The following is a 461,373-nucleotide window of genomic DNA, read 5'->3' as shown; positions in this document are numbered from 1 at the left end:
GCAGACGAGGTCGGCGCGGGCGTCCTGAGGCGTCGTGCCCTTGTTGCAGATGACGAGGTCATTGCCTCTGAACTCGTTGACGAGACCCGCCGCCGGATACACCACGAGCGACGTCCCGCCAATGATGAGCATGTCGCAGCTCGCGATGGCGCGCACGGCGGCATAGATGGCGCCCTCGTCGAGCGCCTCCTCATACAGCACGACATCGGGCTTCACCACGCCGCCGCAGCTCTCGCAGTGAGGCACGCCCTCAGTTGCGAGCACCCACTCCTGCGAGTACAGCGCCCCGCAGCGCCGGCAGCGATTGCGGTGCGTCGAGCCGTGCAGCTCGATGACGTTTTTGGAGCCGGCGGCCTGGTGGAGGCCGTCGATGTTCTGCGTGATGACGGCCGTGAGCTTGCCCTCGGCCTCCAGCTGCGCAAGCTTGAGGTGCGCCTGGTTGGGCCGAGCCTCGGGCGCGCACATCATCGTGCGGTAAAAGTCAAAGAACTCCTTGGTGTGCGCCACGTAAAAATGGTGGCTCAAAAGCTCCTCGGGCGCATAGTCGCTGGAGAAGTGCTGGTGATAGAGGCCGCTGGGGCTACGGAAGTCAGGGATGCCGCTGGCCGTCGAGACGCCCGCCCCACCAAAGAACACGACGGAGCCGGCGACGTCGATCCTGCGGCGTAGCTCCTGGGCCGCCTCCGCCGCGTCGGTGATGGTCCTGCCCATAGGTCCGCCCCTCTCCCCGTGGCCTGCTCTGCTCGTGAGTCGTCCGAGCCACGGCGTCGTGTCGCGGTGGCACCGCGCCGCCACCGCGCCGTTGCGCCATGGCACCGCGACGGCGTTGCGTTGGCTCCCATCGTAGCGCTTGTGGAGCATCGTCGCGCATGAGCCTTGCCGGGTCGGCGGCCTGATGCAATTGGGTACAAGGCGAACATATTCCCGTCCAGAGGAGGCCCGTCATGGAAAGGACAACGCCATCGCCTACGCCCAACGTCTCTGGCTGCGCCCTCGTCTTTGAGGGAGGCGGGCGTCGCGGAGCCTACACGGCGGGCTTTGTCCGCGTCCTTCTCGAGCACGAGATACGCTTTCCCCTCGTATGCGGTGTTGCCGCGGGGGCGAGCCATGCCGTCAACTATGTTTCGCGCGATCTGAGGCGCACACGCTCCACCTTTGTTGACGTTAGGTCCGCAGGCTTGCCGCTGGGCGCTCTGCCCTCCCTGCTGCACGGGTCGGGCCCCTTTGCCGCCAGCCCCTTTATTGCCAGTCCCTTGGCCGTCAGCCCCTTTGCCGCCGACTCGCCTTTTGAGGGCTTCATGGAGGACGACGGCCTTCCCTTTGATTGGGACGCCTTTACGAACAACCCTGCCGACGTGCGCATTCAGGCCTTTGAGCGCGACACGGGAAGGACTCTCACCTTTGGCAAGAAAGACATGCCCAACGCCCAGGCGCTGCTCGACCTCATACGTGTCGGCTCCACCCGTCCTGGCGCCATGAGGTCTCCTGCCGTAGGAGATGCCGCCCTGCTCGACGGTGGGCTGGGCAAGGGCGCGGGCATCTCGCTCCATCTGGCGGAGGAGGAGGGCTTTGGGCGCTTTTTCCTTGTGACGACGCGCCCCAAGGGTTATCGCGAGCAGCCGCCCACCGCGCGCGAGCGCAAGGCATACGAACTCGTCTCGCGTGACTACCCGTATCTGAGAAACGCGCTGCTCACGCGCTGGGAACGCTACAACGAGGAGCTGGACCGCGCAGAGCGCCTCGCCGAGGAGGGACGCTGCCTCATAGCGTATCCCGACGTCATGCCCGTGGAGAGCGAGACGCTCGACCCCGCGCTCCTGCGCGACGCCTATGACCAGGGGCGTCATCAGGCCCTGCGCGACCTGCCGCGCTGGCGCCGCTTTTTGTTTGGGTCCGAGGACGGGGGCCCGCAACCCGACCCCGAGCTCATGCGTCAGCGCATTCGGGACGCGGACGGCGACGACGGCTACATCACCATTCGTCCCAGCTAGCAACGTTGCCGAAGTCAGCGGCATGCGTGACGCGTTGCGGTCGTGACGCGCGCGGCGTGACGCGTGGCTCATGGCGCATGGCGGTCGTGGCGAGCGGCGTGGCGCATGGCGATCGTGGCGAGCGGCGGTCGTGGCGAGCGGCGCACCACATGCGCTCATCTTGCCTTTTCGCTCACTTCTCGCGCAAAATCGACCGGATTCTGTGTCGATTCGCAAGATGAGCGGACCGGAAGGGTACTGACGGTCCCGACGTTCGCCGTCACGCTGCAGCGAGCGCCCGCAGTGACTCTCGTCTTGCCTTTTTGCTCACTTTTCGCGCAAAATCGACCGGATTTTGTGTCGATTCGCAAGATGAGCGTCTGGGGAGGGCAAAGACGGCTGCGAATACCCATCGTCATGCTGGCTCGTTCGCTGGGGTACCCTAGCCATGTGCGCCGCCACCGCTCCACCGCGCCAACACGCCATCACGCCACCGCGCCAACACGCCATCACGCCACCGCTCAACCGTGCCGCCAACACAAGCAAAGGAGAACCACGTGCCTCTCGATAGCGTCACTGCAACTGCAGATACTCCCGCCAGGACTCTCGTTTCCTGGAACGTCAATGGCCTGCGTGCCGTCATCAAGAAGGAGCCGAGCTTTGCCGACGTCTTCTCGTCCTGCGATGCCGACGTCTTTGCCATCCAGGAGACCAAGCTCCAGGAGGGCCAGGTGGACTTCGACATCCCCGGCTACTACCAGACCTGGAACTACGCCGAACGCAAGGGCTACTCGGGCACGGCCGTCTTCAGCAAGGAGGAGCCCCTCCAGGTCATCCGCCAGATCGGGTCTCCGGTGGCAGACGACGAGGGTCGCGTGTGCGCCCTGGAGTTCGCCAGCTACTGGTTCGTCAACGTCTACACCCCCAACTCAAAGAACGGCCTCGCCCGCCTGGACGAGCGCATGGTGTGGGACGAGCGCTATCGCGACTTCTTGGTGGGGCTCGCCCAGCAGAAGCCCGTGGTCACCTGCGGGGACTTTAACGTTGCCCATGAGGAGATCGACCTGAAAAACCCCGACACCAACCATCAGAACGCCGGCTTCTCGGACGAGGAGCGCGGTAGCTTTGGCAGGCTCCTGGACGCCGGCTTCACGGACAGCTTCCGTATGCTCTACCCCGACCGCACGGACGCCTACAGCTGGTGGAGCTACCGCATGCGCGCCCGCGAGCGCAACGTGGGCTGGCGCATCGACTATTTCTTGGTGAGCGACGACGCGGCGGGGCGCATTGAGGGCGCCTCCATCCTGGACGACGTCTTTGGCAGCGACCACTGCCCCGTGTCGCTGCGCATCAGGCTGTGAGGCTAGCTCGATGACGCGAGCCTCCCGACGCCGGAGGTTCCCGCGCGCCAGGAGGTGCCAGGGGACATCAGGAGCCGTCGGCAGGCGTCAGGCCGGACCCAGGCGTCGGCGGGCGTCAGGCGGAGCTTTCGGGCAGGGCGCGGCGTAGGGCTCCCAGAAAGCTGGCGGCGTCCGTCGTCGCCAGGAGCTCCTGGGGAAAGCCCACGTCCTCCAAGAGGGCGCGCGTCTTGTCCAGCCGCCCTATGAGGGGGCTTATGTGAGCGTCCGTGCCCGTCGAGAGCAGACAGCCCAGCTCGGCCGCACGCTGGGCAATCGCCCGGCAGCGCGGCGTCGTCTCCGGGCGCTGCCGAAAGGTGCTCTCGTTTATCTCGACCATCTTGCCCAGGTCGTGGGCGGCCGTGAGCACGGCGTCGAGGTCAAAGTCAAGGCCCGACCTGCCCACGTGCCCCAGGATGAGGACCTTGGGGTCCTCCAGAGCCCTGACGTACATGGCCGTGACCTGGGCGGGCGTGGCTCCCTCCGCAAAGTCGTCATCGTGGACGGAGGCAATCGCGTAGTCGCACGCGTCAAAGACGCGCTCCTTGAGCGTGACGGCCCGCCGCAGGCGCTTGCCGTCGATGCGTCGCGCCACGGGCACATCCCAGCCAAAGAGGCGCCCCTCAAGGTCCACGATGTCCGCCTCGCAGCCACGCAGGACGCGCACGCCGTGCCACTCCTTGGGCCAGCAGGCATAGTTGAGGTAGTGCTGATAGTCCCTGGAGACGACGCCTCCCAGGTCGTCGGGGCGGACGTCGGCGCCAAAGAGCGTCGAGGTCATGGGCGAAAAATGATCTGTCGACCCCAGCAGCTCCATACCTCGCTCTGACGCGGCGCGCACGTTCTCCTCGATGGTGCCGTAGGCATGGCGAGAGAAGACCGTGTGGGTGTGGACGTCGCAGGCGATGCGCAACTCCTGGCCCTCTCCCGGGCCGGCCGTGGCCCGTGCGGCCCGCCTCTGGGAGGCTGCCCTGGTCGGATGCCCGCCGCCGCCGGCAGGCTCGCGCTTGAGGGCGCCAAGCCCGAAGCTTGCCCGCTGCGTCAGGACGAAGCCCTCGCAGGCAGGATCCCCCGGCTTGACCTGCCCCCTGCGCCCCTGCGGCCCAAAGCAGGCAAGGCGCGTCCGAAGAAGCCCCGTCCTTCTCTGCATGAACAGGCAGTCTGCGCAGGTGGGCGTACTATCCATGACGTCGCCCGTAGCGCTGGGCCAGCCGCTCCCAGGCGGGAATCGAGTTGACAATGGTGTCATGGCTCACGCAGTAGCCCACTCGCACCCAGCCGGGACAGCCGAAGCTGTCGGACGGCACGGGCAGAAGCTCAAGCTCCCGCGCCTGCCGGAAGAACGCCTTGGCGTCAGGCTCCAGGGCCTTGACCCACAGGTAGAAGGCGCCCTGCGGCTCGACGTACGTGTAACCGGCTTGAGACAGGCCCTCCGTGAGGGCGGCGCGGTTCTTGGCGTAGGCGGCCACGTCGCTGGGGACGTCCACGCAGTCCGCCACCACGCGCTGGAACAGCGCCGGGGCGCACACAAATCCCAGCTTGCGGCCCGACCCCGCCACTGCGGGCACCAGCTCGTCGTGCTCGGGATTGGTCTTGGGGACCAAGACCCAACCGATGCGCTCGCCTGCCAGGCTCAGGCTCTTTGAGTACGAGTAGCAGACGACCGTGCGTCCATATGCGTCGGGCACCCAGGGCACCTCGGCGCCATAGCTGATCTCGCGGTAGGGCTCGTCGGCGATCAGGTGGACCTGGCCGCCAAGCTCCCTGCCACACTCGTCCAGCACGCGACCGAGGCGCTCCAGGTCCTCGCGGGGATAGATCGTGCCGACGGGGTTGTTGGGCGAGTTGATGAGCACCGCCCGCGTATGCTCGGTGACGGCGCGCGCCACGGCATCGACGTCCAGCTGGAACGTGCGCTCGTCGGCCCTGACCTCCACGCAGCGGGCACCGGCGGCCTCGATCCACACGCGGTACTCCGGAAAGTACGGGGCGATGACGATGACCTCGTCACCCGGGCTCACGAGGGCGTTGAGGACTATGGCGATCGACGCGGCCGCCCCGCAGGTCAGATAGACGTCGCCGGCGTCATAGCTTGTCATGAAGCGCCGGTTGAGCGACGCGGCGACCGCCTTGCGGACCTCTGGGAGACCGGCGGCGGGCGTATAGCCATGAAGCGCCGTGGCATCCAGCGCCAATGACCGCTCGATGGACGCGCGGACCTCGGGCGGCGCGGGCACCGAGGGGTTGCCCAGCGAGAAGTCGAACACGTTCTGGGGGCCTATCTGCGCCTTGCGCGCCGCGGCATAGGCGGCGATCTCGCGGATGGACGACGTGGCGACTCCCAGCTCGTAGCTCTGACTATTCATGGGCATCCCGCCCATCTCCCTTCGCCGTGGCAGGGACGTCAGACGTCGCCTGCCCCTCATCCTGACCCTGAGACGTCGCGGACGGCTCGTCCGCCTTGACCCCCATCATGCGCTGGGCGTACGCCTGAGCCGACGCCTCGAGCGCCGCCTCCTCGGCGAGGTCGCCCGGCGAGGTCGCGCCGGCCGGGGCGTCGGCCTCTACGCGCGCCTCGGGATGCTGACGCACGTACTCGTCCCAGTCGTCGTTGAGGAGCGCGTCGACGACGTCGCCGTCGACGGTCTCGCGGGCGAGCAGGACCTGCGCCATGGTGTGCATCTGGTCGCGACGCGCCTCGAGCACGGTGCGGGCACGGTCATGCGCCTCGCGCATGATGCGCTCCACCTCGTCGTCAATGCGCTTTGCCGTCTCGGCGGCATAGTCGTTATGGTTGGCGTAGTCGCGACCCAGGAACACCTCGTGCTGCGCCTCGCCGAACACCTGGGTGCCCAGCTCCTCGCTCATGCCGTAGCGAGTGACCATCTCGCGAGCGAGCTTGGTGGCGCGCTCCAGGTCGTTGCTGGCCCCCGTGGTGATGTCGTCGCAGAAGAGCTCCTCTGCGGTCCGTCCTCCCAGCAGGACGGCTATCTGGTCGAGCATGCCGTCACGGGTCTCGAGGAAGTGGTCCTCCTCGGGCAGCTGCAACGTGTAGCCCAGGGCACGGCCGCGGCTGATGATCGAGATCTTGTGCACGGGGTCGCTGTTCTCGAGGATGTGGCCAACCAGGGCGTGGCCGCTCTCGTGAAAGGCGATGACGCGGCGCTCCTCCTCGGTCATCACGCGGCCCTTCTTCTCGGGCCCGGCAATGACGCGCTCCATGGCCTCCTCGACCTCCGCCATGGAGATCTTGTCTCGGCGACGGCGGGCGGCGAGAAGCGCGGCCTCGTTCATGAGGTTGGCAAGCTCGGCGCCTGTGAATCCCGGGGTCAGCTTGGCGATGCGGTCCAGCTTGACCGTCGCGTCAAGCGGCTTGGTCTTGGCGTGGACCGTGAGTATCTTCTGCCGCCCCTTGACGTCGGGCCGATCCACGGTGACCTGCCGGTCAAAGCGCCCGGGACGCAGCAGCGCGGGGTCAAGGATGTCGGGACGGTTGGTGGCCGCGATGAGGATGACCGCCGAGTTCTCGTCAAAGCCGTCCATCTCGACCAGCAGCTGGTTGAGCGTCTGCTCGCGCTCGTCGTGGCCGCCGCCGAGGCCGGCGCCCCTCTGCCGCCCGACGGCATCGATCTCGTCGATGAAGATGATGGACGGGGACGACTCCTTGGCCTGCTTGAAGAGGTCGCGCACACGGCTGGCGCCCACGCCCACGAACATCTCCACGAAGTCGGAGCCCGATATCGAGAAGAACGGGACGCTCGCCTCGCCGGCGACCGCCTTGGCAAGCAGGGTCTTGCCGGTGCCCGGCGGACCCACGAGCAGCACCCCGCGCGGGATCTTTGCGCCCATCCTCTGGTAGCGCTCGGGGTCCATGAGGAAGTCACGCACCTCCTTGAGCTCCTCGACGGCCTCGTCCACGCCCGCGACGTCGTCAAACTTGACCTTGGGACGGGTCTGCTCGTTGGTGCGCGCCTTGTTGGCGCGGCCAAAGTTCATGGCCCTGCCGTTCTGCGCCTGGGTCTGGCGCATGAAATATATGAATGCTCCCAGGATGAGCAGCGTCGGCACGAGCGACTCGACGACCATCTTCAAGAGCCCGTCCGGGACCACAATCTTGAAGGTGGTTTCGGGGTGTTCCGCCATGAGCTCCTGAAGGCTGTCGCTTCCCACATACGTGCTCGTAAAGCCAGACAGCTTGCTCTTGTCGCCCTTGTCGTCGGCACTCTTCCAGTAGCTGCCGCTCAGGCTGGCGTCGTCCGTCTTGTACGTGACGTCGCTCACGCGCCCGTCCTTGACGGCGACGACGAAGTCGTTGGTGGCAAGGTCGTCTGCGGTGGCGGAGGGGTCCATGAGCATCCGACCCGCGGGCCACACCAGATAGAGGGAGAGGGCGATGCCCAGGATGATGCCCCAGAGAGGGATCTTCCTTCCCCCCGGGCCGGAGGGACCGCCGCCGGACCCCGGACGAGGGGGTCCGGAGGGTCCGTCTGCGTTGCGGCCGCGGCCGCCCGGCTGGAACTTGCTGTCGCGCTTCGTGTCTGACACCGACGGTGCTCCTTGCTGTCGTGCGCCCCCCGCAGGACGGGGCGGATTCGGGGCGGAATCTTAGGCGTACGCCTCGGGCTTGAGGACGCCAACGTAGGGAAGGTTGCGGTACCTCTCGGCAAAGTCGAGGCCGTAGCCCACGATGAACTCGTTGGGAACGTGCGTGCCCACGTAACGCGGCTCGATGGCGGGGGTCTTGCCCTCGATGTCCTTCACCGCGAAGGTGGCGACCTCGACCGAGGCGGGATGGCGGGCCCTGAGAAGGTCTATGAGGTAGCTCAGCGTGAGGCCGGAGTCAAGAATGTCCTCCGCGATGATCACGTGACGCCCCTCGATCTTGGTGTCCAGGTCCTTGACGATGCGCACCACGCCCGAGCTCTTGATGCCGTCACCGTAGCTGCTCACGGCCATGAAGTCCACCGCGCAGGGCACCGTGACGGAGCGGATGAGGTCGGCCGTGAAGACGAAGGCGCCCCGCAGCACGGCCACGATCAGCGGGTTCTTGCCCGCGTAGTCACGCGATATCTCGTCTCCCAGGCGTTCGACGATGCGCTTGATGTCGTCCTCGCTCAAAAGGAGCTTCTGCACGTCGGGATGCAGGCTCTCCATGTCATGATCCCCCTTCATGAGACGCCGGGCGGCAAGGGACCTACCCTTGCCGGACAATGCTTAATACTAGCAGCAGTTTTGTGTCTGACGTGCAGCGGAAGCGCTCGTCGGCGCGAATGCCCGCCACCCACACTATCTCCCTGTTGGGCGCGACGCGCACGATGGGCACGCCGGCGCGGTCCGCCGCAGGTATGCGCGCCTCGTTGAGCAGGTCCGAGAGCTTCTTTGACTGACCGTGCATGCCCAGCGGGCAGAGGACGTCCCCGGGCGCCGCGGCGTCCACCCACAGGCGCGAGTCCTGCCGCTGGCTGAGACCGCAGGCGTCGGCGTCGAGCAGCACCGACATGCCCTGCCATTCCATCCCGTGCGCCCGTGCGACCGCGACGGGGTCGCGCGCGTCCGTAAGCGGGAGCAAACGCGCCCTCAGGACCCTGCCGTCGGCGAGCGTCCGCGCGCCCGGCACCCTCAGCCACAGGGGCTCTCCCTGCTGCGAGGCTCCCGGGGCCCTCAGGAACAGCATCCCGTACTCGACGCGCGCGTCGCAGCCCATGGGCGTTGAGAGCGAACCATGACCTGCGGCGACAAGGGCCAGCACCGCGTCAACGTGACGCGCCTCGAGTCGCGCGTCACAGGAGGCCCGCAGCATGGCCGCGCGCACCGCGCGTCGCGCCACGGCCAGGTCCAGGGCGGCAAGCTTGCGGGCGTCCAGGGCGACGACGCCGCCCTCGTCCCTTCTCGTCAGGCTCCGCAGGGCGCGGGCCGCCACGCCGGACAGATAGGCATCCTCCTCCGAGAGGATGTCGCAGGTGGTCGAGAGGCTCGACACCACGCGTGGGTTTCGCTCGCGCATCAAAGGGAGCAGGCGGTGCCTCACGAACGAGCGCAGGTAGCGCGTGTCGGCATTGCTGGCGTCCTCGCGCCAGGTGGCGCCGCGCATGCGCAGAAAGTCGCAGAGCTCCTGATGCGTGCGATCGAGCAGGGGACGGACGACGCGGTTGCGACGTCGGGGGATGGACGAGAGGCCCGCCGCCCCCGCCCCCCTCACCGCATTCATGAGGAAGGTCTCCGCCCTGTCGTCGGCCGTGTGGGCGGTCAGGATTCGCGCCGCCGACCGGGGCGTGCCAAACGTCGCGGAAAGCTCGTTGGCAAGCTCGTTGGCGGCGGCGTAGCGCAGCTTCCTCCCGACGTTCTCCACGTTGGACCCGGCGTATGAGGCGCGCCGGGCCAGGGAGCTGACGTCCGCGCGACGCACCGTGCAGGGAATGCCGCAGGATGCCGCAAGCCTCCGGACGAACGCCTCGTCCTCGTCGGCGTCGGCGCCGCGCAGGCCGTGATTCACGTGAAGCACGTGCAGGCGTTCGCGAGCGACGCGCACGCACCCCCTGCCGTCGTCAATGTCCAGGCGTGAGCCGACGGCCAGCAGCAGTAGCGCCGTCGAGTCGGCGCCTCCCGAGACCATGAGCACCACAGGGGCGCGGGTCTCCTCGTCGCCTTTGGGTGAGGGCCGGTCAAAGCGGCGCTCGCCCGAGGCGAACCTGCGCATGACGCTGGTCATGGGCGGTTGCCCCTCTTGCCATAGAGCTTGACGAGCTCAAGGGCCATCTTGGCGGCCAGGTCCATGCCCTCCACGGTGATGTGCTCGTAGGGGCCGTGAAAGCCGTGTCCGCCCGTGCCCAGGTTGGGACAGGGCAGCCCCCGGAACGACAGCTGGCTGCCGTCGGTGCCGCCACGAATGGGCGAGACGTCCGGTCTGACGCCCGCCCGCTCGGCTGCCTCCTTGGCGACGTCGATCATGTACATGCGCTCGGCGATGACCGACTCCATGTTCTGATACTCGTCATCGATGTCAAGGCGTACGGTGCCCTCTCCCCAGCGCTCGTTCATGACGTCCGCGACGTGTCGCAGCGTCGCCTTGCGAGCCGCGAAGGAGGCCGCGTCGTGGTCGCGCACGATGTACTCGACCTTGGCCGTCGCCTCGTCGCCCTCGATGGACAGCAGGTGATAGAAGCCCTCGTAGCCGCTCGTGTGGCGCGGCGTCTCGAACGCGGGGAGGCTCGCGTTGATGTGGCAGGCGAGGATCGCGGCGTTGACCATGACGTCCTTGGCGGCGCCGGGGTGCACGCTCACGCCCGTGACCACGAACTCCGCACGACAGGCGTTGAAGTTCTGGTACTGAATCTGGCCCTCGACGTCGCCGTCGAGCGTGTAGGCCACGTCGGCGTCAAAGGCGGCGAGGTCAAAGTGGGAGGCGCCCGTGCCCGTCTCCTCGTCCGGCGTGAAGGCCACGCGCAGCGGGCCGTGGGCGATCCCCTCGTCGCGCAGGGTCTCGAGCACGGTCATGATCTCGGCGATGCCTGCCTTGTCGTCCGCGCCCAGAATCGTGGTGCCGTCCGTGGTGATGAGGGTGCGCCCCGCCAGCGTGGGCAGGTGGGGAAAATCCTTGACGGTCAGGGTGCGGCCGCTGTCGCCCAGGACGAGATCGCCGCCGTCATAGCCCTCGTGCAGCACGGGCACGATGTCGTGGTCGCAGAACTGCGACACCGTGTCCATGTGCGCGATGAGCCCCAGCTTGGGACTGTCCTCAAGACCGGGCGTGGCGGGGATCTTGGCGTACACGAAGCACTCGTCGCTCAGCGTCACGTCCCGCACCCCCAGCTCGCCGAGCTCCTCGACCAGGAGCTTGGCAAGGTCAAACTGACAGGCGGTGGTGGGAGTCGTGTCCCTGTCCGCGTCGCTCGGCGTGCGCACGACCGCATACCTCAGAAGACGCTCATAGGCTCTCATGTGAACTTCCCTTCGTGAAGGCGTCCCGCGACGACGAGGCGCAGGGCAGGCCCCGTCGCAGGCGCACGCGCGCCTGCGCGCGCGTTTTTTGTCCGTGGTCTAGAGTAGACCAGTTATCAGATTTGCGCTGGGACGCACGTCCCGCGCCAGACGAGGGGAACACCGTGACGCCCACGCTTCATCTCACCGTCCTTGCCAGCGGGTCCAAAGGCAACGCCGCCGTCATCGAGGGGCCGCGAGGGTCGCTGCTCATCGACTGCGGGCTGTCGTGGCGCGAGCTCACGCGGCGCGCCGAGAGCGCGGGCGTCGACCTGCGCAAGGTGACGGCAGCCATCCTCACCCACGAGCACGGCGACCACTGCTCGGGCCTGGACGTGGTCCGCCGCAACCTGTCCTGCGAGCTCATCACCACCGCCGGCACCGCGGCGGCGAGCCGGCGCCTGCTTGATATGCCCTTCTCGCTGGTGAGGCATGACGAGGCCTTTGAGGTCTGCGGCATGCGCGTGGAGCTCTTTCCCACCTCCCATGACGTGTCCGACCCCTTTGGCCTGAGGCTCTCGGTGGCAAACGAGGGGGGCGAGCCCCAAGACGCCCTGGGCTGGTGCACGGACACCGGCTTTTTGACGGCGGAGGCGCTCGGCGCCCTGCGCGGTTGTCGCATCCTGGGCATCGAGGCCAACCATGACACGTCGATGCTGGCGCACGGACCGTACCCCTCCTTCCTCAAGAGCCGGGTGGGAGGCGAGACGGGCCACCTTTCCAACGCGCAGTGCGCGGCCGCCCTTCCCCAGCTCGTCGGCGAGGGCACCGAGACGGTCGTGGCGCTTCACCTGTCCCAGAAGAACAACACGCCCGGCGCCTGCATTCGCGAGCTTTCCGAGGCGCTGGGGGCGCAGCCGCTTGGTCCGCAGGAGGTCTCGGCGGGCTCCCTGGCCGAGGCGCGCGGCCGGGATGGAAGCCTCACCATCTGCGTTGCCGGCCAGGACGAGCCACTGGTGGTGTGGTAGGGAGCGTCGCTGCATGCCATCGGCACACACGGGCGGCGGCGCCTGACGCGACGCCAGGGCGGCGGTTCGGCAGGCGAGGCACGGAGCGACGTCTTGACACGGCAAGGCGCCCGGCCGCGCTGATGCGGTCGGGCGCCTTGGGCGCATGCTGTCGCTCGCCGTCCGATACGGTCGCACGGCAGCCGGCAGTGACACGGCTAGTCGATGGTGACCTTGGTGACGTTGGCCTTCTCCTCCTGCTTGGGAATGTTGACGTTCAGCACGCCGTTCTCAAACTTGGCCGTCAGGCCGGACGTCGCGGCGTCCTTGAGGTATACGCCCCTGCTGGCGCGCCACTCCGTCGTCTCCTTGTGCAGGTAGTTCTTGCCCTTTTCCTCCTCGGTCTCCTTCTTTTCGACCGAGATCGACAGACGCCCCTCGTTGAGCTCGACGTCAATCTCCTCGCGCTTGACGCCCGGCAGCTCGGCGCTCACGACGTAGGCGTCGCCCGCGTCCTCGACGTTCATCTTGAAGCTGTCATCGGTCGAAAGCGCTGCGAGCGGCGTCGAGAAGAACGAGTCAAACGGATCGAACGCCCTGCGCAAAGCCCTGTCGTAGCGATCGTACGGAATCAATCCAGACATGATGACCATCCTTTCTGCCTATGCGGCGTTCTTTGGACGAACGCCTTGTCGCACATGTCTATTGTTCCCTCACACGATAAATTTATACGTTTGGGAAAGGTTTTATTACTGTAAGATACTCATGAAATCTAAGTCATACTATATAAGATATTGCTCGGGGTATTGTTTAAAGCGCAGCGAGCCACGGCGCCTCCTGAAGATGCGCGCAGGGCAACGGACGAGACGCGCAAGGACGATGGCTTGTCCGTGATTCTCATGAGCTCGCCAGCGTCCGGGGCTATGTCGCCCGACGCGGCTGCTCTATGATAGGTGCAGATGACAGGCGCGCCTGCTAGGTGCGCCCGTGACCCAGGCGTGGCGCGCGGCGGGAGAAGGCCCGCCGCGACTCCGGAGGTGCTCATGGACGAGGACAGGTACGACGACATCGACCCCAAGACGGGTTCCGGGGCGTCATGCGCGCCGGAGCAGCCCAGGCGCCGTCATTCCCCCGTGGGACCCGTCGCCAAGACCGACGCGCGGGCGGAGGCTTTCGGCCACGTCGCTGACGCGCAGGACGCTGCCGAACCGCACCTTGATGACGCGGCGCGCCAGGGTGCGTCCCCGCGCGACGCGCGGCCTTCCCACGACCGCGTGGGCAGACCGTCCAGGGTCCAGCCCGGCTTCGTGCGCCAGCGCGCGGCGCGCCTGACGCAGGATGCCATCGACGACCTTGCCGAGGATGGCGCCTCGACAGGCCAGTACGCGCACGATTCCAACGTGGCCGTTCGCGGCGGCATGCGCGCCGGCGCCTTCACGGGCGGCGCCTACCGCAGGACGCGTAGCGGCATGGGTCAGGTCAGGGGCAGCCGCTATGGCCAGTATCTTGAGATACCCAAGGGCAGGCGCTCCATCTTCGTCTCGCAGGAGCAGGCGCGTCGGCGCAAGTCGATCAAGTCGTTTGTCGCCCTCATCGTGTTTCTGGCGCTCGCCGCCCTCGTCATCGGGGCGCTCGTGCGCTCGATCATGTAGGCAATCTGCCTGCGGACCCCTCCTGACGCGCGGGGCTAGCGCGGCGTGGCGGCCGGGCGTCCTTCGCGATGCCCGGCGCCAGCGCATTTTTCACGCCCAGGGATCTCGCTCAAACAGAGGCTCCTCACGCGGCGGGCGGTCCGAGAAGGGATCGTAGCCGTCATCGTCCTCCCCCTCCGGGCGCAGGAACGGGGAGCCGTCCCCCTTGGGCCGCGCCCCGCCGTCATGCCCCGGCCCCGTTGGCCCACGAGGTGCCGGCGCATCGCGCCCGACGACCGTTTCCGTCGCGACGGCGCGACGGTCCCGGGAGTCTGCGCCCGGAGCGCTTCCTGTCAGTCTCATGGGCGCACCCCCTCCATCGTGGCTCCTCATGTGGCTCAGGTGGCGCACGCGTCACTGTAGGCGACGAAGGAGCAGACGCTGCCACCAAACGGCCTCAGGTTGACGCCCTCATAGAGCGACGTGCGAGCCGCCGTCACCGTGGCGCGCGTTCCTCCCTGCTCGTTTGCGATGAGCACCGTCCAGCACGTGTCGCCCATCTTGCCATAGGCGCAGACAAACGACACGGACTCCGCCTGAGGGCCCTCGGGCCTCGCGACCGTGTCCTGGTTGACGGTCTGAAGGCGTCCCGTGAGGCCGCAGAGGTCCATGACGGCCGAGACAGCCGCCTCAGAGAGGTCGGACGCGCCCTTGGGCAGCTCAGATGAGGGCAGGTCAAGGCGGATTCCGTCAAACGGCGTTCCCTGACCCAGCAGGTCGCCGGCGGCCTTGCCTCGTCCCACGGCAAAGGTGTGCGAGTAGGGACGGCTGCCCAGCACGAGCGTGCCCTTGCCATCGGACTCAAAGAGCGCCTGGAGCGTCCCGTCGTCGGCGGCGTAGTTGCTCTTGAGCGAAAAGCCCTGGTCAGAGAGATATCCCGACAGTATGCGCGGGTTATACGCAAAGTACTCCGTCAGGTGGTGGTAGTCGGTGGGCGAGTGAGCCGAGACGACCAGCGCGACGGTCGTGCCCGCGGCGAGCGCGGAGCCGGGGATGGGGTCGCAGGACAGGACGGTCCCCTGGTCCTTGTCGGCCGACGTGACATAGCGAACCTGCGGCGACAGGCCGACGGCCTCAAGCTGCGAGCGGGCCTCCCGCTCGGTCTTGCCGACGACGTACGGGACGGTGAGCGCCTGCGCCACCGTCAGGGTGACGGCGTCGGTGGACCTGAAGCTGGCGCCCGCCGCGGGCTCCGTCGAGATGACGGTTCCGGGAGGCGCATCAGAAGCCCGGTAGCTCAGGCGAACGTCCTGCGCCCCCAGGTCGCAGAGCGCGCGACGCGCCTCGTCCTGCGGCACCCCCTGGACGTCAGGCATGACGCGGGCGACACCCACGCGTAGAAGGACCTCGCTGCCCGCGGCGAGGCGAGTGCCGGCCGAGGGGTCGGTGCCGACGGCCCTTCCTACGCCGTCATCCACCGGCACGTCCTCCTCGCGCACCACGAACCCCTTTGCCGCAAGCGCCACCACGGCGGCGTCGTGATTTTTGAACGCCACGTCGGGAACGGTCCTGCCGCCCCAGAGCTCGAGCCCGTAGGTCGCCAGGACGACGGCGCCGCAGAGAAAGGTGCCCGCGAGCAGGACGGCAAGGACCGTGCGGGCCGTGCCCCACCGCTCTGTGACCCCCTTGCGACCGGAAGGCCCTGACCGCTCTCGTGGCACTGGAACCTCCCTTGCCCAACCGCCGAGCCGGGCCGTCGCCCGCACGTTGTCCCGTCGCCTGCGCGCGTCCCGAGAACGCGGGACGCGGTCGCTCACAGCGTAGCATGACATGACCGGACGGCCGACGGCGAGCGCGACGGCGAGCGCGACGGGCGGCCGGGACCGATGTCCCGACCGCCCGACTTCTGCAGGCGACCTTCTGGTTCGGGCGCGCCCGCCCCGGAGGGAACGGTCCTATTCGATGCTGTCCGCCTCGACGGGCTGGTCATCGACGTCGTCGTCGGCAGCGGCGTCGGCGGCGCCTCCCTCGACGTCCATCCGCGTGGCCACCAGCCCGCCCGCGCCCACGTCAACGCGCACGGTGTCTCCCTCGTGGAGCTTGCCGTCGATGATGAGCCCGGCCACGTTGTCCACCACCTGGCGCTGGATGAGGCGCTTGAGCGGGCGCGCCCCGTACACCGGGTCAAGACCGTCAAAGGCCAGGGACTGGGCGGCAAGGTCGGACAGCTCGAGCGTGATGCGCTCCTTGGCGAGACGGCTGCGCACGTCCTTGAGCTGTATGTCAACGATGCGCTCGATGTCCTCGAGACCCAGCGCGTGAAACACGACGACGTCATCGATGCGATTGAGGAACTCGGGCTTGAAGGTCTGACGCAGCGCGTCATTGACCTGACGCTGCACCTGGTCCGGGTCGCTCGCGGCGTTTACGCCAGCGATGAACTGAGAGCCCACGTTGCTGGTCATGATGATGATCGTGTTCTTGAAGCTCACGACCCTCCCCTGGCCGTCCGTGAGACGCCCGTCGTCCAGCACCTGCAACAGCACGTTGAAGACGTCGGGATGCGCCTTCTCCATCTCGTCCAGGAGGATGACGGAGTACGGCCTGCGACGCACGGCCTCGGTGAGCTGGCCGCCTTCGTCGTAGCCGACGTATCCGGGAGGCGCGCCGATGAGGCGCTGCACGGAGAACTTCTCCATGTACTCGGACATGTCAATGCGCACGAGCGCCTTCTCGTCGTCAAACAGGCATTCCGCGAGGGCCTTGGCGAGCTCGGTCTTGCCGACGCCCGTGGGTCCCAGGAAGAAGAAGCTGCCGATGGGACGATTGGGGTCCGACAGCCCCGCGCGGCTGCGCCGCACCGCGGCCGCCACGGCGGCGACGGCCTCGTTCTGGCCGATGACGCGCCTGTGCAGATGCTCCTCGAGACTCTTGAGCTTCTCCATCTCGCCCTGCATCATCTTTGACACGGGCACGCCCGTCCAGGCCGAGACGACCTCGGCGATCTCCTCGGAGGTGACCTCCTCCTTGAGGATGGCCCCCTCGTCGTGCTTGGCCGCCAGGACGCGCTCCGCCTCGTCGTACTGGCGCTGCAGCGCGGGAATCGTGGCATAGCGCAGCTCGGAGGCACGAGCCAGGTTACCGTCGCGTATGGCGCGGTCGACCTCGCCCTTGGCCCCCTCGATCTGCCCCTTGAGGTCCTGGACGCGATCGACGGCCTGCTTCTCGTTCTGCCAGCTCGCCTTCATGCCGTCGAGCTGCTCGCGCGTGACGGCGATGTCCTTGCGCAGGGCGTCAAGCCGCTCGCGAGAGGCGGCGTCCTCCTCCTTGAGGAGGGCCTGCTCCTCGATTTGCATCTGGGTGAGCTGGCGGTCCACGGCGTCAATCTCGGCGGGCATGGAGTCAAGCTCCATGCGCAGGCGCGAGGCGGCCTCGTCCACGAGGTCGATGGCCTTGTCGGGCAAGAAGCGCTCGCTGATGTAGCGGTTGGAGAGGTCCGCGGCGCTCACCAGCGCCGCGTCCGTGATGCGCACGCGATGATGCTGCTCGTAGCGCTCCTTGAGGCCGCGCAGGATGGATACGGTGTCCTCCACCGTGGGCTCGCTCACCAGGACGGTCTGGAAGCGGCGGGCCAGGGCCTGGTCCTTCTCGATGTACTTGCGGTACTCGTCGAGGGTGGTGGCGCCGATGGCATGCAGCTCGCCGCGAGCCAGGGCCGGCTTGAGGATGTTGCCCGCGTCCATGGACCCCTCCGTGGCGCCGGCGCCCACGATGGTGTGCAGCTCGTCGATGAAGAGGATGATGCGGCCGTTGGCCTTCTCGACCTCCTTGAGGACCGACTTGAGGCGGTCCTCAAACTCGCCTCGATACTTGGCGCCCGCGACGAGCGCCGACATGTCGAGCTCCACAATGTCCTTGTCCTTGATGGTCAAGGGCACGTCGCCCGCGACGATGCGCTCCGCGAGGCCTTCGACGATGGCGGTCTTGCCCACGCCCGGCTCGCCGATGAGCACGGGGTTGTTCTTGGTGCGGCGGCTGAGGACCTGGATGGTGCGGCGGATCTCCTCCACGCGTCCGATGACCGGGTCGAGCTTGCCCTGCCGAGCGAGGTCCGTGACGTTTCTGCCGTACTGCTCCAGGGCCTCGAACTGCGTCTTGGCATCCTGCGCGGTGACGCGCTCGTCACCCCTGAGGTCGCTGAACGCCCCCTGGACGCGCTTGCCGGTGACGCCGGCGGCCTTGAGCGCCGCGCCCGCCTCGCCTCGCTCGTCGGCAAGGGCGCACAGCAGGTGCTCGCTCGTGACGTAGCTGTCGCCGAGCTTGCTCGCCAGGCGCTCCGCCTCGTCTCCCACGGCGGCCAGCTCCTGCGAGATGCTCATCTGGCTCATGTCGCCCGTGACGCGCGGCGCCTTGGCGATGACGTCGTCCGCTTGTGCCTCGACCTGGGCGGGGTCCGCCCCCGCGCGCTCGATCACGGCGCGCAGGTTCCGCTCGCCCGACGACAGCAGCGCCTTGAGCAGGTGTATGGGCTTTACCTGCCCTGCCTCGGCGTCCGCCGCGACGCTGAGCGACGCCTGCAGCGCCTCCTGGGCCGTGACCGCCCACTTGTCAAACCTCATAAGGCCTCAACCTCCCGTAGCTGCCTGGAAGCGCGTCCTTGACGCATGTCGTGGTCCAGGCCCCACTGTTCCTTTCAGAACTTAGTTTTCCCAGATCGAAGGAGGATATTCAAAATCTAAGTGTGTTTATAGTAGATAATATGACTTGCACCATACAAGAAAACAGCGGCGCTGACGCATGGGCGCGACGGAGACGCCGGGCATTGGCATGGGGCAGGGGCAGGGGCCGGCGCCATCAGGGCACGGGCCACCGACGTCGACGCTGCCGGCGGCTAGCGGACCTCGTCGCCCTTGCCCTGCATGAGCAGCCCGCGCATGACCTGCTCGGGGTCCGAGCCGTCGTAGCGGGCCAGGGCCGTGATCCGCTCGCGCGTGCGCAGCTCGTGAATGTCGTCCTCAAGCTCCCGCACGCGAGCGCGCAGCTCGTCGATCTGGCGATTGCGCTCCTCGGCCCGCTCGCGCATGTCCAGGATGCGCACGACGCCGGCAAGGTTGATGCCCTCGTCCGTGAGCTTGCTGATGAGGTTGAGCCGCTCTATGTCGTGATGGGAGTAGAGCCGCGTGTTGCCGCGCGACCGACCCGGGTTCACGAGGCCCTTCTGCTCGTACACCCGCAGGGTCTGGGGGTGCATGCCCGTGAGCTCGGCAGCGACGCTGATCATGTAGAGGGGCTTGTCCCTGTCGGCGCGCCCGCCCATGGGCTGCTCCGCCTCGTCCCTACGAGCCATAGCTCTCCACGTCCTTCCTGTAGGCCCGCTCGTCGGCCGCCCGCAGCGCCTCAAGCGCCTCGCGCTCCTTGGACGAGAGCCGCGTGGGGACCCGAACCTTGACGGTCACGTACAGCGCACCCTTGCTCCCCTTGTGCTTGACGTCCGCGGCGCCCATGCCGCGAAAGCGGAAGGTCTTGCCGTCCTGAGTGCCTGCCGGCACCTTGAGAAGCACTTCCATCCCCTCGGGCGTGGGCACCTTGACGCTGGCCCCCAGGGCCGCCTCGTACACGCTGACGGGCAGCTCCATCCTCACGTCGGCGCCGTCGCGCTTGAAGATGGGGTGCTCGGCGACGCGCGTGAGGACCACGAGGTCGCCTCGCGCGCCACCGCTCGCGCCGTACTCGCCGCGCCCCCGATAGCGGAGCTTGCCCCCGTCCACGGCGCCGGCCGGCACCTTGACGTTGATGGACTGGCGCTCCCCCGTCGAGGGGATGGTGTAGCTCACCTTGCGCATCGTGCCTTTGAACGCCTCGTCGGCGCTCACCTCGATGGTCATGGAGAGGTCCGAGCCCTTGACGGGACGACCGGCCCTCCCGGCGCCGCCTGCCTGCCCGCCAAAGATGGACGAGAAGTCAAAGCCGCCAAAGGCGCCGTCGCCGTTGCGGATGTTGTCAAAGATCTCGGACCAGTCGGCCCCGCCGGCGCTGGTGGTGTAGGTGTAGCCCCGCGCGCCGCGCCCGCCGGAGCCGCCGAAGTCGGGGCCGGGGATGCCGCCAAACATGAGCAGCTGGTCGTACTCCTTGCGCTTCTCGGGGTCCGAGAGCGTGGTGTAGGCCTCGCTGAGCTCCTTGAACTTTGTCTCGTCGCCGCCCGCGTCAGGGTGATACTTGGCGGCGAGCTTGCGAAACGAGCGCTTGATCTCGTCGGCAGTGGCGTCACGCTTCACGCCGAGCACGTCATAGTAGCTTCTTGTCCCTGCCATGAGGCGAACGCCTCCTTTCGCTGTGATTTCGTGCGCGACCGCGGCAGAGGCGCGCGACCGTCAGGCCTTCTTGGCCTCAGGCGCCGCGGGGCGCCGGCCGTGGNCGCAGGCGGTCGATGGCCTTGAGCAGGCCGTCATCATGGAGATCGTCGATCATCACCGCATCGGCTCCATCGAGACCTCGGCGCCCGCGCTCTTCCGCAACGAGCCCGTCGGCTGCACCAACACCATTCTCTACAGCATGTACCAGGAGCAGGGCGTCCAGATTCCGCCCGACATCGCCGGCCTCATGATGTCCGCCATCCTCTCGGACACCCTGGCGTTTCGCTCGCCCACCTGCACCAAGCGCGACGAGCATGCCGCTCGCGAGCTTGCCAAGATCTGCGGCGAGGACATCGACTCCTACGCCGACGCCATGTTCGCCGCCGGCGACGTCGGCGTCGCCCTCGCGCGCGTCCTGTACGGGCCGTATGGCCCCGCCGAAGCTGACGGTGACCATGGCGCTGCGGATGACCTTGCCGCCCATGCGATAGCCGCGCCGGAAGACGCGCGAGACGGTCTCGTCAAAGACGCTCGCGTCCTCCTCGCGCCCGATGGCCTGATGCATCGTCGGGTCAAAGGGTTCGCCCACGGGGTCGATGACCTCGACGCCCTCCTTGTTGAGCGCGGCGTACATCTTGTCATGGATGGCCTCGACGCCCTCGACGAACTGCAGGACCGCGGCGTCGTCCGCGTGGTTCTGCTCGGCGTGCTCGCAGGCGCGCTCCATGTCGTCCAGAACGGGCAGCAGGCTCAGGACCAGCTTCTCGGCGGCGCGGCTCTTCTCGGCAAGGCGCTCCTGGGCCGTGCGACGCCGGAAGTTGTCCCAGTCCGCCTGGAGGCGAACCAGGCGCTCGGCGGCATCGTCGGCCCGCTTGCGTGCCGCCGCCGCCTCGTCGTCGGCCTGCACGAGCCTCTGTCGCAGCTCGTCGCGCTCCTGGGCGATGCGGTCGGCATCGACCTTGAGCTCCTCCTCGGCAGCCTGCTCGCCGGCACGTATGGCGGCCTCGACGCGCGCCCGCTCGTCCGCGTCGTCGTCGGCGGGCACCTGGACCGACACGTCATCGCCACGGGCGTCTGCCGCCCGTGCCGGCGCCGCGTCGGGACCGGATGCGAAAGCGGCGTCCCTGCTGTCGTCCACCTCGCTGATAGGCACCTTCACGTCACCCTCCTCGGAACCTTCATGCCGGGCTGCCCGGGCCTTGGCCCGGGCGCCCTGGCGTCTGGAATGTCGTCTGGCAGCCACGCGCGCCGCAGCTAGTTCTTGGCGTCGTCGTCCACGACCTCGTAGTCGGCGTCAACGACCTCGTCGGGGTTGCCCGTGGGCTGGGCGCCGGCGGCGCCGCCCGCCTGGGCGTTGGTGTCGGAGTAGACGATCTCGGCGAGCTTGTGGCCAGCCTCCTGGAGCTTCTCGCCCGCAGCCTTGATGGCCTCGATGTCGGTGCCGTCAAGGGCCTTCTTGGCCTGCTCCACGGCAGCCTCCACCTCGGACTTGACGTCGGCGGGCGCCTTGTCGCCCAGGTCCTTGAGCGTCTGCTCGGTGGAGTAGCACAGGGAGTCGGTCTGGTTGCGGACCTCGATCTCGTCCTTGTGACGCTTGTCCTCCTCGGCGTGGGACTCAGCGTCCTTGACCATGCGATCGACCTCGTCGTCCGAGAGGGCCGTGGACCCCGAGATCGTGATCTGCTGCTGCTTGCCCGTGCCCTTGTCCTTGGCCGTGACCTTGACGATGCCGTTGGCGTCGATGTCGAAGGTGACCTCGATCTGCGGCACGCCGCGGCGGGCGGCGGGGATGCCGGTGAGGTTGAACTTGCCCAGGCTCTTGTTGTCGCGCGCCATCTCGCGCTCGCCCTGCAGGACGTTGATCTCGACGGAGGTCTGGTTGTCGGCGGCGGTGGAGTACACCTCCGTCTTGCTCGTGGGGATCGTGGTGTTGCGGTCGATCATCTTGGTCATGACGCCGCCCATGGTCTCGACGCCGAGCGAGAGCGGCGTGACGTCCAGAAGCAGGATGCCCGAGACGTCGCCCGTGAGGACGCCGCCCTGGACGGCGGCGCCGTCGGCGACGACCTCGTCAGGGTTGACCGACATGTTGGGCTGCTTGCCCGTCATCTGCTTGACGAGCTCCTGGACGGCCGGCATGCGGCTGGAGCCGCCGACGAGGATGACCTCGTTGATCTGAGAGAGCTGGAGGCTCGCGTCGCGCAGGGCGTTGGTGACGGGACCCTTGCAGCGCTCGAGCAGGTCGCGCGTGATGCGCTCGAACTCGGCGCGAGACAGGCTGTACATGAGGTTCTTGGGCCCGTTGGCGTCCATGGCGATGAAGGGCAGGTTGATGTCGGCCTGCTGGGCGCTGGAGAGCTCCTTCTTGGCGTTCTCGGCGGCCTCCTTGAGGCGCTGCAGGGCCATGGGGTCCTTGCGCAGGTCGATGCCGTTCTCGGCCTGGAACTTGTCGGCCATCCAGTCGATGACCTTCTGGTCCCAGTCGTCGCCGCCCAGGTGGTTGTCGCCGTTAGTGGCCAGCACCTCGACGACGCCGTCGGCGAGGTCGAGGATCGAGACGTCAAAGGTGCCGCCGCCCAGGTCGAATACGAGGACCTTCTGCTCCTGGTTCTGCTTGTCGAGGCCGTAGGCGAGGGCCGCCGCCGTGGGCTCGTTGACGATGCGCTGGACGTTAAGGCCGGCGATCTTGCCGGCGTCCTTGGTAGCCTGGCGCTGGGCGTCGTTGAAGTAGGCGGGGACGGTGATGACGGCGTCGGTGACCGTCTCGCCAAGGTACTTCTCGGCGTCCGCCTTCATCTTTGCCAGAATCATGGCGCTGACCTGCTCGGGCGTGAAGTCCTCGCCCTCGATCTCGACGACGGCGCGGTTGCCGGTGCCGGACTTGACCGTGTAGGGCACGGTCTTGAGCTCGGAGCTGACCTCGTCGTAGCGACGGCCCATGAAGCGCTTGATGGAGAACACGGTGTTCTTGGGGTTGGTGACGGCCTGGTTCTTGGCGGCCTTGCCCACGATGCGGTCGCCGTCGGTGCGGAAGCCGACGACGGAGGGGGTGGTGCGATCCCCCTCGGCGTTGACGATGATCGTGGGCTCGCCGCCTTCCAAGACCGCCATGGCGGAGTTGGTGGTGCCCAGGTCGATGCCGAGAATCTTACTCATGATGCGGTTCCTTTCCTCTGCCTGCCGGGCGATGTCCACGCCTGAGGGGCACTATGAACGCTCTTTACGGTTCTCTTGTTCCCATGCAGTATCATTCTATACATTATCTAAGTCTCTTTACATGAGATTTATTGCCTCATTCAATATAAGGGATGCCCGCGCGGCACATGGCCGCACGGGCGCCCGACGATCTTCCGGTCACGGACGACCATGGCGTCGACTGGTTGTTGACGTGGCGCCTACCCCTCGCGCGCCTCGCGCGAAAAGGCAAGCTCCCACAGGGAGACGATGCCGCAGGCGATGCCCCCGACGGGCCAGGGCACCCAGAAGATGGACTTGACCGCCGACGCCCACGGGCCACCGACCTCAGTCGAGAAGAGCAGGAGCAGCCCCACGATGGTGGCGACGAGCATGATGATGCCGCAGCGGGCGCCCAGTCGCCTGCTGCGGCGCTTGGCGACGATGGCCCTGCGGCCCCGCTCCTGCCCAAGCGTCGCCACGATCTCGTCGTCGGGCAGGTCATGCAGGGCCTCCTCGTTATAGGAGGCGATGTCGACGCGCCCGCTCAGCGACGCGACCCACACGATCAGGCCCACGCCGAGCGCGGCGGGCATCAGGAGCGAAAACCCCGCGACGGGCAGGTCCCCCAGCGCGGAGGCGGCCACGCAGCCCAGGATTATGAGCGAGACGCCGGCGGCGACGCCCTTGCCCAACAGCGCGCTGGCCGCCGCGCGGTCCTCCGTTGCGTAGAAGTCATCGAGGTAGGGATGGGCCTTGACAAAGGCCGAGCGCGTTATAGACGCGGGGATGATGAGGGCGCACCCTGCGGCCACCCCCAGCAGGGCCGGGACGCCCGCAAGCGCCTCGGCGCGCGCCTCGTCGAGAGCGAACGCGATGCCCGCGGCGTTGGTCTCGCCCAACAGGGCCGAGAAGGCCACCCCCGCGATGATCAGGGTCACGCCCAACGCAAGGCGCCAGGCGTGCGAGCGCATGAGCTCGTCGTAGCCGAAGACGTCCTGGGCGGGGCCCTCGGGCATGGCCATCGACGGCTCCGCCTCGCGCCCCGTGAGGTCTCCCTGCACGAGCTCGTCCATCGTGCAGCCAAAGATGTCGCACAGCTTGAGAAGCTTGTCCATCTCGGGATAGGCCCGCTCGGCCTCCCACTTGGTGACGGACTGGCGGCTCACCCCAACGAGCATGGCAAGCTGCTCCTGGGTCATGTTACGCGTGGCGCGCAGGTGCTGGAGGTTGTCTCGAAAGCTCATGGGTCTGCCTTTCTGTTGAGGAACCCTGATTCGTCTGCCATCCGACACCCACGACGATAGGGTAGCTCATGGGCACCCTCCACCAACCTGTGGCTGCAATATGCAAAGGCGTCCGGGCAACCTGCGGTTGCCTTTGCAGGTAGACGGCATGACGCGCGTGCGCCGTCAGGGCACCGCCGCGTCGCCGTCGCGGCGGTCGAGACGTCCCAAGGCCGCGCGGAGAGCTATCCTACAAGGACGCGGCCCGGACCAAAGGGCCGGTCGCCATCGCCGGCACCCGCACACGAGACGGAGCGCACATGCCCATCAACATCCCCGACGGCCTGCCCGCCAAGAAGACCCTGAGCCAGGAGCGCATCTTTGCCCTCGAGGAGGAGGCGGCGAGCAGCCAGCAGATCCGTCCGCTGCGCGTGGTCATCCTCAACCTGATGCCCACGAAGATAGAGACCGAGACCCAGATCCTGCGCCTCATCTCAAAGTCGCCCCTGCAGATCGACTGCGACTTCATGCGGGTGTCCTCGCACGAGAGCACGCACGTGTCCAAGGACCACCTGGTCAAGTTCTATGACGGCTTTGACGCCTTTCGCGACAGGAACTACGACGGCATGATCATCACGGGCGCCCCCGTGGAGCAGCTCGCCTTTGAGGACGTGGACTACTGGGACGAGCTCTGCGACATCATCGACTGGTCACAGGGGCACGTCCTCAGCACGATGTTCTTGTGCTGGGGGGCGCTGGCCGGTCTGTACCATCTGTACGACATCCCCAAGAAGGTTCTGCCCGCCAAGCTCTTTGGCGTCTTTCCCCAGCGGCTCTGCGACGAGTACAACTTCCTCACCAACGGATTTGACGAGGTTCACAACATGCCGCACTCGCGCCACGCCGCCATAGAGACGAGCGAGCTGGTCAAGCATCCCGAGCTCCACGTGCTCAGCGAGGGCTTCTCGTCGGGCCCCGCCCTCATCGCCACACGCGACTTTCACGAGGTCTACGTGACGGGACACTTTGAGTACGGACGCGACACGCTGGCAGACGAGTTCTGGCGTGACTTCAGGCGCGGCCTGCCCATCCGCGTGCCCGAGAGCTACTTTCCCGACGACAATCCCGAGAGGCAGCCCGTCTTCACCTGGCGCGCCCATGCCAACCTGCTGTACCGCAACTGGCTCAACTGGGTCTACCAGATGACGCCCTACGAGCTCGACCAGATTCCCCACGAGATCGTCAAGCTGCGCGCGGACAACGCGGGCACGGTCGATAAGTTCGAGGTCTAGGGCCGACGGGCCTTTCCGGGACCGGCAGGTTCGAGCGTCGGGGCGACCGGGGGCGCGATGGGGCGCGGGGGCGCCAGGGAACACGGCGGCGGCAAGGCGTCACCGCAGGCGCGCCGCTTTGAGGGAGCCTGACTAGCGCGCCTCGCGCGCGCCGGCGCGCATCCGGCCTCGAACGAGCCCCGCCACGGCGGGGACGAGCGAGACGACCACGATGCCGACGATCAGCCACTCGAAGTGCCGCTGCACGAAGGGGATGCCCCCAAAGAAGTATCCCAGAAGCGTGAAGAGCGTGGACCAGGTGATGCCGCCCAGCACGTTGAAGATGACGAAGTTGCGCCAGTGCATGCCCCCCATGCCCGCGATGAACGGGACGAACGTGCGGATGAAGGGGAAGAACCGGCCCAGGAAGATGGCAAGGTGGCCCCACTTGTCCAGGAAGGCCTTGGACTTTGCCATGCGCTCGGGCGTCATGGCCTTGACCCTGCCGGACGCGACGATGCGCGTGCCAAAGAAGTGGCCGATCATGAAGTTGCACTGGTCGCCCACGATGGCGGCCGTCCAGGCCACGCCGAGCAGGACCCCTATGTGAAAGCCCCCGCCATGCGCAAAGAAGCCGGCGGCAAAGAGCAGCGAGTCGCCGGGCAGAAACGGGAAGAACACGACGCCCGTCTCGACGAAGATGACGAGGAAGACAAGGCCATAGGCCGCGAGCGGGCCGGCGGCGATGGCGCCGGCGATGGCGCCGCGCGGGTCCTTGAGCAGGTTGACCAAAAAGCTGATGAGTCCCATGAGCCTGGGGCCCCCTTCTGAGGGTGGCCCCCGCGCCTGCGGCGGCCTCGGCGCGTATGCACATGCACGCAGTGCGCTCGATGGGAACGGACGCCCGCCAGAGGCCCCTTATGGCTGCTGCCTTCCGGCCCTGACCAGGTTCGAGGTGTGACGTCGTCCGCCCCCGTCGGGCGCACTGACCAACCCACTGTAGCAAAGCGCGCCTTGGCGCGCCACGGGCGTCACGTCGGCTCACCAAACGGCCACCAGACGCGCGCGGCGCAAGCCGGCGCGCGGGGAGGCGGCGCCCGCGCACGACGACAGTCCCGCCCTTTGCCTTGGGCCTCGCGGAACGCCTGCGGCGCGCGTGCGCTACGCTTAGGCACGCGGCCAGTCGCGTTTTGTAGCCGACCGGACACCATGAGCCACGACGCCCCGACGGTCAGAGAGGTCCCCCTTGATCGAGCTTTGCCCAGGAACCTACGACGTTGACCTCATCGCGCGCAGCGGCCAGTCGTTTCGCTGGCGGCAGCTCGCACGGGTCGGGGGCGGACCCGGCGCCGGGTCGTGGCGCGTGCCCGCCCTGGGAGGGTGCGCCACGCTGCTCCAGCACGGCGACAGGATCCTCGTTGACCTGGGGGCGCCGGACGCCCGGGGCCTCCGAGGCGCCGAGGGCAAAGGCGCGGCGGCGTCCTTGGGACCGCATGGCGACGCGCGGCGCTGGCTCGACTACCTCGCGCTGGGCCCGCATGACGCCGCGACCCACGAGGACGCCCTCGAGGAGCTGGCCCGCCTGCCCGACCCCATGCCGCGCGTCGTGCGCACGTACGGCGGCCTGCGGGTGCTGCGCCAGGACGCGTGGGAGACCTGCGTCTCGTTCGTGATCAGCCAGAACAACAACATAGCGCGCATCAGGCGCTCGCTCGCGGCCATCTGTGGGTCGGGGCTCTCTCCCCTCCCCTCCTCCGAGGCCCTCCTCGACCTGCTCGTGCGCGGCAAGGGGGCGGGCCTGGGCCTGGGATACCGCCTGCCGTACCTCATGGACCTCTGCCGCCGCTGGCCCGCGCTCTCCCTTCGCCTGAGGCGCAGGGAGGGCTACGAGGCCGACTTTTGCGCCCTGTGCGAGGTGGACGGCATCGGCCCCAAGGTGGCCAACTGCATCTGCCTGTACGGGCTGGGACACGAGGAGGTCGTTCCCCGTGACACCTGGATTCGAAAGGCCGAGGAGCGCCACGGCATCGTCTGGCATCCCGAGCTGGGCGGCCTGCAGCAGCTGATGGTGTTCGAGTGGATGCGCGCGCGGGCGTCCTGACGGTCGCGCGCCGCCCTTGGCGGGAGCGTGCCCGCAGCTCCTCGAAACGACCGCGAGGTCGCCGGGGGCGTGAGATATCCTGGGCGTAGGCCCATCGTCCCGACGAAGGGAGCGTCATGGCCATCCTCGCAGCCTGCGCCGTGCCTCATCCCCCGCTGATCGTTCCCCAGGTGGGCAGGGGGCGAGAGAGGGACATCAGCCGCACCGTCAGCGCCTGCCGCGAGGTCGCGGCGCGCATCGTCGAGCTTGCCCCCCAGACCATCGTCATCTCGTCTCCCCACGCCCCGTGCTATCGCGACTACGTTCACATTGCGCCCGGCACGGGGGCGCGGGGAAGCTTCGCCGAGTTTGGCGCTCCCGAGGCCCGCTACGCCGTGCGCTATGACGAGCCGTTCGCTCGGGCGCTGGCGGCCGCCGCCAGAAAGGACGGCATCGACGCGGGAGGCGCGGGCGAGAGGGACCCGTCGCTGGACCATGCCACGATGGTCCCCCTGCACTTCATCGAGGAGGCTTACCGTCACGCCGGCCGCGACGAGGACTTTCGCGTCGTCAGGATGGGCCTCTCGGGCCTCTCCCCCCAGGGGCACTATCGTTTGGGCCGGCTCGTCCAGCGCGTCGCCGCCGCGCTGGGCAGGGGCGTAGTGATGGTCGCGTCGGGCGACCTCTCGCACAAGCTGGCCCCTGACGGGCCGTACGGCTTTGCCCCCGAGGGCCCCGTCTTTGACCGGAGGGTCTGCGACGCCTTTGCGTCGGGCGACCTCCTTCCCCTGCTCGCCATGGACCGGCGTCTGGCCCTGCGGGCAGCGGAGTGCGGCCTGCGCAGCTTCCAGATCATGGCGGGGACGCTCGACCGAACGCCCCGGCGCTCCCGGCTGCTGAGCTACGAGGGGCCCTTTGGCGTGGGATACGGCGTGGCGCTCCTGGAGCCGACGGGCCCGGAGGGCTCGGACGAGCGCTGCGCCCTCCTGCCACGCTACGAGTCGCTGCGCGCCGAGCGCCTGCGGGAGGCCCGCGGCGCCGAGGACCCCTACGTTCGCCTGGCCCGACGCGCCGTGGAGACGTACGTGCGCGAGGGACGCCGCCTGACGTGCGAGGATGGCACGAACGGCGGCGGGGCGCCTCTTCCGCAGATGTCCGGCGAGCGGGCGGGATGCTTTGTCTCGCTCTCCCTCGACGGGGAGCTGAGGGGCTGCATGGGGACCATCGCCCCCGCGCAGCCCACCCTCGCCGACGAGATCTGCTCCAACGCCGTCAGCGCCTGCGCGCGCGACCCGCGCTTTGAGCCCGTGCGCGCCGAGGAGCTCGACGAGCTCGTCTACGACGTTGACGTGCTCCAGAGGCCTGAGACCGTCAGCGACATGGACCAGCTGGACGCGCATCGCTACGGCGTCATCGTGAGCTGCGAGGACGGACGCAGGGGCCTGCTTCTGCCCGACCTTGACGGCGTGGACGGCGTGAAAGAGCAGGTGAGGATCGCCGCGCGCAAGGGCGGCATCGACCTTGAGCGGGACGACTGGCGCCTGCAGCGCTTTGAGGTGGTGCGCCATAGATGAGCGAAAGCGCCCATGACGCCGACGCGAGGGAGCTGCGAACCTGCGCCTGCTGCCCGCGCCTTTGCCGCATCGCCCCGGGAGGCCGCGGCTTCTGTCGCGCCCGTCAGAACGTGGACGGCACCGTCGTGGCCACCAACTACGGGCGCGCCACCTCGCTGGCCCTCGACCCGGTGGAGAAGAAGCCCCTCGCCTGCTGGAAGCCGAGATCGTTGCTGCTGTCCTACGGCAGCTATGGCTGCAACTTTCGCTGTCCCTTCTGCCAGAACTGGCAGATCTCGCAGGCGGGCGAGCAGGACGTCCGCTGGCACGGCCTGGACGCCGACGAGCTGGTCGGGGCCGCGTGCCGGGAGCACCTTCATGACCGCCGCGTCGTGGGCGTCGCCCACACCTACAACGAGCCGCTGGTGGGATGGGAGTTCGTGCGCGACGTCGGGAGACTCGCTCACGAGCGGGGGCTCTTCAACATCCTGGTGTCAAACGGCTGCGCGAGCCCCTGGGTCCTGGATCGGCTCGACGGCCTCGTGGACGCCGCCAACATTGACCTCAAGTCCCTCTCGCCGACCGTGTACGAGCGCTATGGGGGCGCAGGAAGCCTGGACGCCGTGCGGGCGACCATAGAGCGGCTCGCCGCCGCACCCGACTGCCACCTTGAGGTGACGACCCTGGTGGTCCCGGGCGAGAACGACGACCCCTGCGAGATCGAGGCCATGGCCCGATGGCTCGCGAGCCTGGATGACCAGATCCCCTATCACCTGTCGCGCTTCTTTCCGCGTTGGCGCATGACGAATTGCGAGCCCACCCCCACAGGCGAGGTCCGCGCCCTCGCACGGGTCGCCCGCCGGTGGCTGAGGCGCGTGTTCGTGGGAAACTGCTAGCCGTCAGGGTGCGCGGGCGGGCGTGCCGGCGGCAGACACGCCGGTGCCGGTGCGTCGAGGCCCCCGCCAGATGGCGACGCCCCCCGCCTGACGACGTCGGGCGGGGGGCGCAGGACGCTGCCGGAACAGCGAGCGGGACTTCCTAGCGGCGGTGCTCGCGATAGTACGCGATGAGCGCCTTGGTGCTCTCGTCCTGGGTGGCGAGGACCTCGTCGTCATGGAAGGCGGGCGTGATCTGCTTGGCGAGCTGCTTGCCCAGCTCGACGCCCCACTGGTCATAGGAGTCGACGCCCCACACCGTCCCCTCGACGAAGGTGACGTGCTCGTAGAGGGCGATGAGCGCCCCGAGGGTGCGGGCGTTGAGCTCGTCGGCAAAGATGGACGTCGTCGGGCGGTTGCCCTCAAACACGCGCGCGGGGACCATCCACTCCTGCGTGCCCTCCGCGCGGACCTCGTCGGCCGTCTTGCCAAAGGCGAGCGCCTTGGTCTGCGCCAGGAAGTTGGCCAGGAAGAGCTCGTGGACGTCCTGATCGCCGTCCTTGGCGGGATGGGGCGTGTTGACGAAGGCGATGAAGTCCGCGGGGATGAGGTGTGTGCCCTGATGGATGAGCTGGTAGAACGAGTGCTGGCCGTTGGTTCCGGCCTCGCCCCAGAAGATCTCGCCCGTCTTCGTGGTGACGGGGGTCCCGTCCCAGCGCGTCGACTTGCCGTTTGACTCCATCGTCAGCTGCTGAAGGTAGGCGGGGAAGCGATGCAGGTACTGGTTGTACGGCAGGACGGCATGGCTCTCGGCCCCGTAGAAGTTGACGTACCAGACGTTGATGAGGCCCATGAGCGCCACGACGTTCTGCTCGAGCGGGGTGTCGCGAAAGTAGACGTCCATGGCATGGAAGCCCTCGAGCAGCTCGGCAAAGACCTTTGGGCCAAAGGCGATGATGAGCGAGAGGCCCACGGCCGCGTCAACCGAGTAGCGGCCGCCGACCCAGTTCCAGAAGCCGAACATGTTGTGGGGGTCGATGCCAAACGCCTTGACCAGCTCGGCGTTGGTCGACACGGCGGCAAAGTGCCGCTTGATGGCGTCGGCCGTCTGGGCGTCGCTGCCGTCGATGGCGCCCTGCTCCTGGAGCGCCTCGAGGAGCCAGGTGCGCGCCGTGCGGGCGTTCGTCAGCGTCTCGAGGGTGGTGAACGTCTTGGACACGACGATGACCAGCGTCGTCTCGGGGTCAAGGCCGCGCGTCTTCTCGGCCACGTCGTTGGGATCTATGTTCGAGACGAAGCGGGCGGTGATGCCGGCGTCGGCGAGGGGCCTGAGCGCCTCGTAGACCATGACCGGGCCAAGGTCGGAGCCGCCGATGCCGATGGACACGACCGTCCGTATCTTCTTGCCCGTGACGCCCGTCCACGCGCCCGAGCGCACCTTCTCGGCAAACGCGTACATGCGGTCGAGAACCTCGTGCACGTCCCTCACGCAATCCTGGTCGCCGTCAAACAGGGTGCCGGCGTCGGCGGCGGGACGGCGCAGGGCCGTGTGCAGCACGGCGCGGTCCTCGGTGGTGTTAATGTGGGCGCCGGCGTACATGGCGTCACGACGCTCCTCGACGCCCAGCTCGCGGGCGAGGTTCACGAGAAGTCCGATGGTCTCGTCGGTCACGAGGTTCTTGGAGAGGTCAACGTGCAGCCCCGCCGCGTCAAAGCTCAGCTTCCTGACGCGCTGGGGGTCGTTGGCGAACGCCTTCTTGAGCGTGAACTGGGTCTCCTGCTTGGCGTAGTGACGCTTGAGCTCGCCCCACGTCGTCGTCATCGTCGCATCGATCGGTGCGGGAACAGCTTCCATGTTTGCTCCTCCAAGTTGGGACCTGGCGCACGCCCCCGGGCGGATGCGCCCTGACACTCACATAGTAACGCAGCGGGAACGCTCACGGCCGTCGTGACGGGGTTCGGCGGGCGACGTTATGGCGCGGGTGCGTCGCCGGGGCGCCAACCTGCGGGCGAGGTCAGTACGGCTCGCCCAACGGGGGCAGCTGCTTGAGATAGGCCCACATGCGCTGCTTGGCGCGATCGTCTCCCAGGGCCTCCGCGAAGCCCCCGAGACTCATGACGCGCACGCCCAGGACGTGAGCGACCCAGCCGGGGTCCAGACGTGCCTGGTGAGGGTCGTCCTGCCCGGCAAGCTCCGCGCCGTATGCCCCCCGCACCGCCGCGGCGGCGTCGTCGTCGCAGATGATGAGGGTGTCGGGGTCGAGCACGGCCAGCGTCAGGCGTAGCTCGTCCGGCCCCAGGGGCGTCCCGTCGCGCCGGCAGCTCGCCGCGGCGCACCAGTTTGCGGGGTCATAGCCCAAGGCGGTGAGCGAGGCGCGCAGGGCCGTCCCGTCGGGCCCGCCCAGAAGGGGGCCGCCGGCTCGCTCCTCTGGCGAGAGGGAGCCCTTGAGCAGGCATGCGCCCGAGAAGGCGTTGCCCGCGAGGACGACGCCCTCTCGCTCGAGGCCGGCGACTTCCGCAGCGACCTTGTTGACGTAGGCCTGCCTCTCCTGAGGGCTGCTTGGCGCCATGTGTCGCTCCCGTCCTGCCGACTCCCCTGCCACGTTCTTGATTCTACCGCTGAGGTGTCCGCGTGTTGTGGGTATATACGCAGCAACTGCAACTGACGCACAGGACCCTGTGACGTCGCAAGGAGGAGAGACCAATGGCAAACGCACTGACCGCTTCTGACTTTGACCAGCTCGTCGTCCAGGCTGACAAGCCCGTGCTCGTGGACTTCTGGGCCTCCTGGTGCGGCCCCTGCCGCGCCCTGGGCCCCGTGGTGGAGGAGGTCGCCGAGCAGATGGCCGACAAGCTCGCCGTCTATAAGTGCAACGTCGATGACGAGTCGGAGCTCGCCCAGAAGTTCCAGATCGTGTCGATTCCCACGCTCATCCTGTTCAAGGGCGGCAAGCCCGTCCATGTGATGGTGGGCAACATGCCCAAGGCGGACCTCATCAAGGAGATCGAGGCCAACATCTAGGAAAGGTGCCGTCCAGGCCCGCGACGTATGCGGTGGGCGGCGGCAGTCGCGTGCGCTGGCCTCATGACGGCCCCGCGCGGGGAGTCGTGCGCACGCCCAGGGGACGGCCTTCGGGACGTCCCCTTTGCTATGCTGGGGGCGCGCCCGCCCGGCCTGAGCGCCTCATGCGCCCGACTTCGTAAGGAGCAGGATTGGATCACTCACGCACCGCCTCGCACATGCGTCACGCCGGCCGAAGCCTTGCCGGCCTCGTCAGGCACAACGCCTGGACCGTCGTCATCCTCGTGGCCGTCGTCGTCTTCGTCGGGCTGCTCCAGGAGGTCCTCGAGGGGGAGGCGATTCGCCTGGACGCCATGGCCTATCAGCTGGTGGTCGTTCGTATGAGGAGCGCCTGGCTCACGCCCGTCATGCAGTCGATCTCGGAGCTGGCGCTTCCGGTCGTTCTGGTGGTGCTGCTCCTTGCCGTGGAGGCCTTTGCCCCCGGACGGCGCCCGGGCGTCTGCGCCGCCGTCAACCTGACGCTGGTGCTCGCCCTCAACCAGGTGCTCAAGCAGATCGTGCATCGTCCGCGCCCCGAGGGCTTCAGGCTCATCGCCGAGTCCGGCTACAGCTTTCCCTCGGGACATTCCATGGTCGCCATGGCATTCTACGGCCTGTTGGCCTGGATGGTCTGGCACTACGAGAAGGATCGCGTCGTCAGGTGGGTCTGCTGCCTCGGCTTCTCGCTCGTGGTCGTCGCGATAGGGTTGAGCAGGGTGTACCTGGGGGTCCATTACGCCACGGACGTCATCGCCGGATTCTGCGTGTCGCTGGCCTGGCTGGCCCTCTATACCAAGGTCTTCGTGCCCGTCTTCATGGGCGAGGCCCCCGCCGACTCGTGCAAGCCTACCCCAGCCGCACGATGTCGGCCGAGATGATCCGGCGGTCCTTGACGACGATCCGTCCCATGCTGGGCCCCACGGCCCGCGGATAGGTGGGGCTGCCGGGGTTCATGACCAGCACGCCCGTCCGACGGTCCGTCTCGATGAGGGGCCTGTGCGTGTGGCCGCAGACGGCGACGTCGCAGACATCCAGGTCAAGACGCTCGCGATAGTGGTTGACCTGCCAGCGCAGCTCGTCCGAGAAGAAGCGGCAGGTGCGCGTCACGAAGGGGCCAAAGTCATACCCGTAGTCGTTGTTGCCCAGACACAGCTTGACGGGGGCTATCCGCTCCAGGCGCCGCAGGTCGTGCGTCGAGCAGATGTCGCCCGCATGGATGATGACGTCCGCCCCCTCAAGGGCGCGGAGCAGCTCGTCGGAGAGGAACCCGTGGGTGTCCGAGACGACGTCGTAGCGCATGAGCGGCCCGTCAGATGCCCAGGGCGCGCTTGAGCGAGACGACGCGCCGGCGCGAGACCGGGATCTTCTTTTCCGCGACGTCCTTGATGCCCAGCTGGAGGATGCCGCTGGAGATGACCTCGACGTCCTCCACGTGCTCGAGGTTGACGATGTAGCCCCGATGCACGCGGAAGAAGCCGTGCGGCGTGAGCTTCTGCTCGAGCTTGGCGAGCGAGATCGTGGAGAGGAAGCGGTCGGCGTCGGTGTAGATGCAGGAATAGTCGTCCTTCGCCTCGATGTAGCGAATCTGGTCAACCGGCACGAGCACCTTGCGCCCGCCCTTCTCGACGGGGATGCGCTCCACCGACGTGCGAACGGGCTGAACGGGCTTGCTGCGCGCCTCGACCTTGTCAAGCGCATGAAGCAGACGGTCCGTCTCGACGGGCTTCATGAGGTAGTCGATCGCGTCGACGTTGAAGGCGTCGAGGGCATACTCGCTATAGGCCGTCACGAAGACGACGGCGGGGGGGTTCTTGAGCTGATGGAGCGCCTCGGCGAGCTGCATGCCCGAGGTCTTGGGCATGGAGATGTCCAAGAACAGGACGTCGGTCCCCTTGTGCCCGCTGCCGCCCTCCTTGTGGCGGACCAGCGTCTCGACGGCCTCGCGGGCGTTGGATGCCTCCTCGATGAGCCCGATGCGCCCCGTCTCCTCGAGCAGGAACCTCAGCTCGGAGCGGGCGGGTGCCTCGTCATCCACGATTAGCGCGTTCAACATGCCGTTTTCACCAACCTTCTCCGCCTTGGGCGGAAGACCACTGACCGGACGCCGCGTGTGCCTGGGGCCAGACCGGCGGACCACGACCATCTATTCTACTCCTTGACTTCGGTCACGTCAGGAACCGCCCCCACCAGCCTGAGCGTGACGACGGTGCCCGTGCCCACCTTTGACATGACCTCGACGCCCGAGCCGGTGCCGTAGCGGCGTTCGATGCGCTCGGCGACGTTGCGAATGGCGATGCCCGCCCCCTTCCCGCGGCCGCGCGCCCCACGGTCCTGCGGCGCGTCGGAGAGGAGCCGACGGGCGGACTCCTCGCTCATGCCGACGCCGTCGTCGGCCACGGCGATGAGGACGTCGTCGCCGTCGGTGGTCGCCTGCACGTCAATGTGCAGGGTGCCCTCGTCGCGCAGCCCGTGACGGACGGCGTTCTCCACGAGGGGCTGCACGATGAAGCCCGGAACCAGGACGCGCTCGAGACCGGGCTCCACCACCTCCGCCTCGACGATGCGCTCCTCGCCAAAGCGCGCGCGCTCGATCTTGAGGTAGCGTCGCGTCTGGGCGAGTTCCTCCCTCAGCGAGAAGGGCGCCTCCGAGCTCTCGAGCGTGCGGCGGTAGTACACCGAGAACTCGCGCAGGAGGTCGCGGGCGCGCACGGGGTCGGTGCGCGTCAGCGCCGCCATCGTGTTGAGCGCGTTGAAGAGGAAGTGGGGGTTGATCTGCGCCTGCAGGGCCTTGACCTCGGCACGCGCCGTCAACTCCGCCTGCACCTCAAGCTCATGGGTCGAAAGCTGGGTGGAGAGCAGCTCGGCGAGGCCGCGCACGATGGCGAGCTGCGTGCGGTCAACCTCGCCGCCGCGCCGATAGAAGAGCTTCAGCGTCCCCACGCTCCGGTCGGCCACCGTGAGAGGGGCAAAGATGCCCGCCGGAAGCCCCCGTCCGCTCTCGTCGGGCGCGACGCCCACCCACTCCGACTGCCCCAGGTCGGAGAAGGTCTGGACCCGCTTTGAGACCAAGACCTCCCTCGTCGCCGCCGAATTGGGCGTGTCGCTCTGATACCCCAGGACGCCGTCGCCCACGTAGGCGAGCGTCTGCTCGGTGTCGGTCAGGGCGATGGCGGCGGCGTTGGTCTCGGAGAGGAGGAGCTGGCACACGGCGGCGGCGTTTTCCTTGGTGAGGCCGCCCGACATGTGGCGCAGGGTGGCCGAGGCGACGCCCAGGGTCCGCTCGGCGGACTGAGACCTGAGGTCCTCGGGGGCAAGGAAGGCCGCCCCGGCCACGACGATGATCGCGGCGAACCCGGCGCCGGCCATGACGGCGGCAAGGATGCTGCCCGTCATGATGCCCCAGGACAACAGCCCCAACAGCAGGACGCTTCCCGCCATCAGGAGCGCCAGGAGCGCGAGGGAGGCCTGTGCGACGGACCACCTGCGAACGCTACTCATCGTCGTCGTCCGTCAACGAGGGGGCAAAGGGCGCCTCGGCGGGCTGGCCGAGTCGCTGAAGCCGCAGCGCGAGGGGGCGATTGTCCCACAGCTCGGCCACGATGCGCGGCCAATAGGTCTGAAGCTCAAAGTAGCGCTCGACCTCGCGACGCGCCCAACGGCGGGCGCGCAGCTGTCCCATGAGCAGGATGCCCAGATAAGCGCGACGTTCGGGGCCGCGCACGACCCGCAGCAGCGCCGTGAGGAATATGCGCCTCTGCACGGTGGGCGACAGCCACGCCGACGGATAGGGCTCGAGCGACTCGGGGCGGACCTGGCGCAGCCCGATGGTGGCGTTGCCCGCGGCGAGCTTGGCAAGCTCGTACTCCCAGCGATGGACGTCCTGCAGGAAGGAAGCCGCGCAGGACGGCTGCCTCGCCGCCGTGTGGCGCACGCGCCAGGCGTTGTCAAACCAGACGTCCATGCCCCGCATGCGCAGGTTGAGGAGGTAGTCGAGGTCCTCGCCGCGCGTGATGAAGGGGTCAAAGGCAACGCGCCCGAACGCCTGCGCCGACAGGGCGAAGCAGCTGCCACAGAGCGTGTTTGAGCGAGAGATGCGCGTGGCCGTGAGCGCGCGGCGCATCCACAAATTGAACTCGGCGTTCTTCGGCCAAAAGTGAGTGCGGGACGCGACGGTGTCCACCGGGGCGAACGGCGACTCGTCCTTGCGCAGGAAGAAGCCGCTCTTTGCATAGATGGGGAGCCTCTGGCGGGTCTCCATGCCCAGACCGTGGACCGCGTCAATCAGGAAGTTCTCGTCTGCCGCCACCTCGTCGTCATCCAAAAACACCGCGACGTCGTGCCCGAGGGCCGCGCACACCGCGATTCCCATGTTCCTGATGGCGCCATATCCCCTGAGGGCGACGGGCTCGCCCGAAAGGCGCGGCGCGACGCGCGCCACCACGCGCAGAATCTCCTTGCCCTCGTCGGGACCGACGATGAGCGGGTTCAGCGCGGGATGCATGCGACAGATGCCCTCGATGCGGGCACGGGCCGCCTCGGCGCACTCAGGCGGGGACACGAGCAGGACGATGACGCGCAGGACGCCGCGAACCGCGTCGAGCGAGTCAAGGCAGAGCTCGAGCTCGGGCAGGGGCTTGTCGATGGGCGTGGCGTGATCATATGACACCACCTGCCCGATGACGGGAGGGGCGTCCCTCTCGGTCCAGTACGACGGTATGACGATCGCAGGGTTCACGCGGCCGCACCCGTCTTGTCGCCGCGGGCGTCGTCGTATCGCCCGGCAAAGAGCGGGGACTCGCGCAGGGCGCGGGCGAGCGGCAGTCCCAGGGCATAGAGCACGACGGCCTCGCCGACTCCCGTGGCGACAAGGCCAAAGAGGTACATCAGCGGGTAGCTGCCGTCGAGCGGGATGGACGTGAAGGGAATGGTGTAGAAGCCCACGCCCTGAAGGAGCAGGGGCAGATAGGCCGGCACGATGAGGGCGTTGGCGAGGACGGGGCCCGCCAGCGCGAGGCGTGGCCTGCGGCGCAGGCGCCAGCTCGCCCAGGCGCCTACGAGGGTTGCCGCCGAACCAAAGACCACGTCCAACATGCCGAGCATGCCCGTGCCCGACAGCGCGATGTTGATGAGGTTGGCAAGGGCGCAGCCCAACGTCAGGCCCGGCACGGCATCCGCCGTGAGCAGGGCAAGGGCGCAGACGGCCTCCGAGAGGCGAAACTGCACGGGACCCCAGGCGAGCCCCCCCAAGAAGAGCAGGCACACCAGGGTGAGGGCCGCGTAGAGCGCCGCAATCGCGGCGATGCGCGTCATGTGGCGCGCGAGCGCGTCGGCGGCGGCCGCGTCAGGGGCGCAGCCCACCTCCCGTCTGGCTTCAGCGGAACGATTCACGTTTTGCCACCTCCTTGTGGAACAAGCGACCGGCGAGCGCCGCCGCCCGCCGTGACACCCCTTGACAAGTTGCGGGACAGCCTTCTGTATTCTAGCCTGTATGGTCGCATGGTGACGTCACGAGCGATGCCCCCTGTCGCGGCGGGGGGTCGCAACTTCAACGGGAGAGAGGGACTGCCTCGTGGAACGCCTGGAGAATGAGACGACACCCGCAGAGCGAGCCGAGTCCCTGCGCCTGTCGCAGCGACGGGAGCGTCCCCGGGGCATCGTGTTCTTTGCCGAGATCAACCTTGGGCTGGCCATCACCGCGATCGGCATCGCCCTATTCAAGGCGCCCAACCACTTTGCGCTCGGCGGCACCTCGGGCATCTCGATCATCCTCTCGACGCTCTTCCCGGCGCTGCACGTGGGGTCGTTCATGTGGATCGTCAACGCCGGCCTCGTCCTCTTGGGCCTCGTCTTCCTCGACCGCACGACCATGGGGTGGACCGTCTTCTCGTCCTTTGCCCTCTCGGCCTACGTCTCCGCCGTGGAATGGGCCCTGCCCCTGGCGGCCCCCCTGACCGGCGACACCATGCTCGAGCTGATCTTTGCCGTGCTCCTTCCTGCCGTGGGCAGCGCCATCGTGTTCAACATAGGCGCCTCGACGGGCGGGACCGACATCCTCGCCATGATTCTCAAGCGTCACACGTCGCTGGAGATCGGCAAGGCCCTCATGGTGTCGGACGCCCTCATCGTCCTCGCGGCGTTTTGGCTCTATGGGCCGCGCACCGGCCTGTACTGCGTGCTGGGCCTCGTCTGTAAGACGCTCTTCATTGACGGGGCCATCGAGAGCATCAACCAGCGTAAGGTATGCACCGTCCTGTGCAGGGACCCCCGCAGGCTCGTCCGCTTCATCGTGCACGGGCTGCACCGCACCGCGACCCTGCGCACCGAGACCGGCGCCTTCAAGGGTCAACGGTACGAGGTGGTGGTCACGGTGCTCACGCGACGCGAGGCAACGAAGCTGCGGCTCTTCCTGCAGGACTACGACCGCGAGGCGTTTCTCACCATGGTCAACAGCTCCGAGATCGTGGGACGGGGGTTCCGGGGCGTGTGAGAAGGGGGTCACGGGCGCCTGCGGGGGGCTCCGCCCCCTCCCATCGCCGCACGGACGGACGCCCTCGCCGCGCGCGGCGCCGTCACTCCTTGCGCGTCTGCTCCCACAACCTCTCGAGACCCTCCCTGAAGCGCCGCCCCTCAGACCCCGCGAAGTCGCTCGCCACGACCACGCCGTGCTCGTCCGAGACGAGAAAGGCCTCCGAGGGCACGACCTCCCCGTCACGGAGGTCGGCGAGCAGGCCTTCGCGGCGACGGACGACAAGCCCGACCGAGTGCGCCAGGTCCTCGACGAGGGACGTGGCGCCCGAGGGCATGGCACCGGGCGCCACGTTCCAGAGCAGGGTCCCCTCAAAGACGACCCAGAGGCTCTCGGGGCTGATGCCCGTCTCGACCCCCTCGAGCTCCGCGCGGCGCGCCCGGCGCCCGAGCGCGCGAAGCGTCACGTCAGGGAGCCCCTCGTAGGGGCCCACGGTCATGGCGGCCTGGCCGTTCGTGTCAACGACGAGCATCAGCACGCCGTCCGGGTGGCGCGCCGCGCCCGCGGGGAGCGTCCATTCCACATGCTGCTTGGCCCAGGCGACGAGGGCGACGTCAACGGGCTCGCCGCCGACCTCTCGACGGCGCAGGGCGCGCAGGTGGCGGTTCTCCAGCGGAAGGCGGCCACCGGCGAGGCGCCAGCGGCACACGAGCGCGGGCTCGCCCAGCTCAAACGAGGCGGCAGTCTGCATGTCATCGACCATCCGGGCCTCCTGGGGTCGTGGTGTCCGTGAACCGTATGGTAGCAGCTGCCACGCCCCACACGCCCGCTCAAGAACGGACCGCAGGCGCAAGACGGGGCCCGCCTAGCGGGCCCCGTCCCCGAGACGCTCCGCACGACCCAGTCCGAGTCGCCGCGCGGACGTCCCCCATGCCTGCGCACAGACGCCTAGTCGCGCATGCGCGTGCAGACGTCTAGTCGTGAATGCGCGTTCCCGAGATGCCCGCCATGGCCTCCGCGGCCTTCTCAAGCGAGCCGATGATGCAGACGCGGCCGGGGCGGCTCTCGGCGAACTTGATGCCCGCCTTCACCTTGGGCTCCATGGACCCCTTGCCAAACTGGCCCTCGGCGACGTAGGCCTTGGCCTCCTCGACCGTGAGGTCCTCGAGGTCCCTCTGGTCGGGCTTGCCAAAGTTGACGGCCACGTGGTCGACAGCCGTGAGCAGGACGAGGGTGTCGGCGGAGCAGTCCTCGGCGAGGAGCTCGCCGCCCATGTCCTTGTCGATGACGGCGGCGACGCCCTTGTAGGCGCCCTTGTCCGCGTAGTCGCGCACGACGGGGATGCCACCGCCGCCGCAGGCGATGACGATGAACTCGTTGTCGAGGAGGTTCAGGATGCTCGTGGCCTCGACGATCTTCTTGGGCTCGGGAGAGGCCACGACGCGCCTCCAGCCGCGACCGGAGTCCTCGACAACGCTCCAGTCGGGGTGCTTGGCGAGCTCGGCGTCGGCCTCCTCGCGTGACATGAAGGCGCCGATGGGCTTGGTGGGGTTCTTGAACGCCTCGTCGTCGGGGTCGACCTCGATCTGCGTCACGACGGTCGCCACGTGCCAGCGCTTGTACTCCTTGTGCATGGCGGCGCCGATTGCCTGCTGGAGGTGATAGCCGATGTAGCCCTGGGACATGGCGCCGCACTCGGGGAGATCCATGGCCGGGATCTTGCCGGGCTCGTCCTTGTGGGCGGCGGCGAAGGCGTTCTGAATCATGCCGACCTGGGGGCCGTTGCCGTGGGTGATGATGATCTCGTTGCCCTGCTCGATGACGCGGAGCAGCGTGGGGGCAGCCGCGCGGACCTTCTCGATCTGCTCCTCGGGCGTGTTGCCGAGAGCGTTGCCCCCCAGGGCGATGACGACGCGGTTGGGCTTGCCGTAGGGCTTTGACATAGGGCGCTCCTTCATGTGCCGTGACCCCAGCCGGGCCACATAGACGGTATCGATACGGATTGACAGTAGCGCCAAAGCAGGCGCTTGTATTCGTGATTTTATTGGATTCTCCAAACGGCACGTTTCGCGTTTCCAAAGGTAAATTGATATTTTACTGTATATATTTAAATTAATTTCCAATATAATGCTACATTTTGCACGTCATTTGCATATCTCGCGCCACAACGGCCATCGCCGAGGGCGCGCTACCATGGACGCATGGATGCGAGCAGCCGCAAAAGGTCACCGCACGCGAGCGCCACGGCCGACGCCAAGGCGTCCGCGGGCGGTCCCTGCCGTGGGCGCTTTGCCCCCACCCCCTCGGGGAGGATGCATCTGGGAAACGCCTTCGTGGCGCTCCTGTCCTGGCTTTCCGTCCGCTCCCAGGGAGGCACCCTCGTCCTGCGCGTCGAGGACCTTGACCCGCGCACCCGTCAGGCCGACGCCGCCGAGCTCCTCATGCGCGACCTTGACTGGCTGGGGCTGTGCTGGGACGAGGGTCCCTTCTATCAGAGCGAGAGGGGCGAGCTCTACCGAGACGCCATCGACAGGCTCGAGAGGGACGGTCTGACCTATCCCTGCTTCTGCAGCCGCAGCGAGCTCCATGCGGCAAGTGCGCCGCACGCCTCCGACGGCACGTACGTCTATCGTGGAACCTGCCGACACCTGAGCGCGCAGGAGGTGGCGCGCAGGCAGGCGCAAAGGCCCCCTGCCCTGCGACTGCGCGTTCCTGACGAGGGGAGCCCCGGCGACAGGGTCGAGTTCGTTGACCTCTGCTGCGGCGCATGCCACGAGCTGCTCTCGCGCGACTGCGGCGACGTGCTCGTGCGGCGCAGCGACGGCATCGTGGCCTATCAGCTGGCCGTCACGGTGGATGACGGCCTGATGGGCGTCAGCGAGGTCGTGCGCGGGCATGACCTGCTGGGATCAACCGCTCGCCAGATGTACATAGCCCGTCTTCTGGGGCTTGAGCCGCCGCGCTACGCGCACGTGCCCCTGCTCGTCGCCCCTGACGGTCGGAGGCTCTCCAAGCGAGACCGCGCCCTGGGCCTGGACTCGCTGCGCGCGGCGGGCGTCAGCCCTCGCCGCGTCACGGGCGCGCTGGCGTCCCTTGCCGGCCTGGCCTCGCCGGGCGAGGAGCTTGCGCCGGCCGACCTCGTGAGTCGCTTTGACTGGGATGTCGTGCGGCGTTGCCCGCCCCAGGTGACGGTGCGCGAGACCCTGATGGCCTGAGGGACTTTTTGCCCCGCTGCCATGTGGGTGTTGTGGCCCACTTCGTTGTGGGGTATCATGCACAAGCATCACGTTGGAGAGCTGACCGAGAGGCCGAAGGTGCTCGCCTGCTAAGCGAGTATAGTCCTCAAGACTATCTGGGGTTCGAATCCCCAGCTCTCCGCCAGACAGCTTAGGCGCCCGCAAGCTAACCGTCTTGCGGGCGCTGTGCCCCACGCCCGGCCACCCGCAGGCGCCCTGCGACGGGATCGGGTCGATGCGGGGTCATTTATTTTTTGTTCATGCTTGACATCCTCCCTCCAGGATGGCATCCTACTTCTTGCACGCGGCGTTACCTCAGCTGGATAGAGGGTCTGACTACGAATCAGAACGTCACAGGTTCGAATCCTGTACGCCGCACCACTCGAGAGCTGGAGCCCCTTTTTGGGGCTCTTTTTTATTACGCACGTGGCGGGGCGTCATACGGGGCAGGCCGTGTAGGCATACTCGACGCCCGCCTCGTCCAGAATGTCCTCGATGTCAACGAGCCGCCCTGCGCAGGTGGCATAGAACCATGCAAGCAGCCGAATCAGCGCTGACGGCGCGCTGCCACGCCGGGGCGCGCGACAGGCCCGGAGGCGCACCTCATCGTCCGCGAGCGTCACTGACCTCCGGTAGCTCAAAGCGCCAAACACCCCCTCAGTCAATCGGCCGCTGCTGCACTCCTCAATGACGACCAGGCCGTCGCCCTCGATGAGCGCCGCCTCCCTGACCTCGTCACCCTCCGCCTCGTGCCAGAACACCTGCCGCCGTGCCATGTGACCCCCCTTCTTGTGACCTGCCCCGAGTATAGAACATATGTTCTATACTCGCAAGAGGGACCTGCCTAAAAAAGGCGCCCGGAAACCGGGCGCCGCTCTGGGTCATTGACGCGCCGCCTGACGTCGTCACGAGAGGGGCCTGATGACCTCCATGCCTCGCATGTAGGGGCGCAGGGCCTCGGGCACCACGATGGAGCCGTCCGCCTGCTGATAGTTTTCCATGATGGCTGCCATGGTGCGCCCCACCGCAAGGCCCGAGCCGTTGAGGGTGTGCACCAGACGAGAGCCCTTGAACTCCTTGGGGTCGCGATAGCGAATGTTGGCGCGACGCGCCTGGAAGTCCCAGCAGTTCGAGCAGGAGGAGATCTCCTTGTAATTGTCGTAGCTGGGCATCCACACCTCTATGTCGTAGCACTTGGTCGCCGAGAAGCCGAGGTCGCCCGTGCAGAGCGTAACGACGCGATAGGGCAGGCCCAGGAGCCTGAGGCACTTCTCCGCCTCGACCACCATGGACTCAAGCTGGTCCATGGAGTCCTCCGGCTTGGCGAACTTGACCATCTCGACCTTGTCAAACTCGTGGACGCGGATGATGCCGCGCGTGTCCCGGCCCGCAGATCCCGCCTCCTCGCGGAAGCATGGGGTGAAGGCCGTGTAGAGAAGGGGAAGCGCGTCGCCGTCAAGGATCTCGTCACGATGGATGTTGGTGAGCATGACCTCGGCCGTGGGGATGAGGTACATCCCGCCGCTCACGTGGAAGAGGTCCTCGTCAAACTTCGGCAGCTGGCCCGTGCCAAAGAGCGAGTCGGCGTTGGCGATGACGGGTGGCCACCACTCCTTGAACCCCGCCTTGACGTGCTGGTCGAGGAAGAAGCCGATGAGGGCGCGCTCCATGAGGGCGCCGGCGCCCCCCAGCAGGTAAAAGCGCGTGCCCGCCAGCTTGACGCCGCGGTCGAAGTCGATCATGCCGGTGGCGGGGCCGAGGTCCCAGTGCGCCAGCGCCGCAAAGTCAAACGCGGTGGGCTCGCCCCAGCTGCGCACGACCGGGTTGTCCGAGTCGTCCCTGCCGTAGGGCACGGACTCGTGGGGAATGTTGGGAATGGCGGCGACAAGGTCAAAGAGCTCCTTGTCGATGTCGGAGCGCCGCCCCTCGAGCGAGGAGATGCGCCCCTTGTTGGCCGCGACCCGTTCCTTGGCGGCGTTGGCCTCATCCTGCCGGCCGTCGCGCATGAGCTGGCCGATCATCTTTGACGTGGCGTTACGCTCCGCCTGAAGCCGCTCGACTTCGCCGATGGTGGCGCGGCGCGCCTCGTCCAGCTCGAAGAAGCGCTCGCGATCCCAGTGGGCGTTCTGTCTCGAGGCGCAGGACGTGTCCACGACGTCGGGATTCTCTCTGACGAACTTGATGTCGAGCATGAAGGCACCTCTCCGTATGTCGTCTTGCGCAGGCCGTCTTGTGGGGCGCGGCCTGCCTTTGATCGTGTCAAGTATATACTTGACACGCTTGACACGCGGCGCCCCTCGTCCCCGGGGCGCCACCCTGCGGAAGGTTCGATGATGGAACAGGTCTCCGGCTTCTTTGACTGGCTCTTTGGCACACGCCCCGGCGTGCTCTCCCTCGTCGTCGGCGGCATCGTGCTCTTTCTGCTCATCTCGTTGGTGCTCGAGCGCCGTACGCGCGCCCTGTACAAGAACCATGAGCGCAGCGACGATGACTGGGATTTCTTCGACCAGGATGACGACGACGCCGAGAAGTGAGGTGCGACGCGGCGCCCTCGGCGCTGCGCGACATGACCCTTGTCTCGTGCGCCGACCTCGGACCGCTCGCGCAAAAGTCGTGTCCCGTTACACGAAAAGAGCGTTCCCGCCTTGGCCCATGAGCCATCTGCCGGCGGAAACGCTCCTGTGTGTGCTGGTGCGGGCGAAAGGACTTGAACCTTCATGAGATTGCTCTCATACGGACCTGAACCGTACGCGTCTGCCAATTCCGCCACGCCCGCGTGAGAAGAGATAATACCCCAACGCCCTGACCGGGGCAATGCCAAGTTAAAAAAATCGGGCGTCGCGGCGAGCCGGCAATCGTGAGTCCTTGGGCGTACGCGCCGTGAGCCTGACCGCACGAGCCGGCGGCACGAAGGGAGCGCGGACGTACGGGACCCGCGCCGCAGAGGGCGCCTCCAGGATGCCGCTGATAGAATGACGTGAAAAACGTTCTGTGCACAAAGAGAGACGAGAGACGCATGACGACCAGGGTCTGGCGCAGACGCTTGTTCGCGAGACGAGCGCGGCGGTCGCCACGGCGCAAGAACGCGTGTCTTTTTGCCCTGGTCGCCGCACTCGCCTGCCTAGGCCTTTCCCTGGCCGTCAGCGCCCCCTCACCCGCGTCTTTCGCCCCTTCGCAACCCGCTGACGGCATGCTCCCCGGAGCCGCCGACGACCTGGGACGTCCGGACGCCATGCCGCTTTCCACCAGTTGGGACGAGCGGGAAAGTCCCAACTACGTCCGCCTTGTGGGCAGGGCGGACATAGCCGACCCCCTGCCCGCCGGACAGGTCGTCTACGCCCCCCTTGACGACAACCTGCGGGCGGGGGCCGTACGCGCCTGCATCACCTCGCAGATGGTCGAGCGGGGCAGCTCTCGCAGGCGCGCGCAGAGCCTTCCCAACCCCGCCGGGTGGCCGTCGCGCAACGAGGAGGTCGACATCGACCTGCCCACGGGTGCGACCTACCACGGATGGCTGTGGAACCGCTGCCATCTTCTGGCAAAGTCCCTGGGCGGCTCGGACGACCTTGTCAACCTGGTAACGGGCACGCGCATGCTCAACGTGGGGGCTAACGACGGGCAGGGGGGCATGGACGTCTTTGAGAGCGCCATCCGCAGCTGGCTCAGGAGCTATCCCGACGTGACGGTGCAGTATGTGGCCACCCCCGTCTACGAGGGAGACGAGCCCATCCCGCGCTCGGTGGTCGTGGACGTCCTGTCGTCGGACGGGGCGATCGACGAGCGGCTCGAGGTGTACAACGCCGCCAAGGGACACACCATCAACTACAAGGGCGCCCTGCCCTCCTTTGCTTCCGCGTGACGAACCCTCGGGGCGCCCCATGGAGGGAGAGGGCGGGCGCCAGCCTCCCCACCTGCGACATCCGTCAAGTCGCGCTAGAATGTGGGCATCGTCACGGCAGACGGACAGGACGCTTAATCACACGAGGAGCCGCCGTGAGGGACGTCGCGCCACATACGACCGAGACGCAGGGGGCCTGGCAGCCGCCCTGCGCCTCCGCGACGCCGAGCGCCGCCGACCTTCTGTTGGGGCGCTATCGCGTCATGGGCGCCTGCGGCACGGGGGGCTTCGGCGCGGTCCTCATCTGCTGGGACACGCGCCTGCAGCGCCGCGTCGCCATCAAGCGCATGCCCCTCTCGCAGCCGGGGTCCTTCACCTCCCGTCAGATCATCGACGAGGCACTCGCGGAGGCGCGGACCTCCAGCATGCTTGCCAACCCCAACATCGTCACCATGTACGACTTTGAGGTTGACCATCAGTGGGCCTATCTCGTCATGGAGTTTGTGGACGGGCTGACGCTCACCGAGCTGCTGGGCCGGGTTGAGGGCGGCACGCTCACCAACGACGAAGTCGCCTACCTCGTGGAACACGTGGGCGACGCGCTGGGGTACGCCCATGAGAACGGCGTGCTCCACCTTGACGTCAAGCCCTCCAACATCATGTTCGAGCGCAACGGAGCCGTCAAGATCTGCGACTTTGGCATGGCGACCCTCGCCTCCGCCGCGGGGTACGGCGGGGCGCGCGGCGGCACGGTGGGCTACATGCCCCCCGAGCAGATCGTCGGAGACCTGGTGGACGAGCGTTCCGACGTCTTCTCGCTGGCGGTCGTGTGCTGGCAGGCGCTTGAGGGCCAGAACCCCTTTGCCGCCGCGACGGCAGAGGAGTCCCTCACGAAGATAGAGCGCGGGCCCAAGCGGGACATAGCCAAGATCGACGGCTCCATAGGCGGCATGGCGGCGGAGGCCATCATGCAGGCCGTTTCCCCCTCCCCCGCCTCGCGACCGCCCTCGGTGGAGTCATTTGCCCACTGCGTGGCCTTTGGCCTGGGCGACCCCGACGCGGGCGCCGAGTCCATTCGCGGGCTCATGGCCCAGTCAACCGACGAGGGGGCGGGCGACGAGACCCTTCTCAGGGCATGGCTTCCGCTCGCGTACCGCTACCCCTGGCTCCTGGGGAGCCTCACGCGCCTGGCGAGCGCTCTCGTCGTGCTCTGGGCGGTCGCCATGACCTCGGGGGCCTACGCGTCCGCCTTGGGCGTTAGCCGCCCCGTCGTCTGCGTCCTGGCGGCGGCCGCGACGGCGGCGTGGCCCCCCGCGGGCTCCGTCCTGGCCACGGCGTCGCTGGCAACCGCCGTCCTGACGGCCTCCACCGGCGCGGAGGGCATGCTGCTCTCCCTGGTCGTCTTTGCGGTCGTCCTGACGTGGTGGGTCACGACGGGAAGGGGCGATGGCCTGTCAAGCTGCGCTTTGCTGCTGGGGTCGTGCGCCCGCAACCCCCTGTTGGGCGCCCCACTGGCGTCGCTGGCCGAACGCCCGTGGGGGGCCGGCGTCACGGCGGCGGTCTCGTGGCTGCTCTCCTGGGTCGTGACCGTTCTGGCGCCGACGGGCTTTGACGCGACCGGCGGCGTGGCGGCCCTGCTGGAGCGCCTTGGCTCCCTTTCCGCGCTGACGTCCTGCGCCGGCTGCATCGTGGCTGCGGCGCTCTCGTCCGGGATCTCGCGCCGCTGGCCAAGCGTGAGGGGCGGCGTCATGGGGCAGGTCGTCTGCGCCGGCGTGGTCGTGGGGACGCAGCTTCTCGCCGCACGAGTGGAGAATGGGGGCATCTGGACCCCCGCCAGCTGGGTCAATCCGCTCGTTGCGCTACTCTTAGGGGTGGTTCTGTGCCTCTGGGTCTTCGTCCGGGGCCCTCTGTCCACCGATCGTAAGGTAGATGAGTTCGATGAAGCTGCTTAAGACGTTCGAGAGCCGCATCGGCGACGCCTTCGGCGCGGCCCCCGAGGGGTTCGTCGCGCCCTTCTCGTTCAGGAAGCTCGCCCGCAGGGCCGCGCGCGAGATGGAGAACGAGACGTTCGAGATCGACGGGATCGACACGGCCCCCGCCCTGTACACCATCCTCGTCTCGTCCGAGGACGACGCCCTGATGAGGCCCCTGTATCCCCAGATCACGCGCGAGGTGGTCTCCTTCGTCGAGGCGCAGGCCTCCGAGAGGGGCTACGTGTTCGTCGGCAGGCCCCTGGCCCGCTTCATGGTTGATCCCTCGCTCAAAAGCGGCCGCTTTGCCGTCTTCGCCGAGAACGTCGACGGCGGCACCCTGGCGCGTCTGCGCGAGGAGGAGCTCGCCTTTCTCTCCGGCTCCCTCGGGACGCCCGGGGCGGCGCAGGTCACGCCGGTGGAGGGCCACTCAAGCCATCTGCGCCGTCGCGCCAGCTCATACACCCCCCAGCAGATGCCCGACCTCGCCGGGCATGAGCCCGGCGCCGACGTGCCGCCCCAGCCCCCGGCGGGTGGCAAGGTCGTCGGAGCCCAGGGCGCGGCAGGCCTCTCCGAGGACTCCGTGGGCCTCGAGGTCATTCCCGACCAGGCCGTTGACGAGGCATTGAGCGACATCTACGCCCAGGCCGGCATCAGCCGGCCCGCCGCGGCGGCGGCGCCTCTGTCCGAGGTGATTCCCCAGATGCAGGAGCCCCTCATTCCCAACCCGGACGACTCCCACGTGGGACCTGTCGGCGTCCCCGCAACGCGGCGTCGCGTGGAGCCGGCGCCGCCGGTCGCCCCAAGGCACGGCGCGGTCTCGCAGGAGAGCGTCAGCTGCCAGCTCACTGACCGCCAGACCGGCGCCGTCTACGTGGGGCGCGCCCCCGCCACCGTCATAGGGCGCGAGGGCGTCCCCGGCGGCATCGTGCTCAGGGACCCCAACGTCTCCCGGCGTCACGCCGAGCTGAGCTTTGACGGTCGCAGCTGGCACATCGCCGACCTCGGGTCCACGAACGGCACGCTCGTCAACGACGTGGACGTGCGCGTCGCCACCCTCTGCGAAGGCGACGTCGTGACCGTCGGCCTCACAAATCTCGTCTTCAGGGAGCATGCGTCATGATCGACCTCGTGCTGTTCGCCGGCAGGGTCGTCCTCGTCGTCTTCCTCTTCCTCTTCCTCTTCGCCGTCATGCGCACCGGCATCGGGCTCGTGCGAGGACAGCGTCGCGACGCCGCCATCTGGTCCGTTGACGTGGAGAAGGGCACCCGGGGCCTGCGCGGACTGCATGTTGACATGCTGGGGCCCGTCGTCGTCGGCCGTTCCCCCTCGTCGGACATCGTCGTGGACGAGCCCTACGTGTCGGCGACGCATGCCAGGTTCACGCTGCAGGGGCCGGCGCTCGTGCTCGAGGACCTCGACTCCACCAACGGAACCCTTGTCAACGGTCATCCCATCAACCAGCCCGTCACCCTGCGCGACGGCGACGAGGTGCAGGTGGGCGATGCCATCATGCGAGTGAGCCGCCGATGAGCGCGACGCCTCCGCATAGGGACCAGGGCGAGCCCGCGAGGAGCCCCGAGCCCGCGATGAGCCCCGGCCACGAGGAGCTGCCCGTTCAGCTCCGCGAGGGCGGGGAGTCCAAGAGCGGCAGCTCCACGACGCTGGCCTGGGGGGCGCGCACGGACGTCGGGCTCGTGCGCTCGCACAACGAAGACTCGTTCCTCATCCAACCCCCCACCTTCGCCGTCTGCGACGGCATGGGCGGCCACGCGGCGGGAGAGGTTGCGAGCTCCATCGCCGTCGAGACCATCGCCTCGCACGCACCGGAGCACGCCAACGACGTGCTGCTGGGCGTTGCCGTCGAGGCCGCCAACGCGGCGGTCATCGAGGGGGTCGTGCGAGGGGCCGGCAAGCCCGGCATGGGCTGCACCGCCTCGTGCGTCCTTATCGAAAAGGACAAGATGGCCATCGCCCATGTGGGCGACTCCCGCATCTACCTGCTTCATCAGGGTGCCCTCGTGCGCCTGACCCACGACCATTCCTACGTGGAGGAGCTCGTGGACGCCGGCGAAATCACCGCCGACGAGGCGCGCGTCCACCCCTCGCGCTCCGTGATCACGCGGGCGCTCGGCTCCGACCCCGACATGTACGCGGACCACTTCACGCTCGACGTGGTCCTGGGCGACAGGATCATACTCTGCTCGGACGGTCTCTCGTCCATGGTTGACGACTCCCAGATCGAGGCCGTCGCGTGCTCCACGGCCACGCCTCAGGCAGCGGCCGACAGCCTCGTGGCGGCGGCGCTGGCGGGCGGGGGGCACGACAACGTCACCGTGGTCGTGGTGGACGTCGTGGACGACGGCTCGCTCGAGCATCATCGCAATGTGCGACGCAGATGGGTCCTGGGGGGCATCATCGGCATCCTCGCCGCGCTCCTCATCGTCGTGGGCCTTGGCGCCGCCGTCATCACAAACTCCTGGTACCTTGGCGACAACGGCGGAACCGTCGGCATCTACCAGGGCGTGACGGGGCGCCTGTTTGGCGTCTCGCTCTCGCACCTCTCCGAGACCAGCTCGGTTAGGACGTCCGACCTGCCCACGGCGGTGCAGGACAACCTCAGGCGCGGCCTGCGCGTCAGCAGCGAGCGGGAGGCGCACGACACGGTCGAGAGCTACCGCGACCAGATTGACGCCGACAAGAGCACCGCGGCCGTGACCGCCGACCGCTCCACCTCCGGCACCGACCTTGCCGAAGCGACCGCGAGCGGCGCCGCGACGGGATCGGGTGACTAGGATGGAGACCCTTCAGCTCAACACGCGGCGCAACGTGGAGCTCGGCCTTCTGGTCCTGGCGGCCGTCCCCGTGCTGCTGCTCTGGGCCATGTACGTCATGGACGACCAGCTCGCCGTGACGGCCGGCTCCCTGTCCGTGCCCCTGGGGCTCTTCGGCGCCTTCGCCGTGGCCCACCTTGCCGTCAGGCGCTGCGCCCCCGGGGCGGACCCGGCGCTTCTGCCCATCACCTTCCTTCTGTCAGGCGTCGGGCTCGCCTTCGTGACGCGGCTCGCGCCCGCCCTTGCCGTCAGCCAGACGCTCTGGCTCTTTGTCTCCGTGGGCGCCATGGTGGCCACCCTCGTGGCCGTCAGGAGCATCGACCTGCTGGCCGAGTACAAGTTCACCATCGGCGTCGCGGGCATCGCCCTGCTGCTTCTGCCCATGCTCGTGGGCACCTCGCGTGGCGGCTCAAAGCTGTGGCTGGTCCTGGGGCCCTTCTCGTTCCAGCCGGGCGAGCTGGCGAAGATACTGATCGTGCTCTTCCTCGCTGCCTACCTGGCCGAGAACCGCGAGCTGCTCTCGGCCTCCACGCGCCACGTGGGCCCGTTCAGCCTGCCTCGCCCGCGCATGCTCGCGCCATTGCTGGCCATGTGGGGCATCTCGCTGCTCGTCGTCATCTTCGAGACGGACCTGGGCAGCGCCCTCTTGTTCTTCTCCTTCTTCGTGATCATGCTGTACGTGTGCACGGGGCGCGTGGGCTACGTCGTCGTTTCCGTCGCACTGCTCGCCGTGGCCGGCGTGCTGTGCTATCACCTCTTTGCCCATGTGCAGGTGCGCGTCCAGATGTGGCTCGACCCCTTCTCGGACCCCTCCAACAAGGGACTGCAAATCGTCCAGTCGCTCTTCTCGCTGGCCGACGGCGGCCTTGTGGGCACGGGCATCGGCAAGGGGCTCCCCACGCTCATCCCCGTCGTCGAGTCCGACTTCATCTTCTCCGCCATCGGGGAGGAGATGGGACTCCTGGGCGCCTCCGCCGTCTTGATCTGCTACTTGCTCTTTGCCGTCCGCGGCCTTGCGACGGCGGCGCGCGCCAAGTCTGACGTCGCCGCCTTCACGGCCGTCGGCCTCACGTCCGCCATCGTGTTCCAGGCCTTCGTCATCACCGGCGGCGTCACCAGGCTCCTTCCCCTCACGGGCGTCACGCTGCCCTTCATGAGCCAGGGCGGCAGCTCGCTTTTGGCCAGCTTCGTCATCCTGGGCCTGCTGCTCAAGACCGGCGACGAGGGCACGGGCCGCGGCGCCGAGATGCAGATGCGCGAGGCGGGAGGCTCCTCGCTGCTCGCCGGCGGCAGGCGGGCCGCCGACGTGACGTCCGGCAGCACGGCCGGCTCGCATCTGCGCCGCCGCTACGGAATGCTCACGCCCGAGTCGGGCGTGCTGGGGCGCGTCGCCCTGGGCAACCGACTCGTGCGGCTCGTCGGGCTCTTCTCGCTCATGATCGGCGCGCTTGTGGTCAACCTCACCTACATCCAGGTCGTCAGGGCCCAGGACTATCAGCGGCTTCCCAACAACAACCACACGATCGCCAAGACGGCGCGCGTGCAGCGCGGGGCCATCATCACCTCCGACGGCGTCACCCTCGCCGAGTCCGTCGAGCAGGCCGACGGCACCTACGAGCGCTCCTATCCCCAAGGCTCGCTCGCCGCGCACACCGTGGGGTACGTGTCGACCCAGTACGGGGCCACGGGCGTCGAGTCGTCCTTCAACGACGCGCTGACGGGCAAGTCGGACTACTCGAGCTGGATGGGGGCCCTCTACTCCATGGCGGGCATGCAGACGTCGGGATCATCCGTCGTGCTCACCATCAACTCCCAGATGCAGAAGGCCGCCGAGGCGGCGCTCAGGGGCAGGACGGGCTCCGTCGTCGTGCTCGACCCCACGACGGGAGAGGTGCTCGCCAAGGCGTCCTCCCCCACCTACGACCACGCGAACATCTCTGACGTCATCACCGGGAACGACTCGAACGGCGAGCTGGTTGACCGTGCCACCCGGACGCTCTACGCCCCCGGCTCCACCTTCAAGGTGGTCACTCTCGCCGCCGCCCTTGACAGCGGCGTCGCCAACCTGGACACGAGCTTTGGCGCGCCGGCCTCCCTTGACGTCGGCGGCGCCGCCATCACCAACATCCACGACGAGTCCTGGCCGAGGCTCACGCTCTCCGAGGCGCTCGCCTATTCCGCCAACACCGTCTTTGGCCAGCTGGGCGACATGATAGGCGCCAAGGCGCTCGTCGGCTACGCCAGGGCCTTCGGCTACGGGACGGGGCTGGGCCAGGACTTTGCCACGATGCCCTCCGTCATGCCCGACCCTGCGGAGATGACCCAATGGGAGACCGCCTGGGCCGCCGTGGGCCAGCCCGTGGGCCAGCACGCGAGCCCCGCGGGGCCGCAGACCACGGTCATGCAGAACGCGGTCGTCGCGGCGGCCGTCGCCAACAACGGCATCGCCATGAACCCCTACGTCATAGACCACATCCTCTCGCCCGAGGGCGCCACGACCTCGACGACGCAGCCCAAGGCGCTCGGTCAGGCCGTCTCGTCACAGGTCGCGCAGAGCCTCAAGGAGGCCATGCTGGGCGTCGTGGAGGAGGGCACGGGCGCGAGGGCCAAGGTCCCGGGCGTCAAGGTGGCGGGCAAGACCGGCACGGCCCAGGTGACCTCGACGGTCTCAAACTCGCTCTTTGTCGGCTTTGCCCCCTATGACCAGCCGACCGTCGCCATCTCGGTCTGCATCGAGGGGTCCGAGGTCAACGACGTCAGCGGCGAGGCGTCGGCGGTCGCGAGCGAGGTGCTCGCGGCGTGCCTCAAGGTCCAGGCCCTGGGGGCGAGCAAGTAGGGGTGTGCGTTGTACCATGAGCATGCGTGAGGGCGACGCGGTCGCCAACGGATAGGAGAGACGATGTCAGACAAGCTGCTCGGCGGACGATACGCGGTCCAGGACAAGATCGGCACAGGCGGCATGGCCGTCGTGTATCGCGGCATCGACCAGGTGCTCGGGCGTACGGTGGCCATCAAGACGATGCTGCCCCAGTTTGCCGCCGACCCCTCCTTCGCGGCACGCTTCAAGCAGGAGGCCCAGGCGGCGGCGGCGCTCCAGAGTCCCTACATCGTCTCGGTCTATGACTGGGGCAAGGACGGCGAGACGTACTACATCGTGATGGAATACCTGCGAGGAACCGACCTCAAGAGCGGCATACGGCGTCACGGGGCGCTCGACTGCAAGAAGGTCGCCCAGATCGGGTCACAGATCGCCCAGGCGCTCTCGGTGGCGCACGCCCACGAGATCATCCATCGCGACATCAAGCCCCAAAACATCATGGTCCAGCCCGACGGCAACGTCAAAGTCATGGACTTTGGCATCGCGCGGGCCAAGAACAGCCACCTGACCACGGACAACTCGGTGCTGGGGACCGCCCACTACGTCTCGCCCGAGCAGACCCAGGGCAAGGTGCTCGGACCCACCACGGACATCTACTCGCTGGGCGTCGTCATGTACGAGGCGGCCACGGGATCGGTTCCCTTTGACGGCGACGACGCCATCTCGGTGGCGCTCAAGCAGGTGAACGAGCAGCCGATGCCGCCCAGCCAGCGCAACCCCCAAATCGACCCCTCGCTGGAGAGCATCATCCTCAAGTGCATGCAGAAGAGCCCGTCCGACCGCTTCCAGTCGGCAGACGAGCTGGCGCGCGTGCTCAGGGACTATCTTGCCGGCCGCCTGCGCGCCGTCAACAGCGCGACGGCCACGATCCAAAACGTCACGACCCCCCTGCCCGTCACGAGCCCAACCCAGGCGGCCGCGCCCGCGGGCAACACCGCGTCCTTCCGCCGCGTGGACGCCACGGGACATCTGCGCCCGCAGATGGCCACGCAGAGGGCGCTCCAGGATGAGGCCGACCGGCGCCGGTCCCATCGACGTCGCCTCGTGGCCGGCACCATCGTGGCCACCATCCTGCTCGTCGGCGCCATCGTCGCCGTGGTGAGCATGCTCGGCAACGGCTCGCAGACCCAGCCCGTCCCCAACTTCATAGGCCTCACGCAGGAGCAGGCCCTACGGGAGATCTCCGAGGCCGGCTACTTCCAAAAGGGCAGCGTGAAGGAGGAGTACAGCTCCACCGTGCAGAAGGGCCTCGTCATTGACCAGGACCCCGACGCCGGGCTGCGCAAGCCCAAGGGCACCCAGATCAACCTCGTCGTCTCCAAGGGGGAGGAGCCCGCCGCCACGGTCACGGTTCCCGACCTTACGCACATGACGCCGTCCGAGGCCGAGGCGGCGCTCAAGGCCGTGGGCCTCGTGGGCCAGGCGGGGGACTCCGTCTACAGCTCCGACGTCGAGGTGGGGACCGTCGCGTCCCAGAGCCCCGGCAAGGACGCCTCGGCAAAGGCGGGCGACACCGTCACCTACCAGCTCTCGAAGGGCGCCGAGAACGTGGACGTTCCTAACGTGGTCGGCATGTCGGCGCAGGAGGCCACGAGCGCCCTGGAGGCGGCGGGGTTCTCGGTGAGCACCAAGTCGGCCGAGAGCGACGAGGTTGACAAGGGTCACGTCATCAGGCAGTCAAGCACCGACAAGGCCGCCAAGGGCTCCACCATCACCATCACCGTCTCCTCCGGATCGACGAAGGCGACCGTCCCCTCGGTGGTGGGCATGAGCGAAGGCGCGGCGGTGAGCGCCCTGAAGGCGGCGGGATTCACGGCGTCGACGAGCTATGAGGCCAGCTCGACCGTGGACAAGGGCACGGTCATCAGCCAGTCCGTCACCGGCAGCGCCACCCGGGGCTCCACGATCGCCATCAGCGTGTCGTCCGGAGCCTCCGCGAACGCGGGCGGCGCGGGTTCGGCGGGGTCGGGCGGCAACTAGCCCCCCGTCAGACGGGGGCGCACGCGCGCGCTCCCCGTCACGGGGCCCCAGGCGGGTGACCCGTGACAAAAAGGCCACAGCCCTAGGGCTGTGGCCTCATGTTGCGTGGTGACCCCGGTCGGATTCGAACCAACGACACCAGGTTTAGGAAACCTGTGCTCTATCCCCTGAGCTACGGGGCCGTGCGTTAGCATTCTAGCATCACTTGGGCGGACGGTGCGCCACAGTTTGGGACCGTCGGGCGGCACGCCCGCCCCCAGGCAGGACCCGGCGCGTCGCTACTCGTGACGCGTGTTGCGAACGCCCCTCCTTGCGGCGCGCGCCTCGGCCTTTTGCGCCTTCCTGCGGGCCTCCTTCTCGGCGTCCTGCCGCAGGATCTGCGCCACCTTCTTGTCGCTCATGCCGCTGACCGCCGCCTCCGCGGCCGTGCGGAGCGGCTTGACCTTGCGCCAGTCATAGATCAGGGCGCTGACGATGCCGCCGTAGGCGAGCACGATGAGGGCGATGGACAGCAGCCCCGGCACCGAGAGGGGGTCTGCCTGCGCGTCAGGATAGTAGGTCATCAGGATCGTGGATATGACCGTGGCGCCGAATCCCGCGCCCAGCAGAATCCACCAGACGCGCTGACCGCGCCTGTAGGCGGGGTCGTCCTTGAGCAGCTCTCCTCTACACATCTAGATGGGTATAAGAGACAGGGACTACATCGTGATGGAATACCTGCGAGGAACCGACCTCAAGATGTGTATCAGACACAGCGACCGAGCGACGCGTGAAGCCCGCGCGCTCCTCGTCGCTCTCGGCCTTGTCGTTGGCGTCCTCGGCGCCCGCCTTGGGCAGGACGCCGGCTTCCTGGGCCTCCTTGCGGGCGGCCTCGATGGTGTCACGCAGAGACATGTGAGCTCCTCATGGACTCGAACGGTGCGCCCGTGATGATGCGGAAGGCCTCCTCGTAGCGCCTGGACGTTCCCTCGATGACCTCCTGGGGCAGGTGCGGGGGCTCGCCGGTCATGTCCCAGTTGGCCTTGAGCCAGTCACGGACGTACTGCTTGTCATAGCTGGGCTGGACCTTGCCGGGCTCAAAGGCGTCGGCGGGCCAGAAGCGGCTCGAGTCGGGCGTGAGCGCCTCGTCGATGAGCGTGAGCTCGCCGTCGATGAAGCCAAACTCGAACTTCGTGTCGGCGATGATCACGCCGCGTTCGGCGGCATACTCAGACGCCGCCGTGTAGATCTTGAGCGAGGCGTCGCGAAGCTGGCGCGCCACGTCATCGCCCACGATCTGGGCGCAGCGCTCAAAGGAGATGTTCTCGTCATGGTCGCCGAGCTCGGCCTTGGTCGAGGGCGTAAAGATGGGCTCGGGAAGCTTGGAGGCCTCGGTGAGACCGGCCGGGAGCTTGATGCCGCAGACGGTCTGGTCCTCGTCGTAGGTCTTCTTGCCCGACCCGGTCAGGTAGCCGCGCACGATGCACTCGATCGGAACGGTCTGGGCCTTCTTGACCAGCATGGACCTGCCGGTCAGGTAGTCGGCGTACGCCTGGTACCCCTTGGGGAAGTCCGCCACGTCCATCGAGATGAGATGGTTGGGTATGAGGTCCTTGAACATGTCGAACCAGAATGCCGAGATGCGCGACAGCACCTCTCCCTTATGGGGAATCTCGTCCGGTAGGATGAAGTCAAACGCGCTGATGCGGTCGCTGGCAACCATCAGCAGGCTGTCGCCGCAGTCGTAGATGTCGCGGACCTTGCCGTGCGAGTCCGGTCGAAGCTCCATAGCTCCCATGTTCTCTCCTCACGCAACGTGCTTGTCTGTCTGAGCCGCCGCGCGGCGGCGCCCACACCCGATTGTACTGTATGCCCCCTCCCGAACCAGCGCATGCATACCCACAAGAAGGCGCACTGCCGTCGACGCGGCTCGCTATGAGCCGTCAGGCGCCCGCCCGGGCGGCATCGCCACAGGGGCCGGGCGTGGCTCGCGGGAGCGCGGGCCGCCCTTCTCGCGCACGAGGGGGATCCTGAGCGTGAAGGTGGTGCCCCTTCCCAGCTCGGACTCCACGCTGATGCTCCCGTTGTGGCGGTCGATGATCTCCTTGGTGAGCGCCAGTCCCACGCCCAGCCCCCCCGAGACGCGCTCGCGGCTGGCGTCGGAGCGCCAGAAGCGCGAGAAGACGCGCGCGACGTCCTCCTTGGCGATGCCAATGCCGGTGTCCTGCACGCTGATGCGCGCCACGCCGCGCTCTCGGGCCACGCTCACGAGGGTCCTGCCGCCCTCGGGCGTGTAGCGAAGGGCGTTGGACATGAGGTTGGTGATTGCCTCGCGGATGAGATCGGGGTTGACCTCCGCAAAGAGCTCGTGGGAGGGCGTCTGGTCGTCAAAGTGCAGCCGCAGGCCCTTCTCGTCAAAGAGCTGCTCCTGCATGGACACCAGGCTGCGGCACAGATACACGAGGTCGGTGTCCTCGACGGCAAGGTCGCTGCTGTCGTTTTCGATGCGTGAGAGGTGCAGCATGGCGTCAACCAGGCGCGAGAGGCGCCTGACCTCGGCGGCGACGATCTCGAAGTGCTCGTCGTCGGCGGGGAGCACCCCGTCCTGCATGGCCTCGACCGTGGCGAGCGTCGCCATGAGCGGCGTCCTGAGCTCATGGGCCACGTCGCTCGTGAGACGATGCTCAAACTTGATGTCGTGCTCGATCTCGCTCGCCATGCCGTCAAAGGTCTCGCCGAGCCTGCCGAACTCGTCGTCGCCCGAGAATCCCGTTCGCGCCGTGAGGTCGCCGCTCCTGATGCGCGCCGCCGTATTGGTTATCTTCTGGATGGGCTTGGCGAGCGAGCGCGAGAACTGGTAGCCGATGACGATGGTGGTGCCTATGGCGATGGCGGCCGCCACCGCGATCGCCTGATACGAGCTGACGCGAAAGGCGCTGTCGTTCTTGGTGAGCAGCGCGTCCGAGCCGAACGCCCACATGCGGACCGTGCCCACGACCTCACCGCCCGAGGCGACCACGTCGGCCGTGACCACGGAGTCGGCCCCGGCCGGCACCGCACCTGCCGGCACGTGCGTCCCGGTGGACGTCATGCCGCCGGAGCGACGGGAGCTGTGCCAGGTGTCGTCGTAGACGACGGTGCCGTCCGCGTCGAGGACCTGAATGCCCACGTCAGACGAGGAGAGCGACACGTCGGCGGCATAGCTGAGGACGTCAGGGGTCCAGGAGCCGTCGGCGTCGTACTTGGCGGCGATGCTCTCCGCGGTCTGCTCGACGAGGTTCTGCATGTTCTGGCGGGTGTAGCTCTGGAACTGCCCCTCCCAGGTCACCGCCAGCACGAGCGTGAGGACCAGCACGGTCGTCAGCGTCGTGAGGACAAAGAAGAACGCCATCCTGCCGCCGAAGGTCTTGGTGGCGCGTGGCGGCCTCACCTTGCGCGAGACGGTGCTGTAGCTGGCCTTTTCCACGTCCATGCGACAGGGGGACGCGTCGTCGCGACGACGCTTGAGGTCGTCGGGTGAGTCTGCCACGACGGCTGGCACCTACTTCCTGGGGGAGCGGGCGTCCGTGGAGTCCATCGGCTTGTCCTTGGCCTCAAAGCGATAGCCCACGCCGTGGACGGTATAGAGCCAGCGCGGGTGGCGCGGGTCGTCACCCAGCTTGGCGCGGAGGTTCTTGACGTGGGAGTCGATCGTGCGCTCATAGCCCTCGAAGTCGTATCCCAGGACCTTCTCGACCAGCTCCATGCGGTTATAGACGCGCCCGGGGTAACGCGCCAGGGTGGTGAGCAGCTTGAACTCGGAGGCCGTGAGGTCAACCTCCTCGTTCTCGACCAGCACCTTATGGCCCGAGATGTCAATGACCAGGTCGCCAAAGTCGAGCACCTCAAGCTGGGGCTCCGCCTCGGCATGGGCGCGGCGCAGCAGGGCGCGCACGCGCGCCACGAGCTCGCGCGGCGAGAACGGCTTGACAAGGTAGTCGTCCGCGCCGAGCTCCAGGCCGATGATGCGGTCCTCGACCTCGCCCTTTGCGGTCAGCATGATGATGGGCACGTTGGACGTCTCGCGCACGGCGCGGCAGACGCGCTCGCCCGACAGCTTGGGAAGCATGAGGTCGAGCACGATGAGGTCAAAGCTGTGCTTCTCGAACTCCTCGAGCGCGCTCTGGCCGTCGCCCACGCCCCGCACCATGTATCCCTCGCGCTCGAGGTAGGCCGCGACGGCGTCGCGGATTGTCTTCTCGTCCTCCACCAGAAGGATCTTCTTCTCTTCCGTCATGTGATCCCCCTCCGTCGTCGGCAGCGCTCGCGGCGCGCAGGCACACAAAATATCACTAATCTCTACACATCTTAGCGCAGTCGGGCGCGTTTGGCATCAGGAGCCAAACGAGAAGCTCCGCACGTTCACGGACTCAGGATACCCGGTGTCCTGAGCCTTGATGGTGGAGAAGGTCACAAAGCTGTCGCACTCCCCCGCCCGCGCGGGATACTCCCCGTAGTTGATGCAGCGGTTGGCCGCCGAGAGGGTCGAGTAGGTCCTGCTGCCGGCGTCAACCACGAAGTACGAGGAACTGGCCCTGATGACGTAGGTCCTCCCCCGTCCCGCGACCGCCGCGGCGGGCTCGCGGGACAGCGCCACGAAGGGGCCGTCACCATGGCCCACGTAGGTTCCCATGGTGCCAAGGAGCCCCCCGGAGGCGTAGGTGGCCTCGATGGAGAACGCGAACTCGTCCCCGATGCGCACGGCGTTGAGGGGCCTCACGGTGGCGGGCAGCACGAGGCGGTCCACCTGCGTGGCGAGGTCATCCGAGAGCGTGTAGGCCGTGATGCCGTAATAGACGCCCGCCTCCGCGTTGACGCGCGGGACGAGGGTCACGGTGCCGCCCGACGCGAGCGGTTCGGTCGCAAAGCGGCCCGGGGACTCGACGACGGATTTCGCCTCGCCGGACCCCAGGCTCCAGACGTAGCAGTAGGAGTGCTCGGTGGTCTTGGATCCGGACAGCGCGGGCATGACCTGCCAGATGACCTTGGTGCCCGCGACCGCGAAGGGCGCGGGATCGTAGTCGGCCCCCGCCTCCCACAGCTTGGTGGGGCTGCCCGCAAGAGCCCCGCCCGCAAACGCCGAGGCGTACAGCACCCAGGCGTGCGTGAGGAGGTCGAGCTCGACCCAGGCGTAGACTGCGTCCGAGCAGCGCACGTCATATATGACGAAGCTGGTCTTGTCGCTTGAGAGGGGCTCGGCGACGACCTCCCTGAGCGTGCCGTCTGCCGTCGAGAGGGCAGAGCCCTTGACCATGGGCGCCGCCGAGGAGCCCGCCGTCGTCACGGGAAGCCAGGTTCCCTCCCCGGGGTGCAGGACGTTGCCCAGCCCCAGCGTCCAGGACGACCTCTCCGCGAGCGGCAGATCAACCACGTCGTAACGACTCTCGTTCGTCTTGGGGTCGATGACGTAGTCGGCGCGGGTCGCGTCCACGACGGTGGGTGAGCCATCGTTTCCGCCCGGAGCGGAGCAGCCCCTGACGATGCTGACCGTTCCCGCCGTCGCCGCCACGACGCCAGCGCCGGCGGCGACCCTGAGGGCCGAGCGGCGGATGACGGGAAGCTGCGGCAGGGCGAGGCGCGGCCGGGGCGCGTCGGCGCAGCGCGTCGGCAGAGGTTCCCGAGACGTGGGACGACGCGTCTGGTCTGGAAGCTTCATGGCCACGGTACCTCCTGGCTGGCACGACCCTGACGCGCCGGGACGACGCGGACGGGTCGGGCGGGACGCCTACGCAAAGCTCAGCCGCTCCAGGCGTTCAAAGACGACGTCCGTCCGAGTCAGGAAGCTGCGCGGGTCAAAGATGCCCTTGAGCTGCTCGGACGAGAGCGCACAGTCCGGGTCGGCCTCGAGCCTCTCAAGAAAGCTCGTCCCCGGCACGCAGGCCTGCACCTCATGCCAGGTCGCCATGGCGTTGCGCTGGACCACCTGGTAGGCCTCCTCGCGGGTCATGCCGGTGTCCACCAGGGCCAGAAGCACCTTGGACGAGTAGATGAGCCCCCGCGTCCTGTCGAGGTTGGCCAGCATCTGCTCGCGATAGAGCTGCAGGCCGTCGATGACGCGGATGAGGCACTGGAACATGTGGTCAAGGGCGATGAAGCTGTCGGCCTGGGCCACGCGCTCGGCGGAGCTGTGGCTGATGTCGCGCTCGTGCCAGAGTGCCACGTTGTCAAAGGCGACCTGCGCGTTTGCCTTGACGACCCGCGCGAGGCCGCAGACCTTCTCCATGGTGATAGGGTTGCGCTTGTGGGGCATGGCGCTTGAGCCCTTCTGTCCCTTCCTGAAGGGCTCCTCGGCCTCGAGGGTGTCCGTCTTCTGGAGGTTGCGCACCTCGGTGGCGATGCGCTCGCAGGTGGCCGCCGTCGTGGCGAGCACGCCTGCCAGATAGGCATGGTGGTCGCGACTGATGACCTGGGTCGAAAGCGGGTCGGCTGTGATCCCCAGGTGCTCGCAGACGTACGCCTCGACGCGCGGGTCGATGCTCGAGTAGGTGCCCACGGCGCCGGAGATGGCGCCGAAGCTCACGGAGGCGCGGGCGTCGATAAGACGGTCAAGGTCGCGCCTGAGCTCCCAGGCCCACGACCCAAACTTCATCCCAAAGGTCATGGGCTCCGCATGGATGCCGTGCGTGCGCCCCACGCAGAGGGTGTCACGCTCCTCGAAGGCGCGGCGCCTGCAGATCTCGCCGAGCGCGCGCACGTCCTCGATGATGAGGTCGCAGGCCTGGGTCAGCTGATAGCACAGGGCCGTGTCGCCCAAATCCGAGCTCGTCATCCCGTAGTGCACCCACCGGCTGGGCTTGGGTGCGCCAGGCGCCACGCCCTTGTCGACGTAACTGCCCATGTTGGTGAGGAAGGCGATGACGTCATGGTTGGTCACGGCCTCGATCGCGTCAACCTCCTCGCGGCAGAAGTCGGCGTGGTCGCGAATCCAGCGCGCCTCGTCGCGCGTGATGCCGCTCTGTCCCAGCTCGGCGTGAGCCTCGCAGGCAAGGACCTCTATCTCCTGCCAGATGGCATACTTGTTCTCAAGCGAGAAGATGCGCCCCATCTCGGGGCGGGTGTATCGGTCGATCATGGGGATCCTTTCGGCGGGGCGCCCACAGGGGCGGAAGTTCGCATGCCCCTCCATTCTACCGCGCGCAGTGCGCTGCGGCAGACGGAGGCCTCATGACGGGGGGCGCCACGACGCGCCGGGCGTCCCCGTCCCACCGCGGGGCGAGGCAAGACGCCCTGGTCCCTCGTCACAAAGACGAGGCAAGACGCCCTAGTCCCCCGTCACGTTTGGCATGCGGCCCCTGAGCGAGGACGCCTGTCGCCGGTCGCGCCCGAGCTGACGGGCCGCCTCGCGCAGCTGGGTCTTGACCGCCTCGTGCCCCGTGCCGCCGTACGTCGTGCGCGCCCGGGCGATGCCCTCGGGGTCGAGTCCCTCGAGAACGTCGTCGTCAAAGAGCGGCGAGAACGACCGGAGCTCCTTGAGGGTGAGGTCCTCGAGGCCCTTGCGGCGCCTCTCGCAGTACAGCACCAGCTCGCCCACGACCTCGTGGGCGTCACGAAACGGCAGGCCCCGCCGGGCGAGATAATCCGCGACGTCGGTGGCCGCCGTGAAGCCCCGCGACGCCTGCGCGCGCATGGCGTCGGCGTTCACCTGCCAGGTTGCGACCATGCCTCCCACGCAGGCCATGGCATCTTGCAGGGTGCCGGCGGCGTCGATGGCCCCCTCCTTGCACTCCTGAAGGTCCTTGTCGTAGGCCAGCGGCAACGACTTGAGGGTGGTCAGAAGACCCATGAGGTCCCCGTAGACCCTGCCCGTCTTGCCCCGCGTGAGCTCGGCAAAGTCGGGGTTCTTCTTCTGGGGCATGATGGACGAGCCCGTTGAGTAGGCGTCCGACAGCGTGATGAAGCCAAACTCCGTCGTTGACCAGGTGATGATCTCCTCGCAGAGACGCGAGAGGTGCATCATGGACACGCTGCAGGCATACAGCAGGTCAAGCAGGTAGTCGCGGTCGCTCACGGCGTCCATGGAGTTGGGGATGGGATGGCTGAAGCCCAGAAGTTCCGTCGTGTAGGCGCGGTCCAAAGGGTAGGTCGTGCCCGCAAGGGCCGCCGAGCCCAGCGGGTTTGCGTCGGCGGATCGCCAGGCCGCCACGAGCCTCACGTGATCGCGCGTGAGCATCCAGAAGTACGCCAGCAGGTGGTGGGAGAAGAGCACGGGCTGCGCGTGCTGCAGGTGGGTGTAGCCCGGCATGATGACGCCAAAGTTCGTGCGTGCGGACGTGAGGATGACCTTTCGCAGCGCATCGTTGCCGTCAACGAGCGACAGCAGCAGCTCCTTGGCATACAGCCTCGTGTCCGTGGCCACCTGGTCGTTGCGCGAACGCCCGGTGTGCAGGCGGGCGCCCGCCGCGCCGACGTCCCTGATGAGCTGTGACTCCACCGCCATGTGGATGTCCTCGTCGTTGAGGTCCCACACGAACGTGCCTTCGTCCATCTGGCGCTTGATGTTGAGCAGGCCCTTCTCGATGCGCTCGACGTCCGCGGCATCAAGAATCCCCTGCCGGCCCAGCATCCGCGCATGAGCGATGGACCCGGCGATGTCCTGCGCGTACATCGCCCGGTCAACGGGCAGCGAGGCTCCAAAGCGCTGAGCGCCCTCGCTCACGCCCTGCTCAAAGCGTCCGGACCAGAGCGCCATGCGCACTCCCTTCATATGAGACGACGTCACGAGGGCCTAGGCAGAGAGGATGACGAGGTCGTCGCCTGCGTCGTCCGTCTCGTCGGCCTCGGACGCCAAGGCGCGGGAGGCGGGGCCCTGCACGCGCGACCAGGTCTTGCTCGGCAGGCTGTGCAGGTCGATGAAGCCCTTGGACGCCTCGCGGTCAAAGCTGTCGCCGTCGCCGTACGTGGCAAGGTTCTGGTCGTAGAGCGAGCAGGGGCTCCTGCGGCCCGTGACCGTGAGGGACCCCTTGTACAGCTTGGCCTTGACCTCGCCTGACACGACCTGCTGCGTGGTGGCGCAGAACGCGTCGAGCGCCTCCCTGATCGGCGAGAACCAGAGGCCCTCATAGACCGTGGTCGCCCACAGACGGTCGACCTTGTGCTTGAACTGAAGCGTCCGGGCGTCAAGGCACAACGTCTCGAGGTCGTGGTGCAGGGTGATCAGGGCGAGGGACGCCGGGCACTCGTAGCACTCGCGGCTCTTGATGCCCACCACGCGGTCCTCGACCATGTCGATGCGACCGTAGCCATGGGCGCCGCAGATATCGTTCAGGGCGGCGATGAGCGAGACAAGGCTCATCTTCCGTCCGTTGAGCGAGACGGGCACGCCCTTCTCAAAGCCGACGACGATCTCCTCGGGGGCGTCGGGGGCGTCCTCGGGCGCGACTGTCATCGTCCAGATGTCCGCAGGCGGCTCGGACCAGGGGTCCTCGAGGGCGCCGCACTCGATGGCCCTGCCAAAGAGATTGTCGTCGATGGAATACGGCTTGGCGGCGGTGGTGGGAACGGGCACGCCGTGCTTGCGCGCCCAGGCCATCTCCTGCTCGCGGGTCAGGAGATCCCACTCGCGCGCCGGCGCGAGAATCTTGAGGGAGGGATCGAGGGCGTGGATGCAGGTCTCAAAGCGCACCTGGTCGTTGCCCTTGCCCGTGCAGCCGTGGGCGACGTAGGTGGCGCCCGTCTCGTGGGCCACGTCAACGAGCTTGCTGGCGATCAGGGGTCGCGAGAGGGCCGAGAGCAGCGGGTAGGCTCCCTGATACAGCGCATTTGCGGCGATGGCCTTGGTGAGCACCGTCTGGGCATACTCCGCGCGCATGTCGATTGAGCGGGAGTAGATCGCCCCCATGTCATACGCCTTCTTCTGGACCCAGGCAAGGTCGTCGGCGTCCTGTCCCACGTTGCCGCAGATGGCGACCACGTCCAGGCCCTTCTCAATCTGCAGCCACTTGACCATGACCGACGTGTCGAGCCCGCCCGAGTATGCCAGGACGACCTTTTCCTTGTTATGCTTCTGCGTCATGCGTATCACCGTCGTTTCGTGAGAGGGATGTCTGTCGGGAGATGTCAGCCACTCGGCTTGGCGCTGCGAGCGCCGGTGCGCACGAGCGCCCGGGCGATGCCGGGCGCTGGTTCAGTCCGTATGTGAAGTGAGGTGAGGCGTTCCTCAGGGGACCGAAGCTACACGCGGGGGCGTCGCAGCGAGATTCGTCGGTCCTGGCGTCGGAGGGAGCCCTGTGCGAGCAGGGCATTCTGGAACCGTGCCATGGGACTCTCCTCTCGTCTTGCTCGCGTTGCACCCTAGGCATGAGGCGCCTGTTGCTAGAGTACTGTAGCCAATCTGCGCCCGCGAAAGGCCAAAAATGTCATACGGTAGTCATATTGAAACAATAGATGTGTCGTTTTTTATGCCATACAAGCTAAATTTAATACTATTATTCGTTAATCTATACACATAGCACTACTGTCGCGCCCCGGGCGGCCCATGAGGGCGGAGGCGCACGCACATTCTTTCACCTTGGCGAAGGTGTCCCTGTTGGCGAGCGGGCGGCCGCGCCGGGCAGCTGCCCGGCTTTCGGAATTGCGTGGGTTTGATGCATGAGCCGCCGGCGGGCAGGTCGCCGCCGAAAAAGGCGGCGAGCGGTATGGAATGGTGGGCCGTGAGGGTCTCGAACCCTCGACCTTAGGATTAAAAGTCCTCTGCTCTACCAACTGAGCTAACGGCCCCCGGCATAGTGTAGCACGCTTGCGCGCCCCGACGCCTAGCCTGCCCAGGACGTCGCCCACCTGCCCCGCTCAAACAGGGGCGTCTGGGCTCCCGTGGCGTCGACGCCCCAGACGGCGAGGTCGTCGGCGCCCATCATGAAGTCAACGTGAGTGGCGGACTGGTTGACGCCGCGCCTGAGGAGGTCGTCCGTGCCCAGGGACGAGCCGCCGCGAAGGCATTCGGGAAATCCCATGCCAAGCGCAAGGTGGCAGCTCGCGTTCTCGTCGTACAGCGTGTTGTAGAACAATAGGCCGCTTTGCCTGATGGGCGTGTCCTTTGAGATGAGCGCGCATTCCCCCAGACGACGGGCGCCCTCGTCCGTCGCAAGGACCTGCTCAAGGACGTCCTTGCCTCGCGCGGCGTCAAACTCGACGACGCGTCCCTCAGAGAAGCGCAGCCAGAAGTCGTCGACCACCTGACCGGCATGGACGAGGGGCAAAGCCGAGTGGACCACGCCCTCCGCGCGCAGGCGATCGGGAGTGGTAAACACCTCCTCGGTCGGCATGTTGGGAAAGAACGTGCGCCCGGCCTGGGTTGACATCGACCCGCCCTCCCAGACGTGGTCGGGATTGAGGCCAACGGTCAGGTCGGTGCCGTTTGACGAAAGATAGCGCAGGGACGTGAACGCCGCCTCGCTAAGCAGCCGCTTGCGGTCGTTGAGCGTGGCGTCATGGCTCGCCCAGGCGCTCTCTGGGTCGTCTCCGTCGCTGCGCGCCACCACAAGGATGGTCCGCCAGAGCCTGTCGACGGCCTCGTGCGGCGCGAGCTGGCCAAACACCCTTCGCGCCCAGGCCTCGACCGGCACGCCGGCGATGCACCAGGCGTTGCGGCCAAAGTCCATGCCCTCACGATAGGCGCGGCATTCGGTGTTGCGCGCCTTTATCGCGGCGGCAGGCTTCGCCGGATCGACGTCTGCGAGCAGCGAGGGGTCGGAACCCGTCAGAAACAGGAAGGCCGCCCCGGCCTCCGCCAGCGAGTCGAGCTGCTCGCGCTTCCATCCGGCGGTGTGCATGAAGCGCTCGAGAGCGACGTGCTGGTAGTCAAGGAGGTCAACCTGGTCGTCACGCCACAGGACGGTCACGCGGGCGGCGCCGGCGGCATACGCCTCGCCCACCACCATGCGGGCAAAGTCCGCCCGCTCCACCGGCGCCTGGAGCACCAGCTCCTGTCCCTTCTTGATGGCCACGCCCGTACGCACGAGCAAACGCGCATAGCGTCGCTTTTGCGTCGCAAGGGCCTCGCCTGACGGTCCGGGGATGGCTTCCAGCTCGCTCATGGGCGACCTCCGTTCTCACAGGCACGCGTCTTTGGCCTGTCCATATGACGCACTCATATGAAAAGGGCGGACCCGAAGGTCCGCCCATCACGGTTCTGGAGCGGGCGACGGGACTCGAACCCGCGAATGCGAGCTTGGGAAGCTCGTGCCGTACCACTTGGCGACGCCCGCGCAACGCGAAATCTTAGCACAACGGCGGTCGGAAAGCCCGTCTTTGATTTGCCTAATTGGCAGGCGTACACGCAAAGCCCAGAGACGGCCTCCCCCGCCGTCACGGTCGCATCCAGCGGCTTTTCGTTTGCGGTACGCATGCGCATACACATAACGGTAACGGCATTTCGCCTAGAACCGAAAGCCCTGCGCCCGCATGAAGTCAAAGCCGTCGACGTGACGAGCGCCAAGACCCTCACAGACGTTAGGGATCTTCACCCTCTTCAGGCTGTTCGACGGAGTCTCATAGGTCACTAGTGTCAAGTTGCTCGCCAGTGCCTCGGCGCACAGCCATGCATCGGCGCGGGTCTCATCCTTGAACTCGCGAAGTGCCCGCGGCTCATAGCTCTGCCCGTCGGCCCAGGCGCACACCTCGAGGTATTTCTCCAACGTCTTGTCGGACGCAGGCATCGCCTCAACGCCGTCCAGACTCCCAATCCAATCGACAAGAGGGTCTTTTTTGCGTTTCAGCTCGTCTACCACCGTCTGATGCAGCACTGCAACGCCCGACTCAAGCGTGTTGCCCAACTCAAGCCAAAAGCTCTCGAAGATGTCCTGCGGGATGTGATGCTCGCTCGTTATGAAGATGTTCGCGTCGAGGAGGTAGCGTTCCAACGTCACGCCACCTTTTCGAAGTAGGTCTTGAAGCTTGGTGCGCTCAGGCCGGTCAGGTCGTAGGCGTCACGATAGCTCAGATAGTCGGAGTTCACGGCGTTGAGCACGGCCTCGGAGAACACAGATCCGAGCTTGTACTGCTTGCTGAGGAAGTAGTTGCCTCCGACCTTGTCAGGCTTGGCGGCCTCGGGCACGTCATCCTTGTAGCTCCGCCAGGCAGCGAAGAAGGTGTCCTCGTCGATGAGCCCCATGTCCTTGGCTTTCCGCGCGACAACGACAAAGTTGACCTTGCACGTATGGGCGATGGCCTTAAGCGCAGGATAGGCGTCCGTGGCACCGCCATCGAACCTGCTCGCCAGGATGCTCGTCGGCACAAGGAAGTCGGCGGCAACGGCGTTGCAGAACCGCTCCAAGGTGACGTCGCTATCCTCGTCGTCGGGCGCGTTACTCACGCCCGTCTGGGCAAAGGCCAGGTGGCATAGCTCGTGCACGAGCGTGAAGACCTGCGCGCTCTTGGCGTCGCGCCCATTGATAAAAATAATCGGGGCCATGTCGTCCGCCAACACAAAGCCTCTGAACTCGTCCACATCCAGTGCGCGATGCGTGTTGTCGTTCACCACACCATTGATGACCACAGAGATGTTCGCCGTCTCCACGCGGTCTTTAAGCATCCTGAGCGCCTCCGCAACCGTCTTGCAGGAGGCGGCCCAGCCCTCATTGAGCTTCAGAAGCCCGCGCAGGTCGCTGACGATCCTCTCCCCCGTCTCATCGCTGCGGTCGGCCCATCGGTAAGAGCCCACAAATCCGACGGGATCGTATCCCTCATGCAGGAAATAGTCCCGCAGCCAGTCCTGTCTGCCCATCATGGCGTCGATTGTGTCGAAGAGCTCGGGGCTCGGGTCTTGGGACGGCGTGTCATTCACTGTGCGGAAGTCTGCGATCTGTAGCGCATAATCGGGCAACTCGCTGCCAAAGAGCTCACTTACGCTCACATGGGTCTTGCTCGCGAAGTCGCGCAGCTGTTTGACGGTCGGCTTCCAGGAGCCGTCGAGCCACGCACGGTACTTGGGGAAAGCCTTGACGACCTGCTCGCCGGAAAGGCCGCTGCGGCGAACGGCCCATTCAAGCACCTCGGGATTCAACATCGCCATCTCGCAGCCTCCTCTCCTCTGCCGTCAAGCACTCAAGTACCATTGATTTGATTATATGTGGTGCAAGAGGGAGCCACTACAGCTAACAGGACCGACGGACAAAAACCGCGGCGCCAATCTTTGCCTTGCCGCAGAACGGACCCTACGCAAAAGGGCCGGGGCCGCCTTGAGGCGACCCCGGCCCGACAGCTTGTTGTGCTGGCTACGAACGACGGATGAGCTCCGCCACCAGTTCCGTGACCTGACCGACCTGCCGGTCGTTCACGTTCTCTGCCACGTCGTCCGCCGTGCGCGAGAGCGCGGGCACGCCCTGCGACGACACGCCCATGATGGTCGCCGCGCGCAGGGAGGCTTCCATGGCGGGCGTCGCGTCCGTGTCGGTCCAGTCAAAGCGCATCCTGCCCAGCGGGATGTGCAGGTCCTTGGCGACGGCGGCGAGAAGCTTTGCCAGGCGGCGGTCCGCCCTGTGCGCCGAGCTGACACCCTCCTTGGTCAGAAGCGTAAGGTCGCCGGCACCCACGGAGTCGAGGTTGATGACGAACGCGCCGCGTATGGACTTTCGGTAGTCCGCCAGGAACTCCCGCATGCCGGCGTGGCGCAGGGTCGAGGCGCCAAGCGCGACGAACCAGATGTCGTGTGAGAGAAGCTCGTCGTCGCTCATGCCCAGAATCGACTCGCGCAGGTCCTCCTCCGAGGGGCGCTCCCCCGCGTCGGGCGAATTGACGTCGGGTGACGCCTCCCCCGCCTGCGGCGCCTCCTCGTCCCGCAGGTCAAAGCGCTCGGTGGCACCGCCCTTCCACGGGCGGCGTCGTCCGTTGCCGCCTTCCTCGTCCTTGAACTTGTCCCAGGACCCGATGGCGCGGCCGTTCTTCTTTGCGTCGTAGTCCTCGTCAACGCCCAACCACTCGCTCATGGAGTCCGGTTGCTCCTTCTCCTCGCGCCTCTTCCTGCCAAGGCGCCCAAAGCTCCCAAAGCGCTCTGACCGAGGTCGCTTCGAGGACGCCGGGGCCGCTGCGGGCTCGGTATGCTGGGGGCGCACGAGACCGATGGGCTGGCGCTGGCCACGCGCCTGCGCCGCGCCGTCATCCGACGGAGACTGCGCGTCCTGGATGTCGACAGGGGCCAGGTCGTCCGGGGCAAAGGGGTCCTTGGGCATGACCGACGGATCCGGCAGGTCAAAGAGGGCGGCGCGCTGAGCGACGGGCGAGGCGGGGGCATAGTCGGGCGTGCCCCATTGCGGGTCGTCGATGGGACGCGGGGCGGGACGCTCCTCGGGCTGAGGCTCCTCCTCGGCAAGGTCGAGTCCCGCCATGTCGCCCTCGACGAGGCTGCGGGTGTCATCCCCGGTATCAAAGTTGCCTTTGACCAGCGAGGATGGCGAGGCGTCTTCCTCGCTGGAGTCGGGCGTGACGGTGGCGCCTGACTCCTTTGTCGGAGGCTCTGCCTGCGCCGTGCTGTCGGCGTCGCCCTGCTCCTGAGGCAAGGTGGAATCGGCGGCGGCGCGGCCGGCGGGCTCCACGCCGCCGGTCTGGGTCGGATGCGCCTCGTCCGTCGCGGCGGCCGGCGCCGGCCTTGCCACCTCGGCCGTGCGCGACGTGTCGGGCAACGGCATGAAGGTCTCGGTGTTTCCCGACATCTTGTCTCGCTTTGAGAGGCGCCCCCCTATGTCAGCGAGCGCAAAACGAATCTTGTCGAGGATCCCGGCAGGCTCGACGTCATAGTCGTCGAGGTCGTCATCGTAATAGGCGTCATAGGGCCGCTCGTCGTCGTAGGAGTCCTCCGAGCGAACGTCACCGTCGGACGCGGAAGCAGGGGCGTCATTGTCGTTAGGGACGTCGGACGACGGCTCCGCCGTGGCTTCGACGCCCTCGGTGGCGTTAAAGTCGTCTAGGGTCTCGCCGCGACGGGCGGGCGCCTGACCGTCGTGCCCGGCGTCGTCGACGCCGACCACCTGATACTCCGGGATGGGAACCCGGTCAAGCAGATCCTGGGTCGTGGGAGGGTACGACGCCCCAGCACACGAGCCGTCGTCGGCCCTGTAGGCGTCATCGACGTGCGGGGCGTAGCGAGCGGTAGCCTGGTCGTCGGCGGATGCGGCGACATCGGCGGTGACGGAGGACGTCACGCTGCGACGGTGCGGGTTGATGAAGGGTGGGATGTAGCCGGTCCCCGTCTCGTCATCGACCTCCGGGCCCTCCTGTTGGCCCTCGGTCGGCGGAAGGTAGAAGTCCTCCACGCGAAACTCCGGCATCGCAGGAACTTCCGGCAGGCGCGAGAGGTCGATCTTGGGGCGCGGCGGGCGCTCATACACGATCTCGCAGTCGGACGGGAGAATCTGGAGGCTCTCGACGAACCCCGCACCGCGACGGACGACGCCGTGGAAGGCCTCCTCGGTCGCGACGGTCTCCGGCGCCTGGCTCTTATACACCTCTAGATGTGTATAAGAGACAGCCCCCGCCCGCCCGGTCGCATCCAGCGGCTTTTCGTTTGCGGTACGCATGCGGGCCTGAGACGACGTCGCGGGCGCGGGTGCCGCGGCGGATGCGGCCTGCTCCCGGCCTGGCCGCAGGTCGTCATCTGCGGCCTGCACATCGTGGGCCTGCTCGATCAAATCCTCAGGCGCGCCCTCTTGAGGGCTCTCCGCGTCGTTCTCGTCGGCATGGGGCGCCTCGCCGTCCAGCCGGAGCGTCGGCTGGGCCAGCTCGACCGAGCCCCACTCCGACGAGGCCGGCGTTGCCGTGCGCGTCGTCGCCACGACCGTGGGGGCGTCCGACGCATCGTCCTGAACGTCCCGACCGTCGGGAGCGCCCTCGTCATGCAGGACGGCGCCGCGCGCGCGCCCGACGAGGTCGAGGGCGCCCGTGCGAAGCGAGGCGGCCAGCCCGCCCAGACGGGCGGAGACGGCAGCGACGCCCCCGGCGGCATCCTCGTCGGCGTCCCGCCCATAGGGCCCGTCGGGCGCCGCAGGCGCGGCGTCCTCGCCGTCGTGGGTCGCCGGTGCGGGAGCGGTTCCGTCCTGTTTGGCGGGCGCGGTGCGCGGGTGCGACGCCGCCCAGCGCTTGGCCGCGTCGTCCGCAGGGCGGACGAGGTCAAGGACGCCAAGGAGCGCCGCGACGGAGGACTTGTTGTCGTTGGCGCCGGCCGTGCAGGGGGCGAACCTCTCGTACACCCCTGCGGCGGCGACGGCCAGGAGGGGAACGCCGGCGAGCATGCCCACGATCCAGAAGAGGTGCCGCGCGGCGTCGGGGATGAAGCCGAGCAGCTGGACGAAGGCGCACAGGGCGATGCCGGCGACGATCCAGAGAGACGAGCGGCGGATGACGGGAAGGAACCCGGCGGTCTGGGGCTTGTGGAGCAGCCCCTCGTTGGGCGTGTCGTAGTGGGCCACCACGACGATGGGACGGTTGCCCTTGACCACCAGCGGACCCTCGGCGCGATGGACGCCGATGACGTTTTGGCTGCGGGCCTTGGGACCCAGGCCGCCCAGCAGGTCATAGCCGCCAAAGCGCGCGGCAAGGACGCCCGTGCACAGAAGCACGAGCAGCCGGCCGATGACGCCGGCGGGCGTGCCGAGGATGCCGGACATGACCATGCCGACGACGAGGAGCAGGTAGGTCAGGTCGTGTGCCAGGTCACCCTGGGCGGGCGCGTCAAACTCCTGGATGGTGGCGTCAAGGCCGTGCTCGTCCATGATCGCGTGGATGAGCTGTGCCGCATCCAGCTCCTCCTGGCTGTTGGCCGGGGCGATGTCAACGCGGTCGTTGAGGTAGTCTGTGTAGTCGCGCGTGGAAGCCATGCTGTGTTCCCCTTGCCGAAGGCTGTCTCGACTATCGATTCAACGATAGAGTATACGTCTAAAGGTGCACGTTCGCCGACGCGGCGCGCTCCAAACGGGCAACGGGAGCCCGCCGGGGCCCGCGCTCGGGCGACGGAAGGCGAGGCGCGGCGTGGGCAAGGGAGGTCGCATGAGCGAGACGCGCCAGGAGGGCGGCGGGTGCATGACGAAGGATGACGAGCAGGCCCGGCGCCTCGCGAGCCTCATTGTCGCGTTCTCCAACGCCAGAGGGCCCCTTGCCGGCTCGGAGCTGCATCGGCGCTACTACGGGAGCCTGGTCAAGGACAGCTTCGACACCGCCTTCAAACGCGACCGACGACGTCTTGGGGCGTTGGGCCTGGTGCTTCGCCCCGTTTCGCTCGGCGGAGGGCAGGCGGGATGGAGGGCGGACCCCGACGAGAGCTTTGCCGGCGAGCAGGGGCTATCCGACGAGGAGGCCCTGCTCGTTGACCTCGTCTGCCAGCCCCTCCTGGATGACCCCGAGTTTGCCCTGCGCCATGAGCTTGCGCGGGCGCTCGAGAAGGTGGACCGCCGATACATGGGGGGCGCCGTGCGGCGAAGGACGGCGAGGGATGACGGGGGCCTGACGGCGGGGCTCCTCCGAGCGCTGTCGGAGCGACGCCCCGTTGAGGCGCTCTACCAGGACGCCCGAGGAGAGACGAGCCGCCGCTCGCTCGCGCTTCTCGGTGCCTTTGGACTGCACGGCTGCATCTATGTCGTGGCGCAGGACAGCGCCGAGCTGGCCGCGGGCGCGCCGTGGCGCGAGCGGGCGCGGACCTTTCGCGCCGACCGCTTCCTTGAGCTGCGGGCGGGCGGCGATGCGGGCGCCTATGAGATTCCCGCCGACTTCGTCGTCAACGCCTTCTGCAAGCTTCCCTTCCAGATGGGGCCTCGTCGCGCCCAGGCGCGCGTCGTCGTCCCCCCGTCCTGCGACCAGGACGCCCGCGGCCAGCTTGAGGCCGGGGCGGGACGACGGGACGGCCGACGCGAGGAGGGGGAGGTGTGGCTCGTCGACGTGGCGGATCTCAGGGGCGCGGCGCGCTGGCTCATCGGGGCCGGCATGACCCCCCTTGATCCGCCGTCGCTGCTGGAGGCCTACCGCGCCGTGCTGCGGGAGGCCCTCGCATGAGCGCCGCCAGGGGACGACGGGGCGGGACCGACGAGGCGCGCGAGCTCGCCCTGCTCCTGGGGGCCCTCGCGCACGAAGGCGACGCCATAGACGTTGCGGGCATCTCGGGACGGCTGGGCTGCGACCGCGAGCACGCCCGTCATCTCATGACCCTCCTCCTCCAGCTTGAGGACGAGGGAGGCACCCCGCTGCCGCTCGTCGTCGAGGGAGACGAGCCTGACGCCGTCACCCTCTTCTCCTTTGGCCATGGCATCAGGGGGCGCGCGCTACGCCTGAGCCGCGGCGAGACGGAGGCGGTGCTGGCAGCGCTGACACGGCTGGGCATGAGCCAGGACGACCCCCTCGTCGTCAAGCTGCGCAGCTCGGCGGGAGACCTTGCGGTGCGCGGGGGCGAGGTGCTGCGCACGCTGGGGTCCATCGCCGGAACGTCCGACGTGACAGGGCTGCTGCGCTGCTCGCTCGCGCTTGTGGCCGAAAGGCGCCTGGCCTTCTCATACCAGGGACGGCTCGACGAGAGGCCCCAGAGGCGCGTCGTTTGGCCGCTGGAGGTGCGCAGCGAGGGAGGCCACTGGTATCTTGACGCGGCCGACTGCGCCCGCGACGCCCGACGCAGCTTCCGCATCGACCGGATGGGCGAGCTCGCGCTTGCGGAGGGAGACGAGACGCCGCCCCTGGAGCCGCGCAAGGGAGACGGCAGGGAGGTGCGCCTGGTCTTTCGCGAGCCTGCCCTCCTTGACGAGGCCCCCTGGCCCGGCCTGCGCGTGTGCTCGACGGGCGCGGGAGTCGTCGAGGCAACCGTCCCCTACTTTGGCGGCAGCTGGCTCGTGCGGCGGCTGTGCTCCTGCGGGGCGGGCGTCATCGTGCGCGACGAGGCGCTGCGGCGCGAGGTCCAGGACCATGCCGCCGCCCTGCTCGGGGCCCTGCCGAACCAGGACGGAGGGGCGTTCGCGCCAGAGGGGCGCCCCTGATTCTCGATCGGAGGACGCCCGGGCACACAGGCTCGGGAGTCGCCAGGCCCCGATTTCCTAACCCTCGCGCGAGCGGCGCCAGGTCTCCAGGTAGCGGGCCATGTGCGCCCTCTCGATCCGGATGGCGTTCGGGTTGGGAAGCGACCTGACGAACTGGCTGCCGTAGCGCTTTGACACCAGGCGCGAGTCTGCCAGCACCAGGACGCCAACGTCGCTCTTCGTGCGGATGAGGCGGCCGGCCGCCTGCTTCGTCGAGAGGACCGCCTCGGGCAGCGAGTGGCGCCACCAGGCGCGATCCTCCCTCAGCTCACGTTCCCGAACCAGAGGGTCATGGGGACTCGCAAAGGGCAGCTTGGGAATCACCACGCAGCGCAGCGTGTCGCCGGCGGCGTCAAACCCCTCCCAGAACGACTTGAGCGCCATGAGCGAGCAGCCCTCGTCGGCAAGAAAGCGCTCCCTCAGGCGGCGCGGCGAGGAACCACGCTCCTGACACAGCAGCTCAAGCCCCTCCTTGGCCAGACGCGGGCGCAAGGACTCGTGCAGCCGCTCCATGTCACGGCGATTGGTGAAGAGCGTGAGCGTGGAGCCTCCCATGGCACGATGCACGTCAAACAGAAGCTCCTCAAGGGCAGGCAGGTAGGCGGCGTCGCCGGGGACGGGCATGTCTTGGGCGATGACGACGGACATGTTGCGCTCAAAGTCATAGGACGAGCCCAGGCTCAGCCCCGCATGGCGCCCCGCCCCCTCGACGTCAAGACCCACCGCATGGTCAAAGTGGTCAAAGCTGCCGCTCACCGTCATGGTCGCCGACGTGAACACCACGCTGCACTCCTGAGACAGCCAGCGCTCCCCCAGGTCGGCCCCCACGTCGATCTTGCGGGCCATAAGGGCGTCGCCCCTGCGGTCGCGCCGACGGCAGGACAGCTCGGCCGAGTACACGAAGCTCTTGTCGTCGCCGCGCGCCATGAGCCCCAGCGACGCGGACAGGTCGGGCACGAAGGCGGCCGCGGCGCGAAGGTCGGCGGCAAATCCCGCGTCAAGCTCCGCCAGCGCGTCCGCACCGTGTCGAAGGTCCTTGTCCAGCTCGTCCATACGCTCCTTGGCGCAGGTCAGAGCCTCCGCGACAAGCCGCCACTCCTGCGTCGCGCGGACGGTCTCGTCAATCCAGAGCTCCATGGTGTCATAGCCGCCCGTCCTTCCCAGCCCGCCCAGCTCGTGGATGGCGTCGACGAGCGTCCCCATGGCCTGCGCGGCGGCCGCGGAGGTAGCGGAGAGCTTCGTGAGGAGGCGCACCTGGAGCGTCGAGCCGGAAACGGCAACCAGGCGGTCGAGCAGCGACCTGATCGTCCCGCCCTTGGTGTCGCCCAGGCGCTCGAAGCCCTCCTGCGCGACGCGGCCCGACACCTCGCGGGCCCATTGACGGCGCGCCTCAGCCTCGAGGCCGTGGGCCTCGTCGATGACCCAGTGGCGGATGGGGGGCAGGATGCGCCCCTCCATGTCGATGTCCCTCAGCAGCAGCGCGTGGTTGGTCACCACGACGTCGCTCTGCGCGGCGCGGCGGCGGGCTCCGTGAACGAGGCACTCGTTGGGAAAGTAGGGGCATGCCGCGCGCAGGCATTCCTGCGGCGTCGTGGTGAGCATCGTGCGGGGCACGTGCCGCCAGCGGATGCCCAGGGCGTCAAGGTCGCCGTCCTGCGCCTGGCAGGCAAAGGCGTAGCTCACGGCCATGGCCGTGAGCATCTCGGAGCGGGCCGTGTTCTTTGACGTCCCGCCCTCCGGAGGCGACGGCAGCTCCACGAGCGACGCGGCGTCAAGACGGCTCAGGCAGAGGTAGTGCTCGTAGCCCTTGAGGCTCGTAAAGCTCACGCCCCGTGGAAGGACGCGCGAAAGCGCGGGAAGCTCCCTGGTGACGAGCTGGTCGGCCAAGGCGTTCGTCTTGGTCGCCACGCCCACGCTCACGTCGTTCCCCTGGGCAAAGAGTATCTCGGGGAGCAGATATGCCAACGACTTGCCCACGCCGGTTCCCGCCTCGATGGCGCGATGGGAGCCTTCCTCAAGGGCGTCGCGCACCTCCAGAGCCATGGCGAGCTGCTCGGGACGCTCCTCGAAGCTGTCGTAGAGCGCCGCCGCCAGGCCGTCGGGGCCAAACGCGCGCCTGATGTCGCCGGCGTCGGGCGCTCGCAGGTCCATGAGCTCCGCCGCGTCAACCCTGGGCGCATCGTCGGCAGGGCGGCGCAGGGCGGCGCGCGCCGCCTTCAGCGAGAAGGGCGCGGGATCGTTCATGCTCGCTATATGGGAGAGGATGGGGCGAAACTGCCAGGCGACGTCTCCGTGCATGGCGGCCAGCTTGGCCACGAGGCCCTGCGGCAGCTCAAGGAGGCCGGCGAGGATGACGGGCCACATGCCGCACAACGCGTCGACATCGTCCATGGCGCGGTGCGTCACCGAGTCGCAGCCAAAGGCAGCCGCCATGTCGGAGAGGCGATGGGACGTCAGCAGCGGCAGGGCGATGCGCGAGAGCGAGAGCGTGTCGACCCAGTAGTCGCTCACCTGCCGCCCGCCTCGCACCTTCTCGACGAAGGTGCGGTCGAAGGCCGCGTTGTGCGCGAGGACGGGCATGCCGCCGACGAAGTCCGCCAGACGAGCGACGGCCTCCTCGCTCGTCGGCGCGCCGGCCACGTCTATGTCGCGAATGTGAGTGAGGGCGCTTATCTCGCTCGGAATGGGCCGCCCGGGGTCAACGAAGGTCTCAAAGCGCTCCACGACCTCCTTGCCCTGAATGCGCGCGGCCGCGATCTCGATGAGCTCGCAGCTCTTAAACGAGAGGCCCGTGGTCTCGGTGTCAAGCGCCACCACGCCGTCCTCGAGCGGGCCAAAGTCGCGCGTGCGGGCGACGGCGGCAAGGCTCGCGTAGCGCCGGAGCGTCCCCTCGGGACACCCGGGCGTCATCAGGCGCGCAAGGGCCCCCTGCCCCGCATCGCCCTCCTCGCGCCGCTTGTCAGGGCCCATCAGGCGATCTCGCGGCCGGAGGCCGCGTCCTCAAGGGCCCACATGACCAGGCGCCGGCACAGCTCCGGAAACTCGATTCCCGCGCGGCGCGCGGCGTCGGGAAAGAGGCTCTGCTCGGTCATGCCCGGAATGGAGTTGGTCTCGAGCATCACGGGCGTGCCGTCGGCCCGGACGATGAAGTCGGTGCGAGAGGCGCCCCGGCAGCCCAGGGCTACGTGCGCCCTCACGGCAAACCCCTGCGCCCGCTCATAGACGTCCCTCGGCAGGCGGGCGGGTATGATGTGGTGTAGCTCGGCGGGTTCATACTTCACCGTGCAGTCGTAAAACGCGGAGTCAAACGCGATCTCGATGACGGGAAGGGCCGTGGGCTCGTCGTTGCCGATGACGGGCACGGTTATTTCCGTCCCCTCGACGCACTCCTCGACAAGGACGCGCCCCCCCTGCGCCCCCGCCGCGCGCACCGCCTCCGGAAGCCGGTCGGTCGCGGTCACGCGCGACACGCCAAAGCTAGAGCCATTTGCGGCGGGCTTCACGAAGAGCGGAAGGCGTAGCTCCTCCACGAGCGCGGCGGCCTGATCGGCCGTGACGGAGCAGCCCGCCTCGACGACCCTGCCCCGGGGCACGGGGATGCCCGCCGCGCGACAGACGTCCTTGGCCTTCTCCTTCTCGGTCGAGAGGGCCGACGCCAGCACCCCCGAGAAGGTGTACGGCAGGTGCAGGATCTCCAGAAGTCCCTGGATGCTACCGTCCTCGCCGTACCTCCCGTGCATGGCGACGAAGGCCACGTCGTAGCCGCCGTGGGCGATCGTGTCGATGAACGACGCGTCGGCCACGTCGACAAGGTCAACCGTGCCAAAGCCTGCCTGCTCAAGGGCGTCCCTACAGGCGCGGGCCGAGGCCATCGAGATGTCCCTCTCGTCAGACCAGCCGCCGCCGAGGACTATGACCTTATAGTGTGTTAGCTCGGTCTTCTCCATTGAGGGCTCTCCTTTTGGCGCAGCATGCTAGCGTAGAATCACACGCGCGAGGCGTCTGCCGCCGGGATGGTCCCGGTGGCTCAGTCGAGGATACTCCACCTTGGGAGACATACACAGAATGGGACCTGCGAATCATGCAGAATGACACGAGCGACATCACTCGAGACCGCCCGACCTCCTCTCTGACGGACGAGGCGGCCGTGCGCAGGCAGGACCTGCGCGACCTGGACGACGCGGGACTGAGGGAGCTTTTGAGGCAGCTGGGGCAGCCCGCCTTCAGGGCGCGGCAGATCGAGGAGTGGGTCTGGGCCAAGAACGCCTCCTCCTTTGACGAGATGACCAACCTTCCCAAGACGTTGCGCGCACAGCTTGAGGAGCGCCTGTACCTGGACGTCCCTACGGAGGTCGTGCGGCAGGCGTCCGCGGACGGAAGCAGAAAGTACCTGCTGCGCCTTGCCGACGGCGTCACCGTGGAGTGCGTGGGCATGCCCTCGCGCGACAGGCTCGCCGTCTGCGCCTCCACGCAGGCCGGCTGCGGCATGGGGTGTGCCTTCTGCGCCACGGGAGCCTCCGGGCTTACGCGGTCACTTTCCATGGCCGAGATATATGAGCAGGTCATGCATGTACGTGACGACTTTGGCCGGCGCGTGACGAGCGTCGTGCTCATGGGACAGGGGGAGCCCTTCGCAAATTACGACGCATCCGTTGGCGCCCTGCGCAAGCTCAACTCCCCCGACGGCGCGGGCATCGGGGCGCGTCATCTTACGGTGTCAACCTGCGGCATCATTCCCATGATCATGCGCTTCGCAAACGAGCCCGAGCAGTTCTCGCTCGCGGTCTCGCTTCACTCCGCCGTGCAGCGAACCCGTGACGCCCTCATGCCGGGCGTTAAGAAGTTCTCGCTCATACATCTGTATGACGCCATGGGCGACTACGTCGACAAGACCGGACGTCGCCCCACGTACGAATATGCTCTGATCAAGGGCGTCAACGACACGGACGATGAGCTGGGCGCGCTGTGCGACTTCTGTCGCGACAACCTTGCCCACGTCAACCTGATCAAGCTCAATGACGTCAAGGGATCCAGGTTTCAGCCTTCCTCGGACGCACGGGCCCAGGAGTTTGTGAGGCGCCTCTCCTCCGTCGGCGTCGTGGCCACCGTGCGCAACTCTCGCGGCGCCGACATCGATGCTGCCTGCGGGCAGCTCAGGCAGAACGTGGGACGCAGGTCCATTCGCTAGCGTAACGGGACGCCCCTAGCCGTAGCGGCGCCCCGTGATTATAGAACATATGTTCTTATATTTGAAACGTCACTCCTCTTACGCCTGGATGAGCTGCTCCCACTGCCTCTCTATGTCCTTGCGACGTCGTTCGAGCTCTTGTACGTCAACGCTCGGAGCTGCCACTGACAGGCTCTGGTCAAGGCAGGTGCGCGCAAGGTTGAGCATGTCTTTGCCTGCGTCCGTCACATGCCTGCGTGCCTCGGGCGTCAGCAGAATCCGCGAGGCGCCGTAGACGGCCGCAACCGCAACCACAATTCCAACAAGCCTGTGCCTTTGTCTCATGCTACTCACTTCCCGACTGCGCGGCAACGATGAGCTCCGTCAAACGGGCAAGCTCTTCCTCGTCAGCAAACTCGATCTCAATCTTGTTCCTGTTTCTCACGCGTTTGACGCGTACGCCTGTGCCAAGACTGATGCGCAGCTGGCGCGCCGCCCGCTTGAATGCCTGGGGCGTCGGCTCACGATGGTGTGACGTCTCCGTATTGACAGATATCAATGGAGCGAGATGTTCTGTCTGACGTACTGTCAAATTGTCATCAATAACCTTTTGGGCAAGGAGCAGCCGTTGATTTTCACCCGCCACGGATAGGATGGCACGAGCATGGCCGGCTGTTATCTTTCCTGACGCCATCATCTCCTGCACTTCTCGGGGCAGGTCAAGCAGGCGCAGCGTGTTCGCTATTGCTGACCGTGACTTTGATAGGACTTGGCCAAGCTGCTCCTGCGTAAAGCCGTTCTCCTTGAGCAGCCTGGCATACCCTTGTGCCTCTTCAATGGGATTGAGGTCTGCTCGTTGAAGATTTTCAATGAGGGCAAGCTGAAACACTTCGTCGTCGGAGATATCGCGTACGACGGCAGGAAGTTCCGTGAGACCAGCCAGCCTCGCCGCCTGATATCTTCGCTCGCCAGCAACAATCTCGTATCGTTGACCCTTTTTTCGTACGAGGATAGGCTGGAGGACGCCATTCTTTTGTATGGAGTCAGCAAGCTCATGAAGCTTGTCCTCATCAAACTCCTTGCGCGGCTGATCCTTGTTTGGCATGATCTGTTCGATGGGAATCGTCGAGTCTGCCGTTATGGCACCTACCTCAGCGTCGGCCACGCCCATAAGCGATTCAAGGCCCTTTCCCAATCCACTTTTTCTAGCCACGACGCACCACCTCTCGAGCAAGCCGTTGATAGGCCAAGGCGCCCTTGTTCACACGCGAATAATGGTTAATCGGCAACCCATGCGACGGCGCCTCTGACAGCTTTACGCTGCGTGGGATGATTGACTTGAACACCTTCGTTCCAAAGTACTTTCGTACCTCGTTGACCACTTCTCGCGAAAGCGTTGTGCGCGCGTCAAACATCGTCATAACGACGCCAAATACGTCAAGATTGGGATTAAGGCGTTTTTTTACCATCTTCATGGTCTCAAGAAGCTTGCTCAATCCCTCCAGCGCATAGAACTCACATTGGATGGGAATTAGGATTGAATCTGCCGCCACAAGTGCGTTCATTGTCAATAATCCCAGAGACGGAGGACAGTCTATGAAGACATAGTCAAACTCCTTGGCTATGGGCTCAAGAATCTCCTTGAGTATTGTTTCACGTGAAACATGAGCGACAAGCTCAATTTCTGCTCCAGCGAGCTGGATGGTCGCCGGAACCACAAAGACGGATTTTTCTATGGTTGGAAGCACCATTTCCTCAACAGGCACGTCCTTAAGCAGGGCATCATAGATGTCATGTGGTAGTTCGTCCTTCTGGATGCCAAAACCGCTTGAGCTGTTTCCTTGAGGATCAAAATCAATGAGGAGAACCTTCTTCTTGTTTTCTCCTAAGGCTGACGCAAGATTGACGGCCGTCGTTGACTTTCCCACACCACCTTTTTGATTGATGATGGCGATAATGCGTGTCTCTTTATCGGGAAAGGCACGCTTTATGTCCTTGTACTCCACATATCCTCCCATGGTTCCATCATAGAAGCTTACCAGCGCCATTTACTCTCATTGACGTATGATACGAGCCTTGGATACGTTGATAGAATGTACCTTGCTACCTGTATGACATAGTAGCTCTTACTTCGCCTATTTTTTTGACTCTCGTCATGACACATACGTTTAAAGAGGTTTATTTTTTGCCATTCCAATAGCTCGTGGAAGGTGAAGACGAGGGTATGATGATTTCTCAAACGTAAAAAGCTCACGATGCCCAAGGTCGTGAGGAAGATCGAATGTTTCACGTGAAACAAGCTTCATGCCGCACAGGCGAGCCGTATGGAGAGCGTGTTGTACCTCATCATCAGAAATGCGGGCCTTCGAGCAAATCAGAAGACCATGCTGTTGTAAGAGAGGCGACGCATACTCGACGAGCACATTCATACTTGCGACAGCGCGTGCCATGACGAGAGAAAAGGACTGCCCTTCCGTTTTTGCGAGAGCCTCAGCCCTGAGCGAGCTTGTTGTGAGCTGTGATGTCAAACCAAGCTCACCAATGAACTCTCTGACAGCCATGACCTTCTTGTTGACGGAGTCAAGAAGAAGGCCGTTCATGCCTGTGACGATGCCAAAAGGAATGCCAGGAAATCCTGCCCCTGTTCCAATGTCAAGAAAGCGCTCCTGCTCAGCGGAGCAACACGTTAGGACGCGGGATGCATCATATATGTTGACGACAAGAAGTGAGTCAAGCGCGTGCAGAACCAATGCTGATTCCATGCTGGTAATTCTCGTGAGATTGAGCTGCTTGTTTTTTTCAATGACAAGCAGGATATGTTGGATGAGGAGTTTGGCTTGCTCGGGAGTGAGAGAGAGACCGTATGAAGACGCATAGGACATCAAGACCTCAATCTTGTCAGCGTCGGGAAGACTATGCGCTGAATCCGAATGTCCCATGTCAGCTACGATTGCATCTGAAACGGCCATGTGACAGAACTCCTTGATTCAAGAACAATTGACAGAAAAAGGGGAGAGATCATATCTCTCCCCATAGTGTACGACAGCATGTTATACGACAGCAGAAGCTGTCATGACGAACAGCTACGAACTATGCGTCAAACGGTCAGCGCACGAAGGTCACGACGACCTTCCTCTGCGGGTCAACGCCTTCTGAGTGCGTGCTGACCCGTTCGCTGTTGGCGAGCGTCAGATGCACGATACGCCGCTCGTAGGCATTCATCGGCGCCAGACGAACCTCACCGCGCTGCCTGATGGCGCGAGCCTCGGCCTGCGTGGCAAGGGAGACGAGCTTCTGCCGGCGGCGGGCCTTATACCCCTCTATGTCAATGACGATGGGGTAATGAAAGCGCATGACGTTGCTCATGTATGAGGTGACGAGCATTTGGAGGGCATCAAGGGTGCGTCCATGCCTTCCGATGAACACGGCAAGATCGTCACCACTCACGTCAAGAATCAGCTCACCATCGTCACCATCATATTCGTCTATCGTGACATGCTCCTCGCCAAAGAACGTCATGAGCTGTCTGACATAGGTAAGGGCCACGTCCGCGATGGCGTCAACGTCTGCATCACTCAGATCGCTGCCGGACTCAAAGCGTTCCCTGATGTCGGCAAAACGGTCCTGCGACGAGACGTCAGAGACTACAGCAGCCGTCGCACCTTCTTCTAGAGCGCCGGTGGTGGAGGAACTCATCTCATCCGAATCCACGCTGACCTCCCTTATACTGAAAACTTTCTGAATATTTACTTCGTCTTCTTGGGCCGGGGCTTGCGCTCCTTGCGGACGACGTCAAGCTGGACGGGCTGGTTGGCCAACTTTGCCTCCGTCTCGGCCTTGACCTTGTCCATGACGCGCTGCGTGACGACTATCTGCTGAATGACCTGCCAGACGGCGGAGGTGTCATAGTACAGGATGACGGCGGCGGGCAGGCCCCATCCGACCCAGAGCATCATGACGGACATGACGGCGCCCATGATGAGCGACTGCGAGCGCTGCTCCTCCTGCATGTTCTTCATGTTCATGACCATGGGGATGAGCGTCAGGACGCCAAACGCCGCAACGAGGGCCGCATACACCCAGCCGCCCGCAAATCCCAGCTCTGCCATGGCCCCCGACGCGGACTGCGAGAGCGAGGGAATGATGTTGTAAAAATGAGCATCGCCGCCCACCTGGCGGGCGACGGTAAAGAGGGCAAAGAAGATGGGAGCCTGGAGCAGCACGGGCAAACATCCGCCAAGCGGGTTGAACTTATGCTCCGAGTAGAACTTCTGCATCTCCTCGTTCATGCGCTGAGGGTCGTCGGCGTAGCGCTCCTGAATCTCCTTGATCTTGGGCTGGAGCGCCTGCATGCGCGCGGACGAGGCCGTCGAACGCGTCATAAGCGGCGTGATGAGCAGACGGATGAAGAGGGTCAGGATGATGATGGCAAGGCCCCAGTCACCACAGACGCCCTGAATCGCAGCAAGGATGCTGGTCAGAAGATTACATATCCATTCCCACATGGTTCCTCCAGGTAAGGCAGCTAGGGTACGGGGTCGAACCCGCCCCTGTGCAAGGGATTGCATCTAAGGACTCTTCTCACCGCAAGGAGGCTCCCCCGTGCGGTGCCATAGGTCGAGATGGCCTCGACCGCGTACTGGGAGCAGGTGGGCACATAGATGCAGTGACCCCTGAAGAGGGGGGAGATCACCCGTTGATACCAGCGGATGGCGCGAACGATCAGCTTCCCCGCATCTATGCGGCACATGGCGCGCTCACCTGATTCCCGCTTTGCCAAGTACGACCTCAAGGGCCCGCGCAAGTTCGGTCGGGTCGCTTATGTGCGTCTGACGCGTCGCAAACAGGATGAGGTCGCACCCCCGGCGCGGAAGCCCACATTGGCGAGCGGCCTCCCTGAGCAGTCTCTTGCATCTGTTCCTGAGGACGGCGTTTCCCAGGCGTCTAGGTGCAACAAAGGCGACCCTTCCAAAGTCGCCTTCATCACCCACAAGAGCTGTCATACGCACAAGCCTGTGATTGACTCGTCGTCCCGTCGCGTAGACCCTCTCAAAATCGCGCTTGGACTTGATGGTCTTCATGACGAGCTTAGACGGTCAGCTCCTTGCGCCCCTTGGCGCGGCGACGGGCGAGTACGGCACGACCGCCCTTGGTGGCCATGCGAGCACGGAAGCCATGCGTCTTGGCACGCTTCCGCTTGTTGGGCTGATACGTACGCTTCATTGCAAACCCTCCTGGGATACCAAAAAACTAATGTGAGCAAGCCCTAAGATTGTATGAGTCATACCTGGACGCTGTCAAACATTCCCTGCACACCACACATAAAATAACCGCCAATCACCCCCACGACCATGATGGTGCGCGGCGGGCGCTGACGCATGATGAATGACCTACGTCAGGCGCGCACTTCTTTCATCTATGGCGTGGTACTATTTTTCTTGCATGACTGCTTTGTAACTGTGGTTTTCTACAACATTGCACCATTGTTGAAATATTCCATTCACGTATCGCACTTTGGATGAAAGTTTTCAACAATGACGAATGGATATCGAAAGGGGAGGTGAGGGGCCATGGCCAGGGATTTCTTCCCCTTTGTGGGAGACGACGATCCCGGCGAGGGCCCACCATCCGAGACGCACACGCTCGTGGTCAGGTATCCCGCGCGCATCGCCGTCTATGACGACGTCTCCGCGGCGCCGCGCGTCGTCGTCATAGAGCCCCAGGACGTCCGGCCCTATCTGGACGAGATCACGGCGACGGTGTCCCGCCTCGCCAGGGAGCAGGGCAGCACGGTGCCCTTCATGGTCATTCGCGAGATCGTGGAGAACTTCATTCACTCCTTCTTCCGCCAGCCGACCATCAGCATCCTGGACGACGGCAACACCCTGCGCTTTTCAGACCAGGGCCCCGGCATCAAGGAGAAGGACCGGGCGTTGCAGTTTGGCACCAGCTCGGCCACGGAGGAGATGCGCCGCTACATCCGAGGCGTCGGGTCGGGGCTGCCCTACGTGCAGCAGTACATGCAGGACAAGGGCGGTGCCCTCACCATCGAGGACAACATCTCCACCGGCACGGTCGTGACCATCTCCGCCGTGAGGGCGCCACATGCGGATACGAGGACGGCAGGGTGCGCCCCTCAGGCGGCGGGGCAGCCCTCCACGGCGTCGTGGCCCGCCCAGCCGTCAGGTCTCATGGGCGCAGGGGCCGCGGCGACGGTCGTACCCGCGGCGAGCGCGCCGTTTGGGACGGCGGTCTCATGGCCGCTCGCACACCCGGCCGCCTCCTATCAGGCGCAGTCTCAGGCGGGATGGCCGCAGGCGACGCCGGGCGCCATGCCGTCCATCATGCCAGGCGTCGCGACCCAAAGTCAGGGCTCGGTGGTCTGGGGATCGGCGCCATCAGCCCCCCTGCCCGCCGCGACGTACCCCACGGCGCCGCCGTGGCCGTCCGTGCCTGGCGCCGCATCCGCCGACGAGGCGGGAGCTCACGCCCTTGAGATCAGTGAGCGGGGCCACCTCGTCCTCTCGTTTCTCCGCGACCATGAGAGCGTCGGTCCCACGGACCTCATGAGGGCGTACGGGAGCTCTCAGCCCACCTGGTCGCGCGAGCTCTCGTCATTGGAGGACCTGGGGCTTGTCAACAAGCGGCGCGGCGAACAGAAGCGTCGCCTCTCCGCGGCGGGAAGGGCGTTTCTCGCGGCGACAGATGGCGACGCTCATCCTGCATGAGGCCGACTTTCCCTCACCTGAGCGAGTTTTCATCATATACTAGGGAACTGCGCGCCACGAGCGCTCACTTTTCTACAATCTCGCAGCCCCGCATGGGCGTCAGGTGGACCACATGGACTCGACGCAGGACGACGCAAAGCTTCTCTGGCATGACGTGCTGGTCATGCTGGGCACCAAGAGCCTGGCACCTTCGGTTCTCGCCATGCTTAAGAGCTGCGACGTCATCAGCTTTGACGGCTCGGCGCTGTCCATCTCCACCAACCTGGGCTTTGCCCAGAGGAAGATTCGTCAGTGCACGCAGCTCATAGAGGCCTGCCTTAACGAGGCGGCCTTCCAGCCGGTAAAGCTGAGGGTGCTCCTTGCGCAACCGAGCGAGTCGATGGAGATTGACACCAGCTCGCATCTTTCCAGCAGCGAGCTGAGGCGCATCACCTCCGAGGCCCGCGCGCAGGCGCCCGCCGAGGCACACTCGCCGGCTGACGGCGCGGCGGCAAACGCCAGCCCGCTCGCGGACACCGCCAGCGACCTCGCCGACTCAAAGCTCACCTTTGAGCGCTTCGTCGCGGGCGAGGAGAACATGCTGGCCTTCGAGGCGGCAAAGCAGGTCGCCAACGGAGAGAACAAGGGATACAACCCGCTGTTCATCTATGGGAAGAGCGGCCTGGGAAAGACGCATCTTCTGCGGGCCATCCAAAACTACGTGGTCACCAACGACCCGTCGCGCGTCTGCGTGTATCGCACGGCGGCGGAGTTCGTGGAGGACTATCGCATCGCCTGGAACAACAGCGAGACCTCGGCGCGCAGCGCCCTGTCCAACAACTACCAGAACGTCGACATACTCATCATCGACGACGTGCAGAACATGCGCACGGCGGCAGGCACGATCCGCTTCTTCTTCGAGACCTTCAACGCCCTCATTGCCCATGGCAAGCAGATCGTGCTCGCCGCCGACCGATCGCCGTCGCAGCTGGGCATGGGGGAGAGCAAGTTCGACGAGCGCGAGACCAGCCGCATGGACTCCGGTGTCACCGTGAGCATCCAGGTGCCCGACTACGAGCTCAAGCTCAACCTCATAAACGCCTTCTACGAGCGCATGCGCCAGGACGCCGCACGCGAGCACGTGGGAGGCCTCACCGGCAGCATCAGCGAGGACATGCGTCAGCTCATGGCCGAGCGCTCGGGCACCAACATCCGCGTCATAGAGGGCTTCGTCCAGACCTGCATCATGAACGCCGGCCGGCTCGAGCAGAAGGGCGCCGCCCTGGGGCGGGAGGACGTCATCCGTCTGGCGAACGCCAAATGGCCCAGCGGCCAGCGCGCCGTGACCATCGAGCAGATCCAGAAGGCCGTCGAGGGGCACTACGACGTCTCCCACTCAGAGCTCGTGGGGTCAAAGCGCAACAAGGAGCTCATGGAGCCGCGTCACGTGGGCATCTGGCTCACGCGCGCGCTCACGGACAACACCCTCGCCGACATCGGCAAGAAGTTTGGCGGGCGTTCGCACGCCACCGTCAAGCACAGCATCATCTGGGTGGACAAGGCCATGAAGGAGGACCGGCTCTTCCTTGACCAGCTTGAGACGCTCAAAGAGAGCATCATCGACAAGGGTTGAGATGTTGAAACCTACGTTGAAACCGTTGCGACGAGCTATGAAAACCAGGCGTTCGGTGTCGAAGGACGATGGGAGGAGGGGCGCTGATGTTGATGATGAAGAGTTCCGCCCCCTGTCCCGTCGCGCGAAACATGCCCTTCCACCTGCCTGACGTCACAGTTCTCTACAAAGCGTCACGCGATATTGTTAGTACTGTTCTCTTATATATAAGACAGTATTAGTAGCAGCAACCAACCTTTGCCCTGCGCCCGGGGCGACCGCGTCGAAAGGGGTCACGATGAAGTTCTCGGTAAGCCAGTCATCCTTGGAGAGGGCCCTCGCCGTCGTGACGAAGGGTATGGCGTCAAACTCGACCCTCCCCATCCTGTCAGGCATCCACATCATCGCCAGACCTGGGGCCATCGAGCTGCAGACCACCAACCTCACCATCTCGATACGACACAGCGTCGCCGCCAACGTCGAGGAGGAGGGAGAGACGGTCGTCGCGGGCAAGACCTTGCAGGCCATCGTGAAGACGCTCTCGGACGCGGCGGTCAGCTTCGAAAGCCGCGACCACATCGTCGTCATCGCCTGCGAGAAGTCTCGCTTTCGTCTCAACACGCTCGACGCGGCGGACTTTCCCGAGTTTCCCTCCTACACCCTCGAGCGTTCCATCGAGCTTCCCTGCGCGCTCGTGGGTGCCATGGTCGACAAGGTCTACAAAGTGACCTCAAAGGACACCTCGCGACCCATCCTCTCGGGCGTGCTCCTTTCCGTCCACGAGAACACGATTCGCATGGTTGCCACGGACTCGTATCGTCTCGCCGTGTGTGACTCCAACACCGAGACATCCGGTGCGGACGAGCCCTTCACGGCCATCGTCGCCGGCTCCACCCTGCATGACGTGCTCTCGCTGGCCTCAGACGCCGACAGCATGATGATGGGCACCAACGAGAGCCAGGTCGTGTTCTCGTTTGGTGCCACGACCTACGTAGCCCGAAGGATCGAAGGGACGTTTCCCAACTACAAGCAGCTGCTGCCGTCGAGCTGCGGAACCTCCGTCACCGTTGACGTCGAGACCCTCTCGGCGGCCCTCAGGAGGGTCTCCGTCATCGCCCAGGCCAACTCGTCTGTGCGCTTTGACATCGACGTCGAGGGCGAGGTCATGAGGCTGTCGGCATCCTCTCCTGACCAGGGCGACTCGACGGAGACGGTCCCCGTCCGCGCGGAGGGAGAGAGCATGTCCATCGCCCTCAACTATCACTACGTCTTTGACTGCGTCAACGCGGCGGCCACAGACAGCCAGCTGACGCTCGAGCTCCAGAACACCATGCAGCCCGGCATCTTCAAGTCGTATGGTCAGATCAACTACCTCTATCTGCTGATGCCCGTCAGGATGTAGCCATGGGACTGCTCGTGCGGACCCTCACGCTCGACGACTGGCGCAACTTTCGCCACGAGGCCCTGACGTTTGCGGGGGGCATGACCATACTGCACGGCCATAATGCCGCGGGCAAGACCAACGTCATAGAGGCGCTCCAGCTCCTGACGGCTGGATGTTCCTTCAGGCGCCCCCGACCTCAGGACCTCATCTTGGAGGGCGCGGCCGGCGCCCGCGCCGTCGCGACGCTCACCGGCGACGGACGAGTCATCGACGTGGCCTGCCGCGTCGAGGGCGCGCGACGCCTCTTTGAGCGCAACGGCAAGCGCTGCGTGGCCGCCGACCTTCCCGCGTCGCTGATGAGCGTGCTCTTTACGCCCGACGACCTCTCGCTCGTCAAGCGTGGGGCCTCATGGCGCCGAGACGAGCTCGACGCCTTCGGCAGACAGGTCAACAAGGGCTACGGGAGCGTCCTGGGCTCCTACCTCCATGCCGTCGAGCAGCGCAACCGTCTGCTCAAGGATATCAACCCGGACAGCTCCCTGCTCGAGGCCTGGGACGAGTCCCTGTCACTGGGCGGCGCGACCCTCCTGGCCGCACGCGCGAGGATGTTCACGCGCCTGGCGGCGCACATCAAGAGAATCCACGCCCAGCTCGCGGAGGGAGAGCGCCTTGACTGCTCCTACCTGTGCTCGCTGGGCGCCGACGTCGACCCTACCGCGCTCTCCCGAGACGAGCTGCGCGAGATCTTCCTCAGGCGCCTGGGCGAGCTGCGCGAGCAGGAGCGACGCCGTCAGCAGACGCTCGTGGGACCTCAGCGCGACGACGTGACCTTCCTGGTTGACGGCCGCGACGCGCGCTCCTTTGCCTCGCAGGGCCAGCAGCGCACCATCGTGCTGGCGTGGAAGATGGCCGAGCTGGCGCTCAGCCACGAGCTCACGGGCGGTGCGCCTCTGCTCTTGCTTGATGACGTCATGAGCGAGCTTGACGAGCGACGTCGCATCGCGATGACGAGCTTTGTGCAGGAGGGCGTCCAGACCGTCATCACCACCACGAACCTGGGATACTTTCCTGACTCGCTCCTTGAGGCCGCGCGGGTGGTGAGCATAGGTGAGTGAGTGGAAGCCTCCAAGCTCGGGCGCCCTGAGGTCGGTGTGGGGTCTCAACCCGCGCGAGAGGGGCTCGGAGTCAGTTGACCACCTTCTGGGACGCTTCCTGTCTCGCGGTCTGGGACGTTCCCTGAGCGCCAACCAGCGCGCTGCCGTCGCATGGCGCGACGCCAACGGCGACGTGGAGCGTACGCACACCTGCGGCGTCTATCTGCGCAAGCCCCCAAACGACGCACTGCCGCCGGTGATGGGCGTCTACGTTGACTCCCACGCGCGGCTGATGGACTGGAACACCAACCGAGAGATCTACCTCGCCCGCCTCGCCGCGGCGGGCCTCGAGCTCTCGGGCCTTGAGTTCAGGCTGGCGCGCAACCGCCGCCCGCCCACGCCATCCCGCGCCCCCTCGCCCGCCGTGACCGCGCCCCTCTCGCCGCAGGATGAGGAGCGCGTCCGTAGGCGCTGCGCCGACCTGCCGCCGGGACTGAGGGAGCGCCTGGCCCAGGCCATGAGGGACAGCCTGCGCCGCGACCGGACGCCCCCTCCGCCCGCGTCGTGACGTCCGTGCGCGCCCGCGCCGGGGGACACGAGGATTGACGCAACGGGCTCAAAATCGCCGTCACAACGCCGGAGAGGCGATGTTGCTCCCTCACGTTACCGATAGTATTGTCGCTCCGAAGTATTTCTTGGGTTTACGGGCGTTCTACCCTAAAATTAGAAGACTGTGTTCTCAACGTGTACCCCTGCAAGGAAGGGAAGCTCGTGGCAACAAGCAACAGCAACTACGGAGGCGGCGAGATTAAGGTCCTCGAGGGCCTCGAGCCGGTCCGCAAGCGGCCTGGCATGTACATCGGCACGACCTCCGCGGCGGGCCTCCATCATCTGGTGTGGGAGATCGTCGATAACTCCGTCGACGAGGCCATGGCGGGATTCTGCACCAAGATCGCCGTGACCGTCCACCCGGACGGCTCGGTGTCCGTCGAGGACAACGGGCGCGGCATCCCCGTCGAGAAGCACCCCCAGAAGAAGATTCCCACGCTCGAGGTCGTCCTCACAATCTTGCACGCCGGCGGCAAGTTTGACAACGCCGCGTACAAGGTCTCGGGCGGCCTGCACGGCGTGGGCATCTCCGTCGTCAACGCGCTCTCCAGCAGGCTCGTCGCCACCGTCAAGCGCGACGGCGGCATCTATCAGATGGAGTTCTCGCGTGGCAAGGTCACGAGCAAGATGAAGAAGATCGGCAGCTCAAAGGCAACGGGAACCACCGTGACCTTCTGGCCCGACGAGACCATCTTCGAGACGACCTCCTTCAGCTACGACACGCTGCACGACCGCCTGCAGGAGACGGCCTTCCTCAACAAGAACCTCAAGATCGTCCTCACGGATGAGCGCGAGCTGACGCCGCGCGTGGATGAGTTCTGCTATTCCGGCGGCATCATCGACTTCGTCAAGTTCCTCAACGCCGAGAAGACCATCCTGCCCAACTGCCAGCGCTCCATCGTCTACATCGAGGGAAGCTCCGACCCTGGCGAGCCCGTTCACAGGAAGGGTGACGTCGAGGTGGCCCTTCAGTGGAACGCGGGCTACTCCGAGACGGTCATGTCCTTTGCCAACGACATCTACACCGAAGAGGGCGGCATGCACCTGGAGGGCTTCAGGACGGCGCTCACTAAGACGATCAACGACTACGCCCGCTCAAAGAAGCTCCTCAAGGACAAGGACCCGAACCTGACGGGAGATGACGTGCGCGAGGGCCTCACGGCCGTCATCTCGGTCAAGCTTCCCGACCCGCAGTTCGAGGGCCAGACCAAGTCAAAGCTCGGAAGCTCCTACATGCGCTCGCTCACCAACAGGGTCGTGTCGCAAGGGCTCTCCGACTATCTTGAGGAGCATCCCAACCAGGCGAAGGAGATCTTCAAGAAGGCCTCCTCAGCGGCCCGGGGGCGTCTTGCCGCCCAGAAGGCCCGCCAGGCGACGCGCCGCAAGGGACTGCTGGAGAGCGCCGCGCTGCCGGGCAAGCTCGCCGACTGCTCGGTGCGAGACCCTTCCATGACCGAGCTGTTCATCGTGGAGGGCGACTCCGCAGGCGGCTCGGCAAAGGACGGCCGCCGCCGCGACATCCAGGCCATCCTGCCCCTGCGCGGCAAGATCCTCAACGTCGAGCGCGTGGGCGACCATCGCGCCTTCTCGTCCGAGTCCATACAGTCGCTCATCACGGCCATCGGCACGGGCGTGACCAACAACACCGGCGACGGCGGCGACTTTGACATCACCAAGGCTCGCTATCACAAGATCATCATCATGACCGACGCCGACGTCGACGGCGCGCACATTCGCATCCTGCTCATGACGTTCTTCTACAAGTACATGCGTCCCCTCATCGACGCGGGATACGTCTATTCGGCCTGCCCCCCCATCTTTGGGGTCAAGGTTGGCAAGCGCGTCCACTATGTCTACCCGGCCAGCAAGACTTCCGAGGAGACGCTCCTGGCCCGCGCCATCGACAAGCACGTTCCCCTCGACGCCGAGGGCAAGAAGCGAAAGTACAGCGTGCAGCGCTACAAGGGCCTGGGCGAGATGGACCCCCAGCAGCTGGCCGACACGACGATGGACCCCAAGACCCGCATCCTGCAGAGGATCACCATCGAGGACGGTCAGAAGGCCGCCCTGTCAGTCTCACGCCTCATGGGCACGCAGGTTGAGTATCGCCGAGACTACATCGAGCGTCACGCCAAGGACGCCCGCTTCCTCGACATCTAGACGAAGGGACAAGCCACGTGGCTGACGAAACGACAACCAGGCCGGGCGCCGACGATGACGCCATGATGCCCGATGACCTCCGCGAGCTGCTCGCGCGTGCCCAGCGCGACCAAGAGGACCCGCCGCTGCCGGTCTATGACCCCGACGCTGACGACGAGGCCGCCACGGACAACGACGCGGACGCCGAGACGGATGACGACCTCGAGCCGCTCCCCGACGCCCGCGGCGGCGGGGACGATACCGACATCCACGGCGGGACGTTGCAGACGCGCGAGTTCGGCCACGAGATGGAGCAGTCGTTCATCGAGTACTCCATGTCGGTCATCACCGCCCGCGCCCTGCCGGACGTGCGCGACGGCCTTAAGCCGGTGCATCGCCGCATCCTCTACGCCATGAACGAGGCGGGCATCTTTCCCAACAAGCCCCACAAGAAGTCGGCCTGGACGGTCGGCGAGGTCATCGGCAAGTACCACCCGCACGGCGACGTGGCCGTCTATGATGCCATGGTCCGCCTGGCGCAGTGGTTCTCCATGCGCATCTCCCTGGTTGACGGCCACGGCAACTTTGGCAACATCGACGGCGACTCGGCAGCCGCCATGCGCTACACCGAGAGCCGCCTGGCCCGCCCCGCCATGGAGCTTCTGCGCGACCTCAACAAGGACACCGTGGACTGGCAGCCCAACTATGACGAGTCGCTCCAGGAGCCCTCGGTGCTGCCTTCCCGCTTTCCCAACATCCTCGTCAACGGGTCGCAGGGCATCGCCGTGGGCATGGCAACCAACATCCCGCCGCACAACCTCGGCGAGGTCATTGACGCCACCTGTCTGATGATCGACAACCCCGATGTCACGATTGACGAGCTCATGCGGGTCATGCCGGGCCCCGACTTTCCCACGGGCGCCGTCATCATGGGCTCCGAGGGCATCCGCCAGGCATACGAGACGGGCCGCGGCATCCTCACCGTGCGTGCCAAGGCGCACGTCGAGTCAACCAAGGGCGGCCGCAACAAGCTCGTCTTCACGGAGTTTCCCTACGGCGTCAACAAGGGCAACCTTCAGGAGAAGATCGCCACGCTCGTCAACGACAAGCGCATCGAGGGCATCTCTGACATGCGCGACGAGTCCAACCGCAAGGGCCTGCGCCTGGTCATCGAGCTCAAGCAGGGCGCCATCCCCGAGGTCGTGCTCAACAACCTGTACAAGTTCTCGATGCTCCAGACCTCCTTCGGCATCATCGACCTGGCCCTTGTGGGCGGCGTGCCCAAGCTGCTCTCGCTCCCTCAGATCCTCAGGCACTACATTGACCACCAGGTTGACGTCGTCACGCGCAGGACGCGCTTTGACCTCGCGAAGGCACAGGCGCGCGCCCACATCCTCGAGGGCCTGCTGCTGGCGCTCGACCACATCGACGAGGTCATCTCCATCATCCGCTCAAGCCGCACGGACGCCGAGGCGGCCGCGCGCCTGACCGAGCGCTTTGCCTTCACCAAGGAGCAGACGACGGCCATCCTCGAGATGCGCCTGCGGCGCCTGACCGGCCTGGAGCGCGACAAGATCGAGCAGGAGCTCGACGGCCTCAGGCGTGCCATCGCCTACTACGAGGAACTCCTCGCCGACGAGAGGAAGATCCTCGGCGTCATCAAGAGCGAGATGCTCGAGATCAAGGACAAGTTCGCGGACGCGCGCCGCACCGCCATCTCGGACGCGCCGGTCGTCCTTGACGTAGAGGACCTCATCGCCGAGGAGGACATGGTCATCACCGTGACGCACGCCGGCTACGTGAAGCGCCTGCCCGTCTCGACCTATCGCTCGCAGCGCCGCGGCGGCAAGGGCATCCAGGGCCTCTCGCTCAAGGAAACCGATTTCGTGGAGGATCTCTTCGTTGCCTCCACCCACGACTACGTGCTCTTCTTCACCAACAAGGGAAAGGTGTACCGCGTCAAGGTGCACGAGCTGCCCATTGGCTCGCGCCACGCCCGGGGCTCGGCGCTCGTCAACGTCATACCGCTGGAGGACGGCGAGCATCCCACCGCCGTCATCACCACGCGCGAGTTCCCCACCGACGAGTATCTGATGTTTGCCACCCGTGACGGCATGGTCAAGAAGACCGCCATGAGCGACTATGACAAGAGCCGTCGCGACGGCATCATCGCCATCAACCTCAAGCGCAATGACGAGCTCGTCAACGTGCGTCGCGTCAAGCAGGGCGAGAAGGCCATCCTGTGCTCCACGGCGGGCAAGGCCATCGTCTTTGACGAGTCCGAGATTAGGCCCACGGGACGCGCCACCTCGGGCGTGCGCGGCATCACGCTCAAGGGCGACGCCAAGATGCTGGGCATGGAGATCTCCAACGGCAGGGGAGACCTGCTCGTGGTGACCGAGAAGGGCTACGGCAAGCGCACGCCCGTGAGCGAGTATCCCCAGCACCGCCGCGGCGGGCAGGGCGTCGCCACCATCTCGATGACCGCCAAGAAGGGCGACCTCGTGGCATGTCGCGTGGTGGGTCCCCAGCACGAGCTCATGATCGTGTCCGAGGAGGGCGTCGTCATTCGCGTCAAGACGGCGGACATCTCGCGGCTCGGCCGCTCGACCCAGGGCGTCCGCATCATGAACATGAGCGACAACGACCGGGTGAGCGCCCTCGCGCGCATGGTCGCCCGCAAGAAGAAGGCCCCCAAGGCCCAGGCCAACCAGGGCGTGCTCGACCTCGCCGGCGCAGGCGCCGCCGACGCCGCCGAGGAGGAGCCCGTTGACATCGGCGGCGAGGAGGAGCTTGACGACACCATGATCGAGGGTGACGACGAGTAGGCCCAGCCCGTGACCTGCGAGCCATGACCTGCGACCTCTCGCGAAGAGAGTCTGCTGCGGCCCGCCTCCCACTGGGACGGCGGGTCGCGGCGACGATGGGCTAGGAGAAGTCCTCGGGCGAGAGGTGCTCGACAAAGTCGTGAAACTCCTCGAGCTCCTGTTGCCTCTCCCGCTTCTCGACCGCGTCGAAGTCGGGCATGGTCGCGCGTTCGAGCACGGTCTCGTCGGCAAAGATGGGCACCTCCGCGCGGATGGCGAGCGCCAGCGCGTCCGAGGGTCGGGCGTCAAGCTCCACGTGGCGGCCCGACGCGCAGCTCACGTTGAGACGGGCAAAGAAGGTCGTGCCCCGCACGTCAACGATCTCGACGGAGTCCAATGACCCGCCCATCTGCCCGATGCAGTCAAGCAGCAGGTCATGGGTAAGGGGTCGCCCCACGGGCGAACCCTCGATTCCCGCCGAGATACAGCTCGCCTCGAGCACGCCGATGCGAATGGGGAGTCGCCCCGAGGCCCCTCCGCCCTCGCTGCCGGCCGATCGCGGCCGCAGCACGACGAGGGATGACATGGGCCCCGCCCCGACCATGATGGTCTGTATGTCCATGCGTACCATGAGCACCCCCTCGTGTGGCAGCCTGTCCCTATGTCTGGCCATGGTACCCGTCCCGCCTGCCCTGCCCGCCCACAATCGATAAATTATGGCCGAGGAATTACCAACTTGACGGTTGACCTCTTTGGCTGCGGGGAGTAACATCTCTCCTTGCGTTGGGCCCGTAGCTCAGTTGGTCAGAGCGTCCGGCTGATAACCGGGAGGTCACAAGTTCGAACCTTGTCGGGCCCACCACCTTCCTTGATAATAATCACCCCAGCGTGAGCCGAGTCGCCGCTGGGGTGATTATTGCTAAAGGGGACGTAGCTCAGCTGGGAGAGCGCGGGCTTTGCAAGCCTGAGGTCGTGGGTTCGAACCCCATCGTCTCCACCACACGACGCGAGGTCACGGGCGTTTCGCCTGTGACCTTTTCCATCTGCCCAGCCCCGCCGTCTTGGCGCGCCCTCGTGCGCTGCGCTATGCTGTGGGAACATCGCGTCCAAGAAAGGGCAACGTCCATGTCGCCATCCTCAGCCGAACGACAAGAGGGCATGTCGCCCGAGCTTGACAGTCTGGGAGCGACGCTTGCAGGCGACGCGCTCAACCTCCTCGCGGACGGCAGGGACCTCAACGTCCTGCTCGTCGTCCAGGCCCGCGACGGCACCGTGACGTCCTACGACGTCTCTGACGACGGGGTGGAGGCCTGCCTCATGGGCGCCCGCGAGACGGTCAGGTCACTCGCCGCGGACGCACATGACCCTGCGGCGCCGGTGCGCTACGCGATCGCCTACGAGGGAGCCGTCGCCGACGACGACGGTTCCTATCACGACGCGCTCATGCTCGAGTTTGGCGAGCGGGGCTACCGGGCCTACTCCGCCTACTCGCTCGTGGCAGGCAGGGGCGCCCACGAGGACTTTCAATGGAGCGACCCGGCCCCCGCAGGCGAGATCGATCCGCTTCTGTGACGCTTTCAGCCGCCGCCCCAAAGAGGTGAGCACCCCTCCCTCGGGCGCGACGTCCGTGAAATAACGCAGCTTTCTTGCCCACGCCCGTCGCCCCGGCGGTGGCGTGGTATACAGTCTTCCAGTTACGTGCCGCGTCTGCCGGCAAACCACAGAACGAGGGACAGAGGCCCGCATGCTCCAAGAGAACATAAGAAACATCGCCATCATCGCCCACGTGGACCACGGCAAGACGACGCTCGTGGACAAGCTCCTGCGCGCCACGGACGCGTTTCGCGAGAACCAGCAGGTTCAGGAGCGCGTGCTTGACTCGAACGACCAGGAGCGCGAGCGGGGCATCACCATCCTGGCAAAGAACATCTCCATCGAGTACCAGGGCGTGAAGATCAACGTCATCGACACCCCGGGCCACGCCGACTTTGGCGGCGAGGTCGAGCGCGTCCTCAAGATGGCTGACGGCGCCCTGCTCCTCGTTGACGCCGCCGAGGGCCCCATGCCCCAGACGCGCTTCGTGCTCAGGCACGCCATCGCCGCCGGCCTGCAGGTCATGGTCGTCATCAACAAGGTCGACAAGCCCGCCGCCGATCCCGAGCGCGCCCTCAACGCCTCGCTCGACCTCATGATGGATCTGGGTGCGACGGACGACCAGCTTGAGTTTGCCATGGAGCACGTCATCTACTGCTCCGCCGTCAACGGCTTTGCGCGCCTCTCGCCAGATGACGGCAACATGGACATGTTCCCCATGCTCGACATGATCGTGGACGCCCTACCCGCCCCCGAGGTTGACGCGCAGGGCCCTTTGGCCATGCAGTGCGTGACCATTGACCACTCCGAGTACGTGGGCCGCATCGGCATCGGGCGCGTCTACTCGGGAACTCTGCGCGACGGCGACAGGATCCTGGTCGTGAAGAACGACGGAAGCAGGGCCATGGCGCAGGTCAAGCAGCTCTTCACCTTTGACTACCTGGGGCGTAAGGAGTGCCAGGAGGTCGAGGCCGGCGACATCGCCGCCGTCGTGGGCATCGAGGGCACGGACATCGGCGACGTCTACACCGACCCGGACAACCCCGTGGAGCTTGAGCCCATAGAGATAGATCCCCCCACGCTCGCCATCGTCTTTGAGCCGTCAAACTCGCCCCTCGTGGGGCGCGAGGGCCAGATCGTCGGCGGACGCCAGCTCAAGGAGCGCCTTGAGCTTGAGCGCGAGAACAACGTGACGATGCGCATAGAGGAGCTGCCCGACAAGACGGGCATGGAGGTGTCGGGCCGCGGCATCCTGCACCTTTCGGTGCTCATGGAGCAGATGCGGCGCGAGGGCTTTGAGTTTCAGGTGGGCCGCCCGCGCGTCCTGTTCAAGGAGGACGGCCACGGCGGGCGCCTGGAGCCGGTCGAGCAGGCCGTCGTCGAGTGTCCCGGCGAGTATGCCGGCAAGGTCATCGAGCTCTTTGGCAACGTGGGCGGCACCATGACCAACATGGAGGCCGGCACCACCCAGACGCACCTCGAGTTCAAGATTCCCACCCGCGGCATCATGGGCCTCAAGAATCGCATCCTCAACGTGACGCACGGCGAGGCGGTCTTCTACCACACCTTCCTTGAGTTCGGGCCCTTCGCCGGCGAGCTTGGCGCCCGCCAGAACGGCGCCATGATTTCCATGTCAACCGAGAAGTCCGTCGCCTACGCCCTGGGCACCCTCCAGGAGCGCGGCCAGCTCTTCGTGGGCCCCGGCGTCGACTGCTACGAGGGCATGCTGGTGGGGGAGCGCTCCCGCCCCGGCGACATGGTGGTCAACATAGCCCGCACCAAGAACCTCGGCAACCAGCGCTCGTCCACGGCGGACATCTCGGTGCAGCTCACGCCGCCCAAGACCTTCTCGCTCGAGGAGGCGCTCGAATACATCATGGACGACGAGCTCGTCGAGGTGACGCCCAAGTCCGTCCGCATGCGCAAGCGCATCCTCAACGAGACGGAGCGCCGCAAGTGGCGCGTGCGTCACGGCATGGTGGACAAATAGGCAGGAGGCCTGCGCGCCGCCTGCCGCCCGCTCACGTGGGGTCCCGCGGCCCGTCAGAGGCGCGGGACCCTTTGTGCGACCCGTACGATGAGGTGTTGCGAAAGAGTAGTACGCGGGCCCTCACGACGCATCCCGCTCGTCATCCTGCCGCCCCGCGCCCCTGCCGCGGCGACGCGCCCCTCGCCATGCCCGTCGGGCCGCATGTCCCACCTGAGGGGCCAGGTCAATGTCCACGGGCAGCATCACGTCAAACTTGACGGACCAGAGCCGTATGCCCACGACCACAAGGACGCAGAGGGGCACGGCATAGAAGCGGCTCACGTGCAGACCCAGCACGAGCAGGTAATAGCAGAGCGCCCCCGCAGCGGCGCAGACGGCGTACAGGTTGCTCTTGCGGAAGATGTGCGGCGTTTCGCCCAGGGCGATGTCGCGCAGCATGCCGCCTCCCACGCCGGTGGTGACGCCCATGAGGAGGCAGGCCCAGAACGAAAGGCCAAAGCTCATGGCCTTGCCGGTGCCCGTCGCCACGAAGAGCCCCACCGAGACGATGTCCACGACCATCAGCAGCCGCGGGGCCCTCTCCAGGACGCTCGAGAAGAGGTAGCCCAGCGTGCCCGCGAGGACCGTCAGGGGGATGGCGTTGGGGGAGTCAAGCATGTAGACGCCTCCCCGCTGCATGATGACGTCGCGGATGAGGCCGCCGCCCAGGCCGCACAGCAGGGAGAGGGCCACAAACCCCACGAGGTCAAGGTTGCGCCTGCGTGCCACCAAAATGCCGCTGAACGAGCCGATGAGCACGGACAGCAGATCGAGCCAGGTGGGAATCTGGGCGACCGTGTCGTAGGGAGCCTCGGCGATGAGGGGTGGGATCATGGGCCTGCCAATGTTGGGAGGAACGTGACGCGGGGCGTCGCCCGTGGCCGCGACGTGGGACAAAAGCGAGCGCACGACCCGGCCGGACGATTCTAGCACGCCCGCCCGTCCTGGCCCGCGGGTCCCGTTCCGTACGCAAGATGTGGATAATTAGTTTGTGCGCCCGCGGTGGCGCTGCCCGCCCTCGTTAGGTTATACTCACCTGTGCGCTTTTGTGGAGAGTTGTCCGAGTGGCCGAAGGAGCACGATTGGAAATCGTGTATACGCCTAAAGCGTATCCTGGGTTCAAATCCCAGACTCTCCGCCAGACCATACGCAGCGGCGCCCGCAAGGGCGCCGCTTCACCCTCGGAGGGGTGGCAGAGTGGTTGAATGCGGCGGTCTCGAAAACCGTTTAGCCCTTCGGGGCTACGAGGGTTCGAATCCCTCCTCCTCCGCCAGCGTCACCGGGCGAGCCTGTCGTTTCAGGCTCGCTTTTTGTATGCTTTAGGACTGTGAGGTAACGAGCGCGGGAAAGGACGTCGAATGAAGAGCACCGCATACTTCTCCCATGCCTGGTCCCTGCTCACCAAGGACAAGGGCTGGTTCAAGGTTCTGCTGATTTTGATGCTGTGGACCTTCGTGCCCGTCGTGGGGGCGCTTGTGGTGACCGGGTACGCCCTTGAGTGGGCCCGCCTCGTGTCGTGGAACGTCGAGGGCTCCCCCAAGCAGAAGAACATCGACGTCATGCACTGCATCAAGAGCGGGTGGCGGGCCTTCGTCGTCTCCCTTCCGTGGGCTCTCGTCGCGGAGCTTCTCGTCTTTGCGCTCCAGGCCCCCTTCCTGACCTCATCCCGCCCATATGCCGACCTTCCCCTGCCGCTCACCATCGTCACAAACGTCCTGCTGTTCCTGGTGGGCGTGCTCGTCGCCATCCCCGTCCTGCGGGCCACCATCTATCAGGACTTCAAGGCGGGCTTCCAGCTCAATCGCATAGCCGAGATGATACGTCGTGACGTCAAGGGGTTCTTCAGGCTCGCGGGCACCATGGCCCTCATGAGCGTCTGCGTCACCCTCGTGCTTGCCATCCCCGCGCTCCTGCTGCTGGGCGCGGGCATCTTCTATGTCTTCGCTGCGGCGGCGACCGCCGCGAACTACGGTCTGTCCGGGTCGATGGGCCCCCTCTTCGCCTCCCTTGCCCTGTGCGTCCTTCTCTCCATGCTGGCCGCCTCCTTCATGTCCCTCATGAACTATGTGATGGTGGGCCTGTGGATGCGCCAGTTTGACGTCATGTCCTGGGGTACGCGTCATGACCCGCTGCCCCCCGCGCAGACGTCGGCGCAGCCTGCGGCGCCCGCAGCTTTGGCGGCAGCGTCGCCCGTCCCTGACGGTGCGCAGGGGCCGGCGCAGGGTCAGACCGACGCGCCCGCAGGCGAGGCGCCCGATGATGCATGCGCCCCCCTTGAGCCGACCCCTGCGGGACAAGCCGCTTCCGTCCATGATGGCGCCCAGGTCGTGGACGTCATACCGCTCGGCGCCGCGACGTCGGCGGCCCCTGAGGATGACGGTGCCACGGCGGTTTCTGGGGACGATGCCACCGCGACGATTCCTAACGACGACGCCCCGTCGGCCCCTTGCGCTCCTCCGGCCCCCGGCGCCGACGGGCCGACCTTGGACGACCCTCTTGCCGGCGCCTCGGGCGAGACCCCTCCCGCGCCGGATGCTCCCGCGCCCGGCGACGGCCGCCCGCACATCTAAGGCGCGCATCCAGGGCGCACGCGGCCCCACGCCCCTCCAGGCCAAGGCGCCGAGGGCCCGCGAGGGCGTCGCCTTGAGGACCATGATCCCGGCGTGTCGAGGTCGGCGGGCCAACGTTCCGAGAACCTGCATATGTGGAGAGGTCATGGAGGCCCGTCGGGCCTCCATGTGCGTGCGCACGCCGTCTCCGCCGTTCTAGCTGCCGCCCTGAGCGCGCCGCCAGCATCCTGCATGGTGCGCGCAAGATGTCCGCGCGCCGCCGACGCTACCCTGCCTGCAGGAAGAAAAATGTGTGGGTGGTGTCCAGCGTACGTCACCTCGCAGACGGGCACGACGTCATGTGGTAGCATGCAAGGCTGATTCTTCCTGCCCCGGACGCACCTTCACCAACCGGGGCCGCCAGTCCAGAGGAGGTGACCACATGAAGGCTTATGAACTGCTCTACTTTGTCGATCCCGCCGCAACCGAAGAGACGCGCGCCGGCGTCAGCAAGCGCATTGACGTTGCCGTCACCGAGAACGGGGGCGCCATCGACAGCGTCGAGGATTGGGGCAAGCGCAAGCTCGCCTTTGAGATCGACGACCTGACCGAGGGTGACTACATCCTCATCAACTTCCACGCAGATCCCGCCCAGATCGCGGAGCTCGACCGAGTCCTGCGCATCAACGACGCCGTCAAGCGCCACATGATCGTGCGCCGCAGCGACAAGGACTAGGCATGGAGGCAGGGCCTTTGGCCTACGGATGAGAGGCAGGCAAGCATGAGCATCAACCGCGTGAACATCTCGGGCAACCTCACCCGCGACGGCGAGCTTCGGGCCACCGCGGGCGGCACCTCGGTGCTGGCGTTCGGCGTGGCGGTCAACGACCGCGCGCGCAACCAGCAGACGGGCAACTGGGAGGACCGGCCCAACTTCGTGGACTGCGTCATGTTCGGCGCCCGCGCCGACGCGCTGGCCCGCTACCTCACCAAGGGCACCAAGGTCGCCATCGAGGGGAAGCTCCGCTGGAGCCAGTGGCAGGACCGCCAGACGGGGCAGAACCGCTCCAAGCTCGAGGTCGTCGTGGACGAGGTCGAGTTCCTCTCCGCCCGCGGCGCCGAGGGCGCGACGGGCGGACAGCAGCGCCAGGGGCGCCAGCAGCCCGTCTACGGCGCGCCCCAGGACGCCGCCGCGACCCCCGGCGCACCTGCCGCCCCCCGGCCGCAGGTTCCCCCCGTACAGACGCCGCCCTCCGCGGACGTCTATGACACGGACATCCCGTTCTAGGATTTACGAGGCGGCACCAACGCCGCCAGAGAAAGGCACAAGACATGGCTAAGCAAAGGCAAGTTGAGCAGCGCCAGCCGCGTCGCAAGTACTGCCAGTTCTGCAAGGAGGACGTCGAGTTCATCGACTACAAGGACACCCAGCTCCTTCGCAAGTACATGACCGACCGCGGCAAGATCAAGCCGCGCCGCGTCACTGGCGCCTGCACGCAGCATCAGCATGACATCGCACTCGCCATCAAGCGCGCGCGAGAGATGGCGCTGCTTCCGTACACCGTCGCCGTGGTCTCCGGTCGCGGCGGCCGCAACCGCGGCTAGCGCGCAAGCAACAGGCAACTGGTCGGACTAGGTCCGACGATCAGGAGGAGTACCCATGAAAGTCATCCTTTTGGATGAGCTCAGGGGCAAGGGCGGCGAGGGCGACCTGGTAGAGGTCACCCAGGGCTACGCGGAGAACTACCTGTTCCCCAACAAGATCGCCCAGCCCGCCACCCCGGGCAACATCAAGCAGCTGGAGCAGCGTCGCAGCAACATCGAGAAGCGCGAGGAAAAGCGCATCGCCGACGCCGACGCCACGTGCGCGAAGCTCAACGACAAGTCGGTGTTCGTCGAGGCAAGGGTTGGCGAGAACAACCAGCTCTTTGGCTCGGTCACCACCAGCCAGATTGCGGACGCGATTCGCGACCAGCTCGGCGTCGAGATCGACCGCAAGCGCATCACGCGCACCGCGGCCATCAAGACCGCCGGCAGGCACGACATTGAGGTCAACCTGTACCGCGAGATCAACGCCAAGGTGAGCGTCCTTGTCGGTGCGGACGCGGGACAGGACGAGGCCCCCGCCGAGGAGGTCGAGGCCGGCGAGGCCCAGGACGCCCCCGTCGAGGACGAGGCGACCGAGGTGGCCGACGCCGCCGAGGCGAGCGCCGCCGAGGTGACCGAGTAGCGCCCCTGTCCTTGTCAACAGGGCGAAGTTTTTGAACAACGTGCCTTGTGGAGCTGAAAGCCGCACGTAAGAGGCTCGTAAACGTTCGGGGAGGGAACCTATGCCAGCAGTTTGGCGACGGTTCCCTCCCTTTTTGCGGACAATCTCCCATTCGTGACGTTTACCAGGTAAAACGTCACGAACGTCCGCATCATCCCAGGTAGTTGCCCCATATAAACCCTCAATCGCCGCCCTAGGCTTGTGTGGCGCCGCATATGTCGAAAACTCGACGCTCACAAAATAGCAAAAGTTGTTGAAAACGTAGAAAAGTGACAAACTGCACGGTACGGCGTGAGACCTTTAAACAAGCGCCAGGTAGCGCGCATGGTTGACAATACGGGTACGAAGGGGTTTGGATACCCATACCCACCGGCGTCCCTGATGGCGACCCGGGCCGCTGACGACGTATGGACGGGAGCGCATGAGCGACCAGTTTGCACCGTATGACGAGTATGACGCCCGTCAGGGGGCGCCCGCCCGGCAGGGCTCGGTCATGCCCCACAGCCCGGCGGCCGAGAAGTCCGTGCTCACGGCCATGCTCATGATGCCCGAGGCGCTGCAGGAGTGTCTGACCTCGCTGCGCGAGGGCGACTTCTACCTCTATGCCCACAAGCTCATCTTCACCGCGGTCTCCGAGCTCTTTTCCACGGGCAGGGCCATTGACGTCATCTCGCTGGCCGACCATCTCAAGAGCCAGGGAAAGCTTGACAAGGTGGGCGGCGCCAGCTACCTCATCGACCTCAACCAGGAGAGCACCGCTCTGGTCAGCTGGCCCCATTACGTCGAGATGCTGCGCCGCGACGCGACGCTCAGGGACATCATCGTCGCTTCGTCAAAGATATCGAGCTTGGCCTTTGACGCCCCGGAGGACACCAAGGAGGTCGTTGACGAGGCCGAGAAGCTCCTCATGGGCGTCACAGACCGCGCGGTCAAGAACAGCTACGTGACGCTCTCGTCCGCCATGGAAGACCTGTACGAAGAGCTGAGCGAGGCATGCCAGAACCCCGACGGCATCCTGGGCGTGCAGACGGGCTACCCCGGCATCGACGCGCGCCTCCAGGGGCTGCGCGCCGGCCAGATGGTGGTGGTGGGCGCCCGCCCGGGCGTGGGAAAGACCTCCTTCGCCCTCAACCTGGCCGTCAACGCCGCCGCCAAGGGCGCCTCGGTGGCGTTCTTCTCCCTCGAGATGTCAAAGATGGAGATCGCCCAGCGCCTCCTCTCGGCCCAGGCGAAGATACCGCTGTCCGCCATCCGCAGCGCCCGCATCAAGGACAACCAGTGGGACCAGATCGTCCAGGCCACCTATGAGCTCTCGACCTTTGACATCATGATCGACGACACGCCCGGCACCACGGTCACCGAGATACGCGCCAAGGCCCGCCGCATGCTCAAGGGCAAGGAGCAGGGCATCGTGCTCGTTGACTATCTGCAGCTTCTGTCGCCCCCGTCGGGCAGGCGCGCCGACAGCCGCGCCACCGAGGTGTCTGAGATGTCGCGCGGCATCAAGATCATGGCCAAGGACCTAGGCGTGCCCGTGGTGGCGCTCTCGCAGCTCAACCGCCAGGTAACGGACCGCAAGGGCCAGCGCCCCCAGCTCTCTGACCTGCGTGAGTCCGGCTCCATCGAGCAGGACGCCGACATCGTGATCCTGCTTGACCGCTCCATGAACGAGGAGGAGGCCGAGCGCCAGGACCGCCCCGACCTTGGCGTCACGGACTTCATCATCGCAAAGAACCGCTCCGGACCGCTGGACATCGTGCCCCTCATGTTCCTGCCCAGCTCCACCAAGTTCGTGGAGGTGGACACCCGGCACTCCGAGTGACGGACCGCCCGCGCCGCCCGCCGGAGCCCAGGACGTCCGACGGGACGGCCCTGCCCGCCGCGTGAGGCCGCGACGAAGGGCGCGCCCTCAGGTGGCCGTCGCGCGCGCAGGTGGCCTATAATCGTGCCGGTAGCGGGGCGCTCGCCGCAGGGGCGACGAGGCGCACACCATATAAGGAGACAGCATGCCAGCATCAGTTTTGGTCGGCACCCAGTGGGGCGACGAGGGAAAGGGCAAGGTCACCGACCTCATCGCCGGAGACTTTGACGTGGTGTGCCGCTACGCCGGCGGCGCCAACGCCGGCCACACCGTCATCGCCAACGGTCACAAGCTGGCGCTGCACCAGGTGCCCTCGGGCGTCATGTATGACGGCACCTTTCCCGTCATCGGCAACGGCTGCATCGTTGACCCCGAGGTGCTCCTTGGCGAGATCGACATGCTCAAGGACCAGGGCATAAGCTGCGACGCCCTCAAGATCTCGGGCAACGCCCACATCGTGATGCCCTATCACAAGGACCTGGACGGCGCCCACGAGAAGAAGCTCGGCTCAAACCTCATAGGCACCACCAAGCGCGGCGTCGGGCCCACCTACATGGACAAGATGAACCGCACGGGCCTGCGCGTCCAGGACATGCTGGACGAGAAGATCTTCCGCCAGAAGCTCGAGGCGGCGCTCGCCTACACCAACCCCATCCTCGAGAAGGTCTATGAGCTGCCCACCTACACCGTGAATCAGATCTGCGAGACCTACCTGCCCTTTGCCGAGCGCATCCGCCCCTACATCGTCGAGAGCTCGCTCTTTCTCAACGAGCAGCTCGAGGACGGCAGGAACATCCTCTTTGAGGGCGCGCAGGCGACCATGCTCGACATCGACCATGGCACCTACCCCTTTGTCACGTCGTCCAACTGCACGGCGGGCGGCGCGGTGACCGGATCGGGCGTGGGGCCCACCCAGATCCAGCGCGTGCTGGGCATCGCCAAGGCCTACCTGACCCGCGTGGGGTCGGGCCCCTTCCCCACGGAGCTCTTTGACGAGGTGGGAGACAAGCTGGGCGAGGCCGGTCACGAGTACGGCGTGACCACGGGGCGCAAGCGTCGCTGCGGCTGGTACGACGCCGTGGTGGTCAACTACGCGGCGCGCGTCAACGGCCTCACCGACCTGGCCATCACCAAGCTCGACGTGCTCGGTTGCCTCGACCGGATCAAGGTGTGCGTCGCCTACGAGTGCGACGGCGTCACCTATCGCACGGTCCCGGAGCACCAGAGCGTCTTCTATCACGCCAAGCCCGTCTACGAGACGCTGCCGGGCTGGAAGTGCGACATCTCGGGCGTGAGGAACTTCTACCAGCTTCCGCGCGAGGCCAAGGACTACATCGACTTCCTCGAGCAGCTGGCGGGCGTGCGGGTCTCCATCATCACCGTGGGTCCCGACCGCGAGCAGACGATCGACCGGTACTGGAACTAACGGTGCGCGCCCCCGTCTCCGCTCCCTCCACAGGTGCCGCTCGCTTTGCCATCGTCTGCGACGCGGCCTGCAATCTTGCCCCCGAGGCCCTTGCGGCTGCGGGGGTGAGGACGCTGTCCCTCTCGGCCGCGCCGCAGGGCATGCGCCGTCGTGGTGGCCTCGACGTGGAGGCGCTCGATCTGCTCTCGCGCCTTGCCCAGGCAAAGGGCGAGGACAAGGGCACGTCGCTGGTGCCCGGCGAGGATGACCTGGTGGGCGTCCTGAACGAGCTTGCCGATGCAGGAAGTGCCAACGTCCTCGTGCTTCACGCGGCACGCGCAGGCCATAACGTCTCCGCCGTGGTCCAGCGCGCGGCCCGGCGCGTGTCGCGGGTCAACACCTGCCTCATCGAGCTGGCCTGCCCTCCCTCCCAGGTGACGCTCGTGCTCGCACGCCTGGTTGCCGACCGGGACGGCGGAATGAGCCCTGCTCAGGCGACCCAGCGGGCCGTGGAGCTGTCACGCGCCTCTCGCCTGGCGATCATTCCCCTCAAGGACCCGGGGGTCTCCACCGCGGACACGGTGAAGCTGGCCCTGCGCAAGAAGATCCTGGGCGAGGCCAACCGCCTGCGCCTGCGCGCCACAGGCACCCGACGCATGCTCGTCTCAGACGAGAGCGGGCAGATGCGCGAGCTCTCGCGCTCCACCGAGCTCGCCCGCCTTGCCGGCAACATCGCGCGCACCATGAGCACGTATTCCCGCCAGGTGGGCCCGCTGACCTATGCGGGCCTGCGCGCCGGCGACTCGTGGCTGCTCGCCGTCATCGAGAAGCACCTTGACACCAACGAGTTTCAGAAGGAGTGCGCCGGCGTCCTTGAGGCCCATCCCGACACCCTCGCGAAGATGGGCAGCGGCGCCGCGGGCGTCGTCTACGCCCCGTCGCGGCTCCTTTCCGCCGACGAGCTGAGGGCGCTGATACAGCTTCAGGACGTCGCCGGCCCCTCGTTGACGGAGCCGGCCTCGGTGCCGGGGACGAATCCCGACGCACGGCGCCCCCGCGCCACGAGCGACTCCGGACCCAACCAGGACCCCGACCACGGACTCGACCCCGACCCAGCGTCATAAGGACGGTCTCATGAGCGCAGCAGACGGCACGGTTGACATCCTCCTCGTAGGCTCCGGCGGCAGGGAGCACGCCCTGCTCACCAAGCTGGCGGCCTCGCCGCGCGCGGGCAGGCTCTGGGTCGCCCCCGGCAACGGCGGCATGCTCCAGATGGCCCAGAGGGCAGACGTGGACGCGTCTGACGGCGCCGCGCTCGCCGCCTTCGCCCGCGAGAGGGGCGTGGGCCTTGTGGTCATAGGTCCCGAGGCCCCCCTGGTCGCGGGCGTGGCCGACGTCGTGCGCGCGGCCGGCATCCCGGTCTTTGGCCCCTCGGCGTCCGCCGCCCGCATGGAGGGCTCCAAGGAGTTCGCAAAGGGCGTCATGGCCCGTGCGGGCGTGCCCACGGCCGCGTGGCAGAGCTTTACGGACGAGGACGCCTGCGCGGCCCACGTCCGCTCGCTCGGGGGCCCGTGCGTGGTCAAGGCCGACGGCCTGGCGGCGGGCAAGGGCGTCATCGTCGCCCAGGACACCGACGAGGCCCTTGCGGGCGTCCACGAGTGCTTCTCGGGCGCCTTTGGCGTGGCGGGCTCAACCGTCGTGGTGGAGGAGCTGCTTGAGGGCCCGGAGTGCTCGCTGCTGGCCCTCACGGACGGCAGGACCGTTGTGCCCCTGGCCACCTCGCAGGATCACAAGCGCGCCCTGGACGGCGACCGCGGTCCCAACACCGGCGGCATGGGCGTCTACTCTCCCGTCCCCATCCTGCTTCCCGGCGAGTTCGAGCGTATGGTCCAGATAGAGCAGCGCGTCGTTGACCAGCTGCGCGACGAGGGCGTCACGTACAGCGGCTGTCTGTACGGCGGTTTCATGCTCACCAAGGACGGTCCCAAGGTGCTGGAGTTCAACGCCCGCCTTGGCGATCCCGAGACCCAGGTCGTGCTGCCCCGCATGCGCGCTGACCTGGTTGACTGCCTGTTGGCCTGCGACGCGGGAACCCTGAGCCCCTCGATGGTGGCATGGGAGGACGACTGGGCCGTGAGCGTGGTGCTCACGAGCGCGGGATATCCCGGCTCCTACGAGAGGGGCAAGCTCATCAGCGGCATCGACGAGGCGGAGGCGCTCCCCGGCGTCACCGTGTACCACGCGGGGACGCGCCTCGACGAGAGCGGCGCCATCCTCACCGACGGCGGGCGCGTCCTTGACGTGACGGCCGTGGCGTCGAGCTTCGAGGACGCGCGCAACAGGGCGTACGAGGCCTGCGACAAGATCAGCTTCGAGGGCAAGACCTATCGGCACGACATAGGCATCAAGGCCATCAAGGGCCGCGAGCGGCTCTAGCGGACCTGCCAGTCCCCACAGCCGACCCGCGCCAAAGGAGATGTCATCGATGAGCGAGGACACGCACGTCAGCGGTCCAAGAAGGGATTTTCTCGCAGGCTCGGAGCCCCCCTCGCTTGACGAGGAGCTGTCCCACGCCGCAAAGGACGTTCGTGCGCGCGTTGACGCCCTCACCTTTGAGGGCGAACGCCCGTCGCCCGACCATCAGTCCGGCGCCCCTCTTCGCCGCAGCCTCGCGCTGGGCGACGACGATCCGCGCGACAGGGGCCTCGCCGAGCGCATCATCGGCGAGGACGTCGCGTGGAAGGGGCAGTTCTTTAACGTTGACGTGCTGCTCGACCGCCTGCCAGACGGTCGCGAGGCGCGCCGTGACGTGGTGCGCCACCCGGGCGCCGTTGGCGTGGTTGCCCTTACGGACGAGGGGCGCATCTGCCTGGTGCGACAGTACCGCGCGGCGCTCGACCGGGTGACGGTCGAGATCCCTGCCGGCAAGCTCGCGCCTGGCGAGGACCCGCTTGAGGCGGCACGGCGGGAGCTTCGCGAGGAGACGGGCCTCACGGCAGGCAGGATGGCGTTTCTCACCACGCTCGTCCCGTCGGTGGGGTTCAGCGACGAGCGCATTCACCTGTACATGGCGACGGACCTCACGTTTGCGGACTCCGACCCAGACGCCGACGAGTTCATCAACGTGGACCTCGTGGAGCTGCGCGAGCTGGTCGAGGCGGTGCTCGACGGGCGCATAGAGGATGCAAAGACCGTGGTAGGCGCCCTTGTCTGCGACGCCATAGCCCACCGGATGGTACCATCTCAGAGTGGCGTGGGGCCGCAGGGGCGCGAGGGCGCCCCCAACGACCGGTAAGGTCGGCGTCATCGCTCAACGGAGCGACGCGGCACCACTATACTGGTTCGCGTGCCCGCAGGCGACACCGGGCGACGCCCTTTGTGTCGCCGCGTGGTCACAGGCAGGAGAGTTGCATGGCTGGCAGAAAGAGGGCGCTGGCGCCCATCCCCAAGGGTACCCTCAACGCGCACGAGGCCGAGAGGCTCTTCGGCACGGTTGATGACACGGGCCACACCAACGAGGAGACCGCCCTCGCCCAGGACAGGCTGAGCGGCTCTCGCCGACATGGCGTCAACGTTGACCCGCTTTCCGACGCCGACCCCTCCGGCTCCACGGTCGGCCGCAAGATCACCCGCACCGCCGTCGCCTTCGTCATCGTCCTGTTCGTCGGCGTCGTCTCGCTCCAGCTGGTCACCACCCTCGTGCGTCGCGCGACCACGGCCGACCTGGCGGAGAACGTCAACATAAACACCGTGTACCAGGCCCTGGACCATGGTGTGGAATGGGGGACGGGCTTCACGCAGTTCCCGACCGACTTCAGCGTCCAGGAGGCCGACGAGAACACCCACCGCATCGAGGTCACGGTGACGGACACCTCTTCGGCGAACGCGCTCGAGTCCTTTGCGGGCTCGCAGATCCAGGCGGCGGCCTTCTCGGTCAACGCGCTGCTCAACCAAAACGTCAACACGGTGGTCTACCACGTCAACGTCTATCAGGACGATGCGGGCAAGATCAAGCAGGCCGGGCTGTTTGGCTTGCTCAAGCCTGCGGGGAGCCTCAAGACGCTTATGACCTTCACCTGGACCAAGACGACGACCGCGAGCGGCGTGCGCTTTAACTGCGCCATCTCGGGCGTGGACTCCCAGACGGCCGAGCAGCTGCACGACAGCATCACGTCGTCCATCACCCCCAACGCGATCTTCTCGAGCATCCTGGGGACCGGCGACGCGAGCGGCTCTGCCGCCCCGACCGCCGACTCCTCTGCGGGCGCAGACGCGACTTCAGAAGCGCCTAGCCCAAAGGCCCAGGAGCGCTCGTAGCGAGGCCCTCGACGACGGCCGTCACTCGACGCCCGCTGTGAGGTCCCGCCGCAGCCCCGTTGAGTTGCGGCGGGACTCGTCCAGGCCAGCTAGGCGACGAGCGCCGTCACCTTGCCAAGGACGCTCTCAAAGCTCACGCCGCGCAGCTCAAAGTCAGGCTGGACCCTCGTGACCACCATGGCGTCGTGCACGAAGGCGCCGGCAAAGGCCACGGCGTCGTCAAGGCCGCGCCCCGCCATGACGGCGGCGAGCAGGGACGACGCGTACAGGTCGCCCGTCCCGTGAAGCATGAAGGGCAAGAGCTCGCAGGCAAACGCCCGGGGCGCCCCCGCGCCCTGCGCCTCCATCAGATAGTTGCGTATCATGCCGTCGCCCCGGACGACGCCCTTGATGATGACGTTCTTGGCCCCCATCTCAAGGAGCGCCGCGCCCAGCCTTGACACCTGCTCGTCGCTGACGTCCTGACCCTCGTAGGGAAGCCCGGTGAGGATGGACGCCTCGGTGAGGTTGGGAATCAGGAGGTCGGCGCCCGGCACGAGCGTGGCCGTGGCACGGCACATGTCCTGCGTGTAGGTTGGGTAGGTGGTGCCGCCGTCGCCCATCACGGGGTCCACGACGCGCAGCGCCCCCGGGTGCTCCGCATACAGGCGCCGTATGGCGCCCACCTGCTCCGCGGAGCCCAGGAACCCCGAGTAGACGGCGTCGAGCGCCACGCCCTCCTTTGCCCAGGCGTCAAGGTACTCGTCGAGGATGGGGGTGGTGTCGTGCATGTAGAAGTGAGGGAACTTGGTGTGCGCCGAGAAGAGCGAGGTGGGCACGGGGCACACGTCACAGCCGGCGGCGGACAGGACGGGAATGGCCACTCCCAGCGAGCATTTGCCATACCCGCACAGGTCGTGCACGGCGGCGACGCGCGGAATGTAGCCGTCCGAGCGAACGTACAGATACTGGTCCCTTGCTTCTGACATGAATGCTCCTCACATGGACTTGTGGACCGATGCTTGGCAGCAAGCATAGGCGTTGCGCGCACGGCTGGCAACGCGCCCGGACGCGCAGGCCGCACCGTGTCGCGCGGGTAACGTTGCGGGCAACGCCGGCAAATGTGAAAAGACGCGTCAAAGAAGTGCACGTATACTGGTGCTGCACATGAGGCGAGCGAGCCCGCGTCGAGCCCGCCGCCGTCTTGTCCCGCAGGCAGAGCCCTTTGGAGGAACGCATGGCAGACAGCGAGCAGAAGCCCCTCGTGGGAATCATCATGGGATCAAAGTCGGACCTGCCGACCATGGAGGCTTGCACCAAGCAGCTCGAGGCGTTCGGCGTGCCCTATGAGCTCGTCATTGCCTCGGCCCACCGCACGCCGGACAAGGTTCACGCCTGGGCCTCGTCCGCCCGCGATCGCGGTCTCAAGGTCATCATCGCGGCCGCCGGCAAGGCGGCCCACCTGGGCGGCGTCGTCGCGGCCTTCACCCCGCTGCCCGTCGTGGGCGTTCCCATGAAGACGAGCGACCTCGGCGGCATGGACTCCCTGCTCTCCATGGTCCAGATGCCCTCGGGTGTGCCCGTCGCCTGCGTCGCCATCAACGGCGCCAAGAACGCCGCCATCTACGCGACGCAGGTCCTCGCCACCTCCGACGAGAGATACGCCCAGGTCATGGCTGACTTCAAGCGTCAGATGGCGGAGGGCTAGCGGATGGGCCAGGGCACGAGCAAGCACCTGCGCCACGCTCTTATACACGTCTAGACACGTCTCGCTGGTGTCGGTTAATTTCGGGAGAAGGAGGCTGTAGACGTGAGATGGGCGTTGCTGGCATTCAGGCGTGTGCTCTTCCAACCTCCAACCTCCCGGCCACACGCGACGAGCAGGGGAGCGGGGCGCCCCAGGTCCGAGCGGGAGAAGAGCGTGCAGAGGGGGGTGTTTTTTTTTTTCAAGCAGAAGACGGCATACGAGATATTGGCGTGACTGGAGTTCAGACGTGTGCTCTTCCGATGTCTCGTCCGCGAGCTCAAAGGCGCGGCGCTTGTACGGTATCGTGACGTTGAGGCCGCGCCAGCCGCCGTTGCGCACGAAGTCAGCGACATCCTGGGGCTCGCGCTCGAAGAGGCCGTAGGGAGCGGAGCCCAGGCGCGCGTGAATGGCGGGCGACCAGCTGTGCGCGAGCGTGCGCCCCAAAAGCCCAAAGCGCCGCTCGCCCGTGCCGGCCATGCTAGGAGACCTCCGCGTAGCTTCCGAGGTGCCGAAACTCCTCGCAGACGTCGCCGAGCTCCTTGACCAGCCGCCTGAACGCGGGGGAGGCGGCGGGGCACGCGACGTCAAAGTAGAACATGAACTCGAAGTCGCGGTCGGGGATCGGACGGCTCTCGAGCTTGGTGATGTTGATGTCCAGGGCGAAGAAGATGCCCAAAACCCGGTAGAGGGCGCCCGGGCGGTGACGGACCACGAGCATGAGCGAGCTTCTGTCGGCGCCGGGATAGATGGTGAGACCCTTTGCGATGCAGGCGAAGCGCGTGTAGTTGTTGTCGTTGTCCTGGACGTTTTTGGCGAGCGCCCTGAGGCCGTAGAGCTCCGCGCACTCGCGCGAGGCCAGCGCGCAGACGCCCGGCTCGTCGCTCTGGGCCACGAACCTTGAGGCCAGGGCGGTGTTGCGCGTCACGTGCACGCGCACGCCCGGCAGCGTGGCGAGAAACGCCTCGCACTGACGGATGGCCTGCTCGTGGCTATAGACGTCCGTGACGTCCTGGAGCCTGGTTCCAGGCTTGGCGAGGAGATTGTGGTTCACCTTGACGCGACAGCTCCGCACGATGTGGACGTCATGGCGCATCATGAGGTCATAGACCTGGTTGACGGTGCCGGCCGTGCTGTTCTCCAGGGGCAGGATGCCAAAGTCGCAGGTCCCGGCCTCGACGGCCTCGAACACGCCCTCAAAGGACCCGACGTAGCCGATCTGGGCGTGGCTGAAGATGCGCTCGGTCGCGATCTGCTGGTAGGCGCCCTCGACCCCCTGGGTCACCACGAGCGCGTCGGTGGGAAAGAGCGCGGGCGCCACGGCCAGCGCCTCGTCGATGGCCTCGATGGCGGGCGACGTCGCGCCCAGTATGTCGCCCTGCCGCGTGCGCGAGGCCTCCATGAGGAGCTCCATCAGGGCGGCGGCATGGCTTTTCAGGTCCTCGGGCACCCGCCGACGGGCGTCGGCGACCACGCGGCGCTCGCGGGCGCGGTCAAGAACGGTCAGGTGGTGCGCCGCCTTGTAGGCGGCGACGTCCGCCGCGAGCTCCGTGCGCCTCACCATGAGGTCGAGCAGGGCATGGTCGATCTCGTCGATCTTGTCGCGGACGTCCTCGAGTTGCTCCATGGCGTCAGTCTCCCAGTCAGTCGTGGCGGGCGGTCGCGGCGGGTGCCGGCTCGGGCGGGTACGAGAGCCAGGCGTCCAGGACGACGAGGGCGCAGAGCGCCTCGACGACGGGGACGGCCCTCACGGCGACGCAGGGGTCATGGCGACCGCGCACCGCGAGCTCGGCGTCCTCTAGCGTGGCGAGGTCCACCGTGCGCTGGGGAGCGGCGATGCTCGGGGTGGGCTTGACGCCCACCCTGACCACGACCGGCGCGCCGGTGGTGATGCCGCCCAGGATGCCGCCGGCGTTGTTCGTGACGGGCCGAGGCCGGCCCTCGCGCATGCGGTAGGGGTCGTTGTTCTGGCTCCCGCGCAGCTCGCTCGCCGCAAAGCCACGCCCAAACTCGACGCCCTTGACGGCGGGGATGCCAAAGAGGGCGCGGGCAAGGAGGTTCTCCATGCCGTCGAACGGGGGGGAGCCGATGCCTGCGGGCAGGCCCGTGCCTGTCCCTTATACGCAGCTAGAGGTGTTAGAGGGAGAGGGCCTCAAGGCCGGCCGCGGCCGCGGCGGCGCCGTCCGCCTCGACGAAGGGCCCGAAGGTCTCCGCGCCGCTTCCCGCATCGGCGCCGAGGTCCGCGCCAGGCGTCGCACCTCACTCCGCCCGCAGCGCCCGCAACGTCGCCTCCACGGTGCTCATCGTGGTGGGCGTCGTGATGCTGCTCGTCGCGGCGGGACTCTGGGGCTTCAACCAGTGGCGCTACCACGAGGTTGACGTAGAGCAGCAGAAGCTCGCCGCCTACGCCACCGTCTGGGACCAGCCCAACCGCGCGCCCGAGGTTGACTGGGCGGGCCTCAAGGCCATCAACGACGAGGTCGTGGGCTGGCTCTACGTGCCGGGAACCACCATAAACTACGCGGTCTACCAGGCCGACGACAACGAGCGCTATCTGCGCCACTCGGCCGAGGGCAACTACCTGCTGAGCGGCCAGCTCTTCCTCGACTATCAGAACGCCGCGCCCGGCATGACGGACGCCCAGAGCATCATCTATGGCCATCACCTGCTCAACGGAACGATGTTTGAGCAGATTGCCGCCCTGGACGACCAGGCGGCCTTTGACCGGACCGATACGGTCTGGTACGTCACCGAACAGGGCGCCTACGAGCTCGAGCCCCTGCTCATGTACTACGCGCGCGCCGACGACCAGACCGTCCGCACGTTTAACTTCGCGTCGGACGACGAGCGCCGCACCTACCTTCAGGGCCTGCTCGACAAGGCCGTCACCAAGCGCCCCGACGCCGCGCAGGTCGTCCAGGGCGCCAGCCACGTGCTGTCGCTCGTCACCTGCAACTATTACAAGGAGTACTACACCGAGGACGGCACCAACGGCAGGAGCGTGCTCGTGTGCGTTCCCAAGGACGAGGCCGTCGTCTCGGCTCCGTCCGACTGAGAAACCACCTGAGGCACCACGCCCGCATGGCCGCCCCCGGCGGCCCGCGTGTGGGCACGAGAGGAGCAACGGCATGGGCTCAAACGAGCAGAGGCATGTGAGCTACGCGGACGCCGGCGTTGACGTGGACGAGGGAGCCCGCGCCGTCGAGGCCATCAAAGACGCGGTGCGCTCCACCACCCGCCCCGAGGTCATAGGCGGCCTGGGAGGCTTTGGGTCGTGCTTCTCGATGGCGGGCTTCAAGGACATGGAGGACCCCGTGCTCGTCTCGGGCACGGACGGCGTCGGCACCAAGCTCGCCATCGCCCGGCTGCTGGGGCGCCATGACACCGTGGGGCAGGACCTGGTCGCCATGTGCGTGGACGACGTCGTCCCCGTCGGTGCGGAGCCGCTCTTCTTCCTCGACTACGTGGCGGTGGGCAAGCTCAAGGCGGAGCAGATGGCCCAGATCGTCGCCGGCATCGCCGAGGGGTGCCGGCGCGCGGGCTGCGCCCTCGTTGGGGGCGAGATGGCCGAGCATCCCGGCGTGATGGACCCCGCGGACTACGACCTCGCGGGCTTCGTCGTGGGCGTCGTGGACCGTCCCAAGATGCTCGGGCCCGACAAGGTCCGCCCCGGCGACGTCATCCTGGGCCTGCCCTCCAGCGGGATCCACTCCAACGGCTACTCCTTGGTGCGCAAGGTCCTCATAGAGGGCAAGACGCCGCGAGAGCTCGAGCGGCCCCTTGACGAGCTGGGAGGGGAGTCTCTGGCCGACGCCGTCATGCGTCCCACCACCATCTACGCGGGCGCCCTCGTGCGCGCCCTCAAGGCCGGCGCGCCCATCCGCGCCATGGCGCACATCACGGGCGGCGGCATCACTGAAAACCTCAACCGGGCGCTGCCTCCCTCCGTCGATGCGGTCGTTGACCGCGGCGGCGCGGCGGGATGCTCCTGGGACGCCTGTCGCGCCCCCTCCTGGGACGTGCCTCCCATCATCGACTGCTGCGTGCGCGCGGCGCGGCTCACGCCCGACGAGGCCTACAAGACCTTCAACATGGGCGTGGGAATGAGCCTCGTCGTGGCCCCCCAGGACGTAAGGGCGGTGCGCTCCGCGCTTGCCGCCGAGGGCCTCCCCTCCTTCGTCATGGGAGAGTGCGTGCCGGGCTCCGGCGCGGTGACGTACCGATGAGCGCCCCCAAGCTCGCGCAGGGACCGCAGGCCGTCCCGTCCGCGCCATCCCCTCAGCCCCCGCAGCCCGCGCAGGGGCCGGACGTCTCCGCGCCCCTGCGCCTCGGCGTCCTGATCAGCGGGGGCGGCACCAATCTCCAGGCCATCATCGACCGCATCGCCGCAGGTACGCTGAACGCCCAGGTTGCGATCGTCATCTCCTCGCGCCCTGGCGCCGCCGGCCTCAGGCGCGCCGAGGCCGCGGGCATTCAGACCATGAGCCTCTCCAAGGAGCTCTACGAGGACCCCCTCGTGGCCGACGAGGCCATCGCCACCGCGCTGCTTCGGGCCAAGGTTGACTACGTGATCATGGCGGGCTACATGCGTATGGTCCGCTATCCCATCCTGCGCACGTTCAAGAACCGCGTGATCAACCTTCATCCCGCCCTGCTCCCTAGCTTCAAGGGGGCCCACGCGATCCAGGACGCCTACGACTACGGCGTCAAGGTGACGGGCGTCACCGTTCACGTTGCCGACGAGCGCTATGACTGCGGGCCCATCATTGCCCAGCGCCCTCTTGAGGTAGAGGAAAGCTGGACCGTCGATGAGCTTGAGCGGCACGTCCACGATCTTGAGCACGAGCTCCTTCCCGACGTCATCCAGCTTCTGGCCGAGGGGCGCGTGAGCGTGAGCGCCGACGGAAAGGTGTGCGTCCGCCAGGACGAGCGCCCAAACGCCTGACGCCTTTTGCCCAGACGCCTGACGCCTTTTGCCCAGACGCCTGACGCGCAAGCGCTGCAGCCGCCCCCTGCCGGCTTTTTGCCTGCCGCTCAGGAAAAAAAGCAGCTGAATGGGCAATCGGGTAGGTCCCGGCGTCTGATGTATGCCATACTGTAACTTGGCTTATTGTCAGAAAACTGGGGCTTAAATATGAGACATTCTTCGACTCGCCGCCTGATTCATCTGCTACTTATGGTTTTGGTTCCCGTTGCCGTGCTGTCCCTGCTTGTTGCGCCGGCTCTCGCCGAGGTGCTGGGCGCTACCGAGTCTGCCGCCCAGGAACAGTCCTCCGCTCCGTCGGCAGGAGATGAGTCCGCCGCCGATGACGCTGCCGGCGTAGTCGCGACCGGCACCACGGACGGAGACCCGGCATCATTAGACGCGGCTGCCTCAGACAAGGACGCGCCCGAGCAGGGCCAGGCGGTAAGCGCTCCCGCCGTGCGAGCGCCCGCCCAAGCGTCGTCCTTTGACTTCAACATCAACTGGACCAACGCCGCGGGCCCCAGCGTTACGGCCTACAGCTACGACGAGGCGGCCGACCCCAACCACACCAACCTCATCTTCCACCCCGTGAACAACCGTGGCTCGCTCACGGCGACGGCGTCCGTGTCGCTCAAGATCAACGCCCCCGCAAATGAGACCTTCCCTCCCGGGAGCATCAAGATCACCGTGCCCGCGGCCCTCTATAGGGGCTGGGACGGCACGAGCAACGTGAACTACGATATGTACAACGGGGGAAGGTATAATCCCACGCTCAAATGGCAGCTCGTGGAGGCACCCCAGACCTCTGCGAGCGCCGACTTCAACTACGTGGACAACGGCGACGGCACGCTTACCATCACCAACTACAACACCCTTGCAGGGGGCGCTCAGTTCTACTTTGAGCAGGGCTTCTCGTTTACGGCAAGCCACGTGAAGGTGGACGGGGCCGGCGTGACGCATGCGTCGTATGATGCCACCCTCACGGTTGACCAGAACAATGACGGCAGCAACGAGACGTCCATTGCCAGACAGCTTACGAGCGAGCTGCATAACAAGAACAGTGATATGAGCATAGCTCTCAAGCACGCTGACCTCACCCCAGACGATGGGGTCTACCTCGCTTGGCAGGACATTTGGGGAACCAAGCCCGCTGACGCGGACCAGTACTTCTACGTGATCTGGCATGCAGACGTAAAACGTCCTGCCGACAACACCATTCCCTATACCTACATGTTCAGACAGGAGCAGCAGGACGGCGAGCTCATCGGCATCCAGCGCTATGGCCGAAATAAACATGGCTTTGAACGTCCTGAATATCTCAACGGCAACACGGATAGTTCCTATAGGGATATCACCAAGGAGGGCTGGCGCAGCTACACGGACGAGCCCAACGTGGGCATGCTCAAGCAGTTTGACCCCGAATACCGGAAGGCAAACCCGTGGTCTGAGAACTGGCTCTGGAACAATGGATATGAGGCCACCTACAACACCGTCCGTTACGCGCTTTTGGAGCGCTACCCCATCTCGCTGCTTGAGGAGGCCAAGGCACGGGGCGTGGACCTTCAGCACGACGGCCTTCCCGTGCACAACAAGGTCTCCGTCCAAGAGACGCAGTCCAACGGCGTGACGCGTGATAAAAAGTATGCCGAGGCAGATACTAACGTGTATGTACGGCCCTATGGCGGAGAGCTGGGCATTACCAAGAACTCTCGCATATCGAGCGAGTATGACTGGTACCAGTTTGCCCAGACGTTTATCACGCAAGATCGTGATGCCGCCCTCACCAATCAGTCATGGCCGACGTTCACCACGCGGGCAACGTTTCAACCCCCGACCACTCCCACCTGGGACGCGGCAACCAAGACGTACAGCGTTACGCCCTACGTGGCTGAGGTGGAGGAGGCAACGCCTCGAGTCGTGACCGAGAACAAGTTCCGAGATCGCCGCCCGGCCAGCGAGGTGCTGCCCACGATGACCGAGCTTGAGGATGCGGACTACAGCTACTCGTCGGTGTCCTTTGGGCTCTCTGGTCAAGACGCAACGCCGGGAGCCCAGGGAACATGGCAGCTTGTCTCGGGACAGGGATTTGACGGTCAGAAGCTCGGTACCACCGACATTCTCATTCGCAAGGCGGGGTCAACTGACTATGAGCTGTTTGGTACTCTCAGCGTAAGCTACACGGGCACGACGCCTACCTACACCTTCACGCCCGCTGACGGCAGCGAGCCCACCAAGGGTTCTACGGTGACACTTCCCGACTCGGTCGTGGGTCTTAAGTATCGTGTGCGCAGCCAGTACTTCCGCACCTCCCTCACGGCCGCCACTACGCTGACCTTGCATCCCTCCGCACATCTCAAAGGCCTGATTGCTGCAGACATGCAGGCAGAGCAGCCCACATCCCTCGCCACGAGTGCCTCGCTGCGCCTGTTTGAGGGCGGACAGCAGAAGGGCAGCATCAACACGCTCTATCAGGACGCTCGTGTTGCCGCCGCACGGCTCAGAGGTCTCACCTTTACTACGTACCTTGAAAAATCGCAGCTTGACGGCACATACTTTATAGACGATGCCGCCACGGGCGTTCAGACGCGCTGGGTCAACGCCATGTTCAGAACCTACTCCTCGCTGTGGGGCTCGGGCTATAAGGACAAAAGCTACCTTCAGCCCTACATTGTCACGTCGGGCGTGTTTTATGACCTGCTTCCCGCCGGAACCTCGGTGGACGCCTCGCAGGTGCAGATGTTCATCGACCCTTGGGGCAACGACAGGCTCCCCAAGGACGCCTATTCTGTGCGTTTCCAGGAAAACTGGGAGGGCTCGGGCCTTACGATGATGATTGTTGAGGTCACGGTACCCGACGAGATGACGGGTGCCGCCAAGCTGCGTGAGCATGGGTTTGGGCTGCGTCTTCGCTACCCGCTTGCAAACTCCTACCACAACGTGGCTGACCGCGGCAACAAGGTGCTCAACACCGTCGCCTTCCACGACACGTCAGGCGCTACCAAAAAAGACCTGTCGGGGGCGTTTACCAACCCCAGCTACCTCAATCGGCAGTACTACCAAGACCTCATCAAGGATGACCCCACAGAATGGGCGTTGCAGCAGACCTATATTGACTACAACCCCGTCACGGTCAAGCAGTCGGGCGTCACCAAGAAGGTTGCCAACGACCACGACAAGCTCTACGGCAACCAGACGAGCGAGTATCTGGGCAACAAGTACTCCTACCAGCTCTCCTTTGGCGCGTCCAACAGCACCCGCACGGATAGCCTTGTGTTCTATGACATCCTCGAAAACGGTTCCACAACCGAAAGTAGTGCCTGGAGAGGCACGTTTGACTGGGTTGACCTGAGCTCCATCAAGGCAAAAGAGTCGTGGAATCACCCCGGTGAGACCTGCGCTCCTGTGGTGTACTATGCCACCAAGGTGCCGACTGCAGCTCAGATGGACATCTCCAACACGAGCGTGTGGAGCACCACCGAGCCTGCCAACAAGGCCAGCATCAAGGCCATTGCCATAGACTGCACCAAGACGAACAAGGGCAACGACTTCTCGCTGAACTACGGCACCGGCGCCAGCGCATACGTGCACATGGTGGCACCCACAGACGAGGCGCTCGTAGGCAGGCAGGCAGTCAATCCCGTGTGTGCGATGGCTCGCACCTTTGTGGGCCAGGCTGCATCTGCAAGCGACAAGGTCCAGCCCTACGAAGCTTCTGCCAAAATCAAGCTTTTGGGCTATGACCTTGAGCTTCACAAGGCGTCCGAGCCCGCCACGGGCACCAAAGACGCGCCCACCCAGATTGACAACACAAAGGGCACGCCCGTGACCTACACCCTCACGGTCACCAACAAGGGCACGGAGCTGGCGCTCAGGGACATCGTGATACAGGACCCCATCCCCGAGGGCCTCTCGGTGCTGCGCGACCAGATCAAGGTGACCTGCCCCGAGCTCAAGCTTACCAACGCCACCCTGACCACGGCGACCTCGGTGTCCGCCTCCGAGAAGGACGGCACGCTCACCCTGGGCGTCGGCTCCCTGCCGGCGGGCGCCACGATGACGCTCAGCATCCCCACGGCCCTCACGGGCGACCTCGTGCGGTCGACGACCTTCGTCAACACGGCGCGCATCACCTCCGTCGAGGGTCACGACAAGGACATCCCCTCGGAGACCACCTATCACAAGGCAACTAAGACCTACACCCTAGACTACGTGGTCTCGCCCGACCCCGTCTACGGCACGCCCGGGGACAGCACCACACCCGCAAGCGTCAGTGACATCGAATATGACGCCACCCAGACGCTGGCACAGGCGCTCACGACCACCCAGTCGGGGGCCACCAAGGACGGCCAGGAGGTCCAGGGCTACTGGACGTTCGCGGGCTGGACGCACGAGCAGGGCGGCACGGACGTCATCACCACGCTCAACATCCGCAAGGACGAGACCGTCTACGGGCGCTGGGTCTTCGTTCCCACCAAGGACCTGACCGTCACCAAGACCTGGGCGGGCATCTCGCCTTCGGGCACGGCCAACCTCTTCGTGACGCTCGAGCTCCTGCGCGACGGCGTCGCCACCGGCGCCACCCAAACCCTCAGCGCCGCCGGAAACTGGCAGGCCACGTTCGGGGGGCTGGTGCTGTACGACGGCGCCGGCAAGGCCTATGTCTACACCGTGCGCGAGCAGGGCGAGAAGGACGGCACGCTGACGCTGGCGTCCAAGGACTTTGCCGTGACCTACGGGGCGGACGGCCGCTCGGTCACCAACACGCTCGTCAACCCCAAGATTCAGATCAAGGGCTCCAAGGTCTGGGATGACGCCAACGACCAGGACGGCATCAGGCCCGAGAGCGTGACTGTGAGCCTGCGCGCCAACGGCAAAGACACGGGCAAGACCGCCACGCTCACGGCGACGGACTCCTGGGCCTTCTCGTTTGAGGGCCTTGACACCTACGACGGCGACGGCAAGGCCGTCTCCTACAGCGTTGCGGAGACCGCGGTGCCTAAGGGCTATAGCTGCTCCGTCACGGGTTCGCAGTCCAAGGGCTTTACCATCACCAACACCCACAAGCCGGCCGAGCGCACCATCAACGTAACCAAGACCTGGGTCGATGACAACGACGGGCGGGGCCTGCGTCCCGCGTCCATCACCCTGAACCTGCTGGCCGACGGCACCAAGGTCAAGTCACTGGCGCTCGTCGCCGGCCCGGACGGCAGCTGGAAGGGCAGCTTTGGCTCCGTGCCCGTAAACGCTGGCGGCAAGGCCATCACCTACACCGTCACCGAGGACGCGGTGGAGCACTACGAGGCTACGCAGCCGGCGACCGTCGAGAAGGACACCGCCTCGATCACCAACACTCTTACCGGCACCGTCACCATTCCCGTCCAGAAGAAGTGGGTGGGCCCGGCCGCCAAGAGCGTCACGATCCACCTGCTTGCCGACGGCAAGGAGGTTGACGCGGTCACGATGGACGAGGCCTCCGGCTGGCGCTACGAGTTCAAAGACCTTCCCGAATACACCAATGGCGTGCCCATCGACTACGCCGTGACGGAGGACCCCGTCGCCGGCTACACGACGAGCGGCGTCGAGGGTAGCGCCCTGGAGGGCTTCACCGTCACCAACACCTACGCCCCCACGCCCACGAGCTACGAGCCGTCCGCGCAAAAGCGCGTCGAGGGGCCGGCGCCCGCCACGCCCGACGACTTCGAGTTCGTCCTGAGGCCCACGGACCCGTCCTTCCCGATGCCCGCGGACGCCGCGGACGGACGCAAGGTCGCGCACGTGACGGGCGAGGGCACGACAACGTTCGGCAAGATCGCCTTCACGATGCCCGGCACCTACACCTACACGCTCGCCGAGACCAAGGGCGACGCCGGCTGCGCCTACGATGACGCGACGTACACGCTCACGGTGACGGTCGAGGACGTGGGCGCGGGCGTCCTCGAGGTGACCGGGAGCACGACGACCCTCACGAGCGGCGGCACGGCGCGGGACGCCAAGGCGGGCTCGGCGCCGGACGGCGCGGACGCCACCTTCACCAACGTCTATCCCGAGCCGAAGCCCGCCCAGGTCGCGCTTCCCAGGACCGACGACGACACCAGCCCCGCGGCGAGCTACCTCGCCGCCTGCGCCCTCGGCCTCGTCGCAGGCGGGGCGATCCTCGCCCGCAGGGGGCGCCGGCGCGGGTAGCGCCCGGCCCGGGCGGCACGATGCGGCTCCGGCTTACGTGAGGCCGGGACCCGCGGAAACCTGAGATGGGACGCGGCGGTCGGGAAACCGGCCGCCGCCCTCCTTGATGCTCCCGCTCACCGCCCTCCGGCGCCGCCCCCTCGCGTCGTCACGCGGGGCTACCTTTCTGTAACCCCGTCCGACAGCCGATCGACGGCATCGACGTACTCCCGGGGAAGCTCGTCGTGAATGTCATGGCGCGAGGCGTACCCCTCAATAAGCTCGCTTCTCGCTATGAGCGCGTGAACGCGCCGCGCGTCGCTCTCGTCCATCGCCGAGATGAGGACCCCCTGCCGGTCGTAATAGCTCGGGGCGGTCGCGCTTGACGGGGCAACGTGGAGGATGAGCGTGGGACAGGCTATCTGCCGCAGGGCCTGCTCCTGATCAAATCCGGCAAACCAGGAGAAGTCATAGAAGGCGTCCCCAAAGCGCAGGTCATACGTACCCGTGCCATCCTGGAGGTTGCGCGTCAGAAAGACCAGGCTGTTAAGGCCGACTTCGGGAGGGTAGTACCACACGATGGGCATGACGCCGCCGCCCTCGTCTATGCGCTCGGAAAACGGCCGCTTGACCAACGGCTCCCAGGTGTCGCCGTCCCCGCTGTCAAAGAGCGTGCTCATGTAGGTGTGCGAGAGGTAGTAGCGGGTGTAGTTGGTCTCTTCGTCCTGGGTGAGAAAGTCGTGTATCGTCCGGAACTCCTTGTACGAGAGCGTGTTCTGCGCCCGGCCCGGCTCCGTCGAAAAGAAGGGGCCGTCCTCAAGCAAAAGGCCGCTCACCTGGCCTGGGGCGGCAGCTGCGACGGCGGCGGCAATGAGGGCGCCCGAGGAGTGGCCCGCGACGAGCGTCCTTGCCCGGATGACGTTACCCATGAAGCCAACGAGGTCGTCGCGGATGGTGGTGATGTTGTAGGCGTTGGGGTCCTTGGACGATCCGCCATGGCCGTAGCAGTCCACGGCAAAGACGTGATAGCGGCGCGACAGCTCGGGCAGGACCTTGGCGTAGTCCTCCTTGGAGACCATCTGCCCATGGATCAGAAGCAGCGGCTCGCCGGCGTCCGGACCCTCCAGATAGGCGATCGTGCGCCCGTCGGGGGTCTGGTAGGTCTTCTCGGCAAAGCCAAGCTGGGTGCCACGTGACGTCATGAACCGGTCGTTGCCGTAGTCATAGCTGAGCGTGTGCCAGGCCAGGCCAGCTGCCGCGAGGCAGAGCACGGCGCTAACCGCCAGGATGACCCTGAGGGCCCTCATGGGAGATCGGACCCCTCTTCCATGGCGCCGTGAACCCGCAGGAGCGCCTCTTCCATCTGCGCGCCGCTCAAGAGCGCGATGCCTCGCCTGACGTCACCTAGCAGCAGCACCGTGTCTCCGCTGGCGATGTTGAACACGTCACGGGACTCCTTGGGAAGAACAATCTGCCCCTTGGTGCCCACCTTTGCCGTCCACACGTACAGCCCCCGGTGCCCGTCGCCCTCGTCAGGTGAGGGCTGGTCATGCGTTGACGCTGCGACCTGTGCTTTCATGGGCATCCTCCCTTATGTGACAGGGTCCCTTTGTATGAAAAACCCTACGTTTCATACAAAGTATACGCAAGGTGCCGCAGGGTTGCCCCCTCGTACCTAGCGCGTGGCGTATAATTGACGCAACACGCAGAGAGGTGCGGAAATATGAATAATCTTGTGATTATAGGCGGAGGAATCTCTGGCTTAAGCGCCGGAATCCTAGCTCAAGAACAAGGTTATAAGACGCTAATCCTCGAAAAGAACCAGATGGTCGGCGGTGAGTGCACAGGCTGGAATCGCCAGGGCTATCATATCGACAACTGCATACATTGGCTTGTCGGATGCAACAAAGAAAACCCCCTGCACCAGCTCTGGAGCGAGCTGGGCGTGCTGACCGCCGATGTTGACCTTTACTACGAACCAGCCTTCTATACCTTGCAAGCCGAAGGCAGAACCCTGACGTTTGCCAGGGACCTTGAAAGGAGCAGGACGGAGCTTCTTTCCGTCGCGCCGGAAGACGCACGGGAGATCAATGTCTTCTTCGATTCGGTGCGACAGCTTGAGTGCGTACAGCCACCCTGCGAGACGTCTGTGGCCCATATGAACGTGTTCCAGTTTCTAAAAATGGCCATGGGCATGAGGGGGGGCCTCAAGAGCCTATCAGACCTATGGGAGCCTGACGATTGCCGAGCTGGCAGAACGGTTCAACAATCCCTTGATCAGGCGCATGATGGGCGCCTTTTTTCCCAAGGACTTCCTCGCGATCACCTTGCTTACCTCCTACGCCTTTTATACAAGCGGCAGCGCCGGCATACCGCAGGGCGGTTCTGTCGGAATGGTCAGGCGAATGTTGGAACGCTATCAAAGCCTGGGCGGCTCAGTTGAGCGCAACGCCGACGTGACCGCCGCCAAGGTTGACGAGCGGCGTCTATGCGGCGTGCAGCTAAAAGACGCCCGGACGATCACCGGCGAGGCCTTTATATGGGCCGCCGACCCGCACCAGCTGTTCTATAAGATTCTGTCCGAAACATATCTGGACAGGAACCTAAGAACCATGTATGAACACCCCGAAGGGTATGTGGCCAACACCGGCTACCAGGCGGCCTTTGGCGTCCTGGGAGAGGGTGACCTGCATCTTCCCAAGGGGTCGGTGGTGTTTTCCTGTGAGCCCTACACGGTGGCCGGAGAAAGCAAAGACCTGTGCGGCATACGGCTGTACGATTACGACAAGACGCTGTTTCCTGCCGACAAGCGGGTGATTCAGTGCAACGTGCTCTTGAATAACGGCACATTTGCCTACTGGAGCTCCCTGTCAAAGACAGCCTATGAGGAAGAAAAACGCGCCCTGGCTGAGACCCTCAGACAGCGCATCGAAAGTCGCTTTCCCGCAGTAAGGGGAAGGCTTGTCCTGCCGAGCACCTACAGCCCGCTGACCTTTGCCCGATGGTGCCATGCGTATCAGGGGGCCTACATGAGCTTCAACGCGCTCAAGGGATACAAGCCGCTGTACGTCAAGAGCACCGTACCAGGCCTGAGGAACCTGTTTCTTGCCAGCCAATGGGTTCAGACCGGCGGCGGGCTGCCCCTCGCCGCCGCGAGCGGAAAGTTTGCGGTGCAGGAACTGATGAAGCGCTGCCCGCCGCCAACGGCCTCCGGACGTCATCGATGACGGGCATGTCCCTGAGGCGGCGTCTGTTCCCGACAACATCGTCTGTTCCGGTGGCGCCCAAGTCGCCCGTCAGGAGAGCCGAGCCTCGTCACCTCTCCCGCGACATCAGCGCCACCGTCTCCACGTGCTTGGTGTGCGGAAACATGTCCACCGGTGTCACGCCGGTCACGCGGTAGCCGCGCCGGCGCAGCTCGGCAAGATCGCGAACCTGCGTCTGGGGGTTGCAGCTCACGTACACGACCGTCCTCGGCGCGCAGGCCGCGACGCTGGCGATGAACGCGGGCGTGGACCCCGCGCGCGGCGGGTCCATGACCACGACGTCAAACCTGCCGTCCCCGTCCGGCGTGGCCCCTCCGGCGGCGCCGGCGGTCCGGCGCAGGTATTCCGTGGCGTCGGCGTTCACAAAGGTGCAGCAGTCCTTCAGCCCGTTGGCCGCGGCGTTGCGCCGCGCGCTCGCCACGGCACCCGAGACCTGCTCGACGCCCGTCACGTGCACCTGGGAGCGCCCTGTCTCCCGCGCGGCCTTGGCCAGGCAGATGCCGATGGTGCCGCAGCCGCAGTAGGCGTCAAGGACCCTCTCGCCCCCAGAGAGGCGCACGCCCTCGACGACCAGGGAGTACAGCAGCTCCGTCTGCCGCGGGTTCGTCTGGTAGAAGCTCGTGGGACCTATCTCAAACGTGCAGCCCAGCAGCCGGTCGCGCATGACGCCCGGGCCGTACAGCGTCCGGCAGCGCTGGCCCAGGATGACGTTGGTGCGTCGGGTGTTGACGTTCTGGACGATGCTCGTGAGCTCGCCGTGGCGCTTGAGCAACTCTCGCACGAAGCGCCCCGCGCGGGGGAGCCGCTCGCCGTTGGTCACCAGGGTCAGCAGCGTCTCGTCCGTGGCATGGCCGCAGCGAAGGACCGCGTGCCTGAGCACGCCGGTGCCGCGATCCTCGTCGTAGGCGGCAATGCCCAGGCGCTCCGCCACGCGCGCCACGTCGTTGAGGACCGCTCGCGCCCGCTCGTCCTCCACCAGGCAGCGCTCGCACCAGACGATGCGATGCGATCCTCCCTCATAAAAGCCCGTGCGCATGCGCCCCTTGGGACCGGGGGCAAAGGGCGCGGCCGCCTTCATCCTGAAGGCGCGGGGGTCCTCCATGCCGCGGACGGGCGCCACCCGACAGCCGTCCTCGCGGCAGATGTCCCCAAAGAGCCGCTCCAGGGCCTCCTGCTTGCGACGAAGCTGGATGGGATAGGGCACCGAGAGCCACTCGCATCCTCCGCAGCGGCGGGCGATGGGGCAGGTGTAGGTGCGGTATCCCATGTTACGACCTTCCGACGCGGCCTGGCCCGCGTCGGGGCTTGCCGTACACTAGACGCGTTGCACCCACCATTCTAGCCTGCGCAAAGGGGACGCGATGAGCGCATCGTCCATGACCGCCTGCGACGCGGCCGAGCATCACGCCGGCATGACCGGCCTGCACGAGGAGTGCGGCGTCTTTGGCATCTGGGCTCCCGGTCAGGACGTGTCGCGCATGACCTACTTTGCCCTGAGGGCCCTACAGCATCGCGGCCAGGACTCCGCAGGCATCGCGGTGGGCAACGGCAAGACGGTGCTCGTCCGCAAGGACCTGGGGCTTGTCACCGAGGTCTTCAAGGACGAGGACCTCCAGGCCATGCAGGGCAAGGTGGCCATCGGCCACTGCCGCTACGGAACGGCGGGCGCCAAGGGCTGGGAGTCGTCGCAGCCGCACCTCTCCACCATCGGGGACGTGGTCATCGCCCTGGCCCACAACGGCACCCTCGTGAACTTTGACGAGCTGCGCCATAAGCTCATCGACGCGGGCATCCCGTTTCGCTCGGACACCGACAGCGAGGTCATGGCCCGTCTCATAGGCTACTTCACGAGCAGGACGAGCCACCTGAGGCAGGGCATCCGCCGCACCATGCAGCTCGTGCGCGGCGGCTACGCCGTGGTGCTCGTGCGCGAGGACGCGCTCTACGCCTTTAGGGACCCCCTGGGCATCAGGCCGCTGGTCCTTGGCAGGCTCGGCGAGGGCGAGTGGGTGGTCGCCAGCGAGACCTGCGCCCTGTCCATCGTGGGCGCCCGCTTCGTGCGAGAGGTTCGTCCCGGCGAGGTGCTGCGCGTGTCGGACGAGGGGATCTCCAGCGAGGAGGGCGTCGCCCAGCGGGGCGAGGCAACGTGCATCTTTGAGGACGTGTACTTTTCGCGCCCCGACTCCGTGCAGGACGGCAGGTCCTTCTACAAGGTCCGCCACGAGATGGGCCGCCAGCTCGCCCGCGAGGCGCCCGCCGACGTCGACCTGGTCATCAGCGTTCCCGACAGCGGCACGCCGGCGGCCGAGGGCTTTGCCGCCGAGGCGGGCCTGCCCTTTGGCACGGGGCTCATCAAGAACCGCTACGTGGCGCGCACCTTCATAGCCCCCACCCAGGAGCTGCGCGAGCGGGGCGTGCGCCTCAAGCTGACGGCCCTGGCCGACGCGGTGGCCGGCAAGCGCGTGCTCATGGTGGACGACTCGGTGGTGCGCGGCACCACGTCCAAGCAGATCGTGCGCATGCTGCGCGAGGCGGGCGCCACCCAGGTGCACCTGCGCTCGGCGTCGCCGGAGGTCGTGTGGCCCTGCTTCTACGGCATCGACACGGCCACGCAGGACCAGCTCATCAGCGCCAACAAGTCCGTCGAGGAGGTGCGCGACTACATCGGCGCCGACTCGCTGGCCTTTCTCTCGATCGAGGGGCTCCTGGCCTGCGTGCCCGACCGCGGCTACTGCGCGGCCTGCTTTAACGGCCGGTATCCCGTGAGCATCCCCAAGTCGTTCTACGAGGAGAAGTTCCTGCCGGGATACACGCCAAACGTGGTCGAGGCCCGCCCGGCGCGAGCGGACGGGCCTGCCGCAAAGCCCCCAGCGACGCCATAGGCGCCACCCGCGCCGGCCCGGGGCGCCAGGCGTTTTGTCGCCAGAGGAGCCTGGCGCGCCAGCCCCGCACACCGGAGACCATCAACACGTTCACATGACGAGGAATGGAGAACCATGAGCGCAGTAACGAAGATCGGCATCATCGGCATGGGCCACGTGGGAGCGCACGTGGCAAACGCGATTCTCTATCAGGGGCTGGCGGCGGAGCTCTACTGCGTTGACGTGAAGGAGAGCAAGGTCGCCTGCGAGGTCAACGACCTGCAGGACGCCATGCCCTTTTACCCCCGACAGGCGCGCGTGTACAACTGTCACGACCGCTACGAGGACCTCATGTGCTGCGACGTCGTGGTCAACGCCGCAGGGCACATAGCCCAGGCCGCCGGCAACCGCGACGGCGAGCTGTTCTGCACCTCGGACGAGACGGCGTCGTGGGCGCCCCGCCTCAAGGGTTACGAGGGCGTCATCGTCACCATCGCCAACCCCTGCGACGTCGTGGCCACCCTCATCTGGAAGCTGGCGGAGCTTGACCCGCGCCGCGTCATCGGGTCGGGCACCGCGCTCGACTCGGCCCGCCTGCGCCACGCCCTTGCCGACGTCACGGGCTACAACCCCACCTCCATCACCAGCTGGATGCTTGGCGAGCACGGCGCCTCGCAGTTTGCCGCCTGGTCGCACGTGTCCTTTGGCGCCACGCCCCTGGCCGAGCTTGAGAGGAGCGACCCCGAGCGCTTCACGTTTGACAAGGACGCCATCGAGGACGCCGCCCGCCAGGGCGGCTACGTGACCTACGCCGGCAAGGGCTGCACCGAGTACTCCGTGGCCAACGCCGCCACGGAGATCGTGAAGGCCGTCATCCAGGACTCCAAGCTCATCACCCCCTGCGGCGTCCTTCTGGACGACGTCTACGGCGAGAGCGGCATATACACCTCGCTGCCCGCCGTGGTCGGCGCAAACGGCGTCGAGAGCCTCTTTCCTTTGGCCCTGGACGAGCGTGAGCAGGAGAAGTTCCACGCCAGCTGTGCGCACATCCGCGAGAACGTCGAGAAGGTCCGCCGCTGGTAGGGGCAATCTGACGGGCAAACGTCGCGCCTGCGGCGCCCTTGCCCGCGCCGCCCGAAACGTGGGGTTGGCAATCCGGGGCCATGGATATGTTGAAGGCATCGTGTCGTACTGATGCCCTGCCCCCGCATGGGGCGAGACGGGCTTGAGGAGGGAACATGGCTGCAAGCACCAAGGTAAAGAACCTCGCTCTCGTGGGCCAAGGCGGCGTGGGCAAGACCATGCTGGCCGAGGCCATGCTCCACCTGACGGGCAGGACGACCCGCCTGGGCGGTCACGCCGGCACCAAGCCCACGCTCGACTATGACACCGAGGAGGGCGCGCGCGGCTTCTCCATCTCGACCACCATCGCGCCGGTGGAGTATGACGGCTGTCGCATCAACGTCCTTGACGCCCCCTGCTACCCCGACTTCGTGGGCGACGCCTACGGCGCGCTGGCCGCCGCCGAGACGGCCGTCTTCGTCGTGGACGCCGCCTCCGGCCCCGGCACGATCACCACGAGGCTCTGGTACGCGGCGGAGGACCTCTCCATCGCCCGCGCCCTCTTCATCAATCGCCTCGACCGTCCCGACGCCGACTGGGACACCGCCCTTCTGACCGCCCAGGAGCGCTACGGCAACCGCCTTGCCGCCGTCACGATGCCTATAGGGTCGGGCGACGCGTTCGCGGGCATCATCGACGTGATCCATCTGACGTCGCGCCATCTCGAGGACGGCAAGCCCGTGGTGAGCGAGGTGCCCGCCGACTACCTGGACGCCGCCCGGCATGCCCACGACCAGCTCGTGGAGCTTGTGGTGGAGGCCGACGACGAGCTCATGATGAAGTACCTAGAGGGCGAGCCCGTCACCACCGAGGAGCTCGAGGGCCTGCTCGCCAAGGCCATCATCGACCGCGTCTTCGTGCCCGTGTTCGCGGGCTCCTGCGTCAAGGAGGAGGGCGTCATCGCGCTCATGGAGGGCATCGCGGCGTGGTTCCCCACCATGGCCGACTACGGCCGCGTCCCCTTGGTCAACGGCGAGGAGCTGGACATCTCGCCGGACGACGACAGGCCCGTCGCCTTCGTCTTCAAGAGCCTCCAGGACCAGCAGAACGGCAAGCTGTCCTTCATCAAGGTGCTGGCCGGAACGGTGAGGCCGGGCACCGAGCTCACCTGCGCCCGCACGCGCAAGTCGGAGCGCCTGAGCCACCTGTATCAGATGATGGGCCGCGAGACTCGCGACCTGCAGGAAGTCGCAGCCGGCGACGTCTGCGTGGTGCCTAAGCTCGACGCTCTCACCGGCGACACGCTCTCGGTCACCGGCAAGGTCGAGGCGGCCGCCTTCCGCTTCCCCAACTCGCTGTATCGCGCGGCGATAGAGGCTGACGAGCGCGGCAGCGAGGGCAAGCTGTACGCCTTCCTCGAGAAGAGCGCCGACGCCGACCCGACGCTGAGCGTCACCAGGGACGAGGACACCGGTCAGACGGTGGTGTCCGCCATCGGCGAGGCGCAGGTCTCCGTGCTCCTCGACCGGCTGGAGGAGCGCACGGGCGTCAAGGCTCACACCGTCAAGCTGCGCATTCCGTATCGCGAGACCATCCGCCGCGTCGCCAGCGCCCAGGGGCGCCACAAGAAGCAGACGGGCGGCGCCGGCCAGTACGGCGACTGCTGGCTGCGCGTGGAGCCCAACCCCGGCGCGGGCTACGAGTTCGTGGACGAGGTCGTGGGCGGCCACATCCCGCGCAACTACATTCCCGCCGTCGACAAGGGCGTCCAGGAGACCATGACCGACGGCGTCGTCGCGGGCTATCCCATGATTGACATCAAGGTCGCCGTGTACGACGGCTCCTATCATCCCGTCGACTCCAACGAGATGGCCTTCAAGACGGCGGCGCGCATCGGCTTCCAGAAGGCCGTCGCCCAGGCCGAGCCCGTGCTGCTTGAGCCCATGGCGCACCTGTCCGTCACCGTGCCCGACAGCTATGCCGGCTCCGTGATGGGCGACATCTCGGCCTCGCGCGGTCGCGTCGAGGGCATGGGCGCCACCTCGGGGCAGGGGGCCCAGGCCGGCCACACCACCGTCGAGGCGACGGTTCCGTATGCCGAGGTCACCGACTACGCCACGCGCCTGCGCTCCCTCTCGCGCGGCACGGGCGAGTTCGAGATGGAGGTGTCGGGCTACGAGCAGGTGCCCCACGACGTCCAGGAGGAGCTTGCCCAGGAGTACGCCCGCCGTCGCGCGGAAGGCAGGTAGCGTCCCGGGCGCGCTCCGGTGAGACGCGTGGGGGAGGGCGTTCTGGCCGCCGCGCCAGGGCGCCCTCCCTTCTCGCCTAGAATCTAGGGAACACGCGCCACGGGACATCTTGGGAGAAGGGGCCGCATGGCACAGCAGGACCTCAAGTCGCGGACGATCACGTCCCTGTTCTGGAAGCTCTTTGAGCAGGGGGGCTCCGCGCTCATCCAGATCGTGGTCCAGGTGGTCATGGCGCGTCTGCTCTCGCCCACCCAGTTTGGCTCCCTGGCGATCATGCTCGTCTTTGTGAACGTGGGCAACGTCATCGTGCAGTCGGGGCTCAACACGGCCATCATCCAGGCGCCCGACATCTCGCGGGACGACTACGACACCGTATTCTGGATGAGCCTCGTGGTCTCGGCGGCCCTGTGCGCGCTCGTCTTCTTTGCCGCCCCCGCCGTCGTGGGATTCTATCGCATGCCCGACATGCTGTGGCCGCTGCGCGTGCTGGTGCTGGTGCTGGTCATCAACGCGTTCAACGCCATCCAGGAGGCCATCGTCGCCCGCAACCTGGAGTTTCACAAGACCTTTCGCTCCACGGTGAGCGCGGCCGCGACCTCCGGCGTCCTGGGCATAGGCTGCGCCCTCATGGGGGGCGGGCTCTGGGCTCTGGTGGCGCAGCAGCTGTCCTACCAGCTCACCAAGTGCGCGGTGCTCGCCGCCCAGATCCCCTGGAAGCCGCGGGCCGTCTTTGTTCCCCACCGGGCCCGCCGCCTCTTTGGCTTTGGCTGGAAGCTCCTGGCGTCAGGCCTGCTCGACCAGGCCAACCAGAGCGTCTCGGACCTCGTCATAGGCCGCGTGTTCACGGGGTCTCAGCTGGGCCTGGTGTCACAGGGCAAGAAGTACCCCCAGCAGCTGGGCACCCTCCTCGACAGCGTCATCCAGCCGGTGATGCTCTCCGCCGTGTCACGCGTGCAGGGCGACGTCGCCCTGGTGCGTCGCCTCATGCGTCGCGCGCTCAAGACGAGCACCTTCTTTGTCGTGCCGGCCATGACGGGGTTCGCCCTGGTGGCCCCCCGGCTGGTGCCGGCGCTCCTCGGCGCGCAGTGGGAGCCCGCCGTGCCCTACCTTCAGCTCTACTGCCTCGCCTATGCGCTGCTGCCCATCCACACCACCAACCTGCAGGTGCTCAACGGCATGGGTCGCAGCGACGTGTTTCTCAGGCTCGAGGTCGTCAAGGTGGTCGTGGGCCTCGGCATCCTGCTCGTGGCCGCCTTTGGGCTCAGGAGCATCGACGCCATCGTGGTGGGGGCGGCCCTCTCCAACGTCGTCTGCACCTTCATCAACGCCTTCCCCAACAAGCGCATCGTGGGGTACTCCTATCTTCATCAGCTGCGCGACATCGCTCCGGCCTTTGGCCTGGCAGCCGCAGCGGCGCTCTGCGCGACGCCGCTGGGCGCGCTGGCGCTGGGACCTTGGGTCACGATCCTGGCGCAGCTCGTGGCGTTCTCTGCCGTCTACCTGCTGCTGGCTGCGGCGCTCAGGGTGGAGGAGCTCTCGTATCTCGTGCGCACGGCGCGCGAGGCGCTTGGCGCCCCGAGGGGCCAAGGCGGCCGTTGACGTTCCGGCGCGACCGCGCCGAGATTCCGCGCCCACCGCCCGTGCCGGCGCCGCCGCCTCGTTCTGCTACCATGGACGAGGAAGCCTCCCTGCCGGGGCGGTCGCTGCGCCCCGCCGCCCCGCCGCTACGAAAGGTGCGCCCAGGCGCATGAACATCGCAATCTCCATAGTGGTGACCGTCCTTCTCACCATCGCCAACGGGTACTTCTCCATGTCAGAGATGGCGCTCTCGACGGCGCGCAAGGCCCTGCTGGACCACGACGCCGAGGAGGGCGACCAACGGGCCGCCATCGCCTCCGTGGCCGTCGAGGACCCGGCGCACTTCCTTGCCGCCATCCAGGTTGCCATCACCCTGCTGGGCTTCTTCAGCTCGGCCTTTGCCGCCACGAGCCTGTCGGGCCCCCTGGGCGCCCAGATCGCGCTGTGGGGCGTGGAGGCCCACCTCTCCGAGGCCCTGGCGACGGTCCTGATCACGCTCGTGGTGTCGTACTTCTCCATCGTGGTGGGCGAGCTCGTCCCCAAGCGCATCGCCATGGCGGACGCCGAGGCCGTGGCAAAGCGCGTCGTCGGCCCGATCAACGGCTTTGCGGTGCTCACGCGCCCCCTCGTGGCGCTGACGGCCTCCACGGCAAACGGCCTCGCCCGCCTGCTGCACATCAAGAGCACCGACGACAGGCAGGACGTCTCCGAGGACGAGATCCGCTACCTGGTCAGGGGCTCCGACGAGCTCACGGACGAGGAAAAGTCCATGATTCACGACGTCATAGACCTGGGCGACGCCAAGGCCCGCGAGGTCATGATCCCGCGCGTTGACGTCACGTTCATGGAGGATGACAGCTCGGTGGGCGACGTGCTCGCCGTCATGCGTCGGACGGGCTACTCGCGCGTTCCCGTGTATCACGAGGACCTTGACCGCATCGTGGGCATAGCCCACATCAAGGACCTCATCGGCCCCGTGCTCGACGACCACGCCCAGGCCGACAGCATCCGTCGCCACATGCGCAAGCCCGACTTCGTCCCGGACACCAAGGACATCATCCCCCTGCTCTCCGAGATGCGCAGCGCCCACGACCAGATGGTCATCGTCGTGGACGAGTACGGCGGCACGGCGGGCGTCATCACGGTCGAGGACATCGTCGAGGAGATCGTCGGCGAGATCGAGGACGAGTTTGACCCCGACAACAAGTACCTCACCCAGCTGGGCGCCCGGGAGTGGCTCGTTGACGGGCGCTTTCCCATTGACGACTCCATCGAGCTGGGTTGGCCCATCGAGGACTCCGAGGAGTACGAGACCATCGCCGGCTTCGTCATCGACGTGGCGGACGGCCTGCCGCGCCCCGGAGACGAGTTTGTGATCGACGGCTACACGTTTCACGTGCAGTCCATGCGCGGCCGGCGCGTGTCCATGCTGCGCGTGAGCGCGCCCGAGCCTCGTGACGACGAGATCCCTGAGGATGCCGACGCCTCACGGGATGCCGACGCCGCCTCATAGGCCCCTCGCCGCGCCCACGGGGCGTGGTGGCGTGGGCATTGGTACAATGGCTGCGTACAAGCGAGCGCAAGGGGAAGGTCCCGTCCCATGGCACTTTTCGAAATCAAGCGCGTCAAGGTTGGCCTCGAGAACCTGACGGCGCGCATCTACGTCACGCAGGATGCGCCGCTCATGACCAGCGACGACCTCGTTGCCACCACGCGCATCTACTACCTCATGCCGCACATCGTGGAGCATGTGTGCATGGGCGACCGGGACGAGTCGTTCAAGGGGGTCATGGGCGACACCGAGATTGCCCACCTGCTTGAGCACATGACCGTGGAGCTCCTCTCTCAGTCGAGCGCCTCCGCCGACATAAGCTCGGGCAAGACCTACCCGGTGGAGGGGGACGACCGCAGCTTTGACATCGAGCTCTCCTGTCCCGACGACGTGCTGGTCATGGGGGCGCTCTCGAGCGCCGTGTGGATAGCCAACTGGGCCTTTGGCGGCGGAGCCGAACCGGCGCCCGACGTCGAGGCCATCGTGTCGGGGCTCACGAGCATGGTCCAGAACATCGGCGAGATTCACGAGGTGACCTACCGCCAGGAGGTGGAGGACGCCCTGAGGGCCGAGGTTGACGCCGAGTATCAGCGCGCCCTCGCCCAGCGCGAGGCCGAGATCGCCCAGCGCGAGGCCGAGATCGCCGAGGCCCGCGCGGAGGTGGAGGCCGAGGCCCGCGCCCGCAAGGAGGCGGACCGCCTTGAGGCCGAAGAGGAGGCCCGCCGCCGGGCCCAAGAGGAGGCCGCCGAGCGCAAGGCGGCGACGCCGTCCTGGGCGGTGGACCTTGACGAGTACGAGGCACAGGAGCGCCTGCGCGCCCAAGAGGAGGCGGACGCCGAGGCGGCACGCCAGGCGGAGCGCGAGGAGGCCGAGCGCCTTGAGGCCGAGACCCGCGCCCAAGAGGAGGCCGAGCGCCTTGAGGCCGAGCGTCGCTCCCGGCAGGGGCGCCGCGACCTTGCCGAGCAGATCGCCCAGGAGCAGGCCGCCGCGCAGGCGGCCGCGGCGCGCGTCGAGGCCAGGGGCGACGCCGCCCGGCCAAGCGACGAGCCTGACGCGACGTCGTCGATCGAGGACGCTCCCTCAGCCGACGGCCCCGAGTCGTCAGATGCCGCCCAGGCCGACGGGAGCACTCTCTCGGACACCGCCCGCATCCCCGCGCAGCGTCCCGGGGAGCGCGTGGACGTTGACGTTGATGCCGACGCGGAGGACGAGCCCTATGACAGCGAGTTCGCGGAGCTGCTGATGCATCCCCAGCCCCCTGCGACAGCCCCCTCTCCCTTCACCCAGCAGAACCTCGTCGCGGGCGAGGTCGCGGCCATCCGGGGGGACGAGGGCGCCGCGGCAGGTGACGGCGTCGCAGAGGACGACGACGGCACGGCGGACGAAGCGTCGGAGGACGCAACGGCCGCCGCGGACGAGGGTGAGAGCGACGACGAATCCGACGTCGCTCCCGAGGAGTATATTCCCGGTCCCCACAGAGTGAGGTGATCATCTCACGGCGACCGATCGTCCCGTGGGCGTCGCATGCACGCAAGGTGCGAGCGGAGGTTTTGAGGGCATCCAACTTTGGCCGAATGAGCTTGACTAACGACAGGAGGACGTCATGAGCGCAAGGGGAACACTTGGATTTGTCGTCGGCAGCATCTTTGGTGCTGCGGCTGGCGTGATGGCAGGACTGCTGCTGGCGCCCCGAACGGGCTCCGAGAGCCGCGCCCGGGTGGCCGACGCCATGAACGACGCCTGGGACAGCGCGGTGGACACCTACGAGCGCAGCTCGCGCGTCGTGGGAGACAAGATCAACAGCGTCCGGCCCAACGTGGACGCCACCACCGACGAGCTTCGCGCCAAGGTTGACTTGGCTCGCGAGCGCATGGACCAGCTGAGGTCGTCGCTGTCAGACGCGGTCAGCACGACGTCGTCCCAGGTCCAGGAGGCCGTCAACAGCGTCGCGGAGAAGGTTGCCGAGGGCGTGGAAGACGTCAAGGACAACGTCCAGGAGGCGGCGTCCGTCCATGTGGAGATCGTTGACGGCGACGCCGCGACGGCCGAGGACCCCAACGACGTCGAGGAAGGCAAGTAAGCGGGCACGTAGGCGTGTGAGGGGCACGGTCATGGCTTCTGCCTGCGGGCGGACGAGGGCGGCGCTCACGCCCCGTCCGCCCTCTTCTGTCCGACGCGGGCACGAGGGCTCTCTGGGCGGGCGGCCATGGGGCATATGAGGAGGCGCGCATGACGACGAGGCTGAGTGACCTCGACAGGCTCAAGGTGGTCGTTCCCAAGGGCGGCGGGGCAGGCAAACGCTTTGGTCGCGTGAAGACGGCGGTCTTCTCGCCCGAGGGGACGCGCGTGGTGGGCGTCATGGTCCGCCGCCCTGACATCGTCGGCATGATCAAGCGCCCCGACGTCTTTGTGGCGCTCGACGCCCTTGAGCGCCGTGCTAAGACGCTCGTCGTCACCAACCTCGAGGAGGGGACCGACCAGGCGGCCCAAACGCGCCTGGGCCTTGACTGGGACCGCTGCATCATCTGGTCGGGCATGGACGCACGCACCGAGGGCGGCCGCGAGCTGGGCTTTGTGAGCGATGCGTCGTTTGACGCCACGACGGGGCAGGTCGAGTGCTTCTTCGTGGGCGACGGCGGCGTGGCGCAGACGCTCGTTGGAGCCCTGCCCATTCCCGCCGCGCTCGTTAGGGGCTATGCGAAGGGCTACATGGTCGTGGCGGACGAGGTCGCCTCGTCCGAGCTCACGGGCGGCGTGGCGGCCAAGGCCGGGGAGGGCTACGCGCGCGCCAAGGTCCGCGGCGCCGCCGTCGCCAAGAAGGCGGATGACAAGGCGGCTCGCGCGCTGGACAAGGGGAGCAAGACCCTGGGCCGACAGCTGGGCAGGACCAAGGGCATGTTCGGCTCGTTCATGGACGAGTACAAGCGCGCCAGCAAGTAGCTTCCGCAGTGCGGCCGCGACAGCCAGGCGTCGCCGAGAGCTCTCTCGGGCGTACCCTCGCGGCCGTCCTGCGCCGCGCGCTAGTAGCCCAGGGCCATGAAGACGAACATGACCACCGTCAGGATGATGACGGCGACGATGGTGAACCAGGTGAGTCCGCTCCACAGTCGTCCGTTGGCGTGCTCGCCCATGATGTGGCGGTCGTCGGCGATGGTGACCATGCACAGCAGCAGCACGGGAAGCAGCACGCCATTGATGACCTGGGACGCCATCATGATGCCAAAGAGGTCCGCGCCGGGCAGCAGGACGAGGCCCGCGCTCGCCAGCGTGATGAGGGCGATGGTGCCGTAGTAGACCGGCGCCTCCTGCCAGCGCCGGTTGATGCCGCGCTCCCACCCAAAGGCCTCGCAGAGGGCCCCTGCGGTGATGCCGGGCATGACGCAGGCGGCCAAGAACGAGGCGCCGACGAGCCCTGCGGCAAACATGGCCGACGCATAGCGCCCGGCCAAGGGCACGAGGGCCTGGGCGGCGTCGGCCGCGTCGTTGACCAGGATGCCGGCGGGAAAGAGGACCGCTCCGGTCGTCAGGATGATGAACCAGGTGATTATCTCCGCAAAGATGGCGCCCGACACGTTGTCGGCCCGCTGCCCGGGGATGTCCGAGGCGTCAAGGTTCTTCTCGACGACGTTGCTCGCCACCATGAAGATCATGTAAGGCGAGATGGTCGTTCCCACGTTTGCCACCAAAAGCGAGATATAGCTGGGGTCTGCGGACGCCTGCGGAACGAGGGTGCAGCGAAGGGCCTCTCCCCAGTCGGGATGCGCCATGACCCCGGCAACGATGTACGTGACGAACACGAGGCCAATGGCCAGGAGGATCTTCTCGATGTGACGGTATGACCCCGACACGGCCAAGAGCCAGGTGGTGATGGCGGCGATGGGAACCGAGGCCCAGGTGGGGACCCCAAAGAGCGCCATGCCCGAGGCAATGCCCGCAAACTCGGAAAGCGTGACGGCAAAGTTGGAGACGATGAGCGACAGCATGGCGACGGCGGAGATGCGAATGCCAAAGCGCTCGCGAATGAGGGAGGCAAAGCCCTTGCCGGTGGCGCAGCCCATGCGGGCGGAGGTCTCCTGCACCACGATGAGCAGCAGGCACATGAGGGGCACCGTCCAGAGCATGCCAAAGCCAAAGGTGGCTCCCGCGGTGGAATAGGTGGCGACCCCGCCGGCGTCGTTGCCGGCCAGCGCCGTCAGGATGCCCGGACCCATGGCGGCGAGCAGCGCGAGCCTGCCCGCCTTGCGGCCCCCTCGGTCGGTGGCGGCCGCCATGCTACAGCCCCAGCCCCGCCACGAGGGCGAGGGTGATGGCGCAGAACAGCGCGACGGATATGGCCATGGCCAGAAGCTGGAGGGCGATGCCCGAGGTCTCGGCGCCCTTCTCGTCACGCGAGCGCAGGACGCTCAGGCACACGGGGGCCAAGAGGAACGACGCGAGCACGCTCGCGGCGGCGGCGCCAAAGCTCAGGACGGCCAGCTGACCCGCCTTGACGCCGCCGGCGTCCTGTCCAAACAGGGCGCTGAGGACGCCGACGGCGACGAGCGACTCGAAGGCGGCAAAGACGAGTCCCAGCCCGACGCCCTTCAGGGCGAAGCCTGCCAGCGACGGCGAGTCCTCGTCATCGGGGTCGTTCTCGATGAAGAAGTTGGTGGTGTAGCTCACCGAGTCGAGCGCCGCGATGACGGCGACGGGCAGGGCGGCCCCAAGGGCAAAGACGAGCTCGCGGCGGCCGTCGCCCACAAGGAGGGCGAGGGCGGCGAGCCCGACCATCCAGGCGAAGAACCACAGCTCGTTGCGCAACAGCCAGAGCAGGCCGCTGGTGCCCTTGCGTCCGTCGGCGTCGCCGCGCCCGCCGCCGGCGATCTGAAGATCCTCCTCGTGCTCCTCCTCGAGGACGTCGAGGGCGTCATCAACCGTGACGATGCCCAGCAGGTGCCGCTCGTCGTCAACGACGGGCATGGCGAGCAGGTTGTACTTGGCGATGTCGAGGGCGACGTCCTCCTGGTCGTCGTCCGGGCGGGCGCACACGAGGTCGTCGTAGGCGATGTCGCCCAGCTTGGCGTCGTCGTCAAAGGAGATGATGCTGCGCAGGCTCACGACGCCGGAGAGGCGACCCTCCTCGTCCTTGAGGTACACGTAGTGAACCGACTCGAAGGCCTCGTCAAGGGAGCGGATGGCCTGCTTGGCGTCGCCCACGGTCGCGTCCTCGCCCAGCCACACCACCTCGGAGGTCATGATGCGGCCCGCCGTGTCCTCGCGGTAGCCCAGGAGCTGCCTGATGGCGCCGCGCTCCTTCACGCCCATCAGGCGCAGGAGCTTCTCGGCCTTGTCATAGTCAAGCTCCGAGACGAGCTCGGCGGCGTCGTCAGGGTCCATCTCGGAGAGCAGGCGCGAGGCGGCGGTGACGTCCATGTCGCCCATGAGCTCGGCGGCCATCGAGTCGTCCTCGAGCTCGGCGATGGCGTCGGCGGCCCGCTCCTCGTCAAGCTGGGCAAAGACCTGGCCGCGCAGGCGGGGGTCGAGGCGCTCTATGATGTCGGCGATGTCGGCGGGGTGCAGCTCGTCAAGCGTCTTGTGAGAGACGGACAGCTTGACGTTGGAGAGGTCGCGGTCGAGGAGGTCCATGTAGTTCCAGGCGATGATGCGCTCCGGCAGGGGCTTGCCCAGGGCACGCGACGCCCTGACGACCAAAAGCTCGAGCGCGGGGGAGAGGGAGCGCAGGATGCCGCGGACGCCCACCTCGGCTCCCAGCAGACGCAGCTGGGACGAGCTGGTGTCAGAGAGCTTGAGGTCGTTCACGCGCACGACGCGGGCGCCGCGGGTGTCCACGATCTGCTTGTTGAGCAGGTCGCGGGCGATGAGGACCTCGTCGGGCTGAAGGTAGCTAAAGCGTATGTCAGTGGCGATTACCTTGAGGCGGACGTCGCTCTCGTCAAACGAGTCGACGTACTTTCTCCAGCTGATCATGAAGGGGGTCCTGCCGGGCCCCTCGACGGCGAGCGACGTGACGCGGGGAAAGACCTCACCGGTGGCGATGCCAAGGTCGTTGACCCTGCCGATGCGCTCTCCGTTGAGGTCGTACACGGGGTTTCCCACCAGTTGGGACAGGTAGATCATGCGAGCTCCTTAGTTGGTCTGGCGCGGCGCGCCTCGCACGGACGCGCGGGCCGTGGCGTTCGGGGACACCCCACGATGAGACCAACAGGGAACCATCGAGGGGTCAGCGACTGTGAGGTCGAGGTTTCATCAAGGACCCTTCTCCTTGCTGACGGGACGGGCCGCACGAGCGCCTTGCGCCGACCGGCCGCTCCTCATTGTACACGCGGGCATGCCGGTGACGAGGATGAATACCAAAGCCTTACGAGACGCTGTCCAAGAGGGGCGCCCCCGTCCTCGCCTCTCGCCGCCTCTGCCGGCATGCAGGGTCGTCGAGCGTCTGTCCCCGGCTTACAGGGCTCGCAGGGCCGCAACGCCCTGGCGCGCGATTCCGGCGAGAATCTCGGGGTCGTCGGTGTCCGTGATGACCGCGCAGAAGTCCGTGACGGTGGCAAAGCGAAAGCGATGGCTCATGTGGAACTTCTGCTCCTCCGCCAGCAGGAAGGGGTAGGACGCGTTATGGATGACGCGCTCCTTGACCTCGCCTGCGTCGATGGAGTCCGTCGTCACGGCCGCGTTCGTCAAGTTGACGCCGTCGGCGCCGATGAACGCCTTCGAGAAGAGCAGCGGCTCCAGCAGACTGATGGTCGCCGATCCCAAAAAGCCATTGAGCTGCACGTTAAGGTAGCCGCCCGTGCTCACGAGCGTCACGTGGGGCTTGCCCGAGAGCCGCTGGATGACCTCCATCATGTTGGTGGTGACGATGACGTGCTTGTCGCCCTGGGCAATCAGGTCCGCGAGCAGGGCGTTGGTGCGCGAGACGTCAAGGAAGACGGCGTCCCCGTCGTTGATCTCGAGATAGGCCCGACGGGCCACCGAGAGGCGCGCCTCCTGGCTCACCATGTCCGGGCGCCCCCGTGAGGCGGAGACGGGCTCGGTCGAGGGCGCGGGATTGTCCCACGGCCAGGGCCTCGTGCCCGAGGGGAGGGTCGTGGGGACGAGGCTGGGGCCACCTATGAGCTCGTTCTCGTTCGCGTGCGCGTCGTCGGCACCGGCGGCCTGGCCAAACGCTCCCTGGCCCAAAGGACTCCCCTGGCTGGGCGTCCCTTGGTCAGATGGGGGGCCAATGCGCCTGGCGCCCCCGTAGTAGCGCTCGCAGCGACCTTCGCGGACGAGTTGCTGAAGGTCCTTGCGGATGCTGTCGACGCTGGCATGACAGAGCTCGGCCAGCTCCTCCACGGTCGCAGACCCCCGCTCCTCCAGCAGGGCGACGATCCTCTCTCTACGCTCGCGACGGAACAAGGTGCGACACTCCCGGTCTCTCAGGAAAACGAACGAAGCCGCCTGAGGCACGCAGTACCCTAGACAAGCACTACCTTAGGCAAGCTGTCCCGCTCGCGGGAAACAGGTACCTGATTCTAGTACAAACCCCACATATGACCGTTCCGCCTGGAGGGCCGGACGGTCAATTAATGGAATTTTCTTGACAAGAAAAGGAAAATCTGGAATATAATGTGTACGCATTACGAAGATAGTTGGAAATACCAGCTTAGAGACCGGCAGGGCGACAGGGGGTCTTGGCCGGGCCGGCTCAACGATCAGGAAAGGAGGAAGTGGCATGGGAGTGACGATGAGCGACATGCTCCAGCGCGAGAACGTGCAGATCGTCGAGGCCTGCAAGGACTGGGAGGACTCGATTCACGTGGCCGTCCAGCCCCTCGTTGACGGGGGCTACGTCTCGAGCGCCTACATTGACGGCATCATCGAGAACGTCCACAAGTTTGGCCCCTACTTTGCGCTCGCCCCTGACCTGGCGCTGCTGCACGGGCGTCCCGAGCAGGGAGTCATCAAGCAGCAGCTTGCCGTGACCATCTGCCGCAAGGGCGTCGAGTACAAGCCGGGCGAGCCCGTCCGCGTGCTCGTGACGCTGGCGGCGCAGGACCCCAACTCTCACATTGACGTCATGCGCATCCTGGCGACGATGTTCGCCGACCCCGCGAACATCGAGAAGGCCGCCACGGCCGCCACGGCGGACGAGGTGTATCACCTGTTCGTAGACTTTGGCGCCTAGCGCCCAACCTTTCGTGCCGAGCGCCCCGCCGGACGAAGGCGTCGTGACGGGACGACACGAACAACCCACTACCACAAGGAGGAGGAATAATGGCAGTACTTGGCTTCGTCATCAACATCCTGTCAACGCCCGCCATTCTCGTCGGCCTGCTGGCCCTGCTGGGCCTGTGCCTGCAGGGAAAGCCCGTCGAGGACATCATCAAGGGCACGCTCAAGACGATCGTGGGATTTTTGGTGCTCTCCGCGGGCGCCGCGTTTTTGCAGTCTGGGTCCCTGCTCGCGTTTGGCGAGATCTTCAACTACGCCTTTAACATGCAGGGCGTCGTTCCCAACAACGAGGCCGTCGTCGCGGACGCCCTCACCAACTTTGGCACCGCCTCGGCCATCATCATGGCGCTGGGCATGGTCTTCAACATCGTCCTCGCCCGCTTCTCGCGCATGCCCTACATCTTTCTGACGGGCCATCACACGCTGTACATGGCCTGCATGATCGCCGTCATCCTGGGCGGCGCCGGCGGCCTTACGGGAGTCGAGCTCTATCTGGCCGGCGGCTGTCTGCTGGGCCTCATCATGGTCCTCTCCCCCGCGTACTGCCAGGTGACCTTCCGCAAGGTAACGGGCGGCAACTCCATAGCCCTCGGCCACTTTGGCGGCATCGGCTACTGGCTCTCGGGCCAGGTCGCTCGCGTCCTGTTTGGCAAGGAGAAGAGCAAGAGCACCGAGGAGATCAACTTCCCCAAGCGCCTCATCTTCCTGCGTGACACCACCGTGTCCATCGGCCTCACCATGATGATCTTCTTCATCATCGTCACGGGCATCGCCATCGCCCGCGGCCTGCTCAGCGCAGTTCCCGCCGGCATCACCGCCGACGAGCTCGCGGCCAGCTACCCGCAGTTCGCGCACCTCGCCGTCCTGCTCAACATCGGCCAGGAGACCACGACCAACTGGATCGTCTGGTGCGTCACCTGCGGCCTCTCCTTTGCCGGCGGCGTCTATGTCATCCTGTCGGGCGTGCGCCTCATCATCGGCGAGATCGTCCCCGCCTTCAAGGGCATCGCGGACAAGATCGTTCCTGGCGCCAAGCCCGCCCTCGACTGCCCCGTCGCCTTCACCTATGCGCCCAACGCCGTCATCATCGGCTTTTTGAGCTCCTTCATCGGGGGCATCGTGGGCCTGCTCATCCTCATCGGCTGCAACGCCGCCCTTCCCGTGGCCCTGATCCTGCCGGGCGTCGTGCCCCACTTCTTCTGCGGCGCCACCGCAGGCGTCTTTGGCAACGCCGAGGGAGGCTGGAAGGGCTGCGTGGCCGGGTCCTTCGTCCACGGCCTGCTCATCACCTTCCTGCCGGCCATCTGCATGCCCGTGTTCACCCAGCTGGGCTATGTCGGCAGCACCTTCTCGGATGCCGACTTCTCGTGGATGGGCATCATCTTCGGCAACATGGTCTCCGTCACCGGCGGCCTGGTCCTCACGGTCGTCTGCGTCGCGCTGTACCTGCTTCCCATCGTCTACAACTACGTCGCCCCCAAGAAGGACGCGGCTGGCGAGTAGACGTCGTCGTTGGGGGCGGGCCTGGTCCCGCCCCCTTCCGCGCGTGGGTAGACTCACGTCATGGATCGCCTGTGGCGCCGGTCGCACCCCGGCGCCACCTGACCAAAGGAGAACGTCATGGCAATCAGGAGGATCATGTGCGCCTGCGGGTCGGGCCTGGGATCGAGCCTCATGGTTCACATGAACACCGAGGAGGTCCTCAAGAAGCTCGGCCACGGGGACATCGAGGTTGACCACACCACCATCTCGGACATCAACCCCACTGCCGCCGACCTCTTCATCGTGGGCGGCGACCTCGCCGACTTCGTGTCGAGCATTCCCGACGAGAAGAAGGTCGTCCTCAAGAACATCGTTGACAAGGCCGAGCTCGAGGAGAAGCTCAAGGCGCACCTGGCCTAGCCCTCGCAACAATAGACGATAGATTCGCCTGGCCCGCAGCGGCTCTTTGCCTACGGTCCCGTTTTCATGGGTTTGTCCTGCCTCGTCGGCAGGGCCGGCCCACGCTTGCGCGAAACGGGGGCGTGCACGCGCGTGCGGACGCCAGAGGGGAGGAATCGTGAACGAACAGACCGAGCGGGCGGCGACGCTTCTTGCCGCCAAGCTGCGCAAGGACGTGCTCGTCATGCTCCGACACCGCGGCTACGGGCACGTGGGAGGCTCGTTGTCGCTCGTCGAGCTGATGGCGGACCTCTACGCCCACCACCTGAGGCATGACCCCGCCGATCCGACCTGGCAGGGACGCGACCGCATCGTCCTCTCCAAGGGACACGCCGGGCCGGTCATGTACTCGGTGCTGGCCGAGAGGGGCTTCTTTCCTCGAGAGTGGCTTCTCACCCTCAACGACGGCGGGACGCGCCTTCCCTCGCACACCGATCGACTCAAGACGCCGGGCGTCGACGCCACCACCGGGTCGCTCGGACAGGGCACGTCCGAGGCGGCGGGCATCGCGCTGGCGCTCAAGATGAAGGAGTCGGCGGCGTACACCTATCTCATCGTGGGGGACGGCGAGCTCAACGAGGGCCAGTGCTGGGAGGCGTTCCAGTTCATCGCCGGGCGCCGGCTGTCGCGTTGCATCGTCTTCATCGACGACAACAAGAAGCAGCTGGACGGTCCTACGGCCGCGGTGCTGCCGGGCTTTGACCTCGCGCAGAAGATGAGCGCGTTCGGCTTCATGACGCAGCGCGTCGACGGCCAGGACATACGCGCCATAGACGCCGCCATAGACGCCGCCAAGGCAAACGACGCGAGCGCCAACTGCATCGTGCTCGACACGACCAAGGGCGCCGGCGTCGCCTATTTTGAGCGGGCGGCCGACAACCACTCCATGAAATGGAACAACGACGAGATACGACGGGCGACCGACGAGGCCGTCCTCGCGCTCGAGGCTCAGATCAAGGGGGGCGAGCAGGATGTTTGAGCTCTCACGACAGGTGGGCGCCGCAGGCAAGCCCTATCGCGACACGTTCGCGGACACGCTCATCGACCTCATGCGCGAGGACGAGCGCGTGGTGATGTTCGAGGCGGACCTCGGCGGCGCGTCGCTCTCCACCAAGATTCGGGATGCACACCCCGAGCGCTACGTCCAGGTTGGCATTGCCGAGGCCAACATGATGGGCATGGCGGCGGGCCTCAGCTCGGAGGGTCTCGTGCCGTTTGTGCACAGCTTTGGCCCCTTCGCGACGCGCCGCGCGTTTGACCAGATATTCATGGCGGGCGGCTACGCGCACAACACGATAAACATCTGGGGCTCCGACCCCGGGTTCACGGCGGGCGCCAACGGCGGCACGCACACCACCTACGAGGACGTCGCCCTCATGAGGACCATTCCGGGCGCCGTGGTCGCCGACGCCGCCGACGCCGTCCAGATGGCCTGGACGCTCAAGGCGTTCGCGGCGCGCGGCGGCATCAACTACCTGCGCACGGGCAGAAAGGAGTCGTTCCAGCTGTATGCGGAGGGATCGACGTTTGAGCTGGGGAGGGGCAACGTCGTCCGTCCGGGCGAGGACGTCCTGGTGGTGAGCGCGGGACAGCTGCTCAAGGACGCGCTCGCCGCGGCGGACGCGCTTGACGACGCGGGCGTCTCCTGCGAGGTCATTGACATGTTCTGCATCAAGCCGCTTGACGTCGACCTGCTCGTCGCCGAGGCTGCGGGCAAGCGGGCCGTGGTGACCTTCGAGAACCACGGCGTCATAGGCGGCCTGGGCGAGGCCGTCGCGTCCGCGCTGCTCGAGGCCGGAGTCACGCCGCCGTTCAGGCGTCACGGGGTCGTCGAGCGCTTTGGGTCCGTGGGGACTCCCGGCTACCTTCAGGAGGAGTACGGCCTGACTGCGGCCGACCTCGTCGGCACGGTGCGCGCGCTGCTCGGGTAGCATCCGCGCCATCGCAAAAACGTCGTGAAACGGCACGTCCGGAAAGGCCGCCCGCGGGCGGCCTTTCCATCAAGGGCCTCGCTTGACGACGCACGACAAGAAAGGCCCCGCACCACGAGGGTGCGGGGCCAGACGTGCCCTTGGGGGCGTGCGGGCTAGAACTTGACCTGCGGGGACTGCCGCGCCGCGGCATCGGTGACCTCAAAGCCCTGACGCATCTTGAACTTGCTGCCGGCGACGATGTTGCCGGGGAAGGTCTCGATGGCGTTGTTGTACTCGAGGACGCAGTCGTTGAAGCTCTGGCGGGCATAGACGATGCGGTTCTCGGTGTCGGTGAGGTCCGTCTGAAGCTGCTGGAAGTTGGTGTTCGCCTTGAGCTCGGGGTAGCTCTCGGCCACGGCGAACAGGCTCTTGAGCGTTCCGGAGAGGACGTTGGACGCCTCCATCTTCTCCTCGGGCGAGGTGGCGGACATGACCGCCGAGCGGGCCCTGGTGACCGCCTCGAAGGTGCCGGACTCGTGCGCCGCGTACCCCTTGACCGTCTCGACGAGGTTGGGGATGAGGTCGTTACGACGCTGGAGCTGCGCGTCGATGGTCTGCCAGGCGTTGTCGCAGCGGTTGTCCTTGGTGACGATGCCGTTGTAGATGTTGATGAACCACATGACCAGAACCGCGGCGACGGCAAGCAGGGCAATGATGACGAGGGGCATGGCGACCTCCATCTCGTTGGCCGGGATATGGCTGGCCCGGCATCCAATCAATGGTTACGGCCCATTATAGCATCGGCGCCCGCGCGCCGGCCCAGGACCCCAGGACGTTCGGGCGCAGGCCCTTAGGGACGTGCGGAGGCAGAAAGAAGGCGCAGATGGCGGAGGGGGAGGGATTCGAACCCTCGGAACGGGGATGCCGCTCGACGGTTTTCAAGACCGCTGCAATCGACCACTCTGCCACCCCTCCGACGGGCGACGGATATATCCTACAACATATACGCCCTGCCCCCGAGAAAGGACGAATCGCGGTGCCTCTGGATGACGAGCGCTACATGCGCCAGGCGCTTGCCGAGGCGCGCCTGGCCGCCCGCGACGGCGAGGTGCCCATAGGGGCCGTCGTGGTGTACGAGGCGGCCAAGGACCCTGCCAGCCCCTCCTACGTCAGCCCGGAGCGGCCCGCCGCCTCCTGGGACGAGGCGCCCGAGCCCGTCGTGGTCTCGCGCGGCCACAACCGTCGCGAGCGGGACGAGGACCCCTCGGCCCACGCGGAGTTCCTCGCCATGGTGGGGGCGGCCCGCGAGCTGGGCCACTGGCGCCTCTCGGGATGCACCGTGTATGTGACGCTGGAGCCCTGCCTCATGTGCGCGGGCCTCATGGTCAACGCTCGCATCGACCGCTGCGTGTTTGGCGCGCCGGACCCCAAGGGCGGGGCGTTGGGGTCGCTCTATGACCTGAGCCGCGACGAGCGCCTCAACCATCGCTTCGACGCGACCGGCGGCGTGCTGGCGGACGAGGCGTCGGACCTGCTGAGGGACTTCTTTCGCGAACGGCGCCGGGAAGCGCGCTCGGGGCGGGGGGAGGGCCGCCGCCCCTAGGCATGCCCACACGACGCCCGGGCGCGCTGCGAGCGGACGGTCTCGACCCGTCAGGCCGATGGCCTTGCTCGCCAAATCGTCCGGCGCACGCATTGGTAACTGTGCGACAATCCTCCCATGTCGCCCGCACGCGTGATGCATGGCATGAGGTCAAAGCGCCCCGTGACGCCGCCTTGGTCACGCTCGTGAGGACGGCGCTCGGCAGACATGAAAGGGTGGCGGAGAGGTTCGATGCGCTCATGGTTCACGGCGGGTGACGTTTCGGACGCGTACGCGCGCATCAGGGACCGCGTCAGGCGCACGCCCCTTGAGGAGTCCGTCTACCTGAACACCGAGGAGCGGCGCTACTTCTTCAAGCTCGAGAGCCAGCAGCTGGGCAAGAGCTTCAAGGTCCGCGGCGCCCTCAACACCATGGCGCAGCTCACCGAGCTCGAGCGCGGGCGCGGGGTGGGCACCGTGTCCACGGGCAACCATGGCGTCGCCGTGGCCTATGCGGCGCGCGAGCTGGGAATCCCTGACTGCCTGGTGGTCGTCCCCGTGGGAACGCCCAGCTCAAAGACCGACCGCATACGCTACTACGGCGCTCGCTCCATGGCCCTGGGCTGCGACTACGACGACTCCATCACGCTCGGCATCAACTACATCGACCGCAACGAGATGTTCTTCGTGGACCCCTACGAGTTCGAGCCGCGCGTCTATTGCGGTCAGGGGACCATCGGCATCGAGATACTTGAGCAGAACCCCGACATAGACACCATCGTCGTGCCCGTCGGCGGGGGAGGCCTCATCACGGGCATCGCCCTGGCCGCCAAGAGCATACGGCCCGACGTGCGCATCGTGGGCGTGCAGACGGCGGCGTGTCCAGCCATGTACCAGTCGCTCAAAGACGGCGTCTGCTACGGCCGCTACCCGACCGCGGGCGACACTGTGTGCGAGGCCATCGTCGGCGGCGTGGGGCAGATCGCCTTTGACATGCTGCCCGCGCTCATGGACGAGCTCGTCCTCGTGACGGAGCGCTCCATCCGCGCCGCCTTCAAGTACATGATCGAGCGCGAGCAGCTCTCCCTCGAGGCGGGCAGCGCGATGGTGGTCGCCGCCGTGCACGACCATCCCGAGAAGGTCGGCGGCCGCAACGTGGCCCTGGTGGTGAGCGGCGGCAACCTTGACGTCGGCACGCTCACGACCATCCTCGCGGAGGACTTCGGCGAGCTGGAGTATCGTTAGCCCGTCGGCGCCTAGACGACCTGAAAGACGAAGAAGTCCAGGTAGTGCGTCTCGGGCATGCCCCACAGGATGGGGTGGTCAGGAGCTTGCTGTCGCTCCTCGACCTGCTTGAGCTGGACCTGCGCCCCGTGAGCCGCCTCGGCGACGGCCTGGGCCAGGCCGTCGCGGGTCATGAAGTGGCTGCAGCTGCAGGTGGCGAGATAGCCCCCGCGCGGCAGCAGGCGCAGGGCGGCCTCGTTGACCTCGCGATAGCCGCGCGCGGCGTGCCTGATGGTGCGCCGGCTCTTGGTGAAGGCGGGCGGGTCGAGCACGATGAGGTCAAAGGGGCCTCCCTCCGCGCTCGACAGCGTGGGGTCCCCCACCATGCGAGGCAAATACTCCAGGACGTTTGCGCAGGTAAAACCCACGTTCTTGTTTGCGCCCCGGCCGTCTTCCAGCCAGCCGTTCCTGCGGGCGTTCTGGCGTGCCAGGTCAAGCGCCGTCTGACTCACGTCCACGAAGCGCACGTAGGACGCCCCGCCGGCAAGCGCGTTCAGGCCAAAGGGCCCCACGTGGCAAAAGCAGTCGAGCACGCGCCTGCCATCCGCGATCTGGCGCACCGCCCGACGGTTGTACTTCTGGTCCAGGAAGAAGCCCGTCTTCTGACTGTTCTCGAGGTCGATGTCGTAGGCGATGCCGTTCTCGTGCGCGAGAACGTGCGCGCCCGCAGCCGCCGATGCCCCGCCTGCGATGCCGGGAATTCCCTCGTACCAGCCCTTATAGGCCCCAAGGCCCTCCTTGGCCCGGGAGGGGGCGTCGTTGCGCTCGAATATGCCGCGGATGCGCACGCCGTCGTCGGCGAGGACGTCCAGCAGCAGGGGGTAGATGACGGGCCTCAGACGCTCCATGCCCACGGTGCCTACCTGCGTCACCAGCACGTCCTCATAGCGATCGACCACCAGGCCCGGCAGTCCGTCCGCCTCGGAGAACACGATGCGGCAGCAGTTGGTGTCAGGCTCGGCGCCCGGCAGGAGGCGACGACCCATCGTCGTCTTTCGGTGCTCCCACGACCACCGGAGGCGCCGCCTCCAGAAGGCGTCGTCAAAGCGGTCGTTGGCGTTTCTGCTCACGATCCTGACCCGCAGCGTCGAGGCGGGCGAGAAGAGGCCCGCCCCCTGCCAGGTGCCGTTTTCCTCCAGCACGTCCACGACGTCGCCGCCGACGGCCAGCCTCCCGTCCGCCGCCGGCTCCAGGCGCATGACCTCGCCAGCGTATACCCACAGGTGGCCGCCCTTGAGCGCGCGGGCTGCCTTCTTGGTGACGATGACGCGCGGGAACTGCCGTGCCTGCTTCATGATGGGAGCTGCCTTCCGCCGTAGGTGATGGGCCGCCCGGCCTGTCGCGCGGCCTGCCCCGCCGGGGCCGGGGGCTAGTAGTGCCTCCCGTACCTGCCGCCGCGGCTTCGCCCGCGCGAGCCGCTGAAGAGCCTGCGCGTGGGCTTTTCGGTCGAGCGCGTGGGATTGGGCAGGATGCGCCCCTCGTCGTACGAGAAGCCCTCGAGGTCCCATAGGGGCACGAGCTTCTTGGTAAAGTACTCGATCTCGCGCAGGGGGCTTATCTCGTCGGGCGCCACGAACGTGTACGCGTGGCCCGTCGCCCCGGCGCGCCCGGTCCTGCCGATGCGATGGACGTAGTCCTCGGGGTCCATGGGCACGTCAAAGTTCACGACGGCGTCGATGCCGCTCACGTCGATGCCGCGGCTCATGACGTCCGTTGCCACGAGCACCTGGAGCTTGCCGGAGCGAAACTCGCTCAGGGCGCGCTCGCGCGCGCGCTGCGGCCGGTCGGCGTGCATGACGCCCACGCGCCTGCCGTTGGCCTTGAGCTGCGTCTCAAGCATGTCGGCGCGCATCTTGGTGCGGCAGAATACCAGAACGCGCTCGGGCACCTGCCCCGACGCGCCGCCCCTTGCCACGAGAGCCTCGAGCAGCGGCAGCTTCTGTCCCTGCGTCACGCAGCACAGGTGCTCGTCAACGGTGTCGGCGGTCTCTCCCACGCGGGCGATCTCGATCCTCACGGGGTCGTTGAGCATGGCGTCCACGGTGCCCTTGATGGACGGCGGGATGGTGGCCGAAAAGAGCAGGGTCTGCCGCTCGCGCGGGCAGGCGGCGACGATGCGCCTCACGCTGGGCCAGAAGCCCATGTCGAGCATGCGGTCGGCCTCGTCCAGCACCAGGCAGCGGACCTCGTCAAGGCGCACGTGCTGATGCTCGAACAGGTCGATGAGACGACCCGGCGTGGCCACGAGCAGGTCGCAGCCGGCCTCAAGCTCGCGAATCTGACGGTCAAACTTGGTGCCGCCCATGACGACGACGGCCTTCTGCCCCGTCTTCTCACAGACCACCGAGACGACCCGCTCGATCTGCGAGGCGAGCTCCCTGGTGGGGGTGACGACCAGCGCAAAGGGGCCAAAGGGCCGCGCGTTGGGGTCGGCGGCGCAAGCGTCGCGAGACGGCGCCCCCTTGCGTGAGGACGAGCGCCGCCGGCGAGCCTTGCGCCTGTCGGCGGGTCGTGAGGGCGCCTTCTCGGTCGGGTTCGCGGCATCGGCCGTGCGCTGCGGCCGAGAGGTCCCCTCGCCGCCCTCCCCGTCACTCGCCGTGGACCGGCGCCGATGGTGCCTGCGCCGACGACGCGGCAGCCTGCCCTCGTCGTCCACGCGAATCGAGACGGATCCGGGACCCTTGACGGCGTCGGCCAGCACGTCCGGACCGCCCTCGCCGGCCCCGGCAGGCGTCGGGCCCGCGGCGATGTCGTCCGGGGCAGGTGAGGCCCCGGATGGCGGGGTGTCGCCTGTGTCCCTCTCTCCCTCGCGCTCAAGGCGCGCGCGGCGTGAGGCGTCGGCGATCACCTGGAGGATGGGCAGGGCAAAGGCAGCGGTCTTGCCCGTGCCGGTCTGCGCGGATGCGACGACGTCGCGGCCTGCCAGGATGTGGGGGATGGACTCCCGCTGCACGGGGGTTGGCGTCGCAAACCCCAGCGCGGCGACGCCCTCAAGTATCTGCTCGTTTAGCCCGAGCTCGGCAAATGTGGTATCCATGCCCATCAGTATCACCCATTTGCGCCCGTCGCGCAGCCGTCACCCGAGCAAAAGCTCGATTCGCCAGCTAACCTGCGCAATAGTGAATGTGACTGACTGATGGTTCCCAGGGCGGTTCGACCGCTCTCGCGAGAAGGAGACAAACGATGAGGTTGCAGCTGACGCTCGACGTCCCCAACGTGGAGGACTGCCTCGATTTGGTCTACGCGACGCAGGACGTCGTTGACGTCGTCGAGGTGGGCTACCCGCTGCTCGTGGAGGAGGGGCTGTCGCTCGTGCGCCACGTCAAGCACGCCTTTCCCGACAAGCTGGTGCTGGCCGACGCCAAGATCTTTCACAGCGGCGGCTACGTGGCGCGCACCTGCTTCTCATATGGGGCCGATGCGGTGTCGGTGCTGGGGGTCGCCTCGGACGAGGCCTTCCGGGCGGTGCGCCGCGTCGCGGACGCCTGTGGCGGCACGGTCATCGCCGACCTCGCGGGCGCCGGCAAGGTGGCTGCCCGTGCGCGTGAGCTCGTCGCCCTGGGCATCAACGCGTTCGTGGTCCCCTCGGGGCTGAGCCGCGTCGCCGACGAGAGGAGCCTGGTGTCGGATCGGGGGGAGGGCGGCGACGCCGCCCCCCTGAGCGACCTGCACGACCTGAGGGAGTTGCTGCCCCAGGCGGAGGTGGGGGTCGTTGGAAACGTCAACGCCGACACCATCGACAGGGTCGTCGCCGAGAGGCCCAGCGTCATTCTCGTCGGCCGCGCCATCGTAAGCGCAGAGGACCCGCATGAGGCGGCCCTGAGGCTCAAGAGGCGGATGGGGGAATAAGGCGCGAGCCTATCGCCCGTCGCGTCCGCACGGCGTCATCTTGCCCGTGCACCTGCTGCCATGCGTGCCTGCCGCGCGCCGCCCTTTGGCTCATCGCTATACTGGTAATCCGAGTATGGCGAGCCGGAGGTGCCATGGAATCTCTCTATCGGAAGTACCGTCCGCAGACCTTTGCGGACGTGGTGGGCCAGCAGCATGTCGTGTCCACCCTCGAGCATGCGGTGCTCGAGGGGCGTATCAGCCACGCCTACCTGTTCTGCGGCCCTCGCGGCACGGGCAAGACCACCATGGCGCGCATCCTCGCCAAGGCCCTCATCTGCGAGCGGGGCGCGGGGCACCTTCCCGACGGCAGCTGCGAGCAGTGCCGCCTCATAGCGGCGGGCGAGCATCCGGATGTGCTGGAGCTTGACGCCGCGAGCCGCACGGGTGTCGACAACGTGCGCGAGGAGATCATCAACCGCGTCGCCTTCGCGCCCGTCCGCGGCCGTTACAAGGCGTACGTCATCGACGAGGTGCACATGCTCACGACGGCGGCGTTTAACGCGCTGCTCAAGACCCTTGAGGAGCCGCCTCCCCACGTGGTCTTCGTGCTGTGCACCACCGACCCCCAGAAGGTGCCCGAGACCATCCTCTCGCGCGTGCAGCGCTTTGACTTTCGCCCCATTGGCCACGACGCCATCCTCGCCCATCTTAAGGAGGTGTGCGGCAGCGAGGGGTTCGATTATGACGAGGCGGCCCTCGACCTGGTGGTTCGTCATGCTCGCGGCGGCATGCGCGACGCGCTCTCCACGCTGGAGCAGCTCTCCACCTTTGGCGGGGGCAACGTCTCGCTCGACGCCGCCCGCGACCTTTTGGGCGAGGTGACCACCTCGCAGCTCGTGGAGCTCTCCTGCGCCATCGCGCGCCGGGACGTGCCGGGCATATTCGACAAGGTCTCCAGGCTCGTGGACGACGGGCGCGACCTGCTGCAGTTCTCCCGCGAGCTCGCCGCCCACCTGAGGGACGTGTACGTCGTCAGCGTCGCGGGCCCGGACGCCCTGGCGCTCGACCTTGACGACGAGGGGCGTGCGCAAAGGAGTGACGAGGCGCTCGCCTTTGGCTCTCCCGACCGCGTCGCCCATGCCCTCGCCGTCCTGAATGACGCCTCAAACGAGATGCGCGTGGCCACCAACCAGCGTCTGACCCTAGAGGTGGCGCTCACCCGCATCGCCCGCCCCCGGGCGGACCTGACGCTCGAGGCCCTTGCGGATCAGCTTGCCCAGCTCGAGGGGACTGTCGTGGCCCTCTCGGCACGCCTTCGCGGCCAGCCTTGTCGAAGATGGACGCGGCATACCCCTCGTAGTCATAGGTCTGAACCTGGACCCGGCCGTAGTCGGGCGCGAGGGCCTCAAAGAGGGCGAGGTAATCGGTCTGCGCATGCCACTCGAGCATCTGAAGCAGCAGCTTGCGGTCAACCACGGAGCAGTCCAAGAAGGCGGTGTCGCCAAACTTGACGCCGTGCTTGACGCCCGTGACGCGCCCGTCCTGACGGACCCTCCTGACGTGCCAGCCTCGCCCGTCCCGACGGACCGTCCCGACGTGCCAGCCTCGCCCGTCTCGCCCTCGCCCGCCGCGTCGCCTGAGAGGGCCGCCGTGACGGATGCGGGCGAGCTTCAGCGCAGATGGCGGCAGGTGGTGGACGTCCTGCTGAGGACCAACCCCTCGCGCGCCTCGCTGCTGAGGGCGTCCGTCGCCCGCGAGGACACCGGCGGCAGGCTCCTGATCCAGCTTCCCAAGGGCTCCTCGTTCGTCATGAACATGCTCGAGCGCACTGACGTGCGTCAAGGCGTCGACGAGGCGGTGGCATCCGTCTTTGGCGCGCGGCAGCTTGCGTATGTCGAGGCACACTCCACGGGCCTCGGCCTCGCCCCGACGGCGCGGGGTGCGTCGTCTCCGTCCGCGCGTCCAGCCCCGGCGGGCGACGACCGACCCCGCCCCGACGCAACGCGCCCCGTCACGGACGCGCCGGGTGTGCCTCCGCTGGCTCCCTCCACCCCCGCCGGTCCGGTGACTCCCGCGCGGACGGCCTCCGCCTCTGTCGGGCAGACCCAGGCCCCCGCCTATGAGGAGGTGCCCCTGGAGAGCTATGGGGAGGTTCCCTTTGAGGAGGAGCCGCCCCGCGAGCCGTCGCCCCCCACCTCTTTCGCCCCCGCCCCCTCTCGGGCGGCCGGGACCCCGTCGTCTTCGAGCCAGCCGGCGGCCGGCGCCCCCGCCCCCGCGCCGCAGGCGACGTCATCGACGCCTGAAGGCATGGAGGGATTGCTCGCGATGCTCACGGAGGTGTTTGGCGAGGGCGTCACGGTGAGCGTGGAGAAGCCCGGCGGCGACGACGGCGCCATGGGGCGGACTCGTCGCGAGTGAGGTAAGCTGAGGCTCTCACACGCGTCAGAACCAGCGTCCGAGGAGGACTCCCATGAACATGCAGCAGATGATGAAGCAGGCGCAGAAGATGCAGAGGCAGCTCGCCGACGCCCAGGACAAGCTCGGCCAGATCGAGGTCTCCGCGTCTGCCGGCGGCGGCCTGGTCAAGGTCACCGGCACGGCCGACATGCGCATCACGTCCGTTACCATCGACCCTGACGCCCTTGACCCCGAGGACGTCGACCTGCTGCAGGACACGGTCGTCGCGGCGGTCAACGAGTGCCTCTCGAGCGCCAAGGAGGCGGCAAACAGGCAGCTGGGCGCCGTCACCGGCGGCATGAGCATGCCGGGGCTCTTCTAGTGTCGCTGCTAGGAGATGCGGGCGGGCTGCGCCCGTCCGAGGACGCCCGTGCGCTTCAGCGCCTGCTGGACGAGCTGGGGCGCCTTCCCGGCATCGGCCCCAAGTCCGCCCAGCGCATCGCCTACTGGCTCCTCGAGTCGGACGTCGAGACGGCCCGCCGGCTCTCGTCCGCGATCATGCAGGTCAAGCAGCAGGTGCACTTTTGCCCCGTCTGCTTTTCCTACGCGGTGCGCGACACCTGTGACATCTGCGCCGACGCGTCGCGCGAGCGCTCCGCCATCTGCGTGGTCTCGGAGCCCCGCGACGTCTCGGCCATCGAGCGCACGGGGAGCTATCACGGCCTCTACCACGTGCTGGGCGGCGTCATCTCGCCCATGGACAAGGTTGGCCCCGACCAGCTCCACGTGCGCGAGCTGCTCGCCCGTCTGGCCGACGGCGGCGTCGACGAGGTCATCCTGGCAACCAACCCCGACGTCGAGGGCGAGACGACCGCCACCTACCTCGCGCGGGTCATCGCCCCTCTGGGCGTCAGGGTGTCACGCCTCGCCAGCGGCCTGCCGGTCGGCGGGGATCTTGAATACGCAGACGAGGTGACCCTGGGCCGCGCCATCGAGGAGCGGCGTACTATATAGGCAACACGCCGGGCCAGCCCGGCGCCAACGCGCAAGGAGGTCTGGCAATGGCCCAAGACGTCAACGCCGCCCCCCGAAGGGGGAAGCACGCCGCCCACGCAAAAACGGACAGGGCACGGCTCTCTTCCAGCCTGCCCACGGTCGGCCCCCTGGACGAGCAGGGCGCCCCGCGCCCCATCGGCGTCGACCCCCAATCGACGGGGGCGTTCAGCCGCATCGCGTCGGGGGAGGGCGCCACGGTGGAGACGAGGGACAACATCGGGAGGATATCCCCCGACTCCACGTCGTCATGGAGGCGGACGGGGCTGGGAGACGACATGCGCCTGACCGGCCGTAACCGCCCGCGGGTGTCGGGTCGCTCGCAGGGAGGGCCCGACGACGCGCCCTCCCTCATGGCGCAGCTGCGCAAGCACTGGCTCATCATGGTGGCGGCGGGCCTCATGATCGTGCTGGGCCTCCTCTTCCTGCGCAGCTGTCTCGTCGCGCCGCCCGCCGAGCCGGACCCCCAGCAGGGGACCCAGCAGACCCAGACCGCCGCAGACGGCACCCTGACCTACCAGGGCACGACCTTCTCGCTGAGGCGGCAGGACGACGGCACGTACGCCCTCGTGGGCCAGACGCCAGACGCCCAGTCCGGCGAGACCTACATGCAGCTGTCGGGCACGCCCGTCCAGCTCGTGCTCTACAACGGCGCGATCATCATTCCGGAGAACCTTGACGGAAGCTGGGACGTGCTCGCCTACACCGTGGGCACGGGCTCGGTGGGCGCGCAGGTGGTCGATGCCGACGAGCGTCCGGTGGGCGGCCAGGGCCAGATCGTCAAGGTCGAGCTCTCGGGGTCGGACCTGCTGGTCACGGATGACGCCGGCACCACGACCGCCGTGTCGCTCGCGTAGTTATGGAGCGCGGATGGACGAAACTTTTTCATGCTTTGCCCTAGACAGTGGGGAGGGCTTCTGGGTAGAATAGCTTCCGCACCAAATGAACGGGGTGTTAGCTCAGCTGGTTAGAGCGCCGGCCTGTCACGTCGGAGGTCGAGGGTTCAAGTCCCTTACATCCCGCCATGCCTGATCAGAGGGTCCCGTCGGGGCCCTCTTTTTTGTCGCGAGACCTGCCGCTTGCTGGCGACCTGCGACCTTCGACAAAGAATGCGGGGCATATGCGCCCATTCGTTACATTGCAAAAAACAGGTCAATTGCGCCACGGTAAAATGATTGCGCCACGGTAAAATGATACTTATGTAATACTCTTTACATCTATGTGACGAGGGGCCCGCCGCCCCACGGGGACCGCGAGGGAGACTCATGGCATCAGCTGCCGACCAAGGCACGGCCGCGCGCGTTCCGCACGGTCATGACGACGCGCCGTCGGCACTCGTGCGCCTTGCCGTGTTTGACTACGACGGCACCATGATCAGCGGCCAGTCGGGCGCCCTCCTGTCGCGCTGGCTCATCGCTCGAGGCATGCTGAGCCCCCTGCGCGCCCTGCGCCTGGGATGGTGGGGCGCTCGCTACTTTCTGCATCTGCCCTACCGACAGGACGAGGCGCGCGAGCAGATCTTCGGGGCGCTGTCGGATCGCACGCCCCAGGAGATACGTCGGATCATGCGTGAGTTCCATGACGCGGTGCTGCTCAAGCGGTATCGCCAGGAGGCCATCGACGAGGTGCGCAGACGCAGGGAGGAGGGCTGCGTCACCCTGCTGGTCTCGGCCACGTTCCTCGACATCGCACGCGCGGCCGCGCGGGTCCTGGGCGTGGACGGCTTCGTCGCCACCGACATGGAGCAGGACGCGGACGGCAACTACACGGGAAACGTCAGCGGCACGGTGGTGGCCGGTCCCGAGAAGACGAGGGCGGTCGCGGCGTGGGCCGACGAGCATGTTGGCAAGGGCAGGTGGACCATCGCCTACTCGTATGGCGATCACCACTCCGACCAGGACCTCATGACTGCGTCCGAGAAGGCCTACGCCGTCTGTCCGGGCAAGACGCTCAAGCACGTGGCAAGTCGCCGCAACTGGGACGTGCTGGACTGGAAATAGCGTTCGCTCGCGAGGGCGTCTTGCGCCTCGCGAAGGAGGGAGCACGAGGTGGAACTCTCAAAGAAGCTTGACTATGCGATGCGCATGGTCGCCGAGCTGGTGGAGAACGAGGGGGAGACCATCTCGGTGCGCGTCGCCGCCGAGAATCGCAGTGTGCCCTACACCTTTGCCCGCTCCATCCAGCGCGACCTCGCGCGCGGGGGCATCATCGAGAGCAGTCGTGGCTCGCGGGGCGGCATGCGCCTGCTGGTGGACCCTCGGACCACCACGATTCGCTCCATCCTCGAGTCGCTCCAGGGGCCCATCAAGGTGTCGGTGTGCGACCACGCCGGCCCCGACGGCGGCTACTGTCCCTTTGCGGCCGAATGCCACTTCAACCCGGTCTGGTGCGAGGCGGAGAACATCCTGCGGTCGTACTTTGACGCCATGACCCTGCACGACGTCATCATTGAGCACAAGCATCCGGTGCTCAGCAAGGGCAACCGCTTTGAGCTGGTGAGCCCGCAGGGGCAGAAGTAGGGTCCCGCATGGCCGTCGTCTCCGATGCGCGGCGAGCGCCGTTCGACCGTGCCGCCTGGTCGGCCTCGCTGGGCCCCTCCCTCACGGCCTTTCGCGCCCGGGTGCGCGAGGAGGGGCGCAGGCTGTATCGGGACCTTCCCTGGAGACGCACGCGTGACCCCTACGGCATCTGGCTGAGCGAGGTCATGCTTCAGCAGACGCAGGTGTCGCGCGTCGAGGGTCGCTGGGAGGCCTGGCTCGCGCGCTTCCCGCGCGTCGAGGACCTGGCCGCCGCCCAGAGCGCCGACGTCCTCGCCCTGTGGCAGGGCCTGGGCTACAATCGGCGCGCCATCGCGCTTGGGAGGGCCGCTCGGCAGGTCATGGCCGCCGGCGGCGTCTTCCCGCGCGAGACGGAGCGTCTGCTTGAGCTGCCGGGCGTGGGGCCGGCCACGGCGGCCGGCATTCGCGCCTTCGCCTTTGATCTGCCCGGAACCTATCTTGAGACCAATGTGAGGTCGGTCTTTCTGCACGAGCTCTTTCCCGGCGTCCAGTCGGTGAGCGACCGCGAGCTCGCCCCGCTGGTCGGGGCCACCTGCCCGCCCGACGACGCGGACCCGTCCGACGACCCGCGCAGCTGGTATTACGCCCTGCTCGACTACGGCGCGCACCTCAAGCGCACGACCACGAACCCGTCGAGGCGCTCGGCGGGCCATGGGCGTCAGTCGGCCTTCGAGGGCTCGCGTCGCCAGAAGCGCGCGGAGCTCGTGCGACTGCTGCTGGCGGGGCGCGACGAGGGGGCGCTTGCCACCACGACGCTCGCGCGCCGGCTCAACGAGGTCGAGCGGGCCGCCGGTCGTGCCGAGCTGGACGTGGGGCAGGTGGAGGGCCTGCTTGGGGAGCTTGCCGCCGAGGGCCTCTGCAGGCGGGAGGCGTCGGGCTGGTTGGCGTAGGCATGCGCGGCCCTGCGCGGTGCGCACGTCCCGTGACGGGCTAGGTCGCGTGGCCCTCCTCGAAGGCGGCCGCCGCCATGCGGCAGCGCTCCCGCTCGTCTGCGCCGCGGGGATGCTCGGCCACAAAGCGCGCAAAGCCCTCGACCGAGAAGTCGTCCCACCTCTCGATGTCGCCCAGCGCCTTGAAGATGCAGCTTGGGACCTCGCCCAGCGAGAGGTTCTTGCGTATGCAGCCGTCGCAGCCCAGCCCCTTCGCCAGGTTGTTGGGGTTGTTGGGGTTGAGGGGGCAGGAGACGTCGTCGCAGCTGCAGAAATGCCTTGAGTCGCTCACGCTAGGCCCCCTTCCCGCGCCGGCGTGCGCCCCCGGTCGTCCGTGACGCGCGTGACGTCCGGGGCCGGGGGTTTCCGTTTGCCTTGAAGGCGACCGGGCAGATGTCCACGCAGCGGCAGGCGTCGCAGCGGGGGCTCTGGGCGGAGCAGACCTCCCGGCCAAAGTGAATCCACTGCTCGTTGACGGGCGCCCAGAGCTCATGGGGAAGCAGCGCCAGCAGGTCCTGCTCGGCCTGGAGGGGGGTGGGGGCGCTCGTGAACTTGAGCCTGGTGGCGATGCGGAACACGTGCGTGTCGACGGCTATGCCGTCCACGATGCCAAAGGCCTTGTTGAGCACGATGTTTGCCGTCTTCCTGCCCACGCCCGGAAGGCGGACGAGCTGCTCCATGGAGGCGGGCACCGCGCCGCCGAAGTCCGCCACGATCATCTGCGAGGCGCTGACGCAGTGGGACGCCTTCGAGCGCCAGAAGCCGATCGTGCGGATGACCTCGCCCAGCTCCGCAACGTCCGCGCCGGCCATGGCGGGCGCGTCGGGCCAGCGACGGAACAGCTCGGGCGTCACCTTGTTGACGGCCGCGTCGGTGGTCTGCGCCGAGAGCATCACGCAGATGAGCATCTCAAAGGGGTTGGAGAAGGCGAGGGCGCTCTGCACGTCGGGATAGGCCTCGCCCATGCGCCTGCAGAACTCCATGGCCCGCTCGCGCCGGGCAACCCTTGACTCGCGTGGCATGGCGCCCCCTCGCATCCCTCTTGCCTCGACTGCCTGGTCTCTGCCAGAGACTGTAGCAGCTCGCCTTCTCGCGTGGCAAGGCGCGAGCCTGTCGTGCGGGTGGCCCGGCAAATGTCGCCGCTGCCGAGAATGCCCTTTGGCCCGCCTCGCCCATGAAATAGAATCAGATGCACCTGCACGATTTCGGCAGACGTCAACCATCCGGGGAGGCACCCATGGGCACGCCCATCGAAGATCTGCTCATCACCAACGATGACCTGTACATGATGGGAGAGGGCCGATGGTATCGCAGCTACGAGAAGCTGGGAAGCCACCCGGCCGAGACGCTGGGCGTCGAGGGATACTACTTTGCCGTCTGGGCCCCCGACGCCAGGAGCGTCCGCGTGATCGGCGATTTCAACGACTGGGACCAGGAGGCCACCTATCTGGAGCCCACGAAGACGGGGGCCATCTGGCGCGGGTTCGTCGAGGGCGTGCGCGAGGGACAGCTCTATAAGTATCTCATCGAGACGCCCGAGGGCGACCTGCTCTACAAGGCGGACCCCTACGCCAACTTCGCCGAGTGCCCTCCCGGCACCGCCTCGCGCACCACGGACATCACCGGCTACGAATGGGCCGACGACGCCTATCTCGCGTCACGTCGGGACCGCCGCATGATGAAGGCGCCGCTCAACATCTTCGAGGTGCACCTGGGCAGCTGGAGGCGGCACGACGACGGCCTCGCGGGCAACGGCGACGCGGACGCCGACGACCACGCCGGCTCCTACCTGAGCTATGACGAGCTGTCCGAGGACCTCGTCTCGTATGTCAAGAAGATGGGCTACTCCCACATCGAGCTGCTCCCCGTCATGGAGCACCCCTTTGACGGGTCCTGGGGGTACCAGGTGACGGGCTACTTTGCGCCCACGAGCCGCTACGGGACCCCGCGGCAGTTCAAGCACTTCGTCGACGCCTGCCACCAGGCGGGCATCGGCGTCATCCTGGACTGGGTGCCCGGCGGGTTCTGCCGCGACGAGCACGGGCTCGTGCACTTTAACGGCCACAAGCTCTACGAGGAGGAGGAGCATCCCGACTGGGGCACCTACAAGTTCGACTTCACCCGACCGGAGGTCTGCAGCTTTTTGGTGTCAAACCTCCTGTACTGGATCGGCGAGTACCACATTGACGGCATACGCATGGACGGCGTCACGTCGATGCTCTACCTCAACTTTGGCATCGACGACGCCCACCTCAAGCGCTTCAACGAGAAGGGGACGGAGGAGGACCTTGCCGCCATCCAGTTCGTGCGCGCGTGCAACGACGCCGTGGGCGCCTATTACCCTGGCGTCATGATGATCGCCGAGGAGTCCACGGCCTGGCCGCTCGTGACCTATCCGAGCTCCGACGGCGGCCTGGGCTTCCACTTCAAGTGGGACATGGGATGGATGAACGACACGCTGCACTACATGCAGACCGACTTTCCCTGGAGGCCGGGCAACCACAAGCTCCTGACCTTCTCGACGATGTATCAGTTCAACGAGAACTTCGTGCTGCCCCTCTCGCATGACGAGGTCGTGCACGGCAAGTGCTCGCTCATCACACGCCAGCCCGGCGACTACTGGCGGCAGTTCGCGGGCATGCGCTCGCTCGCCCTCTACCAGATGACGCACACGGGCGGCAAGCTCAACTTCATGGGCAACGAGATTGCCCAGTTCATCGAGTGGCGCTACTACGAAGGCATCGAGTACTTCCTTACCGAGCAGTACGACAGCCATGCCCGCCATCAAAGGTACGTCGCGGCGCTCAACCACTTCTACCTGGAGCATCCGGCACTGTGGCAGAACTCCTTCACCGCCGAGGGCTTCGAGTGGATCGACGCCGACAACGCCGACCAGGACATCATCACCTTCGTCCGCAAGGGGGACGAGTCCAAGGACGACCTGGTCATCCTCATCAACTTTGACGTGAACCCGCACGAGGAGTTCCGCCTTGGCCTGCCCCGGCCCGGCTACTGGCGCGAGGTCTTCAACACCGATGACGTCGCCTTTGGCGGTTCGGGCGTCACCAACGAGGGCGTGCGCTTTGCCTCCGAGGACGTCAGCTGGAACCGGCGCGAGAGCTCGCTCGTGCTGAGGGTGCCGCCGCTCGCGGGCCTCATCCTGGCCTTTGACGGGCCGCTTCCCAAGCCCAAGGCCCCGGCGAAGCTCAAGTCCAAGACGTCCGCAACGTCCAAGGGCCGCCCGTCGTCAGCGGCGTCCGGGGCGTCTAAGGCGGCGGCCAAGAAGGCCGCGCCCGCCAAGAAGGCGGCGACCAAGAAGGCGACCGCCAAGAAGGCGACCGCCAAGAAGGGCAAGTAGCCGCCCCCGGCCAGGCGACCCTGCGCCCGGGGCAAGGTGTCGGGATGAAAAAGACCGTCGCGCCCTGGGCCAAACGGGGCTGAAAGATGTAACAATAGGGTCGTTGTGGCAGGCGAGTTGCCCGAGGGGGGCTCGCCTGCCTGCTGACTGGTGACACAAGGAGAGGTGACGATGACCCAGGAGCCCTTTTCCAACGAGATTTTCGCGGACGTTGACGACTTTGTGAGGCAGTATCGCGAGTCCTGCCAGACGACCTTTGCCAAGACCTACGAGAAGCTTGATGAGCGCGACCGCTACTTTGCCCTCGCCAGCCTCATAGCCCGCAAGTCGCGCAACCTTCGCGTGGCGTCGAGCGCCAATGACGAAAAGGACGTCTACTACTTCTCGATCGAGTTTTTGCTGGGCCCCCTGCTTGACAACTACCTGCTCAACCTGGGATGCCGCGACATCGTGAAGGCCGGCTGTCGTCAGCTGGGCACTGAGCTCGATGCCCTGGAGGAGCAGGAGGTTGACCCCGGCCTGGGCAACGGCGGCCTGGGGCGCCTGGCCGCCTGCTACATGGACTCGCTGGCGGCGCTGGGCATCAACGGCCATGGCAACGGCATGCGCTACCGCTACGGCCTCTTCCGCCAGGAGATAGAGAACGGGCGCCAGGTCGAGAAGATGGACGACTGGCTCCAGCACGGCTACGCCTGGGAGACGCGCAACGACGGTTCCTCCGTCCTCGTGCAGTTTGGCGGCACCGTCGTGCGCCACGAGCAGGACGGCCGCTACTGGTTCACCCAGGAGGGCGGACAGCTCGTCAAGGCCGTCCCCTACGACGTGCCTCTCATCGGCTACGGCGGGACCACGGTCAACAACCTGCGCATCTGGAGCGCCGAGCCCGCGAGCGAGGACTTTGACCTTCAGGCGTTCAACGCCGGCGACTACGCCCAGGCCATGCGCTTCCAGTCCGACGTCGAGGCCATCAGCCAGATCCTCTATCCCAACGACGCGGGCGAGCACGGCAGGCTCCTGCGCCTCAAGCAGGAGTACCTCTTCGTGAGCGCCGGGCTCCAGACCATCCTGCGCGCCTTTGAGGCCAAGTACGGGCCGGACTGGGAGCACTTTGCCGACCATATCGCCATTCACACCAACGACACCCACCCGGCCATGTGCGGCCCCGAGCTCATGCGCATCCTCGTGGACGAGAAGGGCGTCGATTTTGACCAGGCGTTCAAGATAGCCTTCGACACCATCTCGTACACCAACCACACCATCATGCCCGAGGCGCTCGAGCGCTGGCCCATCGGCGTCTTCCGCGAGCTTCTGCCCCGTCTCTACATGATCATCGAGGCGGTCGACCAGCGCTACTTCGAGCACTTCCCGCGCGACCGTGACAACTGGCAGGACCTGCTGCGCGACACCGCCATCCTCTGGGACGGCCAGGTGCGCATGGCCAACCTCTCGGTCATCTTCGCCCACTCGGTCAACGGCGTCTCCGCGCTGCACACCGGCATTCTCGAGGAGAGCACCCTCCGCTCGTTCTATGAGCTTGAGCCCCAGAAGTTCAACAACAAGACCAACGGCATCTCGCATCGCCGCTTCCTTGGAAACGCCAACCCCGCCTATGCCCGCCTGATCTGCGACAGCATCGGCGAGGGCTGGCTCAAGGACGCCTCGGAGCTCTCGCAGCTCGAGCGCTTTGAGGACGACCCTGCCTTCCAGGAGGAGTTCGAGAAGGCGCGCAGCTGGAACAAGGCGCGTCTCGCCCGTTACGTCAAGCGGGAGACGGGCGTCGAGCTTGACACCTCCATGGTGTTCGACGTACAGGTCAAGCGCTTTCATGCCTACAAGCGCCAGCTGCTCAACATCATGAAGGTCATGAGCCTGCGCGAGCGCCTGCTCGCCGACCCCGGCTTTGACGTGCGTCCGTGCGCCTTCATCTTCTCGGGCAAGGCCGCCCAGAGCTACGCCTTCGCCAAGGAGGTCATCAGGCTCATCAACGCCGTCGCCGACGTCGTCAACGACGACCCGCGCGTCAACGACCGCCTCCGCGTGGCGTTCGTGCCCAACTTCGCGGTGTCAAACGCCCAGCTCATCTATCCCGCGGCAGACATCTCCGAGCAGATCTCGTGGGCGGGGTCCGAGGCGTCGGGCACGTCAAACATGAAGCTCATGATGAACGGCGCCATCACGCTGGGCACCTATGACGGCGCCAACGTGGAGATCGCCAAGCTCGTCGGCGACGACAGCATCAAGATCTTTGGCCTGAGGACCGAGGAGGTCGACAGCCTGCGCTCCTCCGGCAGCTACTGGGCCTGGGACGTCTACAACGGCGACCGGGACGGCATCGGTCGGGTCGTGGACAGCCTCACGGACGGCACCTACGCGCGCCTCTCGGGTAACTTCGAGGCGATTCGCGACGAGCTCATGACCCGCAACGACCATGACCTGGTCCTCGCGGACTTCCGCTCGTACGTTGACGCCTGGAAGGAGCTCACCGCCGCTTACGGCGACCGTCGCCCCTGGTGCCGACACGCCATCCACAACACAGCTCGGTCGGGGTATTTCTCCAGTGACCGAAGCATCCGCGAGTACGCGGCTGACATTTGGCATATTGGTGCATAGGAACCAGTCCAGAAAGGTATGAAGGGGGAGTGGTCATGAGCAAGAAGGAATGCGTCGCCATGCTTCTTGCCGGCGGACAGGGAAGCAGGCTTGGGGTGCTCACCAAGGATGTCGCCAAGCCCGCCGTCTCTTTTGGCGGCAAGTACCGCATCATCGACTTTGCGCTGTCCAACTGCGCCAACTCGGGCATCAAGACGGTGGGAGTGCTCACCCAGTATCGTCCGTACCTCCTCCACTCGTACCTCGGCACCGGTGGCGCGTGGAACCTCGACGAAAGCGACGGGGGCGTCTCCATCCTGCCACCCTACGCCACGCAGTCGGGCGGCGCCTGGTATGCGGGCACGGCGGACGCCGTGACGCAGAACATCGGCTTCATCGAGCAGAACGACCCCGAGTACGTGCTCATCCTCTCGGGCGACCAGCTCTATCGCATGGACTATCAGGAGATGCTCGCCAACCACAAGCGTCACGAGGCGGACCTCACCGTCGCCGTCATGCCGGTACCCTGGGAGGAGGCCTCCCGCTTTGGCATCATCACGCAGGATGCCGACGCCCGGATCGTCAAGTTCACCGAGAAGCCCAACAAGCCCGACTCGAACCTGGCGTCCATGGGCATTTACATCTTTGACGCCAAACTGCTGGTTGACACCCTCAAGGCGGACGCCGTCGACCAGTCCTCCGAGCACGACTTTGGCAACGACATCATCCCCAAGCTCCTTGCCGACGGCAAGCGGCTCTACACCCATGAGTTCAACGGCTTCTGGCGCGACGTCGGCACCATCTCGTCGTATCACGAGACGAGCATGGACCTCTTGGGCAGCCATCCTGCGTTCGACCTGTTTGACGCCGGCGCGCCCATCATGAGCAACGCCTCGACAAGGCCGCCGGCCTACGTTGGGCCCCACGGCGAGATTGACGACTGCCTCGTGGGCAACGGCGCCCGCATCTTTGGCAAGGCCGTGCACTCCATCATCTCGACCGACGCCTGCATCGGCGAGCGCGCCATCGTCGAGGCGTCGGTGCTTTTGCCCGGCGCCTGCGTGAAGGACGGCGCCCATGTGGTTCGCGCGATCCTGGGCGAGCACTCGACCGTCGAGGAGGACGTCGTGCTCGGCAGCGTGGACCAGACCAGGGATACGGCGGTCATCGGCAACAACGTCGTCGTCGGAAAGGGGGAGGAGTAGTCATGGAGAAGATTCTCGGCATCATCACGGCTAACTACTCCACAAAGTATCCGAGCGTTCTCTCCGAGGTGCGCCCGGTGGCGTCCCTCCCCTTCCTGGGTCGCTACCGCGTCGTCGACTTTGCCCTCTCCAACATGGTCAACTGCGGCATCCGCACCGTCGGCATGATCATGCCCTACAATTACCGCTCCCTGATCGACCATGTGGGGTCGGGCCGCGACTGGGACCTCAATCGCAAGAAGGGCGGCCTGTTCATCCTGCCCGGCTCCGCCTTCGGCACCTCGCGCACCGGCTCGCGCTTCCTGTTGCGCGACCTGGCCCACAACAAGGTGTACATGCAGCGCGGCAGCTCGGACCTCTGCATCATCACCACGGCGAGCTTCGTCTACAACATGGACTACCGCGACCTCGTCGCGGCCCATCGCGCGTCCGGGGCCGACATCACGGTGCTCACCAAGAAGGCCTCCGGCAAGGACGTGGACGTGTGCGGCTTTGCCGTTGAGGACGGGCGCGTCACGGGCGTCAAGCACGGCGTCAAGTTTGGCGACACCGCCTTCTTGGACTGCTTCGTGGTTGACCGCAAGCTGCTGCTTCAGATGCTCGAGTGGTATGCGCAGACCGATTACCTCGACCTCTTTGAGGCCCTCGCGCCCGACTACGGCAGGGTCAAGGTTCAGACCTATGACTACGAGGGGTATGCCGCGGCCATCTTCGACAAGGATGCCTACTTCCGCGCCAACATGGACCTGCTTGACCCCAAGATCTCCGCCGAGCTCTTCCCGGAGGGGCGGGCCGTCCGCACGAAGGCGCATGACAACGCGCCCGCAAAGTTCGAGGCGGGTTCCCACGTGTCCAACTCCCGCATCTCGGGCAGCGCGCGGATCCTGGGGTCGGTCACCAACTCGATCCTGGGTCGCGGCGTCACCGTCGAGACGGGCGCGAGCGTCAGCAACTCCATCGTCATGCAGGGCTGCGTCATCGAGACGGGCGCGCGCGTGGAATACGCGATCGTTGACCGTAACAACGTGGTCCCCGCCCATACCGAGCTGCGCGGCACCCCCGACGCCCTCTTCATCAAGGACAAGGCGGAGGCATAGCTCACGCCACCCGCAGAAGGAAGACTCATGGCAACCAGCGTCAGACGCAGGATCAAGATACTCTTCGCCGCCTCGGAGGCCGTCCCGTTCGTGAAGACGGGCGGCCTGGGCGACGTCGCCGGCTCCCTGCCCGCCGCACTCAGGGCCAAGGGGGCCAAGGTGTCGGTCATCCTCCCCAAGTACTCCTTCATTCCCGAGGAGTACCAGGGGCGGATGAGGCACATCGCCGACTTCTACGTGCCCCTCTCCTGGCGCAGCGTCTACTGCGGCATCGAGAAGCTCACGCTCGACGGCATCGACGTCTACTTCGTCGACAACGAGGCCTACTTCAAGCGCGAGAGCGCCTACGGCTACTTTGACGACGGGGAGCGCTTCGCGTTCTTCTCGAAGGCCGTCTGCGAGGCCATAGAGCTCCTTCCCGAGCTTCAGGTTGACGTCCTTCACTGCAACGACTGGCAGACGGCCCTTGCCCCCGTGTTCCTGCGGGAGTTCTACCAGGCGTCGGAAGCCTGCCGCAACGTGAAGACCGTCTTCACGGTCCATAACGTCAAGTTCCAGGGACAGTACTCCGACAAGGTCCTCGCGGACATCCTGGGCCTCGCCGACAACCCCACCGCGGCGGGCCAGCTGTACTGTGACCGCGACTCCATCAACTACATGAAGGGCGCGCTCTGCTATACGGACGTCATCACGACGGTGAGTCCCAGCTACGCCAGCGAGCTTCAGATGCCCTTCTTCGGCGAGGGCATGGACGACATCTTCCGGCGCCGCTCCAACGTGCTCAAGGGCATTCTCAACGGCATCGACCAGGACGCCTGGAACCCCGCCACCGACGAGCTCATCCCCCTGAAGTATGACGCCGACTCCCTCGAGCTCAAGGCCCAGAACAAGCAGGCGCTCCAGCGGGAGCTTGGCCTGCGCGAGGACCCCGAGCGCCCGCTCGTGGTCATGGTGGGGCGCCTTACCAACCAGAAGGGCCTGGGGCTCGTGCGCTACGCCATGAACCGCCTCATGGAACGAGGCGTCCAGGTGGCCGTCCTCGGCACGGGCGACAAGGACCAGGAGGAGGCGTTCAAGTACTTTGACTGGACCTACGGCGACATGATGAGCGCCCGCATCGCCTTTGACAACGCGCTCAGCCATCGCATGTACGCCGGCGGTGACATCCTGCTCATGCCGTCCGAGTTCGAGCCCTGCGGCCTCTCCCAGATGATCGCCATGCGCTACGGCACCCTGCCGGTCGTGCGCGAGACCGGCGGCCTCCAGGACTCCGTCGAGCCCTACAACAAGTTCACGGGGGCAGGCACGGGCTTCCGCTTTACCAACATGAACGCCGACGAGATGGCCGATTGCCTGCTGGGCGCCTGCGAAGTCTTCTGGACGGATAAGGAGGCTTGGACTAAGCTACAACGGCAGGCGATGGGCACCGACTTCTCCTGGAGCCGCGCGGCCGACGAGTACCTTGGCATCTATCACGGCCTGCACCCGGAAATCATCAGGTACGACCAAAAGAGGTAGGCGTGAGGGCCAAGCACGTAACGTCAGAGCTTTGTTATAGGAATCCTTTCGGCGCCGTCCAGTCGGGGGGCGCCGTTTCGCTGTCGCTGGACGTGTGGGACGAGCCGGCGGCGACCGCCCGCCTGCGTCTCTGGGTGGACGAGCGGGGCGAGCGCCTGCTTGACATGCGGGGTAGGGTCGAGGGTGACCACCTGCGCTTCTCGGTGACCTTCGTGCCCGACCGCCCCGAGGTCGTGTGGTACAGCTTTCAGGTGCAGGCGGCCGACGGGGCGGTGTGGCGCTACGGGGCGGCTCGCGAGCACGCCTGCGGGGAGGGGGCCTTCGCCTACGGGGAGCCACCCTCGTTCCAGCTGACCGTATACGACGCGGGACGCGGGCGGCTGCCCGCCTGGTACGCTCAGGGCGTCGTCTACCAGATCTTTCCCGACCGCTTCGCGCGGGGCGCGGGCTGGCGCGAGCAGGTGGAGGGCGACCTTGCGACGCCGTATCGCGGGCCCGAGCGGCGTCTCGTCGAACGATGGGACACCTACCCGAGCTATGAGCGCAACGCCGACGGCAGCATCGCCGCCTGGGACTTCTACGGGGGCACGCTCGAGGGCATCCGCGAGCGCCTTGACTATCTCCGGGGCCTGGGCGTCTCGGTCCTCTACCTCAACCCCATCTTTGCGGCAAGCTCCAACCATCGCTATGACACGGTTGACTACCTGCGCATAGACGGAGCCCTGGGAACCAAGGAGGACTTTTGCCGCCTGTGCGCGGACGCCGAGGCGCGGGGCATCTCCATCATCCTGGACGGCGTGTTCAACCACGTGGGCGCCGACTCCAAGTACTTCAACCGAGCTGGCGTGTTTGCGGAGCCCGGTGCCTTCCAGGGCGACGCCTCGCCGTATCGCAGCTGGTTCACGTTCAGGGACGACGGCAGCTACGACGCCTGGTGGGGCGTCGAGGACCTCCCCGCCGTGCGCGATGACAGCCCCGAGTTCCGTGAGCTCATCTGCGGCTATAACGGGGTGGTGCGCACGTGGCTGCGCCTGGGCGCCCGTGGATGGCGCCTTGACGTGGCTGACGAGCTTTCGGACGAGTTCATCGAGGACATCAAGAGCGCCGCCCTCGCCGAGAGGCCCGACGTCGTCGTCATCGGCGAGGTGTGGGAGGACGCCTCCCACAAGGTGTCCTACGGCAGGCTCCGCCACTACTTCCAGGGCTCGGAGCTTGACGGCACCATGAATTACCCCCTGCGCAGCGCCCTGCTGGGCTTTGTCACCAACAACCGCACGGCGGGCGAGCTTGCGGCAACGCTCCAGTCGCTTCACGAGAACTACCCTCCCCAGAGCTTTGCCGGCGAGCTCAACCTCCTGGGCAGCCATGATCGCAGACGCCTGCTCACGGTGCTGGGCGACGCCCCCCAGGCGGACGAGCTGACCGACGACGAGCGCCGCGTCTTTCGCCTGGGCCCGGACGAACGCTCCCGGGCCGTGAGCAGGCTCTGGGTGGCCGCGCTCCTCCAGATGTGCCTGCCGGGCGTCCCGAGCGTCTATTACGGCGACGAGGCGGGCCTTGAGGGCTACGCCGACCCCTACTGCCGCGCCACCTTCCCCTGGGGCCACGTCGACGAGGACTGCTTTGCCATCTATCGCAACGCCATCGCCCTGCGGCGGGCGCTGCCGCCCCTCACGGACGGGAGCTTTGAGCCCTTCTCGCAGGGGGATGACGTCTTTGGGTTCTGGCGCCGCGGCGAGGGGGGCTCAGTCTGCGTGCTCGTGAACGCCTCGCTCACGGAGTCGCACGTCGTCCGCATCCGGGTGGACGCCCCCATTGCGGACGACGTGGTGAGTGGCGCGCGCCAAGAGGTGCGTGACGGCCAGGTGGAGGTTCGCCTCTGGCCGCTGGGGACCGCCGTCATCCACCCGCACGAGGAGGTTCGTCTCCAGAGGCCCCTCGAGCGCGGGCTCGGCGTGATGTGCCACATCACGTCGCTGCCCAACCTGGAGCGCCCCGGGCATGCGGGCACGCTCGGCGAGCCCGCCCGACGCTTCATCGACACGCTCGCCCGCGCGGGCGCACGGTACTGGCAGGTGCTGCCCGTCAACCCGACGGACGAGTTTGGCTCGCCCTACGCCGGCCTCTCGGCCTTTGCCGGCAACGTCTCGCTCATGTGGGGCATCGACGACGATGACGGCCCCTCCGTCCTGCCCACGGACTTTGAGGGGACCTCGGAGTTCCGTCGCTTCGTCGAGAGCAACGAGCGCTGGCTTTTGCCGTACGCCACCTTCCGCGCCATCAAGGACCGCATGGGCGACGCCCCCTGGCAGGAGTGGCCCAGCCGCTATCGCAGCTGGCATGCGGGCCTGCCCGCCAGGCGGGAGCTCAAGAGGGGCGTCCGACGCGTCCTGGGACTGCAGTTTGCCTTCATGCGGCAGTGGGGCGAGCTGCGTCGCTACGCCCATGAACGGGGCGTCGCCATAATCGGTGACATGCCCATGTACGTCTCGGCCGACTCCTCGGACGTATGGGCCGAGCGCGAGCTGTTCTCGCTGGGAGAGGACGGGCGGCCCGCCGAGGTGGCAGGATGTCCGCCTGACGCCTTCGCGGCGGCGGGGCAGGTGTGGGGCAACCCCACCTATGACTGGGAGCGTCATCGGAAGGACGGGTTCTCATGGTGGCTCCGGCGTCTTGCGCGCGCCTTCGAGCTCTATGACTACGTGCGTCTCGACCACTTCCTGGGCTTCTCGTCGTACTTCAGCATCCCGGCGGGCGCAAGCGCCTCCGAGGGCCGTTGGAACTACGCTCCTGGGCTTGAGCTCTTCAAGACGGCCCACGAGCGCCTGGGCGCCCTGCCGGTGGTGGCGGAGGACCTGGGCTCCGTGACGCCGGCGGTGCGGGCGCTCACGGCCCTGACGGGGTTCCCGGGCATGGACATCATCCAGTTCCAGGACGCGGACGTGCGCGAGGGCTACCATCCCGCCGCCGGCTCCGTGGCCTACAGCTCCACGCACGACACCAACACCCTCCTGGGGTGGGTGGTGCGGCGCTACGGCCTTCACATGACCGATTCTGACGACCGTCACGCGGCCCTGGACGTGGCCCGCAGACTGCTGAGCGCCTGCGCAGACGCGCCGTCCGATGTGGTCATCCTGCCCTTGCAGGACCTGCTGCTCTTGGGCGAGGGCGCGCGCATGAACGTGCCGGGCGTGGCCTGCGGCAACTGGCAGTGGCAGGCAGAGGTGGGCTCGCTTGACGCGGCCCGCGAGGTGCTCCACGAGCTCGTGAGCGAGAGCGGGAGGTAGGAGCCACGCCCACAGGGTCGCTCGCAGACGGGGGTCGGCAGGACGGGCGCATGTGAGGGCAAGCTAGGACACTTTCCTTTCGTTTGGTTGGAACGTAATGCTTATCAATCGTGTTTCAGAACTGCTCTTCTCGGCGCGGGAGCTCGCGTCCGTCAAGGCAGACCTCGAGGCGGGCCGCGACGCCAACCTCTCCGTCGCGCAGAGCGCCAGGCCCCTGGTCGTCGCCTGCGCCTGGGCCGTCCGCCCCCGCCCGACCCTGGTCGTCGTCTCGGGCGAGGAGGCGGCGGACCGCATGGCCCGTGCGATCGCCGCCTGGGTGGGGGCCAAGGACGTCCTTCGCTACCCCGAGCGCACGGACCTTCCCTGGTCGGAGCGCGACCCCGATGACGCCGTCATCGGCGCTCGTGCGCAGGCGCTCGCACGCCTCTCTGCCGGCGACGACTGCGTCGTGGTGGCGAGCGGACGCTCCCTTCTCAGGAGGGTGCCGCCCGTGGGGTCGGGCTTCTTCGCCTCCTGCACCTTCGCCGTGGGAGACCAGCTCGAGACGGACGAGGCGGCGGCGCTTCTCGTGGGCATGGGCTATGCCGACGCGGGCTCGAGCAAGGACGTGAGCGCGCCGGGCAGCTTCCACCTGCACGGCGACGCGCTCGACGTGTTTGCCGCCCAGGCGACGGCTCCCGTGCGCGTGGAGTTCTTTGGCGACGAGGTTGACCGCGTGCGGCGCATGGTTCCCTCCACGGGACAGACGATCGGCGAGCTCGAGGAGGTGGCCATCAGGCCCTGCCGCGAGATCGCGCTCACGCCGGCGACCGTCGCCGCCGCACAAGAGTCGCTTGCGGCCCGCGCCAAGAACTCGACGCGCATCGCCGCCGACCTCGAGCTCATCGAGAGGGGCGCCCGCGCGCCTCAGCTCGACAAGTACCTTCCCGACCTGTACGGGAGCTCCGCCAGCCCCCTTGAGCACATGTCCTCGCGCGCGCTCGTCATCCTCTCGGAGCCCCGAGCCCTCATCGACGACTGCCAGCGCGGCTTCGATGACGTGGCCGGGGCGGCGCAGGGCGCCCACGAGTCGCTGGAGGGGCTCTACACGAGCCCGCGCGACCTCGACTTCGGCAGTCAGCAGCGCCTCTCGCTCTCCTCGCTCGCGAGGGCCAAGACCGCCGCGACCTCGGGGCTCATGGTGGAGCAGCCCCACATCGCGGGCGGCAACGCCAAGCTCGTCGGCCGCCTGCGTCAGCTCGTGCAGAAGCGCGACGCCGTCGTGTTCGCGGTGCCCGACCGCGCCGCCCGCGAGAGCGTCAAGCTCACCCTGGTGGACGAGTCGATTCCCTTCGAGGAGCGGCTCTCGACCGGCGCGTCGCCAGACGCGGGCCCGCTTACGGGGGGCGTGGTCACCGTCGTGGACGCCCCGGTGCCCGCCGGCGTCGTGGTGCCCCCCGCGCACCTTGCCGTGCTGTCCGTCAGCGACCTCAGCTCGCGTCTGGCCTCCCGGCGCAAGGCCAGGCGGGTCGATCCCACGGCCGTCACCTTTCCCTTCAAGCCCGGCGACTACGTGGTCCACGCCACGCATGGCATCGCCCTGTTCACCCAGATCGTGCGCCAGGAGGTCGCGGGCAGGGAGCGCGACTACTTCCTGCTCGAATATGCGGCGGGCGACAAGCTCTACGTCCCGCTCGAGCAGGTGGACCGCCTCACGCGCTACGTGGGGCCCGACGGCGCGCAGCCGCGGCTCACGCGCCTCAACACCGCGGACTGGTCGCGCGCCACGGGCAAGGCCCGCTCGAGCGCCAAGAAGCTCGCCTTCGACCTCGTGGACCTCTACACGAGGCGATCGGCCGTGGCGGGCTTCGGCTTCTCGGCCGACACGCCCGCCCAGGCCGACATGGAGGCCAGCTTCCCTTACGCGATGACGCCCGACCAGGCCTCCGCCATCGCCGACGTCAAGGCCGACATGGAGGCGAGCCGCCCCATGGACCGCCTGCTCTGCGGCGACGTGGGCTTTGGCAAGACGGAGGTGGCGCTGCGCGCCGCCTTCAAATGCTGCCAGGACGGCAAGCAGGTCATGGTCCTGTGTCCCACGACCATCCTCGCCCAGCAGCACTTCGAGACCTTCTTCGCGCGCTTTGCGCCCTTCGACCTCAAGGTGGCGGTCCTCTCGCGCTTTGTGAGCCCCGCCCGGCAGCGCCGCGCCCTCAGCGGCTTTGGCGACGGCAGCGTGAGCGTGCTCATCGGCACGCACCGCCTCCTCTCCGCCGACGTGAGTCCCCATGACCTGGGGCTGGTCATCATCGACGAGGAGCAGCGCTTCGGCGTCCAGCACAAGGAGCAGCTCAAGAACATGCGCGAGCAGGTGGACGTCCTGACGCTCTCGGCCACGCCCATCCCCCGCACGATGCAGATGGCCATGAGCGGCGTGCGCGACATGAGCCTCATCATGACGCCTCCCCCCGGCCGGCTCCCCGTGAAGGTGAGCGTGGGGGAGTGGGATCCCGACGTGGTATCGGATGCCATCCGGACGGAGCTGGGGCGCAAGGGGCAGGTCTATTACGTGAGCAACCGCGTGACCACCATCGAGGACGCCGTCCAGCGCGTGATGGAGGCGGCCCCCGAGGCGCGCGTGGGCGTGGCGCACGGCAAGATGAGCGCCGACGCCGTGGAGGACGTGATGCTTCAGTTCCAGGAGCACGAGATCGACGTGCTCGTGGCGACGACCATCATCGAGAGCGGCATCGACAACCCCCACACGAACACGCTTGTCATCGAGGACTCGCAGCGGCTGGGCCTCGCCCAGCTCTACCAGCTCAAGGGCAGGGTGGGTCGAGGTCGTCAGCAGGCCTACGCCTACTTCATGTTCCCCGCCGACGGCGCGCTCACGCCCGAGGCCACCGACCGCCTCCTTGCCATTGACGAGTATCAGGACCTGGGCAGCGGCATGCGCATCGCGATGCGCGACCTCGAGATTCGCGGCGCGGGGTCCCTGGTTGGCGCGGAGCAGCACGGCAACCTCTCGAGCGTGGGCTTTGACCTCTTCACGCAGATGCTGGGAGAGGCCGTCGCCGAGGCCCGCGGCGAAGGGGGCGCGGTGGAGCTTTCCGAGGTTATCATCAACCTACCAGCCGACTTCTTCCTCGCGGAGGAATACCTGCCCGAGGTGGACCAGCGCGTGCTCGCCTACCGTCGCCTGGCCGCCGCCACGGAGCTCAAGACGGTGGACGAGCTGCAAGCGTCGCTCGAGAAGGAGCGCGGCGCCCTGCCTCTTGCGGGCAAGAACCTCTTTGACAGGGCCCGCATTCGCATACGGGGAGAGCGCCTGGGCGTCACGAGCGTGTCCGTGTCGGCAGGCAGGCTCATCTACCAGGGACTTGACCTCACCCGACCTCAGGCCGTCAGGCTCAAGCAGCGCCGGGGCATATATCAGACAAAGAGCAGGCGCCTCTCGTACCCGTATCACGCCGGCAAGGAGGAGCTGCTGCCGGCGGCCCTGGGCGTCTTGGAGGAGATAGGCGGCGCCGACGAGGCGGACGAGTAGGCGCGAGCGAGGCGAGGAGGACGCATGGCAGACGGATCGCAGGCGGCGTCGCGGGACGCGGGCCTCTGCGCGGGGTCCCTGGACCGGCAGGCCCAGGAGGCCGACGAGTAGACGAGGGGGCGCGCGGGCTGCCCGGGGACGCACGCGGAGTTTGACCGGCTGGTGCGCACGATATGGCGGCTGCGGCAGCCAGACGGCTGCCCCTGGGACAGGGAGCAGACCCATGCGAGCCTCTCTGCGCACCTGGTGGAGGAGGCCTATGAGGCCGTCGAGGCCATCGCGGACGGCGACGTCGCCCATCTGCGCGAGGAGCTGGGCGACGTGCTGGAGCAGGTGCTGCTCCATGCGCAGGTGGCCGCCGACGAGGGCGCCTTCACCGTGGACGACGTCTGCCACGACCTCAACGAGAAGCTCGTGAGACGACATCCCCACGTCTTTGGCGCGCGAGCCCAGGACATGACGGCTACATCCGCCGACGCGGTGCTTGACATCTGGGACGACGTGAAGCGTCAGGAGCGCGAGGCCAAGGGCGCATCCGACGACGGCGAGACGTCAGGTCTCCTGGATAGCATTCCCGTCTCGCTCCCGGCGCTGCTGCAGTGCCAGAAGATATCAAAGCGCGCCGCCGCGGCGGGCTTCGAGTGGGAGGACGTCCGGGCGGTATGGTCCCAGGTGCAGAGCGAGCGCAGGGAGTTCGAGGCGGAGGCGCCAGGCAGCGAGGCGGCGGCGGAGGAGTTTGGCGACCTGCTCTTTGCGCTGGTCAACGTCGCCCGACACGAGGGCATCGACGCCGAGGGCGCGCTCGCCAGGAGTAACCGCAAGTTTCGCCGTCGCTGGGCGTTCATGGAGCGGCAGGCCCGCGAGCGGCAGGTCTGCCTGGACGAGCTGTCCGTACGGGAGCTCAACCAGCTCTGGGACGAGGCCAAGCGGCAGGAGCGCGGCGCCTAGGCTCGCCGGGAGCCGCCCGCCCACGGGGAGCCGTCGGCCTCACGGAGAGCTGTCGGTCCTACGGAGTTCGTGCCGGCTGGCCCTCGTCCCTCTGCGGCTTTGGTATAACTAGGACACGGGCGCCCGCAGGCCATGTTGGCACCTCTCCCGTCGGGTTCGCCCGTCGGGGAGGAAAGACGCGTTCCTGCCCAACCGACGATGAGACGAAGCAGAGTGGCATGAGCACTGACGAGCGGCACAATCCGGAGGAGCGGGCGTCAGCGACGTCGTCGTCGCCCATGCCGACCGAGCCTGCCGCTGCCGGCGCGTCCAGCGGGCTCGAACGCCCTCATCGCGGGACCAGGCGCGTGCGAGGAAAGATCGACAACAAGCCCCTCAAGACCAGGGGGGACTTTGACGATCTCGACTACCGGCAGCCTCGAAGCCGCCGTACGGCCACCGTGCCCAGACCCGGCACGGCCCCCTTCGTCGCGCGGGAGAAGACGCCTGGCCACCCTGCGCCGACGGCCGCTCGCGCACGCGCCGACGCGCGGGACCATGCGAAGGCGAACGGTCCCGGAGCCGCACCTCCCACGCCCTCGCTCAAGCGTCGCGCGGAGCATCTTCGCACCTGGGTTGGGGCGCATCCCCGCCGCTGCGTCGCCCTCGTCGCGCTGATGATCGCCCTCGTCGCGCTATACGGACCTACGCGCGACTACTACGTGGCCCGCAGGACGGGCGAGGTGCTCCAGCTCAAGTATGACCGAATCCTCTCGAAGAACGAGGCGCTTGCCAGCGACGTCAACCGCCTGCAGACGCGTGAGGGGATCGAGGAGGAGGCACGCAGGCTCGGCTACACGTCCAAAGGCTCCGACGCCGACGACTCGGGCGAGCATGCCGACGGCTCCACCGGGCAGGACGTCCCGCCGCAGACGGCCGACCCCTCGGCGCCCATGACGTACCCCGACGACCGCAGCTGGTATGTCCAGGCGCTAGACCTGGTGTTTTGCTATGACCCGGAGGCAACATGGAACGCGTAGCCTGCATTGACGTGGGCACGGTGACGGCTCGCCTTGCCGTGGCAGACCTCGAGGGCGGCATCGTCCGTCGTCTTGCCAAGAGCTCGACGATCTGCAACTTGGGCGAGGGGCTTGCCGCCTCGGGCCGCATCTCGTCGGCTGCTCGGCGTCGGGTGAGCGCCTGCGTCGACGGGTATCTTCGGGCGGCGCGATCGGCGGGCGCCGCGCACGTCTGCTGCACGCCCGGCTCTTATACACATCTAGATGTGTATAAGAGACAGCGCTTCACCTGTCCAACCCCAAGGACCTCTGTGGCCTAGGTGGGGGCGGGGCGCCGTCACGTTCAGAAGCGAGGGAGGCAGGTTCTGTCTCTTATCCACATCTAGATGTGTATAAGAGACAGCGAGCTGCTGGGCGCCCTGCGGGGTCGTGGCCTTGACCCCGAGGTCATCCCGGGCGAGATCGAGGGCCTCCTCACCTTTCTCGGCGTCGCCCAGGACCTTCCGGGCGAGCGCCTGCTCGTCGCCGACAGCGGGGGAGGCTCGACCGAGCTTGCCCTGGGACGCCTTGACGAGGCGGGAATCCCGGACGTCGAGCGCGTGTGCTCCACGAGCGTCGGCTGTCGTCGCATGACGGAGCGTTTTCTGCTGCGGGAGGACCCACCCGCCTCGCAGGACGTCGCCGCCGCCCGCGCCCACGCGGCGCGGGTCTTCGCCAAGGCGCTCAACGAGGGCGACTACCTGCGCACGAGGCCGCAGCGGCTGGTGGCGACAGGGGGCACCGCGACGAGCCTCGTCGCCGTCAAGGAGCGCCTCGTGCCGTATGACGCGACGCGCGTGCACCTTGCCGCGCTCACCGCGCGCGACCTTGAGGCGCTTCTCGACCAGCTGGCGGGCCTCAGCGTCGCGCGTCGCGCCGAGCTTCCCGGCCTGCAGCCGCAGCGGGCCTCGGTCATCGTGGCGGGGGCCGTCGCCCTGGCGGCGCTCATGGAGACGACCGGCTTTGATGAGCTGACCGTCAGCGAGAGCGATCTGCTCTTTGGGCTCGCCATCTGCGCGGGGCGGGCGCAGGAGGGCAGGGGGACGCCCGTGGGATGGACGCCCAGCCTCACCAGGCTCTAGCGCCTGGTCGTGCTAAGCTGCCAGTGCGACGGTTGCCGACGCGCGGGGGCGTGGCGGAATTGGCATACGCAGGAGACTTAAAATCTCTCGCCGCAAGGATTGTGGGTTCGAGTCCCACCGCCCCTACCATGCGCACTCTGGCAGTGAGGTGCCGCGGGTTCGCAGCGACGACGAGAAGCACGAACCCGCACGACTGAGCATCGCGCGGGTTCGCACATTTGACGGTTGGTGCCCCCAACGAGACTCGAACTCGTGTCGTCGCCTTGAAAGGGCGATGTCCTAACCACTAGACGATGGGGACGCGGCGCTTAGTATATCAGAGCGCGGCCTTAGGAGATCCCTGCCATCCTTCGCCAGGACGCGGCGTCAGGCGGCTCTCGCCATCCTGCCAAGGCGATGTGTTGATTCTCTTCTTCTCGCGACGCCCGATGCGGCCCAGGTCCTTCGGTACGTATCATGTATCAGGCTTGTATAGTCTATCTTGTATATCACTTGTCCAGCTTATGGACTCCAGCGGACGGGCCCGTTGACTCCTGGACAAGAAGGAGGGAGGAACGATGTCGCGTCAGAGGCCGTTCTTTCCCATGCCGGAGGGCGTGACGGGCCATGCGGGCGGCACGGCTGCGGGCGACGTCCCCGCGAGCCCCCTCTATCTGCAGATCAAGCTCATGATGCGCGACAAGATTGACGCGCGCACGTGGAGGGCGGGCGAGGCGATCCCGTCGGAGGCCGAGCTTTGCGCGCAGTTTCAGGTGAGCCGGGGAACCATACGACACGCGTTGAGAGAGCTCGCCCTGGAGGGCTACATCATCACCAAGAAGGGCAGCGGAAGCTTCGTGGCGCAGGGGGGGCTGCCCCGTCCCGCGGCCCATGTTCCGCTCTCGTTCGCCACGCTCCTTCACGAGCGCGGCATACAGTTCACGACGCGGGTGGTCACGCGCGAGGTCGTCGGCGCCCCCCGATCGATCGCCGCTCACCTGGGCGTTCTTGTCGGTGCGCCCGCGCTGTTCATGCGTCGCGTCCGCAGCGTGGGCGGCGATGCGATCGTGTGTCAGGAGAGCTGGTCAAACTTGGAGGTATGCCCCCGGCTCGACGAGGCGGACTTTGAGCGCGAGTCGCTCTTTGACGCCGTGCAGCGCTGCTCCGGAAAGAGGGTCGCCGCGTCAAACGTCCGGTATCTCTCCTTTGAGGCGGGGCCGGGACATGCGGCGCTCCTGTCCTGCGCCCCCTCTGACGCCCTGCTGGGGCTTGAGCAGGTCATTAGTTTGGATGACGGTTCCGTCGTCGAGTGGAGCCTCACCAGCCTGAGGCCCGGGACCTCGATCGTGGCGAGCGCCCTGCCGGACGACGTCACCCGAGGTCACCTGGAGACGGACGCCATCGTCCGGGGCGGCGATCGGCTGCAGGGAGGCCCGGGCAAAGAGGCGGCCCTCAGGCGACGGCTTGAGCTTCAGGCGCTGCAGGTGCGTCGTGACGTCGTGTCCCTGGCCCATCGCTATGAGGGCGTCCCCTTTCACCTGGGGGGAGCCCTCTCCATGGTCGAGATCGTGGTGGCCCTGCTCCTGCGGGTCATGAGGACGGGCAAGGACTCGACGCCGTGGGAGGAGCGCGACCGGCTCGTGCTCTCCAAGGCGCACGCCTCCGTGGCCCTCTATCCCGCGCTGCTCAGGGCGGGCCTCATCAGCCAGGACGACCTTGACCGCGGCCTGTTCGGTGAGGGGGCGGTGCTGTTCAAGCACCCCCAGCGCGACCCCTCGCGCGGCATCGAGACCTCGGGCGGAAGCCTGGGGATGGGCCTGGGCTACGCGGCGGGCCTCGCCCTTGCGCTGCGACGCACCCATCCGGGCGCGCGGACGTTCTGCATCGTCGGGGACGGCGAGTGCGAGGAGGGCTCCGTCTGGGAGTCCGCCGCCTTCGCGGGCTTCAAGCGCCTGGAAAACCTCACGGTGATCGTCGACGCCAACGGCATGCAGCTTGACGGGCCCACGTCAGAGATCATGGACAACGGTCCCATCCAGCGGAAGTTTGCCGCCTTTGGCTTTGAGACCCAGGAGGTGGACGGCCACGACGTCATGGCGCTCGTCCGGGCGCTGTCGCTGCGGACGGACCGCCCGCGCGCCATCGTCGCCCGCACGATCAAGGGCAAGGGCGTCTCGTTTGCCGAGAACAACGTCATCTGGCACGACAACGCCCTGTCGCGGGACGACTACGAGCGTGCCATGGGCGAGCTTGACGCCCGGGAGGAGGCCGTCCGTCATGGCAGAGGCTAAGGGTCAAACCACGAGGCGGGCGGCGGCGTCGGACCTGCTGGTGTCCGCCGAGGACGCGCGGCGTCTGGCGACGCTCTCCCACAAGGACGTCTTCGGGGAGGTCATGGGGCGCCTGGCGACGACCGACGCGAGCCTGTCCGTCGTCGTCTCGGACTACGGCCGCAGACTCAACCTGTCACGGTTTCGGGAGCTCTGCCCGGAGGGCTTCGTGCAGTGCGGCATCGCCGAGCAGAACCAGGTCGAGGTCGCCTCGGCCCTCGCCAACGAGGGCCTCACCACCTTCGCGCCCTCGTACGCCACGTTCATCACCTCGCGCGTGCTCGACCAGGTGAGGGTCAACCTGGGCATCATGGCGTCCCCGGTGACGCTCGTGGGAGTGGGATGCGGCTGCGACGCCGCCATCCTGGGAGCCAGCCACATGGCCCTCGAGGACCTGGGCGTCATGCGGCAGATTCCCGGCATGACGGTCGTGAGCCCCTGTGACAACGCGGAGTTCGCCGCGACCCTCCTTGAGCTGGGGCGCGCACCGCGTCCCGCCTACGTGCGCATGAACGAGGCCTGGGGGGCCAACCTTCATCCCGGGGGCGTGGGTCGCGCGCCCGGTCGCCCGCACCTCCTGCGCCGAGCCGCGGGCGCCCGCGTGGCCCTGGTGAGCACGGGCACCATCAGCTGTCGCGCCTTGAGGGCGGCCGAGCTCTTGGCCGCCGAGGGCATCGAGGCGAGCGTCCTCGCCCTGCCCACCGTCAAGCCCCTCGACGCGGGGGCGATCGACGCACTGGGGGCGCCCGCCCTGCTGGCGAGCGTCGAGGAGCATAGCGTCGTGGGTGGGCTGGGGTCCGCCCTCGCCGAGGTCCTCGCCGAACACGGCAGGGGGACCGCCCTGCTGAGGCTGGGGCTTCCCGACCGCTATCTTGAGGCCGACGCCCGCGACGCGGTGCTTGCGCGCGCCGGCCTTGACCCTGCGGGCATCGCCGCGCAGGTGCGTGACGGCTACAGGAGGGTGCGCTAGCGCCCTCTGCGGCGCGGGGCGCTAGAACTCAAACCCCGACCTCCGTGCGAAGGCGGCGGCGGACTCGGTCATCCCCGGCACCGACTCAACCCAGCTCACGAGGTCGGGCACGTCCACGATGATGGCGTCGGCCTCGTGGACGGCGAGCGTCGCCTCGTCAAAGCCGTAGGGTGCGGTGGCGGGGCGGTCGGGCATGTAGGGCTCCACGTAGACGGGGCGAAGCAAGGCAAAGACGCCGCCCTCGCAGAGGCGGTCGTAGCCGGCGAGCGCCCGCCGGGCCGCTGCGGGCCGCGCCAGCTTGAACAGGAGTATCAGCCGTGCGAGGCCCTGCCATGCGTCGCCTCGCCCCCCGAAGCGGGCGACGAGCGCCTCAAAGCCGGGCTCGTCCTCCAGGCGCGCGCATGCGAGCGCGGCGGTGTGACGGGCGCCCAGGCAGTCAAGGGGCGAGAGCCGCAAGAGCTCCAGGGCGCTCTTGCGCGCCCGGTCGTATCGGGCCGACTCGAGGTACGTCCGACAGATTGCGGCCTTCACGCGCAGCGCGGGACGACAGAGCACGTCGGACCACGGGTCTGCGCCCCGCCCGCCGTCGGCGGTCTCGAGGGACGGCAGGGCGTCCCGCTCGAGCCCCTTGAGCTGCCACAGGAGGTCGTCGGGGTCGAGGTCGCGCGCGATGAGCGCGCAGAGCCGCGCGTCAACGCAGGAGGGGTCCTGGCGCAGGATGGCGGCGCACGCCTCCTGCAGCGTCGAGAGGCGGACCTGGCGGGCGCGCAGATACTCCTCGTCGTCACGTGACTCATCCGCGCCGACCGACGCGGCGTAACGGTCAAGGGCGCGTCCCAGCAGGGCCATGGACTCATCTTGGGGGGCGCCCGCGAAGCGCTCTGGGTCATGGCGCACCGCAAGGAGCAGCTCGGCATAGGCGGCGTCGGACAGGCCCCGCCCCCTCCTCTGTCGCTGCGCGATGCGCAGGACGTATTCCTCCCTCGCGTCCATCAGGCGCCCCGCTCCTTTGAGGGGGCCGAGCCGCCCTCGTCACGTCCGTCCTGGGCCTGGGCGTCCCTGAACTCGTCGAGCTCCCGACGTTCGCGGGGCGAGAGCTCCTTGGCGACCTCGTCCATGACCCACGCGCCAAAGCTGCCCCTGCCACGTCGGTCGCGCCCCTCTTGCAGCAGCACGGTTGCCTCGGAGACCGCAACGATGAGCTCGTCCTCGCTCAAAGGGGGCAGGGCCAGCCGTGCGAAGACGCCGTCGGGCAGCTCCTTCTGCAGATAGAGCGTCGCGCGCGCCTGGGGGTATCCCTCGCAGACGCCGTGCAGCCATGAACGCGCGCGGGCGAGGTCGTCCTGCTTGTAGGCGAGCGCGCAGCGGGAGAGCTGGAGCCAGGCGTCCTGCGGCCGGCGGGGACGGTCCAGGTCCATCGCGCCGACGCGCCGCTCGAGCTCGTCGAGCCCCGTCGCATCCTCCAGCTTGGCGAGGGCGAGGGCCTGCGTAAAGCGGGCGTCCGCCGCGTCCGAGGGGTCAAGCGCCAACAGCCTCTCGCAGGCGTCGACGGCGGCGTGATTGTGGCCGCAGATCAGGGCCTTGGACGCCAGGGACGCCAGCCATCGCAGGTACGGGGCAAGGGCAAGGAAGGCCCCGAACGACGAGCGCTCATGGTTCCCCTCACAGAGGGCCCGCTCGCGGCGCTCCTCGCACTGGAGCCTCACCTGCTCCTGCCCCTCGAGGAGGAAGGCGTAGAAGGGCTCAAAGCCCACGATCAGGGCGGCCTGCCTCATGCGTCGGGCGTCGGCGTTGGCGGGGTCCAGGGACAGCGCCTCCTCGAGGAGGGTGTGGGCCCTTGAGACGATGCCCTCGGCGTCAGCGTCGTCGGCAAAGGGGAGCTCATAGTCTATGAGGTGGGCGGCATCCGCCATCAGATGGAAGGAGCGCTCCTCGTCGCTCTGGGGAAGCAGGTCGCTCTCCTGGTTGTAGAGACGCCCAAAGCGAGCGAAGGCGCGCAGCGCGTCATCCGCCTCCTGTCCGTCCAAGGTTCGGACAAAGCGCAGGGCCATCCTCTGATAGTCCTCCCTATGAGGGTCAAACGCCATGTGCCCGTGCCCCCTTGAAGACGTGAGTGGCTGCCGCTCGTATGCCCCCACATCCTACCCGACTTGCCTCGTCGACACGCGCGCCGCGGCTCGATGACACATCCACGGCGCAAGCTCGATTTTGCGTGGTGAAACAAGTTGGTTACAATAGGTAATTGTATGGCAGATGACATGTTTGCCATGCGTCCGGGCCTTAGGCCGGGACGTCGGACCGTTCGCAACGTGAGGGGGATTTACATGGGACGCTTTACCAATCCGCGTGACCTGTACTTTGGCGAGGGTGCCCGACACGAGGTGAAGAACCTCAAGGGCAGCAAGGCGGTCATCGTCTCGGGCGGCAGCAGCATGCGGCGCGGCGGCTTTTTGCAGGACGTGCAGGCGGACCTTGAGGCCGCAGGCATGGAGGTCAAGCTCTTCGAGGGCGTCGAGCCGGACCCCTCCGTTGACACGGTCATGCGCGGCGCCGCCTTCATGCAGGAGTTCGGCCCCGACTGGATCGTCGCCATCGGCGGAGGCAGCCCCATCGACGCCGCCAAGGCCATGTGGATCAAGTATGAGTACCCCGAGACCACGTTCGAGGACATGTGCAAGGTCTTCGGCCTGCCCAAGCTCCGCACCAAGGCCCACTTCTGCGCCATCTCCTCGACGTCGGGCACGGCGACCGAGGTGACGGCCTTCTCGGTCATCACCGACTACGAGAAGGGCATCAAGTACCCTCTCGCCGACTTTGAGATCACGCCGGACATCGCCATCGTCGATCCCGAGCTCACCTACACCATGCCCGCCAAGCTCTGCGCTCACACAGGCATGGACGCGCTGACGCACTCCCTGGAGGCCTACGTCTCCACGGCCGCCTCGATGTTCACCGACGCCAACGCCCTGCACGCCATCCGCGAGATCACCCAGTGGCTGCCCGCGTCCTTCGAGGGGCAGAAGGAGGCGCGCCAGCACATGCACGAGGCGCAGTGCATCGCGGGCATCGCGTTCTCGTCAGGCCTTCTGGGCATCGTGCACTCCATGGCCCACAAGACCGGCGCCGCCTTTGAGGGCGGGCACATCATCCACGGTGCCGCCAACGCCATGTATCTGGGCAAGGTCATCCAGTGGAACGCCAAGGACGCCCGCGCGAACGAGCGCTATGCCTTTGTCGCCAAGGACATCCTGCATCTTGAGGGCAGCACCAACGACCAGCTCGTCGAGAACCTCGTCCAGTACATCCGCGGCATGAACGACGCGCTCAAGATTCCGCAGTCCATCAGCAACTACGCCAACGGCGGCATCAAGGCCGACGAGACCGGCGAGCCCGTGATGGTGCCCGAGAAGGAGTTCCTCGAGAAGCTTCCCTCCGTCGCCGCCAACGCGGCGCTTGACGCCTGCACGCCCGAGAACCCCCGCGAGACCAAGCCGGAGGACTTCGAGAAGATTCTCAAGTGCTGCTACTTTGACGAGCCGGTCAACTTCTAGGGTCGCACGGACGAAGATACGCATGGTTTTGCAGGGGGCGCCCCGGGTGATGCCGGGGCGCCCCTCGTCATGCGAGGGGACGCCGCCCACAAGGCCGCGAGCGCGGGCAGCCGACCGCGCGCGTAGCGAGACCCGCGAACGATGGCCAGGCTCAGGAGCCGGGCGCTAGCGCAGGGCGAGGAGCGTGCGCAGGGCCTGGCAGAAGCCGTCGGTGGAGCCTGCCGCCGAGACGAACGCGCTACCGACGCCCGCGAGCGCCGCCTGTGCCTTGGGGTTGTCGATGCCGTTGCGCATGAGCATGAAGGTGCCCACCTCGCGGGCCATGCGGCAGTCGGCCGGCGAGTCGCCGCAGGCCAGGCACTCGTCGGGGTCCCATCCCTTGAGCTCGATGTAGCGTCTCACTGCCGAGCCCTTGTCGAGGCCGCGAGGCATGACGTGGTAGGTGTGGACATCCTCGACCTTGCCGCCCTCGAAGGAGGGCAGGATCGTCGCCCCCGTTATGCGACTCACGAAGCCGTTGTCGGCCAGGTAGAGGGGGAGCCCCGTCTCGTCTAGCATGGCCTGCGCCTCGTCCTCGACGACGGCGCCCCTGAGCGCGACGGTGACCTCGCGGTACTGATAGCCGATGTTGTTGTCGTGGTAGGTCTCAAGGCAGTCATACCAGCGCTCGAGCATGCGGTCGATGACGCCGGTCTCGGTGATGACGTCGTGGGGCGTCTTGCCGGAGGCCTCGTCGTAGGGCATGTCGGCCGTGAAGTAGTGCCAGGTGCCCGCCCCCGCCTCGCTCAGGCAGAGGATGCCGCCCATCTCGCCGATCCATCCGTCCATGCCCAGCAGACGTGCGTCCTCGCGGGCCATGGCGCGGTTGCGCCCGGTGCAGGTGATGACGTCAAGGCCCGCCCGCCGCGCGTCCACGAGCGTGCGGGCAAGCTCAAAGGAGGGAGTCCCGTCGCTGGCGACGAGGGCGCAGCTCGAGCTCAGCATGGTGCCGTCGGTGTCCGAGAACACGTGCCTGACGCGCGAGAGACGATCCGCCAGGTCCTCGGGAAGAGACGAGGCGTCGGTGGGGAAGGTGGGAAGTGACAGGGCGGGCATGTGCCCTCCTTTCGCTGGGCCGTGCGTCCGGGCGGGCGCGGCAGGCTCCTCTGGGTCAGGACGACGTCGTCGCCAGGTGGTCCGCGACCGCCCGCCTGAAGAGCGTGGCGTCCGTCTCGCAGGGCACAAACGCGTCCCCCTCGTGCTGAAGGGTCTCGTCCCCCTTTGCCAGCAGGCAGACCAGGGCGCCCGTCGGGCTGGAGAACGCCAGGTCAACGGCACGACGTATGGCCGCCTCGCGGTCGAGGACGATGTCGTGGGGCGTGTCGGGGGGCGTCGCCTGGGACAGCTGGGCGCAGATGCTCGCCACGTCCTCGCAGGCGGGGTCCTCCTCCGTGTAGATGAGGTGGTCGGCCCAGCGCGCCGCCTCCCGGGGCAGCTCGACGCGCCGCTCGAAGGCCTTGCCGCCCGGGGCCCCAAGCACCGCGATGATGGCCCTGCCGGCGAACTCCTCGCTCATGGACGCAAAGAAGCGCTGGTACGAAAGCTTGTTGTGGGCGTAGTCCACGATGCCCGTCACCCGGGGGTCAGCGGTGGGGAGCAGCTCCATCCTGCCGGGGACCACGGCGCGCGCCAGCCCCCGGGCGATCTGGTCGGGACTTGCGCCCACGTCCTCGCAGGCCGCGATGGCGCACAGGGCGTTCTCGACGTTGAAGCTCCCGGGCATGGGCAGCGTGAGCTCGCGCTCCCATCGAGGGGTGTGCGCCACAAAGCGCAACCCGTCCCCGGTGGAGGTCACGTCGCGCGCCCAGACCTCGGCAAAGCCAGGCGCCGCATGGGTCCCGGCCGAGAAGCGCGTCACGCGCTCGCAGGCCGCCGCCCTCGCCGCGCGCTCGACCCTGGCGGCATGGTCCATGTCAAGATTGACCACCGCTGTGCGCGACTGGTCAAAGATGCGCAGCTTGCTGTTGAAGTAGTCCTCGAAGCTGGGGTGCTCGGCCGGCGAGATGTGGTCGCGACCAATGTTGAGGAAGCAGCCCACGCTCAGGCCAAGCCCCACGACGCGCTCATACTTGAGCGCCTGGCTCGAGACCTCCATGACCAGATAGGGAAGGCCCGCGGCGACCGCGTTGGCAAGGTGGCGCCAGAGGTCGGGGGCCTCGGGCGTGGTGTTGACGCTCTCAAAGCGCTCCACGCCGTCAAAGGTCTCGATGGACCCCAGGATGGCGGCGCGCGCCCCTCCGTCCGTCGCGCCCGCGTCCAATATGGAGCGAATCATGTAGGTGCAGGTGGACTTGCCCTTGGTGCCCGTGACGCCGATGATGCGGAGGTGACGCTCGGGGTGCCCCCAGGCCTCAGCGGAGACGAGGGCCATCGCCCGTCGCAGCTCCTTGTCAGGCACCACGAGGGCGCAGGCGTCGGGGGCGACAACCGCAAGCTCGGCGGCGCGGCTCTCGGCGCAGAGGTATGCGCCGCAACCCGCCGCGAGCGCGTCGGCAAGATAGGAGGGCCTGAACGCGGCTCCCTTGCAGACGAAGAGGCGGCCCGCCCCCGCGCGGCGCGAGTCGCAATCCACGCCGCAGACGCCCTCGTCGTCTCCCTGCGGGCAGCGCGCGAGCCGGGCGTCGATGCCCTCCTCGCGAAGCAGGTCGGCCAAGGCGGTCAGTGTGGTGTTCGTCTTCATGGGGCTAGTATAGCCCGCGCGGGCGTCGCAAGACCGGCTCGTCTCGCGCCTGCGCCCGCCACGGGTGGCCTCGCGCGTCCTTGTGCGGCGCCTGGCTGCCTGACGCAGCCCCGTGACGGCCGGGGGCGCCTGTCGCGCTGTGCTACACTCCTGGTGCGCACGGGCGATTGGCGCAGTGGCTAGCGCAGGTGCTTTACACGCACAAGGTCGGGGGTTCGAATCCCTCATCGCCCACCACGAACGCCCCGGGCCTCGCATGAGGCCCGCTTGGCGTCGTCGAGAAGAGGTGCCATGCCCCAGAACCCTGGCGCCCCGCTGTCATGCGGGCGCTCCCACGACCGACGTCCCGACCAGATGAGGCCCGTCAAGCTCACGCCGGGCGTCATGAAGCACGCGGACGGCTCCTGCCTGGCGGAGTTCGGGGACACGCGCGTCATCTGCACCGCCGTCATCGAGGAGGGCGTGCCGCCCTGGCGCAGGGCGTCGCGGCAGGGTTGGGTCACCGCGGAGTACGCCATGCTCCCCGCCGCCACCAACACGCGCGGCAAGCGCGAGTACCGCGGCAGGAAGGGCCGGTCGATGGAGATCGAGCGGCTCGTGGGCAGGAGCCTGCGCGCCGCCGTGGACCTCAGGCGCCTGGGCGAGCTCACGGTGACCTGCGACTGCGACGTCATCCAGGCTGATGGGGGGACGAGGACCGCGTCGATAACCGGAGCCTGGGTCGCCCTGCATGACGCCCTCATGAGCTGGGTGCGCTCTGACAGGATCAAGCGCCTGCCGCTCACGGGCCAGGTGGCGGCCGTCAGCGCGGGGCTCGTCGGGGGCCAGGCCCTGCTCGACTTGGACTATCCCGAGGACAGCCACGCCCAGGTGGACCTCAATCTCGTGGGAACGGACTGCGGCGGCATCGTCGAGGTGCAGGGCACCGGCGAGGGCGCGACCATGGGGCGCGACCAGCTTGACGTCCTTATCGACCTGTGTCAGGCGGGCGTGGCGCAGCTCGTCCGCCTGCAGAGGGACGTGACGGGCTTCGAGCGTTTTTCATAGACATCTGGGCCGCGACGCGGCATGACGCAAGGAGACCTCCCCATGACAGACCTCGACCTCTCGACGCTTGACCGGGCCACGACGGTGGTCGTCGCGACGGGCAACGCCCACAAGGTGGGCGAGATCACGGCCATCCTCTCCCCAAGGCTCACGGACGCGCGCTTTGTCGCCCTGGGCGACCTGGGCTCCTATCCGGACCCCGTGGAGGACGGCGCGACCTTTCATGACAACGCGCTCATCAAGGCCCGCGCCGCCCTGGACGAGACGGGCCTCACCATGGCCGTGGCCGACGACTCCGGCCTCTGCGTTGACGCGCTGGGAGGGGCGCCCGGCATCTTCTCGGCGCGCTGGGCCGGCGAACACGGCAACGACGACGCCAACAACGACAAGCTCCTGCGCGAGATGGCCGACGTCCCAGAGGGGGAGCGGACCGCCCACTTTCACTCGTCCGTCGTGTTCGTGAGGCGTGACGAGGACGGCGAGGAGGTCATCTCGGGCGAGGGGGACTGCCCCGGCAGCATCGGTCTCGCGCGGCGGGGGAGTCACGGGTTTGGCTACGATCCGCTCTTCGTGCTCGACGACAGGCCGGGCGTCACGATGGCCGAGCTGGACGCCGGGCAGAAGAACCAGATCTCGCACCGGTATCGCGCGCTGGCCGACCTTGCCGCCAAGCTGTGAGTGGCCCCCATAGGCACCATCGTCAGCGATGACGTCATGCCATACCGTTCGAGCAGGAAGGATGCACGCAATGAGAATCGTCAGGGCACATGATTACGACGACATGAGTCGCAAGGCGGCCAACATCATCTCCGCGCAGGTGACACTCAAGCCCGACAGCGTCCTGGGGCTTGCCACGGGATCCACCCCCCTGGGCATCTACGCCCAGCTCATCGAGTGGTATGAGAAGGGCGACCTGGACTTCTCGCAGGTCTCCACCTTCAACCTGGACGAGTATCGCGGGCTCGCCCACGACGACCCCCAGAGCTACCATCACTTCATGCGCGCCAACTTCTTTGACCGCATCAACATCGATCCCGCCAACACGCACGTGCCGGACGGTTCCAACCTCGACGCCGAGGGGGTCTGCGCCGCCTATGACCGCAGCGTGGCCGATGCCGGCTACCCCGACCTGCAGCTTTTGGGCATCGGGCGCAACGGGCACGTGGGCTTTAACGAGCCGGGCGCGGTCTTCTCGAAGGGAACCTATTGCGTGGACCTCACGCCCAGCACCATCGAGGCCAACAGCCGCCTGTTTGACCGGGTCGAGGACGTTCCGCGCCAGGCCTATACGATGGGCGTCCAGACCATCATGTTCGCCCGCAGCGTCCTGGTGGTCGCCAGCGGCGAGGAGAAGGCCGACGCCGTGCGCGCCATGTGCCTGGGTCCCGTCGACCCCCAGTGCCCCGCCTCCATCCTGCAGCTGCATGCTGCCTGCACCGTCATCGCGGACGAGGCGGCGCTCTGCAAGATGCCCGCCTGACGCCAGGCGCGACGTCGCGAGGGCGCAGGCACGCCCCTGGTCTTGACTCATGCCCGCAGCGCCCCGGACGGCCGTCCGGGGCGCGTCAGCCTCAGGTGAGGGGGCAGGTCACACGTCCAGCACCAGCGGGGACTTGGGATAGCTGTTGATGACCTCGCAGCCGTCCTTTGTGACGATGACGAGGTCCTCGATGCGCACGCCCATCTCGCCCGGAAGATAGACGCCCGGCTCTATGGAAAAGCACTGGCCGGGCCTAACGGGCTCGTCATGGGTCGCGGACACGTCTCCCGGCTCGTGGTCAACCAGGCCGATCTGATGCCCCAGCCTATGCGTGAAGTTGGGCCCAAACCCCGCCTCCTCGATGACGGCGCGGGCGCAGCGATCTATGTGGGCAAAGGTCACGCCGGGGGCGACAAGCGCCTCGGCCGCCTCGTTTGCCCGGCGGACCGCGTCATAGACGGTCAGCTGCCGTCTTGTGGGCGCTGCCGTGAAGAAGGTCCTCGTCATGTCCGAGCAGTACCGCCGGCGCCTGCAGCCCACGTCAAAGAGGACCATGTCCCCGGGCCGCAGGGTCGTGTCGTCCGGCTCGTGATGGGGGTCCGCGGCGTTGGCCCCAAAGCTCACGATGGGCGAGAAGGAATGGCCCTCGGCGCCCAGGCGACGATACTGCGCCAGCAGGCCCTCGGCGATCTCGCGCTCGCTCACGCCCACCCTGACCTGCGAGGCAAGCCAGCCCATCGCCTCGTCGTTCACCAAGCTCGCGGCGCGCATGAGCTTCTGCTCCCGGGGCGACTTGATGGAGCGCGCCTCGTCCACCGCCCGTGACGCCAGCGCCCAGCCGTTGCCGGCCCCGGCCTCCATGAGGGGGAGCAGCCAGCGCGCCTCAAGGGCCTTGTCCACGCCCAGGCGCGCGTCGGCGTCAACGCGGGAGGCCACGAGCGGCACGGGGTCGTCCGTGTCGGAAAAGGTCACGACCTCGTCGGCCGCGCCCTCAGGGTCGGGAAAGAGGCGGTTGGCAAAGAGGGTGCCCCGCGCCGCCCCGCTCGCAGGGTCCCTCGTGACGAGCAGGCCGAGGAAGCGCTCAAAGGGTTCGGTGTGATAGCCCGTGAGCCACCAGATGGAGAGAGGGTCGCAGACGAGCATCTGGGAGAGTCCGAGATCCGCGAGTCCTCGCAGCACGGCATCTGCGCGTGAGGTGTCCATATATGCAGGCTCCTATCCCTTTCATGAACGATTGGCGACGGGCACGACGACCCATCGTCCATGGCCTAAACTATATCCTTGCACCTATTCTGGCGCCATTTTGGGCATTTTGGCGCTCGCTTTGGAGGACCGCATGGATTCAGAGGCATCACCGGCCAACAGGGTCGACCGGATTCGCGACGAGCTCACGGAACTGCGGGGCAATGCGCTGCGAGTTCGCGCCAACCTGGGCCGCTCGCGCATCGTGGAGCGCACGGGAACGCTCATCGGCACCTATGACGCGCTGTTCATCATTGAGGTCGAGGAGCGCCGCGGACGTACCTCTCGCCAGTCGTACCAGTACGTCGACGTCCTCACCTCGACGGTCGAGCTCTACGATCCGGACACGGGTGAGCGCCTGCTGGACTTCACCGGCCTGGAGTAGGCGACGTGGCCCGCTCCGTCGTGCTGCGCGCACCTGCGAAGGCCAACCTGCACCTGGGCATCTATCCGGGACGGGACGAGCGGGGCTACCATCGCGCGGACTCGATAATGGTCGCGCTCAGCGTGGCCGACGAGGTTCGGGTGAGCGAGCTCGATAACGCCGACGATGGCGATGCTGCCGCCGACGACCTGCTCCCCCGACTCACACTGAGCGAGGACGTGGGGGTGCCCGCCTCGCGGAACACGGCCTGGGTGGCCGCCCGCTGTCTGTGCGAGGCCTTTGGGCGAAGCCCGCGCTATGCCGTGCGCCTGACGAAGCGCATTCCGCCGCGCAGCGGCCTGGGCGGCTCCTCCTCAGACGCGGCCGGAACCATCCTGGGACTCTGCCGGCTCTGGGGCATGAGCCCAGCGCAGGCGGCGGGCGACGCGCGCGTGGTGAGGGTTGCTCGTTCCGTCGGCGCCGACGTGCCGTTCTTCCTGAGGCCCGACCCCACGCTGCTTGTGGGGAGGGGCGACGTCCCCGCGCGGTCGTTCCCGAGCCTCGCGGGCGTGCCCGTCGTGCTGCTGCGGCCCCCGTGCGGCGTGAGGACGCCCGAGGCGTACCGGGCGTATGACGAGGAGCCGAGCACGCCGCAGGACCCGGGGCCCCTCGAGGAGGCGCTCGAGCGCGGTGACGTCGTGCGCGTGGCGACGTCGCTGCACAACAACCTGGCGCCCGCCGCCGAGCGCCTGGTTCCCGCCTGCGGCGAGGCGCTGTCCTGGCTGCGGGGCCAGAGGGGCGTGATGGGCGCGCAGCTCACCGGATCGGGCAGCTGCGCGTTCGCAATCGTGGACGGAACGCCCGCCGCTCGGCGCATCGTGCGCGCCGCGCGCGTCTGGCGCCCCGGCTGGTGGGCAATCTCGTGCGAGACAGTTGGATCTGGCACGCAGTTCTGCTAGAGTGGCTCCGTTACGGGACGTAGCGCAGTTTGGTAGCGCGCACGGTTCGGGACCGTGAGGTCGCTGGTTCGAATCCAGTCGTCCCGACCAGAAACAACAGGCCAGAGGCATAAAGCCCCTGGCTTTTTTATCTTGGGCACAAGCTGGGCATGAGCATCGTCTCCGACCTGAGCAAGCTACGTCAATTGCGCGAGTCGATCCATGCCTCACGCATCTCATGCTGTTTTGGCCAGCTCTACCTGTCGAACGTTAGCAGTGGACGACTGGGGTGACTCAGCCCCGTATAGCCGTTCGTGGCCGCTTACTTTGCACTGCGGCCGGCAGCCCATCCCTCTGCAACCGTACATGGGCGGCCCCTCTTTGCCAGCGCAGCCATATTAGAGAGCAAGCATGCCGGGTGACGCCTCGCCGCCGTGGTAGACTTTGAGCGCTGACGACCTGAGGAGACGTGTCATGCGTGACAAGCTGAAAAAGCTCATCGAGGCCTACGAGGAGCTCGAGAAGAGGATGATGGATCCGGCCGTCGTGTCGGACCCCAAGGAATACGCGCGCATCGCCAAGGAGCATGCCAACCAGTCCGAGCTCGTGGAGAAGGCCCGCGAGTACCTGGGCGCGCTCGACGACATCGACGCGGCCAAGGAGATGCTGCGCGAGACCTCCGAGACCGATGAGAAGGAGATGCTCCAGGCGGACATCTCCGAGAACGAGGCGAAGCTTCCGGGGCTCGAGGACACCATCAAGGTCATGCTCATCCCCGGCGACCCCAACGACGAGAAGGACACCATCGTCGAGATCAGGGCTGGCGTCGGGGGCGACGAGGCGGGCATCTTTGCCGGCGACCTCTTTGCCATGTACGAGCGCTTCGCCGCCTCGCGCAGGTGGAAGGTCGAGGTCCTCTCCGCCAGCCCGTCCGAGGCCGGCGGCTACAAGACCATCGAGTTCAAGGTCCTGGGCGACAAGGTCTACTCCGTGATGAAGTACGAGAGCGGCGTCCATCGCGTCCAGCGCGTCCCCAAGACCGAGAGCCAGGGTCGCATCCAGACCTCCACGGCCACCGTCGCCGTGCTTCCCGAGGCCGATGACATCGACATCGACATCAAGGACGAGGACCTGCGCATTGACACCTACTGCGCCTCGGGACCCGGCGGCCAGGGCGTCAACACGACCTACTCGGCCGTGCGGATTACGCACCTGCCGACCAACACCGTGGTGCAGTCGCAGGACCAGCGCTCGCAGATCCAGAACCGCGAGGTCTGCATGCAGATGCTCCGCGCCCGCCTGTACGAGGTGGAGCTTGAGCGCCAGCAGGCCGAGCAGGGCGCCAGCCGCCTTGCGCAGATCGGCCATGGCAACCGCTCCGAGAAGATTCGCACCTACAACCAGCCTCAGGACCGCGTGACCGACCATCGCATCGGCTTCAACGGCACCTATAACGGCGTCCTGTTGGGCGACACGCTTCCCTCCGTGATCGAGGCCCTCGCGGCCGCCGACCGCGCCGAGAAGCTCGCACAGGCAGTCTAGGCAGGGCGCTCGGGCATGGACGGGCAGGAGAGGGGGGCCGGCGCGCGTCCCCGGGCCGACGAGGCGTGGACCGTCAAGCGCATGCTCGACTGGACTCGCGACTACCTTGAGGCGAGGGGGGACGACCATCCCCGCCTCTCGGCGGAGTGGCTCATCAGTGACGCCTGCGGCCTGTCGCGCATCGAGATCTACACGAAGTTTGACCACGTGCTGACGTCGGCGGAGCTCGACGCCATGCGCTCCGGCGTCCTCAGGCGCGGCCGGGGGGAGCCCCTGCAGTACGTCACGGGCGAGATGCCCTTCAGGCACATCGTGGTGCGCTGCGAGCAGGACGTGCTCATCCCGCGCCCCGAGACCGAGGTCCTGGTGGACGCGGCGCTTGCGGGCGTGGACGCGGCGCGGGCGGCCGGCCACGCGGCCCACGTGCTCGAGCTGGGCTGCGGCTCGGGCTGCATCGCCTGCTCCGTGGCCTGTGAGCGCCCGGGCACCAGGGTGGTTGCCACGGACCTCTCGCCCCATGCCGTGAGTCTGACCAGCCGCAACCGAGACGCCCTGGGCCTCGCGCGCTCGATAGACGTCATCGGCTGCGACCTGGCCGAGGACGTGGACGCGTCTCTCATGGGAACCTTTGACGTGCTCGTCTCAAACCCGCCCTACATTCCCAGCGCCCTGGTTCCCACCCTGCCCGCCGAGGTGTCCGCCTTTGAGCCGACGCTTGCCCTGGACGGCGGGAGGGATGGCTTGGACGTGTTTCGTCGCATCCTCGCGCTGGCCCCCGCGGCGCTGCGGCCGGGCGGCCTCATGTGCGTGGAGCTCTTTGAGGGCAACGTGGCCGCGGCGGCCGAGCTCACGCGCGCGCAGGGCGGCTGGGCGTCGGTCGAGGTGCGCCAGGACCTCACGCGCCGCCCCCGCGTGCTCGCCGCCCTGCGGGAGGGAAGCCTGAAAGAGGGAGGAACCATGGTGGAGCGCACCAAGGTGCTCGGCGTCAACCAGGACGACCCCAGCCCCGTGCTCGTGCGGGACGTGGCGCACGTGCTCTTGGAGGGGGGCGTGGTCGTCATGCCCACCGACTCCGTCTATGGCATCGGCTGCGCCGCCATTCCCCATAACCCCGCCCTCGGGCGCATCTTCACGATCAAGCGCCGCGACCCGGCCCAGACGCTGCCCTGGCTCGTCGCGGACGTTCGCGACCTGTCCATCTATGGCGACGACGTTCCCGCGTGGGCCCAGGTCCTCGCCCGGGAGCTTTGGCCGGGCGCGCTCACGCTCGTCGTCAAGGCGAGCCGACTCGTTCCCCAGGAGTATGCGCTCGCCTCACCGGACGGTGGCGAGCCCACCATCGCCCTGCGCTGCCCCGCCTCCGCGCTCGTGCGCGGCGTCGCGCGGGAGCTGGGCGTGCCCCTGGCCACCACGAGCGCCAACACCCATGGGGAGGCCTCGGCTACGTCGGGCGCCGAGGTCGAGGAGCGGCTCGTGCGGATGGCCGACCTCACCCTGGACGCGGGCCCGGCGCCGCTGGCGGTGGCCTCGACGATTGTCGACTGCACGGGGACGGAGCCTCGCATCCTGCGGGAGGGCGCCATCTCACGGGATCGAATCTTTCACTTGCTGGGCCTGTGACGGTCTCTGCCTCGTCGTCAGGACGCCCCCCGGAATCCGTCACGCCTGACCGATGCCCTGACGGACGTCCTGGCGGGCAGGTGCCATGCGCTACACTGCCCATAGGAATGCCCAATCTGGGCAGGGTGCCCGCCGTCGTAGCGAAGGAAGACGTCATGAGAATAGCCATTGGGTCTGACCACGGTGGATTCGACCAGAAGGAGCCTCTCGCCGCATACGCGCGCTCGCTGGGCCACGAGGTCATTGACATGGGCCCCGCGACCGGGGGCCGTTGCGACTATCCCGACTATGCCGACAAGGTCGCTCGCTACGTCGCTGCCGGCAAGGCCGACCGCGGCATCCTCATCTGCGGGACGGGCATCGGGATGGCCATCACGGCCGACAAGGTGCCCGGCATCCGCGCCGCCGTCATCCAGACCCCTCAGTTTGCCCAGCTCTTCCGCGAGCATAATGACGGCAACGTGCTCTGCATCTCGGGGCGCTTCACGGAGCTCGACGTCAACAAGGAGATCGTTCGCATCTTCCTGACGCAGGAGTGGGAGGGCGGTCGTCATGCCGTCCGCGTCGAGAAGGCCATGCGCGAGAACGACCCCGACTTCCATGGCGTGGGAGAGGATTTCCAGGCAGAGAACTAATGCTTGAGGGGCCCGGCTCGCCCGTACCATAGGTGGTGCTGCGTGTCCCCGTCGGAAAGGAACATGGATGACAGACTATCTCGCGGGCCTTCGCGCCCAGGACCCTGCGGTCGCGGAGCTCGTCGGCGAGGAGCTCGCTCGCCAGCGCGACTCCATCGAGCTCATCGCTTCCGAGAACTTCGTCTCGCTGGCCGTCATGCAGGCCGTGGGGACCCCTCTTACCAACAAGTATGCCGAGGGGCTGCCCGGCAAGCGCTACTACGGCGGCTGCTGGGCGGTGGACAAGGTCGAGAACCTTGCCATCGACCGCGTCAAGCAGCTCTTTGGCTGCAACTTTGCCAACGTCCAGCCTCACTCGGGAGCCCAGGCCAACTATGCGGCCGAGTCCGCCTTTGCCAAGCCCGGCGACGCCATCATGGGCATGGACCTCTCGAACGGCGGTCACCTGACCCACGGGTCGCCGGCCAACTTCTCGGGCAAGCTGTTTGACGTCCAGAGCTATGGACTCGACCCCGACACCGAGCGCATCAACTACGACGAGGTGGCAGAGAGGGCGCAGCGCTGCCATCCCGCCGTCATCATCGCTGGCGCCTCCGCCTACCCGCGCCTGATCGACTTTGAGCGCTTTGCCAAGATCGCCCATGACAGCGGCGCGATCCTCATGGTCGACATGGCCCACATAGCCGGCATCGTCGCCGTGGGCCTGCACCCCAGCCCCATCCCCTTTGCCGACGTCGTGACCTCCACGACCCACAAGACCCTGCGCGGCACCCGCGGGGGCATCATCCTGTGGAACGACCCCGCATACTCCCGACGCCTCAACTCCGCCGTCTTCCCCGGCTCGCAGGGCGGCCCGCTCGAGCACGTCATCGCCGGCAAGGCCGTCGCCTTTGCCGAGGCGCTCCGGCCTGAGTTCAAGACCTACATAGGGCAGGTGCTCATCAACGCCAAGGCCCTGGGGCGCGGCATGGAGTCTCGCGGCATTCGTCTGGTCACGGGCGGCACGGACAACCACCTGGTCCTCGCCGACCTCACGAAGGTCGCGGACGGTCAGGTCAGCGGCAAGGATGCCGAGCAGGCCCTCGAGCGCGTGGGCATCACCGTCAACAAGAACACCATCCCGGGCGAGCGCCGCTCGCCGTTTGTCACGAGCGGCATCCGCGTGGGCTCGGCGGCCGCCACGACCCGCGGCTTCGGCGAGCAGGACTGTGAGCGCATCGGCGAGCTCATCGGCGACGTCGTCGCACACATCGATGACGAGCGGGTGCTCGACCGCGCGGAGGCCGAGGTCAAGGAGCTTCTCGCCCCGCACCCCCTGTATCCCGAGCTGGGCTAGAATCTCCTCGGCGCACCTGACGCCCCGGCGCTCTGCGGCACGTCACGCGCGTCCGGGCGCCCACATGAGAAGAGAGGACTTCGCGCATGGATTTTGACACGAGTCGCCTGACGATCATCGACCACCCCCTTGTCCAGCACAAGCTGCACATCCTCAGGGACAAGGGCACGTCCACCAAGCAGTTTCGCGAGCTGGTGAGCGAGCTGGCCATCTTCGAGGGCTACGAGGCCATGCGTGACTTCCCGCTCGAGGACGTCGAGGTCCAGACGCCCCTCGAGACCACGGTCTGCAAGCGCATCGCGGGCAAGAAGGTTGCCATCATCCCGATTCTGCGCGCCGGCCTTGGCATGGTTGACGGCCTGCTCTCCCTCGTGCCGGCGGCGCGCGTCGGGCATGTGGGGATGTATCGTGACCCCGTCACGCACGAGCCCCATCAGTACTACTGCAAGTTTCCCCCCGACATCGAGAGTCGCACCTGCCTCGTCGTCGACCCGATGCTCGCCACGGGCGGCTCGCTCACGGCCGCGATCCAGTTCCTACGTGAGGCGGGCGTCAGGGACGTGCGCGCCCTCACCCTGGTGAGCGCCCCCGAGGGCGTCAAGGCGGTGCTCGACTTTGACCATGACGTGCGTCTGTACACCTGCGCCCTCGACCGCGAGCTCAATGAGTCCGCCTACATCCTGCCTGGTCTGGGCGACGCGGGCGACCGCATCTACGGGACGCTCTAGGCGGGAAAAGCGCGCCTTTGGGCATCGCGGCTCAAGGCGCTTGCGTGGCAAGCGCCGGATGGGGAGTCCTTGTGGATTTTGGGTGGTGGTCGGCACAGAAGAACCAGACGCGCTGGGCGCACGTCATGCGCCGCTGGGTCGGCGGGGCGCTGGTGCTCTGCTCCGTCGTCCTGCTCATCCTGCTCATTGAGTTCTTCGTGGGAGAGCCCGACCCCGCGCCCGCCGTCATCATAGTCTCCGCGATCGTGCCGCTCTGCTTCTTCTACGCATACGTTCTCGTCATGCCGGACGACCTCACGCTCACGGCGACGGACCGCACCCTTCAGATTGCCTCGCACCTCTTGGCCTATGCGCAGCATGGCCTTACCCCCGAGATGGCCCAAGGCATCTGCGAGACGATCCTGCCGGAGACCTTCGCCTCGGCCATCTGCATAACGGACGGCCGACAGATGCTGGCGAGCGCCGGCAAGAACGCTGACCACTATCCGCTGGGAAGTCCGGTGAGCGAGGCCACCACCAGGGCGCTCGAGAGCGGCAGCGCCAGCATCTTTCAGCGGGACGACCTGCCCCCCTCAGACGTCTTTCCGCTGAGGGCGGGCATCGTCGTGCCGCTCTCGGTCCACACGCACGTGGTGGGCACCATCGAGCTGTACTACACGCGCGTCAACCAGATAGACCAGCGTCAGATTGCGCTCAGCACGGGCTTTGGCGAGCTTCTCTCGTCCCAGCTCGTCTCCTTCGAGCTCGAGCAGCAGGCCAAGCGCTCGATGCGCATGGAGCTCAGCGCCCTGCAGTCGCAAGTCGATCCCCACTTCCTCTTCAACACCATCAGCGCCATCGTGTCGATAGTGCGCGTTTCACCCGACCGCGCCCGCTCCCTGCTCATAGACTTCTCCAACTACTATCGACAGACCCTGGGAGACTCCGACGAGCTGGTGAAGGTGAGCCAGGAGGTGGAGCAGGGGGCACGCTACATAAACCTCATGCAGGCACGGTATGGGGCCGAGCGTCTGAAGGTCTCCATGCACATCGACGACGCGACGCGCGACCTGCTCGTGCCCCCCTTCATCGTTCAGCCCATCCTGGAAAACTCCGTCAAGCACGGCATGCGCGAGGAGGAGCCCCTGCACGTCGTCGTGACGAGCAAGGTGCAGGAAGACAGGCTGACCATCTGCGTGGAGGACGACGGCATCGGCATGTCCGAGGACGTCCGCGCCTCGCTCTTTGACCCGGAGCGCCGCCCGGAGGGCGGTGAGGTGGGGCAGCACCATCAGGGCTGCGGACTTGCCCTGTGCAACGTCCTTGCCAGGGTCAGGCTGTCCTACGGGGCGGATTCCGGCATAGAGGTGGAGTCGCAGGAGGGCCGGGGCACGCGCGTGACCATTTTTCTTGTCGGAAGCCCCACCCCATCCGAGGGGACGGCACGCCCTCTTGGGCAGGCCTCCTGAGTGCGTCTGCGCGCGCTGCGCTAGGATGGCTGCTGGACGCACATGACCCTGGTCCGATTTTGCAATCAGAGGTGACGCATGGCAGGCTGGAACATTCTCATCGTGGACGACGAGCCCCCCATCCGGGAGGAGCTGCGCTGGCTGCTCTCCCAGGACGGACGGGTGGATCAGATATACGAGGCCGGAGGGGTGACTCGCGCCGTCGAGCTGATCATGGCGGGCGGCGTGGACGTGGTGTTCCTCGACATATCGATGCCCGGACCCAGCGGCGTGAGGCTCGCGGAGTTTCTGCGTGACTTCAAGTCGCCGCCGGTCGTCGTGTTCGTTACCGCGTACGCCGAGCACGCCGCCCACGCCTTTGACCTCAACGCCGCCGATTACGTGCTCAAGCCTGTCGAGGCGTCCCGCCTTGAGCAGGCCCTCTCCAAGGTTGAGAGCGTCATCAGGCAGCGCGACAGCGAGTCGTCGGGGCGTGACTTGCGCATCGCCGTCGAGGGGGACGGAAGCAGGATGTTCTTGCTCGCGCGAGAGATCACCTACGTCGAAGCGTGCGGCGACAATGCGGACGTCCATGCGCGCGGCAGGCTCTATCTGGCCAAGACCTCGCTGAGCTCCCTCGAGGAATCCCTCGCCGAGGAAGGTTTTTTGCGAGTCCACAAGAGCTTCGTCGTCAATCTGGCGCGCGTCGAGGACGTGAGGGCCTTGGGCCAGGGGCTGATGGAGCTCACGTTGACGGGCGAGGATCGTGTCATACCAGTCTCTCGCCGCCGGGCCTCCCAGCTAAAGGCGGCACTGAGCATAGGCTAGCGAGGTCCCTGGAAGCCGGGGTTCTTCCTGTCGTCCCCTGGGCGAAGGGGCGGCGGGGGAGACGTCCTCCCGCCCGCATTCGCGGGGCGCGTCAGCATCCGGTGCGCCCCGCGTATTGCCAGGCCCAGAATGACCCACGCAACCATGACGAGCCACTCGCCGGCGCTGGGACCCTGGGGGCTCATGGGCAGGAACATGAACGCCGTGATCACGCAGCCCGAGAGACAGGCCCAGATGATGGCGGGACGTCCGCCGGGGACGCGATAGGGGCGCGGAAGGTCGGGCTCGGTCCTGCGCAGCCGGAGGCAGGAGAGGGACAGTATCGTCGATGCCAGCACGATGGCCCGTGCCGACACGTTGGTGATCGCCACGAGCGTGTTGGGGCCAAGGAGGGGCCCCGCGAGGGTCAGGACCGTCATGACGATGCAGGCGATGCGCGGGACCCCATGCTCCTCGTCAAGGGTTCCCAGGCACGACGGGAGCTGATCCTTGCGTGCCATGGCAAGGATCAGGCGCGTGGAGGCGCCAAAGAAGGCGTTCATGGGCCCCAGGGTTCCCAGGGTTGCTATCACCAGGATGACGGCATACAGCAGAACGTCGATGCTCTCCAGGGCGGCCAGGGCGGGGGTGGGAGACTTCACGAAGTCGACCCATGGCAGGATGGTCCCAAAGGAGTAGATGCAGACGACGTAGAATCCTCCCGACGCGATGAGCGTAAGCGGAATGATCTTGCCGAACGTGCTCCAGTTAAGCCCCTCGGAGGCCTCCTCGGCCTGCTGGGGGATGGTGTCGAAGCCCGCGAAGAAGAACGGCGTCATGACCAGGACGGCGAGGATGCCGCCCAGGAGGCTGGTGGCCTCGGTGTCGCCCCCGGCGGTGTTGGAGACCTGCGAGAACACGGGCATGGCGTTGCTGGATGACCCGGTGGCGAGCGCCACGACCATGGTCAGTGCCATGCCCGCGAGCAGGACCTTGGCAAGCGAGACGGACAATCGCGCGGAGCTGCCAGACCCCAGAAAGTTGAGCCGCACGACCAAAAGCGACAGACCCACCGCGATGACCGTCGGCCAGAGGTAGACGTCGGCGCCCAGGATCGTGTAGAGCCTGACGGACGTGAGCCATGCCAGGTTGGGCATGTGCGAGAAGTGCTCCGTCAGCAGGGTCGATATCGCGATGGCCTCCCAAGGACAGATGATGCAGTTGCTCAGGGTCAGCATCCATCCCGTAAAAAACGACAGGGTTGGGCCAAAGCTCCTGTCCACGTACTCCACAATGCCGCCCGAGATGGGTATCGCGGCCGTGAGCTCGCCAAACACCGCCCCTACGGGGACGAGCAGCACCATGGCAATCAGAAAGGCGATGATGGCCGGCATGGGGCCGCCGCCCACCACCATCCAGTTGCCTACGAGAAGAACCCAGCCGGTTCCGATGATGGCCCCGAAGCCCATGGTAAAGAAGTTCCAGAGCGAGAGGCTCTTGCGCATGCCCTGCCCCATCGCCCCGTCCCGCCTGTCGTCATCCATGCCGCCTCCCCTTGGCGCGTCACCCGCCACTGCGAACATGAGGCGGCCCTCGCATAGGGTATCTCAGACGCGAATGATGCGGGACGCAGGGAAAAGTTAGTTAAATATAACTTAAGGTTTTCTGTCACTCACCGTCCGTTGCTCGGGACTTTGTGCCCGATGGTCTTGCGAGACACGGCGCCTGTGGGCCTGCGACGCGCGCCCGGAAAAAAACTTCTTACTCTCTCCTACGTGCGCACGCCGCACAAGGGGCCTGCGCAACGTCGGCTCACTTACGGATAGGGAGGGATGTATGTCAGAAAAGGAGATAACACCCGCCGGTGCCGGTGGTATGAAGAAGGAGCTGACGCTCTTCAACTTCTTTACCATCGGGTTCGGGGCCATCATCGGAACCGGCTGGGTTCTTCTCGTGGGCAACTGGATGGTGATGGGAGGAGGTCCGTTTCCGGCGATAATCGCCTTCGTGCTCGGCGCCATCTTCCTGGTTCCCATCGGTTGCGTCTTTGGCGAGCTCACGGCCGCGATACCCATCTCGGGCGGCATCATCGAGTATGTCGACCGCACGTATGGGCGCAAGCTCGGCTTCCTGACGGGTTGGATGCTCCTGCTCGGCAACGCGCCCCTGTGCCCCTGGGAGGCCATCGCGATATCAACCCTGCTCACGGACCGCTTTGCCAAGTTCCCCGCCCTTAACTGGCTCACGTCGGTCAAGCTCTACACGATCCTGGGAGCCGACGTCTACCTCTGGCCGACGGTCATCGCCCTGGGCTTTGCGGTGCTGGTGATCTTCCTTAACTTCAAGGGCGCCGGAGCGGCCGCCAAGCTGTCAGGCTTCCTGACCAAGGCCCTGCTCGCGGGCATGATCCTTGCCATGATCATCTCGTTCATGACGGGCTCCCCGGACAACGCCATGCCCGTGTTCTCGCAGGTCTCCAACACCGCCGGGGGCGACACCGAGGCCACCAGCCTCCTGGGCGGCATCCTCGCCGTCCTGGTCATGACGCCGTTCTTCTATGCGGGCTTCGACACCATCCCCCAGCAGGCCGAGGAGGCCTCCGAGGGGCTCGACTGGAAGAAGTTCGGCATCATTCCCGCGCTCGCCCTGCTTGCCGCCGGCGGCTTCTACGTCATCTGCATCTACGCCTTCGGCTCCATCATCGACTGGCACGAGTTCGTCGTTCCCGCCGTCCCCGCCCTCGCGGTGCTCGAGCGCATAAACGTGTTCTTCTACGTCGCGATGCTCATCATCGCCACGCTCGGACCCCTGGGACCCATGAACGCCTTCTTTGGGGCGTCGAGCCGCCTCATGCTCGCCCTGGGGCGCAAGAGGATGCTGCCTGAGGCCTTCGCCGAGATCGACTCCGCCACGGGCGCGCCCAAGACCGCCAACATCGTTCTTGCGGGCCTCACGCTCGTCGGCCCCTTCCTCGGGCGCAACATGCTGGTCCCCCTGACCAACGTCGCCTCGCTCGGCTTCATCTTCGCCTGCACGATGGCCGCCTTCGCCTGCCTCAGGCTGCGCAAGACCGAGCCCGAGCTCCCCAGGCCCTACAAGGTCAACGGCGGCATCGCCGGCATCTGCGCCGCGATCCTCGCAGGCCTCATCATCATCGGCCTGATGGTTCTGCCCTTCAGCCCCGCCGCCCTCAACAGCATCGAGTGGACGATCACCGTCGCGTGGGTCGCCGTGGGCTTCCTCATCTTCTTCGCCTTTGGCGGAGCAAGGGCGCTGGTTCAGGCACAGGACCAGGAGCTGGCCGAGGCGGAGGACTAGGACCGTCGAGGGCACGCATGGGCACCACCGTCCCCTTGGGGGCGTAAGCACCAGACACTGTCAGCACGCACGTCTAGAACGCACGAATTGGAGGAAGAAATGGGCAAGTACGCATTTGTAGGTGGAAAGCTCGTGGACGGCACCGGTGCCGCCCCGGTCAACGACTCCCTCGTCCTGGTCGATGACACGAAGATCACCTACGCCGGCCCCCGCACGGAGCTTCCCGAGGGCTACGAGGTTCGCGACATCTCCGGCAAGACCATCATGCCGGGCCTGATCGACACGCACCTGCACTTCTCCGGCAACCTGACCGACGACGACAACGACTGGGTCATCGAGAGCGTGGCCCAGAAGCAGGCCGAGGCCGTCAAGCAGTCATACCAGTGCCTCATGCACGGTCTCACGACCGTGTGCGAGATCGGTCGTAACGGCATCGCCATCCGCGACCTGATTAACATGGGCGAGTTCCGCGGGCCTCGCATCTTTGCGACGGGCCTGGGCTTCTGCCGCACGGCGGGCCATGGCGACTCCCACAAGCTTCCGCCCGAGATCTCCAAGAACAGCCACCCCTGGGGCGACCAGGTGGATGGTCCCTGGGCGCTGCGTCACGCCGTCCGCCTTCGCCTGCGCGAGAACCCCGACGCCATCAAGATCTGGGCTACCGGCGGCGGTATCTGGCGCTGGGACTCCGGTCGCAAGCAGCTCATGAGCACCGAGGAGATCAAGGCCGTCGCCGACGAGTGCAAGGAGACGGGCATCCCTCTGTGGTCCCACTCCTACAACTCGGTGTCCGCCGCCTACGACTCCGTGCGCTTCGGCTGCGAGCAGATGATTCACGGCTTCGAGCTTGACGAGAAGACCATGGACCTCATGGCCGAGCAGGGGACCTTCTTCACGCCCACGATCGGCTTCCTGCCCATCTGGTACGCCACGTATCCGCCCGAGTACTCGCCCGTCCTCGACCAGTTCGAGGGCGACACGGTCACCGAGAAGGAGCTCCAGCGCACCTACGCAAACCTGCGCAAGGCAAACGAGATGGGCGTCACCATCACCACCGGCTCCGACTGCTTCGCCAACGCCACCCCCTACGGCTACGTCACCATCGACGAGATGTACGACTTCGTTGACAAGGCGGGCATCTCCATCATGGACACCATCAAGGCTGCCACCATCAACGGCGCGAAGATGGTCCACAAGGAGCAGGAGTTCGGCTCGCTCGAGGAGGGCAAGCTCGCAGACCTCATCGTCGTCAACGGCGACGTCGCGAGCAACATCCATGATCTCACCGTGGACAACATGGAGCTCATCATGAAGGAGGGCGACATCGCCCGCCAGAAGGTCGACGGGTACGACATCTACTCCCCGCTGGCCGAGTAAGCAGACCCCCATCCCCCCTGCGGGCCCCGCCGTCTGGCGGGGCCCGCGCCCCCCGAATTCCTAAAGGACCCGCGTCTGACCGCCACGGGCGCACGCCCTTCCAGGTCGCCGGGACGAGGCCCTGACGTTGCGCCCCGCCCAGCAGGATCGATGCTCCTGACTCCCTTCAGCAGGGAGCCATGCGTTCCGCGGAAGGGCACAAGCCGCCAAACTTGGCTAACATGAATAATGCGTGCGCTTCGGGAGACGAGTTCATGGGGGGTGCGTGTTGTCTTTGTGTTTTGTCGCAGGTGGTGCCCTGTTTGGCGTTTTGTGTGCCCTACCTGTGATTTTCGTACTTAGACGAGTGATTCTGGCGAGGCGCGCGGGCGGGATCGGTGTTCTTCTCGCCATGACCCTCGCCTTGTTCCTCCTGATGCAAACAGGTGTGTACCTGGTGTTTCTCTGGCAGAGGGCAGGGGTTGTCCCTTTTGGCGTCGCGACGGCCGTCTCGAATTTGCTAGCTTTTCTTTTTGTAAGCGCTACCATTTGCGATGAAGACGCATAGGGGATTCGTGTGCGCCCGCGGGGGTGGCAGCCGTATGATGCTAAGGGCAACAGTGGACTGCGCCCGCCGGTACGCATGAGCTACTGACGGCGTTAGAGGGAGATGATTTCTAGTGAACCCGCTTGACAAGCTCTCAGGCGAAATGGAAGAGCTGCTCGACGGCTTCATGACTCAGACGGTCGTCGGAGACACCACCGTCGGCCTGACCAACTACATCTTTTGGATGTGCGTCGCGCTGGCGCTGCTTGTCATCACCGTGTTCCTGTTCAAGAAGATGCAGGCAAAGAGCCTCGTCCCACAGGGAATCTTCGTGAACGGCATGGAGCTTGTCGTCGAGTTCGTTCGTGATGATTTGTGCGAGTCCATCCTGGGAGAGACGTGGAAGAAGCACTTTCCCTTTCTGGCGGCGCTCTTCTTCTTCATTGTCAGCAACAGCATCGTGGGCGTCATTCCCGGCTGCCATCCTGGCACGGGCACCATCGGCGTGACCGCGGCGCTCGCGCTCTGCTCCTTCGCCTACTTCGTCGTCCTGGGATGCAGGCGCATGGGGGTCGCAGGCTACATCAAGAGCCTCGCGCCCAAGGGCGTCGCCTTTCCCATGAACCTGCTGGTGTGGGTGATCGAGCTCGTCTCCACCTTCTTGCGCCTCGTCACCCTGGCCGTGCGACTCTTCTGCAACATGTTCGCCGGCCATGTCGTCATGGGAACCTTCGCCATCCTGGCCACCCTCTTCGTCGAGCCCCTCCTTCAGGAGTTCTCGCTGGTCGCGCTTGGCTATGTCGGGGCCTCGGCGTTCTGGGTCGTGCTGCTCATCATCATCTACCTGGTGGAAATTCTTGTCGGCGTCATTCAGGCATATGTCTTCACATTGCTCTCCGCCGTCTATATACAAATCGTCGAAAACGAGTAGTATTTGTCGGCCACATCTTAGCCAACCGCGGGGCCACGCCCGCCGTTTGCATAGCAAGTCATGGAACTCGCCCCATTCCGGGACGAATGACAGAGGAGGAACCGTGGGAGTTATCGGTTATGGTCTTGGTGTTATTGGTGCCAGCGTCGGTATCGGCATGGCGGCATTCGGTGCCACCACGTCTATGGCACGCCAGCCCGAGGTCCAGGGTCGCCTGTTTACGACCTTCATCCTCGCCTCGGCCTTCGTTGAGGCCCTGGCGCTCATCGGCTTCGTCGTCACGCTGATCGCCAAGTAGAGGCGTCGCGTACGGCAAGCGCCACAGTTGGAGGAATGTAATGAACGGAAACATGAAGGAGTCCGGCGCGAGGGTCGGCGTCGCCGTTGCCGCGGCCGTCGTGGCATCGGCGACGCCCAGCATCGCCCTTGCTGAGATCAGCGGTGCCGACATCCTGCTTCCGAAGGCAGCGGAGTTCGTCCCCGCGCTTATCGCGTTCATCGTCATCTGGTTCGTCCTTGCCAAGCTCGCCTGGCCGTCGATTCTCGACATGATGGAGAAGCGTCAGGCAAAGATCGCCGGCGACCTCGACGCCGCCGAGAAGGCCAAGGTCCAGGCGACCGAGGCGGCCAAGAGCTACGAGGCTCAGATCGCCAAGGCCCGCCGCGAGGCCGAGAGGATCGTCTCCCAGGCAAAGAAGGAGGTCGAGGAGGAGCGTTCTCGCGTTCTCGCCGAGGCCCACCGCGAGGCCACCGAGATCGTCTCCAAGTCTCACAACGCCGTCGAGTCCGAGCGCAAGAAGGCGATGATCGAGCTCTCCGGCCAGGTCGTCGACCTTTCGGTCGAGATCGCCAGCAAGGTGATCGGCGACAACTTGAGCGAGGACCAGCAGCGCAGACTTGCGGAGAAGTACCTCATGGAAGTGAGCGCCCCCCATGGCAACTAAGCTGAGTGACGAGGCCAAGGTCGAGGCGTACGTCCGCGCGCTCATCGAGGCGGGCCGCAGCGAGGGCAGGGCTAATGCCGACCTCGTCCAGTGGCTGCACGCCTGCAAGTTCTCCCCCGAGGTCCTCGAGACGCTGAGCACCATGGGTCGCGAGCACGACCTTGCCCTCGTCAAGGAGTTCTCCAAGAGGTACAAGGAGATCCTCGACTCGGAGGACGAGACCGTCTCGGTCACCGTCACCACGGCGGTCCCCATGGACGACGCGCTTCGCGCGAAGATCTGCGCCAAGGCGGAGGCAGACCTCAAGGCCCCCGTATACCTTGTCGAGCGTGTCGATCCCTCCATTTTGGGCGGCATCGTGATGGAGGTTCGTGGAAAGCGCTATGATGCCTCGGTTCGCGCCCAGCTTTCCAACATTCGCAAGACCCTCTCTTCGGCCTACGTCGGAAGTGGTAAGTAATGACAGACATGATCAGCTCCGCGGAAATCATGGACACGCTGCGCAAGCAGCTCGCCCAGATTAATGCGACGGTCGACAACCAGGAGGCGTCCGTCGTCTCCGAGGTGGGAGACGGCATCGCCCACGTCTCGGGGCTCAAGTCGGCCATGGCCGGCGAGCTTCTGGAGTTCACGAGCGCCCGCACGGGCCACAGCGTCTTCGGCCTTGCTCAGAACCTCGACACGGACGAGGTCGGCGCCGTCCTCTTCGGCGACGTCGATTCCATTCGCGAGGGTGACGAGTGCCGCACGACGGGACGCGTCATGGACATCCCCGTCGGTCGCGCGATGCTCGGCCGCGTGGTGAGCCCCCTGGGCCATCCCATCGACGGCCTGGGCCCCATCGACACCTCGCATCACCGCCCCATCGAGTTCAAGGCACCTGGCATCATGGAGCGCCAGCCCGTCTGCGAGCCCGTGCAGACCGGCCTGCTTGCCGTCGACGCCATGGTCCCCATCGGGCGCGGCCAGCGTGAGCTCATCATCGGAGACCGCAAGACTGGCAAGACGGCCATCGCGATCGACGCCATCGTCAACCAGCGCGACGAGGACATGATCTGCATCTATGTGGCCATCGGCCAGAAGGCCTCCACGGTCGCCGCGATCAGGGAGACCCTGTCGCGTCAGGGCGTGCTCGACAAGACCATCATCGTCGCCGCCACGGCCGCCGACTCCGCGCCCCTCCAGTACATCGCCCCCATGGCGGGCGCCGCGATCGGCGAGTTCTTCATGTACAACGACGTCGAGGGCAATCCCGCCGACGCCGAGCATCCCGGCGGGCACGTTCTCGTCGTGTATGACGACCTCTCCAAGCAGGCCGTCGCCTATCGCCAGATGTCCCTCACGCTGCATCGCCCGCCCGGGCGCGAGGCCTACCCCGGCGACATCTTCTACCTGCATTCCCGCCTTCTCGAGCGTGCCTGCAAGATGTCCGAGGAAAACGGCGGCGGCTCGCTCACCGCGCTGCCCATCATCGAGACCCAGGAGGGCGACGTCTCGGCGTACATCCCCACCAACGTCATCTCGATCACGGATGGCCAGATCTACCTGCAGTCCAACCTCTTCTTCCAGGGCCAGCGCCCCGCGGTCGACGTGGGCATCTCGGTGTCCCGCGTCGGTGGCGCCGCGCAGCTTGCGAGCATGAAGCAGGTCGCGGGCACGCTCCGTCTCGACCTCGCCTCCTATCGCGAGAAGCAGGCCTTCGCGCAGTTCGGCAGCGACCTTGACGCCACCACGCAGTACCAGCTCAACCATGGCGCCCATATGATGGAGCTGCTCAAGCAGGGACGCTACGAGGCGCTCAGCGTGTCAAGCCAGGTCATCTCGATCTTTGCCGGCAAGGAGGACTTCCTCGACGACATCGACATCGAGCACGTGACCCTGTTCCGCGACGGCCTTGCGAAGTACATGGACGAGAGGCATCCTCAGCTTTGCGCCCGTCTCCGCGCGGGCAAGATCGACGACGCCACCGCCGACGAGCTCAGGACTCACATCGGCAACTTCAAGAAGCAGTTCCTGGAGGAGTTCCCCAACAAGGCAAAGGCCCAGGACGTCTCCGTTGAGGCAGAGGACGCGCCCAGCCTGGTCGAAGCCCAGGATTCGCACCTGGCACAGGAGTAGCGAACGATGGCGAACCTTCGCGAGATATCAAGACGCATGAGCTCCGTCAGGAGCACCATGCAGATCACGCGCACGATGGAGATGATCTCCACCGCACGCATTCAGAAGGCCCTGGGACGTGCGGAGGAGGCCGGTCCCTACAAGGACGCCATCACCAACATGCTCGCAAACGTCGCCGGCGCGGGAAGCGACGGCGCCCACCCCCTGCTCATGCCCCATGCCACCGAGAGGCACGTCCTCCTCATCGTCGTGGCGTCTGACAGGGGGCTGGCCGGAGGCTTCAACATCCTGCAGCAGCGTGCGGCAGAGAGCGAGATGCACGCCCTCAATGCGCGGGGGATACGCACCTCCATCATCACCTGCGGTCGCAAGCCAACCGAGTACTTCACCTATCGCAAGATAAAGCCGGCGCTCTCGTTCGTCGGCAGCTCGTCCGAGCCCACCATCGACCAGGCGGACCGCATCGCGTCGTACGTGATGGACGGCTATGTCGCGGGAAAGATCGATCGCGTCGTGCTGATGTACTGGCACGCGAAAAATCGTGTCGATCAGGTGCAGGTGAGCGAGCAGCTCCTTCCCATCCGCAAGGAGAAGCTCATGATGCCCAACCAACCTCGCACGTCCGAGGCGATGTCGGAGGTCAAGCACGAGCTCTTTCCCAACTACTCCTTCGAGCCTTCGGCCACCGAGGTCCTGGGCTACCTGATGCCGGCTTACTTCAGGACGGTCATCTATCACGCGCTTCTCGACTCGGCCGCGGCGGAGCACGGTGCGCGCCGCAGGGCCATGCAATCGGCGACTGACAACGCGAAGGAGGTGCTGTCCACCTTGGGCCGCACCTACAATCGCGAGCGCCAGGGCGCCATCACCACCGAGCTCAACGAGATCATCGGCGGCGCTTCCGCATTGGAGGACAAGTAATGGCAGAAACCACAGGTCAGGAACGGACCCTCCTCGAGGAGGCCGCCTACAACCAGATGAACAGGAGCGTGGGCACGGGCAAGATCGTCCGCATCGTCGGCCCCGTCGTCGACGTCCAGTTTGACGGCAACGTCCCCTCGATCTACACGGCCCTCACCGTCGACGACCACACGCCGGTGGGCAGGGTCTCCACGGTGCTTGAGGTTGCCTCGCAGCTCGCGGGCGGCGTCGTCCGCACGGTGGCCATGTCGTCGACCGACGGCCTTCAGAGGGGGCTCAAGGTCAAGGACACCGGACATCCCATGATGATGCCCGTCGGGCCCTCCACCCTGGGTCGCGTCTGGAACGTCATGGGCCAGCCCGTCGACGGCAAGCCCGTCCCGGACGACGTGCAGTACTATCCCATCCATCACCCCGCCCCCGCCTTCGAGGACCTCACCACCACGACGGAGGTCTTCGAGACGGGCATCAAGGCCATCGACCTCCTCGAGCCGTACGTCCGCGGCGGCAAGACCGGTCTCTTCGGCGGCGCGGGCGTGGGCAAGACCGTGCTCATCCAGGAGCTCATCAACAACCTCGCCCAGGAGCACGGCGGCACGTCCGTCTTCACGGGCGTCGGCGAGCGCACCCGCGAAGGCACCGACCTCTACCTGGAGATGACCGAATCCGGCGTCATCAACAAGACCTGCCTGGTCTACGGCCAGATGAACGAGCCGCCTGGAGCCCGTCTGCGCGTCGGCCTGGCCGGCCTCACCACGGCTGAGTTCTTCCGCGACCAGGGCCAGGACGTCCTGCTCTTCATCGACAACATCTTCCGTTTCTCGCAGGCCGGCTCTGAGGTCTCCGCCCTGTTGGGGCGCATGCCCTCCGCCGTTGGCTATCAGCCCACGCTTGCCACCGAGATGGGCGACCTGCAGGAGCGCATCGCCTCCACCAAGGAGGGGTCCATCACCTCCGTCCAGGCCGTCTACGTCCCCGCCGACGACCTGACCGACCCGGCGCCGGCCACCACCTTCACGCACCTCGACGCCCAGACGGTCCTGTCGCGCTCCATCACGGAGCTTGGAATCTACCCCGCGGTTGACCCCCTTGCCAGCTCCAGCTCGGCGCTCGACCCCTCCATCGTGGGCGAGGAGCACTACCGGGTCGCCATGGCCGTCCAGGAGACGCTCCAGGAGTATTCCGACCTCCAGGACATCATCTCCATCCTGGGCATGGACGAGCTCTCCGAGGAGCAGCAGCTGGTGGTCTCGCGCGCCCGCAAGATCCAGCAGTTCCTCTCGCAGAGCTTCCACGTCGCCGAGAAGTTCACGGGCAACCCCGGCGTGTACTGCACCGTCAAGGACACGGTCCGCTCGTTTGCCGCCATCGTCGACGGCCAGTGCGACGACATCCCCGAGCAGGCGTTTCGCTATGCGGGGACGATCGACGACGTGCGTGCCAAGCTATGCGCGACCGACGCTCCCGCAAAGTAGGGAAAAGCCATGGCTGAGCTTACCTGTCAGTTCGTGCGGCCGGACCGGCTTCTCTTCGAGGGGTCGGTAGCCAGCCTCATCCTGGTGACCACGTCCGGCGAGCTGGGCGTCTGGCCGGGCCATGCCCCCGAGATCTGCGCCCTGGGCGACGGCGTCGTCCGCCTCCACCTGCGTAAGCAGGATGGGGGCGGCACCGTCAAGGTGGTCGTCTCGGGCGGCTATGCAGAGATCGACGACAAGGGCGTCATCATTCTTGCCGATCACGCCCGCCGCGTCGACGACATCGAGCCCGACGTCGTGCGCGACACGCGCGAGGCGGCCTTTGACGCCCGCGACGCCCTCCCCGAGGACGATCACCGCCGCGCCTATTGGAGCAATAAGATACAGTGGTGCAACCTGCTGCTCAAGGAGGCGCAGGAGGCCGGCGAAGCACACGCCTGATGACGGTGTGGCCTACGTTTCAGGAGGCAAGGTGGAAGTAATCAGGGTCGAGGGCGGCGCGCCCGTCGAGGGGGCGGTCACGGTGGAGGGCGCCAAGAACTCCGCCCTCAAGCTCATGGCGGCGACCCTCATGGCCCCCGGGGTGAACACCCTCACCAACGTCCCCAACATCGCGGACGTCCACGTCATGGGCAAGGTGCTCAAGTACCTGGGTGCCAAGATCGACGTCTTGGGCGAGCATGAGCTCAGGATTGACACCACCACCATCGACAAGTGGGAGGCCCCCTACCATCTCGTGGCGCAGATGCGCGCCTCGACGGCCGTGCTGGGGCCGTTGCTCGCCCGCTTCGGCAAGGCGGTCGTCGCCATGCCGGGCGGCTGCAACATCGGGGCGCGCAAGATAGACATGCACATCCTGGGTCTTGAGGCCCTGGGCGTCCACTTTGACATCGATCATGGCGACATCCACGCGACGACCCCCGGCGGCATGCGCGGCGCGCTCGTCACCCTCGACTTCGCGAGCGTCGGGGCCACCGAGAACCTCATGATGGCCTCCGTGCACGCCAAGGGGACGACGGTCATCGACAACGCCGCCCGCGAGCCCGAGATCGTGGACCTCGCCAACCTCCTCAACGAGATGGGGGCCAAGGTGCGCGGCGCCGGGTCGCCCGTCATCGAGATCGAGGGCGTCGGCGAGCTGCGTCCCGTCACCCATCGCGTCGTGGGGGACCGCATCGAGGCGGGCACCTTCGTCGCCATGGCGGGCCTCTGCGGAAGGCCCGTCACCGTGCGCGGCTTCGAGCCGGTCCATCTGGGGCTCGTGCTCAAGAAGTACGAGCTCATGGGCATTCGCGTCGAACGCGGTCAGCATCAGGTCACCATCAGCCGGGATGCCCCTCTCGCGTCCGTGGACATCCAGACGCTTCCCTTCCCGGGCTTTCCCACCGACATGCAGGCACAGACCATGTGTCTGCTCGCCCGCGCCTCAAACTCCTCGGTCGTCACCGAGAACGTCTTTGAGAATCGTTTCATGTTCGCCAGCGAGCTGCAGCGCATGGGGGCGGACATCAGAATCGAGGGGCATCATGCCATCGTGCACGGCGTGAAGGCATTCTCGGGGGCAAAGGTCAAGTCTCCCGACCTGCGCGGCGGCGCGGCGCTGGTCATGGCGGGCCTCGTCGCCGACGGGGTGACGACCGTCTCGGACATCCACCACATCGACCGCGGCTACGAGCGATTCGTCGAGAAGCTTCAGGCTCTGGGCGCCTGGGTGACGCGCGAGGAAGTCCCGGATCCTGAGACCGACGACGACTGACGTCACGCCGTCCGCCGCCACATGAGGTAGCATGAGAGGCAAAGGGACCCCTGCGACGCCCTGCGAGCGGGCAGGGCAGGCGGGGGCTACCACCTCAGGGGACCTCAGGGGTCGAGGATGTTTTGACGGGGGGCGGAGCATGGATGAGGTGCCAGGCGTCAGGCATGTGGTGAGACGGGACTCGCTCAGCGCCGGCGCGCGTGATCGGGAGTCAGGTGAGGAGCAGCCCCTTACCATGGCCAACGAGGACTATCTTGAGGCCATCTACCGCATCATGGAGGCGCAAGGGAGCTTTGACGGCGTGCGCTCCGTGGACGTCGCCGAGCAGCTGGACGTCTCCAAGGCGAGCGTCAACAAGGCCGTGAGCACCCTCAAGGAAGCCGGCTACGTGACGCAGAGCCACTACGGCCGCGTCCAGCTCACCGATCAGGGCAGGGCCTACGCGGCCCACGTGTGGCGCTGCCACAGGATGCTGCGCTCCTTCCTCGAAAACGACCTCGGCGTCGACCACGAGACCGCAGACGTCGAGGCCTGTCGCATGGAGCACGCGCTCTCCCTCGAGACGCAGTCCAAGTGGCTTGCCTACCTGGAGGATCAGGGCATCACGGTAGAGGGCTGAGCGCCGCCCTCGTTTTTGCCCACGTCAACGTTTGTGTCCAAGTTGTGGGCCGCCGCGCGCACACGCGCGATAAGGCGGCACGGCACGCCATCTGCGAGCCAGCCTTTGGCCGCCTCGTCGTCGCGGGGTATCCTTACGCAATGAACGAGTGCCGCCCGTCCCGCCTGACGTGGGGGCGGTCGTTGTGACATGGACCGAAAGGAGACGATTCGTGAAGGCAGTCATTCCAGCGGCTGGTCTGGGGACCCGCTTCCTCCCATCTACCAAGGGGACGCCCAAGGAGCTCTTGCCGGTGCTCACCAAGCCGGTCATCCAGTATGTCGTCGAGGAGGCGCTCGAGCCCGCCGGGGTTGACGGCGTCGTCATCGTGAACTCGCGCGAGAAGCCGCAGATCGAATCGTACTTCAAGGTGGACGGCGGTCTCGAGGACCAGCTTCGCGACCGTGGCAAGCAGGCCGAGGCGGACGCGGTTCATGCCGCAGGCTCGCTTCCCGTCAGTTTCGTCTACCAGGACGAGCCGCGCGGGCTGGGCCACGCCGTCCTCTGCGCCGCCGACGTCACGCGCGACGAGCCCTTCTTCGTGCTCCTAGGCGACTATTTCGTTCCCGACCGGCAGATGTGCGTCAACATGAAGCGCGTCTCGGACGCGCATGGCGGCGCCTCCGTCATCGCCGTGGCTCCCGTCCCGGCCGACCAGGTGAGTCGCTACGGCATCATCGCCGGGAGCTGCGTCGAGGGGCTGTCGGGCGAGGTTCCCGCGGACGAGGAGTCCGCCGGCGCCGTGTGGAAGGTGAGCGGCCTCGTCGAAAAGCCGGCCGTGCAGGACGCCCCGAGCCACCTGTTCATCGTGGGGCGCTACCTGCTCTCCGCGCACATCATGGACCTGCTCGCCACGCAAGGGGCCGGCGCCGGCGGCGAGATTCAGCTTACGGACGCCATGCAGCGGCTGCTGGCCGAGGAGGACATGTACGCCCTGGTCGTTGATCCCGAGGAGGGTTGTGACACCGGCACCCCGGCCGCCTGGGCGGCGACAAACGCCCGCATGGCCCTGACGGACGAGTCTGTCAGGGAGGCCTTCGTCGAGGCGCTCGGTCCCAAGGCCGCAGGGCTGCTGAGCGAGTAGGGCCCGTAGATGCGCGCCATCAAGTTTGGCGTCAACGGGTGGTTTGACCGCTTTGATCGCGCCTTCGACGAGGAGGGCGTGAGCTCCGTCGCGGCCGCCCTCGCGCGCCGGTGGGTCGAGCAGGGCGCTGTCGGCCCCATCTACGTGGGCTTTGACGGACGCAAGAAGTCCTCGGGGCTCGCCGCCGTGGTGGGGGAGGTGCTGTCTGGGGCAGGTCTCGCCCGTGGCATGCAGCTCGCCGCGCTGGGGCAGCGGGTAGCTCGTCTGGCACTCGTCGTAGTTGGTGCAGCGGATGAAGCGCTTGCCCGTCTTCTCGCTCTTGTGGGCCACGAGGTCCCCGTGACGACCCGCCGTCTTGCACGCGGCGCACTCTCCCACGATGACGTCGGGCTCGACGTTGGTGGGACAGGCGGGGTTGACGCAGAGCTCGTAGGCCTTGGAGCGGAAGGGCCGACACTTGATGCGCGGAGCGCCGCAGCTGGGGCATACGCCGGCATCGCCCTCCAGGGGCTCCACCTTGACGTTGGAGGGGACGGGATAGGTGACGTCACAGTCGGGCCAGCCCATGCAGCCGATGAAGCGGCCGCGCGTCTTGGCCGAGCTCTTCATGACCAGGTCCTTGCCGCAGCTGGGGCATACGCCCACCTTGGCGTCGGCCGTCACCGCGTCGGCGATGGCGTTCCCGAGGTCTTCCTTGTGCTCGATGAGGGCGTCGACCATGCCCGCGAGGAGCGCCCTCGAGTGCGTGACCACCTGGTCCTGGGTGTCGGCGCCCTCCGCGACCTTCGTCATGTCCGCCTCGAGCTCGGCCGTCATGTCGGGGCTCGTGACGTGCGGCGCGTAGGTCGTCAGCGCCTCGATGACGGCCATGCCCAGGCGGCTGGGCTCGACGGGGTCGTTCTTGATGTACTTGACGTCCAGCAGGCGCTGGATGATGCTCGCCCGCGTGGACTTGGTGCCCAGGTTGCGCTTCTCCATCTCCTGGATGAGGCGTCCCTGGCTGTAGCGGGCCGGGGGCTCGGTCTGCTTGGCGTCGAGCGTCATGGAGAGCACGTCGCAGGCGTCGCCCACGGCGAGGGCGGGCAGCAGCTCGTCCTTCTTCTGGCCGAAGCCGTAGATGGCCCTGAACCCCGGCTTGACGACGACGGTGCCCGAGGCCACGAAGGGCTCGCCGCCAACGTCGAGCGCAAGCTTGGTCGACTCGCTCACCGACGCCTCCGAGAGCGTCGCCAGGAAGCGGCGGGCTATGAGGTTGTAGAGCTTCCACGAGGCGCCGTCCAGCTTGTCGGGGTCGGCCGCCGCCGTGGGATAGATGGGCGGGTGGTCGGTCGTCTCCTGCTTGCCGCGCGTGGCCGTGAGCCTGTCCTTGGCGAGGAGCTCCTTGCAGCAGGGCCGGTACTGCGGCACCGCCGAGAGCGTCCTCACGCAGTCGCGCAGGTCGAGCGAACGGGGATAGACCGTGTTGTCCACGCGCGGGTACGAGATGAGGCCGTCCATGTAGAGCGACTCGGCCACGCGCATCGTGCGCGAGGGCGAGAGGCCGATCGACGCCGCGGCCGCCTGCAGCGAGGTGGTGTTGAACGGCGCGGGGGGACGGGTGGTGCGGCTCTTTGTCTCGACGCCCGTGACGCGGGCGCTCCGGGCGTCCTTGACCCGTGTTGCGGCCGCCTGTGCCGCGGCCTCGTCCTTGAAGCGCGCCGTCCGATGGGTCGCGCGGAACGTGGCGTCGTCGCCGCGCTGGCCGGCGGGCGCGAGCGTGCCCGAGAGCACCCAGTAGTCCTCGGGGACGAAGGCCTCGCGCTCGCGCTCCTTCTCGACGACGAGGGCCAGCGTGGGCGTCTGGACGCGACCGGCGGAGCGCACGTTGCCAAAGCCGCCGAAGCGCGCCATCGTGAGGTAGCGCGTGAGCACGGCGCCCCAGATGAGGTCTATGTACTGACGGCTCTCGCCGGCGTCCGCGAGGTCCTGGTCGAGCTCGACGAGATGGGCGAAGGCGTGGTCGATCTCGGCCTTCGTGAAGGCCGAGTAGCGGGCGCGCGAGACGGGCGTGGTAGGCGCCACCTCTCGCATCTGACGCAGGGCGTCCGACCCGATGAGCTCGCCCTCGCGGTCGAAGTCGGTGCCGATGACGATGGAGTCCGCCTTCTTGGCCAGGTTCTTGAGGGCGCGAATGATGCCCTTCTCGGCGGGAAGCTTCTCGACGGGGGCCCACACGAGGTAGGGAAGGCTCGCCACCTTCCAGCCCTTGATGTCGATGCCGTCCTTGAGGAAGGGCTTGCGCCTGCTGTCGTAGGGAGGCTTGGCCAGGGCGTCGGGAACGGCGGCGGGAATCACCTCGCCCTCCTCGCTGATGACATGCCAGCCCTCGGCGTCGTCATAGCGCAGCTCATGGGGAAAGTCGGGCGCCATGATGTGCCCGCGCAGGCCGATGGTGACCCACTCCTCGCCGTCATGCGCAAAGCGATAGACCGGGGTGTCATAGACCTTTTCGGCCTTGGGCTTGCCCACGCTGGCGAGCAGGCGCGCTATCTGCTGGGCGGCATCGTTCTTCTCTGTGACTACGAGCTTCAAGACGCTCGACTCCCTTCGGGCCCGGACGCTCAGACGACGGCGCGTCGCACCGTCCCTTGGGCTGCACACTATAGCAGACGAGGCGCGACGTCACAGGCCATTGCCCCGCATCGGCAAGCCTGCCGCGCGCCTTGCGCAACATCCCTCAAAGGCGCATGACGGGCGCGGCTCACAGCGGACGCGCTACGCCTCCTTCTCGAGCTTGTGCTCCCGGTACTGCTCGCGCGTCCACTTGAGCGACTCCTTGCCGTCCATGGCCACCAGGACGTAGCGCGCCACGACGAGCGCGGCCTCGTAGAGCAGGATCAGCGCCGCGAACATGAGGATCATCGTGACGGGCGAGGCGTCAGGCGTGACGACGCTGGCAAACACCAGCAGGCCCACGTAGATGTAGCGCCACTGGCTCCTGAGGGTGCTGTAGGGGACGAGGTGCAGCACCGAGAGATAGAAGATCACGATGGGTATCTGGAAGGCGACGCCAAAGCCGATCTCCAGCAGCATCATGATGTTGAGGTAGTCCACGGCGTCAGGGATGATCGCGGCGACGTCGGCGCTCTGGCTGATCATCCAGCCGATGGCGGCCTTCTGGATCACCAGGTAGCAGAAGACCATGCCCAGAAAGAAGAGGCCCACCATGGCGCCCACGGTGGGCACCACCCACTTGCGCTCGCGCTCGGTGAGCGCGGGCAGGAAGAACCCCATGACCTCCCAGATGATGATCGGCGAGCAGATGATCATGCCAAAGAAGAGGGCGACCTTGAACCTGATGGTGAAGCCGCCCAGGACGCTGAAGATGGCAAGGTCGCTGCCCTGCAGGGAGCTGCGGATGGGATCCATCATGAAGTCGATCAGGGTCGGCGTCGCCATGTAGACCACGATGGCCGTGGCGAGAAGCGAGACGATGATGATGGTCATGCGCCGTCTGAGCTCGCCCAGGTGGTCAATGAGCGGCATGCGCGCTGGTCCGATGGGCATGGTCACGCCCCCCTCTCGTCCGTGACGCCCGCCGCCGAGATGTCGGCGTCGGCGGGGTCGACGCGGTCGGCGTCAAGGTCGGCGTCGGCGTCTGTAGCGTCGCCCGCAGGCACGGGCTCGACGCCGTCTTCCTCCGATGCCGGCACGACCGCCTTCTTGGGGCTCATGGACCACAGGGCCGCCGCGCTCGTGTCAGGTCGCGACGCGGCCGCGTCGTCAGCCTCGTGGTGGGCCACGGCCGCGGTGGGTGAGACGTCATCGGACGCGTCGACGACGGGACCCTGCGCATCGCCGTCCTTCTCGGCTGCCTGGGCGCCCTCGCGCGCCTGGGCGGCCTCCTTCGCCGCGCGCTCCGCCTTGAGCCGCGCCTTGCGCTCGGCAAACGTCTCGTTGGCGCGCTTCTTGGGGACGCTCTCGTTCTCCAGGTCGGCGTCGTCGCCCAGGGCCGCCGCCCGCTTGGCCTTCCTCTCGTCGTCCGTCCCGTTCATGGCGTCGTTGAGAGGGTCCATGACCTGCGTCTGAACGACCTCCGTAAAGCCCTCCTGGGCACTTTTGAACTGCCTGAGCGCTCGGCCTATCGTCCTGCCCATGCCCGGGAGCTTGTCCGGGCCAAAGAGCAGGAAGACAAAGACGATGATGATGGCGAGCTCAGTTCCACCTATGCCAAACAAGCGTCACACCTCCTGCCGCCGTCGAGCGGCCCTCTTGCCGCGACCTGCTCGCGGCCTCGTCATCTTGCCTCGTCAACGCCCAGCTCCCCTGCCACGCCCAGCAGGGAGAGGACTCGCTCGACGTTGCGCTGGGGATGGGACACCGTGAAGCTCACACCTGACTCCTTCGCGCGATGCGCGGCGCCCACCAGCACGCCGATGCCCGTCGAGTCAATGTAGGAGACCTCTGCGAGATCCGCCTCGAGGGACGTCACCCCTTCGTCAAGCGCCTGGTTCAGGGCGTCCCTGAGCACGGCGGCGTTGGAGACGTCAATCTCGCCGGCGCATCCCAGAAGACGCGCGTCCGACGACCCTGACGGGGTGATGGAAATGCTCATGATTGCTCCGTTTCTCTTACTGTGCGGCCGTGCCCGCGCTGGAGTTCAGCTTGTCCAAGAGCGTGCCGCCCGGCGCGGGCGACGAGGGCGACCCCCCGGCTCCGTCATCCGAGCCGGCGCTGCCGGAGGGTCCGGACTTGGAGGCGAGGTAGGCCTCGTACTTCTGGGCGAGCGTCTTGGCCCCGTACTCGTCGTTGGGGTCAGTCTCCTCCGCCTTCTTGAACGAGTTCGTCGCCTTGGTGAGATCGCCGCCGGCCGCGTAGGAGACGCCCAGGTACACCCAGGCGGGCGCATAGTCGGGAGCGTCCTTGGCGACCTGCTCGAGAAGGTCGATGGCAGCGTTGACGTCGTTGTTGCCCAGCTGGCACTGCGCCACCTTGACCTTGACGGCGTCGGAGTCGTTGAGGGAGAGGTACTGCCGGTAGTGGTCGATGGCCTGGCCGTAGAGGTCCGCCACGTGCGCCTTGCCGGCGTCGTCCTTGGCGAAGCCTCGGGCGGCGGCGGCCCATGCGGCGTAGTCGTCGCCCAGGCCCAGGTGGCACGCCAGCTTGTCAGAATCGCTGGTGGCTGCCTCGAGCTTGGACTTGAGGGAGTCGGTGGTCGCGCCGTAGGTGGCGTCCACGTCAGACATGCTCGCGGGCGCCGAGCTGGCGCCCGACGCGTCAGAGGGGTCGGACGTGGGCGTCGAGGAGCTCGCGGGCGTCTTGGGGCCCGGGCTGGCAAAGATGAGCGAGAGCGACGGCAGCATCATGGACACGCCGATGATGACGGCGAACGCGGCGATCGCGATGTCGCGAAGGCGCTTCTTGCCGCCCAGGCGGTCGGTGAGCGACGGCTTGTAGACGACGTGCCCCTTGTCGCCGCCGTCGGTCCCGGCCAGGCGAACGCGGGCGGAGCTCCTCCAGCCGGCGCCCGTGGCACCGCCCCCCTTGCGCGCTTTCTGTGCCGTGCCCGGCGACGTGACGTGATGTGCCATGGAACGAAACCCCTCCCGGCGGGCGCCGCGACGTAAGGCCGAACGCCCAGGACGTATGAAAGACATGCGCGTCGGCCGTGGGACACGCAGCACTGATTCTACCTAATTACCGCCGACCCCACAGAGTGAGCAAAGCTTCGTCCACACCCCATGCCGCGGCCTATGCGCGCGCCTCCAGAACGAGGCGAGCGGCCACGAGCTTGACGGCCACCACAAAGACGTCGAGCGCGGCGGCCAGGTCGTCGAGCGTGGGGTAGGTCGGCGCGATGCGGATGTTGGTGTCACGGGGATCCTTGCCCGAGGGCCAGGTGGCGCCGGCGGGCGTCAGCTTGACGCCCAGGTCGGCCATGAGGGCCACCGTGCGCCTGGCGGACCCGGGACGGCCCTCGAAGGACACGAAGTAGCCCCCGTGGGGGTGGCTCCACTCGGCGACGCCCAGCCCGCCCAGGCCCTCGGTGAGCTTGCGCTCCACCAGCTCAAAGCGAGGTCGCACCACGGCGGCGTGCTTGGCCATGTGGGCCCGGACGCCGTCGAGGTCCTTGAGGAAGCGGGCATGGGCCAGCTGCGAGAACTTCTCGGCGCTCACGCGCTCCACGGCAAACGCGGCGCGAATCTCCGCCATGTCGTGGTCGTCGGCCGCCACGAAGGCGATGCCCGAGCTCGGGAAGGTCACCTTGGCGGTGGAGCCGAACTCGTACACGAGCGAGCCGGCGCTCTCCTGGGCCAGCGCGTCAAAGATGTTGAGCAGCCGGTCGTCCGTGTCGCCGAAGGCATGGACGGCGTAGGCGTTGTCCCAGTAGACGCGAAAGTCGGGCGCGGCGGGCCTGAGCGCCGCAAAGCGGCGGACGACCTCGTCAGAGTACGTGATGCCGGTGGGGTTGGCGTACTTGGGAACGCACCAGATGCCCTTGACGGCAGGGTCGCCTTCGACGAGCTCCTGCACCTTGTCCATGTCGGGGCCGTCGGCGCGAAGCGGTATCGCGACGTTGGTGATGCCCAGGTCCTCGGTGATCCTGAAGTGGCGGTCATAACCGGGGCTGGGGCAGAGCCACTTGACCTCGCCCTGCCGCCAGAACGGCTTTTGGCCCGCGACGCCGTTGGTGAAGGCGCGACAGACGAGGTCGTGCATGAGGTTGAGGCTCGACGAGCCCGCCACCACCACGTTGTCCGGGGACACGCCCAGAATCTGGGCGGCAAGCCGCCGCGCCGAGGGAAGGCCGTCGGGCGTGCCGTAGTTGTCCACGACGGCACCGTCGTCCTCGAGGGGCGTGGTCGAGCTGACAAGGTCGAGCATGGGACGCGACAGCGCCGTCTGCTCGGCGCTGGGCTTGCCGCGCGCCATGTCCAGGGAGAGTCCCCGGGCCCTGATGTCGGCGGCCTCGGCCTCGAGCGCCGTCACCCGGGCGCGCAGCTCCTCGTCGGAAAGGGCCTCGTACGCGTTGGGAGTTGCAAGCTCTGTCATGGACCTCTCCTTTTCGAAGGCCGTGCGCCCGTCGCAGCAAAGTATACTCCCCCGCAGGCATCCCAGCCGGCCCGCTCCGGCGGCGCGCCACGACGAGGAGGTCCCGCCTGACGGCGTGCGGCACGGGCGTCTTGCCCGAGCGGCACCGACGATTTGCTACCATGTGCGCCATGAGACGCGAGAACGCACGAGAGCGGCGGGAGCACCCTATGCCGATGTCAGACGACAGCTACGCCTCGCCGGACGACGGCGAGCTGCAAGGCCTGGTGGACGCACTCTTTGAGGGAGACCCTGGAAGGGTCGTCTCGAAGATCGACATCCTCATGCGCGCCGACATCGACGACCTGTCGGACGACTCGCGCGAGGTCATCGACCTGCTTCCGGGCGGGCGCTTCGCACGCGGGCGCCTCTGCGACCAACTGAACTCGATCATCACCGCCCACGGCTGGGGCTTCAGCCATGGGACGGTGGCCTAGCCCGCCCGAGCCCTCAAAGTCGCGCCGACGACGCCCATCCGGAAGGGCGAAGGCGTCACTGCCCCTCTGGCGCCGCCGCTCGGGAGCGCCTCCACCTGACGAGACGAACGACGAGCGGGTCTCCCACGCGCATGTACAGCATGCCCAGAAGGCCCGAGGCGAGCGAGGCGGCGAGGATGGCGCACTTGGCGACGTTGACCTCCAGGGGGTCGGCGAACGCGAGCCCCGAGATGAGGATGGACATCGTGAACCCCATGCCGCCCATGATGCCGACGGCGACCACCTGGTCCCAGCTGACGCGCCGGGGCAGGCGGGCAAACCCCACCTTCACCAGCGCCCAGGTCGTGAGGATGATGCCCAGCGGCTTGCCCGCCACGGCACCCAGAAACACCCCCAGGGCCACCGGGTCGCCCATGAGGCCGGCGACGTCAAGGCCCACAAGGCGCACCTGAGCGTTCACGAAGGCGAAGATGGGCAGTATCAAGAAGTTGACCGACGTGGCGATCGTGCGCTCGACGCGCTGGAGGGGCGGCGTCACGTGATGCAGGACCCTCTCGACGTGGTTTGCCGAGTCCGTGAAGGCATGCTGGCCCAGGACGTGCATGTCGTCGTCATAGCGGTCCTCGAGCACCTGCGCCTGGTTGCCCAGCCACGACCGAAGGCTGCTGAGCCTGACGTCCGAGCGCGCGGGAAGGAAGAACGCGAGGACCACGCCGGCGAGCGTGGCGTGGATGCCGGAGTTGTACATGCAGAACCACAGCGCGAGGCCCACGAGGAGGTAGGGCTTGGCCGAATACACGCGCGCCCGCGAGAGCGCGGCGAGCAGCACCACCACGATGAGTGACGCCGCGACCCAGGCCACCTGGGGCGTCTGGCCGTAGAAGAGGGCCAGGACCACGATGGCCACGATGTCGTCGGCTATGGCGAGCGTCTGGAAGAAGACCTTGGTCTCGGAGGCCACACGGTCTCCCAGCAGCGACATCACGCCGAGGGCGAAGGCGATGTCGGTGGCGATGGGCACGGCCCAGCCGTGCGAGGCGCCCCCGTGGTTGAACGCCAGATAGACGAGCGCGGGCACGCACACCCCGCCCACGGCGGCGAGCATGGGCAGGGCGGCCTGACGGGGACGGCGCAGCTGTCCCACCGTCATCTCGTACTTGAGCTCTATGCCCACGAGAAGGAAGAAGACGGCCATGAGAAAGTCGTTCACGAAGCCCTCGACGCTGATGCTCGCCGTCAGGGGGCCCACGCCCAGCGTCAGGGGAGCCTCCAGCACGTGATGGAGGGGCTCGTAGGCAGGCGAGTTGGCGACGATGACCGCAAGCAGCGCGGCGACGACCATCATGGCCGCGGCGATGGTGCCGTTGGACGTGATTGTCTCGAGGGCGGAGCGACTCTTGAGCCGACGCACGACCTTGGGCTCGCGTATGATGCCCCGCTGCTGGACGGTGGGATTCTTGGGCTGATGCGCGCCGTCCTGTCGGATGCCGGGACGTGCCTTGTCCATGTTCTTCCCCTCTACGTGACTACGTGACGCTCCGGCCCCGCATGAGGGGCCGCTCCCGAAAGACGTGCCGTTCCCGCGTGCGGGGCGGCGGCTGCGTCAGCCCTGACGACGGGCGTACGGCCTCTGCGGGCGCCTGCGGACGGACGCTGGGCGACGCCCTCGTTACACCTTCGACAAACCCATACAGAACATAGCAGGTTTGTGCAACCATAGACAGCAAACGAGGGGGAGACGCCTCCTTGCACGTCTGTCCAGGAGGATCCCATGAACGCCCAGCGCATCGCCATCATCACTGACTCCGGCACGGACACGGACCCGGCGTTCTGCCGCGAGCACGACATCCGCGTCATGCCGCTGCACATAAACTACTCGGACGGCTCCTCGTTCTCGAGCGGGGTTGACATCAGCTCGGCCGAGGTCGTGCGGCGCTTTGCGGACGAGATACCCAAGACCTCCCTGCCCTCCCCCCACGAGATCGAGACGACGCTGCGCAAGGCCAAGGCCGACGGATACGAGCGGGCCGTCGTCGTCACCATAGCCAGCGCCCTCTCCGCCACCAACCACACCGTCCAGATGGTCGCCGACCAGCTGGAGGACTTTCCCGTGCTCGTGATTGACACCAAGTCCATCGGCATGATGGCCGGCATGGTGGTGCGGCGCGCCACGGCGCTCGTGGAGGAGGGCGTGCCCTTTGCCGAGCTCGACGGCAGGCTCCAGGGCGTCATCGAGGACACCGACGTGTTCTTTGCCGTCAAGTCGCTCGACTACCTGCACGAGGGCGGCCGCATCAACGCGGCCATCTATCGCCTTGGCAGCATCCTCAACATCAAGCCGGTGCTCACCTGCAACAGGGAGGGCTACTACACCATGGCCAAGAAGGCCCGCGGCTGGGAGCGAGCCCTTGAGGCCATGGTGAGGCTCGTGGCCGAGAGGGCCAACCGCTTTGAGCGCGTGCGCCTTGCCGTGTGCTTCACGCAGGCGACCGCCAGGCTCCGCGACGTGCTCGAGGAGCGGGTGCGCGCGCAGGTCAAGGCCGACGTGGTGGAGTTCCTCTCGCAGGAGCTCCAGCCCGACCTCATGGTGCACACGGGTCCCGACCTCGTGGGCATGGGCGTGCAGGGCGCCTGAGCGCCTGCGTCGCCGCTGCGAGGCACAGGCGGCGACAGGAGCGCGCCCCGCCAAGACGCAGGCCGCGCGAGCCCTATCGACCTGTGCGGCCCTGGGCCAGCAGCCGGACCATGCCCTCGGTGATGAGGGCGCAGCGCTGCGCGGCCCGCCTCTCGAAGCTGGGATAGTCCACGTGGCTTGAGCCGTCCGCCCTGTCGCTCATGGCGCGGATGATGACGAAGGGAAGCCCGTTGAGCCAGCAGGCCTGGGCGATGCCCGCGCCCTCCATCTCGCAGCAGTCCGCGCCGAACAGCTCCTTGACGCGCCCCTTTACGGCGGCGTCGCCCACGAACTGGTCCCCCGAGGCGACACGGCCCGCAAGCGCTCGCGCGGGCGGGACCAGCGAGCGGGCCGCCTTAAGCGCGCAGGCGACGAGCGCCTCGTCGGCGGCGAACGCGGCGACGCCCAGGCCGGGCACCTCTCCCGAGGGATAGCCCAGGCGAGTGACGTCCATGTCATGCTGGACGGCGTCAGTCGAGACGATCACGTCTCCGATGTCGAGCTCGTCGTTGAGGCAGCCGGCGATGCCCGTGTTGATGACGTGGGTGACGCCGAAGAGCGCGGCGAGCGCCTCGGCGCACACCGCCGCGTTGACCTTGCCCACCCCGCACTTGACGACCACGACCCTTGCGCCCGCGAGGGTCCCCTCGCAGAAGTCCATGGCGGCATGGCGCGTGAGGGCGACATCCTCGAGACGATCCTTGAGATGGGCCACCTCCACGTCCATGGCCCCGATGATGCCCAGCTTCATGACGTCCCCTCTCGTGTCACGCGCGATCTTGCGCCGTCGGCCTCAGGCCTGGGCCCGACGCCGCGCCTCCGGTGCCGCCCGTCCCTGTCACGGCTCGCGCGTGGGGTAGGTGGTGTGGGCCTCGTCAATGTGCTCGAGCGTCTGCTCAAGGTAGCGTCGCGCCCACCACTGCGCCTGCGCCAGGTCGCTGTCATGCCAGTTTCCGCACTCCTCGGGTCGTGCGCCCGGGACGTCGCCCGAGAAGTCGCGCACGAACGCAAAGAGGCGGCGCAGCGGCGCGAGCACGTCCTGAGGCGTCGCGTCGCCAAAGACCACCAGGTAGAAGCCCGTACGGCAGCCCATGGGGCCAAAGTACGCCACGCGGTCGGCCCACTCGGGGTCATTGCGCAGGAACGTGGCGCCCAGGTGCTCGATGGCGTGGACCGCCGCAGTGTCCATGACTGGCTCCCTGTTGGGCGCCGTGAGCCTGAGGTCAAAGGTCGTCAGGTCAACGCCGTGCCAGCTGTCGACGCGGCTCACGTACACGCCCGGCTCAAGCAGCAGGTGGTTGACCGTAAAGCTCGCAATCTTCTCCATGGGGACCAAACCCTCCCTTCTCCGGGCGCGCGGCCCGTCCGCGCAGTCGTCAAGACGCCCCCAAGCATAGCCCAAGGGCAGGCGGGCACGAGGTGCCGCCTACGCCAGCCAGTCGCAGTGCGTCAGCGCCTTGACGATCCGGTCGCGCGCAGAGGCGGGGCTGACCCCCTCCAGCAGATGAAAATGGGCCGTCGCCGCTATGCTGCTCTCCGCGAACCCCTCAAAGCTGACCGACGGCGCGATGGAGGCGTCCAAGTCTCTTCCCAGGGCCATGACGCCGCGACGGATGACGTCGTCGCTCACGCCCTCGAGCGAGACGCCCCTGCGCACCAGCAGTCGAACGGCGCAGTCCGTGGCATTCCAGTCCGTGCTGCGGGTGAGGGCCGTGGTGTTGAGCACGGAATTGGGGATGACCTGCTCCGACCCGTCCCTTCCTTGCACGATGGTGTGGCGCCAGGTGACATCGACCACCTTGCCCGCATAGCCTCCCACGCTCACCTGGTCACCCGGCTGCACCACATGTCCCAGCATGAGGCCCAGGCCGGCGACGATGTTGGCGACGGTGGCCTGCATGCCCAGGGAGATGACGAGCGACCCCACGCCCAGGGCGGCGACGAAGCCCGTGGGGCTCACGCCAAAGACGGGCTGCAGCACGCAGAGGAACGCCACGAACCACAGGAGCCCGCGGACGATGTAGATGAAGATGGAGGCGGAGGGCACGCGCGAGGCGTCAAGGGCGGTGGTCAGTGCTCGCACGACAAGGCGCTGCGCCACAATCACGGCGAGGAGGACGGCCACAAGCAAGACGGCGCGGCTGACGAACTCCGCGACGCCCAGGCCCAGTATGGTCATGCTGCCGCCCCCCTTCCGACGCCGCCCGGTCCCCGTTTGCCCGGACATCTCGCGCAGGTCATCATTATTCCCTGAACCGCCACGCGACCCGCTCGCGAGGCGCTGTCTGTGGCCATCGCGTGGAGTTTCGTGAGGCGGCGAGGACCTCGCGCGAGGCGGAGCCCACGCGGATGCGCGACGCCTGCCCGAAGGGGCTTTGCAACAAATTCCGAGGGGGCTTTACAACAAATCAAAGTGATATCATAATGCAATCAGCCAAGCGTCCCGCGTCTGGTCGGGGCAGGCGCGCGGCATCAGAGGTGCCGCGCACGTCGGAAAGTTGCTTTTCTGAAGAAAGGATCGGGCATGAGCGTCGAGAAGAAGGCACACGCGGCGTCCGGATGGTTGATGGCGTTCGTCGTCATCGCCCTGTACGTGCTCTCCGTCATCAGCTTCATCATTACCGTCGGCACCATGGCAGGCTACGAAGACACCGGCCTGCCCATTCCCGTCAGGGCCTTCGTCATGCTGGGCCTGAGCATCGTCGTCTTCGTGCTCGCCATCATCCTGAGCAACGGGTTCTTCTCGCTGCAGCCCGGCCAGGCCCGCGTCTGCGTGCTCTTTGGCAGGTACGTGGGCACCGTGCGCGATGAGGGCCTGCGCTGGGCCAACCCCTTCTATGCCAAGAGCCTGGACAGCGCCGGCGTCACCGTCTTGACCGACGGCAAGGGCGTCTCCTTTGGCAAGGGCCATTCCCACGTCTCAAAGATATCGACCCGTGCGCGCACGCTCAACGGCGAGAGGCTCAAGGTCAACGACAAGATGGGCAACCCCATCGAGATCGCGACCGTCATCGTGTGGCACGTGGCGGACACCGCGAAGGCCTCGTTTGACGTGGACGACTATGAGAGCTACGTCTCCATGCAGACCGAGACGGCCCTGCGTCACGTGGCGAGCGTCTATGCCTACGACCACCTGGAGGACGAGGACGACAGCAGCGCCTCCATCACGCTGCGCTCCAACATCGAGGAGGTCTCCGAGGCCCTGAAGAGGGAGCTTGACCGCAAGCTGTCCATCGCCGGCGTGTCGGTGGACGACGCGCGCCTGACCCACCTGGCCTATGCGCCCGAGATCGCCCAGGCGATGCTTCGCCGCCAACAGGCCGAGGCGGTCATCGCCGCCCGCAAGAAGATCGTGGAGGGAGCGGTGAGCATGGTGGACATGGCGCTCACCCAGCTCTCCGACGACGGCATCGTCAACTTTGACGAGGACCGCAAGGCCGTCATGGCCTCCAACCTCATGGTGGTGCTCTGCGGCGAGTCCGAGGCGCAGCCCGTCCTCAACACCGGCTCGCTCTATCAGTGAGGCCTGACGCATGGCGGCGCGCAAACAATATCCCCTGCGCATAGACGCCGAGGTCTGGGAGGCCCTGGAAATCTGGGCCAAGGACGAGATGCGCAGCGCCAACGCGCAGGTCGAGCATGTCCTGCGCACGGCGCTCAAGCGCGCGGGGCGCCTGCCGAACCGGCCACGAGACGCAGGGCGCGCCCCCTCCCCCGGCGAGACGGGGCAAACGGGGGGCTAGGCCGGCGACGACAACGAGACTCGCGAGGGCTGGGCGGCGAGGGCTGCCTAGCCCTCGATCTTGACGATGGGCGCAAAGCCCTTCATGAGCTTCTTGGTCTTGCCCGTGCGCGAGAAGTACACCTCGATGGTGTCGCCTGAGGCCGCCCTGACCACGCCCGGGCCAAAGGTCTTGTGGGAGATCTGGTCGCCCACGGCGAAGCTCTCGGCAGCCTTGGCGGGATCCTTGTGGATGGGCGCGGGGCGGGAGGGGGCACCTCCCGTCGATCGCGTGCGCGAGCCAAAGACGTTGCCGCCGTACACCTGCGAGCCACGTCCCGACCCAAACGTGCCGTGGCGGTCGCCGCGCTTGGCCCAGCCCACGCCCGTGAGGCCTGACGACCCCACGCCCACGGCATGCACGTCCCGCTCGGGCATCTCGTTAAGGAAGCGGCTGCGCGGGTTGGCCTGCACCGACCCGAACACGTGACGCGTGGAGGCGTGGGTCAGGTAGAGGCGCTCCTTCGCACGGGTGATGGCCACGTAGGCCAGACGTCGCTCCTCCTCGATGCTGGCGGGGTCATCCTCCTTGCCGCGATGCGGGAAGATGCCCTCCTCCATGCCCGCGACGAAGACCACCGGAAACTCCAGGCCCTTGGCGGAGTGAATCGTCATCATCGTGACGGCGCTCGTCTGCCCGTCAAGGGCGTCGAGGTCCGAGCGCAGGGCCAGCCACTCCATGAAGGCGGGGAGCTTCTCGGCCGCCACGGGCGCGGGAGCGCTCGTGGCGGGACCTTCCGACGTGACGGCACGCATGGCCCTTGACGCGGTCAACGACGTCCTGGCACGCGGGCGCGACCCCAAGCGCCTGTCTCTTATACACATCTAGATGGTGGAAGGGGACAGACCCCCGCCTCCCTGAGCTGGCGCAGCGACTCGAGCGTCTCGGCGGCGTCCTCGTGCGTCTCGTCAAACTCCTGCGCCACCGAGAGGAACTCGCGGACGTTCTCGATGCGGCCGTCCGCCTCCACGCTCTGCTCCGCCTCATAGGCGCGGATGATGCCGGCCTTCTCGACGATGGCCTCGACCACCCGCGCGAGCTCGCCCGCATAGGACCTGCCCGCGTCCACCACGCCCGTGAACTCGGCCAGGCCGCCGCGCGCCTTGGCGCCCAGCAGCCCCGGCTCGGCGGCGCAGATGCGCGCCGCGTCCACGAACGAGAGGCCCTCCTGGGCGGCGTAGTCGCGCACGCGGCGGATGGAGGTGGTGCCCACGCCCCTGCGAGGGGTGTTGACCACGCGCAGGGCGCTCACGTCGTCGTTAGGGTTGACGACCAGCTTGAGGTAGGCCGTGACGTCACGAATCTCGGCACGGTCGAAGAAGCGCGTGCCGCCCACGATCTTGTAGGGCACGCCCGCACGCAGGAACATGTCCTCGAGGATGCGCGACTGGGCGTTGGTGCGATAGAACACGGCGACGTCGTCATAGCTGCGGCCGTCATCATGGAGCCTCTCGATCTCGGCGCCGATCCAGCGCCCCTCGTCGCGCTCGTCCGCCGCCTGGAAGACCTCGACCTTGTGGCCGTCGCCCCTGTCCGTGAAGAGGCGCTTCTCCTCGCGGCGGGAGTTGTTGCGCACCACGGCGTTGGCGGCGCTCAGGATGTGGCCAAAGCTGCGGTAGTTCTGCTCGAGCTTGACCACCACGGCGTCTGGGTAGTCCTGCCTGAAGCTCAGGATGTTCTTGATGTCGGCCCCGCGCCAGCTGTAGATGGACTGGTCGTCGTCACCCACGACCATGAGGTTGCGATGCTTGGACGCGAGCAGGTTCGTGATGGCGTACTGCACCGCGTTGGTGTCCTGATACTCGTCCACTGATATGTGGCGGAAGCGGTCCTGATAGCGCTCGAGCACGTCGGGGTGCTTGGACAGAAGCTCAAACGCCTTCACCAGCAGGTCGTCAAAGTCCATGGCGTTGGCCCGCCCAAGCCGTCGCTGGAGCGCGTGGTACACGCGGGCGCAGGCAAGCTGGAGGGGCGAGGTGGCCTGCGCGTCAAACTCGTCGGGAAGGACGAGCGCGTTCTTGGCCTGGCTGATCATGGACCTGACCGTGGGCAGGGGGTTCTGCCTGGGATCGAGGTCGAGCTCGTTCATGATGGTCTTGACCAGGCGCTTGGAGTCGTCGTCATCATAGATCGTGAAGTTGCCGTCATATCCCAGGCGTTCGGCGTCCTCGCGCAGCATGCGCACGCACATGGCGTGGAAGGTGCACACCCACATGCCGCGCGTGCCGCCCGGAAGCAGGGTCCCCAGGCGCTCGCGCATCTCGGCCGCGGCCTTGTTGGTGAAGGTGATGGCGAGGACCTCCCAGGGACGCACGCCCTCGTCGGCGATCATGTGCGCGATGCGATAGGTGAGCACCCGCGTCTTGCCCGAACCCGCGCCGGCGAGCACGAGCAGCGGCCCGCGGGTGGTCGTCGCGGCCTTGCGCTGGGAGGGGTTCAGGCTCGCGAGGTCCACCTCGCCCGACGTCGCGCGCGGTCGGCGGCGGGCGCCGGCGGCGCTGGCTTGTCGCCCTGGGCAGGCGAGGGCGGGGGCCCCACGGGCCTCATGGTGAAGAGCTTGGCCTGGAACTCGTTGAAACTGGGCATGGAACTCCTTGCACGTTGCGGTGACCGTCTCAGTGTAGCCCCCGGGGACGACGCCTTGCCCCATCCCCTCGCAACTTCGCATGATGAACGGACCATGACGCCCCGGCGTACCGTATGATGGGAGCCAATGCGAGAGGAGGCCTGCATGGCCCATAGGATTCTGCTGTATACGGTGGACGGCGACGCGCGACGCGCCGAGTCCTACCTTGCGTCCCGAGGGCTCGCGGACGCCTTTGATGTCACCAGCCTCGCCCATGCCCCCTTCACATGTCCGACGGCCGACGAGCTCGCCGGGCAGGAGGCCGTCCTGGGCGAGCTCATGCCCGTCTCGGGCGATGACGTCAAGCTCGTCGCCGACGCGGGCGTCAGGCTCGTGGTGAGCATGTCCGTGGGCATCAACCACGTGGACGTGGGGGGCCTGAGGGAGCACGGCGTCCTGGTGGCCAACTGTCCCGGATACTGCGCGCAGGACGTCGCCCTCCACGCCCTCTCCCTCATGCTCGACCTCATGCGTCAGACCACCTTCCTCAATCGCGACGTCCTGGCCGGCGGCTGGGACCCCCATCACGGCTACGCGATGCGCCGCACCCAAGGCCAGACCCTGGGCCTGGTGTACTTTGGCAACATCGCGCGGCAGATGGTGCCCCTTGCCAAGGCGCTGGGCATGCGCGTGCTGGCATGGGCCCCCACCAAGGACGAGGCATGCCTCGCGGCGGCAGGATGCGAGAAGGCCGCGACGCTCGACGAGCTGCTCGCGGACGCTGACGTCGTGAGCCTCCACTGCCCGCTCATCCCCCAGACCAGGGGCCTCATCGGCGCCCGCGAGCTGGGCCTCATGAAGCCCACGGCCCTCCTGGTCAACACCGCCCGCGGCGCCGTGATCGACGAGGACGCGCTCGTCGCCGCCCTCGACGCCGGACAGATCCGGGCCGCCGGCCTGGACGTGCTCACGAACGAGACACGTCGTGACCAGCGTCTCATAGACCACCCTCGCTGCCTGGTGACCCCCCACGCCGCCTTCGTGTCCGAGGAGGCCCTGGACACCCTCACCAGCATGGCCCTTGACGCCGTCATCGACGTCCTCGTGCACGGGCGCGAACCCAAGCACGAGGTGCGCCCCTAGCCAGGGGACGGCCGCCCTCGCGTCGCGACGCCGGCGTCAGGAAGGCCCGACGTCCCTGGCCCTCGAGCCAGGGGCCACCGGCCCGCGCGCGCGAACGTCGCCACGTACCCCGAAGGAGGGGTGAGCATGTCACGCCAACCCGACCTTGCGCAGCGCGTCGTCGCACGCTTCGTGCCCGACGCCACGAACGTCCTTGACCGGCGCACGCGCAACGCCTACGGGCTCCTCTCGAGCCTGAGCTGCATCGTCCTCAACGTCCTGCTCTGCTTTGTCAAGGGCGTCGCGGGCGTGCTCGCGGGCTCCGTCTCCATCGTGGCGGACGCCCTCAACAACCTGTCGGACGCCTCCAGCAACGTGGTGAGCCTCCTGGGCTTCAAGCTCGCAAGCCGCCCGGCCGACGAGCAGCACCCCTACGGACATGGGCGCTACGAGTACCTGGCGGGCGTGGTCGTCGCCGTGCTGGTGGTGGCCGTGGGCCTGCAGCTGGCACGGCAGTCCGTCGAGAAGATCCTCGCGCCCTCCCCCACGGAGTTTGGCTGGCTGAGCGCGGCGGCGTTGCTGCTCTCCATTGCGGTCAAGGCCTGGATGGCCCGCTTTAACCACCGGCTGGGCGCCCGCATTGACTCCACGGTCCTCGAGGCGACGTCCCAGGACTCGCGCAACGACGTGATCACCACCTCAGCCGTCCTTCTCGCCGCCCTCGTGTCGGCCCTCACGGGAGTTGACCTTGACGGCTGGGCGGGACTGGGCGTGTCGGCCTTCATCATGGTCAGCGGCATCGGCCTTCTGCGCGACACCATCGACCCCCTCATGGGCAACACGCCCTCGGAGGAGCTGGTGGCGCGCGTCCATGCCAAGATCGTGGGCTATCCCGGCGTGCTGGGCGCCCACGACCTGCTCATTCACGACTACGGACCGGGCCACCGCTTTGCGAGCGCCCACGTCGAGATGGCGGCGGACACCAGCGTGAGGGCAAGCCACCACGTGCTCGACCGCATCGAGGACGACCTCCTGCGCGAGGAGGGCCTGCGCACCGTGCTGCACTGCGACCCCATCGACGTGCACAACGGCCCCAACGACCTGCGCAACTGGGTGGAGGGACGTCTCAGGGAGATTGACGGGAACCTCAGCGTCCACGACGTCACCTACGTCCCCCAGTCGCGCGAGGGCGGCTCCCAGCTGGTCAGGCTGGACTGCTGGCGGCCGGACGGGCTCGAAGTCTCCGACGACGAGCTGCGCCGTCACATCGAGGATATCGTCCATGAGCGCCATCCCGGCGCCACCGTCCAGATCACCATCGACACGGGCTTCATCTCGCCCGCGGAGTAGCCGCCTGCCCGCAGGATGGCCGCCTGCCCGCGAGCCTCCCTTGGCCCCCGTGGCGCGTGAGGGCCCGCATCGGTAGAATGGTGCCGTCACGCACGCACGCCTGAGAGCAGGCATATCGCAAGGGACCCCGACATGACCGCCAACAGAACCCGCGTCCGCCGCCCCTCTCTGCTAGGTCGTGTGGCCCTGGTCGTCGCCTGCGCCTGCGCGGTCCCCGCCGCCGTGGCCCTGGCGGAGCCCGCCCGTCTTGAACAGGACGAGGCGGCCGCCCAGCAGCGGATAGAGGACACCGCCAGGGCCTATGACGACGCCACGCGGCGCGTCGAGGAGCTGCAGCGGCAGATTGACGAGAGCGCGGCGCACATTGACGCAATCAACTCCCGGCTCCCAGACGTGCGCAAAAGCGCAGCCGAGGGCCTGAGGGGTCAGTATCGGCTTCAGGAGGGGTCGCTTGACCTGATGGGGATGATTCTCGACGCCGACAGCCTGGGCGACTTCATCGAGTCAATGGCGTACGTCTCGTCCATCACCTCGCACAACGCCGCAAAGGTGCGCGAGCTCGTGGACCTCACGCACGAGATGGAGGCGACGCGCCAGGAGCTCGAGGACCAGCGCGCCGAGGCGAGCCAGCGGCAGAAGGACGCCCGCGATGCCCTCGACCAGGCCGTGACGGCCCGCAAGGAGCTCCAGAGACAGGTCGAGGAGCAGCAGGCCAGGGAGGCGGCCGAGGCGCGCGCTGCCATCGAGAAGGCGTCAGCCGCCGCCGCGCGGCAGCAGACCTTCACGAACGCCTCGGGCGCCGCAACGACCATAGAGATCCCCCGGGACGAGCCCGCGCCCAGCCCCGACGCGCAGGGAAACGGCGACGCGCAGAAACCCAAGGTCCCCGGTGGCTCTGACGCTGCCGACGTGAGCTGGCCGGCGGACAAGGCCGCCTTCGTGGACCAGTGGACCGCCCGCATCGACGCATTCTTGGCAGGGTCGCCCCTGGCGGGGCACGGCAGGACCTTTGCCGAGGCCGCCTGGGACAACGGCGTGGACCCGCGCATCTCGCCCGCCATATCAAACACCGAGAGCACGAAGGGGCGCTACTGCTTCAGGCCGCATAACGCCTGGGGCTGGGGAAGCTCGAGCTGGCCGGACTGGGACACCGCCATCCGCGCTCACGTGCGAGGCATCGCCCGAGGCTACGGCGGGTACCTGACGCTGGACTTTGCCCGCAAGTATTGCCCGCCCACCTACCAGTCGTGGTACGCGACCACGTTGTGGAGCATGCAGCAGATTTAGACCCGACGGCAGCAGCCTCGCCATCCGTTTCCACGGCCACGGGCCGACGTCGCACCGGTCGATGTGCGCTTAGCCAAAACACGCGCCACTGCCCTTAGCCAAAACACGACGCTTATATCAGAATAAGGGGGAAAAATCCCATTTTATTGATATATATGTCGTGTTTTGGCTAAGCACACGTCATGCTCAGCCGCAATCGCCTGATAATCGGCAATCTGGGGCGCTGACCAGCGCCAACCAGGACGCTTCACGACCGCGGCGCCCGCAACCAGGGCGATTCGGGCGCATGCGCCGCGGTCGGCCCCAGGCTCAGGGCGTCTCGCGCAGGCTCCCGATCAGCTCCCGATCAGCTCCCGATCAGCTCCCGATCAGTGTCCCTGGATGGAATCTATGAAGTCGCGGGCCCGCTCGGTCTGAGGATGCGTGAAGAATGCCTCGGGCGTGCCCTCCTCCAGAATCTGGCCGTCGGCCATGAAGACCACGCGGTGGCCGACCCGACGGGCGAAGCCCATCTCGTGGGTGACGACGACCATGGTCATGCCCCCCTGTGCCAACCCCACCATGACCTCCAGAACCTCGTTGATCATCTCGGGGTCAAGGGCGCTCGTGGGCTCGTCAAAGAGCATGACCTTGGGATGCATGGCCAGGGCGCGGGCGATGGCGACGCGCTGCTGCTGGCCGCCGGAAAGCTGCGCCGGCACCTTGGCCGCCTGCTCGCGCACGCCCACGCGCCCCAGCAGCTCGAGCGCGTCCCTCTCGGCCTCCTTGCGCGGCACCCCCAGAACCTCCACCGGCCCCATGGTCACGTTGTCAAGGATCGTCCTATGGGCAAAGAGGTTGAAGCTCTGAAAGACCATGCCAATCTCGGCGCGCATGGCGGCGAGCGCCCTGCCCTCCTGGGGAAGCGGCGTGCCCTCGATGAGAATCTGGCCGCCATCGATGGGTTCGAGCCGGTTGATGGTACGGCAGAGCGTGGACTTGCCAGACCCCGACGGCCCCACGACAACGACCACCTCGCCCGCGTGGACGGCAAGGCTGACGTCCTTGAGGACGTGCAGGTCTCCAAAGTGCTTGTCAACGTGACGCAGCTCGATGACCGGCGTCTGCTCGATGGTCTCAGGTGTCATGGCGCTCCTTTGCTTGCCCGGCGCGAGGTGGGCGGCAGCCTACAGGGACGTCTCGCCGGCCCGCGTGACGAGCGTGACGCCGCTTCGGGCGGCGATGAAGGCGGCGAGCTTGTTGATCAGGTAGTTGAGCACGACGTAGATGACGGCAACGACAAGGTAGACCGAGACGAGCGCCGTGTAGTTGTTGATGAGCACGCGGGCGTCCTGCATCAGGTCGGGATAACTGACCACGTAGGCCAAGGTGGTGTCCTTGACGACCACGACGAGCTGCGAGACGAGCGTGGGGATCACGAAGCGGATGGCCTGGGGCAAAAGAATCTTTGCCATGATCTTGCCTCTGCTCATGCCCAGCGAGAGGGCCGCGTCGACCTGTCCCTGGGGGACGGCGTTGACACCTGCCCGAAAGACTTCGGCCAGCACGCCCGAGGCGGCAAGTCCCACCGGAAGCGTGATCATCCAGAAGGACTGGAGCTTAATGCCATATTGCGGCACCACGAGAAAGAAGAAGTAAATCAGAAGCAGGCTCGGCACGCCGCGAAAGAAGTCGATGACCACGCGCGAGAGCACCTCGACGACCCGGACGCCGCAGGTGCGCCCCAGCATGAGGACAAGGCCCAAAACCAGGGAGAGGATGCCGGAGGCCGCGGCGACCTTCAGGGTCCCCACGAACCCGTTGGCCAAAAAGGCCCAGGTGGTGGAGCGCGTGAAGAAGAGCCAGTACCGCGGGGAGAACTGCCCCTTCAGATAAAACTGCCTGAGCACCACGGCGACGAGCGCCGCCACGAGGATGACGCCCACGACCGTGCAGGCGCGCATGAGACGTCGCGTCCGGGGGCCGGGCGCCTCGAAGAGGACGTCGCGAATGGCCGTGGGGGCAAGTCCGGCGCTCCCGGGGGCGCGCCCCGTGTCCTGGGCGCTCATCGGAGTATCCTCACACGCCGGTCTATGCGATTGCCCACCCAGCCGATGACGACGGACGTGAGCGCATAGCCGAGCGCGCTGATGGCAAAGGCGGCGATGCCGCCCGTGGTGTGCGTGTTGATGGTGCTCACGAGGCCCGTGAGCTCGTTGGGGCTCAGCGGCACCTGCGACCCGAGCGAGGTGGTGAGCATGACGGCGATGAGCAGGTTGGTCATGGGGAGCACGACGGAGCGCAGCGCCTGGGGAATCACCACCTGGCGCATGATCTGACCAAAGCCAAAGCCCAGCGAGCGCGCCGCCTCGATCTGGCCCACCTGGATGGTGTTGATGCCGCTCATGAAGTTCTCGCTGCCAAACGCGGAGGCCACGAGCGACACGACCACGATGACGCTGGTGAGGTAGTCGAGCACCAGGCCCAGATGGGGCAGGGAGTACACCACCAGCACCAGCAGCGACACGCCAGGGATGTTGCGAAAGACCTGCACGTAGCCGTCGCCGAGCACGCGCAGGGGCTTGATGGGGCACACGCGCATGACGGTGACCACCAGGGCAAGCGCCATGGCGACGAGGTAGGAGACGGCGGTCATGCCCCACGTGGTCAGCAGGGCCGTCAGATAGCGTCCCCCGTATTGGGAGATGAGCTCAGCGAATCCCATATGTCACCTTCCCCCGCCTCGTGTCTCTCGGCCCCCTTGGGACGCGCACCCGCATGCACGCGCCCGCACGCACGCGCCCGCAAGCGCGAGAGCTCGGGCGCCCGCAAGCGCGACCGGCGCCTTGGGCCACAGTAGCACGCCTGCCTCGCCGCAGCGCCCTTGCGAAGCAACAGCTCAATAGAACGTTACATAAGAGCGGCTCCCGCGGATAGGTACGGGAGCCGCCCTCGCCACAGGCAGCGCGTTCAGACCTGTGCAGAGACGCTGCCAGACGAAACCAGAACCAGGCGTGCGCGTGCGCAGAGCCGTCGAGCCTGCGCCCGACGCGCACCCGCCCGCCATGCGCCGCGCTAGGCGATTGCCGGAGGCTGCGGCGCCGTCGCCTGGCCGGTGCGATTGCCGATGCAGATCTTCCACAGCTTCTCCCAGCTGCCGTTGTCCTCGACGTCCTGAAGGAAGGCGTTGACGAAGGCGACGCCATCCGAATCGAGCGGCAGGCCGATGCCGTAGGAGTCGTTTGGTCCAAAGGGCTCGCCGACAAGCTTGAAGTCGTCCGGCTGCTTTGCGACGGTGCTCTCCTGCATGGTGCGATCGACGACGTAGGCGTCCACGCGACCCTGTATGAGGGCCTCCTGCGCCTCGGCGCTCGTCTTGAAGAGCTGCTGCTTGGCGTCGGGGCAGGTCTGGGTCATGATGTCGGGACCCGTCGATCCGGACTGGACGGCGACGTTCTTGCCCGCGAGGTCCTCGATGCCGTTGATGTCGGCGTTGTCCTTGGCCACGAGGATGCCCTGCCGCGAGTTGTAGTAGGGGCCCGCGAACGAGATGACCTTCTTGCGGTCGTCCGTGATGGAGTAGGTGGCGAGTACGCAGTCAACCTGGTTGTTCTGCAGCACCGACTCACGGGTGTCCGAGGTGACCTTCGTGAGCTCGAACTTGGCCTGGTCGCCCAGGACGTAGCGCGCCAGGAGCTGGGCGAGGCCGGCGTCAAAGCCGTAGAGCTTACCGTCCGTGTCGTCAAGCTGCGAGAAGAGCGTGGACGTCTCCACACCGCCCACCAGGAGCCTGCCGCGGTCCTTGACGGCCTTGGCCCATGCGCTGGCCTCGACGGCGGAGGCATCGGCGACGGTGCCGGCGTCCAGCAAGCTCGCGAAGGCGGCGGTGTCGATGGAAGTTGCCGCCGACGTGGTACCGGCGTCGCCCGACGGCGCGGGGGCAGATCCGCCATCGCCGGAGCAGGCCGTAAGGGCGAGGGCCGCAGCGCCGGTGAGGGAGGCTCCGACGAACGAGCGACGCGTGAGGGCAACGCCCGCAACGGAGGAGGGCTGGCTGTTCTTGCTCATGTGACACACCTCTTCTGTCGAGTCCAACACGGGAGCCGGACATCGATCCCGGCAGCGACCGCCTGCTGGCATACCCCGCCCATCAAGGCGTCAGCCTGTCGTCAGACGCGCAGGTGGGCAGCCGACGGACGACCGCATGATTTCCCGTTCGATACGGCGGATATACCCCCTCATGGCATAACCGATACAAAAAATCTCACGATTGCGGGCAAACAACGTCACCCACATGGGCGTCCACGCGGGCTTCTCCCACGCGGGCGCCTTCCTCAGACGCGTTCCAGGCCGCATGCTCATCGTGCCTCTCGGCTCAGTTTTGGCGCGAATTTCGGCGAAAAGCGAGTCAGTTTGCAAGATGAGCGCAGCTGCGGGGGCGCGCAGCCTCGACTGGCCGCGATGCGGCGCGTCAGCACGCAGGTCGCATGCTCATCGTGCCTCTCGGCTCAGTTTTGGCGCGATTTGCGGCGAAAAGCGAGTCAGTTTGCAAGATGAGCGCAGCTGCGGGGGGCGCTGCGGGCATGAGCGTCACGGACAAGCGCGGAGTGGAGTGCGGCATCGACAACAGGCCGGTGCGCGAGACGTGCGCGACGTCCCCTTGCGAGACATGCGGGCACCCGTCCGGCGTCGCCGTACGGTCACGCCATCAGAAAATAGCCTATGACGGCCACGCCGAGGGCGATGCGATACCACCCGAAGGGCCTGAAGTCGTGGCGCTTGACGAATCCCATGAGGAAGCGAATGGCGGCAAGCGACACCAGAAAGGCCACAAGGCAGCCCACGAGCAGAATCAACGTCTCGTCCGGGGCAAACCCGTTGCCCTTGAGGACATACTTGACCAACCTGAGCCCGCTGGCCCCCACCATGACCGGCACGGCCAAGAAGAAGGTGAACTCAGCCGCCACGGCACGGGAGCAGCCCAGAATGAGGCCGCCGATGATCGTGGACCCCGAGCGCGAGGTACCGGGCACGATCGAGAGGACCTGGAAGAGCCCTATGCCGATGGCCGTGCCCCAGCCAAGCTCCTGAAGCGATCTCACGCGCGCACGGGCGTCCGCAAGCTGCCCGGCGCTGGTCGCGTGGCTTGCGCGCGCGCCGACGACGTCCGCGGGGGCCGCAAGGTGCGCGGGCGCAGGGCCAACGGGAAGCTTGGCCTCGCGAGCTCGACGACCTTCGATGACGATGAAGGCCACGCCGTAGACGATAAGCGCCGCCGCGATGACGAAGGGGCTGCCCAGGTGCCTCTCCATCCAATTGTCCAACGGTATGCCAATGACGGCGGCGGGCAGACAGGCGACGACGATCTTCGCCCAGAGAGACCAGGTGAAGCGCCGCTCCTCCTTGCTCTTGTCCCTGGCGAGGGGGTTGAGGTCGTGAAAGAACAGGACGACCACGGCCAGGATGGCGCCCAGCTGTATGACCACCAGAAACATGTCCCAGAAGTCCTGGCTCACGCCAAGGCTGACAAACTGGTCAAGCAGAAGCATGTGCCCCGTGGACGAGATGGGCAGCCATTCGGTAATGCCCTCGACGACGCCGTAGATGGCGGCCTTGATGAGTTCGAGCAGCACGTATGCCTCCTAGCGGCAAAGATGCGGACGACGGACGAGCAACGGCCCCGGAGCGGCCCTTACGCCTCAGGCACGTCTTCGCAGGCGGAATGGGGCCTGCCAGCCTCTCATGATGACGCTCGCCGCAGGTGCAGGCACGGGATGGCAGACACGCTCACAGCCCCACCACATCGAACGAGGGAGCCCACGACAGCGCCACAGACATGCGACAGGGCCGAGCGCTCGCCCTGTCCGCCCGGACGTTCCCCGCCTGCCGAGCCCTGCCCGCAAAAAGACCCGTCCGCCGCTCGCGGAGGGAGGGCGGCGCGCCGGGGCGTTATGTGCCGGGGCAGGCGTCCCCATGGGTAGACTCTCCGTTAAGGCCGCTCCCTGGGAGGGTCTTGACGCGGCTGACGGATACGACCTCAGGAGGCTCGCATGACTGACTACAGGCGACTGGGCTACGACAAGATCTTCGTCACGCTGGACGGGACCGAGACGCAGGACAAGGTCCTCGAGCGCGCCATCATCATGGCGGCAAACAACAACTCGGAGCTCTACATCGGCCACGTGATCGACTCCACCGCGCTCGAGACGGCCGGCACCTACCCCACCGAACTCATCCAGGACCTTGAGAGGGGATTTCGCGACTCCATCGCCGACGCCGTCCGGCAGGCCGAGGACGAGGGCCTCATCAAGAAGGTAGAGGTCATCGTCAAGGCCGGACGCATTCGCGAGACCCTCAAGGATGAGATGATCGACGTAATCCACCCCGACCTCATCATCTGCGGGGCCCGCGGGCTCTCGTCGATCAAGTACGCGCTGCTGGGGTCCATCTCGACCTTCCTCACCCGTAACGCAAAATGTGACACGCTGGTCATCAAATAGGGATGCCGTGCGCTAGGCGGTCAGGAACACCATGAGGATGATCATGGCAAACCCCACGAAGTCCGTGGGCAGAAACTGCGTGCCCACGATGAGCACCGTGCTGAGCGTGGCGACCACGGGCTCCGAGGTGCCGAGCATCACGCCCCTGACGGACCCCACCCGATTGACGCCTCCCAGGTAGAGCGAGTAGGCGCCAAAGGTGCCGAAGAGCATGGAGAACGCGACGATCGCCCAGCCGACCAGGTCGAGGTCGGGCATGCCCTCCCAGGGACGCACCACCGGGCAGAGCAGGATGCCGCTCATGAGAAATGCCAGGCCGTTGACCGTGAAGTTGCCCCAGCGACCGATGAGCCTGAGCGGCTGAACGGCGAGAAACGTCGCGGCGAGCGCACACGCGAGGCCCCAAAGCAGGCCGCCCAACGGCAGGTGCAGGGAGCCGGGGTTGCCGCCCGTGGCCAGCAGAAAGGTCCCCCCAAAGGCGAGCGCGGCGCCCAGGGCCTCCCGTCGGCGCGGCAGACGCCGATTGACCAGGCAGACGTAAAACATGGTCAGAAGGACGCCCAGGTTCTGGAGGACCGTGGCCGTGGCCGAGTTGCTCGCGTTGATCGCCTGCATGTAGGCCACCTGTGAGAAGAGGATGGAGCAGACGGCAACCGAGAGGATGGCCAGCAGCTCACGACCGCTGTGCAGGACCTCCCCGACCTTGCCCGGCGTGCGCAGGTGGGCCAGCGCGAGAAAGAGCCAGCAGGCGGTCAGCTGCCGCACGCACACGAGCCACAGCGGGCTCACGCCATAGCGGCTCATGAGGAGGCCCGAGAGGGTCCCGTTGAGGCCCCAGCAGGTGCCTCCCGCCAGCACCATCAGCGTTCCCCTCAGCATCCGGCGCCCGTCGAACCTCGTCGCCACCGTCCGTCCCCCTCTCTCGCCCCTGACGCATGTCCGGCCCGTGAGCCGCTGATTATCCTACGTCGCGCACGGGCATCCTACAATGAGCGCACGAGAGATACGGACGACGACGCCTCTCTTGCCTCCACCCTGGCCCTGCGGCACCCGCGAGCGGACCTCACGAGCCCTTGCGCCCGGACGTCCCCGCGACGGCGCCATCTTGTCACAGACTTTGCGAGAGGAAGCCTCATGCCCCAGCACCAGCAACCCCTGGACGTTCTGCACGCCCTGCCCGACCTCGCGGTGGGAACCCGTCACGCGGGATTCACCGTCACCGGCGTCGAGCCTCTCGCCGAGCTCGAGGGCGCGGCCTACGTGCTGCGCCACGACGGCACAGGCGCGCGTCTCATGTGGATCGCGACGGCCGACACCAACCGCTCCTTCTCCATCGCGTTCAAGACGCCTCCTGCCGATGACACGGGCGTCTTTCACATCCTGGAGCACTCGGTGCTCTGCGGGAGCGACCGCTTTCCCGTGAAGGAGCCCTTCGTCAACCTCATCAAGACCTCCATGCAGACGTTCCTCAACGCCCTCACCTTCCCGGACAAGACCATGTATCCCGTGGCATCCACCAACGTCCAGGACCTTGAGAACCTCATGGACGTGTACCTGGACGCCGTGCTGCACCCCGCCATCTACCGGCGTCCCCGCATCTTTGAGCAGGAGGGCTGGCACCTGGAGCTGACCGGGGGCGCAGAGGGGGGTCAGGGCGATGCCGCGGCCGGGGGCGAACAAGGAGGCGCGGTCGGACGCGAGCGTCTCGTGTACAACGGCGTCGTCTATAACGAGATGAAGGGCGCCCTCTCCGACCCCGACGAGGTCCTCATGGAGGCGCTCATGCGCCAGCTCTTTCCCCGGAGCGCCTACGGCTTTGAGTCGGGCGGTGACCCAAGGAGCATACCCGACCTCAGCTACGAGGACTTCCTGGACACCCATGCCCGTCACTACGACCTCGCCAACAGCTACACCATCCTCTACGGCGACCTTGACATCGAGCGCGAGCTCGCCTTCGTGGGCGCGCGCTTTGACGCGGTGACGCCGCGGGCGGCGGGCGCTCCCAACCCCCTGCGCATGCAGGAGCCCGTGGCCCCGGCGTCCCTGACGATCACCATGGCGACGACGCCCGACAACGCCTCGGTGGGCGTGGCCTACGTGCTGGGCACGGCGGCTGACCGCGAGCTCGTGCTGGCGACGAGCGTGCTGATTGACGCCCTGTGCGGCTCCAACGAGGCGCCCCTCAAGCGCGCGGTCCTTGACGCGGGGCTTGCGGACGACTTCAGGGCCATCCTCATGGACTCCCTGCTCCAGCCCCTCGTGGTCTTTGAGCTCAAGGGGGCGAGGGAGGCCGCGGCGACGGCGTTCCGGCCGCTGCTCGAGAAGGTCTGCCGCGAGCTCGCAGAGGGCGGCATCGAGCGCGGGCGCCTTGTGGCCTCGCTCGCCCAGACCGAGTTTGAGCTGCGCGAGGGCGACTGGGGCTATCCCGACGGCGTCGCCCGCTCCATCCTCGCGATGGCGAGCTGGCTCTACGACGACGAGCGCCCGGTGGACTACCTGCGCTACCAGGACGCCATCGATGCCATGCGCGCCCGCCTTGACGAGGGCTACTTTGAGGGCGTGCTCCGAGACCTCGTGCTCGAGAGCCGCCATTACGCCCAAGTCGAGCTGGTGCCCGTGGACGATGAGCCCGCAGGGGACGACGCCCGACGCCGCGAGGCACGGCTGGCAGAGCGTGCCGCGCGTCTGGGCGCCGACGAGCGCCGGGCGATACATGACGAGGTCGCCGCGCTGCGCGCGGAGCAGGAGGCGCCGGACAGGCCGGAGGACCTTGCAAAGCTGCCGCGTCTGGGCATCGAGGACGTCGCCGACGCCCCGCGCGAGACGCCCCCCGAGCAGGCGGACGCCCCTCTCCCCTGCCTGTACCACGACCTGGCCACGCACCGCATCGATTACGTCTACCACTACTTTGACCTGCGTCGCCTTGAAGCGGCGGACCTCCCCTACGTGGGCCTCCTCACGGAGCTGCTGGGAAACCTGGACACCGCCTCGCACACGGCATCCGAGCTTGACACCCTGGTCGAGGAGAAGCTGGGCAGCTTCTCGGTGTTCACGGACAGCTACGGCAGGGATGACGACCCGCTCTGCGCCCGTCCGGTCCTGACCGTCGCCGCAAGCGCGCTGTCCGAGAACGTCGACTCGCTCGCCTCCCTGCCCGCGGAGATCTGGGGCACCACCTCGTTTGCCGACACCGGCCGCATCTTTGAGCAGCTGCAGCAGCGCCGTGTGGCCCTGGGGCAGTACTTTGCCTCCTCAGGTCACAGCGCGGCCCTGGCACGGCTCTCCACGCACTTCTCCAACGCCGCCAAGGCGACGGACCTCATGGGGGGCGTGAGCTACTACCTCTTCCTCAAGGACCTGCTGGAGGCGTGGGACGAGCGCAAGGACGCGCTAAGGGAGCGACTTGAGGGGCTGAGCCGACGCGTCTTCACCTCCGACGAGGTGGTCGTGAGCTTCACGGGCCCGCGTGAGGACCTCGAGGCCTTCTGGGCGGCAGGGGGTGCCCTGGGGTTGGCCCCCGCCGGCAAGAGCGCAGCGTGCCACCGTCTTGACCTGGGAGAGCCGCGACAGGAAGACGAGGCCGTGGTCATTCCCGCCAACGTCTGCTTCGTGGCCGCCGGCGCCCCCCGCTCCAGCCATGACGCCGTGAGCCTGGGCGCCTGGCAGGTCGCGGACAGGGCCCTCTCGTTTGACTACCTCTGGAACGAGGTTCGCGTGAAGGGCGGGGCCTACGGGGTGGGCTTCAGACGGACGACGTCGGGGCTTAGGCAGTTCTGGTCGTTCCGCGACCCCGGCGTGACGGACACGCTCGCGCGCTACGACGCGGCCGGGGACTGGCTGGCATCGTGGGACGGCTCGGCCGAGGAGCTCGAGGGCTATGTGGTCTCTTGCGTGGCCGGCCACGACGGGCCCCTGAAGCCGCGCCGCCTGGCACGCCGACAGGACGGCGAGCACCTCATGGGACGCCCCGCAGGCTGGCGCGACCGGATTCGCGCGGAGATCCTGGCGACGCGCGCTGCCGACCTGCGCGACGCGGGAAGGGCGCTGAGCGACCTCAAGGACAGTCGCAGCGTGTGCGTGTTTGGCCCTCAGGAGGCCGTCGGGACGTTTGCGCGCAAGACCGTCATCTAGCGGGCATCGCATCCCTTCTGGCCTCGTCGGCCGCGGCGGGGCGCCTCCTCGTTTCGCGCCCTGCCGCTATCCCGTGACGACGAACGGCTCGGCGGTTCGCCGGTAGTTCCGCTCCAGGTACGCCCTGTGCGAGAGGAACGCCGCGTCCGTGAACGACTTTGCCCTCTGGGGGCACAGGCGCACGCAGGCCTGGCACTTGATGCAGACGCCCGCCGCCGCGGTGGGGTCCTGCGCCGGGATCGTGCCCATGGGGCAGGCGGCGGCGCAGATGCCGCAGCGGTCGCAGCGCCCCAGGTCGGTGACGGGCAGGGCCCTGAGGAACTTTGCCGGCGCACCGTCCAGGCCGAGCGGCACATAGTAGGGTCCCACCGCGCCAAGCCCGACGGCGGACGCATCGAGCGTCCGCAGACCCCTCACGGCGGCGGCGGCCCCCCGCACGAGCTTCTTGATCGCATCGTCGTCCGCCTGGGTGGGATGCTCAAGGCCGATGTCCGCAAAGGCATGGCGCGTGGGGATGGCGGCCGCCCCCGCCACGCAGAAGCCCGCCTCCTCAAGCACGCTCACGAGCTCTGCCAGCGAGCTGTCAAAGCTGCGATTGCCAAAGGTCACGAGGGCGAGCGCGCGTGCCCCGCCCCCGTCGAGCGCGCGGCGCCAGTCCGGAAGGATCTTGTTGGGCACGCGGCCCGCGTAGGTGGGGCTCGCGACCACCACCAGGTCGTCTGCCGAGAAGTGACGGTCCCTCTCACGCTGGCGGGACGTGGTGAACGAGTCCGAGATTGGCGTTCCCAGGCCAAGCTTGCCGGCGAGCGCCCTGCCAACGGAGAGCGCAAGCTCCCTGGTGCCGCCCGTGGGGCTAAAGAACAGGCAGGTCAGACGCTGCGGCTGTGCAAGGCTCATGGCTGCTCCCCCGAGGCTGGACGATGGGGTCACGGCGCGGCGGCCCCTCTCGTGGCAGTGTAGCGCGAGCCTCTCGCCCGCTCGGCGCGTCGTCGGCCGGCGGGGCTGCTACCATGAGCCTCAGGCCAACGCCCCGTGCCCCCTGCCCACGCTCGCCCCTTGGGAGTCACATGCGCCTCTTTCCTCAGCCGCCTGCGGCACCGACGATGCGCCGCTATCAGTCGCAACATGCCGACCACCTGCGCCCGTCCGTCCTCGCCCTCGCCCCCGACGACGGCGCCGAGACCAACCTCATCAAGGTGTATCCCGACGTCCTGCACCAGGAGGTCCTGGGCTTTGGCGTCGCCGTCACCCAGGCGAGCGCGCACGTCTTTGCCGGCATGCCCGAAGACGCCCAGGAGCGGCTGCTCGACGCCTGCTTCGGCCCTGACGGCGCAGGCTACACGCTCTGCCGCACACCTATCATGAGCTGTGACTTCTCGACGGCGCCCTATGACTATCACAGCGGCCTGCTGGACGCGGGCAACAGGCGTCTGGACTTTTCCGCAGATGACGCCGGCATCGTCCCTGTGCTCAGACGCATCAGGGACAGACGGCCCGAGCTTGAGCTCGTCGCCACGCCCTGGAGCCCACCCGCGTACATGAAGACCACGCTCAGGCGAACGTTCGGCGGTCGCCTGAGGCCTGCCTTCCATCAGCGCTGGGCAGGCCTGATGGCCCGCTACGTGGAGCATATGGGCGAGCGGGGCCTCCCCGTGACACGCCTGACGGTGCAGAACGAGCCCGAGGCCGTGCAAACCTGGGAGTCGTGCCTCATGGACGGCCGCCAGGAGGCTCGCTTTGCGGCGGAGGCGCTCCGACCCGCGCTGGAGCGCCGGGGCCTGGGCCGCGTTCGCATCCTGGGCTGGGACCACAACAAGCAGCGGGCCGTCGAGCGGGCGCGCACGGCCTTTGAGGACGCCGACAACCCCGACGCCCTTGACGGGCTCGCCCTGCACTGGTACGCCGGCGACCATTTTGAGGCCGTCCGTCACGTACGCGACACCTGGCCGCACAAGGAGCTCCTCGCCACCGAGGCCTGCGAGGCCTTCTGCGGCTCCGGACGCGGGCTCTCGGCGGACGACGAGCTGTCCGCAGCCGAGCACTATGCCCATGACCTGCTGGGAGACCTCAACGCGGGCGTGGGCGCCTGGCTGGACTGGAACATGCTCCTTGACGAGAGGGGCGGCCCCAATCACGTGGGCAACTACTGCGCGGCGGCGGCGTTCTTCGACACGACGGGCGGGGGCTTCGGGGGAACGTGCGCGGACGGGCTGCAGCTGACGGACACGCTCGCCTGGGTCAGCCACGTGACGCGCTTCGTGAGGCCGGGCGCACGCGTGGCGCTCGTCTCGCGCTGCGCGGACGACGTGGAGGCGACGGCGGCGGTCAACGAGGACGGCAGCCTCGTGGTGGTGCTTCTCAACCGCAGGGGGCAGGACGCCTTCCACAAGCTCTGCATCGCCGGAACGCGCGACCTCCCCTCGCGCTGCGCGCCGCTGAGCCTGCCCGCTCGCTCGATCACCACGCTGGTGCTCGAGGGGGTCTACGGCCCCGCGACCCGCGCCGCGTCAGGACCGCCCCCGGGAACGCGCTGATTCTCTGGCCCATGTGGGCCAAAAGGTGTTGTAATAGAGGCAGCATGCGGCTCTTGCCCGCCCGCCGGGCGAAAGCCTCAGACTCGACGGACTCAAGACGCGAGTTCCAAGACGAAAGGAGCCACCATGGCCGAGAACGATGGACGTATGCATCTGGTGATCGTGCGCCACGGCGAGAGCGAGTGGAACCTCAAGAACCTCTTCACCGGCTGGACGGACGTGGACCTCACCGACACCGGTCGCACCGAGGCGGCGGCCGGCGGCAAGGCCCTGCGCGAGGGCGGCTTTGACTTTGACGTGTGCTACACGTCGCTGCTCAAGCGCGCCATCCACACCCTCAACATCGTCCTCGACGAGATGGACCGCGCCTGGCTGCCCGTGTACAAGACCTGGCGTCTGAACGAGCGCCACTACGGCGCCCTCCAGGGCCTCAACAAGGCCGACGCCGCCGCCGAGCACGGCGACGCGCAGGTCAAGATCTGGCGCCGCTCCTTTGACATCCAGCCGCCCGCGCTTAGCGCCGGCGACGAGCGCGATCCCCACACCCAGGCGATGTTCCGCGACGTCCCGCGGGAGGACCTTCCCTACACCGAGTGCCTCAAGGACACGATCGCGCGCGCCTGGCCGTACTTTGAGCAGGAGATCAAGCCTCAGCTCGAGGCCGGCAAGCGCGTCCTCATAGCCGCCCACGGCAACAGCCTGCGCGCGCTGGTGATGCAGTTTGAGCACCTCACGCCCGAGCAGATCCTTGAGGTCAACATTCCCACCGGCGTCCCCTGCTCCTACACCTTCGACAAGGACTGGAACGTCATCGACAAGCACTACATCGGCGACCCCGAGACCATCGCCAAGAAGATCGAGGCCGTGGCCAACCAGGGCAAGGCCAAGAAGTAACCTCGCCGAGCGCACGTAGGCCAAAGCGACAAGGAGGCCCCCGCCCATCGGGCGGAGGCCTCTCGCGTCATCTGACGGCACGCGGCGTGCCGCTCACGCCCCTACCCCGCGAGGCGCCCGGCCAGCTCGGTAAGCTCCTCCAGGTCGTCTGCCTCGGGCTCAAGGTGCACGATGCAGCTTCCCACCACGTTGACCCCGGCGTCCTCCGCGCTCGAGACCCAGCTTTCCATCCATTCGCCGCACCCCCAGTCATAGCTGCCGAACAGCGCGACGGGCCGCTGCCCCAGGCGGGGGACGCAGGCGTCCCAGACCTCCTCGAAGTCGGGGTCAAGCTCCTCGCTGCCCATGGCAGGGCAGCCGAACGCCAGGGCGTCGTAGGCTCCCACCATGTCGGCCGAAAAATCCGCCACGTCAAAGACGTCGGCGGACGCGGCCTCGGCGAGGGCCTTGGCCATGGCCTGCGTGTTGCCCGTCTGACTCCAGTACACGATTGCCACCTTGCTCATGCTTCCTCCTCAGAACGACGTGCTACCAGGTGCATGCTTGCGAGAGGCAAGCAGCGTTGCCAATGAGGCGCCTGCGGCGTAGCGGCGCTTGAGCTGCGCCTCACAGCGCTCCAGACGCTCAAAGAGCCGGCGGGCGGCGGCCTCGTCACCGTAGGCGCGCCAGGGGCCGCGGCAGGTCTCTTGACCGCCATGCAGATAGCCCTTGACGTCTTCCAGCGGATAGCCCAGGACCAGGCCCAGCTCATGAGGAAAGTCCGTGCGCTCGCGCCGGTAGTAGGCGGCGAGCCGCCTGGCCAGCGACCCCATGAGGCCTGCGGGGCTCTGCGTGGGGTGACGGTACGCCGCAAGCAGCCTGCGATTCTCGGGCCGCGTGAGCAGCTGGGCCACGGCACGCTCGCTGTAGGCCAGAAACATGACCCGGTCCCTAACTCGCTCCAGCGCAAGGAGGACCAGCCCGTAGCGCGCAAGCTCGCGCGCGTAGACGTCGATGACCTCGGCGAGCTCGCGGGAGGGCGAGGCCGCCGACGCGCTTCTCAGGGAGAACAGCGCCGCAGGCTTCTGCCCGCCTATGACGCCTGCGGCCGACCGGACGAAGGTGCGGGCAAAGGCGTGGCAGAGTGCGCTCTGAGAGGCGCTGCACCCGGCGATCGGCATCGGCGTGCAGCACACGGTCATGGCCTCGCGCCCGCTCATGTGACCTCCTCGACGTGACGCTCCCGTTTGGCGGGAGCCGTGGGGACAAGATGCGCCGCCAGCACGGGAGAGGGGGATGCTGGCGGCGCTTTGGGACCCGTGCGCGGCGGGGAGAGGGTCCGCCGCACCAGGTAGGGGAAAACGAGGTCGTAAAAGTTAACTAGCATTTACTTACAAGACCAATGTAAACCATGACTTACTTTTTGCAAGCCCCAACGCCCTGCAGGCGCCATCCCCTGCGTTTATCCATGAGTCCTCCACAACAAGGGGCGCCCATCAAGACGGCACGCACGCGCCGACCGACTCCAGGGTGGCGCAGGGGCAGGCACGTCTCGTCGTTACGTTCTTTGACGTCCGCGAGTACAGCTTCGCCTGGTTGCCTTGCGCTCCCGCCGCGCGGGTCCGTCCGGGCCCGCTACCACCCCAGGACGCGCTCCCGAGCCCCGTTTACGTCCAAGACGCCCTCGGCAAACCCCTTGCGCACCAACTTTGGGGGAAGATGCTCGTCATACTTGTCAAAGACGGGAAGCTCGCCGGGAAAGAGCAAACACGCAGGGTCGATAGTGGCCGAGAAGACCTCCTGCAGGGCCCCCACGAGCTCATCCTTTCCTGCGGCCATCCTAAACTGCAGGTAGTAGGGACGGCAGGCGTCCACGCCCTTGATGCCCAGGCTGGCCGGCATCCTGAGCTTGAGCAGGCGCTCCAGCGCCAGAAACGCGTAGGTTCCCAGCCAGGGGAAGAGGGCCCAGGTGTCACCGCCCAGGTTGACGAGGGGGTGCTCCGCCACGCCGCCCTCGCGTGCCTCAAGGCGGGCGGCGCCCAGGCGTGAGCGCGCGTTGTCGCGCAGGTAGGCATAGTCGCGCGGCTCCCTGAGCACCTCCCTCATGCGCTCGAGGACGTGCGTGTGAATGTCGCCGGGGCATTCGCCAAAGTAGGCGGGGACCTTACCCTTGACCTCCGTCACGTACACCAGGCGCTTTTTGTGGTCGACCTCCTCCACGATCCAGACCCTGCCGGCAAGGGCGAGCTTCTCGCCTGCCGGCGGCGGCTGCACGACGGTGCCCAGCTCCTGGGACTCCGAGCGCACGGCGTACTCCTCGCTCTCGACGAAGACGCCGTAGAAGCGAAAGTCGTTGACCACGCGCTCCCCGGCCAGCCCCACGATGAGCCCGCCGGTCTCGGTGCGCTCTATCTGGTCGGTGGAGACGAGATGGCGCAGCAGGACGCGATAGTCGTCAAGGCTGACCTTGGCAAACGGCGACAGCGAGAGGACCCGTGCCGCCAGGCTGGCGGGAGTCTGCTCGCCGTCTGCCGCCAGCGTCGCCATGGTCTGGTGATAGAGGAGGCTGTAGAAGCGCCGCCGCTCGCGGGGAGGCTCCACCCAGCGCTCTTCCAGATACAGCTGGACGAGGGCGATGCCCTGGAGCAGCTTCCATGGCAGGCGCTCGGGCAGGAGGCTGCGCGGCTCGCTTTGGTCCTCGCGCATGACAAACCACATCTCGGGCGGCTGGCCGCGCCGCCCCGTGCGCCCCATGCGTTGCAGAAAGGCCGAGACCGTGAACGGGGCGTCCATCTGGAAGGCCCGCTCCAGCCGCCCGATGTCAATGCCCAGCTCGAGCGTGGAGGTCGTGCAGGTGGTGAGGCTCAGGTCATCCGCTCGCATGAGCTCCTCGGCAGACTGGCGAAGGCTCGAGGAGAGGTTGCCGTGATGGATCAGAAAGCGGTCGGGCTCGCCGTTTGCCTCGCAGTATGAGCGCAGGGTGGACGTGACGGCCTCGCACTCCTCGCGCGAGTTGGCAAAGACAAGGCACTTTCTGCCGCGCGTGTGCTCAAAGACGTAGGCGAGGCCAGGGTCCGCCAGTGCGGGCGCAGGGGGACCGTCGACGTCGGGCGCAGGAGGCGCCGGCTCCCGCAAGATGGGCGCCTGACTGGCGGCCTGCGGGCCCGAGGTGTAGAAGTGCTCCATGGAAAGGCGCCAGGTCTGGCCCGCCTCGCGCACCTGGGGCACCACGGTGGGCCGCCCCGTGCCCGCCCCCAGGATTCGCGCCGTCGCCTCGGCGTCGCCGATGGTGGCCGAAAGCCCGACGCGACGCGGGCTCACCCGCGCAAGGCGCGAGAGGCGCTCCAGCAGGCAGAGCGTCTGCGCGCCGCGGTCGCCCCTCAGCAGGGAGTGAACCTCGTCTATCACCACAAAGCGCAGGTCGCCAAAGAGGCTGGGGATGGCGGCGTGACGACGGAGCAGCAGGGCCTCCAGGGACTCGGGCGTGATCTGCAGGATGCCCGAGGGGTGCTTCATGAGCCTGGCCTTGTGCGAGGACGAGACGTCGCCGTGCCAGTGCCACACGGGGACGCCGCCCTGCTCGCAGAGGTCCATAAGACGATAGAACTGGTCGTTTATCAGGGCCTTGAGCGGCCCCACGTACAGGCAGCCCACCGTGGGGGACGGTCTCTCCCAGAGCTGGGTCAGGATGGGAAAGAAGGCCGCCTCGGTCTTGCCGGAGGCCGTCGCGGAGGTGAGCAGCACGTTGGCGTCGGTGTTGAGGATGGCGTCGGCGGCGGCCACCTGAATCGCGCGCAGCGACTCCCAGTCGTGCTCGTACACGAACTCGCGGACGAACGGCGCGAGACGGTCAAAGATGCGAACGTCCGGCATGGCACGGGCCTTTCTGGTCAAGATGGGCGGCGACGGTCCCCGCTAGATGGTGAACTCGGCGTACCCTGCGGCGGCGTCCGGCCCGGCGGCGTCCCTCTCGTCCGGGCTCGCCAGCGTTCTGAGGACCCCCGACCCCAGGAGCCCCTCCACGGTCGCGTCGGCATCCTGGCACATGATGTCGAGCATCTCGATGAAGTCGCGAATGACCTCGCGCGGCGTCACGAGCGTCTCGGCCCCCACGCGCGAGAGCTCCAGCTCGAGGAACCGAGCCAGGTCGTCCTCGCCCAGGCGCCGCTCGTAGCCAAAGAGCCCCGCATGAATGTCCGCGAGCTTCTCCACCAGCACCAGCAGCTCCTCGGGCGCGAGCGGCGTCAGCCGTATGACCGGCGCCATGAGGTCCACCCTGCCCTCCCGGCCAAGGCGCCCCTGAGTCAGGCGGCTGCGCAGCGCCTCGTACGAGTAGAGGCCGCGCCGGCGGTCCTCCACGCACTGGGGCGTGCCGCTCATGATGACGCCCAGGTGCGACGCCCGCCCCTGCAGCGTGTCGTTGTACATGGTCAGGATCTTCTCGTAGTTGTACTGACGGCTGATAGCGTTGGGAATCTTGTACAGGTTGACCAGCTCGTCAACGAGCACCACCAGGCCCTCGTACCCCGCTTGGCGCAGGAAGCACGCAAGGAGCTTTATGTAGTCATACCAGTCGTCGTCGCCGATGGTCACGCTGACGCCCAGGTCGGCGCGGGCCTCGGCCTTGGTGCGGTACTCGCCGCGAAACCAGCGGACCACGTTGGCCTTGGTGTCGTCGTCCCCCGCGAGCTGGGCGTCAAAGTACGCCGCGAGGACCTTCGCGAAGTCAAAGCCGTGCACCATCTCGTGCAGCCGGTCCACCACCACGAAGATGCGCCTGCGCACCTCGTCGGCAAAGCGAGGGTCGTCGGGCAGCGTGCCCGCGGCCGCCACCTCAGACTGCACGCCCGAGATCCAGCGGTCGAGGATGAGCGTCAGCGCGCCGCCCTCGGGCCGCGTCCTGGTGGACAGGTTGCCGATGAGCTCGCGGTAGGTGGCCAGCCCCTGACCTCTGCCACCCTGAAGGCGGCGCTCGGGCGAGAGGTCCGCGTCTGCCACGACGAAGTTCTTGCCCATGGCATGGTTGCGAATGGTCTGGAGCAAGAAGCTCTTGCCGCTGCCGTAGCGCCCCACCACGAAGCGAAACGAGGCCCCGCCATCCGCCACGATGGCAAGGTCCCTGAGCAGGGCGTTGATCTCGGGCTCCCGCCCCACGGTGATGTAGGGCAGGCCGATGCGCGGCACGACGCCCCCCTTGAGGGAGTTGACGATCACCGTGGCTATGCGGCGAGGAACGCGGGGGTGCGCGGCTCCCGGCGCCGCGCACGTCGCCCCTGGCCCCGCGCCCCTGGTCGTCGCGCCCCCGGCGCCGAGCGTGACATCCTTGTCACCCCTCATGACAGCAGCTCCCTCACCTCATCGACGTAGTCTTCCACGAGCCTGGGCGCGTCGTCGTCAAAGGCGACGACGGTGTCGCCCACGACGTCCAGAAACGCCTCGTTTATCGTATCAAGTTCGAGCGACATCACGACGCCCTCCCGCGCCAGCTCGCAAAGGGCGTCATCGTCGGGCGGCTGCCGAAGCAGCGCGCCCACGATCCGGCGCTGCGTGGGCGAGAGGGCCACGGCGCCGCCTTCGGGGGCGGCCGGCCTCGACGTGGTACCGAGGGCAGCCGGGCCAAAGGCGGCCTCGCTGGCGACGGCCGGGCTCGGCTCGTTGCCGAGAGCGGACGGGGCGAAAGCGGTCGCGACGACCGGCCGTGAGGGGCCTTCCTCCCGCTCCTCGTCGGTCAGCAGCGCCTCCCTCGTCCGCCCCGCCGAGGCGCGAATCCGACCGAGCGCCCCGCGGTCGATCGTCACCCAAGCCGCACGGGCGGCGGTGCGACGGGAGAGGCAGGCGTCCATCTCGTCCTCGATGATCCTCTGCACGAACTTGGGCGTCGCCCTGGGCTTCAGGGCGGGAAGGTCGCCCGTCCTCTCGCGCAGGGCCACGTCGACGGCATGCAGGACCGCCCCCAGCTTGCGACTGGGGGCGTGCGCCTCGCAGGGCCGTCGCAGCGTCCAGCGCCCGTCTTGGCACGCGAAGACCTCCCCCGACGGCAGGCTCACGCGCGCGTCGGGATGACGCGCGGCCTCCCAGAACACGGCTGCTGAGAACATGAGGTACGGATGCGTGACGGGCGCGCCGAACAGCCCCTCGACGAGGTTGGTCCTGCGCCTCACGCGACAGTGGTCCACCAGGCGGGCGAACACGGCGGGCAGGACGTCCGCCAGGACGTCGCCATGGAGCCGCATGGCCCTGGACCTGAGGATGTGGTAGGTGGACGCGGCGTCCAGCGCCCGTACCAGGTCATTCCGCGAGGGCAGCGCCCGGTCGGGCGCGACGGCGTCCTGGGCACGCGCGACGTCGTCCCAGCCCACGGGTCGCCCGCCGCGCTCCTGCGCGAGCAGCGCCGACTGGGCGCGCGCCAGGACGCTCACGGACGAAAGAAGGCCTCGCCCCTCTCCCGTCACGCTTCCCGACGCCTCCGGGGTCAGGGCGGCGCGCACGTCCGCGGCGGACAGCTCGTGATAGACCGCATAGTCTCGCATCCAACGCGGCAGATACCGCCCGAGCGCCGCGCCCTCCGCCGCCTGGCCATAGCCTTCGAACAGCCGTCCGAGCTCGTGCAGCGTCGCTGCGCCCGGAGCCGCCCCCACGCCACAGATGAGCTCGTAGGCATGGATGAACACGAAGGTGAGGGGCGCCCGGGGAAGCTCGCCTGTGCGAAAGAGCGCCCTCCAGGTGAAGTAGCCGCGCAGCACCGCGTCCGGCAGGTCCTCGTACGTGGGATAGTAGCTCACGAAGCTGCCATGAAAGGGCAGGTCGTCCTCATAGGCCGCCATGAGGGCGGCCTGTCGGTAGAAGAGCGCGGCGCCCCCGTGGCAGCGCCCGTCCTGCCCCCGCCCGCGGGCGAGCGCGCGCATCCTGCGCAGGTCGTCAGGCAGATCGACCGACGGGGATGGGGACGCCTGCGCAAGCGAAGGCGCCAGCCACGACGGACGAGGCCTTTGGCCAAACGGCGCGGCGGCGCAGGCGTTAGCGACGCCCCCTCCGCGCGCCCGGGGCACGGGCGCCCCTCCCGCACCCCGGGCCGCGTCCCAAGACGCCCGCTCGCGGGAGGCCTTCAGCAACTGCCTGCCGGTACGCAGGATGGGCTCGTCCTGATAGGTCGGGCCCCTGAGCACCTCCGCCTGCGCCGGCCTGAGGTTGGCCATAAGCTGTTGGATCAACTCGTCGGCCCGTGGCACGAGAGAGTCCTCTCCCTATACGTACGCATGTTCTGGTCAAAGTATAGAGCATGCCGCGCCAGGGGGCGAGCCGCCGCGCGGATGGCCGCCGCGCGGATGGCCGTCTCACTCCTGCACCTTGAGCGCCTCCGAGAGAGGGACCCTTCGTATGTGCAGCATATGCAGGAGCACCACCAATGCGTACGCGACGAGCTCCATCCCCAGCGTGAGGGCGAGGACGGGCGGCGGCACCACAAAGGGCAGGTACCCGGGATAGTCCGCCAAGGCGCGGCGCATGAGACGCTCGGCCAGCCAGAGCGCGAGGGGCATCGTCAGGACGAGGGACGTCACGACCGCGATCGTGATGGAACGCAGGTAGAGCCTGCGAATCTCGGACTCGTGATAGCCAAAGACCTTCATGTAGCTGATGTAGCGGGCGGAGCGGTCGATGACCGTCTTGGTGAGCAGATAGATGAGCAGCAGGGACACGACGGCGGCCAGACCGGTGAGCATGCGCCCGATGTTTCCCATCGAGGTGACGATCTGATCGCCCGCCTTGCGCGCCTGCGCGGGCGTCAGCTCGCCCGCCACATAGCGCTCGTCAAGCGACAGGCTCTTGTCGGAGGCGTAGCCGTTGAACTCGTCCCTGTCCCGCTCAAACGCCTCCGCCCAGGTTGACTGGCTCATGTACACGTTCATGTCCGTGTCGCTTCCCGCGATCACGTCGGGCGCGAGCGTATAGGTCCTGTCGGCGTAGGGGTCCCTGAAGGTGTACTGCGAGCCAGGTCGTACGTCGCACTTGGACGCCAGGCCCCGCCCCATGACGATCTTTCCGCCGGACACGTCAAACCTCCAGTAGGAGGAGTTGACGCGAATGCCGTAGACGCTCACCTCCTCCTCGCCAGATGACCCCGCGCGCGGGACGCGCAGCGTCATCACCGAGAACTTCTCGGCCTCGCTGACGTCCTTTGGCGCGTTATGCCTGCTGTTGAGGGGATGGCCCGCCCGCACGCGCGGGTCGTCTGCGGTGAGGGAGGAGCGGCGCATGAGGTCAAGGTAGCGCTCGCGGGACAGCTCGCGGGCCGGGTCTTGAAGGTCCTGCAGCTCTTTGAGCGCCGCGGCGCCGTCCTGCTGCTCCTGGCTCACGTCTATCTCGAGCGGCGCCTTGAGCAGGTAGAGGTGGCCTGCGGGAATCGTCCTGGCCGCCTGCTCGCCCGAGTGCCTGATCGTGGGAAGCATCATGTTCCCAAAGACGAGCACGAAGCTCGAGAACAGGATGCCCCCAAAGAGCACCACAAAGTGAGAGAGGTTGCGCAGAAGGACGCGGGCGCGAAAACGGCTGACAAAGCCCCAGGCCCTGGGCAGCGGCAGGCCGCCGCGACGCGAGTTGTGACCCACCTCGCCGCGCAGAAAGGCCAGAGGCGTGGCGCCAAGCTTGCGCATGACCCCCGCGAACGTGATGACGAGGAGAATCGCCAGCGGCAAGACCGTCGTCGTCGCAAGCAGCTCGGGAAAGAAGAACGTCTGATACGGCGGAAGATCGTACGAGGTATAGTACAGCGTGGCATACGGCCTCGTCAGAACGACATAGCCCAACAGGTTGCCGGCCGCGGCGGCCATGACGCCCACGGCCATCGGCAGCGCAAGATAGTGGCGAACGAGCTCGCCCTTGCGATAGCCCGAGGCCAGAAGCGTCCCGATGACGGGCGCCTCCCCCTCGATGGTGGCGTCGGTGAGCACCGCGAAGGCAAAGCTCGCCACCACCAGCAGGATGACGCCCGCCGTCGCGTACATGGTCTGGTCGCCCACGAGGTCGTCGTCGGCATAGGTGAGCCCGGCGTTGTCCGTGCGGTCATGAAGTTCCGTCACGCGCGCGCCGTGGTCGGACAGGGCCTTGACCACGTCCCGCTCATGGTCGTCACGCTCCTTGAGCGAGAGGTCCCGCTCGTCGAAGATGCCGGCGTAGTGATAGGTGATCGACCCCTTGAGCCGATCGAACGCCTGAGGCGTCACCTGCGCGACCGTGAAGGTCAGGCCGTCAAAGATCAGGTCGGTGTTCTTGACCATGAGCGCCTGGTAGTCAGGGAGCGCGACGAGGCCGCAGATGGTGAGCTCGCGGCCGGAGACGCGGACCGTGTCGCCCACGCGCAAGCCGTTGTTGTCGCAGAAGGTGCGCGAGAGGGCTATCTGGTCGTCCGCGACGGGCGCCGAGCCATCGACGTAGCTGGCCGTGTCAACCTCGTCGCGATTCTTGAACAGGCGCACGGTGGCCGAGACGTCCTTCGTGGCGCCCTCCTGGCGCGCGGCGGCGTCCCTTCCGGTGGCGCTCAGCGCGACGTCCGAATAGAAGCTCCGGTAGATCCGGCTGCCTGGGCCCACGTCCTCGGCGGCGGCCAGGGCCTCGTCAGACGCCTCGAACTGCGTGCAAAGGGAGTAGTCCTCGAGCCGGCAGCTCGCCTTGTCGTTGGCGAGGACGCGCTCGATGGAGCGGGACGCCACCAGATACCCCGAGATGACGGCAATGGTGAGCGAGATGAGCAAAAAGAGCGCCGCATACTTGCCGGGGTTGTGCGCGAGCTCGCGGGGCAGGCGCTTGGCGAGAGGGGATACGGAGGCCATGGTCCGACTACCATTCAAGGTCGGCAGCAGGCACGAGCCGGTCGTTGCGCCGGTCGCTGGCGATCCTGCCGTCACGCAGGTGCAGGATGTGATGGGACATGAGACGTATGGCCTCGTTGTGCGTGACGATGACCATGGTGGTGCCGTAGTCCTGGTTGACCCTCTCCATGAGCTCGAGGATCTCCTTGGACGTCTTGTAGTCAAGGGCCCCGGTGGGCTCGTCGCACAGCAGGAGGCCCGGCTTCTTGACCAGGGCCCGTCCGATGGCGCAGCGCTGCTGCTGCCCTCCCGAGACCTGGTTGGGAAACTTGCCGCGGTGCTCCCAGAGCCCCAGCTTGCGCAGCAGCTCGTCAATGTCCAGGGGGTCGTCCGCTATGTGCGCGTTGACCTCTATGTTCTCACGCATCGTGAGGTCGGGGACCAGGTTGTAGAACTGAAAGACAAAGCCCAGCTCGCGACGACGATACTCAAGGAGCTCGCGACTGGACAGCCGACAGATGTCTTGCCCAGCGACGTCGATGCTCCCCGCGTCAGCGCGCTCCAGGCCCCCCAGCAGGTTGAGAAAGGTTGACTTGCCCGACCCGGAGGGACCAAAGAGCACGCAGACCTCCCCGCGCAAGACGTCCACGGCAATGCCGTCGAGCACCTGCGCATGGGCGTCTCCCTGCCCGTAGCCCTTGGAGAGCCCACGTACGCACAGAAAGCCCGCCGAGGGCCCTGCGGGGACGTCGCGCGACGTCCGCCCTTTGCTGACCTCACCTGTCATCTGCATCACCTGCCACCAAGACGCGACGCGCCCATGACGGGGCCGACGGCCATTGTGCGCCGCCCGAACATTTATTAGTCTAGGTTTACTTTATTGGGCGCAAGATGTAAAGCGTGGCTAACTATTATTTTTGCGTGCGGAAGAATCGACGCCCTTTCAAGAGGCTGGGCATGCATGCCGCGCACGTTTCTCCAAGGCCGCATATATGTGTAGACTAGGGTTGTCATCAATGGCTGCACAGCTTGGCAAGGAGATTGGTATGACCTGGAGCAATGGCGTAAGCGGATGCGGGACGCAGAACACGTGCGACGGGGGGCGCCGGCCCATGAGTCGTCGGTCCTTCCTTGGCCTCGTCGTGGCGGGAACGAGCCTTGCGCCCCTTACGCTTGCCGGGTGCGGCGGCGCGCAAGGCTCCGGCGCGGAGCCGCAGGGCGGCGCGGCGACGTCCTCGGACGTCTCGGGCCGACATCTGACCTTTGTGGGCGATGACGCCTTTGCGCCCTATCGCTACCTCAAGCTGCAGCAGGACGGCACCCAGAAGGTCGAGGGGCTCGACATCGCCGTGGCCGACGAGATGTCCAAGCGCCTGGGCTTCAGCTATGACTTCGAGGCGCAGGACTTCGCGGCGACCCTCGCCTCCGTGCAGTCCAGCGACAGCTCCTTCACCATGGCCATGTCCGCCAACGAGGAGCGCACGAAGACCTATGACTTCACCCGCGGCTACTACCAGCCGCGGGTGGGCGTCCTCGCCAACGGCGACGCCGTCACGAGCATTGACGCCCTCAAGGGCAAGAGCATCGCCTGCACCACGGGAACCGTGCAGAACAAGTTCGTGACCTCCGTCATGCCCGACGCCGACGTGCACACCTATGACGGGGGCGACCAGTGCCTGCAGGAGGTGCTGTCGGGCCGCATCGACGCCTACGTGTGCGACGGTGCCGAGGGCCAGGCGATGGTCAAGGCCAACCCGGGCCTGTCGCTCGGGCTCCTGGACCGCGCCGAGACCAAGGACTACGTGGGCGTCTATCGCGTCATGGCCCTCAAGGGCGCCTCGTTCGTCGAGGCGTTTGACGGCTGCATAGGCGACATGATCGCCGACGGCACGATCGACAGGCTCATCGAAACCTACGTGGGAGCCGACTTCACCTGGGGCGACGCGGCGCCGGACGAGATGGGGACATCGACCGTCGGCGGGTCCGGCAGCTCCAACTAGCCGCGCGGGCTCGCGACGACAGGCATGGACCTGACGATCCTACAGCCCTATGAGCCCCTGTTCGCGCGCGGGCTGCTCGTGACCCTTGAGGTGACGGGCCTCTCGCTCGCGCTCGCCTTTTTCCTGGGATTTTGCATCGCGGTGCTCAAGGTCCTGCCGTGCCGCCCCTTGCGCCTGGCGCTGGACCTCTACACCTCCGTCTTCAGGGGCGTCCCCCTCATCGTGCTGCTCTTCATTGCCTACTTTGCCACGCCGCAGCTCACGGGATGCAAGATAGGCATGGTCGAGGCGTCCGTCCTCACGCTGGGGCTCAACGGCTCGGCGACCGTATCCGAGACCGTGCGCGGCGGCATCGAGGGCGTGGACGCCGGTCAGTACGACGCCGCACGGGCCCTGGGCATGGGCTACGTGCCCATGATGATACGGATCATCATCCCCCAGGCGCTACGCTCCGTCGCCCCGGCCCTCGTGAACGAGGTCATCACCGTGCTCAAGGGCTCCTCGCTCGTTGCCACGATCGGCCTCATGGACATGATGCGCGCGGCCCAGAGCGTGCAGGCGCTCACCTACCGTGCGTTTGAGCCCTTTGTGGTGGTGGCGCTCGCGTACTACGTGATCGTGATGGCGCTCGTGGCCGCGAGCAGAGGGCTGGAGAGACGCCTTCAGGGGCCGCAGGACGGGGCCGCGCGGGCATGACGCAAGGGGCCGCAGGACGGGGCCGCGCGGGCATGACGCAAGGGGCCGCCGGGCGTTAGCCCCGGCGGCCCCTCCTCTGTTCAGGCTGCCCTCTGGTCAGGCTGCCTGCCAGCCCTAGGCCCCTCGCAGGGACCTCTGTCCGTCACTACTCGTTGTCGCCGCCCGTGGCCTTGGTGGCGCTCGTCACCTGACCGGCGTCGCTCGCGTCACGCCACTTCCAGTCGGTGAAGTCGGGGTGGTCATAGCCCTTGTCAACCGCAAACTGGAAGGCCTCCTGGCGGAACCGCTCCCAGGCGGCGATCTGGTCGGCCCAGCGCTCGGCGTCGAGGACGCGCAGGGCGTCGGCGGCCAGCGCCCAGCGGTCCATGTCGTTCAGGCGCAGCATGTCAAACGGCGTCGTCGTGGAGCCCTGCTCCTGATAGCCGTGGACGTGAAAGTTGTCGTGGTTGGGGCGCTCCCAGATGAGGCGGCGCACCGTGCCGGGATAGGCGTGGAAGGCAAACAGGACGGGCCTGTCGGCCGTGAAGAGCCTCGTGAAGGCCTCGTCCGACAGGGCCTCGTCGTTCTCGGACACGTTCTGGATCTTGAGCAGGTCCACGACGTTCACCAGGCGGACCTTGACGCCCAGGCCGTCCAGGAGGTCGAGCGCGGCCATGGTCTCCTGGGTGGGCACGTCGCCGCAGCAGGCCAGGACGATGTCGGGCTCCTCGCCTTCTGCGGTGTTGGACGCCCAGGACCACTCCGCCGCGCCCGCCGCGAGCTCGGCGCGGGCGTCGTCGAGCGACAGCCACGTGGGCGCGGGCTGCTTGCCCGCAAAGATGGCGTTGACGCAGTTGGTTGACTGGTAGGCGCGCTCGCCCACGGCAAGGAGGAGGTTGGCGTCGGCCGGGTAGTAGACGTTGACCACATGGTCGTTGTTAAAGCTCTTGTTGAGCAGGATGTCCACGAAGCCGGGGTCCTGGTGCGAGAAGCCGTTGTGGTCCTGGCGCCACACATGGCTGGAGAGCACCATGTTGAGGCCCGAGATGGGCTTGCGCCAGGGAATGTGGCGCACCGTGGCCTCGAGCCACTTGCAGTGCTGGTTGACCATGGAGTCCACGATGTGGACGAACGACTCGTAGCTCGACCAGAGGCCGTGGCGCCCGGTGAGGAGGTAGCCCTCGAGCAGGCCCTCGCACTGGTGCTCGGAGAGCTGCTCGATGACGTTGCCCACGGGCGAGATGTGCTCGTCGTTGGCGGGGTCGTCGTACACGCCGCCGCCAAACCACTGCTTGTCCGTGACCTGGTAGCTGGGCTGGAGGCGGTTGGACGCCGTCTCGTCGGGACCAAAGATGCGGAAGCTGTCACGGTTGGCGTTGATGAGCTCGGCCGTGTACTCGCCCAGGACCTTGGTCGCCTCCGTGGCGCCAAAGCCATGGCCCTTCTCGGCCACGGGCACCTCGTACGCGCGGACGTCCGGAAGCTTGAGCTCGCCGCGGATGACGCCGCCGTTGGCGTTGGGGTTGGCGCCCAGGCGCAGCTCGCCCGCGGGCATGTAGGCACGGACCTCGGGACGGATGGCGCCCGCCTCGTCAAACAGCTCGTCGGGGCGATAGCTCTCCATCCAGCCCCGCAGGATCTCAAAGTGCGCCTGGGTGTCGCGCGCGGAGGCAAGGGGCACCTGATGGGCGCGCCAGCTGCCCTCGGTCTTCTTGCCGTCGATCTCCTTTGGGCAGGTCCAGCCCTTGGGCGTGCGGAAGATGATCATCGGGTAGAACGGGCGGCTCGCGTCGCCGGCGGCGGCGCGGCGCTTGATGGCGCAGATCTCGTCGAACACAGCCTCGAGGAGCGCCGCGAAGCGAGCGTGGATGGAGGGGAAGTCCTCCTCGTCAAAGCCCGCCACGAAGTTGTAGGGATGGTAGCCCATGCCGCGGAAGAACTCGTCGCGCTCGCCGTCCGAGATGCGCGCAAGGATCGTGGGGTTGGCGATCTTGTAGCCGTTGAGGTGCAGGATGGGCAGGACGATGCCGTCCGTGAGCGGATCCATGAACTTGTTGGTCTGCCAGGACGTGGCCAAAGGGCCGGTCTCGGCCTCGCCGTCGCCCACCACGGCGACCGCCAGGAGGCTGGGGTTGTCGAGCACGGCGCCATAGGCGTGGGAAAGAACGTATCCCAGCTCCCCGCCCTCATGGATGGAGCCGGGGGTCTCGGGCGCGTAATGGCTGGGAATCCCGCCGGGGTACGAGAAGCGCCGGAAGAACTTCTGAAGGCCGGCCTCGTCATCGGTGATGAGGGGGTAGGTCTCGGCATAGGTGCCGTCGAGCAGGCTCTGGGCGGTGCCGGCAGGCCCGCCGTGGCCGGGGCCCATGAGGAAGACCGTGTTCTGGCCGTGGTCATGGATCAGACGGTTGACGTGACCAAAGAGGAAGTTGACGCCGGGGGTGGTGCCCCAGTGGCCCACGAGGCGGTGCTTGACGTCCTCGCGGGAGAAGTCGCCGCGCATCAGAGGATTGTCCCTGAGGTAGATCTGACCCACGGACAGGTAGTTGGCGGCGCGCCAATAGCGATCGACCCAACTGAGCTCGTCCGCGTCGACCGGATCGTTGAGCTTGTGCCAGGGGGTCCCAAGAACGGGTTGTGTCATGCGTGTCTCCTTTGTTCTCAGCCCGCGGCGGCGCCGCGTGCGTGATGGTGGCCTGCGTATGCGGTGGTCCTGCATGTCGTGACGGCGTGGTGCGTGCGACGTCCGTTTTGCGTTTCGCGTGGCGCCCGTTTCGCGCTTCGTGTGGCGCGCTGCCCGGTCACGTGCTTGCCGCCGATCCGCTTGCGTCGCCTCGCTTGTCACCTTGCGCCGTCTCGTTCGTCACCAGTATAATGAGTAAAACGTTTTACTTACGTAAAAGATGAACCTCGCGCGTAATGAGTGAGTAAGGGGGGTCACCCAACACATGCGTCCTGTGCCCCTTCGCCGGCTCGCGCCTCCCTCAGTGTCTCAGGCGGCCAGCTCGCCGCAGAAAGGCGCCGACGGCGCAGGACGGCGCGGATGCCGTCGCGTCATCGTTACGTGCGCAGGCTCACCCAAGGAGGCGATGGCGCCATGGCAAAGGTGACCCTCAAGGACATCGCGCGCGAGGTCGGGCTATCCACCACCGCCGTCTCGCTCGTGCTCAACGGGCGTCCCAACAGCCTTTCCGAAACGAGCCGCAACCGCATCAAGGAGGCGGCGCGCCGCAAGCGCTACGTGCCCAACCAGATCGCCCGCAGCCTGGTGACGCAGCGCACGGACACCCTGGGGCTCATCGTCCCCAACATCCAGAGCCGGTTCTTCTCGTCGCTTGCCAGCAGCCTCGAGAGGCGCTGCCGCGAGCATGGGTATGCCCTCTTCATCACCAACTCGGAAAGCTCCGCGAGCGACTCCGAGCTCGTGAGGCTGCTCGTCAACCGACGGGTGGACGGCATATTCATCGTGGTGTCCGATGAGCTCTCGCCCGACGACGACCTCGTGTCATCCCTCTCGCAGCTGCCCATACCCTACGTGATGGTTGACCGCGTGGTCGAGGGCGTCTTGGGAGACCGGGTGCGCTTCAACAACGAGGCCGGTGGCCATCGGGCGACGGCCTACCTGCTTGACCAGGGGCATCGTCGCATCGCCTGTCTGGTCAACAAGCGATCCAACACGGGCCTCGAGCGGCTTGAGGGCTACGAGCGCGCCCTTCGCGAACGGGGCGTGGAGCCCGACCTTACCCTGGAGCTCCAGACCGACTACTACATAGACGACGCGTTTCGCGCCGCGCGAAGGCTGGTGGGAAGCGACGTGACGGCCGTGTTTGCCAGCTCGGACAACATAGCCCTGGGACTGCTCAAGCGCCTGTATGCCTGCGGCCTGCGCGTGCCGCACGACTGCTCCGTCGTGAGCTACGACAACTCGGCGGCCGACGCCCTCTTTGAGCCCGCGCTCACGTCCATCGAGCAGAACGTGGCCGAGCTCTCCGACGAGGCCTTTGCCGTCATGCTGGGACGGCTCAAGGAGGACGGCGGCCCCGCGTGCGCCATCGAGCGCATCCTTGAGCCTCGACTTGTGGAAAAGTCATCGGTCGCCCCGCCGCGCAGGTGCTGACGACGGTCAGGACACCGCCCTACCCCAGCCGCTTGACGCTCTGACGCTCGATGAGCGTCGTGCCTATGTGCAGCACGTGCGAGTACGCGCTGGGTTTGCTGGCCGCGTCGAGGAGGCGCTGCACCGCCATCGCCCCCATCTCCTGGTTGGGAACGTGCATCGTCGTCAGGGGCGGGATGGCGGTGGTGGCAAACGAGAGGTCGTCAAAGCCGACGAGCGACACGTCGTCGGGTATGGCGATGCCATGCTCGGCAAACGCGCGCATGCAGCCAAACGCCATGATGTCGTTTTCGGCGAAGAAGGCCGTGGGCAGCTTGGGGTTGGTCCTGAGCCAGGCGCGCATGCCCTCGTACGAGGTGCTCACCTTGGTGCCCACCTCCACGCGAAACTCCGGCCGAATGGGCAAGCCCGCCTCACGCATGGCCCGCCGCCATCCCCGTTCGCGCAGAGGAAAGTTCCGGATGCGATATGAGCCGGCGATGTAGCCGATCTCGCGATGCCCGTTGTCGATGAGGTGACGGATGGCCCGGTACGAGGAGGTCTCGTTTGACATCACGATGGAGTCAAAGGGAATCCGGTCGCTCGTCCCGTCCACGACCACCAGCGGTGACGTGGGGTTCTTGAAGAGGTCGTAGTCCTCCTCGCGCATCTCGGTGCCCAAGAGGATGACGCCCGTGGTGATGTCGCCGATGATGTCGGCCACCTGGGCGGCGGCGGCGACGCGGTCGGAGAGCTCCAACGTGGTGATGGACGCCTGGAGGCATTCCGCCTGCGCCTTGGCGGCGATGCCGTTGATGACGCCCGTGTGGAAGGTGCCCTCGTCCAAGACGTCGCCCGTCTTGCGGGCCATGACGAAGTTGATGCTGCTGATGTGGTCGTGCCTGCCTAGGCCCAGCTCGCGCGCCGTGCGAAAGATCGTCGCCGCAGTCGCGGCGTTGACGCCGCGCTTGTGATTGAGGGCGTTGGACACGGTCGCGGGAGAGAAGCCCGTTTGCCGGCTGATCTCTCTGACCCCGACGTTCCTCATCACGTTTCCTTCCCACGCCCGTATGAACAGCATACCTAACCATCTGGCGGCGCGTCGTGACAAACCGGACGCCGCTCCCATGGCGCGCACGGGGCGCCACCGCGGCCGCACGGCGCCCGTCGCCGTTCGGAACCGCAGGTCTCCCAGGGACGCCCTAGCCCTGGCGACCCTCAAGCGTCAGCTCCGCCCGGTTGGCCGCCTTGAAGCGGGCGAGGTAGGACCTGAAGCCCTCGACGTCGGCGGCGTCCGGCTCGACGGTGCTGGACCCCACGCCGGAGAAGACGCGTCGCGAGAGGAACTCGGCAAGCGTCTCGCGCTCCCCGCGGTTGAGCATGTAGGAGGCGGCCACCGCCTGGCCCCAGGCGCCGCCCTCCCCCGCCGTGTCCATGACGGTGACGGGGGCCTCGAGCGCGGCGGCGAGGATGCCCTGGGCAACGCCCGGGGTCTTGAAGATGCCGCCGTGAGCGTAGAGCTTGTCGATCCTGACGCCCTCCGCCCTCAGCGCCTCGTTGCCCGCCGCCAGGGCCCCAAAGGCCGACATGACGTTCATGCGCATGAAGTTTGCCAGCGAGAGTCGCGCGGCCTGCTCGCGCACCAGCAGGGGACGGCCCGTCTGGACGCCCATGACCGTCTCGCCCGAGACGAAGGGCAGCGACACGAGCCCCCCGGCGTCCTTGTCACCCGCGAGGGCGACGCCAAACAGGCGGGAGAAGGCCTCGGGCGCGTCCACGGGCACACCCATGAGCTCGGCAAACTCCATGAGCAGGCCGACCCAGGCGTTGATGTCCGAGGTGCAGTTGTTGCAGTGGACCATGGCCACCGCGTCGCCGACCGGCGTGGTCACGAGGTCGACGAGGGGCGACGTGGCATCTCTGAGAGGACGCTCCAGCACCACCATCGAGAAGACCGAGGTCCCGGCGCTCACGTTGCCGGTGCGCGGGGCCACCGAGTTCGTGGCGATCATGCCCGTGCCGGCGTCGCCCTCGGGCGGGCAGAGCGGGCACCCCGGCTCAAGGTCGCCCGCGGGGTCAAGGAGGCGCGCGCCCTCGGGCGTGAGATGGCCGGCGCACTCGCCCGCGACCTTGACGCGGGGCAGGAGGTCCTCGACCCTGAGGGACACGCCCCTCTCGGCCAGGCGGGCATCCACGAGGTCGAGCATGGCGCGGTCATAGTCGCGCGTCGTGGAGTCGATGGGGAACATGCCCGAGGCGTCACCCACCGAGAGGCAGCTCTCGCCCGTGAGCAGCCGGTGGGCGTAGCCGGCGAGCGTCGTGAACGAGGCGATGCGCGCAACGTGCTCCTCGCCGTCGAGGACGGCCTGATACAGGTGAGAGATGCTCCAGCGCTCGGGAACGTGAAAGCGCAGCAGCTCGGTGAGCTCGCGGGCGGCCGCGGTCGTGGTCGTGTTGCGCCAGGTGCGAAACGGCACCAGCAGCCTGCCCTCGACGTCAAAGGGCAGGTAGCCGTGCATCATGGCAGAGACGCCCAGGGCGCCCAGCCTGCGCAGGGTGACGCCGTAGCGCGCCTTGACGTCATCCTTCAGCGCCGCGTAGGCGGCCTGGATGCCCGCGACGAGCTGCTCCTGGGGATAGGTCCAGTAGCCTCCCTCAAAGCTGTTCTCCCAGTCGAAGGTGCCGACGGCGATGGGCCTGTCGTCGGCGTCGTCGAGAACGGCCTTGATGCGCGTCGACCCGTACTCAATGCCCAGGGTCGTGGTGCCCCCCTCAATGTCGCGGACCGCGTCCGGGCGTGCCTTCTCAACCGTTCTCATTGCCGTCTCCAAGCTCTCGTCATGAACAGGGATGCCGGCCGCCCCGGCGGACGTGCGGGGCGGCCGGTCGCCCAGGCCGCGCGACGGCCTAGCGGTAGTACACCTCACCGAGCTTGAGCGCCTGCTGGAAGTCGCGAAGTCTGGTGTCGGCGTCGATGACCACCGACTCGATGCCCATGGCGTCGGCCCAATCGACCATCTGGTCGGCCGTGAGGTCAAACGACATGGCCGTGTGGTGCGCTCCACCGGCATAGATCCAGGCGGTGGTCCCCAGCTTGAGGTTGGGGCGCGGGGTCCAGAAGAGGGTGCCAGTGGGCAGCAGCGGCATGGGCTTCTCGACCTTCTTGCAGTCCACGTCCTGGATTATCAGGCGGAAGCGGTTGCCCAGGTCGATGAGGGAGGTGGCGATGGCGGGACCCGTCTTGCCCGTGAAGATAAGACGCGCGGGGTCCTCGCGCTCGCCCATGGAGAGCGGTGTGGCGCGCATGGCGATGCGGCCGTCGGCCACGGAGGGGTCGACCTCGGCCATGTGGCTTTCGAGGATGCCCTCCTTGCCCGGCACGAGGTTGTAGGTGTAGTCCTCCATCATGGCGGAGCCCCGTGCGCCCTTCATACCGGCGGTCATGACCTTCATCAGGCGCACCATGGCGGGCGTCTTCCAGTCTCCCTCGGGGCCAAAGCCGTAGCCCTTCTGCATGAGGCGCTGGACGGCAAGGCTCGGGAGCTGCCTGAGGCCACCCAGGTCGCCAAAGTGGTCCGAGAAGGCATTGTAGCCGTGCTCGTCCAGGAAGCGCTCGATGCCGATCTCCTGCGCCGCCTGGACCTCGACATGACGACGGAACTCCTCAGGGTCGCGCCCGTCCAGAATGACCTCGTACGTGTCGTAGTATTCGTCGGTAAGCGCCTTGACGTCGGCGGCGGCGACGCCCTCCACGTAGGGGGCGAGCTCGTTGACGGGCCAGGCGTCGACGACCCAGCCGAACTTGATCTGCGCCTCGACCTTGTCTCCGTCGGTGACGGCGACGTTGCGCATGGTGTCGGCAAAGCGAGCCACGCGGATGTTCGCGCTCTCCACGACGCCAACGGCCACGCGCTGCCAGGCACCCAGCTCGGCACGGACCTCCTCGTCCTTCCAGTGGCCAAACACCACCTTATGCGTCCAGCGCATGCGCGCGAAGATGTGCCCCAGCTCGCGCTCGCCGTGGGCCGCCTGGTTCTCGTTCATGAAGTCCATGTCGATGGCGTCGTACGGAATCTCCTCGTTGTACTGCGTCGCAAACTGGCAGAGGGGCTTCTCGAGCCGCCGCAGACCGTGAATGTAGGACTTTGAGGGCGAGAAGGTGTGCGCCCAGGTGATGATGCCGGCGCAGTCGGGGTCGGCGTCGGCGGCGGCGAAGGTGGCCGTGATGACGTCGTCGGTGAGCAGGTTGGGCTTGAGGACGACCTCGTAAGGGATGGCCTCGGACGCGTTGAGGGCCGCCACGACCTCGGCGGCATGGGCAGACACGTGGGCGAGCACCTCGTCGCCGTACAGGTCCTGGGTGCAGGGGCAGAACCAGAACTGATACTTCCTGACCTTGAGCATGAGTGAGTCCTTTCTCGCAAACGTGGGTGACGGGCAGGCGGGGGCCGCCAAGACGGCGAGCCGGCGCCGGCGGCAGGTGAGGCTACTTGATGACCTGCCCAAGGCTGCGGTCGGAGAAGAGCGCGACCATGGCGACAAAGACGACGCCAAGGATGAGCTGCTGAATCTCGGTTGCGAAGCCCATCATGACGAGGCCCTTCTGGAGCACGAGATACGACAGGACGCCGATGACGACGTTGGAGAAGCGCGCCCGCGCGCCGCCGTTGATGGGCATGCCGCCGAGGACCATGGCGATGAGCAGCTGGGTCTCGAGCATGTTGCCGGCGGTCGAGGTCACGGAGCCGACCTTGATGGCGTTGACAAACGCGGCGAAGCCCGTGATGCAGCCGGCGACGACGTAGATGATGACCTTGGTCCTCTGGACCCTGATGCCGGCAAAGCGGGCGGCCTTCTCGTTGGCGCCGATGGCCTTGAGGTTGTGGCCCAGGGCCGTGAAGCGCGTCACGAGGTAGGTGATGACGAGAATGGTGACGGTCATGCCCATGAGCAGCGGCATGTTGTTGAACGTCGTGACATAGGACGCCGCGTAGACGGGGCTCTCGGTGGTGATGAAGGCGCAGATGCCTCGAAGCAGGAACATCATGCACAGCGTGACCACGAAGGAGAGTATCTGTCGGCGCACGTGAAAGTAGGCGTTGACGGCGCCGACGAGCGCGCCGGTCGCGACGCTGCCGAGGATGGCGAGCACGAGGTTCACCTGGGACAGCGCGCAGAAGACCGCGCAGGCGACGCCCAGCATGGAGCCCTGCGAGAAGTCAAGGCATCCCATGGTCATGATGAGCCACACGCCGCAGGCGGCGATCATGAGCATGTAGCCGCCCGAGAGGATCAGCGTGATGTTCTTGGGCGTAAGGATGGACCCGTGGGTCGCCACGGCAAAGAAGCCGAGGATGACCACGAAGCCGATGAGCGGGAGAAAGCTGCGAAGCCGCGACATGAGGGCCTCTTTTCTCTCCTTTGTGCCCTGGGCGCCCGCCTCGAGCGCCGTGTCGTTTGAAGTCGTCATCAAGGGTCCCTCCTAGACCATCTTCGCGATGAGGTCCTGCTCGGACAGGTCGGGGTCGCGCGTGAGCTCGCCGTTGATCGTGCCGTCCTTCATCACGAGGATCCTGTCGCACATGCCGATGAGCTCCATGATCTCCTCGGAGATGATCAAGATCGCCTTGCCCTCGGCGCGCATCTGCTCGAGCAGCGCGTAGATGGCCGCCTTGACCTTGATGTCGATGCCGCGCGTGGGCGAGTCGAGCACCAGGATGTCCGACTGCTTGCCCAGCCAGCGGGCCAGCACGACCTTCTGCTTGTTGCCGCCCGACAGCGCCGAGACAAACTGCTTGACGCTGACCATCTTGGTGCTCATGAGCTTGGCGTACGTGTCGGCGAACTCGTAGAGGTGACGGTCCGAGAGGACGAGGCCCATGTCGCGCATCGAGGGGAGCGTGATGTTGTCCTCGATGGTGTCGTTGATGAGCAGCGACTCGTTGTCGCGGTCCTTGGACGCGTAGGCGATGGAGTGGTCGATGGCCGTATTGATGTCCTTGACCTGGGTGCCGTCGGCAAGGCTCACCTCGCCGGAACGGTCAAAGGAGGCACCGAAGATGGCCTTGCCCACCTCGTGCATGCCGCATTCGGAGAGGCCGCCGATGCCCAGGATCTCGCCATGGTGCAAATCAAAGCTGACGTCGTCGATCTCACCGGGAACCGAGACGCCCCTCAGGGACACCGCGACCTCGCCGGGGGCCTCCTTGGCGTAGTCGGGAAAGTCCGTGCGGTAGTAGTGGTCGTCCATCTCGCGGCCCACCATGAGGGTCTTGAGCCGGTCCTCGTCCACCTCGCCGCGCTCGACCGTCGTGATGAACACGCCGTCTCGCAGGATGGAGATGCGGTCGGACATGTCGAGGACCTCGCCCATGTCGTGCGAGATGAAGATGACGCAGTGCCCCAGGTCGCGTACGTGGCGCATGACCTCGAAGAGCTTCTGGCGGCCGCTCTGCGAGAGCGCCGTGGTCGTCTCGTCGATGACGAGGACCTTGGGGTCAAACCAGGTGGACTTGACGATCTCGACGAGCTTGCGGTCCTCGAAGTCGTAGTGGTCGATGACGCTCGTGGCCTTGATGTGCCCGAGGCCATAGGCGTCAAGGAGCTCCTGGGCCTTCCTGTTCATGGCCGCGCTGTCCTTGATGCCTCCCCTGGCGAACTGGTCCTCGTCGCCGAGGAACATGTTCTCGGCGACGGTGAGGCCGCTGAGGGTGCCCGTCTCCTGGACCACGATCGCGATGCCGTGGTGGTTGGCGTCCACCTGGTTCTTAGGCGCCACGTCCCCGCCGTCCAGGGTGAACGTACCCGATCCGATGGGCAGGATGCCCGTGAGCATGTTGGTGAACGTGGACTTGCCCGAGCCGTTCTCACCGATGAGCGCGTGAATCTCGCCCTCGTAGAAGTCGAGGGACACCTCGTTGACGGCGTGCGTGGGACCAAAGCTCTTGTCGATCTTTTCGGCGTGCAGCAGCAGCTTGTTGCTCATGGCGTCTCCCCCCCTACTTGACGACGGCGCCGTTGACGCGCTTGACGGTCATGCAGACGATGGCAAGCAGCGTCGCACCCGTGACCACGTTGTTGATCGTGACGGGCATGCCCAGGGCGACGAAGCCGGCAAACATCATCGAGATGATGAACTCACCAATGACGATGGATGCCACGGGATGCCCATAGCGCTTGAAGGCGAGCCCAAAGAAGGTGCCCATGAGGGGCTTGAAGTTGAGCGACTGCGAGAGCATGCCGGTCATGGGCGTCTGGGCGGTGCCGTAGCCGATGTAGAGGATGGACATGATGCCCACGAACAGCGAGCAGAGGACGAAGGCGAAAAACTTGTACCTGTCCACGTTGACGCCCATGTTCTTGGCGGTGGCCTCGTTGGCGCCGATGGCGTTGACGTACGTCCCGAGCTTGGTGTAGCCCAGGATGAACGTGCAGAGCCCAAAGGCGAGAAGCGCCAGGATGAGGTTGTAGGGATACGACCCGAACATCTTGTACGCGTCGCTCAGGCGGGTGCCGTACGCGTCGGCGGCAAAGACCGAGAGGCTCTCATAGATGAGCGAGAGGCCCACGGTGACGATCAGCGACGGAATCCTCAGCTTGATGTAGGCGAGACCGTTGGCGGCACCGAGCAGGGCCCCGCAGACCACGGGGGCGACGACGAGGCCAAACACGCCAAAGCGCTGCGCGAAGCCGATGGAGACCAAGGACGAGAGAACGAGGACCGAGCCAATGGAGAAGTCCCAGAGCCCCATGACGACGATGAAATACAGGCCGCAGCCGCCCACGGCGTAGATGAGGCCGGTCTGCAGGTAGGTGAGCATCTGGTCGGGGGCGCCAAACGTGGTGGGGCACAAGAGCTTGAACGCCGTCCACACCAAGGCTGTGACAACGAGGAGCAGCCCCACGCCGTACCACTGGCTCTGCCTCGCCTTCTTGATGAGTTCCATGCACCAGTCCTTTCAGGATGACGCGTCACGACAAGGGGGCGGGCCCACGGTGGGCCCGCCCCCTGACGGGCGTTGCGGGCTCCTAGGCGTGACGCGTCTTGACGTCCTCGATGGAGAGCGACGTGGCCGACTTGTTCAGCTCGTCAAAGCCCATCTCGGCGAGCTTGGCGATCTCGTCGTCGGTGTAGGGGGCGTCCTTGACGAAGTACTTCTCGTAGTCCTCGTACTCGGAGACGGACGAGACGTACACGTAGGGGAAGAGAATCTCGCGGCCAAAGGTGCCGACGGTGGGCTTGAAGTCGGCGTTGCCCTTGCAGGCGGCGTAGACCATGAGGAAGGCGTAGAGCGGGTCGCAGAAGTGCCCGCCGGACTCGGCGTACATGCCGCCGGACTCGAGCTGGGCCTTGAGGTCATCCAGGAAGTCCGTCGAGGCGACGCGGATCTTGCCGGTGAGGCCCATGTTGGCCAGCTGGCCCACGGAGCCCACGAGCGGGTCACCGCCGCCGCCGGCGACGATGAGGGCGTCCATGGTGGGGTCGGTGTTGTAGAACTGCTGGGTGACGTTGGCACCCTCCGAGGAGGAGGTGTTGGCGTACACGGGGTCGGACAGGGCCACCTTGTCGTCGGGGTGGGCGCTGTTCCAGGCCTCGACGCCCGACTTGTAGCCCTGCCAGCGCAGCTGGAACGTGGCGTCGCCGACCGTCCAGGCCTCGAGCTTGATGTTGCGGGCGCCCTTCACGAGGCCCTCGTAGGCGTCGTCGTTGTCGGCCGCCAGGAGGCTGACGAGCTTCTCGCCGTTGGCGACCTCGTCCTCGTGGACGGCGCCGACGTAGTACTCGGACGCCTCGGCGAGCTTGTAGACGTCGGGAGAGGCGTCCTTGGAGATCATGCGGTAGAACTGGGCCAGGTAGACCTGGTTGTCGTTGCAGGTGTTGATGGCGGAGGTCATCTCGGAGTCAGCTGAGTTGCAGATGACGATGCCGTTGCAGCCTGCGGCGCAGAGCGTCTCGACGGAGGCCGTGACCTGCTCGGAGACGTGCCCCTGGTCAACGGTGGAGATCTCGACGCCCAGGATGTCGGCGGCCTTCTGGATGATCTCGACGGAGAGCTTGCCAAGGGCGTCGGTGGAGCTCCAGATGGAGACGCCGATCTTGATCTTGTCGCCCGAGGAGGAGGCCCCGCCGGAGCCGGCGCCCGAGCAGCCCGCAAGGGCGCCCGTCCCCATCATGCCGCCCATGAGGCCGGCGTACTTCACAAAGCCCCTTCTTGAGACGTTCATCCTCACAACCCCTTCCATTTGTTTACACGGTAATGTTCACATTTTTTGTAACCATTACCACCTCATGCGAAGCAAGACACAAAGCCAGCCCGCCTCACTACGGAACGAACCTGGAATCCATTGCATATCCTTTGCAATCGTGCAGGTAAACGTATATGTAATGATGATGACGCACTACGGTTGGCGACTGTCTCTTGCTGCCATCTGTTCTAACAGCTTATAAACAGGTACTGAATCGACCAGGGTGTGAGTGGTCATATTTTGACATTAAGCGGTATGTTAGCGGGAATGTTTATATCTTTTTGGCATGTTTGGCACGGAAAACGTTTAATAACGTTTATATCCATCGCTAACTCCGCGCGACGCGCGAGGCGGCTACAGGCAGCCGCACCACAGCTCGTCGTTGTGGTAGATCGCAAAGTCGTCCTGCCCCAGGCGCTCGGCCTTGGTCGGCTCCCCGTTGCACACGCGCTCCAGCAGCTCAAGCAGCCGCGTTCCCTCGTCCTGCACCGATGTCGCCCCGCCTATGGCACCGGAGGCGTCAAAGTCCATGTTGTCTACCATTCGGCGATACGTGGAGGCGTTGCCCGTGACCTTTATGACGGGCATGAGCGGGTTCCCGATGGGATTGCCCCTGCCGGTCGAAAAGAGCAGGACCTGCGCCCCGCCCGCCGCCATGCCCGAGACGGACTCAATGTCGTACCCGGGGGTGTCCATGATGACGAGGCCGCGTCGAGAGGGAATCTGCCCATAGGCCACGACCTGCGTGATGGGCGAGGTGCCTCCCTTGGAGATGCCGCCCAGCGCCTTCTCCTCAAGGGTTGAGAGGCCCCCTTTCATGTTGCCCGGCGAGGGGTTTGCGCCCCTGACGTCTATGCCGCGACGAACGAACTGCTCCTCGAGGTCGCGCACGATGCGCAGGACGTCCTGCCCCACCTCCGCGCTCGCGGCGCGCGACGCCAGGATGTGCTCGGTGCCTATGAGCTCGGTGGTCTCGCCCAAAAGCACCGTTCCCCCCGCGCCCGTTACGCAATCTGCCACCACGCCGATGGTCGGGTTGGCCGCTAGGCCGCTCGTCGCGTCGGAGCCGCCGCAGTTGGTGCCCAGCACCAGCGCTGACAGGGGCATGTCCTCGCGCCGCACGAGCGCCGCCCGGCCCGCCAGGTCGCTCGCGAGGCGCACGCCCTCCTCGATGGCCGCGAGCGTCCCGCCCGCGCCCTGGATGGTGATCACCTCCACGGGCTTCGCGCTCTGCTCGCCCAGACGTTGCGCCAGCTCAAGGGGCTTGGTGGTCTCGCAGCCCAGACCCACGACGAGCGTCCCGAAAACGTTGGGGTTCAAGGCCAGGTTCACCAGGCAGCGGCGCATGATGGCAAGGCCCTTGCCCACCTGACCGCAGCCCTTCGCGTTTTCCAGGGCGACGGCGCCGGGCACCCTCTGGGCGATGGCGCGCGCCACATGGTTGGCGCAGCCCACGCACGAGAGCACCAGCACATGGTTGCGCACGCCCATCCTGCCGTCCGGTCGCTTGTATCCCCTGATCATGCGCGCGTCCTCACACTCTCGACGTTATGGGCATGCACCCATCGCCCCTGGGCAATGGGCGCGCTGGCGACGCCGATCACCTCTCCGTACTTGCGCAGGAGGTCACCCGCGCCGACGTCACGGCGGGCGAGCTTGTGATACTGCCCCACGCGCTCCCTCACGGCGAGGTCGCAGACGTGGTGCCCGTCAAGGCCTCTGACTGCGGCCACGTCGCCCGCGAGCATGGCCCCCAGGCAGGTGACGACGTCATCCTTTTCGTGCATGAGCAGGGCGGGAACCTGCCGTGGCGCCAGGATGTCCTCCAAAAGCGCCGCCACGCCCTCATGGTCGCAGTCAAGGGGGCACACCGTATCTGCAAGGGTCCGCACCTGCGCGGGGGCGTCTGGCATGGCCACGCCGACGCCCGCCGCCTGGAGCATGGGCCCGTCGTTGGCGGAGTCGCCAAAGGCAATGACCTCCTCCGTCGGCACGCCCAGGCGCCCGCAGAGCCAGCGAAGGGCGTTTCCCTTGCTGACCTGCGAGCTCACGACCTCCATGTTGGCGGGCTGGGAGCAGAACACCGCAAGGCTCCCGCAGTCGTCGACAAAGCGGGACACGCAATCGCGCGTCGCGTCGTCCTTTGGGAAGATGGTGAGCCGCTCCACGGCCTTCCCCTCCTCCACAATTCGCCCCAGAGAGCCATCCACCTCGTGGCGCACCGAGCGCATGTAGGCGACGTCCGCGGGCATGACGCCCAGGCCCGCAAGCTTGTCCAGCTGGCCGCGGCTCACGAAGGCGACGCCCTCGCTGAAGAGGTCTATGTAGGAGTCCGTTGCCTCCACGAGCCTGATGAGCCCCAGCGTCTCGTCCGCAGGCATGTCATGCAGCCTGAGACGCACAAAGCTCCCCGAAGCGTCGCCTGGCCCGTATATGGAGGCCCCGTCGGCCGTGATGGCATAGCGCAGCCGTACTGCAGACATCAGCTCGTCGGGAATGCCCTCGATGGACCGCCCCGTGCTGACCACGAATTCTATCCCCGCACGGTCCAGACGCCCCAAGACCCTGCGCGTCCGCTCTCCTAAGGACTTGTCACGCGCAAGAAGGGTGCCGTCCAGGTCGCAGAAGACCATGCTCGGACGCGCCTGGATGTGGGATGTCGCCATGTGTTCTCCTCCTGACGCGCGCCTTGCGCGGTGGAGCCTGCCCGGAACGAGGCAGGCAGGGTGAGGGGCTTTCCGCCCTCAAGGTGAGGTCCCCGCCACCCACGTGAGGGGACCCTCGCCCTAAGCTTACGCCATCTCGTGCACGGCCTCATGCAGACGCCGGCGGTCCGCCGGGTCGGTGCTGTTGTAGTGGCGGGAGTTGACGATGTACTCCTCGATGGCGTCAAGGTTCTTGTCCGTCGCCTTGATGCCAAGGTCCGGGAAGGTCAGCGGCATGTCCATGGCCCGCATGAGATCGCGCAGCTCCTGCTCCTGGCCCTGCTGGCCGTTGAAGTAGAGCTGGCAGAACAGTCCCACACCCACGACCTCCCCATGGATGGCGTCCTGCCCCTCTTCGGTGAAGATGGTGCGCACGCCGTCATAGATCACGTGGGCGAGCTCGGACTGCCTGAAGCTCTTGGTGGTGTTGGCGATGACGCCGGTCACGGGCACGTTCATGAAGGCCATGTCGTTGAGCGCCTTCGTCGCCTCGTGGCGGCGGTTGTCCTCGATGGCCCGCAGGGCGACGTCCTTGAGCACGCGATAGGTGTACTCGGCGACGCTGTACGCGGTGAAGACGTCAACGGGCGTGTCGTCAAGGGAGAGCGCGGGCTTGCCGTTGAGCATCTCGATCCGCTTGGCCATGGCGTCGATGATGCCCGCCGCGTTAAAGCGGATGGGGCATGCGGCGATGACGTCCATGTCCATGAGGCAGGCGTCGATCTCGTGGTCAAAGCGCCAGCTGAGCTTCTTGCCGCCCTCTGCGGTGTACATCACGCTCATGCAGGTAAACGGTGCGCAGCTGGAGGCGGAGGTGGGAATGTTGACGGTACCCAGGCCGGCGGTCTCGCCGACGGCCTTGGCAAGGTCCATGATCTTGCCGCCGCCCACACCCACGATCTCGTCCGCCCCGTGCGCTCGCGCCGCCTTGGCAAGGTCCTCAGCGGCCTCAAACGAGCACCACCCGTCAAAGACCTCCACCTTGGGAGCCAGTCCGGCCGCGTTGAAATCCTCCAGGAGCGGCTCCCCGACGGCGGCCCAGGAGTTTGGCCCCGTGACGACCAGGGGCCGCGTGCCAAAACGGGCCACCTCCTCACCGCAGCTGCCGATGAGGCCTCGTTCCTGACGATAACGTCCGGCGCCAAACTTTATTGCCGTGTCAAGCTTGCTGGTGTCTGCCATAAGAGAGCTTCCTCCTCGTCATGTGGGCCAATGTGGCCCTGCCTCGCGCCGTCTGAGCTACCCACGCACGTCTCGCACCGCGCAGGCGGCTTCGCCTGCCAGGCGCTCCACCTCCGTAAAGTCACCATCGGCAAAGAGCGACGGCTTGACCATCCATGTGCCGCCGCAGGCCATGACCGACGGAAGCGAGAGGTACTCGCCAAGGTTCTGCCTGCTCACGCCACCCGTCGGCATGAACTTGTGGCCGATGAAGACGGACGCCAGCGCCGATATGGCCTTGACGCCCCCAAAGACGGCGGCCGGGAAGAACTTGGTAAGACCAATGCCCTGGCCCCTCAGCCAGCCGACCTCGGTGGGCGTGACGCCGGCGGGAACGATGTTGACGTGGTTCTGCAGCGCCCAGCAGAGCGTCTCCCTGTCGGTCCCGGGTGACACCAGGTAGCGGGCGCCCGCGTCCACGGCGCGTTTCGCCTGCTCTACGTTGAGCACCGTTCCGGCACCCACGAGCACGCCAGGGCACTGACGCGCGATCCTCTCGATGCATGCGGCTGCCGCCGGCGTCCTGAAGGTGACCTCAGCCGCCGGAAGCCCACCACGATTGAGCGCCTCAGCCAGAGGGACCGCGTCCTCGACCTTGTCGAGCACCACCACGGGCACGACCCCGCAGGCCTCTACCGCATCGTAGAAGCCGTTTGACTCCATGTACTGTCCAGTTGCCATGAGAAGCCTCGCTCGCTTGTCGGTGTTGTGGGACGGCTTCTAGTATAGCGAATTTATTTTCTTTTTTTACAAAATTTAGTATTTTATTTTTTCTTTTTACGGGCATGCGCCTTCAGGGAATCCTCAAAGTCCTTGAAGACGATGTCGGGGTTGTGGGGTGCGCCGAGCCGTCGGATGTCCGCAAACGCGCGTCGCAGCCGCGAGCGTGACACCCACAGCCCCGAAAGCTCCTACGCCGCCCTCAGGTACGCCTCATAGCAGATGCTCTCGGTATCAAGCACCAACCCGTCCATGTCAAAGATGACGGCACCGACGCGCTCCATGACTCCCCTTTCCGACAAGGGGTCGCCCGGCAACAGCCCGGACGACCCCCACCACTGCCCCGTCTAGAAGGCGAACGGGTGTCTATGGGCATCTTCTAGTTCTTGGCGTTGACGGGCTCCTCACCCCGCGCCAGACGCTCCACGTCCCCCGTCACCTTGTCGCCCATGCCACGCAGGCATTCGGCGGTATAGGCCGAGATGTGCGTGGTCACCAGCACCTTGGGATGGTTGAAGTAGGGGTCGTCGGGTGCCGGGGGCTCGTCGTGCATCACGTCGAGCGCCAGGCCCGCGACCGTGCCATCCTGCAGGGCACGCAGCATGGCCTGCTGGTCAATGAGGTCCGCCCGGGCGGTATCAACCACATACACGCCCCGCTTCATGAGCGAGAGGGCATGCTCCCCGATGATGTGCAGGGAGCTGGGGTTGAGGTCCGCGTTGAGGGACAGGACGTCACAGCCAGAGACGACGGTGTCCAAATCCGCGTACTCCACGCCCAAAACGTCCGCCCACTTCTCGTGACGCACCGGGTCGCAGGCAAGGACGCGCATGTCAAAGCCGCGGCTCAGAATCTCCACCACGCGCGTGCCGATGTTGCCGCACCCCACGATGCCAAGGGTCTTGCCGGACAGCCCCGCGCCGATGAACGAGGCGCGGTCGGCCCAGCGACCCTCGTTGGCGGCCACATGCGAGTCGCTGACGCGTCTCATCAGGCTCATGAGGGTCGCGACGGTGCCCTCGGCCACGGCGTCACGCTCCACCTTGGGGGGAACGGTCGTCACGAGCGTGCCCGTCTTGGTCGCGGCCTCGACGTCAACGTTGTTGAAGCCGATGCCATGGCGGCTCAGCAGCAGCAGGTCGCGCTTGTTGTCAAAGAACTCCGCGTCAAAGAACGGGGTGACCGACGCGATGACCACGTTGAAGTCGCGCAATGCGTCCGCAAGCTCCTTGCCGTGCGCGTCACCTGCGACGCGCACGCGCTCGACGCTGCCCAGAGCCTTGAGGCGCTCCAGATGCTCTGGGAAGTACTGCCCGAAGGAGGAGGAGTTGACGATGGCGATGTTGTAATTCATAACCGTATCCTTTACAGTTCAACAAAATGAATAGTAACTAGAAAAAAGTGCGATATCTTACTTTTCTTCAACTTATATTTGATATTTTTTATTACAAAATGCTTCTCGTGCATTCAACGTCGTTATCTTCTCGACAACGTGGCTATCGACTCCGCTCTCCATCATGCGGGGCACAAAGTAGCCAAAGTTATAGCCAAGGCCAGGGCCACCCTCATAAGAGCGAAAGTACGACTTCCCCCCAAGGTCTGCCCCAATAAGCAGCTGATCCTCAAACCCGGCCGCTATCATTTTCTTGTAAAGGTTAATGATGACCTCGTCCGTGTAATACTTAACCCTTGCAGCGCCGTCATAGGCAAGATAGACGCCCTTTTCGGCTAACTTACAGTGGTAGTAATAGTCAGGATTCCTATCTATGTGGCAGAGAATGATATTGTTTGGAATTACTCCATTATCCAATAGAATGTCAACTGCCTCCAGGCCCATCGTCCCCTTCTCAAGATGCAGCGAGACAGGGGCGCCCGTTGCCTTTGATGCCATGGCGGCTGATCTAAGCTCCTTGTGTTCAATGCGCGTAATGCTCTGCAGGCTACAGGCCGCCTTAATCACTCCAGCTCGGCCCTCAGAACGTCTGACGACTGGCCCGGCGTAATCATAGATATCTATTCCCTCTTCCACGTCGGCAATCAAGAGGTCAGATAATGTCTGCTCGTCATATTTCCAAAGGAAGTGGGACTTGTCATAGTACTCTGATTTATGAAAGCCGGTAGTTGAAACGATATGAACGCCGCTTGAAGAGCTCAGTGACCTAAGGCTCTCGATTGACCTTCCGCTTCCAATAGGAGTCATCTCGACAAGGGCGCTACCGCTAACGCTTTTGAATAGCCTTAACTCCTCCGCCGCCTTCTCTTCGTCAGGCATATCAAAGTTCTTGCCATTTACGATGACCTCAACTCCACCTTTTCGAATCAAATGATCATGGGAGTCAGTCATCCCGAAGTCTGTGGCGGGTACCTTTCCGAGTACCGTTTCAATGTATTTCATATACGTGTGTCCATTCATCAGCAGGTACGAGCCATCCTGCCATGTACCAGAGGCGTGATGGCAATGTAGCCCCTAGCGTTTACTAAAGGCTACATTTTTTGTTACATACTGTAGATTCTCTTATCAAAAACTACAGCAGCCCACGCACAAGCTTGAAGAGAAGCAGAATGGGAAGCCAGAGAACTGCATAGTCAATGTTGCTGAACATCAGCCCAGAACCAAACAGCACGCCCATCATCGGGTAGAGGGGGATAATGGCAAGGTGGGCGATGAGGCTTGAGACAAACCCACCGAGAAGGGCTCCCTTCCATCCACCGTACTTATTGCCGAACACGCCTACCGTGCATCCGTCAAAGAACAGGATGATCGGGCTGGGGAACACGACAACGGAGGAGCCCAGGGCGACGGTGAGCAGGCAAACAATAATGCCGGCAGGAATGGAACCCAGGAATCCGAACATGGCGCCAGATGGGCTGTACGGATAGAGAACAGGGCAATCGAGTGCGGGAATAGAATTTGGGATGAGCTTCTCGGAGATGCCCTTGAACGCCGGGATGATCGAGTTCAGGAACATGCGCACGCCATACAGCATGACTGCCACGCCAGCGGCGAACTTGAGCCCCTCCATCAACAGGAAAATAATCCAGTTCTGGCTACCAGAAAGGGTCGCCACCTGGCCCTCCCCAACAACCAAGCCGATGATCACAAACAGGATTGGCATAATGAGAGAAAGTGCGAGGGTGACGTCCTGGAAAAGATACAACCCTCCAGGCAGCACGATATTGTCAGCATCCTCATCTTCGGCACGGCTTTTAAAAAGCTTGCCGCAAAGCGCGCCGACGAGGGTGCCAAACTGCTGCGCATGCCCAAGCGTGAAGTCCTCACCAAAGTACTTCTTTCCAAGATAGCGAGGGATCGCCGGAGTAAACGTCCAGTACAAGGCTGCCAGCGCCGCACAAGTGATGATCAGGGGCGCGCCGCTGAGGCCAAGAGTTTCCCCAACGGTCAAATCGAGAAAGATGGACAGATACAGCATCATGTGAGCGGTTAGGTACACGTTCTTTAGCCCCTTGCTTGGAATGATGTATACCAGGGCAAGGTGAATCAAAAACCCGATCACAAAGATGGATACGGCGCTCTCCGCAAGCGAGGCCATTGCAACGCCAAACGCCGCCTCGTTCATGGGCATTACGCCATTGACTCCCACAGCGTCGTTGAGCAGCTGCATGACCGGGGTTATGGTTCCGGAGATCAGCTCAGCGCCAGCGCTCAGAACGAGCATGCCGACAATGGTCTTTATTACGGCATCGAATACTTCTGAACCCTTTGATTTCTGCAAGAGCATACCGACGAGCGTGATGAGACCCAAGAAGATTGGGGCCTGGTCGAGCACCTGAAAAATAATGAAGTTACCAATATTTGAAAGGACTTCCATTTTTTCCTGCCTTTTTAGAGGACCGCACTACAGGGGACTGGATGTGTCTAATCGGCGTTCTGCGTGGAGAAGAACTCATCAAGCTTGGCTTCGATTTCATCTCTCTTGATCAAGTTAGTGACCAAGAGAACCGCGGACTTTTCCGCAATATCGCTCGGAATATGGCTTCCCATGCTTTTCGTGGTCAGAATCACATCGCTATTAATGCCTTTGACGCTGCCGATGTCAGCAACGGTCACGGAGGCATCAATGTCACGCTTTTTCAGATAGTCCATGATGGCCATTCGCGCAATGCTGCTCGTACCAAGTCCCATCCCACACAGTGCCGTGATGCTATACCGCCTTTTCATCTTTTCTCCTTTCAACTTGAAGACCAATCTGCATCTCATCCGCCGGAGATGCCTAATACGCCTGGACTATTTGGATAACGTCATCGACATGCCTTGCATGACGGATGGAATCGAGAGCCTTGTCGTCCATAAGGAAGGCAACCAACCTTTGCAGCGCCTCAAGATGAGACGTTGAATCTGTCGCGCACAGACAGATGAGCAACCAGACAGGGTCGTTCTCCGGATTTCCGAAATCCACAGGATCCTGTAACGTAACTAGACTAAAGCCAATGCCTTTGGCCCCAGCTTCTGGTCGAGCATGCGCTATGGCGATGCCTGGGGCAACGACCATGTATGGACCGAGTTCCGACACTGCGTTAATCATGGCATCAACGTACGCATCGGAGGCAATATCATCATCTACCAGAAGCTTTCCACCTGCTCGGATTGCGCTTGCATAGTCAGGTACTGATAGATTCAGCTTTATCGCACGTTGATTAAGCCATTTCTCGAGCATTCACCCTCCCTATTAGTCGCTAGCTCATTTGCAATAAGACGATGGAAATGACATACAGTCGGTTTCCTCACCTTTTGGAATGCCCCTCGTCTAGCCAAGCTCCTCCCACGGGTGATGGAACGAGAGGTCATGGGGCTGGTCGTCACGACGGAAGGTGTGCGCCCCAAACCAGTCTCGCTGGGCCTGGCAGAGGTTGGCCGGGAGCTTCTCGCTCGTGTAGCCGTCAAAGTACAGCAGCGAGTTGGCGATGGTGGGCACGTAGAGACCGGCCTCGATGGCCTTTGCCACCACGCGACGCCAACCGGCGACGGCCACCCTGATCTCCTCCATGAACTCGTCGGTGAGCATGAGGTTCTGGACCTTGCCCTGACTGTCGTCATAGGCCGCCTTGATGCGTCCCAGGAACTTGGCGCGAATGATGCAGCCCTCGCGCCAAAGCAGGGCAATGTCGCCCAGCTTGAGGTCCCACCCATATTCGTCGGACGCCTTCGCAAGCAGCTGGAAGCCCTGCGCGTATGACATGATCTTGCTGGCATAGACCGCCTGCTCAAGGTTCTCGAGCAAACCCCGCTTGTCCTGGACGTCACAGTGGGGACGCTCAGGAAAATGTCCGGCAGCAATGACGCGCTCGCCCTTGACGGCAGAGAGGTTGCGGGCAAAGACGGCCTCGGCCATGGTGGGTATGGCCAGGTACATCTTGAGGCCCTCGATGGCAGTCCACATGCCCGTGCCCTTTTGGCCCGCCTCGTCCAGGATGTGGTCTATGAGGTCATCGCCAGTCTCCGGGTCCTTCTCGCGCAGGATCTTGTAGGTGATCTCCACGAGGAAGGAGTCAAGGCGACCGTTGTTCCACTCCTCAAAGGTGTCGGCCATCTGGGCGTTGGTCATGCCCAGCATATGCTTCATGATGAAGTAGGCCTCGTCGATGATCTGGATGTCACCGTACTCTATGCCGTTGTGCACCATCTTCACGTACTGGCCCGAACCCTCCGGGCCAATGTAGTCGCAACAGGGACTGCCGTCCTCGGTGTGGGCCGATATGTCCGTGAGAAGCGTGCGCAGGTGCCGGTCGTAGAGGTCGCGGTCGCCGCTCGGCATGATGGAGGGCCCCAGGAGGGCGCCCTTCTCGCCTCCCGAGACGCCCATGCCAAAGAAGTTGACGCCAAGCTCCTCGTAGTGCTCCATGCGACGCTTGGTGTCCTCAAAGTAGGAGTTGCCCGCATCGATGACGATGTCGCCCTTCTCGAGATACGGCAGAAGGCTGTCGGTGACCGCATCCACCACGGGACCGGCCTTGACCATGAGAATCACCTTGCGGGGCGCGTCCAGCGACGCCACAAAGTCCTTGAGCTCATAGGCGGCGGTGATGTTGTCATGCCCCTTTGCGCGCGTGTCCATGAAGTCCTTGGTGACCTGCCCATGGCGGTTGTACACGGAAACCGCGTAGCCATGGTTCGCAATGTTGAGGGCAAGGCTCTGACCCATGACCCCCATGCCGATGACGCCAACGTAGTTGCCCATCGCCCTTCCCTTCTTGGCTTCCTGGCCTCACGTGCTCAGGCTGTTTGAACACAATGTCCACACGAACTGTGGATGGTATGCATACATTTTAGCTAACATTTTTCTTTTTTCTAGTGTTTTAGCAAAAATTTTTTTGTTACTTTTTCTATGGCCTGAGGTGCGACGTCCCCCAGGCGCGCATCTGGTCGTACCATTTACCTATCTACCTATGCCTGCGTGGGGTCTCCCACAGGTCCAGGCGGCACGAGAAGAGGGAGTCCATATGTCCACGAGCCCGACGGCGGTGTTGCTCAAGATAAAGACCTCCTCCTCCACGTTCACCCGCAAGGAGCAGTCAATAGCCCAGCTCATCCTCTCCGACCCCGTGCGAGCGTCGCGCATGACCATCAGCGAGATGTCTGACGAGCTTGGCGTCGCGGATTCCACCATCTTCAAGTTTGCCAAGCACCTGGGCTATCAGGGGTTCAGGGACTTTAGGGACGACCTTCTGGCAGACGCCTTTGACCCGCAGGTGTCGGTGCATGAGAACATCAGCGAGAGGGACGACATCTCCTCGGTCGCGCAGGCGGTCTTCCAATCGAGCATCAAGTCACTTGAGGATACCCTGCGACTCCAGCAGCAGGATGCGCTCGACAAGGCCGTGCAGATACTGCTGTCGTCCAAGCGTGTCTCGTTCCATGGGTGCGGGGGCTCCAACGCCGTGGCGTACGACTCCTATCAGAAGTTCCTGCGCTCCCCCCTGCAGACCGTATTTGCCCAGGACTATCACCTGCAGCTGATGCAGGCGTCCCTCCTGGGGCCCGAGGACTGCGCGATCGTCATCAGCCACACGGGCCTCACCAAGGAGATGGTCCGCCTGGCGGGCATCGTCAAGAAGGCCGGCGTGCGCACCATCGTCATCACCAGCTACCCGTCCGAGCACCTGCAGGCATACGCGGACGTCGTGCTCGTATCCGTCTCCGACGAGACGGGCTATCGCTCCGAGTCGCTGTCGAGCCGGATCTCGCAGCTTGCCCTGGTGGACACCCTCTATACGGCCGTCATGTTTCATGTGCCCAACGTCTCCGAGACCTTGCACAAGATGCGCCGCGCCATCGCCACGACCAAGCTGGACGACACCGGACGGCCCGTGGCGTAGCGCCGCGACGTGTCACGTGGACGCCGCATGCAAGGGGAGGGCGCCGTCGTGGCACCCTCCCCTCTTGCGATCGTCTATGCGGCGCCGGGGATTCGCGCGACCGTTCGCAGCCCCTTCTCCCCTGCCCGGCAACGGGCGGGCGTCGGTGCGAACGGGTCTCCTCCCTGGGCCTTGGCTATGCCCTCAGGGTCGCGCGACCGTAGGCCTTCTGCCAGTTGGCCGTGAACTCGTCCACGGCGATGGCGGTACCCGGATGGTCGACCATGGCCCTGATCACGTCGGGGGCCACCGTGACGGCAGGGGTGCCGGCCGCCAGGAGCTGATGCACCTGGTCAACGTTCTTGAAGGACGCGGCGCAGACCTTGGCGTCCAGGCCGTAGAGAGCCAGCGTGTCAACGAGCTCGACAACCTGGCCGACGCCGTCGCCGTAGTTGCACATGCGGTTGACGTAGGGCGCCAGGTAGTCCGCGCCGGCCTTGGCGGCCCAGAAGGCCTGGTCGGCCGAGTAGATGCCCGTGGCCAAGACGCCGATCCCCTCCGCCTTGACCGCCGGGATGGCCTTGAGGCCCTCGCGCGAGACGGGAATCTTCACCAGGACGTTCTTGCCGCCGCGCAGCGAGGCGATCTCGCGCGCCTCCGCGAGGATGCCCTCATAGTCCGTGGCAATGACCTGGGCAAAGATCTTCTGGTCCTCGCTGAGCACCTCCGTGAGCTCCTCAAGGACCTCCTCGGGCTGCCTGCCCGACTTGGTGATGATCGTCGGGTTGGTGGTCACGCCGTCAATAGGAAGAAACGCGTTCAGCTCCTTGATGGCCTCAATGTCCGCGCTGTCGATGAAGAACTCCATGATGCCGCCTTTCCTCTGGCTCCCGCCGGTCGTGTCTGCTACCCACCAGTCTACAGGGTTTGCTCCGTACGACCGATGATGTCGTCCTGAGTCATCTTGGACAGCACGTTGAAGAAGGCGCTGTAGCCGGCGACGCGGACGACGAGGTCCTTGTGGGCCTCGGGGTGCGCCTGGGCGTCCAGGAGGGTGTCGCGGGAGACCACGTTAAACTGGACGTGGTACCCGTGCAGGCGGTTGAAGAAGGTCCTGAGCATCATCTCGAGCTTCTGGCGGTTCTCCTCGCGCTCGAGCATCATGGGCGTGACCTTCTGGTTCAACAGCGATCCGCCCGTGAGCTTCTCGGTGCGCAGCTTGGACACCGACTTGAACACGGCCGTGGGACCCTGCTTGTCGCAGTTGTGCGCCGGACTCGAGCCCTCGGCGAGGGGCTCGTGGGCCTTCCGACCGTCGGGCGTCGCCATGGTGCCCATGCCCTGCCCCACGTTGGCGCTGATGGAGCTCGTGCCGGAGTAGCGGATGCCGCCGATGGGCCCGCGGTCGTGACGCGTGTTGGGGTACTTCTTGATCTCGTCGATGTAGGAGTCGTAGGCCTCGACGACCAGGTTGTCCACGTAGTCGTCGTCGTTGCCGTACTTGGGGGCGCCGTCGATGAGCAGCTGCTGGACGCGCCGGCTCTCCGGGCTCTCAAAGTTGTCGAGGATGGCGTCCCAGAGCTGCTGCTGCGTGATCCTCTTCTCCTCGAACACGAGCTTCTTGATGGCGGCGAGAGAGTCGGCCATGTTGGCGATGCCCACCTGAAGGCCGCTGATGAAGTCGTAGACCGCGCCGCCCTCCTTGATGGTCTTGCCGCGCGCGATGCAGTCATCGACGAGCGTGGAGCAGAGCACGTCGGGAACCTCGCGCTCGGAGGCCTTGTCGATGGCGTTCTCCACGATCACGGAGTAGCGCGTCATCTCGCGGATGGTCTTGTCCCAGGCCGCCACGAGCTCCTCGTAGCTCCCCATCTGCGTGAAGGTGCCGTAGTCCTGGGTGAAGCGCCTGCCGCTCGTGAGGTCGATGCCGCCGTTCATGGCGCACAGGAGCAGGCGCGGGAAGTTGAGGTAGCTCATGCCCGTGCAGCGATACCCCCACTTGCCCGGCACGGCCGTCTCGACGCAGCCGATGGCGGAGTAGTTATACGCATCCTCCTTGGCGACGCCCCAGTTGATGAACGAGGGGATGATGACCTCGTCGTTGTTCATGGAGGGCATGCCAAAGCCGAGCCTCATGACCTCGACGCACTCGTCAAAGAACTTCTTGTCGATGTTCGCGTGGTAACGGACGGTGAGGTTGGGCTGGGTGAGGCGGGTCTGCGCGACGGACTGCAGCACGAGGAACGAGAGCTCGTTGACGGCGTCATGGCCGTCGGTGGTCTGACCGCCGATGGTGACGTTCTGGTACATGGGCGAGCCGGCCGACGAGAGCGTGTGCGCCTGGCTGCGAATCTTCTGGATCGTGAGCGTCTTGATCCACAGGTTGGTGAGAAGCTCGAGCGCCTCGTCGCGGGTGATCTCGCCGTTGGCGAGGTCGGCCATGTAATAGGGATAGAGGTACTGGTCAAAGCGGCCAAACGAGACGGAGTGCCCGTTGGACTCGATCTGAAGGAGCACCTGCGAGAACCATACGGACTGGATGGCCTCGCGGAAGGAGCTCGCGGGTTCGTAGGGAACCTTGGAGCAGATGGAGCTCATGCGCTCGAGCTCCGCCTTGCGCGTGGGGTCGTCGCAGGTGGCCGCGAGCTCGGCGGCGAGCTTGGCATAGCGCAGCGCGAAGCGGCGGGAGGCGTCGATCACGACGAGGACGGCCTTGTAGAACGCGTACTTGTCCACGGACGCGGGATCGGTGAGGTCAAGGGCGGCCTTCGCGGCGCGGGCGCGCTCCTCAAAGCCGCGCAGGCCCTCGCGGAGCAGGCGGTCATGGTTGACGGCAAGGTGGGCGTCGCCGGCGTTGAGCTTTCCCTCCATGCCAAAGACGCCCGTCTCCATGAAGACGGAGACCTCGTCGGGCAGAAGCTCCATGCCGCGAGCGCGAAGGTTGTTGTTCTCCCAGAAGGGGGCGATGTCGCGAATGCGCTGCTTGTCCTTTTCGGTCATGTAGAACACGTCACCGTCGCGCTTCTCGAACGTGTCGAGCTCGTCAAGGATGAAGCCCAGCGTGTACTCGGGAAACACGGGCGCGTTGCTGTTCTTGGTGGCCTGGTTGCCGGCGATCTGGGTCTTGTCCTCGATGTAGATGGTCATGTTGTCGAGAATGTGCGCGAGCGAGAGGGCGCGGCGCATGACGGGCGGCTGGTTGAGCGTCTGGCGGTAGGACTCCGTGCACAGCACGGCGCGCTCCGCGTCAACAAAGGGCTTCTCGTTGAGGACCTCGTCGCGGAAGGCTTGCATGACCGGGGTCAGCGACCCAAAGTGCTCCTTGTTCTCCATGTTTCTCTCCCTTGCTGACAAGCTGGACGTATGAGCTGGGCGATGACGTGAGACGTTCGTATGTCGTGAGCTGTGAACCGTACCGTTACTTCGTAAATAAGTTATACTTATTTCGTTCGTAATATATTGTACGCCGGTGCCGGGGCACTGTCAACGAGCGTCCCTGAACCGGCGCGTACGTACAGAACATACATATGCTCCTGACACACGCGTCGCGCAGGGGTCCCGATGGGGTACTCTGTAGATACCCTTGAAAGAGGATTTTGTTTCGTTCATAAGCTCAAAAACATGTGCGCGAGGTCTCAGGCTGTTCCTCGCTCGCACGACGTCGACAGGGGGTTGGCAATGGACACGATCGTCGGACACGAAACCACCGAGGGCGGTCGGTCCTCGCAAGGCGGCGATGCGCTCATGGACGAGCTCATCGAGCGTGAGTGGGCGATGTTCTCCACCGTCAACGAGGGTCACGAAAAGGTGGCGTGCCAGGAGCGACCACGGACCTTTGACCAGATGCGGCGCGCCCAGTTTGAGAGCTGGTCAGCCGAGGCCCTGGAGAGCTACCTTAACGACCTGCGCGCCGCCGAGCAGGAGGGGCGCAACCTCGTCACCGAGAAGTACCTGCACATGATGCGCGCCACCGAGCCCGAGAACTACGAGCGTCTGGGTCAGGTGGCGCCGACGCCCTCCCCGCGCGCGTCTCAGCTTGTGGACGAGCTGACGTGTGCGATGGTGCGCGACACCGACGAGCTCGCCGAGAGCTATCCCTATCTCAGCGTCTTCATCCGTCCCGCCACGAGCGCGGGAGACTCCTCCGTTGACACCTCGTTCGAGACGTACACGAGAGGCGAGCTGATGACCTACTCCGAGCGCACGCTCGAGGCGCTGGCCCGCCACCAGCGCGAGCTGGCGGCACAGGGGCGCTCCATGACCCGTGAGGCATTTCAAAACACCCTGCGCTACCAGGGGTTCTCGAGCCTCGACGAGGCCGAGGAGGAGGCGCGGCGCCAGGTCCAGACCCTGGGCGGCAACGAGGCCTGTCCGGACTGCGCCGAATGAGGGAGGGCCGCCATGCAGCATGCGACGGTGTTCAACATGCAGAAGTTCAGCCTCAACGACGGGCCGGGAATCCGCACGGTGGTGTTCCTCAAGGGATGCCCGCTGCGTTGCTTCTGGTGCTCCAACCCCGAGAGCCAGCGACGTGAGCCCCAGCTCGAATGGAAGGAAGGCGCCTGCATAGGCTGCGGTCACTGCATCGAGCTGCTGCCCCATGCAGGGACGTCCGTCGTCGGCGGCAAGGCCCACGTTGACGTGCGTCACGCGGACGCGACGACGCCCGCCGCCGAGAAGGCCGTGGAGGAGTGCCCGGGCAAGGCGCTCTCCATCGCGGGTGAGACCAAGACCGTCGATGAGGTTCTTGAGTTCTGCCTGCAGGACAAGCCGTTCTACGAGGAGTCCGGCGGCGGCGTGACGCTGTCGGGCGGCGAGGCGATGCTGTGGCCCGAATTTGACATCGAGCTGTTGAGTCGCCTGCACGAGGAAGGTGTTGACACCTGCATCGAGACGGAGGCATACGTGCCGACGGAGACGTTCGTCGCAGTCGCCGAGCACCTGGACCACATGCTGATCGACATGAAGCACGGGGATGACGCGGCCCATCGGCGCGGCACGGGCGGTGGCATAGGGCTCATCCACGCAAACATCCGCGCGGCCGTGGAGATGGGCAAGGACGTTCTGGTGCGCACGCCCGTCATCCCCGGCTTCAACGACAGGACCGAGGACGCCCGTCTGATGGCGCGCACCCTGCGCGAGCTGGGGCTTTCACGCGTTCAGCTGCTCCCGTTCCACAACTACGGCGAGAACAAGTACCGGCTGCTCGAGCGCGACTATCCCTTGCATGGCGTCACCGCGCTAAAGCCCGAGGACCTATCTGACTACGCGGCGGCCTATCGTGACGAGGGCGTCGAGGCGTTCTTCTAGGATTGACGCCACCGGCGGCCTGGACGTGACGACCGCTCAGACGGGTTTGGGATGCGCGGGCGCGCCTGGCAGGCGCTCCGGCAAAGGCTTGACCCGTGCGGGAGCACCTGGCGCGCACAAACGCGCATGGATTATGCAGCTGATACTTCACATGCCCCGCAATAAATCGCATTACTCGGGCAAAATGGCCTCAAAAGGGTCAAAAAGGCCGAGTAGTGCGATTTTTGGGCGCACCCTCTTAGGTAGCAAAGCATACTGATTCTCAAAGTATGCATTATGCCGTACAGAGGCACTCGCGGGGACATATCTCTGGATGTCGGCTCCCACCGTCTTGATCCGTAACGTACAGAGGCGCCCGCGGGGACATACCGTGATTCGGATCCGAACCCAAAGTTGGACCCTGAGCCGCCACAAACGTGAGGGCGAGGCCTAACGCGACACCACGTTATGGCGCATCGAGACAATCCGTGTTCGCCCCAGGTGAGCATGGATGACGCGCAGAACCTCATGACCCCGCGACAAAACGAACGGTATCGCACGCCCATCGGTGGTGACCACCTCGATGCCTCGGACGTGCCTGCCGTAGACGTCAGCGCGTACCTTCTGAATGCTTGGCCAGGGAATCGCGACGAACCCTCGCCCCGACGCCGCGATGAAGTCTATGCCCCCGTCGCCCAGCATGATCGTTCCCGGCTTGGGGGCAAGGCGACTCAGGAAGCAGTTTGCCTTGACACCCAGCTCTACCTCGCGGTTGGCCAGCATTGGTTCCTGACGCGCAGAATCTTTGCCTTCGGGGCCAGCGCTCACGTGGCCAGCGCACACGGGATCCGCGCACACAGGGTTTGTGCGCGCACGACCCTGGCATACGTGACCTTGCCCGTCGGCATCCGCTCCCGCATGAAAAACACCTCTGACGGCCTTTTTGACAATGCCAAGCGCGTCAAGCATGTCAGTCATGAAACGCTCCCTTTGGCCTCGTAGTCGCATATGAGAGGGCCCCAGCACCCAGAGGTGCCGGGGCCTCGTCACGCCAAACCATCAGACGCCCCACCATCAGGCGCCCAGCTTCCAGACGCCTAGAAAACTCAGAAGATGCCGACGAGCGCACCCAGGATGCCCACCGCAAACAGCGCGAAGATGATCGTGATGGGGCTCACGCCCTTCTTGAGCAGGCGGATGCACAGGAAGGTGAGGCCCAGCGGCAGCAGGGCGGGAAGCAGCTGGTCAAGCACGGATTGCAGCGTCGTGGTGCGCACCACCTGCGCGACGCCGTCAATCATGCTCACCGTGTCGGTGCTGGCAAGGGTGCCCACCGACCTCACGCCCTGGGTCAGGCTCTCGGCGTTGACCGTGCCGCCGTTGATGGCGTCGGCAAGGCCTGCGATGCCCGGGAAGGTGTCGGCCGCGTTGCTGAGGGCCGCCTTGGAGAAGACGACCTTGGACATGGGCATGGAGGTCCAACGCGGTATGAGGACGCCCATGATGAACATGCCCAGGATGGAGGCACCCATGGTGATCTTCTTGAGGAAGCCGCCAGAGAGGTCCTTGGTGATGTTCATGCCCTGCTTGTAGCCAAACTCCTGCGTGTACCACATGAAGGCAAGCCTGACGAGGTTCCACACGATGAAGAACACGAAGGCACCGGCTATGGAACCCGAGAGGGCCAGCGACGCGCAGAAGGCGCCGAGGACGGGTCGAATCGTGCCCCAGAAGATGGGGTCACCCACGCCGGCAAGCGGGCCCATCATGCCGATCTTCACGCCCTGGATGGCGGCGTCATCGACCTCGACGCCGGCGGCGCGCTCCTCCTCAAGCGTCATCTCGACGCCAAAGATCGGGCTGGCCAGGAAGGGCTGGGTGTTAAAGAACTCAAGGTGGCGCTTGAGGGCCTGGGCCAGGTCATCCTTGTCGGGATAGAGCTCCTTGAGGGCGGGACCCATGCCGTAGCACCAGCCCAGCGCCTGCATGCGCTCGTAGTTCATGGAACCCTGAAGGAACTGGCTCTTCCACCACACCTTGCGACGGGTGGCCTCGCTCAGGCGGGTCGGGGACACAGCTGCGTTGTCTGTCATGTCTCTGCTCCCTTGTTACTCGTAGTCGTTCATGATCATGTCGAGCTGGTCGTCCACGGAGTCACCCCGCGAGGAGCCTCCCCCGCCGTTGAACTCGGGCTTGAGGTTGATGTAGATGAACGCCAGGCACACGCCCAGAATGCCCATGCCGATGAGCGTGATGCCCGAGAGGACCGACAGCACGAAGCCAATGAAGAAGAACGGCCAGAGCTCCTTGGTCGCCATCATGTTGATGACCATGGCATAGCCGACGACGACGATGAACCCGCCGGCAGCGGCGAGCCCGCCCGAGATCCAGACGGGAATGACCTCAAGGGCGGCCTGGACGGCCTCGGCGGGAACGGCGATGACGAAGGCGGCGGGGATGAGGATGCGCAGGCCCTGCAGCGCCAGGGCGGAGAGGTGAAGCCGGTTGACGCGCGCGAGGTTGCCCTGGTCGGCGGCCGCGTCCGCCAGATGGATGATGCCGACGGTGATGGTGCGGATGAAAATCGTGAGGACCAGCCCGGCGACGGCGAGGGCCATGGCGGAGGCGACGCCATCCGCGACGGAGGCGCCCTTCATGCAGACGAGGATGGCCGAGGCGACGGAGGCCAGCGCGGCGTCAGGCGCGACGGCGGCGCCGATGTTCATCCAGCCGAGGGCGACCATCTGCAGGGTTCCGCCCAACAGGACGCCCTCCATGGGGTGACCCGTGACGATGCCGATGAGCGTGCAGGCGACGATGGGCTGGTGAAACTGCCACTCGTCCAGGACGCCCTCGAGGCCGGCCAAGAACGCGACGACGAGCACGAAGATGATGGATACGACGTTCATGTGGTTCCTTCCCTATCGATTGAAGAGGACCTACTTGTTCAGACCGGCCTTGACCACGAGCCCCCAGACGTCCTGCGGCTTGTCCGTGGGGACCTTCTGGGCAAAGAGCTTGAGGCCGCGCTCGTGCAGGGTCCGGACGGCCTTGACGTCGTCGGGGCCGACGGAGAGGGTGTCGTTGAGCAGCACCTTGCCGGCAGAGTGGGCCATGGAGCCAAAGTTGACCTCCTTGAAGTCCACGCCTCCGTCCATCGCACGCACCACGTCCTCGGGGTTCTCAAACAGGAAGAGGGCATTGGTGCTGCCAAAGCGTGGGTCCTCCCAGATCTCGACGAGCTTGGAGACGGGAATGACGTTGGCGCGCACGCCCGGAGGCGCCGCCTCGGTGATGAGGGTCTTGCGCATGGGGTCGCGCGCGACGCCGTCGGACACGACCACGATGCGCGTGGGCGAGACCTGCTTGGCCCACGCGGTCGCGACCTGGCCGTGCAGCAGGCGCGAGTCAATGCGGACCAGCGCCGTCTTGATCTTTCCGTCGCCCAGGACCGTGCCGGGCGCCAGCGTCAACTTGGACTTGCCCGCCCTGGTCGCCGGCGCGGCAGTGACGACCGCCTCGGGAGTGAGGCTCTCGGGCACGACGTTGACGCTCACCTTGGCGCCTTGGTAGACGCCACGTGCCACCTCTGCGGCAGTCTGCGCCTCGACGCGCGACTCATAGGCCGAGAGCAGCATGGGAAGGCTGAGGCCCGTGACCGCGACCCAGTCGTCATGCTCGCCCTCCCCAAAGAGCGTCACGGTCTGGTTGTAGGGAGTGCCGCCCTTAAGATCGACAAGGAACAGCACGTGCTCCTGGTCGGACAGGGTCGAGACGGCCTCGACGAGCTTGGCCTTGAAGTCGTCGGGCCCCATGTCGGGGGTGAGAGAGACAGTCGCGACGTCATCTTGGGAGCCAAAGATCATGGCCCCGGACGACAGGACGCCCTCCGCGAGCCCACCATGACTGGCGAGAACGATTCCTACCACTGCTGACCTCCATTCCATTCTGTGAGAAGAAGCGATGCGTGAACCGTGCATGAAGCGTGTGTGCGCATGTTGTGACGACTGCCGCGGCGCTTGTCGTCAGTTCATGCCTTCGTAATCCTAAAATGTTTCGTTCATAAAGTCTATAGATTTCGCTAGGAATTATCTTAAGAACGGCAAATTGCAGCCCAAACGTGGTGATACACCTGAGAATCAACGGATGACGATATGTCCCATGGCCGGCGGGCGGTGGGAAATCGTCCTTGAACGGCATGATGGCACGTCCTATGCCTACGTCCGCAGACGTGCGACACGACCCGCCGCGCGCCGCAAAGCCCGTCGCCGGCGCGGCACCGAGCGGCGCAGGCACGCCCGTCAGTCGTACTGGGGAGGCACCGCCCGCAGCACCGGGTCCTCTATGAGCCCCTGGAGCTCCACGCCCGCCGTCGCCAGGAACCAATCTCCGGTCGTCACCAGCCCCTGGCGTCGCAATTCGCCCAGAAGCAGCGCACAGACCTCGTCCGCCAGGCACTGCCGACCCTCCCGGTCGCCAGCCGCCCCCACCAGGCGCCGCAGCAGCTCCCCCACCTGGGACCCCAGCACCGGCAGCTCGCACAGCATCCGCCAGGCCCACTTGTAGTAGGGCCGATAGGCGCGATTGAGCAGGAACGTCAGCTGCTCCGCCTCGTCGATGAAGCGCGCCAGGGTCTGGTTGACCGCCACGACGTCGCCGCGCGCCTCCATGCGTGCGAGGTTGTACTGGCCCGTCTGGGCGAGCGCCATGCATCGCGCCGCCATGCGCTTGAGCCAGAGATCGCGCGGGTAGTAGCCCAAGAGCCCCGCGCGCACGGCCGAGAAGACCCCCGGACCGTCAACGAACACCGCACCGTTGGTGGCCAGCAGGAGGTTCTCCTCGGGAATGGCGCGCCACGACCTCCAGCCCACAGGAACGTCGGCGCGACCAATGAGCTCCGTGTAGAAGGCGGACACCGTCATGACGCGCGGCCCCACCCCAAACTCGGACGTGGCCCGCACATGCGCGGGAGGATGCTCGAGCATCAGCTTGGCTTTGAGGCGCTCAAGGCGAGGGACCTGGTCGGCATCCTCGTCGAGGACCCAGAGGTAGAAGTCAATCCCCCAGTCGTGGTCGCGCGAGAGGCCGTCGTCAAGGCCCAGGCATTCCGACCCGTTGCCCACCAGGCCGCAGGCGACGCGAGGCCACAGGTCGGGCGCTGCGGCCGCAAGGGCCGGCGCCGCAACTCGCTCGACATAGGCGCGCACGTCATCCAGGGCCCCCATTATGAGAGGCCCTCTCGCACGTTGCTCATGACCGCGTCGCGCTCGGCCCGGGCGGCGTCAGCCTCGCCGTCACGTCCCAGGTCCTCGAGAAGCGCCGCCATCTCTCCCATCACGGCGGCGTAATCCAACGTCCGTCCCGCACAGCGCAGCAGCGCGTCCCGGGCGCGCTCAAGACATGCCAGCGCCGACGCACGCTCGCCCAAGGCGCGCAGGGCCCGTCCCTGAGCCTCGAGCGCCGAGGCATAGTGCGTCCCCAGGTCGCCCTGTCCCTCGTACCATTGTGCTGACGCCCGAGCCAGCTCGAGGGCGGCGGGAGCGTCCCCGGCCGCGAGCAGCAGATGCGCCACGTTGCCCTGCGACGTGGCAAGCTCGGCATCATGGCCCGGGAGCTGGGCAATGCGCCCCATGGCCTGTCTGGCGACATCGAGCGCCCGGAAGACCTGCCCGTCGTCATGAAGCGCGAGCGAGAGATTGTTGAGCGCCCCCACATGCTCATAGGCATAGGAGTCGCCGGCATCGGCCAATATCGTAGCGGCCTCCTGAAATGCCTCGATGGCCTCCGTGCGGGCGCCCCGGAGCCGGTCAAGACCCGCGCGGTTGAGCAGGACGATGGCATACTGCGGCGTGCCGCCCATACCTTCCTCGCGCAGGACCTGCAGCGTCCTGTCGAACACGGGAAGCGCCTCTCCCAGGCGGCTTGCGTTCCTCAGGTGGCAGGCGAGCTGATTCAGCGCCGGCACGCGGTCGAGGGGGGACTCGCCCGCCCCCAGGGGGCGCTTTGCCTCATCTCGCAGGAAGGATTCGACCGCCATGAGGTCGCCTGCGGCGTACAGGGCGTCGAGCCGCTCGTAGAAGCCTTGCTCCGTCCCTGCCGCGCCCGTCATGCCGTCGACACCCTCACGCCGGCGCCCTCGAGGGCGGAGCGATATGCATCGGATATGCCCGCGTCCGTGTACAGCAGCACGTCATGCCCCGTCAGGCGCAGCGGGCTCGAACCGTGCTGACCGAACTTCTCCGACTCCGTGAGCACCACGACCTTGCTCACCGACGTTGCCATGCCGCGCACGGCATCGGCCCTCATGTGGTCGCCGTTGGTGAAGCCCACCTCGGGCGACCAGCCGTCCACGCCCACGAACAGGTAGTCGACGAGAAACTCGCGTGCGCACAGCCGCACGAGCGGACCCACCATGACCTGCGAGTCGCGCTGCACCACGCCACCGAGCAGCGTCGTCTCGACCGAGCCGCTGTCGCGGATGTAGCTCGCGATGAAGGCGCAGTTGGTGATGATGGTCACGCCCTGCCTGGTGTCGGCAAGCTCGCGGGCAAGAAGCGCGCAGCAGCTTCCGCTCTCGATCATGACCGTTGACCCGTCGGGAACGAGCTCCGCGGCCTTTCGTGCTATCCGGCGCTTTTCCTCGTAGTGGTACGCGAGACGCCCACCAAGGTCGTTGGGGTTGGAAAGGAGCGCGAAGCCATGTTCGCGCTTCACGAGGCCCAGGGCCTGAAGGGCGTCGAGGTCCTTTCGCATGGTGACGTTCGAGACGCCAAGACGTTCGGCAAGGGCCGTGACCTCGAGCCGCTTGTCCTTGGTGAGCATCTCGAGTATCTGGTTGTCCCGCCTGGACATGCACCCTCCGCTCGACGCGCAACGTTTCTCACGAAGCTACTGTAGCGCTTTCCGTAGCGCCTTTTACGTGATAATTTCGTACGTAATGGCGAACGTAATAGAAACGTGCGAGCAAGGGAGAAAAGCCTGCCCCGCGGGGGTCTGCCCTGTCACTTCTTCTTTGTGCCAGATGGCCTCTCCAGGCTCACGCCCGCCGCCGTCATCATGGTCCTGACGTTGGCCTTGCCTCGCTCCACCACCATGTACAGCATGACCGAGGCCAAGGCCGAAAGGACGAACGTGCCTATCCCCACGATGAGCGCCCAGGCGGGACCGCCCTGATAGATGTTCCAGTAGGCGAGCAGCGCCCCCACGGCCAGCAGGGAGTAGGCGATGCGCTTCCACACCTCCAGGTTCATGATGGCGCGCGTCTGCACGTCCGCCTCGCGGATGAGGGCCTCCCTGCGCTCGGGCGAGACCCGCTTCCCCGTGACCACGTGGCGCGCGCCGGGCGCAAAGCCTCCGGGGACCGTGACGGGCGTCGGCTGAGCATCGGCCGCTTTGGTCGCATCGGTCGCGTCGGTCGCGTCGGTCGCGCCTGCCGCCGTTGTTGCCGTGGTCGCCTCCTCGCGTCGCGTGAGGTCACTCTCGCTCGTGTGCATGACTGCGCCTTTCTGTCCTGCGGACGATTGTGAAAGGGGCGAAGGCGACCCAGCCACCAGCCTCCCTGGCCGCCGGGCTCCCTGGCCGCCGGGCTCCCTGGCCCCCTGGCCGCCGGGCCCCCCCTGGCCGCGCCAACGCCTGCCACCCGCTCGCGTCGACTGGGCCGCGTCGTCCGCAAAGCTTACGAACGGGGTGGGGCCGCCAGTGGACCCCACCCCGTCTTTCACTATGACGGCTATGCCGGACCTGCGGGGACCGACGCCCCGTCCGGGGGTCGGCGCCCCGCCCGCGCGCCTAGTAGGACAGGCCGGGGTTGAAGAAGCCCACGAGCACGCCCACGAAGGCGACGGCGACCAGGATGAGCATGACCGGAATCACGCCGATCTTCTTCTTGGTCATCATCCACCAGCAGAGATACACGAACACGAAGTTGAGGAGCTTGGGGAAGATGCCCGAGCCAAAGACGTTGAGCGACACCGCGCCGGTGGCGTTGAGCGCCTCGGCCGTGACGGTGGAGCTGCTGGACCACAGGACGTTCTCGAGCGGCCCGACGCCCGGCAGCACGAGCGCCGTGCTGATGGAGACCCAGGTGGCGGCGACGGCGCCGATGACCATGGCGCCCACCATCAGAATGGCGCTGCGCAGGGCCTGGGACTCGGGACCGACGAGAGCCTGGACGGCGGAGCCGCCGAGCTCGTAGCCGCGGTCATAGGCGAGCTTCATGCCAAAGTACATGAGGACGTTCCACGCGACGATGTAGAACAGGGGACCCAGGACCGAGCCGCCGGCGGACAGGCCAAGGGCGATGCCCAGCAGGATGGGGATGAACGTGCCGACGATGATGGAGTCGCCGAGGCCGGCGAGGGGGCCCATCAGGCCGGCGCGGATGCCGTTGATGGTCTCGTCGTCGATGGCCTCACCGTTGGCGCGAGCCTCCTCGAGGCCGGCCGTGAGGCCCACGACCATGGTGCCGATCTGGGGCTCGGTGTTGAAGAACGTGGTGTACGTCTCAAGCGCGCTGACCTTGTCCTCGTCCTTGTCGTAGAGCTCGTCCACGATGGGAAGCATGGCGGCAAGGTAGCCAAACGTCTGCATGTGCGCCTGTGAGAAGCAGGTCAGGTTGCCGTAGGCCCAGTTCCTAAAGGACTTCCTGCGGGCACCGGTGGAAATCTTCTTGGTCTCGGCCATGATTAGATGTCCTCCTCTTCCTCGTCGTCGGAGGCGCCGACACCACCGGAAATGGCGGGACGGGCGACCTTGGCCTCCTCGATCTGATACTTGATGAGCGCGAAGAACGCGGCCACGACGGCGCACGCGATGAGATTGAGGTGCAGGCAGGCCGCGAGCGTGAAGCCAAAGGCAAAGGTCAGCCAGTCAAGAGGCTTGTTGATGACCTGCTTGCACAGGATGGCGATACCGACGGCGGGAAGAAGGGAGCCGACGGTGAACAGCGTCTTCATGGCCAGGCCGTCCATGGGCATGTAGTCCTTCATGAGCTGGACCATCTGGGAGCCGGCCATGCAGATGATGAACGTGGGAATGAAGGAGAACAGGACGTGCGAAATCCAGGGATAGACAAAGTCGACGAGCGGGATCTGACGCTTGATGGTGTTCCAGTCGCGGGTCTCCATGGCCTTCCAGCCGATGGACTGCCACACGAGGTTGAGCGTGGCGGTGCCATAGAACAGGACGGTGCCGAGGGTGCCGACGGCGGCGCCGAGGGCGGCGGCGAGCGACGCGGCGGCGGCGGAGCTGGGGTCGAGGCCCTGGGCGTGAATGGCCAGGATTGACAGGGGGATGCCGATGTAGGTCACGGCGCGCACGTCGGCGGAGACGGTTCCGCCGGGGGTCACCAGGGCGATGTAGACGACCTGGATGGCCGCGCCGACGATGATGCCGGACTGGACGTCGCCAAGGATGAGACCGACGAAGAGGCCTCCGACGAGGGGTCGACCAAGGGTGTAGTTACCGATGGTCGTGCCGCCCATGCCTGGCAGGGAGGCCAGGCAGGCAAAGAGACCCAGCAACGCGGCCTGAAGTGCATTGATTGCCATAACGCATGCCACCTTTCTTACCTAGATGCTCCTCCGCCCTCCAAAAGGGGCGGATCGACTATGTCGAGGGGCCCTCGCACGAGAGGCCCCGTGGTGCCTACTGAAGGTCGAAGCGACTGCGGAACTTGGACCAGTTGCCGATGGCGTTGTCCTTGAGGAGCGCGAACTCGACGCTGTAGCCCGCCTTGGTGATGTCCTCGATGGCCTGGGCCTCCTCGGGGGTGATGGACTGGTTGTTGCCCAGCTTCACGGCGCCGGGACGATCGTTGCACGGGCCCACGATGACGGTCTTGATCGAGGAGGGCTTGAAGCCAAAGTCCACGAGGATCTTCTTCATGTCCACAGGGTTCTTGGTGATGAGGAAGTAGTTCGTCTTGCTCGCGAGGACCTTCTCCATGCTCTCCTTGAAGTGGTCGAGCGTCCAGACGAAGGTCTTCTTTTCGGGTGCGGCGCCCTTGTAGGCGGCCTTGAGGACGGGGTTGTTGGCCGCCGCGTCGTTGACGGCGATGATGCCGTCGCAGGGGAACTCCAGGGCCCAGCGGGTGACGGTCTGGCCGTGAATCATGCGGTCATCGATACGAACGAATGAGATCATGGGGACGCTTCCTTTCTGGTTGACGGGAAAACCTGCGATGCGCCGCTGCGCGACGCGGGGACGTTGGCTTTCGCACGAAGCGTGCCTCAGAGGTCCTCGTCCTCGTCGCCGCCCAGGTCGAGCACAAACTCACGGATGGCGGCCTGACCCTCGGCGATGACGCGCTCCTTGAGGGTGGCGTCGTCCTCGTCGGCCTCCATGGCGGCCGTGATGACCATGGGAAGGTTGGCGCCGCCAAACACGGTCAGATGCTCCATGATGCCCTTCTTGGTGAGGACGTTCATGGCGTTGGTGAGGGGGGACCCGCCTATGACGTCGCCAAACAGGAAGACGGAGTCATCGGCGCCGATGGGGGCCACCGTCTCCTCGAGCTTCTGGACATAGGCCTCGGCGCCCATGTCGCTGGTCATGCAGCAGTCAAGGACGTCATCCCTCTCGCCCACCAGCATGTCGAGCACGCTATGCAGCCCGGGGGCAAACGTGCCATGGCTCACGATCAACAGATAGCGCATGCGGTCTCCTTCCATAGCGACATGAGCGAACCCACGACCGCCCGAGTGCAACTTTGTCTTGGTGGCCTCGGGACTTCGCCAAACCAACTGTCAGTATACCGTGTTATGGAGGAGATGTGTCCAAATCTTTCTGAAACGGTGAAGACGTCTCGTTGTCCTGTACGTTTCCTGTCGCCGGGGGCCGTTGCGACCCCTCACTCCCAGGAGATCGAGGCAACCTCGTCGCCCACCTGGACGCTGCCGCTGTCGCGGATGTCCAGGCGGGAGAACTCGCTCGAGTTGGTGACGATCATGAGGACGGGGCTCGACGCGTCCTTTCCCACCAGGGTGGGGTCCCACGACAAAAGCGGCGTGCCGCGATGCGCCGAGTCGTTCTGCCACACGTGCTGGCGGAAGCCTCGCCTGCTGGCCGACGCCGTTGAGGAGGCGACGACGATGAGGACCTCGATGCCGTCCTGGGTCAGCACGCCAATGGCGTGGCGCGTGGGAACCTGCACCGTCACGCGACAGGCGGCGGGCGCGTACACCGTGTTCCCGCTTGGGACGATGGCCACCCCCGCCCCGCAGGCGCCGCTCGCAAAGTACGGGTCGTCCACGTCGGACAGCGCAAGGAGCTCCCCCGTCACGGGGGCGAAGAGCTTGCCCCTCTCCTCGAGGGGCACCTCCAGGGTCACGTAGTCGTGGTCGTGGAAGGAGCGGTTGCGCTGGTTCTCGTCGATGCGCGCCATGAGGTCGCGCGTCTTGTCGCTCATGTAGTAGAGGTCTGCGGTCACCTTGTCGGGGCGCTCGTAGGCATGGACGAAGAAGGTCGTGTTCGCGACGGGCCCCGGGATGTCTCGGTGGAGCAGCTCGGCGCTCGAGACGAGCGTCTCCTCGGCGGGCATGCGGTAGCGTCCTGGAAAGCGGCGAAGCAGAAGCGCCCGCACCTGGGAAATCTCGGATTCGCGGACGCCGCAGGACCTCAGGAAGCCCTCGTAGCCGCCAAACGTCTCGTGGATGCGGTCGTGCACGAGCGAGATGGACGCAATCCTCGTCCTAAGCTCGCCGCGCACCTGGAGGGTGCGGGCGCCCTCCCCCACGCGCTCGAAGATGGCCGCGTTGACCTCGGGGATGTAGCCAAAGGAGTAGACGTAGTCGGCCACGAGCTGGCGCCTCTCGACGCCCGCGAGCCCCAGAAGCACCAGTGAGAGAAGGCCCGTGCGGTCGCTTCCCGCTCCGCAGTGGAAGAGCGTGCACGCCGAGCGCGGCGCGTGCGCCAGGAAGGTGAAGATCTGCCGGAAGGCCGCGCGGTTCTCGAGCATGGAAAGGAGGTTCTCGGTAAGATAGCCGCCCGCGTCGTCCTCGTGCGCGAGCACGCCCGCCGAGATGTCAAAGTCGTAGAGCGGCACGTTGAGGTACTCGACGTTGCGCAGCGACAGCAGGCTTTCGGGGCTGTTGGCGACCTCCTCCTTGCCGCGCAGGTCGAGGATGCGCCGCACGCCGTAGTCAAAGAGCTCGCGCGCGTCGGAGGGGCTGATGCGCGCCGTGGAGCCAGAGCGCAGAAAGCGCCGATAGCGCGTGGTGCCCGAGGGCGTGGGAAAGCCGCCGAGCTCGCGGACGTTGATGCCCGTCGCGATGTCGACCTGGCCCGTCTCACAGCCGCTGCGGGCGGCGCCCCGCTGCCGGCCTCTGCCCAGAAGGCGCATGCCATCACCCCTTTCGCTCGCATGGTCCTGAGCTCATCGTAGCAGCCTGACATGTGTCCGACCACGTCGCTCGCCGCACGTCTTCGCATGGACATGTGGTGGGTCAATGAGGCATGTTTGACGGCGGCCTCCCCGGGGAAGTTTATTTAGCTCATAAACTACATCATCACGATGGGTCGCCCGCGCGGCGCCGTAGCTGGGATTTTCTGGGCCACAATTATCACGGGAAAACACGAATGGTTTGTTATCCAGTGTGCCCCTACAGGTATCAGGCACTTCTTGGCGCATGATTCAAACTAATGGATGGGATGCCCTTGCAAGCACATTGCTGACGTGTGGCATATCTTTTCGCCCCTCTACAAACCGCATTAGTCGGCCTTTTTGGACTCAAAACTCCAAAAAAGGCCGACTAATGCGGTTTGTGCGAACGCCAGACGGATCGCGCATAGATGCAGGGCAATGTATCAAGTCCCAGAGCCCTGCGCCTTTGTTGCTGCGACAACAAAGCCGGGTACAATGAGTTGACGTAAGTGCCACCATCCGCTTATCCGTTCCCGCGCCGCCACATCGGAGACCCCATGAACTGCCAGTCGCTCTCGCACACGCAGCTCTTCCTGGGTATGTCGCCTCAGGACATCGAGGAGGTCCTTCCCTGCCTCGGCGCCCACGAGCGCTCGTTCGCCAAGGACGAGGCAATTCTTCGCGCCGGGGACGTCACCAGGGAGATCGGCCTCATCGAGAAGGGCAGCGCCAACGTGGTGGTCAACCTCTGTTGGGGCGAGACACGCATCTTTGGGCACATCCCGCGAGGCGACATCTTCGCGCAGAACTACGCCGCCCTCTCTGACCAGCAAATGACCTGCAACATCGTGGCCGCCGAACCCGCTCGCGTGCTCTTTGTCTCGCTCGAAAGGCTGCTCACCACCTGCACGCGCGCCTGCGGCCACCATCACCAGCTCATCTATAACCTCGTGCGCATCTCGGCCGAGAAGAGCCTGGGCCTATCCCGACGCATGATGCACATCGCCCCCAAGACCATCAGGGGGCGCGTGCTCTCGTATCTCTCGGAGCTTGCCGCGCGGCAGGGCGGCCCGCGCGTCAGAACGCCCTTCTCGCGCCAGCAGCTCGCAGAATACCTGGGCGTCAACCGCAGCGCCCTCTCAAAGGAGCTGGGCAAGATGCGGCAGGAGGGCCTGCTGACCTATCACCTGAGCGAGTTTGTCCTCAGCGACGACGCCCTGCGTCAGGCCTGACGCGCAAGAAGTGCTCCTTGGCGAACTCCATGTCCTGCACCGTCTCGACCGTGCCGACGTAGGAGCCTCCCCCATCCCGAACGGCCCAATAGGTCACAAGCATGGTGCGTCCGCCCTTTTCCATCCACACGGGCACGCTGTCCTTGGTGCCGTCGCGGAAGCTTTCGATGATGGCTCGGACCATGGGCTCCACCTTGGGCGGGTGGCAGGAGAACACATCGCGGTCGATGGCCATGCCCGCGCGCTTGAACACCTTGGGCCCCTCGTTGAAGAAGCGGTTGATGTTGTCCGCATCCACGAACGTAATCTCAAGCGGAAGCGTGTTGAGCATGGCCGTGAGCTGAGGAACCGTCAGATGTCCGCCCGGCATGCGAACCTCCTCCTCCATGCTGGCACCCGTCGTGGCCCCTGACGCCTCGTGGGCGAGCGCGTCCTCGGCCTCCTGCCACACGGCTCCCTGGACGCCCAGGCAGCTGGCGTAGTCCTTGGCGTCGTGATAGATGCCCACCCACTCGTCATCCCCAAAGGTCTCGGCGCAGACGGGAAAGAGGATGTTGCGCTCCTTGTAGACCATCTCGCTCGCGCGACCGACGACCGCCCGCAGACGGGAGAACCACATGGCGCTGCGGTCCTGGTCCCTGTAGAGCGCGGACAGCTCATCGCGAATCTCGTCGTCAACGGTCCACATGACCATTGCCGGGCCCGTGATGTTATGCCTGGTTCTGAGCTGCGGATAGAGGAGGTCGCCCTTCTTGGCGTAGTGGATGGCCACCTCACGCAGGCGCGCGAGCAGGGCCGAGGGGTCCTCCCCTGCGTCCAGAACCTGCAGGAGCTCGGCAATCAGCGCCTCGATGCGCTTGTTCTCGCGAGAGAAGGTCTGAAGGGGGTGTCCCTCCACGGTCTCGAGTGCCGCCGTGGAAGAGGCGCGCGCCGCCGCGGGAGAGGCGGATCCTGCTTCAGGAGAGGCGGGAGCCGAGGCCGGCGCGGCGACATCGGAAGAGGCGGCGGCAGGCGGGTTTGCCGCCAGAGCACGCGACGCGCGCTCGAGGGCCGACTCGTTGCCATGGGCGACGGACGCCGCAGCCTCAGACTCGGCATGGGCGAGGCGCTCTTCGAGGGTCGAGCCGTGAAAGAGCGCGGAGTGGACGTCGCAGAGGCGCTGCACCTCGTCAAGCGGGGTCCCCTCGTTCAGGATCTCCTGTTCGGCGCGCATGATCTCTGAGGCATCAACATCGCTGAACTCCCTCACGAAGTCGCTGCGGACCGCCTCGAGATCCTCGCCCGCACCCAGTCGGCGCAGATAGCCCTTGATCTGCTCCGTGCGATTGGCCGCCCGTCCGAACGGGGTCGACGGAGCGGACGAAGCGGACGAAGTGGGCGGATTCTCCGAGAGGGACGCTTTGGACGCGGCCGGCGTAGTCCCAGACGCCGATGTCGCTCCGGGCGCCGCAGGCGCGGGCCCCGGTGCCCCCACGACCGTGAAGCCACGCGCCTCAAGGCCGCGGATGACGTCATCCAGGGAGATTCCCTTGATTCTAGCGCCCTTGGGGATGGTCATGACCCGACCTGCCGAATGAAGTATCGCGTTGTTATCTATCTCGGAAAACCCGAGCTCAGATAGGATGTGAGCCAGCTCGGGACGTTCGCTTACAAGGTCGAAGACCGTGCGAGAGAGATCGAGCGTCTTGTTGCCGCCGACATTGCCGTTGTCCATCATGGTCGCTCCTTTACGTTGGCATGTTGGCTGCAGCATAGGAGCACATGAGCGCAATGTATGTGGTTATGGCAACAAAAAGTTTGACTTGGGTATCAATTTTTGTCGCGGAGCCGAGCTGCTGTTTTATCGCGGAGAGCGGCCTGCTCGCCGCCGTGACGGTCGGGCAGGCGACGGCCTTCGCGCTCTCCCCCTATATGACGTAATTCCAGGCAGGCTCGGGCTCGCCCGGATGATGGACGATGATCTCCTGGTCCTTGAGCTTGACGCGGGCGTGCTCGGGCACCGACTCGCACACGAAGGCGCTGCCGCTCACAACCGACCCGGCGCCGATGTGCGTCTCGCCGCCCAGGATGCTCGCGTTGGAGTAGACGGTCACATAGTCGCCGAGCGTGGGGTGACGCCTGACGCCCGAGAGCCCCTGCCCCTTCTGCGTGGAGAGCGCGCCCAGGGTGACGCCCTGGTAGATCTTCACGTGGTCGCCTATGACGGTCGTCTCGCCAATGACCACGCCCGTGCCGTGGTCGATGAAGAAGTACTCGCCGATCTGGGCGCCCGGGTTGATGTCGATGCCCGTCTTGCTGTGGGCGTGCTCCGTCATCAGACGAGGAATCAGCGGCACGTCAAGCTCATAGAGCACGTGCGCCAGACGATAGACGAAGATGGCATAGAGCCCGGGGTAGGAGACAAGCACCTCCTCGTAGCTGCGCGCCGCGGGGTCACCGTCAAAGAGCGCCTGGATGTCCGTGAGCAGCAGGGCCTGAACGGTGGCGAGCTCGTCCATGAAGGTGCTAGCCAGGTTCGTCGCCCGCTCGTAGGCGAGCTCAAGCGCGAGCGAGCCGTCGCCAAAGATCAGCGCGTCGCGAATCTGGCACCTGAGCACGCGCTCTATGTGCAGGAGACGCTCCCCTATCAGCAGCTCCGAGCTCGTGCCGGCGGCGCTGTCGTTGTCAAAGTAGCCCGGAAACATGAGGCTGCGGATGTCTCCCAGGAGGCTGATGCAGGCGCTGCGGCTGGGAAAGCGCTTCTTGGGCTCCCCAAAGAGTGCCGCCTCGGCCTCATAGCCACGCCCAAACGCGGCGATGCGCCTGTTGAGTGCGTCTTCCTGCATGCGTGCCTCCCTCGCCGAACCGGCAGAGGCGCGGCGTGCGCCTCGTGATTGGTCCCACAGTGTAGCTCATCGAGGGGGGCGGGGCTTACGCGGCAGGCGGAGCGCGCAACCGAGCCCAAGGCGCGTGCGTACGTGTGTGGCAGAATAATTAGGCTCATCTGGCGCTTCGTGCGTTGGCTCTTCCGTGCCGTCTTGCGATGGATGTGATACACTATGGTCAGTAAACCCGCCTGGCCTCTGCTTTTGAGCATGCACACTGGCGGGTCTTCTTTATTTGGAGGTACAAGAGCACCGTGGGAACGTACGCGAAATCTTGGCTGTCCTTCGAGCAGCAGGCAGACCTTCTCATCAACAAGCGTGGCCTCGTGGCCGACCGCGACAATCTTATCAAGCACCTCGCTGACATTGGTTACTACCGCCTGAGCGGATACTGGTACATCTTTAAGCGTCAGCCAAGAGGCGCCAAAGATGGTACACAGGACGAGCGCTTCATCGAGGGGACATCGTTCGACCAGATCTGGCACCTCTATATCTTCGACCGGCAGTTCAGGCTTGTCGTATTCGATGCCATAGAGCGCGTCGAGGTCTACTTCCGCACACAGCTCGCATACGAACTTGCCAGAGAGACCGGTACCTTCGGATTCCTCGACGCTAACAACCTGCCAAGGCTCAAGCAGGGCGAGTATGACAGGTTCATAGCGCGCTGCAAAGATGAGCTCAGACGCTCACGTGAGCCTTTCGCCCTCCACTTCAAAGAGGCTTATGGTGACGAGCACGAGCTTCCTCCCTACTGGATACTCGTCAACCTGATGGACTTTGGCACCATGATCAGGCTCTTCAACGGCGCACCAGCTGAAATCAGGAAGAAGCTCGCAAACGACTTGGGCGTGAGCTCGCGCGTGCTGGAATCTTGGCTCGTGACCATAAACACGGTGCGTAACATATGCGCGCACCATGGCCGCCTCTGGAACAGGGGCATCGGCACCAGACCAATCATTCCCAAGCGGTCGAAACATCCGGAATGGCATGAGCCCTTCAGCGTGAGGTCGGACAACATGTTCGGCATCCTCATAATCCTGAGCTATCTGCTGGAGCACATTGCACCTGAGACGTCCTGGCGTGAGCGTCTCTTCAAACTTTTGGACCGCCTTAGTGCCAGTGAGCTCCGCCGCATGGGCTTCACCAAAGGCTGGCAGGAGTGCCCGCTCTGGAAGGAATACGCTCACAACATCAAGGACGCTAAAGAGTAGACGGGCAAGCCTGTAGGCCAACAGCAGAAAGCATTATGGGTAGTGAGTACAGTTTGTGTCCACTGCCGTGGTGAACGCCGAGACTTCCACGCATCCCAACGGGCACGCCGCGACGGCACGATGCACCCCGGGCGCCTCACGGGCATGGTCACCGCACGTCGCACGAAATCCACGTGAGAACCTCGTCGCCCGGTGAGGCCGCCAGCAGCCGACCGGCGCACCGCGCCTCCGCCGCACGCCTCGGCGCGCAGGCACGCAACGCCTCGCGGCAGCCCCATCGCCGCATTTCCACGGGCAGGTCAAATTTCCTCTAGCTCGAGAAACGAACCATCTACCGGCAAGCAATCCGAAGTTTGAACCATCTGTGCTCATGCGGACCGAAGGATGAGCCATCTACTGAAACTTCGGGGTTGATTGGGGCTATAAAAAATTCCCGACCTGTTTTTGCAGATCGGGAATGTATTTGTGGTCGCGGGGGCAGGATTTGAACCTACGACCTCCGGGTTATGAGCCCGGCGAGCTACCAGACTGCTCCACCCCGCAATGTCTGGGCGCCTTTCGGCGCAAGAAAGTAATATACGGGTAGAAGCCAAAAAAGTCAAACGTCGTCACTCAGCTATGAATCTGTCTTCACAATAGCGGCAGACACGCGCGTCCGAGCGAGACCCTCGTTCTCGTCCGCCGCCATGTCGCCCCAACCCACGCCATAAGGAGCCCGCCATGACCCTGCCCGTGTCCCCTCTGACCGTCGCCTGTGCGAGCCTGCTTGTGGGCTATGCCTGCGGCAGCTTCTTGACGGCCGACGTCGTCTCGCGCGTCGTAGCAAAAAAATCCGCCTTTGACCTGGGGGTCGGTAACCCCGGCATGGCAAACGTGGGCCATGAGCTGGGCGCGGGGGCGGCGCTCGTCGTGCTGGCGGGCGACGTCCTCAAGTGCGTGCTTGCCTGGGCGTTGGCGCGCTGGCTCTTTGCGTCCCAGGCAGAGCTCGCCGGGCTCATGGCGGGACTGGGCTGCACGCTGGGACACAACCACCCCCTGTGGCACGGCTTTGCGGGCGGAAAGGGCGTCACCACCACCTGCTCGGCCATCATCCTGGCAACGCCCCCCTGGGGCGTCCTTGCCTGCCTCACGGGCTTTGCGGCCGTGCTGGCCTCGGGGTATCTGTGCGTGGGCGCCGTCGTGATAACGGGGGCCTATCTTGTCCTGACGCTCGCCTTGCACGGGCCCGGGTTGGAGGTGCTCGTTGCCCTGGCGCTGGCGCTTCTCATGATGCGCGCACACTGGTCGGCGCTCGTGGCCACCGCCCGCGGGACCCAGCGTCCCGCAGGTCTGGCCGTAAAGCTGCGTGCGCGCCTGGGCATGCCGCCTCTCAGGGGCGGACGAGGACAAAACGGCGCGGCTAGCTAGCCGCGCGAAGGCCCTGACGCTCACAGACTGCGGGCGGCCACGTTCGCGGCCGCCCGCTTTATCATCCTCGCTGGTCTCTCCGCCCCTCGCCCGCGCCCTCGTTACCCTCGCCTGCGGTCCAGCGCGTCGAAGCGATTGATGCGCGAGAGAATCTGCTCAAGGTCGAGCATGCCCAAGATGGTCACGGGACGCGACTGATGCCGCGCCTTCACCCAAATGTTGTCGTACCCCACGGCCATGCTTGACCTTCTCCACTCCATGCGCGTGATGTCCTCGTACCGGATGGTCCGCATGCTTCCCACGAGCGGGCGGACGCGCAGGTAGCTGTCATAGGTTGCCACCTCGTGGCGGTGCAGCATTATCCATAGCGCCAGCACGACGCAGATAAACGACCCAAAGAAGCCCAGGACGACAGGGGCATCCACGTCAAACGCGCCTGCGTCGCAGAGCCACGCCAGCAATGACCCCAAGATTCCCATGAAGAGCAGGAGGATGACCATCGTGTGCGTGAGCGAGTTGGAGATGCGGTACGTGTCATGATGGCGATGATGCCGCTCGGCGATGTCATCGAGCAGGGCGCTCTCAAGGGCGGCGACGACTATGGGCGTGCCCAGCATGAGGACAACAAAAAGCAGGCTACCCATACAGGCTCGCATCAAGCTGACGATCCGCCGTGGTGGCGGCCGCCTTCGCCAGGCGCCGCGAGCAGGCGAGATGATACGCCGTCATGACGTTCTTGCAGCTCCTGGCTCTGCAGCTTTTGGCTCTGACCATCACGACGCGTCCCGTCTTTTTTCTCGCGCACGGGCACCTGCCCTGCGCCCCCGCAATCATGCCTACCGGAAAAGTATCCTATACCTGAGGCTCTTTCATACCAACACCTCACTACGCGCCGACAAGGTGACGACGAACGGCGTCCAGCTCATGAGCGTCACACCCACAGGCAAGCAGGTAGCCGCGCACGCTGCCGTACCGCCGCAGCAACCAGTCGATGACCGCGTCCATGACGCCCGCGAGCATCGCGGCCCCCCAGTCATCTTCCTCCAAAGACGGCTCTTCGCCCCGCACGAGCCTCTCGACGAGCGACGGCGGCGCAAAGGAGTAGAGATAGTCGCGCAGCAGGTCTTCTCGACTCACCTCGCAAAGCCCCAGAAGCAGGAGTGAGACGACGCCCGTGCGGTCCATGCCGGCGGCGCAGTGGAAGAGGACGCACTCGTCCTCGTCGGCAGACGCGAAGAACGACATGAGCTCGCGGACGGCTGAGTGATTCTTCAGCATCGCAAGGTACCCGCGCATCAGGTAGCCGCGCTCGTCATCGGGCAGGTCCGGTTCGCCCTCCCGCAGGTTGTACGCGTGAAGCTGCACGTTGCGGTAGCGGACGTGCGGTTGGGAGCCCAGCAGGTCGGGCGCGTGCTCAAGCTCCCAGGAGCTGCGAAGGTCCGCGTCCGCCGCGACCCCGTAGGCACACAGACGCCGTGCGTCATCCGCGCTGACGGCACAGGTGTCGCCGGCACGAAGGAAGCGGTGAAGGCGCGTGGGGCCGAATGGCGTGTCATAGTCCCCCAGCTCACGGACGTTGGCGCAGGTGGCAATCGTCAGAGCGTGCGTGGCGGGGTCGGGCGGGCCGATGGGGTCGAGGCTGGCGGTCCCGTGACCAGGGACGGCGCCAGAATCCAAGCCGCTGGCGGCCTCGAGGGCAGGGTCTTGCGCGTCCACGACCTGCGGGGGTGCAGCCTGCGCGCCCAGAGCTGGCGAATTCGCAACCTGCGCGCACTGTTCCGCCCCAGGCCGCTTTGTCGCTGACGTGCAAGACGACGCCCGCCCCAGGCAGGCGTCACGCAGCGCCCTCAGACATCTCCACGTCATGATCGCGGCACCCCTCCCTCGCTCGGGCACATCGAAAACGGCACCGTTACACTGGGCCGGATGTTCGGCACCCTCCGCCTAAAGTGTACGTTGCGAAGGCCAACTTTTGCGTTTGCCCAGGACTCGTTTTTTTACGACCTGTCCAAACGGACACGTTGAGACGACACCCGGCGCCATGCGAACAGTCTTGGACCCCGCGAGCTGGGCCCCGCAATCTTAGGCCTCCCGCGAGCCCGCCCGCAGCGCGAAGGCCTCCAGGATCTTGTCCCCCATGGCGGCGGTGCCCAGCAGGTGCGAGGCGTCCGTCGTCCCGTCGGCGAGGTCCGCCGTGCGCCAGCCGGCGGCCAGGACGTCCTCGACCGCGCCCGCAACGGCGTCGGCCGCCTCATCCATCTGGAAGCTGTAGCGCAGCATGAGCTCGACCGAGAGAATCTGCGCGATGGGGTTGGCGACGCCCTTTCCCGCGATGTCGGGGGCGGAGCCGTGACTGGGCTCGTAAAGCGCCGCCCCGTCGCCCAGCGACGCCGACGCGAGCATGCCCAGCGACCCCGTGAGCATGGAGGCCTCGTCCGAGAGGATGTCGCCAAAGGTGTTCTCCGTCACGAGCACGTCAAACTGGGCCGGGTTGGCCACCAGCTGCATGGCGCAGTTGTCGACGAGCATGTCCTCGCCCTCGACGTCCTCGAACTCGGCGTTGAGGCGATGGTTGACCTCGCGCCACAGGCGGGAGGTCTCGAGGACGTTCGCCTTGTCGACCGACGTGACCACCTTGCTGCGGCGGGCGGCGGCCTCGTAGGCCCAGCGCAGCACGCGCTCTATCTCAAACTCCGCGTACTCGAGGGTGTCGATCGCCGTCTGCCCCTTCGTCCCGTCCCTGCCGGCGCCCTCCACGTCGACCTGGCGCTCGTGCCTGCCAAAGTAGAGGCCGCCCGTCAGCTCGCGGACGATGAGGAGGTCCACGCCGTCGAGCCGCTCGGGACGCAGGGGCGAGGCGTCGCGCAGCGCGTCGTAGATGCGGACGGGGCGCAGGTTGAGGTACAGCCCCAGATTCTTGCGGATGGCAAGAAGGCCCTGCTCGGGGCGGACGGCGCCCGGCGTCGGATCGTCCCATCTTGGCCCGCCGACGGCGGCGAGGAGCACGGCGTCGGCCGCCTGGGCCGCCGAGAGCGTCGCGGGGGGCAGGGCCGTCACCTTCTCTCCGGCCGCGCGCGTCGCGTCGATGGCAGCTCCGCCGATGAGCTGGCGCTCGCAGTCAAACGTGACCCCAAAGGCCTTGCTCACGGCCTCGAGCAGGCGCTCGGCCTGCTCCATGATCTCGGGGCCGATGCCGTCGCCCGGCAGGGTGCAGATGCGGTACGTGGTCTCTGCCATGCTAGTCCCCCTCGCCCGTGCCGGCCGCTGCCGAGCGCCCCGCCATGACGCGCCTCGTGCGGGCGACGAGGCCGCCGTCGCTGATGATCTCCTGGATGAACGGGGGAAAGGGCTGCGCCCGGAAGCTCGCGCCCGTGGTCTCGTCCGTGATGAGGCCTGCGTCGGCGTCGACGGACACGACGTCGCCGTCCCTGATGGCGTCGGCGGCCTCAGCGCACTCCATGATGGGCAGGCCGATGTTGATGGCGTTGCGATAGAAGATGCGCGCAAAGCTCTTGGCCACGACCACGCTCACGCCGGCCGCCTTGATGGCCACGGGGGCGTGCTCACGCGAGGACCCGCAGCCAAAGTTCTCGTCGGCGACGATGATGTCGCCGGGGCGCACGCGATCGACAAAGCTCGCGTCAAGGTCCTCGAGGCAGTGGCGCGCGAGCTCGGCGGGATCCGAGGTGTTGAGGTAGCGGGCCGGAATGATGACGTCGGTGTCAATGTCGCGGCCATAGCGGAAGACAGTGCCCTTGAACTGCACGGCGGAGTCCCTTCCTAAAATGGTGAGCGGACGGTCCCATCGTAGCTCAGGTGAGGGACCACGCCTGCCTCCGTGCCCAAAGCCGGAAGGCTCGTTGCCTAATCGCAACACTCCCTCTCGTGCCACAGGTGCCCTGGCATGCCCTCGAGGCACCTCGGGGCACCTGGCTGTTTCGTATGCCGCGAGAAGCCCGTCCAGCAGGCCGGATTGAAGATGGTGACAGCCGCCTGGGCGTCCGGGACGCCTTCCGCGTTTTCCTGCGTTTCCTACTCCATGTTGGCGTGACGGTAGTCCATCTGATCCTGGCTCTGGTCGAGCGCCCTCTTGAGGTCAACGACCATGGCGTCATAGACGAGCCAGGTGAGCTGCTCGAACGAGCTGCCGTTCGGCTGTATCGAGGGAGCCTTCTCGGCAGTTCGTTTGCCGCTGCGCGACGAGGAGCCAGGGATGGTGATGTGAGCGTCCGCCATGCTGCCGATCGTTGCCTCGGGGCTGATGGTCACCGTGGCGATCTTCGCACCCTCGCGCTTGGCGATCTTGACATCGTTGACCATTCCCCTTGTCGTCCCGGAGCCCGATCCCACGATGAGCAGGTCGCCCTCGCGGATGGAAGGGGTGGTGGGGTCGCCCACAAAGTGGACGTCAAGCCCCAGGTGCATGAGCCGGTTCGAGAAGGCCCTTGCCACAAAGCCCGAACGGCCGGCCCCTGCCACGAACACTCGCCGTGCCTCAAGGATGAGGCCCTCGACCCTCTCGACCTCCTCCTGGCTCACGAGGCCGGCATCAAAGGTGAGCTCCTCCAGGATGGCTGCGAGATTCTTGCACGGCTCCATGGCTATGCCTCCATTGCCTTCTTGATCGCCTTTGCCTCCGCCACGGGGTCGTCCGCATGGGCGATGGCGCCGCCACAGATGACGATGTCCGGGCCGAGGGCAACATACTGGTCGATGGTCTTGCTGGTTATGCCACCGGCGACAGCCACCTCGGCGCGACGCGCCGTCGCCGTCATGACCTTCAGGTCGTCGAGGGGGGTACGCCCGAGAGCCTGGGCGTCCGTCCCCACGTGCACGGCCAGAACGTGGACGCCCATCTTTTCGCATTCCCTGACGCGGCCGGCAAGGTCGGGGACGCAGATCATGTCGACGACGCTCTTGGTGCCGTGCGCGTTGGCAGACTCGACGGCGCCCTTGATGGTGGCGTCGTCGGTCACGCCGAGCACGGTGCAGTAGGCGGCGCCGGCGTTATAGACCATGTCTGACTCGAACCTGCCGCCGTCCATGATCTTGACGTCGCACAGGATCTCCTTCTCGGGGAAGGCGGCGGCAAAGCGGCGGATGGCCTCGAGGCCGTAGCGCAACATGAAGGGGGTCCCCATCTCGATGATGTCGATGGAGTCGCGGACCTTGTCCGCGACGGCGAGGGCCTCGTCAAGCTCGAACTCGTCAAGTGCCAGCTGAAGCTTCATGATCTGGTCTCCCTTGTCCTGTGCCCCTGTGGCACGACCGGCAGTGTGGGGCGGCGCACTTTCAAAGATGGCGCCGGCGTCGCGTCTAGGACGTACTGTACGCCTGTGCGAGCTCAGCGGTCAGCCCGTCGTTACGCGAGAGCCCGGTGTAGGTGACGATGGCGTCCTCAATGCCATGCTCCTTGACGTAGGCCACGAGCTCGGGTCCCTGCGCATCCTTGGGCTCGTCGCCAGAATCTTGTCCCCCCACGGCAAGGGCGCCCCTGAACTGCGCGCAAGCCTCCTAGCCCAGGTCCGACGGCAGGGCGATGTGGCCGGCGACGGCCGACGCGGCGGCGACGGCCGGTGAGGCGAGGTAGACCTCGGACGTGGGGTCGCCCATGCGCCCGACGAAGTTGCGGTTGGTGGTGCTCACGCAGCGCTCTCCCGCGGCGAGGATGCCCATGTAGCCGCCCAGGCAGGGTCCGCAGGTGGGAGTGGAGACCACGCAGTGCGCACCCACGAACACGTCCATGAGCCCCTCATGGACGCACTGAAGCCACACGCCCTGCGTGGCGGGAATCACGATGCAGCGCACGCCGTCGGCGACGATGCGGCCGCGCAGCACCTCGGCGGCGGCGCGCATGTCCTCGATCCGTCCGTTGGTGCAGGAGCCAATGACCGCCTGGTCAATGCCAATGTGGCGGCTCTCGCTCACCGGGTGGGTGTTGCTGGGAAGGTGCGGCCAGGACACCGTAGGCACCACGTTAGCAGCGTCGATATGAACGGTGCGCCGATAGCTGGCGTCGGCATCAGGATGATACTCAACGATGGGACGCGTGCTGCGACGGCTCACGTACTCGCGGCAGACGTCGTCCACCTCGAAGAGGCCTGCCTTGCCCCCCGCCTCGATGGCCATGTTGGCGATGGTGAGGCGCCCCTCGACGGACAGGTCGCGGATGGTGCTTCCCGTGAACTCCAGGGCGCAGTACAGGGCGCCGTCCACGCCGATGAGGCCAATGAGGTGCAGGATGAGGTCCTTGGCGCTCGAGCCTGCGGGCAGCGTGCCCTCCACCTCGACCCGCAGCGTCTCGGGCACCTTGAACCAGGCACGGCCCGTGGCCATGCCCACGCCGGCGTCCGTGGACCCCACGCCCGTGGAGAAGGCCCCGATGCCCCCGTAGGTGCAGGTGTGAGAGTCGGCGCCGATGATGAGGTCGCCCGGGACGACGACGCCGAGCTCGGGCAGAAGCGCGTGCTCGATGCCCATGCAGCCCTGCTCAAAGTAGTGCGTGATGCCCATCTCGCGGGCAAAGTCGCGCGTCACCTTGGTCTGCTCGGCGCTCTTGATGTCCTTGTTGGGCGAGTAGTGGTCGGGGACCAGGATGACGCGGTCGGGATCCCACACGCCCGCGCCGATCTTGCGCACCGTCTTGATGGCGATGGGGGCCGTGATGTCGTTGGCGAGCACCCCGTCGAGGTCACATTCGATGAGCTGTCCCGGGACGACCTCGTCGAGCCCCGCGTGGGCGGCAAGTATCTTCTCTGCCATGGTCATGGGTCGTGTCATGATGTGCGTCTTTCCTCTCCTGTCGTGTGGGGACGCTAGGCGCCCCGGGCGACCAACGAGTCAACGAACTGCCGGGCGCCGCGGGCGGACCTGCCCGCCCGCCTCGTGGCAAAGCGCTCGGCCAGAAGGTCGAGCTCGCCCTCGTCCATCGTGACGCCCGCGTCGTGGGCGAGCTTGCGAACGATGTCAAGGTAGGTGGCCCGGTCAGGCTTGGTGAACGTGACGTGCAGGCCAAAGCGGTCGCTCAGCGAGATGATCTCCTGCATGGTGTCGTTAAGGTGCACGTCGTCGCCGTCGCGGTCCGAGAAGCTCTCCCGCACCAGGTGCCGGCGGTTGGAGGTCGCGTAGATGGCGACGTTGTCGCTCTTGGCCGAGACCGAGCCCTCCAGGATGGCCTTGAGGGCGGCAAAGTTGTCGTCGTCGCACGAGAACGACAGGTCGTCAATGAAGATGACGAACTTGAGCGGGTTGCGCGTGAGCTCCTCGAGAATCTGGGGGATGTCCCTCAGCTGCTCCTTGCGGACCTCCAGGATGCGCAGCCCCCGGGGCGCGAGCTCGTTGGCGACTGCCTTGATCGTGGAGCTCTTGCCCGTGCCGGCATCCCCCGTGAGCAGGATGTTGGCCGCGGGCCTGCCCGCGAGGAGCGCCCTGGTGTTGTCAAGGATCTGCGCACGCTCGCGCTCGTAGTCCACGAGGTCCTCAAGGCGGATGGGGTCGGGATAGCGCACCGGCTCGATCTGGCCCTCGTCGCCCACCGCAAACACGTGGTAGCGGGCGTAGATGCCAAAGCCCTGGGTGCCCAGGCGGGCCCTGCGCGCCGCGTAGGCGTCCGACAGGCACCCCTCTGCCGCATCGCCGGGCTCGAAGGAGGGAAGGAGCTCCCCATCGACCCCTGCGGGAAGCTCCCCCACAAGGTCCGCGGGAGCAAGGCGACACACGCGCTCAAGCGTCCTGAGCTCCGCACGGAGGGCTGCCTCCATGCTGGGCGCCACCTCCTCGCCCGCGCCGACGAGCCTCAGGTAGGCGTTCTCGTCCTCGAGCGCCGCGTTTCGCACGTGCGCGGCCAGGCAGCACGACCCCGTCTTATACAGGCGGCTCACGAGCTCGCCGTAGCGAGAGACCCTCAGGTCCCAGCTGGCCCCCGACGTCACGGCCTCCAGGCAGGTCGTGACGCCCGCCACCACGGGGTCCGTAAGGAGTCCCCTGAACACCGCCAGTGCCGAAAGCCGCCAGCGCAGCTCCTGCAGCTCGTCAGTTCCCATGCGCGTCACCTTTCCCTGGCCCGTGCCCGCCGCGTCGCTAGTTGAGCACCGCGCCGGTGGCGCCGGAGGACACCAGGGCGGCATAGCGCCTGAGATAGCCCGCGAGCGGCTTCTGCTTGGGGACGAAGGAGGCAAGGCGCCGCTCGAGTTCCTCGTCGGAGACCTTGAGCTCCAGCCTGCAGTTGGGGATGTCGATGGAGATGAGGTCGCCCTCCTCGACGACGCCGATGGCGCCGCCGCTCGCGGCCTCGGGCGACACATGCCCTATGCAGGCCCCGCGCGTGGCGCCCGAGAAGCGACCGTCCGTGATGAGCGCCACGCTCTCGCCCAGGCCGCGCCCCATGATGGCCGAGGTGGGGTTGAGCATCTCGCGCATGCCGGGGCCACCCTTGGGCCCCTCGTAGCGAATGATGACGACGTCGCCGGCCTTGATGAGGTCCCCGTCGATGGCCTCCTGGGCCGCCTCCTCGCTCTCGAACACCCGGGCGGGACCCTCGTGGACGAGCATCGAGGGTGCGACGGCGGAGCGCTTGACCACCGAGCCCTCGGGGGCGAGGTTGCCCCTGAGCACGGCGATGCCGCCCGTGGGCGAGAAGGGATTCTCGACCGTGCGGATGACCTCGGGATTGGCATTGTGGGCGTGGGCGATGCTCTGACCCACCGTCTCGCCCGTGACGGTCAGGCAGTCACGGTTGATGAGGCCGGCCCGGTCGAGCTCGGCCATGACCGCCGGGACGCCGCCCGCCTCGTCGAGGTCCTCCATGTAGGTGGGGCCGGCCGGCGCGAGGTGGCAGAGGTTGGGCGTCCTCTCGCTGAGCTCGTTGGCCAGCGAGAGGTCGATCGTGAAGCCGCACTCGTGGGCGATGGCCGGCAGGTGGAGCATCGTGTTGGTGGAGCAGCCGAGGGCCATGTCAACGGTGAGGGCGTTCTGGAAGGCCTCGCGCGTCATGATGTCGCGCGCGCGAACGTTCTTGGCGAGCAGGTCCATGACGGCCATGCCCGCATGCTTCGCCAGCTGGAGGCGGCGTGAGTGCACGGCGGGGATGGTGCCGTTGCCGGGAAGGCCCATGCCAATGACCTCGGTGAGGCAGTTCATGGAGTTGGCCGTGTACATGCCCGAGCACGAGCCGCAGCCGGGGCAGGCCTTGCGCTCAAACTCGTGCAGCTTCTCCTCTTCGATCCTGCCCGCCTTGTACGCCCCCATGGCCTCGAACATGGACGAGAGGCTCGTCTTGTGCCCGTCGATGCATCCGGCGAGCATGGGTCCGCCCGACACGAAGGTGGTCGGCAGGTTGAGGCGGGCGGCAGCCATGAGCAGGCCGGGGACGTTCTTGTCGCAATTGGGGATCATCACGAGGGCGTCAAAGCCGTGGGCGAGCGCCATGCACTCCGTGGAGTCCGCGATGAGGTCGCGCGTCACGAGCGAGTAGCGCATGCCCTCGTGCCCCATGGCGATGCCGTCGCAGACGGCGATGGCCGGGAACACCACCGGCATGCCGCCGGCCATGGCGACACCCATCCGAACCGCCTCGGTGATCTTGTCGATGTTCATGTGGCCGGGCACGACCTCGTTGAAGGAGCTCACGATGCCCACGAGCGGGCGGTCGATCTCCTGGTCGGTCCAGCCGAGCGCGTTGTAGAGGGAACGGTGCGCGGCCGCCTGGGGGCCATGCTTGATGGGATCGCTCTTCATATGACGCTCCTCGCTCTTCATGTGACGCTCCTTTGTGGGTGTATGGATGAACGTGCGCTGCGCGCGGGCGATCGTCGGCGTGGGGCGGGCTCACACGAGCCCGAAGCCCTCCTCGACGAGCTTAGCGCGAATCTGGTCGATCTGCGCCTGGTCGCGCGTCTCCATGCCCACGCGCAGGGTGCAGCTCGAGATGGGTAGGTCGGGGTCGGAGAGGTCGTAGTCAACGGAGACGACGTTGGCGCCCAGGCTGGCGATGATGCCGCTCACCTGCTGGAGCTGACCGGGCTTGTCCGTGAGCTTGATGGCCAGCGTGACCTTGCGCCCGCTCATGGCGAGGCCGCGGTTGATGACGCGCGAGAGGATGTTGACGTCGATGTTGCCCCCGCTGATGACGCAGACGACCCGCTTGCCCCCAAGCGGCAGCTTGCCAAACATCGCCGCCGCGACGGGGGCGGCCCCGGCGCCCTCGGTCACGATCTTCTGGCGTTCCATGAGGTTGAGGATGGCGGCGGCGATCTCGTCGTCCGAGACGGTCACGACGTCATCCACGTACTTCTGGACCATCCTGAAGGTGAGCTCGCCGGGGTTCTTGACCGCGATGCCGTCGGCAAAGGTGGTGGCCGACTCGGAGGCCTGCCAGATGCCCGCCCTGAACGACTGGGCCATGGCCGAGGCGCCCGCCGCCTGGACGCCGTACACATTGCAGCTGGGCTTGAGGCTCTTGACGGCGCAGGCGACGCCTGAGATGAGCCCGCCCCCGCCGACGGGCACGACGACGGCGTCAACGCCCTCAAGCTGGTCCATGAGCTCAAGGCCGATGGTTCCCTGACCCGCGATGACGTCCTCGTCGTCATAGGGGTGGATGAACGTGGCGCCCGTCTCGTGCTGAAGGCGCACCGCCTCGTCGTGGGCGTCGTCGTAGGAGCCCTTGACGAGCCTCACCTCCGCGCCGAGGCGGCGCGTGTTCTCGACCTTCATGATGGGGGCGCCGTCGGGCATGCAGACGATGGAGCGCACGCCCAGCTGGGTCGCCGCGAGCGCGACGCCCTGGGCATGGTTGCCGGCGCTGCAGGCGATGATGCCGCGCCCCAGCTCCTCGGGAGGGAGCTGGTTGATCCTGAAGTAGGCTCCTCGCAGCTTGAACGAGCCCGTCACCTGGAGGTTCTCGGTCTTGAGGTAGAGGTCTCCCACCTCGCCCACAAGGTTGGGCGCCGCGATGAGGTCGGTCCTGCGGGCGACGCCCTTGAGGACGTAGGCGGCATGGTAGATCTTGTCGAGTGACAGCATGCGCTGACGCTCCCCTCTCTCTGTTGCGCGCCGGCGCGGGCATGCCCGCGCGACGGACGCGGCGACGGTGTCTCTCACACGGCCAGGAAGCTGGTTATATGCTGCCCGGCGGGAACCATGGGACGGACCATCTCGTCGGGGTCGAGGACGGCGTCGATGACGTAGCCGTGACCGCAGGACAGGGCCTCGCCCAGGGCGTCCTCGAGCTCGGCCACGTTGCTCACCCGACGGCCCGAGAGGCCGTAGGCCTCGGCGAGCCTGACCCAGTCGGGACCGCGGTCGAGCGTGGTCTCGGCGTAACGACGGTCGTAGATGAGCGTCTGCCATTGGTGGACCATGCCCAGCACGGCGTTGTCATAGACCACCGTGATGACGGGAAGCCCGTAGTGCTCCACCGTGGAGAGCTCGTTGCAGTTCATGCGGAAGGAGCCGTCCCCCGTCACGTGCAGGACGCGCCGGGCGGGGTTGCCCACCTGCGCCCCGATGGCGGCCCCCAGCCCAAAGCCCATGGCGCCAAAGCCGCCCGAGGTCAGCAGCTGGCCGGGATGGCGAAAGTGAAAGTGCTGGATGGCCCACATCTGGTGCTGGCCCACGTCCGTGGCCACGATCGTGTCCTCGGGAAGCAGGCGCGCGATGGTCTCGTTGATCTGCTTGGGGGTCAGGTGGTCTCCGCCCTCCTCGTAGAGGGTCTCGGTCGCAAACGAGAAGACGTGCTCCTTCCACGCCGCATGGTCCTGCTGGTCAAGACGGTCGTTGACGAGCTTGAGCACGCGGCGGGCGTCGCCGAGCACGTGATGGTCGCAGCGGACGTTCTTGCCCACCTCGGTGGCGTCGATGTCTATCTGGGCTATGCGCGCCCGGCTCGCGAAGGTGGCGGGCTTAAGGGCCACGCGGTCCGAGAAGCGGCACCCCACGGCCACGAGCAGGTCGCAGTCGTCCACCGCCCGGTTGGAGGCCTGCGACCCGTGCATGCCGATCATGCCGGTGGAGAGGGGGTCGTCCCCCGCGAAGCCGCCCCCTCCCATGACCGTGATGGCTACCGGCGCGTCCACGCGGCGGGCGAAGGCGAGAAGCTCGTCCTGGGCGCGGGAGCGCACCACGCCTCCGCCGCAGACGATCAGAGGCCGCTCGGCGCCGCGGATGAGCTCGATTAGCCCCTCGACGTCGGCAAGCGAGGGCTCCGGCGCCTCGATGCCCCCGAGCAGGCGTCGGGAGAGCGGGTTGGGAAGCTCCGTCACGCGATGCCGGGCGAGCGGCAGGGGCTCATAGGGGGCCCGGGCGCTCGTCACGTCCTTGGTGACGTCGATGAGGACGGGGCCCTGTCGTCCGCTGCGCGCGATGAGGAAGGCCTGGCGCACGACGTTCGCAAGGCGGCTGACGTCCTTGACGACCTGGTTCCACTTGGTTATGGGACGGGTGATGCCGGTGATGTCAACCTCCTGGAACGAGTCCTTGCCCAACAGCTTGCTCGAGACGTTGCAGGTGATGGCCACGAGGGGGGAGGAGTCCATGTAGGCGGTGGCGATGCCGGTGGTGAGGTTGGTGCAGCCGGGCCCCGACGTCGCGAGACACACGCCCACCCTGCCGGTGGAGCGCGCGTAGCCGTCGGCCGCGTGCGCCGCGCCCTGCTCGTGGCTCACGAGGTAGTGCCTGATGTCGGGCGTCTGGTACAGGGCGTCGTAGACGTCCAGGATCGTGCCTCCGGGATACCCGAAGACGACGTCGACGCCCTGCTCCCTCAGGCACTCGACGAGAATCTGCGCTCCTGTGAGCTCCATCTGTCCCCTCTTCCTGTCGGTCTCGCGCGCCTTGGCGGCCACGGGCCCGGGCGTCAGCCGAAAGGCGGCCACCCGGGCCGGACGACCCCTGTCGTGCCCCTAGTTGTTGAGGAGCTTGTCCTTGTCGTTCCAGGCGTACATCTGGCGAATCTTTTTGCCCGTCCGCTCCATGAGCGTCTCGGCCTGGATGCGGCGCATCGCCTTGAAGTGCACCTGGCGGCTCTCGTCGGACATGTCGAGCAGGAACTCCTTGGCGAACTCGCCGTTCTGGATGCGCCTGAGGTTGTCGCGCATGCCCGCGCGCGCCGCGTCCGTGATGACGCGGGGGCCTGCGGTGTAGTCGCCGTACTCGGCGGTGTTCGAGATGGAGCTGCGCATGCCCGCGAAGCCGCTCTCGTAGATGAGGTCGACGATGAGCTTCATCTCGTGGATGCACTCGAAGTAGGCGTTGCGCGGGTCGTATCCCGCCTCCACGAGCATGTTGAAGCCGGACTCCATGAGGTCGGTCACGCCGCCGCAGAGCACGTTCTGCTCGCCGAAGAGGTCGGTCTCGGTCTCGGTCCTGAAGTCGGTCTCGAGCAGGGCGGCACGCGCCCCGCCGATGGCGGCGCCATAGGCGAGGGCGAGGTCGAAGGCGTCTCCCGTGGCGTCCTGGTGAGCGCAGACGAGGCAGGGCGTGCCCTTGCCGGCCAGGTACTCCGAGCGCACGGTGTGGCCGGGCGCCTTGGGGGCCACCATGATGACGTTGCAGTCGTCACGGACCTCGATGCAGCCGTAGTGGACGTTGAAGCCGTGGGCAAAGGCGATGGTCTTCCCGGGAGTCAGGTTGGGCTCGATGTCGCGCCGGTACATGGTGGCCTGATACTCGTCGTTGATGAGGATCATGATGATGTCGGCCCACCTTGTCGCCTCGGCGTTGGAGACGACCTCGAGGCCCTGCGCCTCGGCCTTGGCCGCAGACGCGGACCCCTCGCGCAGGCCCACCTTGACCTCGACGCCCGAGTCCTTGAGGTTCAGGGCGTGCGCGTGCCCCTGGGAGCCGTAGCCGATGACGGCGACGTGCTTGCCGTCGAGCCTCGAGACGTCGCAGTCCTGCTCGTGAAACATCCTGAATGCCATTGCCTGCTTCCTTTCCTTGTGGGTGCTCTCTGACGCTATCGTGACGCCGCCCTGATGCCCGGCGGCGGGGGTGCCGGCCGTGTGCCTAGATGTTCGACACGTTGCGCATGACGGTGCCTCCTCGCTCGAGCGAGACCACGCCCGTGCGGCACACCTCCAGGATCGTGAAGTCGCGCATGAGGTCGATGAAGTTGTCGATGCGACGGGTCTGTCCCGCGATGCGAAAGACGATGGCGTCGCGGGTGTAGTCAACGACCTTGGCGTGGAAGGCATTGGCCGCGTCGAGCATCTGCGAGCGTGTCTCGTCGCGGTTGCTCACCTTGATGAGCAGCAGCTCGCAGCTGATGGAGTCGTCGGGGTCGAACTCCTTGAACGAGATGACGTCGGGCAGCTTGGCCAGCTGGGCGACGAGCTGGTTCTTGGCGCGCTTTTCGCCCACGAACTGCACGGTGATGCGCGAGAGCTCCTCGGTCTCGGTCTCGGACACCGTGAGGCCGGTGATGTTGAACTGGCGACGACGGAACATGCTCGTGACGCGGTTGAGCACGCCGTACTCGTTGCGCACCATGATGGCTATGCTGTAGCTCCTCATGACCCTCACCTTCCCATCCGTGCCTGGACGTCATCCATGGTGACGATGAGCTCGTCCATGGAGGCCCCGATCCTGAGCACGGGCGTCACGAACTCGTCCGGGTCGATGGGGCATTCGATGAGCGTGGGACCGTCCTGGGCGAGGGCGCGCGCGAGCGCCTCCTCGAACTCCCCCACCGACGCCACGCGCGTCGCTGCGGCGCCCGCCGCGCGGGCCATGGCGATGAAATCCGCCTTGTGCGCGATCGTCGTGGCGGCGTGACGGGAGCGCTTGAAGAGGGACTGCATCTGCCTGACCATGCCGAGGACGCCGTTGTTGAGCAGGACGACGACCACGGGCAGGTCGTTGTCGGCCGCCGTGATGAGCTCCGCCAGGTTCATGGCAAAGGAGCCGTCGCCCGTGACCAGGATGGCCGGGCCCCGCGTCCCGAGCGCCGCACCGATGGCGGCCCCCAGGCCAAAGCCCATGGTGCCCAGTCCCCCGGAGCTGATGAAGGTGCGCGGGCGGGAGAAGGCGAGTCCCTGCGCCGCCCACATCTGGTGCTGGCCCACGTCCGTCACCACGGGAACCTGTGCGGGGCGGCGCCGGTTGATGGCAGCCATGACGTTCTGCGGCGTGAGACCCTCCCGACGGTCCTCGCCCGCGCGCTCCCGCGCGACGAGCTCGCTCACCTGCTCGTCCCAGGCCTCATGGGTGGCGTTTGTGACGAGCGGCAGGAGGCGCTCGAGGACGAGACGGACGTCCCCCTGGACCTCCACGCGGTCCTCGAGGGTCTTGGAGAACTCCGAGGAGTCCACGTCCACGTGGACGACCCTGCCGCTGGGGGCATAGGTCGCGCGGTCGCCCGTGGAGCGGTCGTTGAAGCGCACGCCCAGCGCGATGAGGCAGTCGCACGCGCTCATCGCCTGCGTGCTCGCGGCGTGGCCGTGCATGCCCTCCATGCCCAGGAAGCCCTCCGTCCGCGTGGGTATGCCCGAGACGCCCATGAGCGAGCAGCCGATGGGGGCGCCGATGCGCCGTGCCAGGCTCACGACCTGCTCGCCCGCCTCGGAGGCGACGGCCCCGCCCCCGAAGTAGACGAAGGGCCGCTCGGAGGCGTTGATGGCGTCAGCGGCCGCGCGCAGGGCCTCATCCGACGGCTCGAGGGGCGGCCGCGCCCCGACGGGCGGCAGCTCCTCAAAGGGCACGAGAGCGCGCTGGACGTCGGCGGGGACGTCCACGAGGACGGGCCCACGACGACCCGAGAGGGCGAGCTCAAAGGCCTCGCGTAGCACCTCCTGGAGGCGGGAGGCGTCGCGGACGAAGTAGTTGTGCTTCGTTATGGGCAGGGTGACGCCCGTGATGTCCAGCTCCTGGAAGGCGTCGGTGCCGATCATGGCGTTGCTCACGTTGCCCGTCACGGCGACGAGCGGGATGGAGTCCAAGAAGGCCGTCGCGATGCCCGTGACCAGGTTCGTGGCACCGGGACCAGAGGTGGCGATGACGACGCCGCAGCGCCCCGTGGCGCGGGCGTAGCCGTCCGCGGCATGGCAGCCGTGCTGCTCATGCGTGGGCTCCACCAGACGCAGCTGGTCGGCGTGGTCCATGAGCACGTCAAAGATCTCGAGCACCGTGCCGCCCGGGTAGCCGAAGACGGTGTCCACCCCTTGGTCGATGAGGGTCCTTACCAGGACCTGCGCCCCCGTGAGCTCTCTCGTTTTTTCTGCGCCCCCGGCCATCCCTACGCCTCCTGCCTTGAGCGTGCGGTCAAGATCATGCGGTTGATGGCGTTGACGTACGCCTTGGCGGACGAGACGACGATGTCGTTGTCGGCGCCGCGTCCCGTGAACGGCGTGCCGTCGTCGGCCTGCACGCGCACGGTGACCTCGCCGATGGCGTCGATGCCGCGCGTCACCGACTTGACCGAGAACTCCTGGAGATCGCCGTGGACCGTGACGACCTGGTCGATGGCCCGGTAGGCGGCGTCAACCGGGCCGGTTCCCGTGGCGCACGTCACGCGGGTCGCGCCCGTCTCGTCCGTGACGGTCGCGGTGGCGGTGGGCACGAGGGGGTCGCCGCACGACACCTGCAGGGCGTCGAGCACGTAGACGGCCCTGGTCTCGCGGTCGCGCTCCTGCACCATGGACTCGAGATCCTCGTCAAAGACCTCCTTCTTCTGGTCGGCAATCTCAAGGAAGCGCTGGTACACCTCATCAAAGTCCTGATCGTCAAAGCTGTGGCCCAGCTCTCCCAGACGGTGGCGCAAAGCGGCGCGGCCCGAGCGGGCCGAGAGCACGATCTCGGAACCCGCCGCGCCGACGTCGGCGGGATCGATGATCTCGTAGGTGTCGCGGGCCTTGAGGACGCCGTCCTGGTGGATGCCCGAGGAATGCGCGAACGCGTTGGCGCCGACGATGGCCTTGTTGGCCTGCACCTGCATGCCCGTGATGCGGCTCACGAGGCGCGAGGCGCGGGTGAGCTCGGTGGTCACGACGTCGGTGTGCCCGTCAAGCTCCTCGCCATGCATCCTGAGCGCCATGACGACCTCCTCGAGGGCGGTGTTGCCCGCCCGCTCCCCCAGGCCGTTGATGGTGCACTCGACCTGTCGGGCGCCGTTCTTGACGCCCGCGAGGGCCAGCGCGGTGGCCATGCCCAGGTCGTTGTGGGTGTGGACCGATATGGTCACGTCCTCGATGCCGCAGACGTTGTCGGCGAGGCCCCTGATGCGACGCCCGAAGTCGTCGGGCAGCTGGTAGCCGGTGGTGTCGGGGATGTTGACGACCGTGGCGCCCGCCCTGACGACGGCCTGGATCACGCGCTCGAGGAAGGCCTGGTCGGCACGGCCGGCGTCCTCGGCGTAGAACTCGACGTCTTGCACGTAGCGCTTGGCGTAGCGCACGCAGTGGACGGCCCGCTCGACGCACTCGTCCTCGCCTATGCGCAGCTTCTCGGCCAAATGCTGGGGCGAGACGCCCAGACCCGTGTGGATGCGCGGGCGCCTCGCGGTGCTCAGGGCCTCCGCGGCGCGGTCGATGTCCCTCTCGACGGCGCGGGTCAGGCCCACGACGACGGCGTCGTCGCCCGCCAGGCGCCCAATCTCCTGGACGGAGCGAAAGTCGCCGGGGCTCGAGACGGGAAAGCCCGCCTCGATGACGTCAACGTGCAGGCGCAGGAGCTGCTGGGCTATGACGAGCTTCTCCTCGGTGTTCATGGAGGCGCCCGGCGACTGCTCGCCGTCGCGCAGCGTGGTGTCAAAGATGGCTATCTTGCGGGTCATGTCTCTCTCCTCCGGTCGCGTCTTCGTGCAAGGGGGCGATGCTGCGTTGCGATGAAGAACGGCGCGCATGACGGGGTGTCGACAAGGAGCCGGACCCTTAGGCCAGCACGCCTACGCTAGGAGGAGGCCCGCGAGGGGCGAAATAATCTCAGAGGTGGGAGCGATGGACGCGAGGGCGCGGGCGACACCCGTCGGCACGACAAGGGACGCGGCCGCAGCGGCGCGCGTAACCTCCTTGTGTGCCCAGGCGCTATGACCCATCATGCCGTCCGTTTCGCTCGAAGCCGGCCCCGACGGTCGGCTTGGGGGCACTATCCCATGTGCGAGGCATCCCGCGGGCGTGAGCGCGCGGCGATTTGCACGAACGTAACAATATGCGAAGGCGCGTCTTCGGGGCCGGCCGCCTTCGGGGCCGACTATCTCCGCGACGACAGCGCCCTGACCGCCGCCACGGCGGCGACCATCTTGGCGGGGTCCTTCTCGCGGTTGGTCTCAAGGGAGCTGTTCATGTCAAAGCCCCAGGGCGCAAGCTCCTGTGCCGCCCGGCCGACGTTCTGTGCGCTGATGCCGCCCGCCAGGACGTACGGTCGCGCGACCTCGCGGGCGAGCGCCCAGTCAAAGGCGACGCCCGTGCCCCACCCCCCACAGAGCAGGACGAGGTCCGCGATGCTCGCGTTGGCCCGCTCCACGTCCTTGCGATTGCGCAGGGAGATGGCCTGGATGATGGGTATGTCCACGAGCTCGCGCAGAAAGGTGATGTAGGGGTTGCCCTCCGTGCCCTGAAGCTGGATGACGTCGAGCATCTCGTCGGACAGCTCGGCCACGAACCCAAGCGGCTGGTCATAGAAGACGCCCACGGCGGGGATGGTGGGGTCAAGCGCCCTCACGAGCTCCTTGAGCTGGTCGCGGTCGACGCTGCGCGGCGAGCTTGGCCAGTTGACTGTGAACCCGCAGAGGTCGGGGGCGGCTGCGTTGACGGCCGCGACGTCCTCGCGACGGCTCATGCCGCTGAGCATGACCCGCGCGTAGGGATCCTGGCTGTACAGGACGTCGTGCGTGATGATGGTGGTGGTCCTGCGTCCCAGCATGTGCGCCTCCCTCGTCGAGGGCCCCTAGAGGCCCGCCGCGCCGATGGCCCTCACTGCCTCGCGAATCTTGTCGGGCGGCAGCACGAGGGCAAAGCGGACGTACCCCTCACCATGAGGTCCGAAGCTGGATCCCGGCGTCACGATGACGCCGCTCTTCTCCATGAGCTCCATCGTGAAGGCCGAGGAGTCCGTGCGCCCGCCCGGGAGCTTGGCCCACACGAAGAGCGTGCCGTGGCAGTTGGGCCGCTCCCAGCCCAGGGCCTCGAGGCCGTCGCAGAGCGCGTCGCGGCGCTCCTGATAGGCAAGGCGCTGGCGCTCCACGCCGTCAAGCGGCCCCGTGAGGCAGGCGATGGCGACGTCCTGCTCCACGAAGAACATGCCAAAGTCCACCTGGCTGCGAAGCTTGCGCGTCGCGGCGACGACGTCGGGGCACCCCACCAGAAACGACAGGCGCACGCCCGTGACGTCAAAGGACTTGGACAGCGAGAGAAACTCCACGCCCACGTCGAGAGCGCCGGGATAGTCGAGGAAGGACCCGCCGCGCGGGCCGTCGAAGACGACGTCGGAGTAGGCGTTGTCGTGAACGACCACGATGTCGTGGGCCTTGGCAAAGTCGATGATCTGCCGGTAGAGCTCGGGCGTGCCCACCGACCCCACGGGATTGGCGGGCAGCGAGACGATCATGTACGCCGCGCGGTCCGCCACGTCGTCGGGAATGGTCGTGACGTCGGGCAGAAAGCCGTTCTCCTCGGTGAGGGGGTAGTAGTGGGGCGTGGCGCCCGCGAGGAGCGTGCCCGCCCTAAACACCGGATAGCAGGGGTCGGGAATGAGGGCGACGTCGCCGGGGTCCGCCAGCGCGGCGCACACGTACTGCATGCCCTCCTGGGTGCCCCGACAGCTCATGACCATGTCGGGCGTGATGCCCGACACCTGGTAGCGCCTCTCGTAGTAGGCGCAGACGGCCTGGAGGAGCTCGTCCTTGTCGTGCAGGGAGTACTTCCAGTTGGCGTCGTCCTTCGAGGCGTCCACCAGCGCCTGCTTGATGTGGGCGGGCGTGTCGAAGTCCGGCGTGCCCACCGAGAGGTCAAACACCGTGCGCCCCTCGGCCTCAAGCTCGCGGCGCCTTTGGTTGAAGTACGCAAAGACCTCGTCGCCAAACAGGTCGACCCTTTTGGAAAACCGCATCGTGCCCTCTTTCCCCCGGCGGGCAGCCAAGCCCGCCGTCATGTCGGACGCTTCCGTTGACATTGTGCTACGAGACGGCACCGGGTGCGCGAATGCGTCAAAAAAGCGGGGACGCGCCTTGGGGCGGCCTGCCCGCTTTCTCCCCTTCGCCGGACGGCGCCAGACGCAGGGCGGCGGGTCGCCCGCCTCCTGACGATGGGTCGTCTCCCAACGCATCGGTCGCATGCTAGCATCTCATAAGGTCGCACTGAGCCGTCCGCGGGCCGGCCAGCGGCGGCGCCGGGGAGAGGAGACCTCATGTCTGCCCATGCCAGGAGCTTTGGAAGCGCGCGGGACGGTCAAGAGGTGCGCCTCCTGACGCTGGAGAACGAGGGCGGCATGCGCGTCTCGGTGACGACCCTGGGCGCCATCCTCCAGGAGGTGTCCGTGCCCAACGGCAACGGCGGCGTCACCGACGTCACGCTGGGCTATGACGACGCCCACGGCTATTTGAGCCACGGCGGCTCGCTCGGCGCCGTCATCGGCCGCAACGCCAACCGCATCGCCGGGGCGAGCTTTGAGCTCGGGGGGACCACGCACCGCCTTGCCAAGACGCACGGCGCGCATAACCTCCACTCGGGCCCCCACGTGTGGCGCGAACGCGCCTGGGACGTGGTGTCGGAGCCCGCGACCCTGTCCGACGGCAGCTCGTCGGTGTGCCTGGGGCTCACCAGCCGTGACGGTGACCAGGGATTCCCGGGCTCGGCCCGCGTGACGGCAACCTACGCCTTGCGTCTTGACAACCGCCTGGAGCTCACCCTGCGCGCGGAGGTGTCGCGCACCACCATCGTCAACCTCACGAGCCACGCCTACTGGAACCTCAACGGGCACGCGGGCGGCTCGGCGCTCGGCCATCGTCTGAGCCTGGACGCGTGCGCCTACACGCCGACCGACGACGAGCTCATCCCCACCGGGCGCGTCGAGCCCGTGGAGGGGACCGCCTACGACCTGCGCGAGCCCACCGTCCTTTCCACGCGTCTCCTTGACCTTCCCCAGGGCTACGACACCAACTTCTGCCTTGACAACGGCGAGCGCGTCGAGCGGGCGGCGACCCTGGTGGGGGACGAGACGGGCATCACCATGGAGCTCTTCACCGACGCCCCGGGCCTTCAGCTCTACACCGGCGGCGGCCTTGACGCCCGGGGCAAGGCCGGCGCGCGGTACGGCGCCTTTGGGGGCATCGCCCTGGAGCCCCAGTTCTACCCGGACGCGCCGCATCACAGGAACTTCCCCCAGCCCGTCTACGCGCCGGGCCACCCCTACCTGCTGCGCATCGCCTGGGCCTTTGGGCTCGCGTGACGCGCGCCTCGCGGCTGGCGTCCCGTCACAGTTGGCAGCAGCCGTCACAGTTGGCAGGCAGGTAAACGCCGTCGTCGCCCGCTGCCCCTTGCGCTAGCATGGGTGTCATCCCAACGAAGGACGACGTGAGGACGAGCATGGCAATCACCCCCGACGAGGCGGCGGAGACCAATGCGATGGTCTCGCAGCACAACCTTGACCTGCGCACCATCACCATGGGCATCTCGCTGTTCGGCTGCGCCGACGAGAGCATGTCGCGCATGTGCGCCAAGGTCTATGACCGCATAACCCGCACCGCCGAGGGCCTGGTGGACGTGGCGGCGGACCTCGAGCGCGAGTACGGCATCCCCATCGCCAACAGGCGCGTATCCGTGACGCCCATGGCGCTGCTGGCCGCAGCCTGCCCCGACGCGGACCCCACGCCGCTGGCCCATGCCATGGATCGCGCCGCGGAGGCGCTCGGCGTCGACTTCATGGGCGGCTACTCGGCCCTCGTCCAGAAGGGCATGGGCAACGCCGACCGGCGCCTCATAGACTCCATTCCCGAGGCGCTCGCCGGCACCACCCGCGTCTGCTCCAGCGTCAACGTCGCCAGCCTGCGCGCGGGCATCAACATGGACGCCGTCCTGCTCATGGCCCAGAAGATGATCGAGGCGGCTCGCCTGACCACCGACACGGACTGCTACGGGGCCGCCAAGCTCGTCGTGTTTGCCAACATGGTCGAGGACTCCCCCTTCATGGCCGGCGCCATCCATGGCCCCGGCGAGCGCGACGCCGTGATCAACGTGGGGGTCTCGGGCCCCGGCGTCATGGCCGCCGCCCTCGGGGAGCTCTCGGCCGACGCCGACCTCATGCAGGTGGCCGAGCAGATCAAGAAGACCGCCTTCAAGATCACGCGGGCCGGCGAGCTCATGAGCCGCGAGGCGGCGCGACGGCTGGGCGTCGAGAAGGGCATCGTGGACCTCTCGCTGGCCCCCACGCCTGCGGCGGGGGACTCCGTCGCCAAGATCCTCGAGACCATCGGCGTGGGCGAGTGCGGCGGGCCCGGCACCACCTGCGCGCTCGCCCTGCTCAACGACTGCGTCAAGAAGGGCGGCGTCATGGCCAGCTCGAGCGTGGGCGGCCTCTCGGGCGCGTTCATCCCGGTGTCCGAGGACGCGGGCATGATTCGCGCCGCCCAGGACGGGGCCCTCTCGCTGGAGAAGCTCGAGGCCATGACCTGCGTCTGCTCGGTGGGCCTTGACATGATCGCCATCCCGGGCGACACGCCGGTGGAGGCCATCGCGGGCATCATCGCCGACGAGATGGCCATCGGCGTCATCAATGCCAAGACCACGGCCGTGCGCCTGATCCCCGCCATCGGTCACGCCGAGGGCGACACCCTCGAGTTTGGCGGCCTCTTTGGCAGCGCGCCGGTCATGCCCGTCAACCGGCACGCGGGCACGGTCTTCGCCCGGCGCGGCGGGCGCTTCCCCGCCCCCCTCAACTCGCTCAAGAACTGAGTCGGTCGTGCCTGCGAGGCAAGGAAGGCGCCGACCCGACGACGGCCCCCGCCCGAGGGGCCGCCGGGAGGTTGACCTCTCGGCCATCCTCGCCGACGTCGTCACGTTTCCCATTCTCGCGGCGCGCAGGGTCTGGCGCCTGGCGCGACGGCTGCGTCGGCGGGGCGGACGGGCGCGCCGTCACGTTGTCGCGGCCCTCGCCGTCACGGTGGCCCTCGCGGCCCTTGCCCTCGCGCTCGGCATCGCGGCTCTGGTGCGGGGCTGCGCCTCTCCCCCGCCGCCCCAGGCTGCGCAACCCGCCGCCGCCGACAGCGCCAGCCAGGTCACGGCCAGCGCCTCCGCCACGTCGGCCGACATTGACGTGGGGTCCGCCCGGCTTCATGTCACGAGCTCGCTCAGGGGCATCGACGAGAGTCGTCTCGACCCCGTCGTCGAGGCGCTGAGGGGCCTCTCCGACAAGGGCATCAACGTGAGCCTCGACCTCAGGACGCTTGACGGCAACATGACCATGGGCTTCAGGACCAACACGAGCTACTACACCGCGAGCAGCATCAAGGGCCTCTATGTCTGCGCCCTCTTCCAACAGCTCGTGGACACCGGCCAGGTGCCCCTGTCGGATGTGGAGGAGCGCGCCCAGGCCGCCGTCATGTGGTCGGACAACGCCTCGTACGGAAGTCTGCGCAGCCAGTACGGGACCGAGTTCTTTGCCAGCTGGCTGGACGCCGCCGGCATGGGGATGGGAGCTTACGGCACCCGCAAGGAGTACGTTGACCAGCGCTATCCCCAAAGCACGCCCGAGCAGCTGCGCGAGGCCTGGGAGGCCATCTGGCGCTACCTTTCGAGCGGCAGGGGCGCGAGCGCGACCCTGAGGTCCTTCTTTGAGCAGCGCGAGCGCAGCCCCATCAAGGACGCCCTGGGTGACGAGGACGACGACTCCGTCATCACGCTGTCCAAGGCCGGATGGTTTCCCCTCACGGAGGAGCAGGGCGTCTCTCCCGCGGCCAACGACGCGGGCGTGGTGGTGCGCCCGGGCGACGACGGCAGGTCCTACGTCGTCGCCGTGATGTCGGACTCCTCCGAGGACCTGGAGGCGCTGAAGCCACTCGTAAAGGCGCTCGACGACTATGTCTGCGGGGGCTGAGCGCCCCTGGCCAAGGCTGAAGACGCACGACGCGAGACGGACGCGGCGGCATGGGCGACGCGGACGGCCACACACGAGGGCGGGGAGGCCCGAACATGGGACAAGATGATGTCACGCAGGGCAAGCACGCCGCGCCTCGGCGCACGCGGCGGCGGTCGGCGACGGGCCTCGCGGTGACGGGGGCGCTCCTCGCGCTGGCCGCCATGCTCGTCGTCGCGGGCGTGACGCAGGGCGTCATTCCCCTTTTGCCACGCCAGCCGCAGGGACGCCCCGCTGCGGGCGACGCGAATCCTGCGGCGCGGGAGCCCGCTTTTGACGGCGGCGCGTCCTCTGACACGACGACGGGCGCGGACGGCATGCCGGACGGCTCGGAGACCGACGGCGCTGCGCAGCCGGGGCAGACGGACGGCCCCGCGACTCTCGCGGACCAGCTTCCCGGCGAGGTGCGCCCCATCAGGGCCGCCATCGATGCGGACGGCGGCAGCGACGCCCTGTCATCAAGCGACGGCTACGCCAAGCTCACCCAGGCCGTGGGGGCCCTGGAGGACCGAGGGTACTCCGTGAGCTTCTACCTCAAGGACCTCAGCTCCGGGGCCACGCTCAGCTACCAGCCGGACGTGTCGCGCTATCCCGCCAGCAGCATCAAGGGTCCCTACCTCGTGGCCATCTACGAGACCATGGTAGAGACGGGGCGGGTGGACGGCGCGTCCGTCTCGGACCTGGCGCAGAGCCTCATCCTGAGCTCCGACAACGACGCGTTCCGCACGCTGCACCGACGCTTTGGCGAGAGCATCCTGGGGACCTGGCTCAGGGGCTTTGGCTTTGACACCACGGGCTTCGGGGGCACCAACCCCTACACGACCTACTACTATCCCTATGTCACGGCCCGCCAGCTGGCGCGCATCTGGGAGCACATGAACGAGTACCTCTCGAGCGGCACGGACGGCGCCAACTATCTGGCGTCACTGTTTGCCAGGCGCGGCGAGTCGCCCCTGGCCATGGCCGTGGGGCCGCTCTACGACAGCTGGGGTAAGGCCGGATGGTATCCCAGCCACGGCGCTTTGGGCGCCGCACCCGCAACCGTGGACGCCGGCGTGGTCTTTGCGGGGCCCAGGCCCTACGTGGTCGTGGCCATGAGCGACGCCCCGAGTGACTTTGACGCGTTGGCCCTGGTGTTCGCCGGGCTTGACGCGGCCCACGACGACCTGTAGCGAGAGGGCGTCGCATGGGCGACGGACGGACCGCCCGCTCGCGGCCCGGCAGGTACCTATAGCTTTGAGTGCCGCGACCTGCCGCGCCTATAAGTTTGAAGGCAGCACCGCCGCTCACCTATAGGTTTGATGGCGGTGCCGCCACGCACCTATACGTTTGAGGGCGGTGCCGCCACGCACCTATAGGTTTGAGAGGCCGAAGGAGACAGACCTATAGGTTTGAGGAATCACCACGGCGTTTTCCCAGGTAGGAATTCCCCTTTTTCCTCAAGCCTATAGCTCTGCACGGGAGAGGCCCTCAAACCTATAGGGATTCGCGCGCGGGACTCTCAAACTTATAGGAATCCGTGCGTGTCGTCCGCGAGCCTATAGGAACCTATAGGAATTCGCGCGCGAGACCCGCAAACCTATAGGAACCCACGCGCAGCGCTCGTAAACCCATAGGAATCCGCGCGCGGGGAGGCCTCCCCATCCGTCGCTACCAGGCGCAGGCGACGCCCCGGCAGGTGGCAACTAGCCCAGGAAGCGGACCTCGGGCTCAAGGCGCACGCCAAACTGGCGCTCGACCTCGTCCTGGACGTGCTCGATGACCGCATGGACGTCCGCCGCGGTGGCGCCGCCGTTGTTGACGACGAAGCCGGCATGCTTGGTCGAGACGCCCGCCCCGCCCACGCAGAAGCCCTTGAGGCCCGCGTCGGTGATGAGCTTGCCGGCAAAGTGGCCCTCCGGGCGCTTGAAGGTGGAGCCGGCGCTCGGCAGCTCGAGGGGCTGTTTCTCCTCGCGGCGGCGCGTGAAGTCATCCATCTTGGCGCGAATCCGGTCCTGGTCGCCCTCGCGCAGCCGGAAGGTGGCCGAGAGGACCACGAGCCCCTCGTCGCGCACGCGACTCTTGCGATAGCCCATGTTCATCTCGTCCACCGAGAAGGTGCGCAGCGAGCCGTCGGGCAGCAGACACCACACGGACTCGAGGACGTCGGCGACGCAGCCGTCGTAGGCTCCGGCGTTCATGAAGCAGGCGCCCCCCACGGAACCCGGGATGCCGCAGGCAAACTCCAGGCCCGTCAGGCCCAGCTCGCAGGCCATCTCGGACGCCTCGCGCAGGGGCACGCCCGCCTGGCACACGATGCGCTCGCCGTCAGTCGTCACGTTGACGAGGCCGTCGGTGCAGCCGATGATGACGCCGCGGTACCCCTCGTCCGACACGAGCAGGTCGCTGCCGCAGCCCAGGACGAAGAAGGCCGTGTTGGCGAGCTTGCAGGCCTCGACGGCCTCGCGCAGCTCGTCCACGTCGTCCGGCGTCACGAAGAGGTCGGCGGGGCCACCAACCTCGAAGGTGGTGTGCCTGCTCATGGGCTCGTCGGTCGCGACGTTGTCCTCCCCCACGATGCTGCGAAGCTTCCAGGTGAGCTCCCGCAAGTGGTCCGGAACGTCCTGCGAGCCCGTGAGCGCGCCCTGATTCATGCCCGTGTCACTCCCCTCGATCGGTCCGTCGTGCGGGGCAGGCCCTGCGCACGTCTGCTTGCAGTATACCAACAGCCGAGGGGCCGGGCCCGCGAAGAGGGGGCCGGAGGCGCGTTCGTTCGCATCCGTTCGCACCCCCTCGCGGGGCGTCGCTGTTTGCGAGTCGGTATCGGACCGCTGACCCATGTCCTTGTTGCCTCCCCGCCGTCTCGTGCTATAGTTGGCAACGCAGTTTCAGGGCGGGGTGAAAGTCCCCACTGGCGGTAAGCGTGCGGCACCGTGTTGCGCGCAAGTCCGCGAACCGCACAGAAAAGAGCGGTTGACCTGGTGAGATTCCAGGACCAACGGTCACAGTCCGGATGGAAGAAACGGAGGCCATCATGGCACGCAGCACTACCGTCATGCGTCACGACACCCACTCCACGACAGACCAGGCCAACGGCTGGTCAACGAAGCGCATCGCCGTCACGGCGCTCTTCTGCGCGGTGGCCGCCATCGCGACGCTGTTTCTTGAGTTTCCGATCCTGCCGAACGTGGGCTGGCTCAAGTACGACCCCTCGGGCATCGTCGCGCTCATCGCCGGCTTCGCCTTTGGGCCTGCCACGGGCGCCGTGGTGTCCGTGATTCCCTACCTCGTGCACCTTGCCACCGCAAGCGGCGTCTACGGCGTCATCATGGCGGTCCTCGCCACCTTCTCGCTCGTCATGCCCGCCGCCCTCATCTACCAGCGTGACACCACCTACCGGGGCGCCGTCGTCGGCATGGTCGTGGGAGCCGTGGTCTGCATCGTCGCCTGCGTCGTGGGCAACGTCATCGTGACCCCCTTCTACACCGGCATGCCCACCGACGCCGTCCTGGGCCTCGTCGTGCCGGCCCTCCTGCCCTTCAACCTCGCCAAGATCGCCATCAACTGCGTCGTGACGGGCATCGTCTACAAGCCCGTCATCAAGGCCCTCGGCAACTAGCCCACGGCAGGGACGCCCGACCCGAAACGAACGGTCCGCCTCACATGAAACCCGCGCCCGTCACACACGACCCCCTTGCCCGCATCGCGCACGCCACCCTGCTCTACGAGGGCGGCGTGCGCGCCCTCAACGACGTCTCCCTGACGCTTCGGCGCGGCGAGAGGGTCTGCGTCCTGGGTCCCAACGGCTCGGGCAAGTCCACGCTCGCGGGCGTCCTGGCAGGCCTGCTCGCGCCCGACGAGGGCACGGTCGCGCTCGCCGGCGAGCGCGTCCTGGACGACGGCAGGGTGGACGTGGAGGCCTACCGGCGCGCGCGCAGGAGCCTGGGCCTCGTGTTCCAGAACCCCGACGACCAGATCGTGACCTCCGTGGTCGAGGAGGACGTGGCCTTTGGCCCGGAGAACCTCGGCGTCCCCTCCGAGGAGATCGGGCGGCGGGTCGCCCGGGAGCTCCATCGCGTGGCCATGGAGGACTACGCCCAGGCCGACCCCACGCGCCTCTCGGGCGGACAGAAGCAGCGCGTGGCCATCGCCGGCGCCCTGGCCATGGAGCCGGCCCTGCTCGTGCTCGACGAGCCGGGGGCCCTGCTGGACGTGCGCGGCAGACGCTCCATCCTCAAGGTGATGGACCGTCTGAGGGAGACGGGCACGACCATCGTCCACATCACGCACTTCATGGAGGAGGCCCTCGCCGCCGACCGCGTCATCGTCATGCTGCACGGGCGGATCGCCCTGGAGGGCGCCCCTCGCGAGGTCTTTGCCCGTCAGGAGGAGCTGCGGGCCCTGGGGCTGCGCGAGCCCTGGACGGCGCGCCTTGCGACGCGCCTGTCCGAGCTGGGCGTTGACGTAACCTGGACCTGCGATGACGACAGCCTGCTGGCGGACCTCGCGCGGATGTCGCGCTCCCTCAGCTGCACGATGCCGCCGCCCCCGCAGGCGTCCTGCGACTTTGCGGCCGAAAAGACGGACCCCGTCATCGCCCTTGACGGCGTGAGCTTCTCATACCGAGACGCCTCGCAGGGCTCGCGCCCCGCCCTTGACGACGTGACGCTGGCGTTTGCGCGGGGCCGCACCACCGCCGTCATCGGCCAGACGGGATCGGGCAAGTCGACCCTGCTGCGCCTGCTCTGCTCCCTCGAGAGGCCTGACGCCGGTCGCATCGTCATCGACGGCATCGACACTGCGGACCGGTCCCGGCGCCGCGAGCTCCTGAGCAGGCTGGGCTACGTGATGCAGCGTCCCGAACGCCAGCTCTTCGCCGAGACCGTCCTGGAGGACGTGAGCTTTGGCCCCCGGAACCTGGGCCTCGACACGACCGAGGCGCGCAGGCGCGCAGAGGGCGCGCTCGAGCAGGTGGGCCTTGCCGAGCTTGCCGCAAGCTCCCCCTTTGAGCTGTCGGGCGGGCAGCAGCGGATGTGCGCCATCGCCGGCGTCCTTGCCATGCGGCCCGCCATCCTCATCATGGACGAGCCCACGGCCGGGCTCGACCCGCACAGTCGCGAGCGAATCATGAGCATCCTGCGCGAGCTCAACAGGCGGGGCGTGACCGTGGTGCAGGTGACCCACTCGCGCGAGATCGCGGTGCGCGCCGACGAGGTCGTCGTGCTCGACCAGTCCCGCGTCATGATGCACGGCTCGCCGCGCGAGGTGTTCTCGTACCAGAACGAGGCGCTGCTGCGCGAGTCCGGCCTGGGCATCCCCACGTCGATGCTGTGGGCGCGCAGGTTGCGCGAGGAGGGCGTCAGCTGTGCGGACGGACCCCTCACCATGGACGAGCTCGCCCGCTCCGTGGCCTGCGGCCTGGGACGCGCGGCCAGGCCGCGTGGCGTCGAAAAAGGGGGCGAGCGCTGATGGCGCTTAGGCTGGGCATCGGCCAGTACCTGCCGGGCAGCTCGCCCATCCACCGCCTTGACCCGCGCGTCAAGGTCACGGGAGCCCTCGCCCTGATGGTGAGCGTGTTCTTCATCACCGGCCCCTTGCAGCTCGTCCTGGGCTATGCCTGCGTCCTGGCGCTCGTCGCCGCGGCGGGGGTGCCCGTCTCGCGCCTCGTCGAGTCCATCAGGCCCATCGTCATCGTCCTTGCGCTGCTCGCCGTCTTCAACCTCCTCTTCATCAGGACGGGAGACGAGCTCTGGCGCTGGGGAGCGCTCTCCGTCACCACGGACGGCCTGCGCGTGGCCGTGATCTTCAGCCTGAGGCTCGTCATCGCCGTGATCGCATCGTCCCTCATGCTCCTCACGACCACCCCCACGCAGCTCACGGACGCCTTTGACGCCGGGCTCGCCCCCCTCTCGCGACTGGGCCTGCCGGGGCATGAGCTTGCCATGGTCTTCTCGCTCATGCTGCGCTTCATTCCCACGATCGCCGACGAGGCGCAGGCCATCCTCGACGCCCAGACCCTGCGCGGCGCGCCCCTCTCGGATGGGTCGCCCGCCCGGCGCCTCAAGGCCGTGGCGCCCATGCTCATCGCGCTTCTGGCCAGCTCGATCCATCACGCCAACGGGCTCTCGCGCGCGCTTGACGCCCGCTGCTACGCGGGCGGCGCCACCCGCAGCCACTGGCACCCCCTGCGCATGCGCCGGTCCGACTGGCTCGCGCTGCTCGCCGTGGCCGCCTACGTCGTCGCCCTGGTGGGCCTGGGACAGCTACGCTGAGGAAGTTCGCGCCGAGGCCCGAGCCCCGGTGCGAACCGGCCGGGGCGAGCGCGAGACGGCGCGGGGCGGACGTCGGGCGCCATGTTGCCAACAGGGGACGCCGGGCCCTCTCTCTGTGCTCGACGCCGTATCATTAAGATGCCCCCTCGGACGCCCGCGCCGCCGACGCGCGTCATCGCCTCCCACGGAAAGGTAAGCAGTCATGGTCTCACGCGTGTATGTCGAGAAGAAGCCCGGCTTTGACGTCAAGGCTCGGCAGCTCAGACGCGAGCTTGCGGACGTCCTGGGCATACGCGGGCTGACGGGCCTGCGCCTCGTCAACCGCTACGACGTGGAGGGCATCGACGAGGAGCTCTTCCGACGCTGCGTGCCCCTCGTCTTCAGCGAGCCGCAGTCGGACGTCGCGAGCCTCGAGCTGCCCGACGCGCACGGCGCCCAGCTCTTCGCCGTGGAGTTCCTCCCCGGACAGTTCGACCAGCGCGCCGCGTCGGCCAGCGAGTGCATCCAGCTCATCAGCCAGGGCGAGCGCCCCGTCGTCGCCTCGGCCACGCTCTATTACCTTGAGGGGGACCTCTCCGCCGAGGACGTCGCCGCCGTCAAGGGCTATGTCATCAACCCGGTGGAGGCCCGCGAGGCGTCCCTCGACGCGCGCCCCACGCTCAAGTCGAGCTACCCCGTGCCCGACGACGTCGAGGTACTCGACGGCTTTGACGCCCTCTCGCCGGACGAGCTCGCCGCCTTCATCAAGGACCGCGGCCTTGCCATGGACCTGGCGGACGTCAGCTTCTGCCAGGAGTACTTCAAGGGCGAGGGGCGCCCTCCCACGATCACCGAGATCAAGATGATCGACACCTACTGGTCCGACCACTGCCGCCACACCACCTTTGGCACCCGGCTCGAGCGGGTGACCATAGACGACGCCGCGGTGCGGCGAGCCTTTGACGCCTATCTTGACATGCGGCGCGATCTGGGGCGCGAGGACAGGCCCGTCTGCCTCATGGACATGGGCACCATCGGCGCCAAGTGGCTCAAGGCGAGGGGCGTCCTTGCGAACCTCGACGAGTCCGAGGAGATTAACGCCTGCACCGTCAAGGTCAAGGTGGACGTTGACGGGACGGACGAGGACTGGCTCTTCCTCTTCAAGAACGAGACGCACAACCATCCCACCGAGATCGAGCCCTTCGGCGGCGCCGCCACCTGCATCGGCGGCGCCATCCGCGACCCCCTGAGCGGACGGAGCTACGTGTATCAGGCCATGCGCGTCACGGGCGCGGGCGACCCGCTCGCCCCCGTCAGCCAGACCATGCGCGGCAAGCTCCCCCAGCGCAAGATCGTCACCACGGCGGCGGAGGGCTACTCCTCCTACGGCAACCAGATCGGCCTTGCCACCGGGCAGGTCAGCGAGCTCTACCACCCGGGCTACGCCGCCAAGCGCATGGAGATCGGAGCCGTCGTGGGCGCCACGCCCGCCAGCCACGTGCGCCGCGAGACGCCCGCGCCCGGCGACAAGGTGATCCTTTTGGGCGGGCGCACCGGCCGTGACGGCATCGGCGGCGCCACGGGCTCCTCCAAGGCGCACAACGTCGACTCGCTGGCCAAGGACGGGGCGGAGGTCCAGAAGGGCAACGCGCCCGAGGAGCGCAAGCTCCAGCGGCTCTTCCGTCGCGAGGACGCCTGCCGCCTCATCAAGCGCTGCAACGACTTCGGCGCCGGCGGCGTGTCCGTGGCCATCGGGGAGCTTGCCGACGGCCTGGCCATAGACCTTGACCGCGTCCCCAAGAAATACGAGGGGCTGGACGGCACGGAGCTGGCCATCAGCGAGTCCCAGGAGCGCATGGCCGTGGCGCTGGCGGCGAAGGACGTGGACGAGTTTTTGGGCTACGCCCGCGAGGAGAACCTCGAGGCCACGGTCGTGGCCGAGGTCACCGCGCGGCCCCGCCTCACGATGACCTGGCGCGGCGCCACCATCGTGGACGTGAGTCGCGCCTTCCTCTCCTCTAACGGCGCGCCCAAGCACCAGGACGTCCACGTGGTCGCCCAGGGCAGCTGGCGGCCCGCCTGGAAGGGACGCACGCTCGAGGAGCGCCTGCGGGCGCTCGTGACCGACAAGAACGTGGCCTCCAACAAGGGCCTGGCCGAGCGCTTTGACGCCACCATCGGCGCCGCGAGCGTGCTCATGCCCTTTGGCGGCGCCACGCAGCTCACGCCGGCGCTGGCCATGGCGGCCAAGCTGCCGACGGACGGCGAGACCACCACCTGCTCGGGTATGGCCTGGGGCTTCAACCCCTTCCTCACGAGCGCGAACGCCTTCACGGGCGCCTATCTTGCGGTGGTAGAGAGCCTGTGCCGCCTTGTCGCGACGGGCTTTGGGCACGAGGACGCCTATCTCACCTTCCAGGAGTACTTTGAGCGCCTGCGCGACGTGCCCGAGCGCTGGGGCAAGCCGGTGGCGGCCCTGCTCGGCGCCCTCATGGCCCAGCGCGACCTGGGCGTGGGAGCCATAGGCGGCAAGGACTCCATGAGCGGCTCCTTTGAGGACCTGGACGTGCCGCCCACCCTCGTGTCGTTTGCGACGGCCCTCGGCACGGTGGGGTGCGTGACCTCGCCCGAGCTCAAGGGCGCCGGGCATCGGCTCGTCCTCGTGAGGCCCGCCTACCTGGATGACGGCATCACGCCTAGGGCCAAGTCGCTCCTCTCCGCCATGTCGCTCGTCGAGGGGCTCATCCGCTCCGGAGGGGCGCTCGCCGTCTCGACGCCGGGCTACGGCTGCCTTGCCGAGGCGCTCTTCAAGATGTGCGTGGGCAACCAACTTGGGATGCGCCTCTCGGACGACTTTGACGAGGACGAGCTCTTCTCACCCGCCTACGGGAGCTTCGTGGTCGAGCTTGCCGAGGGGGCCACGGTCACCTCGCCGTGCGCCGACGACGTCGAGCTGCGCGCGCTGGGCGAGACGACGGCCGCCTACGCACTGGTCGTCGCAGGCCAGACGATCGACCTCGCCGGCCTGCAGGAGGCCTGGGAGGCAGAGATGGAGCCCGTCTTCGCCTATCGCAGGGCCGGCGAGCCGGTGGAGCCGGTGAGCTTTGACGTCGCGCGACGGCACGTCAGCCGGCCCGCTCCGCTCGTCAGAACTGCGCGCCCCCGCGTCATCATCCCCGTCTTTCCCGGCACCAACTGCGAGTTTGACAGCGCCCGCGCCTTTGAGCGAGCCGGCGCCGAGGCCCATGCGCTCGTGATCAACAACCTCACGCCCGACTCCGTCGCCCAGAGCACCCAGGCCCTCGTGGACGAGATCGCGCAATCCCAGATCCTCATGATCCCGGGCGGCTTCTCCGGCGGGGACGAGCCCGACGGCTCGGCCAAGTTCATCACGGCCTTCTTCCGCGCGCCGCAGGTGACCGAGGCGGTACGCGACCTGCTGCAGGCCCGCGACGGCCTCGTGCTGGGCATCTGCAACGGCTTCCAGGCGCTGGTCAAGCTCGGGCTCGTGCCGTACGGGGACATCGTGCCCATGACCGCCGACTGCGCCACGCTCACCTTCAACGCCATCGGCAGGCACCAGAGCAGGCTCGTCCTTACGCGCGTGTCCTCCAACCTGTCGCCGTGGCTGTCGCGCTGCGAGGTCGGCGACGTTCACCGCATCGCCGTCAGCCACGGCGAGGGTCGCTTCGTGGCACCTGAGCCTCTGATCAGGGAGCTGGGCGAAAGGGGGCAGATCGCCGCGCAGTACGTCGACGCCCAGGGCCTGCCGTCCATGGACCTCTCGGTCAACCCCAACGGATCCGCCTGGGCCATCGAGGCCGTGACGAGTCCCGACGGGCGCGTCCTGGGCAAGATGGGACATAGCGAGCGCAGCACGCCCGGCACCTTCAAGAACGTCCCCGGCGAGCATTACCAGCCCATCTTCGAGGGAGGCGTGGCATACTTTAGCTAGGCGCCCGCCAGACGGGGCAACCGAACACGCAGAGGCCGACCGCGACGCGTCCCGCCCTTCGCGAGGCGCGTCGCCCCTCTTGAGGAGATGCGCATGGCAGCGAACGACAGACGTCCCGACCCCGACATGCGACGCCGCACGCCCCAGCGCGGCAGGGCCAACGTCAAGGGCGAGCTCATCCTGACCGCGATCATGTTCGCGGGCGTGTTTGCCATCACCCTCGTCCTTCGGTTCGTCCTGCACCTTAACAGCGTCTACGCGCCCATCTTCACGGCCGTCATCGCCGCCGTCATCGTCTTCTACGCCTACCGGCACACCCAGAGGCAGCGCTGGGAGCGCGAGAACGCGGACGCCCAGAAGACCGTCAACCCCATCATCGAGCGCTATGCCGCCAGCCGCAGCCCCCGCCAGCTCATGCGCGACTATGCCGCCTGGGCCAAGGACGCGCACGATCCCGACCTTCAGCTGCAGTTTCTTCAGCTGATCGTGGAGACCCTCATCAAGGACGGGCACCCTGCCGAGGCGCGCACGATGCTGGGACGGATGGAGGCCTTTGCCCGCGAGAGCGGCAACGACAAGAACTTTGCCGGCTACAAGGCGGACGTCGAGGGCCGCCTGCGGTAACGGAGACGCCGACGGCGCCCCGCGGCCGACATGGCGTGGCGGCCAGCCGTGCCGTGGCGGCGGTCAGCGCCCCTCGCCCGTTAGCCGCTCGCGACTCCGCGCCAACGTGTCCTTGGCCTCCTTGGGCAGCTCGGGGTAGTGAGGGTCGATCTGCTCCAGCACGTCCACGATCGCCTCGCTCACGACCCAGCGGGCAAACCACTTCTGGTCGGCGGGAACCACGTACCAGGGGGCATGCTCCGTCGCGGTGGCGTTGATGGCCCTCTCGTAGGCGTCCATGTAGTGAGGCCACAGCTCGCGCTCGTCGATGTCGCCCGCCGAGAACTTCCAGTTCTTCCTCTCGTTGTCGATGCGCTCCAAAAAGCGCTCCTTCTGCTCGTCGAGCCCCACGTTGAGGAAGATCTTGAGGACGCGGTAGCCGTTGTCGTAGAGGTACTCCTCAAAGTTTGCGATCTGCTTGTAGCGCCGCTCGAAGAAGGTGTCCCTGCCGTCGTTGAGGCAGCGTTTGGGCATGGCATAGCCCTTCCAGATGTCATGCACGCGCACCACGAGGACGTCCTCGTAGTACGAGCGGTTGAACAGGCCCATGAAGCCGCGGGGCGGAAGGTGCGTGACGGCACGCCACAGGTAGTCGTGGGCGAGCTCGGTCTGGCTGGGCTGCTTGAAGGAGTGCACCACGACGCCCTGGGGGTTGACGCCGCTCATAACGCGCTTGATGGTGGAGTCCTTGCCGGCCGCGTCCATGGCCTGCAGGAGGATCACGAGCCCCTCGCGGCCTTCGGCATAGAGCTTGTCCTGCAGCTCTCCCATGCGCAGGGTGTTCTGCGCGGTGAGCTCCTCATACCGGAGCTCCTCGTCCTTGTCGATGTCGAGGGAGGTCCTGACGTCGTCCAGCGAGAACCGGCCCTTGCCCTCAAAGCGAAAATCCTTGATGTTCATGATCTCTGACCTCCCGTTGGTCGATCCTGACGGACGCCCGCAAGCCCCCGGCCCCGGCCGCTCCTCTGGCGAAAGCAAGAACAATATGCATATTAATGACTTATTTATACTACCGCTACAGGGGGACCTCCCTTCAAGTCAGCATTACTCGGGCAAATAGGGTAAAAATTGGCTATTTTGACCGAGTTGTGCCGACTTTTTGAGACCCCGCCTCATGACACATGAATATGGGCGCCTGCACCTTCCACATTCTGCCGGACAAGACGGTGCCTCTGGATAGAAGGCGCCCGCCCGATGACCCCTGACGCGGGATCCAGGGTGACGGTCAGGGGCATGTGGTTTGCCATCTTCGGCATAGCTCACGCACGTCAACGGTATAAGCCCTCACAGGAACCATCATGACCGGGAACGAGGCACATCATGGCAAGCGTGCTCATAAAGGACACCACGCGCGAGGAGCGGGAGCGCATCGTGCGCCGAGGGCTTTCCTGCGGGGACGCCACCGGCTGCGACAGCTGTTCGGGCTGCAGCATGGGCGTGGGGTCGATCGACGCCATGTATCAGCCCTACATTGACGGCAAGCTGGAGCTTGCTGAGGTCAACATGCTCCACGCGGCAACGAGCTACACCCACGGCTAGACCGCCGCGCCCACGCCAAAGCACACGTCGCACCAGGGCAGACGCGGACGACGACGCCTAGGACGTCATCGACGCGCAGTCGGCCGGGCCTTCGCGCAGGATGCGCAGCCCATGCCCGATGGGCCCAATGACGGCCCGTATGTTCTCGCAGGCGGCCTTGGGACTGCCAGGCAGGTTGACCACCAGGGTGCGTCCCAGCGTGCCGGCCGTCGCGCGCGAGAGACAGGCGCGCGGCGTGATGGCCATCGAGGCGGCACGCATGGCCTCGGGGATGCCGGGAACCAGGCGGTCGCAGACGGCGCACGTGGCCTCGGGCGTCACGTCCCGTTGCGAGAGTCCCGTGCCGCCGGTGGTGAGCACGAGAGCCACGTCCTTGGCCGCCTCACCCCGAATCGCGGCCTCTATCCGCGGGCGCTCGTCGGGAACGACGCAGCGCCCGACCACCTCATAGCCCTCGGCCTCAAGCAGCGCGCGCAGGGCGGGGCCGCTCGCGTCGGCCCTCTTGCCGCGCGAGGAGCGGTCGCTCACCGTGATGACGGAGGCCGTCTGGCGCCGACTGGGCGCCGCGTCATGGGACCCCGCCCCAGCAAGGGGCGTCGCCGTGCCACCGAACTTCGCCGCGACGTGGGGTCCCGGCTCACCATGAGATGTTGGCTCGTCAGGGGGCTCCGCGGCGTTGGGGTGCTCCCGCGCCTGGCGTCCATCAAGGTCCCCCGCCTTGGAATCGATGTCGCGCATCCTCACTCCTTTGGCTCAAACGGGCAGTTGGGGGCAAGGGAGAACCTCCCTCGTATGGCGAGCCCTCCCTCCCCCAGCTCGGCAAAGTCCTGCTTGGTGAGCTCGACACCCGCCGCGATGCGCGGCAGCACGAGGTCAAACACCGTGGACGCCGCGTACATGACGCAGCCGGGCAGGCCCACGACGGGCGTGCCGGGCCCACAGACGCCCTCCTTGCCAAAGTAGCCCAGCAGCATCATGGCGCCGGGCAGGACCGGGGCGCCGTAGCTGACGATGCGCGCGCCCGCGCGCCTGATGGCCCCGGGGGTGTTGTCGTCAGGGTCCACGCTCATGCCTCCCGTGCAGCAGATGAGGTCAACCCCCTCCCGCCGGGCCGCGCCTATGGCGGCCGCAAGATCATCCGGGTCGTCGCCCGGCCGCGTCACGCTCGTGCAGCGGATGTTGAAGGCGGCGAGCTTTGCCTGGACCACGGGCGTGAACTTGTCCTCGATGAGGCCGCTCTTGACCTCGGAGCCCGTCGCGATGATGGCGGCCGTCCGCAGCTTGAAGGGCTCCACCGCGAGAAGCCTCTCGCCGTGGGCGGCCCGTTCGGCCGCGGCAACCTGCTCCTCACGAATGACCAGGGGAATCACGCGCGTCCCGGCCAGCTCGTCGCCCGCGCGCACGGCAAGGTTGCCCTTGCGCGTGGCCACCATGACCTCGTCGGTCGCGTTGACCGCCCGCAAGCGCTTCGCGTTGACGAGCAGGACGCCGTCGCAGGCCGCGCGGATGGAGATCTTTCCCTCGCGAGGAGCGCCCGCCCGCACGGTGTTGGGGCCCAGGCACAGGGCGGCCATGCGCTCGGCCGCGTCATTCTCGTGGAGCATGCCCGCAGCAAGCTCCCACACGTACAGATGCTCCTTGCCCATGGAGAGGAGGACGGGGACGTCCTCTTCCGTGACCACATGCCCCTTCCTGAAGCGCGGCCCCTTGTAGCGGCCCTGCCCGCCCTCGCCGCCCACCACGATCTGAGTCATGTCGTGGCAGAGCACGTGCCCCACCGCGTCAACGGTCTTGACCAGCCTCATGTCATCCTCCTTGCCCGTCGCCCTTCAGCGTCGCGGCGCCTCGGGACCCTCGTCCAGCACCCGTATCGCGTCGCCCGCCCGCACGACGCCCCCGCGCGCGACCACGCAGAAGACGCCGTCGGTGGGCATGACGCACATCCCCACGAGACGGCGGATCTCGCAGTCGTTGTGGCAGGTCTTACCTATCTGCGTCACCACGAGAAGAGCCTCGCCGACGGCCAGCGTCGTCCCCACCGGCAGCTCCCTGACGGCGATGCCCCTGGTGAGGATGTTCTCCGCAAAGTCGCCTGCGGCGAGGACGGCGCCGCCCTCGCGCATCCGGTCAACCGACTCGTCCGCCAAGAGCGAGACCTGCCGGTGCCAGGCGCCGGCATGGGCGTCTCCCTCTATGCCGAGACCCACGACGAGGCGCAGCTCCCCGACGGGGCGCTTGCGCTCGCCCTTCCGCTGCGAGACGCAGGTGGCCACGACGCTGCCTGCGACGCCGGGCGCGGCTCCCTTTGCGACGCCATGCCGATCCTCGCGCGGCGGCGCCACGAAGTGCCCGGACTTGCCCCCGTCCTTCTCGAGCAGGCGGACGTCGCGCACCACCATGTCGCGCTGGTGCGACTTGCACATGTCGTAGATGGTCAGGCAGGCGACGGACGCCGCCGTGAGCGCCTCCATCTCGACGCCCGTCTCGCCCAGGCAGCGGCACCACGCCTCCACGGCCACGCCGTCGTCCTCGGGCGTGCAGCGGACCTCGACGCCCGTGAGCGCGACGGGATGGCACAGCGGGACGAGCTCCCAGCAGCGCTTGGCCGCCATGATGCCCGCCACCTGCGCCACGCCGAGCACGTCACCCTTCCTGGTGGTGCCGGCGCGCACGAGGGCGAGCGTGTCCTCGTTCATGAGGACCTTGCCGGCGGCGCGGGCCACCCGCTGGGTCCTGGGCTTTTGGGAGACGTCCACCATCCGCGCGTGGCCCTCCTCGTCAAAGTGCGTGAGCGCCATGGCTCAGCCCCCTATCTGGTTCATGCTTCGTGGCGTGGCGCTCGCATGGGCCACGCCCAGGTGATGGCGCGCCGGCTTGGCGGCGATTCCCTGCCTCAGGGCCGCGACGAGCTCGGGACCCGAGAGGCCGCGCAGAGAGATCTCCGCGCGCGAGTGCAGGCAGGGCTTGAGCATGCCGTCAGCCGTCACCCTGATACGGTCGCAGGTCTTGCAGAAGCCGTGGCTCACGGGGCGAATCAGGCCTATGGTGCCGCGCCACCCTTCCTTGCGATACAGCTGCGTCACCCCGTCTTGCCCCGCGGGCACCAGGCCGGCCACCTCGTCCACGACGACGTCGGCCGAGACGAAGCGCTCCCTGGGCCACGAGGCGCACGCGCCCATGGGCATGAGCTCGATGAAGCGCACGCTGGCGACGCCCAGCTCCCCGTCGGCGCCGTCACGGGCGAGCTCGGCGAGCGGGACGATGTCCTTCTCGTTGACGCCCCCCAGAAGGACGCAGTTGAGCTTGGTGGGGCCCAAGCCCGCCTCGCGCGCCGCCCTGAGGCCCGCCAGGGCGTTCTCGAGCGACCCGCAGCGCGTCATGGACCGGTAGCGGTCCACGTCAAGGGTGTCCAGGCTCACGTTGAGACGGTCGAGACCGGCGTCGCGCAGCCCTGCCGCCAGGGGGGCCAGAAGGGTGCCGTTGGTGGTCATGGCCAGCTCCTCGACGCCGGGCACCTCGGCGAGCATGTGAACGAGCCTGACGATGCCCCTGCGTACCAGCGGCTCGCCCCCGGTGACGCGAACCTTGCGCACCCCCAGCGTCACCGCCGCCCGCACGATGTCGCGCAGCTCCTCAAACGTGGCCATCTCGCCGTGGTCCCGGCGCGGGACGCCTCCCTCCGGCATGCAGTAGACGCAGCGGCAGTTGCAGCGGTCCGTCACCGAGAGGCGCAGGTAGCGAATGTCTCGCCCCCGTTCGTCAAGCATCTGGCACCACCTCGGACAGCGGCATCACGTGCTCGGGCCTCACCAGGACCAGCACGTTCGCGGGGCGTCCCAAAGACCGCCAGCGATCCTTGTCAAGCTCATGGCGCAGCAGACCTCCCGCCGGCGTGCGCAGCATCACGATCGTGGAAAACGTTGACTCGATGACGCGGTCCACGGCGCACGAGACGCAGTTGGCCTCGCCCGCCGGCGCCTGGGTCCTCTCGCCCGTCGGCACCTGGACCCTCTCGCCCGCCGGCGCGACGTCGAGGTAGTGGGCACGCAGGCCCACGTGGGTCACGGGGCCGTCGCATGGCAACGACGTGCGCAGCGTGATTCCCCACTCCTCGCAGGCGAAGGCGTCCGGCCCCACCTGACGGGCCCGGCTCACGTTCTTGCAGCCGCTGATCAGGGCGGCAGAAAGCGAGCGCGGGCGAGAGAAGAACTCCTTCACCGTGGCCTTTGGCTCTGACCTTCCGCGCGTGATCGTGCAGACCGTGTCGCACAGGCGAAAGACCTCGTCACGGTTGTGGGACACGTATACCGCGCCCCCGGCGAAGCCCTTGAGCGTGTCAGCGAGCTCGAGCTCAAGCTGCCAGCGCAGATACTCGTCAAGCGCCGAGAAGGGCTCGTCCAGAAGGAGGAGCTCCGGGTCGCTCGCCAAGATGCGCGCCATGGCGCAACGCTGCTGCTGACCGCCCGAGAGGGATGACGGCCTGCGCCCCTCAAGGCCCGTCAGCCGCATGGCGGCAAGCTCACGGCGAGCCCGCGCCAGACGCTCCCCCTTGCTGGCGCCCACGGCGCCGCACGCAACGTTCTCGAGCACCGTCATGGTGGGAAAGAGGGCGTAGCTTTGGAACAGATAGCCCACGCGCCGCCGCTGCGGCGGAAGGTCGACGCGGCGCTCGCTGTCAAAGAGCACGCGGTCGCCCAGCACGATGCGCCCGCAGTCGGGGCGCTCGATGCCGGCGATGCACTTGAGCGTCATGGACTTGCCGCAGCCCGAGGCGCCCAGCAGGGCCACGACCTCATGCGAGCTCTCGACCGTAAACGACACCCGCAGCGTGAAGTCGGAGAGGGCCTTCGTGATGTCAACGACAAGCGCCATCAGACGGCCCCCCTTTGCGCGGGGCGCACGCGCGCGTTCAGGTAGTTGAGGGCGAGAAGCACGACCGACGATATGGCCAGGTTCACCAGGACCCACCTGAGCGCCAGGGCGTCGTCGCCGGTGCGCCAGAGCTGATAGACCGTCGTGGAGACGGTCGCCGTGATGCCTGGCGTATAGCCGGCGATCATGGACGTGGCGCCGTACTCGCCCAGGGCGCGGGCGAAGGCGAGCACGGCGCCGGCGACGATGCCCTGCCGACAGCAGGGCATCTTGACGCGCCAGAAGATCCATGTCTCGGACTTGCCGAGCGTCCTGCCCGCCTGGGACAGGGTCTCGTCAAACGCCTCGAAGGCCCCGCGCGCCGTGCGGTACATGAGCGGAAAGCTCACGACGACGGTCGCCAGGATGGCCGAATACCACGTCATGGTGAGCCTCACGCCAAACGCGTCCATGAACCACGCGCCCACGGGACGCCGGGGACCAAGGACGATGAGCAGGAGATAGCCCACGACCGTGGGAGGGAGCACGAGGGGAAGCGTGAGGACCACGTCCAGCGCACCCTTCACGAGGCGCGGGGCGCGTGCCACCACGTTGGCAAGGCCTATACCCACCGCATAGACGACCGCCGTCGAAAGGGCAGCAATCCTGAGTGAGTTGAGAAGTGGATACCAGTCCATGGAAGGCCTCGACCTACGCCGTGGCAAGAGGCGTGAAGCCGGCCTTCTCGAACTGCGCGGCGGCGTCGGCCGTCTTGAGGAACGCGAGGAAGGCCTTGGCGAGCTCCGGCTGCGGCGCGTCCTTGAGCGCGGCGGCCGGGTAGATGACGCGCCCGCACAGGGACGAGTCGGCCTCCTCGACGACCTCGAGGCCCGCGGCGTGCGCGTCCGTCTTGTAGATGACGCCGCAGTCCACGGCGGCCTCGGACAGCTGCGAGGTGACTTCCTTGACGTTGGAGCCGTAGGTGATGCGGCCGGCCTGGGCGAGCTCGTTCTCGTCCAAGCCGAGGTGCTCGAGGATCTGCTGGGTGTACTGGCCCACAGGCACGTCGGAGTTGCCCATGCAGAGCTGAATCTGACCGGCCTTGAGCTTGTCGGCCATGTCGGCAAAGCCGCTGACGCCCTTGGGGTTGCCCTTGGGGACGCAGAGCGTGACCTTGTTCTCGAGCAGGTCGACGCGCGTGTCGTGATCCACGAGGTCGATGCCCTCGTTGCCCTTCTCGGACTTGGCGTCCAGCTGGTTCATCTGCTTCTGGGCGGCAGAGACGAAGACGTCGCAGGGGGCGCCCTCCACGATCTGCTTCTTGAGGGTGCCCGAGGAGTCAAACGTGAAGACGACCTCGGACCCGCCCTCGGAGGCCTTGAAGAGGTCGCCGATGGCCGTGAGCGCCTCGGTGAGCGAGGCGGCCGCAAACACGATCAGCTTGCTGGAATCGCCCTTCGACGAGGCGGCGCCTGAGGGGTTGGTGCCCGCGCCGCCCTGGGCGCAGCCGACAAGGCCGAGGCCGGACGCCGTCACGAGGGTGCCGACGAATGAGCGCCTGCTGATGCTAGACGAAACGTTCATGGTGGTTCCTTTCAAATGGTGTTGCCTATCCTTGGGTGAAGCGGCCGCCGCCCTGCTCGTGACGCCTGTCGCAGGACGCAGCTTCGAGGCGTGCCGTGCCTCCTAGGGCTCCTCCTTCCTCACGTGCGCCGCATGCGGGCGCAGCTCCCTTGGCCGTAGCTCCGCGCGGCAGCGAATCATCTCCGCCGCGATCGAGATGGCGATCTCGGCGGGGGTGACGGCGAGGATGTCCTCGCCCACGGGCAGGTGGACCGCCTGGGCCCAGACGTCGCTCACGCCGCGCTCGACGAGCGTCCTGCGGACGAAGGCGGCCTTGCCACGACTGCCGATGCAGCCCACGTAGGCCGGCTGCGCCGGGGCGACCTGCCGAAGCACCTCCAGGTCCGCCACGTGCCCATGGGTCATCACGACGACGTAGTCGCGCCTGGTCACATGCACGAGTTCGCTCACGTGCCCAAAGTCGCCGCACACCACGCGCTCCGCGCGCGGGAACAGCTCGGTCGTGGCAAGCTCCGCACGATCGTCAAAGACGGTGACCCTGAACCCCACCCCCGCAAGGACCGGGCAGAGCGCCTGTCCCACGTGCCCGGCCCCAAAGACGTAGGCCATGGGGTCGGCGCCGATGGGCTCGCTGTAACGGCGGCGCGCCTCGTCCCACAGGGGCAGCTCGGTCGTGGCCCGCAAATCGCCCGGATCGACGTCCCTGACGCTCGTGAGGCTGACGCGCGGGCGCCTCTCGTCCGACCAGTCCTCGTCGATGACGGATGGCTCATCTTGCCGCCCGCGCTCAAGGAGGTCGGCCAGGAGGCGGGCCTCGTCTGCGGGCTCAAGGGAGCGACGAACGGACAGGAGGGCGTCTCCCCCGCAGGCCATGCCCGTCTTCGCGTGCGTCAGCCATTCCAGCGAACCCGGCGCCATTCCCTCGAGCACGGCCCGGCAGCGTTCCATGGCCATCTGCTCCACGCGCCCGCCACCGACCGTGCCCAGCCAGCTCCCGTCCGAGAGGAGCGCCATGCGCGCGCCCGCCCCGCGCGGCATGGAGCCGCGGGTTGCCAGGACGCCGGCCAGGGCGAAGGGGCGCCCCGCACGCGCCTCCTGTAGCAGGCGGGCGACGAGGACGGCGTCGCGCAGGGTGCCGCTCGAATCCGTCATCATGCGCGCTCGCCCCCCTGCGTAAGGCGGATGCGCCGTCCGCCCGAGCGCTCCTCCATGCGCCCTATGACGCGCGCGCACGGCACCCGACCGTCCCGCTCGAGCTCGCCCACGAGCGCCGAGGCGTCGGCAGGGGCGACGGCCAACAGCAGGCCGCCGGAGGTCTCGGGCGAGAAGAGCACGTCCGTCAGGTCCAGCGGCAGGCCCTCCGCCTGCACCTGGTCCTGCGCATAGCGGCGGTTGCGATACATGCCCGCCGGCAGCAGGCCCAGCCGGGCCCAGTCGCGCACGCCGGGCATGAGCGGGACGGCGCAGACGTCGAGGGTGACGTCCAGGTCCGCGCCCTGGGCCATCTCGAGCAGGTGGCCCATCAGCCCGAAGCCGGTCACGTCCGTGGCGGCATGAATGTCGTGTCGCACCATGACGTCGCGGGCGTAGCGGTTGAGGGTGAGCATCGAGCGTTCCGCGCGCTCGACGTCCTCGGGCGAGGCGAGTCCCGCCTTGGCCACCGTCGTGATGACGCCCACACCGAGGGCCTTCGTGAGCACGAGCAGGTCGCCGGGACGCGCCCCGGCATTCGTGAGCAGCCGTCGGGGATCCACGATGCCGGTCACGGCCAGGCCGTACTTGGGCTCGCTGTCATAGATGGAGTGACCGCCCGCGATGACGGCGCCCGCCTCGTACACCTTCTCGTAACCGCCCCGCAGGATCTGGTGGACGACCTCCTTGGGCATGTCCTGTGGCACCGTCAGGATGTTAAGGGCCACCTTGGGCTCGCCGCCCATGGCATAGACGTCCGACAGGGCGTTCGTGGCGGCGATGGCGCCGTAGGTGTAGGGGTCGTCGGCGATGGGCGGGAAGAAGTCGGTGGTCGCCACGATCGCGACGTCCTCGGAGACCTGATAGACGGCCGCGTCGTCGCTCTTGTCAAAGCCCACGAGCAGCCTGGGGTCGTGCCGCACGTCCAGGCCCTCGAGCAGGCGGGCGAGCTGGCCGGCGCCCACCTTGGCCCCGCAGCCCGCGCACTCGGCAAGCTTGGTGAGTCTGACGTCGTCCATGGCGCTACCCCCTGAGCCTTCCCGACAGGCCCGCGACGGCCTCGAGCACGCCGCCTGCGACGGCGCGGGCCTTGTCCGAGCACGAGAAGCAGTGCCCCCGCTTGCAGCGCGGGTCGATGTCGCCCGACTTCATGCCCTCGACCACGGGGACGCCCTCCTGGAGCAGCCCCCTGAGCACGCCGTCTATCGTGGCGAGAAGCGGCGTGCCGTCAACGGTGGCGACAAGGTCGCCCTGCCTCACCGTGTCGCCTATGCTCATGAGCGGCTTGAAGCTCCCGGCCGCGGGGGCGCGCAGGACGCGGTCGGCGGCGTGCCCGCCGACGAAGCCCGGCACGCCCGTGTTGGGGATGGGCGTGCCGTCATAGATCACGCGCCCCAGGTAATGGCCGCGCTTTGTCTCGATGGCGGCATGGCAGTCCGCCGAGGAGTCGTGCCCCGCGTGAAAGCCGGGCCCCACGCCGATGACGATGGGAGCCATGTCCTTGGTGGTGCCGACGTTGCGCTTGGCGATGATGGCGTCCACCAGGACGTCGGGGGCAAGGGCGGCGATGCAGGCACCCTCGCCGTCAACCAGCACCGCGACGTCACCCGCGCGCACGGTCGCACGCGCCTGCCTCACGTCCGCGCACCGGCGGGCAACCACGTCCTCGACCGTCGCCTCGCCCAGGCGGACGGCCTCGGAGAAGCTCACGGTCCGACGAACCGCCGTGGGCACGGCCACGTCCAGCATGATCACGTCGCATCCCGCACGGTGCAGCCGAATCGCTATGCCGGTCGCAAGGTCACCCGCGCCTCGTACAACCACCAGCATCCCTGCCACCTCCTCAAAGCTCCAGGTCGTACAGGCCCGCGACCACGAAGCCGTGGCGCGCCGCCTCCTCAAAGTCACCTCGGGCCTCGGGCGGCATGGCCCAGGCCAGCCCGCAGTCCGCGCGGATGGCGGTGGGCGTCGGGATGAGCCGGCCCGCCACCCCCCGCTCGCGGCAGATGCGCTCCGCCTCGAGCGCCTCGTGCGTGGAGTCAAACGCGGCCACCGTCCGTGCCTCGAGTCTTCGTCCCATGGCGCTACGCCTCCCTCGCCAGCCTGCCCAGGGCGTCGAGCGCGTAGTCAACGTCCTGGTCGCTCGTGAACCACCCAAACGAAAAGCGCACCGCCCCCGTCCTGGAGGTGCCGAGAGCCCGGTGCATGAGCGGCGCGCAGTGGGCGCCCGCCCTGACCGAGATGCCGTGGCGCTCCTCGAGCGCCAGGGCGAGCGCCGACGACTCCCATCCCCTCACGTTCAGGGCGAGCACGGGCGCATGGTCCCGTTCCGGCCGGCTGCCGTCAAGCAGCGCGAGGTCGCGTGGCAGGCCACCATACAGCGTGCAGCCTTCCAGGGAGCGCACGCCCTTTGCAAAGCGACGCACCAGGGCGAGGTCGTGACGATGCACCCGCTCGACGCCAAGGTCGTCAAGCCATGCCAGCGCGGCGGAGAGGCCCGCGATGCCATGGGCGTTCAGCGTGCCCGCCTCAAGGTGCTCGGGCCAGGCCTCAGGCATCCCTTCGTCAAACGAACGCACGCCCGTGCCGCCGCGCAGCGTGGGCATGACCTCGACGCCGGGCCTTGCGATCAGGCCGCCGGTGCCCTGAGGCGCCATGAGCGCCTTGTGCCCGGTGAACGCGAGCAGATCGGCGCCAAGAGCCTGCATGTCAACGGGACGCGCACCCGCCGTCTGGGCGCAGTCCACCAGCAGAAGCGCGCCGGCATCGTGGGCTATGCGCGCGACGGCACCGACGTCGCACACGTCGCCGGTGAGGTTGGAGGCATGGGTGCAGGTCACCAGCCGCGTTCCCGGCGTCACGAGGCGAGCCAGCTCGTCAAGGTCCAGTGCGCCGCGCTCGTCCGCGCCGACGACGTCCAGGCTGACTCCCCTCTCGTCGCGCAGGGCAAAGAGGGGCCGCAGCACGGAGTTGTGGTCCCACGCCGTCGCGACCACGTGGTCGCCCGGCCTCACTGTGCCCAGGATGGCCAGGTTGAGCGCCATCGTCGCGTTGGCGCACATGACGACGCGCTCGGGCCGGACCCCGTTGAAGAGCCGGCAGACGCGTTCGCGCGCGACCATGACGGCGCGGGCCGCTCCCAGCTCGCACCCGCCCGCCCCGCGTCCGGAGCTGCCGAGCGACCCCAGGGCGCGCACGACCGCCTCCGTGACGCAAGGAGGCCGCACGACGGAGGTTGCGGCGCAGTTCAGATAGACCCGACGTTGGCTCTGCGGATGCATGGCGACAGCCCGACGCGCCCTAGAGCACCGTCACGCCGGGGTTCTCGGCAAAGACCTTGGCGATCTCGTAGAGGTTCGTCACGCCGCCCACGGCGAGCCGCTCGCGGATGCCATAAAAGTCAAGGCAGGTGCCGCAGGTCAGAATCTGGGTCCCGCGCGCCTCGAGCTCGCGGATGTCGTCCAGAGACTCGCTCCCCTCGCAGGTGAGGTGCGCGCCGCCGTTGTAGAAGAGCGCCAGGCGCGGCACCTGATCCTGATGGGCCAGGGCGTACAGGAGCCCCTTGACCAGGATGCGTCCAAGCTCCTCGCTGCCGCGTCCCATGGTGTCGGCGTCAACCACGATCACGGCGTCGCCACGACCGGGAATCTCGCAGAAGCCGGCGGCCTCGGCCGACGCGGAGGCGCTCTGCTCGACGGGGGCGTTCGGCGTGAGGGTGAGGGTCGTCTCCTGGCCCTGCGCGACCGTCGTCAGCGCACAGCCCTTCTCTGCGGCGAGGCGTGTGAGGTTGGCCGAGGCGACGTCGTCGTTGACCAGGATGTCAAGGCTCTCGCCCGGCTTGAGCTTGGGCAGGGCCTCAAGGGCGAGGACGACGGGACGGGGACAGGCTAGGTTTCTCGCATCGATATGCATGTGACATCCCCTCCTTGTGCCGGGAACCAGCGTCACGCCGGCAGTGGCTGATTGTTATAGTTACAGAACTATAACGGTGTCGCTCACTTACCATATACTAACAAACAGTTAGGTAACCTTATGAATTTATATAGGTCGCTGCGAGTGGCGCCGGGCGTCACGTCAGTGGTGGGCAGCGGCGGAAAGACGTCGCTGCTTGCACGGCTCGCCCACGAGCTGCCGGGTTCCGTCATCCTCACCACGTCCACCCACATCCTTCCCTTTGACAACATGCCCCTCGTCACGGACGGCGACGCGCAGTCCGTCGAGGAGGGCCTGAGGTCATCTCGGGTCGTCTGCGTGGGGGCACCGGGGCGGGAGGGCAAGCTCGCCGCGCCGTCACTTTCCGTCGCGGAGCTGGCGAGGCGGGCCGACTACGTCCTCGTGGAAGCCGACGGCGCTCATGGGCGGCCCCTCAAGGCGCACGCGGACTGGGAGCCCAACGTGCCCGCAACGACGCGAAGAACCATCCTTCTCGTGGGTGCGAGCGGGTTTGGCAGACGCATTGCCGAGGTCGTGCACAGGCCTCAGCTTATCTGCGAGCGGCTGGGGGTGGACGGCGGCGATGTCGCGACGCCCGAGCTCATGGCTCGACACCTCGCGTGGGAGATGGAGCAGGGGGTGGTCACGCCGGACGTCGTGCTGGTGAATCAATGCGACGGCGAGGGACGCAGGGACGAGGCCGCCCGGTTTGGCGAGGAGCTCGCACGACTCCTCAGCGTCACCGACGCAGGTGCCCGCATCCCCCGCGTGATGGGCGTCTCTCTTCTGGGGTGACGTGTTCGCGCGGCACGTGACCGCGGGTGACCGCAGGGCCGACTCTGAGGATGCGATCAACCTTGACCGCCATGCGACGGATGGGGAGGCCTTCCCGCGTGACGCGAGCCGCCCGGGCCTGCGGCGGGGGTCTCCGGCCTGGCGCCGGGGGGCATCCCCATAGGTCTGCGGGTGCTGCGCACCGATTCCTACCGGTTCCTATAGGCTCGCGAGCGCCGCGCGCGGGTTCCAATAGGTTTGCGGGTCCCGCGTGTGGGTTCCTATAAGTTTGCGGGCCTCTCCCGTGCAGAGCTATAGGTTTGAGGAAAAAGGAGAATTTCTACCTGGGCAAACGCCGCGACAATTCCTCAAGCCTATAGGTCTGTCTCCTCCGGCCTCTCAAACGTATAGGTGCGCGGCGGCACCGCTCTCAAACGTATAGGTGCGGCACGCCGCGGACCTCAGGCCCGGGGAGACGGCACCGAAACCGGCACGGACGAGCCGCGCGCCCGCCCGAAGACGGCGGTACATAGGGGCGTGCAAGGGCGAGGCCGGGGGTGACCCCCCCGGCCTCCGTCAAGCGCTACGATCGGGAACGCCCGCACGGCAGCGCTGCGGCCTCCCGCTCATGGCGCGCGTCGCCGACGTCAGCGATCCGTCGGCGCGCAACGGCTAGCTCTCGCTGCTCTTGCTCGCCAGGAGACCCGCAAGCCCAAGCGCGACGCCGGCGGCCGCAAGGGCTAGGAGGGCAATCGGCCCCTCGTCGCCCGTACGGGGCAGAGCGACATCCGCCTTGGGCGTCGGAGGCTCGGGAGTGGGCGTATCGGGCGTGGACGGGGCAACGAACTCGTTTGTCACCGTAAGAGTGCCGTCATCCGCGACGCCGTAGGACACGCGGTAGTCGCCGCGCATGTCCCCCGCGGCGAGGGGCTCGCCCGACGTTGAGAGCTCGGCCACGGAGTAGACGTACGCGCGGCCCTGCTGGTCTAGCTCGGGCACGCCCTTCCACACGACGGAGAGACCCTCGGTCTCCACCGGCTTGCCGACCGCCTCGGGAGCTTCGCCGCCAACGGATCTCAGGAGCTGGAGCCGCACCTCCCCGTGATCGGCGTCGGCGCCGCCCGACCAGGACTTCGCCGCAGAGACGTCAACGGTGCGCAGCGTGTTCGTTATGCCAAACGCGTACGCGTTGCCCCGCGCGGTCCCGTCGTCGTAGGTGACCTCGTACTGTTCGGGGACGTTGAGCTCGCTGACCTTGTACTGGTAGGGGTTGCCCTGGGGGTCCTTCTCGTCCTGGTCCCTCCACGTGTACGAGAGCCCTTGCGTGGTGACGGGCTCTCCCACGGCGCTGAAATCCTGCTCGGTCGCGGTCTTCCTCATGAGCTGAAGGGACACCTCGCTTGCCTTCTGCGGGTCAAGCTTGTCATTCCAGGTCTTCTTCGCCGTCACGTCAATCGTGTCGAAGCCTACCGTGACGCCGGCAGACGCCTGTTCGAGCTTGACGCGTGCCTCCGGTGGGGCAGAGGTCCCCATGAAGGTGCGAGCGTACATGTTCAGGCGATTGACCGCCGACGTGCCGGCAAGCGACTTGTCGGTCGGGCCGTCGAAGTAGGCAAAGGCGCTCAGGGACAAGCCCTGGTCCAGGATGAAATCGTTGCCCTTGTCAGTCTTCGTGCAGTCGATGGCGATCGCGGTGACCTGGGATGGGTCGTCGTTGCCGTCCTTGTCCTTGGGAAGCTCCGTGCTCCAGACTGACGCGTCCGAGAGGTCCGGCCCCTCTGATGGCAGGTCCTTGTCGCTTGTGAGCTTCGTCGAGTAGTACACGACCGGCTTGAGGGTGTCGCTGGGGTCCCCGTACTGCGGCTTCGCCTCGAGGGCGCTCACGTCCAGACGCTTGAAGCTGCCCTGCCACATGGAGTCGGCATCCGAGTTGCCCCTCTCGAACACGTCGCAAAGGACCAGCCTGTCTGCACGGGTCTTCTTCTCGAGCTCATAGCTCATGCGGTAGCTGTAACCCCTGCCACCAAGGATGCTTGCCTGTGACGCATATGTTCCTTCCTCGTCGCTCGCCACCTGGAGGTACAGACCCGAGGAGTGAATGTCCACCGGCCTGTAGTTCACCGTCGTCTGCGCATACATCGTAGTGTCAGGGTCCTTCTTCTCTATTTGAGAGAAGAACCTGCCAAAGCTCAGGTTGTCAGGCGTCTTGATGCTATTCCCAGGGGCAAAGCTCGTGGGGGCGTTTGGGTTCCTGTTGATGAAGCCCGCCGAGTTCACCAGAGTGAGGCCCCTGTCCTTGATGTTGGTGTAGCTGTTTCGCAGCTTGTAGGTCAAGGAGACGGTATAGGTGTCCGCGCGGTGAATGCTATCCAGGACCTCCTGCGGCATCGCGTAGGACACGCGCATGAGCGTCATGCCGGATTCCTGGTAGTTGGACTCAAACGAGACGCGCACGTCGGTGACCTTGGGTAATTTGGCCTTTGGATCGCTGCTCGTGTACCAGTGATACGTGCCGTTGAGGTTCACGGCGACGCTCTTGGGGTCAACGGTGGTGCCGGCGGGCAGAAGGTCGACGAACTCCCCCTTCGCAAAGACGTACCCTCTGAACAGCTCGTTGTCCTTCTGGGGGTCGCCCGTCACATCCGGCTGCTCGTGACTCGAAATGGAGTTTGATGCCGACACCCAGATTTTGCTCTCCTCGTACTCGCCCTCGGGACAGTCCTCGACGTCCTTTGGTGCCGCCGCAGTCTTCCAGATGTTTGAGGAGAGGCGCAGGTCGGAAAGGCGATAGGTGGCGGTGCCCAGATTCTGCCCCGTCGAGATGCCCGTCTGGGTGCCGTTGATGCTCTGAGTCGCAATCTGAGTCACATAGCTCGCGCTTCCCGCGTCCTTTGCAGCTTGGAGCAATCCCTTGAGGTGTGCGGTGGGCCTCAACATCATCGAGGTCTTGTCGCTCAGGTCCATGGCGTACGCGCTCAGGTCAGATGCCTCGTAGCGAATGCCGGCCACGTCGGCGGGAAGCTGGTAGAGCGTGATGCCGCGCCCTGGTGTGTCTGCGTCACCGCCGTCTTCGTACGTGGCAAGCGGCGTCCCCGACATGTCCACGGCGGCATACGTTTTGTTCGTCTTGGTGACGGTGGCAAACTGCGTCCACTCCGTGCTGCCGGCCTTGCGAATGTAGACGGACACGCTCAAGGGGGCGGTGTCCTCCGCAGGGTCGGCCATCGCGCCGATGGGGGTGTTGAGAGCCCCATGGGCGGCAAAGCTCACTGAGAAGCCGCGGTAGAAATAGTCTGCGTCATCAAGGGCAGAGAGCTTCTCCCATTGGGAGGCGGTGCTCGTACCGCTGGCGACGTCCTGTGAATAGTATGGCGCCCCCTGCTCATATCTAAGCTGCCACGGCGCAACATCAAAGCTGCCGCTCTCTTCGTTCCATAGGGCGGCGGGAGCCGTGGCCAAGGCGCTCTCAAGATGGAAGCTGGGCGCGGAAGGCCCGCCCCATGCAGGACTCTGGAGCCTCACGGGGTTGCCGTCAAGCAGGAAGGTCCTTCCGGACTCATAGTTCATCAGGGCCGAATTCCTGTTGTAAAGGCCAAAGCTTCCCTCGCCCTTGGAAAAGTGGAGCGTCTTCTGCGCGTCTGCCGCAAGGGCGTACGACTGGCCGTCGTAGGCCTTCTCGTCCACCGAGAAGCTGTCGCTCACGGTCACGTCCGTGCCGTTCTTCATGGCCTCCTCGAGCATCGAGCGCGGGTATCGCTTGAGGACGAAGACGTGCCGGGGCGTGGGGTAAACATCATCCCTGACCTCAAGGCTGCTCTCGGTGGCGCGCTGCTCGCCGACGACAGCCGCCACGGTCCAGTCGTTGTCGACATTGACGTAGGCGCCGTTTTTGCCCCCGCCGATGCCCGGGTATGCCTTTATTCCCGGCTCGCCGGAGCCGCGCCACGCCCAGCTGTACATGCCTACGAACTCGCCCTGGGACCCCGTGTCCTTGAAGGTGGCGTACGTGCCGATGGACGTGCCGCGTCCGGGCTGATACTGGGCGTGCCACACGACATAGAAGTAGTCGCTTGCGTCGACCGGCCTCGCTCCCCAGCTCGGCTGCCACGCGAGAAAGGCGTCGCCGTCCGCTTGGTTGAGGCTCGAGATCTCGTATTCCAGCCTTCCCTGCCTGAGGCTGGTCGTAAGGTCGACCAAAAGCGCCCTCGTCGTGGTCTCGCTCGCGTCAAACGTTCCGTCGCCGTCGCTGTCGAGCTGATAGGTGACCTGGTACTGCTGGTTGGCGATGGTGCCGTCAGGGCCGACCTTCACGAAGCTCGGGCGGTAGGTGTACGACAGCCCAAAGTCCAGAGTGTTGCTTCCTGCCACGTCTGCAAAGTTCGTCAGGGTTATCGTTCCGTCGCCGTTGTCCGTGTAGTTGTACTGGGAGCCGGCGGGTTGGGCGGGAGCCTGCGCGAAACTCCAGCTCAACTGGTCATCGTATGTAATGCTCGTGTTCTGCCTGGCATTGACGTTTGCGTCCCCCGCCCAGGACGAGAAGAGCCGGGAGGGCAGCGTGATCCTGATGGTGCCGGGCTTCCAGACGGACACGGTGTCGCTGACTACATGAGCGCTCAGGGCGAGTCCCGCCGTCTTTTGGGCGTTGTCCTGGGGAGTCAGATAGATATGGCTCAGGTCGCTGCCGTTGTAGTGGTAATCCTTGACGCTGGCATCGACGGCGTTGCTCCAGTGGGCATCAAGAGAGACGGAAACCTGCGGTGAGCGCGCTGCCGCCGGGGCGGGCACAGAGGGGGCGGAGGCCTCCAAAGGCGCGGCTTCGTCCACGACGTCAGCGCCGCTCGAGGGAAGGGCGCCGTCCGCAGCCACAGACGTTTCCGACTGTCCCGGAGCCTCCGTCGGTGCCGCAAGGGCGGGAAGCGTCGCACCTGCCGCCACAAGAAGGGCGGCCGCAAAGGACATTCCCACTCTCGTGCGAAGCGCACTAAGAAGGCCTCTCGATGCCTTCCTCAACAATTTGGGCTCCTCGGCTTGCATGGCGCTATCCCCTCTCCGCGCGGATGTCATCTCGCTCAACCGTCAGACCCTCATTGGGGACCCGGCACATACCGGAACGACGATAGCGCATCTGATACGCACGAGCAGTCACTTTAATAAACTATTAAGGTGTCGGTCGAGTTTTGCCGCCATGCGGCGAATGGGGAGGTCTTCGGGGGGCCTTCCCGCGCGCCGCGAGCCGCCCGGGCCTGCCGCGGGGGTCTCCGGCCTGGCGCCGGGGGCACTCCTATAGGCCTGCGGGTGCCGCGCGCGGGTTCCTATAGGTTTGCGGACGACGCGCGCGGGTTCCCACCGGTTCCTATAGGTTTGAGGGCCTCTCCCGCGCAGAGCTATAGGCTTGAGGAAAAAGGGGAATTCCCACCTGGGCAAACGCCGTGGCAATTCCTCAAACCTATAGGTCTGTCTCCTCCGGCCTCTCAAACCTATAGGTGCGACACGCCGCGGCACTCAAACCTATAGGTATGCGCCTCCGGCTTCTCAAACTCATAGGTGCGTGGCGGCGTCGCTCTCAAACGTATAGGCGCGGCAGGTCGTATCTCTCAAACGTATAGGTACGGCTCATCGCGGCGCTCAAGCCCAGGAGAGCGGCGCAGACGCCGGCGCGGACGAGCCGCGCGCCCGCCCGAAGACAGCGGTACATAGAGGCGTGAAAGAGCGAGGCCGGGGGACGACCCCCCGGCCTTCGTCGATTGCTACGATCGGGAACGCCCGCACGGCAGCCGCAGGCCGTCTTGGCTGCGGCGACGCTCCGTCGGATGCCCTAGCGATGCGCGATGGCCTTGATCTCGACCTTGGCGCCCGGCTTGGGAAGGGCGGCAACCTGGAAGGCGGCGCGCGCGGGGTAGGGCTCGGCGAAGAACTCCCCGTACACCTTGTTCATGGCCGCAAAGTCGGCGATGTCGGCAAGAAGGACCTCGGTCTCGGCGACGTCAGCCATGCTCGCGCCCGCCGCCTCGAGGATGGCCTTGACGTTCGCGAGGCTCTGGCGCGTCTGCTCCTCGACGCCCTCGCCCGCCAGGTCGCCCGTGGCGGGGTCGATGCCGAGCTGGCCCGACACGTGCATCGTCTGGCCCGTGGCGACGGTGCCGGCGGAGTAGGGCCCGAGGGCCGCAGGCGCCTTGTCGGTCTTGATTGCGAAGATGGGCATGCTTGCTTCCTTTCTGTGCGCGGCCGCGATTGCGGCCTTCCCTCATGTTGCTATGTCTCCCCATCGCTGGGGGTCGTGCCCTCTGTCGCGGCACCCGTGCCCTCTGTCGTGGCGCGCGTGCCCTCCGTCGCGGCACCCGCGCGCGATGGCGCCGCCTTCGTGCGGAGCTACCTTCTCACGTACCTTCCCGGCGTGGCGTCCGTGGGCTCGCCGTCGCGCGCGACGAGCGTGCCGCCGACGAACACCAGGCGGGCGCGACCCCGGCAGACCATGCCCTCATACGGCGTGTAGTCAACGTTCTGGTGCTGGTCGTGCGCACTGATCGTCCAGCGCCGCGCAGGGTCCCACACGCAGACGTCCGCGTCGGAACCCACGGCCAAGACGCCCTTGCGCGGGTACATGCCAAACACGCGAGCCTGGTTCTCGGAAAGGAGCCGGCAGAGCTCGCGGGGGCCAAGCACGTCCGCGAAGGCGGTCATGACGAGCGCCGGCCGGTGCTCTATGCCGGGGCCGCCGTTGGGGATCTTGCGGAAGTCCTCACGACCGCGGTCCTTCTGGCCCATGAGGTTGAAGGAGCAGTGGTCCGTGGATATGGTGTCGATCTCGCCCGCGGCCACCGCCTCGCGAAGCGCGGCACGGTCGGACGCGCTCCTCAGCGGGGGGCTCATGACGTACTTGGCGCCGCCGAAGTTGGGCTCCAGATAGCGGGTCTCGTCCAGCAGCAGGTACTGGGGGCAGGTCTCCACGAAGACGTTCCTCTGCCCGCGCGCCTTGGCGGCGCGGATGACCTCAAGCCCCAGCCTCGTGGAAAGGTGCACGACGTTCACCCGGGCGTCTCCCGCCAGGTGCGCGATCATGAGGAGCCGCGCGACGGCCTCCGCCTCGCAGACGTCGGGCCTGCTCAGGGGATGCCCCTCGGGCCCGGTGACGCCCGAGGCGATGGCGCGCTCCTGCAGGGCGTTGACCAGCGTGCCGTTTTCGCAGTGGACGCAGAGCGTGGCCCCCAGGGGCGCGAGGCCCTCCAGCACCTTGAGCGTCTGCGCGTCATCCAGACGCAGGTGGTCATAGGCAAAATAGGTCTTGAACGAGCACACCCCCGCCTCGCGCAGGGACGGGAGGTCGCTCCTGGTCCGGTCGTTCCAGTCGGCGATGGCCATGTGGAAGGCGTAGTCCGTCGCGCAGCACCCTTCGGCGCGGCGCTGCCACTCCTGGAGCGCCTGCGGCATGGTCATGCCCTTGTCCTGGGTCGCATAGTCAACGACCGTCGTGGTTCCGCCGCACGCCGCGGCGCGCGTGCCCGTCTCAAAGCTGTCAGCCGTCCAGTCCATGCCCGTCCAGCACTGCAGGTGGGTGTGGGCGTCTATGAACCCCGGAAAGACGTAGCAGCCGCTCGCGTCATGGCACCGCGCGCCCTCCAGGACGTCGTCACCGACGCCGCCCGGCACCACGGCCGAGATGGTCGAGCCCTCCATCACGAGGTCACCCTGGACCAGCCCCTCGGGAAGCACCAGGGATCCCCCGCGTATCACGTCCCTTGTTGCCATGGGCCTCACTCCCCTCCTGTCGCAGGGTCCTGCGCGCGCTGGGCGGCGTCAAGAGCCTCCCTCACCCGCGCGAGGTCGTCCTGCGTGTCAACGTCCATCAACTCGCCCGGCGACGACGCCTGGACCAGGCGCACCGTCGCGGCAAGGTCCGGGCTTCTCCTCAAGATCGCAAGACCGCCCTGGCTGCCCTCAAGCCCAAGCAGCGCCTCCCTGAAGACGCCGGGAAACAGCACGGGGGCGCCCGGCTCGTCCTTCCACGCCAGTCTCACGATGGCGCTCGGATGGCGGACGTGCTCGTCAACGACGGCCGAGACGCTCGTCGCCGAGACGAGGGGCTGGTCGCCCGAGACGAAGAGGTAGCCGGCGCGCTCTCCTAAGGCTCGCATGCCCTCGCGTACCGAGTCGCTCCTCCGCTCGCCGTCGTGCAGGACGCAACGCACGCCCCGACCCTCGCAGAGGGCGCGCACTCGGGGGTCGCGGGTCGTCACCACCGTCTCCACGCGAGGGTCCCCCAGCGCGTCGAGCACCCGCGCCAGCATGGGCGTTCCGTCAAGGGGCTCCATGAGCTTCTGCCTGCCAAAGCGTCGGGCCAGGCCCGACGCCATGACCACGCAGCCCAGGCGCGCCACCTGCTGGGTCCCGGCGAAGGCGCTCGCAAACGACGTGCGCGCGGCGGCCGAGCAGGCCTCGTTCCACAGCTCGAAGCGGCGCATCAGCAGCCGCCCGGCTGCGGAGAGGGACGAGCTGCCTCCGCTCTCGCCGCCGATGCGCCGCTCGACGAGCCGCTCGCCCAGCCCCTCCTCCGCCCTCTTGAGGATGCGGAGGGCCTTCGAGTAGCTCATGCCCATGGAGCGCGCCGCGGCCGAGAGGCTCCCGCACTCGTCAACCTTCTTGAGCAGGCGATAGGGGCCGGGGCCAAATATGCGCCCGCCCCCCTCGTCGGCGAGGTACGTCACCGTGCCTGGACCCATGGGCATCGCCTCCCGTCATCGGGCCGCGGGTCGGTCCCTTGGAGCCTGGGCCCGGCCCGCGGCGACGCTATGACTAGCTATGAATCCTTGTTCCCGTCTTGCCGGCGATTCCCTCGGCCGCCCGGTCGAGCTCGGTGATGAGCGAGCTTTTCCCGACGCCCGAGCAGGCAAACTGCAGCGCGGCCTGGACCTTGGGAAGCATGGAGCCGGGCGCAAACTCGCCCGAGGCGATGTAGCCCTGCGCCTCCTCGGGTCCCAGGTCGTCCAGCCAGCGCTCATCTGGCCTGCCAAAGTGGACGGCGACCTTCTCGACCGCCGTGAGGATGATGAGCTCGCGCGCGTCAAGCTGTTCCGCAAGGCGCGCCGCGGCGAAGTCCTTGTCGATGACCGCCGGGACGCCCTTGAGATGGTTTCCCTCGGCGCGACAGACGGGCACGCCACCCCCGCCGCAGGCGATGACCACGTGCCGCGCGGCGACGAGGGAGCGGATCGTGTCAAGCTCGACGATGGAGACGGGCGACGGCGAAGCGACGACCTGCCGCCAGCCGCGGCCCGCGTCCTCGACCACGTGACATCCGCGGTCCCTCACCAGGGCGTCCGCCTCGTCCTTTGACATGAACGCGCCGATGGGCTTGGTGGGACGCCCAAAGGCCTCGTCATTCCGGTCAACCTCGACCTGCGTGAGCACCGTCGTGACGCCGCGTCGGACGCCGCGGTTCGCAAGCTCCTCGCGGATGGCGTTCTGCAGGTCGTAGCCAATGTAGCCCTGGCTCATGGCGACGCAGACGGAGAGGGGGCAGGGGGCGTAGCGCGCGGGGTCAGACCTCGTGAGCTGCGTCATGGCCTCCTGGATCATGCCCACCTGAGGGCCGTTGCCGTGCACGACCACGACGTCGTTGCCCGCCTCCGCCAAGTCCGCGATGGACCTGGCGGTGCGGCGAACGGCCGCCATCTGCCCGGGAAGGTCCTTGCCCAGGGCGTTGCCGCCCAGGGCGACGACGATCGTGTCAGACATGCTCGCCTCGCCCCTACTCGCTCACCCAGCGGGCGACCCCGCGCTCCTCGAGGGCCTTGAGCATGGCCTTGGGATCCTTGACCTTTTGCAGGAAGATCATGGCGGCCACGGCGTACGGCTTGTAGCTGGCCTCCTTGTACAGGCCCTCGCGATGGGCGTCAAAGACCTCGCTCTCGACCTCGCCGTGCTCGCAGGAGACGCCGTTGATGTCGGCGGGCAGCGGGTGCATGTAGATGGTGTCCTGGCCGTTGGCGGTCTTTTCCATGAGCTCTCGGGTGCAGCACCAGTCCTGGTGCGTCGCGTTCTGAGCCAGCAGCTGCTGCTCGAGCTCGTCGATGCCCTTGGCGTCGCCTGCGGCGTACAGCTTGGTGCGCTTCTCCATGGCGGCATAGGGCGCCCAGCTCTTGGGGATGACGATGTCGGCGCCCTCGAAGGCGGCGGCCATGTCGGTGCCCTTCGTGAACGTCGCGCCCGACTCGGCAGCGTAGGCGCCCGCGCGCTCCACGAGCTCGGGCATGAGGTCGTAGCCCTCGGGGTGGGCCAAAGACACGTTCATGCCAAAGCGCGTGAGCAGCATGATGAGCGACTGCGGGCAGCTGAGGGGCTTGCCATACGAGGGCGAGTAGGCCCAGGTGACGGCAACCTTCTTGCCCCTGAGCTCGTCAAGTCCGCCAAACTCGTTGATGAGGTAGAGAAGGTCGGCCGAGGACTGCGTGGGATGGTCCGAGTCGGACTGCAGCGAGACGAGCGTGGGGCGGTGGTCCAGGATGCCGTCGCGCCAGGACTCCTCGACGGACGAGGCAACCTCCCTCATGTACGCGTCACCCTCGCCGATGAACTTGTCGTCGCGGATGCCGATGACGTCGGCCATGAAGCTGATCATCGTCGCGGTCTCGCGCACGGTCTCGCCGTGGGCCACCTGGGACTTGCTCTCGTCGAGGTCCTGCTGCTGCAGGCCGAGCAGGTTGGTGCCCGAGGCAAACGAGAAGCGCGTGCGCGTGGAGTTGTCGCGGAAGTTGGAGACCGCGAGGCCGGAGTCGAAGATGCGCGTGGAGATGTTGCGCTCGCGCAGGTTGCGCAGGGCGTCCGCGACAAGGTACAGGGCCCTGAGCTCGTCGGTGGTCTTGTCCCAGGTGTGCAGGAAGTCGTTGTTGAACATGTCGGAGAAGTCGAGCTTGCCAAGCTCCTCGAGGTAGGCGTCAAACGTGCGGTCCATGTGGTTCCCCTCCCGTTGATGGGTCGTCAGCGTCAGGGCGCCCGCCGTCGGCGACGGGCGCCCGCAAAGCCTGGTCTACTTGATGTCGTTGGTGGTGAGCCCTGCGCGAAACTCGGTCGCGTCGCTTGAGGCGGCGGAGCCGTCATAGAGGTTGAGCGCCGCGGTGTAGAGCGCCGCGCAGGTCACGAGGTCCTGCTTGTAGGTGATCTCGTTGGGAGCGTGCGCCTGAGACTCGGCGCCGGGCCCGAAGCCCACGCAGGGGATGCCGTAGCGGCCCTGGATGGCGACGCAGTTCGTGGAGAAGGTCCACTTGTCGACGAGCGGGCGGCCGGCGCGCTTGTCCATGGAGGGCTCGCAGCCGATGCGCTCGTCGCCGAAGAGGGCCTTGTGGGCCTCGACGAGGGCCTTGACGTGCGGCGCGGACTCCTTGTTGATCCAGGTGGGGAAGTAGCACTCCGTCTGGTAGACCTCGCCGGTCCAGGAGGGACGGTCGTACATGTACATGGAGACCTTCACGTCGTCGCCGTACTTCTTGACGGCAGGAAGGCTGCGGACCTCCTCAAGGCAGGACTCCCAGGTCTCACCCGCCGTCATGCGGCGGTCGATGGAGATGGCGCAGGAGTCGGCCACGGCGCAGCGGCTCGGGCTCGTGAAGAAGACCTGCGAGACGGTGCAGGTGCCGCGACCCAGGAAGCGGGCGTCCTCGAAGTGGTCGGGGTTGTACGCGGGGTCGAGCATCTTGACGAGGCCCTTGATGTCCGTGGACTCGTCGCATCCGTTGTTGTTGAGGGCCCGGACGTCGGCGATGATGTCGGCCATCTTGTAGATGGCGTTGTCGCCGCGGTCGGGAGCCGAGCCGTGACAGGAGACGCCGCGCACGTCAACCCTGATCTCCATGCGACCGCGATGGCCGCGGTAGATGCCGCCGTCGGTGGGCTCGGTGGAGATGACGAACTCGGGCTTGATGCCGTCCTTGTTGTAGATGTACTGCCAGCACATGCCGTCGCAGTCCTCCTCCTGGACCGTGCCGACGACCATGATCTTGTAGCCCTCGGGGATGAGGTCGAGGTCCTTCATCATCTTGGCGGCATAGACGGCGGAGCAGACGCCGCCCTCCTGGTCGGAGCCGCCGCGGCCGTAGATGAGCTCCTCGGTCTCATAGCCCTCGTAGGGGTCCGCCTCCCAGTTGTCGCGGTTGCCGATGCCCACCGTGTCGATGTGGCCGTCCATGCAGAGGATCTTGTCCCCCTCGCCCATGAAGCCCATGACGTTGCCCAGGCCGTCAACCTTGACCTCGTCAAAGTCGAGGCGCCTCATCTCCTTTTCGATGCAGGCGACGACCTCCCTCTCCTCGCAGCTCTCGCTGGGATGCGAGATCATGGCGCGCAGGAAGCGGGTCATGTCCTCGCCGTAGTCCGCCGCGGCCTTCTTGATCTTGTCGTAGTCGAGATTCTTCATGCGTTCCTCCAACGTCGTGTCACGAATCCTTGCCCGCCCTGCGGTGCGGTCGCGCCCGCGGGGGCGTGCCGACCTACTTGCTTGCCCAGGCGCCGTCCCAGACCACGTCGCGGTAGCGAACGGGGTCGGTGTCCCCCTCGGTCGAGAAGAGCAGGACCTGCGAGTCGCGGCCCAGCCCAAGGGCGTCGCGCAGCTCGGCGTAGCGGGCGTCGCGCATGAGGGCGGCGACGGCTCCCATGCCCACCGCGCCGGACTCGCCGGAGGTCACGGCGGGGTCGCCCTTGACGGGGGCGGCGAGCATCCTCATGCCCTTTGCGGCGACCCAGTCCGGGCAGGAGAGGAAGGCGTCGGCATGGTTGCGCAGGATGTCCCAGCCGATGGTGTTGGGCTCGCCGCACGCGAGGCCGGCCATGATGGTCTGAAGGTCGCCGCCCACGACGCGCGGGTCGCCGTCAGCGGCGAGGGCGCCCCTGTACAGACAGTCGGCGGCCCGTGCCTCCATGATGACGAAGCGCGGGGGGCAGCTGGGGAAGAGGTTGGCAAAGTAGCCCACCATGGCACTGGCGAGCGAGCCCACGCCGGCCTGCACGAACACGTGCGTGGGACGGTTGACCTCGAGCTGCCTCAGCTGCTCGGCGGCCTCCGCGGCCATGGTGCCGTACCCCTGCATGATCCAGGACGGAATCTTCTCGTAGCCCTCCCAGGCCGTGTCCTGCACGATCACGCCGTGCTCGGTCTGGCCCGCCTCCTTGGCGGCCAGGCGGACGCAGTCGTCGTAGTTGAGCTCCTCGATCGTGACCTCGGCGCCCTCCTTGGCGATGTTGTCGAAGCGCGTCCGCGTGGAGCCCTTGGGCATGTGCACCACGGCCTTCTGCCCCAGGCGCCTGGCGGCCCAGGCCACGCCGCGACCGTGGTTGCCGTCGGTGGCCGTGAAGAACGTCGCATGGCCAAAGTCACGCTGCAGCTGGTCGGACGTGAGGTAGTCAAAGGTCGTCTCGCGCACGTCCCTGCCGGTCTCCTCGGCGATGTAGCGCGCCATGGCAAACGAGCCGCCCAGGACCTTGAAGGCGTTCAGGCCAAAGCGGTAGCTCTCGTCCTTGACGTACAGGCCGCCCAGGCCCAGGTCCTGCGCCATGCCGGCCAGGTTGGCCAGCGGCGTGACGGCATACTGCGGGAAGCTCCCATGAAACGCCCGCGCCGTGGCGACGTTGTCGAGCGACATGACGGGCAGGTTCGCATCCTCGCTCTTGGGCATGCCGTTGGTGACCCATTCGATTGCCGGATCCATTGCCATTCCCCCTTCAAGATAGCTGCCGACCTTGAATAACTTACTTTATGTTCGTAAGTCAAACTTTTTGTTTGGCTCTTCCAATATACGCCCTGAGATCCGGGGCGCAAGGGGGTTCACGAACTGTGCGCGCAAAGGGTAGGTACTTGGCGCCGAACGGTTCAGCTGCCGCATGGGGAGAGAGGATGCCGTCTCACATGGCGCAGGAAGAGCTTGCCCTGCGCGGGAGCGGGGGATGCCGTCTTGCGTGACGCCGCGGACCGCATGACGCCGCGGCACGCGGGTCGTGCTCATGCGTATGGTCCGCCGCCAAACGACGCCTGGGCGCGGGCGATCTAGGCGAGCATGGCGGCGCCGATGGCCCCGGCGAAGCGTGCCTCGGGGCAGGTGCGCAACTCGCAGCCCAGGGCCGCACCGATGCGCGCGACCACGTAGGCGTTGTCGCACAGGCCCCCGGTGAGCAGACGCGGGCTTCCGTCAAGCTGACGGGCCAGCGCCGCGACGCGGCCCGCGACCGACTCGATGACCGCATGGGCTATATTCTCCAGAGGCTCGCCGCGACCCACGAGCGAGATGACCTCGGACTCGGCAAAGACCGTGCACATGCTCGAGATGGTCGCGCCCTCTCCCCGTGCCGCAAGCTCGCTCAGGCGCTCCTGGGTGACCCCCATGCGCGTGGCCATGACCTCGAGGAACTTGCCCGTCCCGGCGGAGCACTTGTCGTTCATCACAAAGCGCCTGACGCGCCCGTCCGCCAGCTGGATGACCTTGGTGTCCTGGCCGCCCACGTCAACGACCACGCCGTCGGGCCCAAAGAGGTAAGCGGACCCCCTGCCGTGGCAGCCGATCTCCGTGACGACCTTGTCGGCGTAGGGAACGGCGACGCGCCCGTACCCCGTCGCCACGACGCGGGCGTCCCGCGTGAGGAGACCCCGCTCGAGAAGGAGCGACCGCGCCGTCTCGGCCGCCTGCGCCCCGCTGAAGCCGGTGGGCATGACGTGGGTAAATCTCAGCTCGCCGTCCCGCACGATTGCGAGCTTCGTGGCCGTCGAGCCGACGTCGATTCCAATCGCCTGCATGATGCCCCCGTCTAACGAATCGTTTGTTTTTTAACCTTATTTTTTGTAATTATACGACCCACCCATCGTTATAGTTCGTGAGCTATAGCGGTGCGGCGTCGGTGGACGGGCCGACGGCCGACGGCCGACGGAACGTCGCCTGCGCGGAAGAGGGCCGCGCGGGAGAGGATGGCACGGGAGAGGAGCGTCATGAGCGAGCAGGACTACGACTACCGAAGCATGTGGGAGGGCCTTGACATGGACGTCGAGGCGCATGACGGCCTGCTTGAGGCCGTCGGGCAGATGTACAGCAGCATGTACCTCACGCAGGAAAACCGTCCCGCGTCCACCGCCTACCTTGACGGCGTGGCCACCAACCTGCACTCGGGACGCATTCGCGAGCTCGTTGACCCCCAGGGCGACGGCTCGCCCCGGCCCAAGAAGGTCATCGGCAGCTTCTGCCTCTACGTTCCCGAGGAGATCATCACCGCCGCAGGAGCCGTCGAGGTGGGGCTGTGCGCCGGCGCCGACTGGGCCCCCGCCGAGGCCGAGAAGCACGTCCCGCGCAACACCTGCCCGCTCATCAAGGGCTTCATGGGCTTCAAGCTGGGAAGGGTGTGCCCCTACATCGAGAGCGCCGACCTGGTGGTTGGAGAGAACACCTGCGACGGCAAGAAGAAGGCCTATGAGCAGTTTGGCAAGCTCAAGAACACCTTCGTCATAGACGTGCCGCACGTGCGCACCGACGAGACCCGGCAGATGTGGCGCAACGAGCTGCGCCGTCTCGCCGCGCGCATCGAGCAGGAGACCGGCCAGAAGATCACGGCCGAGAGCCTGCGCGCCGCCATCAAGCTCGCCAACGACAAGCGCCGGGCCCTCCAGCGCCTCTCGGCCACGCGCGCCGCGGACCCCACGCCCATCTCGGGCCTTGACTCGCTGCTCACCGTGCAGGCGGCCTTCATGGACGACTCCGCGCGCCTCACCGGCGCCATCAACGAGATGGCGGCCGAGTGCGAGGGCAGGGTCAAGGACGGCGAGGGCGTCGCCCCCAAGGGCGCCAAGCGCATCCTCTACACGGGCACGCCCATGGCCGTGCCCAACTGGAAGCTCTTCAACATGATCGAGAAGGCTGGGGCCGTCGTCGTGGGCGAGGAGTACTGCACGGGCAGCCGCTACTACAAGGACCTGGTGCCCGAGACGGGCGCCACCGTGGACGAGATGCTCGATGACATCGCGGACCGCTACCTCAACATCCAGTGCGCCATCTTCACGCCCAACCACGGGCGCGAGGAGGACGTCGTGCGCATGGCCAAGGAGCTGCACGCGGACGGCATCATCGACTGCGCGCTGCAGTTTTGCACGATCTACGAGCAGGAGTCCTTTGGCATGGAGGAGGCCGCAGAAAAGGCGGGCATCCCCTTCATGCACATAACGACCGACTACTCGGGGCAGGACGAGGGGCAGCTGAAGACCCGCGTCGAGGCCTTCATCGAGATGCTGTAGGGACGCCGCCGCCACGCACGGCGGCGCAAAGCGAGGTCAGGGCCGCCTGGGACGCGTCGTCGCGTGTCGGGCGGCCCCGTCATGTCGAGTCGCGCCGCGTAAGATGTCGTATGCTAGCGGACGACGACGAACGGTCGCAGCCCCCCGTCGGGCTGCGACCCCCTCGCTGCCACGACGAAAGGACAGGCATGATCAAGGCGGAAGAGGCGGCCCAGATCGCCGAGGCGGCCCAGCCCGGCCGCGAGGTCGCGGAGGCCGACACGCTCTCGGGCAACGCCCTGAAGTGGGCCATGAAAAACGCCGTCGGGCAGACGAACACCCGCGTGCGCATGTATGCGACGTACGGGCGCCGATCGCTCACCGTGAAGTTTGCCCCCGGCGAGAACGACGGCCAGGGAAGCGGCAACTCCTTCTACAACGACCTGCTGGCCAACAGCAACATGCGCGTGGCCGACGCCATGAGCGACATCATCTACGGGCGCGAGCAGACGCTCATCAGCCCCCTGCAGCAGATGCGCCTGCTCAACGAGTACAACGCACAGCTGGTGCATTTCATCCGCACCCTGCGACGCCTGGGCTTTGAGGTCCGGACGGGGACCGAGGCCTCGATCGACGCCGAGGGCGGCAACGCCCATCGCGACGACAGCACCATCATCATCAGCTGGTGACCCCGGCCCCGTGGCCGAGGGTCGCGAGACGGGCCCGCCCTACTCGTCCCGCACCAGCACGGGCTCAAGCCGAAAGCTGTCAGTGTTCACGTAGCCGCGGTTGGTCAGGCGCAGGCTGGGAATGCACGCCAGCGACAGCAGGCCCATCGTCATGAATGGCGAGGGCATGGTGCAGCCCATGTCCGCCCACGCGCCCTCGATCGCATCCACGTCGGCGGCCACCCTCTCCACGCGCTCGGGGCTCATGAGGCCGCAGATGGGGAGCCTCACCAGGCCCAGGACCTTCCCGTCCTGAACGGCGACCTCGCCGCCGCCCGCCTCGACGAGCGTGCGGGCCGCCAGGGCCATGTCGGCGTCGTTGTCGCCCACGACCAGGAGGTTGTGGGCGTCATGGGCGACGGTCTGCGCAAGCGCGCCATGGATGCCAAACCCCCGCACGAACCCGTAGGCAAAGCTGCCGGTGGCGTGGTGGCGCTCAAAGACGAAGGCCTTGAGCAGGTCCTGCGCCGGGTCGGCCGTGAGCGCGCCGTCCTTGACGGGCACCTCGACGCGCACCTGCTCGGTGATCGTGGACCCGGGCGACACGACCATGGCCCGCACGAGGGCCGTGTCGCCCTTGAGCGCATGGCCGTCCTCGTCGGTCGCCGGGATGACGAAGGCCTTCTCGCTGATGTCCGCCGCAACATGCATGGTGTCGCACATCCAGGCGGGATAGGGATGCCCGCCCGCCTCGAAGAGGGCCGCCCCGTCCTCGGCGACGACCTCGCCGTCAATGACGGTGCGCGTGACGCGAAAATCCTTGAGGTCCTCGATGAAGACGAGGTCCGCGCATTTTCCGGGCGTGATGGAGCCCATGTCCGCGCCCATCTGGAAGTAGGTGGCGACGTTGATCGTGACCATCTGGATGGCCGTGACGGGATCGATGCCCTCGCGCACGGCCATGCGCAGGATGCGGTCGAGATGGCCTTCTGTGACAAGCGTGTTGGGGTGGTTGTCGTCCGAGACGAGGTTGCATAGGCGCGTGTCGATCGAGCCGTCCGCCACGGCGGGGGCCAGGTCGTGCAGGTTCTGCCAGGCGGACCCCTCGCGAATCTGGGCGCACATGCCCAGACGCAGCTTGGCCAGGACGTCCTCGGCGCGGACGGACTCGTGGCAGGACGAGACGCCCGAGGCCACATAGGCGTTGAGGCCGCGGTCGGTCTCGCAGACGCTGTAGTGACCGGTGACGCTACGTCCGCTCCTGAGGGTCTCGTTGACCTCCTGGACGACGTCGTCCTGGCAGGAGAGGATGCCGGGGTAGTTCATCATCTCGCCCAGCCCCACGACGGCGTCCCAGCCCATGGACGCTCTGACGCCGTCCACCGTGACCTTTGCGCCGGTGTCCTCGAAGCCGGGAACGGCGGGGACGCAGGACGGCGTGGTGACCATGGCCTTCAGGGGCACGCTCTCGGCGACCTTGATGACCTCGGCCACGCCCTCAAGACCCGTGACGTTGCAGAGCTCGTGGGGGTCCCAATAGATGCCCGTCGTTCCGTGAGGCACGACCGCGCGGGCGTACTCGTCCACGCCCACCATGGAGCTCTCCACATGAACGTGCCCGTCCATGAAGCCGGGAGCCACAAAGGAGCCGGCGGCGTCGATGACCGTGGTGCCCTCGCCGATGCAATGCTCTGCGGTGTGCGGGGCAATGCCCAGGTAGGCGACGCGGCCGCACGCGATGGCGACGTCCGTGTCCTCCAGAACCTCGTGAGTCGTGACGCTCACGAGCCGCGCATGGCGAATCACGAGGTCGGCAGGCTGTTGCCCCTGGGCCACCTTGATGAGGGTTCGATTGCACTCCCATAGGGGCATCTTGCAGAACGTGTTGCGCACGATGCGGTCCTTTCCTGTCAACGCCGACCGACCCTCCCGCGACGCGGACGCTCCGCGAGGAGGCGCCTGACCCTGCCAGCTAGGCCCGAGCACCGGCCTGGTCTGAGTATCCGTGCTCGACGCACCAGTTGACGGCCTTCTCGACGGCGTTCATGACGTCCTGGTAGCCGGTGCAGCGGCACAGATGGCCCGAGAGGAGCTTGCGCAGCTCGTCGCGGCTGTACGTCCTGCCCGTGCGGACGATCTCCTCCGTGCTCATGATGAGCCCAGGTATGCAGAAGCCGCACTGGACGGCAAACTCGTCCACGAAGGCCTGCTGCACGGGGTCGAGCGTCCCGTCAGGGGCGGCGAGGCCCTCCACCGTGAGGATGTCCTTGCCCTGCGCCCATTGCGTCAGATAGAGGCAGGTGTCGGTGGCGACGCCGTCCACGAGGACGGTGCAGGCGCCGCACTCCCCCACCTCGCAGCCTCGCTTGACGCTCGTAAGATGAAGGCGGTTGCGCAACGTGTCAAGCAGGGACTCGCGGGGGTCGTAGCCCACCTGGACCTTCTTGCCGTTGACCGTGCACGTGAGAATTCTCATGTCCATCATAGCGTCGCCCCTCCCTTGCGCGCCGCCGCCACCAACGAGCGCCTGGACATCTCGCCGATCAGCTGCAGGCGAAACGCCTTGGAGGCGCGCCAGCTGTCACGGGGATGGGTGTCGGCCTGAGCCAGCGCCCCTATCGCCTCCACGGCCTTTGCGAGGGGCAGGCCGCGGACGGCCTCCTCGGCCTTGAGGGCGCGCAGGGGCGTGGGGCCGGCGACGCCAAAGGCGAGGCGGATGTCGTCCACCAGCGTCTTGTCGGCGGAGAGCTTGACGAGGCAGCAGCAGCCCAACGTCGCGATCTCAAGCGCGCGCCGCTTGCCGTACTTGAAGTAGTGGCCCGTGAACCCCTCATAGTGGTCCTTGGGGATCCGAATCCTCACAAGCAGCTCGTCCTGGGCCAGCGTTGATTTGCCGGGCCCGGCATACCACTCCTCGATGGGGATCGTGCGCTCGCCGCGGACGCTCCTCACGTCCAGCAGGGCGCCGTAGGCATACAGCGTGGAGGCGGTGTCGGCCGAGGTGGCCGCGTTGCACACGTTGCCGCCGATCGTGCCCGAGACGCGCAGCTGCGGGCCGCCGGGGGTGTCGCAGGCGTCGCCCAGCGTGGGGACCGTCGCCTGGATGACGGGGCTCGTGGTCACATGATGGAACCAGGTGATGGGGCCGATCTCGACGGTGCCGTCGTCGGCCAGCGTGACGCCGTCGAGCTCGTCGTGAAGCTCATGGATCGAGACGAGGTGGGCGGCGGGAAACTTGCCGTCGCGGTTCTTGACCAGAAGGTCGGTGCCGCCGGCGATGACGCGAGCCTGGGAGTCGCGGGCCAGGACCTGGACGGCGTCCTCGACGCTCGTGGCCTCGTGCAGGTACTCGATGTCGTACATCAGACGAGTCCCTCCTTCCTGAACCCCTCGAAGAGGCGCTGGGGGGTCATCGGCTCGTGGTAGAACTTGACGCCCGTCGCGTCCAGGATGGCGTCGCGGATGGCGGCCGCCGGGGAGATGGTCGGCGTCTCGCCCACGGCCTTGTTGCCGTAGGGGGCGGTGGGCTCGTCCGTCTCGACAAACTGCGCCTCGAGGTCGGGCAGGTCCATGGTGGTGGGAATCTTGTAGTCGAGCAGGTTGTTGTTGCGACAGCGGCCCGTCCTCTCGTCCACCAGCAGCTCCTCGTAGAGCCCGTAGCCGATGGACTGCGACATGCCGCCGTGCACCTGCTGCTCGACGGTCTTGGGGTTGATGAGGCGACCGTTGTCCTGCACGTTGATGATCCTGTCGACGGTGACCTGGCCCAGCGGCATGTCCACCGTGACCTCGGCGAAGGTGCAGCCCACGGCGAGGGCGTTGGTATGGACGTTGACGGTCTCGTGGGCGTGAAGCTGGTCGTTGTGATCCATGTTGTAGTAGGCCTCGAGCGCCAGCTCGCAAAGGTCGCAGACCTTGTTGCCCACCACGTCCACGATCATGTGGTCGCGCAGGTCAAGCTCGCCCTGGGCGTCGGGGTGCAGAAAGCGGGCAAAGTCCAGGATCTTCTGGCGCAGCACCTGGCCCGTCTGCTTGACCGCCGTGCCCGAGACGTAGGTCTGGCGCGAGGCGTAGGCGCCGGAGTCATAGGGCGTGACGTCCGTGTCCTGCTGGGAGACGATGTGGACGTCCTCGGTGTCAACGCCTACGGCCTCGGCGGCCATCTGCGAGAAGACGGTGTCGGCACCCTGGCCGATCTCGGTGGCGCCCATCTGGAGCTGGATGGAGCCGTCCTGGTTGAGCGTCATGGACGCCGTGGCCGTCTCGAGCGCGAAGGGGGCGACGGCCGTCTTGTACACGAAGAGGGACACGCCCACGCCATGACGAATCGGGCCCGTCTCGTTGGCGTAGGTCGCCTTGTGCTCGTCCCAGCCGATGTAGCGCTTGCCCTTCTCGACGCACTCCGCCAGGCCGTTGCTGCGCGACGAGATGTAGTTGCCCGGCGAGAACTCGTCGACGAAGCCCTGCCTGATGGCGTTCTTCATGCGAAACTCGACGCCGTCCCACCCCCGGTCATAGGCGATGTCGCCCATGAGGCACTCGGCGGCCCAGTTGCCCTCGGGCACGCCATAGGCGCGCATGGCACCGGTGTGGGGGCCGTTGGTGTAGACCGTGTAGGCCTCGCAGCGGATGACGTCCTCCTGCGTGTGGTACAGCCAGCGGAAGGAGTTGACCGAGTTGAGCACCAGGGCGTGACCGTGGTGAATGTAGCCGCCCGTGTTGGAGTAGGCCAGGATGGAGCGGGCGCGGAGGTTCATGTCGTCATCGACGGTCGCCTCGACCTCGAACGTCTTGGGCTGGCGACCGCTCGTGGCAAAGAACAGCTCCTCGCGGCTGAGCTCCAGGCGCACGCAGGCGCCGCCCAGCTGCTGGCAGATCCAGGCGTTGAGGGGCTCGTAGTGGATGTCCTGCTTGGTGCCGAACCCGCCGCCGATGTAGGGCTTGATCACGCGGACGTCGCCCCAGGGGATGCCCAGCGCCTGGCCTATGACGCGGCGGCAGATGTGGGGGATCTGGGTGGACGAGACGCAGACGATCCTGCCCGACTCGCCGTAGCAGAAGGACACGCAGGTCTCGATGTGCACCTGGGACTGCTCCGCGCTCTCGACGTGAATCGAGACGTGATGGTGGCACGGGTCCGCAAGGGCCTCGTCAACGCTGGCATAGCCCAGCTCGGCGAGCTTCTCCTTGCTGGTCTCGGCCAGCGTGTGGGCCACGAGGTTGTCGGGCCTCCGGTCCTGGACGGGATGCTCGGTGCCCTTGAGAGACTCCTTGGGGTCATAGACGACGGGCCACTCCTCATACTCGACCTCGATCTTGGCGAGGCCCCTGTCGCAGGCGACGGTGTCCTCGGCCACGACGACGGCGATGTTGTCGCCATAGAGACGCACGCGCGCATCGAGCAGCTTGCGGTCGGCCACGTCGCGCTTTTCGGCCTTGGACGCCGCGTACCACGGATGCCCCGCCACGGGATAGGTGATGTCGGGCACGTCGAAGCAGGTGTACACGGCGACGACGCCGGGCACCTCGCGCGCCTTGGAGACGTCTATGGACTTGACGAGTCCGTTGCCTATCGTCGCGTGCAGGATGCGCGCCTCAAGGCACGGCTTGGGGCAGAGGTCGTCGGCGTACATGGCACGACCGGTCACCTTGTCGCGCGCATCCACGCGCACGACCGACCTGCCCACCTCTCTCAACTTCTTCATGGCTCACCCCTTCGCTGATGCCACGCCATCTCCCGTGCCCGCACGCCGGGCCCCGGGCGCCTGGGGATGCGCCCGGCATGCGCGCGACCATGATGCAGCACGATCAGGTGGGGTATCGTGATGGATGTGCCCCAACGCCTCGTCCCCTCCCGACGACGCATGCGACCCGAGGATGCCGCCCCCGTTGGTACCACCTGCACGCTGTCTTGAAGGTGCCAGAGGCCGCACGCAGCATGCGAGGGGCCCGTGGTTGAACTGACAGCTCTGCATTCCCGCCAACACTCACTGGTTGTCAGACCTGATGGTATCAGGTAACGAAAACGCCGATGAAGCTCGCAGCTTGTGCGGTATCAAACAAACCGTTAGTGGCATACAAATTTTTTTGTTGTATTACTTTTCGTTATATCTGGCAGGGTATACCGAAGTGCGGCGGAATGCCGCAGTGCCGGCGGAGGGCAGCGCGCGGGCGTCTGTCGCAGGCGCCGCACGCCGCCGCGGCGTGGATGGACGCAAAAACCGGCGCCCCCCTTTATGCCCGGGAGGCGCCGGCGATTCGTGTTCGCGCATGGCGCGTGCGCGCCGTGGGTGACCTTCCCCCTACAGCGTCTTCTTGATGGCGTCGATCTCGGCGTCCGTCAGGAACGACCCCGCCTTGATCTGGTCGGCGTACTCGCCGATCTTGGCCTGGATGTCCTGGGGAACCTTGTCCGAGAACTTGCCCAGGGCCACGCCGCCGTTGTCCATGTTGGCGACGATGGTGTTGCCCTTGCCGAAGCTGCCCTTCTCGATCTCGTCCATGGCCTGGTCGATCTTCCAGTTGGTCACCGTCGAGGTGATGACGGTGGGCTGGTCGTCGCCCACGATGTCGATGGGCTGGGCGATGTCAAAGTGCGTGTCGGCGCCCGCGGCGGCCAGGGCCTGGCGCGACCCGTTGTCCACGGCGGAGGCGTCGCCCCACATGACGTCGACGTTGTTGGAGTTGATCCAGTTCTCGGTCAGCTTGGTGCCCAGGGAGGCGTCGGTGAAGCCGGCCTCAAAGTTGTACTGGCCCGTGACGCCGGGGTTGACCTTCTGGGCCGCGGCGAGGTAGGCCGCATACTTGGCCTCGGTGGAGGGGAGCTTCATGCCGCCGATGAAGCCGATGCTCTTGGTGGCAGTCATGAGACCCGCCACGACGCCGGCCAAGGCGCCGGTCTGGGTGAAGTCAGGAAGGACCGTCTCGACGTTGTCGAGGTTCGCGTAGTCCGCCATCTCGCTCTTGGGGTCCGTGTTGGTGATGAGGAAGTGGACGTTGGGATGGTCCTCGATCGCGGAGGCCACGACCTCCGCCCAGTCGGACGCAAACTGGTTGCCGTTGCCCACGATCAGGTCGACGTCCTGGTCCACGTAGCTCTGCGCCGCCGTGGCGGCGTCGGCGTCGGCGGTGTTCTCCTTGGGCTCGAGCATCTCCCAGCCGTCATGGGACTCGATGGCCTTCTTCAGGGACTCGTAGTGACCCTGGTCCCAGCCGCCGTCGGTGATGGTGCCGCTCATGATCATGGCGACCTTGCGCTTTGCGGAGCCCGAGGAAGAGCCTCCCGCGTCAGAGGAGGGCGAGCCGCCGCAGCCCGCAAGGGCAATCGAGGCGGCGCCCAGGCACAGGCCCATCGCGGAGCGCCTGGTGACGTTCTTGTTGAACTTGGAATTGCTCATGTTGCTTCCTCCTTGCTGGAAAAACCGACATACAAACGCTGGTATACCACACGCTGCCTCGTAGTGACTCCGTCCTCCCGTCTCCGGCGGCGAGCCCGCGCCCCGCCGCATGGCTGTTGTCACGGCGCCGCGGACGAACCCGCCGCCCGGCCGCAGCGCCGTCAGGGTCCTAGCGGGACTCCCGATAGTACGGCTGCCCGTTGGCCTTGGGACCGGCGCGGCGGGAGCCGAAGAAGACCAGGGCGACGATCGTGAAAGCATACGGAATCATCTTGAAGAACATGACCGGCGAGGCGTTGAACTGGGCCTGCAGGGCGACGTTGAGCCCGTCGAAGAAGCCAAAGAGCAGGCTCGCCGCCATGATGCCCAGCGCGCTCCAGCGACCGAAGATGACCGTCGCCAGCGCGATGAAGCCGCGACCCATCACGATGCCGTCGATATAGATGGGCGTCGTGCAGATGGAGAGGAAGGCGCCGCCCGCCCCCGCCAGCACCCCACAAGCAACGCAGGCAGCGTACTTGATGCGGACGACGTTGATGCCGAGCGTCTCGGCGGCCTGGGGGTTTTCGCCCACCGAGCGGAACGAGAGGCCGCCGCGGAAGTTCCTGAAGAAGTACCCGATGAGGGGCACGAGGATGAACGCGAGGTAGGCGAGCAGCTGCTGTCCAAAGACCGGGTCGCCGAGGAGGGGTATCTGGCTGAGGAGCGGAATCTGGATGTGGGGCATGAGACTGCCGGTGGCGTTGGCCGAGTTGGATCCCACGAAGAGGTTGTAGCCAAAGAGCGCCAGCGCCGGGGCGAGGATGTTGATCGCCATGCCGCAGACCACCTGGTCACAGCAGAGCGTGACCGTGCAGAGCCCGTAGATCATGTTGACGAGCACGCCGGCGGCCATGGCGGCCACCAGGCCCAGCCATAGGTTGCCCGTCATCTTGCCCACGGCGAAGGCGACGAAGGCGCCGACGGCCATGATGCCCTCTAGGCCGATGTTGACCAGGCCGGCCCGCTCCGAGAAGAGCTCCCCGAGGGCCGCCAGCAGGATGGGCACGGCGCTGAGCGTCGTGGCGGAAAGAATCGTGGGGAGCGACGCCATGAAGAAGTCCATTACGCCTCCACCTCCGTTTTCTTGGGCGTGTCGGCGGGGGCGCCCTTGCCCGCCCCGCCCGTCAGCCTGGACTCGATGAAGGACTTGATCTGCGGGAGCTTGATGAAGGCCATGCCCGCGATGGCGAAGATGATGATGAGGCCGCGAATGATGTCCACGATTGCCGTGGGCACGCCGATGACGCTCTGCATCATGGTGCCGCCGGTGGACAGCACGCCGAACAGGATGGCGACGAACAGGGCGGCGATGGGGTTGAGCTGGGCGATGAGGGCGATGGCGACGCCGTCGAAGCCAAAGCCCGACCCAAAGCCGTCCGCCAGGCGGTAGGGCGTCTTGCCCATGAGCTCGACGGCGCCGCCCATGCCCGCGATGGCGCCGGACATGATGAACGTGAGGAGCACGAGCCTGCGGACGGGAAAGCCGCTGACCTTGGACGCGACGGGGTTCATGCCGACGGCGCGAATCTTGAAGCCGAAGGAGGTGCGAAAGATCAGGTACCACAGGAAGATCGCGAGCAGGATGGCGAGCACCACGCCCACGTGCGTGCCGAGCACCCCCGGAAGGCGGGAGGAGTCGGGCACGGCGACGGTCTTGGGCAGGCCGTTGTCGGAGTAGAGGTTCTTGAACACGAACTCCATGAAGTACATGGCGATGTAGTTGAACATGATCGTGGTGATCATCTCGTTGAGGCCCCGGGTGATCTTGAGGACGCCCGGCAGCAGGCCCCAGACCCCGCCGGCGACGATGCCGGCGACAAGCCCCAGCACCAGGCCCGCAGGGCCCGAGAGATGCAGCCCGAAGATGGTCGAGGCGCACACGCACCCGCCCATGATGAACTGGCCCTCGCCGCCGAGGTTGAACACGCCGCACTTGTAGGCGAAGACCGCGCAGAGGCCCGTGAAGATCAGCGGGCAGGCGCGCTCGAGCGTCTTGGCGAGCTTCGCCGGCGTCCCCAGGGAGCCCTGGAGCATGGCGGCGTAGCCCTGCAGGGGACTCTTGCCGAGCGCGGCAATGATGACGGCGCCTATGATGAGCGCCAGCAGCACGGAGACGACCGGCGTGAGAATCATGAGCGTTCTCTCGCGGCTCTCCTGGGCGTCAAGTTTCCTTGCCAACGTGCGTCCCTCCCTACTTTCCTGCCATGGCAAGCGAAATCTCCTTGATGGGAGGGTTCGCGCCCGGATAGGTTCCCATGATCTGCCCCTCAAAGAGGACGACGATGCGGTCGGAGAGCTTGAGGACCTCGTCGAAGTCCGCCGAGATGAGCAGCACCGAGCAGCCGGCGTCGCGCTGGGCGACGATCTGGTCGTGCACGAAGCCGGTGGCGCCGATGTCCAGGCCGCGCGTGGGATAGACCGCCACGAGAAGCTGCGGGTGGCTGTCAAGCTCGCGGGCCAGGATGACCTTCTGCTGGTTGCCGCCCGAGAGGCTGCGGGCCGTCTGGTTGACGGACGTGCAGCGGATGTCGTTTTCCTCGCGCAGCTCGTCGGCAAAGCGCTGGATGGCGTCCATCTTGAGCCAGGCGCCGCGGCCGGCCGAGAAGCGCTCGCTGCCCGTCTGCTTGAGGACCAGGTTCTCGGCGACCGTCATGTCGCCCACCAGGCCCATCTTGTTGCGGTCCTCGGGGATGTTGCCGATGCCCGCGTCGATGAAGGCCTGGGGAGAAAAGAGCGCGATGCTGCTTCCGTCAGGGCCGATGACCTCGCCGGATTCGGGCGAGACAAGGCCCGTGACGACCTCCGCGAGCGGCGTCTGGCCGTTGCCGTCGATGCCCGCGACGCCCAGGATCTCGCCCTTGTGCAGCGTGAGGCTCACGTCCCTGAGGCCGCCGTGCTTCATCTGGGGACGGTAGCAGACGTTCTTGAGGCACAGCCTGACCTCGCCGGGGGCCTCGACCTTGCGGTAGCTGCTCTCGGTGAACTTCTGGCCGATCATGAGGTCGGCGAGCTCCTGCTCGGTGGTGTTGGCGATGTCGAGCGTGTCGACGCACTCGCCGCGGCGCAGGACCGTGACGCGGTCGGAGATGAACATGACCTCGCGCATCTTGTGCGAGATGAAGACGATCGACTTCCCCTCGTCGGTGAGCGAGCGCATGATGTCAAAGAGCCCCTGCACCTCAAGGTCCGTGAGGACGGCGGTGGGCTCGTCCAGGATCAGGAGGTCCGCGCCGCGGAAGAGCACCTTCAGGATCTCGACGCGCTGCTGCATGCCGATGGACATGTCCGAGATGCGCGCGTCAAGGTCGACCTCAAGGCCGTAGCGCTCCATGAGCTCCTCGACGGTCTTGCGGTCGTCTCCGCGCTGCAGGAGGGGCGACGCGTGGCGCTTGTCCCCCAGGATGATGTTCTCGAGGCCCGTCATGGCGTCAACCAGCATGAAGTGCTGATGGACCATGCCGATGCCCCTGTCAACGGCGTCGCGCGGGGTGTTGATGCGCACCTCCTCGCCATGCATGTATATCTTGCCCGCCTCGGGCGTGTACAGCCCGATGAGGCAGTTCATCAGCGTGGACTTGCCCGCCCCGTTCTCGCCCAGGAGCGTGTGAACCTCGCCTTCGCGTATGGAAAGGTTCACCCCCCGATTCGCGTAGAACGACCCGAAGCGCTTGTCCACCCCCTCCATCCGCAGGAGTTCTCCCATGTCCTGACCACCCCTCTCGTCATGTTGCGTCTCCATGACCTCTCTTGGTTCCAAGCACGTGCGACCGGGCCGCATGCGGCCCTCGGTTACGACCGTCTATCTGCGCCTCTTTCTCTCGTAGGGCGTATTGGCGAGCGGAAGCCTCGACTGGGCGACGCCGTCCACCCTACGGTAGGCGTTCCTGATGGCCGGGGCCGTAGGAATCGTGGCGATCTCGCCTATGCCCTTGCCACCGTACGCGACGGGGAGGAGCTCGTCCTTCTCGACGTAGATGGCGTGAATGTCAGGGATCTGGGTGGCGCGCAGCAGGCCAAGCGTACCAAAGCGAGCCGTGGGAACGCAGTCCTTCAGCGGAAAGTCTTCGGTGAGCGCATAGCCCATCGACATGAGCACGCCCCCCTCGATCTGTCCCTGGATGGCGATGGGATTGACGACCTTGCCGGCGTCATGGGCCGCATAGACCTCGCTCACGCGCCGGTCCTTGTCAAGGACCACCAGGTGAGTGGCAAAGCCGTAGCAGATGTGGCTCTTGGGATTGGGCTTGTCGGCACCGAGCTTGTCCGTGACCTCGAAGTACTCGTAGTGGAAGCTGCACCCCTCGAGCCTGGAGAGGGCGCCCACGGGGTCGTCCGGGCGCACGGGGCTGCCGGCCCTCAGGCTGTCACCCATCGCCCCCCGGTACGGCTCGCCGCCCTCCAGGGTCACGACGAGGCCGTCTCCCAGGGCGCGCACGGGCGCCGCAGGAGCGTCCTCGCCCCGCTCGACGGCAAGCATGGCGTCGCGCAGCAGGAAGGCCGCGCCGCGCACCGCCTCGCCCGTGACGACCGTCTGGCGCGACCCCGAGGTGGTCCCGGAGTCGGGCGCCGCCTCGGTCGAGCACTCGCCGTTGAGGATGTGCGACTTGGGCAGGCCGCTCGCCTCGGCGACGTCCTGCAGAAACACGGTGTTGCAGCCCTGACCTATGTCCGAGGTCGCCGAGTACACCACGGCCCTGCCGCCCTCGACGCGAATCTCGCAGCGGCCCTTGTCCGGCAGCCCCACGCCGGTGCCGGCGTTCTTCATGGCGCAGGCGAGGCCGCAGTGGCCCTCGTTCGCGTCATAGGCGTCCCTCACGGCCAAAAGCGTCTCCTTGAGCGCCGTGGAGCGGTCGGCAACCTGCCCGTTAGGCAGGACGTCGCCCGGCTCGACGGCGTTTCTGAAGCGCATCTCCCAGGGCGAGATGCCCACCTTGTCGGCCAGCTCGTCCATGAGGCACTCCAGGGCAAACTCGCTCTGGCACACGCCAAAGCCCCTGAACGCGCCGGCGGGCGGGTTGTTGGTGTAGTACCCGTAGCCGCGGATGTCGGTGTTCTGATAGGTGTACGGGCCCACCGAGTGCGTGCAGGCGCGCTCGAGGACGGGGCCGCAGAGGCTGGCGTACGCGCCCGTGTCAAAGTTGATCTCGCAGTCAAGGCCCGTGAGCAGGCCATTCTCGTCGCAGCCCAAGGTGAAGGTGCCCCTCATGGCGTGACGCTTGGGATGGAAGGCGATGGACTCCCCGCGCGTGAGCTTGCACTTCACGGCGCGGCCAAAGCGCAGCGCCGCGAGGGCGGCGAGATGCTGGACGCTCACGTCCTCCTTGCCGCCGAAGCCGCCCCCGACCAGCATGGTCTGCACCACGACGCGCTCGGGCTCGTCGTCCCAGCCCAGCATGTGGGCGACCTCCTTGCGCGTGTCGTACGCACCCTGGTCCGTGCTGAGGATCCTCACGCCGTCCTTGTAGGGAAAGGCGACGGCGCACTCGGGCTCAAGGAAGGCGTGCTCGGTGAAGGGCGTCTCGAAGCTGCCCGTCACCACGTGAGCCGAGGCGGCGAGGGCGGCCTTCGCGTCCCCGCGCTTGACGTGCCGACTCTGGCACACGTTGTCATGCAGCCGGACCACGTTGCCAAAGGCGAGGAAGCTGTCGTGGATGAGGGGCGCTCCGGCCGCCTTGGCCTCATCGATGGAGCGGACGGGCTCAAGCTCCTCGTAGGTCACCTTCACGAGGCGCCTCGCCTTGGCGAGGGTCGCCTCGTCCTCGGCGACCACCAGGCAGATCGCATCTCCCATGCAGCGCGTGAGGTCTCCCTCGGCGATGAGCACGTCCCAGTCCTGGACGATGTGGCCCACCTGGTTCACCGGCACGTCCTTGGCCCTGAGGACGCCCAGGACGCCCGGCAGGGCCTCCGCCTTGGAGCTGTCGATGGAAAGGACGCGGGCGCGGGGATACTTCGTGCGCACGGCGGCGGCGTAGGCCAGGTCCGGGTAGTCCTCGCTCGTGACGTCGTCAGGATAGACGCCAAAGCCCAGGACCTTGCGGCGCACGTCCACGCGGAAGGCCCCCGTGCCCACGCCGTAGTCGTCGCCCCGCTCGAGGCCGGGGTCAATCTGGCGCTCGCCTCTCAGCACGGCGGCGGCGAGCAGGATGCCCTCAATGATCTTCTTGTAGCCGGTGCAGCGGCACACGTTGCCCTTGATGGCGGTCTTGACGTCGTCCTCGCTGGGGCTGGGGTTCCGACGGATGAGGGCCGCCCCGCTCATGACCATGCCAGGAATGCAGAAGCCGCACTGCACGGCGCCGACGGCGCCGAAGGCATAGACGAAGGCCTCCTGCTCGGCGGGGTCAAGACCCTCGGGCGTCATGACCTCCCTGCCGTCCGCCAGCTTGGTCGTGATGACGCAGCCCTTGGTGGCGATGCCGTCAACGACGACGGTGCAGGTTCCGCAGGCGCCCTCGGAGCACCCGTCCTTGACGGAGGTCAGGCGGAGGTCGTCGCGAAGGAAGCGCAGGAGCGACTTGTTCTCGTCGGTCGTGCGCCTGACGCCGTTCACCAGGAAGCTATAGGTTCCCAATCGTCTCGCCTCCTTCCTAGTATGCGGGCGCCAAAAGGCCGTCGGCGTCATGGATGACCCCGCGCGGGCAGCGCGTGGCGCAGAGCCCGCAGGCTATGCAGGCGGTCGTGTCGCAGGTGGCGCACTCGCTGACGACGTGGATGGCGTCAGCGGGGCAGACGCGCTCGCAGACGCCGCAGGCGACGCAGCTGGACGCGCAGGATGCGCGCGCGACGGCGCCCGGCTCGTGGTTGGAGCACAAGGGGAGAATCGTCGCGTCACGAGGCGCCAGCGCGATGACGCCCTGCGGGCAGGCGCGCACGCAGAGGCCGCAGCCCACGCAGACGTCACGCAGCACCCGGGCGACGCCCCTCTCGCCAAGCTCGATCGCCCGAAGCCGACAGGCCTCCACGCAGGCGCCGCAGCCTATGCAGCCCTCGGCGCAGCGCTCCTCAGGGCGTGACCCGCCCCAGCAGCGAACGTGGGCCACCGTGGGCCGTCTTTTTGCCATGCGCGCCACCTCCCGTCGTGCGCCGGGCGACGCGACCGCGTCGGGCCGCATCGCCCGCTGGCGTGCGTCGTCGTTACCCTGCGACATCCCTACCGGACCAGCAGGAAGGGGTAGTCCCTCACGACCGCACGGATGATGTCCCTGACGTCGGTGGGCAGGCCGCAGGCCTCGTCCGCGACGTCATAGATTCTCTCCTCGCCGTCCAGGCGCACGAGCATGCCGCCTTCGACGGGAAGGAACCCCTCGTTGGTCGAGTCATCAAAGTCCTCGCGGCTCCAGAAGACGGTGAGCTTGTCCTTGTACGGCCTGCCCTCGCCGTACGGGCAGAACACGGCGCAGTTGCCGCATTCGTTGCACATGCCGTCAACGTGGACGATCTGGCGTTGGCGCCTGCCGTCGACGGCCACGGCGACGTTCGCGCGGTTGGGGCACACCTCGCAGCAAGCCTCGCAGACCGTGGAACATCCCAGACAGCGGGTCGTGGCAAGGTCGGCGCAGTCGCGCTCGAGCGCGCCGCGCGACGCGAGCGGCTCTTGATAGCGCGGGTTGACGTTGGACTCCACCTGCCCCTCAAAGCTCGCCCCGCAGATGGCGCGGCACACTGAGATGGCGTCGGCGATGGCCTTCACCACGGTCGCGGGACCGCGGCGGGCGTCGCCTGCGACGTAGACGTGCGGCAGGTTGGTGCGCAGGTCGTCATCGACCTGGGGGCGGCCCCTGTCGTCCAGCTCGATGCCGCTGGCCGCAAAGAGCGTGGGGTCTATCCTCTCGCCCACCGCCGCGATGACGGCGCTGGCGGGCACAACGGTCGTCCGGCCCGTGGCGTGCGTGCTGCGGCGGCCGGACGCGTCCGGGGCACCCAGCTCCATGACGTCGCAGAGGAGCCTGCCGTCCTCGACGCGGCGAGGCGCCAGGAGCTCCATGAACTCGACGCCGTCGGCGATGGCCTCAATCAGCTCCTCCTCGTCGGCGGGCATGTAGCGCCGCGTGCGACGATACGCCAGGCGCACGTTCTTAACCCCGGGCACGCGCCGGGCGGCGCGGGCGACGTCCATGGCGGTGTTGCCGGCGCCCACGACGACGACGTCCTCGCCCACATCGAGGCTGGAGGGATCTCGCTTGAAGGCCTCCAGGAACTCGAGGGCGTCGAGCGTGGGGCCCTCCTGTACGACCGCGGCGCCGGGCGCCCAGGCGCCCACGGCGACGACGACGTCCGTGTAGCCCTGGGACAGCAGCTCGCGCACGTCGGTGACCTCGACGCCGCAGCGTATGGTCGCGCCGTAGGCCTGGCACAGCCTGACGTCCTTGTCGATGGCCTCGTCGCTGATGCGGAAGCCCGGGATGACGTTGCGCACGATGCCGCCGGGCCTCGAGGAGCGCTCAAGGACGTCAACCTTCACGCCCGCACGGGAGAGGAACGACGCCACGGAGAGACCGGCGGGGCCGGCGCCCACGACGGCGACCTTCTGTCGGGCGCTGCCGCGGGCCTTGAGCGTGGGGAGCACCTCGTCAAAGGCGGCCGTCGCGGCGCGCAGCTTGAAGGCGCGGATGTTCACCTCGCCCTCGTAGTAGTTGCGCATGCAGCTGTTTCCGCAGGTGTGGGGGCAGAGCGTGCCCGTGATGAACGGCAGGGCATTGCGCTCGAGGATGATGTTCAGCGCGTCGGCGTGGCGACCCTCCTGCTCCGCGCGAAGATAGCCGGGGATGTCCTGATGGATGGGACAGGTGTCGCGGCAGGGCGCGATGAAGCAGTCGGCCAGGGGAAGCTCGCCGCGCACGTGACGCTCGGGCAGGGGCTTCACGGGCTTGCGATACGCCTGGCCCTTGAGCGCCTCGGTGACGATGGCATCGACCTTATCGACGTCAACGCCGTCAAAGGGCCGATCGTCGATGTCGGACAGCCTCTCGGCGACCTGCGAGAAGCGCTGGTATCCGCCCGGCTTGAGAACCGAGGTGGCGATGGTGACCGGCCACACGCCGGCATCCACGAGGTCGCGGATGTTGTTGGCGTCGGCACCGCCCGAGAACGAGATGCGCAGGGCGCCTTCAAACTCGCGCGCGATGCGCGCGGCGAGACTCGTGGTGAGGGGCCACAGCGAGCGGCCGGACATGTACATCTCCTCGCTGGGAAGCTCGCCGCGCGTCACGTCAACCGGGAAGGTGTTGGTGAGCTTGACGCCAAACTCGACGCCGTGCTCGGCCGCCAGCGCGATCAGGCGACGCAGCATGGGCACCGCGTCCTCCCATTGGAGGTCCTCCAGGAAGTGGTGGTCGTCAAAGACGACGTAGTCAAAGCCCAGGGAGTCGAGGGTGGTGCGGGCGTACTCGTAGCCCAGCAGCGTGGGGTTGCACTTGACATAGGTGTTGAGCCCCTTCTCGCCGATGAGGTGGGAGGCGATGGCCTCGATCTCCTGCGGGGGGCAGCCGTGCAGCGTGGACTCGGTGATGGAGCGAGAGACGCGCGGGCTGATGTTGTCCACGAAGGCCTCGTCAACCTTTGAGAAGAGCCCGAGGTTGCGCCTGGCCCAGGCGATGGCCGAGGTGAACGCCTCGGTTTTCGAGGCGTCCATCATGTCGTCTATGTAGCCGTCGATCTTGGGGGTCTTGATGCCCTCGAGGTCATAGCCCACCGACATGTTGAAGACGAAGCCGTCGGGATCTCCCAGACCAAGCTCGCGGGCCAAAAGCTTGCAGGCCACCCAGGCCTTGACGTACTCGTCGCGCGCCTGGGCCACGGTGAGCTCCGTGGACCATTCGCAGTTGTAGCCCTCGTCGCCCGCGAGTATGCAGGGCTTGTTGACGCACGCGGAGAGCTCGGCGCCGTCCATCCTCTGGACGGTCTTGAGCTCGAAGAAGCGCGCGCCGCAGACGTAGGAGGCGATGATGTTCTGCGCGAGCTGCGTGTTGGGGCCGGCCGCGGGGCCAAAGGGGGTCTCGACGCGCTCGTCAAAGATGGGGCGCGCGCCGGCAGCGGGATGCGCGAGGGCGCTCACGCCAAAGATGGTCCCCTTGCTCGCGTGCTCCTCAAGTATCCAGCTCATAAGGTGGCCAAAGGCCATGGGTCGCATGACGTCGCTCATCGTTGGTCCTCTCCTCACCAATGGTGCCTCGTTGTCCCCCGCATTTATGGCGTCCGCGGGCGACGCGCTTGCGTCCGGCAAGGCGGTGGGGCTAGTACTGGCGGCCGTTGAGCTCCCCCCAGAGCTTCTTGGCCTCGCCCATCGACCAGGCGCAGATCGCGTCCTCGTCCGCGTCCACGAAGGCGCGGTCCTTGTAGAGCACCTTGCCGTTGACGATGGTGGTGCGGCAGCCCCGCCCCTCGAACCCAAACAGGATGTGACCATCGACGTTCTCGTCCGAGAAGGGCGTGAAGGTCTTGTAGTCAAAGATGGCGATGTCCGCCGCGGCGCCGGGGGCGAGCACGCCCAGGGGCTTGCCGGCGGGCTTGGCCGAGAAGTACCGTTCGGCCATGGCGCGGTTGTTCTTGAAGAGCATGGTCATGGCCTGTGCCCATCCCACGTTGGGCAGGCCGCTGTTGTGGCGCTGGATGGGCAGGAAGGACTTGAGGCTCTCGATCATGTCGTGGGTGTAGGCGTCGGTGCCCAGCGCGACCGTGATGCCGCGCTTGAAGAACTCCAGGACCGGCGCGCAGCCGACGGCGTTGTTCATGTTGGAGGCCGGATTGTTCACGACGTTGGTGCGCGTGGCGGCCAGGATGTCCATGTCGGCCGGCGTCACATGGATGCAGTGGCCCAGCATGGTGTCCTCGCCCAAAAGGCCGTGGTCCAAAAGGCGATGGACGGACGTGCAGCCATGGTTGCGCGCGCTGTCCCAGACGTCGTCCAGCCCCTCGCACACGTGCACGTGAAAGCCCGTGAGGCCGTCGTTCTCCTCCACCATCTTGTCGAGCGTCTCGTCCGAGAGGGTGAAGAGGGCGTGCCCGCCGAACATGGCGGCGATCATGTCGGAATCCTGGGAGGCGACCCAGCGGGCGAACTCCCCGTTCTCGCGAATCGCCTCGTCGCGCTTCTGCCTGCCGTCACGGTCGGACACCTCGTAGCACAGGCAGGCGCGGATGCCCAGCTCCTGGCAGACGTCCTTGATCGCAAAGAGGGAGCCCGGTATCTCGCGGAAGCTCGCATGGTGGTCGAAGATCGTGGTGACGCCGTTTTTGATGCTCTCGAGCACGGTGACGTACGCGCTGGCGCGCGTGCCGCCAAGCGTCAGGTGGCGGTCGATGTTCCACCACTGCTGCTCGAGGTTCTCGAGGAAGTTAGTGGGGTTGCAGCCCTTGATGGCAAGGCCGCGGGCGAGCCCCGAGTAGATGTGGGTGTGACAGTTGATGAGCCCGGGCATGATGACACCCCCGCGAGCGTCCACGAACTCGGCTTCGGGATGCGCGGCCTTGAGCTCTGCCCCCTCTCCCAGCTCGACGATGCGGTCGCCCTCGATGAGCACCGCCCCGTCCTCCACGTACGGCAGCGCCTCGTCGCGCGTGATGACGCGACCGTTCCCAACGAGAAGCATAGGGCCCTCCCTACCAGGTTGCGCAGGTCAGCCGCGGTTGGACGCCAACGGCGTGCGATCCTCTCCTGCCGCGGCATGACACTGACGTGATGCAGCCTACGAAATGCTAAATAAATGATAGATTGGAAAAATAAAAGTTTGATAAGTAAGTCGTGGATGGTATCTTAGGGAGCACCAGCGGGTTATATTTTCTAATACATAACGGATGGCGGAATGCGTGCCCCCGCAGGCGCCCCAAGTGCAGTACGGTACTGTATGACATGCGTTCGGGGCGTCCTCGGGCGTCATCCCGCGACAAGGCTGCCGCGCGGACACAGACGGGCACAAAGGAGAGCTCCCATGGAGCGGGCCTACATCGACTTCTGCAAGAGACTCGCCCACGGGATCGCCGCGCAGTTTGGTTCCGGCTGCGAGGTGGTCGTCCACGACCTCACGACGGCGGACGCCGCAAGCACGGTGGCGGTCATCGAGAACGGCCAGGTGACCGGCCGCAAGCTGGGCGACGGCCCCTCCCGCGTGGCGCTTGAGGCCCTGCACGACCGGCGCCATCACGCCCTGGAGGACCGTCTTGCCTATCTCACGAAGACCGAGGACGGTCGCTTCCTCAAGTCGTCCACCATCTTTTTGCGTGACGAGGGCGGCGAGGTGGTGGGCATCTTCTCCATCAACTTTGACATCACCATGCTCATGACGGCACGACACGAGCTTGACGCGCTGGTTTCCACGGGCACCCAGAACGAGCCCGAACCCATCCCGCAAAGCGTGACCGAGCTGTTGGACGAGCTCATCGAGCAGAGCGTTCGCCTGGTGGGCAAGCCCGTCTCGCTCATGAACAAGGAGGACAAGGTGCGCGCCATCGGGTTCCTCAACGACGCGGGCGCCTTCCTGATCACCAAGTCGGGCCAGAAGGTGTGCACCTACTTTGGCATCTCCAAGTACACGCTGTACAGCTACATGGACGAGGCAAAGTCCCTGGCGAGCGCGGACGGGGAGTCGTAGGGACGCCCTGACCTCGACCGGGCTGGAGGAGTCATGACGGCAGATGGCCTCGCACGCCGCAGACGCGAGGTGGAGGTGCTCACGAGCGAGCTCGTCCGCATCGACAGCACCAATCCCGGGGCCGGCGAGGGACGCCTCGCGGCCTTCGTGTCCTCATGGCTGGGCGACCGGATCGGGCGGGCCAACGCCGGCGGCGCGCGCAGGGCGACCCTGGAGCGGCTGGAAGCGCTCCCCGACCGTCCCTGCCTGAGGGCCACCATCCTGGCCCCCGGCGACGAGGACGCCCGCCGCCCGCACCCTGCCGACCTCAGCCTACTCTGCCACATGGACACGGTCCGGGTGGGCGAGGGCTGGTCTGAGAAGACGGGGCCCTTCTCCGCGCGCAGAGAGGCGGGCAGGCTGTACGGGCGCGGCTCCTGCGACATGAAGGGCGGGCTCGCCTGCGCCCTGCTGGCCTTTTCCGACGTCCTGGATGACGTCATGGCGGGCGCGGCGGCACGGCGGTCGCTCTCGCTGGTGTGCACCTGTGACGAGGAGGACGTCATGCGCGGCGTCGAGGCGGCAATTGACGCCGGCTGGTTCTCGGCCGAAGGATGGGTGCTGGACACCGAGCCCACCGACGGCCTGATTCGCGCCGCGCACAAGGGGCGCAGCTGGTTCAAGGTCCGGGTGGAGGGCACCACCGCCCACGCCAGCACCCCCTGGCTCGGCGCCGACGCCATCGCGGGCATGGCCGAGGCAATCGGCCGCCTGCGCAGGACGTTTCGCGACCTTCCCGCCGATGCGGACCTTGGCCCCTCGACGGTGACCTTCGGGCAGATCGAGGGCGGATACGCCCCCTACGTGGTGCCCGACGCGTGCAGCTGCACGATAGACATGAGACTGGTGCCTCCCCTCTCGACCGCATGGGCGCGCGGCGTCGTGCAGGACGCGCTTGACGCCGCGCAGGACGCCGTGAGGGGCGTGCGCGGGAGCTACGTCGTGACGGGCGACCGTCCCCCCATCGCGGCCAACCCCCGCTCGGGCCTGCTCAAGGCGCTGCGGGCGGCGTGCGCTCGAACGGGACACCCCACGGGGACGGACGTGTTCACGGGCTACACCGACTCCGCCGTCGTGGCGGGGACCCTCGGCAACGTCGAGTGCCTCTCGTACGGCCCCGGCAGCCTGGACCTGGCCCACAAGCCCAACGAGTACGTTGCCGTGCGAGACCTCTGGCGCGTCCGCGACGTCCTCTCCGACCTGGCACGAACCACCTGCGGCACCCTGCCATAGGGACAACGCCCGAGCGTCCGCCGTCCCTCACGCGTATACTTCTGGCTGAGACCACTCGTCAAGACAGGCAAGGGGACACCACATGAGCCAGGAGAAGGACCCGCGGGACACCTGCGTGCTCGTCACGGGCGGCGCAGGCTTCATCGGCAGCCACACCGTCGTCGAGCTGCTCGCCAAGGGCTATAGGGTCGTCGTCGTCGACGACCTCTCGAACGCCTCCGAGAAGGTCCTAGACCGCATCGACCGCATCGTCGGCGAGCAGGCGGCCGGGCGCCTCTCGTTCTATCGGGCGGACGTCAGCGACCGCGACGCCCTGGAGGCCGTCTTTGACGACGCGCCCGTCGACTGCGTCATACACTTTGCCGGCTACAAGGCCGTCGGCGAGTCGGTCAAAAAGCCCATCGAGTATTACGCCAACAACCTGGGCAGCACGCTCACGCTCGTGGACGTGATGCGCGAGCACGACTGTCGCTCCATCATCTTCAGCAGCTCCGCCACCGTCTACGGCGACCCCGACAGCCTGCCGCTCACGGAAGAGAGCCCCAAGAAGCCCGCCACCAACCCCTACGGCTGGACCAAGTGGATGATCGAGCAGATCCTCTCCGACCTTCACGTGGCCGACCCCGCCTGGAACGTCGTGCTGCTTCGCTACTTCAACCCCATCGGCGCCCATCCCTCGGGGCTCATGGGCGAGGACCCCAAGGGCATCCCCAACAACCTGCTGCCCTACGTGGCCCAGGTCGCCGTGGGCAAGCGCGACCGGATTCACGTCTTCGGCGGAGACTACGACACGCCCGACGGCACGGGCGTGCGCGACTACATCCACGTCATGGACCTCGCCGCAGGCCACGTGGCGGCCCTCTCCTGGATGGGCGGCCGAAGCGGCGTCGAGGTGTTCAACCTGGGGACTGGCCGCGGCACCAGCGTACTGCAGGTCATCGAGGCCTTCGGCCGGGCCTGCGGGCGCACGCTCCCCTACCAGGTGGAGCCGCGCCGGGCGGGAGACGTGACGGCCAACTACGCCGACTGCTCGAAGGCCCGCGAGCTCATGGGCTGGCAGGCGCGCTATGACATCGACGACATGTGCCGCGACTCCTGGCGCTGGCAGTCGAGCAACCCTGACGGCTACGAGGGCTAGGCGGCATCCATGGCTGACGACGTCACCTCCTTCGCCGGCTACCTCGCCGCGCGGCGCCCCCTGATCGAGGCCTACCTCGACGCCCATCTGCCTCGCCCCCGGCACGACGAGGCCTCCGTCGCAGACGCCCTCGAACGCTACCTCTACGAGCCGCTCGCGCGCTTCACGGCGACAGGCGGCAAGAGGATTCGTCCGGCCCTGGCGCTGCTGGGCTGCGAGGCCGTGGGAGGGGACCCCGCCCGGGCCCTCTCGTGCGCGGCGGCCGTCGAGCTCTTCCAGAGCGCGGCGCTGATTCATGACGACATCGCCGACGAGGGGGAGCTGCGTCGCGGCCAGCCCTGCCTTCATCTGAGCGACGGCCTGGGCGTCGCCGTCAACGTGGGCGACCTCGCGCTCGTCTGCGTGCAGGCCCTCGTGCTGCGCGACGAGGCCCTGCCGGCCGCCCTGCGCCTGAGGCTGCTCGACGAGCTGCTGTCCATGGAGGGGCGCACGTTGGAAGGGCAGGCGCTTGACCTGGGCTGGGTGCGCGACGACTGCTGGGACGTGAGCAGCGCGGACTACCTGACCATGGCGACGCACAAGACCGCCTTCTACTCCGCGGCGACCCCCCTCGTCGCGGGCGCCCTCTGCGGCGAGGGGAATCGCGGCCAGATCGAGGAGCTCCGGGCCTTTGGCATGGCGGCCGGCCTCGCCTTCCAGCTCCAGGACGACCTTCTCAACCTGACGGGGGACGGCGCGGCGCAGGGCAAGGACTTCCGGAGCGACGTCACGGAGGGCAAGCGCACGTTCATGGTGTGCCATGCCCTCGAGCGCCTGGACCGCGCCGGGAAGGACGAGCTCGTCGCCATCCTCTCGGCGCACAGCGACGACCCGGAGCTCCTTGAGAGGGCCGTCGCGCTCATGGGAAAGGCGGGCTCCCTCGACGCCGCACGCCGCCGGGCGCGCAGACTCGCCGATGACGCCAAGAGGATCATCGGCGCGGCAAAGCTTTGCGAGAGGCCGCGCGAGCTGCTTCTCTCGATGACCGACTACTTCATTGGCAGAAGCAGCTAGCCTGCCGCCATCACGACAACAGGAGAGCAGATGGAAGCAATCAGAGCGGGTGCCTCGGGGGCTGCGGTCAGCGACATCCAGGACCGGCTGGGCGCGCTGGGCTATCACATTGACCAGCGGGAGCTGGACGACCAGTCCTTTGGCGAGTCCACGGAGCAGGCGGTGGCCAAGTTCCGCCTTGACCACGGCATGAGCCTGGGGACCGAAGTTGACGCCGCCACCTGGATGTCCTTGGTGGACGAAGGGTATCAGTTGGGCGACCGCACGCTCTACCTGCGTCTTCCCAACTTCCATGGCAACGACGTCAAGCAACTGCAGGAGCGTCTCAACATCCTGGGCTTCTCCTGCGGCGACCCCGACGGCTACTACGGCGTCTTCACCGAGTCTGCCGTCAAGCAGTTCCAGGAGAGCCAGGGCGAACTTGCCGACGGCATGGCCTTCCAGGACACCTTTGACGACATCGAGCGCCTGCATCACGTATGGTCCGGCAAGCAGGCCGCCGGCCCCCATCCCATGGGCGGCATGAGCTTTGCCCGCGCCGCCGGCGTCCTCGAGGGCACGCGCATCTCCATCACGGCCGAGGACCCCATCTCGCGCAACGTCGCGGGCAGGATATGGAACCTCGCCTCCGCCACCAGCGAGAGGAGCTGCCTGGACCTCATCGACGGCGTCGGGGCGTCCCATCCCGACGACGAGGTGGTGCTCGTGCTCGCCTCCTCGCACCTGCCCCGTCACAGCAAGGTTCCCAATCTCGCGATCGACGACATCGACACCCTGCCCCAGCGGCTGAGGACCGCCTGCGAGGGCGTCCTGGGCGTCCCCCCCGTCGTGCGCATCGAGCTGCCCCTGGGCCTTGAGTACGACGGGACGTTCACCACGGGCGACGCGCAGACCTTCGCCGTGATGCTCCTGGACGCCATCTGCGCCGCGTTCGACCGCTAGACGCCGCCCGCGCCCACGGCCCCGACAACGGGCGGCACGGGCGCGCGCGATGCTTCTCTGTTAGAATCACAGGACCGGCAAGACTGCGGCAAGGCACGTCACAACTGGGGCATCGTCCAATGGCAGGACAGCGGTTTTTGGTGCCGTCAATGGGGGTTCGAATCCCTCTGCCCCAGCCATCGCGTGACGTCCCGACGATCTTTTGTGCCGGCGTCATCCGTCGAACGTTACACTCCCCTTACGCCGTCCCCTGAGCTATCATGGGCCGTGGGCGTCTGCGTGACCGTTCGCAGACCCGTCGGACGTCACCTGCTTGGAGGCAGCATGCCAACTACAGCGATCATCCTCGCCGCCGGCGAGGGTACGCGCATGAAGTCCGCCCACCCCAAAGTGATGCACCCCCTCCTAGACCGTCCGCTCATATGGTGGGCGGTTCGTTCTGCGCGCCTGGCGGGCGTCGAGCGCATCGTCCTTGTGGTGGGCAGCGGCGCCGCGGAGGTTCGCAGCTACTTTACCGACGGCGCGGGGCAAGGCGAGACGGTCGAGTTTGTCGAGCAGACCCAGCGCAAGGGCACGGGGCACGCCGTGCTGTGCGTGCGCGAGGCCCTCGGCAGCCTCCAGGGGCCGACCGTCGTCATGTACGGTGACATGCCGCTCGTCAGGCCCGAGACCATCCGCTCCCTCGTCAGCGAGGCGCGGACGCATCACAACGCCTGCACCGTCCTCACGATGACCCCGCCCGACCCCTCCGGCTACGGACGCATCGTCACGGGCGCCGACGGCACGGTGAGCGCCATCGTCGAGGACAGGGACTGCACCCCCGAACAGCGCAGCTCCCTCGTCTCGTGCAACTCGGGCCTCTACTGCTTCTGCGGGCGGCGGCTCTTTGACAACGTGGACAAGATGCGCCCCGACAACGCGCAGGGCGAGTACTACCTCACCGACATGGTGGGCATCCTCGTGGGCCTGGGCGAGCCCGTCTGCGCCCTGGCCGCCGAGGACTATCGCGAGCTGCTGGGCGTCAACAGTCGCTCGCAGCTCGCCGCGGCGACGGACGTCATGCGGCGACACATCAACGAGCGCCTCATGGACGAGGGTGTGAGCATGCTCGACCCGAGCCAGGTCTGGGTGGGTCCCGACGTCACGGTGGGGCCCGACACGACCCTGCTGCCCCAGACCTTCCTCTGGGGACGCACGAGCGTGGGCGCCGACTGCACCATCGGCCCCAACAGCCGTCTCACCGACGCCGTCGTCGGCGACCGTTGCCTGGTGGACGAGAGCGTCATCGTCGGGTCGGCCCTCGACGACGACGTGAGCTGCGGTCCGCGCGCGTATCTGCGAGGCGGCGCCCACCTGCATGACCATGCCAAGGCGGGCACCCACGTGGAGCTCAAGGGCGCCGAGGTGGGGCGCGGGTCAAAGGTCCCCCATCTCTCGTATCTGGGAGACGCCCGCCTGGGCGACAACGTCAACATCGGCGGGGGCACCATCACCTGCAACTACGACGGCAGGCACAAGAGTCGCACCGAGATCGGCGACCACGTGTTCATTGGCTCCGACGTCATGCTCGTGGCGCCGGTCACCATTGGCGACAACGCGCTGGTGGGCGCCGCGTCGTGCATCACAAGGGACGTGCCGGCGGGGGCCCTCTCGCTGGAACGCTCCAGGCAGCTCGTCAAAGAGGGCTGGGCGGACACGTATTGGGAGCGGTTAGAGGAAGAGGACTGACGGCATGTACGAGAACCTGAGCAAGCCCACGCTCTATCAGAAGGAGATCAAGCTCTATAGCGGCACGAGCAACCCCGAGCTCTCGCGAAGCATCGCTGACATTCTCCACCTGGAGCTTCAGGGCCTCAAGATCGAGAAGTTCGCCAACGGCGAGATCTACGCCCGCTTTGAGGAGTCCGTCCGCGGCGACGAGGTGTTCTTCGTCCAGTCCATCGTGGGCGACAGCATCAACGACCTGCTCATGGAGACCCTCGTCGTGGCCGACGCGGCCACGCGCGCCTCGGCCGAGAGCTTCACGGCCGTCCTGCCCCACTACGGCTACGCCCGCCAGGACCGCAAGGCCGCTGCCCGCGAGCCCATCACGGCGCGTCTCGTCGCCAACCTGCTCGAGACCTCCGGCGTCGATCGCGTCATCACCCTCGACTTGCACTCCGGCCAGATTCAGGGCTTCTTTGACATCCCCGTGACGCATCTCACGGCCCTCTACCTCTTTGGCGACTACTTCAAGGAGAAGGGGTTCGACTGGGCCAACACCGTCGTCGTCTCCCCCGACATGGGCCGCGCGAAGGTCTCCAAGAAGCTCTCCGACTATCTGGGCTGCGAGCTCGCCATTGCCCACAAGAGCCGTCCTCGGCACAACTCCGCGGAGGTCATGGGCATCATCGGCAACATCGTCGGCAAGACCTGCATCATCAACGACGACATGATCGACACGGCCGGCACCCTGTGCGGCTCCATCAACAAGCTCAAGGAGATGGGCGCGGGCGACATCTACGTCTCGGCGACGCACGGCATCTTCTCGGGCAACGCCATCGAGCGCCTTGAGAATGCCCCCATCCGGGAGTGCGTCGTCACCGACGCCGTCCCGTGCTCCGTCATCAACGGGCACACATCCAAGATCAGGCAGATCTCCGTCGCGGACTCGCTCGCGCGCTGCATCTACAACGTGTACACCAACAACTCGGTCTCCGAGTCGGCCAGCGGCCATTCCGAGATGTAGCGCCAGCGCCCCGAGCCCGAGGCGCTCAGGCCCCTCCGAGGCGTCCGACATGGGCAGCAGGGCGCCGCTCGTCATGGGGACGGGCGGCGCCCTACATGTGGTCAGACGTGGCTCGTGAGCCTGCCGGCGAGCACGGCCGCAGCCTACGCGGGCGAGATGAGCCGCACGCGGCGCACGCCCTCGATGGCGGCGAGCTCGTCAACGGGCGCCTTGGTGATGTCGCCCGTGACCTCGATGAGCGTGTAGGCGTTGCCGCCATGGCTCTTGTTGGCCATGTTCTCGATGTTGAGGTCGGAGCTGGCGAGCGTGGAGCTGATCTTGCCGATGAGGCCCTGGGCGTTGGCATGAAAGACGCTGATGCGCGCGCGGCCCGCAGGCAGCGGCCCCATGTCGATCGTGCCGTAGTTGACGGAGTGGCTCAGGTTGCCGTTCTCAAGATAGTCCTTGAGCTCCGTGGCGGCCATGATGGCGCAATTATCCTCCGCCTCGCCCGTCGAGGCGCCCAGATGCGGCAGAACAATGGCGTTCTTCATGTTCGCGGTGGCCGGGTTGGGAAAGTCGCACACGTAGCGCGCGACGAGCCCGTCGTCCAGCGCCTCGGCCATGGCCTGCTCGTCCACAAGGACGTCGCGGGCAAGGTTGAGGATCACCACGCCGCGCTTCATCTGAGAGAGGGCCTCGGCGCCGATCATGCCCCTCGTGTCGTCCGTGGCAGGCACGTGGATGGTGATGTAGTCGCAGGTGCGGAAGATCTCGTTGACGTCCGTGACGTGACGGATGCGGCGGTCGAGCCCCCAGGCGGCGTTGATGGAGAGGTAGGGGTCGTATCCCAGCGCCTCCATGCCAAAGCGCGTGGCAGTGTTGGCGACGGCCGCGCCGATGGCGCCCAGACCGATGACGCCGAGCTTCTTGCCCGCCAGCTCGCAGCCGGCAAAGCGCTTCTTTGCCTTCTCGGTCTTCTTGGCGAGCTCGGGGTCGTCGCAGTTGTCCCGAACCCACTCGTTGCCGCCGATGATGTCGCGGCTGGCCATGAGCAGGCCACAGAACACGAGCTCCTTGACGGCGTTGGCGTTGGCCCCGGGCGTGTTGAAGACGACGATGCCCTCCTCGGCGCAGCGGTCGACCGGGATGTTGTTGACGCCGGCGCCGGCGCGGGCGATGGCGAGCAGCCCCCGGGGGAACGTCACGTCGTGAAGGTTGGCGCTTCTCAGCATGATGGCGTCGGCCTCGGCAAGGTCGTCCGTGAGCGCGTAGTTGGGCCCAAGGCGGTCCGTGCCGACCTTGGCGATGTTGTTCATGCAGTGGATGGTGTGCACGTGTCTCCCCTTCGTTGGAATGCCGTGAGGTCGCGATCTCGCAAACGCGGGCGCCCGCGGCGCGCCGCGCACGGGCCCTACGCCCTATGACGGGCCGTCTCGAACCCCTTCATGAAGCCGACGAGCTTCTGGACGCCCTCAAGGGGCATGGCGTTGTAGATTGACGCTCGCATGCCGCCCACGCTGCGATGCCCCTTGAGGCTCACGAGTCCCTCTTGGGCGGCGGCGGCAACGAACTCCGCGTCGAGCTGCGGGTCGCCCGTGACGAAGGGCACGTTCATGAGCGAGCGGTCCTTGGGGTTCACCGTGGAGCGGAAGAGGTCGGAGCTGTCCAGGAAGTCATAGAGGAGGGCCGCCTTCTCCTCGTTCCTTGCCTTCATGCCCGCAAGGCCGCCCTGCGCCTGGATCCACTTGAAGACCTTGCCGCAGACGTAGATGCCCCAGCAGTTGGGCGTGTTGTAGAGCGAGCCCGCGTCGGCCTGCGTCTTAAAGCGCAGCAGGGTGGGCACGCCCGGCAGGTCGTCGGGGATGAGGTCCTCGCGCACGATGACCACCTGGACGCCGGCCGGCCCCACGTTCTTCTGGACGCCCGCGTGGATGAGGCCAAAGCGCGTGACGTCCACGGGCTCGGAAAGGAACATGGAGGACTGGTCGGCCACGAGCTCGTGGCCCTTCGTATTGGGCAGCTCGTGGTAGGCGGTGCCGTAGATCGTGTTGTTCTGGCAGATGTAGACGAAGCTCGCGTCGTCGCGAACGTCCAGGTCCGAGCAGTCGGGAATATAGGAGAAGTTCTTGTCCTTGGAGCTGGCGAGCACCTTGGGGTCACCCAGGATCTTGGCCTCCTGATAGGCCTTGTTGGCCCAGTTGCCCGTCAGGATGTAATCAGCCTTCTTGTTGAGGGCGAGGTTGAGGAAGAGCGAGGCAAAGATGAGGGAGTCGCCGCCCTGGAGAAAGAGCACCTTGTAGTCGTCGGGCACGCCCATGAGGTCTCGAAGGTCCGTCTCGGCCGCGTCGATGATCGACTGGAAGGTCTTGGAGCGATGGCTCATCTCGTTGACCGACATCCCCGAGCCCCGGTAGTCGAGCATCTCGTCCGCCGCCTCCCGAAGGACGTCCTCGGGGAGCACGGCGGGGCCTGCGGAGAAGTTGAATACACGGGACATGGGCGCTCACTCCTAACGTTGCGACGGGCTGATATGCGCGCGAATTCACAGGTTAGGGTTTCTCATGTCAGATTTTGGGTGACGGGCCGCCAAATTATTCAGTTGCTAACAGACTCGCACGACAAGAGGGCGGCCAGGTCGCCCAGCCTGCGCTCTGCCTGGCGGCGACCTCGCAGGTACAGGTCGAGCAGGCGGCCGCCGTTGCTCTCGTTGGTGGACACCTCGACCGGATGCTCCGGGGCGAGCACGAGCACGGGGGAGTGAGGCTCGCGTTCAAGGTCAAAGAGGCGCCGGCGACTGGCGTTGTAGCGCTCCGCGCGTGAGGAGAGGGCCTCCAGGTAGAAGGGGTATCCGTCGTAGCGGTGGGAGCGCAGGGCCATGGCCTCGTTGCCGCCCTCCTTGACGTAGCCGCGGTCCTGCGTGAGCACGACGAGCGCCCTGCGGGCGGGCGGGCAGCCGGGCACGGGCGTGGCGCCGTCAAGGCCCAGCGCGGCGGCGTAGGGTATGGAGTCGGTCGTGCCCCCGTCCAGGTAACGATGGCCCTCGATGTCCACCATCTGCGAGACGAGGGGCATGGAGGCGGAGGCGCGTACCTTGACGATGTCATCGGGAAAATGGAAGCACTCGAGGTAGGCCGCGGAGCCAAACACGACGTCCGAGGCGACCGCGAACATGCGCAGGGGGTTGGCGTTGAACGTGGCGTCGTCGCTGGGATCCAGCTGGTTCTGCACCTCGTCGTACATGAACTCCCCGCCGGCAAGGTTGCCCGTCGTGGCCCAGGACCACAGGCTCATGAAGCGCCTGTCGTCACGGTACGCCAGCATGATGCGCATGGTGCGCCCAAGCTGACGCGACTTGAAGCTGGCGGCGTTGATGGCGCCGGCAGACACGCCCCACACGCTCGAGAAGCCCGTGAGCCCCCGCTCCTGCAGGACGTCAAGCACGCCGGCGGTGAACATGCCCCTGAAGCTACCGCCCTCGAGCACGAGGGCGACGCCTCCGTCCGCCGTGCGCGGTCGCATCATGTCAGCATCCATGGCACCTCCCGACCATTCCAACCGTCCGCATATCACAGTCTACCCAACCCCGTGTCGGACGAAGGGCGGGTCACGCGAGCCCCTTGCCCGGGAGCCTGCCCGCCTGGCGGGACGGGTGTTGCTGTTTGTCATCCTCTTGCCGGCTGCGGCAGCTGGTCGCGGAAGCTGATGGATATCTCCCTGTCGTCATCCATTGACCAGATGGCAAAGACGTCATCCTCATCGAACCTGTCGTCGGCAGGGGCTAGCCCCCTCCCCCACTGGGCCTCGAACTCATCCGCCAGCTCAGCCTGTTCACCGGGCACGACGACCTGCACGAGTCGAGGGGCAAGGCGCCGGTGCTGGACCGCAGGCCGCGGCGCGAGTGGGCCGGCGACATGCCGAAGGTGCGCAGGAGCGACGCGAGCCGTCGGACCATGAAAGAGTTCCTAGATGGGAACGGGGTGAAGCGGACGCTCAAGGCGCGCGGGATATCGAAGTCGGCGGCGCAGAGCGCCTTATCCGAGGAGCTTCGGTCCCGCGGCATCGACGCGCGCAACTGGCCGCACCTCAGCAAGGCGAGCCAGCGAAGCCTGTTCTCCTCCGCTCTCGAAGGGTTGCGGGCGCATTCGAAGCCAGTTAGAGGAATTGACCTAGAAAAGGCAACGGGAATTTCGCAGGCGGGCATATCGCTGAGTGGTCTGCACGGCAGGACAAGAAGGGCGGTTCTCTCGTCGCTGAAGTCCTCGATAGGCGAACTGCCGGCCATGCATGGAAAAATCTCCGGCATCGCGACATGCCGGCCGAGCGATGCGCCCGAGAACCTCAAAAACGCCTACGCATGGTACGACTCAGCAACAAAAACGATCACCCTGAACCTGAAGTTCTTCGGTCGCGACTCGTCGATACGGACCCCTTATCTCGAAGATGCGGCAATCGGATACCATCCGAAGGGACCGGGTGTTGAGATGATCCTCTCCCACGAGTTCGCCCATGCCGTCGACGACGAGCTCGTGAGAATGGGCGTGAAAAGCGCGGACGGTTCGGTCTCCAGCTTCATCCAGCCACGCATCATGCACGACTGCGGGCTAAGCATGCTCGATGTCGAGCGAGCCGTTAGCGGGTATTCGGTGGACGGAGGGCCACCCGAATGGTTCGCCGAGGCGCTGGCAGAGGCGCTGTCCGGCGACGAGCCACGACCAGTAGCACGAGAGTTGCTAAAATGGGTTAAAGAGCAGATGGGAGCAACCCAATGACGACAATGCGAGCACCCGAGTTCACAAAGAGCCCGTTCTTCTTCGTCGACGACGATGGGTGGCACCTTCGCGATGGAGCGCCGGCGGCGGTGAAAGCCGAATTCGATGGTTGGTCTCGTGCGAGGGAGAAACGGATGCAGGAGCTCAGAGACCGGGAGGAGGCGTTCCTGGTTTCGCAAGAAAGCTAGAATGAGCCACGGGCGATCGCACGGGCGCCCTCGGTCCAAAACCAGCCAAGACAAGAGCCGCCCTCCGGGGCGGCTCCTCTTTTGCGGCGACACCCCCGATACCCTCTCCTCGCTTGGGATAGCGAGAAAAACCCACCTGTCCCGCGCAGGGAAGCGCGCAAACAAACCCAGGAAAGGAGAGGGACATGGACCCCGAGAAGGACGAGAAGCCCGAGAAGGGCGCCGAGGCCTTCGCCGGCAGAGACATGGCCGTGACGGATACCCGCACCGACGGCCCCATCTTCGACCTTCCGGGCTACGTGCGGCAAGAGATCGTCTGCGACCGCCATAACCGCGAGCATCTGCTGCTGACTACAGGGCCGGGCGGCGCGCGCCTCATGTCGTACCTCGGCGAGAGCGGAAAGCGGAAGGTCATGCCGCAGGCATAGCAAACGAAGAAGAGGGGACCACCCAAGCCAGGGCGGCCCCCTCTCTTATCCGACGAGCAGTATGAACGCTCGACGCACGGCGAACACCCTGAGGTGTTCGCCTACTACACTCATGGTGGAGGTGCGGAGAATCGAACTCCGGTCCAAAGCACATCCCTGGCAGGTGTCTCCAAGCTCAGTCACGTGTTGCATCTTAGGCGAGGCGCGCCTCGTGACCCGCGCACCGCGCCCCAGTTGGTTCGGTCTTGACGTGCGGCATACCAACGACGTCCGCACGGGCGTCTCCCTTAGATGACGCCGCGCCGGGGTCGGGAGCATCCCCCGGGTTGACGGCCGCTAATTAATTAAGCGGCGAGGGCGTAAGAGCCCTGATACGAGTTGTCGTCAATTCAATTTGACGGTACCCCTGTTTAACGTGGCGAGGAGACCACGGCCTGCTGCCCACCTCAGACATACCCTGTCGAAACCAGTCACCCCCACGGATTCTGGGGTCACTGCCACCATGCGAATGTCAACGTACCGTCATGAGCCGCTCGCGGCGCGGCTCACGTCATCATTCTACCCAATGACCCGTCGCGACAGAAGGCGTGCGCAAAAGTCCATGCCACGCCACCTGTGACGGCCGACACCAGGCGCGCACACGCCCGCCTTGCGACGCACACGCACCTACGAGAAGGGGGCGAGACGACCGACGTCGCCTCGCCCCCTCGCACGCATATATGTTAGAGCTTACTTCTTGTCTCCGTGAACGAGCTTGTCAACGCCCTCGGCGATGCCCTCAACGGCACCCTTGGCATCCTCGACGAGCTCGCGCGCCTTGGAGCCGGCCTGCTCGACGACGCCCTCGGACTGGAGCTTGGTGTCGCCCACGACCTTGCCGACGCCCTCCTTGACGCTGCCGATGGCACCGTCAACCTTGGCGTCAATCTTCTCGTTGGACATAGCGACCTTCCTTCCGCCCCCGTGGGCATTAAGGTTTGACCTACTTCGCGTATACCCACGTGTCGGCCGCCGTTGCCGCGCATCGCGAGAACACACGACGCACATATGGACGACCGGGGCATCCCCGCCGTCAGCGCACGCGAAACATCAGGAAGAACGCCACAGCGAGCAGGGCGGGGCTGGCCAGGATGGCCTGCAGCCCCCAGGGGCCGACGAGGTGGTTGCCCAGGACGGCCCCCAGCACGAAGCACGCGATCACGAAGTAGTACAGCAGGCCCGTCTCAAGATGGCTCCTCTCGCGGGCGTGCAGGAACGAGACGAGGGCCTGCGTGCCGCTGCGCAGGTTGCCGATGCACATCGTGGTGGCAAACGCATGACCGTGGAGCTTGCGAAACGCCTGCACCTGCATGCCACAGGCGAGCGACATCAGGCTGTTGGCGAGGAGGTTGAGGGACTCAGGCAGGGCCGCCACGCAGACGAGCAGCAGCATCTCGCACGCGAGCACGATCTGACGCCAATGCAGGGCGCGTCTTGGCGCGCGCAGCTTGAGGGCATGGGCCGCGGCGATGCCCAGGGCAAACGACACGACGGGCAGCAGGTAGCGCAGGCAGCCTCCCAGGTCTCCCTGCGACAGGCCCACGCCAAGCAGCAGCATGTTGCCCGTCTGGGCGTTGGCGAACACGTGCCCGCGCGCGCTGTAGGAGTAGGCGTCCATGACGCCGCCCGACAGGGCCAGAAAGACGGCAAGCTCCATGGATTCGGATGTCTGCGTCGCATGCCTCACCGGCACGCACCTCTTCTCGTTGGCAGTACGTCATCGCGCCCCGCCGCCCACGCATGACTGCCGACCCCTGCGTGGCCACCAGCCCATTGTAGACGCATACGAAGGGGGCCCGCAGCGCACGCGCGCGGCAGGCCCCCTCTTCCTTCCGTACGCCGGCGCCTCATGCGCCGGGCAAGCTACTCCTCGACCAGCTCGAACTGGTCAGGGCCGACGCCGCAGACGGGGCAGACGAAGTCCTCGGGCAGCTCGGGAGTGTCAACCTCGGTCTCGTAGCCACAGACCAGGCAGCGGAACTTGTACGTCTTCTTCTCTTCGGCCATGTTACTTCCTCTCGTATGTCATGGAGGCGCGCCCTCTGCGCGCCAAGTTCGCCGGCCACTGCGGGCCTGATGCTACGGTACCCATTTGCGGGCTCCGGCATCGTCCCCTTTCATGTTGCCTTCATATTACCCGATGTAGGATGAAGCCTTGGGCGGTGTCTTGCCCTTGAGCACGGTGTGGTAGTACCCGTAGGTAAGGGGCTCCACGTCGGAGAGCGGCCTCGCCTCCTTGACCTCGCCCACGAAGATCATATGGGTGCCCACGTCGAGCGTCTGCCTGACTTCGCAGGCGATGACGCTCGCCGCGTGCTCGCACTCATAAGGGTCCCCCAGGCTGGTGGTCTCGGTCTTGACGCCGTCGAACTTGTCAATGTCAGCGGATGACCTGAAGCCGAAGCGCCCTATGTAGAGCATGTCAACGTCCTGCGTGAGCGGGCAGAGGGCAAAGTGCCCCGCCTTCTCGATAACCTGCTCGGTATGGTTCTCCTTGTTGACGACGACCTGGACCTGAAACGGCTTGCTGGTCACCTGGAGGCCGGTGTTGATGATGCAGGCCCCCACCTCGTCGCCGTCGGCCGCCGACACCACATAGAGGCCCGACGTGAACTTGAACAGTGCCCTCTCGTCAAAGAGCTCGTCTGTCGCCATCGCTTCCTTCCTTTCCCTGCGGCCCGGACGGACCGTCCCGATAGTGACGCACTAGCGCACGCGAGCTTTGAGGGCGCGCTGCACCTCTCGCTCCGTGTCGCGCTTGGCCATGTCTCGACGCTTGTCATAGAGCTTCTTGCCTCGGCCCATGCCAACGCGAAGCTTCACGCGATTGCGCTCGTCAAAGTATAGTTCCAGGGGCACGAGCGCGACGCCCTTGGTCTTCATGCGCTGGTCGATGGCGTCAATCTGGCGGCGATGCATCAGAAGGCGCCGACGGCGGTCCGGATCGACGTTCCAGACGCCGCCGTTGGAGTAGGGATGGATGTGGACGCCCACGAGAAAGAGCTCGCCGCCGCGCACGATGCAGAACGAGTCGCTGATCTGGCACGGGCGCTCACGGATGCTCTTGACCTCGGTGCCGGTGAGCTCTATGCCCGCCTCCCAGGTCTCCTCGATCTCGTAGTTGTGTCGGGCGGCGCGATTGTGGGCGATCGTCCTCTTCTGGCGAACGCGAGCGCCTTGCCCGCCGCCCGCCTTGGGCTGGGCGACGACGCTGGGCCTACCCTTGGCCATGAGCGTCCTCCTCGTCACTTTTACGCAGCTCGGCGAGGATGCCCTCGACCGTCTGATCGTCTGAGAGGCCGCGCGCCCTGAGCACGAAGGACGTCCGGGCCTCCTCGTTGCCGGCCAGCTCCGCCGTGAGCGCGCACGACAGCAACTCGATCACGACCTCGATGTTGGCGCCGCGCGGAATGCGCGCGTCATCCAGGAGCCTTGCCTCTTCGGCGTCATCCAGGGAGTCGGGGTCAAGGTCGCTGCCCCTGAGCTGGTCAATCGTCGATGCAAGCCCCTCGCTGTGCGGCATGAGACGTCGCGCGGCCCGCAGGCAGGCCGCCCCATAGCCTGCGCGTCCCAGCTCGCGGAAGAAGTTCGCAAATATGAGGTACGCCTGGACCAGCTGCGCGGGGTCGCTCGCGCGCTCAAAGGTCTCATAGGCCAGCTGCACGCTGCCCTCGACGTCGCCCGCCTGGCGCAACAGGCCCGAAAGGCGCAGGTAGTTGTCAACGTCCATGGGGTTCCACCGTATGGCCCGCTTGAGCGAGGTCACCGCAAGCTCGCGGTCCCCCTGCTGCGCCAGGGCAAGCCCCAGGTCGCCGTAGAGACGGTCGATGGGTTCGCCGACGTCATGCAGGGTGCGTCGGTCGCCTGACACCCGGCGATAGGCGACCCGCTCGAAGTCGGAGCCAAAGCTGAACCACTCCTCCTCGTCCGACGAGGGGCAGTTTTCGCTGACGTACTCCTCGACGTCGGCGGCAAGCCGTGCCAGCAGGTCGCAGGCGGCGTCCGCCTCGCCCTGCATCAGGTAGCCCTCCGCCACCTGGAGTCGCTCCGACATCGCCGACTCTTCGCGCTCGTTGTCTAGCCCCACGCTGCCCTCCCTCGGACCTGCGGCGTCATGTGCGTGCACGTGCATGTAGTAGCCTACCCCTTTAGGGGCGCGAGAAGCCCCCGGGCGCCGGGGAGGCGGGAGCGGCAGCCTGGCGTCGCGGCGTCAGCGCAAAGGTGATCTGGCCCCGCTCGGGGCTGGCCCCCGTCACCGTGACCTCAAGGCGAGCACCCACGCGCCATGTCGTGCCGCTCTCCTCGCCCGTGAGGGTCATGCGCGCGTCGTCGTAGGAAAACCACTCGTCACCCAGCGCACGCACCGGGACGAGCCCCTCCGCGCAGCTGTCGTCGAGCATCACGAACAGGCCGTAGCGCTCGACCCCGACGACGACGCCGGCAAAGCTCTGGCCCAGGCGCTTTTGGAAGAGCTCGGCCATCTTGACCCTCTGGGAGTCTCGCGACGCCCCGTCGGCGGCCCGCTCGCGGTCCGAGCAGCTGCGACAGATCTGGGCGAGCGCCAGGCGCACCTCCCGCTGCTCCCGTGAGTCGAGCGTCCCGTCAAGGTAGGCCAAAAGCGCCCGGTGGACCGTGACGTCGGGGTAGCGACGAATCGGCGAGGTAAAATGGCAGTACGCGTCCGCGCCAAGCGCGAAGTGGCCTTCGTTGTGAGGCAGGTAGATGGCGCGTTTCTGGGCCCTGAGCAGCAGCGAGTTCGCAAGGAACTCGCCGTCGCCGTAGCGGGCATCCGCAAGCACCTGCTGAATTGCCACGGGGCTGCCCGCCGCGAGCGCGTCTCCCAGCGACCCCTGCGCCAGGCCCAGCTCCTGGAGGGCGGGCAGCGTCGCCTTGAGCGCCTCGGGAGACGGCCGCTCGTGGACGCGATATGCGCACTCGACGTCGGCGTCCGCCAGCATCTTGGCGACGCCCTCGTTGGCAATGAGCATGGCCTCCTCGATGAGGCTGGTGGCACGGGTCCGCTCGCGCACGACCACCCCCGTGGGACGGCCCCTGTCGTCCAGCGTGACCTTTGCCTCCCTGCTCAGGAAGTCTATGGCGCCGCGGTCGTGCCGGATGCCCAGGCGCAGGCGGGCGATCTCGTCGAGCACGGCGATTGACGTGGCGACGGGCTGGGCCAGGTCGGCGACGCAGGGAAGGTCCTCGGCCGTCAGCCTGCCCTCCAGCAGGGCGTCTGCCTGCCCGTAGGTCAGGCGCGCGTCGGAGCGGATCACTGACCTCGTGGCGCGGACGTCCAGCAGCCTGCCGTCGGCGCCCAGGCGCATGAGGATGCTCAACGCCAGGCGGTCCTCGGCCGGCCTCAGCGAGCACAGGTCATTGCACAGGCGCTCGGGCAGCATGGGGATGACGCGGTCGGCCAGATACACCGAGCAGGTCCGCAGCTTGGCCTCATTGTCAATGGACGAGCCCCACGCCACGTAGTGGCTCACGTCCGCGATATGGACCTCAAGCTCAAAACCGTCCTCAAGCCTGCGGGCGCCGACGGCGTCGTCAAAGTCGCGAGCGTCGGCCGGATCGATCGTGACGACGCAGTGGCTGCGAAGGTCCTCCCGATCGGGGGCCGCGAGGGCCTCCGCCACGTCATCCCTCAATGCCCGAGCCTCGTCCAGGACCGCGTCGGGAAACTCGGTGCGCAGGTCATAGGAGGCGATGACCGACTCCATGGGGATGTCCAAGGCATCCTGGCTCCCGACCCGACGCTCTATGGTGACGATGCCGGCGGAGGCTCGGCCCGGATACTCGAGGATGCGAGCCACCACCACGTCGCCCGCGTGAACGCCAAGGCGTCGGGCGCAGTCATCCTGAGGCGTCACAAAGAAGTCGCGGCGCAGGCGCACGTCAAGGGGCACGACCACACCAAGGGGGTCGGCCGTGCCGTAGCTGCCGACAAAGGACTGGCGGGCGCGCTCGATCACGTGCTGCACCCGGGCGACGCGCTCCTGGCCGCGACGGGGCCGAGCCAGGCTCACCTGCACGGTGTCACCGCTCATGGCCTCTCGCACGCCACCGCGCACGACGGGAAAGCGACCCTCGGTCGTCTCTACCGTGGCAGAGCCCGAGCGGGAGACGCGGATGACGCCTTGTGCCAGCGGAGGACGTTTGCGCGTTCCCGCGCTGCGCTTGCGTCTGCGGGAACCGCGCGGCCGTGAGGTGCCTCTGGACATGTCATGCCACCTTTCCCTCAAACCGGGCCATCCGGGTCGTCCGCCGGGACGGGCGTCATCATCATTCTATAGAATGCGTCGAACGTCGGAGCAGGACGGGGCGCGGCGGTTGGCCGGGGCGCGACGTCCGGCCGGGGCGCAACGTCCGGCCGGGGCGCGGCGGTTTGCCGGGGCGCGCGGCTTAGCCAAAACACGACGCTTATGTCAGAATCCCGGCCCAAAGCCTGCGATTTTGACACAAATGTCGTGTTCTGGCTACGGGCGGCCCGGCGCGCGGCCGGATGCTCGGCACCCTCGGCTAACGTGTGCGTTGCGAAGGCTAGCTTTTGCGTTTGCCCAGGATTCGATTATCAGAACTTGTCCATACATACACGTTGAACGGGACCCCGAAGTATCAGGCATGAAAATGAGCCGGCGCGGGGATGCCACGTCGGCCCAAAGCGCACGCTAGGGCAAAGGCCCCGGCTGGGTGCCGTCAGACTCCTTAGGCCTACACCTTGAGGTAGCGCCTCATGGCGATGGCCGAGCCAAACAGGCCTAGGAGGCAGCCGATCGCCACGAGCGCCGCATAGGTCAGCACCAGCATGGGAACGGGAATGTCAAACGACAGGAAGGTCAGGCCGGCCTGCAGCCTGGGCAGCACGATCGAGACGCCCGCCTGCAGCACGGCGATGGCAAGCAGGGACCCTATCAGAGACTCCAGCATGCCCTCGGCCAAAAACGGCCCACGAATGAAGCCGTTGGACGCACCCACCAGCCGCATGATCGCAATTTCGCGGCGGCGCGCGGAAATGGCCAGTCGGATGGTGTTGTTGATGAAGACGAACGCGATGAACGCCAGCAGCGCGACGAGCACGACCGTGCCGACGCGCAGGTAGTAGGTCACGCTCAGCAGCTTCTTCACCGTCTCGCGCCCGTACTGGACGGATTGCGAGGGGTCGTTCGCGTCGTCCGCGATGCCTTTGAAGTCGGCGTCGGCGGTGAGGTTCCCCGCGACGCTCTCGACCTTGCTCGGGTCCGACAGCGTGATGACGAGCGAGGCCGGCAGGGGGTTGTCGCCGTCGAGGGCGGCGACGACGTCGCTGGCGTTCTTGTTGCTCATCTTCTGCTTGTAGCTCTCCAGGGCCTCTTCCTTGCTCTTGTAGGTGACGCCTTGGACGTACTCCCATCCCTGGACCTTCTGCTGAAACGCGTCAACGGAGGCCTTGTTGGCATCGTCCGAGAGGAAGGCCTGGATGGTGACCTGGTCCTCGACGTTGCCCGCGATGCGGTTGAGCAGCACGGACCCAACGGCAAAGAGCCCTATCACAAAGAGCGAAAGAAAGATGGTGACGATTGCACCCATGACGGTAGACCAGTTACGACGGAAGTGGCGTCCTGCCTCGTGCAGGGAGTAACCAAGATTAGAGGGCACCATAGTAACCGTAGCCTCCCCTCTCCTGGTCGCGGACGATGTGTCCCGCCTCAAGGGCGACGACGCGCTTGCGCATGGAATCGACCATCTCGCGGTCGTGGGTCGCCATGACGACGGTGGTCCCCGCACGGTTGATGCGGTCGAGCAGCTTCATGATGCCCAGCGAGATGGCGGGGTCAAGATTGCCCGTCGGCTCGTCGCACACGAGGAGCGGGGGCCTGTTGACCATGGCGCGGGCGACGGAGACGCGCTGCTGCTCGCCGCCGGAAAGCTGGTCGGGATAGTTGTCCATCTTCTCCGCAAGGCCCACCAGGCGCAGCACCTCGGGCACCTGCACCTTGACGACCGAGCGCGGCTTGCCGATGCACTCGAGGGCGAAGGCGACGTTCTCGTACACCGTCTTGTCGGGGAGAAGCTTGAAGTCCTGGTACACGGTGCCAATCTGGCGACGCAGGTACGGCACCTTGCGATTGCGGAGCTTCGTGAGGTTCTGGCCCGCCACGATGACCTGACCGCTCGTGGCCCTGAGCTCGCGCGTGACGAGCCTGAGGAACGTGGACTTGCCCGACCCGGAATGACCCACCACGAAGACAAACTCGCCCGGGTAGATGTCCAGGCTCACGTCCTCGAGCGCCGGCTTGTTGGGCTGGGCGGGATAGATGAGCGTCGCGTTCCTGAGCGAGATGGTGGGAGTCCCGGTGCGGTCAATCGTGGGCGCGTCTCCGGCGATCATGGGAGAGAAGACGCTCTTGTCGTCCTGGACGTCAACTGACGACTCGTCATCCGCGACCTCGAGGGCCGTGGACTCGTCGGCAAGGTCAAGCGAGCCGTCCCCTGCCGGGCGTGCGTCAGTCGCACCCGCGTCGCCCGTCGGGCGGACATCGGGCCCTGCGGCGCTTATGAACTCCGGTTCGCTGATAGGAGCCGTGCCCCCGAACGACGCCGAGGAGCGCACGGCGGCCATGGCCGCCTCAAGCTCGTCGTCCAGCACGGAGCCGTCGCCCTGTCGTTGCGCGGGCGCCTGGGACGCCGACGACGCGTCCCCGCGGTCTCCCGGCCGCTCGCTGCTGCGAAAATGGTTGGCCACAAGTGCTCCTGATTCTACGTAGCAATCACTGACAGATTCGAACGTATTGTAGCAAAGCGTCTCATGGTACCCTGAATTTGCACGTCACACACAGACGAGCGGCACGCACGGAGGAGGGGCCGCTCCCACTGCAGGTGGGGCGGCCCCGCCCTCATACGAACGTGGCGCGGCGACAGTCGGGACAGCTGGCTCCACGTCGTCCCGCTCCCGCCGTCATGCGCGAAAGCGGTACGACGTTGGCGTTAGCGGACGAACGCCTCGATGGCCTTGGCGACGCCCTCGCCGTCGAGGCCATACTTGTGGAGCAGCTCGAGCGCGGGGCCCGACTCGCCAAAGACGTCGTACATGCCCACCTTCTTGACGGGCGTGGGACGGAGGGCCGAAAGCGTCCCGCACACCGCGTCGCCCAGGCCGCCGATGACGGAATGCTCCTCGACGGTCACGACCCGACCCGTCTTCGTGGCGGATGCCACAAGCAGCTCCTCGTCGAGGGGCTTGACCGTCGCCATGTTGATGACCTCGCAGCTTACGCCCTTGCCGGCGAGCGTTTCGGCCGCCTCGAGGGCAAAGCCCACCTCCAGGCCGCAGGCGACCACGGTGACGTCCGTGCCCTCGCGCTCGACGGTTCCCTTGCCAACCTGGAACTGATAGCCCTCGTCATGGATGACGGGGGCGGCAAGACGGCCCAGGCGCAGGTAGACGGGGCCATCGGCCTCGTATGCCGCGACGACTGCGGCGCGCGCCTCGACGTCGTCCGCCGGCACGATGACCGTCATGCCCGGAATGGTGCGCATCAGGGCGATGTCCTCGTTGCACTGGTGCGTGGCGCCGTCCTCGCCCACCGAGATGCCGGCGTGCGTGGCGCCGATGACCACGTGAAGGTGAGGATAGCCGATGGAGTTGCGCACCTGCTCAAAGGCGCGTCCGGCGGCGAACATGGCAAAGGTGCTCGCAAAGACCTTGCGTCCCGTCGTGGCGATGCCCGCGGCGACCCCCATGAGATTCTGCTCGGCAATGCCCACGTCAATGAAGCGGTCGGGATGGGCGCTCTTGAACTTGCCCGTCTGCGTCGCCGCGGCAAGGTCGGCGTCAAGGACGACGAAGTCGTCATGGGCGGCGCCAAGCTCCACCAGGGCGGCGCCGTAGCTCTGGCGCGTTGCGATCTTCTGAACGTCTGCCATCTTGCTAGTCCTCCTTCGCAAGCTCGGCCATGGCCTGGGCGTACTGCTCGTCATTGGGGGCCTTCCCGTGCCAGCCAACCTGATTCTCCATGAACGAGACGCCCTTGCCCTTGACCGTGTGGGCGACGATGCAGCTGGGCTTGCCCTTGGTGGCGCGCGCCTCGGCGAAGGCCTCGCGCAGCTGGGAGATGTCGTTTCCGTCGGCGACGTCGATCACGTGGAACTTGAAGGCGGCAAACTTGTCGCCGATGGGCTGGGGGGAGTTGACCTCCTCGAGGGTGCCGTCAATCTGCAGGCCGTTGTGGTCGACGATGACGCACAGGTTGTCCAGCTGATGGTTGCCCGCCAGCATGGCGGCCTCCCACACCTGGCCCTCCTCTATCTCACCGTCGCCGCAGAGCGCGTAGGTGCGCCAGTCGTCGCCCCAGATCCTCGCGGAGAGCGCCATGCCCACGGCCGCCGAGATGCCCTGGCCCAGGGAGCCCGTGCTCATGTCAACGCCGGGAGTGTCCCTCATGTTGGGATGGCCCTGCAGGCGCGAGTCAACGTGGCGCAGGGTCGTGAGCTCCTCCTTGGGAAAGAACCCGCGCTCCGCGAGGGTGGCGTACAGGCCGGGCGCGGTGTGTCCCTTCGAGAGGACCAGGCGGTCACGGTCGGGCTTGGCGGGATCTGCCGGGTCGATGTCCATCTCCTCGAAGTAGAGGTAGGTAAAGATCTCCGTCGCGGAGAGCGAGCCGCCGGGATGCCCCGACTTCGCCGCGTGCGTGCCCGTGAGGATGCCCTTGCGAATCTCCGTGGCAACCTTTCTGAGCTCGTCATCTGTCATTGCGTCTCCTTGTCCTTGAGAAAGCGGGCGATAAAGAGAAGGCGGCAGGGCACTCGTCCCTGCCGCCAAGGCAAGCCATGCCTACTTGGCGTCGCCGGTGACCTTTGCCCAGTCGGCGGCAAAGAGCTCTAGGCCGCGGTCGGTGAGCGGGTGATGGACGCAGTTCTTGAGCGCGCCAAAGGGAACGGTGGCGATGTCGGCGCCCATGAGGGCCGCCTGGGTCACGTGGTGAGGAGTGCGCACGGACGCGGTGATAATCTCGGGACCGCCCTCCTCGTCCCAGTAGCCGTAATCGTAGTTGTGGACGGCGTCCACGATCTCCTCCAGGTGGTCCAGGCCCTCGTCGCCGATGTCGTCAAAGCGACCGACGAAGGGCGAGATGTAGCGCGCGCCGGCGCGGGCGCCCAGGAGCGCCTGGGGGGCCGAGAAGACGAGCGTCATGTTGACGCGAATGCCCTCAAGGGCAAGGTGGTGGATCGCGGGGAGCGACTGCTCGGTGACGGGCAGCTTGACCACGATGTTGGGGGCCAGGGAGGCAAGGTGCTCGGCCTCCTTGATCATCTCCTCCGTGGTCTCGGCCGTGGATTCCGCGGACACGGGCAGCCCCTCGCAGATCTCGCAGATCTTGACCATGTGGCCCTCGAAGTCGGCGAGCTTGCCTCCCGTCTTTGCGTAGAGCGACGGGTTGGTGGTGACGCCCGAGAGGCATCCCCAGCTTGCCGCCTGGCGAATCTCGTCAAGGTTGGCGGTATCGACGAAGAATTTCATGACGTGCTTCCTTTCACCTCTTGAGCCGTTGGAAACTACCTATGATTATTGTATCGTGTCGAGACGGGCCGCCGGCAGTGACGGGGGCCATAGGTACCAAATTGGCGCCGCATGTCCGTACAAGCCGTCAGGGGCGCGTCCACGCCGCATCGGACCTACGCCGCCGCGGCAGCGCGCAGCGCCGCCTCAATCTTCTCGCGGCAGAAGGCGGAGGCATGGGCGACGTCGTCCTTCCACACGTCGGAGCCCAGATACCACATCTCGCACACGTAGCGACGTACGCCCTGGGGAACGAGCTGCGAGAGCCCGCCCTCGTAGTCGGTCGTGCCCTCGCCAAAGAGCATGTCGCGGTAGTGTCCCGCCTTGGTGGCCTTGAGGTGCGCGGCAAAGATGTGCCCCGCGCCCAGCGCGATGTCATCGGCCACGGGCGTCCCGTAGATGAAAGACGCGTTCGTGAGGTTGCCCACGTCGGGGTACACGCCCAAAAAGGGGCTGCCGACCTCGTCGACGTACCTCATGGCCTTGCCGACCGTGTCCATGAAGGGCGTCTCCATGGTCTCGAAGCCCAGGACGACGCCAGCCGCTGCCGCCATCTCGGTCGCCTTGGCCAGGTTCTCGGAGAAGTACCTCTCGGACTCCCCCCAGGCGTCCTCGTCGTAGTAGGCGTCATATCCCGCCAGCTGGATGATATGCAGGCCGAGATCGCAGGCGAGCTCAAGCGCCTTGTCCATCATCGTCAGGGCGTAGGCGCGCTTCTGGGAGTCCTTGGCGCCCAGGGGCCATTTGCGATGGCCCGAGAGACACATCGACCCCACGGGAACCCCCGTGTTCCGTGCCGCCTGGACCACCTCGGCGCGCTCCTGGGCCGTCCAGTCGAGTCGTGCCTGACGCGCGTCAGTCTCGTCCACTGAGATCTCAAGGTAGTCAAAGCCGCAGGAGGCCGCCACCCCCAGGCGCTCCTCCCAGTTGAGCCCTGCGGGCGTGGCCTTCTCGTACAACCCCAGCTGATAGGTCTTGGTCATGGTCTCTCCCCTCGAAGGAGAAGGCGCCGGCCCTCGCCCACGGCCAGCGCCCCCTCTCAGTTTTTCTCGAAACAGCTGCCGCGCGCTTTGCCTCGGCGGCCTACTTCTGGCCGTAGTAGGCGTTGGGGCCGTGCTTGCGCTGGTAGTGCTTGTCCTGCAAATACTGGGGGGCAGGACCCGCCTGAGGTGCGAGAAGCTCGGTGCGGGCGGCCATCTTTGCCACCTCGTCGAGGACGACGGCGTGATAGACCGCGTCGGGCGCGTCCTTGCCCCAGGCGAAGGGTCCGTGGTTGCGCACGAGGCAGCCGGGCTGGGCCAGGGGGTCCTTGCCCTCGAAGCCCTCGACGATGACCTTGCCCGTGTTGAGCTCGTAAGCCTCCTCGATCTCCTGCTGGGTGAGCCCCCGCATGCAGGGCACCTCGCCATAGAAGTAGTCGGCGTGCGTCGTGCCGTAGCAGGGGATGGCCCTGCCGGCCTGCGCCCAGGCGACCGCCCAGCTTGAGTGCGTGTGAACGACGCCGCCCACGGTATCTCCCCACCTCTGATACAGGAGGGCGTGGGTGGGCGTGTCGGAGGAGGGGTTAAGGTCGCCCTCGACGACCTTACCCTCGAGGTCACACACCACGAGGTCCTCGGGCCTGAGGCTCTCATAGTCCACGCCGGACGGCTTGATGACGAAAAGGCCCCTCTCGCGGTCGAGCTCCGAAGCGTTGCCCCAGGTAAAAACAACCAAACCGTGCCGAGGCAAGTCCATGTTCGCCTCGTAGACCTTCTCTCTGAGTTCCTTGAGCATCATCGTGTCGTCCTTTCTCGGTCGCGGGCGGCTCGCACGCAACGACTGCGTCGGCCCCATTTTACCCTTTTGCCCTCTGAGCGCGGTCCCCTGTGGCATGGTTGGGCCACAAAAGGGCGCGAGCGCGGGGCTGCGGCGAAGGGCTGAGGAACGTCAGAGGGGCGGCTACGCCATGGCCCCGCCGGCCTGACTGGCATGGTCGGCCTCGCCGGCCAGCGCCTCCATGTCATCCCACAGCCCGTCCAGGCATGCCACGGCCTTCTGATAGACGGCGTACTTGCGCTCGTACGTATCTCTGAGCGCCTCGTTGGGCGAGAAGGTCCTGCCCACGCCCACCATGCGCTCGACGGCCTCCTCCATGCTCGCGTAGCGGCCCGTGGCGACGGCGCCGGCGATGGCGCAGCCCAGGGCGCCCGCCTCGTCGGCGAGGACCGTCTGGACGGGAAGCTGCATGACGTCGGCAAAGAGCTGGGACCAGACCTCGGAGCGCGCGGCTCCCCCCGAGAGCCTGATGGCGCGCGGAGCGTCCTTTCTTGAGGCAAGAAGCCGGTCGAGGTGCTGACGATGGCAGAACGTTATGCCCTCGTAGACGCTGCGGGCGAGGTGGCGCCGGTCGTGCGAGACGTCAAGCCCCACGAAGGTCCCCCGAGCGTTCTGGTGGGCGTTGGAGCCCATGAGAAAGGGCAGGAACGTGGGAACGAAGCAGTGGGGGCCGACCTCGGCCACCCAGTCGTTGACGACCTCGTAGACGCTTTTGCCCGCGCTCTTCGCCTCCTGGGCCACCTCGGGCAGAAGCTGGCGGATGAACCACTCGTTGTTTCCCGCCGACGTGGCGCTCGACTCCTCGATGAGGTACGTGCCCGGCAGGCAGAACAGGGAGTTCATGGCGACGCTGCCGTCGAGGACCGGAGCGTCGCGGATGTACTCGTTGATGGACCAGGTGCCGGCGATCATGCAGACGAGGTCACCCGTCACGACGCCGGAGGCGAGCGCGCAGGCGTCGATGTCAAAGAAGCCGCCGATGACGGGCGTGCCCGCCACGAGCCCCGTCTGTGCGGCGGCCTCTTCGCTCACCACGCCCGCGACCTCGACGGAGGAGCAGAGCGGCGGGAGGGCGCCACCCACCTCCTCGATGCCGAAGAGGGCAAGCAGCTCGGGGTCGAACTTTTTGGTGTGGAGGTTCATGAGGCCGCTGCCCGAGTAGTCCGTGAGCTCGGCGCGCGCCTCGCCGGTGAGGCGGAACCTCAGGTAGTCCTTGCACTCGAACACATGCGCGATGTTGGCATATGCCTGGGGCTCATGGTCCTTGAGCCAGGCGAGAAGCGCCACGGGCTGGCAGCTCATCACGTGTTGGCACGACAGGGCGAACGCCCGCCGCTCCGTGCCGTCGGCCCGCCAGGCGCGCACGTACTCGTGGGCGCGATTGTCGGTGGACGAGATCGCGGGGCGGACGGGCGCGCCGTCCTTGCCCCACAGGTAGAGCCCCTTTCCGTGCCCGCAGACGCCAACGCTTGCGACGGCCTGCGCGGGGATGCCGGCGTCCTTGAGGACGCCCCGCAGGACCGCGCAGTTTGCCCGCCACACCTCCTCCATGTCGCGCTCGACGAAGTCGGGCCGCGGCGTCTGGGAGGAGGTGGCAACCGAGCAGACGGCTAGCTGGGCACCCGTCTCGTCAAAGAGCGCCGCCTTTGTCGCGGTGCCTCCGTTGTCCAGGCCGATGTAGTAGCTCATGCGTCCCTCCTGGCGTCAGCCGTCCGCATGAAGCGGACGGTTTGGGGCTTCTCGACTAGCAGTCCATGCCGGCAAGCTCGAAGCAGCGCTGGAGGAACTTCCTGGCATGCTCCTCCAGCAGCCACAGGTGCGCCCCGGGGTGGCCGTGAATCTCCACGGAGGCGTACACGTCGCTCACGCCCGCGGGCGTGTCGAACGAGGCCACGGTCCTCAGAACCTGGGAGCCCACCTCGGGCGTCAGGAAGCCCTCGGTCTCCCAGTCGGGGGCCATGGCGCAGTCCATGTGCAAGTCGCCAAAGCACGGGTGCGAGACGTCAGTGATGGCGTCGCAGAGATGGACCTGCGCGATGTAGGGAGAGGCAAGCTCGAGCGATCGCGTGAGGTCGATGCCGCCCAGCGCCTCATGGGCGCTGTCCCAGTGGATGTAGACGTTGGAACACTGCTCGAACAGGGGCTTGAACCAGACGACGTCCTCCTCCATGGGGCCGATGAGCTGCTTCTTGTAGGCGAAGCGGTCGAGAGGCTCGATGGTGAGCTTCTCGCCGAGGCCGTCCATGTGCTCGGCGATCTCGACGATGGACTCGGCGAGCGCCACCTTGGCAAAGCCGCGCAGGGGCGCGCCGGGGTCGTCGCCCGAGGGGATGCAGATGTTGGTGTAGCCGCAGTCGGCGGCATAGCGCGCAAGCTGCTTCACGAGGTCAACGGCGCGGCGGCGGCCGTCCTTGTCCAGGTCGGCGAGGCTGAGGCCCTGGGCCTTGACGTAGGGCGTGACCGAGGTCCCGCCAAAGAGGCCCTGCTGCTCGATGATCGAGCGGACGGCTTTGCGATTTTCGCCGTCAAAGAACACAGGAAGCTCGACGCCCCGGTAGAAGTCAAGACGCACGACCCTCCTTAGCACCTCGAGCATGCGAGCCTCGTCGTACATGTAGGGCATGAACATCTCAAGCAGGTGAGTGGAGGTCTTGATGGTCTGGGACATGGCGTTTTCCTTTCGCAGGCACTGGCATTCCAGATAGATGGACTCGGAGTGTCCCCCTCGTATTAGTGGGTTCGATTCTATTCTTGCTCAAGGTTGTTGATAAGTGATATTTCAATTATTCACTCCTGTATGAGCGGTATGATATAGAGGTCAAACGGCAAATAACTCACCAAGTCATTCCCTCTTCATAATCCTGGTCCATACTGTTTGCATTACCTGTAATTTTTGTTTTTAGGCGAAAGGAAGCGCTCATGAACATCACCGTCATCGGCTGCGGGGCAATGGGCGGGCTCTATGGTGCCTACCTGAGCCAGCACCACAACGTGACCGTCCTCGACGTGGCGAAGGATGCCATCGACGCCATCAACGCCGAGGGCCTCGAGATCGTCGAGCCCGATGGGACGTCCGCGGTATACCATCCCCACGCCGCAACGACGACCGAGGGCATGGCTCCCCAGGACCTCGTCATCGTCTTCGTGAAGGCGCTGTTCACCGATGCCGCCCTCGCCTCGGACGCCAACATCATCGGCCCCGACACCTACCTCATGACCCTCCAGAACGGCGGCGGCCACGAGGAGGTCCTGGGCAAGTACGCCGCTGCCGACCACGTAATCATCGGCACGACGCAGCACAACGCCTCCCGCCTGGGCATTCGCACCATGCGCCACGGCGGCAGCGGCAAGACGGTCATCGGCGGAACCGCCGCCACGCTCAAGCAGCTCTCTCCCATCGCCGAGGCCCTGACCATCTGCGGCCTTGAGACCGAGGTCAGCGCAGACGTGCAGAGGCTCATCTGGAACAAGCTCTTCACCAACGTCTCGGCCAGCGCGCTCACGGGCCTCTTCCAGATGCCCCTGGGCTTTATCGCTACCGATGAGCATGCCTGGCTGCTCTGCACCAAGCTCGTCCGCGAGGCGGTCGAGGTCGCCCGCGCGGCGGGCTTCGACTTTGACGCCGACGAGAAGATCGCCGAGGTGCGCCACGTATGCGAGGCGAGCCCCGAGGGCGTCACGAGCATCCAGGCCGACATCGCCGCCGGAAGGAGGACCGAGGTCAACACCATCAGCGGGTTCGTCGTCTCCTGCGCCTCCAGGCACGGCGTCGCCGCCCCCAACCATGAGTTCGTGGTCTCGGCCATCCACGCCCTCGAGGGCAGGGCGCTGGCGCTGCGCAGCGCCTGACCGTCCCACCCTATCGACCCAAGGAGTACCCGTATGAAGTGCTATGAGTCCGCCTCTGGCGGTCGCGTCCTCGTCATCCGCCTCAACCGGGGCGACCTGCTGCGCGAGTCAATCGAGCAGGCCCTGAGGGACCATGACATCAACGATGGGTGCATCGTCTCGGGATACGGAACCCTCGAGACCTGCACCCTGCACATGGTGAATACGCTCACGGAGTTCCCCGCCAAGGAGGACTTCGTCACCTGGGACCATCACCCCCTGGAGCTCCTATCGCTCACGGGTGTCATCGCCGACGGCATCCCGCACATCCACGCCGTCGTCTCGGACAAGGACGGTGCGACGGGCGGCCACCTCGAGATGGGCTGCAGTGTCGCCTATCTGGCCGAGGTCGTCGTGTACGAACATGCGGGCCTCCCACTCACGCGCACGCCCACCGACGAGGGACCCCTGGCCCTCATCCCCAAGTCTTAGAGGACCCGCCGGCACACCTTAGCCCCAATGCGACGGCCCGTCCGAGCAAGCTCGGACGGGCCGCTTCCTGACATGGGTCGTGAGTCAGCATGGCTGATTTCGCATGAGGCGGCTGCCTGCTTGTTGCCATGCTACTTGCGAACCTTCACGACGACCTTGCGGACGGGCTCAGGGTCGTTGACTGCGCCGCGGGGCTTGTGCCCCTGCTCGGGCGGAACGACGACGAGGTCCCCCGGACCTAGGATGACCTCGGTGAAGATCTCGGGATTCTCGAAGAAGTTCATGTCCTGCTCAGGCAGGGACTCCGCAAGCGCCAGGTCGCTCCTCTCGGCGACGCCAAAGCGCTCGTGGCCCGAGATGACGTACTGAATGTCATAGAAGGCATCATGCGCCTCGAAGCGCAGGTCGGAAAGAGGTGCCGTCTCGTACTCCTGCACGCCCGCGACCACGTCAGGGCCGTCGAGCTCGTAACTGCCCGGAGCCATGGAGTCCAGATCGCTCTCCTTGAGCCAGCGATAGGCCGTCGCGAAGCGGTCCGACAGGTAGTCGTGCCTATCCACGTCCTTGATGTTGCACGAAAGCATCGAGCCTTCCTCTCTGATCGTCAGGCCTCAGCCTGTGGGACCTTCCATCTTGCCCTCATCTGCCCCAAAGAGGGGCTGTTCGCCCATGACCTCGTGATAGAGGCTGCTCCCGGCAACAGGCGAGTAGCAGTAGGTGAGAAACACGTCCATCACGTAGGGGCTGTAAGTGAGTCCCAGCAGCGCCTGGGCAAAGCCCATGGCGGCAAGCTCGTCCAGAACCGCCAGATGGACACGGCTGTGAAGGAGGCCAAAGCCTACGTCCACCTTGTGAGACCTCGACCACACCCGCTCTTTGCCTACAAGCTCCACGGCATGGAAGACCTCGTGGGCCAGGAGGATGGACTGGGGGCTCACAGGACCAAGCGCCTCGCGGACCTCAGGGTCATCCAAAAGCGTCTGCGCCTTGTCGAGAGCATCGGCATACACGTAGATGCGATCGGGCTCCACGAACTCAGCGAACACGACGCGGTCCTGGCTGTGGGGCTTCTCATCGAGAAAGATGCTCACGCCTAGGCCCCTCGCGATGTCGTGAGGGTCCGCGCTACCAAAGCGCTCCTCACAGAAGCGGGCCCACGTGTCCCCGCAGGCACGCGCCCCTTCCATGAGCTCGGCACGCAGCTCGTCGTTCAGACGACCGTTCAGGGGCTCGCGAGCAAAGGCGTAGTCAGTCCAATCCTCCCAGCGCAGGGAGCACACGTCTCTCAGCGCTTGGGCAAGCGGCACCACATCCACGCACTCGGGGCCCTTGGCAGCGCCCGCGTATGTTTCGTCGCCAAACAACGTGCGCTTGACCGGGCGAATGATGGCATCAGACCACCTCTTCTTGGGGCCTTCCATGGCAATGCCTCCCTCGTGGGTGGGGTGGCCCGTAAGATTTCGAGGCCACCCCCCGGCGACATGCGCCTAGTCCTTCTTCTCGCAGATGATGACGACCTCCTCGTCAGGGTCGCGATCATCGATGTCGAGCCCCATCATGAGCTCAAGCTGCTCGAGATAGATGGCGGAGTAGTCGCAGACGCGCGGACCCACGCAGATGTAGTAGTCGGGGCGCATGACGCTGTCTGCCATGAACGACGACGCCTCGTCCCAAAGCCTGACGACCTCCTCAAGGCAGTGGGCGACCGTCGTCTTGCAGGTGACTGCGTTTGAGACCTGCACGCGCACGAAACCCTTCTTGTCCACGACGCGCAGAGGCAGGTGATCCTTGTGAGTGCCCGTCACGATGAAGAAGTGGTCCGTCCGGTCGCTCAGCTCGATGTTGCTGACCTGCCTGCCAAAGTCATCGGTCGCGAGCTGCAGCGCCTCGGCCTCATCCACCTCCTTCTGAAGGTCGGTGGTCTTTACCTCGGTCGATCCCGTGGCGATGGCCGTGACCTTGCCCGTCGTGCTGTCGATGTCAATATGAACCTCGACGGTGTCGGGGTCGGCGCCCGAGCTGATGGCCTGATCGGTGGCCTCCTGCTTGATGGTGCGGATGTCGTCCTGGGTGGGGTTGGGCATGACGCGCTCGACGACGTCGCGAACCATGGCGAGGGCGACGCCGATGGATGAGATGACCTCGGCGTTCTCGGGGATGGCGTAGGGCAGGCCCATCTTCTCGGCGCAGTAGGGAACGAGGGAGGCCGCACCGCCGCCGCAGCCCACGAGGCGCATGGCCTCAGGGTCAAGCTCGTACTTCTCGGCAAGGGCGTCGATGCAGGCCTTGACCTTCTCGTAGTCCTTCTCGAGGATGCGCGTCGCCAGGTCCTCGACCGTGATGCCTAGCTTGTCAGCGACGGGTTGCATGGCCTTGCGGGCGGAGGCGACGTTGCCGTGGGCAAAGAACTTCTCGTCCACCAGGCCCAGCACGTTGGCGGCGTCGGTGTTGGTGAAGCAGATCATCTTGCCGCTCGCCAGCTTGATGGCAACGTAGTCGCCGGGATCACCGGGCTTGGGACTCAGCATGACGACCTGGGGGTCAACGATCTCCTCTTCGGGCGTGAAGCAGGCGTACTCGCAGCCGGCGATGTGGGCGGAACGGGGGCCCACATCCACGACGTCATCGTTGCTGATGCGGACCATGGACCCGCCCGCACAACCGAGGATGCGCACGTCGAGAGAGCTGATGTACGTATCATGGCCACCAATGTTGGCGTAGTCAACGCCAGGGCGGCCGTTCTTGATGACGCCAATGTTAGTGGTGGTGCCACCGACCTCAAAGTAGATGGCGTTGGAGGCCCTCAGGTACATGAGCGAGCCCATGACGGAGGCGGCGGGGCCCGAGAGCGCCGTGAGGATGGGGCGCTTGCGCATCTCGCTGATCTCCATGACGCCACCATCGCCACGCATAATCATGAGGGGGACATTGACGCCCGCCTCACGTACCGACCGCTCGGTCGCGTTGGCCGTGGCCATCATCTTGGGAAGAATGGCTGCGTTCATGGCGGCCGTGCGCGTGCGGCGCGTGAGGCCGTAGAGCTTCGTGATGTCGGATGCCATGGTCACGGGAAGGTCGCGAATCTGGGCACGCCGATGGATCTGCTCCTCCTCGGCCATGCTATCCACGCCAAAGGCCATGGAGGCGACGATGACCTCGGAGCCGGCATCCACGAGCTCACCGAGAGCGGCGTCGATCGTCGCGTCGGTGAGCTGCTTCTTCTTGATGAAGGTGGAGTGGACCGGAATCTTACGACCGACCTGCGCGTCGAGGATGACGTCGCCGATGTTGAGCTGACGCTTCGCGAGCATGCCCTCGAGCCCGCCGCCCGCGACGCCGACGATGCCCACGTGGGCTACGTCGCCCTCGATGAAGGCGTTCGTCGCCTGCGTGGTTGAGTGGGCGACGAAGACGACGTCTTCGGGATCGATGCCATTCTCAGCCAGGCAGTTCCTGAACGAGGCCACGACGCCGGCCGCCACACCCCTCTCGTCGTCATGGGTCGTCTTGACCTCGTTCTTTCCAATGATCTGGTGGGTCTGGTTGTCCAGGGCCACGCACTTGGTGTAGGTTCCCCCGACGTCGATGCCCATACGGACGCTGCGATGACCTGCTGACATGCAACCATCTCCTTTTGGTCTCTATGGAAGGGCGGGCATGCCGAAGAGCACCCGGTCATACCCGCCTTGATGTACGTGCGGTCAGGAAGCAGGCTGCTTTCTGCCTGCGGGATTGTTACACGAACCACTCGCCGCCGAGGGCGCCCATGGCGATGAAGGTCAGGGCGAACAGGATGGCGCCGCCGATGTACAGAGTGGGAACCGAGAGGCGCAGGAAGTCCTTGGACTCAACCTTGGAGTACGAGAGGCCCCAGGCGGTCCAGCTCTGCGTGATGCAGGAGCCAAGGTTGCCCGTGATGGTGGGGATGGCAAAGACGCAGTACATGAACGGTACGGAGAAGCTCGCAACGTTCTTGAGGACGCCTAGGGTAGCAGCACCACAGCCGACCAAGGTCAGAGGGCCGCGGAAGAGGCTGAAGAACAGAAGCGCGGTGAAGAGGGCGCAGATCATGAGGGGCTGGGTGGGGATGATGGGTCCGAGCACGGCGCTAAAGTACGGGGAGGCATACTTGGCAACGGTGTTGAACATGGGCAGACAGACGAGGAAGCCGACCATGGGGGCGGTGTCAACCGTGCCGTCGTACATGAGCTTGTTGATGTACTGGATGTTCTCGCGGAAGCCCTTGTTGAACTTGCCGCACAGCCACAGGGCGAGAAGCCCGGCGAGCAGGAAGCCGCCGATAACGGAAAAGTTGAAAGCGATGTTCAAGACGACGGGAAGCAGCGGGAGGACGAGCGTGTAGCCAGGGGCGTCCTTCTGAGCCTGAGGGGCTGCCTGCGCGGCCCAGGCGTGGCTTTTCTTGCTGGTTGCCAGGTAGATGGCGGTCATGATGATGGTGACCACGACCATGATGCCCGCGGCGGCGTAGCCCCACGCGCCGGCATACCAACCGAAGTTGAAGGCGGGGAGCTTGTCGGGGTCGATGACGAAGGCACGATACTGCTGGAAGAACACGGGATTGAGGTAGCTGCCTGCGCCGACGGAGGCAATGAAGGTAAAGAGCGCGATCGCCTTGGGAATGCCCAGCGAGAGGAGGATCGGCAGGACGATGACGCCCACGGCCATGACGGGGCCGGCGCCGGTCATCGAGGTGAAGATGATGGCGGTGACAATGTCGAGCAGAATCACGGTGACGAGAGGCTTGTCACCACCGAGTTCGACCGTCTTGCGGATGATGGTGCCCGCGATGCCCGTGTCCATGAGGACGCGGCCGAACCATGCACCAAAGATGAAGTTGATGAGGATGGTACCCCAGCCCTCGGGACCGGACTGATACACGGTGTTGAGGACCTTGACGAGCGAGACGTCAGTCCCGGGACCAAACTGAAGAACCTTGTTTGCCGCAATGAAGTCGGGAGAGGCCCCGAGGGTGCCGATTAGCGAGAGGACGAGCCACAGCGTCGCCATGACGAGGAAGCCCGCCATGAGGTTGTAGCCTTTGATGCAGTAGAACGCAAAGCCAAAGAACGAGATGATGAGAAGTATGCCAATCGCGATTTCCATTGCCATTCCTTTCTGTGGACTAACGGTGCGTACGCGCTGGCCGTCCTCCCCTCCCAGCATTTCGTACTCGACGACGAGTCTCCGGCAGGATCAAGGGACTCATTCCGGCGTCATTTCGGTCCAGTCTGGTCCCCTGCAACTTATCTAGAATATTAGTTTTTTGACAAACGCGGTAAAAGCATGGTTTAGCGTCAGCCGACCATCGGTAGACTTTTTCCTGTGAACGGTATAATCCACGGAATAGCATGGTAGAACCCCTGACAGCATGCGTTCATTGGCAGGGGCTTTGCTGTGATAACTGGTGTGTTACTTCTTTATCGCTGTGATATCAGGCGCCTCGGTTGCATCCCCTGGCACGGGCCCGAAATCGAAGTAGTCCGCATGGTCGATCACCATCTGGTCAAAGAACTCGACGTAGTGGTTGAGATGACCGTACATGAACGTGTACAGCTGGTCCTTGGTAAGACGGGTGCCAAATGCGAGCCTCTTGTAAAAGTCCTCATGGTCCTTGTAGAACTCTGTCGCCTCGTTGAATCCGTACACCAGGCCCATGTAGCGCACGCGGTCATAGTGTGACGAGGCGGCCTTGATCAGGCGCCAGGTGAACTCGAGTCCGGACCCTTCGAACACGACGCGATGAAACTCGTCATCAAGCTCGCCTACGCGATGTATGTCAATGTCGTCCGCCGTGAGCGCCTCCCTTTGGCGGGCGAGGCACTCACCCAGGCGCATGATGTAAGCGCTGGGAAGCCTGCCTGCCATGCGAAAGAGCGTGGCGGCCTCGATGTCGGTCCGCAGCAGAGATCCTTGACGCATGGCGCTCACGTTGATCTTGGAGACGTGCGTCGCGCTCTGAGGCTCGACGTCCACGAGGAGCTGCTCGCGCAGCTTTCCGATCGCCTGATGGACGGGCGTCTTCGAAACGCCGAGCTTGCCCGCCACCGACGCCTCCCTCAGCAGCGACCCAGGCGCCATGATGCACATGAAGATGTTGTACCTGAGGCAGCGATAGGCGTACTCCGCGCTCGTCTCGCCCTCCAGGCGGTCCAGGACCCTCATCTCGGACGCCGCGTCGTCACCTCCCCGCTTTGCCGTGGGAGTGGCGGATTTCATGACCGCGCGCACAAATGCTGATTCCATCGTGACCTACCATTCGGGGGATTCTCGCCTGTGCCTGGCACTTCACGAACGACAATATCGGTTGAAGCACGCGGGTTCGGCTGGGTTTGCCTGCTTGTATGTTGATACATCACATTATAAGGAGGTTCATCATGCTGTGTGGCAACGTGAGCGAGACGCCGGCTCAATGGAGTCTGTATCCCGAGCCCGTGAGAAGGGCGCTTGGCATACTGGCATCAGGGGCACCCGCCGCCTGTGATCCGGGGGTATATCACCTTGCGGGAGACGACATGATCATGCAGGTCATCTCCCAGGACACCAAGCCGCGCCGGGAGCTTAGGCCCGAGTCGCATCGCCGCTATATTGACGTTCAGTTCCTGGCTGCGGGCGGACCCGAGGAAATAGGCTGGTATCCCGATCTTGGCGACAACACCGCCGTCGAGAACCTGCTCGACACGCCACGTGACATCTGCTTCTGGACAGAGTCAAAGACGGCACTCGAGAGCCGCATCCGAATGGCCCAGGGCGGCTATGCCGTCTTCTTCCCCTGGGACCTCCACATCCCCGCCATCCAAGTGGGAGGGGAGGCCGCCCACATCAAGAAGATCGTCATCAAGGTCGCGCTGTCATCTTGCTAAGCGAAGGGGGCGGCCACAGACGCGGCCGCCCCCTCTTGGGTGCCCTGGAGGCTATGCCCTGTCTTACAGGACGGAACGGTACGGCACGTTGGGCTCGTGATCGAAGCAGTCATGGAAGCCGCGGTCGTACATGTACTCCTTCTTGTCCTTGTCCAAGGGGTAGGTGTAGTCGCCGCCCGGCTGCCAGTAGTACGGGTGGAAGGTGTAGCCCAGACGATCCTTGCGCATCTGGTAGAGGACCTCGATCTCGCGCTGGTCGGCCATGAAGTTGGTCCACACGTCCCAGTGGATGGGAATGACGACCTTGGTCTGAAGCGCCTCGGCCATGCGCAGGACGTCACTGGCCTCCATCTTGTCCTGCATGCCCACGGGGTTGCACCCAAAGGAGCCAAAGGCCACGTCAACGCCGCCGTACTCCTTCATGATGTCCTTGCCGTGCTTGGCAAAGTAGATGGAGTAGTGCGAGTCGCCGCTGTGGTAGATGTTGCCGCCCGGCGTGACGAGCAGATAGTTGACCGCCTTCTCGTCCATGTCCATCGGGCACTTGCCCCACAGGTCCTCGCGGTCGGCTCCGGTGGAGTCGGTCGTGGTGATGCAGGTGCGGTCAAAGGAGTCGAGCACCACGATCGTCATGTCCTTGACCTTGATCGTGTCGCCCGGCTTGACGACCTTGATGCGGTCCTCGGGCACGCCCCACTTGCGCCAGAACTCGGCGGACTTCTCGGGCCCGATGAAGGGCACAGGCACCTCGTTGCCCTGCTCGTCAACCGTGGTCATGCCGGACTGGATGACGTGCGCCGCCCACTCCTTTGACATGTGGTCCTGGTGGTAGTGCGTTGCCAGGACGGCGTCCACGTGCTTGAAGCCAAAGGGGTCAAACACGTAGGGGATGTTGCGCAGGTTGGGCTGCATGGCACGGCATCCCGCCATGTTGGCCATCTGATGGCCGACCTTCATCAGCCCGTTGCCGTGCGTGCGCTTGCCGTTGCCGGTCCACAGGTCAATGGTGACGTTGGCGTCGCCCGGCGTCTTTACCCACATGCCGGTGCAGCCGAGCCACCACATCTTGACGTTGCCCTCGGGCACCGTGCAATTCTCTATGTCCTCGTTGAGCCAGGTTCCCCACTCGGGGAAGGTGCTCATGATCCAACCCTCGCGGGTGACCTCGTCGATGGCGGACATGCATTCCTCCTTACTCATGTTCCGGGAGTCAGCGTGACCTGTCTCCCGCAGGCGGTCTTGGCCTCTGTCACGCGCGCTAGGCCGTGACGTCGTACAGGGCCGCCTCGTCAGTCTCACGGTTGGTCGAGATGATGTGGTCTCCGTGCTCGTCGGAAAAGACGCTGACGTTGGCCGGGCCGTGGTCGTGATCGATGATCTCGATCTGGTAGGCGCCATCGTCAACGTACAGGCGCAGAAGGTCGCGACCATCCCTACGATTTCCCAGGACGGCACAGGGGCTCCCGGCGAGCGTTCCCGACCAAATTGCGTGCAGGAAGCCGCGCTTCTCAGGGTCCTCCCAGACCTTCTGGTAGCTGTCCTCGTGCTCGGTGCGGTGCCAGACCGAAAGGGTGTCCCCATGGAACGCGGAGATGACGACGAGCTCGTCCAGACCGTCCCCGTCCAGGTCGACCAGGGTCATGTCGCTCGCATGCTCAACCGCCAGGCAGTCCACCTGCCAGGCCTCGTCCACGCGCGCGGGCGGCGTGTAGCGGAAGACGCCGGCAGCCGTTCCCACGAGCGCGTCGGGGCCGTCGGGCACCGCGCTGAACCCGTGGTTCTGAAGCTGATAGGGGGCGATGCACGTCAGCTCGAGCTGATGGTTCTCGTCATAGTCCTCAAGCCTCTCGGGCAGCAGCGCGACATAGACCGCCCCGGGAGTCTTCCAGTCGTCCTTGAACTTGCGGCACGCGGACTTGATCGTGCAGGCGATGAGCCACCTCTGGCCGTCGGCGCCCTTGAGGACGCCAAAGCGATGCACGTACGGCAGGTCGCAGAGGACGCTGCGCTTCCAGGAGCCGTCCTGCTGGCGCGTGTACGTGACGATCTTTGCGTCGTCGGCGCCAAAGTTGGGCGAAAAGAACTGGTACGTCGCCATGAGCTGGTCGCCACGCCCGGGCGTCTGCATGACGGTCATGACGCCGCCGGGACCATCGCAGACGTTCTCCATCGGCGTTCCGTCAAGCCTGAAGCGGCGGATGGGGCCGTCCTTCTCGGTGGCGATGACAAAGCCCGGCACGTCATCGGCGTCAAACAGGCCGATGGCGTAGCACTTGGGCATGTCCGTCGCGATGACCCTCTTTTCGTAGTTCATATGTCGCCTCTCTTTGGGACGCGTATCTACTTCGCGAACTTCTTGTCGACGCCGGCCTCGATGAACTTCTCCTCGATCTCCTTGTCCGAGAGAACGTTCTTGAGGCCGATGCAGATGACCTTGCCCGAATCTGCCGCGCTCTTGAACATGTTCTCAAAGTTGCGGGGAAAGAGCGCGATGTCAAAGCTCGTGGCGGTCGAGGTGCCTTCGGCGAGCGCGCAATGATGGACCTGCGAGACGTCCATACCCAGCTTCTTAGCGACGCGCTCGACCGTCAGCTGCATCATCAGGGACGTTCCGGAACCGTTGGCGCAGGCGCATAGGATCTTTGCAGGCATAATCTCTCCTCTCGTTGGCGCCCGAGGGCGCACGTGCGACGGCTGGGAACCGACGTTGCGCCGGCCCCCAGCCCAAGTGCTGCTACGACTTACTTTGCGGCGTCAGCCACCTGCTTGGCGAGGGCCGCGTCACGAAGCTCGGCGTACTTGTCATAGTCCTCGACCTCGAGGAAGTACGCGCTCTCGCCGTTCTCGTCCTTGGGGGCCGAACGGTACTGGAGCTGCGGGATGATGAGCAGGAACACGGCGACGATGGCGATGCCGGCCCAGCTGGCGTACTTCATGATGACCGTGAAGAGGGGCCAGACGACCGCCCAGTCGAACATGCCAAGGTAGCCGCCGTACTGGTACATCTGCACCCAGGAGGCGATGAGCGCCGAGCCAAAGACCTGGCAGAGACCGCAGATGAAGGGGATGATCAGGCAGGCCTTGAGCCCTCCCTTGTTGTTCGCGAAGACGCCGAGCGTGGCGTTGTCAAAGAACAGGGGGATGAAGCCGGCGACCACGAGGACGGGGCTCTTGATGAGAATCAGGACGGCGATGGCGATGAACTGCCCTATGGCGCCGGCCATGAAGCCCAGGGTGACGGCGTTGGTGGAGCCGAAGCCAAAGGTGACGGCGCAGTCCACGCCAGGTACGGAGCCCTTGAGGAGCTTGTTGGAGATGCCCTGGAAGGACACCGTGAGCTCGGCCACGAAGGTGCGGACGCCAAGCTGCAGGATCGTCAGGTACACGGCAAACTGGAAGCAGTTGTACATGATGTAGAAGACGAAGCTCTTGCCCGGCGTGAGGGCGGCGTTGCCCGTGAGCAGGTACGTGGCGGCCGTCTGCTCCTTGTCGGAGAGCTTGATGAGGAAGTCAGGGCCAATGACGACGAGGATGATGCCAAAGAAGAGCGTCATGAGCAGCGCGGTGGAGACCATGTTCTCGTTGAACATGGAGAGCCAGCCGGGGAGCTCGATGTCCTCGAGCTTCTTGTCGAAGATGGAGGTCTTGCCGGGGTTCTTGGCCTGACGGATCTCGTCACGCTTGCGCATCCATCCAGCGGCCTTGGAGGCCAGGAAGATGCCGAACATCTGCTGATGGCCGATGGCGAAGCCGGCGCCCTCGGTAAGCTCCTGGGCGGGGCCGATCGTGAGGTTGGAGCCGACGGCCCAGTATAGGCCCAGAAGAATCGTCATGACGACGAGAGCGGGCACGCTCATGAGGCTGGGGAAGCAGAACATGATGAGCCACAGGGCCGTGGCGGCCTGCTGCACCTGGACGTTGCCCGTGGTGAAGATGGCGCGCAGCTTCGTGTAGCGCTTGAGGGCGACGAGCAGGATGTTGAGAATATACGCAAACAGAAGCAGCAGCATGTACTGCGAGACGTTGGCGTTGGCCAGGAAGGCGGGGCCGTTGCCGGCCGCGGCCGCTTTGACGCCGGCATCGACGGCATTGTTGCCAAAGTAGGGGTCGATGACCATGGCGCTCAGGTTGAAGCGCTGGCTGAGCCCGACGGTGATGGGACGGAACGACGAGATGAGCCCGCCCGAGCCGACCGACAGAATCATGTAGCCGACCGACGCCTTGATGAAGCCGGCGAGGACCTCGTACCACTTCTTGCCGAGCAGGCAGTAGCCGATGACGACAATGAAGCCGATGATCCAGGCAGGCTGCGACAGAATGGTCTTGGAGAACCAGTTGACCGCTGCCAGCAGAATGTCCATTTCCTCTCCTAACGGATAGTGCGGGTGCGTTTACTCGTCCCCGACAAGCTTGTCAATCTCCAGGAGCTCCTCGGGGCTCTCGATCTTAGAGAGCCTGTCGATGACCTCCTCGTTTGACATGACGGCGGCCAACCGCTGCATGTTCACCAGATGCGACTCCGCGTCGACGTCGCTCAGGGTGAAGAAGACGGTGGCCGTGGTGTCGGGGTCGTCCTCGGCGCCAAAGTGGACCGGCTCCTTGACCCTCATGAAGCTGATGGCCTCCTTGTTGGTGCCAACCGCGCCCGCGACCGCATGCGGCATGGCGACGCCGGGGATGAGGACGATGTAGGGACCGTGCTCCTCGACGTTCTTGATGAGGCAGTCCGCGTACTCGCTCTCGACGCTGCCGTCCGCCACGAGCGGCTTGATGCCCTCGCGCAGGGCGTCACGCCACTCCAGGGGCCCGTCCACCAGGTTGAAGTGCTTGAGTTCGTACAGCTGAGAAAGAAGCATGTGTTGCACCCCCCTTCGCGCAGATCGTCGTCGTATGCGCACGTGCGTCAGGCTCAGGAATCTGGGCACGGTCATGTGCCGGGGCCTCTCCCCTCACCTTTTCACCCTGATGGTACTTCATGTGAATGTTTATTGCGCTATTTAATTTCTTATTGAATGTTTATGGTGAATGTAATTATCTTATTTTGAGTTCTTTCGTTCATTAAAATGACGGAATGCGGCGATTCCTCTGGAATGTGCTGCTGGTGGACGAATGAAGGTTCATGTGGTTTTTTCCGCTCACCCGGGTGAACGGTGCGTTTTGACTGGTGAACGGTACATTGCCCTGGTCACGGCGCGGACAGGAGGCACCATGCGCGTTCATAACAGGCTTGTCAAGGAGCGGCGTGACGCCCTGGTTGACCTGCTGGCCGAGGGAGGAAGGGCGAGGGTCGCCGACCTTGCCGCCTATTTTGACGTCTCGGCCCTCACCATCAGGCGCGACCTCGACACGCTTGCCGACGAGGGAATCGTCAGGAGGATGCACGGCTCCGTGGAGCTGATTGACCCCCTCGGGGGACCCATGAACTCACGAGCCATCACGGCCAAGCTCGCCATCGCCCGCGAGGCGGCCCGACTCGTCGAGGACGGGGACACCGTCTTCGTCAACACCAGCTCAACCGCGCTGTCGGTGCTGGAGCACATCACGGCGCAGAACGTCACCGTCGTGACGAACAACGGAAGGGCGCTCCAGCTCACGCTGCCCCCCAACCTCTCCGTCATCCTCACGGGCGGCGACGCCCGTCTTCCCAAATGGTCGATGACCGGCGAGTTCGCGCTCAAGAGCGTCAGGAGCGTCAACGCGGCGAAGGCGATCATGGGCTGCTCGGGCCTCTCCGCCAAGGGGGGCATCACCACGCTCGTGTCGCACGAGACGAGCATCAACTCGCTGATGATAGAGAACGCCGACATGCACATCGTCGTCGCTGACGGGACCAAGATCGGCATGAGCGCCAGCTTCCGCTACGGGACGCCCGACCAGATCGACATGCTCGTCACGGACGAGAGCGCGGATCCCGCCGAGCTCGCCCGGCTCGAGCGCGCCGGCGTGCGCATGGTCATGAAGCCGGGGGAGCGTCTGCTCGACGACTGACGCGGCGCGACGCCTGTGCCCCTACGAGCTCCCCAGGCGACTGAAGCCCTCGCCAAAGGCCTCGTGAACCTCCGAGACGATCACTATGGCCTCGGGGTCCAGGGAGGCGACGATCTCCTTGAGCCTGACTGTCTCGTTACGCCCGACCACCACCATCAGGACGGGGCGCGCATTGCCGCTCCACACCCCCCGCGCCTGCAGCTCGGTGCAGCCGCGCCCCAGGGTGTAGAGCACCTCGCGCGCGATGTCGGCATGGAGCTCCGAGATGACGTAGCACACACGCGCGGTAAGCGGGCCCTCGAGCACCATGTCCAGGACGCGGGCGGCAACATACATGGCAACCCCGGCGTACAGCGCGTTGGTGAGCGAGAAGACGGGAACGGACAGCAGCAGCACCGCCCCGTCGACGAGCATGACGAGCACCCCCATGGAACTGCCCGTACGTCGGGCGATGAGCTGGCAAATGAGGTCGGTCCCGCCCGTGTTGCCGCCGCTCATGAAGACGAGCCCGATGCCGGCGCCCGATATGATGCCGCCCCATATGGCGCAGATCAGCAGCTGCCCCTGAGCCGGCACGGGAACGAGGGGCGCGAGGGCGTCGGTGAAGAAGCCCGAGGCCAGGATGCCGACGATGCTCTGCATGATGTAGCTGACGTCCTTCGTGGACACGTAGACGTAGATGAGCAAAAGCACGTTCATGCCGATGGTCTGGATGCCCACGGGCAGGTTGACGCCCATCTGCGCCGCCACGGCAGACGTGGTCGTCGCCAGGCCCGTGAGCCCGCCCGCCGCAAGGCCGTTGGGAATCTCGAACATGTCGACGCCCAGCGCGTAGATGAACGACCCCGCCAGGATGAGGAAGAGCTTTCGGGCCAGCTCGCGACGAGAGACGCGCGGAAGGGGAAGAAAGGGCCTAGGCATCGTGCCCCCCTCCCACGGCCCATCGATGGTAGCCGACGACAAACCTGTCAAGGTCGCCGTCGACGAGGACGGAGTCCACGTTGCCCGTCTCGACGCCGCTGCGCAAATCCTTGACGAGCTGGTAGGGATAGAGCACGTAGCTCCTGATCTGATTGCCGAAGCCGATCTGATGCTTGGGCCCCCGCAGCTCGTCAAGCTCCGCCTCGCGCTTTGCGAGCTCCAGCTCAAAGAGGCGGCTGCGCAGGATGTTCATGGCGAAGGCCTTGTTCTGGAGCTGGCTCCGCTCGTTCTGGCAGGTGACGACCGTTCCCGTGGGAAGGTGCGTGATGCGCACGGCGGAGTCGGTGGTGTTGACGCCCTGGCCGCCGTGCCCCGAGGCATGGTAGACGTCAATGCGCAGGTCGGCAGGGTCAATGTCAACCTGGACGTCATCAGGCAGCACGGGAAGCACCTCGACGCCGGCGAACGTCGTCTGCCTGCGCCTCTTGGCGTCGGTGGGCGAGATGCGCACGAGCCGGTGGACGCCCTGCTCGCCGCGAAGCATGCCGAAGGCGTTCTTGCCGCTCACCGTGAAGGTGGCGCGGTCAAGGCCGATGACCTCCGCGGCGGGAGCGTCGTTGACCGTGACCTTCCACCCTCGACGGGCGCAGTAGGCCTGGTACATCCTAAAGAGCATGCCGCACCAGTCCTGGGCCTCAAGGCCCCCCTGTCCCGGCGTGATGGTGATGATGGCGTCGCCGCCGTCGAACTCCCCCGTGAACCAGCTCGCAAGCTCGAGGTCGGAGAGTCGGCCCTCCAGCTCGGCAATGAGCTCGTCGGCCTCGGCGAGCACGTCCTCCTCACCGGACTCCCTGCCCAGGTCATAGGCTGCCTGGGCGTCATCAAGCTGCTCGCGCGCCAGGACGAGCTGCGAGATCTCGTCCTTGGCCTGCGTGAGCTCGGACATGACCTTGCTCGCCGCCTCCGCGTCGCTCCAGAAGTCGGCGGAGCTGACCTGACGCTCGAGACGCGCGACGAGGTCGCGCTTCTGGTCTATGCGGAGATAGCTCTCGACCTCGTCGAGGCGCCGCGCGAGCGCGTCCATGGACGCCTGGGTGACCTCGGCCATCTATGCGTTCCTGCCATGGCAGTGCTTGAACTTCTTGCCGCTCCCGCAGGGGCACGGATCGTTGCGTCCCACCCCCACATAGGGGTTTGGGTCCTCGGACTTGCGGTAGGTCGCGGGCTTTTCGCCTGCGGGCGCGCCGTGCGCCGGGGCCATGTGCGCCGGGGCGCGTCCTTGTGCCCCCGCGGCGCCGCTGCGGGACCCTTGGTCGCCATCCACCTCGGCCGGACCCGAGAAGCGCGCGCCGCGCAGGCTGGCGCCGCCGTCGGCCTCGACGCTGCGGGGCGGTCGCCCCGACGAAATGCCTATGCGCAGGATGGTGCGCAGGAAATCCTCGTACATGGTGCTGACGAGCTCGGTGAACGCGGCGTAGGCCTCCGTCTTGTACTCGACGAGGGGGTCGCGCTGGCCATAGCCCCTCAGGCCGATGCCGGTCTTGAGATAATCCATCTCCTGCAGGTAGGCCATCCAGCGCGTGTCGATGACGCGAAGCATGACCTGGGACGAGAGGGCCTGCATGGCCCCCTCGGGCAGCAGCTGGGACTTCTCCTCGTAGCAGCGGGTGACGTACTCGTCAAACAGGTCGCAGATCTCCGCCTGACTCATGTCGCCTTCGGGCTGGGGAGCATCGTCCCTGCCCGTGAGCTCAGAGACCCACTTGATGAGGCCCGAGAGGTCCCAGTCATCCATGTCCTGGTCCTCGGGGCAGTAGACGGCGACGTTGCGCCGCACCGCCTCGTACGTGACCTCGTTCACGTGACCCACCAGGTCCTTGCCGTCCAGGATCTTGTTGCGCTCCTCGTAGATGACCTGGCGCTGCTTGTTCATGACGTCGTCATAGTCCAGGACGTTCTTGCGCATGGCAAAGTTGACCTCTTCGACCTTGTGCTGGGCGCCTTCCACGCCCTTGGTGATGACCTTCGTCTGAATGGGAAGGTCCTCGGGAACGTCGGCTCGCTCGAGGATGGAGGCCACGCGGTTCATCTTCTCGCTGCCGAAGAGGCGCATGAGGTCGTCGTCGAGCGACAGGTAGAACTGCGTCTCTCCGGGATCTCCCTGTCGTCCCGAACGGCCGCGCAGCTGGTTGTCGATGCGCCTGCTCTCGTGGCGCTGCGTGCCGATGACGCAGAGACCGCCCGCCGCCTTGACCTCCTCGCGCTCCCGCGCGCAGATGTCCCTGGCCTCGGCGAGCGCCGCATCAAGCTCCTCTTGGCTGGGCTCCAGGGGCTCCTGCCCCTCGGCGGCCTTGGCAAAGTAGCCACGTTCGCGCAGCATCTCGCGGGCGAGCTCGGTGGGGTTGCCGCCCAGCAGGATGTCCGTGCCGCGGCCGGCCATGTTCGTCGCGATGGTCACGGCGCCCCGACGGCCGGCCTGCGCGACGATCTGCGCCTCGCGCTCATGGAACTTGGCGTTGAGGACCTCGAAGTCGCGAATGCCCCTCTTCTGCAGGATGCGCGCGAGGCGCTCCGAGTTCTCGATGGAGACGGTGCCCACGAGGCAGGGCTGCCCCTTGGCGTGGCGCGCCACGACCTCGTCGGCGACGGCGTTGAACTTGGCGTGGGAGTTGCGGTACACCAGGTCGTCATGGTCCTTACGGATGACGGGCCTGTTGGGCGGTATCGCCTGCACGGGAAGGTGGTAGATCTCGCGAAACTCGGCGTCCTCGGTCATGGCGGTGCCCGTCATGCCGGAGAGCTTGTCATACAGACGAAAGTAGTTCTGCAGGGTGATCGTCGCGAGCGTCTGGTTCTCCTCGCGGACGAGCACGCCCTCCTTGGCCTCGATCGCCTGGTGGAGCCCCTCGGAGTAGCGCCTGCCCTCCATGGCGCGACCCGTGAACTCGTCGACGATCTTGACCTCGCCGTCCACGACCATGTACTGCTGGTCGCGATGAAACATGTACTGCGCCTTGAGCGCCTGCTGGAGGTGATTGACCAGCTGGCCCGAGGGGTCGGCGTAGATGTCGTCCACACCGAGCTTTGACTCGATCTTGGAGAGTCCCAGCTCGGTCGCCGCGATGGTGTGCTTGGCCTCGTCCATCTCATAGTCGACGTCGGCAGTCAGGCCGCGCACGGCGCGCGCGAAGTCCTTGTAGGTGCTGGCCGACTTGGTCCCCACGCCCGAGATGATGAGGGGCGTGCGCGCCTCGTCGATGAGGATGGAGTCGACCTCGTCGACGATCGCAAAGTGATGTCCCCGCTGCACGCGCATGTCGGCCCGGGTCACCATGTTGTCGCGCAGATAATCGAAGCCAAACTCCGAATTGGTGCCGTAGGTGACGTCAGCGGCGTAGGCCGGCCTCTTGGACGACAGGTCCATGCCGTTCTGCAGCAGGCCGACGTCCATGCCCATAAAGCGATAGAGCTGCCCCATCCACTCGCTGTCGCGCTTGGCGAGGTAGTCGTTGACCGTGACGATGTGCACGCCCTCGCCCGCGATGGCGTTGAGGTAGCCCGCGAGCGTCGAGACGAGCGTCTTTCCCTCGCCCGTCTTCATCTCGGCGATCATGCCGCTGTTGAGGGCGATGCCGCCGATGACCTGCACGTCAAAGTGACGCATGCCCAGCACGCGCGACGACGCCTCCCTGACGGCGGCAAACGCCTCGGGCAAAAGCTCGTCAAGCGTCTCGCCGGCGGCATAGCGCTCGCGGAAGCGCGCGGTCATGGCCCTCAGCTGGTCGTCGTCAATGCCCTTGAAGCGCTCCCCCTGGTCGTTGACCAGGTCCTTGATTCGTTCGAACTCCTTGAGCTGCCTGCCCGCTCCACGCGAGAGCAGCCTGGTGAACAGATTAGCCATCGAGCCCCTTCTCAGTGCCCGGCGCAGGCCATGCCCACGCTCAGTTTCCAGTATCACTGTATCAATTGTGACGTGGGGAGGTGCGCGCGGCCGGCCGACCCATGAAAACGGCACCAGCGGTGTCAGGACTCCGGGCAGAGACGTCCTATCGCCTCGGAAAAGGCCTGCTCAAGCGTCCTCGATCGTCGCCGCGCGCCTCGCGCCGTCATGCGCTGGTAGCGCTCGTACATGGACTCCACCTCGGCAACGCGCCCCAGCTGGGCGAGGGCCTCCACCAGCGAGATGGTCACGTCCTCGCGACGAGGCTCCCCCATGAGCGCGTCGCGGGCGAGCAGGGAGGAGAGATACGGCTTGCCCTGCCTGAGCGCCGCCTCGCTGCCGGCCGCCAGGGAGCTGACATACAGGCGCTGGAGAGCGCGTGCATGTCGGGAGGCAAAGCCCGACACGTCATCCAGGGAGACCGAGGGTCCCGTCCCGTACCAACGTCGCGCCAGACAGGCATGGGTGACCGTCTCGTCGTCGCTGCCGTCGTTGCCCAGGGAAAGGAGGGCCTCCTCGCGGAACATGTCCACGTCGCAGACGATGAGGCTGACGTTGAGCGATATGGTCCCGTCGGTCCGACTGCTCAGGATGGGCTCTATGCCGCGACGACGCGCGCGCAGCACCTTGCGGACCGTTGAGGTCGCCTCGTACAGGCGCTGCTTGCCCCGCTCATAGTCGATCTCGCCCCAGATGGCGGTCAGCGCGTCGCGCTTGGTCGTCTTATGGCCCTTCACCAGGGCAAGAAGGGCCAAGAGGTCACGGGCTCGTCGCGCGACGAGCCGCTCCGGCCCGATGACCTCCCCGTCCACCTCGACCGAGAAGCTTCCCATGATCGTCAGGCGGACGCGTCGGGGACGCTGGGGGTCCTTGTCCGCCTCGCGTGCGCCCAGCGCGACGGGCCTCGTCCGTCGTGGCGGGGCCATGCGCGCGGGACAGGGGGATATCGTGGTGCGCTCCACCCTCAGCCAGCTCTTGGGAAGCCCCGAGCGCAGCACGTCCGCGAGCGCGCCGGCATGGCGCAGCATGAGCCTGAGCGTCCAGGCCAGCTCGCGAGGGAAGCTGGAGCGCGCGAGCACGTCCAACCTCACCTGTCGAGGGTCATCGCCCCGGGCGATGGCGCCGGCCATGCGACACAGGTCTCTCACGGGCGACGCCGCGCCCCGTGCCATGGGCTCGCCCGCGCCCGGAACGTCATTCACCCCGAGGCGGGCGACGAGCGCGATGAGCTCGGCGCAGTCGCACAGAAACGGCGCGTTCTGGCGCTCGATCAAGGACTCGACCCGTTGGGCGCGAACGATCGCGCGGGCCTGGGCGCCCGACTTGACGTCTCCCATGCCCGCCAACAGGAGCAGAACGGCCTCCACCATCACGTCCCCCTGCGCATGGGAGAGGGAGAGGAGCCGCTCCACGCCGGGTATGCCCAGGGCGTCGCCGAGCAGCACGTCCAACGCCGAATCAAGCGTCCGGGCATAGAGGCCGAGACGACCGGGTGACGCCTCCCACAGAAGCGTTCGTGCCTCGTCCAAGTCGCGCTCCTCGTCAGGGGAGCGGCATGACCCCGACAAGGCCTCGGCAAGCAGGAAGTCGACGCAGAGCAGCGCTCCCGGCACGTCGTCGGGCGCCCGTCGCTCCGGACAATCCATCAGGTCGTTGAAGACGTCAGAGAACCGCCCGCCCAGCAGCCGTTCGGTGCAGCGCAGGTGTCGCTCCAGCAGCTCCCCGTGCTCCCCGAGGCCGGCCAGCACGACCTCGTCGAGCGGCGCGGGGGCGAGGCCCGCGAGCAGGTCTCGCTGGCGCTCCATGACCGCAAGGCAGCATCGTGCGCAGCGCTCGCGATCGGACGGCCGCCGTGGGGGTGGCAGAGCCCGTCCCTCGCCGTCGCAAGGCAAGACGTGTCGCCCGTTGAGCTCCTCGATCGCCCGACCGAGCAGCGCCGGCCGCACGTCCCCGTCATCCGGCCGGTTGCGCGCATGACCCAGGCAGAGGCTCACAAAATCCGTCTTTCCGCGCATGAGAAGCTCGAATCCCCAGCTCATGCCGATGTCATAGAAATCGTCTACGTCCGTGACCTGCCGACAGACCTGCTCGGCGCGAACGAACTGACCTCGCGCGCACAGCACCCGCGCGCAGGCGGTGGCAAGCGGGGAGAACGCCGGCAGCATGCTCTTGAGCATGCCCAGGCAGTAGCCAAAGGGCATCTCCTCGGTGACTCCCGCGACCGAGAAGCTCGAGCGGGACAGATCGACGCCCAACAGCGGGGCCTGATCCTGCTCCCAGGCAAGGAGCTCTGCGTCAAGGCGGCCCAGCAGGACCTCAAGGTCGTCGAAGCTGCCTGACCCCAGCAGGATCATGGCAAGCCGCAACTTGATCTCATCCGGCGGGAGGGAGTCACGAACGTACGCGATGACCACCCTCCTGAGCGTGCGTGCGAACCTGCCGGGGGCGGAGCTGCTCCCAAAGTCGCCCATCCTGGCGCGCTCGTCATCACCCAGCGCGTCGAGGAGCGAGGGGATGCCATGCGTCAGCTCAGCCAGACACCCCCCATCGGGCCGAGAGCTGATGACGTCCGCCACGTATGACAGCAAGCTCTGGTTGTCAAGACGCCGGGCCTCGGAGAGCAGATGGTAGAGGCCGTCAGCCTCGGGAAGAAGACAGACGACGACCAGCGCGCCGGCGGCGACCATGCGTCTCAGCGCCTGAGCCTCTCGACGAACGTCACCCTCGGTGCCGGACGGGACGCGATCAACGCCGACGGCAACCCTGCGCCCATGCTCCCTGAGGGATACGACGTCGCGGCAGAGCCGATTGAGTCGAACGGGGGGCGTCTCCGCGCCGCACGCGTCAAGCGCCGCGCGTCGAATCTGGGCCCCGCGCTGGGCCTCAGCCAAAAGCAGGGCGTCCATGAAGCTCGTCTTGCCCATGCCCGTCTCGGCGCACAGGACGACGAGTGACGCCTCGTCGTCGCACCCCAGGCCGCGGGCCATGCCGTCGGCCACGCGAAGAAGGGGCGAGCTGATGCGCAGGAACAGGTCGTCGGTGAGGGTCTCATCCCCGGCAGACAGGCGTTGTTCGTCAATGGACATGGGGCTCTCCCTTCGCAACGGCAACAGGTCCCGGCGACGCGGCCGGGTAGCCCTTTATAAATCCTTTACCATTGCTGAAGAGTCGAAAACCCCGGGGGACCGGCCGGGCGCGAGCTGAAAAGGCGCCAGGGCGCCGCGAGGGCGAGAAGGCCCCCGGGGGTCACCCCGGGGGCCTTCCATCGCGCGAAAACGCGCCTCGCTGGTCGGCGGCGTCCTGCTCTCCCACGGACTTGCTCCGCAGTACCATCGGCGCTCGGGGGCTTAACTTCCGGGTTCGGCATGGGACCGGGTGTGCCTCCCCTGCCATGGCCGCCGACCAGCGAGGGGCGTTCTCCCTCGGGCCGCTCCCGCATGCCCTCGGGCCCGCCGCCCGGGACGCCGACGATGCCCAAGATGACCGCACCGACCGCCGGGCCGGACGCGAACAGAAGAGCTCGGCCGATTAGTGCCGCTCGGCTGAGACGCTCGCGCGCCTTGCACCTGCGGCCTATCACCTCGTGGTCTACGAGGGGCCTTACCAGAGGGAGAACTCATCTCGGGACGGGCTTCCCGCTTAGATGCCTTCAGCGGTTATCCCGACCGGACTCAGCTACCGGGCAGTGCCATTGGTTGACAACCCGTTCACCGGAGGTCCGTCCACCCCGGTCCTCTCGTACTAGGGGCAGCCTCCCTCAGTTCACCTACGCCCGCGGAGGATAGGGACCGAACTGTCTCACGACGTTCTGAACCCCGCTCGCGTACCGCTTTAAATGGCGAACGGCCATACCCTTGGGACCTGCTCCAGCCCCAGGATGCGATGAGCCGACATCGAGGTGCCAAACCTTCCCGTCGATGTGGACTCTTGGGGAAGATCAGCCTGTTATCCCCGGAGTACCTTTTATCCGTTGAGCGACGGCCATTCCACTCTGGGCCGCCGGATCACTAGAGCCGACTTTCGTCCCTGCTCGGCTTGTGGGCCTCGCAGTCGAGCCTGCTTGCGCTCTTGCACTCAAGGGCCTGGTTGCCGACCAGGCTGAGCAGACCTTTGCGCGCCTCCGTTACTCTTTAGGAGGCGACCGCCCCAGTCAAACTACCCACCTGACACGGTCCCCGCGCCGGCTCACGGCCGCGGGTTAGGATGCCAGAGCGTCGAGGGTGGTATTCCAAGGGCGACTCCCCCGGGACTGGCGTCCCGGGTTCGAAGTCTCCCACCTATCCTCTACACGACGGACCGGCAGCCAATGTCAAGCTGCAGTAAAGGTTCACGGGGTCTTTCCGTCCTTCCGCGGGTAAGTCGCATCTTCACGACTAGTGCAATTTCACCGGGTCTATGGTTGAGACAGCGTCCAAATCGTTACGCCTTTCGTGCAGGTCGGAACTTACCCGACAAGGAATTTCGCTACCTTAGGACCGTTATAGTTACGGCCGCCGTTTACCGGGGCTTGGATTCGCCGCTTCGCTCGCGCTGACGGCTCCTCGTGACCTTCCGGCACCGGGCAGGCGTCAGACCCTATACGTCGTCTTACGACTTCAGCAGAGTCCTGTGTTTTTGGTAAACAGTCGTTTGGACCTCTTCGCTGCGGCCGCCGCGGGCTCGGGGAGCGCGTCCCTCCACCTGCGGCGGCGCCCCTTCTCCCGAAGTTACGGGGCGATTTTGCCGAGTTCCTTAACCATAGTTCTCCCGATCGCCTCGGTATGTTCTACCCACCCACCTGTGTCGGTTTGCGGTACGGGCTCCTAGCGGCTCCCTAGGGGTTTTTCTCGGAAGCATGGGCTCACTCGCTTCGCTCAGTCGCTTCGTCAGCCGCCTCGGCCTTCGCGGGGGGCGCACTTCGCCACCCCCCGGCCTACGCGGCCTCACGGGGACGTCCAGAACCCCGCTGAGCTACCCTTCTTCGTCACCCCGTCGGTCAAGCGCCGCGTCGGAGGTGCAGGAATGTCCACCTGCTGCGCATCGGCTACGCCTTCCGGCCTCGCCTTAGCTCCCGACTGACCCTGGGAGGATTAGCCTCGCCCAGGAAACCTTGGGTTTACGGCGGGGGCGTTTCCCACGCCCCTCTCGCTACTCATGCCAGCATTCTCACTTCCGGCCGGTCCACCGCGGGTCGTCCCGCGGCTTCGCCCCGGACGGAAAGCTCCCCTACCACTGACAGGTCAGTCCGCCGCTTCGGTACCATGCTTAGCCCCGTATATTGTCGGCGCATGTCCACTCGACCAGTGAGCTGTTACGCACTCTTTGAATGGGTGGCTGCTTCTAAGCCAACATCCTGGTTGTCTGAGCAAACGCACATCCTTTGCCACTCAGCATGGATTTGGGGACCTTAGCGGGCGGTCTGGGCTGTTTCCCTCTCGAGCGCGCGGCTTAGCCCACGCGCTCTGACTCCCGGACTCCGGACCTGCGGCATTCGGAGTTCGGTTGGGTTTGGTAGGCGGTGAGGCCCCCGCGCCCATCCGGTGCTCTACCTCCGCAGGTAAGCGTCCGAGGCTAGCCCTAAAGCTATTTCGGGGAGAACGAGATATCTCCGGGTTTGATAGGCCTTTCACCCCTATCCGCGGGTCATCCCCCCAGTTTTCAACCTAGGTGGGTTCGGCCCTCCGCGGGGTCTTACCCCCGTTTCAGCCTGCCCGTGGATAGCTCACCCGGCTTCGCGTCTACGGCGTGCGACTGTGCGCCCGGTTGGGACTCGCTGTCGCTGCGGCTCGCTTCGTGGCTTGACCTCGCCACACGCCGTAACTCGCTGGCTCATTCTACAAAAGGCACGCCGTCACGGCCCCGAGGGGCCGCTCCGACTGCTTGTGCGCGCACGGTTTCAGGTACTATTTCACTCCCCTCCCGGGGTGCTTTTCACCTTTCCCTCACGGTACTTGTCCACTATCGGTCACAGGAGAGTATTTAGGCTTGGAGGGTGGTCCCCCCAGCTTCCCACCGGGTTTCACGTGTCCGGCGGTACTCAGGGACCGGTCGGCAGCCGGCGGGGGTTCGCGTACGGGGCTCTAACCCTGTCTCGCGGGCCTTCCCAGGCCCTTCCGCTCCCCCGCCGGTTTGTCACTGCCGCGTGACCGGCCCTACAACCCCGGCGGGGCCGAAGCGCCCGCCGGTTTGGCCTCCTCCCCGTTCGCTCGCCGCTACTGGGGGAATCTCGGTTGATTTCTCTTCCTCTGGGTACTTAGATGTTTCAGTTCCCCAGGTTGCCTCCGCGCGCCCTATGAGTTCAGGCGGCGGCGGCGGGGCATGGGCCCCGCCGGGTTCGCCCATTCGGAGATCCGCGGGTCGTCGGGCATGTGCCCCTCACCGCGGCTTATCGCAGCTTGTCACGTCCTTCGTCGGCTTCCTGTGCCTAGGCATCCACCGTGCGCACGTACCATCTTCTCTTCGTCGACGGCCTGGTGCATACGTACATACATACACTCCGGGGCCTGGCGGCCCCGGGCGATCAGATGCGATCTTCTTAGAAAAAAGAAAATATCGTCTTTGTCACGCTATGCGGCTCTCAAGGTACGCCGGGGGCGAGCCCTCGGGACCGGACGCTGCGCCCCGGGGAGGGGCGGCAAGAGGCCGGACCTGCGGGCCGGCCCGCGCCGGGCATCGGCTCTCTTTACTTCCAAGAAGTCTGTCTCCCTAGAAAGGAGGTGATCCAGCCGCACCTTCCGGTACGGCTACCTTGTTACGACTTCACCCCCCTCGCCCTCCACACCTTCGGCGCCTCCCCCCCGCGAGGGTTGGGCCGGCGACTTCGGGTGCAGACGACTCGGGTGGTGTGACGGGCGGTGTGTACAAGGCCCGGGAACGCATTCACCGCGGCGTGCTGATCCGCGATTACTAGCAACTCCGACTTCACGGAGGCGGGTTGCAGCCTCCGATCCGAACTGGGGCCGGCTTTGGGGATTCGCTCCCGCTCGCGCGGTGGCAACCCGCTGTGCCGGCCATTGTAGCACGTGTGCAGCCCAGGGCATAAGGGGCATGATGACTTGACGTCGTCCCCGCCTTCCTCCGGCTTGACGCCGGCGGTCTCGCATGGGTGCCCGGCCGGACCGCTGGCAACATGCGACGGGGGTTGCGCTCGTTGCGGGACTTAACCCAACATCTCACGACACGAGCTGACGACAGCCATGCACCACCTGTCACCGCTCCTCTCGGCCACGGCGTCTCCGCCGCTTCACGGTGATGTCAAGCCCTGGTAAGGTTCTTCGCGTTGCTTCGAATTAAGCCACATGCTCCGCTGCTTGTGCGGGCCCCCGTCAATTCCTTTGAGTTTTAGCCTTGCGGCCGTACTCCCCAGGCGGGACACTTAATGCGTTGGCTGCGGCACGGAGGGCACGTCCCCCCACACCTAGTGTCCATCGTTTACGCCTGGGCCTACCGGGGTTTCTAATCCTGTCCGCCCCCCTACCTCCCGCCCCTCGGCGTCAGTCGTGGCCCAGAAGGCCGCCTCCGCCCCCGGTGTTCTCCCCGATATCTGCGCATCCCCCCGCTACCCCGGGAATTCCGCCTCCCCCTCCAAGACCCAAGCCCGCCGGTATCGGGAGCGTGCGGGGGTTGAGCCCCCGGATTTGACTCCCGACCAGACAGGCCGCCTACGCGCGCTTTACGCCCAATGAATCCGGATAACGCTCGCCCCCTACGTATTACCGCGGCTGCTGGCACGTAGTTAGCCGGGGCTTCTTCTGCAGGTACCGTCACCTTGCGGCCTCGTCCCTGCTGAAAGCGGTTTACGACCCGAGGGCCTTCCTCCCGCACGCGGCGTCGCTGCATCAGGCTTTCGCCCATTGTGCAAGATTCCCCACTGCTGCCTCCCGTAGGAGTCTGGGCCGTGTCTCAGTCCCAATCTGGCCGGTCGGTCTCTCAACCCGGCTACCCATCATCGCCTTGGTGGGCCGTCACCCCGCCAACGAGCTAACAGGCCGCGGGCCCATCCCTCGCCGTCTGGGCTTTCCCGCCGCCCCCATGCGGGGGCGGCGGAGTATCCGGTATTAACCACGGTTTCCCGAGGCTGTCCCGGTGCGAGGGGCAGGTTGCCCACGTGTTACTCAGCCGTTCGCCACTCTATTCGCTTCCGAGGAAGCCTTAACCGTTCGACTTGCATGTGTTAGGCGCGCCGCCAGCGTTCATCCTGAGCCAGGATCGAACTCTCCGTTCGAGCTCCCGGGCCCTGGGGCCCGGGGTCGTCTCGCGTGGGGCCGACCCCGCCGAATGCTCCGCTGATCTGGATTCGCTTGGTCTCGAATTGACTCTGCGTCGTCTCGAGCTTCGCTCATTCTTCGCTGTCTCTTGTCGATCTCTCGATCGCAGTATCCGGTTCTCAAGGTTCGCCGCGCCGCCCTCCCGGCCTGCCCTGTGCGGCGCGAGG

The 461,373-nt window shown here is 66.5% G+C and carries 377 protein-coding genes, 18 tRNA genes, 3 rRNA genes, 2 other RNA genes, 8 pseudogenes and 1 riboswitch (1 of these 409 only partly in view); of the genes and pseudogenes, 173 read left to right on the top strand and 235 right to left on the bottom strand.

The window, feature by feature from the left end; all coding sequences use genetic code 11:
• Window positions 1-711 carry the 5' portion of an NAD-dependent protein deacylase gene (locus tag BN3001_RS06090; protein ID WP_058270875.1) on the bottom strand. Its footprint begins 33 nt before the window's first position, so the window shows 711 of its 744 coding nt (coding positions 1-711); its start codon is at window positions 709-711; the stop codon falls past the left edge of the window.
• Between the two features lie 233 nt (window positions 712-944).
• On the opposite strand from BN3001_RS06090, the gene BN3001_RS06085 reads away from it, so the two are divergent.
• Both BN3001_RS06085 and BN3001_RS06080 read left to right on the top strand, forming a co-directional pair.
• On the top strand, window positions 945-1,991 hold the full coding sequence (locus tag BN3001_RS06085) for a patatin-like phospholipase family protein (protein ID WP_058270874.1): 1,047 nt from the start codon (window positions 945-947) through the stop codon (window positions 1,989-1,991).
• A gap of 536 nt (window positions 1,992-2,527) precedes the next feature.
• Window positions 2,528-3,331: an exodeoxyribonuclease III gene (locus BN3001_RS06080; protein WP_058270873.1), complete on the top strand. Its 804-nt coding sequence runs from the start codon at window positions 2,528-2,530 to the stop codon at window positions 3,329-3,331.
• A gap of 115 nt (window positions 3,332-3,446) precedes the next feature.
• Here BN3001_RS06080 and BN3001_RS06075 read toward each other — a convergent pair whose 3' ends face one another.
• Genes BN3001_RS06075 through pepT form a run of 6 tightly spaced genes read right to left on the bottom strand, consistent with a single transcriptional unit; the run spans window position 3,447 to window position 11,305 of the window.
• A complete protein-coding gene (locus BN3001_RS06075) occupies window positions 3,447-4,553 on the bottom strand; it encodes a phosphatase (RefSeq protein WP_235815065.1) in 1,107 nt (368 codons plus the stop codon).
• A complete protein-coding gene (locus BN3001_RS06070) occupies window positions 4,546-5,739 on the bottom strand; it encodes a pyridoxal phosphate-dependent aminotransferase (RefSeq protein WP_082630027.1) in 1,194 nt (397 codons plus the stop codon). The genes BN3001_RS06075 and BN3001_RS06070 overlap by 8 nt, the downstream gene beginning before the upstream one ends.
• Entirely contained in the window at window positions 5,726-7,912 is a 2,187-nt protein-coding gene (gene ftsH / locus BN3001_RS06065) for an ATP-dependent zinc metalloprotease FtsH (protein WP_268872525.1), read from the bottom strand. The genes BN3001_RS06070 and ftsH overlap by 14 nt, the downstream gene beginning before the upstream one ends.
• A gap of 60 nt (window positions 7,913-7,972) precedes the next feature.
• Complete coding sequence (hpt, locus tag BN3001_RS06060) at window positions 7,973-8,521, bottom strand: hypoxanthine phosphoribosyltransferase (RefSeq protein WP_058270872.1); 549 nt, start codon at window positions 8,519-8,521, stop codon at window positions 7,973-7,975.
• Window positions 8,522-8,561: 40 nt separating this feature from the next.
• The gene (gene tilS / locus BN3001_RS06055; RefSeq protein ID WP_197407461.1) at window positions 8,562-10,076 is read right to left on the bottom strand and encodes a tRNA lysidine(34) synthetase TilS; all 1,515 of its coding nucleotides are present in this window, start codon (window positions 10,074-10,076) and stop codon (window positions 8,562-8,564) included.
• Window positions 10,073-11,305 (bottom strand): peptidase T, encoded by a 1,233-nt coding sequence (pepT, locus tag BN3001_RS06050; RefSeq protein WP_058270871.1) that lies wholly within the window; start codon window positions 11,303-11,305, stop codon window positions 10,073-10,075. The genes tilS and pepT overlap by 4 nt, the downstream gene beginning before the upstream one ends.
• 164 nt (window positions 11,306-11,469) lie before the next feature.
• Between pepT and BN3001_RS06045 the strand changes: the two genes are divergently transcribed.
• Complete coding sequence (locus BN3001_RS06045; RefSeq protein ID WP_058270870.1) at window positions 11,470-12,312, top strand: MBL fold metallo-hydrolase; 843 nt, start codon at window positions 11,470-11,472, stop codon at window positions 12,310-12,312.
• A 197-nt stretch (window positions 12,313-12,509) separates the two neighbouring features.
• On the opposite strand, the gene BN3001_RS06040 is transcribed toward BN3001_RS06045, so the two are convergent.
• Window positions 12,510-12,935 (bottom strand): Hsp20/alpha crystallin family protein, encoded by a 426-nt coding sequence (locus BN3001_RS06040; RefSeq protein ID WP_058271267.1) that lies wholly within the window; start codon window positions 12,933-12,935, stop codon window positions 12,510-12,512.
• 399 nt (window positions 12,936-13,334) lie between these two features.
• Between BN3001_RS06040 and BN3001_RS06035 the strand changes: the two genes are divergently transcribed.
• On the top strand, window positions 13,335-13,943 hold the full coding sequence (locus BN3001_RS06035; RefSeq protein WP_058270869.1) for a hypothetical protein: 609 nt from the start codon (window positions 13,335-13,337) through the stop codon (window positions 13,941-13,943).
• Between the two features lie 377 nt (window positions 13,944-14,320).
• Here BN3001_RS06035 and BN3001_RS06030 read toward each other — a convergent pair whose 3' ends face one another.
• From BN3001_RS06030 to BN3001_RS06015, 4 genes are all read right to left on the bottom strand, one after another.
• Window positions 14,321-15,643, bottom strand: coding sequence for a PASTA domain-containing protein (locus BN3001_RS06030; RefSeq protein ID WP_058270868.1), 1,323 nt, complete (start codon window positions 15,641-15,643; stop codon window positions 14,321-14,323).
• A 234-nt stretch (window positions 15,644-15,877) separates the two neighbouring features.
• On the bottom strand, window positions 15,878-18,541 hold the full coding sequence (gene clpB, locus BN3001_RS06025; protein ID WP_082630024.1) for an ATP-dependent chaperone ClpB: 2,664 nt from the start codon (window positions 18,539-18,541) through the stop codon (window positions 15,878-15,880).
• Window positions 18,542-18,813: 272 nt separating this feature from the next.
• Window positions 18,814-19,269 carry a heat shock protein transcriptional repressor HspR gene (locus tag BN3001_RS06020; protein ID WP_235815064.1) on the bottom strand — a complete coding sequence of 152 codons (456 nt, stop codon included), beginning with the start codon at window positions 19,267-19,269 and terminating at the stop codon, window positions 18,814-18,816.
• Window positions 19,259-20,233 (bottom strand): DnaJ C-terminal domain-containing protein, encoded by a 975-nt coding sequence (locus BN3001_RS06015; RefSeq protein WP_058270867.1) that lies wholly within the window; start codon window positions 20,231-20,233, stop codon window positions 19,259-19,261. Before BN3001_RS06015 ends, BN3001_RS06020 begins: the two co-directional genes overlap by 11 nt.
• Before the next feature lie 106 nt (window positions 20,234-20,339).
• Here BN3001_RS06015 and BN3001_RS08370 point away from each other — a divergent pair.
• Window positions 20,340-20,663 (top strand): annotated as a pseudogene (locus BN3001_RS08370) (DHH family phosphoesterase); the annotation flags it as partial.
• Window positions 20,664-20,729: 66 nt separating this feature from the next.
• On the opposite strand, the pseudogene BN3001_RS08585 reads toward BN3001_RS08370, so the two are convergent.
• The 3 genes and pseudogenes from BN3001_RS08585 to BN3001_RS06000 all read right to left on the bottom strand — a co-directional run.
• A pseudogene (locus tag BN3001_RS08585) lies at window positions 20,730-21,320 on the bottom strand (nucleotide exchange factor GrpE); the annotation flags it as partial.
• Window positions 21,321-21,529: 209 nt separating this feature from the next.
• Window positions 21,530-23,431, bottom strand: coding sequence for a molecular chaperone DnaK (gene dnaK / locus BN3001_RS06005; protein WP_058270866.1), 1,902 nt, complete (start codon window positions 23,429-23,431; stop codon window positions 21,530-21,532).
• Between the two features lie 239 nt (window positions 23,432-23,670).
• Window positions 23,671-24,696: a helix-turn-helix transcriptional regulator gene (locus BN3001_RS06000; RefSeq protein ID WP_058270865.1), complete on the bottom strand. Its 1,026-nt coding sequence runs from the start codon at window positions 24,694-24,696 to the stop codon at window positions 23,671-23,673.
• 299 nt (window positions 24,697-24,995) lie between these two features.
• Between BN3001_RS06000 and BN3001_RS05995 the strand changes: the two genes are divergently transcribed.
• The gene (locus BN3001_RS05995) at window positions 24,996-25,967 is read left to right on the top strand and encodes a homoserine O-succinyltransferase (RefSeq protein WP_058270864.1); all 972 of its coding nucleotides are present in this window, start codon (window positions 24,996-24,998) and stop codon (window positions 25,965-25,967) included.
• Between the two features lie 132 nt (window positions 25,968-26,099).
• Here the strand turns inward: BN3001_RS05995 and BN3001_RS05990 are convergent, their stop codons facing one another.
• Complete coding sequence (locus BN3001_RS05990) at window positions 26,100-26,756, bottom strand: VTT domain-containing protein (protein ID WP_058270863.1); 657 nt, start codon at window positions 26,754-26,756, stop codon at window positions 26,100-26,102.
• 76 nt (window positions 26,757-26,832) lie between these two features.
• An RNA gene (ffs, locus tag BN3001_RS08205) (signal recognition particle sRNA small type) lies at window positions 26,833-26,924 on the bottom strand.
• A gap of 268 nt (window positions 26,925-27,192) precedes the next feature.
• On the opposite strand from ffs, the gene BN3001_RS05985 reads away from it, so the two are divergent.
• The 3 genes from BN3001_RS05985 to amrS all read left to right on the top strand — a co-directional run bounded on the left by BN3001_RS05985 (window position 27,193) and on the right by amrS (window position 30,475).
• Window positions 27,193-28,047, top strand: coding sequence for an N-glycosylase/DNA lyase (locus tag BN3001_RS05985; protein WP_058270862.1), 855 nt, complete (start codon window positions 27,193-27,195; stop codon window positions 28,045-28,047).
• Window positions 28,048-28,163: 116 nt separating this feature from the next.
• A complete protein-coding gene (gene amrA / locus BN3001_RS05980) occupies window positions 28,164-29,600 on the top strand; it encodes an AmmeMemoRadiSam system protein A (protein ID WP_058270861.1) in 1,437 nt (478 codons plus the stop codon).
• The gene (gene amrS, locus BN3001_RS05975) at window positions 29,597-30,475 is read left to right on the top strand and encodes an AmmeMemoRadiSam system radical SAM enzyme (RefSeq protein WP_058270860.1); all 879 of its coding nucleotides are present in this window, start codon (window positions 29,597-29,599) and stop codon (window positions 30,473-30,475) included. The genes amrA and amrS overlap by 4 nt, the downstream gene beginning before the upstream one ends.
• Window positions 30,476-30,617: 142 nt before the next feature.
• On the opposite strand, the gene pgi is transcribed toward amrS, so the two are convergent.
• Window positions 30,618-32,309, bottom strand: a complete 1,692-nt coding sequence (gene pgi, locus BN3001_RS05970) for a glucose-6-phosphate isomerase (RefSeq protein WP_058270859.1) — start codon at window positions 32,307-32,309, stop codon at window positions 30,618-30,620.
• 160 nt (window positions 32,310-32,469) lie between these two features.
• Window positions 32,470-33,024 carry a hypothetical protein gene (locus BN3001_RS05965; RefSeq protein WP_058270858.1) on the bottom strand — a complete coding sequence of 185 codons (555 nt, stop codon included), beginning with the start codon at window positions 33,022-33,024 and terminating at the stop codon, window positions 32,470-32,472.
• 134 nt (window positions 33,025-33,158) lie between these two features.
• Here BN3001_RS05965 and trxA point away from each other — a divergent pair, with 134 nt between their 5' ends.
• Both trxA and BN3001_RS05955 read left to right on the top strand, forming a co-directional pair.
• Window positions 33,159-33,476, top strand: a complete 318-nt coding sequence (gene trxA, locus BN3001_RS05960; RefSeq protein WP_058270857.1) for a thioredoxin — start codon at window positions 33,159-33,161, stop codon at window positions 33,474-33,476.
• 191 nt (window positions 33,477-33,667) lie between these two features.
• The gene (locus BN3001_RS05955) at window positions 33,668-34,393 is read left to right on the top strand and encodes a phosphatase PAP2 family protein (RefSeq protein ID WP_235815063.1); all 726 of its coding nucleotides are present in this window, start codon (window positions 33,668-33,670) and stop codon (window positions 34,391-34,393) included.
• On the opposite strand, the gene BN3001_RS05950 is transcribed toward BN3001_RS05955, so the two are convergent.
• The 5 genes from BN3001_RS05950 to BN3001_RS05930 form a co-directional block, all read right to left on the bottom strand.
• Window positions 34,362-34,814: a metallophosphoesterase family protein gene (locus BN3001_RS05950; protein ID WP_058270856.1), complete on the bottom strand. Its 453-nt coding sequence runs from the start codon at window positions 34,812-34,814 to the stop codon at window positions 34,362-34,364. The two genes, BN3001_RS05955 and BN3001_RS05950, sit on opposite strands and share 32 nt — an antisense overlap.
• A 10-nt stretch (window positions 34,815-34,824) precedes the next feature.
• Window positions 34,825-35,568 carry a LytR/AlgR family response regulator transcription factor gene (locus tag BN3001_RS05945; protein WP_058271264.1) on the bottom strand — a complete coding sequence of 248 codons (744 nt, stop codon included), beginning with the start codon at window positions 35,566-35,568 and terminating at the stop codon, window positions 34,825-34,827.
• 95 nt (window positions 35,569-35,663) lie between these two features.
• Window positions 35,664-37,013: a GAF domain-containing sensor histidine kinase gene (locus tag BN3001_RS05940; protein WP_058270855.1), complete on the bottom strand. Its 1,350-nt coding sequence runs from the start codon at window positions 37,011-37,013 to the stop codon at window positions 35,664-35,666.
• Window positions 37,006-38,250, bottom strand: coding sequence for a glycosyltransferase (locus BN3001_RS05935; RefSeq protein ID WP_058270854.1), 1,245 nt, complete (start codon window positions 38,248-38,250; stop codon window positions 37,006-37,008). The genes BN3001_RS05940 and BN3001_RS05935 overlap by 8 nt, the downstream gene beginning before the upstream one ends.
• A complete protein-coding gene (locus BN3001_RS05930; RefSeq protein ID WP_058271263.1) occupies window positions 38,247-38,825 on the bottom strand; it encodes a QueT transporter family protein in 579 nt (192 codons plus the stop codon). The genes BN3001_RS05935 and BN3001_RS05930 overlap by 4 nt, the downstream gene beginning before the upstream one ends.
• A gap of 259 nt (window positions 38,826-39,084) precedes the next feature.
• On the opposite strand from BN3001_RS05930, the gene BN3001_RS05925 reads away from it, so the two are divergent.
• The gene (locus BN3001_RS05925) at window positions 39,085-40,002 is read left to right on the top strand and encodes a YitT family protein (RefSeq protein ID WP_058270853.1); all 918 of its coding nucleotides are present in this window, start codon (window positions 39,085-39,087) and stop codon (window positions 40,000-40,002) included.
• An 82-nt stretch (window positions 40,003-40,084) separates the two neighbouring features.
• Here the strand turns inward: BN3001_RS05925 and BN3001_RS05920 are convergent, their stop codons facing one another.
• The gene (locus BN3001_RS05920) at window positions 40,085-40,744 is read right to left on the bottom strand and encodes a hypothetical protein (protein ID WP_058270852.1); all 660 of its coding nucleotides are present in this window, start codon (window positions 40,742-40,744) and stop codon (window positions 40,085-40,087) included.
• Window positions 40,745-40,955: 211 nt separating this feature from the next.
• On the bottom strand, window positions 40,956-41,924 hold the full coding sequence (arcC, locus tag BN3001_RS05915; RefSeq protein ID WP_058270851.1) for a carbamate kinase: 969 nt from the start codon (window positions 41,922-41,924) through the stop codon (window positions 40,956-40,958).
• 258 nt (window positions 41,925-42,182) lie between these two features.
• On the opposite strand from arcC (BN3001_RS05915), the gene gluQRS reads away from it, so the two are divergent.
• The 3 genes from gluQRS to BN3001_RS05900 all read left to right on the top strand — a co-directional run bounded on the left by gluQRS (window position 42,183) and on the right by BN3001_RS05900 (window position 43,598).
• A complete protein-coding gene (gene gluQRS / locus BN3001_RS05910; RefSeq protein WP_058270850.1) occupies window positions 42,183-43,196 on the top strand; it encodes a tRNA glutamyl-Q(34) synthetase GluQRS in 1,014 nt (337 codons plus the stop codon).
• A gap of 75 nt (window positions 43,197-43,271) precedes the next feature.
• Window positions 43,272-43,362: transfer RNA gene (locus BN3001_RS05905), tRNA-Ser, on the top strand.
• A 159-nt stretch (window positions 43,363-43,521) separates the two neighbouring features.
• Window positions 43,522-43,598 (top strand) — tRNA-Arg (locus BN3001_RS05900).
• A 56-nt stretch (window positions 43,599-43,654) separates the two neighbouring features.
• Here the strand turns inward: BN3001_RS05900 and BN3001_RS05895 are convergent.
• The gene (locus BN3001_RS05895; protein ID WP_058270849.1) at window positions 43,655-43,993 is read right to left on the bottom strand and encodes a hypothetical protein; all 339 of its coding nucleotides are present in this window, start codon (window positions 43,991-43,993) and stop codon (window positions 43,655-43,657) included.
• A gap of 129 nt (window positions 43,994-44,122) precedes the next feature.
• Window positions 44,123-45,409: a serine--tRNA ligase gene (gene serS / locus BN3001_RS05890; protein ID WP_058270848.1), complete on the bottom strand. Its 1,287-nt coding sequence runs from the start codon at window positions 45,407-45,409 to the stop codon at window positions 44,123-44,125.
• 141 nt (window positions 45,410-45,550) lie between these two features.
• Here serS and BN3001_RS05885 point away from each other — a divergent pair, with 141 nt between their 5' ends.
• A complete protein-coding gene (locus BN3001_RS05885) occupies window positions 45,551-45,751 on the top strand; it encodes a DUF6724 family protein (RefSeq protein WP_058270847.1) in 201 nt (66 codons plus the stop codon).
• Between the two features lie 155 nt (window positions 45,752-45,906).
• Here the strand turns inward: BN3001_RS05885 and BN3001_RS05880 are convergent.
• Window positions 45,907-45,993 (bottom strand) — tRNA-Leu (locus tag BN3001_RS05880).
• A 456-nt stretch (window positions 45,994-46,449) separates the two neighbouring features.
• Between BN3001_RS05880 and BN3001_RS05875 the strand changes: the two genes are divergently transcribed.
• From BN3001_RS05875 to pknB, 7 genes are all read left to right on the top strand, one after another.
• Window positions 46,450-47,076 carry a DNA/RNA non-specific endonuclease gene (locus BN3001_RS05875; RefSeq protein ID WP_235815061.1) on the top strand — a complete coding sequence of 209 codons (627 nt, stop codon included), beginning with the start codon at window positions 46,450-46,452 and terminating at the stop codon, window positions 47,074-47,076.
• 134 nt (window positions 47,077-47,210) lie between these two features.
• A complete protein-coding gene (locus BN3001_RS05870) occupies window positions 47,211-49,007 on the top strand; it encodes a protein kinase domain-containing protein (RefSeq protein WP_235815060.1) in 1,797 nt (598 codons plus the stop codon).
• Complete coding sequence (locus tag BN3001_RS05865; RefSeq protein ID WP_058270845.1) at window positions 48,994-50,148, top strand: FhaA domain-containing protein; 1,155 nt, start codon at window positions 48,994-48,996, stop codon at window positions 50,146-50,148. The genes BN3001_RS05870 and BN3001_RS05865 overlap by 14 nt, the downstream gene beginning before the upstream one ends.
• The gene (locus tag BN3001_RS05860; RefSeq protein ID WP_058270844.1) at window positions 50,145-50,558 is read left to right on the top strand and encodes an FHA domain-containing protein; all 414 of its coding nucleotides are present in this window, start codon (window positions 50,145-50,147) and stop codon (window positions 50,556-50,558) included. The genes BN3001_RS05865 and BN3001_RS05860 overlap by 4 nt, the downstream gene beginning before the upstream one ends.
• On the top strand, window positions 50,555-51,820 hold the full coding sequence (locus BN3001_RS05855; RefSeq protein WP_058270843.1) for a Stp1/IreP family PP2C-type Ser/Thr phosphatase: 1,266 nt from the start codon (window positions 50,555-50,557) through the stop codon (window positions 51,818-51,820). Before BN3001_RS05860 ends, BN3001_RS05855 begins: the two co-directional genes overlap by 4 nt.
• A 1-nt stretch (window position 51,821) precedes the next feature.
• Window positions 51,822-54,695 (top strand): FtsW/RodA/SpoVE family cell cycle protein, encoded by a 2,874-nt coding sequence (locus BN3001_RS05850; protein ID WP_058270842.1) that lies wholly within the window; start codon window positions 51,822-51,824, stop codon window positions 54,693-54,695.
• A gap of 63 nt (window positions 54,696-54,758) precedes the next feature.
• Window positions 54,759-56,717: a Stk1 family PASTA domain-containing Ser/Thr kinase gene (gene pknB, locus BN3001_RS05845; protein ID WP_058270841.1), complete on the top strand. Its 1,959-nt coding sequence runs from the start codon at window positions 54,759-54,761 to the stop codon at window positions 56,715-56,717.
• Between the two features lie 106 nt (window positions 56,718-56,823).
• Here the strand turns inward: pknB and BN3001_RS05840 are convergent.
• The 16 genes from BN3001_RS05840 to BN3001_RS05765 all read right to left on the bottom strand — a co-directional run bounded on the left by BN3001_RS05840 (window position 56,824) and on the right by BN3001_RS05765 (window position 74,539).
• Window positions 56,824-56,899 (bottom strand) — tRNA-Arg (locus BN3001_RS05840).
• A 96-nt stretch (window positions 56,900-56,995) separates the two neighbouring features.
• On the bottom strand, window positions 56,996-57,391 hold the full coding sequence (locus BN3001_RS05835) for a hypothetical protein (RefSeq protein ID WP_058270840.1): 396 nt from the start codon (window positions 57,389-57,391) through the stop codon (window positions 56,996-56,998).
• Window positions 57,384-57,611 carry a hypothetical protein gene (locus BN3001_RS05830; RefSeq protein WP_058270839.1) on the bottom strand — a complete coding sequence of 76 codons (228 nt, stop codon included), beginning with the start codon at window positions 57,609-57,611 and terminating at the stop codon, window positions 57,384-57,386. Before BN3001_RS05830 ends, BN3001_RS05835 begins: the two co-directional genes overlap by 8 nt.
• Window positions 57,598-58,494 carry a phosphoribosylaminoimidazolesuccinocarboxamide synthase gene (locus BN3001_RS05825; protein ID WP_197407460.1) on the bottom strand — a complete coding sequence of 299 codons (897 nt, stop codon included), beginning with the start codon at window positions 58,492-58,494 and terminating at the stop codon, window positions 57,598-57,600. The genes BN3001_RS05830 and BN3001_RS05825 overlap by 14 nt, the downstream gene beginning before the upstream one ends.
• A 135-nt stretch (window positions 58,495-58,629) precedes the next feature.
• Window positions 58,630-60,225 (bottom strand): sensor histidine kinase, encoded by a 1,596-nt coding sequence (locus BN3001_RS05820; protein WP_235815059.1) that lies wholly within the window; start codon window positions 60,223-60,225, stop codon window positions 58,630-58,632.
• Window positions 60,226-60,237: 12 nt separating this feature from the next.
• A complete protein-coding gene (locus tag BN3001_RS05815) occupies window positions 60,238-60,972 on the bottom strand; it encodes a response regulator transcription factor (RefSeq protein ID WP_058270837.1) in 735 nt (244 codons plus the stop codon).
• 96 nt (window positions 60,973-61,068) lie between these two features.
• On the bottom strand, window positions 61,069-62,391 hold the full coding sequence (locus BN3001_RS05810; protein WP_235815058.1) for a Tat pathway signal protein: 1,323 nt from the start codon (window positions 62,389-62,391) through the stop codon (window positions 61,069-61,071).
• A gap of 69 nt (window positions 62,392-62,460) precedes the next feature.
• Entirely contained in the window at window positions 62,461-63,807 is a 1,347-nt protein-coding gene (gene purB / locus BN3001_RS05805) for an adenylosuccinate lyase (RefSeq protein WP_058270836.1), read from the bottom strand.
• Between the two features lie 189 nt (window positions 63,808-63,996).
• Window positions 63,997-65,424 (bottom strand): argininosuccinate lyase, encoded by a 1,428-nt coding sequence (gene argH / locus BN3001_RS05800; protein WP_058270835.1) that lies wholly within the window; start codon window positions 65,422-65,424, stop codon window positions 63,997-63,999.
• Window positions 65,425-65,460: 36 nt separating this feature from the next.
• The gene (locus BN3001_RS05795; protein WP_058270834.1) at window positions 65,461-66,747 is read right to left on the bottom strand and encodes an argininosuccinate synthase; all 1,287 of its coding nucleotides are present in this window, start codon (window positions 66,745-66,747) and stop codon (window positions 65,461-65,463) included.
• Between the two features lie 628 nt (window positions 66,748-67,375).
• Window positions 67,376-67,451, bottom strand: a tRNA-Lys gene (locus BN3001_RS05790).
• Window positions 67,452-67,486: 35 nt separating this feature from the next.
• Entirely contained in the window at window positions 67,487-68,767 is a 1,281-nt protein-coding gene (locus BN3001_RS05785) for an aminopeptidase (RefSeq protein ID WP_058270833.1), read from the bottom strand.
• A gap of 96 nt (window positions 68,768-68,863) precedes the next feature.
• Window positions 68,864-68,938, bottom strand: a tRNA-Gly gene (locus BN3001_RS05780).
• 171 nt (window positions 68,939-69,109) lie between these two features.
• On the bottom strand, window positions 69,110-69,592 hold the full coding sequence (locus tag BN3001_RS05775) for a DUF4411 family protein (protein WP_058270832.1): 483 nt from the start codon (window positions 69,590-69,592) through the stop codon (window positions 69,110-69,112).
• A gap of 2 nt (window positions 69,593-69,594) precedes the next feature.
• The gene (locus tag BN3001_RS05770; protein ID WP_058270831.1) at window positions 69,595-70,743 is read right to left on the bottom strand and encodes an ImmA/IrrE family metallo-endopeptidase; all 1,149 of its coding nucleotides are present in this window, start codon (window positions 70,741-70,743) and stop codon (window positions 69,595-69,597) included.
• Between the two features lie 202 nt (window positions 70,744-70,945).
• The gene (locus BN3001_RS05765) at window positions 70,946-74,539 is read right to left on the bottom strand and encodes a M28 family peptidase (RefSeq protein WP_058270830.1); all 3,594 of its coding nucleotides are present in this window, start codon (window positions 74,537-74,539) and stop codon (window positions 70,946-70,948) included.
• Window positions 74,540-74,708: 169 nt separating this feature from the next.
• Here BN3001_RS05765 and BN3001_RS05760 point away from each other — a divergent pair, with 169 nt between their 5' ends.
• Both BN3001_RS05760 and BN3001_RS05755 read left to right on the top strand, forming a co-directional pair.
• Window positions 74,709-75,707 carry a helix-turn-helix transcriptional regulator gene (locus tag BN3001_RS05760; protein ID WP_058270829.1) on the top strand — a complete coding sequence of 333 codons (999 nt, stop codon included), beginning with the start codon at window positions 74,709-74,711 and terminating at the stop codon, window positions 75,705-75,707.
• On the top strand, window positions 75,704-76,675 hold the full coding sequence (locus tag BN3001_RS05755; RefSeq protein ID WP_058270828.1) for a WYL domain-containing protein: 972 nt from the start codon (window positions 75,704-75,706) through the stop codon (window positions 76,673-76,675). The genes BN3001_RS05760 and BN3001_RS05755 overlap by 4 nt, the downstream gene beginning before the upstream one ends.
• A 57-nt stretch (window positions 76,676-76,732) precedes the next feature.
• Here BN3001_RS05755 and BN3001_RS05750 read toward each other — a convergent pair whose 3' ends face one another.
• Window positions 76,733-79,684 (bottom strand): helicase C-terminal domain-containing protein, encoded by a 2,952-nt coding sequence (locus BN3001_RS05750; protein WP_058270827.1) that lies wholly within the window; start codon window positions 79,682-79,684, stop codon window positions 76,733-76,735.
• Window positions 79,684-80,661, bottom strand: coding sequence for a D-alanine--D-alanine ligase family protein (locus tag BN3001_RS05745; RefSeq protein WP_058270826.1), 978 nt, complete (start codon window positions 80,659-80,661; stop codon window positions 79,684-79,686). Before BN3001_RS05745 ends, BN3001_RS05750 begins: the two co-directional genes overlap by 1 nt.
• 134 nt (window positions 80,662-80,795) lie before the next feature.
• Between BN3001_RS05745 and rlmN the strand changes: the two genes are divergently transcribed.
• A complete protein-coding gene (gene rlmN / locus BN3001_RS05740) occupies window positions 80,796-81,902 on the top strand; it encodes a dual-specificity RNA methyltransferase RlmN (RefSeq protein WP_082630020.1) in 1,107 nt (368 codons plus the stop codon).
• A 78-nt stretch (window positions 81,903-81,980) separates the two neighbouring features.
• On the opposite strand, the gene BN3001_RS05735 is transcribed toward rlmN, so the two are convergent.
• The 9 genes from BN3001_RS05735 to rpmH all read right to left on the bottom strand — a co-directional run bounded on the left by BN3001_RS05735 (window position 81,981) and on the right by rpmH (window position 87,104).
• Complete coding sequence (locus BN3001_RS05735; RefSeq protein ID WP_148362955.1) at window positions 81,981-82,226, bottom strand: hypothetical protein; 246 nt, start codon at window positions 82,224-82,226, stop codon at window positions 81,981-81,983.
• A gap of 1 nt (window position 82,227) precedes the next feature.
• Entirely contained in the window at window positions 82,228-83,094 is an 867-nt protein-coding gene (locus BN3001_RS05730) for a DUF7119 family protein (protein ID WP_148362954.1), read from the bottom strand.
• Window positions 83,087-83,887 (bottom strand): ParA family protein, encoded by an 801-nt coding sequence (locus BN3001_RS05725; protein WP_328585292.1) that lies wholly within the window; start codon window positions 83,885-83,887, stop codon window positions 83,087-83,089. The genes BN3001_RS05730 and BN3001_RS05725 overlap by 8 nt, the downstream gene beginning before the upstream one ends.
• A gap of 162 nt (window positions 83,888-84,049) precedes the next feature.
• Complete coding sequence (gene rsmG / locus BN3001_RS05720; RefSeq protein WP_235815057.1) at window positions 84,050-84,850, bottom strand: 16S rRNA (guanine(527)-N(7))-methyltransferase RsmG; 801 nt, start codon at window positions 84,848-84,850, stop codon at window positions 84,050-84,052.
• Between the two features lie 136 nt (window positions 84,851-84,986).
• On the bottom strand, window positions 84,987-85,592 hold the full coding sequence (locus BN3001_RS05715; RefSeq protein ID WP_235815056.1) for a Jag family protein: 606 nt from the start codon (window positions 85,590-85,592) through the stop codon (window positions 84,987-84,989).
• A 35-nt stretch (window positions 85,593-85,627) separates the two neighbouring features.
• A complete protein-coding gene (locus BN3001_RS05710; RefSeq protein WP_058270823.1) occupies window positions 85,628-86,386 on the bottom strand; it encodes a YidC/Oxa1 family membrane protein insertase in 759 nt (252 codons plus the stop codon).
• Window positions 86,387-86,406: 20 nt separating this feature from the next.
• Window positions 86,407-86,631 carry a membrane protein insertion efficiency factor YidD gene (gene yidD / locus BN3001_RS08200; RefSeq protein WP_082630019.1) on the bottom strand — a complete coding sequence of 75 codons (225 nt, stop codon included), beginning with the start codon at window positions 86,629-86,631 and terminating at the stop codon, window positions 86,407-86,409.
• A 7-nt stretch (window positions 86,632-86,638) separates the two neighbouring features.
• On the bottom strand, window positions 86,639-86,962 hold the full coding sequence (gene rnpA, locus BN3001_RS05705; protein ID WP_058270822.1) for a ribonuclease P protein component: 324 nt from the start codon (window positions 86,960-86,962) through the stop codon (window positions 86,639-86,641).
• Between the two features lie 7 nt (window positions 86,963-86,969).
• Window positions 86,970-87,104 (bottom strand): 50S ribosomal protein L34, encoded by a 135-nt coding sequence (rpmH, locus tag BN3001_RS05700; RefSeq protein ID WP_058270821.1) that lies wholly within the window; start codon window positions 87,102-87,104, stop codon window positions 86,970-86,972.
• Window positions 87,105-87,451: 347 nt separating this feature from the next.
• On the opposite strand from rpmH, the gene BN3001_RS08470 reads away from it, so the two are divergent.
• From BN3001_RS08470 to gyrA, 7 genes are all read left to right on the top strand, one after another.
• Window positions 87,452-88,609, top strand: a complete 1,158-nt coding sequence (locus BN3001_RS08470) for an ATP-binding protein (protein ID WP_058270820.1) — start codon at window positions 87,452-87,454, stop codon at window positions 88,607-88,609.
• Window positions 88,610-88,721: 112 nt separating this feature from the next.
• Window positions 88,722-90,221, top strand: a complete 1,500-nt coding sequence (locus BN3001_RS05690) for a DnaA ATPase domain-containing protein (protein WP_058270819.1) — start codon at window positions 88,722-88,724, stop codon at window positions 90,219-90,221.
• A gap of 277 nt (window positions 90,222-90,498) precedes the next feature.
• Entirely contained in the window at window positions 90,499-91,602 is a 1,104-nt protein-coding gene (gene dnaN / locus BN3001_RS05685; RefSeq protein ID WP_058270818.1) for a DNA polymerase III subunit beta, read from the top strand.
• Window positions 91,603-91,604: 2 nt separating this feature from the next.
• The gene (gene recF, locus BN3001_RS05680; RefSeq protein ID WP_058270817.1) at window positions 91,605-92,699 is read left to right on the top strand and encodes a DNA replication/repair protein RecF; all 1,095 of its coding nucleotides are present in this window, start codon (window positions 91,605-91,607) and stop codon (window positions 92,697-92,699) included.
• Window positions 92,692-93,246 (top strand): hypothetical protein, encoded by a 555-nt coding sequence (locus tag BN3001_RS05675; protein WP_235815055.1) that lies wholly within the window; start codon window positions 92,692-92,694, stop codon window positions 93,244-93,246. Before recF ends, BN3001_RS05675 begins: the two co-directional genes overlap by 8 nt.
• 203 nt (window positions 93,247-93,449) lie before the next feature.
• Entirely contained in the window at window positions 93,450-95,447 is a 1,998-nt protein-coding gene (gene gyrB, locus BN3001_RS05670) for a DNA topoisomerase (ATP-hydrolyzing) subunit B (protein WP_058270815.1), read from the top strand.
• Between the two features lie 17 nt (window positions 95,448-95,464).
• A complete protein-coding gene (gene gyrA, locus BN3001_RS05665; protein WP_407938267.1) occupies window positions 95,465-98,254 on the top strand; it encodes a DNA gyrase subunit A in 2,790 nt (929 codons plus the stop codon).
• A 100-nt stretch (window positions 98,255-98,354) separates the two neighbouring features.
• Here the strand turns inward: gyrA and BN3001_RS05660 are convergent, their stop codons facing one another.
• A complete protein-coding gene (locus BN3001_RS05660) occupies window positions 98,355-98,906 on the bottom strand; it encodes a bifunctional nuclease family protein (RefSeq protein ID WP_235815054.1) in 552 nt (183 codons plus the stop codon).
• A 112-nt stretch (window positions 98,907-99,018) separates the two neighbouring features.
• Here BN3001_RS05660 and BN3001_RS05655 point away from each other — a divergent pair.
• The 4 genes from BN3001_RS05655 (at window position 99,019) to typA (ending at window position 101,816) form a co-directional block, all read left to right on the top strand.
• Window positions 99,019-99,095: transfer RNA gene (locus BN3001_RS05655), tRNA-Ile, on the top strand.
• A gap of 62 nt (window positions 99,096-99,157) precedes the next feature.
• Window positions 99,158-99,233: transfer RNA gene (locus tag BN3001_RS05650), tRNA-Ala, on the top strand.
• Window positions 99,234-99,358: 125 nt separating this feature from the next.
• Window positions 99,359-99,805: a hypothetical protein gene (locus tag BN3001_RS05645; protein ID WP_058270813.1), complete on the top strand. Its 447-nt coding sequence runs from the start codon at window positions 99,359-99,361 to the stop codon at window positions 99,803-99,805.
• A 172-nt stretch (window positions 99,806-99,977) separates the two neighbouring features.
• Window positions 99,978-101,816 carry a translational GTPase TypA gene (gene typA, locus BN3001_RS05640; RefSeq protein ID WP_058270812.1) on the top strand — a complete coding sequence of 613 codons (1,839 nt, stop codon included), beginning with the start codon at window positions 99,978-99,980 and terminating at the stop codon, window positions 101,814-101,816.
• 120 nt (window positions 101,817-101,936) lie between these two features.
• On the opposite strand, the gene BN3001_RS05635 is transcribed toward typA, so the two are convergent.
• Window positions 101,937-102,788, bottom strand: a complete 852-nt coding sequence (locus tag BN3001_RS05635; RefSeq protein ID WP_197407459.1) for a trimeric intracellular cation channel family protein — start codon at window positions 102,786-102,788, stop codon at window positions 101,937-101,939.
• Between the two features lie 117 nt (window positions 102,789-102,905).
• Between BN3001_RS05635 and BN3001_RS05630 the strand changes: the two genes are divergently transcribed.
• The 13 genes from BN3001_RS05630 to BN3001_RS05570 all read left to right on the top strand — a co-directional run bounded on the left by BN3001_RS05630 (window position 102,906) and on the right by BN3001_RS05570 (window position 114,256).
• Window positions 102,906-102,996 (top strand) — tRNA-Ser (locus BN3001_RS05630).
• A gap of 42 nt (window positions 102,997-103,038) precedes the next feature.
• Window positions 103,039-103,128, top strand: a tRNA-Ser gene (locus tag BN3001_RS05625).
• Window positions 103,129-103,213: 85 nt separating this feature from the next.
• A complete protein-coding gene (locus BN3001_RS05620) occupies window positions 103,214-104,425 on the top strand; it encodes a DUF4013 domain-containing protein (protein ID WP_058270811.1) in 1,212 nt (403 codons plus the stop codon).
• 421 nt (window positions 104,426-104,846) lie between these two features.
• A complete protein-coding gene (rpsF, locus tag BN3001_RS05615; RefSeq protein WP_058270810.1) occupies window positions 104,847-105,140 on the top strand; it encodes a 30S ribosomal protein S6 in 294 nt (97 codons plus the stop codon).
• Window positions 105,141-105,185: 45 nt separating this feature from the next.
• Window positions 105,186-105,692, top strand: coding sequence for a single-stranded DNA-binding protein (locus BN3001_RS05610; protein WP_058270809.1), 507 nt, complete (start codon window positions 105,186-105,188; stop codon window positions 105,690-105,692).
• A 44-nt stretch (window positions 105,693-105,736) separates the two neighbouring features.
• Entirely contained in the window at window positions 105,737-106,009 is a 273-nt protein-coding gene (gene rpsR / locus BN3001_RS05605) for a 30S ribosomal protein S18 (protein WP_058270808.1), read from the top strand.
• 55 nt (window positions 106,010-106,064) lie between these two features.
• Window positions 106,065-106,634, top strand: coding sequence for a 50S ribosomal protein L9 (rplI, locus tag BN3001_RS05600; RefSeq protein ID WP_058270807.1), 570 nt, complete (start codon window positions 106,065-106,067; stop codon window positions 106,632-106,634).
• Between the two features lie 460 nt (window positions 106,635-107,094).
• Window positions 107,095-108,495, top strand: a complete 1,401-nt coding sequence (dnaB, locus tag BN3001_RS05595; RefSeq protein ID WP_058270806.1) for a replicative DNA helicase — start codon at window positions 107,095-107,097, stop codon at window positions 108,493-108,495.
• A 184-nt stretch (window positions 108,496-108,679) separates the two neighbouring features.
• Window positions 108,680-109,960 carry an adenylosuccinate synthase gene (locus tag BN3001_RS05590; RefSeq protein WP_058270805.1) on the top strand — a complete coding sequence of 427 codons (1,281 nt, stop codon included), beginning with the start codon at window positions 108,680-108,682 and terminating at the stop codon, window positions 109,958-109,960.
• A 2-nt stretch (window positions 109,961-109,962) separates the two neighbouring features.
• Window positions 109,963-111,063 (top strand): hypothetical protein, encoded by a 1,101-nt coding sequence (locus BN3001_RS05585; RefSeq protein WP_058270804.1) that lies wholly within the window; start codon window positions 109,963-109,965, stop codon window positions 111,061-111,063.
• 10 nt (window positions 111,064-111,073) lie between these two features.
• Window positions 111,074-112,375, top strand: a complete 1,302-nt coding sequence (purD, locus tag BN3001_RS05580; protein WP_058270803.1) for a phosphoribosylamine--glycine ligase — start codon at window positions 111,074-111,076, stop codon at window positions 112,373-112,375.
• A 49-nt stretch (window positions 112,376-112,424) separates the two neighbouring features.
• A complete protein-coding gene (locus BN3001_RS05575; RefSeq protein ID WP_082630017.1) occupies window positions 112,425-113,234 on the top strand; it encodes an NUDIX domain-containing protein in 810 nt (269 codons plus the stop codon).
• 116 nt (window positions 113,235-113,350) lie between these two features.
• A complete protein-coding gene (locus tag BN3001_RS05570; RefSeq protein WP_058270802.1) occupies window positions 113,351-114,256 on the top strand; it encodes a hypothetical protein in 906 nt (301 codons plus the stop codon).
• A gap of 89 nt (window positions 114,257-114,345) precedes the next feature.
• On the opposite strand, the gene BN3001_RS05565 is transcribed toward BN3001_RS05570, so the two are convergent.
• On the bottom strand, window positions 114,346-115,224 hold the full coding sequence (locus BN3001_RS05565; protein WP_058270801.1) for a PfkB family carbohydrate kinase: 879 nt from the start codon (window positions 115,222-115,224) through the stop codon (window positions 114,346-114,348).
• 248 nt (window positions 115,225-115,472) lie between these two features.
• Between BN3001_RS05565 and purE the strand changes: the two genes are divergently transcribed.
• Window positions 115,473-115,943 (top strand): 5-(carboxyamino)imidazole ribonucleotide mutase, encoded by a 471-nt coding sequence (gene purE / locus BN3001_RS05560; RefSeq protein WP_058270800.1) that lies wholly within the window; start codon window positions 115,473-115,475, stop codon window positions 115,941-115,943.
• 303 nt (window positions 115,944-116,246) lie between these two features.
• On the opposite strand, the pseudogene BN3001_RS08195 reads toward purE, so the two are convergent.
• The 3 genes and pseudogenes from BN3001_RS08195 to BN3001_RS05550 all read right to left on the bottom strand — a co-directional run.
• Window positions 116,247-116,459 (bottom strand): annotated as a pseudogene (locus tag BN3001_RS08195) (shikimate kinase); the annotation flags it as partial.
• Between the two features lies 1 nt (window position 116,460).
• The gene (locus tag BN3001_RS05555) at window positions 116,461-117,606 is read right to left on the bottom strand and encodes a bifunctional chorismate mutase/prephenate dehydratase (RefSeq protein ID WP_058270799.1); all 1,146 of its coding nucleotides are present in this window, start codon (window positions 117,604-117,606) and stop codon (window positions 116,461-116,463) included.
• Window positions 117,607-117,622: 16 nt separating this feature from the next.
• Window positions 117,623-118,084: pseudogene (locus tag BN3001_RS05550) on the bottom strand (chorismate synthase); the annotation flags it as partial.
• Between the two features lie 200 nt (window positions 118,085-118,284).
• On the opposite strand from BN3001_RS05550, the gene BN3001_RS05545 reads away from it, so the two are divergent.
• The 4 genes from BN3001_RS05545 (at window position 118,285) to BN3001_RS05530 (ending at window position 127,128) form a co-directional block, all read left to right on the top strand.
• Window positions 118,285-119,034, top strand: a complete 750-nt coding sequence (locus BN3001_RS05545) for a class B sortase (protein WP_235815053.1) — start codon at window positions 118,285-118,287, stop codon at window positions 119,032-119,034.
• A 73-nt stretch (window positions 119,035-119,107) separates the two neighbouring features.
• A complete protein-coding gene (purM, locus tag BN3001_RS05540) occupies window positions 119,108-120,205 on the top strand; it encodes a phosphoribosylformylglycinamidine cyclo-ligase (RefSeq protein WP_058270798.1) in 1,098 nt (365 codons plus the stop codon).
• Window positions 120,202-120,924 carry a phosphoribosylglycinamide formyltransferase gene (gene purN, locus BN3001_RS05535; RefSeq protein ID WP_082630014.1) on the top strand — a complete coding sequence of 241 codons (723 nt, stop codon included), beginning with the start codon at window positions 120,202-120,204 and terminating at the stop codon, window positions 120,922-120,924. Before purM ends, purN begins: the two co-directional genes overlap by 4 nt.
• Window positions 120,925-121,113: 189 nt before the next feature.
• Window positions 121,114-127,128 carry a Cna B-type domain-containing protein gene (locus BN3001_RS05530; RefSeq protein WP_082630013.1) on the top strand — a complete coding sequence of 2,005 codons (6,015 nt, stop codon included), beginning with the start codon at window positions 121,114-121,116 and terminating at the stop codon, window positions 127,126-127,128.
• 158 nt (window positions 127,129-127,286) lie between these two features.
• Here the strand turns inward: BN3001_RS05530 and BN3001_RS05525 are convergent, their stop codons facing one another.
• Window positions 127,287-128,414 carry an alpha/beta fold hydrolase gene (locus tag BN3001_RS05525; protein WP_058270796.1) on the bottom strand — a complete coding sequence of 376 codons (1,128 nt, stop codon included), beginning with the start codon at window positions 128,412-128,414 and terminating at the stop codon, window positions 127,287-127,289.
• The gene (locus BN3001_RS05520) at window positions 128,411-128,686 is read right to left on the bottom strand and encodes an AbrB/MazE/SpoVT family DNA-binding domain-containing protein (RefSeq protein WP_058270795.1); all 276 of its coding nucleotides are present in this window, start codon (window positions 128,684-128,686) and stop codon (window positions 128,411-128,413) included. Before BN3001_RS05520 ends, BN3001_RS05525 begins: the two co-directional genes overlap by 4 nt.
• Before the next feature lie 144 nt (window positions 128,687-128,830).
• Here BN3001_RS05520 and BN3001_RS08730 point away from each other — a divergent pair.
• Window positions 128,831-129,241 (top strand): annotated as a pseudogene (locus BN3001_RS08730) (phytoene desaturase family protein); the annotation flags it as partial.
• Window positions 129,242-129,392: 151 nt separating this feature from the next.
• Complete coding sequence (locus BN3001_RS08460) at window positions 129,393-130,334, top strand: phytoene desaturase family protein (protein ID WP_235815051.1); 942 nt, start codon at window positions 129,393-129,395, stop codon at window positions 130,332-130,334.
• Window positions 130,335-130,422: 88 nt separating this feature from the next.
• Here BN3001_RS08460 and rlmD read toward each other — a convergent pair whose 3' ends face one another.
• Window positions 130,423-131,640, bottom strand: coding sequence for a 23S rRNA (uracil(1939)-C(5))-methyltransferase RlmD (gene rlmD, locus BN3001_RS05510; protein WP_058270794.1), 1,218 nt, complete (start codon window positions 131,638-131,640; stop codon window positions 130,423-130,425).
• A gap of 94 nt (window positions 131,641-131,734) precedes the next feature.
• Here rlmD and purF point away from each other — a divergent pair, with 94 nt between their 5' ends.
• From purF to BN3001_RS05470, 8 genes are all read left to right on the top strand, one after another.
• Window positions 131,735-133,255, top strand: a complete 1,521-nt coding sequence (purF, locus tag BN3001_RS05505; RefSeq protein ID WP_082630012.1) for an amidophosphoribosyltransferase — start codon at window positions 131,735-131,737, stop codon at window positions 133,253-133,255.
• A 114-nt stretch (window positions 133,256-133,369) separates the two neighbouring features.
• Window positions 133,370-134,317, top strand: coding sequence for a lactate/malate family dehydrogenase (locus tag BN3001_RS05500; protein WP_058270793.1), 948 nt, complete (start codon window positions 133,370-133,372; stop codon window positions 134,315-134,317).
• 155 nt (window positions 134,318-134,472) lie between these two features.
• Window positions 134,473-136,545, top strand: coding sequence for an elongation factor G (locus BN3001_RS05495; protein WP_058270792.1), 2,073 nt, complete (start codon window positions 134,473-134,475; stop codon window positions 136,543-136,545).
• Window positions 136,546-136,671: 126 nt separating this feature from the next.
• Window positions 136,672-138,144 (top strand): lipopolysaccharide biosynthesis protein, encoded by a 1,473-nt coding sequence (locus BN3001_RS05490; RefSeq protein WP_058270791.1) that lies wholly within the window; start codon window positions 136,672-136,674, stop codon window positions 138,142-138,144.
• Between the two features lie 148 nt (window positions 138,145-138,292).
• On the top strand, window positions 138,293-139,636 hold the full coding sequence (locus tag BN3001_RS05485) for a hemolysin family protein (RefSeq protein ID WP_058270790.1): 1,344 nt from the start codon (window positions 138,293-138,295) through the stop codon (window positions 139,634-139,636).
• An 87-nt stretch (window positions 139,637-139,723) separates the two neighbouring features.
• A complete protein-coding gene (locus tag BN3001_RS05480) occupies window positions 139,724-141,163 on the top strand; it encodes a hypothetical protein (protein ID WP_058270789.1) in 1,440 nt (479 codons plus the stop codon).
• Between the two features lie 115 nt (window positions 141,164-141,278).
• Window positions 141,279-141,755 (top strand): YtxH domain-containing protein, encoded by a 477-nt coding sequence (locus tag BN3001_RS05475; RefSeq protein WP_058270788.1) that lies wholly within the window; start codon window positions 141,279-141,281, stop codon window positions 141,753-141,755.
• Between the two features lie 149 nt (window positions 141,756-141,904).
• A complete protein-coding gene (locus BN3001_RS05470) occupies window positions 141,905-142,615 on the top strand; it encodes a hypothetical protein (RefSeq protein ID WP_058270787.1) in 711 nt (236 codons plus the stop codon).
• Window positions 142,616-142,695: 80 nt separating this feature from the next.
• Here BN3001_RS05470 and BN3001_RS05465 read toward each other — a convergent pair whose 3' ends face one another.
• From BN3001_RS05465 to BN3001_RS05455, 3 genes are all read right to left on the bottom strand, one after another.
• Window positions 142,696-143,946 carry an Nramp family divalent metal transporter gene (locus BN3001_RS05465; protein ID WP_058270786.1) on the bottom strand — a complete coding sequence of 417 codons (1,251 nt, stop codon included), beginning with the start codon at window positions 143,944-143,946 and terminating at the stop codon, window positions 142,696-142,698.
• A 1-nt stretch (window position 143,947) separates the two neighbouring features.
• Window positions 143,948-145,792, bottom strand: a complete 1,845-nt coding sequence (locus tag BN3001_RS05460; RefSeq protein ID WP_058270785.1) for a magnesium transporter — start codon at window positions 145,790-145,792, stop codon at window positions 143,948-143,950.
• Window positions 145,793-146,122: 330 nt separating this feature from the next.
• A complete protein-coding gene (locus BN3001_RS05455; RefSeq protein WP_058270784.1) occupies window positions 146,123-147,073 on the bottom strand; it encodes a DeoR/GlpR family DNA-binding transcription regulator in 951 nt (316 codons plus the stop codon).
• Between the two features lie 316 nt (window positions 147,074-147,389).
• On the opposite strand from BN3001_RS05455, the gene BN3001_RS05450 reads away from it, so the two are divergent.
• From BN3001_RS05450 to BN3001_RS05430, 5 genes are all read left to right on the top strand, one after another.
• Window positions 147,390-147,842, top strand: coding sequence for a PTS sugar transporter subunit IIA (locus BN3001_RS05450; protein WP_235815050.1), 453 nt, complete (start codon window positions 147,390-147,392; stop codon window positions 147,840-147,842).
• An 89-nt stretch (window positions 147,843-147,931) separates the two neighbouring features.
• The gene (locus tag BN3001_RS05445) at window positions 147,932-149,392 is read left to right on the top strand and encodes a PTS ascorbate transporter subunit IIC (protein WP_058270783.1); all 1,461 of its coding nucleotides are present in this window, start codon (window positions 147,932-147,934) and stop codon (window positions 149,390-149,392) included.
• 117 nt (window positions 149,393-149,509) lie between these two features.
• Complete coding sequence (locus tag BN3001_RS05440; protein ID WP_058270782.1) at window positions 149,510-149,791, top strand: PTS sugar transporter subunit IIB; 282 nt, start codon at window positions 149,510-149,512, stop codon at window positions 149,789-149,791.
• Window positions 149,792-149,948: 157 nt separating this feature from the next.
• Window positions 149,949-150,809: a transketolase gene (locus BN3001_RS05435; protein ID WP_058270781.1), complete on the top strand. Its 861-nt coding sequence runs from the start codon at window positions 149,949-149,951 to the stop codon at window positions 150,807-150,809.
• The gene (locus BN3001_RS05430; protein ID WP_058270780.1) at window positions 150,802-151,761 is read left to right on the top strand and encodes a transketolase family protein; all 960 of its coding nucleotides are present in this window, start codon (window positions 150,802-150,804) and stop codon (window positions 151,759-151,761) included. The genes BN3001_RS05435 and BN3001_RS05430 overlap by 8 nt, the downstream gene beginning before the upstream one ends.
• Window positions 151,762-151,916: 155 nt before the next feature.
• Here BN3001_RS05430 and BN3001_RS05425 read toward each other — a convergent pair whose 3' ends face one another.
• Both BN3001_RS05425 and BN3001_RS05420 read right to left on the bottom strand, forming a co-directional pair.
• Window positions 151,917-152,471 carry a LemA family protein gene (locus tag BN3001_RS05425; protein ID WP_058271250.1) on the bottom strand — a complete coding sequence of 185 codons (555 nt, stop codon included), beginning with the start codon at window positions 152,469-152,471 and terminating at the stop codon, window positions 151,917-151,919.
• A 156-nt stretch (window positions 152,472-152,627) separates the two neighbouring features.
• Window positions 152,628-152,718 (bottom strand) — tRNA-Ser (locus BN3001_RS05420).
• Window positions 152,719-152,779: 61 nt separating this feature from the next.
• On the opposite strand from BN3001_RS05420, the gene BN3001_RS05415 reads away from it, so the two are divergent.
• Together BN3001_RS05415 and BN3001_RS05410 are read left to right on the top strand one after the other, a co-directional pair.
• Complete coding sequence (locus tag BN3001_RS05415; RefSeq protein WP_407938266.1) at window positions 152,780-153,346, top strand: nucleoside deaminase; 567 nt, start codon at window positions 152,780-152,782, stop codon at window positions 153,344-153,346.
• A gap of 231 nt (window positions 153,347-153,577) precedes the next feature.
• Window positions 153,578-154,570, top strand: a complete 993-nt coding sequence (locus BN3001_RS05410; protein WP_058270779.1) for a threonine ammonia-lyase — start codon at window positions 153,578-153,580, stop codon at window positions 154,568-154,570.
• A gap of 11 nt (window positions 154,571-154,581) precedes the next feature.
• On the opposite strand, the gene BN3001_RS05405 is transcribed toward BN3001_RS05410, so the two are convergent.
• Window positions 154,582-155,904 carry a class I SAM-dependent rRNA methyltransferase gene (locus BN3001_RS05405; protein WP_058270778.1) on the bottom strand — a complete coding sequence of 441 codons (1,323 nt, stop codon included), beginning with the start codon at window positions 155,902-155,904 and terminating at the stop codon, window positions 154,582-154,584.
• A gap of 74 nt (window positions 155,905-155,978) precedes the next feature.
• Window positions 155,979-157,646, bottom strand: coding sequence for a DEAD/DEAH box helicase (locus BN3001_RS05400; protein WP_058271248.1), 1,668 nt, complete (start codon window positions 157,644-157,646; stop codon window positions 155,979-155,981).
• A 146-nt stretch (window positions 157,647-157,792) separates the two neighbouring features.
• Between BN3001_RS05400 and BN3001_RS05395 the strand changes: the two genes are divergently transcribed.
• The 10 genes from BN3001_RS05395 (at window position 157,793) to BN3001_RS05350 (ending at window position 165,338) form a co-directional block, all read left to right on the top strand.
• A complete protein-coding gene (locus BN3001_RS05395; protein WP_058270777.1) occupies window positions 157,793-158,458 on the top strand; it encodes an orotidine 5'-phosphate decarboxylase / HUMPS family protein in 666 nt (221 codons plus the stop codon).
• Window positions 158,459-158,592: 134 nt separating this feature from the next.
• On the top strand, window positions 158,593-159,951 hold the full coding sequence (gene dnaX / locus BN3001_RS05390; protein ID WP_235815049.1) for a DNA polymerase III subunit gamma/tau: 1,359 nt from the start codon (window positions 158,593-158,595) through the stop codon (window positions 159,949-159,951).
• Window positions 159,875-160,858 (top strand): hypothetical protein, encoded by a 984-nt coding sequence (locus BN3001_RS05385; protein WP_148362953.1) that lies wholly within the window; start codon window positions 159,875-159,877, stop codon window positions 160,856-160,858. The genes dnaX and BN3001_RS05385 overlap by 77 nt, the downstream gene beginning before the upstream one ends.
• Window positions 160,859-160,910: 52 nt before the next feature.
• Window positions 160,911-161,219 (top strand): YbaB/EbfC family nucleoid-associated protein, encoded by a 309-nt coding sequence (locus BN3001_RS05380; RefSeq protein ID WP_058270775.1) that lies wholly within the window; start codon window positions 160,911-160,913, stop codon window positions 161,217-161,219.
• Window positions 161,219-161,851, top strand: a complete 633-nt coding sequence (recR, locus tag BN3001_RS05375; RefSeq protein WP_407938265.1) for a recombination mediator RecR — start codon at window positions 161,219-161,221, stop codon at window positions 161,849-161,851. Before BN3001_RS05380 ends, recR begins: the two co-directional genes overlap by 1 nt.
• Window positions 161,852-161,898: 47 nt before the next feature.
• Window positions 161,899-162,747: a hypothetical protein gene (locus tag BN3001_RS05370; RefSeq protein ID WP_058270774.1), complete on the top strand. Its 849-nt coding sequence runs from the start codon at window positions 161,899-161,901 to the stop codon at window positions 162,745-162,747.
• Between the two features lie 91 nt (window positions 162,748-162,838).
• A tRNA-Asp gene (locus BN3001_RS05365) sits at window positions 162,839-162,915 on the top strand.
• Window positions 162,916-163,155: 240 nt separating this feature from the next.
• Window positions 163,156-163,890 carry an HAD family hydrolase gene (locus tag BN3001_RS05360; protein WP_197407456.1) on the top strand — a complete coding sequence of 245 codons (735 nt, stop codon included), beginning with the start codon at window positions 163,156-163,158 and terminating at the stop codon, window positions 163,888-163,890.
• Between the two features lie 48 nt (window positions 163,891-163,938).
• Window positions 163,939-164,409 carry an RrF2 family transcriptional regulator gene (locus BN3001_RS05355; RefSeq protein ID WP_058270773.1) on the top strand — a complete coding sequence of 157 codons (471 nt, stop codon included), beginning with the start codon at window positions 163,939-163,941 and terminating at the stop codon, window positions 164,407-164,409.
• A gap of 8 nt (window positions 164,410-164,417) precedes the next feature.
• Entirely contained in the window at window positions 164,418-165,338 is a 921-nt protein-coding gene (locus BN3001_RS05350; RefSeq protein ID WP_082630011.1) for an HhH-GPD family protein, read from the top strand.
• 40 nt (window positions 165,339-165,378) lie between these two features.
• Here BN3001_RS05350 and BN3001_RS05345 read toward each other — a convergent pair whose 3' ends face one another.
• Together BN3001_RS05345 and nth are read right to left on the bottom strand one after the other, a co-directional pair.
• Window positions 165,379-165,669 carry a DUF6485 family protein gene (locus BN3001_RS05345; RefSeq protein ID WP_058270772.1) on the bottom strand — a complete coding sequence of 97 codons (291 nt, stop codon included), beginning with the start codon at window positions 165,667-165,669 and terminating at the stop codon, window positions 165,379-165,381.
• A 1-nt stretch (window position 165,670) separates the two neighbouring features.
• Window positions 165,671-166,399, bottom strand: coding sequence for an endonuclease III (gene nth / locus BN3001_RS05340; protein WP_058270771.1), 729 nt, complete (start codon window positions 166,397-166,399; stop codon window positions 165,671-165,673).
• A gap of 215 nt (window positions 166,400-166,614) precedes the next feature.
• Between nth and glgB the strand changes: the two genes are divergently transcribed.
• The 12 genes from glgB (at window position 166,615) to BN3001_RS05285 (ending at window position 185,156) form a co-directional block, all read left to right on the top strand.
• Window positions 166,615-168,735 carry a 1,4-alpha-glucan branching protein GlgB gene (gene glgB / locus BN3001_RS05335; protein ID WP_058270770.1) on the top strand — a complete coding sequence of 707 codons (2,121 nt, stop codon included), beginning with the start codon at window positions 166,615-166,617 and terminating at the stop codon, window positions 168,733-168,735.
• A gap of 171 nt (window positions 168,736-168,906) precedes the next feature.
• A complete protein-coding gene (locus BN3001_RS05330) occupies window positions 168,907-171,345 on the top strand; it encodes a glycogen/starch/alpha-glucan phosphorylase (RefSeq protein WP_058270769.1) in 2,439 nt (812 codons plus the stop codon).
• 35 nt (window positions 171,346-171,380) lie between these two features.
• Window positions 171,381-172,529 (top strand): glucose-1-phosphate adenylyltransferase, encoded by a 1,149-nt coding sequence (locus BN3001_RS05325; RefSeq protein WP_058270768.1) that lies wholly within the window; start codon window positions 171,381-171,383, stop codon window positions 172,527-172,529.
• Window positions 172,530-172,531: 2 nt separating this feature from the next.
• A complete protein-coding gene (gene glgD / locus BN3001_RS05320; RefSeq protein WP_058270767.1) occupies window positions 172,532-173,626 on the top strand; it encodes a glucose-1-phosphate adenylyltransferase subunit GlgD in 1,095 nt (364 codons plus the stop codon).
• Window positions 173,627-173,653: 27 nt separating this feature from the next.
• Window positions 173,654-175,144 (top strand): glycogen synthase GlgA, encoded by a 1,491-nt coding sequence (glgA, locus tag BN3001_RS05315; RefSeq protein WP_058270766.1) that lies wholly within the window; start codon window positions 173,654-173,656, stop codon window positions 175,142-175,144.
• A 2-nt stretch (window positions 175,145-175,146) separates the two neighbouring features.
• A complete protein-coding gene (locus BN3001_RS05310; RefSeq protein WP_058270765.1) occupies window positions 175,147-178,431 on the top strand; it encodes a 4-alpha-glucanotransferase in 3,285 nt (1,094 codons plus the stop codon).
• Between the two features lie 97 nt (window positions 178,432-178,528).
• Window positions 178,529-181,960 carry a transcription-repair coupling factor gene (mfd, locus tag BN3001_RS05305; RefSeq protein WP_058270764.1) on the top strand — a complete coding sequence of 1,144 codons (3,432 nt, stop codon included), beginning with the start codon at window positions 178,529-178,531 and terminating at the stop codon, window positions 181,958-181,960.
• Between the two features lie 162 nt (window positions 181,961-182,122).
• Window positions 182,123-182,908, top strand: a complete 786-nt coding sequence (gene mazG / locus BN3001_RS05300; protein WP_328585290.1) for a nucleoside triphosphate pyrophosphohydrolase — start codon at window positions 182,123-182,125, stop codon at window positions 182,906-182,908.
• Between the two features lie 218 nt (window positions 182,909-183,126).
• On the top strand, window positions 183,127-183,927 hold the full coding sequence (locus BN3001_RS05295; protein ID WP_148362952.1) for an FtsB family cell division protein: 801 nt from the start codon (window positions 183,127-183,129) through the stop codon (window positions 183,925-183,927).
• Complete coding sequence (locus BN3001_RS08185) at window positions 183,915-184,226, top strand: hypothetical protein (RefSeq protein ID WP_082630009.1); 312 nt, start codon at window positions 183,915-183,917, stop codon at window positions 184,224-184,226. Before BN3001_RS05295 ends, BN3001_RS08185 begins: the two co-directional genes overlap by 13 nt.
• 66 nt (window positions 184,227-184,292) lie before the next feature.
• Window positions 184,293-185,027: a Ppx/GppA phosphatase family protein gene (locus BN3001_RS05290; protein ID WP_082630008.1), complete on the top strand. Its 735-nt coding sequence runs from the start codon at window positions 184,293-184,295 to the stop codon at window positions 185,025-185,027.
• Between the two features lie 44 nt (window positions 185,028-185,071).
• Window positions 185,072-185,156 (top strand) — tRNA-Leu (locus BN3001_RS05285).
• Window positions 185,157-185,253: 97 nt separating this feature from the next.
• Here the strand turns inward: BN3001_RS05285 and BN3001_RS05280 are convergent.
• A tRNA-Glu gene (locus BN3001_RS05280) sits at window positions 185,254-185,328 on the bottom strand.
• A 256-nt stretch (window positions 185,329-185,584) separates the two neighbouring features.
• On the opposite strand from BN3001_RS05280, the gene BN3001_RS05275 reads away from it, so the two are divergent.
• Window positions 185,585-187,297 (top strand): UTRA domain-containing protein, encoded by a 1,713-nt coding sequence (locus BN3001_RS05275; protein WP_058270762.1) that lies wholly within the window; start codon window positions 185,585-185,587, stop codon window positions 187,295-187,297.
• Entirely contained in the window at window positions 187,284-188,306 is a 1,023-nt protein-coding gene (locus BN3001_RS05270) for a transketolase family protein (RefSeq protein ID WP_058270761.1), read from the top strand. The genes BN3001_RS05275 and BN3001_RS05270 overlap by 14 nt, the downstream gene beginning before the upstream one ends.
• Before the next feature lie 21 nt (window positions 188,307-188,327).
• Here BN3001_RS05270 and BN3001_RS05265 read toward each other — a convergent pair whose 3' ends face one another.
• Window positions 188,328-189,299 carry a hypothetical protein gene (locus tag BN3001_RS05265; RefSeq protein ID WP_058270760.1) on the bottom strand — a complete coding sequence of 324 codons (972 nt, stop codon included), beginning with the start codon at window positions 189,297-189,299 and terminating at the stop codon, window positions 188,328-188,330.
• Entirely contained in the window at window positions 189,299-190,393 is a 1,095-nt protein-coding gene (locus BN3001_RS05260; RefSeq protein WP_058270759.1) for a hypothetical protein, read from the bottom strand. Before BN3001_RS05260 ends, BN3001_RS05265 begins: the two co-directional genes overlap by 1 nt.
• A 237-nt stretch (window positions 190,394-190,630) precedes the next feature.
• Between BN3001_RS05260 and BN3001_RS05255 the strand changes: the two genes are divergently transcribed.
• Window positions 190,631-191,857 carry an iron-containing alcohol dehydrogenase gene (locus BN3001_RS05255; protein ID WP_058270758.1) on the top strand — a complete coding sequence of 409 codons (1,227 nt, stop codon included), beginning with the start codon at window positions 190,631-190,633 and terminating at the stop codon, window positions 191,855-191,857.
• Window positions 191,858-192,022: 165 nt separating this feature from the next.
• On the opposite strand, the gene BN3001_RS05250 is transcribed toward BN3001_RS05255, so the two are convergent.
• Together BN3001_RS05250 and BN3001_RS05245 are read right to left on the bottom strand one after the other, a co-directional pair.
• Entirely contained in the window at window positions 192,023-192,952 is a 930-nt protein-coding gene (locus BN3001_RS05250) for an HAD family hydrolase (RefSeq protein WP_058270757.1), read from the bottom strand.
• A gap of 55 nt (window positions 192,953-193,007) precedes the next feature.
• Window positions 193,008-194,576: a Mur ligase family protein gene (locus BN3001_RS05245; protein ID WP_058270756.1), complete on the bottom strand. Its 1,569-nt coding sequence runs from the start codon at window positions 194,574-194,576 to the stop codon at window positions 193,008-193,010.
• A gap of 161 nt (window positions 194,577-194,737) precedes the next feature.
• On the opposite strand from BN3001_RS05245, the gene BN3001_RS05240 reads away from it, so the two are divergent.
• The 4 genes from BN3001_RS05240 to nagB all read left to right on the top strand — a co-directional run bounded on the left by BN3001_RS05240 (window position 194,738) and on the right by nagB (window position 197,103).
• Window positions 194,738-194,813 (top strand) — tRNA-Val (locus BN3001_RS05240).
• 54 nt (window positions 194,814-194,867) lie between these two features.
• Window positions 194,868-195,623 carry a ribonuclease PH gene (gene rph / locus BN3001_RS05235; protein ID WP_058270755.1) on the top strand — a complete coding sequence of 252 codons (756 nt, stop codon included), beginning with the start codon at window positions 194,868-194,870 and terminating at the stop codon, window positions 195,621-195,623.
• 42 nt (window positions 195,624-195,665) lie between these two features.
• Entirely contained in the window at window positions 195,666-196,301 is a 636-nt protein-coding gene (gene rdgB / locus BN3001_RS05230; RefSeq protein WP_058270754.1) for an RdgB/HAM1 family non-canonical purine NTP pyrophosphatase, read from the top strand.
• 70 nt (window positions 196,302-196,371) lie between these two features.
• Window positions 196,372-197,103: a glucosamine-6-phosphate deaminase gene (nagB, locus tag BN3001_RS05225; RefSeq protein ID WP_058270753.1), complete on the top strand. Its 732-nt coding sequence runs from the start codon at window positions 196,372-196,374 to the stop codon at window positions 197,101-197,103.
• 108 nt (window positions 197,104-197,211) lie between these two features.
• On the opposite strand, the gene BN3001_RS05220 is transcribed toward nagB, so the two are convergent.
• Window positions 197,212-198,306 carry a M24 family metallopeptidase gene (locus tag BN3001_RS05220; RefSeq protein ID WP_058270752.1) on the bottom strand — a complete coding sequence of 365 codons (1,095 nt, stop codon included), beginning with the start codon at window positions 198,304-198,306 and terminating at the stop codon, window positions 197,212-197,214.
• 133 nt (window positions 198,307-198,439) lie between these two features.
• Here BN3001_RS05220 and BN3001_RS05215 point away from each other — a divergent pair, with 133 nt between their 5' ends.
• The 10 genes from BN3001_RS05215 to BN3001_RS05170 all read left to right on the top strand — a co-directional run bounded on the left by BN3001_RS05215 (window position 198,440) and on the right by BN3001_RS05170 (window position 207,763).
• Window positions 198,440-198,730, top strand: a complete 291-nt coding sequence (locus tag BN3001_RS05215) for a Veg family protein (RefSeq protein WP_058270751.1) — start codon at window positions 198,440-198,442, stop codon at window positions 198,728-198,730.
• 5 nt (window positions 198,731-198,735) lie between these two features.
• Window positions 198,736-199,668, top strand: a complete 933-nt coding sequence (locus tag BN3001_RS05210) for a 4-(cytidine 5'-diphospho)-2-C-methyl-D-erythritol kinase (RefSeq protein WP_058270750.1) — start codon at window positions 198,736-198,738, stop codon at window positions 199,666-199,668.
• Window positions 199,669-199,681: 13 nt separating this feature from the next.
• A tRNA-Pro gene (locus BN3001_RS05205) sits at window positions 199,682-199,758 on the top strand.
• 363 nt (window positions 199,759-200,121) lie between these two features.
• The gene (gene prfA, locus BN3001_RS05200; protein WP_058270749.1) at window positions 200,122-201,189 is read left to right on the top strand and encodes a peptide chain release factor 1; all 1,068 of its coding nucleotides are present in this window, start codon (window positions 200,122-200,124) and stop codon (window positions 201,187-201,189) included.
• Window positions 201,190-201,204: 15 nt separating this feature from the next.
• Window positions 201,205-202,809, top strand: a complete 1,605-nt coding sequence (gene prmC / locus BN3001_RS08680) for a peptide chain release factor N(5)-glutamine methyltransferase (RefSeq protein ID WP_058270748.1) — start codon at window positions 201,205-201,207, stop codon at window positions 202,807-202,809.
• A 155-nt stretch (window positions 202,810-202,964) separates the two neighbouring features.
• Complete coding sequence (gene rpiB, locus BN3001_RS05190; protein ID WP_058270747.1) at window positions 202,965-203,444, top strand: ribose 5-phosphate isomerase B; 480 nt, start codon at window positions 202,965-202,967, stop codon at window positions 203,442-203,444.
• A gap of 67 nt (window positions 203,445-203,511) precedes the next feature.
• Entirely contained in the window at window positions 203,512-204,780 is a 1,269-nt protein-coding gene (locus BN3001_RS05185) for a serine hydroxymethyltransferase (RefSeq protein ID WP_058270746.1), read from the top strand.
• An 86-nt stretch (window positions 204,781-204,866) separates the two neighbouring features.
• Window positions 204,867-205,508, top strand: coding sequence for a uracil phosphoribosyltransferase (gene upp, locus BN3001_RS05180; RefSeq protein WP_058270745.1), 642 nt, complete (start codon window positions 204,867-204,869; stop codon window positions 205,506-205,508).
• 44 nt (window positions 205,509-205,552) lie between these two features.
• A complete protein-coding gene (locus BN3001_RS05175; RefSeq protein WP_235815048.1) occupies window positions 205,553-206,956 on the top strand; it encodes a GAF domain-containing sensor histidine kinase in 1,404 nt (467 codons plus the stop codon).
• A 78-nt stretch (window positions 206,957-207,034) separates the two neighbouring features.
• Window positions 207,035-207,763: a LytR/AlgR family response regulator transcription factor gene (locus BN3001_RS05170; RefSeq protein ID WP_058270744.1), complete on the top strand. Its 729-nt coding sequence runs from the start codon at window positions 207,035-207,037 to the stop codon at window positions 207,761-207,763.
• On the opposite strand, the gene BN3001_RS05165 is transcribed toward BN3001_RS05170, so the two are convergent.
• Window positions 207,760-209,286 carry an APC family permease gene (locus BN3001_RS05165; RefSeq protein WP_082630007.1) on the bottom strand — a complete coding sequence of 509 codons (1,527 nt, stop codon included), beginning with the start codon at window positions 209,284-209,286 and terminating at the stop codon, window positions 207,760-207,762. The two genes, BN3001_RS05170 and BN3001_RS05165, sit on opposite strands and share 4 nt — an antisense overlap.
• A 292-nt stretch (window positions 209,287-209,578) precedes the next feature.
• Between BN3001_RS05165 and BN3001_RS05160 the strand changes: the two genes are divergently transcribed.
• From BN3001_RS05160 to BN3001_RS08725, 14 genes and pseudogenes are all read left to right on the top strand, one after another.
• Complete coding sequence (locus BN3001_RS05160) at window positions 209,579-211,060, top strand: APC family permease (protein WP_058270743.1); 1,482 nt, start codon at window positions 209,579-209,581, stop codon at window positions 211,058-211,060.
• Window positions 211,061-211,159: 99 nt separating this feature from the next.
• On the top strand, window positions 211,160-212,437 hold the full coding sequence (locus tag BN3001_RS05155; RefSeq protein WP_058270742.1) for a metal-dependent hydrolase family protein: 1,278 nt from the start codon (window positions 211,160-211,162) through the stop codon (window positions 212,435-212,437).
• Between the two features lie 659 nt (window positions 212,438-213,096).
• Window positions 213,097-213,894, top strand: a complete 798-nt coding sequence (gene atpB, locus BN3001_RS05150; RefSeq protein WP_058270741.1) for a F0F1 ATP synthase subunit A — start codon at window positions 213,097-213,099, stop codon at window positions 213,892-213,894.
• A 103-nt stretch (window positions 213,895-213,997) separates the two neighbouring features.
• Complete coding sequence (gene atpE / locus BN3001_RS05145; protein WP_058270740.1) at window positions 213,998-214,192, top strand: ATP synthase F0 subunit C; 195 nt, start codon at window positions 213,998-214,000, stop codon at window positions 214,190-214,192.
• Window positions 214,193-214,232: 40 nt separating this feature from the next.
• Window positions 214,233-214,838: a F0F1 ATP synthase subunit B gene (gene atpF, locus BN3001_RS05140; protein ID WP_058270739.1), complete on the top strand. Its 606-nt coding sequence runs from the start codon at window positions 214,233-214,235 to the stop codon at window positions 214,836-214,838.
• The gene (locus BN3001_RS05135) at window positions 214,828-215,298 is read left to right on the top strand and encodes a F0F1 ATP synthase subunit delta (RefSeq protein WP_058270738.1); all 471 of its coding nucleotides are present in this window, start codon (window positions 214,828-214,830) and stop codon (window positions 215,296-215,298) included. The genes atpF and BN3001_RS05135 overlap by 11 nt, the downstream gene beginning before the upstream one ends.
• Window positions 215,298-216,956, top strand: coding sequence for a F0F1 ATP synthase subunit alpha (gene atpA / locus BN3001_RS05130; RefSeq protein ID WP_058270737.1), 1,659 nt, complete (start codon window positions 215,298-215,300; stop codon window positions 216,954-216,956). Before BN3001_RS05135 ends, atpA begins: the two co-directional genes overlap by 1 nt.
• Before the next feature lie 6 nt (window positions 216,957-216,962).
• Window positions 216,963-217,877 carry an ATP synthase F1 subunit gamma gene (gene atpG, locus BN3001_RS05125; RefSeq protein ID WP_058270736.1) on the top strand — a complete coding sequence of 305 codons (915 nt, stop codon included), beginning with the start codon at window positions 216,963-216,965 and terminating at the stop codon, window positions 217,875-217,877.
• Complete coding sequence (atpD, locus tag BN3001_RS05120; protein ID WP_058270735.1) at window positions 217,877-219,352, top strand: F0F1 ATP synthase subunit beta; 1,476 nt, start codon at window positions 217,877-217,879, stop codon at window positions 219,350-219,352. The genes atpG and atpD overlap by 1 nt, the downstream gene beginning before the upstream one ends.
• Window positions 219,353-219,361: 9 nt before the next feature.
• Complete coding sequence (gene atpC / locus BN3001_RS05115; protein WP_058270734.1) at window positions 219,362-219,793, top strand: ATP synthase F1 subunit epsilon; 432 nt, start codon at window positions 219,362-219,364, stop codon at window positions 219,791-219,793.
• 31 nt (window positions 219,794-219,824) lie between these two features.
• Window positions 219,825-221,108, top strand: a complete 1,284-nt coding sequence (gene murA, locus BN3001_RS05110) for a UDP-N-acetylglucosamine 1-carboxyvinyltransferase (RefSeq protein WP_058270733.1) — start codon at window positions 219,825-219,827, stop codon at window positions 221,106-221,108.
• 235 nt (window positions 221,109-221,343) lie between these two features.
• On the top strand, window positions 221,344-221,727 hold the full coding sequence (locus BN3001_RS05105) for a metal-dependent transcriptional regulator (protein WP_058270732.1): 384 nt from the start codon (window positions 221,344-221,346) through the stop codon (window positions 221,725-221,727).
• A 211-nt stretch (window positions 221,728-221,938) separates the two neighbouring features.
• Window positions 221,939-222,850, top strand: a complete 912-nt coding sequence (locus BN3001_RS08180) for a UTP--glucose-1-phosphate uridylyltransferase (RefSeq protein ID WP_082630005.1) — start codon at window positions 221,939-221,941, stop codon at window positions 222,848-222,850.
• Window positions 222,851-222,859: 9 nt separating this feature from the next.
• A pseudogene (locus BN3001_RS08725) lies at window positions 222,860-223,009 on the top strand (phosphoglucomutase); the annotation flags it as partial.
• 51 nt (window positions 223,010-223,060) lie between these two features.
• Here the strand turns inward: BN3001_RS08725 and BN3001_RS05095 are convergent.
• The 6 genes and pseudogenes from BN3001_RS05095 to BN3001_RS05070 all read right to left on the bottom strand — a co-directional run.
• Window positions 223,061-225,421, bottom strand: a pseudogene (locus BN3001_RS05095) (DNA topoisomerase I); the annotation flags it as partial.
• Window positions 225,422-225,604: 183 nt separating this feature from the next.
• Entirely contained in the window at window positions 225,605-226,396 is a 792-nt protein-coding gene (gene tatC / locus BN3001_RS05090; protein ID WP_058270730.1) for a twin-arginine translocase subunit TatC, read from the bottom strand.
• Window positions 226,397-226,398: 2 nt separating this feature from the next.
• Complete coding sequence (locus BN3001_RS05085; RefSeq protein ID WP_058270729.1) at window positions 226,399-227,067, bottom strand: twin-arginine translocase TatA/TatE family subunit; 669 nt, start codon at window positions 227,065-227,067, stop codon at window positions 226,399-226,401.
• Window positions 227,068-227,126: 59 nt separating this feature from the next.
• A complete protein-coding gene (locus BN3001_RS05080; RefSeq protein ID WP_058270728.1) occupies window positions 227,127-227,444 on the bottom strand; it encodes an STAS domain-containing protein in 318 nt (105 codons plus the stop codon).
• Between the two features lie 16 nt (window positions 227,445-227,460).
• Window positions 227,461-228,420 (bottom strand): tetratricopeptide repeat protein, encoded by a 960-nt coding sequence (locus BN3001_RS05075; RefSeq protein ID WP_058270727.1) that lies wholly within the window; start codon window positions 228,418-228,420, stop codon window positions 227,461-227,463.
• A 160-nt stretch (window positions 228,421-228,580) separates the two neighbouring features.
• Window positions 228,581-229,882, bottom strand: coding sequence for an aspartate aminotransferase type Ic (locus BN3001_RS05070; RefSeq protein ID WP_058270726.1), 1,302 nt, complete (start codon window positions 229,880-229,882; stop codon window positions 228,581-228,583).
• A gap of 209 nt (window positions 229,883-230,091) precedes the next feature.
• On the opposite strand from BN3001_RS05070, the gene BN3001_RS05065 reads away from it, so the two are divergent.
• Window positions 230,092-230,358 (top strand): hypothetical protein, encoded by a 267-nt coding sequence (locus BN3001_RS05065; RefSeq protein ID WP_235815047.1) that lies wholly within the window; start codon window positions 230,092-230,094, stop codon window positions 230,356-230,358.
• Between the two features lie 55 nt (window positions 230,359-230,413).
• Here BN3001_RS05065 and nhaA read toward each other — a convergent pair whose 3' ends face one another.
• The gene (gene nhaA / locus BN3001_RS05060; RefSeq protein ID WP_058270724.1) at window positions 230,414-231,865 is read right to left on the bottom strand and encodes a Na+/H+ antiporter NhaA; all 1,452 of its coding nucleotides are present in this window, start codon (window positions 231,863-231,865) and stop codon (window positions 230,414-230,416) included.
• 264 nt (window positions 231,866-232,129) lie between these two features.
• Here nhaA and BN3001_RS05055 point away from each other — a divergent pair, with 264 nt between their 5' ends.
• The gene (locus BN3001_RS05055) at window positions 232,130-232,993 is read left to right on the top strand and encodes a DegV family protein (protein ID WP_058270723.1); all 864 of its coding nucleotides are present in this window, start codon (window positions 232,130-232,132) and stop codon (window positions 232,991-232,993) included.
• Between the two features lie 73 nt (window positions 232,994-233,066).
• On the opposite strand, the gene BN3001_RS05050 is transcribed toward BN3001_RS05055, so the two are convergent.
• The 3 genes from BN3001_RS05050 to BN3001_RS05040 all read right to left on the bottom strand — a co-directional run bounded on the left by BN3001_RS05050 (window position 233,067) and on the right by BN3001_RS05040 (window position 235,211).
• Window positions 233,067-233,783 carry a 5'-methylthioadenosine/adenosylhomocysteine nucleosidase gene (locus BN3001_RS05050; RefSeq protein WP_058270722.1) on the bottom strand — a complete coding sequence of 239 codons (717 nt, stop codon included), beginning with the start codon at window positions 233,781-233,783 and terminating at the stop codon, window positions 233,067-233,069.
• An 87-nt stretch (window positions 233,784-233,870) separates the two neighbouring features.
• The gene (locus BN3001_RS05045; RefSeq protein ID WP_058270721.1) at window positions 233,871-234,359 is read right to left on the bottom strand and encodes an S-ribosylhomocysteine lyase; all 489 of its coding nucleotides are present in this window, start codon (window positions 234,357-234,359) and stop codon (window positions 233,871-233,873) included.
• A gap of 99 nt (window positions 234,360-234,458) precedes the next feature.
• Window positions 234,459-235,211 (bottom strand): mechanosensitive ion channel family protein, encoded by a 753-nt coding sequence (locus BN3001_RS05040; RefSeq protein WP_058270720.1) that lies wholly within the window; start codon window positions 235,209-235,211, stop codon window positions 234,459-234,461.
• A 345-nt stretch (window positions 235,212-235,556) separates the two neighbouring features.
• Between BN3001_RS05040 and BN3001_RS05035 the strand changes: the two genes are divergently transcribed.
• Window positions 235,557-236,555, top strand: a complete 999-nt coding sequence (locus tag BN3001_RS05035) for an SPFH domain-containing protein (RefSeq protein ID WP_058270719.1) — start codon at window positions 235,557-235,559, stop codon at window positions 236,553-236,555.
• Window positions 236,556-236,565: 10 nt separating this feature from the next.
• The gene (locus BN3001_RS05030; protein WP_058270718.1) at window positions 236,566-236,775 is read left to right on the top strand and encodes a type II toxin-antitoxin system antitoxin; all 210 of its coding nucleotides are present in this window, start codon (window positions 236,566-236,568) and stop codon (window positions 236,773-236,775) included.
• A 47-nt stretch (window positions 236,776-236,822) separates the two neighbouring features.
• On the opposite strand, the pseudogene BN3001_RS08350 reads toward BN3001_RS05030, so the two are convergent.
• Together BN3001_RS08350 and BN3001_RS08345 are read right to left on the bottom strand one after the other, a co-directional pair.
• Window positions 236,823-239,269, bottom strand: a pseudogene (locus tag BN3001_RS08350) (ATP-dependent helicase).
• Entirely contained in the window at window positions 239,251-239,400 is a 150-nt protein-coding gene (locus tag BN3001_RS08345; protein WP_156410037.1) for a hypothetical protein, read from the bottom strand. Before BN3001_RS08345 ends, BN3001_RS08350 begins: the two are co-directional and overlap by 19 nt.
• A 145-nt stretch (window positions 239,401-239,545) precedes the next feature.
• Here BN3001_RS08345 and BN3001_RS05020 point away from each other — a divergent pair, with 145 nt between their 5' ends.
• The 3 genes from BN3001_RS05020 to BN3001_RS05010 all read left to right on the top strand — a co-directional run bounded on the left by BN3001_RS05020 (window position 239,546) and on the right by BN3001_RS05010 (window position 243,139).
• Entirely contained in the window at window positions 239,546-240,523 is a 978-nt protein-coding gene (locus BN3001_RS05020) for a C-terminal binding protein (RefSeq protein WP_058270717.1), read from the top strand.
• Window positions 240,524-240,649: 126 nt separating this feature from the next.
• Entirely contained in the window at window positions 240,650-241,852 is a 1,203-nt protein-coding gene (locus BN3001_RS05015; RefSeq protein ID WP_058270716.1) for a cation diffusion facilitator family transporter, read from the top strand.
• A 132-nt stretch (window positions 241,853-241,984) separates the two neighbouring features.
• Window positions 241,985-243,139: a coiled-coil domain-containing protein gene (locus BN3001_RS05010; RefSeq protein ID WP_058270715.1), complete on the top strand. Its 1,155-nt coding sequence runs from the start codon at window positions 241,985-241,987 to the stop codon at window positions 243,137-243,139.
• Between the two features lie 368 nt (window positions 243,140-243,507).
• Here the strand turns inward: BN3001_RS05010 and BN3001_RS05005 are convergent, their stop codons facing one another.
• The 5 genes from BN3001_RS05005 to BN3001_RS04985 form a co-directional block, all read right to left on the bottom strand.
• On the bottom strand, window positions 243,508-244,266 hold the full coding sequence (locus BN3001_RS05005; protein ID WP_058270714.1) for an amino acid ABC transporter ATP-binding protein: 759 nt from the start codon (window positions 244,264-244,266) through the stop codon (window positions 243,508-243,510).
• 39 nt (window positions 244,267-244,305) lie between these two features.
• Complete coding sequence (locus BN3001_RS05000) at window positions 244,306-245,187, bottom strand: amino acid ABC transporter permease (protein WP_058270713.1); 882 nt, start codon at window positions 245,185-245,187, stop codon at window positions 244,306-244,308.
• On the bottom strand, window positions 245,184-245,843 hold the full coding sequence (locus tag BN3001_RS04995; protein WP_058270712.1) for an amino acid ABC transporter permease: 660 nt from the start codon (window positions 245,841-245,843) through the stop codon (window positions 245,184-245,186). The genes BN3001_RS05000 and BN3001_RS04995 overlap by 4 nt, the downstream gene beginning before the upstream one ends.
• Window positions 245,844-246,193: 350 nt before the next feature.
• A complete protein-coding gene (locus BN3001_RS04990; protein WP_058270711.1) occupies window positions 246,194-247,186 on the bottom strand; it encodes a glutamate ABC transporter substrate-binding protein in 993 nt (330 codons plus the stop codon).
• Between the two features lie 632 nt (window positions 247,187-247,818).
• The gene (locus tag BN3001_RS04985) at window positions 247,819-248,751 is read right to left on the bottom strand and encodes an undecaprenyl-diphosphate phosphatase (protein WP_058270710.1); all 933 of its coding nucleotides are present in this window, start codon (window positions 248,749-248,751) and stop codon (window positions 247,819-247,821) included.
• Between the two features lie 417 nt (window positions 248,752-249,168).
• Between BN3001_RS04985 and BN3001_RS04980 the strand changes: the two genes are divergently transcribed.
• The gene (locus BN3001_RS04980; protein WP_058270709.1) at window positions 249,169-249,618 is read left to right on the top strand and encodes a universal stress protein; all 450 of its coding nucleotides are present in this window, start codon (window positions 249,169-249,171) and stop codon (window positions 249,616-249,618) included.
• Window positions 249,619-249,630: 12 nt separating this feature from the next.
• Here BN3001_RS04980 and BN3001_RS04975 read toward each other — a convergent pair whose 3' ends face one another.
• A complete protein-coding gene (locus tag BN3001_RS04975) occupies window positions 249,631-250,524 on the bottom strand; it encodes a DMT family transporter (protein ID WP_058270708.1) in 894 nt (297 codons plus the stop codon).
• 228 nt (window positions 250,525-250,752) lie between these two features.
• Between BN3001_RS04975 and BN3001_RS04970 the strand changes: the two genes are divergently transcribed.
• Window positions 250,753-253,749 (top strand): insulinase family protein, encoded by a 2,997-nt coding sequence (locus BN3001_RS04970; protein ID WP_082629999.1) that lies wholly within the window; start codon window positions 250,753-250,755, stop codon window positions 253,747-253,749.
• A gap of 66 nt (window positions 253,750-253,815) precedes the next feature.
• Here BN3001_RS04970 and BN3001_RS04965 read toward each other — a convergent pair whose 3' ends face one another.
• On the bottom strand, window positions 253,816-254,646 hold the full coding sequence (locus BN3001_RS04965) for a 4Fe-4S binding protein (RefSeq protein ID WP_058270707.1): 831 nt from the start codon (window positions 254,644-254,646) through the stop codon (window positions 253,816-253,818).
• 170 nt (window positions 254,647-254,816) lie between these two features.
• Here BN3001_RS04965 and BN3001_RS04960 point away from each other — a divergent pair, with 170 nt between their 5' ends.
• On the top strand, window positions 254,817-256,283 hold the full coding sequence (locus BN3001_RS04960; protein WP_197407455.1) for a glycoside hydrolase family 30 protein: 1,467 nt from the start codon (window positions 254,817-254,819) through the stop codon (window positions 256,281-256,283).
• A 126-nt stretch (window positions 256,284-256,409) separates the two neighbouring features.
• Window positions 256,410-257,177: a 2,3-diphosphoglycerate-dependent phosphoglycerate mutase gene (gene gpmA / locus BN3001_RS04955; protein ID WP_058270705.1), complete on the top strand. Its 768-nt coding sequence runs from the start codon at window positions 256,410-256,412 to the stop codon at window positions 257,175-257,177.
• A 101-nt stretch (window positions 257,178-257,278) separates the two neighbouring features.
• Here gpmA and BN3001_RS04950 read toward each other — a convergent pair whose 3' ends face one another.
• The 7 genes from BN3001_RS04950 to BN3001_RS04920 form a co-directional block, all read right to left on the bottom strand.
• Complete coding sequence (locus tag BN3001_RS04950; RefSeq protein WP_058270704.1) at window positions 257,279-257,683, bottom strand: flavodoxin domain-containing protein; 405 nt, start codon at window positions 257,681-257,683, stop codon at window positions 257,279-257,281.
• Window positions 257,684-257,692: 9 nt separating this feature from the next.
• Window positions 257,693-258,376, bottom strand: coding sequence for a DUF3793 family protein (locus BN3001_RS04945; RefSeq protein ID WP_058270703.1), 684 nt, complete (start codon window positions 258,374-258,376; stop codon window positions 257,693-257,695).
• Between the two features lie 415 nt (window positions 258,377-258,791).
• Window positions 258,792-261,029 carry a DEAD/DEAH box helicase gene (locus BN3001_RS04940; protein WP_058270702.1) on the bottom strand — a complete coding sequence of 746 codons (2,238 nt, stop codon included), beginning with the start codon at window positions 261,027-261,029 and terminating at the stop codon, window positions 258,792-258,794.
• Between the two features lie 42 nt (window positions 261,030-261,071).
• Window positions 261,072-262,493 (bottom strand): ATP-binding protein, encoded by a 1,422-nt coding sequence (locus BN3001_RS04935; protein WP_082629997.1) that lies wholly within the window; start codon window positions 262,491-262,493, stop codon window positions 261,072-261,074.
• A complete protein-coding gene (locus tag BN3001_RS04930) occupies window positions 262,490-264,385 on the bottom strand; it encodes a TerB N-terminal domain-containing protein (RefSeq protein WP_148362950.1) in 1,896 nt (631 codons plus the stop codon). The genes BN3001_RS04935 and BN3001_RS04930 overlap by 4 nt, the downstream gene beginning before the upstream one ends.
• 105 nt (window positions 264,386-264,490) lie before the next feature.
• On the bottom strand, window positions 264,491-266,983 hold the full coding sequence (locus BN3001_RS04925) for an ABC transporter permease (RefSeq protein ID WP_058270700.1): 2,493 nt from the start codon (window positions 266,981-266,983) through the stop codon (window positions 264,491-264,493).
• A 7-nt stretch (window positions 266,984-266,990) separates the two neighbouring features.
• On the bottom strand, window positions 266,991-267,749 hold the full coding sequence (locus BN3001_RS04920) for an ABC transporter ATP-binding protein (RefSeq protein WP_082629996.1): 759 nt from the start codon (window positions 267,747-267,749) through the stop codon (window positions 266,991-266,993).
• A gap of 259 nt (window positions 267,750-268,008) precedes the next feature.
• On the opposite strand from BN3001_RS04920, the gene BN3001_RS04915 reads away from it, so the two are divergent.
• Both BN3001_RS04915 and BN3001_RS04910 read left to right on the top strand, forming a co-directional pair.
• Window positions 268,009-268,962, top strand: coding sequence for a substrate-binding periplasmic protein (locus tag BN3001_RS04915; protein ID WP_058270699.1), 954 nt, complete (start codon window positions 268,009-268,011; stop codon window positions 268,960-268,962).
• A 24-nt stretch (window positions 268,963-268,986) separates the two neighbouring features.
• On the top strand, window positions 268,987-269,658 hold the full coding sequence (locus tag BN3001_RS04910; RefSeq protein ID WP_058270698.1) for an amino acid ABC transporter permease: 672 nt from the start codon (window positions 268,987-268,989) through the stop codon (window positions 269,656-269,658).
• Between the two features lie 145 nt (window positions 269,659-269,803).
• Here the strand turns inward: BN3001_RS04910 and BN3001_RS04905 are convergent, their stop codons facing one another.
• Complete coding sequence (locus tag BN3001_RS04905; protein ID WP_058270697.1) at window positions 269,804-272,281, bottom strand: phosphoketolase; 2,478 nt, start codon at window positions 272,279-272,281, stop codon at window positions 269,804-269,806.
• 453 nt (window positions 272,282-272,734) lie between these two features.
• Between BN3001_RS04905 and BN3001_RS04900 the strand changes: the two genes are divergently transcribed.
• Window positions 272,735-273,754, top strand: a complete 1,020-nt coding sequence (locus BN3001_RS04900) for a LacI family DNA-binding transcriptional regulator (RefSeq protein WP_058270696.1) — start codon at window positions 272,735-272,737, stop codon at window positions 273,752-273,754.
• A gap of 19 nt (window positions 273,755-273,773) precedes the next feature.
• Here BN3001_RS04900 and BN3001_RS04895 read toward each other — a convergent pair whose 3' ends face one another.
• The 17 genes from BN3001_RS04895 to gndA form a co-directional block, all read right to left on the bottom strand.
• The gene (locus BN3001_RS04895; RefSeq protein WP_058270695.1) at window positions 273,774-274,781 is read right to left on the bottom strand and encodes a LacI family DNA-binding transcriptional regulator; all 1,008 of its coding nucleotides are present in this window, start codon (window positions 274,779-274,781) and stop codon (window positions 273,774-273,776) included.
• Window positions 274,782-274,935: 154 nt separating this feature from the next.
• A complete protein-coding gene (locus BN3001_RS04890; RefSeq protein ID WP_058270694.1) occupies window positions 274,936-276,552 on the bottom strand; it encodes a xylulokinase in 1,617 nt (538 codons plus the stop codon).
• Window positions 276,553-276,640: 88 nt separating this feature from the next.
• Entirely contained in the window at window positions 276,641-278,137 is a 1,497-nt protein-coding gene (araA, locus tag BN3001_RS04885; protein WP_058270693.1) for an L-arabinose isomerase, read from the bottom strand.
• Window positions 278,138-278,219: 82 nt separating this feature from the next.
• Window positions 278,220-279,203 (bottom strand): ABC transporter permease, encoded by a 984-nt coding sequence (locus BN3001_RS04880; protein ID WP_058270692.1) that lies wholly within the window; start codon window positions 279,201-279,203, stop codon window positions 278,220-278,222.
• 12 nt (window positions 279,204-279,215) lie between these two features.
• Entirely contained in the window at window positions 279,216-280,718 is a 1,503-nt protein-coding gene (locus tag BN3001_RS04875; RefSeq protein WP_058270691.1) for a sugar ABC transporter ATP-binding protein, read from the bottom strand.
• A gap of 13 nt (window positions 280,719-280,731) precedes the next feature.
• On the bottom strand, window positions 280,732-281,679 hold the full coding sequence (locus tag BN3001_RS04870) for an ABC transporter permease (protein ID WP_082629994.1): 948 nt from the start codon (window positions 281,677-281,679) through the stop codon (window positions 280,732-280,734).
• 82 nt (window positions 281,680-281,761) lie between these two features.
• Window positions 281,762-282,958 carry a sugar ABC transporter substrate-binding protein gene (locus BN3001_RS04865; protein WP_082629993.1) on the bottom strand — a complete coding sequence of 399 codons (1,197 nt, stop codon included), beginning with the start codon at window positions 282,956-282,958 and terminating at the stop codon, window positions 281,762-281,764.
• 375 nt (window positions 282,959-283,333) lie between these two features.
• A complete protein-coding gene (locus tag BN3001_RS04860) occupies window positions 283,334-284,503 on the bottom strand; it encodes a UxaA family hydrolase (RefSeq protein ID WP_058270690.1) in 1,170 nt (389 codons plus the stop codon).
• Window positions 284,500-285,645, bottom strand: coding sequence for an HAD hydrolase family protein (locus tag BN3001_RS04855; protein WP_058270689.1), 1,146 nt, complete (start codon window positions 285,643-285,645; stop codon window positions 284,500-284,502). Before BN3001_RS04855 ends, BN3001_RS04860 begins: the two co-directional genes overlap by 4 nt.
• A gap of 126 nt (window positions 285,646-285,771) precedes the next feature.
• Window positions 285,772-286,866, bottom strand: coding sequence for an iron-containing alcohol dehydrogenase family protein (locus BN3001_RS04850; protein WP_058270688.1), 1,095 nt, complete (start codon window positions 286,864-286,866; stop codon window positions 285,772-285,774).
• A 57-nt stretch (window positions 286,867-286,923) separates the two neighbouring features.
• Window positions 286,924-287,586: a bifunctional 4-hydroxy-2-oxoglutarate aldolase/2-dehydro-3-deoxy-phosphogluconate aldolase gene (eda, locus tag BN3001_RS04845; RefSeq protein WP_082629992.1), complete on the bottom strand. Its 663-nt coding sequence runs from the start codon at window positions 287,584-287,586 to the stop codon at window positions 286,924-286,926.
• Between the two features lie 418 nt (window positions 287,587-288,004).
• Complete coding sequence (locus tag BN3001_RS04840; RefSeq protein WP_058270686.1) at window positions 288,005-288,979, bottom strand: D-isomer specific 2-hydroxyacid dehydrogenase family protein; 975 nt, start codon at window positions 288,977-288,979, stop codon at window positions 288,005-288,007.
• A 72-nt stretch (window positions 288,980-289,051) separates the two neighbouring features.
• Window positions 289,052-290,020 (bottom strand): phosphotriesterase family protein, encoded by a 969-nt coding sequence (locus BN3001_RS04835; RefSeq protein WP_058270685.1) that lies wholly within the window; start codon window positions 290,018-290,020, stop codon window positions 289,052-289,054.
• Window positions 290,021-290,150: 130 nt separating this feature from the next.
• A complete protein-coding gene (locus tag BN3001_RS04830; RefSeq protein WP_058270684.1) occupies window positions 290,151-291,455 on the bottom strand; it encodes a PTS ascorbate transporter subunit IIC in 1,305 nt (434 codons plus the stop codon).
• A 47-nt stretch (window positions 291,456-291,502) separates the two neighbouring features.
• Window positions 291,503-291,805, bottom strand: a complete 303-nt coding sequence (locus tag BN3001_RS04825; protein ID WP_058270683.1) for a PTS sugar transporter subunit IIB — start codon at window positions 291,803-291,805, stop codon at window positions 291,503-291,505.
• Window positions 291,806-291,857: 52 nt separating this feature from the next.
• Window positions 291,858-292,301 (bottom strand): PTS sugar transporter subunit IIA, encoded by a 444-nt coding sequence (locus BN3001_RS08165; RefSeq protein WP_082629989.1) that lies wholly within the window; start codon window positions 292,299-292,301, stop codon window positions 291,858-291,860.
• A gap of 90 nt (window positions 292,302-292,391) precedes the next feature.
• Window positions 292,392-293,822 carry an NADP-dependent phosphogluconate dehydrogenase gene (gndA, locus tag BN3001_RS04820; RefSeq protein WP_058270682.1) on the bottom strand — a complete coding sequence of 477 codons (1,431 nt, stop codon included), beginning with the start codon at window positions 293,820-293,822 and terminating at the stop codon, window positions 292,392-292,394.
• Between the two features lie 262 nt (window positions 293,823-294,084).
• On the opposite strand from gndA, the gene BN3001_RS04815 reads away from it, so the two are divergent.
• Window positions 294,085-294,960, top strand: coding sequence for a MurR/RpiR family transcriptional regulator (locus tag BN3001_RS04815; protein WP_058270681.1), 876 nt, complete (start codon window positions 294,085-294,087; stop codon window positions 294,958-294,960).
• 175 nt (window positions 294,961-295,135) lie between these two features.
• Here BN3001_RS04815 and BN3001_RS04810 read toward each other — a convergent pair whose 3' ends face one another.
• Window positions 295,136-295,807, bottom strand: a complete 672-nt coding sequence (locus BN3001_RS04810; protein ID WP_058270680.1) for a transaldolase family protein — start codon at window positions 295,805-295,807, stop codon at window positions 295,136-295,138.
• Window positions 295,808-295,857: 50 nt separating this feature from the next.
• Window positions 295,858-298,272, bottom strand: coding sequence for a glycyl radical protein (locus BN3001_RS04805; protein ID WP_058270679.1), 2,415 nt, complete (start codon window positions 298,270-298,272; stop codon window positions 295,858-295,860).
• A 345-nt stretch (window positions 298,273-298,617) separates the two neighbouring features.
• Between BN3001_RS04805 and BN3001_RS04800 the strand changes: the two genes are divergently transcribed.
• The gene (locus tag BN3001_RS04800; protein ID WP_058270678.1) at window positions 298,618-299,328 is read left to right on the top strand and encodes a DUF4125 family protein; all 711 of its coding nucleotides are present in this window, start codon (window positions 298,618-298,620) and stop codon (window positions 299,326-299,328) included.
• A gap of 12 nt (window positions 299,329-299,340) precedes the next feature.
• Complete coding sequence (locus BN3001_RS04795; protein WP_058270677.1) at window positions 299,341-300,249, top strand: glycyl-radical enzyme activating protein; 909 nt, start codon at window positions 299,341-299,343, stop codon at window positions 300,247-300,249.
• A 429-nt stretch (window positions 300,250-300,678) separates the two neighbouring features.
• On the opposite strand, the gene BN3001_RS08720 is transcribed toward BN3001_RS04795, so the two are convergent.
• From BN3001_RS08720 to BN3001_RS04730, 13 genes are all read right to left on the bottom strand, one after another.
• Window positions 300,679-301,011, bottom strand: coding sequence for a DUF956 family protein (locus tag BN3001_RS08720; RefSeq protein ID WP_058270676.1), 333 nt, complete (start codon window positions 301,009-301,011; stop codon window positions 300,679-300,681).
• Between the two features lie 323 nt (window positions 301,012-301,334).
• A complete protein-coding gene (locus tag BN3001_RS04785; protein ID WP_058270675.1) occupies window positions 301,335-302,321 on the bottom strand; it encodes a PTS system mannose/fructose/sorbose family transporter subunit IID in 987 nt (328 codons plus the stop codon).
• Window positions 302,322-302,336: 15 nt separating this feature from the next.
• Complete coding sequence (locus BN3001_RS04780) at window positions 302,337-303,137, bottom strand: PTS mannose/fructose/sorbose transporter subunit IIC (RefSeq protein ID WP_058270674.1); 801 nt, start codon at window positions 303,135-303,137, stop codon at window positions 302,337-302,339.
• A gap of 30 nt (window positions 303,138-303,167) precedes the next feature.
• Window positions 303,168-304,157: a PTS sugar transporter subunit IIB gene (locus BN3001_RS04775; RefSeq protein WP_058270673.1), complete on the bottom strand. Its 990-nt coding sequence runs from the start codon at window positions 304,155-304,157 to the stop codon at window positions 303,168-303,170.
• A gap of 372 nt (window positions 304,158-304,529) precedes the next feature.
• Window positions 304,530-305,453: a DUF4037 domain-containing protein gene (locus BN3001_RS04770; protein WP_058270672.1), complete on the bottom strand. Its 924-nt coding sequence runs from the start codon at window positions 305,451-305,453 to the stop codon at window positions 304,530-304,532.
• Window positions 305,453-306,337, bottom strand: coding sequence for a tetratricopeptide repeat protein (locus BN3001_RS04765; protein WP_058270671.1), 885 nt, complete (start codon window positions 306,335-306,337; stop codon window positions 305,453-305,455). Before BN3001_RS04765 ends, BN3001_RS04770 begins: the two co-directional genes overlap by 1 nt.
• Window positions 306,334-307,080, bottom strand: a complete 747-nt coding sequence (locus BN3001_RS04760) for a DeoR/GlpR family DNA-binding transcription regulator (RefSeq protein WP_058270670.1) — start codon at window positions 307,078-307,080, stop codon at window positions 306,334-306,336. The genes BN3001_RS04765 and BN3001_RS04760 overlap by 4 nt, the downstream gene beginning before the upstream one ends.
• A 149-nt stretch (window positions 307,081-307,229) precedes the next feature.
• A complete protein-coding gene (locus BN3001_RS04755) occupies window positions 307,230-307,721 on the bottom strand; it encodes a hypothetical protein (RefSeq protein ID WP_058270669.1) in 492 nt (163 codons plus the stop codon).
• 295 nt (window positions 307,722-308,016) lie between these two features.
• Complete coding sequence (locus BN3001_RS04750) at window positions 308,017-308,910, bottom strand: PTS system mannose/fructose/sorbose family transporter subunit IID (protein ID WP_058270668.1); 894 nt, start codon at window positions 308,908-308,910, stop codon at window positions 308,017-308,019.
• A 2-nt stretch (window positions 308,911-308,912) separates the two neighbouring features.
• Window positions 308,913-309,776 (bottom strand): PTS mannose/fructose/sorbose/N-acetylgalactosamine transporter subunit IIC, encoded by an 864-nt coding sequence (locus tag BN3001_RS04745; RefSeq protein WP_058270667.1) that lies wholly within the window; start codon window positions 309,774-309,776, stop codon window positions 308,913-308,915.
• 97 nt (window positions 309,777-309,873) lie between these two features.
• Window positions 309,874-310,371 (bottom strand): PTS sugar transporter subunit IIB, encoded by a 498-nt coding sequence (locus BN3001_RS04740; protein WP_058270666.1) that lies wholly within the window; start codon window positions 310,369-310,371, stop codon window positions 309,874-309,876.
• Between the two features lie 86 nt (window positions 310,372-310,457).
• Complete coding sequence (locus BN3001_RS04735) at window positions 310,458-310,883, bottom strand: PTS sugar transporter subunit IIA (RefSeq protein WP_058270665.1); 426 nt, start codon at window positions 310,881-310,883, stop codon at window positions 310,458-310,460.
• 194 nt (window positions 310,884-311,077) lie between these two features.
• Window positions 311,078-312,568 carry a tyrosine-protein phosphatase gene (locus BN3001_RS04730; protein ID WP_058270664.1) on the bottom strand — a complete coding sequence of 497 codons (1,491 nt, stop codon included), beginning with the start codon at window positions 312,566-312,568 and terminating at the stop codon, window positions 311,078-311,080.
• Between the two features lie 578 nt (window positions 312,569-313,146).
• Here BN3001_RS04730 and BN3001_RS04725 point away from each other — a divergent pair.
• The gene (locus tag BN3001_RS04725; protein WP_058270663.1) at window positions 313,147-313,821 is read left to right on the top strand and encodes a Crp/Fnr family transcriptional regulator; all 675 of its coding nucleotides are present in this window, start codon (window positions 313,147-313,149) and stop codon (window positions 313,819-313,821) included.
• Here the strand turns inward: BN3001_RS04725 and BN3001_RS04720 are convergent.
• Window positions 313,793-315,538 carry a DUF438 domain-containing protein gene (locus tag BN3001_RS04720; RefSeq protein WP_197407453.1) on the bottom strand — a complete coding sequence of 582 codons (1,746 nt, stop codon included), beginning with the start codon at window positions 315,536-315,538 and terminating at the stop codon, window positions 313,793-313,795. The two genes, BN3001_RS04725 and BN3001_RS04720, sit on opposite strands and share 29 nt — an antisense overlap.
• A 44-nt stretch (window positions 315,539-315,582) precedes the next feature.
• Between BN3001_RS04720 and BN3001_RS08340 the strand changes: the two genes are divergently transcribed.
• Window positions 315,583-315,741: a hypothetical protein gene (locus BN3001_RS08340; RefSeq protein WP_156410036.1), complete on the top strand. Its 159-nt coding sequence runs from the start codon at window positions 315,583-315,585 to the stop codon at window positions 315,739-315,741.
• Here BN3001_RS08340 and BN3001_RS04715 read toward each other — a convergent pair.
• Window positions 315,729-316,646, bottom strand: coding sequence for a serine O-acetyltransferase (locus BN3001_RS04715; protein ID WP_058270662.1), 918 nt, complete (start codon window positions 316,644-316,646; stop codon window positions 315,729-315,731). The genes BN3001_RS08340 and BN3001_RS04715 overlap by 13 nt on opposite strands.
• Window positions 316,647-316,939: 293 nt before the next feature.
• On the opposite strand from BN3001_RS04715, the gene BN3001_RS04710 reads away from it, so the two are divergent.
• A complete protein-coding gene (locus tag BN3001_RS04710) occupies window positions 316,940-317,896 on the top strand; it encodes an Abi family protein (protein WP_058270661.1) in 957 nt (318 codons plus the stop codon).
• A gap of 466 nt (window positions 317,897-318,362) precedes the next feature.
• Here the strand turns inward: BN3001_RS04710 and BN3001_RS04705 are convergent.
• Window positions 318,363-318,439 (bottom strand) — tRNA-Met (locus BN3001_RS04705).
• A gap of 177 nt (window positions 318,440-318,616) precedes the next feature.
• On the opposite strand from BN3001_RS04705, the gene BN3001_RS04700 reads away from it, so the two are divergent.
• Complete coding sequence (locus BN3001_RS04700; protein WP_058270660.1) at window positions 318,617-319,303, top strand: glycerol-3-phosphate acyltransferase; 687 nt, start codon at window positions 318,617-318,619, stop codon at window positions 319,301-319,303.
• Window positions 319,304-319,404: 101 nt separating this feature from the next.
• On the opposite strand, the gene BN3001_RS04695 is transcribed toward BN3001_RS04700, so the two are convergent.
• The 18 genes from BN3001_RS04695 to BN3001_RS04615 form a co-directional block, all read right to left on the bottom strand.
• Window positions 319,405-319,947 (bottom strand): hypothetical protein, encoded by a 543-nt coding sequence (locus BN3001_RS04695; protein ID WP_058270659.1) that lies wholly within the window; start codon window positions 319,945-319,947, stop codon window positions 319,405-319,407.
• A 241-nt stretch (window positions 319,948-320,188) separates the two neighbouring features.
• Window positions 320,189-321,019: a tyrosine-protein phosphatase gene (locus BN3001_RS04690; RefSeq protein WP_058270658.1), complete on the bottom strand. Its 831-nt coding sequence runs from the start codon at window positions 321,017-321,019 to the stop codon at window positions 320,189-320,191.
• 366 nt (window positions 321,020-321,385) lie between these two features.
• Window positions 321,386-322,540, bottom strand: a complete 1,155-nt coding sequence (gene leuB / locus BN3001_RS04685; RefSeq protein WP_058270657.1) for a 3-isopropylmalate dehydrogenase — start codon at window positions 322,538-322,540, stop codon at window positions 321,386-321,388.
• 1 nt (window position 322,541) lies between these two features.
• Complete coding sequence (locus tag BN3001_RS04680; RefSeq protein ID WP_058270656.1) at window positions 322,542-323,069, bottom strand: 3-isopropylmalate dehydratase small subunit; 528 nt, start codon at window positions 323,067-323,069, stop codon at window positions 322,542-322,544.
• Window positions 323,070-323,335: 266 nt separating this feature from the next.
• Entirely contained in the window at window positions 323,336-323,902 is a 567-nt protein-coding gene (gene hxlB / locus BN3001_RS04675; protein ID WP_058270655.1) for a 6-phospho-3-hexuloisomerase, read from the bottom strand.
• Between the two features lie 2 nt (window positions 323,903-323,904).
• Window positions 323,905-324,534: a 3-hexulose-6-phosphate synthase gene (gene hxlA, locus BN3001_RS04670; RefSeq protein ID WP_058270654.1), complete on the bottom strand. Its 630-nt coding sequence runs from the start codon at window positions 324,532-324,534 to the stop codon at window positions 323,905-323,907.
• An 85-nt stretch (window positions 324,535-324,619) separates the two neighbouring features.
• Window positions 324,620-324,784 (bottom strand): hypothetical protein, encoded by a 165-nt coding sequence (locus tag BN3001_RS08335; RefSeq protein WP_156410035.1) that lies wholly within the window; start codon window positions 324,782-324,784, stop codon window positions 324,620-324,622.
• 33 nt (window positions 324,785-324,817) lie between these two features.
• Window positions 324,818-326,083, bottom strand: coding sequence for a 3-isopropylmalate dehydratase large subunit (gene leuC / locus BN3001_RS04665; protein WP_058270653.1), 1,266 nt, complete (start codon window positions 326,081-326,083; stop codon window positions 324,818-324,820).
• Window positions 326,084-326,118: 35 nt separating this feature from the next.
• Complete coding sequence (locus tag BN3001_RS04660; protein WP_058270652.1) at window positions 326,119-327,345, bottom strand: ATP-binding protein; 1,227 nt, start codon at window positions 327,343-327,345, stop codon at window positions 326,119-326,121.
• A gap of 37 nt (window positions 327,346-327,382) precedes the next feature.
• On the bottom strand, window positions 327,383-329,059 hold the full coding sequence (gene ilvD / locus BN3001_RS04655; protein WP_235815044.1) for a dihydroxy-acid dehydratase: 1,677 nt from the start codon (window positions 329,057-329,059) through the stop codon (window positions 327,383-327,385).
• Between the two features lie 69 nt (window positions 329,060-329,128).
• Window positions 329,129-330,325 (bottom strand): threonine ammonia-lyase, encoded by a 1,197-nt coding sequence (gene ilvA, locus BN3001_RS04650; protein ID WP_058270651.1) that lies wholly within the window; start codon window positions 330,323-330,325, stop codon window positions 329,129-329,131.
• 74 nt (window positions 330,326-330,399) lie between these two features.
• The gene (gene ilvB, locus BN3001_RS04645; protein ID WP_058271236.1) at window positions 330,400-332,103 is read right to left on the bottom strand and encodes a biosynthetic-type acetolactate synthase large subunit; all 1,704 of its coding nucleotides are present in this window, start codon (window positions 332,101-332,103) and stop codon (window positions 330,400-330,402) included.
• A gap of 99 nt (window positions 332,104-332,202) precedes the next feature.
• The gene (gene ilvC / locus BN3001_RS04640) at window positions 332,203-333,222 is read right to left on the bottom strand and encodes a ketol-acid reductoisomerase (protein ID WP_058270650.1); all 1,020 of its coding nucleotides are present in this window, start codon (window positions 333,220-333,222) and stop codon (window positions 332,203-332,205) included.
• Between the two features lie 85 nt (window positions 333,223-333,307).
• Entirely contained in the window at window positions 333,308-333,814 is a 507-nt protein-coding gene (gene ilvN, locus BN3001_RS04635; protein WP_058270649.1) for an acetolactate synthase small subunit, read from the bottom strand.
• Between the two features lie 5 nt (window positions 333,815-333,819).
• Window positions 333,820-335,532 (bottom strand): biosynthetic-type acetolactate synthase large subunit, encoded by a 1,713-nt coding sequence (ilvB, locus tag BN3001_RS04630; protein ID WP_058270648.1) that lies wholly within the window; start codon window positions 335,530-335,532, stop codon window positions 333,820-333,822.
• 2 nt (window positions 335,533-335,534) lie between these two features.
• Entirely contained in the window at window positions 335,535-337,070 is a 1,536-nt protein-coding gene (locus BN3001_RS04625) for a 2-isopropylmalate synthase (protein WP_058270647.1), read from the bottom strand.
• A 416-nt stretch (window positions 337,071-337,486) separates the two neighbouring features.
• On the bottom strand, window positions 337,487-338,158 hold the full coding sequence (locus BN3001_RS04620; protein WP_058270646.1) for a phosphoribosylanthranilate isomerase: 672 nt from the start codon (window positions 338,156-338,158) through the stop codon (window positions 337,487-337,489).
• A gap of 24 nt (window positions 338,159-338,182) precedes the next feature.
• Window positions 338,183-339,343 (bottom strand): pyridoxal phosphate-dependent aminotransferase, encoded by a 1,161-nt coding sequence (locus tag BN3001_RS04615; RefSeq protein ID WP_058270645.1) that lies wholly within the window; start codon window positions 339,341-339,343, stop codon window positions 338,183-338,185.
• Between the two features lie 297 nt (window positions 339,344-339,640).
• Here BN3001_RS04615 and BN3001_RS04610 point away from each other — a divergent pair, with 297 nt between their 5' ends.
• The 4 genes from BN3001_RS04610 to BN3001_RS04595 all read left to right on the top strand — a co-directional run bounded on the left by BN3001_RS04610 (window position 339,641) and on the right by BN3001_RS04595 (window position 344,535).
• Entirely contained in the window at window positions 339,641-340,681 is a 1,041-nt protein-coding gene (locus tag BN3001_RS04610; protein ID WP_058270644.1) for an aldose epimerase family protein, read from the top strand.
• A 137-nt stretch (window positions 340,682-340,818) separates the two neighbouring features.
• Window positions 340,819-342,183, top strand: coding sequence for a PFL family protein (locus tag BN3001_RS04605; protein ID WP_058270643.1), 1,365 nt, complete (start codon window positions 340,819-340,821; stop codon window positions 342,181-342,183).
• A gap of 7 nt (window positions 342,184-342,190) precedes the next feature.
• Window positions 342,191-343,324 (top strand): serine hydrolase, encoded by a 1,134-nt coding sequence (locus BN3001_RS04600; protein WP_058270642.1) that lies wholly within the window; start codon window positions 342,191-342,193, stop codon window positions 343,322-343,324.
• Between the two features lie 95 nt (window positions 343,325-343,419).
• Window positions 343,420-344,535 carry a serine hydrolase gene (locus BN3001_RS04595; protein WP_058270641.1) on the top strand — a complete coding sequence of 372 codons (1,116 nt, stop codon included), beginning with the start codon at window positions 343,420-343,422 and terminating at the stop codon, window positions 344,533-344,535.
• A 513-nt stretch (window positions 344,536-345,048) separates the two neighbouring features.
• Here the strand turns inward: BN3001_RS04595 and murB are convergent.
• Window positions 345,049-345,996, bottom strand: a complete 948-nt coding sequence (gene murB / locus BN3001_RS04590; protein WP_058270640.1) for a UDP-N-acetylmuramate dehydrogenase — start codon at window positions 345,994-345,996, stop codon at window positions 345,049-345,051.
• 226 nt (window positions 345,997-346,222) lie between these two features.
• Window positions 346,223-346,371, top strand: a riboswitch (FMN riboswitch).
• A gap of 5 nt (window positions 346,372-346,376) precedes the next feature.
• On the opposite strand from murB, the gene BN3001_RS04585 reads away from it, so the two are divergent.
• From BN3001_RS04585 to BN3001_RS04565, 5 genes are all read left to right on the top strand, one after another.
• On the top strand, window positions 346,377-346,961 hold the full coding sequence (locus tag BN3001_RS04585) for an ECF transporter S component (protein WP_082629984.1): 585 nt from the start codon (window positions 346,377-346,379) through the stop codon (window positions 346,959-346,961).
• Between the two features lie 44 nt (window positions 346,962-347,005).
• The gene (locus BN3001_RS04580; protein ID WP_058270638.1) at window positions 347,006-348,811 is read left to right on the top strand and encodes an ABC transporter ATP-binding protein; all 1,806 of its coding nucleotides are present in this window, start codon (window positions 347,006-347,008) and stop codon (window positions 348,809-348,811) included.
• Window positions 348,811-349,614 (top strand): energy-coupling factor transporter transmembrane component T family protein, encoded by an 804-nt coding sequence (locus tag BN3001_RS04575; protein WP_058270637.1) that lies wholly within the window; start codon window positions 348,811-348,813, stop codon window positions 349,612-349,614. Before BN3001_RS04580 ends, BN3001_RS04575 begins: the two co-directional genes overlap by 1 nt.
• 202 nt (window positions 349,615-349,816) lie before the next feature.
• Window positions 349,817-353,548 (top strand): phosphoribosylformylglycinamidine synthase, encoded by a 3,732-nt coding sequence (locus tag BN3001_RS04570; protein WP_058270636.1) that lies wholly within the window; start codon window positions 349,817-349,819, stop codon window positions 353,546-353,548.
• Window positions 353,549-353,641: 93 nt separating this feature from the next.
• Window positions 353,642-354,172, top strand: a complete 531-nt coding sequence (locus BN3001_RS04565) for a hypothetical protein (protein ID WP_058270635.1) — start codon at window positions 353,642-353,644, stop codon at window positions 354,170-354,172.
• 63 nt (window positions 354,173-354,235) lie between these two features.
• Here BN3001_RS04565 and BN3001_RS04560 read toward each other — a convergent pair whose 3' ends face one another.
• Window positions 354,236-355,111: a PPK2 family polyphosphate kinase gene (locus BN3001_RS04560; protein WP_058270634.1), complete on the bottom strand. Its 876-nt coding sequence runs from the start codon at window positions 355,109-355,111 to the stop codon at window positions 354,236-354,238.
• A gap of 420 nt (window positions 355,112-355,531) precedes the next feature.
• On the opposite strand from BN3001_RS04560, the gene BN3001_RS04555 reads away from it, so the two are divergent.
• The gene (locus tag BN3001_RS04555; protein ID WP_058270633.1) at window positions 355,532-355,750 is read left to right on the top strand and encodes a hypothetical protein; all 219 of its coding nucleotides are present in this window, start codon (window positions 355,532-355,534) and stop codon (window positions 355,748-355,750) included.
• Between the two features lie 57 nt (window positions 355,751-355,807).
• Here BN3001_RS04555 and BN3001_RS04550 read toward each other — a convergent pair whose 3' ends face one another.
• The 13 genes from BN3001_RS04550 to yedF all read right to left on the bottom strand — a co-directional run bounded on the left by BN3001_RS04550 (window position 355,808) and on the right by yedF (window position 367,288).
• A complete protein-coding gene (locus BN3001_RS04550) occupies window positions 355,808-356,488 on the bottom strand; it encodes a MogA/MoaB family molybdenum cofactor biosynthesis protein (RefSeq protein WP_082629983.1) in 681 nt (226 codons plus the stop codon).
• 2 nt (window positions 356,489-356,490) lie between these two features.
• Window positions 356,491-357,555 (bottom strand): molybdopterin-binding protein, encoded by a 1,065-nt coding sequence (locus BN3001_RS04545; protein WP_058270632.1) that lies wholly within the window; start codon window positions 357,553-357,555, stop codon window positions 356,491-356,493.
• Between the two features lie 24 nt (window positions 357,556-357,579).
• A complete protein-coding gene (gene moaC, locus BN3001_RS08715) occupies window positions 357,580-358,548 on the bottom strand; it encodes a cyclic pyranopterin monophosphate synthase MoaC (protein WP_082629982.1) in 969 nt (322 codons plus the stop codon).
• Between the two features lie 3 nt (window positions 358,549-358,551).
• Window positions 358,552-359,517 carry a GTP 3',8-cyclase MoaA gene (gene moaA / locus BN3001_RS04535; protein ID WP_058270631.1) on the bottom strand — a complete coding sequence of 322 codons (966 nt, stop codon included), beginning with the start codon at window positions 359,515-359,517 and terminating at the stop codon, window positions 358,552-358,554.
• Entirely contained in the window at window positions 359,510-360,622 is a 1,113-nt protein-coding gene (locus BN3001_RS04530) for a sulfate/molybdate ABC transporter ATP-binding protein (RefSeq protein ID WP_058270630.1), read from the bottom strand. The genes moaA and BN3001_RS04530 overlap by 8 nt, the downstream gene beginning before the upstream one ends.
• Window positions 360,622-361,299 (bottom strand): molybdate ABC transporter permease subunit, encoded by a 678-nt coding sequence (modB, locus tag BN3001_RS04525; RefSeq protein WP_058270629.1) that lies wholly within the window; start codon window positions 361,297-361,299, stop codon window positions 360,622-360,624. Before modB ends, BN3001_RS04530 begins: the two co-directional genes overlap by 1 nt.
• A 13-nt stretch (window positions 361,300-361,312) precedes the next feature.
• On the bottom strand, window positions 361,313-362,185 hold the full coding sequence (gene modA / locus BN3001_RS04520) for a molybdate ABC transporter substrate-binding protein (RefSeq protein WP_058270628.1): 873 nt from the start codon (window positions 362,183-362,185) through the stop codon (window positions 361,313-361,315).
• Between the two features lie 102 nt (window positions 362,186-362,287).
• Window positions 362,288-363,340 (bottom strand): XdhC family protein, encoded by a 1,053-nt coding sequence (locus BN3001_RS04515; protein ID WP_235815043.1) that lies wholly within the window; start codon window positions 363,338-363,340, stop codon window positions 362,288-362,290.
• Complete coding sequence (gene selD, locus BN3001_RS04510) at window positions 363,337-364,395, bottom strand: selenide, water dikinase SelD (RefSeq protein WP_058270627.1); 1,059 nt, start codon at window positions 364,393-364,395, stop codon at window positions 363,337-363,339. The genes BN3001_RS04515 and selD overlap by 4 nt, the downstream gene beginning before the upstream one ends.
• A 4-nt stretch (window positions 364,396-364,399) precedes the next feature.
• Complete coding sequence (gene yqeB, locus BN3001_RS04505) at window positions 364,400-365,206, bottom strand: selenium-dependent molybdenum cofactor biosynthesis protein YqeB (RefSeq protein ID WP_058270626.1); 807 nt, start codon at window positions 365,204-365,206, stop codon at window positions 364,400-364,402.
• A 13-nt stretch (window positions 365,207-365,219) separates the two neighbouring features.
• Window positions 365,220-365,456: a putative Se/S carrier protein gene (locus tag BN3001_RS04500; RefSeq protein ID WP_058270625.1), complete on the bottom strand. Its 237-nt coding sequence runs from the start codon at window positions 365,454-365,456 to the stop codon at window positions 365,220-365,222.
• A 4-nt stretch (window positions 365,457-365,460) separates the two neighbouring features.
• The gene (locus BN3001_RS04495) at window positions 365,461-366,657 is read right to left on the bottom strand and encodes an aminotransferase class V-fold PLP-dependent enzyme (RefSeq protein WP_058270624.1); all 1,197 of its coding nucleotides are present in this window, start codon (window positions 366,655-366,657) and stop codon (window positions 365,461-365,463) included.
• Between the two features lie 19 nt (window positions 366,658-366,676).
• Window positions 366,677-367,288 carry a sulfurtransferase-like selenium metabolism protein YedF gene (gene yedF, locus BN3001_RS04490; RefSeq protein ID WP_058270623.1) on the bottom strand — a complete coding sequence of 204 codons (612 nt, stop codon included), beginning with the start codon at window positions 367,286-367,288 and terminating at the stop codon, window positions 366,677-366,679.
• A 120-nt stretch (window positions 367,289-367,408) separates the two neighbouring features.
• Between yedF and yqeC the strand changes: the two genes are divergently transcribed.
• Complete coding sequence (yqeC, locus tag BN3001_RS04485; protein ID WP_082629981.1) at window positions 367,409-368,104, top strand: selenium cofactor biosynthesis protein YqeC; 696 nt, start codon at window positions 367,409-367,411, stop codon at window positions 368,102-368,104.
• 651 nt (window positions 368,105-368,755) lie between these two features.
• On the opposite strand, the gene BN3001_RS04480 is transcribed toward yqeC, so the two are convergent.
• The 9 genes from BN3001_RS04480 to BN3001_RS04440 all read right to left on the bottom strand — a co-directional run bounded on the left by BN3001_RS04480 (window position 368,756) and on the right by BN3001_RS04440 (window position 382,856).
• Window positions 368,756-372,949 (bottom strand): Cna B-type domain-containing protein, encoded by a 4,194-nt coding sequence (locus BN3001_RS04480; RefSeq protein WP_197407452.1) that lies wholly within the window; start codon window positions 372,947-372,949, stop codon window positions 368,756-368,758.
• A gap of 949 nt (window positions 372,950-373,898) precedes the next feature.
• Window positions 373,899-374,285 (bottom strand): Rid family detoxifying hydrolase, encoded by a 387-nt coding sequence (locus tag BN3001_RS04475; protein WP_058270620.1) that lies wholly within the window; start codon window positions 374,283-374,285, stop codon window positions 373,899-373,901.
• 167 nt (window positions 374,286-374,452) lie between these two features.
• Window positions 374,453-375,829, bottom strand: coding sequence for a dihydropyrimidinase (gene hydA / locus BN3001_RS04470; RefSeq protein WP_058270619.1), 1,377 nt, complete (start codon window positions 375,827-375,829; stop codon window positions 374,453-374,455).
• Between the two features lie 5 nt (window positions 375,830-375,834).
• Window positions 375,835-376,806: an NTP transferase domain-containing protein gene (locus tag BN3001_RS04465; RefSeq protein ID WP_058270618.1), complete on the bottom strand. Its 972-nt coding sequence runs from the start codon at window positions 376,804-376,806 to the stop codon at window positions 375,835-375,837.
• Window positions 376,807-376,873: 67 nt separating this feature from the next.
• The gene (gene arcC, locus BN3001_RS04460; protein WP_058270617.1) at window positions 376,874-377,815 is read right to left on the bottom strand and encodes a carbamate kinase; all 942 of its coding nucleotides are present in this window, start codon (window positions 377,813-377,815) and stop codon (window positions 376,874-376,876) included.
• A gap of 13 nt (window positions 377,816-377,828) precedes the next feature.
• Entirely contained in the window at window positions 377,829-379,031 is a 1,203-nt protein-coding gene (ygeW, locus tag BN3001_RS04455; RefSeq protein ID WP_058270616.1) for a knotted carbamoyltransferase YgeW, read from the bottom strand.
• 75 nt (window positions 379,032-379,106) lie between these two features.
• A complete protein-coding gene (locus BN3001_RS04450) occupies window positions 379,107-380,489 on the bottom strand; it encodes a YgeY family selenium metabolism-linked hydrolase (protein WP_058270615.1) in 1,383 nt (460 codons plus the stop codon).
• 73 nt (window positions 380,490-380,562) lie between these two features.
• A complete protein-coding gene (dpaL, locus tag BN3001_RS04445; protein WP_058270614.1) occupies window positions 380,563-381,777 on the bottom strand; it encodes a diaminopropionate ammonia-lyase in 1,215 nt (404 codons plus the stop codon).
• 335 nt (window positions 381,778-382,112) lie between these two features.
• Window positions 382,113-382,856, bottom strand: coding sequence for an acyl-CoA dehydratase activase (locus BN3001_RS04440; protein ID WP_058270613.1), 744 nt, complete (start codon window positions 382,854-382,856; stop codon window positions 382,113-382,115).
• A 189-nt stretch (window positions 382,857-383,045) separates the two neighbouring features.
• Between BN3001_RS04440 and BN3001_RS04435 the strand changes: the two genes are divergently transcribed.
• Entirely contained in the window at window positions 383,046-384,338 is a 1,293-nt protein-coding gene (locus BN3001_RS04435; RefSeq protein WP_058270612.1) for a double-cubane-cluster-containing anaerobic reductase, read from the top strand.
• A 188-nt stretch (window positions 384,339-384,526) separates the two neighbouring features.
• On the top strand, window positions 384,527-385,006 hold the full coding sequence (locus tag BN3001_RS04430) for a hypothetical protein (protein WP_058270611.1): 480 nt from the start codon (window positions 384,527-384,529) through the stop codon (window positions 385,004-385,006).
• A 39-nt stretch (window positions 385,007-385,045) separates the two neighbouring features.
• Here BN3001_RS04430 and ade read toward each other — a convergent pair whose 3' ends face one another.
• The 12 genes from ade to ssnA all read right to left on the bottom strand — a co-directional run bounded on the left by ade (window position 385,046) and on the right by ssnA (window position 404,015).
• Entirely contained in the window at window positions 385,046-386,878 is a 1,833-nt protein-coding gene (gene ade, locus BN3001_RS04425) for an adenine deaminase (protein WP_058270610.1), read from the bottom strand.
• A gap of 79 nt (window positions 386,879-386,957) precedes the next feature.
• The gene (gene xdhC / locus BN3001_RS04420) at window positions 386,958-387,470 is read right to left on the bottom strand and encodes a xanthine dehydrogenase subunit XdhC (protein WP_235815041.1); all 513 of its coding nucleotides are present in this window, start codon (window positions 387,468-387,470) and stop codon (window positions 386,958-386,960) included.
• Complete coding sequence (gene xdhB / locus BN3001_RS04415; RefSeq protein WP_058270609.1) at window positions 387,467-388,348, bottom strand: xanthine dehydrogenase subunit XdhB; 882 nt, start codon at window positions 388,346-388,348, stop codon at window positions 387,467-387,469. Before xdhB ends, xdhC begins: the two co-directional genes overlap by 4 nt.
• The gene (gene xdhA / locus BN3001_RS04410) at window positions 388,348-390,690 is read right to left on the bottom strand and encodes a xanthine dehydrogenase subunit XdhA (RefSeq protein WP_058270608.1); all 2,343 of its coding nucleotides are present in this window, start codon (window positions 390,688-390,690) and stop codon (window positions 388,348-388,350) included. Before xdhA ends, xdhB begins: the two co-directional genes overlap by 1 nt.
• 597 nt (window positions 390,691-391,287) lie before the next feature.
• The gene (locus BN3001_RS04405) at window positions 391,288-392,382 is read right to left on the bottom strand and encodes a BMP family lipoprotein (protein ID WP_058270607.1); all 1,095 of its coding nucleotides are present in this window, start codon (window positions 392,380-392,382) and stop codon (window positions 391,288-391,290) included.
• A 169-nt stretch (window positions 392,383-392,551) separates the two neighbouring features.
• Window positions 392,552-393,487 carry an ABC transporter permease gene (locus BN3001_RS04400; protein ID WP_058270606.1) on the bottom strand — a complete coding sequence of 312 codons (936 nt, stop codon included), beginning with the start codon at window positions 393,485-393,487 and terminating at the stop codon, window positions 392,552-392,554.
• Window positions 393,487-394,602 (bottom strand): ABC transporter permease, encoded by a 1,116-nt coding sequence (locus BN3001_RS04395; protein WP_058270605.1) that lies wholly within the window; start codon window positions 394,600-394,602, stop codon window positions 393,487-393,489. The genes BN3001_RS04400 and BN3001_RS04395 overlap by 1 nt, the downstream gene beginning before the upstream one ends.
• A 13-nt stretch (window positions 394,603-394,615) precedes the next feature.
• A complete protein-coding gene (locus BN3001_RS04390) occupies window positions 394,616-396,127 on the bottom strand; it encodes an ABC transporter ATP-binding protein (protein WP_058271232.1) in 1,512 nt (503 codons plus the stop codon).
• 96 nt (window positions 396,128-396,223) lie between these two features.
• Complete coding sequence (xdh, locus tag BN3001_RS04385) at window positions 396,224-399,049, bottom strand: selenium-dependent xanthine dehydrogenase (RefSeq protein ID WP_148362948.1); 2,826 nt, start codon at window positions 399,047-399,049, stop codon at window positions 396,224-396,226.
• Entirely contained in the window at window positions 399,015-399,488 is a 474-nt protein-coding gene (locus BN3001_RS04380; RefSeq protein ID WP_058271231.1) for a 4Fe-4S binding protein, read from the bottom strand. The genes xdh and BN3001_RS04380 overlap by 35 nt, the downstream gene beginning before the upstream one ends.
• An 89-nt stretch (window positions 399,489-399,577) precedes the next feature.
• Window positions 399,578-402,568 carry a putative selenate reductase subunit YgfK gene (gene ygfK, locus BN3001_RS04375; protein ID WP_058270603.1) on the bottom strand — a complete coding sequence of 997 codons (2,991 nt, stop codon included), beginning with the start codon at window positions 402,566-402,568 and terminating at the stop codon, window positions 399,578-399,580.
• A gap of 91 nt (window positions 402,569-402,659) precedes the next feature.
• On the bottom strand, window positions 402,660-404,015 hold the full coding sequence (gene ssnA, locus BN3001_RS04370) for a putative aminohydrolase SsnA (RefSeq protein WP_058270602.1): 1,356 nt from the start codon (window positions 404,013-404,015) through the stop codon (window positions 402,660-402,662).
• 339 nt (window positions 404,016-404,354) lie between these two features.
• Between ssnA and BN3001_RS04365 the strand changes: the two genes are divergently transcribed.
• The 8 genes from BN3001_RS04365 to BN3001_RS04330 all read left to right on the top strand — a co-directional run bounded on the left by BN3001_RS04365 (window position 404,355) and on the right by BN3001_RS04330 (window position 412,147).
• Window positions 404,355-405,014 (top strand): helix-turn-helix transcriptional regulator, encoded by a 660-nt coding sequence (locus tag BN3001_RS04365; protein ID WP_058270601.1) that lies wholly within the window; start codon window positions 404,355-404,357, stop codon window positions 405,012-405,014.
• Window positions 405,015-405,047: 33 nt separating this feature from the next.
• Window positions 405,048-406,286 (top strand): M20 family metallopeptidase, encoded by a 1,239-nt coding sequence (locus BN3001_RS04360; RefSeq protein WP_058270600.1) that lies wholly within the window; start codon window positions 405,048-405,050, stop codon window positions 406,284-406,286.
• Between the two features lie 82 nt (window positions 406,287-406,368).
• Window positions 406,369-407,424: a UDP-glucose 4-epimerase GalE gene (gene galE / locus BN3001_RS04355; RefSeq protein ID WP_058270599.1), complete on the top strand. Its 1,056-nt coding sequence runs from the start codon at window positions 406,369-406,371 to the stop codon at window positions 407,422-407,424.
• A 9-nt stretch (window positions 407,425-407,433) separates the two neighbouring features.
• Window positions 407,434-408,477: a polyprenyl synthetase family protein gene (locus tag BN3001_RS04350; protein WP_058270598.1), complete on the top strand. Its 1,044-nt coding sequence runs from the start codon at window positions 407,434-407,436 to the stop codon at window positions 408,475-408,477.
• Window positions 408,478-408,507: 30 nt separating this feature from the next.
• Window positions 408,508-409,419: a peptidoglycan-binding domain-containing protein gene (locus BN3001_RS04345; RefSeq protein WP_058270597.1), complete on the top strand. Its 912-nt coding sequence runs from the start codon at window positions 408,508-408,510 to the stop codon at window positions 409,417-409,419.
• Window positions 409,420-409,524: 105 nt separating this feature from the next.
• Window positions 409,525-409,598, top strand: a tRNA-Gln gene (locus BN3001_RS04340).
• Window positions 409,599-409,743: 145 nt separating this feature from the next.
• Window positions 409,744-411,147 carry a bifunctional UDP-N-acetylglucosamine diphosphorylase/glucosamine-1-phosphate N-acetyltransferase GlmU gene (gene glmU / locus BN3001_RS04335; RefSeq protein WP_058270596.1) on the top strand — a complete coding sequence of 468 codons (1,404 nt, stop codon included), beginning with the start codon at window positions 409,744-409,746 and terminating at the stop codon, window positions 411,145-411,147.
• A gap of 4 nt (window positions 411,148-411,151) precedes the next feature.
• Window positions 411,152-412,147 carry a ribose-phosphate diphosphokinase gene (locus BN3001_RS04330; RefSeq protein WP_058270595.1) on the top strand — a complete coding sequence of 332 codons (996 nt, stop codon included), beginning with the start codon at window positions 411,152-411,154 and terminating at the stop codon, window positions 412,145-412,147.
• Between the two features lie 143 nt (window positions 412,148-412,290).
• On the opposite strand, the gene BN3001_RS04325 is transcribed toward BN3001_RS04330, so the two are convergent.
• The 4 genes from BN3001_RS04325 to BN3001_RS08330 form a co-directional block, all read right to left on the bottom strand.
• Window positions 412,291-413,463, bottom strand: coding sequence for a 3-phosphoglycerate dehydrogenase family protein (locus tag BN3001_RS04325; RefSeq protein ID WP_148362947.1), 1,173 nt, complete (start codon window positions 413,461-413,463; stop codon window positions 412,291-412,293).
• A 77-nt stretch (window positions 413,464-413,540) separates the two neighbouring features.
• Entirely contained in the window at window positions 413,541-414,626 is a 1,086-nt protein-coding gene (serC, locus tag BN3001_RS04320; RefSeq protein WP_058270594.1) for a 3-phosphoserine/phosphohydroxythreonine transaminase, read from the bottom strand.
• 98 nt (window positions 414,627-414,724) lie between these two features.
• Window positions 414,725-415,663, bottom strand: coding sequence for a patatin-like phospholipase family protein (locus BN3001_RS04315; RefSeq protein ID WP_235815040.1), 939 nt, complete (start codon window positions 415,661-415,663; stop codon window positions 414,725-414,727).
• A gap of 128 nt (window positions 415,664-415,791) precedes the next feature.
• Complete coding sequence (locus BN3001_RS08330) at window positions 415,792-415,968, bottom strand: hypothetical protein (protein WP_156410034.1); 177 nt, start codon at window positions 415,966-415,968, stop codon at window positions 415,792-415,794.
• 33 nt (window positions 415,969-416,001) lie between these two features.
• On the opposite strand from BN3001_RS08330, the gene BN3001_RS04310 reads away from it, so the two are divergent.
• Window positions 416,002-416,898, top strand: a complete 897-nt coding sequence (locus tag BN3001_RS04310) for a hypothetical protein (protein ID WP_058270593.1) — start codon at window positions 416,002-416,004, stop codon at window positions 416,896-416,898.
• Window positions 416,899-417,271: 373 nt separating this feature from the next.
• The gene (locus BN3001_RS04300) at window positions 417,272-417,514 is read left to right on the top strand and encodes a hypothetical protein (protein WP_058270591.1); all 243 of its coding nucleotides are present in this window, start codon (window positions 417,272-417,274) and stop codon (window positions 417,512-417,514) included.
• Between the two features lie 113 nt (window positions 417,515-417,627).
• On the opposite strand, the gene ssrA is transcribed toward BN3001_RS04300, so the two are convergent.
• From ssrA to BN3001_RS04220, 17 genes are all read right to left on the bottom strand, one after another.
• Window positions 417,628-417,992, bottom strand: a transfer-messenger RNA (tmRNA) gene (gene ssrA, locus BN3001_RS08150).
• Between the two features lie 251 nt (window positions 417,993-418,243).
• A complete protein-coding gene (locus BN3001_RS04295; RefSeq protein WP_058270590.1) occupies window positions 418,244-418,456 on the bottom strand; it encodes a CsbD family protein in 213 nt (70 codons plus the stop codon).
• A 130-nt stretch (window positions 418,457-418,586) separates the two neighbouring features.
• Window positions 418,587-419,246, bottom strand: coding sequence for a YoaK family protein (locus BN3001_RS04290; RefSeq protein WP_328585289.1), 660 nt, complete (start codon window positions 419,244-419,246; stop codon window positions 418,587-418,589).
• A 170-nt stretch (window positions 419,247-419,416) separates the two neighbouring features.
• Window positions 419,417-419,560, bottom strand: coding sequence for a rubredoxin-like domain-containing protein (locus BN3001_RS04285; RefSeq protein ID WP_058270589.1), 144 nt, complete (start codon window positions 419,558-419,560; stop codon window positions 419,417-419,419).
• A gap of 126 nt (window positions 419,561-419,686) precedes the next feature.
• Window positions 419,687-420,208: a flavin reductase family protein gene (locus tag BN3001_RS04280; RefSeq protein WP_058270588.1), complete on the bottom strand. Its 522-nt coding sequence runs from the start codon at window positions 420,206-420,208 to the stop codon at window positions 419,687-419,689.
• Between the two features lie 51 nt (window positions 420,209-420,259).
• Window positions 420,260-420,784, bottom strand: a complete 525-nt coding sequence (gene smpB / locus BN3001_RS04275) for an SsrA-binding protein SmpB (protein ID WP_082629978.1) — start codon at window positions 420,782-420,784, stop codon at window positions 420,260-420,262.
• Window positions 420,771-421,640 carry a tetratricopeptide repeat protein gene (locus BN3001_RS04270; protein WP_148362946.1) on the bottom strand — a complete coding sequence of 290 codons (870 nt, stop codon included), beginning with the start codon at window positions 421,638-421,640 and terminating at the stop codon, window positions 420,771-420,773. Before BN3001_RS04270 ends, smpB begins: the two co-directional genes overlap by 14 nt.
• A 61-nt stretch (window positions 421,641-421,701) precedes the next feature.
• The gene (gene rnr / locus BN3001_RS04265; RefSeq protein ID WP_058270586.1) at window positions 421,702-423,777 is read right to left on the bottom strand and encodes a ribonuclease R; all 2,076 of its coding nucleotides are present in this window, start codon (window positions 423,775-423,777) and stop codon (window positions 421,702-421,704) included.
• A gap of 490 nt (window positions 423,778-424,267) precedes the next feature.
• Window positions 424,268-425,194, bottom strand: a complete 927-nt coding sequence (ftsX, locus tag BN3001_RS04260; RefSeq protein WP_058270585.1) for a permease-like cell division protein FtsX — start codon at window positions 425,192-425,194, stop codon at window positions 424,268-424,270.
• Window positions 425,181-426,278 carry a cell division ATP-binding protein FtsE gene (gene ftsE, locus BN3001_RS04255; RefSeq protein WP_058270584.1) on the bottom strand — a complete coding sequence of 366 codons (1,098 nt, stop codon included), beginning with the start codon at window positions 426,276-426,278 and terminating at the stop codon, window positions 425,181-425,183. The genes ftsX and ftsE overlap by 14 nt, the downstream gene beginning before the upstream one ends.
• 242 nt (window positions 426,279-426,520) lie before the next feature.
• The gene (locus BN3001_RS04250; RefSeq protein WP_058270583.1) at window positions 426,521-427,459 is read right to left on the bottom strand and encodes a transketolase family protein; all 939 of its coding nucleotides are present in this window, start codon (window positions 427,457-427,459) and stop codon (window positions 426,521-426,523) included.
• Between the two features lie 4 nt (window positions 427,460-427,463).
• Window positions 427,464-428,285: a transketolase gene (locus BN3001_RS04245; protein ID WP_058270582.1), complete on the bottom strand. Its 822-nt coding sequence runs from the start codon at window positions 428,283-428,285 to the stop codon at window positions 427,464-427,466.
• Window positions 428,286-428,366: 81 nt separating this feature from the next.
• Window positions 428,367-429,053 carry a transaldolase family protein gene (locus BN3001_RS04240; RefSeq protein WP_058270581.1) on the bottom strand — a complete coding sequence of 229 codons (687 nt, stop codon included), beginning with the start codon at window positions 429,051-429,053 and terminating at the stop codon, window positions 428,367-428,369.
• Window positions 429,054-429,208: 155 nt separating this feature from the next.
• Window positions 429,209-430,075, bottom strand: coding sequence for an L-ribulose-5-phosphate 3-epimerase (locus BN3001_RS04235; RefSeq protein WP_058270580.1), 867 nt, complete (start codon window positions 430,073-430,075; stop codon window positions 429,209-429,211).
• 100 nt (window positions 430,076-430,175) lie between these two features.
• Window positions 430,176-430,871 carry an L-ribulose-5-phosphate 4-epimerase gene (locus BN3001_RS04230; protein WP_197407451.1) on the bottom strand — a complete coding sequence of 232 codons (696 nt, stop codon included), beginning with the start codon at window positions 430,869-430,871 and terminating at the stop codon, window positions 430,176-430,178.
• Between the two features lie 162 nt (window positions 430,872-431,033).
• Complete coding sequence (locus BN3001_RS04225) at window positions 431,034-432,599, bottom strand: FGGY-family carbohydrate kinase (RefSeq protein WP_058270579.1); 1,566 nt, start codon at window positions 432,597-432,599, stop codon at window positions 431,034-431,036.
• A gap of 55 nt (window positions 432,600-432,654) precedes the next feature.
• A complete protein-coding gene (locus tag BN3001_RS04220; RefSeq protein WP_058270578.1) occupies window positions 432,655-433,578 on the bottom strand; it encodes a sugar phosphate isomerase/epimerase family protein in 924 nt (307 codons plus the stop codon).
• Between the two features lie 251 nt (window positions 433,579-433,829).
• Here BN3001_RS04220 and BN3001_RS04215 point away from each other — a divergent pair, with 251 nt between their 5' ends.
• On the top strand, window positions 433,830-434,759 hold the full coding sequence (locus BN3001_RS04215; RefSeq protein ID WP_058270577.1) for a ketopantoate reductase family protein: 930 nt from the start codon (window positions 433,830-433,832) through the stop codon (window positions 434,757-434,759).
• 33 nt (window positions 434,760-434,792) lie between these two features.
• Window positions 434,793-435,230: a PPC domain-containing DNA-binding protein gene (locus BN3001_RS04210; protein ID WP_058270576.1), complete on the top strand. Its 438-nt coding sequence runs from the start codon at window positions 434,793-434,795 to the stop codon at window positions 435,228-435,230.
• Between the two features lie 131 nt (window positions 435,231-435,361).
• Here the strand turns inward: BN3001_RS04210 and BN3001_RS04205 are convergent, their stop codons facing one another.
• From BN3001_RS04205 to BN3001_RS04185, 5 genes are all read right to left on the bottom strand, one after another.
• A complete protein-coding gene (locus BN3001_RS04205) occupies window positions 435,362-435,814 on the bottom strand; it encodes a NanQ anomerase/TabA/YiaL family protein (RefSeq protein WP_058270575.1) in 453 nt (150 codons plus the stop codon).
• A 27-nt stretch (window positions 435,815-435,841) separates the two neighbouring features.
• The gene (locus tag BN3001_RS04200; RefSeq protein WP_058270574.1) at window positions 435,842-436,651 is read right to left on the bottom strand and encodes a hypothetical protein; all 810 of its coding nucleotides are present in this window, start codon (window positions 436,649-436,651) and stop codon (window positions 435,842-435,844) included.
• A 66-nt stretch (window positions 436,652-436,717) separates the two neighbouring features.
• Complete coding sequence (locus BN3001_RS04195) at window positions 436,718-438,850, bottom strand: hydantoinase/oxoprolinase family protein (protein WP_058270573.1); 2,133 nt, start codon at window positions 438,848-438,850, stop codon at window positions 436,718-436,720.
• A gap of 115 nt (window positions 438,851-438,965) precedes the next feature.
• The gene (locus BN3001_RS04190) at window positions 438,966-440,354 is read right to left on the bottom strand and encodes a hypothetical protein (protein ID WP_058270572.1); all 1,389 of its coding nucleotides are present in this window, start codon (window positions 440,352-440,354) and stop codon (window positions 438,966-438,968) included.
• Between the two features lie 306 nt (window positions 440,355-440,660).
• On the bottom strand, window positions 440,661-441,494 hold the full coding sequence (locus BN3001_RS04185) for a GntR family transcriptional regulator (RefSeq protein WP_082629976.1): 834 nt from the start codon (window positions 441,492-441,494) through the stop codon (window positions 440,661-440,663).
• Window positions 441,495-441,625: 131 nt separating this feature from the next.
• Here BN3001_RS04185 and BN3001_RS04180 point away from each other — a divergent pair, with 131 nt between their 5' ends.
• Window positions 441,626-442,111 carry a NanQ anomerase/TabA/YiaL family protein gene (locus BN3001_RS04180; protein WP_058270570.1) on the top strand — a complete coding sequence of 162 codons (486 nt, stop codon included), beginning with the start codon at window positions 441,626-441,628 and terminating at the stop codon, window positions 442,109-442,111.
• Window positions 442,112-442,174: 63 nt separating this feature from the next.
• Here BN3001_RS04180 and ulaG read toward each other — a convergent pair whose 3' ends face one another.
• From ulaG to BN3001_RS04155, 5 genes are all read right to left on the bottom strand, one after another.
• On the bottom strand, window positions 442,175-443,293 hold the full coding sequence (gene ulaG / locus BN3001_RS04175) for an L-ascorbate 6-phosphate lactonase (protein ID WP_058270569.1): 1,119 nt from the start codon (window positions 443,291-443,293) through the stop codon (window positions 442,175-442,177).
• Between the two features lie 76 nt (window positions 443,294-443,369).
• Window positions 443,370-444,425 (bottom strand): hypothetical protein, encoded by a 1,056-nt coding sequence (locus tag BN3001_RS04170; RefSeq protein ID WP_058270568.1) that lies wholly within the window; start codon window positions 444,423-444,425, stop codon window positions 443,370-443,372.
• A 26-nt stretch (window positions 444,426-444,451) separates the two neighbouring features.
• Complete coding sequence (locus tag BN3001_RS04165) at window positions 444,452-444,763, bottom strand: PTS sugar transporter subunit IIB (protein ID WP_058270567.1); 312 nt, start codon at window positions 444,761-444,763, stop codon at window positions 444,452-444,454.
• Window positions 444,764-444,852: 89 nt separating this feature from the next.
• Window positions 444,853-446,472 (bottom strand): PTS ascorbate transporter subunit IIC, encoded by a 1,620-nt coding sequence (locus BN3001_RS04160; protein ID WP_058270566.1) that lies wholly within the window; start codon window positions 446,470-446,472, stop codon window positions 444,853-444,855.
• Between the two features lie 30 nt (window positions 446,473-446,502).
• Window positions 446,503-446,967, bottom strand: a complete 465-nt coding sequence (locus BN3001_RS04155) for a PTS sugar transporter subunit IIA (RefSeq protein ID WP_058270565.1) — start codon at window positions 446,965-446,967, stop codon at window positions 446,503-446,505.
• Between the two features lie 352 nt (window positions 446,968-447,319).
• Between BN3001_RS04155 and BN3001_RS04150 the strand changes: the two genes are divergently transcribed.
• Window positions 447,320-448,099: a DeoR/GlpR family DNA-binding transcription regulator gene (locus tag BN3001_RS04150; RefSeq protein WP_058270564.1), complete on the top strand. Its 780-nt coding sequence runs from the start codon at window positions 447,320-447,322 to the stop codon at window positions 448,097-448,099.
• A gap of 21 nt (window positions 448,100-448,120) precedes the next feature.
• Here the strand turns inward: BN3001_RS04150 and BN3001_RS04145 are convergent, their stop codons facing one another.
• The 7 genes from BN3001_RS04145 to BN3001_RS04115 all read right to left on the bottom strand — a co-directional run bounded on the left by BN3001_RS04145 (window position 448,121) and on the right by BN3001_RS04115 (window position 461,163).
• A complete protein-coding gene (locus BN3001_RS04145) occupies window positions 448,121-449,020 on the bottom strand; it encodes a YitT family protein (protein ID WP_058270563.1) in 900 nt (299 codons plus the stop codon).
• Window positions 449,013-450,128 (bottom strand): peptide chain release factor 2, encoded by a 1,116-nt coding sequence (gene prfB / locus BN3001_RS04140; protein WP_058270562.1) that lies wholly within the window; start codon window positions 450,126-450,128, stop codon window positions 449,013-449,015. The genes BN3001_RS04145 and prfB overlap by 8 nt, the downstream gene beginning before the upstream one ends.
• A complete protein-coding gene (gene secA, locus BN3001_RS04135; RefSeq protein WP_058270561.1) occupies window positions 450,129-452,921 on the bottom strand; it encodes a preprotein translocase subunit SecA in 2,793 nt (930 codons plus the stop codon).
• A 122-nt stretch (window positions 452,922-453,043) separates the two neighbouring features.
• The gene (locus BN3001_RS04130) at window positions 453,044-456,046 is read right to left on the bottom strand and encodes a bacterial transcriptional activator domain-containing protein (RefSeq protein ID WP_058270560.1); all 3,003 of its coding nucleotides are present in this window, start codon (window positions 456,044-456,046) and stop codon (window positions 453,044-453,046) included.
• 201 nt (window positions 456,047-456,247) lie between these two features.
• Window positions 456,248-456,363 (bottom strand): 5S ribosomal RNA (gene rrf, locus BN3001_RS04125).
• A gap of 105 nt (window positions 456,364-456,468) precedes the next feature.
• Window positions 456,469-459,398, bottom strand: a 23S ribosomal RNA gene (locus BN3001_RS04120).
• A gap of 250 nt (window positions 459,399-459,648) precedes the next feature.
• Window positions 459,649-461,163, bottom strand: a 16S ribosomal RNA gene (locus BN3001_RS04115).
• Together the 16S, 23S and 5S rRNA genes form the textbook arrangement of a ribosomal RNA operon.
• Window positions 461,164-461,373: the final 210 nt, after the last annotated feature.

Origin of the sequence: Olsenella massiliensis (assembly GCF_001457795.1) — a bacterium.
GTDB classification, from domain to species: Bacteria; Actinomycetota; Coriobacteriia; order Coriobacteriales; family Atopobiaceae; genus Olsenella_F; species Olsenella_F massiliensis.
Note: the sequence above shows the minus strand (reverse complement) of the source record. Positions and strands in the feature narration are given on the sequence as shown.

Bases quoted from the DNA above. Each gene is read 5' to 3' on its own strand.
- BN3001_RS04585 (WP_082629984.1), top strand. From the start codon at position 346,377: ATGGCACGCAGCACTACCGTCATGCGTCACGACACCCACTCCACGACA.
- BN3001_RS05395 (WP_058270777.1), top strand. From the start codon at position 157,793: ATGAGGTTGCAGCTGACGCTCGACGTCCCCAACGTGGAGGACTGCCTC.
- BN3001_RS08345 (WP_156410037.1), bottom strand. From the start codon at position 239,400: ATGCCCAGTTTCAACGAGTTCCAGGCCAAGCTCTTCACCATGAGGCCC.
- BN3001_RS04435 (WP_058270612.1), top strand. From the start codon at position 383,046: ATGAGCGAGCAGGACTACGACTACCGAAGCATGTGGGAGGGCCTTGAC.
- BN3001_RS05610 (WP_058270809.1), top strand. From the start codon at position 105,186: ATGAGCATCAACCGCGTGAACATCTCGGGCAACCTCACCCGCGACGGC.
- purN (WP_082630014.1), top strand. From the start codon at position 120,202: ATGAGCGCCCCCAAGCTCGCGCAGGGACCGCAGGCCGTCCCGTCCGCG.
- BN3001_RS04450 (WP_058270615.1), bottom strand. From the start codon at position 380,489: ATGAAGAATCTCGACTACGACAAGATCAAGAAGGCCGCGGCGGACTAC.
- BN3001_RS04365 (WP_058270601.1), top strand. From the start codon at position 404,355: ATGGAGCGGGCCTACATCGACTTCTGCAAGAGACTCGCCCACGGGATC.
- BN3001_RS04530 (WP_058270630.1), bottom strand. From the start codon at position 360,622: ATGGCGCTTGTCGTTGACATCACGAAGGCCCTCTCCGACTTCACGCTG.
- modA (WP_058270628.1), bottom strand. From the start codon at position 362,185: ATGAACGTTTCGTCTAGCATCAGCAGGCGCTCATTCGTCGGCACCCTC.
- BN3001_RS05555 (WP_058270799.1), bottom strand. From the start codon at position 117,606: ATGGAGCAACTCGAGGACGTCCGCGACAAGATCGACGAGATCGACCAT.
- yqeC (WP_082629981.1), top strand. From the start codon at position 367,409: ATGAATTTATATAGGTCGCTGCGAGTGGCGCCGGGCGTCACGTCAGTG.
- BN3001_RS05160 (WP_058270743.1), top strand. From the start codon at position 209,579: ATGTCAGAAAAGGAGATAACACCCGCCGGTGCCGGTGGTATGAAGAAG.
- BN3001_RS05185 (WP_058270746.1), top strand. From the start codon at position 203,512: ATGACAGACTATCTCGCGGGCCTTCGCGCCCAGGACCCTGCGGTCGCG.
- BN3001_RS04875 (WP_058270691.1), bottom strand. From the start codon at position 280,718: ATGAGCAACAAGCTGCTGCTGCACGCCGAAAAGATCGACAAGAGCTTT.
- BN3001_RS05270 (WP_058270761.1), top strand. From the start codon at position 187,284: ATGGCAGAGGCTAAGGGTCAAACCACGAGGCGGGCGGCGGCGTCGGAC.
- BN3001_RS04190 (WP_058270572.1), bottom strand. From the start codon at position 440,354: ATGGAAATCGCGATTGGCATACTTCTCATCATCTCGTTCTTTGGCTTT.
- BN3001_RS04840 (WP_058270686.1), bottom strand. From the start codon at position 288,979: ATGAATTACAACATCGCCATCGTCAACTCCTCCTCCTTCGGGCAGTAC.
- BN3001_RS05755 (WP_058270828.1), top strand. From the start codon at position 75,704: ATGAGCGCCGCCAGGGGACGACGGGGCGGGACCGACGAGGCGCGCGAG.
- BN3001_RS05075 (WP_058270727.1), bottom strand. From the start codon at position 228,420: ATGGCACATCACGTCACGTCGCCGGGCACGGCACAGAAAGCGCGCAAG.
- rpsF (WP_058270810.1), top strand. From the start codon at position 104,847: ATGAAGGCTTATGAACTGCTCTACTTTGTCGATCCCGCCGCAACCGAA.
- mfd (WP_058270764.1), top strand. From the start codon at position 178,529: ATGCTTATCAATCGTGTTTCAGAACTGCTCTTCTCGGCGCGGGAGCTC.
- BN3001_RS04945 (WP_058270703.1), bottom strand. From the start codon at position 258,376: ATGAGCGGGCGCGAGGCCATGACCGTGTGCTGCACGCCGATGCCGATC.
- BN3001_RS05290 (WP_082630008.1), top strand. From the start codon at position 184,293: ATGTGTATAAGAGACAGCGAGCTGCTGGGCGCCCTGCGGGGTCGTGGC.
- BN3001_RS04605 (WP_058270643.1), top strand. From the start codon at position 340,819: ATGGCAATCACCCCCGACGAGGCGGCGGAGACCAATGCGATGGTCTCG.
- BN3001_RS05040 (WP_058270720.1), bottom strand. From the start codon at position 235,211: ATGACCATACTGGGCCTGGGCGTCGCGGAGTTCGTCAGCCGCGCCGTC.
- BN3001_RS04160 (WP_058270566.1), bottom strand. From the start codon at position 446,472: ATGGACATTCTGCTGGCAGCGGTCAACTGGTTCTCCAAGACCATTCTG.
- BN3001_RS05620 (WP_058270811.1), top strand. From the start codon at position 103,214: ATGAAGAGCACCGCATACTTCTCCCATGCCTGGTCCCTGCTCACCAAG.
- ilvA (WP_058270651.1), bottom strand. From the start codon at position 330,325: ATGCTGTCACTCGACAAGATCTACCATGCCGCCTACGTCCTCAAGGGC.
- BN3001_RS04330 (WP_058270595.1), top strand. From the start codon at position 411,152: ATGTACGAGAACCTGAGCAAGCCCACGCTCTATCAGAAGGAGATCAAG.
- galE (WP_058270599.1), top strand. From the start codon at position 406,369: ATGAGCCAGGAGAAGGACCCGCGGGACACCTGCGTGCTCGTCACGGGC.
- gpmA (WP_058270705.1), top strand. From the start codon at position 256,410: ATGGCCGAGAACGATGGACGTATGCATCTGGTGATCGTGCGCCACGGC.
- BN3001_RS04825 (WP_058270683.1), bottom strand. From the start codon at position 291,805: ATGAAAAGGCGGTATAGCATCACGGCACTGTGTGGGATGGGACTTGGT.
- BN3001_RS04565 (WP_058270635.1), top strand. From the start codon at position 353,642: ATGGCAGCGAACGACAGACGTCCCGACCCCGACATGCGACGCCGCACG.
- BN3001_RS08470 (WP_058270820.1), top strand. From the start codon at position 87,452: ATGGCCAGGGATTTCTTCCCCTTTGTGGGAGACGACGATCCCGGCGAG.
- BN3001_RS04760 (WP_058270670.1), bottom strand. From the start codon at position 307,080: ATGTCCAGGCGGGACAACCAGATACTCGAGATGCTCACCAAGGACAAG.
- BN3001_RS04210 (WP_058270576.1), top strand. From the start codon at position 434,793: ATGAAGTGCTATGAGTCCGCCTCTGGCGGTCGCGTCCTCGTCATCCGC.
- BN3001_RS08460 (WP_235815051.1), top strand. From the start codon at position 129,393: ATGATGGGCGCCTTTTTTCCCAAGGACTTCCTCGCGATCACCTTGCTT.
- BN3001_RS04610 (WP_058270644.1), top strand. From the start codon at position 339,641: ATGTCTGCCCATGCCAGGAGCTTTGGAAGCGCGCGGGACGGTCAAGAG.
- glgD (WP_058270767.1), top strand. From the start codon at position 172,532: ATGGAGAAGATTCTCGGCATCATCACGGCTAACTACTCCACAAAGTAT.
- gluQRS (WP_058270850.1), top strand. From the start codon at position 42,183: ATGGATGCGAGCAGCCGCAAAAGGTCACCGCACGCGAGCGCCACGGCC.
- BN3001_RS05895 (WP_058270849.1), bottom strand. From the start codon at position 43,993: ATGGCACGGCGGCAGGTGTTCTGGCACGAGGCGGAGGGTGACGAGGTC.
- BN3001_RS04850 (WP_058270688.1), bottom strand. From the start codon at position 286,866: ATGGCAGACACCAGCAAGCTTGACACGGCAATAAAGTTTGGCGCCGGA.
- yidD (WP_082630019.1), bottom strand. From the start codon at position 86,631: ATGTGCCGCATAGATGCGGGGAAGCTGATCGTTCGCGCCATCCGCTGG.
- BN3001_RS04550 (WP_082629983.1), bottom strand. From the start codon at position 356,488: ATGCGCGACATCGATTCCAAGGCGGGGGACCTTGATGGACGCCAGGCG.
- ilvN (WP_058270649.1), bottom strand. From the start codon at position 333,814: ATGAGGAGCTACAGCATAGCCATCATGGTGCGCAACGAGTACGGCGTG.
- BN3001_RS05735 (WP_148362955.1), bottom strand. From the start codon at position 82,226: ATGAGACAAAGGCACAGGCTTGTTGGAATTGTGGTTGCGGTTGCGGCC.
- BN3001_RS05470 (WP_058270787.1), top strand. From the start codon at position 141,905: ATGACGACGAGGCTGAGTGACCTCGACAGGCTCAAGGTGGTCGTTCCC.
- BN3001_RS04745 (WP_058270667.1), bottom strand. From the start codon at position 309,776: ATGGCAATCAATGCACTTCAGGCCGCGTTGCTGGGTCTCTTTGCCTGC.
- BN3001_RS05745 (WP_058270826.1), bottom strand. From the start codon at position 80,661: ATGGAGAAGACCGAGCTAACACACTATAAGGTCATAGTCCTCGGCGGC.
- BN3001_RS04990 (WP_058270711.1), bottom strand. From the start codon at position 247,186: ATGAGCAAGAACAGCCAGCCCTCCTCCGTTGCGGGCGTTGCCCTCACG.
- BN3001_RS05465 (WP_058270786.1), bottom strand. From the start codon at position 143,946: ATGGCGGCCGCCACCGACCGAGGGGGCCGCAAGGCGGGCAGGCTCGCG.
- arcC (WP_058270617.1), bottom strand. From the start codon at position 377,815: ATGTCTGACACGATCGTCGTCGCCCTGGGCGGCAACGCCCTGGGCAAG.
- BN3001_RS04195 (WP_058270573.1), bottom strand. From the start codon at position 438,850: ATGTCAGCAGGTCATCGCAGCGTCCGTATGGGCATCGACGTCGGGGGA.
- BN3001_RS04855 (WP_058270689.1), bottom strand. From the start codon at position 285,645: ATGGCGACATCCCACATCCAGGCGCGTCCGAGCATGGTCTTCTGCGAC.
- BN3001_RS05010 (WP_058270715.1), top strand. From the start codon at position 241,985: ATGACCGCCAACAGAACCCGCGTCCGCCGCCCCTCTCTGCTAGGTCGT.
- BN3001_RS05265 (WP_058270760.1), bottom strand. From the start codon at position 189,299: ATGGACGCGAGGGAGGAATACGTCCTGCGCATCGCGCAGCGACAGAGG.
- BN3001_RS05495 (WP_058270792.1), top strand. From the start codon at position 134,473: ATGGCTGCAAGCACCAAGGTAAAGAACCTCGCTCTCGTGGGCCAAGGC.
- BN3001_RS04430 (WP_058270611.1), top strand. From the start codon at position 384,527: ATGATCAAGGCGGAAGAGGCGGCCCAGATCGCCGAGGCGGCCCAGCCC.
- BN3001_RS04810 (WP_058270680.1), bottom strand. From the start codon at position 295,807: ATGGAGTTCTTCATCGACAGCGCGGACATTGAGGCCATCAAGGAGCTG.
- yqeB (WP_058270626.1), bottom strand. From the start codon at position 365,206: ATGCTGGTGGTTGTACGAGGCGCGGGTGACCTTGCGACCGGCATAGCG.
- BN3001_RS05410 (WP_058270779.1), top strand. From the start codon at position 153,578: ATGCGCTCATGGTTCACGGCGGGTGACGTTTCGGACGCGTACGCGCGC.
- moaA (WP_058270631.1), bottom strand. From the start codon at position 359,517: ATGCTTGACGAACGGGGGCGAGACATTCGCTACCTGCGCCTCTCGGTG.
- BN3001_RS06000 (WP_058270865.1), bottom strand. From the start codon at position 24,696: ATGAGCTTTCGAGACAACCTCCAGCACCTGCGCGCCACGCGTAACATG.
- BN3001_RS04970 (WP_082629999.1), top strand. From the start codon at position 250,753: ATGCCCCAGCACCAGCAACCCCTGGACGTTCTGCACGCCCTGCCCGAC.
- BN3001_RS05070 (WP_058270726.1), bottom strand. From the start codon at position 229,882: ATGACAGAGCTTGCAACTCCCAACGCGTACGAGGCCCTTTCCGACGAG.
- BN3001_RS04865 (WP_082629993.1), bottom strand. From the start codon at position 282,958: ATGAACGTCTCAAGAAGGGGCTTTGTGAAGTACGCCGGCCTCATGGGC.
- ulaG (WP_058270569.1), bottom strand. From the start codon at position 443,293: ATGTCCGCCATCGACGAGGTCACCCGCGAGGGTTGGATCATGAGCACC.
- glgA (WP_058270766.1), top strand. From the start codon at position 173,654: ATGGCAACCAGCGTCAGACGCAGGATCAAGATACTCTTCGCCGCCTCG.
- BN3001_RS05000 (WP_058270713.1), bottom strand. From the start codon at position 245,187: ATGAGCGCCCAGGACACGGGGCGCGCCCCCGGGAGCGCCGGACTTGCC.
- BN3001_RS04315 (WP_235815040.1), bottom strand. From the start codon at position 415,663: ATGGATGCTGACATGATGCGACCGCGCACGGCGGACGGAGGCGTCGCC.
- BN3001_RS06070 (WP_082630027.1), bottom strand. From the start codon at position 5,739: ATGCCCATGAATAGTCAGAGCTACGAGCTGGGAGTCGCCACGTCGTCC.
- BN3001_RS05770 (WP_058270831.1), bottom strand. From the start codon at position 70,743: ATGGCGATGTTGAATCCCGAGGTGCTTGAATGGGCCGTTCGCCGCAGC.
- BN3001_RS04220 (WP_058270578.1), bottom strand. From the start codon at position 433,578: ATGTCCCAGACCATCAAGACCTCCACTCACCTGCTTGAGATGTTCATG.
- purB (WP_058270836.1), bottom strand. From the start codon at position 63,807: ATGATCGACCGATACACCCGCCCCGAGATGGGGCGCATCTTCTCGCTT.
- atpC (WP_058270734.1), top strand. From the start codon at position 219,362: ATGGCTGAGCTTACCTGTCAGTTCGTGCGGCCGGACCGGCTTCTCTTC.
- BN3001_RS05170 (WP_058270744.1), top strand. From the start codon at position 207,035: ATGGCAGGCTGGAACATTCTCATCGTGGACGACGAGCCCCCCATCCGG.
- clpB (WP_082630024.1), bottom strand. From the start codon at position 18,541: ATGAGGTTTGACAAGTGGGCGGTCACGGCCCAGGAGGCGCTGCAGGCG.
- BN3001_RS04735 (WP_058270665.1), bottom strand. From the start codon at position 310,883: ATGCGCTATCTGTTGATCGTGAGCCATGGCACGTTTGCCCCCGGGCTG.
- ilvB (WP_058270648.1), bottom strand. From the start codon at position 335,532: ATGGCCGGGGGCGCAGAAAAAACGAGAGAGCTCACGGGGGCGCAGGTC.
- rph (WP_058270755.1), top strand. From the start codon at position 194,868: ATGCCCCAGAACCCTGGCGCCCCGCTGTCATGCGGGCGCTCCCACGAC.
- BN3001_RS05690 (WP_058270819.1), top strand. From the start codon at position 88,722: ATGGACTCGACGCAGGACGACGCAAAGCTTCTCTGGCATGACGTGCTG.
- BN3001_RS05830 (WP_058270839.1), bottom strand. From the start codon at position 57,611: ATGTCTCTGCGTGACACCATCGAGGCCGCCCGCAAGGAGGCCCAGGAA.
- BN3001_RS04230 (WP_197407451.1), bottom strand. From the start codon at position 430,871: ATGATGCTCAAGGAACTCAGAGAGAAGGTCTACGAGGCGAACATGGAC.
- BN3001_RS04785 (WP_058270675.1), bottom strand. From the start codon at position 302,321: ATGACAGACAACGCAGCTGTGTCCCCGACCCGCCTGAGCGAGGCCACC.
- BN3001_RS04995 (WP_058270712.1), bottom strand. From the start codon at position 245,843: ATGGGATTCGCTGAGCTCATCTCCCAATACGGGGGACGCTATCTGACG.
- prmC (WP_058270748.1), top strand. From the start codon at position 201,205: ATGGACGGGCAGGAGAGGGGGGCCGGCGCGCGTCCCCGGGCCGACGAG.
- BN3001_RS05885 (WP_058270847.1), top strand. From the start codon at position 45,551: ATGGAACAGGTCTCCGGCTTCTTTGACTGGCTCTTTGGCACACGCCCC.
- BN3001_RS04150 (WP_058270564.1), top strand. From the start codon at position 447,320: ATGCGCGTTCATAACAGGCTTGTCAAGGAGCGGCGTGACGCCCTGGTT.
- BN3001_RS04180 (WP_058270570.1), top strand. From the start codon at position 441,626: ATGCTGTGTGGCAACGTGAGCGAGACGCCGGCTCAATGGAGTCTGTAT.
- BN3001_RS05575 (WP_082630017.1), top strand. From the start codon at position 112,425: ATGAGCGAGGACACGCACGTCAGCGGTCCAAGAAGGGATTTTCTCGCA.
- BN3001_RS05005 (WP_058270714.1), bottom strand. From the start codon at position 244,266: ATGACACCTGAGACCATCGAGCAGACGCCGGTCATCGAGCTGCGTCAC.
- BN3001_RS05135 (WP_058270738.1), top strand. From the start codon at position 214,828: ATGGCAACTAAGCTGAGTGACGAGGCCAAGGTCGAGGCGTACGTCCGC.
- BN3001_RS05450 (WP_235815050.1), top strand. From the start codon at position 147,390: ATGGGAGTGACGATGAGCGACATGCTCCAGCGCGAGAACGTGCAGATC.
- hxlA (WP_058270654.1), bottom strand. From the start codon at position 324,534: ATGAAGCTTCAGCTGGCACTTGACGAGTTCGAGCTTGACGAGGCCCTC.
- rsmG (WP_235815057.1), bottom strand. From the start codon at position 84,850: ATGGCCGTTTCAGATGCAATCGTAGCTGACATGGGACATTCGGATTCA.
- argH (WP_058270835.1), bottom strand. From the start codon at position 65,424: ATGGCGCTCTGGTCCGGACGCTTTGAGCAGGGCGTGAGCGAGGGCGCT.
- BN3001_RS04500 (WP_058270625.1), bottom strand. From the start codon at position 365,456: ATGGGACGAAGACTCGAGGCACGGACGGTGGCCGCGTTTGACTCCACG.
- BN3001_RS04950 (WP_058270704.1), bottom strand. From the start codon at position 257,683: ATGAGCAAGGTGGCAATCGTGTACTGGAGTCAGACGGGCAACACGCAG.
- xdhC (WP_235815041.1), bottom strand. From the start codon at position 387,470: ATGATGGACATGAGAATTCTCACGTGCACGGTCAACGGCAAGAAGGTC.
- BN3001_RS04285 (WP_058270589.1), bottom strand. From the start codon at position 419,560: ATGGCCGAAGAGAAGAAGACGTACAAGTTCCGCTGCCTGGTCTGTGGC.
- BN3001_RS04695 (WP_058270659.1), bottom strand. From the start codon at position 319,947: ATGGGTAGCCTGCTTTTTGTTGTCCTCATGCTGGGCACGCCCATAGTC.
- BN3001_RS04965 (WP_058270707.1), bottom strand. From the start codon at position 254,646: ATGAGCCTTGCACAGCCGCAGCGTCTGACCTGCCTGTTCTTTAGCCCC.
- BN3001_RS08165 (WP_082629989.1), bottom strand. From the start codon at position 292,301: ATGCTCGAGAAATGGCTTAATCAACGTGCGATAAAGCTGAATCTATCA.
- BN3001_RS05795 (WP_058270834.1), bottom strand. From the start codon at position 66,747: ATGACGCAGAAGCATAACAAGGAAAAGGTCGTCCTGGCATACTCGGGC.
- BN3001_RS04280 (WP_058270588.1), bottom strand. From the start codon at position 420,208: ATGGCGACAGACGAGCTCTTTGACGAGAGGGCACTGTTCAAGTTCACG.
- BN3001_RS04495 (WP_058270624.1), bottom strand. From the start codon at position 366,657: ATGCATCCGCAGAGCCAACGTCGGGTCTATCTGAACTGCGCCGCAACC.
- BN3001_RS05875 (WP_235815061.1), top strand. From the start codon at position 46,450: ATGCCGCTTTCCACCAGTTGGGACGAGCGGGAAAGTCCCAACTACGTC.
- BN3001_RS05325 (WP_058270768.1), top strand. From the start codon at position 171,381: ATGAGCAAGAAGGAATGCGTCGCCATGCTTCTTGCCGGCGGACAGGGA.
- BN3001_RS06015 (WP_058270867.1), bottom strand. From the start codon at position 20,233: ATGGCAGGGACAAGAAGCTACTATGACGTGCTCGGCGTGAAGCGTGAC.
- BN3001_RS04400 (WP_058270606.1), bottom strand. From the start codon at position 393,487: ATGGACTTCTTCATGGCGTCGCTCCCCACGATTCTTTCCGCCACGACG.
- BN3001_RS05330 (WP_058270769.1), top strand. From the start codon at position 168,907: ATGACCCAGGAGCCCTTTTCCAACGAGATTTTCGCGGACGTTGACGAC.
- BN3001_RS04580 (WP_058270638.1), top strand. From the start codon at position 347,006: ATGAAACCCGCGCCCGTCACACACGACCCCCTTGCCCGCATCGCGCAC.
- recF (WP_058270817.1), top strand. From the start codon at position 91,605: ATGGGACTGCTCGTGCGGACCCTCACGCTCGACGACTGGCGCAACTTT.
- xdhB (WP_058270609.1), bottom strand. From the start codon at position 388,348: ATGTACGACATCGAGTACCTGCACGAGGCCACGAGCGTCGAGGACGCC.
- BN3001_RS05350 (WP_082630011.1), top strand. From the start codon at position 164,418: ATGGCCGTCGTCTCCGATGCGCGGCGAGCGCCGTTCGACCGTGCCGCC.
- BN3001_RS04155 (WP_058270565.1), bottom strand. From the start codon at position 446,967: ATGCTTCTTTCTCAGCTGTACGAACTCAAGCACTTCAACCTGGTGGAC.
- BN3001_RS05995 (WP_058270864.1), top strand. From the start codon at position 24,996: ATGCCCATCAACATCCCCGACGGCCTGCCCGCCAAGAAGACCCTGAGC.
- BN3001_RS05385 (WP_148362953.1), top strand. From the start codon at position 159,875: ATGCCACTCGAGCATCTGAAGCAGCAGCTTGCGGTCAACCACGGAGCA.
- BN3001_RS04185 (WP_082629976.1), bottom strand. From the start codon at position 441,494: ATGGAATCAGCATTTGTGCGCGCGGTCATGAAATCCGCCACTCCCACG.
- hydA (WP_058270619.1), bottom strand. From the start codon at position 375,829: ATGGCAACAAGGGACGTGATACGCGGGGGATCCCTGGTGCTTCCCGAG.
- BN3001_RS05815 (WP_058270837.1), bottom strand. From the start codon at position 60,972: ATGACGGAAGAGAAGAAGATCCTTCTGGTGGAGGACGAGAAGACAATC.
- glgB (WP_058270770.1), top strand. From the start codon at position 166,615: ATGGGCACGCCCATCGAAGATCTGCTCATCACCAACGATGACCTGTAC.
- BN3001_RS05440 (WP_058270782.1), top strand. From the start codon at position 149,510: ATGGCAATCAGGAGGATCATGTGCGCCTGCGGGTCGGGCCTGGGATCG.
- BN3001_RS05105 (WP_058270732.1), top strand. From the start codon at position 221,344: ATGGCCAACGAGGACTATCTTGAGGCCATCTACCGCATCATGGAGGCG.
- BN3001_RS04815 (WP_058270681.1), top strand. From the start codon at position 294,085: ATGTCCACGAGCCCGACGGCGGTGTTGCTCAAGATAAAGACCTCCTCC.
- BN3001_RS04570 (WP_058270636.1), top strand. From the start codon at position 349,817: ATGGTCTCACGCGTGTATGTCGAGAAGAAGCCCGGCTTTGACGTCAAG.
- BN3001_RS04830 (WP_058270684.1), bottom strand. From the start codon at position 291,455: ATGGAAGTCCTTTCAAATATTGGTAACTTCATTATTTTTCAGGTGCTC.
- serS (WP_058270848.1), bottom strand. From the start codon at position 45,409: ATGCTCGACATCAAGTTCGTCAGAGAGAATCCCGACGTCGTGGACACG.
- prfA (WP_058270749.1), top strand. From the start codon at position 200,122: ATGCGTGACAAGCTGAAAAAGCTCATCGAGGCCTACGAGGAGCTCGAG.
- purD (WP_058270803.1), top strand. From the start codon at position 111,074: ATGAGCGCAGCAGACGGCACGGTTGACATCCTCCTCGTAGGCTCCGGC.
- BN3001_RS04575 (WP_058270637.1), top strand. From the start codon at position 348,811: ATGGCGCTTAGGCTGGGCATCGGCCAGTACCTGCCGGGCAGCTCGCCC.
- BN3001_RS05080 (WP_058270728.1), bottom strand. From the start codon at position 227,444: ATGAGCATTTCCATCACCCCGTCAGGGTCGTCGGACGCGCGTCTTCTG.
- BN3001_RS04725 (WP_058270663.1), top strand. From the start codon at position 313,147: ATGAACTGCCAGTCGCTCTCGCACACGCAGCTCTTCCTGGGTATGTCG.
- BN3001_RS05460 (WP_058270785.1), bottom strand. From the start codon at position 145,792: ATGATCTACCTGTCCCAACTGGTGGGAAACCCCGTGTACGACCTCAAC.
- BN3001_RS05660 (WP_235815054.1), bottom strand. From the start codon at position 98,906: ATGGCCAGACATAGGGACAGGCTGCCACACGAGGGGGTGCTCATGGTA.
- BN3001_RS05500 (WP_058270793.1), top strand. From the start codon at position 133,370: ATGAGCGCAGTAACGAAGATCGGCATCATCGGCATGGGCCACGTGGGA.
- BN3001_RS05865 (WP_058270845.1), top strand. From the start codon at position 48,994: ATGAAGCTGCTTAAGACGTTCGAGAGCCGCATCGGCGACGCCTTCGGC.
- rlmD (WP_058270794.1), bottom strand. From the start codon at position 131,640: ATGGGATACCGCACCTACACCTGCCCCATCGCCCGCCGCTGCGGAGGA.
- BN3001_RS04835 (WP_058270685.1), bottom strand. From the start codon at position 290,020: ATGAAATACATTGAAACGGTACTCGGAAAGGTACCCGCCACAGACTTC.
- gndA (WP_058270682.1), bottom strand. From the start codon at position 293,822: ATGGGCAACTACGTTGGCGTCATCGGCATGGGGGTCATGGGTCAGAGC.
- BN3001_RS04625 (WP_058270647.1), bottom strand. From the start codon at position 337,070: ATGACCCGCAAGATAGCCATCTTTGACACCACGCTGCGCGACGGCGAG.
- BN3001_RS05430 (WP_058270780.1), top strand. From the start codon at position 150,802: ATGTTTGAGCTCTCACGACAGGTGGGCGCCGCAGGCAAGCCCTATCGC.
- BN3001_RS05710 (WP_058270823.1), bottom strand. From the start codon at position 86,386: ATGTGGGAATGGATATGTAATCTTCTGACCAGCATCCTTGCTGCGATT.
- BN3001_RS04925 (WP_058270700.1), bottom strand. From the start codon at position 266,983: ATGGCCTCCGTATCCCCTCTCGCCAAGCGCCTGCCCCGCGAGCTCGCG.
- BN3001_RS05055 (WP_058270723.1), top strand. From the start codon at position 232,130: ATGAACGCCCAGCGCATCGCCATCATCACTGACTCCGGCACGGACACG.
- BN3001_RS05945 (WP_058271264.1), bottom strand. From the start codon at position 35,568: ATGTTGAACGCGCTAATCGTGGATGACGAGGCACCCGCCCGCTCCGAG.
- BN3001_RS05940 (WP_058270855.1), bottom strand. From the start codon at position 37,013: ATGAGTAGCGTTCGCAGGTGGTCCGTCGCACAGGCCTCCCTCGCGCTC.
- typA (WP_058270812.1), top strand. From the start codon at position 99,978: ATGCTCCAAGAGAACATAAGAAACATCGCCATCATCGCCCACGTGGAC.
- BN3001_RS04915 (WP_058270699.1), top strand. From the start codon at position 268,009: ATGACCTGGAGCAATGGCGTAAGCGGATGCGGGACGCAGAACACGTGC.
- rplI (WP_058270807.1), top strand. From the start codon at position 106,065: ATGAAAGTCATCCTTTTGGATGAGCTCAGGGGCAAGGGCGGCGAGGGC.
- BN3001_RS05425 (WP_058271250.1), bottom strand. From the start codon at position 152,471: ATGCCCCTCGTCATCATTGCCCTGCTTGCCGTCGCCGCGGTTCTGGTC.
- BN3001_RS04870 (WP_082629994.1), bottom strand. From the start codon at position 281,679: ATGGAACTCATCAAGAAGGCGAGGCAGAGCCAGTGGTACGGCGTGGGG.
- dnaX (WP_235815049.1), top strand. From the start codon at position 158,593: ATGGAATCTCTCTATCGGAAGTACCGTCCGCAGACCTTTGCGGACGTG.
- BN3001_RS04240 (WP_058270581.1), bottom strand. From the start codon at position 429,053: ATGAAATTCTTCGTCGATACCGCCAACCTTGACGAGATTCGCCAGGCG.
- BN3001_RS08720 (WP_058270676.1), bottom strand. From the start codon at position 301,011: ATGCTGGCCAACCGCGAGGTAGAGCTGGGTGTCAAGGCAAACTGCTTC.
- BN3001_RS04750 (WP_058270668.1), bottom strand. From the start codon at position 308,910: ATGGCCGAGACCAAGAAGATTTCCACCGGTGCCCGCAGGAAGTCCTTT.
- BN3001_RS05220 (WP_058270752.1), bottom strand. From the start codon at position 198,306: ATGGACACCTCACGCGCAGATGCCGTGCTGCGAGGACTCGCGGATCTC.
- upp (WP_058270745.1), top strand. From the start codon at position 204,867: ATGGATTTTGACACGAGTCGCCTGACGATCATCGACCACCCCCTTGTC.
- BN3001_RS05400 (WP_058271248.1), bottom strand. From the start codon at position 157,646: ATGGATACCACATTTGCCGAGCTCGGGCTAAACGAGCAGATACTTGAG.
- BN3001_RS04800 (WP_058270678.1), top strand. From the start codon at position 298,618: ATGGACACGATCGTCGGACACGAAACCACCGAGGGCGGTCGGTCCTCG.
- BN3001_RS05215 (WP_058270751.1), top strand. From the start codon at position 198,440: ATGGATTCAGAGGCATCACCGGCCAACAGGGTCGACCGGATTCGCGAC.
- araA (WP_058270693.1), bottom strand. From the start codon at position 278,137: ATGCTCAAGGTCAGGAAGTATCAGTTCTGGTTCTGCCCCTGCACCCAG.
- BN3001_RS05565 (WP_058270801.1), bottom strand. From the start codon at position 115,224: ATGTCAGAAGCAAGGGACCAGTATCTGTACGTTCGCTCGGACGGCTAC.
- modB (WP_058270629.1), bottom strand. From the start codon at position 361,299: ATGGACTGGTATCCACTTCTCAACTCACTCAGGATTGCTGCCCTTTCG.
- BN3001_RS04245 (WP_058270582.1), bottom strand. From the start codon at position 428,285: ATGACAGATGACGAGCTCAGAAAGGTTGCCACGGAGATTCGCAAGGGC.
- BN3001_RS04765 (WP_058270671.1), bottom strand. From the start codon at position 306,337: ATGACGGGCGCGGCAGGGACGGAGCAAGGCTTCTACGAGCGGCTCGAC.
- BN3001_RS05295 (WP_148362952.1), top strand. From the start codon at position 183,127: ATGAGCACTGACGAGCGGCACAATCCGGAGGAGCGGGCGTCAGCGACG.
- BN3001_RS04700 (WP_058270660.1), top strand. From the start codon at position 318,617: ATGACCCTGCCCGTGTCCCCTCTGACCGTCGCCTGTGCGAGCCTGCTT.
- BN3001_RS05475 (WP_058270788.1), top strand. From the start codon at position 141,279: ATGAGCGCAAGGGGAACACTTGGATTTGTCGTCGGCAGCATCTTTGGT.
- BN3001_RS05530 (WP_082630013.1), top strand. From the start codon at position 121,114: ATGAGACATTCTTCGACTCGCCGCCTGATTCATCTGCTACTTATGGTT.
- BN3001_RS04390 (WP_058271232.1), bottom strand. From the start codon at position 396,127: ATGGGAGAACTCCTGCGGATGGAGGGGGTGGACAAGCGCTTCGGGTCG.
- BN3001_RS04660 (WP_058270652.1), bottom strand. From the start codon at position 327,345: ATGGGAACTGACGAGCTGCAGGAGCTGCGCTGGCGGCTTTCGGCACTG.
- BN3001_RS05035 (WP_058270719.1), top strand. From the start codon at position 235,557: ATGAGCGTCGAGAAGAAGGCACACGCGGCGTCCGGATGGTTGATGGCG.
- BN3001_RS04780 (WP_058270674.1), bottom strand. From the start codon at position 303,137: ATGAACGTCGTATCCATCATCTTCGTGCTCGTCGTCGCGTTCTTGGCC.
- BN3001_RS04895 (WP_058270695.1), bottom strand. From the start codon at position 274,781: ATGAGGAACGTCGGGGTCAGAGAGATCAGCCGGCAAACGGGCTTCTCT.
- dnaN (WP_058270818.1), top strand. From the start codon at position 90,499: ATGAAGTTCTCGGTAAGCCAGTCATCCTTGGAGAGGGCCCTCGCCGTC.
- BN3001_RS06085 (WP_058270874.1), top strand. From the start codon at position 945: ATGGAAAGGACAACGCCATCGCCTACGCCCAACGTCTCTGGCTGCGCC.
- BN3001_RS04405 (WP_058270607.1), bottom strand. From the start codon at position 392,382: ATGAGCAATTCCAAGTTCAACAAGAACGTCACCAGGCGCTCCGCGATG.
- BN3001_RS04215 (WP_058270577.1), top strand. From the start codon at position 433,830: ATGAACATCACCGTCATCGGCTGCGGGGCAATGGGCGGGCTCTATGGT.
- rdgB (WP_058270754.1), top strand. From the start codon at position 195,666: ATGACAGACCTCGACCTCTCGACGCTTGACCGGGCCACGACGGTGGTC.
- ilvB (WP_058271236.1), bottom strand. From the start codon at position 332,103: ATGGAGCTCACAGGAGCGCAGATTCTCGTCGAGTGCCTGAGGGAGCAG.
- BN3001_RS05485 (WP_058270790.1), top strand. From the start codon at position 138,293: ATGAACATCGCAATCTCCATAGTGGTGACCGTCCTTCTCACCATCGCC.
- BN3001_RS04935 (WP_082629997.1), bottom strand. From the start codon at position 262,493: ATGAGGGGTGACAAGGATGTCACGCTCGGCGCCGGGGGCGCGACGACC.
- smpB (WP_082629978.1), bottom strand. From the start codon at position 420,784: ATGGCCAAGGGTAGGCCCAGCGTCGTCGCCCAGCCCAAGGCGGGCGGC.
- BN3001_RS04250 (WP_058270583.1), bottom strand. From the start codon at position 427,459: ATGGCAGACGTTCAGAAGATCGCAACGCGCCAGAGCTACGGCGCCGCC.
- BN3001_RS05855 (WP_058270843.1), top strand. From the start codon at position 50,555: ATGAGCGCGACGCCTCCGCATAGGGACCAGGGCGAGCCCGCGAGGAGC.
- dnaK (WP_058270866.1), bottom strand. From the start codon at position 23,431: ATGAGTAAGATTCTCGGCATCGACCTGGGCACCACCAACTCCGCCATG.
- BN3001_RS04880 (WP_058270692.1), bottom strand. From the start codon at position 279,203: ATGACGACTTCAAACGACACGGCGCTCGAGGCGGGCGCCCAGGGCACA.
- BN3001_RS05835 (WP_058270840.1), bottom strand. From the start codon at position 57,391: ATGTGTAGAGGAGAGCTGCTCAAGGACGACCCCGCCTACAGGCGCGGT.
- BN3001_RS08185 (WP_082630009.1), top strand. From the start codon at position 183,915: ATGGAACGCGTAGCCTGCATTGACGTGGGCACGGTGACGGCTCGCCTT.
- BN3001_RS04350 (WP_058270598.1), top strand. From the start codon at position 407,434: ATGGCTGACGACGTCACCTCCTTCGCCGGCTACCTCGCCGCGCGGCGC.
- ygfK (WP_058270603.1), bottom strand. From the start codon at position 402,568: ATGAGCGACGTCATGCGACCCATGGCCTTTGGCCACCTTATGAGCTGG.
- BN3001_RS04615 (WP_058270645.1), bottom strand. From the start codon at position 339,343: ATGCGGTTTTCCAAAAGGGTCGACCTGTTTGGCGACGAGGTCTTTGCG.
- BN3001_RS04225 (WP_058270579.1), bottom strand. From the start codon at position 432,599: ATGAGCTACTACATCGGCCTGGACAACGGAGGCACCGCGACAAAGGCG.
- tatC (WP_058270730.1), bottom strand. From the start codon at position 226,396: ATGCCCATCGGACCAGCGCGCATGCCGCTCATTGACCACCTGGGCGAG.
- hxlB (WP_058270655.1), bottom strand. From the start codon at position 323,902: ATGGAGCCGTGCAAGAATCTCGCAGCCATCCTGGAGGAGCTCACCTTT.
- rnr (WP_058270586.1), bottom strand. From the start codon at position 423,777: ATGTCCAGAGGCACCTCACGGCCGCGCGGTTCCCGCAGACGCAAGCGC.
- BN3001_RS05490 (WP_058270791.1), top strand. From the start codon at position 136,672: ATGGCACAGCAGGACCTCAAGTCGCGGACGATCACGTCCCTGTTCTGG.
- BN3001_RS06020 (WP_235815064.1), bottom strand. From the start codon at position 19,269: ATGGCTCGTAGGGACGAGGCGGAGCAGCCCATGGGCGGGCGCGCCGAC.
- rpiB (WP_058270747.1), top strand. From the start codon at position 202,965: ATGAGAATAGCCATTGGGTCTGACCACGGTGGATTCGACCAGAAGGAG.
- BN3001_RS04620 (WP_058270646.1), bottom strand. From the start codon at position 338,158: ATGCTGGGACGCAGGACCACCACCATCATCACGCACGACGTCCTGTAC.
- BN3001_RS05380 (WP_058270775.1), top strand. From the start codon at position 160,911: ATGAACATGCAGCAGATGATGAAGCAGGCGCAGAAGATGCAGAGGCAG.
- rlmN (WP_082630020.1), top strand. From the start codon at position 80,796: ATGCAGAATGACACGAGCGACATCACTCGAGACCGCCCGACCTCCTCT.
- BN3001_RS04300 (WP_058270591.1), top strand. From the start codon at position 417,272: ATGGACCCCGAGAAGGACGAGAAGCCCGAGAAGGGCGCCGAGGCCTTC.
- BN3001_RS04130 (WP_058270560.1), bottom strand. From the start codon at position 456,046: ATGTCCATTGACGAACAACGCCTGTCTGCCGGGGATGAGACCCTCACC.
- amrA (WP_058270861.1), top strand. From the start codon at position 28,164: ATGGCCATCCTCGCAGCCTGCGCCGTGCCTCATCCCCCGCTGATCGTT.
- BN3001_RS04200 (WP_058270574.1), bottom strand. From the start codon at position 436,651: ATGGAAGGCCCCAAGAAGAGGTGGTCTGATGCCATCATTCGCCCGGTC.
- BN3001_RS04905 (WP_058270697.1), bottom strand. From the start codon at position 272,281: ATGACACAACCCGTTCTTGGGACCCCCTGGCACAAGCTCAACGATCCG.
- nth (WP_058270771.1), bottom strand. From the start codon at position 166,399: ATGCCACGCGAGTCAAGGGTTGCCCGGCGCGAGCGGGCCATGGAGTTC.
- atpD (WP_058270735.1), top strand. From the start codon at position 217,877: ATGGCAGAAACCACAGGTCAGGAACGGACCCTCCTCGAGGAGGCCGCC.
- BN3001_RS04890 (WP_058270694.1), bottom strand. From the start codon at position 276,552: ATGAGAACGGTTGAGAAGGCACGCCCGGACGCGGTCCGCGACATTGAG.
- amrS (WP_058270860.1), top strand. From the start codon at position 29,597: ATGAGCGAAAGCGCCCATGACGCCGACGCGAGGGAGCTGCGAACCTGC.
- BN3001_RS05245 (WP_058270756.1), bottom strand. From the start codon at position 194,576: ATGAAGACGAACACCACACTGACCGCCTTGGCCGACCTGCTTCGCGAG.
- glmU (WP_058270596.1), top strand. From the start codon at position 409,744: ATGCCAACTACAGCGATCATCCTCGCCGCCGGCGAGGGTACGCGCATG.
- moaC (WP_082629982.1), bottom strand. From the start codon at position 358,548: ATGGCGCTCACGCACTTTGACGAGGAGGGCCACGCGCGGATGGTGGAC.
- pknB (WP_058270841.1), top strand. From the start codon at position 54,759: ATGTCAGACAAGCTGCTCGGCGGACGATACGCGGTCCAGGACAAGATC.
- pepT (WP_058270871.1), bottom strand. From the start codon at position 11,305: ATGAGAGCCTATGAGCGTCTTCTGAGGTATGCGGTCGTGCGCACGCCG.
- BN3001_RS05950 (WP_058270856.1), bottom strand. From the start codon at position 34,814: ATGCGCTACGACGTCGTCTCGGACACCCACGGGTTCCTCTCCGACGAG.
- BN3001_RS04980 (WP_058270709.1), top strand. From the start codon at position 249,169: ATGACTGACTACAGGCGACTGGGCTACGACAAGATCTTCGTCACGCTG.
- BN3001_RS05765 (WP_058270830.1), bottom strand. From the start codon at position 74,539: ATGGCTTCCACGCGCGACTACACAGACTACCTCAACGACCGCGTTGAC.
- purE (WP_058270800.1), top strand. From the start codon at position 115,473: ATGGCAGACAGCGAGCAGAAGCCCCTCGTGGGAATCATCATGGGATCA.
- nhaA (WP_058270724.1), bottom strand. From the start codon at position 231,865: ATGGACAAGGCACGTCCCGGCATCCGACAGGACGGCGCGCATCAGCCC.
- BN3001_RS04910 (WP_058270698.1), top strand. From the start codon at position 268,987: ATGGACCTGACGATCCTACAGCCCTATGAGCCCCTGTTCGCGCGCGGG.
- BN3001_RS05750 (WP_058270827.1), bottom strand. From the start codon at position 79,684: ATGGGCCCTGACAAGCGGCGCGAGGAGGGCGATGCGGGGCAGGGGGCC.
- BN3001_RS05275 (WP_058270762.1), top strand. From the start codon at position 185,585: ATGTCGCGTCAGAGGCCGTTCTTTCCCATGCCGGAGGGCGTGACGGGC.
- BN3001_RS04345 (WP_058270597.1), top strand. From the start codon at position 408,508: ATGGAAGCAATCAGAGCGGGTGCCTCGGGGGCTGCGGTCAGCGACATC.
- BN3001_RS05065 (WP_235815047.1), top strand. From the start codon at position 230,092: ATGCCGATGTCAGACGACAGCTACGCCTCGCCGGACGACGGCGAGCTG.
- BN3001_RS05930 (WP_058271263.1), bottom strand. From the start codon at position 38,825: ATGACGCGCATCGCCGCGATTGCGGCGCTCTACGCGGCCCTCACCCTG.
- selD (WP_058270627.1), bottom strand. From the start codon at position 364,395: ATGGACGACGTCAGACTCACCAAGCTTGCCGAGTGCGCGGGCTGCGGG.
- BN3001_RS04720 (WP_197407453.1), bottom strand. From the start codon at position 315,538: ATGATGGACAACGGCAATGTCGGCGGCAACAAGACGCTCGATCTCTCT.
- BN3001_RS05360 (WP_197407456.1), top strand. From the start codon at position 163,156: ATGGCATCAGCTGCCGACCAAGGCACGGCCGCGCGCGTTCCGCACGGT.
- BN3001_RS05030 (WP_058270718.1), top strand. From the start codon at position 236,566: ATGGCGGCGCGCAAACAATATCCCCTGCGCATAGACGCCGAGGTCTGG.
- BN3001_RS05445 (WP_058270783.1), top strand. From the start codon at position 147,932: ATGGCAGTACTTGGCTTCGTCATCAACATCCTGTCAACGCCCGCCATT.
- BN3001_RS04205 (WP_058270575.1), bottom strand. From the start codon at position 435,814: ATGCTTTCGTGCAACATCAAGGACGTGGATAGGCACGACTACCTGTCG.
- xdh (WP_148362948.1), bottom strand. From the start codon at position 399,049: ATGACGCCGACGGCCTTTTGGCGCCCGCATACTAGGAAGGAGGCGAGA.
- ilvC (WP_058270650.1), bottom strand. From the start codon at position 333,222: ATGGCATTCAGGATGTTTCACGAGCAGGACTGCGACGTCTCGAGGCTC.
- BN3001_RS05370 (WP_058270774.1), top strand. From the start codon at position 161,899: ATGGCCCAAGACGTCAACGCCGCCCCCCGAAGGGGGAAGCACGCCGCC.
- BN3001_RS05825 (WP_197407460.1), bottom strand. From the start codon at position 58,494: ATGGGAGCTATGGAGCTTCGACCGGACTCGCACGGCAAGGTCCGCGAC.
- eda (WP_082629992.1), bottom strand. From the start codon at position 287,586: ATGGCAACTGGACAGTACATGGAGTCAAACGGCTTCTACGATGCGGTA.
- serC (WP_058270594.1), bottom strand. From the start codon at position 414,626: ATGTCCCGTGTATTCAACTTCTCCGCAGGCCCCGCCGTGCTCCCCGAG.
- xdhA (WP_058270608.1), bottom strand. From the start codon at position 390,690: ATGAAGAAGTTGAGAGAGGTGGGCAGGTCGGTCGTGCGCGTGGATGCG.
- BN3001_RS05480 (WP_058270789.1), top strand. From the start codon at position 139,724: ATGGCACTTTTCGAAATCAAGCGCGTCAAGGTTGGCCTCGAGAACCTG.
- BN3001_RS05015 (WP_058270716.1), top strand. From the start codon at position 240,650: ATGTCACGCCAACCCGACCTTGCGCAGCGCGTCGTCGCACGCTTCGTG.
- murB (WP_058270640.1), bottom strand. From the start codon at position 345,996: ATGAATCAGGGCGCGCTCACGGGCTCGCAGGACGTTCCGGACCACTTG.
- BN3001_RS04145 (WP_058270563.1), bottom strand. From the start codon at position 449,020: ATGCCTAGGCCCTTTCTTCCCCTTCCGCGCGTCTCTCGTCGCGAGCTG.
- atpF (WP_058270739.1), top strand. From the start codon at position 214,233: ATGAACGGAAACATGAAGGAGTCCGGCGCGAGGGTCGGCGTCGCCGTT.
- BN3001_RS05255 (WP_058270758.1), top strand. From the start codon at position 190,631: ATGGGACGCTTTACCAATCCGCGTGACCTGTACTTTGGCGAGGGTGCC.
- ssnA (WP_058270602.1), bottom strand. From the start codon at position 404,015: ATGCTTCTCGTTGGGAACGGTCGCGTCATCACGCGCGACGAGGCGCTG.
- BN3001_RS04770 (WP_058270672.1), bottom strand. From the start codon at position 305,453: ATGGGGGCCCTGGATGACGTGCGCGCCTATGTCGAGCGAGTTGCGGCG.
- BN3001_RS04900 (WP_058270696.1), top strand. From the start codon at position 272,735: ATGGCAAAGGTGACCCTCAAGGACATCGCGCGCGAGGTCGGGCTATCC.
- BN3001_RS04545 (WP_058270632.1), bottom strand. From the start codon at position 357,555: ATGAGGCTGGTCAAGACCGTTGACGCGGTGGGGCACGTGCTCTGCCAC.
- BN3001_RS04295 (WP_058270590.1), bottom strand. From the start codon at position 418,456: ATGTCCAACGAGAAGATTGACGCCAAGGTTGACGGTGCCATCGGCAGC.
- BN3001_RS04740 (WP_058270666.1), bottom strand. From the start codon at position 310,371: ATGATCTCATTCGTTCGTATCGATGACCGCATGATTCACGGCCAGACC.
- prfB (WP_058270562.1), bottom strand. From the start codon at position 450,128: ATGGCCGAGGTCACCCAGGCGTCCATGGACGCGCTCGCGCGGCGCCTC.
- BN3001_RS05165 (WP_082630007.1), bottom strand. From the start codon at position 209,286: ATGGATGACGACAGGCGGGACGGGGCGATGGGGCAGGGCATGCGCAAG.
- purF (WP_082630012.1), top strand. From the start codon at position 131,735: ATGAGCGCATCGTCCATGACCGCCTGCGACGCGGCCGAGCATCACGCC.
- rpsR (WP_058270808.1), top strand. From the start codon at position 105,737: ATGGCTAAGCAAAGGCAAGTTGAGCAGCGCCAGCCGCGTCGCAAGTAC.
- purM (WP_058270798.1), top strand. From the start codon at position 119,108: ATGGGCTCAAACGAGCAGAGGCATGTGAGCTACGCGGACGCCGGCGTT.
- BN3001_RS05785 (WP_058270833.1), bottom strand. From the start codon at position 68,767: ATGAGCGAGCTGGAAGCCATCCCCGGACCGTCAGGCGAGGCCCTTGCG.
- BN3001_RS04515 (WP_235815043.1), bottom strand. From the start codon at position 363,340: ATGATGACGGATTCGAGCGGCACCCTGCGCGACGCCGTCCTCGTCGCC.
- BN3001_RS04715 (WP_058270662.1), bottom strand. From the start codon at position 316,646: ATGCAGGAAGACGCACTCAACAGGCGCATCGCCGCGTTTGGGCGTGGC.
- atpG (WP_058270736.1), top strand. From the start codon at position 216,963: ATGGCGAACCTTCGCGAGATATCAAGACGCATGAGCTCCGTCAGGAGC.
- BN3001_RS05520 (WP_058270795.1), bottom strand. From the start codon at position 128,686: ATGAAAGCACAGGTCGCAGCGTCAACGCATGACCAGCCCTCACCTGAC.
- BN3001_RS06035 (WP_058270869.1), top strand. From the start codon at position 13,335: ATGGACGAGGACAGGTACGACGACATCGACCCCAAGACGGGTTCCGGG.
- leuB (WP_058270657.1), bottom strand. From the start codon at position 322,540: ATGGCAGAGACCACGTACCGCATCTGCACCCTGCCGGGCGACGGCATC.
- BN3001_RS04805 (WP_058270679.1), bottom strand. From the start codon at position 298,272: ATGGAGAACAAGGAGCACTTTGGGTCGCTGACCCCGGTCATGCAAGCC.
- secA (WP_058270561.1), bottom strand. From the start codon at position 452,921: ATGGCTAATCTGTTCACCAGGCTGCTCTCGCGTGGAGCGGGCAGGCAG.
- rnpA (WP_058270822.1), bottom strand. From the start codon at position 86,962: ATGAAGACCATCAAGTCCAAGCGCGATTTTGAGAGGGTCTACGCGACG.
- BN3001_RS04170 (WP_058270568.1), bottom strand. From the start codon at position 444,425: ATGAACTACGAAAAGAGGGTCATCGCGACGGACATGCCCAAGTGCTAC.
- BN3001_RS04755 (WP_058270669.1), bottom strand. From the start codon at position 307,721: ATGCACACGAGCGAGAGTGACCTCACGCGACGCGAGGAGGCGACCACG.
- BN3001_RS08340 (WP_156410036.1), top strand. From the start codon at position 315,583: ATGAGCGCAATGTATGTGGTTATGGCAACAAAAAGTTTGACTTGGGTA.
- BN3001_RS05590 (WP_058270805.1), top strand. From the start codon at position 108,680: ATGCCAGCATCAGTTTTGGTCGGCACCCAGTGGGGCGACGAGGGAAAG.
- ilvD (WP_235815044.1), bottom strand. From the start codon at position 329,059: ATGAAGAGCGAGGAGCGTCATATGAAGAGCGATCCCATCAAGCATGGC.
- BN3001_RS04380 (WP_058271231.1), bottom strand. From the start codon at position 399,488: ATGGCAAAAAGACGGCCCACGGTGGCCCACGTTCGCTGCTGGGGCGGG.
- BN3001_RS04960 (WP_197407455.1), top strand. From the start codon at position 254,817: ATGCGCCTCTTTCCTCAGCCGCCTGCGGCACCGACGATGCGCCGCTAT.
- BN3001_RS05860 (WP_058270844.1), top strand. From the start codon at position 50,145: ATGATCGACCTCGTGCTGTTCGCCGGCAGGGTCGTCCTCGTCGTCTTC.
- BN3001_RS04360 (WP_058270600.1), top strand. From the start codon at position 405,048: ATGACGGCAGATGGCCTCGCACGCCGCAGACGCGAGGTGGAGGTGCTC.
- BN3001_RS05810 (WP_235815058.1), bottom strand. From the start codon at position 62,391: ATGAAGCTTCCAGACCAGACGCGTCGTCCCACGTCTCGGGAACCTCTG.
- BN3001_RS04475 (WP_058270620.1), bottom strand. From the start codon at position 374,285: ATGCCCATCTTCGCAATCAAGACCGACAAGGCGCCTGCGGCCCTCGGG.
- BN3001_RS05990 (WP_058270863.1), bottom strand. From the start codon at position 26,756: ATGGGACTCATCAGCTTTTTGGTCAACCTGCTCAAGGACCCGCGCGGC.
- BN3001_RS04555 (WP_058270633.1), top strand. From the start codon at position 355,532: ATGGCAAGCGTGCTCATAAAGGACACCACGCGCGAGGAGCGGGAGCGC.
- BN3001_RS05645 (WP_058270813.1), top strand. From the start codon at position 99,359: ATGTCGCCATCCTCAGCCGAACGACAAGAGGGCATGTCGCCCGAGCTT.
- BN3001_RS04730 (WP_058270664.1), bottom strand. From the start codon at position 312,568: ATGCGCCTTCTGGGCAGAGGCCGGCAGCGGGGCGCCGCCCGCAGCGGC.
- BN3001_RS04440 (WP_058270613.1), bottom strand. From the start codon at position 382,856: ATGCAGGCGATTGGAATCGACGTCGGCTCGACGGCCACGAAGCTCGCA.
- BN3001_RS05260 (WP_058270759.1), bottom strand. From the start codon at position 190,393: ATGGCGTTTGACCCTCATAGGGAGGACTATCAGAGGATGGCCCTGCGC.
- hpt (WP_058270872.1), bottom strand. From the start codon at position 8,521: ATGGAGAGCCTGCATCCCGACGTGCAGAAGCTCCTTTTGAGCGAGGAC.
- BN3001_RS05760 (WP_058270829.1), top strand. From the start codon at position 74,709: ATGAGCGAGACGCGCCAGGAGGGCGGCGGGTGCATGACGAAGGATGAC.
- BN3001_RS04165 (WP_058270567.1), bottom strand. From the start codon at position 444,763: ATGCCTGCAAAGATCCTATGCGCCTGCGCCAACGGTTCCGGAACGTCC.
- BN3001_RS04940 (WP_058270702.1), bottom strand. From the start codon at position 261,029: ATGCCGGACGTTCGCATCTTTGACCGTCTCGCGCCGTTCGTCCGCGAG.
- BN3001_RS04860 (WP_058270690.1), bottom strand. From the start codon at position 284,503: ATGATCAGGGGATACAAGCGACCGGACGGCAGGATGGGCGTGCGCAAC.
- BN3001_RS05920 (WP_058270852.1), bottom strand. From the start codon at position 40,744: ATGGTCGATGACATGCAGACTGCCGCCTCGTTTGAGCTGGGCGAGCCC.
- ftsX (WP_058270585.1), bottom strand. From the start codon at position 425,194: ATGGTGCCCTCTAATCTTGGTTACTCCCTGCACGAGGCAGGACGCCAC.
- BN3001_RS05570 (WP_058270802.1), top strand. From the start codon at position 113,351: ATGGCTGGCAGAAAGAGGGCGCTGGCGCCCATCCCCAAGGGTACCCTC.
- BN3001_RS04465 (WP_058270618.1), bottom strand. From the start codon at position 376,806: ATGCCCATGGGTCCAGGCACGGTGACGTACCTCGCCGACGAGGGGGGC.
- BN3001_RS05020 (WP_058270717.1), top strand. From the start codon at position 239,546: ATGGCCCATAGGATTCTGCTGTATACGGTGGACGGCGACGCGCGACGC.
- dnaB (WP_058270806.1), top strand. From the start codon at position 107,095: ATGAGCGACCAGTTTGCACCGTATGACGAGTATGACGCCCGTCAGGGG.
- dpaL (WP_058270614.1), bottom strand. From the start codon at position 381,777: ATGGATCCGGCAATCGAATGGGTCACCAACGGCATGCCCAAGAGCGAG.
- trxA (WP_058270857.1), top strand. From the start codon at position 33,159: ATGGCAAACGCACTGACCGCTTCTGACTTTGACCAGCTCGTCGTCCAG.
- BN3001_RS04795 (WP_058270677.1), top strand. From the start codon at position 299,341: ATGCAGCATGCGACGGTGTTCAACATGCAGAAGTTCAGCCTCAACGAC.
- tilS (WP_197407461.1), bottom strand. From the start codon at position 10,076: ATGACCAGCGTCATGCGCAGGTTCGCCTCGGGCGAGCGCCGCTTTGAC.
- BN3001_RS04560 (WP_058270634.1), bottom strand. From the start codon at position 355,111: ATGAACATCAAGGATTTTCGCTTTGAGGGCAAGGGCCGGTTCTCGCTG.
- leuC (WP_058270653.1), bottom strand. From the start codon at position 326,083: ATGACACGACCCATGACCATGGCAGAGAAGATACTTGCCGCCCACGCG.
- atpA (WP_058270737.1), top strand. From the start codon at position 215,298: ATGACAGACATGATCAGCTCCGCGGAAATCATGGACACGCTGCGCAAG.
- BN3001_RS06040 (WP_058271267.1), bottom strand. From the start codon at position 12,935: ATGTCTGGATTGATTCCGTACGATCGCTACGACAGGGCTTTGCGCAGG.
- rpmH (WP_058270821.1), bottom strand. From the start codon at position 87,104: ATGAAGCGTACGTATCAGCCCAACAAGCGGAAGCGTGCCAAGACGCAT.
- BN3001_RS06075 (WP_235815065.1), bottom strand. From the start codon at position 4,553: ATGGATAGTACGCCCACCTGCGCAGACTGCCTGTTCATGCAGAGAAGG.
- BN3001_RS05045 (WP_058270721.1), bottom strand. From the start codon at position 234,359: ATGGAGAAGATTGCGAGCTTTACGGTCAACCACCTGCTGCTTGAGCCG.
- arcC (WP_058270851.1), bottom strand. From the start codon at position 41,924: ATGTCAAAGCCCTACGGCAAGCCCAACCGCGTCGTCATCGCCCTGGGG.
- BN3001_RS05965 (WP_058270858.1), bottom strand. From the start codon at position 33,024: ATGGCGCCAAGCAGCCCTCAGGAGAGGCAGGCCTACGTCAACAAGGTC.
- BN3001_RS05155 (WP_058270742.1), top strand. From the start codon at position 211,160: ATGGGCAAGTACGCATTTGTAGGTGGAAAGCTCGTGGACGGCACCGGT.
- nagB (WP_058270753.1), top strand. From the start codon at position 196,372: ATGAGAATCGTCAGGGCACATGATTACGACGACATGAGTCGCAAGGCG.
- ygeW (WP_058270616.1), bottom strand. From the start codon at position 379,031: ATGGACCGCACGTTTGACGCCTACCTCGAGGAGCTTGGCAAGCTCGAC.
- BN3001_RS05850 (WP_058270842.1), top strand. From the start codon at position 51,822: ATGGAGACCCTTCAGCTCAACACGCGGCGCAACGTGGAGCTCGGCCTT.
- BN3001_RS04235 (WP_058270580.1), bottom strand. From the start codon at position 430,075: ATGACCAAGACCTATCAGCTGGGGTTGTACGAGAAGGCCACGCCCGCA.
- BN3001_RS05050 (WP_058270722.1), bottom strand. From the start codon at position 233,783: ATGAAGCTGGGCATCATCGGGGCCATGGACGTGGAGGTGGCCCATCTC.
- BN3001_RS05525 (WP_058270796.1), bottom strand. From the start codon at position 128,414: ATGAGGGCCCTCAGGGTCATCCTGGCGGTTAGCGCCGTGCTCTGCCTC.
- BN3001_RS04920 (WP_082629996.1), bottom strand. From the start codon at position 267,749: ATGACAGGTGAGGTCAGCAAAGGGCGGACGTCGCGCGACGTCCCCGCA.
- yedF (WP_058270623.1), bottom strand. From the start codon at position 367,288: ATGCATATCGATGCGAGAAACCTAGCCTGTCCCCGTCCCGTCGTCCTC.
- BN3001_RS04595 (WP_058270641.1), top strand. From the start codon at position 343,420: ATGGGACAAGATGATGTCACGCAGGGCAAGCACGCCGCGCCTCGGCGC.
- pgi (WP_058270859.1), bottom strand. From the start codon at position 32,309: ATGGAAGCTGTTCCCGCACCGATCGATGCGACGATGACGACGACGTGG.
- BN3001_RS05250 (WP_058270757.1), bottom strand. From the start codon at position 192,952: ATGCCCGCCCTGTCACTTCCCACCTTCCCCACCGACGCCTCGTCTCTT.
- BN3001_RS05405 (WP_058270778.1), bottom strand. From the start codon at position 155,904: ATGAAGCAGGCACGGCAGTTCCCGCGCGTCATCGTCACCAAGAAGGCA.